The sequence below is a fragment of the Halarchaeum salinum genome (assembly GCF_039520965.1).
Classification (GTDB): Archaea; Halobacteriota; Halobacteria; order Halobacteriales; family Halobacteriaceae; genus Halarchaeum; species Halarchaeum salinum.
On sequence record NZ_BAAABL010000042.1, the window covers coordinates 1 to 377,670 of the forward strand.

Genomic DNA, 377,670 nt, shown 5'->3' on the forward strand with positions numbered 1-377,670 from the left:
CGATCTCCAGACATACTCTCGTATCAGGCGCCACCTCCATAACTTCCCCTAACCACTAAGCCGTCTCGTTAACGCTCGCGGATGCTCAACAGAGTGGTTGGGGTCCGGAATAGATGCCGCCGTGTCCACCTGACTATATACAGCAGAAGAGCGGAACGGACCACGGGGCTAGCGTCCGCGCGACGAGTGGTCCGAAGGACCCGGTAGTCGCGCGGTTCACCGAGCGCGGATCGCTCGGGCCCAAGCGCGACCACCGCGTCCCGGAGGGACGCGACGGGAGCGCGCAGGGCTTTTGGCCGAGCTTTTGCCAGCGCCGAAGGCGCGCAGCAAAAGGTCGTTTAGAAGATGTTCGCCTGCCGGTACACCGAGATCCCGTCGTTCGTGATCTCGTAGGGTTTTGTCTCGCGGGAGTGGTTGGCGTCGCGGATCTTCTGGATCTCGACGGCGAGGCGGGTCTCGCGGAAGTCCTCCGGGCGGACGTAGCGGAGGACGACGACGCCATCGGTGAGATATTCGATGATGCCGTGGCGGGAGGCGAAGGGGTTGTCCTGGTCGGCCTCGCTGGTGAGGAAGGTGGTGACGCCGGCGTTCTTGAGCGCCTTGGTGAAGTCGTAGATCTCGGTGCGGCGGGTCGCTTGGTCGTCGTACATCATCTCCAAGAGGGAGACGGAGTCGAGGACGAGGCGTTCGGCCCCGAACTCCTCGACGAGCTGCGGGAGTTCGTTGCGGATGCTGGAGAGGCTGTTCGCCATCTCGACGGGGTCGAGGTCGACGACGGCGAGATTGCCGTTCTGCACATGCTCCTCGAAGGGCCACCCCTTCTCGCCGGCGCTCTGGACGACGCGGTCGTAGCTCTCCTCCAAGGTGATGAACGCACCCTTCTGACCGTTCTCGATACCGTGTTGGAGGAACTGGAGGCCGAAGGTGGTCTTCCCGGTCCCGGCACCGCCGATGGTGACGAGGAGGCTCCGCTCGGGGATCCCTCCCTGCACCATCTCGTCGAGGCCGCCGACGCCGAAGTTGATGCGGGGAATGGCAGATTCAAACGCCTAGTCGGCGAACTCGTCGTTCCCGCCACCTCCACCGCCACCCCCACCGCCGAAGCCGAACTCGCTGGGGTCGGGTTCGTCGCCGGTGTCGAAACCGAAGTCGCCACCGCCGCCGCTGCCGCCGCCACCATTACCGCCGCTAAAGGCGTCCTCGAAGTCGTCGGGACCGTCGCCGTCAAACGCGTCGGCGAAGTCGTCCCCGTCGTCCTCACCCGACACGGTACGCTCCCCCGACTATCGGTACAGTGTCCATCAGTGGATGCAGGAACAGTCGCGGACGGCAAGAAGGTTCCCCCGCGGTCGTGTTCAACGGCTACCCTGATGGGTTCGAGGCCGAGTTCACGGACAAGCCCCACCCGCCACGAGCGAACCCGTCAGGGTGAGCGAAGTAGGCTGGGGTAGTTAACATACGCTGGTTCCATGCGAAACTAAACGACTTGAGCCAGCCGTCGGCAGTTTTTGCGTCGGCTCGTGAAACAGTTTGAGAAACGAGCACTGTCTCGTTGCGTCCGTTTGAGGAACGAGAAGGCCCATTAGGTGAATTGGACTAGAATGCTTGCAGACCTCCTCAGCGAGTGCTATTCATCAGTCCATGTATCCTCGTGCCGTCTATCGATTGGGCCATGTTCTCTTTGCTCTATCTTGTTCAACTCGATGAGCAGCCGGAACACCGCCTTCACGAGGTTCGAGTCGAGGTCGAACGCCTCCGCGTTTTCGCCGGCGCGCGCCATCACGGCTTCCTCTTGGGCCTCGTCGGTCGTCGAGAGGTCCTGCTGTGCTTTGACGTCGGCGACGGCGTCCGCGACGTAGGTGCGTCGCGCGATGAGTTCCACGATGTCGCGGTCGATCCCTTCGATCTCCGCGCGGAGCTCGTCGAGGCTCATCTCGTCCGTGCGCCGTCGTGTTGCGTCGTCGTGCGAAACGTCGTTCCCGGTTTCGTCTCCCATGTGTCCTGTAAATCCTCCACTGTTTCCCGGTCGCCGACGGCGACGTAGCTCGGGCCGGTCCCCGAGAGCGAGACGCCATCGACGGCGGGCATGGCCTCGACGAGCGGGGCCGGCGAGAAGCCGAGCGCCCCGCAGAACGCGAAGCCGTTGATCGTCATCGCGAGGCCGTAGCGCCCCGCGAGCGTCAGTTCCTCGACGTGCTCGGCGACCGGCGCGATCCGCGCACACCGCTCTGCGTCCGCGTCGGCGCTAAACGCCTGCCGATCGGGTGTCCAGACGAGGACGTCCCAGTTGGGATCGTCCCGCGTGAGCAGGACGTCGCGGTCGTTGTCGGTGACCGTGAGCCCGCCGAGCATGCTCGCGCTCGCGTCGTCGTACGCGCCGGTGACGGTCACGCCGGCATCGCGGGCCGCCTGAACGCCGAGGAGTGCCGCGTCCTCGCGCGGAACGTCGTCGGCGAGGCCGAGCGCGTCGAGCGTCGCGAGCACGGTCGCGTTCGCGGCCGCGCTCGATGATTTGAGGCCGGCCGCCATCGAGACCTTGGACTCCGTTTCGACGTGGCCGCCGGCTGGGGCGTCCGCGCCGCCGTACTCGTCGAGGACGAGTTCGACGCATCGCTCGACGAGCCGGGTGTCGGCCTTGGGGGCCTCGGCGACGGTCCCCGTGACCGTCTCGCCGCCGAGGTCGACGGACGCCCGCGTGTACCGGTCGATGGCGAAGGCGGCACCACGGCCGGTCGCGAGCGCGTTCAACACGGTGCCGGCCGCGGGGGCCTCGGCGCTGCCGTCCATATCTGAGGGTTGCCGACGCACCACTTAGCGGTGGCGGTCCGCGCGACGGCCGAGCGCGGCGCTTTTGCGCGCGGAGGCACAGAAGCCGATATGAGCTATCGGAACGACGTCGCCCCGGAGACCCTCCCCGTCGAGCTCACGCCGGACGGCGTCGTCCTCACGTACGCGGACGGCCGCGAGACGTTCTACAACGGCGTCCCCGAGCGCCACGAGGGCACGCTGCGGACGAACCCCGGGATGCACGTCCAGGTGCTCGTTCTCGCGCCGACGGAGACGGAGGGCGTAATGTGCTACGTGAACGACCGGGACACGCACGACGAGGTGCTGGAGACGACCGGTGTCGGTCGCGTCATGCTCGAACCCGACGAGGAGGCGGAGGTCTTCCCGGGCGTCACCGTCGAGATGGACGGCTACGCGGCCGAAATCACTGCCGACCCCAAGGTTGCACGCGGTCGCGTCTTCGTCTTCGAGGAGGACGAGACCAGGGAGTACAGTTTCGAGCTGTTCGCCGACGAATGAGTCGTTACTGGAGGTAGGAGGGGTCTTCGGCGTCGCAGGCCCCTTCGTGCTGTGTCGCGTCCTCCTCCGAATCGAACATTAGTCCACACTTCTCACAGCGGTACCACGTCATGTCGTCCCGCTGGGTTTCCTCGACCATACACGCACTCTCGACGCCCGCCCTGTTAGGCGTTTTCCCCACCGCAACCCTTTATCGCCGGCTCGCCAACACGCGGGCATGAGCGAGGACAGCGCCCCCCGCCTCGTCGTCCGCGAGGCGACCGCACGCGACGCCGGCCGCGGGATCGTCCGCCTCCCTGACGCCGCCCGCCGCGAACTCGGCGTTCTCAGCGGCGACACCGTCCGGATCGTCGGCGAGCGCGCGACCGTCGCCAAAGTGTGGCCGGACGCGGCGCTCGACGCCGACGAACTCCGGATCGACGGTGCGACCCGTTCGAACGCCGGCGTGCGCGTCGGCGACACCGTCCGCGTCGAACGCGCGACGGTCAGCAACGCGGAGCGCGTCGTCGTCACCCCCGCCGTCCCGCCGGAACGTGAGCGCGACGCGGTCGTCGACGCCGTTCGGACGGCGCTCTTCGATCGCCCCGTCCGCGCTGGCGAGACCGTCCGCATCGACGCGCTCGGCCGAATTGGCGAGTTCGAGATCACCGACACGACCCCGGACGGCGACGTCGTCGTAACGGACGCGACGACGATCGACGTTCGCGAGCCCGCGCCCGGCGAAGCAACGGACGAGGCACCGAATGACACCGAGCGCGTCGGCGTCACCTACGAGGACGTCGGCGGCCTCGGCGAGGAGCTCGCGGCCGTCCGCGAACTCGTCGAACTCCCGCTGACCGACCCCGGTCGCTTCCGGCGCTTCGGCGTCGACCCGCCGAAGGGCGTGTTGCTCTACGGCCCGCCCGGGACGGGCAAGACCCTCATCGCGCGCGCCGTCGCCAACGAGGTGGACGCGCACTTCGTCAGCGTCTCCGGTCCGGAGATCACCTCGAAGTACAAGGGCGAATCCGAAGAACAGCTCCGCGAGGTGTTCGCCGAAGCCGAGGAGAACGCCCCGAGCGTCGTCTTCTTCGACGAGTTCGACGCGATCGCGGGCGAGCGCGACGACGCCGGCGACATGGAGAACCGCATCGTCGGCCAACTCCTCAGTCTGATGGACGGCCTGGAGGGCCGCGGCGAGGTCGTCGTCATCGGCGCGACGAACCGCGTGAACGCGATCGACCCCGCGCTCCGCCGCCCCGGGCGCTTCGACCGGGAGATCGAGATCGGCGTCCCCTCGCGCGACGGCCGCGCCGAGATCCTCGATGTCCTCACGAGAGGCATGCCGTTTGCGGACGCCGTCGACCTTGGGGCGTTCGCGGACCGAACGCACGGGTACGTCGGCGCGGACCTCCGTGCGCTCGTCACCGAGGCCGCGATGGCCGCGATCCGCGACGATCGGGACACCGTGACGCGCGCGGACCTCGACACCGCGTTCGCCGCCACCGACCCCTCCGCGATGCGCGAAGTCGTCGCCGAGTCGCCCGACGTCTCCTTCGCGGACATCGGTGGCCTCGACGAGGCGAAGGCGACGCTCCGCGAGGCCATCCAGTGGCCCCTCCAGTACGGCCCGCTCTTCGAGGCCGCGAACACCGACCCACCGACTGGCATTCTCCTCCACGGCCCGCCGGGGACGGGTAAGACGATGCTGGCGCGCGCCGCCGGGCACGAGGCAGGCGTGAACGTCGTTCGCGTCGCCGGCCCCGAACTCGTCGATAAGTACGTCGGGGAGTCCGAGAAGGCCGTCCGCGAGGTCTTCGAGCGCGCGCGTCGGACCGCACCCTGCGTCGTCTTCTTCGACGAGATCGACGCCGTCGGGAGCGTGCGCGGCCCGGAGACGAGCGAGGCGACCGAGCGCGTCGTCAGCCAACTCCTCACGGAACTCGATGCCGCCGCGGAGAACCCGAACCTCGTCGTCATCGGCGCGACGAACCGCCGCGACGCCCTTGATCCCGCGCTCCTCCGGCCGGGGCGCTTCGAGACGCACGTCCACGTCCCCCGCCCCGACGAGGCCGCGCGGCGCGCCATCCTCGACGCCCACACCACGGGCAAACCGCTCGCCGACGACGTCGACCTCGATCGCGTGGCCGAGCGCACGGAGGGGTACACCGGTGCGGATCTCGCCGCGCTCGTCCGCGCAGCCGCCCTCGACGCCATCCGCGACACCGTGGACGCCCACCCCGCGGACGCCGCTGAACACCCCGACGACGTCCGCCTGCGCGCCGCCCACTTCGCCACCGCGCGTGAGCGCTACGACGCCTCGCGCTGAGCGTCCCGACAACTACACGAAGTCGCGGGACGAAGCTCGTCCATGACCATCGAAGCCGTCGTCTTCGACATGGACGGCGTCATCGTGGACTCGGAGCGCTACTGGATCGAGGAAGTCGCAGGAATCCTCGCCACCGCCGTCCCGGACGCCGATATCGACCCCGAATCCGTCGTCGGGATCAACGTCTACGATCAGTACGACATGCTCGCCGCCGACTACGACGTCGCCGTCACGCGCGAGGAGTACTTTGACCTCTTCGATCGCCACGCGACGACCGTCTACACGGAGAAGGCGATGCTCACCGACGGCTTCCACGACCTCCTCGCCGAGATCGGCGCGCGTGACCGTCCAGTCGGCCTCGTCACCTCCTCCTTTCCGAACTGGGTCGAGCTGGTCTTCGAGCGCTTCGACCTCGCCGACGCCTTCGACGTCGTCGTCACCGCCGGCGACGAGGACGTCCCGGGCAAACCCGAACCCGACCTCTACGAACTCGCCGCCGATCGCCTCGGTGTCGCCCCGAGCGATCTGCTCGTCGTCGAGGACTCGGAGCACGGCGTCGCCGCGGCGGACGCTGCCGGCGCGTACGTCGTCGGCTACCAGTATGGCGCGAGTGCGGGCATGGAGCACGTCGGGGCCGACGTGATCGCGACGGATCCCGAAACGTTTCGCACGCGGGTTCTCGACGCACTCTGACACCGAGAGAAACCCCCGCTTAGGCCCGCTGAAGCGTGAGCGTCACCGCCGCGCCGCCGCGTTCGGACTCGCCAAACGAAACCGTCCCGTCGTACTCCTCGACGATCCACCGGACGAGCCAGAGGCCCAGCCCGCTCCCGTGTTCGAGTTGCGTGATACTCCGCTCGCCCGTGACGAGTTCGCGCTCCGACTCGGGGATCCCCGGGCCGTCATCGGTGACGGTGACGTCGACCGTTTCGCCGTCGACCACGACGTCTATCTCGATCGTCGGGTCGTCCCCACCGTGTTCGACCGCGTTCTCGACGAGCTCGCTCACTGCGTCCTGGAGGTGCTCCCCGGCTCGCGCCGTGGCGGTCTCGGGGGCGGTGAGCGCCACGTCGACGTCGTACTCCTCACGGGCGTCTTCGACGACTGAACGGCACGTCGCGGCGACGTCGACGTCGTACGGTTCGGCGTCGAAGGCCTCCTCGACCGCGTGGACGTTCTCGTTGATCTCCGTGAGGTCGTCCGCCACGGCTTCGACTTCGGCCGCCGTCTCGGGGTTGGCGTCGCGGACCTGCTCGACCGCGAAGAGGAGGCGTTGGGCCTCGTGGCGGAGATTGTGTCGGACGAGCGTGTTGAGGACGGCGAGACGCTCGCGCTCGGTCGCGAGCTCCTCCGCGCGGATGCGCCGGACGTCGTAGACGCCGATGATGACGTGTGCGACGGCCCCCGCGGAGAGCGCGACGGCGAAGAGGAAGCCGGCGTCTTCGACGGGCCGGTACGTGAACAGCAAGGTGAAGACCGCACCGAGGACGACGATTCCGAGGAAGTTCCAGCCGGCGATCCGAACGGCGTTCGTCTGTGAGACGTCGAGTCGGTAAACGACCACGCCGACGGCGACGAGACCGAGCGAGACGAGGACGCCGACCACGCCCAGAACGATGCCCAGCGGCAGCGGTCCGGTGAGGAGGTGGTTGAGGATCGGAACGAGCAGGACGACGCCCGTGAGGGAGAGCGACGCTGTCGCAGCGAGTCGGAGGGGTTTCATCGTGTTCGTCGGCCTTCGGCACGCCAACGGATAAACGATTGTACATCTGTGACCGCGGTGTTTAGCTGATTGGGGCGCTAAGCCCTCTTCCTCAGCGAGCGACCAACGGGAGCGAGCAGGGAGGGGATACAGCGTCCTCAGTTACGGTTGACGGATGAGGCGGTTCGATTTCTGCGTGACCGATGCTCGAAAGCGACCGCTTCAACGGTTTCAAGATTGATACGGTAAAAGTATCCCGACAGCCATGCTCATTGACTCGCATCTCCAATACCCCGAGAACTTCTCGCGAAGAAACCCGCTCCGACCTCGTCCCAACCGTGTGTCGTTGGACCGTGTGAACCAGGGAATAGCTACCTGCTGAACCCTCGCTAAGATGGTCCGGAAGCCGCTTTATGTAGAACCTCGGTGACCCGCGACGGGGTTCTTTATAGGGGACCCTCTACCGTATGTGGGTTTACGCGAAGGAGGTGAGCCAATGGGTCGGGGCGGATTCGAACCGCCGGCCTGCTCCGTGTGAAGGAGCCGTCATAACCGGACTAGACCACCGACCCGCACGACGTGGTAGCGCCAGGGCAGACTTAAGGCTGCTTATTCGACCCGAGGCGCGGTCAGTAGTGATCGCCGAAACCATATCGCGGTATCCGGTGTATCAGTATGTGGGCTCGTCCTCGGGGACACCCTCGCGGGCGTTGAGGAGGCGTGCGAGCGTGAACAGCGCGTCCGAGAGGCGGTTGAGGTAGACGACGACGGTCTCGTTGATCGACTCGGTCTCCGCGAGTGCGACGGTGCGGCGTTCGGCGCGTCGGGCGACCGAACGGGCGTGGTGGAGCGACGCGCCGGCCGTGCTCCCGCCGGGGAGGACGAAGTGAGTGAGCGGGTCAAGTTCCGCGTCAGCGTCGTCGATCCACCCCTCGACTGTCTCGACGTGCGATTCGGTGATCCGGGGATCGTCGTCGCTCGGATCGGGGTTCGCGAGGTCGGCCTGTGCGACGTGGAGGTGGTTCTGCGCCGTCCGGAGGGCGTCATCGACGTCCGCGTCGCCCGTGGGGAGGGTGACGCCGAGCAGCGAATTCACCTCGTCAACGGTGCCGTAGGCCTCGATCCGGGCGTTCGTCTTGGAGACGCGATCGGCCCCGCGAAGGTCGGTGCGGCCTTCGTCGCCGCGGCCGGTGTAGATCGTCACGCCTCAGCCTCGGCGAGCGTCCGCTCGACGTACTGGCAGATGTTCGCCGATTCGGGCATCGTGACGCCGCGCTCGTCGTCGACGATGACGGGGACGGCGCGCTGGCCGCTCACGCGTTTGACTTCGTCGCGCTCGGAGTGCAGACCGGCCGTCCACACCGTCTCGTAGTCGATCCCGTGGTCGTCGAGGGCGTCGTGGACCCGCTCGCAGTGGGGGCAGCCCTCCAACGCGTACAGTGCAACGGTCATCGTCACCTCGTCGGTGGCGACGGTCAAAGAAGGTCCCGCCTGGGGTCGCGTCGGCGTACGGTGCCGAATCGAGCGCCGCTCGGTACGGATGGCGTTTATCTGACCGTATCCCGTAGTCGCGGCCGTGCGGTACACCGCGTTCGGGGCGACGTTCGAGATTGAGACGGCCACGCTGGATGTCGACGGGGCGACGCTGCGCGCGCAGCTCGCGGCGTACGAGCGCGGCGAGCGTGAGGCGTTCGACGTCAGCGTGACGTATCCGGACGGGTTCACGGGGGACGTGATGCGCGCGATGGCGGCGATCCCGTACGGGGAGACGCGGACGTACGGCGACCTCGCCGAAACGCTGGACAGCGCGGCGGTCGCGGTCGGGCAGGCCTGTGGGCGCAATCCCGTCGCGATCGTCGTCCCGTGCCACCGCGTCGTCGCGGCGGACGGGCTGGGCGGGTTCTCGCTCGACCACCCGGACGCGGTGGCGGTGAAACGACGCATCCTCGAACACGAGGGCGCACGCGACGACCGACCGAGACAGACGACGCTCCCGGTGTAGTCCCGATACGTTAAACACCCTCGCGTGTCGATGCCGAAGCATGGCTACGGAACTCGAGCACGACTGTCCGGAGTGTGAGGCGGAGCAGACGTTCTACCGCGCGGCGGCGACGAACCTCCATCTCGGGCTGAAGACGAAGTGGTACTGCCCGGAGTGCGATTACGGGTTCGTGCGCGTCGACGGCGACATCGACTCGTCGGCGGCGTAGAAACGGGTTGTTCGCGGTTAGTTCTCGGTCGCGTGCTCGTAGAACGCGACGGCCGCACCGAGCAGCGTGAGGTTCTGCAGGAACGATGTAAGCTCCTCGCCACGGGACTCCTCGTCAGCGTTCCAGAAGTCGTGCATCAGGGGTGTGACGCCGACGAAGAACGCGGCGATGCTGCTGGCGGCGAGCCGCGGGAGCTTCCAGAAGCCGATGCTCGCGCTCCCGCCGAGGAGGAGTGCGCTCGCCGCGGGGACGAGTTTGTCGGCGGCGGGGACGCCCTTCGCGTCCGCGTAGGCGATCCGGCCGTCGAGGTTCGTGAGGTTCCGGACCGCGAGGATGGTGAGACCGCTCGCGAAGAGGAGGCGACTCAGCCGGGACGGGACACTGCCCGTGTCGTCAGAATCCGTCATCGTTCTACTCGTCAGAGGGCGACGAGTATAGGCGTCCCACTCTCCGAGAGTTCCGCCGGTATCGGTGAATCGGGAGTCATAAACCGTATTCGAGGATAGGAAATCCGATTCGATGCCGGCCACCCTCGATGACGCATCGCTTCGTGGCGCTCCCACAGTTCCGGACTCGCGGTTGTCGGCGGTGACAACGCACTCCTCGCACTCGGCGCGGGTGTCGCACACCGCTCGCGGACGGACGAGGAGACCTAGTACCCCGAGTCGGGTGCGGGGTCGCGGGGATCGCGCTCGACGACGCCGGGATCGGCGCTCCCGACGGCGTTCGGGTCGCTCGCCGTCAGGGAGTCGTGGAGGTCGGGGATGTCGTCGAGCGACGGGCCAGTGTCCTCGCTCGGGGGCCGGGGTGCGGGGCCGACGCCGCCGGCCGCGCGCGCCGCTCGGTCCGCGCGATCGGCCGCGTCCTCGTTCGCGGCGTCGTCGCGTTTCGCGGCGACTCGTTCGCGCGAGCGCTCGAGACCCGCGGCCTCGTAGTGCTCGACGGCGGTGTCGAGGTGCGTCTCTACGGCCCCGTCGTCGTCGCGTCGCGCGAGCAGCGCGAGGCGTTCGTGGCGCTGCCCGCGGAGGTGGTGGCGGATCTCGTCGGCGCGCGTGTCAGGGATCTCGTACTCGGCGAGCGCGTCGAGGCCGTCCTCCACCACCTCGACGGCCGCGGCGTGGTCGCCGTCCGCCGAATGTGCGTTCGACGCCACGACGAGACGGCTGTACAACGGGTCCCACGGTGCGACGTCGTCGTCGGGACACGCCTCTGCGATCTCGCGGGCGCGTTCGAAGGCGGCGACGGCGAGTGGGTGGTTCGTCGCGCTCCGATGGCGATGGCCGACGGCACGGGCGCGTTCGTAGCGCGCGCGGACGCGCACCCAGTCGAGGTCGGGCGGCGCGGCGGCGATCGCGCCGTCGTAGCAGAGTTCGTCCGCGCGGGCGTCCGTTCGGCCCACCTCGCCCGTCCAGTAGCAGGCGTTGGCGAGCACGTAGCGGAACGTCTCGCGTGAGCGCCGACTCGCTGGGCCGCAGAGCGCGCGCCACGCCGCGCCGCGTTCGCGGTAGTCGGCGTCGGTCGCGCGCGCCTTCAGTCGGGCGTAGTCCCCGTCGTCGCCACCGGCCCCCGCGACCTCGCGCGCGGCGTCGATCCCGCGGTCGCGCGCGAGCGCGGCGAGCCAGGAGGCACGAAAGCGGCCGTCGTCGCGGTGGGCGAGGCGAACGAGATCGTACCCGATCGCGCGCACGGCGTCGAGGCCGTGGACCGCGACGAGATCGCCGAGTGCGTCGAGTGCATCCACGTCACCGATTTCGGCTACCGCGTCGAGGCCGTCGGCGAGCGTCTCGAAAGACTCCGGATCGGTGATAGCGAGGCCGTTCGTCCCGCGCGCGGCCGCCCGACAGAGCGCGTACCGACGGGCGTGCAGGTCGTCGGAGGCCGCGCCGCTCGCGTCGGCGAGCGTGTCGACGAGCGTGACGATCCCCTCACTGTCCAGAACGTGCGCGCAGGCGTGGACGGCGGCGACGGCAGTACCGAAGTGGTTGGCGAGCGCGCGCGCGGCGTCACCGCCGCTCCGGAGGGCGTCGGTCAGGTGCCCGCCGAGCGTCGGACCCAAGAGTGGGACGGTCGTCCGGCCCGCGTCGGTCCCGAGACGGAGACGGACAAGATCCACACTGTCGGGAACGGTGACGGTGAGGCGGTCGTCGTCGCGATCAAGTTGCGCGCCCGCGGCCGGGTCGACGAGGGTGGCGTCGACATCGGCCGGTAGTCGGCAGTCGTAGCGCCGGCTCGGATCGTCGCCGTCCTCGTGCGCCCCGGCGACGCGCGTCAGGGTGGCGTCGCGGTCGTCGGCGAGGGTGTGCGTCCAGCGGAAGCGTTGCGCCATTCGTTCCCCGAGAGGGGCTCCGTGGGTTTCACCTCCTCGGATCGCGGTCGGCGTCGGCGCAACGTGCCGGTTCCCCGAAGCCCAATGACCGCGGGTGGCGTAGCGATCTGTATGATCGACGACGACAGCGTCGCACTCGTCACGGGTGCATCGTCAGGAATCGGTGCGGAGACCGCCGTCCAGCTCGCCGAGGCCGGTGCGGACGTCGCGCTCGCCGCGCGCCGCGAGGGCCGGCTCCGCGAGGTCGCCGAGGACGTCGAGGCGACGGGGAGCGAGGCGCTCGTCGTCCCCGCAGACGTCAGCGAACGCGACGAGGTCGTTCGGATGGTCGCCGACACCGTCGACGAACTCGGCGGGCTCGACATCCTCGTGAACAACGCGGGCGTGATGCTCCTCGAAGCCGTCGCGGACGCCGACCCGGCGGACTGGCGGACGATGATCGAGGTGAACCTCACGGGGCTGATGAACGCCACGAAAGAGGCCCTCCCGCACCTCCGCGATGGCGGCCACCTGATCAACGTCTCCTCGGTCGCGGGTCGCGTCGCCGGCGAAACATCGAGCGCCTACAGCGCCACGAAGTTCGGCGTCAACGCCTTCACCGAGGGGCTCCGCAAAGAAGAGGCGGAGAACGGCTTGCGGACGACGCTCATCGAGCCCGGATTCGTCGAGACCGAGCTCGCCGAGCACATCCCCGACGAGGAGATCCGCGAGGGGTCGAAGGAGATGCTCGAACAGATGGACGTCCTCCAGCCAGCGGACATCGCGCGCGCCATCGTCTACGCGACCGACCAGCCGGAGCACGTCAGCGTCAACGAGCTCATGGTTCGCCCGACCGAGCAGGCCCAGCCGTAGCGCACGCGCGACGCAGGCCGAGGACGGTTGCGGCCGACCGTCCACCGCGTTTTCCAGCGCGGATCGCGGATTCGCCACGACTTTACTCGCGGCGCGCGCAGTGAGCGTATGGAACGGCTCCGTGACGCCCTGTCGGGCGGCGATGCGGGCGTCGCGCTCTTCGTCGACGGCCCGAACGTGCTGCGCGACGAGTTCGACGTCGACCTCGACGACGTGTTGGCAGCGGCCCGCGAGGAGGGCCGTCTCGTCGTCTCGCGGCTGTATCTCGACGAACACGCGACGCCCGGCCTCATCCAGGCGGGCGAGGCCCGCGGCTACGATGTCCGCGTCACGAGCGGCGACGTGGACGTGAAACTCGCTGTGGACGCGACCGACCTCGTGTTGAGCGAACACGTCGACCTGCTCGCGATTGCCTCGCGGGACACCGACTTCAAGCCCGTCTTGGAGAAGGCGTCAGCGAACGGCGTCGCGACGCTCGCCATCGCACCCGGCGAGCACGGCCGCTCGGACGCCCTGCGGAACGCCGCGGACGACGCGCTCGTCCTCGAAGACTGAGTTTTTCACCGCCGGCGCGCGTCGGGACGACCATGCGCGAGTTGGGCACGCCCGTTCTGGACGACCACCTGCACCTCGATCGGGAGGGCGCACGGGGTATCGAGGCGGTACAGGAGTTCTCGCGGGCGGGTGGCACGCATCTGCTCGTCGTGAACAAGCCGTCGTGGCACCTCGGGGTCGAGGCCGACGCGGGCGCGGACTTCCGCGCGGTCTTCGAGGAGACGCTCGACATCGTCGCGGACGCCACCGACGAACTCCGCGGGCGCGCGTGGCCCGTGCTCGGCGTGCATCCCGGTCTCGTCTCGCGGCTCGTCGACGAGCGCGGGGTCGACCCCGACGAGGCGGCCGACCTGATGTGCGCGGGCCTCGATGTCGCCGCGGAGTACGCCGCCGACGGCGAGGCGGTCGCGCTGAAGTCCGGGCGACCCCACTACGAGGTCAGTGACGCCGTGTGGGACGCCTCGAATCGCGTGCTCCGCCACGCGCTCGAACGCGCCGCCGAGACCGGCGTCGCCCTCCAGTTGCACACCGAGGCCACGGAGGACCTGACCGACGTCGCGGCGTGGGCCGAGGACGCCGGCCAGCCCCCGGAGCGCGTCGTGAAACACTACGCGAGCGGGACGCTCGCAGGGGTGACGAAGAGCGTGATGTGCGAGAAGGACTATCTGGAGACGGCGATCGAGTCGGGCGAGCCGTTCCTGATGGAGACGGACTACGTGGACGACGCGGAGCGTCCGGGCGCGGTGATGGGCCCGAAAACGGTCCCGCGGCGGGTGGCGTGGTTGCAGGAGCGCGGCGACGACGCGGCGGTGCGCCGGGCGCACGTCGAGACCCCCGACGCCGTCTACGGGATCGACACCGAGGCGACGCTGGACTGACGGCGCGACCGGGGCGTGCGAGCCCGTATCGCGGTGTCCGGGCGATAGGAAAGGCATTTGTCTCGCGCTCCGGACGTATGGGGTATGAGCGACACCGAGGAGGAGTTCTACTCCGCCGAACGCTGGCAGAATTGGCTCGACCGGCTCCGCGACGAGGAGCTCGACCCGGAGGACGAGGACTCCGCACGACTGCTCTACAACCTGCAGGACGACGTCGCCATCGCCGTGGCGAAAATCGTCTCCGCCTACCAGGACGACGAGCTCACGCAGGACGAAGCGATGGACGAACTCGAATCCATCCGCGAGGTCGTCCTCGCCGAACCCGACTTCGACGACGAGGACAAGCGGATGCTCGTCGAGGGCGTCCAGACGAGCCTCGTCGCCGTCTTCTACTCCGCGGACGTCTACGTCGCGAACGGCCCCGCCGAAGAGGCGAGCGTGCAGGAGTACGTCGAGGCGGCCGCGGCCGCAGAGCAGGAGGAGGACTTCGACCGCGCGCTCGACCTCACCGCGGGCGCGGGATCGCGGCTCTTCGAGGGTGCGGAAGTCGATCTCTCCATCACGGAGGAACTCGACTACGGCCCGCTAACCGACTGGCTGAGCGGCCTCGATAGTCTTCAGAGCGCGCTCGCGGATCCCGAAGTCATCGAGGACGACGAGGAGTCGGCGTAACCGCCGGGTTTACGACCGCGCCGATACAAGCGTTGGCAAATGAGCGATCGAAGGGCCGTCGCCGGACTCGTCGGGGCGGTGTTGCTGTTCGGCATTCTCGTCATCTCACTCTCCCTCTACCAGGCCCAGGTCGTTCCCAGCGAGAATCAGCGTGCGGAGTTCGAGCACAACCAGCAGGTCCAAAACCAGCTGGGGGACGTCCGCAACGCAATCCTGCGGACGGCGTCGTCTGGTAACAGCCAGCCGACCTCAGTGACGCTCGGGACGCGCTATCCGAGTCGGACCGTCGCGGTCAACCCGCCGCCAGCGACGGGGCAGTTGGCGACGGAGTCAGCGGGGAACGTCACGGTATCGGATGTGTACGTCTCGAGCGGTCCCGAGGGGTTACAGGAATATTTAGCCAGTAAGAACCACACGCTCACCTACCCCACAAGCGCGCTCGTCTACACCCCCGACTACAACGAGTACCGGAACGCACCGAAGACGGCCTACGAGAACACCCTCCTCTACAACAGCTTCACGAGCGGTAGCGATGATCGATACCTCCCTCTCACGGGCCAGTCGATCGTCTCAACATCGGGTGAACGTGTCTCGCTCGTTGTTCTTACGGGGAACTATCGCGAGAGCGACGTCGGGAGCGTGACGGTCGATCCAGAGTCAGTGAGTACGCCCAGCGGCGGCGTCTACGTGAACGGGTCGTTACACGTCTCGGTGCCGACGCGGTACCCGGTGAACGGGACGGGCGCGACGTGGCGGGGCCTGCTTCCGAACGTGACGCACGCGAAGAATCCGAGTGCCGATCTGAACTTGAGCCCCGATCGGCTGAACTTCTCCACTCAGAACGGAACGCGGCTCCGGATCGGGGCCGTGGGCATCGGGTCCGGAGGGTCAAACGCCCATGCGGCGTACATCACGCGGGAGTCCGCACGGGCTTTGCGGGTGTCCAGTGGCGAGACCATCACCCTCAGTGCGCAGGTGCACGACGAGTACCTCAATCCATACGCGGGGGTGACGGTGAACGCGCGTGCGGATCGCGGGAAAATCCGAGATACGAGCCAAACAACCGACGAGAACGGGAAAGTTCACTTTGAGTACACGGCTCCAGAGACGAGCGGCGCGTACAGTGTGAACGTCTCGTTCGGGTCGAACGGGACCGACGGTCCGCTGGCGCAGTGGACGAACTTTAGCGTGACCGTCCCAAGTGGTTCTGGTGGCGGCGGAACGGGTAGCGATGGTGGCTCCGGCGATGGAGCGACGCTGGCGTACAACGGTGACGCCGAGCCATACAACGGCGGAAGCACCATTCAGTTTACGATGACTGCGTCCGAGGCCGTGACGATCACTAAGGTCAACATTTCGCTCCCGTCGAGCAACGCAACTCGGCTCCAAGATCAGAGTGGTGGGCAGCCAGAGATCTACATCGGCGACGGCTACTACGACGCCAACGACGATAACACGGCGAATAGTGACATCACGTACTACCCCCTCGGCGAAAGCGTCAAGCTGACCAGCGATGCAACGATCGAGGCGGACGAGGACACCGTCGTACGACTGCAACAGTTCCAGAATCAGAGCCAAGAAGAGGTCGATGTGCAGAACGAGCCCGTCGAAATCACGTTCACGTTCGCCGACGGCTCGACGCAGCCGCTCTCGTTCACGAACGGCGCGTACTGAGGTGTTCGTCACCCGTCGAACGGGCTATCGACAGACACATACGCCAGTTTCGTGAATGACGGGGCATGACAGCCGTCGGCATCGACGCGGTCGAGGTCTGGACCGGTAAGTTGTCGCTCGACCTCGCCGAGACGTTCGCCCCGGAGCAGGGCGACGACCCGGCGAAGTACACGAAGGGGCTGGGGCTTCGTGAGAGTTCGTTCCCCGACGCCCACGAGGACATCGTAACGATGGGCGCGAACGCCGCCCACCGTCTGATGAAGCGAAAGGGGCTCACGCCCGACGACGTCGGCCGGATCGACGTCGCGACGGAGTCGGCGTTCGACAACTCGAAGCCCGTCTCCACTTACATCGCGGGCTGCCTCGAGCAGGTGTACGACGGGGACTTTCACCACGCGAACAAGGGCGAGCGGAAGTTCGCCTGTATCGCGGGGACCCAGAGCCTCGACGACGCCTGCAACTGGATCCGCGCGGGACGTCATCGCGGGAAGGGCGCGCTCGTGATCGCGAGCGACACGGCCCTCTACGAGCGCGGCGGCGCAGGCGAGGCGACGCAGGGCGCGGGTGCGGTCGCGATGTGGGTCACCGAGGACCCCTCGCTGGTCGAACTGTCCGTCGAGCAGGGGTACGGCTCGGCGGACGAGACGGATTTCCTGAAGCCCAACCAGCAGTTCCCGAGCGTCGACGGTAAGCGTTCGATCAAGGTCTACCTCGCGCGGATGCGCGAGGCGCTCGTCGACTTCGAGAGCGTCGCCGGCGACGTCGGGCCCGACGACTACGCGTACGCGCCGTTCCACACGCCGTATCCGGGAATGGTTCGCAAGGCCGCGCTGCTGGCGTATCGACACACGATCCGCGGGACTGACGTTGAGGAGTCCCTCGCCACGGACATCGGTCGACAGCCCCGCCACGACGAGTACGACGACGAGGCGGCCTTCGAGGACGCGGTCAGCGACTACACCGACGCGCTCAAAGAGCGCCCCGAATACCGCGAGTGGTACGACGCGCACATCGAGCCGACGCTCGGGATCAGCGAGCGCGTCGGCAACTGGTACACGGGCTCCGTCCATCTCGCGCGGCTGTCGGCGCTCTCCCACGCGGCCGAACAGGACCGCGATCTCGCGGGCGAGTCGCTACTCGTCGCCTCTTACGGCTCCGGCGCGCAGGCGGAGATCCACGCTGAGACGGTACGCGAGGGGTGGCGCGAGGAGATCGACGCGCTCTCGATCTTCGATCGGATCGAATCGCGCTACGACCTGACGTTCGCGGAGTACGAGCGGGTCCACGACCGGCACAATCACGCGAAGCAGTCCGAACTGGAGGCCTTTACGACGCCCGAGGACGAGTTCGTCTTCGATGGCTGGGGCGGGATGAACGAGCGGACGTACCAGTACGTGGAGTGAGTGGGCCGAGCGATAGCGAGGGCCCACTATAACCGAGCGGGGAGGAACGACCCGCGAGGAGTAACGCGGTTCCTTTGGAACCGCGGAAGACCGAACGGCGGAGCCGTGAGGAGTGAGTGGGCCGAGCGATAGCGAGGGCCTACTATAACCGAGCGCGCTCGTCAGGCGTGCGCAGCGCGCTCGACACCGCGGAACTCGAAGCGTGCGCCGCCGTGCTCACTCTCGGCGATGTCGAGCTCCCAGCCGTGGGCGTCGGCGATTTCGTCGACAATCGCGAGCCCGAATCCCGTGCCGTCGTCGGCGTCGGTGTAGCCGGCGTCGAGGACGGTATTGCGTTTCTCCGGGGGGATGCCGGGGCCATCGTCAGCGACGTAGAAGCCCGTGTCGTCAAGGTTGTCGACGGTAACGGTCACCGCGGGGCCGGCGTGGCGGACGCTGTTGGCGAAGAGGTTCTCGAAGATCTGACGGAGACGGGCGGGGTCGGCGGCGATCCGCTTGGAGGCGTCAAGGTCGACGTCGAGGTTGGCGTCGGATTCGGGTACGGAGGCGGCGCGCCAACACTCGTTGGCGAGCGTCGCAACGTCGACGGGTTCGGGGTCGGTGACGGTCCGGCCGTCGCGGGCGAGTGTGAGCGTGTCGTCGACGATGGTCTCCATGCGTTCGAGGGCGTCCTCGACGACTGCGAGGTGTTCGGCGGCCCCCTCGGGGTGCTCGCACGCGACGTCGAGGCGGGCCTTGGCGAGCATGATGGGGTTGCGGAGGTCATGAGAGACGACGCCCGCGAACTCGTCGAGGCGCTCGGCGCGGCGGGTGAGTTCGGCCGTCTGCTCTTCAAGCTCGTGGCGTTGTGCCTCCTGCGTGGCGACCCAGCGGCGCAACCCGAGGAAGAGGAAGAGCGCGCCCGCGGGCGCGGTGATGTCGCCAAAGACGAAGTCGAACCAGAACGGCTGGCGGACGAGCTCGTCGAGGACCTCGACGAGGGCAAAGATGTGGACAAGCGTGATGCCGACCATGAACGGCCAGTAGAGGGGGACGTTGGCCCGGAGCCGCTGTACGATGCCGACCCCGCCGAGGAGGATGACCGCGAACACCACGTCGAGAGCGACCTTCGGGAGTGTGGTCGGTATGTGCCGGAACGCGTGGAGTTGGTAGACGGTGAGCGTGATAGAGAACGCCGCAACGACGACGACCGGCCAATAGTCGGCCAGTGAGAACGTCTCGGTGTCCGCCGTCCAGCTTTGCGCGCCCATTCGTAACGGGATAGGTGAAGAAGCGGTCTAAATGTTTGGGAACTGGCAGGTCATTCCGGCGGACGGCCTGGAGCGGGGCGAGGGGCAGGTGATGTCCGAACGTGGTGGAGCGGGAACAGGGGGCACGACGCGTGCCGTCGCCATCTCAGTCGGCGATCGCGCGGAGCGCATCGAGCATCTCGTCGACCGGCGTCGTACAGACGGCGAGCGAGAAGCCGTCGCGCTGGGCGAGGCGGGGGGCGTGCTCCCAGAGCTCGTCCTCGCTCAGCCCGTGGAGGAGGACGGCGTTCGGTGTCGGATTGACGACGCGGAGGGCGACGAGCGGCGACTCGCCGCGCGTGACGCCGGTGAACCCGAGGACGCGGTTCGTGGACTGGCCGTAGAGCCGGTAGAACTCGTCGCTGGAGAGTCTGGTGATGGCTTTGATGCTGTCGATGATCGTGTGGCCGCTGACGCGATCGCGGTCGCCGGCGACGATCTCGGTCGCGCCGATGGCGTCGTAGACGTCCGCGAGGGGGACGGTTGCGGGGTATTCGCGGAGATCGAGGACGACGTCGCTCTCGAAGCCCGCGGAGAGGACGCGGGCATACTGGCGGATGCGGTCGCCCCCACGACGTTCGTCGATATCGAGGAGCGCGACGACGAGGCGGGAGACGAGGCCGATCCCCGGACTCTCGCGCCGGCCACTCTCGTAGTCGGAGATGACGGAGGAGGAGACGTCGAGTTGGTCGGCGAGTTCGGTCTGTGAGACGTCGAAGTCGGTGCGCCACTTGCGGAGGGTCGCACCGGGGTCGTCGCTGAGCGTGACCTCGCCCGCGATACGCTCCGCGAGGCCAGCGCGCGCGTCCGAATCCATACACCCTTCAACCCGACACGGGGCCTAAGGCGTATCGGAGCGGGTTCGACAGGTGCCGATATCGTGGCATCGCGTCAGTCGCTCGTGAGCGCGGCGAGCGCGCCGCCGATCGCTCCGAAGACGACGGGGTAAACGACACCGGCGAGGACGAACCCGAGGGCGACGGCCGGCCCCAGCCACGCGTCGTCGGTCGTGACTCGGACCGCGAAGACGCCGATCCACGCGGGGATCGCGTAGCCGAGCGAGACGACGGTCCCGCAGAGCGCGCCGTCACGGGGCGCGGAGAGACCGACGTAGCGAACGAGGACGACGCCGGCGATGAGGAGGAACAGCGGCGGGAGGACGTAGAGCAACTGGGGAGCGTCGCCGCTCGCGATGAAGTTCGTCGTCGTCCGCCCGCCGCCGAAGGCCGGGCGCGTGATGTCGACGAAGTGCGCGTTGTAGAACAGCCAGCCGACGACCTTCCACGCGGGGATCGACTGCCCACCGAGGAGCTCGATGATCGCGTTGAGGCCCTGGAGATTCTCGCGCACCCGGTTCGCCTGCCAGAGATAGACGACGAGGTATTCGAGCGCGAACGCGACGACGCCGGTGACGGCCGCGGGGAGCCACGGGACGTCGCGCGACGAGGTGTCTGCCATACGTCCGGGGTTCGTCGGGCGACGCCAAAACCGTTGTGTCGGTTTCGATGCCGAAACGTCGGGAGTCGCCACGCTCACGATGCCTGTCTCGGCACTACGACAGCCATTACGCTCAAACGGCCGGCGTTCGCACGAACGGACACGATGGTCGATCTCTCGCGCCGGCGGTTCCTCGGTGTCGCGGCTGGGGCCACGATCGCGGCGGGGACGGCGGGTACCGCGAGCGCCATGCGGATAGGGACGGGACGGGAGTGGCAACCAGTTAGTTCGCCGACAGACAGAACGCTCCACGACGTCGCGCTGGCCGACGGAACGGCGTACGCTGTCGGTGGTGGCGGCGTCGTCCTCGAACGCACTGACGAGGGATGGCGAACCCTGATCGCGAACGGCCCACACGATGACGGGTCGAACCTCCACGCCGCGGCGGGCGACGGTGACGGGCGTGTCTGGATCGCGGGTGCCAGCGGCGCGCTCGCTGTCCTCGACGCTGCGACCGGCACCGTGACTTCCCACCGCTCCCCGGACGACGTGACGAACCAATTCACCGACATCGAGGTGGCGGGGACGGGCGACGACGCGACCGTCTACGTCACCGACAGCTCCGGGCACGTACACGCCTCGAGCGGGCGGAACGACCGGCGCGACTGGACGCACGTCACGCCCGGAAGCGGGGCGGCGATCCGCGCGGTGTCGTGTCGAAACGGGCGAACGGTCGTTGTTGATACGAACACCGACGTCTTCGAGACACACGATGGGGGGGCAACGTGGCACCGGTTTGGGATCGACGACGCGGACGCGGGGTTCCGCGACGTCACGCTCGCGGGCAACAGTGCACACATCGTCGGCGGCGCGCTGTACAGCGAGACCGGCGGAGGCTGGGATGTCGCCGACCCATGCGAGGCGACCCTGTACGACGTGGAGATCGGATCGTGTGGCTGCGTCCACGCCGTCGGGGCCGACGGAACCATCCTCCACCGCCCCGGGAGGGGTATCCCGTACGGGGCGACGCTGGCGAAGTGGCTCGGTCGCTGGGACACCACCAACCCGGTCTCAGAGACGCTCCACGGGTTCGTCCTCGGCCCGCCACACGTCGCCGTCGGGGCGAGCGGGACGATCATCGAACGGTGATGGCGGATCGCCCGACGTGGGTCGTCGAACGCTGAGGTCGAATCGGCCGGCGGGGGCGTAATATTATGACGGTCCGTGATGGACAGGGGGTATGGAATCGACGCTCGACACCGTACTGGTCGCACTCAGCCCGGAGATCACCGACGAGAACGCGGACCGACTACTCGACGCCGCGATGCAGGTCGCCGGGCCGGCGGACGCGACGGTCGTACTGACGTACGTCGTCTCGGGGGAGGAGTTCCTCGATGCCGCCGAACGCCTCGGCCACGAAGGCGCGAGTCGGGATGACGCGGACGAGGTGCTGGCCGACCACGAGACCGTCACCCACCTCGGCGCGAGGCTCGACGAACGCGGAATCGACTACGTCGTCCACGGCGCGGTCGGGCAGGTCGCAGAAGAAGTCATCGCGGCCGCCGAAGCCGAGGGCGCGGATCAGGTGTTCGTCTCCGGCCGGCCGCGCTCGCCGACCGGGAAGGCGGTGTTCGGGAGCACCGCACAGGACATCATCCTCGACTCGCCCTGCCCGGTCACGTACGTCGCCGCGCAGTCGGACTGACGACGCCGTCGCCCCGTCCCGGAACACCTAACCGCAGTTCGCGCCTCTTCTCGCGTAATGGTTGATTGGACGGAGAAGTACCGCCCGACGACCCTCTCGGAGGTCCGCGGGAACGATTCCGCCCGCGACGACCTCAAGCAGTGGGCGGAGACGTGGGACGACCACGGCGAGGCCGTCATCGTCCACGGGAGCCCGGGCGTCGGGAAGACCTCCGCAGCGCACGCGCTCGCCAACGACATGGGGTGGGACGCGATCGAGTTGAACGCGAGCGACACGCGCACGAAGGACGTCATCGAGCGCGTCGCGGGCGAGGCTGCCAAATCCGGCACGCTCGTCGGCGGCTCGGGTGGCCGCAAGCTCGTCATCATGGACGAGGCGGACAACATCCACGGCAACGCCGATCGGGGCGGCGCGCGCGCCGTCACGCGCCTCGTGAAGGAGGCCACGCAGCCGATGGTCCTCATCGCCAACGAGTATTACGACATGTCGAACGCCCTCCGCAACGCCTGTCGGGAGATCGAGTTCCGCGACGTCGGGAAGCGCTCGATCATCCCGGTACTCCGCGACGTCTGCCGGCGCGAGGGGATCGAGTACGAGGACAGCGCGCTCTCCGCACTCGCGCAGAAGAACAGCGGTGACCTCCGCTCGGCGATCAACGACCTTCAGGCGCTCGCCGAGGAGGCCGACGTCCTCACCGAGGACGACATCGTCACCGGCGATCGGGACACCACCGAGGGCATCTTCGACTTCCTCGACGACGTTATCAAGGAGAAGGGCGCACAAGAGGCGCTCTACGCCGCCTACGACGTCGACGAGACGCCCGACGACCTCCTCAACTGGGTGGAGGACAACGCCCCGAAGGACTACTCGGGCCCCGAGCTCGCCGACGCCTACGGCTTCTTCGCAAACGCCGACAAGTGGCTCGGGCGCGTGCGTGCCACGCAGGACTACTCCTACTGGCGCTACGCGACCGACAACGTCGCCGCCGGCGTCGCGGCCGCGCGCCGCGAGCAAAAGGGCGGCTGGACGCGATACGGCCCGCCCTCCTACTGGTCGAAGCTCGGCCGGACGAAAGGGACCAGAAACACCCGCGACTACATCGCGCGCAAGATCGCCGAGCAGTCCGGCTGTTCGATGGCGACCGCCCGCCGCGAGGTGATGCCGTTCCTCGCCGCGATGACGCATCACTGCAAGCCACGGGAGCTCACCGTCGCGATGGCCACCGCCTACGATCTGGAGGAGGAACACGTCGCCTTCGTCACCGGCAGCGGGAAGGACACGAACAAGGTCGAAGACATTGTCGCCGACGCGGAAGCGGCGGAGGCGGCGGCCGCCGTCGAACACTCCGGCGGCGCGTTCGAGGGACAGGCCGAAGCCAGCGATGTCGAAGTCGACGGGACTGACGAGGCGAACACCGACGCGCCAGCGGAGGACGAAGACGTCTTCGTTGACGAGGAAGAAGACACCAAAGCCGACGACGCCGAGGACGACGACATGCAGAGCGGCCTCGACGAGTTCTTCTAAATGACCTTTTGCCAGCGAGCGAAGCGAGCGCAGTAAAAGGTAGTTTTACAGGGTCTCCTCCAGGATCAATCGTGTTTTCGTGGTGGTGACGTCGTCGAGCTCGCGCGTCTTGGTGATGAGTTCGTTGACGCGGCCGGTGTCCTCGGCGTCGACGACGACGACGATGTCGAGTTCACCGGAGACCTGCCAGACGAAATCGACTTCGGGCCACTCGGCGATCTGGTCGCCGACGCCGTGGGTGTCGACGTCGACGGCGACGTCGACTTCGATCATGGCTTTGACGTTCCCAGTACTGGTGGAGACGGTGAAGCGTTCGATGGTGCCCTCCTCCTGCAAGCGCTCGACGCGGTTGCGGATCGTCCCCTCGCTGACGCCGAGCTCGTCGCCGATCTCGGTGTAGGGGGTCCTGGCGTCGCGCCGGAGGACGTCCAGGATCTGCCGGTCGAGGTCGTCCATACTGACGAGTGGGGGCGGCGGGCGAAAGGCGTTACGAATTTCGTAGCAACGCTACGAAAGCAAGGCTTATAGTCGGGAAGTCCGTTCGCTTCTCGTAATGCCGGACGCTTACCTCGCCCTCGAAACGGGGGATGTCGTCGAAGCGCGTGCGCGCGCTCCGGGCGCGGCCCAGGGCGAACTCGTGTTCACGACCGCCTACACCGGGTACGAGGAGAGTCTCACCGATCCCTCCTACGAGGCCCAGGTGCTCACCTTCTCCTACCCACTCATCGGGAACTACGGCGTCCGAGAGGAGCGCTTCGAGTCGGATCGCGTCCACCCCTACGCCGTCGTCGCACGCGAGATGACGGACGACGTCGCGGAGTGGCTCGAGGCGGAGGGCGTCCCCGGGGTCGATCACGTCGACACTCGCGACCTCGTCACGGACATCCGCGACCGGGGGGCAATGAAGGTCGGCATCTCCGCCGGCCCGGACGCCTCGCCCGAGGAGGCGAAGGCCCAACTCGACTCCTGTCCGCACATGAGCGACCTCACGGACATCGGCGCGGACGTCAGCGTCGAGGAGCCGATCCATCACGAGGGATCGGGCGCACGCGTCGCGCTGATCGACTGTGGCGCGAAGGGCTCCATCGTCGACTCGCTCACCGCGCGTAACGCCGACGTCCACGTCCTTCCCTACGACGTCGACGCCGCGGCCGTCGAGGAACTCGACCCGGACGTGCTCTTCATCTCGAACGGGCCCGGCGACCCCGCGAACTTCGAGGCCGCCCAGGCGCTCGTCGAGCACTTCACCGACGAACTCCCGATTGCCGGCATCTGCCTCGGGCAGCAGGTCGTCGCGCGCGCCCTCGGTGGCACCACGAAAAAGATGGATTTCGGCCACCGCGGCGTCAACCAGCCGGTCCTCGACCACGACACCGGCCGCGTCGTCATGACGACGCAAAACCACGGGTACACCGTCGACGAGCCCGGCGACCTCACCGTCACGCAGATCAACGTCAACGACGACACCCCGGAGGGCCTCGACAGCACGGAGTACGGCATCCTGACGCGCCAGTACCATCCCGAGGCGAACCCCGGCCCGCACGACACCCTCGACTTCTTCGACGAGGTCCTCGAACTCGCCGAGAGCCGGCAGGTCACCGCGTAGACGGATCGAACGCGGTTCTCGCTACTCTCCCTCTTCTCTTCGTTTCGCGCGATCGGTGAGTAACGTGTCCATCATGGTCCATGTGCATAGTTGTCACTAACCGTTTTGGACTACCACAGAAAAAGCAACCGCGAAATCGGACAGGAGCCGAATCGGCCGCCTCGACCCGATATCGGACAGGTTACCGCTCGTGGGGCGTTACTCGCCGCCCCACGTCGTGTTCGTGATGGGGCGTGAACTCACAGAGGCGATGTCGAGGTCTTCCGCGCGGTGGGCGAGCGCTTCGAGGCTCGCTTCGGCGCTGGCGACCGTCGAGATGTATGGGAGTTCCTCCTCGATGGCGGTCTGGAGCGCATCGACGTCGTCGCCGACGTAGAGGTCGATCTCGTTCTGCCGGATCGCCTCGGGGACGTCGTCGATCGCTCGTACGTCGTAGTAGTCGGCGAAGCCATCAATATCGAAGTCGATGACGGCGACGCCGTCATCCGGGAGCGGGTTGCCGGCTGCGGACTGGGCCTTCTCGTAGGCCTTCCCGAACGTCCGGGCGGTCCCCATGACCTCGCCCGTGGACTTCATCTCGGGGCCGAGGCGGGGGTCCGCGCCCTCGAAGCGGTCGAACGGCAGGACGACCTCCTTGACACTGAACTGCTCGGGGACGCCCTCCTCGACGCCGAGGTCGGCGAGCGAGTCGCCCGCCATGACCTTCGCGGCGAGCTTGGCGATGGGGACGCCGGTCGCCTTCGAGACGAAGGGGACGGTGCGCGAGGAGCGGGGGTTCGCCTCCAGCACGTAGACCTCGCCGTCCTTCACGGCGAGCTGGACGTTGAGGAGGCCGACGGTTTCGAGGGCGCGCGCGATCTCCTCGACGACCTCGCGGACGCGACCGAGTGTCTCGTCGTCGAGGTTCCGCGGCGGGATGACGCAGGCGGAGTCCCCGCTGTGGACGCCCGCGGCCTCGACGTGCTCCATCACGCCGCCGATGAGGACGTCCTCGCCGTCCGAGACGGCGTCGACGTCCAGTTCGACGGCGTCCGCGAGGAACTCATCGACGAGGATCGGCTTGTCCGGGGCGACCCGGACGGCCTCCTCGATGTACTCCTCGAGCTCCGCGTCGCTGTGGACGACCTCCATCGCGCGGCCGCCGAGGACGTAGGAGGGACGAACGAGAACCGGATAGCCCAGATCGTGCGCGAGATCGAGGGCCTCCCCCTTGCTCGTCGCCGTGCCCCCGTCGGGCTGGCTGATCCCGAGTTCGTCCATCAGGACGTTGAACCGGTCGCGGTCCTCCGCTAAGTCCATCGCCTCGACGCTCGTCCCGAGGATCGAGGCATCGAGGCCGCGCCGGTCGATCTCGGCCTCGAGCTCGTCCGCGACGTTCACCGACGTCTGGCCACCGAACTGAACCATCACGCCGTCGGCCCCGGTGGCCTCGACGACGTCCGCGACCTCTTCGGCCGTGATCGGCTCGAAGAACAGGCCGTCGGAAGTGTCGTAGTCCGTGGAGACGGTCTCGGGGTTGTTGTTGACGACGTGCGCCTCGATGTCCTCCTCACGGAGGGCGCGCACGGCGTGCACGGAGCAGTAGTCGAACTCGACGCCCTGCCCGATGCGGATGGGGCCGCCGCCGACGACGACGACGGAGTCCGTGTCGTGATCGACGCGGAGCTCGCCGCCCGCGGACTCACCCTCGAAGGGGCCGCTGAACCACTCGGGCTTGCGCGAGGAGTAGTAGTACGGCGTCTGCGCCTCGAACTCGCCCGCGCAGGTGTCGACCTGTTTATAGGTGCGACCGGGGACGTCAGCCTCGACGTCCGCGACGCTCACGCCCGCACCGTCGGGGCGTGCCTCAGGTTCGTCCGCGGACGCCTCGGCCTCGATGTCCGAGGGGAGCCACGACGGATGGGTGTCGTCGAAGGGACCGCCCGCGAGCGCGGTGATCTCGTGGTTCGTGAAGCCCTCGATGGCGGCGTCGGTGAACTTCCCGTCCTTCGCGCCGTCCGCCGCGTCGGCGATCCGCGCGAAGCGCTCGACGTACCACTCCTCGATGCCCGTGAGGTCGACGACCTCGTCGACGGAGTAGCCGCGGTCGAACGCCTCGAAGATCGCGTAGGGGCGATCCGGGCTCGGGCGCGCGACGTAGGTCTCGGCGAGCTCGTCGTCGGAGAGACTCGCCCAGTCGACGTCGGGTTCGTACTCGCTCGAGCGCATCGCCTTCAACAACGACTCCTCAAAGGTGCGCCCGATCGCCATCGCCTCGCCCGTGCTCTTCATCGCGGTGCCGAGCGTGAAGTCGACGTTGTCGAACTTGTCCTTGGGCCAGCGCGGCACCTTCGTGACGACATAGTCGATCGCGGGCTCGAAGGCCGCCGTCGTCTCGCCCGTGATCTCGTTCGTGATTTCGTGGAGGCGCTTGCCGAGCGCGACCTTCGCGGTGACGCGGGCGATCGGATAACCCGTCGCCTTCGAGGCGAGTGCGGAGGAACGCGAGACGCGCGGGTTGACCTCGACGACGCGATACTCCCCGCCCGGAGTGCCGTCGTCGCGCCATGCAAACTGGATGTTACAGCCGCCCTCGATCCCGAGATCGCGAATGACCTCCAAGGCGGCGTCGCGCATGTCCTGGTGGCCGTCGTCGGGAATGACCTGCGAGGGGGTGACGACCGTGGACTCGCCGGTGTGGATGCCCATCGGGTCGATGTTCTCCATGTTGCAGATGATGACGGTGGAGTCGCCGGCGTCGCGCATCACCTCATACTCGAGTTCGACCCAGCCGGCGATGGATTCGGTGATGAGCACCTCGTCGTTCCGGGAGAGGCGCAGACCCTTGCGGACGCGCTCCTTGAGGACCTCCATGTCCTCGACGACGCCGGAACCGGATCCGCCGAGGGTGTACGTGGTCCGCATGATGACCGGGAGGCCACCGACGGACTCGACGGCGTCCTCGACGCGCTCGCCGAGCGCTTCGGCGTCGAGCTCCTGGACGCTCTCGCCCTCATCGAGGCTGATGGTCGTCGAGCGCGCGACGGGCTGGCCGAGCTCGTGCATCCGCTGGCGGAAGAGCTCGCGGTCCTCCGTCGCGTAGATGGTGTCGAGCGGCGTGCCCATGATCTCGACGTCGTACTCATTAAGCACGCCCTCCTCGGCGAGTTCGGCGGTGACGTTCAATCCTGTTTGCCCGCCGAGGCCGGCGATGACGCCGTCCGGCTCCTCTTTCGCGATGACCTCCGCGATGGCCTCGGTGGTGATGGGTTCGATGTAGACCTCGTCCGCCATCTCGGGATCCGTCATGATGGTGGCGGGGTTGGAGTTGACGAGGACGACTCGGGCCCCTTCCTCTTGCAGGGCGCGACACGCCTGCGCGCCCGAGTAGTCGAACTCTGCCGCCTGGCCGATCTGTATCGGGCCGCTCCCAATGAGGAGGACGGTCCGGTCGTCACTCATGTGTATCGGAGACGAGTGCGTACATCGTAATAAGCGAAACGAAACACTGCAAATCTCGTAACCGGATTACGAAAATCGTAACCGGGCCGGGAGGGCCGGCACACGGCGGCGGGCGACGCCGGAAGCGACGATCGCGAATCGTCGTAGCGATCCAGTGAGGTTGATGACTACCTATCCGACTCGTGCACGCCTCACGCGGGCGCGTCGTACTCGTCGCGCCAGTCGCGCCGTGCCCGGTAGCGCTCGACGAACTCGCTCACGTCGAAATCGAGCATCTGCTCCTCGAAATCGCCCTGCGTGGCGTCGTCGCGCGCGTGGCTCACGGCGTGCTCCATCAGCTCGACAACGAGCTCGACGACGTGCTCGTGGAGCGTCCGCGCGTCGAAACGCGTCACCCACAGCATCGCGTAGCCGACGCGCCCGTCGTCGGTCGCATCGACTGCGACGATGTCGTCGGGGAACTCCTCCAGCACGCTCCCCATCAGGTGGGGAGTGCCGAACTCCTCGAACGCGTCGTCCTCCCCCACGCTCACCGTCTCGCGCAGGACGTCGACGACGGCCTCCGGCACGAAACGCGAGGGTGGATGCATATCCATTACGACGGCGTGGCGCTCGCCGCACGCGCACTCGTACTCGCGCATCCCAAGGTCGAACGCGGAGCGGTGGACCGTCTCCCCACAGGGGAGCGTGACAGTCCCGTCGTCCGCGTCGGCCTCGCCGCCTCGGCCGCCGTCGCCGCCGTCGCCGGCGTCCGGAACGCGCGGCCCCGCTCCCGTCTCCGTCATGCTACGGCCAGTCGTCGCGTTCGGGTTCGCCGGCGCTCGACGCCGCCTCCTCGGGATCGCCGAGCTCCCAGCCGGCCGCCTCGGCGGCGTCCTCGATAGCGAGGTACTCCCAGCCGGTGTCGTCGGCGAGCGCTGCGTCCTCCTCACCCGAACCGACGAAGACGTGTCGGTTCGTCTCGAACTGGTTCTTCACGTTCTCCAAGCTCTCGCGCTTCGATTTCGGCCCGGAGAAGAAGTCCTGGCGGATCCGCCGTTTTCGCGTGAAGTTCGTGACGACGTACGTCGGTTCGTCGCTCACGACGCCGACGTACTCCGTCCACTGTCGGGCGTCGGCGAACGCCGTCCCGGGTTTCGCGAGTCGCTTGAGCGCGGACAGCTCGAAGGCGAGCGTCATATCCGTACTCCCGCCGCTCATGCTCATAGCTACAACGTGGGCCGGTAGCGTGGAAAACGGCTTCGGTCGGGGGAGGGAGGCCACAACATCGTCCCGAGCGGCAGGCGGACGGTTCGAGGTCGTCGGGAGCGACGAATCAGGCGAGGCGTGAGTCGTGTCCGTGAATCGGGAAGGGGAAAACGCGATCGCCGACTTACAGTTCCGCGTCGAGCTCTTCGAGCTCGAAGTTTTGCTGGAGGAGGACATCCGACTGCTCGGCGACGTCGGCTTCCGCGCGGATGAGCTGTTTGTACTTCGACTGCGGGGCGAGATCACCGATGAGCACGCCACCGATGAGCTTGCCGTCCTCGAAGGCGAGTCGCCGCCACTCCGTCTCCGAGTATTTGCGCTCGACGTGCTCGTCGCCGTCCGTCGGGAAGCCAAAGGAGAGGAACGGGAAGTCGAAATGGGTGATGGAGTACGAGGATACCCAGCGGAACGCATCGACGTCGTCGACGTCGTCGGCGGCCATCGCGTGCCCGGCGACGGCACCCTGCTGTTTCGCGGAGCCCCACGACCCGTTTTGCGCGTGCGTGTCGCGGATGGTGTCGTAAAAACGCGTGATGTCGCCCGCAGCGTAGATATCCTCGACGCCGGTGCGCATGTACTCGTCGACGACGATCCCGTCGTCGATTTCGACGCTCGTGTCTTGGAGGAACTCGACGTTGAAGTTGAGGCCGATGGCGACCCCGACGAACGCCGAGTCGTAGCGCTCGCCGTTGCCGCCGAGCGTCGCGACGACGTGCCCGTCGTCGTCCGTCTCGAAGCCCGAGGCACCGGAGTCGAAGACCGGCTCAATACCCTTCTCCGCGAGCGCGTCGTGGATGATCTCCGCGCCGTCCTCGCTGAGGGCGTAGCGCCACCAGCGGTCGCCACGCATCAGGTATTTCGCCTCGATGTCCTGACCGGCACAGATGGCCGCGAGGTCGATCCCGAGCAGGCCCGCACCGACGATAACGCCCGAGTCCGCCTCTTCTGCGTGCTCGCGGATCCGGCGGGCATCCTCGAACGTCCAGAAGTGATGAACGCCCTCGGCGTCGCTGTTCTCGACCGGGAGCTGTGTCGGTGTCCCGCCGGTCGCGACGAGCAGCGCGTCGTAGTCGAGGTCGTCGCCCTCGTGCGTGTGGACGACGTGCGCGTCGGGGTCAATCCCGGTCACGAGCGTATTGAGCCGCAGGTCGATGTCGCGTTCGTCGTACCACGACTCGTCGTGAATGGAGATCGGCGCTTCCGGGAGTTTCCCCTTGGCAAACTCCTTGATGAGGATGCGGTTATAGAGGGCTTCGCCCTCGTCGGTAACGATGGTGACGTCGGCGTCGGGTTCGCGTTCGCGGATCGTCTCCGCCGCGGAACTCCCCGCGACCCCGTCACCGATAATCACGAACGACTGGCTCATGTGGGCCACTGGGCGTTCCGGGTTAAAGTCGATTGCTATCCGTTGTCGCTTCCGGCATGCGTTACCGCTGTGTGTCACGGAATCACCGCGATGGGTGCATCTTTGTACGTCGAATTTCATAGAACGCGTATGAAGTTGCGGCAGAACGTCACCCACTTCGCGGCGCAAAAGGCACTGGAGATGCCGGGCATCGGCGACCTCGTCCACGAAAAACTCGTCGACATCCACGTCTCCGTCTTCGGCGACTGGGCCGACCCGGAGTACCGCGAGGAGCGCATCCCGCACTTGGAGGCGTTCTTCGACGCGAGCACCGAGATGTACCTCACCGCCCTCCAAGACGGGTTCGACGAGGCGACGGCGCGCGAGATGACGCACATCGTCGCGACCTTCGACTTCTACAACCACGGATGGGCGGAGATGATGGAGTACCCCCCGGAGGAGGTCGACGCCCACTACGAACGCCACCGCGACTTCTTCGAGGCGCACGGAATCACCGTCGCGGACCCGCTCGGCGAGTTCGGCCCCAAGGGCGGACTCCCCGAGGTCACTGACACGCCCGAGCGCCTCGCAGAGGGCGACTTCCCGCACGCGGAAGGCGGGTTCGCCGACGACGTCTACGTCGAGGACGGCGAGGGCGAGACGAAACGCGGGAGCCAGGCTATCCCCGACGACGTGGACGTGGATCGCGCGCCCGGCGCGAACGAGCGCTGACGCGACGGTACGGGCGTCCGATTACCGGCCGGTGATACGGTCGGCGACCTCGTATCCCGCGACGATCCCGCCGTTCAGCGATCGCTCGGGGTACTGCGCCTCGCTCGCCATTCCCGCGTAGTAGATGCCCGGCGCGACGTCGTCCGCGAGGTCGTAGGGCACCACCATGTCGAGGTAGCCGCGCTCGTAGATTGGGGCCGTCCGGGGATTGCGTGCCGTTTTCACCCAGTTGACCGACTCGCGCTCGAAGTCGGGGAACAGCGATTCGATCCCCGCGATCCACGTTTCGGCGACCTCGTCGTCGTCCATTCCCCACACCGGGTCCTCGGGGCTCTGGATGTATTTCGGGACGTAGAGGAGGTGTTCGCCGCCGTAGTTCGACTCGCCGATGAAGTTCGTGTGCTCGATGAGCGCGCCGAAGGGCGCGTCGTCCGCGACGTTCAACCAGTAGGTGTCCGTCAGCGACTCCGAGAGAGAGAGCACTGAGCAGACCGTCCCCTGGAACTCGATATCGCACTCGTAGCCCGTGAGGTCTTCGAGGACGTTCGGCATCGCCGCGACGACGACCGAATCGACGTCGTGCGTCTCCGTCGTTCCGTCCCCGGATTCGGCGGTGAGCGTCTCCACGCCCGCCTTGCCGAACGACAGGTCCGTGACGCGCGTGTTCGTCTCCACCGTCGCCGTACCGACGTCACGTAGGAGTTCATCCAGCAGGCGACCGAATCCGCCCCGGAGATAGCCGAGCGGTTCGCCCTTCAACAGATCGCGTTCCCCGCGGAACTTGATGCGCCCGAGGAGCCACGCTGCCGAGACGTCCTCCGCGCGCTCGCCGAACTTCGCCTCTAGGAGCGGCTCGAAGAACGTCTCGTAGACGTTCCGCGTCGTATGCTCGATGCAGAACTCCTTCACGGGGACGTCCTCGTAGTCCGCGAGGTCCTCGTACGAGTCGAACGAGGGGATCCCACCCCGGACGTCGATGTCGAGGACGAGCATCCCCAGCCGGAAGGTGTCGTAGAGGTTCCAATACGGGAAGGCGAGGATCTCCCACGGCTTGTCCATCGGGTGGATCGTCCCGTCGATGTAGTAGGCGTTCTTCCCGATCGGCCACGTCAGGTCGTCGCCGAGCCCGAGTTCCTCGATCAGTTCGACGATGGTTTCTTCGGACCCCGAGAGGTGGTGGTAGAACTTCTCCAGGCGATCCCCGCCCGTCTCGTACGTCGCCGCGAGCCCGCCGACCTGGTCGGACGCCTCGAACACCGTCACCTCGCGGCCCGCGGCCTGCAACTGCCGTGCTGCCGCCAACCCCGCGATCCCGCCGCCGACGATCCCGATCATGGCGGAGAATCGGGACGCAGCGCGGTTTATCGTTACGGAACGGCGTTCGACCGTTTGCCGGGCTCGGCGCGCAACGCGCGCCATCGCTGGCAAAACCTCGGCCAAAATGTCCGTCAGCCTCCAGAGGAGGGTTTCAGACCTCGCGGCGAAACCACGAGTGAATCGCCTGGCTCGGGCTCTGCTGAGCCGCTCGCTCGCCGAACGCTAGCCGACGTGGTCCGTTCGGTCTCTGTGCGACCTTTTCCCGCGCTCGCCTCCGCCTCGCTAGGAAAAGCTCGGCCAAAAGCCCGCGATCCTCCCGTTGGTCGGCTCTTGGCCCGCTCGCTCCTGCCGGTCGCTCGCGGTAGGTACGCGGGCTGAATCAAACGCTGGCGGCCGCGGTGCAGTCCAGCGTACTCGCCCTCCGGGCGAGTTTCACCGCGCGGCGGAGCCGCGCGGGTGTTTTTCACCTCCGCGAGAACTGCGTTCTCGCTGATCCCGCACTCGCACCGCTCGCGCGGACCATGTTTTTCCCGCGAGTGGTCGGCTTCGCCGACCCGAGCGGGAAGAAGATGGAAGTGGTTCGCTACGCTTTTCCCCTGCGCCACGGTACGGGCGCGCATGCTTACGGTCCGCGCCCCCGCGACGAGTGCGAACCTCGGGAGCGGGTTCGACGTGTTCGGCGTCGCGCTCGACCGGCCCGCCGACGTCGTCACCGTCGAACGGGCCGACGAGACGACCATCGAGGTCACGGGGGCGGGCGCGCAGTACATCCCGGAGAACCCCGCGAAGAACACGGCGGGTGTCGTCGCCCGCGAACTCGACGCGCCCGCGCACATCCGCATCGACAAGGGCGTTCGGCCCTCCTCGGGGCTGGGATCCAGTGCGGCGTCGGCCGCCGCGGCGGCGGTCGCGCTCAACGCGCTCTACGACCGTGGGAACACGAACGAGGAGCTCGTCCGCGTCGCTGCGGAGGGCGAGGCCGCGGTCTCGGGGGAGGCGCACGCGGACAACGTCGCGCCGTCGATCCTCGGCGGCTTCACCGTCGTCCGCGACGACGGCGTGCTCAGCATCAACGCGGACGTCCCACTCGTTGCCTGCCTCCCGGAAATCGCCGTCTCAACGCGGGACGCACGCGGCGTCGTGCCGCGTTCGGCAGAGATGGACGACATCGTTCACACGGTCGGAAGCGCTGCGACGCTCACCGCCGGCATGCAGCGTGACGACCCGATGCTCGTTGGGCGCGGAATGGACGAGCGTGTCGTGACACCGGCCCGCGCGGCGCTCATCGACGGCTACGACGCGGTCTGCGAGGCGGCGAGCGAAGCGGGTGCCACGGGCGTTACCGTCAGCGGTGCCGGCCCGGCGCTCATCGCGGCGTGCTACCCCGAACGCCAGCGCGCCGTCGCGTCCGCGATGGTCGAGGCCTTCGAGGACGACGGCATCGACGCGCGAGCCTATCGCTCGACGGTCGGGCGCGGCGCGGAGATCATCGAAAACGAAGGGTAAGCCGCGAAACTGGTTTTAGAGGCGCTCGACGATGGCGTTCGTCACGTCCGTCGTCGTGGCGTCGCCACCGAGATCGGGCGTCCGCGGGCCGTGGGCGAGCACGCCCTCGACAGCGTCACGCACGTTGTCGGCTTCGTCGTCGTAGTCGAGATAGTCGAGGAGCATCGCCGCCGACAGCACGGTCGCGCAGGGGTTCGCAACGCCCTGGCCGGCGATGTCCGGTGCGGTGCCGTGGACGGGCTCGAAGAGTGCGCGCTCCTCGCCGATGTTCGCGGAGGGGAGGAGGCCGAGGCCGCCCACCAGCCCGGCGGAGAGGTCGGAGAGCACGTCGCCCGCGAGGTTCGGACAGACGATCGTGTCGTACTCCTCCGGGCGGAGACAGAGATGCATCGCAATCGCGTCCATCAGCGCGGTGTCGGTCTCGACGCCGTTCGCCTCGGCGACGTCGACGACCGAGTCGCGGAAGAGGCCATCCGTCTCGCGCATCACGTTCGCCTTGTGGGCGACCGTGAAGCCCTCGGGGGCGAACTCGCAGGCGTACTCGGCGAGGCGCTCGCTCGCGGACTTCGAGACGACGCGCGTTAGGGTCGAGACGTCGTCCGTGAGTCGGGACTCGTGGCCGGCGTAGACGCCCTCCGTGTTCTCGCGGAGGAAGACGACGTCCATGCCGGGCTTGAGTGCGTCGACGCCCGGATAGGTGCGCGCGGGCCGAACGTTGACGAAGGAGTCGACGGCGTCGCGCAGGGGGAGAATGACGTCCGCGGCGCTCTCGCCGGCCGCGCCGAACAGCGTTGCGTCGGCGGTCGCGGCGAGTTCGCGCGTCTCGTCGGGGAGCGGGTCGCCGCCCTCGTCGGCGACGTGGTCGCCCGCGGCGGCCTCGACGAACTCGAAGTCGATGCCAGTGGCTTGCAGGACGTCGATCGCGGCGGGGACAACCTCCTGTCCGATGCCGTCGCCGGGGATGACGACGATCTCCTCAGTCATCGGTCTCGGCGTGGGGGAGCGATTCCGACTCGACGTACGGGAGGGACTCCGCGACGCGTCGCGTCGCATCGCGGTTCGCCTCCATCAGCGCCGTCGTGTCCCAGACGCCCTCGACGAGCGCCTTGTGCTGTGCCTTATCGACGTTCGCGTCCATTTCCGTGCCGTCGTACTCGACGGTCTCACGGACGATGTCGACGTGCAGATCCTCGTCGGGGTGGTCGTCCACCCACTGCTGGAGGGCGTTGATCGACTCGTGATCCGCAGTCAACGTCGGAATCCCGAGCGCGAGGCAGTTGCCCGCGAAGATCTCCGCGAAGGACTCGCCGATGATGGCGTCGATCCCCCAGCGCATCAGGGCCTGGGGGGCGTGTTCGCGCGAGGAGCCACAGCCGAAGTTCGAGTTCACCACGAGGACGTTCGCGCCTTGGTACCTGCCCTCGTTGAACGGGTGGTCCTTCTGGTTGTCCTCGTCGTCGAAGCGCTGATCGAAGAAGGCGTATTCGCCGAGGCCGTCGAACGTGACGACCTTCATGAAGCGCGCCGGGATGATCTGGTCCGTGTCGATGTCGTTCCCGCGGATCGGGATGCCGGTTCCCGTCACTTCCTCGACGGTGTCGGCCGGTCCGTCTTCAAGATCGCTCATGCGAGGTTCACCTCCTTGAGTTCGCGCACGTCAGTCACTTCCCCGGTGATCGCCGCGGCGGCGACCATCCGCGGGTTCATCAGGACGGTCCGGCCGTCCTTCGAGCCCTGCCGGCCGATGAAGTTCCGGTTCGAGGAGGACGCACACGCCTCGTCGCCCTCCAACTGGTCGTCGTTCATGCCGAGACACATCGAACAGCCGGCGTCGCGCCAGTCGAAGCCGGCCTCAGTGAAGATCTCGTCCAAGCCCTCGTCTTCCGCGGCGGCCTTCACGCGCTGGCTACCGGGGACGACGAACGCGCGGACGCCGTCTGCGACCTCGTGGCCCTCGACGATGTTCGCGGCCGCACGCAGGTCGGGCAGCCGGGCGTTCGTACAGGAGCCGAGGAAGGCGACGTCGATGTCGTAGCCCGCCATCGTCTCGCCGGGTTCGACGCGCATATGCTCTTGCGCACGTCGCGCGACGTCCGCGTCGCCCGAGTCCATCTCTTCGGGATCCGGGATCGGATCGGTGATGCCGATGCCCTGTCCGGGCGTGGTGCCCCATGTGACGACCGGTTCGAGTTCGGAGCCGTCGATCGTGACGACGTCGTCGTACTCCGCATCGTCGTCGGAGCGGATCGACTCCCAGTACTCCTTGTGGCGCTCGAACTTCTCGGGCTCGTCCGCGTACTCGTCGGTCTCCGCGAGCCACTCGTAGGTGGTCTCGTCGGGGTTGACGTACCCCGCGCGAGCGCCGCCTTCGATGGACATGTTACAGATGGACATGCGGCCCTCCATTCCGAGGTTCTCGATGGCCTCGCCGCCGTACTCGTAGACGTGGCCGACGCCCCCGTCCGTGCCGAGCCGCCGGATGATCTCGAGGATGACGTCCTTCGCCTCGACGCCGGGGCCGAGTTCGCCCTCGACCTCGATGCGCCGGACCTTCTGCTTCTCCATCGCGATGCACTGCGTCGCAAGCACGTCGCGGATCTGCGACGTGCCGATCCCGAACGCGACCGCGCCGAACGCACCGTGCGTCGCCGTGTGGCTGTCGCCACAGACGATCGTCTTGCCGGGGGTAGTGATCCCCTGCTCCGGGCCGATGACGTGGACGATCCCCTGGTTGCCCGTCGTGGGGTCGTCGAACTCGATGCCGGCCTCGCGGACGTTGTCCTCCAGCTCCTCCATCATCCGCTCGGCCGCGTCATTCGAGAAGGGCCGCGAGCGGTCGCCGGTCGGGACGATGTGGTCCACCGTCGCGTGCGTCAGCTCGGGGTACGCGACGTCGAGATCGCGCTCCTGGAGCATCCCGAACGCCTGCGGGCTCGTCACCTCGTGGATGAGGTGGAGGCCGACGAACAGCTGGGTTTGGCCCGTCGGGAGCGTCGTGACCGTGTGTTCGTCCCAGACCGTATCGTAGAGCGTGCCCTCGCTCATTGACGTACCTCCGCACGCTCCTGTTCGTCCTCGGTCTCCTCGTCAGCCCACTCGAAGAGCTCGCGCAGGCGCTCGCCGACCTCCTCGATCTCGTGGGTGCGCTCGCGCTCGTGGAGCTGGTCGAACTGCGGCCGATTCGCCTGGTTCTCGGTGACCCATTCGTAGGCGAACTGGCCGTTTTGAACCTGCTCGAGGACCTCTTCCATGTTCTCGCGGGCGTGGTCGTCGACGACCATGTCGCCGCGCGTCAGCCCGCCGAACTCGGCGGTGTCGGAGACAGAATCCCACATCTCGCCGAGCCCGCCCTCGTACATCAGATCGACGATGAGCTTGAGCTCGTTGAGGACCTCGAAGTACGCCATCTCGGGGCTGTACCCCGCATCGACGAGCGTCTCGTAGCCCGTCTTCACGAGACTCGTGACGCCGCCGCAGAGCACCGCCTGCTCACCGAAGAGGTCGGTCTCAGTCTCCTCCTTGAACGACGTCTGGATGACGCCGGCGCGCGCACAGCCGATCGCGTTCGCGTACGCGAGGGCCTGTTCTTTGGCCTCGCCCGTCTCGTCCTGGTAGACGGCGACGAGCCCCGGCGTCCCCTCGCCGGCCTCGTAGTTCCGCCGGACGAGGTGGCCGGGGGACTTCGGTGCGACCATCGTCACGTCGATACCCGCCTTCGGCTCGATCTGTCCGTAGTGGATGTTGAAGCCGTGGGCGAACTGGAGCGTGTCGCCCTCCTCTAACTCGTCCTCGATCTGCGCGTAGACGTCCGGCTGGACGGTGTCCGGGACGAGGATGCTGACGACGTCCGCCTCGGCGGCCGCCTCGACCGGTGTCTCGACGCGCAGGCCGTCCTGCTTCGCCGCCTTTCGGGAGGCAGAGCCCTCGCGGAGGCCGACGACGACGTCGACACCCGAGTCGTTCAGGTTCTGGGCGTGCGCGTGGCCCTGGCTCCCGTAGCCGAGCACCGCGACCGTCTCGTCCGCGATGTAGTTGGGGTTCGTGTCTTCTTCGTGATACACAGTCTGGGTGAAGTCGTCGTCACTCATTGGTAGTAGTTGTCTCGTGTGCCGTGAATTCCGTGCCGCCGGCGAGCGCGGCGGTGCCCGTGCGGGCAACCTCGCGCACGCCGAACCGTTCGAACGCCTCGACCGCGGCGTCGATCTCACTCTCCGTGCCGGTCAACTCGACCGTCACGACCTCCGGGCCGGCCTCGACGGCCTCGCCGCCGTACATCTCCGCGACGGCCGCGACGCCCGCGGGGTCGTCGTCGCTGACCTTGATGAGCGCGAGCTCGCGCTCGGTCGCGTCGTCGAGTTCGCGGACCGCGTGCACGGGGACGAGCTTACGCAGCTGACGCTTGGCCTGCTCGACGCCCGGGTCCGTCTCCTCGACGACGATCGTCATCCGCGCGAGCCCCTCCGTCGAGATCGGCCCGACCGTCAGGCTCTCGATGTTGAACTGCCGACGCGCGAACAGCCCCGAGACCTCAGCTAAGACGCCGGGCTCGTGGTCGACGAGCGCCGACAGCACCTCGCGTCTGACCTTGGGCTCCGCCTCGGCTTCGGGGTCGATGCGGATCCCCTGTTTGTTCCGGCGACCCGTCGGATGCGGGCGCTCCTCGGGCGCGGGCCCGGGAAGTTCGCCGGTCATCGCCGTGCACCTCCGTCAGTCGTCGTCTTCGTGCTCATAGATGTTCCTCCTGCAGTGCGAACAGTCCGTTCGCGCCGCCGCTCGCGACCATCGGATAGACGTCCTCGCGCGGGTCGATGTGACAGTCGATGACGCTGGGACCGTCGTAGTCCCGGGCCGCCTCGATCGTGTCCGCGACATCGTCGTACGAGTCAAGGGTGAAGCCCTTCGCGCCGAACGCGTCGGCGAGCGTCGCGAAGTCCGGGCCCCACGGGTACTCCGAGGCCATCCGGCGGCCCTCGAAGAAGGCGTCCTGCCACTGTCGGACCATGCCGACGGCCTCGTTGTTCAGGACGCAGACCGTGATGTCGAGGTTCTCGCGAACCGCGACGGAGAGTCCCTGCGAGGTCATCAGGAAGGAGCCGTCGCCGTCGAAGCAGACGACCTCCTGATCGGGGGCGGCGACTTTCGCGCCGATGGCGGACGGGAGGCCGTACCCCATCGTTCCGAGGCCGTGACTGGAGATCCACGTCCGCGGCTGGGTGAACGTCCAGTACTGGACAGCCCACATCTGGTGTTGACCGACGCCCGTCGTGACGATGGTGTCCTCCGGGGTCGCTTCGTCGAACGCCTCGACGACGAACTGCGGTTTGAGCGGTTCGTCCTCGGGGGCGTCGTAGTCCATCGGGTACTCCGCTTTCCAGTGGCGGCACTGTTCGCGCCACCCCTCCGCGTCCGGGGAGCGCGGCAGCGCGTCATCCAGCTGACGCAACACCGTGCCCGCGTCGCCGACGAGCGGGTAGTCCGCGTGGACGTTCTTCGAGATCTCGGAGGCGTCGATGTCGACGTGGATGACTTCAGCCTCGGGGGCGAACGTATCGACGCCGCCGGTGAGGCGGTCGTCGAAGCGCGTCCCGACGCCGAGCAGCACGTCGCAGTGCGTGATCGCCATGTTCGCGTAGCCGGTGCCGTGCATCCCCGCCATCTCCATGGCGAGGTCGTGCGTCTCGTCGAACGTGCCGACGCCCGGCATCGTCGTGATGACCGGGATGCCGTGGTCGATGGCGAACTGGCGCAGCTCGTCGGTTGCCTCGCCCTTGATAACGCCGCCGCCGGCGAGGATCGCGGGTCGATCAGCGTTCGCGAGTGCGTGTGCGGCACGGCTCACTTCCGCGGTGTCGGCCTCGTCGGGAACTGTCTGCGTCGCCGGTCCCTCGGCGGGTCCGGGGCGCGCGACGTCCTCGGCGTTCGAGACGTCCTTCGGAAGGTCGACGAGCGTCGGGCCTTGGCGGCCCTTCCGGGCGAGTTCGAACGCCTCGCCGACGACGTCGCCGACGGTGTCCGGGTCGTTCGCGAAGTAGCTCGCCTTCGTCACGGGGCGCGTGATCCCCGTCGTGTCAGCCTCCTGGAAGGCGTCGTTGCCGACCATGTCGGTCGCCACCTGCCCGGTGAGGGCCAACAGCGGCTCCGAGTCCATGTCGGCGTCGGCGATGCCGGTGACGAGGTTGGTCGCGCCGGGGCCGGACGTCGCCAGGCAGACCCCCGGGTCGCCGGTGACGGCACCGTAGGCGTCTGCGGCGTGGGCAGCGCCCTGTTCGTGCGCCATCGTGACGTGGTTGATGTCGCTCTGGTAGAGCGCGTCGTAGATGGGCATGATGGCACCGCCCTGGACCCCGAAGGCGGCCTCAACGCCGGCGTCCTCCAATGCGGTCACCACGGACGACGCACCCGTCGGTAGCGTCTCCGCGTCGTCGTGTTCGGTAGTTCGTTCGGGTTCGCTCTCGCTCATTGTGTGGTGTGTGTAGTGCGGTCGCTGATAGGTCGAGTGGCCGATACGGACGGTCGCGGAGGATGAGGGAAGTGGGGGCTTACGCCCCTACGATGAACGTCGGGACGGCGGCGACAACGCTGGCGCGGGGTCGAACGACCTGCGTGTGCGTTCGTCGCATCGGTATCTGCGATACGCGCCGCTCCTATTTGAAACTTCCCGGCCACGCAAGCGTTGCCGAACGAGGGCACGACGTCTCAGGCCCTCACTTCGGTCGATTCGCGCTCGATGCCGACGGCCGCCGCGAACTCGTGGAGGTCCTCGGTGGTGACGCGGCGCTTCCCGGCGGCGTGCTCCTTCACGCGCTTTGTGACCGCCACCACCTCGTCGTCGGTCGGCTCGTAGCCGGCCTCCTCTAAGTGTTGGCGAACCGCGTTCGTCCCCGTGTGCTTCCCGAGGACGATGGAGCGTTCCGCGCCGATCATCTCGGGGGTCATCACGCCGGGTTCGAACGTCTCCGTATTCTCGATGACGCCCGCCGCGTGGATGCCCGACTCGTGGCTGAAGGCGTTCTTGCCGACCACGGGCTTGTTGTCGGGGATGGGCACACCGGCCTTCTCCGCGACCACGTCGGAGAGCTCGGCGATCCCGGTCGTGTCGATGCCGGTGTCGACCCCGTAGAGGCTCTCGATTGCCATGACGACCTCCTCTAAGGCGGCGTTTCCGGCGCGCTCGCCGATGCCGTTGACGCTCACCTGCGCCTGGTCGGCCCCGGCGACGATCCCCTCGACGGCGTTCGCAGTCGCCATCCCGAAGTCGTCGTGACAGTGCACGTCGATCCGGGCGTCCGTGTGCTCGCGCACGTATCGGACGAGGTCGGCGAACCGGGTCGGGGTCGCGATCCCGACGGTGTCGGGGAGGTTCACCCAATCGACGCCGGCCGAATCGACCGCCTCCAGTACCTCGGCGAGATACTCAGGGTCAGTTCGGGTGACGTCCATCGGGGAGTACATGACTTCGACACCGGCGTCCGCGACCTGCTCGACCGCCGTGACCGAGCGTTCGAGCACCTCCTCGCGCGTGGCGTGCATCGAGTCCTCGATCTGGATGTCGCTGGTGGACGCGAAGACGTGCACCATGTCGACACCCGCATCGATGGCGGCCTCGACGTCGGACTCGACGACGCGCGCCAACCCGCAGGTGGTGGCGTCGGTCGCCTCGGCGACGTCCCGAACGGCCTCGAACTCCGCCTCGGAGTTCGCGGGGAAGCCCGCCTCGATGACGTGGACCCCCATGCCGTCGAGCAGCGCCGCTATCTCGCGCTTGTCGTCGTAGTCGAACGACGTGCGTGGCGTCTGCTCGCCGTCGCGGAGCGTCGTGTCGAAAATTCGTGCGTCGTCGATCTCGTCGTTATTGTGGGCTAATGTGCCCTGGAAGAACCCGTTCCCCCGGACTCGCACCGGGAATGTCGTTAGATGACATCGTGTACGTACGTCGACTCCGGCCAGCCACATAAGGGTATCTTTCTCGCGGCGACACGATCGCCTCAGACGACGCCGAGTGCGACGCTCGCAGCGAGCACGCAGGCCCCACCGATGACCGTGCTGACGACGGCGTGCGTCCGGAGCGTGTCGAGGAGCGCGTGGTCGTGGCCGTCGTGACCGTCGTGGTCGTGCGTGACCGCGTCGTGGATCTCGCCGCCGACCTCACAGTCCGGCAGGAAGTCCATCGCGATGTGGAGGAAGACCCCCGCGGCGAACCCGAAGACGACGGCGTCGACGGCCGGGTTCGGCGGGACGCGCAGTAGCGAGACGGCGACGGCGGCGATTCCGACGGCGGCCGCCGGGAGGAGCATGGGCGTCACGGGGCGACCGTCGAGGCGGAGGCGGCGGGCGGCGGCGTAGCCGGCGGGACCCTTGTGGGAGACGATGGCGAGCCCGAGAACGATTCCGAGCTCCGGCATCGTCGCGTAGACGGCACCGATGATGACGCCGGCGGCGAGCGCGTGCGCGGTGAGCTGTGCCGCCGTCCGGTCGATGGGGAACTCGCGGTGCGAGAGGCGGTGGCCGACGGTGTGCGCGGCGAAGCCGGCGACGACGCCGGCCGCGAGGCCGAACCCAGCGAGTTTCGGCTGATAGCCGACGGCCTGCGGGACGAGGAAGACGGCGGCGCTCGTCACCATCGCACCGCTCGCGAGGCCGTAGCCCCAGACGAGGCCGCGGGCGCTCCCGTTATGCGCGCGCATCCCGAGGAGCGCCCCGCCGGTCATCGCGACGAACGCGACCCAGCCGATTCCGACGACCTTGCCGCCACGGCCGACGGCGAGCGCGGCGACGGAGAGACCGCAAAGAAGGAGAACCGCGACGACCCCGAGGGCGATCGTAGGGCGGCGGACGGCGCGGACGAGGGATGTGTTCGACACAGTTACTAAATCGTCACCTTATCTTAATAATCCTGTCGGTGGCCGCGACGACGGCCGGCATGTCGAAGTACTATCGAGGAGAAACACGCGTATGCGCGTCATCTCGATGGACTGGCGGGACGTCTGTGTGGCCTCGTACGCCGTCGAACCCGAGATCGTCGCCGAGACGCTCCCGGACGGCGTCACCGTCGACACCTACGAGGGGGACGCCTACCTCTCCGTCGTCCCCTTCGTCATGGGTGACGTCCGCCCCTACATGTTCCCGCGCGCCGTCGGCCCGACATTCGGCGAGTTGAACCTCCGAACGTACGTCACCGGCAACGCGGGGCCCGGTATCTACTTCTACAACCTTGATGCGACCGATCGACTCGGCGTCGCCATCGCGCGCGCGACCTTCCGGTTGCCCTACTACAACGCGAGCCAGCGGATCGTCCGGCGCGACGAGACGCTCACGTTCAAGAGCGAGCGCACCCATCGCGGCGTTCCGTCCTGTGCGTTCGACGCCGACTACACCCCGCAGGGCGACCCGTCGCCGGCCGAATCGGGCTCCCTGACCGAGTTCCTGCTCGAACGCTACCGCTTCTACGTTGAGGGGCGCGACACACTGCTCAGAGGCGAAATCGAACACGACCCGTGGCGGGTCCAGCCGGCGGAGTACGATGTCCGCGAGAACGACCTCTTCACCGTCAACGGCTTCGAGACGCCGGACGCCGACCCGCACGTCGTGTACAGTCCCGGCGTCGAGGTGGACGCACACGCCCCACGGCGGGCGTAAGTGCTCGTCTCACAGCAGGGAATCCTCGACGAGCGCGGCGTGCGCGCGCCGCAGCCGCTCCGAGAGCGACTGATCCGAGATCCCTAGCTCGTCCGCGAGTTCGACGGTCGTCGTCTTCCGCGGGATGTCGTAGAACCCGGCCTCGTAGGCGCGGACGAGGGTTTCGCGCTGGTTCGTCGTGAGGCCGTCGTCGCGCTCCTCGTCGGGGTCGAGGCGGTTGACCCCCGTCACGGTCAGGTCGAAACCGGCGTCCCGACAGGCATCGTGGAACCGCGAGAGATCGTCCTGCGTCGGGAAACGGGCGGTGAACTTCCACGCGTCACGCGTGCCCGTTGCCCCGCTCAGACTCGCCGACGCCGCGCGGAGGTGCGAGAGGACGTCGGTGTCGGCGTTCGCCCAATCGACGCGATAGAGCCGCCGATCGTCGAAGGCATCGACGGCCTCCACCCCCGCGACGTCGGCGTCACCGGCGAGACGCGTCTCGAAGTCGTCGAGTGCGGGCGCATCGGCGTATGCCCAGAGGAACGGCGGCGTTTTGTCGCCTAACGGTACGACTCGATCGAGTTCGGCTCGTATCCCCCCTTCCGGCATCGCGCGGCCGAGTGCGAACTGGCCGCCCGGAACGGTGAACGTCAGAACGACGCTCATCCTACCCGGTCTAGTCCATGGGCGGTGATAAACCCACCCGCATCGCCGTCAGCGGTCGAGCGCGTCGCCGAGCCCGGCGTCGAGGAGGGCCGCGGGTGTCGTATCGCGCCACTCGATCTCGTAGCGCGCGCGAACGACCGGCGCGTCGACGTCCACGATCGCATCGAGGTCAACCGGTGTCCCCGCGATGACGACGTCGGGGTCGGCGGCGTCGATCGTCGCCTCGAGGTCCGCGAGCTGGTCGTCGCTGTACCCCATCGCGGGCAACACCGCGTCGAGGTGGTCATACGCCGCGAGAACGTCCGCGATCCCGCCGACGGCGTGCGGTTCGGGGTCGATGATCGACGCCGCGCCCGCGTCCTCGGCGGCGACGTACCCGGCACCGTGTGGCGTCCCACCGTGCGTGAGCGTCGGGCCGTCCTCCACGACGAGCGCGTCGCGTCCTTCGATGGCCGCCGGGTCGTCCGCGCGGACGACCGAGTCGCTGTGGTGGAGCGGCGCGTCGTCGGGAGCGAGGCGGTCAGCGACGTCGATCGCCGTCCCGATCTCGTCGTCGCTCGCCGCGTTCTCCTTCGTGACGAGGACGGCGTCGGCGCGCCGGAGGTTCGCCTCGCCCGGGTGGTAGCGCTCGCCGTGGTCGGGCCGGAGCGCGTCGACGAGCACGAAGTGGAAGTCCGGGCGGGCGAATGCGAGCTCGTTGTTCCCGCCGTCCCAGACGATCACGTCCGCCTCGTCGCTCGCCCGGTCGAACACCGCACGGTAGTCGACGCCGGCGTAGACGACGTGGCCGGCCGCGACGTGGTCCTCGTACTCCTCGCGTTCCTCGACGGTGAGCCCCTCGAGGTCGGTTTCGTCCGCGAAGCGCTCGACGCGCTTCGCCACGAGATCGCCGTACGGCATCGGCTCGCGGACGACGGCGACGTCGTGCCCGCGCGAGTCGAGTTCGTCGGCGAACGCCCGCGCCACGGCGGACTTCCCACAGCCCGTGCGCACGGCGTTCACGGCGACGACCGGAACGTCGACGTTGAGTTGAACGCTGTCTGGGCCGAGCATCCCGAAATCCGCGCCGGCGGCGAGCGCACGCGACGCCGCGTGCATCACGTCCTCGTGGGCGACGTCGGAGTAGGCAAAGAGGACGCGATCGGCGTCGTGCTCCTCGACCGTCTCCGCCAGATCGGCCTCGGGGATGATCGGGATCTCGCCACGGCCGTCGGGTGTGAGCGCCGCGGGGAACGCCTCGTAGCCGCCCGCCTCGGTCTCGCCGAGGTTCTGGTCGGGTGCGCGCGTGAACGCGACGACGTCGCGCGCGGGGTCGTCCCGAAGCGCGACGAAGTAGTCGTGGAAGTCGCGGCCGGCCGCACCCATCACGACGACGCGTTCGGTCATAGCTCGATGTTGTCATCGAGGGGCGAAAAGCGTGTCCGCCGTCGCCTCAGCGCAGGAGGAGGAACGACGGGAGATAGAGGGCGGCGATCACGAGGCCGGCGCGACGGCCCACCGTCCGCCGAGCGGCGAAGACGCAGACGACGAGCGCCGAGACCACGAGTAGATAGCCGCCAGCCTGGAAGGCGTGGGCGGTTCGGGCGACGTCGAGGCCGCCGACGACAGCGCCGACGCCGAGGCTGAACAGGGGGTCGGTGACGTTCGACCCGAGCAGGGTGCCGACGGCGATGCCGGACTCGTTCTCTCGGACGGCCTGCAGGGCGACGACGATTTCGGGGAGCGTCGTCCCGAGCCCCGTAATCGCACCGACGAGCGCGGACGGGACGCCGAGTGCGAGCGCGACCGTCCGGCCCGCGGTGACGAGCAAGTGGCCGCCGACGAGGACGAGCGCGAGACCGACGAGGAGCCACGCGACGGCGCGTCGGGGGTCGTGAATGCCCGTGTGGTCGTCCGCGTGATCGGTGAAGTCGGTGCGTTCGACGACGAGGAGCAGGAAGCCGAGATAGCACACACAGAGGAGCACACCCTCGACGCGGCTCACGGCCCCCGAGGCCGCCGCGGCGAACATGAGGACTGTCGCGGCGAGCATCCCGCTCCCGTAGACGGCGAGGCGATCGCGCGGGATCGTGAGCGGGGAAACGGCGGCGACGAGGCCGATACCGAGCGTCACCTGCGAGGTCGCGGAGCCGACGATGTGGCCAACGGCGAACGTCCCGGCACCGTAGAGGCCGGCGTACGCCGACGTGGCGATCTCGGGGACGCTGGAGCCGACGGCGACGACGGTGACGCCGATGAACAGCGCGCCGACGCCGACGTGATCGGCGAGGCCGGCGGCGGCGTCGACGACCCGGTCCGCACCGTAGACGAGCGCGACGAGGCCGCCGAGGAGGAGTGCGAGCGGGACGAGCACGGCCTATTCGGAGAGGTCGAGGTCGGCCTCGACGGTAGAGATGTCGTCCTCGGCGAGGCCGCGCTGGATCGCGCGCACGAGGTTCTCGATGTCGTCGGGATCGACGTCGAGCGTGAGTTCGAGGCCGACCGCGACGGAGCTCTGTGGGGCATTCTCGACGCGGCCGGGGAGGTACGCGCCCCGTTCGGTGCGATCGAGGACGCCGGCCCATGTCCAGCAGTCGAGGAGGGTGCGGAGGCCGACGCGGACGCGCTCGCGATCGAGGTCGTGGCCGGTGAGGCCGGCGAGCACGGGGAGGAGTTCGTGGGTGGCCATCGGCTCGTCATCGAGGAGCGCGCGAACGCGCCGCGTCGGCGGCCAGTCGGCGAGGGCGTCGCGGAAGGCCGTGCGGGCGTCGGCCTGCCGGTCGTTCGCGAGCGCGGCGGCGAGGTCGGTCCCCCGCTCCGTGAGGCGATGGTCGCTTCCGTCGACGTCGAGCACGCCGATGTCGGCGAGGAACGCGGTCTGTCTGCTGACGGCGTCGCTGATCCCGGTGGCGTCCTCGACGGCGCTCGTCTGCGTCGCGCCCTCACTCGCACCGGCGGCGTACCAGCCGGCGACGATGGTGCACAGCGTCTCCCGGCTCACGCCCTTCGGTATCGGGTGGTCGCTCACGGGTGAAGGTAGAGTGGGGACGGCAAAAATCCCGCGGGCTCACCCCGTCGTGTTCGAGGACGCCGAGGGGTCGACCGCCACCCCCGCGACCGGGTAGTCGCCCCGGTGCCACGCCGGAAACCCCCCGCGGATCGCGTACACGTTGTCGAAGCCGTCGTTGATGAGGGCGGCGGCGCGGTGGCGACCGGATCGGCCCGCGCTCCCGCCGTAGCAGACGATACGGTCGCTGTCCGGCCAGTACGTGACGGGGTCGCACGCGGGGTCGGAGCCGGCGGGGCTCCACACCGCGCCGTAGACGTGCGCGCGGTCGTACGTGTCGCGCTCGCGGGCGTCGGCGAACCGGGCGGCACCGCGGAGCCACCAGTAGTGTACGACGTCGACGGGGACGAGCCGAACGTCGACGCCCTCGACGGTCACCACGCGGAACCGCTCGTAGTCGACGTCGCGAGAGGGGGGCGTCTCGCTCATCGCGGGCGGGATACCGTCCGTCGGCGTGTCGTCGGGTGGGAGGGAGCCGCGGTTCGCGGCGAACGTGTCGGGGACGCCACAGCCGTCCGGGGGGTCGCCGATCCCGTCACGGTCGAAGAGCGCGCCGCAGCCGGCGAGCCCGGAGAGACCGGCGACGCTCAGGGCGGCGAGGTAGTCGCGTCGGTCCATACGTCGTCTCAGGAAGGACGGAACCGAAAAGTTTCGGGACGCCGCCCTCGCGTGGCATCTCGTGGCACGCCACCGCCCTTCAGAAGGGCATTTAGGCCTCTATGGCCTTCGATTCGCTAATGAGCTACAAGATCGGGCTGGTGGGGAAACCCTCCGTCGGGAAGTCCTCTTTCTTCAACGCGGCGACGATGAACGACGTCCCGGAAGGGGCATATCCGTTCACGACGATCGACCCCGCAATCGGCGAGGCCTACGTTCGTACGGACTGTGCGGCCCCCGAGTTTGACGAGGAGTGCGCGCCCAACGCGGGCTACTGCGACGACGGCAAGCGGTTCGTCCCGACGAAGCTCGTCGACGTCGCCGGGCTCATCCCCGGCGCACACGAGGGGAAGGGCCTCGGCAACCAGTTCCTCACCGACCTCAACGAGGCGGACGTCCTCGTCCACATCGTCGACTTCTCCGGAAAGACCGACGCCGAGGGCGAACCCACCGAGGGCCACGACCCGCGCGACGACATCGACTTCCTCGAAGAGGAGCTTGACCAGTGGTATCTCGGGATCCTTCGCAAGGGCATCGAGCGTTTCGAGACCGCACACACGACCGAGACCGAACTCGAAGTCGAGCTCGCCGAGCAGATGAGCGCGTTCGGAACGAACAAAGACGAGATCAAACAGATCATCCTGAGCGAGGGCCTCGCTCTCGATCCGGAGACCTGGGACGACGCCGACGAACTCGCGCTCGCGCGCGCGATCCGGGAGCGGACGAAGCCGATGGTCGTCGCCGCGAACAAGCTCGACACGCCCGAAGGACAGCAGAACTACGAGGAGATCACGAACGATCCCGACTACGAGGACGTCACCATCGTCCCTGTGAGCGTCCACGCGGAGAAGGCGCTGAAGAACGCGGCCGAACAGGACGTCGTCGACTACGTACCCGGCGACGACGACTTCGAGATCGTCGCGGACGTCAGCGCGGACCAGGAACAGGGTTTGGAGGAGATCCGCGAGTTCGTCACCGCGTTCGGCGGGACGGGCGTGCAGGAAGCGCTCGAAACCGCGCTGTTCGAGGAGCTCGGGCTGAAGGCGGTCTTCACGGGTGACGCCGGGCTCAACTGGACGCAGGGGCCGTTCCCCGACGTCTTCCTTCTCCCGCAGGACGCGACGGCGGAGGATTTCGCCTACGCGATCCACTCGGACATCGGCGACGGCTTCCTCCACGGCATCGACTGTCGCTCGCAGCGCCAGCTCGGCAAGGACACCGTCCTCGACCACAACGCCGTCGTCGAGGTCGTCACGACGAACTGAGCGGCAGTCATCGGCGACACCCGCCGCTCTCCTCGATCACCTTCCGGGAGAGCGCTTGGCGCGTCGGCTCGCCGCGCTCGACGGTCCCCTTGGGGATCTGGAGGCCCGCGTGACCGGGCCCTCGAACACCAGTAGCTCCGACCGGCCGCGCGTCACGTACGCGCACGCCTTCCCGATGTAGGACATCCCCTTGTCACTCATACATATAGAAAGCGTGTCGAGATACATAGGGCGTGTCTATGGGATGCCCTTAGAGAACACTAGGTGTGCGGCGTCACGAGAGCGATCATGTGGCTCTGCCGTCGTTAGACGGATACGGTGCCAGTGTCAAGGCGGACGGCGTGGTTCATCTTCCGGAATTACGATGTCTCGATATATAGCTGCACGCACTGCTCCCGCCGATAGCCGTGTGGGAGTGATGCAGGCGGCGGCTGTCGTAGTAAACGTCCCGCAGCACCAAGGCGAAGACATAGGGCCGAGTCTTTTTGCCGTTCGCCCGAATGGAAACGGTAAGTCAAAACGAGAGATGAAGATCGATATCAGTGAATTCCGACGAGGAGTCCGAAGGACACGCTACTACGCACTGTCACACCACGAGCGCGATGAGCTATATCGGTGCTATACGGTCACACGGTTCGGCAGGCCGAGACATCTTTGTGCTCGCTGTACGGGTGTGTATCCCGGGATCATCCTCGGCATTCTTGCGTTCATGAGCGCCTCAACGACCGCTCCGTGGCTCCTCCTTATCGGTGTGCTACCAGCGCCGGCGTTGATCGATTGGACGATCACGTCCCTCGTCGATTGTCGAGGTTATAACGTCGCGCGAACGATAACCGGTTCGCTGCTCGGATCCGGCTACGGGCTTGGTGTGGCACACCTCGTACACAGCCTTGACGTGCGCGTCCTCGCGATCGGGGTGGGATACGCAGTCTGTGCGGCGATATTTCTCGCCATTTATATTTCAAGTGATAGCTTTGGGTAAGGTTTTAAACCTCAGTAGGGTGATTATTCGCCTGTGAAACACTGTATCAATTGCGGGGAGAAGATCAACGAAAATGCGGAGGTCTGTACGGAGTGTGGCGTCAATCAGAACAAGTCACTAGAGGGAGCGCACGACGAGCGCAGCGAGAACGAGAAGTACTGTGTGGAGTGTGGGGCATTAATCAACAGACAGGCTGAAGTCTGCCCGAAGTGTGGCGTTCCACAGCCGACGCTCGATAGCGAGTCGAACAGTTCGGATCAAGTGACTGTGGGAATTCTGGCGTTGCTCCTCGGCGGAATCGGCGCACACAAATTCTACCAAGGGAACACGAAGCTCGGTATCATCTATCTCTGTTTTTGCTGGACGCTCATCCCGGGCATCCTCGCGTTCATTGAGGGAATCCTGATTCTGACCGCTGACGAGGAGAAGTACGAGCGCAAGTTCGCAGACGGTAGTCTTTTGGGACGATAGAGCATTCCCGGCGAGAGATGTCCGATTAGACAGGCATACCATCTGTCGCGTTCACACGCTGAAAGCCGTTCGCACGGGCGATTTCAAGGACATCCTCAGAGTCATGCGTCGGCAGCTCGTAGTAGCGCTCTCGACCCGCCGGCGTCCGGACGAGGACGACAGTCGCGCCGTCGACATCGTGGATGGCGCTGCGGACGTTGCCGCCGATGCAGTTCAGACGCACCGTCCGCGTGCCGTCGTCGGTGATCGCATCACCGAGCGTCCATCCCAGTCGCGTCGCGGCGGCCACGTCGAAGGGCAGGGTGAGATGTGCGGTGCCGCTCGCATCACGGGAAGCCATACCATCCCGTGGTGGATGCGGCGATATAATCGTGACTATCTACGCGAGGCGGGCGAAGGCGAGGTCACCGCTCGTGCTCTCGACGTACGCACGGACGGTCTGGCCCTCGCGCGCGCCGGAGACGAAGATCGTGTAACGGCCACGTTCGGCGACGCCGTCGCCCTTCCGGCCCGTGTCGGTGATCTCCAACTCGTAGGTCTTCCCGGAGTCGACGGTTTCGCGCACCGTGCTCGTGGTGTTCGTCTTCTTCTGGACGGGACGGAACGCCCCACAGGCCGTACAGCGCAGCATCTCGACGCCGTCCTCGGTGACGAGGCGGGTGTCCGGGCGTTCGCACTCGGTACAGGTGACGAACTCAGCGACGTAGGCGTCGATGGCGGCGTCGAAGTCCGCGACGGAGAACGACCCGTTGTAGCGCGCGCGCTGGCCATCGAACTGGCCGTTCGTGCCGAGTTCGCGCTGGACGTTCCGGAAGAGGTGATCGGGGTCGCGCGAGACGGCGTCGGCGATCGCGCGGACGTTCGTCAGGCGGGTGAACGCACCGTCCGTTTCGCCCTCGGGTTCGGGGATCTGGAGGCGGGCGTCGGCTTCGGCGGGGCGCTCGGGGAGGGCGTCGAACGCCCGGTCCAGCGCGATCTGATAGTCCATACGACACTGAGACGAGCGGCGCGTAAAGCATCTGCGAGGGTCGTGTTGACACGAACGCGCGCCCGGGTTCGGGGGCCGCGTCAGTCGAACAGCGGGCTCTCCTCACCGGGGACGAACGTGTTGAGCAACAGCGCGGAGAGCGCGGTGACGATGACGGGTTCACCAAAGAAGGTACGGGCGGCGACCGGGAGGCCACCGAGGGCTTCGGGCGTGGTGGCGACGCCAAGGCCGAGACCGAGCGCGACAGCGAGGATGACCATGTTCCGCCGGTCGAGCGTAACGTCGAGGGTGATGAGGCGCGCGCCGCTTGCGGCGACCATGCCGGCCATGAGGAGGACCGCGCCGCCGAAGACCGCGCTCGGGATCGTGGTGACAAGCGCGCCGATCTTCGGGCTGAGGCCGAGCACGGCGAGGATGACGCCGGCGACCCCGACGACGTGACGGCTCATCACTCCTGTGAAATTGATGATGCCGGCGTTCTGCGAGAAGGAGGTGACGGGGAACGCGCCGAAGACCCCACCGAGCGAGCTCATGAGGCCGTCGGTGAAGAGGCCGCCGCGGAACTCCTCGTCCGTGGGCGTGCGCCCCTCCGCGGCGGTGACGCTCGACATGTCGCCGACGGTCTCCATCGCGGAGACGAGGAAGAGGAAGGCGAAGGTGACGATCGGGACGGGCTCGAAGGCGAAGCCGAAGCGTCCGGGGTTGGGGATCGCGAGCCACGGTTGGGCGGCGACGGCGTCGAAGCTGAGGAGACCGGGGGCGACCCCGGTGACGGTGAGCACGCCCGCGGCGACGTATCCCACGGCGATGGCGACGAGTGTGCTGAGGAGGCGCGTGACGCCGTTCGTGAAGAGGTTGAGGACGACGGCGATGCCGAGGACGAGGGCGGCGAGGCCGATGTTGTACGCCGCGCCGTAGTGCGCGCTGCCCGCGCCGCCGGCCGCGTTGTTCATCGCGGAGGGGACAAGGTAGAGGCCGATGATGACGACGACGAGGCCGGTGACGAGCGGCGGGAAGAAGGGGCGGATGCGCTCGAACTGCCAGCCGATGAGGCCCTCGACGAGCCAGCCGGTGACGAGGATCGCACCGAAGACGGCCCCGAGACCGTAGTTGATCCCGATGGTCGAGGCCGCACCGACGAAGGTAAAACTCGTCCCCATGACGATCGGGAGTTTCGCACCGACGGGGCCGACCGTGTAGGCCTGCACGACCGTGGCGAGCCCGGAGAAGAGCAACACCATCTGGACGATGTAGGCGGTCGCGTCGCCGAGCCCGACCGCGCCGCCGACGATGTACGCGACGGCGGTCGCGGGCACGATCATCACCGCGACGTGCTGGAGGGCGAGGAGGAGCGAACGCGGCCACGGCGGCCGGTCGTCGAGGCCGTACTGGATGTCGATTTCGGTGTCCGTCTCGGACGCCATTCGTGTCACGTCCGAACCCGCTCGGACCGATAAGTGTTGCGTGTTCGGGCGTACTTTACCCCGTGATAATGCGCTTGATGTGCATATACGTGCTTAGTCGTGGACGGTGACCCCCGTCTCGTCGACGGTGATGTCGAGGAGGCTGGTGGCCTCGTAGTCCGTGTCGTCGAGCGCGGAGGGGCCGACCTTCCGGAGCGCGACGACGATGTCCGTGACCTCCGCGCCGATGTCGTCGAGTGCGCCGCAGATCGCGGCGAGCGTGCCGCCCGTCGAGAGCAGGTCGTCGAGGATCAGGACGCGATCGCCGTCCTCGACGTCGTTGATGAACATCTCGGACTCCGAGTAGCCCGTCTGCTGGTGGAGCGCGACCTCGCCCTCGAGGCCGTACTCGCGCTTGCGGATGACGACGAGCGGCACGTCCGTCTGGAGCGAGACGGCGGTCGCGATGTGGATGCCCATGGCTTCGGGAGCGACGATCTTGTCCACGTCGAGGTCCGCGGCGCGCGTCACGCCGACGACGACCTCGCGGAGCAGCGCGGGTTCGAGCATCGGCACGCCGTTGCTAATCGGGTGGACGAGGTAGTGATAGCCGTCCTTGTCGATGATCGGGGCGTCGTGGAGGGACTCGCGGAGCCGTTCCATATTGCCCGTTCGGCCAAAGGCGGCAAAAGCCGTTCGCTCCCGCCGCGGGAGAAGCGGAGGAGGCCGTCCCTTCGTCGTCTCCGAGAACGACCCGCCGTACTACGGCGTGCGGGGGAATGGGACGGACGCCGACCTCGCACAACGCCTCCTCGACGCCGGCCGCGGGGAGGTGCACGTCGAGGTGGAGCCCGACGACCTGTACAGTCGGGACGACACCGATCGGCTATCATCGCGCCACCAGAGGTTTGTGGATCGCGCCAGTGATCGCCCGACGTGGACCTCCTCGGGACCGGCGACTACTGGCTGACCCGCGTGCTGTTCCAGCGCGGCCTCGCGATCCTCTACCTCGTCGCCTTCCTCGTCGCCGCCCGGCAGTTCCGGCCGCTCGTCGGCGAGGACGGCCTCCTCCCGCTCTCCGAGTACGCGGAGCGGGCCGCCTTCGCCGAGCGCCCAAGTCTCTTTCACGCCTACCCGGACGATCGACTCGTCGGTGTCGCGGCGTGGACCGGCGTCGGCCTCGCCGCACTCGCCGTCTTCGGCGTCCCGTACGCCCTCGGGGCGTACGCCGCCCCGGTCTCGATGGTTCTCTGGGCCGCGATGTGGGTGCTCTACCTCTCCTTCGTCAACGCCGGGCGCGTCTTCTACGGCTACGGCTGGGAGTCGATGCTCCTCGAAACGGGCTTTCTGGCCGTGTTTCTCGGCGCGGGGGCGAGCGCGCCGCCCGAGATCGTCGTCTGGCTGCTGCGCTGGGTGCTCTTTCGCAACATGTTCGGCGCGGGACTCATCAAGCTCCGCGGCGACGACTGCTGGCGCGACCTGACGGCGATGGACGACCACTACGAGACCCAACCGATCCCGAACCCCGGGAGCTGGTTCGCCCACCACCTCCCCGACCGCTTCCACCGCGTCGAGGTGCTCGGCAACCACGTCGTCGAGCTCGCCGTGCCGTTCCTCTACTTCGCGCCCCAGCCGTACGCGTCCATCGCCGGCGCGCTCACGATCGGCTTCCAGCTGTGGCTGATGGGCACCGGGAACTTCGCGTGGCTGAACGCCTTAACCGCCGTGCAGGCGCTCGCGACGTTCGACGATGCCGCCCTCTCGTGGCTCCTCCCCATCGAGGCCCCGGCGGTCGCGCCGACGCCCCAAGCCCAGTCGATCGTCGCGTTCGTCGTCGCCCTGCTCGTGCTCGCGCTCAGCGTCCGCCCCGCGAAGAACCTCCTCTCCGAGGCACAGACGATGAACCGCGGCTACGACCCGCTCCATCTCGTCAACACCTACGGGGCGTTCGGCTCGATCACCGACACGAGGTACCAGCTCGTCGTCGAGGGAACGCGCGAGACGAATCCCGACGAAGGCGACTGGACGGCCTACGGCTGGACGGGCCAACCCGGCCCCACTGATGAGCGCCCGGGACAGTGGGCCCCCTACCATCTCCGCCTCGACTGGCAGCTCTGGTTCGCCGCGATGCGCCCGCGGCCCGGGCCGCGCCAGCGCTGGCTCTACCGGTTCCTCGAAAAGCTCCTCGACGCGGACCCGGCGACGCGCTCGCTCCTCGGGGACGACCCGTTCGGCGACGACCCGCCCGAGCGCGTCCGCGTCGTCCGCTACCGCTATCGGTACACGACGCCAGGGGAGCGCGCCGAAACGGGCGACTGGTGGGCGCGCGAGCGCCTCGGGACGTACGTTCCGGCGAGCGACGCCGCCGACCTCGAACGGCGGCAGGGACGCCGCGGGCTCGGGCGGTACTGAGCGACAGAGCCAACACGTCGGGGCCCGACGGGCCGGGCATGGAACGCTTCGTCCGCCTCGTCGTCGCCGGTGGGCTCGCGCTCCTCGCTGGCCTCTGGATCGAACGGCTCGTGTCGTGGCCGCGCGCCGCGCTCGGCGTCGCGCTCGCCCTCGTCGGCCTCTCGCTCCTCGGTGTCGGGATCGCCGGCGAACTCGACTACGAGGCGTCCCGAGCGTCGTTGTGAAGTGGGTAGCGTTGTGGCCGGCTACTCGTCGGTGAAGTCGACGCCGGCGAGCTCGAAGCGCGCGCCCCCGGACGCACTCTCCGTCAGCGACACCGACCAGCCGTGAGCGTCCGCGATCTGTCGGACGATGTTGAGTCCGAACCCCGTGCCGGACTCGTGCGTGGTGTAGCCGACGTCGAACACCCGATCGTGGGCGTCAGCGGGGATGCCGGGGCCGTCGTCGGCGACGTAGAACCCCGACGGCGTCCGCCCGACGGTGACAGCGAGGTCGGCCGCGTCGCGGTCGTCCTCCGTCCCGTGTTCGACGCTGTCCGCAGACTCGCTCTGCGGGCCAGTCGAGCCGTGTTCGACGGCGTTTCGAAAGAGGTTCTCGAGGAGTTGCCGTAACCGGTTGCGGTCGCAGGCAACGACACCGAGGTCGTCGGCGATCCGGAGCGTCGCGTCGGACGAGCCGGCCGTCGACCACGCGCGCTCGACGACCTCGCGGAGGGGAACGTGTTCGACCTCGTCGACGGTGTCCCCTTGTCTCGCGAGCGTGAGGAGGTCGTCGATGAGCGTGTTCATCCGGTCGAGTGCTGTCTCGACGCGCTCGAAGTACTCGTCGTCACCGGTCTCGCGCGCGAGATCGAGATATCCCTCGGCGACGTTCAGCGGGCTTCGGAGGTCGTGCGAGACGACGCCCGCGAACTCCTCCAGTCGCTCGTTTTGCCGGGCGAGTTCGCGCTCGCGCGTCGCGAGGCGCTCGCGGGCCTCGATGGACGCGATCGCGTGGCCGACGGAGTCACCGAGCTCGGAGAGCACCTCTCGTTCGCGCTCGTCAAAGACGTTCTGCCGGTCGGCGTAGATACTGAAGAAGCCGTAGACGGTCTCGTCGTGGGTGATGGGAACGGCGGCGAGCGACTCCGCGCCGTGGCGCTCGAACATGCCCCACCACGGCTTCATCGTCGGATCGGCGTAGACGTCCGGCACCCACTGTGGCTCGCCGGTCTTGATCGCGCGCCCACCGGCACCCCGCCCGTGATCGGACGTATCGGTCGTGACCTCGATCGACTCGACGTACTCGTCGTCGAACCCCGCCCAGGCGGACGGCCTGACCACTTGGTCGTCGGGGTCGTAGCGGCCCACCCAGACCGAATCGTAGGGCGCGGACTCGGAGAGGCGATCGCAGACGGCCTGTTCGAGTTCGTCCCGATCCGACGTATCGACAAGCTCCTGTGCGGTGATGCGCAGCGTCTCGTTGATTCGGTTGAGCTGCCGGATATCGCGTTGCTGCTCGAGGCGTCGCGCGTCGTAGATACCGACGAGTAGACCGAGCAGGACGCCGAACGGGATGACGCTGAAAAACTCCCGCCAAGGGTCAAACATCGGAGAGAACGGGACGAAGAGGTGGATCTCGGCGACAATCCACGCGTTCAGCGCGCCGATTGCGACGACACCCGCGATCATCCAAAGGAGCGCGCGATCGACGAACCCCTCGGAGACGACTCCCCCGCGAGCGATCGTGACGCCGGCGATCCCGACGGCGATCGAAGCGAACACCGGGACAGTTTCTAGCGTGGCGTGCGCCGGGACGCCGCGGAACATGTAGGCGTGCTGAACGAGGAGCGCCGTGAGGACGAACCCGACGGCCGCAGTAGCCATTCCCCCGGTCCGCGTCGAGAACCGACTCATTCAAGATGGACAACGCGCTCCACGGTTATCATATCCCGCATCGGCTCCGAGAGAAAGCGGTGGCCTCGGCACTCATAGGGCTCGTCATCGCTCGGGTGCCACCCCGGGCTCGGCCCGGTGCGTTCGTCATCGGCCGTCTCGATCTATCGCGGCGTCGCGTAAAACGTCACCGTCGCGACGGCGCAACCCTGATTGTACCGCGCGGCCACCACCGCGTATGACCGTTTCGCGGACCGTCGAACTGGAGGGGCACATCATCGACTCGGGGACGATGCAGCGTTGCTTCGAGGTCATCATGGACCTCGGCGGGGATTTCGACGTCGAGGCGTTCGACGTCGGGCGGGCGAAGGACGAGGAGTCATACGCGCGCTTGCGCGTGCTCGCGCCGGACGACGCAACGCTCCAGTCGATCGTACACGAACTCCACCAGTCGGGGGTGAACCCGGCGGACCCGGACGACGCGACGCTGACGCCCGCGCCCGCGGATCGCGTGGTGCCCGCGGGGTTCTACTCGACGACGAACCATCCGACGGACGTGCGCGTCGGCGGGGAATGGATCGCGGTCGACGACATCGAGATGGACTGCGCGATCGTCGTCGAGGACCCCGAAGGTGAGCCGACGGCGCGTACGCAGGTGTTGAACGGCATCGAGGCGGACGACCTCGTGGTGACGGGCGAGGCGGGCATCCGCGTCCGGCCGCCGGATCGCCCGCGGGACGCCTCGGGCGCGTTCGGCTTCATGCGCGGCGGCGTCTCCGCCGAACGGCCCTCCGAGTCGCGTATTCGGAAGGTCGCAAAAGCACTTCAGGAGGTGAAGTCCGAGGGCGGGAACGTCCTCGTCGTCGCCGGCCCGGCGGTCATCCACTCCGGCGCGGGCGACGCGCTCGCCGAACTCGTCCGTGAGGGCTACGTCGACGCGCTCTCCGCCGGCAACGGCTTCGCCACCCACGACATCGAGCGCGGGCTCTACGGGACGAGCCTCGGCATGAACATCGAGACCTTAGAGCACCCCCGGAAGGGCCACAAACACCACATCTACACGATCAGCGAGGTCGTCCGCGCGGGCGGGATCACCGAGGCGGTCGACGACGGCCTCGTCACGGAGGGCGTGATGTACGAGTGCGTCGAGAACGACGTCGATTACGTGCTCGCGGGCTCGATCCGCGACGACGGCCCGCTCCCCGACACGATCACGGACACCATCGAGGCGCAAGGCGAGATCCGCCGGCAGGCCCACGAGGCCGACATGGTCGTGATGCTCTCGACGCTGTTACACTCCGTCGCGGTCGGGAACTGCCTGCCCTCCTCGACACGCGTCGTCTGCGTCGACATCAACCCCGCGACGGTCACGCAGCTGCTGGATCGCGGGAGCGCACAAGCGGTCGGCCTCGTCACCGACGTCGGGACGTTCGTGCCGACGCTCGCGGATGAACTGCTCGGCGAGAACAGAAGCGAGTAGTTACTCCTCGCTCTCGCCGTCCTCACCGCTCGCCGTCGCGTCTTCGTCGTCCGCCTCGCTCTCCGCATCGTCACCGGGCGTCGCGGCGACGCCTTCCTCCGCGTGTTCGTCGGCGTGCGGGAACGCGTCGATGGTGTCGGCGCGGAAGGCCTCCTCGTCGAACTCGTAGTCGCTGTCGAAGAAGTCCATGACGGTGTGGGTGTCGCGCATGGCGTTCTTCAGACAGGTGGAGGCACCCGGCGAGGGCGTGATGTTGAAGACGATGTCGTCGCCGACGATCTTCGCCTCGCCCATGTCGAGGGAGTACGTCTCCGTGTTGACGATCTGCGGGCGGACACCGCCGTACCCCTTCGCGCGCTTGATGTCGTCGAGTTCCATCGTCGGCACGACCTTCTGGACGTCCGGAAGGAAGGCCCGACGCCCGACCTCGGGGAGATCGTAGATGAGGTTTCGAATGACGAACGGGAAGAGGATACGATCGGCGAGGATGTTCCCGTAGCTGAGGAAGGAGGGGAGGTTGAGCCCGAAGACGTCGAGGAAGTCCTCAACGGTCCCGAGGCGGCCGCGTTCGAGCGTCGGCACGACCTTTGCGGTCGGGCCAAAGCGCGTGATGGAGTCGTCGTGGACGTCCGCGTCGCCGTGGACCGCGGCGAACGGGAGCTTCTTCATCTGGAGGGTGTACACTTTCCCGTTCAGCGGGCCGTCCTCGGCGAGGAAGAAACTCCCCGCGACCGGGAGGAGCGCGAGGTCCTCGCCGTACCCCATCTCCTTTGCGATCTGGAGGCTGTGCGAGCCCGCGGCGACGACGGCAACGTCGCAGTCGAACGGCCCCTCGTCGGTTGTGAGCGTGTACCCGCGCGTCGTCTCCGTGACGTCCTCGACCTTCGTGCCGGTGAAGACGTCGACGCCGTCCTCCTCCTTTGCGGCCTCGACGAAGGACTGGGCGGTCGCGCCGTAGTCGACGACGTAGCCGTCGGGCGTCTGGAGCGCGAGCAGCTCGTCCCCCGGATCACGACCCTCGACGACCTTCGGTTCGACGTCCCCGATCTCCTCGCGGCCGATCGGCCGGAGTTTCGGATAGAGGTCGCCGAATCCCTCCTCGTGGTAGCGCTCTTCGAGGCTCTCGACCTCCTCGTCGCCGACGCCGAGCACCATCTTCGAACGCTTCGAGTGCATCTCGCGCTCGGCGTCGTGGTTCTCGAGGTAGCCGGCGAGGAGCTCCGCACCCTCCTTTACTTCCTCGGCCTTCTCGAGGGTGTAGTTCGTCTCGATGTCGCCGAAGTGGAGCGTCTGGGAGTTGTTCGTGTGGTGGGAGTTGATCGCCGCGATCTCGTCTTCTTTCTCCACGAGCGCGACCGACTCGACGTCGGTGAACTTCGCGACCGTGTAGAGGAGCGATGCGCCACTAATTCCGCCGCCGACGATGACTAAGTCGTACTCTCCGGACATGGTTAAGGTGGGGTCGGGCTATCTCAGATCTCACACTCCACCCGCTTAACTCATGTTTTATCGGCGCGTGAGCGGCCGACGACCGTCGAATCGCGGGTTCGACGGTCGTGTAAGAACCGGCGATCGTGCCGAGCAACGGCGCTCGTTCTCGACTGGAGTATTGGCTGCGAGCGCCGCCGCTCACGAACGTAGCGTCCAGAAAAATCGCGACTCCACTTCGTCGCCGTGTGGCGACGCCGTGAAACCTAGTTATGCGCGGACGACGTTCGTCGCGCGCGGGCCCTTCGGGGCGTCCTCGATCTCGAAGTCGATCTCCGTACCTTCAGTGAGGTCCTCGCCACCGACGTCCTCCATGTGGAAGAAAACGTCCTCGTCCGCGTCGTCAGTCTCGATGAAACCGTAGCCGCCCGTGTCGTTGAAGAAGTCAACCGTACCGTGTGCCATTACAAATATACGAACGTCCGCCCCACGGATAAGTATTCCGTGACCGTGTTCAACATACGACTCGATTTGTACAAATGTATCGGTGTTCCTGGATAGAGTGGTATTCCGACCACTCCGTCGGTTATAGGCGATCGAACCGGTGAAACGTGTATTCAGCGCCGGTCGCGCCTCGATATCGGTCGTCACAGGGTTGTCGCGCTCGTCGACGCCGCGCTACTCGATGCGTTCGCGCGTCGCCGCCGTCACGAGCGGGAGCGTGATCGTCGCGTCGCCGACAACGGTCGCGTTCGCCGCGCTCGGCTTCAGCTTTCCCCACGAGCGCGCCTCGTCGAGCGACGCGCCCGACAGCCCACCGGTGTCCGTCGAGTCCATCGTCAGCTGAACCGCGTAGTCGTACGCTTCGGGGACGACGAGCATCGTCTGGAGGACGTAGTTCTTCGGGACGCCGCCGCCGACGAGCATCGCGCCCGCGCGCTCCGCGTCGAACGCGATGTCCGTGAGGTGCGTCATGTCCGAGAGCGCATCGAGCGTGAAGTCCGACGTCTGTGAGTACATCCACGCCTGGAGGCCGAGCACGGAGTCCTGGATCGCGGGAACGTAGATCGGCACGTCGTTCTCGTAGGCCGCGGCCGCGATCCCCGCACCCTCATCAACGTCCTCGGCCGCGTTACGCTCGCTGTTCGCCTTTCCGAGCGCTTCGGTGAACTCCTGGATCGACACCGTACGCTCGACCGTCGGGAAAACGTTCTCGCGGAGGTGGGACTCGAAGAGCGCGAAATGCTCCTGGGGGAGGTAGACGTTGTAGATCCGATCGACCTGCTCCTCGCGCAGCGACTCGTCGTAGTCGCGTTCACTCATCCCGAGGTGCTCGTCGTCCGCGCTCATCCGGTGGTCGTCGGGGCCCGCGTGGCCGTGGTGGTGTTTGCCGCCGATCGCCTCGATCGTGTCGTGCGTGAGGTTCGCGCCCGTCGTGACGAGCACGTCGATGTGGCCGTCACGAATGAGGTCCGCGACGATCCGGCGCATCCCCGTCGGTACCATCGCGCCCGCGAGCCCGAAGAAGTTCGTCACGTCGTCGTTCCCGAGCATCTCCGCGTAGGTGTCGACGGCGTGTGAAACGTCCGCCGCGCCGATCCCCGCGTTTCCGTACTGCTCGACGAGTTCGCCGACCGTCATGCCTGCGCGGACGTCCGCGTGGCCGAGCGGGTCGTGGTCGAACTCCTCGCGCTCGGGCGTCTCGTGCCCGTTCTCGCCGTCACCGTGGTCGTCCTCGTGATCGCTCATAGGGCGTTATCGGGGCGACAGCGCTTTCAATGACCCGACTCAGAGCCCGGTCGGCACGTCGAGATACGTCGTTTCGAGCCCCCACCCCTCGGCGAGGCCCATGAGCGAGCGCACACCGAATGTCTCCGTCCCGTAGTGTGTGCCACAGAAGACGTTGAGCCCCGCCTCCTTCGCCTCGTGGTACGTCTTGCCCTTCGGTTCGCCCGTCACGAACGTATCGACGCCGGCGGCGACCGCTTCGTCGAGGAAGTCCGCGCCCGCGCCCGTCAGGACCGCGACGTCCTCGATCGTCTCCGGGCCGAAGTCGAGACAGCGCACGCCCGTCCCGCCGTGGTCGAGTTCGGCCTCGAGGAATTGCTGAACGTCCACACGCTTGATCCCGTCCGCGTGCCCGCGCAAGCCGACCGTCTCCGGGCCGACCGCGCCGAACCCCTCGACGTCGTCGAGGCCGAGCAGATCCGCAATCCCCGCCGCATTCCCGAGTGCCGGGTGGCCATCAAGCGGGAGGTGGGAGACGTAGAGTGCGATGTCGTTCTCGATCAGCGGCGCAATCCGACCGTGCTGGCGCTCAGTGACACGCTCGATCCCGCCCCACGAGAGGCCGTGGTGGGTGACGAGCAGGTCCGCGCCGGTGTCAGCGGCCGCGAGTGCGGTCTCGCGAACCGCATCGACGGCGAACGCGACGTGCTCGACCTCGCGTTCCTCGGGGCCGACCTGCAGGCCGTTCGCGGAGGCGTCCACGTCCGCATAGTCGTCCGTCCGCAGTCGCTCGTCGTAGCGCGCCACGATCTCCGGGAGTTGCATACGAGAGGGACGAACGCCCGCGGACAAGAAGGGTCGGGGAGTTCAAACGCGAAAACGGATCAACGCCGGGACATGTCCTGAGAGCCGCCCGTCGGTGGCCGCCGTGAAACCGGTGGCGTGGCCCCGACGGAAGCCGAGACGCCACCTGTTCGCCCTTACGACGAGTCGTCGCCGTCCAGCGACCCGTCCGCATCGACGTCGGTGTCAGCGCCCGCGGTCGCGTCGGCGTGCGCGAAGACGAAGTCTCGAAGGAGCTTCGCCGCCAGCGTCGCCGACTGGCCGTCGTCGCGGTCGTTCACCTCGACAACGTCGAAGCCCGACGCGTGCGGCGCGACGGCGCGCACGACGTCACGGAGCTCGCGTGAGGTGAGCCCGTACGGCTCGGGCGTGCCGGTCCCGGGTGCGTACGCGGGATCGGCGGCGTCCACGTCCACCGAGAGGTAGACGTCCCGCATCGCGTAGTCGCCGGGCGGCGTCCACGCCCCGACGGCGTCCGGTTCGACGACGGTCACGTCGCTCTCGTCCGCACGCACCCACTCCGCCTCGCTCCCGGAGCGCGCCCCGAGAATCACGGCTTCGTCGGCGACATCGAGGGCGTGGCGCGTCACTGTCGAGTGGCTCCACGGGTCGCCGTCGTACTCGGTGCGCAGATCGAGATGGGCGTCACAGACGACCACGACATCCGGCTCGAGGGCCCGGATCGGGCCAAGCGAGACGGTGTGTTCACCGCCGATCGTCAGCGGGACGGCACCGTCGCGGTCAATCTCGCGACAGACGCTCGCGAGGTAGTCGCAGTACTCCGCGGGATCGTTCCACGCGTGAACGTCGCCGTGGTCGGCGATGTCGAGTGTCGAAAAGGATTGGTCGGTCGCGCGGTCGTAGTCTTCGAACGTCCCGGCGAACCGGCGGACGCGTTCCGGACCGAAACGCGCCCCCGGTCGAAAGGACGTCGAGACGTCGAGCGGCGCGCCGACGACCGTGTATGCGGGAGCAGAGGGGTCCGCCGTCGCGCCGGGAAACATTCGATTACTGGAGGACCTTGCGCTTGCCCTCCCACTCGAGGTACTCGATCTCGTCGTCGGGCTCGACCTCGACGTCCTCGGGGATCTCCATCGTCACGGTCTCGAAGGTTTCGAGATCCATCACCTGCACGACGGTGTCGGACTCCTTGGAGACGATCTGACCGCCCTTACGGTCGATGATCGGCACCCAGATCTTCGCGTCGACCGGCTGGCTGAGCGAACGGCGCTTGCCGTCGAAGACCCCGCGGGCCTCGATGCGGGCCTTCGCGCTCCCGTGCTTCCCGGGTTTGGCTGTCGAGTAGCCGTCGATCTTACACGCGGCGTCCTCGACGATGACGTAGTTGCCTTCCTGGAGGTCACGGACTTCCTTCTGCTCTTTCGCCATGCACCCGGATTCTCGCCTGCCGGGTATAAACGGTTTGGAACGCGTCAGTGGGCCGTTATCGCTCACCACGGCCGGGAGCGAGGCTAGCGGTCGTCCGCCCGCCGCGACGATGGCGGAACGACCGCCAGCAGAGGAGACCGGCTCCGAGCGTGGCGACGCCAACGACGAGCGCCGCCGTCTCGGCCCCATCGACGTACAACAGCCCGGTCGAGACCGCCCCCGCGCCGAACAGCAGGCCGGTGACGAGGCGTTTCGCGAGGGCGTCGAGCGACCCCGTCGAGTCCTCGACTGCCGCCCGGACGTAGAAGTCGTCGCGATCGAGACGGTTGAGCATCCGGTCGAGTTTCGGCGCGAGACGCAGCGAGGAGCGCGCCGACGCCTCGAACTGGTCGCCAGCCTCGGTGAGGAGCTGTCGGGCACCGCGTTCGTAGTAGCCTTGCTCGCCGAGGTAGTCGGTGGCGACGGTGATGAAGTCGAAGTCGGGATCGAGCGTGAGACAGACGCCCTCGACGACGGTCGCGACGCGGAGGACGAGCGCGAGGTTCGGCGGGAGGCGCAGCGGGAACTCGTACATCGTGTCCTCGACCTTCGAGACGATCTGCTGGACACGGTACTGCTCGACGTCCTCGCCGCGGGCGTCCGCGATGGCGAGTTCCATCACCTCGGCCATCGTCGCGCGGTCGGCGTCGGGGCTCAGCGTCCCCATCTCGATCAGCGTATCGAGGATGGACTCGATGTTCTGGTTCGCGACGGCGACGTAGAAGTCGACGATGTGGTCTTGGACTTCCGCGTCGACCCGCCCGCTCATCCCGAAATCGTAGAAGACGATGGTGCCGTCTTCTTGCACCGCGAGGTTTCCCGGGTGTGGGTCGGCGTGGAAGACGCCGTCCGTGACGATCATCTGGAGGTAGGTCCGCTCCAGAGTCTCTGCGACCGCAGTCCGGTCAATGTCGTGTCGTTCGAGTTCAGCGGTGTCGCTGATCTTCGTCCCGGGGACGTAGCGCATCGTGAGCACGCGCTCGCCCGAGCGCTCCTCGTACACCTCGGGGATGACGACGTCGGGGTCATCGACGAGGTTCGCGCGAATCTCCGTGAGCATCGTCGCCTCGCGCGAGTAATCCATCTCCTCGCGGAGCGTCGTCGAGAACTCGTTGGCGACGTTGCGGAGGCTGAACGCTCGTGAGTCGTCCACGAAGAAGAGCAACACCGGGAGCAGCCACCGGATCGCGCGGAGGTCGGCCTCGATGAGCGCTTCGATGTCGGGACGGCGGACCTTGACGGCGACGCGCTCGCCGTCGAGCGTCGCGGTGTAGACCTGCCCGAGGCTCGCGCCGCTGATCGCCTCCGTGTCGAACGCGTCGAACGCTTGCTCGACGGGGCCGACCTCGTCCTCTAACACCTCGCGGGCGTCGGCCCAGTCCGCCGGCGGGACGCGATCCTGGAGCTGCGTGAGTTCGTCGACGTAGACCGGCGGGAGGACGTCCGGGCGCGTCGAGAGGATCTGGCCGAGTTTGATGAACGTCGGTCCGAGCGTCAGGAGGTTGTCGACGAGGCGCTTGGCGCGGCGCTGCTGGCGCTCCGTCGAGACGTTGCGGCGGCCGCCGACGAGCAGGAACCGCCGCCGGTCGCGCGCGTACGACCAGACGAGCGGGAGGAACCGCCAGCAGACGACGACGAACCGCCGATACGCACGCAGCGACGCCACGCTACTCCTCGACGGGGACGGGGGTGGCCTGCGCATCGGCCTTCGGGATCGTCACGTCGAGTTCGCCCGCGTCGAGCGTCGCGGACGCCCCGTCGCCGACGGCGTTCGGCGGGAGCGGCACGTCGAACTCGATGAAGAGCGGACGCTCCTCGCGCTCGTAGCGGAACCCGTCCGGGACGTCCTTCGCGCGCCGGGCGTCGACGTGGAGCCGACAGCGACGGACGTCGAGCGTGAGGTCGTCGGCGGTGACGCCCGGGAGGTCGAAGACGAGCCGGTATGCGTCGTCGCCCTCCAGGAGGTCGACGAAGACGGCGTCGGGGAGCTCCCGGAGCGCCTCGCGGAGCCGGGTCATACCCGCTCGTTGGGGCGTGGGGTCGAAAAAGGCGGTGGTCCCACCACCGATACCGGGCGTTTTTCGCCCCGTCAGTCCCTCGGTACGCGCATGACCGACACAGCCGAACGCCGACACGCCGGGTTCACGGAGCGGACCCGCGTCGCCGAGGCCCGGGCGGCGCTCCGCGACGCCGTCGGGGCGCACGGCCGAACGGAGCGGGTGGCCGTCGAGCGCGCGGCCGGCCGAACCCTTGCCGCCCCGACGAGCGCGGCCCGCGCCGTGCCCGGCTACGAGCGCGCGGCGATGGACGGCTACGCGGTGCGCGCCGAGGACACCTTCGGCGCGAGCGAGCGCGACCCCGCCGTGCTTCGCGCGAGCGAGACGATGGGGTCGAACACTGCCGTCCGCGTCCACACCGGAAGCGAACTTCCCGAGGGTGCGGACGCCGTCGTGATGATCGAGGACGTGGCGGAGTACGGCAACGACATCGAGGTGCGAGATGGCGTCGCGGTCGGCGAGAACGTCGGTGCGCCCGACGAGGACGTCGCGGCCGGCCAACACCTCCACGATGCCGGCCACCGGCTGCGTCCCTCCGACCTCGGGCTGTTGAAGGCAAGCGACATCCGCGAGGTCGAGGCGTACGAACCACCCCAGATCGCCGTGATCCCGACCGGCGAGGAGCTCGTGCAGGCCGATCCCGAGCCGGGCGAGATGATCGAGACGAACGGCCTCACCGTCTCGCGGCTCGTCGAGTCGTGGGGCGGGACGGCGCGCTACCGCGACGTCGTGACGGACGACGCCAACGCCCTCCGTGAGGCCATCACCCGCGACCTCGACGCCGACGTCGTCGTCACCACCGGCGGGTCGAGCGTCGGCGAGCGCGACCTGACGCCGGACGTCGTCGCCGACCTGGGCGAGCTCCTGTTTCACGGTGTCGCACTCAAACCCGGCCACCCGGTCGCGGCGGGCGTCATCGACGACACGGCCGTTCTCTGCTTGCCGGGCTACCCCGTCGCCTGCATCGTCAACGCCGTCCAGTTCCTCCGGCCGACACTCAAACGCGCCGGCGGAATGCCCACTCCGGCGTTCCCGAGCGTTGCGGCCGAGCTGGCGGGCAAGCTCCGAAGCGAACCCGGCGTGCGAACGTACGCGCGGGTGACGCTCGACGAACCGAACACGGACTCGGGAGAACGCGCGCGCGCCGAGCCCGTCCACACGAGCGGGTCGGGCGTCCTCTCGACCGTCGCGCTCGCCGACGGCTGGGTGGTGATCCCCGAGTCCGTCGAGGGGTACGCGGCCGGCGAGACCGTCACCGTCGAGCAGTGGGAGGTTCGACCATGAACCAGCCGATCGATCAGCAGCGTGGCGACGGCGCGTCACCGGCATCCATCCAGCAACACCGGGTGATGTCGTCGTGACGGACCGTAAGGAGTTCCGCGACCTCGCGTCGCCGGCGGAGGCCCACGAGGTCGTCGCGTCGCTCGACCTCGCGCCCGAGCCAGAACGCGTTCCACTCGACGAGTGTCGTGGCCGGGTGCTCGCCGAGCGCGTCGACGCGGACATCGACGTCCCGGGGTTCGACCGGGCGTCGATGGACGGCTACGCGGTGCGCGCCCGCGACACCTTCGGCGCGGACGAGAGCGACCCGGTTGTTCTCCCGCGCACCGGCGTCGTCCACGCAGGCGAGGAACCCACCATCGACGTCGAGGCGGGCGAGTGCGTCGAAATATCGACGGGTGCAGTGATGCCGGACGGCGCGGACGCCGTCGTGCCCGTCGAACGCACCCACGAGGCGGACGACGGGATTGCCTTCGAGGCGGCGGTCGCGCCCGGCGACAGCGTGATGGCCGCGGGCGCGGACGTCGCCGCGGGCGAGCGCGCGCTCGGTCCCGGGACGGAGCTGACGCCCCGCGAGATCGGCCTGCTCTCCGCACTCGGCGTCGCCGAGGTGCCCGTCCGGGGGACGCCGACGGTCGGCGTCGTCTCGACCGGCGACGAGCTCGTCCGGCCGGGCGAGGCGCTCGACCACCGCGCCGGCGAGATCCACGACGTCAACAGCTATACGATCGCCGCGGCCGTCGAGGAGGCGGGCGGCGAGGCCGTTCTCTACCCGCACGCGGGCGACGACTACGACGAGCTGGCGCGCCAGCTCCGCACCGCGGCCGACGAGTGCGACCTCGTCCTGAGTTCGGGTTCGACCTCCGCCTCCGCCGTCGACGTCGTCTACCGCGTCATCGAGGAGCGCGGCGACCTCCTCTTCCACGGCGTCGCGATCAAACCCGGCAAGCCGATGCTCGTCGGCCGTCTCGGTGGCTCGGCGTACGTCGGCCTCCCGGGCTACCCCGTCTCCGCGCTCACGATCTTCCGGACGTTCGTCGCGCCCGCCATCCGCGAGGCCGCCGGCCGCCGGGAGCCCGAGCGCGCAACCGTCACCGGCCGGCTCGCGACCGGGGAGCGCTACGGGCAGGGCCGAACCCGCCTGATGCCGGTCGGCCTCGTCACGGACGGCACCGGCGAGACGCTCGTCTACCACGTCGACAAGGGGAGCGGCGCGACGACGTCGCTCGTCGAGGCGGACGGCGTCGTCGAGATGGACGCCGACACCGACTATCTCGCCGCGGACGAGGCCGTGACGGTCGAGCTGTTCTCACCCGACGTCCGCCCGCCAGCCGCGCTCTGCGTCGGCGAGGACGACCCGCTGTTCGCGCGCGCCCTCGACGCCGCGCGGAACCCGCGCTACCTCGCCGAGGGGACGCGGTCGGGGTTCCGCCGCCTCCGCGACGGCCTCCCAGACGTCGTCGTCGCGAGCGGTCCCGGAGAGCCGGACGAGGCGACAGAAGAAATCGCCGCGTGGACGCGTGAGTGGGGCCTCATCGTCCCCGAGGGCAACCCCGCGGGCGTCACGGATCTCGCTGATCTCGCGACGGGCGATCGCAGCATCGTGAACCGAACGACGGCGAGCGGCCTCCGCGCGTCGTTCGACGCCGCGCTCGAGAAGTCCGGTGTCGACCCCCAGGACATCCGGGGCTACGAGCGCACCGTTCGCGCCCACGAATCCCCGGCGCGTGCGGTGGCGCGCGGCGACGCTGACGTCGGTCTCGGCCTGCGAGCGAGCGCCGCGACACTCGGTCTCGGGTTCGTGTCGCTCGGCACGGAACGCGTGCGGGTGCTCGTGAACCCGGATCGTCGCGAGAAGGCGGGCGTCGAGACGCTCGCTGCCGCGCTCGATGGTGTCGCGGGACTCGCCGACGACCTGCCGGGGTACGAAGCACAGTAGCCGTCAGCGTCGGCCCGCGAGGTCGTGGAACGACTCGATCCGGTGGTCGCCGAGCACGCAGACGCCGCGGCGGCCGGGGTCGTGGCGCTCGACGTGGATCGAGTCGAGGCCGGCGTTCGCGGCGGCGTCGACGTCGCTCGTCCCGTCGCCCGCGTAAACGCCGCGCGCGTCCGCCCCGATGTCGAGGTCGTCACGCGCACGGTGGAGCGGTTCGGGATTGGGTTTGAACCCCGTCTCCTCGTCGCAGGGGAGGACGACGTCGAACCAGTCACGGAGGTCGAGACGATCGAGGACGACGTCGGTGATCGGTGCCGGACAGTGCGTGACGAGGCCGGTCGGTCCCTCGAGGTCGGCGACGAACGACGCGTCGTCGTAGAGGTACGTCGCTTCCGCGCGCGCCGTCGCATCGTCGATCTCGTCGAACACCGGCCAGAACGTCGCGGGGTCGTACCCCCACTCGCGCAGGCTGTCGTTGCGGTCCCCACCGAGGCCGTGCCAGAGTACTTCGGCCTGCCGGTCGCTGAAGGAGACGCCGAGCCGGTCCTCGACGCGATCGAAGGTCTCGCGGACGTACGCCCACTCCGTGTCGACGAGCGTCCCGTCGAGGTCGAGCAGCCAGTAGTCGTAGGCCGGACGCGTCTGCATTCACGTCGAAAGAGGGCCCCGATCGGGAAGTGGTTTACTCCGACTCGACCTCGACGCTGCTGCCGAGGTACTTGTTCACGACTTCATCGACGTTCTCCGCGCGGAAGGCGTCAAGGTCAGCCGCGATCGCCTCGCGGAACGCCTCCCGATACGCCTCGTCCATCTCGAAGGCCCGATAGTCGACGTCGAGGACGGTGACGCCGAGCGCCTCGGCTGCGAGGTCGCGAAAGTGCGACTCGTCGGCGATCTCACCACGCCAGAGGTTATCGCGGAAGAACAGCCACCCGTCCTCGCCGGGCGGCTCGGCCTCGCGGAAGAGGCGCGTCTCGAACTCGTTGGGTTCGACGGTCACATCTCGCGACGGATCGAGGCGGAAACGGACGGCGAAGGCGTAGCGCCCCTCCATTTATCGTAGCGCGTCGCACTCCGCGGCGAGTTCGAGGTCCTGCTCGGTGACGCCGCCGGCTTCGTGGCTCGTGAATCGGACCTCGACGGTGTCGTACTCGATGACGATCGTCGGGTGGTGGTAGGCCTCGTCGGCGAGCTCGCCGACCTCGCTCGCGAACGCGACGCCCGCGAGGTAGTCGTTGAAGTCGTACGTGCGGACGATCTCGTCGTCGACGTACTCCCACTCGGGCGGTAGGCGCTCCTCAACCTCCTCGTCGCTGAGTGTCTCACTCATACGTCCGGGTACGCGTCCAGAAGGGAAAACCGTGGGGGCGTCAGTCGGTCTCGCTCTCGACGGCCGCGAACCGCGGCGACTCGCTCCCGTCGCCGAAGGGCGGGTCAACACCCTCGACGTCGGGGTCGAAGAGCCGGATCGCGGTCGCGATGGTCTCCCAGTCGTCCTCGCCGGCGGCCTCGCGGAGGCTCCGGGTCGGCGCGGCGAGGAGTTGTGAGACGAGTGCGTCGGCGAGCGATTCGACGACCTCGCGTTCGGCGTCACTGATGCTGTCGTCGCCCGCGGCCTCGAGCCGGGAGAGCGCGGTTGCGACCTCGCGGTCCTTTGTGCGCTCCGCGCCCTCGTACATCTGCGCGATGACGGCGTCCGCGCGCTTGCGCTTGTACTGCGAGAGGAGGCGATCGAGCTCCTCATCGACGATGGACTCGACGGCGACGGCCGCGACCGACCGCCGCTCGCGCGTCTGCGTGGTGACGTCCTCCAGATCGTCGAGGTCGTAGACGTCCGCGGTCGGTTGCTCGGCGATGGCCGGCGCGACGTCGCGCGGTTGGCCGAGGTCGACGTAGAAGGTCTCGCCCGCGTCGCGCGCGACGACCGGTGTGACGACGGGATCGTCGCTCCCGGTGGCGGCGACGACGACGTCGGCGTCGGCGAGCACGCGTGGCAGGGCATCGAGGCCGACGGCGCGGCCGGCTGCGCCGAGATCCGCATGCACCCACTCGGCGTGTTCGGGCGTCCGGTTAGCGACGACGATGTCGCCGACACCCGCGGCGTCGAACGCCTTTGCGGCGAGCGACCCCATCTCACCCGCCCCAACGACGAGCGCGCTCGCGTCGGCAAGATCGAGTTCCGTGTCAGCGAGGTGGACGGCGGCGCTCCCGAGGCTGACGACGCCCTCGTTGATCGCCGTCTCGGTGCGCGCGCGCTCGCCGACGTGGATGGCCTTCGTCACGCCCTCCTCGAGCACGGGGCCGATATCGCCCGAATCGACCGCCGCCTCGTAGGCGCGACGGACCTGGCCGAGGATCTGATCCTCCCCGATGACGAGCGATTCCAGACCGGCCGCGACGCGCATCAGGTGGCGCAGGCTCTCCTCGTGGCCCATCTCGACGGCCGCCGGGTGGTCGCCGAGGCCGACGGCGTCGAGCGCGCGTCGCCCCGTCTCCGGGTCGTTGGTAACGACGTACGCCTCCACGCGGTTACACGTCTGGAGCGCGTACGTCTCCTCGACGCGTCCCTGTGCGCCGAGCGCGTCGAGCAATACCGCAGTGCTCTCCGCTCGGGCGTCCTCGATGTCCTCGACGGTCGCCTCGGGGTGGGCGACGCGGACGCCCGAGACGACGCTCGTATTCCGGTTCACGTTGTGTGCTCCGTGTCGACGACCTCCGCCACGACCCCTCGGACGGCGTCGTCGACCGCTTGGTCGTCCTTGGTGGCTGCGCTACGTAAAGCCTTCCAAACCGGTTCCGACCGCACGACGGCGCGGACCGCGTCGCGTCGCTGCGCCGGGGGAACGCCCGCCTCGCGGAGGTCATCGCGGAGCCCCGCGGAGAGGTCGGCCATCGCCCCCGCACCGTCGATCGTCGCCCCGATCCGCTCGCGGAGGTGTTTCGCGAGCGCGGGGCTCGACCCGCCCGTCGACACCGCGACCGTCACCGGATCGTCCCGGACCGTCGCGGGCACGGCGACGTCGTCGAACACCCGCTCGCCCGCGTGATCGGCCCGGTTCACGAGCGCGCCCGCTGAGCGCCCCGCTGCCACGACCGCGTCGTTCGTCTCCGAGTCGTCCGTCGCCGCGACGACGAGTGCAGGATCGAGGCGCGACACCCACGCGTCGAGCAACTCGGCGTCAGCCCTCGCGCGCACGCGGTCGGCCTCGCCGAAGTCCGCGGTCGCGAACGTGGGGCTGAGGACGACGACGCGCGCCTCGCGGGCGAACCGCCGCGCCTTGCGCGCGCCGACCGTCCCGCCGCCGACGACGAGCACCGACTCGTCCGTGAAGTCGAAGGCGAGCGGGATCACGCGACCCCACCTCGCAATCGCTGTGTTCGCCGCATTCGCCGCGCTCGCCGTGTTCGCATGGCGGTTGTCGCGATCACATGCCGTCTTCGAGCGTCAGCTATCTCGATCCTCTGTCGCCACTCGTGCCACATCCGCCTCACGCCGCGTCCCAGCCGTCCTCGGTGACGCCGACGACCGCGATGGCGTCATCGAGCGCTTCGAGGTCCGTGACAACGGTGTCGAGGTCGTCGCCCGCCTCCCAGTAGAGCACGAGGTCGTACGTGTCGTCACGAATGAGCTGCTGGCACTCCCAGACGAACTCGTCGTCCGCGACGGTGAGCCCCTGGTGTTGGTTCACGCCGAAGCGGTCGTCGTCGTTACCCGAGTAGACGTAGGTGTCGCTCGCGTCGACGCCGGCGTGTTCCGCGACGACGTCCCCGGCCTCGAGGGTGAGCTGGTGGAGGAGGCTCTCCGCTTCGTTGTCGAGATCGGTGTGGACGACCGCGCCGTGGAGCGTGATCTCGCCGGGTTTCAGCAAGTCAGCCGCGCGCCGGTAGAGGTCCGCGTTCGCCGTCTCGGTCATAGTCGGGCTCACGCGAGTCCCGGCTAAAGGGCTCACGGTCCGCGAGTCGCGCCTCAGCACGACCGGTCACACGAGCGAGGAGCGGACGACCCACAAGTGGGGCCGCATCGAACCCGTGACTGGCCGATCGTAGCGGAGAGGGCAAGGCTCATACCGGCCGACGCGTAACCGAGAGCGTATGCGAGGGTGGCTCCGCCGCCGCTTCGACGCCGCCTACGAGCGCGTCCTCAGACACGAACTCTCGGGTGCGCCGGCGCACGTCGCGGTCATTCAGGACGGCAACCGCCGCTACGCGCGCGAGCGCGGCGACGACCCGAGCGACGGCCACCAAGCCGGCGCGCGGACCACCGAGCGCGTCCTCGACTGGTGCGCCGAACTCGGCGTCGAGGAACTCACCCTCTACGCGTTCTCCACGGAGAACTTCGAGCGTCCGCCCGAAGAGCGCGAGCGGCTCTTCGACCTCCTCGAAACGAAGCTCCGCGAGTTCGCGGACGCCGAACGCGTCCACGACCAGCGCGTGCGGATCCGCGCGCTCGGCGAAACGCGACGCCTCCCCGAACGCGTCCGCGACGCTATCGACTACGCTGAGCGCCGCACCGCCGGCTACGACGGTTTCACGCTGAACGTCGCGCTCGCGTACGGCGGGCGCGCAGAACTCCTCGGCGCGGCCCGCGACGTCGCGCGCGCCGTCGACCGGGGCGACCTCGGTCCCGAGGAGGTGGACGTCGCCGAGATCGAGTCCCGCCTCCACGACGACCCCGTGCGGGACGTCGACCTCATCGTCCGCACCGGCGGCGACGAACGCACCTCGAACTTCCTCCCGTGGCACGCGAACGGCAACGAGGCCGCCGTCTTCTTCTGTGCACCCTACTGGCCGGCGTTCTCGAAAGTCGACTTCCTGCGCGCCATCCGCACCTACGAGTCCCGCGAGGCGTCGTGGCAGCGCGCGAAGGCCGAACGCGCCCTCGCGCTCGTCCGAGCGTTCGGGAGCGTCGAGGTCGAAGAAGCGCGCGATGTCCTCGCACGCCTCCGCGAATACGTCCCCGATAGCGCGGAGGTCGACGCCGAGGCGGATCCCGAGTCGCGGGCGGACTGAGGGGACGCGACAGACGCCAGCGTTCACCCCCTAAGCCTCGATCGTTCCACGATGTTCCACTCCCTGATTTGGCCTAGCGGCCAAACGACCGCGAGATGTCGCGCTCGTACACTCGCGCGCTGCGACTCGCGTTATTCGGGCGGTTCACTTGCGACGCTCGTTCACCGCCCGAATCTCCGCTGACGGTCCTGGTACTCCCGGATCGCGCGAAGGTAATCTCGCGCCCGGAAATCCCGCCAGTTGACGTCGGTGAAGTAGAGCTCCGAGTAGACGGACTGCCAGATCATGAAATCCGAGAGGCGTTCCGCCCCGGTCTTGATGAGGAGATCGGGGTCGGCGGGGAAGACGAGGTGCTCCTCGACGACGGCTTCATCGACGTCGACGGGGGCGAGGTCGCCGGCGTCGACGTCCGCTGCGATGGCCCGCACGGCCTTCGCGAACTCGTGTTTGCCGCCGAGGCCGATGCTCACCTGGATGGGCGCGTCGGCGCGCTCGGTATCGTCGGGCCCGCGGAGGGCAACCTCGCAGGGGCTCGATACCGCGGTGAGTTCGCGCTCGAGCGTCGGGACGACGGCGCGATCGAGCACGCTCACCGAGACGGTGACGCGCGACGCGCCGTGGTCGACGGCGAGGTCGAGGAACCGCTCCAGCGTGTCGTACGCGCCGGCTTCAAGGAGGTCGCGTTCGGTGATGACGAGCGCGACGTGGTCCGGAACGGCGGCGTCGACGCGCCGGACGCGCCACGACTGGTAGCGGTCATACAGACCCACGGAGCGACTATGCGGGTCGAGCGACCCTAAACCTCACGTCCCGCTCCGTCGTTCGGGATCCTTAAGTACGGCCGCAGCGATATCCGCCGGTAGTGACTCTGCCGCTTCGCCGAGCCGCGGCGTATGCGCTCGTTTCGACGTTCGCGCTCGCCGCGCCCCTCCTCGGGCGATTCGCGGCGGCTCCGTTCGTCGTCGTCGCCGCGTGCGCCTACGCCGTCACGGGCGGGCCGGCGTTCCGGCTGTTCGCCTACCCGTGGGACGAGAAGGCAGAACGCCTCTGGTCGCTGGTCGGGCTCGCGCTCGCCGCGACCGGTCTCGGCCTCCTCGTCCCCGCGTTCGGCATCGATACCGGCGTCTTCGCCGCCGCGATCCTCGCAGTGGGCTACGGCGACTTCGGGCGGCGCTTCGTCGTCGAATACCGAGCAGACGCGGCCGCGGGGAGCGTCGGCTTCGTCGTCACCGCGCTCGTCGGCGCGCTCCTCGGGCAGGTCGTCGTCGCGGCCACGGCGACGCCCACGATGGCGTTCCTCGCGGTCAGCGCGGCGCTGCTCGCCGGCCTCCTGCGCGAAAGCCTCACGGAGCGAGACTACCCGTACGTCGTCCTCACGGTTGGGCTGCTCTGCTGGCTGCTGACGACGCTCGCGCCCGCGCCGTCATGGACGCGAGTCGCCGTCGCCGTCGTTCTCACCGTCGTCTTCGGCGGCCTCTCCTACGGCCTCGGCGCAGCGTCGGTGACGGGGATGCTTACCGGTGTGTTCCTCGGCGTCCTCGCCGTCGTCCTCGGCGGGTACGGCTGGTTCGTCGTCCTGGTGACGTTCTTCGCGGTCGGCGGGCTCGCCTCGAAATACCGCTACGACGAGAAGGCGGACATCGGCGTCGCCGAGGAGAACGATGGCGCGCGGGGGAGCGGCAACGTCCTCGGGAACTCGCTGGCCGCGCTGGTCGCGCTCCTCGGCTACGCAGCCGGGCCGGCGCTCCCCGTCCCCAGCAGCCTGTTCGTCCTCGCGTTCGCGGGGAGCGTCGCCACCGCGCTCGCGGACACGCTCTCCTCGGAAGTCGGCACGCTCTACGGCCCGCCACACCTCCTCACGACGTTCGAGACCGTCCCGCCGGGAACCGACGGCGCGGTGACGTGGCAGGGCGAACTCGCCGGGATAGCCGGCGCGCTCGTCGTCGCCGTCCTCGCCGTCGCGCTCCTCCCGCTCTCAACCGTCAGTGCGGCGCTCGTCCTCGCCGGCGGCGTCGTCGGCATGACGGTCGACAGCCTCGCGGGCGCGACGATAGAGGGAGGATACGTTGGAAATCAGACGGTCAACGCGCTCGCCACGGGATGTGGCGGCGCTGCGAGCGCGCTGCTCGCGACCGCTCTCGGGCTCGTCGCGTTCTAAAGAAGAGATAGCGCGAGTTCCAGGGGACAGGTGCCAGCTCTGCGTTCTCGTCGAGGTTGAGGGCCACTTCCTCGCCAACTCGCTTGACGAGGACGTTACGGAGCAGGTCTTCGTGGATTGAACCGTCTGCTTGCTCAGAACTGTCCACCCTCTCAGCAAGTAGACGACTCAAGTGAACTACGCCGCCCTACTCAGCAACACGCGGTGTTGCTTCGTTGAGGTCGGGGGGTTCGAGAGAGCGACGCTCTCTCGCCATCACAAAAGACGCGTCGCGTCTTTTGAACGACTCCTTGAGGAAGGGGATTTAGCGCCCCTCTTTCAACTAACGTTTCGGGACCACCGTCAACCCCGACGGCTCTCAGGGCGCGCCGTCGCGCGCAATCGTGATCTCGTAGGCCTCGACGTCCTCGTAGGCGGCGACGCGGCCGCCAACGGTGACGACGTCGCCGTCGTCCGTCTCAACGTGGACAGTCGCCACCTCCTCCGTCTCCTCGTGCTCCGTCCGAACGATCCGTCCGCGAACGGTGCGCGTGTTGCCGCTCTCGACGTCGCGGCCCTCGACGGTCGCGTAGAGGTCGCCCTCCAGGGTTTCGAGGTCCTTCACGCACCGGCGGATCGAGGCGTAGCGTCGCGGGAGCGTCGGTGCATCGCCATCGGCGAGGAGCTCCGTTTCGGCGGTCGTCCAGAGGACGGTCCCGAAGAACCCAAGCACCAGAAAGCCGAGCGCGGAGCGGTTGAAGATGACGGCGTACTGATCGGGGTTCGGCCCGATCGCTCCCTGCGTCGCGTAGATCGAGTAGTCCCCGTCGGCGACGGCGAGCAGGGGTGTCGTGACGCCGCGGCGGGCACGCACCGCGTTCGCGATGTGGCCGTAGTCGTACGTCCGTCGGTCGGGCGCGTCGGCGGCTGGGGTAACGATCAACTCGATGTCGACGCCGCGCTCGCGTGCCGCCGCGAGCTCCTCCTCGAAGCGCGCGACGAGCGACGGCGTTAGCGAGAGCGCGAGCTCGTACTCGGCACGCGTGATGACCTCCTCGAAGTAGCGGAGGATCGTCGTCCGGCTCTTGACGAGGGAGACGGCTTCGGTCTCACGTTCCGGGGCGGTGTAGAGCCCCTCGAGGTCGTCGACGAGGTCGGTAAGCGAGGAGCGTAACCCTGCGAAGGCCTCCTCGGGATCGACGGCAACGACGGTCATCGGACGCGATTCGCGGATCTCGACGAGCCCGCGATCCCCGAGACTCCGGACGGTGTCGTAGACGCGGGGCTGTGGGACGTCGGTTCGGTCCGCGATCTCGCTCGCCGTCAGCTCGCCGTGTTCGAGGACGGCGAGATACGCGTCGATCTCGTACTCGCCGAGGTCGAACCCCTCCCCGACGTGTTCGAGGACGGTTCGGAGGTCGGACTCGCTCATGGCCGGACGTGCGCGTCCGTCGGGCTAAAAACCACCCGCTTCCGCGGGGCGTCGAGGACAACCCTTTTCGCCGCGCCCGCCGACCGGACGTGTATGCCGTGGCCCAGCGCCATCCAAGAGACGCTCACGCGCGTTGGGGCCCTAATGCACGACTTCGCACCCATCGTCGCGGTGGTCGCCATCGTCGCCGGCTGGTACCTCGGGCGCGTCCTCACGGGCGTCCTCGGGCGTCGCGTCGCGCGCCGCTTCATGCGACCGTCGGTAACACGCACCGTCCTCCGGCTCATCCGCACGGGTGCGCTCGGACTGGGCGTGCTCGTCGCCGTCTGGTCGCTCGGGCTCGGGCTTGGGAACGTCGTCGTCTCCGTCACGGTCTTCTCCGCGGTGCTCGGGCTCGTGCTCGCGCCGATCGTCGGCAGCGTCCTCAACGGAATCTTCGTCCTCGCCGACCAGCCCTACGAGATCGGCGACATGATCGAGTTCACCGACACGGGCCAGCGCGGCTTCGTCGAAGACATCACGCTGCGCTACACGAAGGTGTTCACGCTCGACAACACCTTTCTGGTGATGCCGAACGGCGAGATGCGCGAGGCGAACATCGTCAACTACTCCGCGGAGGACGAACGCACCCGCTGTTCGCTGACCGTACAAGTCACCTACGAGAGCGACCTCCCCGCCGCCCGCTCGGCCATCGAGCGTGCTGCCGCGACCTGCGAGGAGGTCATCGAGGGCGGCCCGGACATCCGGATCGGGAGCGCGCGCTACCCCGCGAAACCGCGCTGTTACATCGACGAGTACGCCGACAGCGGCGTGAATCTCACGCTTCGCTACTGGGCGAAACAGCCCTATCGCCTCTCAGCCGTCCGATCCGTCGTGCAGACGCGGATCTGGGACGAGATTCAGGCGCGCGAGGACGTCGAGTTCGCGTACCCGCACGTCCAGCACGTCTTCGACCAGGAGAGCGGTGAGGCGAAGGTCGCGCTCAGACGGGAACAGTGACGAGTTCGCAGTCGAGTTGCTCGCGGAGATAGGATTCGACGTCGGGTTCGCCCAGCAGCGAGCGCAGCGCTTTGCGCCAGCGCGAGACCTGCGCGCTCCCGATCACGACGACGTCGGCGTCCTCTGCGGCGACCTCGTCGAGGATGGTCTCCTCGACCATGAACGAGCGTCTGACGACGTACCGCGTCCGATCGACAGTGCCGAAGGCGCGCTCGACGGTGCGTTTGAGGTCGCTCCAGGTGACGCGGCGATCGTTCTGATAGAGATCGACGTGGAGGACGGTGAGGCTGGCGTCGCGATCCGCGGCGAGGTCGATGGCGGCCCGAAGCGTCGCGCGCGAGTGTTCGGTGAGCGGATAGCGGACCGGCACGACGACGGTTGTCATCACTGAGTCCCAGGGTTTCCCGCGGCCTAAGCGTTCCCCACTACGCCCGAGGACGGGAGTTAAGGTGGCGACGCGACGACAGGGTGTATGTTCGAGGTGGAGACGGACGACGGGACGCTGTACGTCGCGGAGGACGAAGGCGAACGCGGCGACGAGGGGCCGTTCATGGTCGTCTACCGGACTCCGGAGCGCGAGACACGCTACGGGTGGTACTGCACGAACTGCGAGTCGCTCGACAACGCGATGGACGCCATGGGGACCATCATCTGCAACGACTGTGGAAACTACCGGAAGCCGGATGAGTGGGACGCCGCGCACGAATAGCGTGGTTGAGCGCTAGCGAGACCACGTCATGATGAGCGGGAGTGAGCGAACGACACGCGAATAGCGAGGCCAGCGAGACACGGTAAACGAGCACGAGGCGCGTCGTGCCACGGTGCGATCGATGTCGCCACGAACGCGCCCCGGTGGCGCGGCGACGCGCCGGCAGTAGCCTTTAGGGGCGTTTCGCGCCAACCCCGTGGCGTGACCATCACCGCAGCACGGATGGCGGCCGTGGACCGGAACGCGGCCGCCCTCGACGTCTCGACGAAGCAGTTGATGGAGTCGAGCGGGCACGCCCTCGCCCGCGCGGTCCGCGATGTCGCGGAGCCGGGTGACTCGGTGGCCATCGTCGCAGGACGCGGGAACAACGGCGGTGACGCGTTCGTCGCCGCGCGCTTCTTAGCGTCCGACTTCGACGTCGCCGTCTCGCTCCTCGGCCGCCCGGAGACGATCACGACGGACATCGCGCGGGAGAACTGGGCGGCGTTACAGGCGGCGGAGATCGAGACGAAACGCGTCCTCGACTCGACCGCGCTCGATCTCGGCGACCCCGACGTGGTCCTCGACGGGGTGCTCGGGACCGGTGTGACCGGCGCACTGCGCGAACCCGAGCGCTCGGCGATCGTCGCGGCGAACAAGGCCGACGCGACGGTCGTGTCGGTGGACGTTCCGTCCGGAATGGATGCGGACACGGGCGACGTGGCGGACGTGGCGGTGGAGGCCGACCGGATCGTCACCTTTCACAAACTGAAACCCGGACTCGAGGGCCGCGACGACGTGACCGTGGCGGACATCGGCATTCCCGCGGCCGCAGAGATGTTCGTCGGGCCGGGCGACCTGCTCTCGCTCGAACGCGATCCGACGGCACACAAGGGCGATTTCGGCCGCGTAATGGTGATCGGCGGGGGCCCCTATACGGGCGCACCGGCACTCTGCGCCCAGGCGGCGCTCCGGGCGGGCGCGGACCTCGCGTACGTCGCCTGTCCGGACGCGATCGCGGGCGAAGTACAGGGGTACGCGGCGGACCTCATCGTCGAGCCGTTCGCGGGCGAGTGTCTCCAGCCGCGCCACGTCGAGGACCTGCTCGCCGATGCTGCCGAGCGCGACGTCGTCATCATCGGGCCCGGGCTCGGGGGAGCAAACGACACCCTCGACGCAGTCCGTGACTTCCTCGCAGGCTACGAGGGGACGGCCGTGGTCGACGCCGACGCGCTCCAGGTCGTGCCCGATGTCGACACCGACGCCGACCTCATTTGTACACCTCACCAGGGCGAACTCGCGACGATGGGTGGCCCGCGCGTCGACGACTGGGAGGAGCGCGCCGCGCTCGTCGCGGAGTTCGCGGCCAACCTCGGTGCCACTATCCTCGTGAAGGGCGCGTACGACGTGATCTCGGACGGCGAGACGACGCGCGCGAACCGGACCGGAAACCCCGGAATGACGGTCGGCGGAACGGGTGACGTGCTCGCAGGGATCACAGGCGCGATGGCGTCCACGCAGGACTCCGCGCAGGCCGCGGCGATCGCGGCGTACGCCAACGGGACCGCGGGCGACGCCGTCGTCGAGGAGCAGGGGTACGGGCTGCTCGCCTCCGATCTCCTCGGCGCGATCCCGACGGCACTGTGGGGTGAACGATGAGCGAGGAGTCCGAGGAGCTGACGCATACGACCGAGGAGGGCGACGTCCAGATGGTCGACGTCGGTGCCAAACCCGACACGGCGCGCCGGGCGGTCGCGCGCGGCGAGATCCGATTACAGGCCGCAACGATCGCCGCGATCCGCGACGACGAGATCGGGAAGGGCGACGTGCTCGCGACGGCGCGCGTCGGCGCGGTGCAGGCGGTCAAACACACATGGGAGACGATCCCGATGTGTCATCAAATCCCGATCACGAACGTCGAGACGGTCTTCGATGTCCGCGAGGATCGCGTCGTCCTCGACGTCGCCGTCGAAACGACCGGAAAGACGGGCTGCGAGATGGAGGCGCTACAAGGCGTGACGACCGGGCTGAACGTCGTCTGGGACATGGTGAAGGCCGCCGAAAAGAATGCGGACGGACAGTATCCCGGCACCGCCATCGAGGGCGTCGAAGTCGTCTCAAAAGAGAAACGCGCGCTCGAATAGCGCGGAGGCGGCGAGCGTCGCGGCCGCCGGAACGCCTACCGGGTGGCCGGTCCCATCGTCGCATATGGACCTCGGAATCGACGGGAAGGTCGCGCTTGTCACCGGCGGCAGCAAGGGCATCGGGAAAGCGATCGCCGACCAGCTCGCCGCGGAAGGCGCGCACGTCGTCATCTGTGCGCGTGACGCCGACGAACTCGACGCGGCCGCGGCGGACATCGACGGTGAGGTGTTCCCCGTACGGGCGGACGTGACGGTCGACGACGACGTCGAGCGGCTGATCGACGAGACGGTCGCGGAGTACGGCACGCTCGACATCCTCGTGAACAACGTCGGCACGACGGGCCCCTTCGAGCCGCTCGCGGACGTCCCGCGCGAGGAGTGGCGCGCCGTGATGGAGACGACGCTCTTCTCGACGATGACGGTCACGCAGGAAGCCCTCCCTCACCTCCGCGAGGACGACTGGGGGCGCATCGTCAACGTTGCGTCCGACGCGGCGCTGATGCCGCACGCGAAGATGCCCCAGTACAGCGCCGCGAAGGCCGGCATGGTGAACCTCACGACGAACCTCTCTCGCGCCTACGCGGACGACGGCCTGCTCGTCAACGCCATCGCGCCCGGGACGACGATGACGCCGCTCGTCGAGGGGATGATGGCGGATATCGCCGCGGAGCGCGACATCACCGAGGAGGAGGCCGTCCAGGCCTTCCTCGAAGAGGAGAAGCCGATGATCGACGTGGAGCGGTTCGCCGAGCCCGAGGAAATCGCGGGCGTCGTTGCCTTCCTCGCGAGCGACGTCGCCTCGTACGTCACGGGCTCCACGTACCGCATCGACGGCGGCGCGATCCCCAGTATCGACGTATAGCGCTCAGAGCGCCGTCGGGTCGTTCCGGCCGCCGTCGAGGCAGTACCACGCGAGTGCGAGCGCGCCGAGCGAGAGCAGCGGCGTCACCCACGGGAGCGGGCCGGTCGTCGAGGCGTGGAGGTGCGGGTGGAGGTCGAAGGCGTAGTCCGCGACGTCGTTCGCGACGAACCAGAGCGCGGTGACGCCGAGCGCGAACGCGCTCGTCCGCCCGTAGTACGGGATGAGGAACGCTTCTGCAACCATCACGAGATGCGTGAAGAGAATGCCCCAGTAGCTCCAGACCTCGGGGTAGTACGCACCGAAGAAGTAGTTGAGCGTGAACGCGGTCCAGAGCCCGTACTTCACCATCGACGCGAGTGCGATCGTGTTCAGCGTGTCGAGGACCGGCGAGGAGGGGTAGTAGCGCCGACCGAGCCCCCAGAGGGTGAGCAGGCTGGCCGTCATCCAGCACAGTGACAGCGGGCTATCAATAAGGAGCGGCCACGCGAGCACGCTGTGTGTCGCCATCTGGTCGAGGTAGAAGTTCAACCCGACGAGGATTCCGACCGCGTTCACGCAGAGGAGGAGGAACCGGGAGAGTTCGACGTCGAGATACGGGGCGGCGATCCGCTCCGGAATGAGGGTCCGCATACCGGGGCGCTACACCGCGCCACGTTGTAGGCTTCCCGCCTTGCTCTCCTGCCGTGATCACTCTTGCCGTGATCGCTTCCGTCTCGACTTACGCGGATGCGAGCGTGCTCGCCTTATCACGGGACTGCTCGACGACCTTCGGGCGCGCCTCGAAGGCGACGACGACCTCGTCGTCGCCGTACATCACGTCCTCGACGTGGGCGTTGTCGTGGAGCCACGAGACGACGCTCATCGTCTCGTCGGTCATCGGGAGGACGAGTCGCTCCTTCTCGCGGCGCGGGAGGGCGTAGGTGACGCGCTCGCGGAGGTCGTCAAGCCCGATTTCGTCGATCGCGCTCACGGCGACCGGGTTCGGTGCGAGCGCCGAGAGCGCCTCGCGCTTCTCGGCGAGTTCCTCGTCGGGTACCTGATCGACCTTGTTGAACACGGTGACGATCGGTGCCTCGTTGCGCTCGGAGAGCGTGTCGTGGGAGGTGGCGAGTTTCTCGCGGATCTCCCCGATCGGCTCGCTCGCGTCCACGACGAGCAACACGAGGTCCGCCTGATACACCGAATCGAGCGTCGGCTTGAACGATTCGACGAGCCAGTGGGGGAGGTCGCTGATGAAGCCGACCGTGTCCGTGAGGAGGACGTCGCGTTCCTCTACGTCCATGCGGCGCGTCGTCGTCCCGAGCGTCGTGAACAGCTCGTCGCGGGACTCCGCGGTGGTGTCGAGGTCGGGATGGAGCGCCTCGTTCTCGTCGAGGTCGAGATCCTCGGCGAGCGCGCGCATTAGCGTGGATTTTCCCGCGCTCGTGTAGCCCGCGAGCGCGACGAGGTCGAAGCCGGACTCGCGACGGCGATCGCGGCGCTGGCGCTCCGTCGTCTCGATCTGTTCGAGCTCGTCGCGAATGCGCGAGATCTGCGCTTTGATGTCCTGCTCGCGTGACTCGTCGTACTCGCCGAGTCCCATGAACCCCGGGCGCTCGTCGCGCTTCGCGAGGCTCGCCTTCGCCTCCGCGCGCGGCAGCTCGTAGCGTAACTCGGCGAGCTCCACTTGGAGTTGGGCCTTGCGCGTCTGCGCGCGCTGGCCGAAGATTTCCAGGATCAGCGTGAAGCGATCCATCACCGTGACGCCGCCCGGCAGGTGATCGCCGAGGTTGAACGTCTGGTAGGGCCCGAGGCGGTTGTCGAACACCACCGTCTTTGCACCCGTCTCGGCGACGAGCGCGGCGAGCTCTCCGACCTTCCCCTCGCCAAGCTGGAGGGCGGGATCGGCCGTGCGGCTCTGCGTAACCTCGCCCGCGACCTCGTAGCCGGCCGCGCGGACGAGTTCGCGGATCTCCTTCGTGTCGGGCTCCCCGTCGTCGACGCGTTTCGCCACGACGGCGGAAGCGGTAGATGCGCCTGTCACTCGGGTCGCCAATACGGGCCGAACCCACTTAAGCGCAATCCGTGTGCGCCGTCACACCTAACCCGTGTGCACCGCCCCCATCTCAGCGCTCGATCTCGAACCCATCGATATCCGCGGGCTCCTCGTACGTGACGTCGACGGCATCGACGTCCGCTGAGGGACTTCCGGTCTCGCACCACTCGACCATCGCCTCGACGGCCCCCCGCGGTCCCTCGAAGACCGCCTCGACGCGGCCATCGTCGAGGTTCCGCACCCAGCCGTCGACGCCACGCTCGCGCGCCGCATCGCGGGTGCTCGCTCGGTAATAGACACCCTGGACGCGCCCGATGACGTGGACGTGTGCGCGCACGGTCTCGTCGTCACTCCCGTCTCGATCGCCGTTGTCGCTCATGGACGGACACTCGTCCGCCGGCCACTTAGCTGCCGTCCTCGCCGTCGCCGCTGCGCAGATAGTGGAAGACGTAGGTCTGCGTATAACCGGCGTTCGGCCCGAACGCCTCACGGATCGCGCGCGACGTCTCGGCGTAGTTCCCCGTCGCGCAGTCGGGATAATACTCGTCGATGGCCGTGCGGATCCAAGTGTCGAGCGGGACGGCGTCGCGATAGCCGAGCGAGAAGAGTGCGACGCAGTCCGCGACCTTGTCGCCGACGCCGACGTACCCCTTCAGGGCCTCGCGGGTAGCCTCCAAGTCCTCGTGGCGAACGTCGTCCTCCGTCAGTTCGCCCGAGGCGACCAGCTCCGCCGTTCGGGAGACGTAAGGGGCGCGATAGCCGAGGCTCAACTCGCGGAGGTCGGCCTCGCTCGCTGTGGCGAGCGCGTCGGGCGTCGGGAAGGCGTAGTAGGACCGCCCATCGAAGGTAATCTCCTCGCCGTACGTCTCGCGAAGCGCCTCCTGCATCCCGAAGATCCGCGCGACGCGCATCTGCGCCGAGCAGATGAAGGAGACGAGACAGCCGAAGAAGGGGTCACGAACGATCCGGAGGCCCCAGTAGCGTTCGTAGGCCTCACGGATCAGCTCGTCGTCGCTCGCCCCCTCACGGACGGCACACAGGTCGTCGTCGAGCGCGAGGAGGTCGAACAGGAGCTCCTCGGCGTCCGTCGTGCTCTGCCAGTCGAGGACGCCGTCGCGCTGGCGGACGCGCAGCACCTCGCCGTCGACGACGGTGCTGTACCACGCGTCGCCACCGTGCGCGCCGTCCGCGTCGTACGTCGCACCATCCTCACGCGTCCAGAGGTAGGTCTGTCCGCTCTCCAGGGTCGCCTGCAGATCGAAGCCACCGGCGAGGTCGGCGAGCGGCACCGAACCGGTTCGCATTGCGTTCGCTCGGCGGCGCGGGGGCCAAAGGGTGTCGGTTTCGTCCGCGAGGAACAGCCGTCGCTACGTGATCGTACGGATACGGACCCGGCTCGTCGTCGGGTTTCAGTCGGCCTGGGCCGCGACTTTCTCCGTGCTCTCCTCGGAGTCCATCGCGGTCGTGATGTCGCCGGCCAGCGCGAAAACAGCCGCCTTGTGGTCGGTCTTCGACTTGTGAATCGATGTCGGTCGGATGCCCAGTTCTTCGTACTCATCGAGGTCAAGCGAGGCCTCGCCCTCACACTTCGCGTAGTAGTTGCCTACCTCTGCGAGAAGCCCGTGAAGGTGGATGAGCTCCTGTTTCTTCATGACATCAATTCCTATCGCCCGGAGGGTTATAGTATTATCTTGATAACTGTTGACACACGGTTTTTCGGCGGGTAGAACGCGAGAGGCGTCGGTCGGGTGTGGGGCTGAAACGCTTTTAGGCCGCCGGCGTTTCCCCCCGTGTATGGGATACGACGAGCAACTCGACCGGGCGATGTCGGAGAAGTCCGAGATCGACGCCGACGAGTCGCGTTTCGACGTGCCGGATCCGGACGTCCGCACCGAGGGCAACTTCACCATCTACGAGAACTTCCCGGCGACGCTCGACCGCCTCGATCGCGACCAGCGCCACGTCCTCCAGTTCATCCAGAGCGACCTCGGGACGGCCGCACAGGTCGACGAGAACGGGCGCGTCCGGCTCACCGGCGAGTTCGACGCCGAGCGCATCGCGGAGTCGCTCGACGACTACGTCGAGCAGTACGTCCGCTGTCCGGAGTGCGGACTCCCGGACACGAACCTCGTCGAGGAGGACGGCACGACACACCTGCAGTGTGACGCGTGCGGTGCGCGGACGACGCTCTGAGGACGCGACGCCTCAGGACTGCAACCGCTTCAGGTTCTCGAGGTCCCGGTCAGTACGCATGAACTCGCTCGTCCGGTAGGTCGCCGCACAGTCCGGACAGTCGAAGTTCTCGTCGGGCGCGGGGAGGTCGCTCGGCGACTCCTCCCAGTGTTTCGTACAGTCGGGACACAGCAGTTGAACGTAGGCTTCGTTCGGCATACCTGTTTGCTGGGTGGGCCGGCGAAAAAAAGGTACTGGCGGACGGGTCAGTAGTACGACTCGTCTTCGAGGAGCTCGAAGATCCCGTCGTACTCCGCGGGCAGCTGGGCGGTCACGTCGTCCAGCTCCGTATCCGGGACGGCGTCCTCGACGACGTCGACGACGACCTTCGCGTAGAAGGCCGCATCGGACGGCTCGACGCCGGCGCGCTGTGAGACGCGCGAGACGAACTCGTCGTAGTCGAAGATCTGCCCGGAGTCGGCCTCGTGGAGGAAGCGATCGATCTCCATGGGGAGCGGGCCAGCGAGGTCCGCGGCCTCGTCGGCCTGGAGGCGCTCGCCGAGCGTCGTCAGGACGGCGCGCGTCGCCCGGATAGCCTCGCCGTTCGATGCCAGTTCGAGTCGATGCTGCACGTCGCCGACGAACTCGTCGTGTTGCATGCGACTCGATTGTACCAGCGCACCCGCCTAAGGCTACTGGCCGCCCGCAAGTCGTCACGTCTCGGTGCGACGATCACTCCGTGAACAGGTGGCCTTCAGTCGGGACGTCGAAGAGGCCGATTCGCGCGCCCGCGTCGAGCCACGCGTGGCCGTAGCTGAACGCGGCGAGGGCGTTCACCGGGTCGTCGTGCTCGCGGAAATGGCGTCCGTCCTCGAGGTACGAACGCGCCATCTCCTCGTACTCGGCGGTGGCGTCGGCGAGCGGCGTTCCCTCGGGCGCGACCGGCTCCGCTTCGGCGAGGGCCTCGGCGAGCAGCGCCTCGTAGCGGTCCGTCTTCTCGGCGAGTTCGGCGGGCATACCCCTACTGCGTCGCCCTTCCGGCGTAAGCGTGTCGTCGTGGTCGTCCGGGTGGGTGCGCGCCGTGGGCGTTCAGACGATCGCACCTCGTTTTTCGCCCTCGCCCGCGTGCACGCGACACCGGCCAGCCTCCCGGGTGGCGCAACCTACAAGCCCCCGAATCCCGTTCTAGCGCGTATGAGCGACGATCCGCGCGTAGAGATCTACACGAAGATCGACTGCCCGTACTGCGAGAAGGCAAAGGACCTCTTCGACGCGAAGGGCGTCGACTACGTGACGTACAACGTCACGGACGACGAGGAGCGCTTCGCAGAGATGAAAGAGCGCGCGAACGGCCGCGAAACGGCCCCCGAAGTGTTCATCGACGACGAACTCATCGGCGGCTGGGACGACACCTCCGCGCTCGACGCCACAGGCGAACTCGACGAGAAGCTCGGCATCGCCGACGAGAGCGACGACGACGTCGTCGAACACCGCGAGCTCATCGTCACCGGCACGGGGATCGCAGCGCTCACCGCCGGCATCTACGCGGCGCGCTCCGACAACGATCCGCTGCTCTTCGAGGGCGACGAGCCCGGCGGCCAGCTCACTCTCACGAGCGAGGTCGACAACTACCCCGGCTTCCCCGAGGGGATCAACGGGTCGACGCTCGTCAACGATATGAAAGAGCAGGCCACGCGCTTCGGTGCGGAGCTCGAACACGGCATCGTCGCGTCCGTCGACGACGACGTTCGTCCCTTCCGCGTCACCCTCGAAAATGGCGACGTCTACACCGCAGACGCCGTTATCGCCGCCTCCGGGGCGTCCGCGCGGACGCTCGGCATCCCTGGCGAGGACGAACTGATGGGCTACGGCGTCTCGACGTGTGCGACGTGTGATGGCGCGTTCTTCCGCGGCGAGGACATGGTCGTCGTCGGCGGCGGCGACGCCGCGGCCGAGGAGGCCGTCTTCCTCACGAAGTTCGCGGAGACCGTCTACCTCGTCCACCGCCGCGACGAGCTGCGCGCGGAGGACTACTGGGAGAACCGGGTGCAGGAGCACGTCGAGGAGGGCGACATCGAGGTCCTCTGGAACACCGAGGCGACCGAAATCCACGGGAGCCCGCAGGACGGCGTCGACAGCGTCGACCTCGTCTACCACCCCGAAGGCCACCCCACGGCGAAACTCGACGACGGCCAGACCGAAGAGCGCACGCTCGACGTCGGCGCGTTCTTCGTCGCCATCGGCCACACACCGAACACGTCCTACCTAGAGGACACGGGCGTCGAACTCGACGACGAAGGCTATCTCCGCACGCAGGGTGGCCACGGTGCCGGCCAGACCGCGACCGACGTCGAGGGAATCTTCGGCGCGGGCGACGTCGTCGACTTCCACTACCAGCAGGCCGTGACAGCTGCCGGGATGGGCTCGAAGGCCGCGCTCGACGCCGACGAGTACCTCGAGGGCGCACTGCCGGAAGCGACCGGCGAAGCCGAGGGCAGCGCGGAAGCGCCCGCGGACGACTAACCGTCTCTGTCCGGCTCGGATTCGCTTCGCGAACCATTCGCTCGAAAAAGGCGGAAGAAACGGGCGGCTCCGCTCGCTGACGCTCACCGCGCCCCTACGATCCCGGGAGAATGTCGCCGAGCGCGGCCCCGATGGCCGTCGGGGCCCACGCGACAACGACGATACAGACGGCCAGCCAGGGGTCGTTCCAGTCAATCTGTCCCCAGCCGGTGAAGAGGAGGACGGTAATGCCGAGCGAGATCGTGATGACGCCAGCGAGGCGTCGCGGGATAACCCCGAATAACGGGTTTTTGACGCGGACGTCCTGGATGTCGGCAACGTAGAGGATCCCGTACACCATCGCGACAGTGGCGGCGACCGTCCCGAGGAATCCGATGGGGTGGGAGGTCATATGGATGCCGACATCGCGCGTCCCGCCTTCGACGACCATCGGCATCGCGAACAGCACGCTGCCAAGGGTGGCCTCCGCGGCATCCGCGCGGTCGAAGCCGTGGATGACGCGACCGAACGCGCCACGGTGGCCGAGTTCGGCCGCGGTCGCCATCGCTTCGGCGACGGCCTCGCGGCCCGCCGGACTCTCCACATGGGATTCGAGCGCTTCGAGGTCGTCCATGAGGTCGGAGACGTCCGACGGACCATCATCGTCCCCATTCGCCGTCTCCGTGTCGCCCATGGATCGAATGATGTTGCGACGGTACAAAAAGTCGGCCGCCACGCCTTTGGGGAATCCACGCGACATTCTCACTCATGCCAGAACTCCCGGACTATCCGGAGCCGCGACAGCTCGATAAGGGAATGACCGTCGAGATCGAGCAGGGCGAGGGCAAGGAGCCCATTATCGGCGAAGTCGGTGCCGTCGTCGAGGAAGCCGATCCGGAGGGTACCGTCGTCAAACTGAAGTCCGGTGCCGAGGGCCGCGTCCGGAAGATCACGCACGAGTAGTCGCGCGCCGCTCTTCTTCCCGCGTTCGGGAACGCCTATACGACCGGACGGCGTAGCCGGGCGCATGACCGACCAGACGCCCGCGAGTGCGGGCTGGTTCGCCGGTGTCGAGACCGGTGACACCGACGCCGCGGTGGCGGCCGTCCGTGAGGGCAGCGCGGACGCGCCCGCCGACTGGCCCGAGCGGGCTGTCGAGGCTGGCTTCGCGGCCGACGAGGACGACTATTACGACGCACTCCACGAGGCGACGGTAGCGGCGACACGCCGCGCCGTCCGCGAACGCGAATCCGCCGACGACCGACAGGTCGTCCACGCGATCCGCGCGATGGACGACCTCGCCGCGACGACGAACGAACTCGCCGAACGCCTCGCGGAGTGGGGCGGCGCGATCGACGACGACCCCGGGACGGGCGTGGCCTACGCCCGCGACCTCGCGGGGCGCGACCCCGAGACCGACGCCGAGGAGCGTATCGTCTCGCTCGCCGAGCGTGTCGTCGCGCTCGCCGAGGAGCGCGACGCCGAGCGGGCGTTCCTCGAACGCCAGGTGCCGGCGGTCGCGCCGAACCTCGCGTCGATGGCCGGCCCGATCCTCGCGGCGCGGCTGATCGAACTCGCCGGCGGCCTCGAGGCTCTCGCGAAGATGCCCTCGGGCACCGTCCAGGTGCTCGGCGCGGAGGACGCGCTATTCGCGCACCTCCGCGGGAACGCCCCCTCGCCGAAGCACGGCGTGATCTACACGCACGAGTACGTCCGCGGAACCCACCCCGACGAGCGCGGGTCGGCGGCGCGCGCGCTCGCCGGCAAGCTGACGATCGGCGCGCGGATCGATCACTATTCGGGCGACTACCGGCCGTCGATCGAGGACGAACTCGACGAGCGCATCGCGACGATCCGCGCACGGTACGGCGACGGGGAGGGCAACGAATGAGCGAGCACGATCTTCCCGCCGGCATCGCGCGCCACGACTTCGGCGACGGCCCGGCGCTCGCGACGCGCGGATCGCCGGTGTACGGCGAACCGACCGACGGCGAGTGGCGGCGCTGGGACCCGCATCGATCGAAGCTCGGCGCAACGCTGGCGAAGGGCCTCGACACCGGCCTCGACGCGGGCGATTCGGTGCTCTACCTCGGCGCGGCGAACGGGACGACGGTGAGCCACGTCGCGGACGTCGCCGGGCCGACGTATGCCGTCGAGTTCGCACCGCGCTCCGCACGCGACCTGCTCGACGTCGCAGAGAACCGGCCGAACCTCTTCCCTCTCCTGAAGGACGCTCGCAAGCCCGAGACATACGCACACGTCGTCGAGGGCGATCTCGACGTGCTCGTGCAGGACGTGGCGACGCGTGGACAGGCGCGCGTCGCCGCCGAGAACGCGCGGTTCCTCGCACCCGACGGCCGGCTCGTGCTCTCGATCAAGGCCCGAAGCGAGGACGTCACTGCCGATCCCGAGGACGTCTTCGCGGACGCGCTCGCGGATCTGCGCGAGACCTACGAGGTGGTCGCGCGCGAGCGCCTCGAACCGTACCACGACGATCACCTCGCGGTCGTCGCGACCCCGCGCTGAGGGCCGCCTTCGGTACTTATAAACTCGGCCCACTCGAAAGCCGGGTGAATGACGACGGGTTCACCGGACGCGTTCAGTGAGCTCGGGACGCTCGGCGTCGAGGAGGAGTTCTTCCTCGTCGATACCGACGGACGCCCGACGGCGGGGAGCGACACGCTCGTGTACGAGGCCGACCCCCCCGCGCTCTTGGCCGACCGGCTCGATCACGAGCTGTTCAAGTTCGTCATCGAGACCCAGACGCCGAAACTCGACGGGCCGGACGACGCCGGCGCGACGATCCGCGAGATCCGGGACACTCTCGTCTCCTACGCGGCCGAACACGGCTACGGCGTCGCCGCCGCCGGCCTCCACCCGGGCGCACGCTGGCGCGAGCACGAACACGCCGAGAAACCCCGCTATCGCTCGCAACTCGATCGGATCCAATACCCCCAACACCGGAACACGACCGCGGGGCTCCACGTCCACGTCGGCGTCGACGACGCGGATAAGGCGATGTGGATCGCCAACGAGATCCGATGGTACCTCCCCGTGATGTTGGCGCTCTCCGCGAACTCGCCCTTCTGGGACGGCCACGACACCGGGCTCTCCTCCGCACGCGCGAAGGTCTTCGAGAACCTCCCGAACACGGGGATGCCGACGGCGTTCGACTCCTACGCGGCGTTCGACGCCTTCGAGGAGCGGATGGTCGAGCACGGGTCGATGGAGGACCGTGGCGAGATCTGGTGGGACGTCCGTCCCCACTCAGGCCACGGCACCGTCGAGGTCCGCGCGCCTGACGCCCAGCACGACCCGGCGGTCGTCGAGGCGTTCGTCCGGTACGTGCACGCGCTCGTCGTCGACCTCGCGGAGCGGTATGCGGACGGCGAACCCGGCTACGGCCACCGGCGCGAACTCCTCGACGAGAACAAGTGGCGCGCGACGCGTCGCGGTCATGACGCCTCGTTCATCGCCCGCGACGGCGACGGGACCGTGACGCTCGGCGAAGTCGTCGATCGAGAGTGCGAACGACTGGGCGTCACGGGTATCCGCGACGTCTACGAGGCCGAAAGCGGGGCGGCGTTCCAGCGCCGCGTCCACGAACGCGAGGGCGCGCGTGCACTCTACGACGCGATCCGGCTCTGACGAGCAAGAAGTTTTTACGCGGTCGGGGCTTGTGTTCTCCCGAGAACGACGTATGTCCGAGGACACAGCAGACACACCCGAGGACGAGGGGGAGCGAAGCGCTCGCGACCGGATCGGTGAGGGCGCGGATCGGGCGCGATCCGGGTTCGACGAGCGCGTCGTCGACATCCTCTCGTGGATGCTCGACACCGAGACGCGCGCGCGGATCTACGTCTACCTTCGACAGCATCCGTGGAGCACGAGCGAGGAGGTTGCCGAAGGGACCGGCCTCTACCCGAGCACGGTGCGCGAGGCGCTCGCCGAGCTCGCCACCGAGGACACCGTCGAGCGCCGCAAGCGCGAGAGCGAGGGCGCGGGCAACAACCCCTACGAGTACACCGCCATCGCGCCGAGCGACCTCGTCGGCGGTGTCGTCGGCGGCGTACAGGACGAACTGAACACAATCTTCACCCTCGGGAGTGAGGACGGCGCGGACGGGCAGCCGGTCCGTATCGAGGTGGATGAAGACGACGAGGAGGACGGCGTCGAGGGCGACGCGGCGACGGCCGACGAGAGCGACGAGCGGAACGCCTGAGACCCAAACGGCTAAACATAGCGGAACCCTCGGCCGGTGTATGAACGTTGCGCTGGGCGGGACGTTCGACCCCATCCACGACGGTCATCGGGCGCTCTTCGAGCGGGCGTTCGAACTCGGGGACGTCACCGTCGGCCTGACGAGCGACGACCTCGCACCCCGCACCCGTCAGGAGGAGCGCCACGTCCGCCCCTTCTCGGCGCGAAAACGCGACCTCGCGGACGAACTCGAACGGTTCGCCAACGAGTACGGGCGTGACTACGAGATCCGCGAACTCACCGAGCCGACCGGCATCGCCGTCGAACCCGAATTCGACGCGCTCGTCGTCTCCCCCGAGACCGAGGCGGGTGCCGAGCGTGTCAACGAGATCCGCCGCGAACGTGGCTACGACCCCCTCCGAATCGAGGTCGTCCCTCGCGTCGAAGCCGAGGACGACGGCGTCATCTCTTCGACGCGGATCGTCAACGGCGAGATCGACGAACACGGCAACGTGACGCCCGACGCGGCACCGCGGGAGTGACCTACCACGTCGGCGGTTCGAGACCTGCATCCGCGAGGAGGTCCTTCCAGCGCCCCTGAACGGACTGCCTCGAGACGTCCGCGGCCTCCGCGACCGCTGTCTGCGAGCGCTGATCGCCCGCGACGAGTGACCCCGCGTAGACCGCCGCTGCGAGCGCCGCGCGCTTCGAGCGCTCCTCTTCGGGGACCCCGGAGAGGAAGAGGTCCTCGGCGCTCGAACGCGCCTCGGCGTCGAGATCGAGTCTGTCCGCGACGCGATCGAGTTTTGCCACCCACTCGGCGTTCGCGAACGCGTCGCCCGCACGGTACATACCGTCCATGAGGCGGTCGAGCGACATAAGCCCACGGCGAAGGCGACACCCGCTTCGGGAACTTCGTCGAGACGCACACACGCTGCGTCCAGTGCTATCGTGAGAGATGCAAGGATGGTGACATGAGAATGGGGGACACACACCGTGCGTCCAGTGCTTTTCACGTAGTCGACTGCCCTGTCGACCTGATTGAACGCCAATGAGCAAGTCTACCAGGTCGAAGAGTTGTTCGGATACAGTGGCTGCGGAGGATACTGTATCAGGTCGAACAGCTGACGATCCTCACGCTTGCTTTCCGCTGTAAGCACAGTGGAACGGACGTCCGAACGTCCGAACTCTACGGGACGTACGAACGTCTCTGCGAGAAGAATGCGACGACGCCACTCTCACAGCGACGGTTCCGTGACCGTCTCGACGATCTCGCGATGCTTGGGCTAGCAACGAAACAGCAGAACAACGACGGCCTTTCTGACGGAAAGTACAACTCCTACGAGACGGATATCGGCTTCGAGACAATTGCAGAGGCCCTCAACGATCTCGATACTCCCACACACCTCTAGCGAAGAGCAGTGGACGCACGGTGTGTACCCCTGACTCGCGTTGCTCTTGCACTACTGGTCCCACCAGAGCACTGGACGCGACGTGTGTGTCTGTGGCCAGCAGTAAGCTACCACACCCCGAAGGGTCAGAGGCGTGTCGACCACAGACTCATTCGACCGAGAACGGATTGCTTCGGGCGTATGACGGTCTGAGAGCTGTCAAAGGGACAGACCGTCCATGAGGCGGTCGAGCGACAGAATCCCACGGCGAAGGCGACACCCTCTTAGGGAACTCGGCCCATCGTCGAGGTGCGCACGGGTAGCCAAGCCTGGCCAACGGCGTAGCGCTTAGGACGCTATCCCGAAGGGGTCCGCCGGTTCGAATCCGGTCCCGTGCACTGAGCGAGCGGCGCGAGTGAGGGAATCGGAGCGGGTTCGAACCCTATCAGGCGCGCGCAGCAGTGCGAGCACGTCTGGTTCCGGTTCGAATCCGTCTCCTGTGCATGTTCTGATCGAGGTTCGAGCGGAACGAACCGGTCGATGGCGAGTGCCTTTAAGTTTCGAGACGTGCATCTTCCTGATAGGGTCTACCTATCACCATGGTTTACAAGAAAATCGACCTCGTCGGAACTAGTACCGAGAGCTTCGACGACGCCGTCGACGACGCGCTCGATCGCGCCGAGGAGACGCTCGACAACGTCTCGTGGGCCGAAGTCGTCGAGCAGCGCGTCGGGATCGAGGGGCGCGATGGACGACAGTATCAGGTCGAAGTGGAAGTCGCGTTCGGCCTCGACGACGACTGACGCGCCGATCGCCGTCCGTTTTTTGCAACTCGACGACAGGACGAGAGCGCCGCCGCTCGGTTCTTGCTGGTTGCGTCGCGTTCTTCGAGACCGTTATTGGAACCCGCGCCCGCCGCTCACGTAGTCGGGGCGCGCCGGCGGGTTCTCCTCGTCGCCCGCCAGCGCCGGGAGGTCGAGGATGCGGTAGTAGGCGTGGTACGCCCGCGCAACCGTCGACGTGACGGCGCGGACGGCGTCGTCGAAGTCCTCGGCCGCGAATCGCCCGCTGGGGAAGAGTCGACGGTGGACGTAGAAGTCCACGAGCGCGCCGTTGCGCGTGTAGTGGGGTTCGTAGAGGACATCCGTCGTGTCGCAGTCGTCCTCGATGGTCTCGATGGCCTCGCGCATTCCCTCAGCCTCGTCGATGACGGCGCGCGCGGCGACGTGGCGCTCGGGTTCGTCGCCGTCCTCGTAGGCGATGTCCCGCGAGGCGTACTCCTCGATGTCGGACTCACCGAGTTCGAACCCGACCGCCTGGACCGGGGAGTGATGCGAGGTGACGTAGAGGTACTCGGCGGTCTCCGGGCCGTAGACCAAGAAGGGTTCGTCATCGGTCGTCGTGAAGCGATAGCCGCGACAGTCCGTACCGTGGCGGTCCGTGAACGATTCGAGGGTTCCCTCGTGGGTGTGGCGGGCGGCCTCGGCGTAGCCCGCGACGGTCCCGAGGGCGTCCGCGCGCGTGCTGGGCATATCCCCACGTGGGAGAGCGCGCCTAAATCAGGTGCGGAAGGATTCGCCGCAGCCACACTCGGCCTCGACGTTCGGGTTCGTGACGTCGAAGCCGGCGGCTTGCAGGCCGCTCTCGTAGTCGAGTTCGCTTCCCGCGATGTACTGCTCGCTCGCCGGGTCGACGAAGACGCGCAGGCCGTGGGCCTCGACGATCGTGTCGTCCTCCTCGGGGGCGTCGTCGAACCGCATCCCGTAGGAGAGACCGGCACAGCCGCCCTGCTGGACGAAGAGGCGCAGCCCCGCGACATCCGTGTCGAGCCCCTCGCCGTCGAGCAGCGAGAGGGCCTGTTCGGCGGCGTCCTCCGTGACGCTGACCGTCCCGGTCGTCGAACCGCCGTCGACAGTCGTGCTCATAGTCGGCGTAACGTCGCCCAGATGGTTAACTGTGGCGTCGGGTCGGCCATCCGCCGGTATCGCTGACTCAGAACGGGGCTGGGCCACCAGCGGTCGTGAGCAGGACGAGGACGTTCGTCAGCGCGAACGCGAGGTAGACGAGTATCGAAGCGAGCAGCGACGCGCTCCGCTCGTAGACGAGCGCGGCGAGTGCGAGGACACCGACTCGCGCGAGGGCGTACGCGACGCCGGCGATCGAGTCGACACCGAGGAGAGCCGACCCGACGATTGCGATGCCGACGAGGAGGAGGCCACCGAGGACGAACAGCCGCCGCCAACCGTCCACGTCGCGCGCGTTCACGACGACGCCGAGGCCGACGAGCGCCGCGAGCAGGGCGACACCGAACAGCCGGCCGATCGACGGGACGGCTGCGAGGCCGCCGGTATCACTGACGAATGCGACGCTCGTGAGCACCGTCGTCGCGATGACGGCGCGCTCGCCGCCGAAGACGGCGCGGAGTGGCGTCTGGACGAGGACCTGACAGACGAGGGCGAGCCCCGGAACGCTCACGAGGACGCCGAGACCGGCAACGGCGAGTACGGGCGCAATCGGATCGAGCGTCCCGTACTGCACCTTCGCAAGCGCGCCGTAGGGAACGGCGGTCAGTGCACCGAGCACGGCGGTCGCAGCGATGAGTGCAACGGCACCGGACCCGGCGACGACGATCAACGGCCAGTGCGCGCGTGCCGGCCACTTGACCCCGAGGTCGACGCCGCGGTATCGCGCCCAGCCGACGGCGAGGAGTGCGAGTCCGACGAGGAACACGGCGGCGGAGAGGAATCCGCTGAAGACGAGGCCGTCGAACGGGAGGGACGCGACCGCAGCGCGCGTCACGACGCGAACGGCCCGCTGCCAGACGACGACGGCGGTGAGGAACGCGACGACCGCACCGACGTGTGTCGCCACCCGCCGCGATCGGGTACGCGACGGCGTATGAGTCGCCATGTTGAGTACTCGTCGACACCGGTGTTAGCTGTTGGGGCATCTCATCTGCCGACACGTCGCGGCGTCCCGTCGCCTCACGCCTGCCTCGCCCGGCGTCCCGTCACCTCACGCCCGAACCGCCCGGCGTTGCGCTCGTCGAGCGGGCCCACGGGCATCGACTCACTCCTCGTCCGTGAAGCGCGTCTCGACGCTGTTCGCGTGGCCCTCCAACCCTTCCGCGTTCGCGAGCGTCGTCACGGTCCCACGGAGGTCCGCGAGTGCGTCTCGATCGAGGCGCTGCACGGTGCTCGCACGGAGGAACGTATCGACGCTCAGTCCGCCGGTCACTCGCGCGCCCGCGTTCGTCGGGAGGACGTGGTTCGTCCCGGTCGCGTAGTCGCCCGCCGCAACGGGCGTGTACGGCCCGAGAAAGACGCTCCCGGCGTCGTCGATCCGATCCAGGATCGCCTCGTCGTCGTCGGCCTGGATGGAGAGGTGTTCAGCAGCGTACTCTTCCGCGAACAACACGGCCTCGCTCATCGAGCGCGCGTGGAAGACGCCGCTGGCGTCGGAGTCGAGCGCCGCTTCGATGACGTCGGCGCGCTCGCGCTCATCGAGGTGCGCCGCGACGGCCGCAGAGATCGCGTCCGCGGTGCGCTCGTCGTCCGTCACCGCGACGACGGACGCGTTGGGATCGTGTTCGGCCTGTGCGAGCAGGTCGGCGGCGACGTAGTCGGGATCTGCGGTCTCGTCGGCGACAACGCAGATCTCGGAGGGACCAGCCAAAAAGTCGATCTCGACGTCCCCACGCACTTCGGCCTTCCCCGCAGTTACCCACTTGTTGCCCGGTCCGACGATCAACTGGGCGCGATCGACCGTCTCCGTCCCGTAGGCGAGTGCGGCGATGGCCTGCGCGCCGCCCGCGGCGTACACTCTGTCCGCGCCCGCCGCGTGACAAGCCGCGAGCGTCACGGGGTGCATCTCCTCCGCAGGTGGGGTTGCAACCGCCACTTGCTCGACGCCCGCGACTTTCGCGGGGACGACGGTCATGATGACGCTGGAGGGGTACGTCGCCGCCCCGCCCGGGGCATACGCGCCGACGCGCTCGACTGGCCGGAACCGTCGCCCCAATTCGCGTCCATCGAACGTCTCCGTCCAGTCCGCCGGCATCTGGGCCTCGTGGAACGCCCGGACGTTCCCGATCGCGGTCTCGATCGCCTCGCGGACGTCGTCGTCGATGTCGTCGTACGCGCGCTCGGCTTGGTCGGTGACGTCGATGTTCCCGACCTCGACGCCGTCGAACTCGCTCGCGAACTCGCGGAGCGCGGCGTCACCCTCCGTACGGACGCGTGAGACGATGTCGCTGACGTCCTCGCGGACCGCGTCGATCCCGGCGTCGCGCTCGAACAGCGCGCGCCGTCGCGCCGGCCCGAGATCCGCGAGCGCCTCGGCTTCGATGGTCATACCCGATACGTCGCGCGGGCGGCGGTAAACCGTTACGCTACGCGGGATGGGCGAGAGAGCGCACGCGACGGTCACCGGCAGGCCACCACCTTATTGCCCGAGGCGTTCGCGACATCTGCCCGTGGGATCGACTCACGAGAACGGGGAAGCAAACACGAACAGAGCCGGGGAGACACCGGCGCAGGTCGGCCATCCCGAGGAGGTCACGGACGAGACGACAGTGACCGAGGAGGGGACGGAACTCGAACGCTCGATCGGTCTCACAGGCGGGATCGCCATCGGCGTCGGGACGATGATCGGCGCGGGCATCTTCGTCTTCCCGGGGATCGCTGCGGGACGCGCCGGTCCGGCGGCCGCCGGGTCGTTCGCCATCGGTGCCGTCATCGCCCTGCTGGTCGCGCTTCCCGCCTCCGAGCTCGCGACCGCGATGCCGAAATCCGGCGGCGGCTACTACTTCATCTCGCGGGCGCTCGGGGCGCTCCCCGGCGCGGTCGTCGGTATCAGCATCTGGCTTGGGCTCGTCTTCGCGACCGCGTTCTACCTCGTCGGCTTCGGCAACTACGCGGTGGAGATGCTCCAACAGGCCGGCCTCCCCACGGCCATCGCGGGTATCGGTGTCGTCACGCCGCTCGCGCTCGTCTTCGGCGTGCTCCTCACGATCCTCAACCTCGTCGGGACGGAGAACGCCGCCAAACTCCAGAACTACGTCGTCGGCCTCCTGCTCTCCATCCTCGTCGCCTTCCTCGGCTACGGCGGGCTCGACGCGCTCGGCGTCTTCGGGACGCAGACGACGCCCGAGACGTTCATGCCGTTCGGGGTCGCCCCGGTGTTCACGACCGCGGCGCTCGTCTTCACCTCCTACCTCGGCTTCGCGCAGGTCGCGACGGTCGCCGGCGACATCAAAAAACCCGGCCGGAACCTCCCGCTCGCGATGGTCGGCTCCGTTCTCATCGTCGGCGTGCTCTACGTCGCCACGATCTTCGTCGCGACGAGCGCGATGGGCTACGAGGCACTCCGGCAGGCCGGCGAGACCGCCATCGTCAACGTCGCGAATCAGTTCCTCGGGCCGGTCGGCGTCGTGGCCATCCTCCTCGCCGGCCTGCTCGCAACTGTCTCCTCCGCGAACGCCTCCATCCTCTCGACATCGCGTGCCGTCTTCGCCGTCAGCAAAGACGCGCTCATTCCCGAGCAGGCCAGCCGCATGAACCTGAAGTACGGGACGCCACACGTCGCGCTCGCCATGGCGGGCGGGCCGGTCCTCGTGCTCGTTGCGCTCGGCGAGACCGAGGTGCTCGCCGAAGTCGCCTCCTTCCTCCACCTCATCATGTACGGGCTGATGTGCGTCGCGCTCATCGCGATGCGCCGGAACGAGCCCGAGTGGTACGACCCGGATTTCCGCGTGCCAGCCTACCCGCTCGTCGCGGGTCTCGGCGCGATTTCGAGTTTCGGCCTCATCTTCTTCATGCAGCTCGCGTCGCAGATCATCGGCGTCGCCATCATGATCGCGGCCGCCGGATGGTACAAGTACTACGCGAGCGACGTGACGCTCAAGGGGGTGCTCTAGATGTCCGAGACCGATCTCGCGATCCGTGAACCGCCGAAGGTGCTCGTACCTGTCGAAGTGCTCGAAGGAGAGTCGATCTCGTCGTCGCTCGCGGCGTTCCTCGCGCCCGCGGACGTCGTCGTCCTCGGCTATCACGTCCTCCCCGAGCAGACCCCGACCGAACAGGCGAGCATGCAGTTCGAGGACCGCGCACGGGAGGCCGTCGAGGACCTCGCCGCGGTCTTCCGCGAGTCTGGTGGCGACGTCGAGACGCGCGTCTCGTTTACCCACGACCGCGACCAGACCGTCGAGCGCGTCGCTGCCGAGGTCGGCGCGACTGCCATCCTCCTCCCGAACCCCGTCAGTGAGGTCTCCGACATCGTCGTCCCGTTCCGCGGCGCGATTGACCACGAGCGCCTCGCGGACCTCGTCGCCACGCTCCTCGCAGACGGCGAGGGGACCGTGACGCTCTGGGGGATCGAAAGCGGCGGCTTCGACGCCGAGGAGACCGTTCAGCACGCCCGAACGAGCCTGCGCGAGCGCGGCCTGGACGCCGCGCGGATCACGACGGAGACGACCGTCGCCGAGTCACCGATCCGCGACATCGTAGCGCGCTCCGCGGCGTTCGATCTCATCGTCATGGGTGCCGGCGAGGAGTCGCTCTGGTCCGCACTGTTCGGCGAGGACGCAGAACGCGTCGCCGAGGGCGCTGTCGCGCCCGTGCTCGTTGTGCGCGAGCGCGAGGCGTAACGCGCCTTTTCCCGCGCTCGCACAGCTCAAACGAACGGCGGCGAGAAAGTTTGTGTCTCGATGGTTCTGAACGAGAAACGAGGGTATCTGTTCGGCGGCCGAGCGGTTCGGAGTCCGCGCGAGCCGAAGGCGAGTGCGGGTAAGCGAGAACCTCGGCCTCACCGAGGACCCGGAAGGTCGCCGATTCACTCTTGCGAACGAACGTGAGCGAGGTCGAGGAGCGACTGAAAGGAACGACGACGGTTTTTGTCGCCAGAACGGCGTAGCTAGCCGTTCTGGCTGGACGGCGGGAAATCGCTGATTTTCCGCAGTGGTCGAGTTTTTGCAAACGAGCGTAGCGTGGTCGATAGACGCAACTCGTCGCGTCTTTCGGCATCCCACGAGACGCGAAGCGTCTCGTTCACGACTGCAAAAGGTCGTATGTACTGCCCGGAACACTAACGACCGGCCTCATCCCGAGGCGGCGTGCCGCGTCGGCCGGGAAACCCTCGTGCCGGGCAGGATCGCCGCGGGGTCAGTTGGGCCCCACGGGGGGCGTGACGTGCCCTAATCGCGCGGTCCCTCGCGGAACCGCGGAATGCTGCGCACCCGGGTTCTCCACGCGTCATCGCACCCAGAGTGGGCGGGCTCAGGTGGGGACTAAAGGCGCGCGTCCGGGTCTACGAGCGCGGTGCGTTTGAGGGCTGCGCTTACGCGTGGGCGTCGACGTCGCGGGCGTCCTCGTCGAGCTGGTAGACTTGCTCGCGGGTCTCGCAGACGCCACAGACACACTCGGCGTAGCCGGCGTCCGCGAGCTCGGCGAGCGCGTTGCGCGCTTCGTCCTCGTCGATACGGGCCTCGCTCGCCACCTCCGCGGGCGAGAGGGGGCCGCGGTTGTCGAGGACCACGCGGGCGAGCTTCGCGTGGCACGAGAGGGAAACGGTGCCGCTCATACCGCGACGTTGCCGATGCCCGCCAAAAACCCTTGCCTTACCGGCGAGGACGGTGTCAGCCGAGAGTACGGGCGGCGCTCGCGGCTATCGACACGAGGAACGTCGTAGCGGCGGGACGACGACGCGGAGCGGGACGACGCAACGGACGACATCCCGCAAATGGGTGCGACGCCGGCAGACCGGAAGTAGACGTTCGTCCACCGTTCCGAGCCGGCACAAAGCTTGATAACGTATGGCATGCTATTAGCGAGCATGGAGCAAAAACAACTCGACGTCGATCGGTACGTCCCGAGCGACTACCTCAAACGCCAGCTCCTCGCCGGGGAGATCGAGACGCTGACGCTCCACGAACGCGTCGCCAACCCGGGCGACACCTTCGAGATACACGGCGCGACGTTCGAGATAACGGCCGTCGAAGTACGTGACGCGGCGGACCTAGACGTTCCCGACGAGGAGGGGAACGCCGTCGTCCACTTCTTTGAGCGTGTGTCCTGAGCCGACTCAGCAATTTCGAGGCGGAGCCCCCGGCCTCACGGAGTGAGGGCTTCCGACTGGTCGGAAGCGCGAAGCGAGTGGGCCGGGGAGGAAGCCGACACTCATGACACAACCCACGAGCCAATAGCTTCCCGACTCCCGAATCATTAAGTACCGATAGTCAAACATCTGAACTATGGAGGTCAGACGTACCGCGCCGGTCAAACTTGTCGTTCCTGACGAGTACCACGACGACCTCCACGAAACCGCCGAGCAATTCCGTTACTGCGCGAACGAAGCCAGTGACTACTGCTGGGACAACACCAGCTACGAAGACTGTATCACCTCGAACGTGCCAGCGAGAAACGCCCTGTATGACCGGCTCCGCGAGGAGACTAGCCTCACGGCAAACCTCGTCCAAGAAGCCATTCGGCGTGCCGTCCACGCAGTCGATAGTGGTGTTGACCGCTGGAAGAAGGGCAAGCGGACGAACAAACCAGAGTTCACCTCGTGGAGTATGGTGTACGATAAGCGGAGTGCGACGTTCTACCGGAACAAAATTTCACTGTCAACAGTGAACGGACGCATTGAGTGTGACTTTGAGTTGCCAGCAGACAGCCCCACACCATATGAGGAGTACGTCTTGTCTGAAGGGTACGAGTTTCGAACGAGTACACTCCAGTACGACCAAGCGACCAACGAGTTTTATTTCCACGTCAAAACGCGGAAAGTAGACGGAGACGGTGACGCTATTGAAATCGAGGTTTCGGACGATACCGGGCACCAGACAGTCCTCGGAATCGACCTCGGTGTGAACAGTCTCGCTGTCGCCAGTACGGGGACATTCTGGAGTGGTGACAAGTATGACCACTGGATCCGAGAGTTCGAGAAACGGCGGGCGAAGATGCAACAGCGCGGCACACAAGCCGCTCACAACGCCGTCCTTCGACTCGGGAAACGAGAACGAGCATGGCGGAAACAGTATATCCACACCGTCGCCAACGAGATGGTTTCCGAAGCGGTTGCACAGGACTGCGACGTGATCGTGTTCGAGGAGTTAACGGATATTCGAGAGCGACTCCCTCACGCTGACTGGCATCATGTGTGGGCGTTCCGCCGTCTCATCGAATACGTCGAACACAAGGCACCACACCGAGGGGTGGCTGTAGAGCAGGTAGAGCCTGCCCACACGAGTCAACGGTGTTCTCGGACTGATTGTGGGTTCACGCACGAAGATAACCGCGACGGCGAGCAGTTCCAGTGTCTGAAGTGCGGGTACGAAATCAACGCGGATTACAACGGCGCGAAAAACGTCGGGCTCCGATATATGCGGAAGCGACAGCACAGCCTGCGTTCCTCGCCCACGTCGGGGGGCGCAGACGCACCAGTAGACGTGCGTGTAACTGGTGGGACGTTGAACGGTGACGGCTATCGGCCAATCGCCGACAGTTGAGTCCCGGGAGTCCACATCAAAGCCCCTCCCTCAACGAGCGAACCCCTTGCGGGTGAGCGAAGTAGGGTGGGGTGGTTTACAGCCAGCCGTTGCGATCGAGCAGTTCGCCGTTGAGCAGGGAGGCCCCGGCCGCCCCGCGGAGCGTGTTGTGCGCGAGCGTGTTGTACTGGACGCCCGCGGGCGTCTCCTGCACGCCGCCGGCTGCGACCGCCATGCCGTTCCCGAGGAACCGATCGAGACGTGGCTGCGGGCGGTCCGGTTCGTCGAACGTCTCGATCAGCGGGTCGGGCGCGCTGTGGAGGTCCTGCGTCGCGGCGTCGTCGAAGGCCGCGTAGATCTCGGCGACCGTCGGGTCGTCCGAGAGCTCGGCCCAGACGTTTTCCAGGTGACCGTCGAGCGTCGCGACGCGGTTACACGACGCCGATACCTCGACGTCGTGCCACTGCACCTGACTGCCGTCGAACTCGCCGAGGAGCTTGCGCGACTCTGTCTCCATCTTCTCCTCCTCGCCGCCGATGTACGGGATGACGTTGTCGAGGATCTCCATCGACGTCACGCCGGAGTAGCCCGCGCCGGAGACGGCCTGCAGGGTCGAGACGTGCACGCGCTCCAGGCCGAACGCGTCGAGCGTGGCGAGCGTCGGCACCATCGTGATCGTCGAGCAGTTCGGGTTCTTCACGAGCGCGCCGTCCCAGCCACGATTGTCGCGCTGGACCTCGATGAGGTCGAGGTGGTCCGGGTTGATCTCGGGAATGACGAGGGGGACATCGTCGGCCCCGCGCTCGTTCGAGGAGTTCGAGGAGACGACGTAGCCGGCCTCGCAGAAGTCCGATTCGACGCGCTCGGCGACGGAGGAGGGGAGCGAGGAGAAGATCAGATCGACATCGTCGGGGACAGCCTCGGGCGTCGTCTCGACGACTTCGACGTCCGCGACGGCCTCGGGGATCGGCGTGTCGACGCGCCACTTCGCGGCCTCGCGGTAGGGGCTGCCGGCCGAATCGGCCGACGCGGTCAGGGCGGCGATCTCGAACGTCGGGTGGTCGGAGAGGAGTTGGATGAATCGCTGTCCGACGGCACCGGTCGCTCCGAGTACGGCAACGCGTGTCATCACCTCACGAAATGTGTGAGGGCGACAAAGTGGCTTCGATTTCGACGCTCAGTTACGCTTGTGCGTGATGTAGCCCGCGATGCGGTTGCGGACTTCCTTGGACTCGATGTTCGTGAGCTCGGAGACGGCGTCCTTGTTGTGCTCGAAGTCCTGGCGGCTGAACGCGTCCGGATATCGTTCGAGGAGGATCTTCCCCGTCTTCTTGACGTAGTCGGGCTTGATGGCCATGGTCGGGGTTCGACCGGCGGGCGTTAAAACGTTCTGTATTCGACTCCGCCGGACGCGGTCGCGAATCGTCACTCGTCCGCGAACCACGTCGTGACGGCGTCGCGAACCCGCACCCTGACCGCGCGGTTGTCGCTCGGCCGGCCGATCGAGACCGCGTCCGCGCCGTAGGCGAGGTATTCGCGGACCGTCGCGCGGTCTCGAACGCCGTTGTTGGCGATGAGGAAGCCATCGAAGGCGTCGCGAACGCTCGCGATGGTTTCCTCCGAGTCCATCGCGTCGACGTGCAGAACGTCGGTACCGGCCGTATCGAGGTCACGCGTGAGTGACGGGAGGTCGACACCCGGTACCTCCGCACGGACCTTGACGCTCGTCGCCGCGCCCTCGTCACTCGCGGCCGTGACAATGTTGCACAGCCGGTCTGTGTCCGCGAGCAGCGTCTCGCCCGCGCCCGCCGCACACATCTCCGACTGCCGGCAGTGGGCGTTCACCTCCAGGATCGCGTTACGCGCCGCGCAGACCCGTGCGACCGGCCTGATCGCGCCCGGCGTCGTCGCCCGGACGTTCACGGCCGCGTCGATCGGCGAGTCGGCGAGGCGGTCGAGTTCGTCGGCGACGAACGCCACGGGATTCGCGGGGAGGAATTCGGTACGGTCCCGGTCGGCGGCCATCCGCTCCGCCGCCGTTCGCGTCGGGTCGTCGACCGCGATCCCGCCGAGGAAGGCGAGGCCGGCCTCGCGGCTCGCGGCACGCGCCCAGTCGGCGTCCGCCTCCCCGGAGAGGCTGGCGAGCGCGACCCGCGGATGGAAGTCCACGTCACCCATCGACGGTCTCCAGCGCCTCCGCACAGGCCCGCGCGACGCGCGCCGCGTCCGCGCCGTCGTCCATTCGGGTGTCCGTGCGGACGACCGGCCGATCGAGCGCGGTCGTGTCCGCCGTGTCGAGCACGAACGCGTCCGCGAAGTCGTAGGCCGCGGCGACGCCGGCGGTACTCGGCTCGCGGCCAGTCGCGCGCATGAGGTCGTCCGCGGGCCCGCTGAACACCTCGTCCTCGATGAACGGGGAGACGGCGACAACAGCCGTCTCGTGAAGGGCCTCGCGCACGCCATCGAGGGCGATCAGCGGCCCGATACTCGTCACGGGGTTCGACGGGCCGACGATCACGGGTCCGTCGCGGAGCGCGTCGAGTACCGCGTCGGTCGCGCTCGCCTCGGCGGCCCCGCGGAACTCCACGTCCGCGATTTCGACGTCGGCGCGCCGTTCCACCCAGAACTCCTGAAAGTGCATGACGCCCTCCGACGCGTGGCTCGCGGCTTCACCGCTCGCACGTTCCGCGTCGTCGCTTCGCTCCGACGCGTGGCCCGCGGCTTCACCGCTCGCACGTTCCGCGTCGTCGCTTCGCTCCGACGCGTGGATCAGCGTCGCCACCGGGTCGTCGCTCATCGGGAGAAGCGTCACGTCGAGGTCGAACGCGTCGGCGAGCGTTCGGGTCACTTCGGTCAGCGTCCGCCCCTCGTCGAGGAGGCTCGTCCGCAAGAGGTGGACGGCGCGATCTCGATCGCCGATGGTCATGAACTCGCGCGCCGCGGAGAAGCGTCGCCAACGCGCGATCTCGCGGCCGTTCGTCTGCGCCTCGGCGTCGAGGTAGCGCGGCCCCGGATCGAGGCCCGCGCGGTCCGCGAGGCGTTCGAGTTCGTCGTGGGTCTCGTGGGTATCGCCCGCGATTCCCCACCAGAACTCCCGGTCGAGGACGCCACCGCGATCGAAGAGCACCGTATCGAGATCTGGCGAGACGAGGAACCCACCGAGTTCGACGTCGTCGCCCGTGTTGGCGACCACAGTCGTCTCGGCGGGATCGAAGACGTCGGCCGCACCGGCGAGAAGCTTGGGGGTTCCGGTCCCCCCGGAGAGGAACGTCGGCATGGGTCCGGAGAGGGGCGGCGGCGAGTAAACGCTTGCGTCGCCGGCGCGCCGACCGGGTTACGCCGACGCGTTTGCCGTCGTCGTGGTCGACGTGGTCGTTTCGTTAGACGTCGACGTGGTCGTTTCGTTAGACGTTGACGTGGTCGATGTCGTCGTCGTGGTCGCCGACTCATTTGCGTTCGGCGTCGTGGTCGACGTCTCGTTGGCGAAGCGCTGCTCAGCCTGGCTCAGCCACGCGGGCGTCGGATCGGTCGAGCCGACCTCGGTGTACGTCCGGGTGGAGTCGAGCGTGGCCTGGTCGGTCGCGACGTGGAACTGCTGGTGCTTGACGAGCCCGTCGCTCGTGATCCCGAGCCGGACGGTGACGTTTGCCTCGCTCGCGTTCCCGAACGCCGAAGTGTTCGCGATGGGCAACGTCGTGGGGTGCGCGACGTACGTGTGGAGGGTACTCCCGTCGAACTGTGTCGTACCGTTGTACGTGAAGTTCGCGCGGTCGGTGAGGGAGGCGACACCCGGCGAGACGTACCCGCTCGCGTTCACGGAACGGAGCGCGCCCTGCGCGTACGCGGTCCGGTTGCCAGTGGTGATTCGCGTGTAGGCCGTCCCGTTCGGCCCCTCGTACACTTGGCTATCCTGAGCGCCCTGGAGGAGGCGGAGGGAGTATGCCCCGGTGTCGAGGTCCGCGCGGATCGTGGTCAGACGCGACGCCGATTGGCCACTCGCGTAGCTGGCATTCGTCTCGGTTCGATATGTGAAGCTCCCGGCATCGCGGATCGTCTCGACGTGCTGTTGGTCGACCTGCGATCCGTTCAGCGGGGTCTGGTAGGGCTGGGCAGTCGTCGCGTCGTCGCCGCTCTGCGGACCGGAGATCGCGCTACAACCCGCGAGGGCGACGAGCGCGACAAGGCAGAGGGAGATGAGGACGTTCGTGTGTCGCACGCCCCGGACTCGGGACGCTGCCGGGTATAAACTGTCGATCCACAGGGTACCCCCGGCGGTTTTTGTAGGGTGGCGCGCGAACGACGACCCGTGACGACGATCAAGGACAGCGTCCACGACCACATCGAGGTGGCGGGCGTCGCGTCCGCCCTCCTCGACACGCCGCCCGTCCAGCGTCTCCGGCGCGTCCAACAGCTCGGTACCGCGAGCCTCGTCTATCCCGCCGCGAACCATACCCGCTTCGAGCACAGTCTCGGCGTCTACCACCTCGCCTGCGAGGCGCTCGACGGCCTCGGCGTGGACGGCATCCGGGCGAAACGCGTCCGCGCCGCCGCAATCCTTCATGACATCGGTCACGGCCCGTTCAGCCACGCGATCGAGGGATTGATCCACGACCGCACCGGGAAGTACCACGACGACGTCGACGACCTGCTCGCGTCCGGCGACGTCGCCCGCATCCTCGACGAACACGGCCTCGATCCCGCCCGCGTCGCTGCGATGGTGCGCGGCGAGGGCGACCTCGCGGGGATTGTCGCGGGCGAACTCGACGTTGACCGGATGGACTACCTCGTCCGTGACGCCCATCACACCGGCGTCCCGTACGGCACAATCGATCACGGACGCCTCGTCCGCGGGCTCACCATCCACGACGGCGCGCTCGTCCTCGACGAAGGGAACGTCCAGAGCGCCGAGTCGCTCCTGCTCGCGCGCGCCCTGATGAACCCCACCGTCTACAACCACCACGTCGCGCGGATCTCGACAGCGATGCTCAGACGCGCCACCGAGCGCCTGCTCGCGACGACGGACACCACGCCCGAAACGCTCCGCCGGATGGACGACCCCGCGCTCCGAATCGCGCTCCGCGAGTGCGACGCCAGCGCCGCGTTCGCCCGCCAACTCGATCAGCGTGACCTCTACAAGCGCGCCGTCTGGGCGGAGATGGCCGATGTGACTGACGATCCCTTCGACGACGACCCGCTTCTCGACGCCGATCGGGGCGAGATCCGCGCGTACGAACGCGAGATTGCCGCCCGAGCGGACGTCGAGCGCGACGCCGTCCTCCTCGACGTCCGCCCGCGTCCGACGATGCGCGAATCCGACTCGCGCGTCCTCGTCAACGGCGAAGTGCGACAGCTCGACGAGCAATCGACGCTCGTGCGCGCCCTCCAAATGGCCCAGCGCGAGCAGTGGCGACTCGGCGTCTACGCGCCCGCCGGCGACGTGGACGCGGTCGGCCGCGCCGCGGTGGACGTCCTCGGCCTCGATATCGACGGCGCGCTCGTCAGCGAAATGACGCGGGGACAGTACAGTCTGGACGAGTTCGACGAAACATAGTTTCGTCGGGCAATCGAATCTCTGATTCGCCCAGTTCGACGGGACTTACATCCCGTCCGTCCGTCGTGGTGAGCATGGAGCTAGAGGGTACGATCCTCGCCGGCCGCGACTTCGAGGCCGTGGAAGGCCGCGTCATCGTCGAGGACGGACGAATAGTCGCCGTGGAAGAGGCACCGACCGAGAGTGACGACATCGTCCTCCCGGCGTTCGTGAACGCGCATACGCACATCGGCGACTCGATCGCGAAGGACGCGGGCCGCGGGCTCTCGCTCGAGGAGCTCGTCGCGCCGCCGGACGGGCTGAAACACCGGCTCCTCCGCGAGGCGGAGCGCGAGGAGTTGATCAAGGGGATGCACCGCTCGCTCCGCTATATGGCCGAGTCGGGGACGGCGGCGACGCTGGAGTTCCGCGAGGGCGGCATCGCGGGCGTCGAGGCGCTCCGCGAGGCCGCGGCCGGCGTCGATATCGACGCGATCGCCTTCGGTCGCGACGACCCGGACGTCCTCGACGTCGCGGACGGATACGGCGCGAGCGGGGCGAACGATGCTGACTTCACCATCGAGCGCGGTCGAGCGCGCGACGCCGAGAAACCGTTCGCGATCCACGCGGGCGAGGTCGACGAGACGGACATCCATCCGGCGCTCGACCACGACCCGGATCTGCTCGTCCACATGGTCCACGCCGACGACGAGCATGTCGAGCGCGTCGCGGCGTCCGAAACGCCGATCGCGGTCTGCCCGCGTTCCAACCTCGTGACGGATGTCGGTCTCCCGGACATCCCCGAGTTGCTCGAGCACACGACGGTCGCGCTCGGGACGGACAACGTGATGTTGAACTCGCCCTCGATGTTCCGCGAGATGGCCTATACGGCGAAACGCTACGACGTGAGCGCAGTCGAGGTCCTACGGATGGCGACGACCGCGGGCGCGGAAATCGCGGAGCGAAACGACGGGCTGATTGAGGCAGGACGGGACGCGAACCTGCTCGTGCTTGATGGCGACTCGCACAACCTCGCGGGCTACCGTGATCCCGTGCGCGCGGCCGTCCGGCGCGCGAGCACGAGTGACGTGAAACACGCCACCCACGCGACGTAATCGGACGGGGACGGCCTATGGGAGACGGAGACGGCTATGGGAGGTCGAGTCACTCTGCGGGTCGGAGGTGTTCGCAGTCGCCGGCGTGGACGACGCGGCGTTCGGACCCGGTGTCGACGACGAGCGCGCCGACATCCGTCACGTCCACGGCGTCACCCACGATCGTCTCGGAGGGGAGCGTGACGCGCACGCGCTGGCCGAGCGTCGCCGCGTGCTCGCGCCACGCGTCGCGTGCGGCGTCGGGATCGGTGCGCAGGGCGTCGAAGCGCTCGAGGAAGCGCTGGGTGAGCACGCGGCGATCGACCGGGTCGCCGTCGCGCTCTCCGAGGAGGCTCGTCGCGTCCGGCGGGAGGTCGTCGGGTGCGACGTTCGCGTTCAGGCCGAGACCGAGCACGACCCACGAGACCTTCCCCGCCTCGCCCTCCATCTCGGTGAGGAGCCCCGCGAGCTTCCGGCCGCCGCGCGCGGCGTCGGGATCGGGGACGAGCAGGTCGTTCGGCCACTTGATGCGCGCGTCGATCCCGGTTTCGCGGACGGCCCCGCAGGCCGCGGCGCTCGCGGCGACGGTGAGCAGGGAGACGCGCGACGGCGCGAGCGCCGGCCGACAGACGACGCTCAGCCAGACGCCGCCCGTGGGCGACGACCACGCGCGATCGAGGCGACCGCGCCCGCCGGTCTGCTCGTCCGCGAGGACGACATCGTCCTCGGCACCCTCCGCGGCGAGGGCGCGCGCGCGGTCGTTCGTGCTCGGGATGCTGTTGTGATACTCGATCTCAAACGGCGCGTCGAGGCCGTACTCGACGGCGGGGCCGCCGAACTCCGGGACTTCGTCGAGGACGTAGCCGTCGCTCGCGCTCGTGATCTCGAAGCCGGCGTCGCGCAGCGCCTCGACATGCTTCCACACCGCGGCGCGCGAGACACCGAGACGCTCGGCGAGCGCGGGGCCGCCGATCGGGCCGTCGGCGAGCGCATCGAGGACCGCGCGGCGCGTGTCGTTCATGCACTGGGGTAGGGAGTGGATCCCCAAGAGTCGCGCGGCGCGTGCACCGCCGGCGTCATTCGATGACGACGATCGTATCGCCCATATCGACGCTGTCGCCCTCCGTGACGGCGACTTTGGAGACGGTGCCGCCGTGGGAGGCGACGACGTCATTCTCCATCTTCATCGCTTCCAGGACGACGAGGACGTCGCCCGGTTCGACGACGTCACCCGGTTCGACGTCGACGGCGAGGATCGTCCCCTGCATCTCCGCCGCGACCGTCTCGCCGCCACCCTCGACGACCATCCCCGTGTCGTCGTCCGTGGCGTACGCCGGCGGTTCGGTACTCCCGTCGTCGCCAACGGCGTCGAGATCGACGTCGCCGAGGGCGGGCGCGTCGTGGGCTTCGAGGTTCACCTCGAAGCGCTTACCGTTCACCTCGACGGTGAACTCGCGCTCGCTCGTCTCGTCGTCGCTCGCCGGGGTGCTCGCCTCGCTTCCCCACCGCTCTTGGGCTTCGAGGAGGCGCGTCTCGTCGAAGCGCTCGTCGAGGTACGTCGTCGTGTGCTCGCCGGCGACGAAACGGTCGTCGTCGAGCATCAGCCGGTGGAAGGGGACGACTGTGACGATCCCCTCGATCGCGTACTCGGCGAGCGCGCGCTTCGCCCGCGAGATGCACTCCGCGCGGTCGGCCCCCGAGACGATCAGCTTCGCCACCATCGAGTCGTAGTCGGTGACGAGGTCGTCGCCCTGCCGGAGCGCGTCGTCGACGCGAACGCCGATCCCCCCCGGCGGATCGTACGTTTCTAGACGGCCGCCGGTCGCGGGTGCAAAGTCGTCCGCGGCGTTCTCGGCGTTGATGCGGAACTCCATCGCGTGGCCCTCGGTGGCGACGTCGTCCTGGGCGAAGTCGAGTTCCTCGCCCGCGGCGACGCGGAGTTGCCACTTCACGATGTCGACGCCCGTGATCTCCTCCGTGACGGTGTGCTCAACCTGAATGCGGGTGTTCACTTCGAGGAAGTAGAACTCACCGCCGGAGACGAGGAACTCCACGGTGCCGGCGTTCACGTAGTCGGCGGCCGCGACGCCGCGGCGGGCGGCCGCGTGGATCTCCTCGCGGAGGTCGTCGTCGAGAGTCGGGCTCGGGCCCTCCTCGATGATCTTCTGGTGGCGGCGCTGGAGCGAACAGTCGCGCTCGCCGAGGTGACGGACGGCCCCGGATTCGTCCGCGAGCACCTGCACCTCGATGTGTTTCGGGTCCGCGAGATAGCGCTCGAGGTAGACCGAGTCGTTGCCGAAGTAGGCCTCACCCTCGCGTTTGGCGGCGTCGAGTTGCGCCTCGATCTCGCGCTCCTGCTCGACGACCTTCATGCCGCGCCCGCCGCCGCCGCCCTCGGCCTTGATCGCGATAGGGTAGCCGTGTTCGTCGCCGAACGCGCGGACCTCCGCGGCGTCGGTGACGGGCTCGGTCGTTCCGGGGACGATCGGGACGTCCGCCTCGGCCATCACTTCGCGTGCGCCCGTCTTCTCTCCGAGGCGACGCATCGACGCGGCGGAGGGGCCAACCCACGTCACGCCGTCGGTGTCGTGCACCCGTTCCGCGAAGTCGGCGTTCTCCGCGAGGAAGCCGTAGCCGGGATGGATGGCGTCCGCGCCCGCCTCCTCGGCCGCGGCGACGATGGCCTCGCCGTCGAGGTACGACTCGGCGGCGCGGGCCGGCCCGACACGATAGGCTTCGTCCGCGTATCGGACGTGGCCGGCGTGCTTGTCGGCCGCCGAGTAGATCGCGACCGTCTCGATACCGAGGTCTTCGCACGCCCGCATCACGCGCACGGCGATCTCGCCTCGGTTCGCGACGAGCACCTTCTCGAACATACCCCCGCTTTCCGACAGCGGCCACCTTAGCGTGTCGATTCTCGCTATCGACGATCGTCGGGAAGCCCGCGAGACGACACCCCTATATCCGCGAAGGCGCTCCTGGCGGAGGGGCATGACTCTCAGCGACAGGCTCGCCGCCATCTTCGACCTCGACGCACACGATACCGACCTCCGTACCGAAGTCCTCGCCGGCATCACGACGTTCCTCACGATGTCGTACATCGTCGTCGTCAACCCTGCCATCCTCGTCGCCGCCATCGACACGGGCGCAGGCGATGCCGCGACGATGCAGATGCTCGCCGTCGTCACCGCACTCTCCGCCGGGATCGCGACGCTCGTGATGGCGTTCTACGCGAATCGGCCGTTCGGCCTTGCGCCCGGTATGGGCCTCAACGCCTTCTTCGCGTTCACCGTGGTCGGCGCGATGGGCGTGCCGTGGGAGACGGCACTCGCCGCCATCGTCGTCGAGGGCGTCCTGTTCATCGCGCTCACACTCGTCGGCGCGCGCGAGTACGTCATCAAACTCTTCCCCGAGCCCGTCAAATTCGCCGTCGGCGCGGCGCTCGGGCTCTTCCTCGCCATTATCGGCCTCGAGAAGACGTTCATCGTCGTCGCCGACCCCTCGACGCTCCTCACGCTCGGGGCCGTCGCCTCCGACCCCGTGGCGATCCTCAGCGTCCTCGGGCTCTTCCTCACCTTCGGGCTCTACGTTCGTGGCGTCACGGGGAGCATCGTCATCGGCGTCGCCGTGACGAGCATCCTCGGCTGGGGCGCGGCCGCCCTCGGCATCGCCAGCCCGCACGCCTCGGTGCCACTCGCGCCGAGCCTCCCCGCCCCGACGTGGGATGTCTCGCCGCTGGCCGGCGCGTTCCTTCGCGGCCTCGCCGACCTCGACGCCCTCGCGTTCACCCTCGTCGTGCTCACGTTCTTCTTCGTGGACTTCCTCGAAACCGCGGGCACGCTCGTCGGCGTCAGTCAGGTTGGCGGCTTCCTCGACGATGACGGTGACCTTCCCAACATGGACGAGCCGCTGATGGCGGACGCGGTCGGAACGACCGTCGGCGGGATGCTCGGCACCTCCACCGTCACGACGTACGTCGAGTCCGCGACCGGCATCGAGGAGGGCGGTCGCACGGGTCTGACTGCGCTCGTCGTCGCGCTCGGCTTCTTCGCCGCGGTCGCCTTCGTCCCGTTCGCCGCCGCGATCCCGCAGTACGCGAGCCACATCGCGCTCGTCGTCGTCGCCGTCCTGATGCTCGGCAACGTCGCCGAGGTCGACTGGCACGATCCGACGCACGCCGTCCCCGCCGGCCTCACCGTCATCGTCATGCCGTTCACCTACTCCATCGCGTACGGCATCGCTGCCGGCGTCATCGCCTACCCGGTGATGAAAGCGTTCGCAGGCGAGCGCGCCGACGTCCACCTCGGCCAGTGGGTCCTCGCCGCCCTCTTCGCGGGCTACTTCGTCCTCCGAACCGGCGGCGTGCTCGGGAGCGTGTAGGGCCGCAGAAACGTCTCGAACCTCAGAAACGATCTGCGCGGCCCGCCGCGCTCCACGCGTCCGTCGGCGCGCCGTCCGGAACGCGCCGACCGCCGCGGCCGTCTGTCGCCGCCAAGCGACCGGCGAAGCGCCACTTCTCGCCGTCCCACGTCTCCTCGTCGGCACTCGCCGCCGCGGCCGCGGCGGCGAGCGTGGCACGCTCCTCGTCGAGATAGGCGCTCACGGCCGCAATCGCGGCGGCCGCCTCCGCGTCGCTCGCCGACGGGGGGGCCTCAACGGTCGGGTTCATAGCGGGATGTTGCCGTGTTTCTTGTCCGGGCCGTCCTCACGTTTCGTGGAGAGCATCTCCAGGTCGCTGATGAGGCGCACGCGCGTCTCGGCGGGCTCGATCACGTCGTCGAGGAAGCCGCGGTCCGCGGCCGCGTAGGGGTTCGCGAACTCCTCTCTGTATTCCTCGACGAGCGCGTCGCGGAGTTCGTCCTCGTCTTCGGCCTCCGCGAGCTCCGAGCGGTAGAGGACGTTGACGGCACCGCGCGGGCCCATCACGGCGATCTCGGCCGTTGGCCACGCGTAGTTGACGTCCGCGCCGAGGTGTTTCGAGGCCATGACGTCGTACGCGCCGCCGTACGCCTTGCGCGTGATGACGGTGAGGAGCGGGACGCTCGCCTCCGAGTACGCGTAGAGCAGTTTCGCGCCGTGGCGAATGATTCCCTCGTGCTCCTGGTCGGTCCCGGGGAGGAAGCCAGGCACGTCCACGAAGGAGACGATCGGAACGTTGAACGAGTCGCAAAAGCGCACGAATCGGGAGGCCTTCTCGGAGGCGTCGATGTCGAGTGTCCCCGCGTTCACGCGGGGCTGGTTCGCGACGATCCCGACGGAGCGGCCGTCGAGGCGCGCGAAGCCGACGACGAGGTTCTTCGCGTAGTCGGCTTGGACCTCGAAGAAGGAGCCCTCGTCCATCACCTCATCGACGACGTCCGTCGCGTCGTAGGGTTTGCGCGGTTCGTCCGGGACGATGTCTTCGAGGGCCTCGGGGCGTCGCTCGGGATCGTCCCACGGGTCGACGCGCGGCGGGTCCTCAACGTTGTTCTGTGGGAGATAGCTGAGGAGGCGCTTGATGTTGTCGAGGGCCCCCTCCTCCGTCTCCTCGGCGAAGTGCGCGACGCCGGAGGTCGCCGTATGCGTCGTCGCGCCACCCAGTTCGTCGAAGCCGACCTCCTCGCCCGTGACGGTCTCGATGACGTCCGGGCCGGTGATGAACATGTGGCTCGTCTCCTTCACCATGAAGACGAAGTCCGTCAGGGCGGGCGAGTAGACCGCACCGCCCGCGCACGGACCCATGATCGCCGAGATCTGCGGGACGACGCCGCTCGCCTCCTGGTTCTTCCGGAAGATCTCGCCGACGCCGCCAAGGGACTCGACGCCCTCCTGGATGCGCGCGCCCGCGGAGTCGTTGAGGCCGACGACGGGCGCACCGACCTCCATCGCCTTATCCATGACCTTACAGACCTTCTCGCAGAACACCTCACCGAGCGACCCGCCGTAGGCCGTGAAGTCGTGGGCGAAGACGAACGTCTTTCGCCCGTCGACCTCGCCGTAGCCCGTGACGACGCCGTCGCCGGGGAGTTTGTTCTCCTCCATGCCGAAGTTGTGCGAGCGATGCGTCCGCAGCGCGTCGAACTCGCGGAACGTCCCATCGTCGAGGAAGTAGTCAATGCGCTCGCGCGCCGTCATCTTGCCCTTCTCGTGTTGGGACTCGATGCGGGCCTCGCCGCCCCCCTTCTCGGCGCGGCGTTTGCGCTCGCGCAACTCCTCGATGCGCTCGTCCATCGTCATCTGTTGAATCCCGTTTCACCGGTCGTCGTCAAAAGGACACCGACACCGCGTCGCGGATCGAGGTGTGCGCCTCAGAAGACCGAGTCGGGCCGTCGGAGACCGACGACGGCGAGTGCCGTCAACACGACCGCGGCGGCGAGCACGGCCGACGAGGACGCGACGGTGACGCCAAGCGTGCTGAGCAGCCGGCTGATGACGGTGAACAGTAAGAAGATCGGGATCGGGACGCCGACGAAGAGGAGCCACGGCGACCCGGCAGCACGCCCGAGCGCGCCCGCGCCGGCCTCGTACTCCTCAAGGGCGTTCTTCCCAAGTACCCAACCGGCGAAGAGGAGGAAGCCGGCGAGGCCCGTCGGCATCAGGAGGTTCACGAGTGTGTCCGTGAAGAGGCTGAAGACGCTTGCGTCGAGCGCACAGACTGCGGCTCCAACGGCGACGACACCGGACATGATGGCGGTCGCCCGCGCCCGCGAGAAGTCGCGTTCATCGACGAGATAGGCGACCGGGATCTCCAGCATGCTAATCGAGGAGGAGAGCGCGGCGAGGAGGACGACCGCGAAGAAGACGACGCCGAGGACACGACCGAAGACGCCGAGCGTGGCGAACGCGCTCGCGACCGAGACGAAGATCGCACCGGGGCCACCACTCCCGACGTCGAGCCCGAAACTGAACAGCAGCGGGAAGACGAGCAGGCCCGCGAGGACGCCGACCGCCGTATTGAGGACGGCGATGGTGGTCGCGTCGAATGGAAGGGAGCGCTCCTCACCGAGGTAGGAGGCGTACGTGACCATCGTCCCCGTGCCGACGGAGAGCGTGAACATGGCCTGTCCGACGGCCGCCGGGAGGATGTCGAGGAAGTTTGCTCGGAGGTACGCGATGTCGGGCGAGAGGAAGAACGTGAGCCCATCCATCGAGCCGGGGCGGCTGAACGTCCATGCGATGAGCGCGATGAGGAGGACGACGATGGCGGGCATCATCACCTTCGTCGCGCGCTCGATCCCGCGCTCGACGCCGCCGTAGACGATGGCCGCCGTCGCGGCGAGGAAGAGCAGCGCGAAGCCGAACGCCGGGAGGCCGTAGTTCACGGAGCCGAAGTACGCGCCGGGCTGGGCGAAGTAGGCCCCCGTCACTGAGGCGGCGGTGTAGCGGACGAACCAGCCGCCGACGACGGTGTAGAACGAGACGAGGAGGACGGTCGTACAGACTGCGAGCAGCCCGAACGCGCCCCAGAGCCGCGAGCCGCCGGAGAGCGACCGGAGCGCGCCGACGGGGTTGCGCTTCGAGCGCCGCCCGATGACGAACGCCCCGAGGAGCCCGGGGACGCCGACCAGTACGATGATACAGAGATACAAGAGGAGAAACGCGCTTCCGCCGTTGTTCGCGGTCATCCACGGGAAGCGCCAGACGTTCCCGAGGCCGACCGCAGAGCCGACCGCGGCGAGGATGAACCCCACCTGTGTCTTCCACGTCTCTCGTGTCATGGCACGCCGTAGCGTGCAGGTGCTCAAGAGGGTTTCGTATGCCCTGTGGACGAGCGACAAAAGCGAAAAACCGCGTTCGAAACGCGAGACGCGCGGGCCCTCAGAAGTACGCGCCGGTCGTCAGACCGGTGTAGAAGTTCGTCACGCCGAGGTAGAGCGTGATGATGACTGCGATGGGGACGACGATGCGCACCCACCAGAGCCAGAGGGTCGTAAGCGGGGCCGTCCCGGGGATCGACCCGACGACGCTCCCCTGGCCGAGTTCTTTGATCGCGTCCGCGTCCACGATCCACCCGGCGAACAGCGCGATGAACAGCACTGCGATCGGAAGGAGGATGTTGAACACGAAGTCGTTGAACAGCCCGACGTAGCCGTACGCGGGCACGATCCCGATGACGAAGCTGACGAGCCCGACGCCGACGGCGACCTTCGGGCGGTCGATACCGTACCGGTCGACGACGTACGACGAGGGGGCCTCCAGCAGGCTAATCGAGGAGGAGAGCGCGGCGAACAGCAGGACGACGAAGAAGACGAGGCCGATGATCTGGCCGGCCGGAAGCTGGCCGAACGCGCCTGCGAGCGCGACGAACGCGGTGCCGGCCCCCGTCGAGCCGGTGAGTGCGTCCGTCGCGGCGAGAATCGGGAAGACGGCGAAGCCGGCGAGCAGCGCGACGATCGTGTTGAGGACGACGATGATCGCGCTGTCCGCGGGGAGGCTGTCGTCGCGGCCGAGGTAGGAGGCGTACGCGATCATCACGCCGAACCCGAGCGAGAGCGTGAAGAACGCCTGGCCCATCGCCGAGGGGACGATGGAGCCGACGTTGGCGGCGAGCACACCGAAGTCCGGCGAGAGGTAGTACGCGTACCCGGCAGCGGAACCGGTAAGCGTCGACCCCCACGCGGCGAGGCCGACGAGGAGGACGAGGATCGCGGGAATCATCACCTTCGTCGCGCGCTCGATACCGTTCGCGACGCCGCCCGCGACGATGGCGATCGTGATCGCCATGAAGAGGGCGTGTGCACCGATCGCGACGGTCCCCGAGGAGACGGAGCCGAAGAAGGTGCTGGCCTGTCCGAGGTAGCCGCCGGTGACGCTGCCGACGATGTAGCTGATCACCCAGCCACCGACGACGCTGTAAAAGGACAGCGTGATGAACGACGCGAAGACGCCGATAGCGCCGGCGAACGTCCAGTTCCCGTACCCCAGTTCGGAGAAGGCAGAAACCGCGTTCTGTTTCGAGCGCCGCCCGATGACGAACTCGATGAGCATCGTCGGGAAGCCGATGAGGAACACGGCAAACAGATAGACGACGAGGAACGCCGCCCCGCCGTTCGACGCCGTCTGGAACGGGAACGACCAGATGTTCCCCAAGCCGACCGCGCTACCTACCGCGGCGAAGATGAATCCGACGCGTGATGTCCAGGTCTCCCGTTGTGCCATATCTACTCACATGATGATGTGGGGAACTTATTAAGGGTATGTTTCCACGAAGCGCGGACGACGCTTCAGGGCTCGATGACGAGTTTGCCGAAGACGGAGTCCTCAACGACGGCCCGCTGTGCCTCTGCGGCCTCGTTGAGGGCGTACGTGCGCGCGACCTCGGGCGCGAGTCGGCCATCGGCGAGCAGCCCCGCGAGCCGGCCGAGGACGCGGCCGATGTCGGGTGTGTTGTACATGCTCATCAGCGAGACGGTGAGTTCTTTCGCCCGCGCCCCTGGGACGTCCGGGAGCGTCGCCGCCGGCTCGGTGTTGCCGAGCGCGACGAGGCGTGCGCCGTGTGCGGCGACGTCCGCGTCGAGACCGAAGTAGTCATTCAGGCGGTGATCGACGATCACGTCCGGCGCGCCCGCCTCCACGATGGCGTCGGCGAGATCGTCACGGCGATAGTCGAGGACCGTGTCCGCGCCGAGTGTCCGCAGTCGATCGTGGTACGCCTCGCTCGCGGTCGTCGTGACCGTTGCACCCGCGGCGTCCGCGATCTGGACGGCAACGTGACCGACGCCGCCCGAGCCGCCGTGGATCAGACACGTCTCCGCCGGTTCGACGCCGGCGTGGTCGACGAGCGCGCGCCACGCCGTGACGCCGACGACGGCGATTGCCGCACCCTCCGCGAACGAGACGCCGGCCGGGAGCGCGGCGAGGGTCCCGGCGTCCGCGGCGGTGTACTCCGCGTACGACCCCTGCCCGCTCGCGCCGATGCCGGTCCCGAACACGCGATCGCCCGCTTCCCACGCCGTGACGCCCGGGCCGACGGCGTCGACGACGCCCGCGACGTCGTCACCGGGGATCGCGGGGAGGCCGGGCAGCTCGTAGTCACCTTCGCGGTAGTAGGTGTCCACGGGGTTGACGGCCGCGGCGGCCACGTCGATACGAACCTCGCCGTGGCCGGGCTCGGGCGTCGGGACGTCGTCCTCGACCTGCAGTACCTCCGGGCCGCCGGTCTCGTGATAGCGGACAGCGCGCATACGCGTCCCATCGTGGGGGCAGTGAATAAGTGTAATCGGTGCGTCGCGGGGCCTATGCCAGATCCGGTCTGTCCCGACTGCGACGTCGAGATGGCGGAGACGAACTGCGACACGACGGGGACGAACGACCGGATCCACCTCCGCGGCGAGGGCCTCCGGGGCGCGCTCGGCGTCGGCCGCCGGGACGTGGTCGCCTACGTCTGTCCCGCGTGTTCGCTCGTCCGGTTCTACGCGGCGTAGCCGCTCGGGGAGTCCGCCCAAGCCTCCATCGCCATCACGACCATCGAGGCGAGGAGACAGATGCCCCAGACGAAGGCGAGCATCCCGAGTTGCGGGAGACCGAGCACTGCCTGAGCCACGAGGGTCGCGGGAAGGAGCCACTGCCCGACGACGAACCCCCAGACTGCGACGGTGCGGCGCGTCCCCGACGTCCCGTACTGATCAACGGCGAGTCCCGTAACGACGGCGAGGATACCGAGGACGCCGAAGTGGGCGTGCGCGCCGACGATCTGCCCCCAGTAGGGCGGGACACCGACGATGTGGCCCGCGACGTTCCCCATCCCCCAGAGCATCTGCACCGCGAGTCCGACGAACCCGGACACCGTGAGCACTCTCGACATCGACCGATACTAGACATATTTCATATATAATCGTTGTGCCGGCTAGCGGCGGCGCGACGGCCGGTGTGTGTACACCGGTCACGTTCCGACACTACTAACTCACCCTCCCGGGAACCTACGGAACGAGTTACAAATGAGGCTGCACGAGTACCAGGCGAAGGACGTCTTCGCCGACGCGGGTGTCCCGACGCCCCCGTCCGCGCTCGCGACGACCGTCGACGAGGTCGTCGAGCACGCGGAGGAGATCGGGTATCCGGTCGCGGTGAAGGCACAGGTCCACGTCGGCGGACGTGGGAAGGCCGGCGGCATCGAGCTCGTCGAGAACGCAGACGAGGCCCGTGAGGCCGCCGAATCCATCCTCGGAATGGACCTCAAGGGCTACCACGTCGATAAGGTCCTCGTCGAGGGCGCGGTCGACTTCAAGAACGAGCTCTACGTGGGCGTCACGATGGACCGCGGCGAGGGCAAACCCGTCGCCATGGTCTCCACGCAGGGCGGCGTGAACATCGAGGAGGTGGCCGCGGAGAACCCCGAGGCCATCGCCCGCGAGCACATCGATCCGGCGTTCGGAATGCACCCGTATCAGGCCCGCAAGGCCGTCTACGATGCGGGCGTCCCCAACGCGGTCGCACGCGACGTGGCGAGCGTCCTCACGACGCTCTACGACCTCTGGGCGGATACCGACGCGAGCGACGCCGAAATCAACCCGCTGATGATCACCGAGGACGACGAGGTCATCGCGGCCGACGCCGTCCTCAACGTCGACGACGACGCGCTCTTCCGCCACCCCGACCTCGCCGAGATGGAGGACGAGGCTGCGGAGGACGACCTCGAAGCCAAGGCCAACGAGTACGGCTTCGACTACGTCCGTCTCGACGGCAACGTCGGCATCATCGGGAACGGTGCGGGGCTCGTCATGACGACGCTCGACCTCGTCGACTACTACGGCGGTGAGCCCGCGAACTTCCTCGACATCGGCGGCGGTGCGAAGGCCGAGCGCGTCGTGAACGCCCTCGATATGGTGTTCAGTGACGAGAACGTCGACGCGGTCGTCTTCAACATCTTCGGCGGCATCACGCGCGGCGACGAGGTCGCCAAGGGCATCAACGAGGCGCTCGGGCAGTTCGACGAGATCCCCAAACCCGTCGTCGTCCGACTCGCCGGGACGAACGCCGTCGAGGGGCGCGAGATCCTCAACGACGAACTCGTCACGGTCGAAGAGACCCTCGAAGGGGCGGTCCAGCGGACCGTCGAATACGCGGAGGACGCACAATGAGCATTCTAGTCGACGAAGACACCCGCGTCGTCGTGCAGGGTATCACGGGCGGCGAGGGCAAGTTCCACACCGAACAGATGATCGAGTACGGGACGAACGTCGTCGCCGGCACCTCGCCCGGCAAGGGCGGCCAGGAGGTCGCCGGCGTCCCCGTCTACGACACGGTCGAGGAGGCCGTTGAGGAGGAGGACGCCGACGCATCCGTCGTGTTTGTACCGCCGGCGTTCGCCGCCGACGCCATCTTCGAGGCTCTCGATACGGACCTCGACCTCGTCGTCGCCATCACCGAGGGCATCCCGACGCAGGACATGGCGAAAGTCAACAAGCGCCTCGATGAGGTCGACACGCGCCTCCAGGGGCCGAACTGCCCGGGCATCATCACGCCCGGCGAGGCGAAACTCGGCATCCTCCCCGGCAACATCTTCTCCGAGGGGAACGTCGGGCTCGTCTCCCGATCCGGGACGCTGACCTACCAGGTCGTCGACTCGCTCACCCAGCGCGGTATCGGCCAGACCACCGCCATCGGCATCGGCGGCGACCCCATCATCGGTACGTCGTTCATCGACGCCCTCGAAGCGTTCGAGAACGACCCCGAGACGGACGTCATCGCGATGTGCGGTGAGATCGGTGGCGAGGACGAGGAGGAGGCCGCCGCGTACATCGCGGAGAACATGGACACGCCCGTCGTCGGCTTCATCGCCGGCCGCACCGCGCCGCCGGGCAAGCGCATGGGCCACGCCGGCGCGATCGTCTCCGGGAGCGGGACGGGCACCGCCGAATCGAAGATCGACGCCCTCAACGACGCCGGCGTCCCCGTCGGCGACACCCCCGAAGAGGTCGCCGACAACGTCGAAGACCTGCTCTAAGCACGAGCACACACCCCGTTTTTTCGACCGGTGGGTCTACCCGTCCGAGAGACGTGTCTCTCCCCATGGTCGACGACGAACTCGGTCGCGCGACGATCGTCTACGAGAACCCGGACGGTGACACCGTCGAGCAGACGGTCCAGAACGAACACCTCGTCTACGTCCAGGACCACTGGCTCCTCGACGTGAGCGACGAGGAGGCCGGGACGGACACCGTCCGTCGCATCCCGATCCAGCGCGTTTACCACGTCGAGCGCGAGGTCGAGGAGTTCGAGGACGAACTCTCGACGCTCCGCCAACAGGTCGAATCCGTCGCCGACGACGTCCGCGCGCGACTGCTCGGCGACGACAGCGACGACGGCAACCGGGAGGGCGAACCCGTCCACATCGACGTCGAGGAGACGGACGACGGGGAACGCTGAGGCGGGCGCTCAGTCGAAGAAGGCGTCGAACAGTTTGCGCTCGCCGGCGCGGAGGTGCTGGTAGAACGTGGGTGGTGAGACGCCCATCGTCTCCGCGAGGTCCTCGCCGCTCGACTCGCGGGGCCACTCCAGATAGCCGGCGTGGTAGGCCGTTCTGAGCGCCGTGTACTGTCGGTCGGTGAGATCGTCGAGAACGTCGTCGCGAACGTCGGTGAACGCATCGGGCTGGCGTTCGATCTCGCGCTTCGAGACGAGGTCGGCGTTCGGGTGGAGCCGGCGGACGTGATCGACGAGCCCGCGGACGTCGGTGTCCGGGGCGGTCTGGACGACGAAGTGCACCTCGCCGTTCGCGGCGACCGCGCTATCGACGCGGGCACCCGCGTCCGCGAGTATCGGGACGACGCCGCCGTCGGAGAGGCTGACCTCCACCAGCCCGCCGTCGTCCCGCTCCCGGATGACGCGGGTGTGGGCGGCCGTATCGTCGAGCGCGTCGAGCGCGCGGTCGGGCGCGCAGCCGTCGACATCGACGTAGAGCGTCGAGAGTCCGCCCTTCGGGACGATCCCGTCGAGCGTCAGCGTGCAGTCCGTGTTCGCCGTCATCGCGACCAGCGGCGAGTCGGACGCGACGCGGAGTTCGAGTTCGAGGAGCGTGTCCGCGTAGAGGAGTTTGCGCTGTTCGCTCGACCGGATGGCGTTCGCGACGATCCGTCCGATATCCCGAAGCGTATCGGAGAGCCCGTCGAACGCGCGCGTCTCGGTCGCATAGAGACAGAGAACGCCGTACACCGTCCCTTCGAGGGCGACGGGGATGGCTGCGGCCGAGCGGAACCCGTGGTCGAGGGCGGCCTCGCGCCACGGTCCGAATCGCGGGGCATCGCTGACGTCCGCGACCGTCGTCACGTCGGTCGTGTCGAGTGCGCGCGCCGCCGGGCCGCGGCCCGTCGCGGAGTCGTCCGTCGTCACCTCGGCGACGTCGAGATACCCCTCGGGCGACCCCGGTCCCGATCCCGCCCACGCGGCCGGTTCGACCGTGGCGGACGCGAGTCGCGGCCGCCCGAGCCACGCGAACGCGTACGGGTCGGATTCGATGAGTCGCTCGCAGGCGACGCGCTCGATCTCGCTCCGGTCGTCCGCGTCGACGACGGCGCGCGTGAGGTCACGGACGAGCGTATCGACGCGCTCGATCTGGTCGCGTTCCTCGCGGAGCCTGTGGCGCTCGCGAGCCGCGACCGACGCCGGTTCGGAGACGCGACACACTGCGGCGATGTACTGCGTGCCCTCCACCGTGAACGCGTGGGTATCGACGAGCAACGATGTCGTCCCGTGATCGGTGCACACGGTGAGCGACGCGTCTCCCCACGCGACCGACTCGTCCGGATCAACGGCCCGATCGCGGAGGCGCTCGTACCCCTCGCCGGGCGTGCTGTCGGGGAGGAGGGCCGCGAACGGTTCGCCACGGAGGGCGTCCGCGTCGCGACCGAAGACCGTGCACACGTCGTCGCTCGCGTCGACGACAGTGCCGTCGGGCGCGAGGACGACGACGGGGTCGGCCGCCTCGTGGACGAGCGTCTGATACAGGGGGGCGTTCCCGAGGGCGTCCGGCGTCCGCTCTGTTGGTGAAGATGTCGTCATTAATCGTGTCTCCATGGGCAGGAAGTCGTGGCGACCACGGCGAGATCCCGGCGGCCCGGCAAGTCGCCCCGACGGGCACCGAGGACGGCATACCGTGGGCTATGTCGACCCAGGGGGTTAAAGTTGTCCGCGACCCCACGACTGCGTATGCCGGCCGCCGCCAGCCGGGGACGTCTCCCCGGGTTCTTCTACCGGTTCGCACACCCGGAACTCGCCGTCCTCAGCACGCTGGGCAGCCTCCTCTGGCTCGTTGGGTTCGCCCTCGCCGGCGCTGGCGTCGGGCTCCGGGCGAGCGAGCCGACGACGGCGTACGCGCTGTTCTACTACGGGGGCCTCGTCAGTTTCGTCGGTGTCGCCCTCATCGCCGCCGTCGTCGCCTACCTGCTCGTCCTCTGGCTCCTTCGGGACGTCCTCGACGTGCTCGACTGGGAGAAACCCGACCCCGGCGCGCGACGCTAACGCCGTATCCGAACGGTTAACCCCGCGGCAGTGCCACGCTTTCGCATGGAGACCACCCACCGCGTCGTCGCCGACGACGCGCGGGACCTCGCCGCCCTCGACGACGACAGCGTCGACCTCGTCGTCACCTCCCCGCCCTACCCGATGGTCGAGATGTGGGACGACCTCTTCTGCAACCTCGATCCCGCCGTCGGCGACGCTCTCGACGCCGACGACGGCCAGCGCGCCTACGACGCGATGCACGGAGCCCTCGACGATGTCTGGGACGAGGTCGCACGCGTCGTCGCGCCCGGCGGGATCGCCTGCCTCGACGTCGGCGACGCCACGCGTACCATCGAGAACTACCGGGTGTACCGCAACCACGACCGCGTCGCCGACGCATTCGCCGAACGGGGCTTTCACCCCCTTCCGGGCGTCCTCTGGCGCAAACCCACCAACACCGCCGCGAAGTTCATGGGCAGCGGCACCCTCCCGCCCAACGCCTACGTTACCCTCGAACACGAACACCTCCTCGTCCTCCGCAACGGCCCCGAGCCGCGCGACTTCCCGCCGCACGACCCCGATCGCTACGCCGCCGCTTACTTCTGGGAGGAACGCAACCGCTGGTTCAGCGACGTGTGGACCGATGTCCGGGGCCGCCGTCAGTCCCTCCCCGCCGCCAGCGGCGACCGCGAGCGATCCGCCGCCTACCCCTTCGAGATCCCGTATCGCCTCATCAACATGTACAGCGTCCGGGACGACACCGTCCTCGATCCCTTCTGGGGGACCGGCACGACGACACTCGCCGCGATGGCGAGCGCGCGCTCCTCGGTGGGGTACGAACTCGACGACGGCCTCGTCGAGGCGTTCGCAGAGCGCCTCGACGGGATCGAGGCGTTCAGCGCCGACGTCGCGCGCGAGCGCCTCGAACGCCACCGCAAGTTCGTCCACGAGACCGACACCACCTTCGACTACGACGCGACGCATTACGACGTTCCCGTGAAGACCAAACGCGAGCGCGACATCCGCCTCTATCGGGTGCGCGATGTCGACGCCGAGGAGTGGGGCTACCGGGCGAGACACGAACCGATCGAAAAATGAGAGACAGCCTGCTCCTCCACAGCCGTCAGGAGAATGAGTGTCTCTCTCAGACATGGATATTGTAGGAACTGACCGTTCACCAGACTGGTTCCGATTACTGGGGTGGGTAGGCCGCCATCGCAGGACAGACGGAATCGCTCCGTTCTACGTCGATTCCTACCAACACGTTCGACTGCCTGCCAGCTAAGACTCCGTGTGTCAACTGCCCGGCGCAGGGTGGCGCGGGGCTTGTCAGTGAACTCGGCCTCTGCCGACGTTAGTCGGACGGGACGAATCCCCGATTCGGCGTCACCGTTCCTGACTTCAGGGCGAGTTGACTGTCGCCCGTCCGTCGCGACGACTGGAGGCCGCGACGGACGTACCGCCACCCAACGTTCTTCGCTCCAACATAATCCGCATTCGCTGTCGCACCACACTTCTCACAATTGAAATCTCAGGCTGCACCACGAACCGTGGTCTGGTGCTCGGAGTGACGGCGCGTATCCACGGCGTAAACGCGTGGTATTGCGCCTGCTCAGCCAAGAACACATCAAAAAGCCCATGCCTCCGATCCACGTAACCTCAAAAACACTCGCAACTCTCGATGCCTACTCCTAGCCCCTCTGTCGGTCTCGCTGTGCCAGCGTACGAACCGGACCTCGAACGCCTCTGCCCGTATCTCGACACGCTCGCCGCAACGGTCGCCGACGAGGTTCTCGTCGCACTGGACGACCCCGATCCCGGTATCGCGGACGCGTTGCGCGAGCATGCCCGCGTGTCGGTGTCGCCCGAGCGTCGTGGGAAAGGCGCGGCCGTGACGGACGCTTTCGACGCGCTCGCGGACGACGGTGTTGACCGATTGGTGCTCGCGGACGCCGACGCCAGCACACCCCCCGAATCGATCGCCGGGATCGTCGCAGCGCTCGACGGCGGCGACGCGGGAGCGCACGAAGATGGCCCCCTCAGAGACACGAGTGCCACAGTCGCCGTCGGCACTCGTCGCCACCCCGACGCGGACGTTCGCTCCCATCAGTCCCTCGCCCGACGAGGGCTCGGTGCGGGGTTCGTCTCCCTCGCACGCACCCTCTTAGGCGTCCGATTGAGTGACTACCAGTGTGGGGCGAAGGCGGTCACGACCGACGTGTGGCGCGACGTTCGGCCGTATCTCCATGAACCGGGGTTCGCGTGGGACGTTGAGTTCGTCGCCGTCGCCGACGCACTGGGCGAACGGATCGTCGAGGTTCCCGTCACTTGGGAGGACCAACCGAATAAGACGGTGTCACCGATCGGTGATACGCTCTCGATGGCCCGGGGCTTGCTCGCCGCGCGCGAACGCGCGGCGACCGTGCGGGGCGCGTCGTCCCCGCTCGCTCGCATCGTCTGTCGACCGACGCCGCTCGTCGAGACCCATGAATAGGCTTCAATCGCTCGCCCGCGGCGGGCTGCTCGGGCGCTATCTCTCGGTTGGCGTGACCGGCGCGTCGGTCGAGTCGATCGTAGTCCTCGCGTTGACGGCGACCGCGCTTACCGGGTCGCTCGTCGCGAAGGCCGTGGGTGCGGAGATTTCTATCTCGTTGATGTTCGTCCTCAATGACCGCTGGACGTTCGCGGACGCCGGCGCAGCCGGCATCCGCTCGTTCGTCGATCGCTTCCTCCGATCACACGCCGTGCGCGCCGTCGGGCTCGCCGTCGGATTTGTCGTCCTCATCGCACTCACGGACTTCGTCACCGTCTCCGTTCGCCTCGCAGGTCTCGAGCTGTGGCCCACGCTCGCTAACCTCATCGGCATCGGGACTGGCTTCGCGGTGAACTATATCGGTGAAGGGCTATTCACATGGAACCCGGCAGAAACGTGAATCGCGAACCGCTCGCCCCTTAAGACGAGGCGTTGTCGGCTCGAACGCTGTAGATCGTCACGGTCCCCTTTTCGAAGACGGGCGTGATACGCTCGTGGGAACCGAACTCCCGGAGGTCGTAGCGCTCGCGCTCGTTCGGGCCGACGTAGATGTACTCGACGTCGTATTTCTCGGCGATCGCGAGCGTGGTGTTCGCGTTGGATTCGTAGAGCCGTTCCACGTCTTCCCGCCGGTCCTCGTAGGCTTTTGAGCCCCGATACCCCTTCTCGTGAACCCACCCGAGGACCGTCGGGATCCCGGTCAGGCTAGAAGGGGCGTTCATCCATTGATAGATCGCGATCCCCGGTGCGGACGTGATCGTCGGGGTTCCCTCACGGCTGTCTAACCACGCGATAGCCGCGCCCGCATCGGGGTGCGAGTCGTTGACGTATCCGAGCCCGTCGAGAGTCGCTTCTCCTTCGATAGCGGCGTTCGCCCGTTCGCCGCCCGCAAACGCCGGGAACACGGCCATCGCGGAGACGACGGCAACGACGAGCAGGACGGCGGCGACCGGCCGAACGCGTTCGCCGCTGCTCCGTGCCGACAGCCCACGGAGCGCCTTCGAGAGGATCGCTGCGACAGCGACGCCGCCACCGATCCCCCACAGTATCCACACCGAGTGATAGATCTTGTAGACCGTGTTCCAGCGGAGCGCGTTCGGATTGTACGGCCATACCTTCGCGTACGCCAGTTCGGCGAAGATGAGGAGGCCGACACCGGCGAGCACTAACAGGACGGTGAAGCCACCGCTGCGCTGCGACACATCGCCGTCGTGCTCCGCGCGTTGGCGTCGAACGACGACCCACGCCGCGAGGCCAAACACGGCGAGGAGCGCGACGGGTGCGAAGCCCGCGACGGCGAGTGCCGCGACACCGATCGCGAGACCCAGTAGGAGCGCACGCGTCCCGCCGACGTTACGGAGGGTATGGCGTGTCGGCGTCCAGAGCAGGAGCGCAAACAGGACGAGAAACCCGCCGTGGACGAGCAGGAACGGGACGAGGGGGCTTCCGGGCGGGAGGAAGCCCACACCATCGCTCGTCGCGGTATGGTAGAGGAAGTACGGCGCGACCCACGCGACTGCGATGGCACCGACGACGAGTGCGGCGACACCGCCACCGAGCAGACGGCCTACATCGCGTCGAATGATCGAGTGGAGACCTTCGAAACGGGGGAACCGAGAGCCGGCAGGGCCGAGGAGGCTCCGTGGATCAGCGTCCGCGAAAGTGACTGCGAGGAACGTGAGACCGACGACGACGGGGAGTTCCCATGTGTTCACGACACCGAGCAGCCCACCGAGCGCCGGAAGGACGAAGAGGAGGAGGGCGCGCCGACGCCAGACATCCTCCTCGGGCGTTCGATAGTACGCGAACACCAGCGCCGCCGCGAGGACGAGGAACGGCGCGCTCGTCATATGCGGACGTAGATCCCCGTTCACGAACGTCCACGAGGGGAACACGTCCACCGTTCTGGGGATGACGTACCGGCCCAGCCAGTAGGACCACTCTCCGGGGGTCGTCGCTTGGGCGAAGGCCTCCCCGTAGGGTGCCCGAATGCCGCTCACGATGGCGCGCCCGTATTCGCGCGCCAGCTGCTCGGGGAAGAGCCCCAACAGGAGGCGCGCCGGCGTGGCGAGCGTCCCCGACGCCGTCGACAGAAACGCCGCGGCGAGGCCCGCCACGACAGGGGGGGAGCCGCTTCGGTCAGCGATAGCTGCCGCGAGCCCGTACGCACCGGTCGCGAGCGCGGCGTAAAACGTCGGGACGAGGAGATTGTACGCGTAGCGGGCCTCCAACCCGCTGAGCGTCGTGAGGAACCCCGAGATGAGATAGCCGCCGTAGTAGTATCTGACCGTCCGCCCGGCGAACCACGGATCCTCCGGCGGGAAGGTTTCGGCCCGAAGCACGGCCTTGAGCAGGGAGAAGTCGAGGAACTTCTCCCCGCCGGCGGGGACGATCCAAGGGTAGCCGAGACGGACGACCAGAAGCGCGCCGAAGGCGACGGCGAACACGGCCAGCGGGATACGGAGCGTTTTCGGGTCGGGCCAGGTACCCGTGCGGAGGGTGAGCAAAGAGAGCGTAAGGAGTGTGAGTCCGCCGACGACGAAGCCAGCGGTCGCGTCGAGTTTTCCGACCCAGTACGCGGGGAGCGAAACGACGAACAAGGCGACGGGAAGTCCGAAGGCGGCACCCGCAGTCGGGAACCGTGGGAAGAGCCGTTTCGTGAGCGGAAGCGCCGCCGCCCAGAGCACGGCGAGCATGAGAGACCAGCGAAGAAGGGCGAGGAATTCCACATCGGGCCGTGGCGACGAAGCGCCAAGAGTGTACTGTATTTATGTGAACCACCCTGCCCTACTTCGCTCACCCTGCCGGGTTCGCTCGTGGAGGGTGGGGCTTTGATATGTTCCTCGCTCTCAATCACACCTGAGACCCTATTTTCTAGGGGTCTCGTCCGAGTGCCTTCGAGGTCTACGGTCCCACTATTCGTCGGCCGGTTCACTGCGGCCTGTACTGGTCGGGACTTCTGTCGGACCAGCACTCCCAGACACGTCGGATCGACAAACGATCGCGCCCTGCTTCGCCACGCACTACGCCCCGCCCTACGCTCTCGCTCCGCTCGGGCGTTGCGGACGCGCGCTCCGCGCTACCGCGATGCTGAACAGCGTCGCAATCGGGGAGAAGTACGAACTGGACGACATTGTCGGCGACGGCGGCGCGATCGTCGAAGGGACCGCCACGAACAGCTATCGTGGTGTACATGTTGGCCGCCGGAGTTAAGCGGCGGTCGGCCGTTCCGTTCAGACACGCGATGCACGACCTCACCGGCTTTCAGCGCGACCTCCTCTTCGTTACCAGCGGGCTGGACGAACCCAACGGGCTCGACATCAAGGACGAACTCGAAGATTACTACGGCACGACGATCAACCACGGCCGCCTCTATCCGAACCTCGACACGCTCTGCGAGAAGGGGCTGCTCGATAAGCGCAAACAGGACGAGCGGACGAACGCCTACTCGCTGACCAGACGGGGCCGCCGCGAGATCGTCGATCGCGAGAGCTGGGAGCATCAGTACATCTCCGAGCTCCTCGAAGAGGAAGCCGAACGCGCCCACTGACTGTCGTCCTCAGGACCGACGGAGCCGGTTTTCTGCCGCCTCGAACGCCGCTCGCGTGTTCAGGTTCGTGAACGTCCCCGGTGCGGCGTGCGTATCGATCTCTCGCTCGGTGACGACGCCGACGTCGAGGTCGTCGAGCGGCGCGTCCGCGCGGCGTCGCCCGTCGGCGAGCGCGCGCTCGATCGCATCGACGGTTGGTCTGACTTCGTAGACCGCGTGGAGCGGCTCCGCGTACCCCTCGCGGTACGGCACCGCGGCCTCGCGTGCCGCCGCCCGATCGAGGAGGTAGCGGACGAACGCCGGATCGACGAACGGTACGTCGCAGGCGACGACAAAGGCGCGCTCGGCGTCCGTCGCGCGCAACCCAGTTCCCATTCCGGCGAGCGGGCCCTTGTCGGCACGGGCGGGCGCGTCAAGCGCGTACGTCACCGGGAGCGGGACGCCGGCGAGCGCGCGTTCGATCGCGTCGCGCTGGTCGGGCCGGCAGTTCACGACGAGCGTCTCGACGGGGCCGGTGACCCTGTCGGCCACCCGTCGGATCAGGGGCGTTCCGGCGAGCGACGCGGTGGCTTTGTCCCGATCGCCGAACCGGGTCGAGCGACCGCCCGCGACGACGACGGCGGCGTGCACAGTGCGACGTCGGTGTGCCGCGCACAAGAACGCTCGGGCGAACGAGGGGTAAGGTTAACCTCAAGCCGCGTCAATCCACAAGGTATGAACGAGGACGCAGCGGCGTTCGTCGCCGCGCTCCGCGAGGCGGACGTGGGGCAGATACGGCGCGCCATCGCTTACGACGGCGAGACGCACGACAGCCTCTACATCCGCGACGACATCGCGGACGCACAGACCCCCGAGGAGATCGAGGAGATCACCAAGAACCTCATCCTCAAGGGGTTCGACGACGAACTTGAGCAGCCCGAGTTCGCCCGCTATGGCCACCTCGATCTGAGCGTTCGCTGGTTCCACGAGGTCGTCGTCCTCCAAGTGCCACTCGGGGAGTGGAGCGGCGTCATCGTCGCCTTCGATCGCGACACCGTCGTCGACACGGGTGCGTTCACCGACATCGCACTCGACTACATCGAGAACCCGTCGAGCGACTTCCGCGAGCCCGAGCCCGAACCGGACGGAGAGGAACTCGACGACGCCGTCGAAGAGCGCTTCTCCTGACTTAGTAGGATACCCACTCCGTCGGCGATGACGTCACGCCGACGACGCGGAGTTGCCGCTCGCCGCCCTCGTTCGTTCGCGTCTGCACCATTCCGTCGAAGAGCGGGGCGAACCGGTCGAACGACTCCCGGTCGCCGAGTTCGATGAGCGCGAACCCGAGCTGGCCGGCCGACTGGATCCGACCGGTGTAGACGTGGAGGAACCGAAAGAGCCGCCGCGGCTCGGTGTACATCAGCATCGTCGGGATGGAGACGAAGCCGGAGCGGACGCGCTCTACCGCCTGCTCGTCGAGCGCCTGAAAGAGCCCCGCCGAGCGGATCCCGATCTCCGTCACGTCTCCCGGCGAGGACGCGTACCGGATCCACCGGGTGTCGCGCACGTCCTCGCCACGCTCTCGCGTCACGCAGTCGACGATGCCCGCGCGCCCCTCCGCGACCGCGTTCGCGAGCGGCTCGGACCGATCGAGCAGTCGGTCCGCGTCGTCGCGCATCGTGACGACGAGCGCGCCCTCGCCCTGTCTGCACCCCGACTCGACGAGCGAGAGCGCGAGCTCCCGTTTCCCGGTCAGCGGCGGCCCGCCGATCATCAGATTCGTCCCCGCCGGGATCCCGTCGATCGGGAGGGTGTCGCTCACGTCGTAACTGTCCCCCATCGGGCAACATCTTCGACCGACGGGCGTTAAAACGTACCGACCCCCGCTCCCGTGGCGTCAGGCCTCGCGCTCCGCGCGCAGTTCCGCCGCGAGCTGCTCGGTCGCCTCCCGAACCGCCTCGTCGCTCGACTGGCTCGGCTCCCAGCCGAGCGCCGCGAGCTTCTCGATCGAGAGACGCATCTTCGGGACGTCGCCCGTCCACCCGCGATCGCCGCCTGTGTACTCGTAGTCGGGGTCGCAGTCGAGGACGTCCGCGACGACGTCCGCGATGCGGTTCACGGAGGTCGTCGTCCGCGTGCCGAGGTTGTACGTGTTCACGTCCGCGTCGGCGTGCTCGACGACGTACTCGATGGCCTCGACACACTCCTCGACGTGCATGTAGGACTTCTGCTGGCGGCCGTTCCCGAGGATCTTCAGGGTGTCGGGATCGTCGAGCAGTTTCTCGATGAAGTCCGGGATCACGTTGCCGCGCTGGCGCGGCCCGACGATGTTCGCGAAGCGAAACATCCACACTTGGACATCGTAGGAGTGGCCGTAGACGGAGAGGAGCCCCTCGTCGGCGAGCTTGCTTGCGCCGTAGATGCTGATCGGTTCGAGGGGCGCGTAATCCTCGGGGGTCGGCATCGGCGCTTCACCGTACACCGTCGAGGAGGAGGTAAAGGCGATCTCCGAGGCACCGACGTCTTCCATCCGTTCGAGGACGTTGTACGTCATCGCCTGGTTCTCCTCGAAGAGCGTCCGGTCGTCGTCGAAGTTCGTGTCGGTGTACGCCGCGAAGTGGAAGACGACGTCGGTGCTCTCGGGGATCGCATCGGCCGTCTCGTTAGCGTCGCGGAGGTCGGCCTCGACGAACTCCACGCCGTCGGGCACGGCCGACCGGTCGCCCTTCGAGAGGTCGTCCACGCCGATCACGCGGTTGTCGTCGACGAGTCGCGCCGCGAGATGTGAGCCGACGAGCCCCGCAACGCCCGTCACGACGACGGTCCGGTCCGTGAGTTCCATACGCCATCGAGCGCGAGACGGTGCAAGTGTCTTTCTCCTCGGTTCCGTAAGCCGTTACCCGCCCACCCCCGTAGCGACCCGTATGCAGGACGATCCCGAGGTCGCCGTGCTCCGGTTCGGCCATCGACCGGGACGCGACGACCGGATGACGACGCACGTCGGGCTGACGGCGCGCGCGCTCGGCGCGGATCGCGTGATCCTCCCCGACAACGCCGGCCAGTCGCTGGAGACCATCCGCGACATCACGACGCGCTTTGGTGGCCCCTTCGACGCCGAACTCGACGACTCCCAGCCGGCGACGATCCGCGACTGGGAGGGCCGCGTCGTCCACCTGACGATGTACGGCGAGCGCGTGCAGGACGTCGAAGGCGAGGTGCGTACCGCACACCACGACGAGGGCGAGCCTCTCTTGGTCGTCGTCGGCGGCGAGAAGGTCCCCTTCGAGGTGTACGACGAGGCCGACTGGAACGTCGGCGTGACGAACCAACCCCACTCCGAGGTCGCCGGCCTCGCCGTCTTCCTCGATCGGTTCTTCGAGGGCGACGAACTAGACCGGGAGTGGGACGACGCAGAACAGGTCGTCGTCCCGGAGGAAACGGGGAAGACCGTCGTCTCGCCCGAGGAGCGCGAGTAGCGCGAGTAGCGGGGGGAAACGGCTCAGCGAAGACGACGCAACGGCGCGACGACGCGGTTGTAGAGCCACATGGGAAGCGCGAACGGATCGAATGCGTCGTTCGGGAGGTGATAGCGGCCCGCGGCGTCGCGTTCGACGGTCCCACGCGCGTCGAGGACCGCGAGCGCCCGCCGGACGCGTGCGGTGTCGACATCGAGCGCGACAGCGATATCCGCGGGGCGACGCGGTCCCGCGCGCAGCTCGCGCAGGAGTTCCCCCGCGAGGTCCGCGTCCGCGAACGCGTCGGCGTCGACATCAACGGTTCCGGGCGACTCGTCCGGCGGATTGCGCGCGTTGGTTCCGTTCACTCCACCCGCTGCCTCGCGCGCGCCCGCTCGCTGGGCGATCGCATCGAGGACGAACCAGCCGGCGGGCGGCGCGAGGACGAGGACGATCCAGCGCGCACCCCGGGCGAGCGCGACCGCAGCGAAAACACCACACGCAAGCGCGAGCGCCGCGTGCCGAGCCGCGATCACCGCGTCGTAGCGTGCGCCCGCGGCTTCGGCGAGACCCACGCCGAGTACGACGAGGCCGACGATGACGGCGATAGCGGGGCCGAGGCCGACGACGAACGCGAAGCCGGCAAGGACGGCGGCCTCGGCGGCGCGCCACCCGAGCGTGCGCAGGGACGACATCACCAGACACTACGCGCGTCACGCGAAAAGCGCGGTGGTCGACGCCGACACGCCGGGCTACGCCGCCGTCTCACGTCGGTAGTCGCGCAAGCCGAGGGCAAACAGGACGAGGCCACCGACGGCGAGCAGCACGTGAAGCACCGTCGCGAGGCCCAGGCTGAATTCACCGAGGAAGCCATACACCGAGAGGCAGAGCACGCCGAGGCCGAAGACGATGTGGACGACCGATCGCGCGACGCCGTACGCTTCCGTGACGACGAACACGAGTTCGAGGGCGACGATGAAGGCGTACAGCCCGAGGGCATCACGCAGCGACCAGCCCGCGACGAGCGCGAGGGCAGCGAAGACCACAGCGCCGCCGAGCATCTTCCGAATGAGGCCTCGGTCGCGGGCGGCGTCGCGAAATGCGGCGAGAGACACAATCGAGTGGTCGAGCGCGGGTCGTGCTAAACCTTCGGTTGCCGGGCGCGTGTCGCTCCCGATGGTCGCTCCGCGTTCGCTCGTTCCGCGGGACCTCGCCTACGGCTCGGCCCCGCGTGCATCGGACCCGATGGTTATAAGGGTCGTTCGGCCCCGAGTCTCACGTATCATGGCTTTCGAGGGGCTGTTGGAGGACCCAGTCGTACAGAAATACCTCCACGAACTTGTCGGACCAAAGGGGATGCCGGTGGCGGCGGCACCGCCGGACGGCGAAGTAACGGACGAGGAGCTCGCGGAGCGCCTCGATCTCGAACTGAACGACGTCCGTCGGGCGCTGTTCATCCTCTACGAGAACGATCTCGCGACCTATCGGCGGGTGCGCGACGAGGACTCCGGGTGGCTCACCTACCTCTGGACGTTCCACTACGAGAACGTCCCGGCCAATCTTCACGAGGAGATGGATCGCCTCCACGAGGCTTTGGAGGAACGCCGCGAGTACGAGCGGGACAACGAGTTCTACCTCTGTGAGGTCGACTCGATCCGCTTCAAGTTCGACGAGGCGATGGACTTCGGCTTCGAGTGCCCCGAGTGTGGCTCGCCGCTGGAGGCGATGGGGAACGACGACATGGTCGAGGCCATCGACGAGCGCTTGGAGGCGCTCGAATCCGAGCTGGGGATCGTCTGAATGGTCGTTCTCGCAACCAAAGTGTACGTCGAGGGCGACGCCCGCGAGCGTGCGCTCGACTCCCTCGGTTCGCTCGTCGGTAACGCCCTGGGCGATCTCGACGTCTCGTTCGACGTCGGCCTGCGCCACGACGGCTTCCCGTCCGTGACGCTCTCCGGCGACGACGCGCCCGTCGCGCGCAACGTCCTCGGCGAGGAGTGGGGCGTCATCACCCCCGAGTTCGAAGACGGCGAGACGTACGTCGGCACCTTAGAGGGGTGGAGCGACGACGGGTTCGTCCTCGACGCCGGTGAGGAGGTCGAGATCCCCGCGGACGGGCTCGACCTCGGTCCCGGGACGCCGGAGCAGGTGCGCACGCGCTTCGGGCTCGTGCAACACGTCCCCCTCCAGTTCGTCTACGACGAGACCGACGGGCACGCGCTCGCCGACGCGGAGCGCGACCGGCTCTACGACTGGACGCGCGCGGAGACGGGCCGGGTGAACGTGAACTCGGCGACGCGTGCGGAGGTGCGCGCGACCGTCAACCGCGCGGGGCACGCCCGCGACATCGTGACCGTCGAGCGCCTCGGGCTCTTGGAGCAGAGCGTCGTCTGCCGCGAGGGAACGGACCCGCCGGGCCTGCTCGCGAGTATCGGCGAGTACGTCCCGGCGGAGCTGCTCTGCGTGGTCCCCTGAGATGCGACGACGCTGGCTCCTCGTCCTCGCGGCGGTCGGTCTGCTCGCGGTGAGCGCCGGCTGTCTCGGCACGAGCACGGTCAGCGACCAGCAGCTCAATCAGAACGCGACGTACCAGTGGAACGCGACCGAGACGCAGAACGCCTCAGTTGTCGTGAACGCGACCGGCGGGCAGTACCAGGCGGTGTTGAACGTGACGGGGACGAACCAAAGCGAGATGCGCTTCTCGCAGTCAAGTCAGTTCACCGGCGAGAGCCCGATCCCGGTCCGCGCGATCCAGTTTCGCTACCCGAACGGGACGATCGTGAACGCCACGGCTATCCCGGTCTCGCAGTCGCGTGATGCGGTGACGGTGACGCCGCCGGCCGATCGCGGGAAGTTCGCGTACACCGCGCCGATGGGCGATCGGTCGCTCACCGTCCCCGTCGTCCTCCCGGGGCGCTCGCACGAGGTGATCCTCCCCACGGGAATGCGCGTTCGCATTCCGGTCTTCGGGAGCGTCAGCCCCGGCGGCTACGAGCGGACGATCGTCGACGACCGCGTGCATGTCCACTGGGACGTGGTGAACGCCAACTCGCTCAGCCTCCAGTTCTTCCTGATGCGCGACGTCTACCTCTTCGCGGGGCTGCTCGCACTCGGCGGGCTCGTCGCCATCGCCGGCGTCGTCTACTACCGTCGTCAGATCCGGCGGCTCGAACGCGATCGCGAGGAAAGTGGGCTCGACGTCCACGACGAGTGATGAGCCCGGGCTGACGACGGGCCCTTTTTGCTGACGGGTGCGGTGGATCGCCCATGGACGTGGCCGTACTGACGGTCGGCGACGAGGTGCTCGCGGGCGAGACGACGAACACGAACGCGGCGTGGCTCGGCCAGCGTCTCACGGAGCGCGGCGTCGACGTCGAGCGCGTCGTCGTCGTCCCCGACGAGCACGACACCATCGAGACGACCGTCCGCCGCCTCACGTCGGAGTATGACGCCGTGCTCGTCACCGGCGGACTCGGCCCAACGCCGGATGACGTGACGATGGCCGCGGTCGCGGCGGCGTTCGACCGCGGGATGGTGGACCATCCGGACGCGATCGCGTGGTTCGAAACCCACGACGGCTACTCGAACGACGCGAAGAGCGCGACCCGCCTCCCCGCGGACGCACGATTTCTCGCGAACGAAGCCGGCGTCGCGCCGGGTGCGGTCGTGGAGAACTGTTACGTGCTCCCGGGCGTGCCGAGCGAGATGCGAGCGATGTTTGAGCGCGTCGCCAGCGAGTTCACCGGTGCGAAGCGGTACGTCGAGACCGTGTACGCGGCCGAACCGGAGAGCGCGCTCGTCGATCGGATCGAGGGCATCCGCGACCGATTCGACGTCACGGTCGGAAGCTACCCCGGTGACGGCGTCAAGGTGCGACTCCGGGGCACGGACGGGGCGACCGTCGCGGAGGCGGCCGCGTGGCTGCGCGAGCGCGTCGAGAGCGGCGAGGAGAGGGGGACCTAGCGGACCTCGTAGGCCCACCACGCGGCTGCGAGGACGACACCGAGGACGAGGACGATCCAGCTCACCGCACTGATGGGGAGCGCGGTCTCCGCGAGGGGTACGAACATACGCAAGCGGTTCTGCCGGCGCGCCCTTAACGGTTTAGCATCGCCGCCGCGGGCGTGGCGAACGGGCTTTACGCGGCGCGTGCGAAGGGCCGGCGAATGCGCACGATCGGCGTCGTCGTCAACCCGATCGCGGGGATGGGTGGGCGCGTCGGCCTGAAGGGAACGGACGAGCGGGTCGCGGAGGCGCGCGACCGCGGCGCGGAGGCGCGCGCACCCGAACGAGCGACTGCGGCACTCCGGGCGCTCGCGGATGTGACGAACGCGGCAGGCGTGGCGGACGCGACGAACGCGGCGGACGGGGCCGACATTACACTGCTCACCTACGGCGGCGAGATGGGCGAGTCCGAGGCCCGCGAGGCCGGCTTCACTCCGACGGTCGTCGGTCATCCCGAAGACGCGGAGACGACGGCCGCGGACACCCGTGACGCGGTCAGGGGGTTCGTCGAGCGCGGCGTCGACCTCGTCCTCTTCGTCGGCGGGGACGGCACCGCGACGGACGTCGCGACGACGCTTGACGAGGCGGGAGTTGACGAGGCAGGGAGCAATACGCCGATGCTCGGCGTCCCGGCGGGTGTGAAGGTCTACTCGTCGGTATTCGCGCGGACACCGCGCGACGCGGGGCGGATCGCCGCGACGTTCGAGCGGACGGAACGCCGCGAGGTGAACGACATCGACGAGGACGCTTACCGCGAGGGGGAGGTCCGCGCGGCGCTGAAAGCGGTCGCGACGGTGCCGGTGGCCGAGGCGCTCCAGTCGGGTAAACAGCGCACGACGGGGAGCGTCGAGACCCTCGCGGCCGGGTTCGCCGCGGACGCCGAGGCGGGCGTGACGTACCTCTTCGGCCCCGGTGGGACGGTCGGCGCGATCGAGCGCGAACTCGGAATCGCGGGCTCCCCGCTCGGCGTCGACGTCTGGCGCGACGGCGACCTCCTCGTCCGCGACGGGAGCGAAGCGGAGTTGCTCGACGCGCTCGGGGAGCGCAACATCGTCGTCGTCTCGCCGATCGGCGGGCAGGGGTTCGTCCTCGGACGGGGGAACCAACAGCTCAGCCCGGCGGTCGTCCGCCAGTGTGACCTCTCGGTCGTCGCTTCGCCGGCGAAGCTCGCGGCGACCGGCGTGCTCCACGTCGACACGGGTGACACGGAGCTCGACGCCGACCTTCGGGGTTGGATCGGAGTCCGGACGGGCCGCCACACCAGCCAACTCGTGCGAATAGAATAGGTCCGTACGGACGTCAGGGGTGGCCCTCTCGATAGTGTCCCGGGCGTTCTCGTCCGGTTTTCGGCCATCTCGGTGTGCGAGTGATCGTTCGGATCGTCACGCGTGCGGTATCATCGGCCCACGAGCGCTCACCCTTAGAGAATATAATGTGTCGAGCGTAAGGTTAAGGTAGTATAGTGGCTACGGTCGGGATATGGAGAGCAGAAAGGTGCAGCGACTCGGGCCGTCGACGCTCGCGATGACGCTCCCGGCGGAGTGGGCCCGGGGGCAGAACGTCGAGAAGGGTGATGAGGTCACGGTCCGCGAGAGCGGGAAGGGGACGCTGACTGTGACGCCGGCGTCGGCGAGCGACGACGAGAGCGAGGCGACGATCCACGCTGAGACGTTCGACGCCGCGGCCGTCGAGCGCGCCATCGTCGGTCAGTACGTCCTCGGGCGGCGCGTCATCCACGTCACGGACGAGGACACGCTCGACAGCGACCACATCAACGCCGTCTACAAGGCCGAAACGCAGCTCATGGGGCTCGGCGTCGTCGAGGAGACGCCCGAGCGGATCACCATTCGCTGCTCGGTCGACCCCGAGGACTTTACGCTCGACAACCTCCTCCAGCGATTGGAGAACACGGGGAGCACGATGCGCGGCGAGGCCGTAAAGGCGCTCGCGCACGGCAACCCCGACCTCGCCGAGCGCGCGCTCAACCGTGAGCGACAGGCGAACAAGATCTTCGTCCTCCTCCTGCGGCTCATCTTCACCGCCTACGAGAACCCGAACCTCGCGCGCGCCGTCGGCCTCGACGATGGCTTCTCGCTCATCGGCTACCGCTCCGTCGCGAAGAACCTCGAGCTCACCGCCGACAACGCGGAGGACATCGCGGAAATCGTCCTCGAATCCGAGGGCCACACCCTCGACGTCGACAACGCGACGATGCGCCAGATTCGCGAGTTCACCGACCAGGTCGACGATCTGACCCGGCTCGCCGTCGAGGCCGTCGTCGAGCGCGACTACGCCAAACACGTCCAGTGTCGCGAACGCTTCGCACAGGTCGCCGACCTCGAAAGCGAGATGCTCGCAGCCCTCCCCGAGATGGAGAACCTCCGCCTGCTCCGCGTGCGGGACGTCCTCGTCAGCCTCCAGCAGATCGCCGAACTCGCGATGCGGAACGCGGAGATCGCCGCGAACCTCGCACTCAACGAGCAGTCCGCACACACGACCCTGGAGTAGCGTCAGAGCATCCCAACGGCGAGCAGGCCGTCAGTCGCCGTTCCGTCGGTCGTCGTTTCGTTCGTCGCCGATGTTCCGCTCGTCGCCGATGTCGCGCCATCGGTCGTCTCGTTCGTCGTTCCATCCGTTGTCGATGTCGTCGTTGCCGTCGTCGTTCTACTGGCTGTCGACGTCGTGCCCTCACCCCCGCTCGTCGTGCCATCACTCCCGCTCGTCGTGCCATCACTCCCGCTCGTCGTGCCATCGGTCGTCTCATCCGTTGTCCCGCTCTCAGTCGTCCTACCGTCGAACGCGCCCAGAACGCCGTCGTCGCTCGCCGTTCCGCTCGTCGAGCCATCGAAGACGAGCCCATCGAGGCCGCCGCCCGACTCGTTGGTTGCTGCGTTCTCCGACCCGTCGGTGGCGGACGCGTTGCTCGCGGACGCGTTCGTCGCGCTCGCGTTCTTCGTCCTGAAGATGTCCGTCTCGATGGTCTGCCGGTACGTGAGACCGCGGAGCGGCACGCGTATCGCTTGGCCGTTTCCAGCGGAGAGACGGGCGTAGAAGTCGATGACGACGCGCGTCGTCTGGTTCCGCTGAAGGTGTGTCACCCACCACTCGTCGATCCGGTCGGTGTCGATGACCGTCTCGGCACGCAGGGTTCGTGTCCCGCCGGGCGGGATGACGACGGTGTTTTCGCTCTGGCCGCTCCCGACGGCGACGTCGTTCATCGCCACGTCGTAGCCGATCCCGCCGATCGTGACCGGCACGGACTTGGGGTTGTGAATGACGAACGATGTCTCCAGGGGCGTCGAGTCGTTTGTCACGGTCCCCCAGTGCGCACGCGTCTCGTCAACGACGAGGACGGGGTCGCTCACGAGCGGGAGGCCGGCCTCGATCGGCCGATCGGCCGTCGAGTTGAACTGGTTGCTGATGTTCGTCGTCACCGATCGCGTGACCGGGACGACGTGGGTGGTCCGACCAACGGTCCCCGAGGTGACGTTCGCGGCGACCGTCACCGTCGTTTCCTCGCCGTTGCGGACGTGGCTCGTCCACCATGTAGGGATCCGCTCGTTGCGGATGTAGCTCGCGAAACGGAGGGTCGTGTTCCCGGTGCCGACTGCGACACCGCGCTTTGCGCCGTACGCCAGCCCGACATCGTTCATCGAGACAGTGTAGTCGACGCTCACACCGCCGAGTTTGACGGCGATCGGGTTCGGATTGTGGACCGTCAGCGACGTATCGACGGTCGTCGTCGTCTGGTTCACGCCGGCGAAGCTGTTCTGTGTCGCGACGACCGACGGCACGCCGATCCAACCGAGCGCGACGGCCGCACCGACGACGCCGAGGACGGCAACGAGCGCGACCGCAGCCGACCGCCAGCGCGTGCCGAACGCGAGCGTGCGGATGTCCATACTCGGTACGGGGCCGCAACGGTCGAAAACGTTGCGTCACGCGACGGGGGACCACAGGCGCTAAGTCGCGCGCGTCGGTAGGCGGGCGTATGGCCGACACTACCACCGACAAGAGTATCGGGGTCGGATTGCTCTGCGGCGCGGTCGCAACGCTCGGCGCGCTCGGCGTGCTTACGGGAATGGCCGTGTCGACCGGCTTCGCCGTCGCGGTCGCGTTCGGTGCCCTCGCCGTCGCGGCGTTCCACGCGTTCGCGTGAGGCGGAGTCGTGGGGAGTCGTGGACCGGAAACGGTTAAGCACGCGAGGCGTTTACACGGGACTATGACGGAGTACACCGAGGACGAACGCCGCATCCTCGCCTACCTCAACGAGAGCGTCGAGGCCGGCGAACGGTATTTCCGGGCGAAGACGATCGCCGGCCACCTCGGACTCACCGCCAAGCAGGTCGGGGCGCGTCTCCCCCGCCTCGCCGAGAAATCCGACGACGTCGACATCGAGAAATGGGGGCGCTCGAAGTCGACGACGTGGCGGGTCGAACCCGCCTGAATCGAACCGGCGGTTTTTTGCTCGCGCTAGTCCACCTCCGCGTATGACTGTCCGGGTCGAACGGACGTTCGAGTTGGACGTCCCCGCGGCGGATGTCTGGGAGTTCATCGCCGACCCGACCAAGCGTGCCTCGGCGATCAGCGTCGTCACCGGCCACGAGCGCCGCGGCGACGTCACCGTCTGGTTCGTCGAGCTGCCGGTCGTCCGTCGGACCATCGAGGTCGAGACGCGCGACGTCGACCGCCGTGAGGGCGAGTACGTCGAGTTCGTCGGGAAGTCCTCCGTGCTGAACGTCACCGGCGAGCACGAGCTCGAACCGACCGAGGACGGCTGTCTGCTCCACAACACGTTCGTCGTCGAGGGGAAGTTCCCCGGCGTCGAGTCCTTCTTCAAGCGCAAGCTCGACGACGAACTCGACAACCTCGAGGCCGAACTCGCCTCCCGGGGGCCGTAAGCGGCGATGCACCTCGCACTCGCACAGATCGCGCCCACCGCGGGCGACGTTCCCGCGAACGAGCGGACAGCACACGACGCCATCACAACAGCGGCCGACCGCGGTGCCGATCTCGTCGCTCTCCCCGAACTCTGGGACGTCGGCTACTTCGCGTTCGACGACTACCCGGACGCCGCACAGGGACTCGACGGTCCGCGCCTCTCCGCGATCGCCGATGCCGCCGCAGATCACGGGATCGCCGTTCTCGCGGGAAGCGTCGTTGAGGACCTCGGGGCGAGCGCCGATGCCGGGTTCGACACGCCGGCGTCGGCCGGGTACGCGAACACGAGCGTCCTCTTCGATGCGGCCGGCGAGCGCCACCTCGTCTACCGCAAACACCACCTCTTCGGCTACGACTCGCGCGAAGCCGACCTGCTCGTCTCGGGCGCGCGCCTCGACACCGCCGACGTCGGCGGGTTCACGGTCGCGGCGACGACGTGTTACGACCTCCGGTTCCCCGAGCTCTACCGCGAACTCCTCACCCGGGGCGTCACGCTCGTCCTCGTGCCGTCGGCGTGGCCGTACCCGCGCGTCGAGCATTGGCGGACGCTCGCGCGGGCCCGCGCCGTCGAGAACCAGTGGTACCTCGGTGCGGTCAACGGCGTCGGCGAACAGGGCGACTCGCGGCTACTCGGGCGCTCGACCGTCCACGACCCGTGGGGCACGCCGATCGCGAGCGCGGGCGACGAGTCGACGCTCGTCGTCGCAGACCTCGACCCCGAACGCGTCCGGTCGGTCCGTGCGTCGTTCCCCGCGCTCGACGACCGGCGGTCATGAGTGCCTGTCGGTGGATAGGTTTTTACGCTCGGAGGGCAAATTGACGGATGCCGACGCGAGACGCTTTTCTCGTCGCGTGTTGGCACTAACGCCCGCACCTCGTCTCCACGCCGACTCGAGTCGTCCGGAAGCCCGCGCCGGACGACCACCGGCCCCGACGGACCAGGTGGGGCCACTCCCTCGTCGCCTCCCGCCTTTCGCTTCACTCCTCTTGAGCCAGTTCGTCGATATCGGTGTCGATGACGAGGTCCTGTAACGCGCTTCGCAGCAGGTAGCTCGTCCGGTCGTTCTCCGCGTGCTGTAAGGCGTCCTCAAGTTTTTCCTGTACCGTCGCGTCCCGCTCGTCCCCCTCCATGCGGCTCACCTCCTGCTCAGGTGCGTATAATGATGGCGGAGGACGCAGCGATCGCCGCTTCGGTTGGGCGGCTCGGCTCACCCCTCGCTTCGCTCGTTCGCCGCCCCTTCGAGTTCGCCGCGGAGCGCGGCGGCGTCGAAATCGTGGTCGGGACGGATGGCGACGAAGTCGAGGAATTCCCGGGCGGCGAGCAGGGACTCGACCTCGAACGCCTCGCGTGCCGCCTCAACGGCGACTTCCGCGCCGACGAGCGGTTCGAGGACGGCGAGCGCGCACGCGAGGTCGTACGCCTGTGCGGTGCGCTCGGCGTCCGCGTCCGCGCGAACCCGCGTCGCGTCGATGAAGTAGAGGTCGTCGCGGTAGACGAGAACGTTCTCGGCGCGGAGGTCGCCGTGCGCGAGGCCGTGTTCGTGCATCGTCCGCAGCGCGTCGAACAGCGCCGGCGCGCGCGTCTCGATCTCGGCGGCCGACAGATCATCGAGGGTCTCGAAATCAGGGAGGTACTCCATCACGAGGACGGCGAGGTCGTCGACGGCGAACACCTCGATCGGTTCGGGGACGTTCAAGCCGGCTTCGCGCATCCGCCGAGTCGCCTCTAGTTCGTGTTCGGCCATCTCGACAGGTCCGTCGAACGGCTCGAAAAAGCCCTCCGCACCGGCCGAGAATACGCCGAGGTTCCGCATCCCCGTGAACAGCGAGTGGACGAAGGCGTTCTGCGGGGAGACGATCTTGCAGAACCACCGGTCGTTGACGACGGCGGGCGTGGAGAACCAGTTGTCCGCCTCCAGGAACTCGACGCGCACGCGCTCTTGGTCGTAGCGCTCTGCGAGCTCGCGGGCGACTGCTTCGAGCGACGACCACGGGACGGTGCCGCGGACGAATCGCCGGAGGCTCATGTCACCTAAAAAGCCGCCTCAACGTATAGTTCCTTTCGCACCGCGTCGGATCCCGCGAGGCTCACGGCAGTCCCCGTCTCCGCCCTTGGACTTTTCCGTCCGGCGGGCCCAACGAACCAGATAGGTGTCATGACGGACGAGCAAGCCGACTCCGAGACAGAAGAGGGGTGGGGTTCGAGCGCGATCGGCGACGCGTTCGAGACGCTCGAAACGGAGATCGAGCGGGCCGAGGCCGACGCCTCGGGAGCGCGGGCCATCGCGCTCTCACGGTCGCGCGACCTGCTCGCAAAGATCGAACGGACACTCAAGAAGACCGCGTGAGCGGCCACCGTTTTCTTCCGTGTCCCATCTGTGGATACAGCCGTCATGTCGAACTCGAACGACGGCGCGAGCGACTACGCGAACGCGGCGATCGAGAAGGCGACTGACGAACTGCGCAAGCACATCGACGAGGAGGAGCGCAACTCCGAGGGCAAGAAACGCAAGGCGCTCCAGAAAGCCCGCGAACACCTCGATGACGTCGAGGAGTCGCTGAAGAAGCGGACCTGAGGCGCGAGGCGGAGAGGAACGTAGGGGTTTTCGAATCCGGTAGGGCCGTCGGTTTCTCCTCGGCGTTCAGGGCCAGTTGCCGTTACCCGTGTAGGCGTCGACGACGCGTTGGATGGCGACGACGTAGGCAGCGATACGGAAGCTCGGGAGGTCGAGCGTCTCCTTGGCCTCGACGAGGCCGTCGAAGGCATCAACGATGACGGTCTCGAGTTCGTCGTTGACGCGCTCTTCCGACCAGGAGAAGCGCTGGCGGTTCTGGACCCACTCGAAGTAGGAGACGGTGACGCCGCCGGCGTTCGCGAGGATGTCGGGGATGACGGTGACGTCGCGCTCCCGAAGGACGTCGTCGGCATCAGGAGTGATCGGCCCGTTCGCGGCCTCAACGACGGCGTCGGCCTGCACGTCACGGGCGAGCGCCTCGTCGACGGCGTTTTCGAGGGCGGCGGGGACGAGGAGATCGACGTCGAGCGTGAGGAGATCGTCGTTAGTGACGTTCTCGGCACCCTCGTAGTCGGCGACGCTCCCGGTCTCGTTTTTGAACTCCTTGACGGCGCGCGGGTCGAGGCCGTCCGCGTCGTGAATCCCACCGGAGGAGTCGGAGACCGCGACGACGCTCGCGCCGAGATCGTCGATGAGCGTCGCGGCGACGGAGCCGGCGTTCCCGTAGCCTTGGACGGCGACCGTCGCACCCTCGATGTCCGTGTCGAGATAGTCGAAGAGTTCGCGCGCGGCGAGCATGACGGAGCGGCCGGTGGCCTCGACGCGGCCCTCGCTTCCGCCGTTCTCGATCCCCTTCCCGGTGACGACGCCGGGTTCGGTGGTGTGTTCGAGCGTCTCGTAGGTGCTTTTGATCCAGTTCATCTCCCGCTGGCCGGTGTTGACGTCGGGTGCGGGGATGTCCTGGTCCTCGCCGATGATCGGGCGGAGCTCTTCGGCGAACGAGCGCGTGAGGCGTTCGATCTCGTCAGCGCTGTACTCGCTGGGGTCGACGACGATCCCGCCCTTCGCCCCGCCGTACGGGATGTCGACGACGGCGCACTTGTACACCATCCACCCGGAGAGGGCCTTCACCTCGTCGCGCGAGACGTTCGGATGGTAGCGGATGCCGCCCTTGTACGGGCCGCGATCACCGTTGAACTGCGAGCGGTAGGCCGTGAACGTCTCGAGGCTGCCGTCGTCCATGTCGACGGTGAGGTTCGTCTCCAGCACGCGCTCGGGGTTCTTGAGACGCGTGATGACGTCGGCGTTGACGTCGGAGGGGAGATACGACGCCGCATCGTCGATCTGTTCTTGCAGGTTCGCGAAGGGGTTCTCATCGGACGCCATACCGTGTGGTGAACCCGAGGATCGAAGAAAGGTGCGGCCTACTCCGCCCGATCAGTCGAGTGCGCGTTCCGCGCGGTCGATGAGCGCGTCGTTGCCGAGATAGATTGGCGTCCGACTGTGGAGGTCGTCGGGGTCGGCGTCGAGGACGGAGTGTGCGCCGTTCGTCGAGGACCCACCGGCGGCCTCGACGATGTACGCCATCGGGATGGCCTCGAACTGCGTGCGGAGCTTGCCGCGCGGCCGGTCGCGGAGGCCCGGGTAGGCGAAGACGCCGCCGTAGGTGAGCACCTGGTTGACGTCGGCGACCATCGCGCCGCTATACCGGAGTTTCAGTTCGTCCTTGATCGCGCGGGCGTAGTCGGTGAAGTCGACCGTCCAGTCGGGGACGCGACCGCCGAAGCCGTACACGGTCGGGTCGTCGGGAAGGGACACGGACTCGTCAGTCCGCCGGCCGTCGGAAGCGATCGTGTACCGCGTCACCCCGTCGGCCGTCGCCGTCACCATCGTCGTGAGCGGGCCGTAGAGGACGTACGCGGCGGCGACGAGGTCACGGCCGGACGCGGGGAGCGGCGCATCGTAGACGCCAAGAATGGTCCCCGTCGGGTTGTTCGCGCTCAGGTTCGAGGAGCCATCGAGCGGGTCGACGCTGACCGAGAGCGGCCCCGCGCCGACGTCCCGAACGTGCTCGGCTTCCTCGCTGGCGTATTCGCCGACGGCGTCGAGCGCCCCGACGCGGTCGCGCAGGATCTCGTCGGCGTGGATGTCCGCGTGAAGCTGCCGGTCGCCGGTCGCGTTGTGGTCGTCGGTCTCACCGGCGCGTCCGGCGAACCCCGCCCGGATCTCTGGCGCGGCCGCGGCGAGCGCGTCGAACACGTCCGCCACCGCCACCCCATCGGACATCATCATCGGTTTACCGTGGCCGTTCTATCGACTTAATCCTTTCCGACTATCGGCCGATTTCGAGCGGTATAGACCCCTAAACCATAAGTTTGGAAACTACGAGCCGAGTTAATTTTCGCCAGTAGCTACTCGGCCAGCCGATAGGAGCGCGCGGAGTTGGCGACGACGAGGAGGCTGGAGGCGGCCATCGCGATCGCCGCGAGCAACGGGTCGACGAGGCCGAGTGCGGCCAGCGGGAGCGTGATCGCGTTGTAGCCGAGCGCCCACCCGAAGTTCTGCCGGACGCGCGAGCGGGTCGTCGTCGCGATCGCGAACAGGCGGCGCACGGAGCGCAGACCGCCCTCGGTGACGGTGGCGTCCGCGGCCTCCGTCGCGAGTTCGGTGCCGGAGGCGAACGCGACGCCGAGATCCGCGGCGGCGAGCGCGGGCGCGTCGTTCGTCCCGTCGCCCACCATCGCCACCGTCCCCTCCGCGCCGCGGAGGCGCTCGACGACCGCGGCCTTCGCCTGCGGGAGCACACCGGCGAACACATCACCGATGTCCGGGTGCGCTTCGAACGCCGACACCCGCGACTGATCGTCGCCCGTCACGACGACGATCTCCCGCCCGTCGCCCGCGAGCGCCTCGACGGTCTCCCGCCAGTCGTCACGCGGCGTGTCGCGCGCCGCGAGGACGCCACGAGCCACCCCGTCCCAGCCGACGACCGTCGCAATCGCCCCGTTGGTCCGGGTGTCGGCAATCGCGCGCTCGACGGCATCGGGAACGCTCCAGTCGTCGGTCGCGAACAGGGCGGGATGGCCGACGAGGATGCGCGCCCCGTCGACGGTCCCAATCGCCCCACGTCGGCGCTCCTCGAAGTCCGCGACGCGTAGCGCGTCGGTCGCGGTGTCGTCCATTGAGTCGTCGGTCGCGGTGTCGTCCTCGTCTATCGGGTCGTCAGTCGTGGCGGACTGCCCGCCGTCGCTCGCCATATCGCGACCCGCGCCGTCGCCGGGCGTGCGCGCGTCGCGCCGTTCTGCGTGGTCCACGACGGCGTCCGCGACCGGGTGGTTCGCCTCACCTTCAATCGCCGCCGCGTAGCGGAGGACGTCGTCTTCGGAAGCGTCGGCGATCGCGACGTCGGTGACGCGCATCCGGCCCTCGGTGAGCGTGCCGGTCTTGTCGAAGGCGACGACGTCCACGTCCGCGAGCGAGGCCACGGCGTCCGTGTTCGTCACGAGCACGCCGTCGTCCGCAGCGCGCGAGACGCCGGCGGCCACGGCGACCGGTGTCGCAAGGCCGAACGAGCACGGACAGGAGACGACGAGCACGGAGACACCGATCGTGAGCGCCTCGCGGACGGGCGCGCCCGTGAGGAGCCAGCCGGCGGCAACGAGGACGGCCAATGTGAGGACGAAGGGCACGAAGAGCGCGGCGATCGTGTCCGCGAGGCGCTGTGTCCCCCCGGAGCCCGACTGGACGTTCCACAGCTGCGCGAGCAGCCGGTCGTACGTGCTCGCCGCGCGCTCGCCGACGCGGACGACGAGCCGGCCGTCCGTGGCGACCGAGCCGCCGATGACCGCGTCGCCCGCCCCCTTCGCCTCGGGGACGGATTCGCCAGTCACAAGCGCCTCGTCGAGCGCGGCCTCGCCCTCAACGATCGTCCCGTCGAGCGGGACGCGCTCGCCGCGTTTCACGACGACCTCGTCGCCGGGTTCGAGGGCGTCGACATCGACCTCGTGCGTCCCCACGTCGTCGCGGACGAGCGCGCTCGTCACGCGTCCGAAGTCGAGGTCGCCGACCGAGCCGAGTGCGCGGCGCTTCACGCGGCGCTGGACGAAGTCGCCGAGCGTCACGACGGCGACGATGGCGACCGCGACGTCGAAGTAGATGACAACCCCCCCGGTCACGACGACGTACATCGAGTAGGCGTACGAGGCGAGCGCGCCGCCCGCGACGAGGACGTCCATGCTCGGCGTCCCCGCCCGCAGGCTGACGTACGCCGAGCGGATGATCGGGTAGCCGACGAAGAAGACGACGAACGTCGAGAGCAGCGGGATGGGGACGAAGACCATCATGTGCGTCGCCGGCTCGCGGAGGAACGACTCCGAGTAGATTCCGAGATAGCTCGGGTAGACGAAGAGGACGTAGATCATCATCACCGACATCGCGCCGAGGACGCCGAGAACGGTCCGGAGTTCGTCGCGGCCAAAGCGTTCCTCCTCGGCTGCGGCCGTCCCCACCTCCGGGACGTTCGCGCGGTAGCCGAGGCGACTCACCGATTCGGCGATCGCGTCCTCGTCGGTCATCCCGTCGTCGTAGGTGACCTTCAGCATCTCCGTCGTGTAGCTCGCCTCGGCGTCGTAGACCCCGTCACCGTCCCGCGCGGTCGTCTCCAAGAACGCCTCGCAGGCCGTACAGTGCATGCCATCGACCGCCAGGAACGCCGTCTCGGCGTCGTCGGGGACGTCGCGGCCGGGTTCGTCGTCACCCTCAGCGAGGTCGTCCGCGGAGACCGCCTCCGGGTCGGTATCGCCGAGCGTGCGGTACACCTCAAGACACCCCTGACAGCAGAACGAGCCGTCGATGGACCCGTCGTCGTCCGTCACGGGCTCGCCGCGGATCGGGAGGTCACAGAGCGTGCAGGTGTCGGTCGTATCGGTCATGGTGTCGTGTTACGGCGTTGCGGCGTAGTGCGGGATGTGGAAGTGCGGGACCGGGACCCCGAGCAGGCCGAGGCCGGCGAGGAGCGGGACAAGGCCCAACAGGACGAATGCCCCGCCGAGGACGCGGTGGGCGGCCGCGCGTCGCGCCGCCGGCACCGAACCCAACACGGTCCCGTAGAGGAACATCGTGGGGATCGTCCCGACGCCGAGCGCGGCGAGGTTCAACGCGCCAGCCACGGGTCGTCCCTGCCCGAGCGCGTAGACGAACGCCGGGTAGAGAAGTGGACACGGGAGGAAGGCGTGGATCGCGCCGAGCAGGGCGATCTTCGGGCCGGTCGCGTAGTCGTCGACGCGTGCGCTCGCGTAGCCGGCGACCCGTGAGAAGACTGTCCCGACGCCGAGCGAGACCGGGACGAGGCCGTGGAGGCGGTCGTATCCGAGGACGCGCGTTAGCCCGACAGCGATCACGACGCAACCGATGGCGACGCCGACGACCCCGCGGAGAAGGTCGCCTACGCCTGTGCCGCCGAGTGCGACCCCCGCGCCCGCGTAGACGGTTGCGCCCACGAGGCCCAAGAGGCCGCCGACGAGCGCATAGCTCGCCGTTCGCCCGACGTTGAACAGGGCGTGCTGGCGGACCTCGAACCACGAGGGGCCCCCCGAGTCGGACGGCATCCGCTCGGCGTACGTCGTGACGAGCGGCCCGCACATCCCGAGGCAGTGTGCGCCACCGAGCAACCCCACGAGCGCGAAGAGCGCGAGTTCGGTCGGCGCGACGAGCGGGGGCATCTGTTCGCTCGTGGCTACGGTGTTCGGGCCTAAACCCTCACCGGGTTCGGGGCCGAGAACGCGGTCGTATCGGGGACGCACGATCCGGGAGGATTTATCGGCGCGGCGGCGGACGAACAGGTATGAACGCGCTCTGCGTCTACTGTGGATCGAGCCCGGGGGAGCGTCCCGCGTACCGCGCCGCCGCCGAGGAGTTGGGGCGCGAACTCGCCCGTCGCGACGTGACGCTGGTCTACGGCGGCGGTCGCGTCGGCCTGATGGGCGAGGTGGCGAACGCGACGCTCGCCGCCGGCGGCGAGGCCCACGGCGTCATCCCCGAATCGCTCGAAGCGAAGGAGATCGCCCACGAGGGACTCACCGACCTCGACGTCGTCGAGTCGATGCACGCCCGAAAGGCCCGGATGGCGGCGCTCGCGGACGGCTTCGTCGCGCTCCCCGGTGGCTTCGGCACCCTGGAGGAGATCGTCGAGGTGCTCACGTGGGCCCAGCTCGGCTTCCACGACGACCCGTGCGGGTTCCTCAACGTCGCGGGCTACTACGACGACCTCGCGGCGTTCTTCGACCACCAGGAGCGCGAGGGGTTCGTTGAGTCGAAACACCGCGAGATGGTGACGTTCGCGGACGGGGTCGACGACCTCTTCGACGTCTACGAGTCGTACGAGGCCCCGTCCGTGAAGTCAGTGCTGGAAGACACCGAGGAGACCTGAGGCGAGCCGACAGCCTGACTTACCGGGCGCGAGAATCGCCGATGATGACCGACACGGACGCCGACACCGTCGAGGCCGACGGCATCACGGCGCGCTACCACGAGACCGCGGAGGAGCGCGTACTGGAGTTTGAAGGCGATGGACGAACCGCCTGCGTCGCGCAGAACCGTGAGGGGTACGCGATGCTGAAGGTCCGGCCGAGCGCCGACGGCGACGAGCTCGAACGCTACTATGGATTCGACATGGCGCTCGATCACGCCGCCGAACTCCTCGGCGTCGACCCGAACGCCCTTCCCATCCCCGACGCGGCGGCGGACATGGGGATGTAGGGCGCGCTGCGCCGTCGTCGTCACTCTATCGTCGCCGCGCTATCGTCGTCACTCTATCGTCGTCACTCTATCGTCGCCGCGATACCGGTCGGCGGCGCGTGCCCGCCGCGCAGCCGACAAGCCGGCTGCGACGAAGCGCGCAGGATAAGGCGCGCGCACCGCAACGCGACGTATGAACGCACGCGGCGCGGTTCGCGCCCATCCGCGGTGGGTGACGGCCGCCATCTCCGTCGTCGGCTACGCACTCGTCATCGGGACGTTCGCCGGTGTCGTGCCGATCTTTCCCGAGATCAGTCGGGAGACGGTGTTGCTCTTCTCGGACCTCATCGCCGTCATCAACACCTGCGCACTGAGCGCGCTGCTCGTCGGGTACTACTGCATCCGGCAGGGGAAGGTCCGCACGCACCGCGCGGCGATGTTGACAGCGTTCGCGCTCATTATGGCCTTTCTCGTCGTCTACCTCTGGAAGGTCGGAGGCGGCTTCGAGAAGCGGATCGTCATCGAGCAGGGGCAGTTCCTCTGGCAGTACGCCGACATCGTCCACGGGGCCTACATCGCGATGCTCGCCATCCACATCCTCCTGAGCGTGGTCTCCGTGCCGGTCGTCCTCCACGCGGTCGTCCTCGGGCTCACCCACGATCCCGACGAACTCCCCAGCACGTCACACCCGACCGTCGGGAAGATCGCCGTCGCATCGTGGACGCTCAGCCTCGCCCTCGGCGTCGTCACCTACTGGATGCTGAATCACATGTACTCGTGGACGCCGATGGTCCGCTAGCGCTCCGCCCACGGGATGAGCCACGCGCCGAGCGCGAACGCGGCGACCGCGAGGACGAGCAGGACCGCGTAATCGGCGGCGACCGACCCCGGCCACCCGGCGTGGCTCCCCGGATACGTCGCCGCACGCACGCCGTACGCGAAGTAGCTGAGCGGCGAGAGATCCGTCACGGGGCGGAACCACGCGGGGAGCGATGCGGGGCCGAGGAAGGTGTTCGAGAGGAAGAGGAGCGGAAGCGCGATCCCGTTCGACGCCGTGATCGCGCCGTCCTGGCTATCCGCGAGCGATCCGAGGATCGCGCCGACCCCACAGAACAACACCGAACCCGTGAGCACGAACGGGACGAGCCACGGGGAGAGCCGGAACTGCGCGCCCGTGGCGGCGAGGAGGGCGAGCAACACCGCGCAGGCGAGCGCGATGAGCACGGTGTTGACGGCGGTCTGGGCGACGAGCCACTCCCAGCGGCGCATCGGCGACGCCGCGAGCTTCTCGAAGCGGTTGCCCTCGCGGAAGCGTGCCACCTCGCTCCCGACACGCGAGAGCGGGGTGAACAGGACGACGACGGCGAGGTACGCGGGCACGTAGTAGCCCGGCGGCTGACTGAACATCCCCGTCCCGCCCCCGCCCGTGCGGACGAGCCCCGCGAAGATGACGATAAGCAGGATCGGGAAGAAGAACGTGAAGAAGACGGCGACGCGCCGCCGGACGAACGACTTGTAGGCAGCGCGCGCCTCTGCCGCGATTCGGGATATACGTGTCACGCCTTGATCCCCGCTGTATCCGTCGTCGCGAGCGTCGGGTCGTCGGCCAGCCGGAGGTAGACATCCTCCAGATCGGGCTCCGTCCACGCGAGCGCGTCGAAGTCGATCCCGCGGACGTCGAGCTCGGCGGCGAGGTCACCGATCTCGGTCGGTTCAACGCCGAGTATGTGAAGCGAATCACCTTCGCGCGTCACGTCATAGTCGAGGTCGTCGAGGGCAGCCGGATCAGCTTCCGTCTCCACCGACACGTACTGCTCGCCGCCGTACTCGGCGATGAGGCTGGCGGGCGAGCCCGTCGCGACGAGTTCGCCGTCCGCGAGGAGGCCAACGCGGTCCGCGAGGCGCTCGGCCTCCGCCATGTAGTGCGTCGTGAGGAAGACGGTCGTTCCACGATCCGCGAGAGCCTCGAAGACGTCCCAGAGCGCGCGTCGTCCCGCGGGGTCGATCCCCGTCGTCGGCTCGTCGACGAAGAGGACGTCCGGATCGTTCGCGAGCGACGCCGCGACGCAGGTACGGCGCTGCTCGCCGCCGCTCAGGTCGCCGTACCACGTCTCGATGTCGGGGTCCATGCCGACGGTTCGAAGGAGGTCATCGGGGTCGCGCGCGTCGTCGTAGAGACCGGCGTAGTAGGCGACGAGCTCGCGCGCGCTCAACCGATCGGGGGGGTTGAAGTCCTGCGGGAGCAGGCCGAGACGCTCTTTTGCAGCCTCGTTCGGGGCCTCGTCGAGCAGTTCGACGCGCCCGCTATCCGGGGTTCGCGTGCCCGTGAGACAGCGCGTAAGCGTCGTCTTGCCGGCACCGTTCGGCCCGATGAGCGCGAACACCTCGCCCGCCTCGACGGTCAGCGAAACGCCGTCGAGCGCGACGGTGTCACCGTAGCGCTCGGAGACGTCGTCGGCGACTACGACCGGAGCCATCACTACTCGAGTGTGGGTGCGAGGGCGCGGTAAGGGTATCGCTCTCGCGCTAGCGCGTCGGTCGCCACGTTAGCGCGAGGACGGAGACGACGAAGACAACCGTCGAAACGCCGTACGCGCGGGTCATCGCGAGCGACGAGAGGGCCGAGGCGCTGCCGAAGAGCCCCGTCGCGATCGTCGCGAGCACCGGCCACGTACAGGAGACACAGGAGACGAGGCCGACGAGCCCGGAGAGCGCGGACGCCGAGGCGTCTCGGACGGTGACGGAGACGAGGTAGGCGAGCGCGGCGTACCCCACGACTTTGAACGGCATGAGGACGACAGTGAACGCGCTCGCGCTGTACACGGGTGCTGGCCCCCATCCCGGCGGGAGCCAGTGGATCGAGAGGCCGAGGCCCGCTCCGGAGAGGTGATAGAGGCCACCGGCGTAGCCGACGAGGAGAAAGTACACGATACCGACGACGGCCGCGGCCCAGCGGACGCGCTGCGACGTCGGCGTCGGCCGAACGCGCAGAACCGCCCACGCGGCGACGGTCACCCACACCCACGGGTAGACGTAGACGAGTGGGTCCGTCGGAATGTTCGGCGAGAGCAGGACGTACGCGAGCGTCACCAGGATCTCCGCGTTCACCACCGCGCCCCAGCGGAGGAGCGTCGCGGTGTCGGGCGTCGGGACGTGGTCGATGGTCGGGTGCATCGCGTCAGATCACGAGTGCATCGACGAGAACGGCGACGAGCATCGCGCCGAGGAAGGCGTTCGAGGCGTGGAACGAGCGCATCGCGGCGGCCCGATCGCGCTCCTCGTGGAGCCGAACGACCATCCAGAGGAAGACGCCGCCGAGCGCGACGACGGTCGCGGCGTAGATCCAACCAAGGTCAGCCACGGCGGCGAGGATGGCCGCGCCGACGAGCGTCGCGCCGAGCCAGCCGACGATGTGCTTGCGCGTGACCGCGGCCCCGCGGACGACCGGCATCATCGGGAAGCCGCCGCGCTCGTAGTCGTCGCGGTAGGCGAGCGCGAGGTTGTAGAAGTGTGCGGGCGTCCAGAGGAAGATGACGCCGGCGAGCGCGAGCGCCGGGACCCCGATCGACCCCGTGACGGCCGACCACCCGATGAGTGCCGGAAGTGCGCCCGCAGCACCACCGATGACGGTGTTCTGGACGGTGTTCGGCTTCAAGACAAGCGTGTACACGACGGAGTAGAAGACGATCGCCGTCAGACCGAGGAACGCGGTGAGCAAGCCGAGTCGGGAGAAGACGGTGATGGAGGCGAGGGCGAGGAAGGCACCGAATGCGAGCGCGTTCCGCTTCGGGATCGCGTCGTTCGCCAGCGGCCGGTCCGCGGTGCGGTTCATCTTCCGGTCGACGTCGCGCTCTAGGACGTGGTTGAACGTCCCGCTCGCGCCGATCGAGAGCACGCCGCCGAGGAGAGTGAGGACGACCGTCCGCGAGTCGAGGGCGGGACCGGCTGCAAGCGCCATCCCCGCCGAGGCGACGAGGCAGAGCAGCCACATCAGCCGCGGTTTCATCATCCGGAAGTAGGCACCGGCGAGCGCGCGCCACCCGAGGTCGCCGGGTGACGATGCGGCCGCCGACGGCGCGGGATCGTCGCCGTCCTTCGGTTCGCCGTCCCACTCCGCGGAGGGTTCGTCGGCGGTCCGCGATTCGAGCGCCCACGCGAGCGCGACCACGAGCGCGGCGAAGATGGCGACGCCGAGTCCAAGGTGAACCGCTGGGACGTAGGCAACGGCATTCGTCGCGGCGAGCGCGCCGACAGCGACTTGCAGCGGATAGCAGACGAGCGCGACACCGATCGCCCCCAGGACGCGGGTGTCAGTGTCGTCGACGTACGCGAGCGCGACCGTCCCCACGAGGAACACCCCGACGAGGACCGCGAGGAGGCGGTGTGCCCAGACGACCTCCAGCGGGAACGAGGTGAGTGCGAACCACTGGCCCTCGCAGGCCGGCCACGTCTGACAGGCCGCAGCGGCGTCCGTCAGCGCCGTCGTCGCACCGACGACGAGGAGCGCATAGACGCCGAGGATCGCGGCGACGAGCACGTGGGTGAGACGGGGACGTATCGGTCGCACGATGACTCTGTCGAGGGTTGGGTCGGGGCGTACTTATCCCCCCCGACTCCCGCCCACGGAGCCCGAGTCGGTAGTTACTTGTCCGGCACTTCCCAACGATCGGATAGCAATGTCCCGGAAGCGGCTCTCGTCCGTCCTTACGATGGGACTGATGGGGCTGGTGCCGTTCGTCGTCGCCGCACAACCGGCCGCCGCGGCGTCGTCGGTGACGAGCCAGTACATCAACAACGTCAGCAATCTACTGCTCGCCGTCGCACTTCCCATCACGATCATCGTCGAAGGGGTCCTCTTCTACGCCATCTGGAAGTTCCGGAAGGCCGACGAAGCGAAGCCCACTCAGGAGAACCGTCGTCTCGAAATCACGTGGACCGCCGCGACCGCAGTCGTCCTGTTGTTCGTCGGTCTCGTCGCGTACGGCGCAATGGGATCGCCGTACGTTCTCTCGTCCCAGGAGGACTCCCAGCAGATGATGGAGCAGCCCGACACGACCGTCGTCCACGTCGACTCCTACCAGTGGTCGTGGCAGTTCCACTACCAGCACGATGGGACGAACTTCACGTCCAGTAAGCTCGTTCTCCCCGCCGAGAAACAGGTGGTGTTACGGGTCACGTCACGCGACGTGCTCCACTCCGTCCACATCCCCGCACTCGGACTGAAGAAGGACGCCTTCCCCGCCCGGACGACGTACATCGCGACCGAGATCAATAGCGACTCCGTCCGCGAGGAGCCGTACGTCCTCTACTGTGCGGAGTTCTGTGGAGCGGGTCACTCCAACATGCTCGCCGACGTCATCGTGAAGAACCAGACGACGTACGAGCAGTGGGCGAGCCAGCAGGCCCAGCAGGCCCAACAGGAGGCCAGCGGATCGAGTAGCTCAGAATCGTCGAGTCCGTCCAGCGCGGCAACGACGAACGCGACCACGACTACGTCGAACGCAACGACGACGAACGCGACCACGACCGACGGGACTGCGGCGCTCGCGGCACCGTCGGTCTGACCCCGTCTCGATTCCGTTTTCCACCGCGGTACGTATTCTCGATGGCGAGAGGTATCCCTCGACTCGACGCCGGAATCGGACTCAGTTGGGAGGTTTTTTAACGTATCCCGCGTTACCCGCCAGTATATGGCTACGGAGGAAAGCGACGACCACGCACACTTCCTGCCCGCCGTCCGCGACTGGCCGCGCGGCTACGGCGAGGCGAGTTGGTGGCCGTTCGTCACGGCCCTCGGGTTACTGGTCGTCTACACCGGCGCATCGTTGTACGTGATCGGGCACGGCTCCGACCTCGTCTCGACGACGGTCGGCCTCGGCGTATTCGGCGCGGGCTGGATCGTCAGTATCGCCGGGATGCTCGGCTGGATCTATCAGGCGTTCATCGTCGACTTCTGGGACCGCGGGTCGCACAACGGCGGCGCGTCGCTCCGGCTCGGGATGCTCCTGTTCCTCGGGACGGACATCGCCACCTTCGGTGCCGGCTTCGCGTACTACTTCTTCATCCGTGTTGGCGGCTGGCACACGGAGTACCTCCCCGAGAGCGGGCTCCTCACGAGCGTCCTTGTCGTCAACACGATCCTGCTCGTGCTCTCCAGTTTCACTATCCACTGGGCCGAGGGCCAACTCCAGAAAGGGAACCACCAGGGCTTCATCCAAGGGCTTCTCGTCACCTTCCTCCTCGGCGTCGTCTTCATCGGCGGACAGATCTACGAGTACTACGAGCTCATCGTCCACGAGGGGTTCACCCTCGTCTCCGGGATCTTCGCGAGCGCCTTCTTCGGGCTCACCGGGATCCACGGACTGCACGTGTCCTTCGGTGTGCTCCTGCTCGGGATTCTCCTCGTGCGTGGGCTGCGCGGGCACTACGACGCCGACCGGCACGTCTCCGTCACGACTGTCTCGTGGTACTGGCACTTCGTCGACGCCATCTGGCTGTTCCTCGTCGCTGTCGTCTACATCGGCTCCGTCTTCGGGACGGAGTTCAGCCCGTTCTGAACGGCGACAATCCCGGAGCGATACGCTTCTTACGTCCGCGCTCCAACGCATCGGTATGGAAGAACAATCGGGCCTGAGCGAACAGTATCGTCGCGCGAGCCCGTGGCCGGTGTTCGTCGCGCTCGGACTCGTCCTCACCGAGTTCGGCGTGTTCCTCGGCAAATACCTTCTCCCGGTCGGAATCGGTGGTGTGCTGTTGCTCGAGACGAGTGTTGTCGGGATCCTCCGTGAGTCCGGCTACGTCGACTCGCTGTGGCCGGCATCGCTCGGGATGGGAGCTCTCGTCAGCGGCGTCGGCGTCGCGCTCCTCGTCTTTACGACGCGTCTCAACCGCGGGATCGCGCTCGCCGGCGCGGGCGGGATCGCGATACTCGCTGCGATCGCCTTCTTCTGTTACGAGCGGGGCTACCTCTGAGCGAAACCCTCAACATATATTTGCTCGGGGACCGCACAATCACGCAATGACGTCCAAATCCAGCGTGTTCGAGAAGGAGGTCCTCCTCGACATCGCGGTGAACATCATCCCGCTCGCCATAATCGTCGTTTTCGCGGCTGTTTTCTTCGTCGCCAATCCGTGGGCGAACGACACGACCTTCAGCCGAGTCCTCCAGTACGCGCTCCTCGTCCTCCCGTTCGTCGGACTCGCGATCCTGACGTACGTCGCTGCACGGCGGATCGAGGTCGAAGAGGACGTCGAGGTCGGCCCGTAATCGGCTGACGAGTCGGCTTCGGACGACCGGCGAACCCGTACCTTTCTTTACCGTGGGATCCCCACTTCCGAATATGGCAGTCTCCCCCGAACTCGTCTTCTCGGTGCTGATGGGGCTGCTGCTCCTGATCGTGGCGGGGTGGCTGACCCGCCTCGAAGACTGGCAGGCGTACACACCTGTCGGCGGGGGCGGCTACGGCGAAAGCACCGGGCACGGGCACGAAGAAAAACCGGCTGGACTGACTCGGTGGCTCACCACCGTCGACCACAAGGACCTCGGCATCCTCTACTCGCTCTTCGGCATCGTCGCGTTCGCCTGGGGCGGGATCACGGCGATGCTCATGCGTGTCGAACTCACGACACCGGGGATGGACTTCCTCGCGTCGTTCGGTGGGATCGGGCTCTACAACGCCCTACTCACCACACACGGGATCACGATGCTGTTCCTGTTCGCAGCCCCGCTCATCTTCGGGTTCGCGAACTACATGATCCCGCTACTCGTCGACGCCGACGACATGGCGTTCCCGCGGATCAACGCCATCGCGTTCTGGATCCTCCCGTTCGCCACGATCTTGATGTGGGCGGGCTTCTTCCTGCCGCTCATCGGTATCGACATTCAGGCTGCGAAGACGAGCTGGACGCTTTACACGCCCCTCTCGACTCAGATGCAGGGGACCGGCGTCGACGTGTTCCTCCTCGGGTTCCACCTCTCGGGATTCTCGACGACGATGGGCGCGATCAACTTCATCGCGACCATCGTCGCCGAGCGCGATAGCGTGAGCGTCCCGTGGAGCAAGCTCGACATCTTCAGCTGGACGATCCTGACTCAGGGGGGACTCATCCTGTTCGCCTTCCCGATCCTGACCGCAGCGATCACCATGCTGTTGCTCGATCGAAACTTCGGGACGACGTTCTTCGCCGGCGCAGGTGGCGGCGCGATGCTCTGGCAGCACCTCTTCTGGTTCTTCGGACACCCTGAGGTGTACATCCTCGTCCTGCCACCAATGGGGCTCGTTAGCCTCATCCTCCCGAGGTTCGCGGGCCGCAAGCTCTTCGGGTTCAAGTTCGTCGTCTACTCCACGCTCGCCATCGGGATCCTCTCCTTTGGCGTGTGGGCACACCACATGTTCACGACGGGTATGAACCCGCGGTTGACCGCTTCGTTCATGGCGATCTCGTTGGCCATCGGGATACCATCCGCCGTGAAGGTGTTCAACTGGATTACGACGCTGTGGAACGGGAAACTCCGGATGACCGCACCGATGCTGTTCTCGGTCGGCTTCGTCCAGAACTTCATCATCGGTGGCGTGACCGGCGTCTTCCTCGCCGCCGTGCCCTTCGACCTCGTGATGCAGGACACCTACTACGTCGTCGGGCACTTCCACTTCATCGTCTTCGGCGCGATCGGGTTCGCGCTCTTCGCGGCGATGTACTACTGGTTCCCGATCATGACCGGCCGGATGTACGACCGGAAGCTCGCCCTCTGGCACTTCTGGCTCTCTATCATCGGTGGGAACGTCACGTTCATCGCCATGCTGATCCTCGGCTACGGTGGGATGCCGCGCCGGTACGCCACGTACCTCCCGCAGTTCATGACGTGGCACGCCGTCGCGACGGTCGGCGCGTTCATCATGACATTCGGCGTGATCGCCTTCATCTGGAACATCTGGCAGTCCTCGAAGTACGGCAAGCGTATCGACTCCGCCGACCCGTGGAACCTCAAGCAGTCCGATCAGTTCAGCAACGAGTGGCAGTGGTATGAGGGGAAGCGACAAACGATGCTCGCCGACGGCGGCGAAGAAGAGTCAGACGACGTCGAGTCGAACACGGCCGACTGAGGCAGTAGTTCTTTTCGTGACGGTTCCGCTTTCGTCGTATTGCGTGGGTCGTTACGTGATGACCACGAGGAACGTCGCGACCAGCATCGTGGCGGCGACGCCGTAGAGCGTGATCAGCAGTTTCTCCTTCTCTTCCATAGGGGAACGAACGGTCGGCGACGGCAAAGGCTAATCGCCTTCGGCACCGAGAGACAGATGTGAGCACTATCGCGTCTACCGCGGGCCGTCGCGTCGTTTTCGTCATCTACGCCGTCGCGGTAGCCGTCTCCGCGCTCTTCGGCTACGTGCTCGGCTACGTCGTCCGACCGAACGTCCTCGACGGGACCGTCGGATCGCTGGGGCCGATCACGTTCGCGCTAACGCCGCTGAACCTCGCGATCTACGGGGCTGTGATGGTCGGGCTGACGCTCGGTGTATTGTTGGTGCTCGTCTCGTACGCCTCCCAGTACGACGATGCGACGCCGACGGACGTAGACGTAGACGCAGAGGAGTGACGAGCGGAAGGAGACGAGTCGCGGGACGCAGTGTTACAGAAGTACAAGGCGAAATCCCATCCTTCAGGGGTGGGAGGAGGTCAAAGCGCGCTCGCGAGTACCTCGAGATCCTCAACGATCAGGTCCGCGTCCCCGCCGACGCGCTCTGCGGGGTCGTTGTCGCGGTTCACCCACGCAGTCGCCATCCCGGCGGCGCTCGCGCCCGCGACGTCCCAGCCGTTCGAGGAGACGAGACGACACGCAGAGAGCGGTCGGTCGAGCTGGTCCGCGACGTGGGCGTACACGGCAGGGTCGGGCTTGAGCGCGCCGACATCGTCCGCGCTGACGAGGGCGTCCACGCGTGCGTCGATCCCGGTGTTCGTGGCGAGAGCGTCAAGCATCGCGGGCGTCCCGTTCGAGAAGACGACGGCGTCACGGTCCGCGCTGAGCGTGTCGAGCGCGTCGAGGACTTCCGGGTAGGGTTCGAGGTCGTCGTACGCGGTCATCAGCGCGTCCGCCGCGTCGGTATCGAGCCCGTAGTAGTCGAGCGCGTAGTCAAGCGCCTCACGCGTCACGGTGTCGAACGGTTCGTAGCGGTCCATCGCGCCGCGGTGGAAGGCGTACTCCATCTGTTTGGAGCGCCAGCAGGCGTCGATGTCGGCCGCGAGTCCGCCCGGGACGTCAAGTTCGCATTCGATCGCGTCCGTGACGCTGGAGACGTTACAGAGCGTGCCGTACATGTCGAAGCAGAGCGCTTCGTCGGCCATACGCGAACGATGAGGGCGGCCGCCCCTAAACCGTCCGGCCGCTCGGCGGGCCGCGGCCGTCGCGTCAGTCGTCGGACTTCCCGCGGATGTCCTCGACGATTTCCGGGTTCTGGAGCGTGGACGTATCGCCGAGCTCCTCGTCGTTCGCGATGTCTTCGAGGAGGCGGCGCATGATCTTCCCGGAGCGGGTCTTCGGGAGTTCGGGCGTGAAGACGACCGCTTCGGGGCGCGCGATGGGGCCGATGGCGTCCTCGACGCCCTCGACGATGGCCGCGCGCATCTCGTCGTCGCCCTCGTACCCCTCTTCGAGGATGACGTAGGCGTAGACGGCCTCGCCCTTCAAGTCGTGCTCGCCGCCGACGACGGCGGCCTCGGCGACGCCCTCGACGCCGACGATGGCGGACTCGATCTCCATCGTCCCGAGACGGTGCCCCGAGACGTTGATCACGTCGTCGACGCGGCCGAGTACGGTGATGTAGCCGTCCTCGTCGACCTTCGCACCGTCCTCGGGGAAGTAGACCCAGTCCTCGGGATCGTCGCTGTCCGTGTCGGAGTACTCCGCCCAGTACTCCTCGATGAAGCGCTCGTCGTTGTTGTAGAGCGTCCGAAGCATGCCCGGCCACGGCTTCTGGACGGTGAGGTAGCCCGCGCGTCCCTGCTCGACCGCCTCGCCGGACGTATCGACGATCTGGACGTCGAGGCCGGGGAGAGCGGGGCCGGCGCTCCCGGGTTTCATGTCGTTGACGCCGGGGAGCGTGGTCACCATGTGACCGCCGGTCTCGGTCTGCCACCAGGTGTCGACGATCGGTGCCTCCTCGTTCCCGATGTGCGTGTAGTACCACTTCCACGCGCGCGGGTTGATCGGTTCGCCGACGGTCCCGAGGAGCCGGAGGCTGGAGAGGTCGTGGCGCTCGGGGTACTCTTCGCCCCACTTCATGAACGAGCGGATCGCCGTCGGCGCGGTGTAGAGCTGATCGGCCTCGTACGCCTCGATGATCTCCCAGAGGCGCTCGCGGGTCGGGTAGTCGGGCGTTCCCTCGTACATCATCGAGGTGGTACCGAGGGCGAGCGGGCCGTAGACGATGTAGGAGTGCCCGGTGATCCACCCGATGTCGGCCGCACAGAAGTAGGTATCCTCCGGCTTAATGTCGAGGACGCTCTGCGAGGTCCACGCCGTCCATGCGAGGTAGCCGGCGGTGGTGTGCTTCACTCCCTTCGGCTGGCCGGTCGTGCCGGAGGTGTACATGAGGAAGAGCATGTCCTCGGCGTCGCGCTCGACCGGTTCGACCGTCGCGCCCTCGTGGTCGGCGAGCAGGTCGTCGTAGTCGTGCTGGTCGTCCGCGAGGTCGTGACCGAAGTCGTCGCCGTTCGAGCCGAGTCGATCGACGACGACGGTGTCGACGCCGTGCTCGACGTCCGCGAGACCCGTGTTGGTCTTCTCGAGGTGATCGAGGGGGTCGCCGCGGCGGTAGTAGCCGTCGCAGGTGACGAGGTATTCGGAGTCGGCGGCGTTCATCCGCGTGGCGAGCGCTTCGGCGGAGAAGCCGGCGAAGACGACGGAGTGGGGCGCGCCGATGCGCGCGCAGGCGAGCATGACGATGGGGAGCTGCGGGATCATCGGCATGTACAGCGTCACGATGTCGTCCTCACCGACGCCGAGGTCGCGAAGTACGGCGGCGGCCTCGTTGACCTCGCGGTGGAGTTCCTCGTAGGTTATCGTTCGGTTGTCCTCCTCGACCGGTTCGCCGACCCACTCAAGGGCAGCCTCGTCGGCACGCTCGGGGAGGTGGCGGTCGATACAGTTGTACGAGGCGTTCAGTTTGCCGCCGGTGAACCACTCGTAGAACGGCGGGTTCGAGTCGTCGAGCACCGTCTCGTAGTCCTCGTCCCACGAGAGCAGATCGGCAGCGCCCTCCCAACAGTCGGGCCAGTTCTCCTCGAACTCCTCGTAGATCCCCGCGTCCGTGACGTTGGCCTGTTCGACGAACGATTCGGGCGGCTCGAACTCGTCCTGTTCCGCGAGCCGAACCTCGAGCTCTACGTCGTCGTTGGATCCCTCGTCGGTCATGGTTCGTATATACAATACACGGAGGTGAGTATAAAAATCATCGATGGATAATGAGGGTTAGATGTGACCGGACAGAAATACGTGACGCCGGCAGGCCGCCCTACTGGAAGCGTTCGGTCGTCTCCACGAGTGGGTGGCGCGCGTAATCGACGACGTTCACGTCCTCGACAGACGCCAACCCCTCCTCGCGGGCCGTCCGGGCCATACCGAGGTCGACGCGCGTCCCGAGGTCGATGACGTACGCGTCCATCGTCTCGACGCCGGTCGTGTGCGCCGCCATCGCGCGGTGATGGCCGTCCGCGAGCAGGAGGTCGCCGCCGTTGTCGATGACCACGAGCGGCTCCGTGAGCCCGTGCTCGATCTCATAGCGCCGCCCTTCGAGTTCGTCCGCGTACACCTTCCCCTGCGTCGGCACGAGGTCCGCGATTGCCACCTCTCGACGCTCCTCGCTCGCGTCCACGTCGTGGATCGTCTCCAACGTCCGCAGTAGTTTCCCGACCTTCTCCGGCGTCGCACGCTCGATCTGCGAGCGGATGACGTCCGCGTTCGAGATAATGCCGACGAGCGTCCCCGCGTCGTCCACGACCGGGAGCTTCTGGATGCCCGAGCGGAGGATGACGCGCGCCGCGTCGTTGACGTCCATCTCCGGGTGTGCGACGAGTAAGTCATCCGACATCACGCGAAACATCGGCGTGACGTCGTCGGCGAGCAACAGGTCACGCGCCGTGACGAACCCCTCGACCTTCCGTCCCTGCGTCACCGGGAACCCGTTGTGGCCATCGCTCTCGACGATGCGTCGGGAAACCTCGGCGACGGTGTCCTCCGGTGCGACGGTTGCGACGTCCTGCGTCATGTAGTCTCGGACCCGCGGTTTCCCGCCGGCGTCGACGTCGAACGGTTCGTCCATCGTGTCGCATCGACGCGGTCGATCGACAAAAACGCGTTGCCACACCGCGACCACGATGGATGTATTCCCGCACGACAGCCCCGATTGTGGCGTTTCTCACGTCGACCGGCTGTGAGGCTACTCCGCGGTCGCGTCGCCGACCGGTGTGAGCGCCCCCGAGTCCACCTCGTCGCGTACCGCGGCGAAGAACCGCGGCGTGATCGCGCCCTCGAGGACCGCAGCCAACGTGTCGTCCTCGTCCTGGACGGCATCGAAGACGCCGAGCGGGAGTTGTGCACCCGCCATGTCCGTGTGGCCACCCGCGCTCCCGATGTCGTCGAACGCGACGCGGAGCACCTCGCCGAGATCGACGTCGTTCCCGCGACCGCGCGCGGAGGCGTAGATCGTCCCGTCCATGAACCCGTAGACGAAGGTGACGGTCACCCCCTGGATCGCGAGCAGCTGATCGGCGGCCTGCGCGATCGCGTCCCGGTCGGTTATCGCCCCGACACAGGAGGCCAACACGTCGCCCTCGACCTCCCGGTTCCGAATCCCGCGCGCGACCACCTCGAGGGTGTCCGCGCTGATCGAGGGGCTCTCGATCCGCTCCAAGATGTCGATGTCCGCGTTCGGAAGGAGGTCGGCTGCCGCCGTGAAGTCCTGCTGGGTGATCTCGCGTTTGAAGTCCTTCGTGTCGATCCGGATGCCGTAGAGGAGCGCGGTCGAGAGCATCTCTGTGCGCTCGACGCCGAAGCAGTCGAGATACTGCGTCATGATCGTGCTCGTCGCGCCGACGTCCTCACGGATGTCCGCGAACGGCACCGACACCTCGCCCTTCGCGGGATGGTGGTCGATGACAACGTCGACGTCGACGTCGGAGGCGAGCTGGTCGTTGACGCCGGGTGCGGAGTGATCGACGAGCGCGACGGCGTCGAAGGCGTACTCCTCCTCGGGGTCGAGACGCGTGAGTTCGAGTTCGAGGAGATTGACGAACGCGCGGTTCTCCTGGTGGCTAATGTCCCCGAAATAGCAGGGTTCGGCCTCGATGCCGAGCGCTTCGGCGATCCGACAGAGCGCGATCGCCGAGGCGATCGCGTCCGGGTCGGGGTTGTCGTGAGCGAGCACCGTCAGGGTCCCGTCCACGGCCTCGAGGGTCTCGCGGAGGCGGCGCGCCCGGGTGTCAGTCCCGCGTTCGACGCCCGCCTCGACGTGATCGACGACTGCCGCGCCGGCCGAACAGATCCGATCGGCGGCCGCGTGCAGCCGTCTCCGGTGGTCGGCGGTCGCACCCGTTCCGGTGTACGCGACGATGTAGGCGTCCGGAAGCGCCGTCGATGCGGCTTCGGCCGCAAGCGCGTTCCGCGTGGCGTCGTCGCTCGCGACGAACACGACGTCCGGGTCGCCACCGAGCGCGAGGATCGCCGCGGGGTCGGTGACGTCCGCCGTCTCGGCGGCGACCGTCTCGTTGCGCAGCGACTCGATGCGGCTCTCGTCGGGGTCGAGGACGAGCAGTTCGCCGGAGCGCTCGTGGATCGCCTCCAGAACGGTGTGTGCGACCGTCCCGCTACCGAGCACCAGACGAGATACCATCTACGTTAGTTCTGGGCCGACGGGCAGTAAAGCCTGCCGTCTCCGCCGGTTACGCGCTCACGAGCGCGCTCGCCGCCGCGTCAGCCCACGAGAAGACGACGTCGGGGGCGACGAGGAGCGCGACGGTGACGACGGCGGCGGCGACGACGGCGGCGTAGATGCCGGCCGGCCGTTCGCGGGCGACGCCCGTCTCGCCGGGGTCGTCCACCCAAACGGCCTTGACGAGCCGGCTGTAGTAGAACAGCGAGAGCGCACTGTTGACGACGCCGACGGCGGCGAGCCACCAGAGGCCCGACTGGACGGCACCGAGGAAGAGGGCGTACTTCGTCCAGAAGCCACCCCCGACCGGGAGGCCGGCGAGGCTGAACAGGAGGACGGCGAGAACCGCGGACGCGACCGGGGCCGACCGGCCGAGGCCGGCGTAGTCGTCGAACGTCTGCCCGACACCCCAGCGCTCGACGAGCGCGACGACGAGGAATGCGCCGGTGTTCGTGAAGCCGTAGACGAACAGGTGGGCGAAGCTCGCCCCGACGACCGCGACGTCGCTCGACGCCGGGCCGGAGAGCGCGGCGAGCCCAATGAGTACGTAGCCGGCGTGCCCGATGCTCGAGTAGGCGAGCATCCGCTTGACGTTCGTCTGCGTCGCCGCAGCGACGTTGCCGAGCGTCATTGTGGCGACGGCGAGGACGACGAAGACGAGCGTCCACGGAATCCCGAGCCCCTCGAACGCCGCGAGCGGGAAGGCGAGCAGGAAGACGCGGAACGCGAGCACGAACCCGGCGGCCTTCGAGGCCGACGAGAGGAACGCGCTGATCGGCGCGGGCGCGCCCTCGTAGGCCTCGGGGGCCCAGAAGTGGAAGGGGACGCTCGCGGTCTTGAACGCGAAGCCGCCGATCAGCATGACGACGCCGGCACCAAGCACGGTGGCGTGTTCGGTGCGTTGGACGGCCGTCGCGAGCGCGTCGAAGCCGAAGACCCCCGTCGCGGCGTAGACGAGGCTGATGCCGTAGACGAGGATCGCGGAGGAGAGCGCGCCGACGAGGAAGTACTTCAGGCCGGCTTCGGCACTCCCCGCGTCGCGCTTGAGGTACGCGACGAGCGCGTACGCCGGGAGGCTGACGAGTTCGATCGCCAGGAACCCGGTGACGAGGGAGTTCGCGGCCGCCATAACGCTCATCCCGGCGGTCGCGAGCAGGATGAGCGCGTAGTAGGCCGCGCGATGCGGTTCGTCGCGCACGTAGTCGTAGCTCGCGACGGCGACGAGCGCGGCGACGCAGCCGAAGACCACGGTGAAGAACGAGGTCGAGGCGTCGACGGCGAACGCGCCGTCGAAGAGCGTCGTGCGCCCCGCGCCGCTCGCGAGGAACCACGCGGCGACGCCGGCGCTCGTCACGCCCGCGAGCGTCGTGATCCCGGCGAGCAGGCCGTTCTTCCGCGTCGTCGGCGCGATCGCGTCGACGGCGAGGACGAGCAGTGCGGCGAGACCGAGGACGTACTGGGGGGTGAGTGGGGGAAGCGCCATTTAGAGACCACCTCCGATGAGCGCGACGAGCGCCCCGACGGCGTCCTGAATCGTCCCCATCAGCGACCCGGGGGCGACCCCGAGATAGATCGAGAGGAGGACGAGGACGACCGCGGGCGCGAGTTCGCGCCGCGAGCGGGCCGTCACCGTCGTCGGTGCCTCCAGCGGCCCCATGAGGACGCGCTGGAGGAGCCGCAGTAAGTAGCCGGCGATGACGACGATCCCGAACATCGCGACAGCGGTGACGAGCTGTGCGTGCGGGTACGACGCGGCGAACGAGCCGGTGAAGACGAAGAACTCGCCCGCGAAACCGGACATGAGCGGGAGGCCCATGTAGCCGAACGCGCCGGCGACGAGCACCGCCGCCGCCACGGGGAGCCGATCGGCGAGCCCGCTCAGCTTGTTGATCATCCGCGTGCCCGTCGCGTCCTCGACGTAGCCGACGGCGAGGAAGAGCGCGCCGACGAGCAGGCCGTGGCTCACCATCTGGAAGGTCGCGCCGGCGAGCCCGTAGTTCGTCGCGGCGACGCTTCCGAGGAGCACGAAGCCCATCGACGGGATCGACGTGTAGGCGACGAGACGTTTAGCGTCACGCTGTGCGAGCGCCGCGAGCGACCCGTAGAGGACGGTGAGGACCGCGAGCACGGCGAGCGGGAGCGCCCACTGACGAATCAGGTCGGGGAACATCGTGACGTTGAAGCGCAACAGCGAGTACGTCCCCATCTTCGTGACGACGCCCGCGAGCAGCACTGTGACGGGCGTCGGGGCCTCCGTGTACGCATCCGGGAGCCACGTGTGGAACGGGACGAACGCGCTCTTGACGGCGAAGCCGAAGAAGAGCGCGAGGAAGGCGACGCCGGTGAGCGCACTCGCCGAGAGCCCGAACGCCCCCGTGACCGCACCCGACCGGACCGCCTCGGCGACGGCCGCGAGCCCGAAGCTCTCGACCGGCGTCGCGACGACGAGCATCGCGAAGCCGACGAACAGCACGAGGCTCGCGACGTTCGTGTAGACGAAGAACTTGATCGCGGCGTAGCGCCGGCGCGGACCGCCGTACACTGCGACGAGCAGGTACATCGGCACGAGGACGAACTCCCAGAAGACGAACCAGACGAAGAAGTCCAGCGCCGAGAAGACGCCGAACAGGCTCGCCTCCGTGAACAGGAGGAGCGCGTAGAACAGCGAGCGGCGCTCCTCGATCGTGTCCCACGCCGCGACGACGGCGACCGTCGTTAGAACGGCTGTGAGAAGGACGAGCGGGAGACTGATCCCGTCGAGGCCGACGTGCCAGTTGATCGCGTAGCCGCCGATTTCAACCCAGGGGGCGGTCGTCTCGAAGGCCGGCGTCCCACCGAGTAGGGCATTGTTCGTCCCGTCGAACGTCGTGTACGCGTACAGGCTCCCGACGAGCGGGGCTAGGCTGAGGACGGCCGCGAGGCGACCGGCGTACTTCGACGGGGCGAGTAGCACGGCGAACGCGGCGACGAACGTGACGGCGAGTAGGGCTTCTACGAGCATGTCAGAACCACCCCCCGAGAAGGAGGACGAGGACGAGTAAGACGACGAGGCCGAAGACGAGCTGCGTCGTGTACGTCGTCACGACGCCGGTCTGCGTACGCCGGAGCCGCTCCGACGCGACAAGGCTCGTCGAGGAGACGCCGTTCACGACGCCGTCCACGACGCTCCCGTCGAAGACATCAACGGCACGCGCGAGCGGTTCGGTGACCCCCGTTGCGAGCCACGTCTGAAACTCGTCCTGGTAGTAGTTGTTGTACAGCAGCGCCTTCACCGGCCCAAGCGCGTCCGTCTTCTCGGCCGGGTCGGGGACGTTGTACCACCGCCACGCGAGCGCGACGCCGGCGAGGGCGAAGACGAGCGAGACGACGGCGGAGACGACCGGGCTGACCGCCATCGTGTGGAACCCCGCGACGTCGACGACGAGCTCGTGGTAGTGCTCGGCCGTCGCGCCCGCGAGACCCGGGAGCGGGCCGTTCAGCCAGCGTTCGAGGAACAGCAGCCGTTCGCCGACGAGACCCTTGAGCGGGTCGACGTTGACGAAGCCGACGACCGCGGCGAGCACGCCGAGGATCGCGACCGGAACGCGCATGTTCGTGGAGGCGGGTTCGGCGTCACGCGCAGTCTCGCTCCGCGGTTCGCCGTGGAAGGTGAGGAACACCATCCGGAAGGTGTAGAACCCCGTGAAGGCGACCGCGAGGAGCCCCATCAGATAGGCGAGCAGTACGAGGGGCTGTCCACCGAGGCCGACGGTGAGCGCGTGGTGGAGCACGGCGTCCTTCGACCAGAAGCCCGCGAACGGCACGATGCCGGCGAGCGCGAGCGATCCGGAGAGGAACGCCCAGTAGACCGTGGGCAGCCGACTTCTGAGCCCGCCCATCTGCCACATATCCTCGTCGTGGTGCATCGCGATGATGACCGCGCCCGCGCCGAGGAAGAGCAGCGCCTTGAACGTCGCGTGCGTCAGCAGGTGGAAGACGCCGGCGACGTAGCCACCGGAGCCGAGCCCGAGCATGATGTACCCGTACTGGCTGATGGTGGAGTAGGCGAGCACCTGCTTGATCTCGCGCTTGACGAGCGCCATCGTCGCGGCGAACAGCGCGGTGAACCCGCCCACCAGGGCGATGATCGTGAGGACTGTCGGCGTCAGCGCGTAGAACCCGTACATCCGGGCGACGAGGTAGACGCCGGCTGCGACCATCGTCGCGGCGTGAATGAGCGCGGAGACGGGTGTCGGACCCTCCATGGCGTCCGGGAGCCACGTCTGGAGGGGGAACTGTGCGGATTTCCCAATCACGCCGCCGAGGATCAGGAGGCCGAGGAGCGTGAACCACGTCTCGGGCGCGAACCCGAACGTGCGGACAGTCGTCTCGCCTTCGAGTGCGGCGTGTGCGAGCGCCGGGAACGACTCCGCGCCGGCGAACGCCGCCGTGCCGAACGTCCCGAGGACGCCGACGAGGCCGACAAGCAGGAAGTAGTCACCGAAGCGGGTGACGAGGAACGCCTTCTTCGCGGCGGACGCCGGTCCCTCCTCGCGGAACCAGTGGCCGATGAGCCACCACGAGCAGAAGCCGACGAGCTCGAAGAAGACGAACGCCTGCAGGAGGTTCGACGCGAGCGTGAACGCGAGCATACTCGCCGTGAACAGCCCGAGACCGGCGTAATACCGCGGGAGCCCGCCCTCGCCTTCCTCGTTCATGTAGCCGAGGCTGAAGACGTGAACGAGCAGCGAGACGCCCGAGACGATCACGGCCATCAGCGCGGAGAGCGGATCGACGAGCATCCCGAAGGTGAGCGCGAACGAGTCGTTCGCGGCCGGCACCCACGTCCAGACCTGCGAGACCGTCGCCCCGCCGGCGCTCACCGTGAGGAAGGCCCACACGGAGAGCGCGAGCGAAATCGCGGTCGCGGCGATCCCGGGGAGCGCGCCGCCCTTCGGGAGCGACCGGGGCGCGTAGTGACCGACGAGTAACGCGACGAGGAACGCCGCGAATGGCACCAGGGGTATCGCGGAGACGGCTGCGGTTACGTCCGCCATCTTACCACCTCATACTCGTCGGGTTCGTGATGTCGATGTCTTTGAAGTTCCGGTACGCGACGAGGACGATCCCGATGCCGACGGCGACTTCGGCGGCGGCGAGCGCCATCGTGAACAGGCTGAACACCTGGCCGGAAATCGTCCCGTACTGTGCGCTCGACGCGACGAAGACGATGTTTGCGGCGTTCAACATGAGTTCGACGCTCATGAGGTAAACGAGCGCGTTCCGACGTGCGAGCACGCCGAAGACGCCGATGCAGAACATCGCCGCCGAGAACAGCAGGTAGTACTGGAGAGGGACCATCTACGCATCACCCCCGTCGGTACGCGCGAGCGTGATCGCCGCAACGACGGCTGCGACGAGCACAATATCGACGATCTCGAAGGCCGCGAGGAACCCGTTCGTGAGCAGCGGCGTCTCCCCGGCGAGGCCGATGAGCGCGTAGCCGATCCCGCTCGTCATCGAGGCGTCAGCGGGGAACCATGCGGCGCTCTCGAAGTCGGCGACGAGGAATGCGCCGGCGAGGACGACGAACAGCACGACTGCGCCCGCACCGCGGGCGAGGTTCGCGTCCGTCGCGAGCTCGGGACGCGTGGTCATGCGGCCACCTCCTCCGTCTCGTCGCTCTCCTCGTCGTCGGTGAGCATGACGGCGAACGCCAGCAGGACGAGGACGTCACCGACGTAGACGAGCACCTGCATCGCGGCGACAAACGCCGCGTCGAGCATCACATAGTGGACCGCGACGCTCAACAGCGCGCCGCCGAGCGAGAGCGCGGCGTGCCACGCGTGTTTCGAGAGGACGACGCCAGCGCTGAAGCCGAGGGTAACGAGCGCGAAGACGGCGAACGCCGCGAGTTCGAGACTACTCACTGGTAGTCGACCTCCCCGTCGCCCTCGCCCACCCACGCGCTGCGATCGGGTTCGCGCGACGCGAGCGGGTCGATGTCCTTGTACCACGGGACGTTCCCGAGCTGTTCTTTGTTGTAGACGAGGTCGTGTTTCGTGTCGCCGGTGAACTCGAAGTTCTCCGTGAGGAGAATGGCGTCCACGGGACAGACCTCCTCGCAGAGCCGGCAGTAGATGCACTGCGCGACGTGGAGGTTGTACTGTTCGCCCTGCCGTTTGTCGTCGGTAACGATCTGGATGGTGTCGTTCGGACACACCTTCTCGCACTGGCGACACCAGATACAGCGCTCCTGGCTGAACTTGTGGATGCCGCGGAACCGCGGGGAGACCTCCGGGGCCTCCTCGGGATACTCGACGGTGAACGTTTTGCCGTCCAGTGCGTGCTTCATCGTCGTCGCCATCGACTTGAGGAGTCCAATCATGCTATCACTCCCACGATGATGGCCGTGAGCACCAGGTTCGCAAAGGAGAGGACGAGCAGTCCTTTCCAGCCGATCTCGAGCATCTGGTCGATCCGGACGCGCGGGACGGCCGCGCGACACCACTGCGTGAAGAGGAACACCGCCCAGATCTTCACGCCGAACCAGACGATGCCGAGCCACGCCGGGCCGGGCCCAGCGGGGCCACCGAGGAACAGCGTCGTGAGCACCGCGGCGCTGAGGAAGATGTGGAGGAATTCGCCGAGGAAGAAGAGCACGAAGTAGATGCTGGAGTATTCGGTGATGTACCCCCCGACGATCTCGGTCGGCGCTTCGCCGATGTCGAACGGGTTGCGCCCGACTTCGGCGAGGCTCGCGACGAGGAAGAGCGCGAGCGCGAAGGGATTGAGGAAGCCGTACCACGCCGGAACGGTGAGGGGGCCGAGCGAGACGAGCGTCGCCTGCTGAGCGGCGACGATTTCGCTCAGACGCAGCGACCCGGCGAGCAGCACGACGGACGCGGCGGTGATGACGAGCGGAATCTCGTAGGCGATGCTCTCGGCGACCGACCGCATCGATCCGAGCAGCGAGTACTTGTTCCCGGAGGCGTAGCCCCCGACGACCATCCCGACGCTCGCGATGCTGGACACCGCGAAGACGTAGACGAGACCGATCTCCGGGTCGGCGAGCTGGAGGCCGCTCCCCATCGGGATAACGGCAAATCCGAGCAGCGCCGACAGCGGGAGGACCGCCGGCGCGATGTCGAAGGCGGGCCGGTCAGCCCCGTCCGGGATGATGAGCTCCTTCGACATCAGGCGGACGGCGTCGGCGGCGATGGTGAAGATCCCCCCAGGGCCGTTGCGGTTGATGGCGATGCGGTCGGTAAACATCGCGGTGATCTTCCGTTTCGCCCACGGGCCGGCGAGCGCCGACGTCGTCAGCATGACGGTGACGACGACGCCCGAGACGACGGCGGCGAGGACGAGCTGGAGCCAGAGCGGTGTCGTCGCGTAGCCGAGCCACTCGGCGATCGCAACCGGGGCCGTCGCCATCAGCGATCCACCTCGCCGAGGATGATGTCGAGGCTCCCGAGCGTGGCGACGAGGTCCGGGATGTACTCGCCGCGCGACATCTCGGGGAGCGCCTGGAGGTTCGAGAAGCAGGGGCTCCGGATCTTGAAGCGCGCGGGCTTGTCCGTTCCGTCCGAGCGGATGTAGATGCCGAGTTCGCCCTTCGCGCCCTCGACGGCGCGGTAGACTTCCGCGTCGGGCTCGGGGTTCAGCGTGCGCGGGACGTTCGATTGGATCTCCCGGTCGTCCTCCGGCCACTCCTCCAGGAGGTCGACGCACTGCTGGATGATGCGCGCGGACTGTTCGACCTCGCGCATTCGGACGAGCAGGCGGGAGTAGTTGTCCCCGCCGTCGTCGGTGATGACGTCCCAGTCGAGGTTCTCGTAGTAGCCGTACGGGTCGTCGCGCCGGAGGTCGTAGTCGATCCCGGAGGCGCGTGCGACCGGGCCCGTGACGCCGTAGTCCTTCGCGGTCTCGGCGTCGAGAACGCCCGTTCCGACCGTCCGAAGCTGTAAGAGCTCGTTCTCCGTGATGAGATCGTGATACTCATCGACGCGGTTCGGGAGGTCATCGAGGAACTCCCGGACCGTCGCGAAGAACTCCTCACGGGGCTCGGGGACGTCCCAGACCACACCCCCCAAGCGGAGATAGTTGAACATCATCCGCTGGCCCGTAAGGTCCTCAAGGATGTTCTGGACGACTTCGCGGTCCCGCATCGCATACATGAAGATGGCGGTGAAGTCGCCGTAGATGTCGAGGCAGAACGTCCCGAGCGCGAGCAGGTGAGCGGCGATCCGGCAGAGTTCGGCGCTCATCGTGCGGACGACCTGCGCGTATTCGGGGACCTCGATGTCGTTTAAGTCCTCTGCGACGCGCGCGTACGCCCACTCGTTGAGGATGCCGGCGGAGCCGTAGTCCCAGCGGTCGGGGTACGGCATGATCTGGTGACGGTACGTCCCGGATTGGGCCATCTGCTCCTCGCAGCGGTGGAGATAGCCGATGTCGGGTTCGACGTCGAGAACGGTCTCGCCGTCGATGACCGTCTCCAGGTGGAGGACGCCGTGTGTCGCCGGATGGTGGGGCCCGATGTTGAGCAGCATCGTATCGGACTCCCGGTGGTCGTCGGCGAGCGGGTTGACGTTCTCCTCGAAGGAGACGATCTGCGGTTTGTCCTGGTTGTAGTCGCGCCCGAGCGGGTGGCCCTGCCACGTCTCCGGCAGGAGGATCCGCCGGAGGTCGGGGTGTTCGTCGTAGTCGATCCCGACGAGGTCGTAGGCCTCGCGCTCGTGCCAGTCGGCCGTCCGGAAGACCGGCTCGGCGCTCTGACTCACCGGGTCGTCCCGGAGCGTCGGCACGACGATCGAGACCTCCTGCGTGGGGTCGTCGTACTTCTTCAGGTGGTAGATCGACTCGAAGCGGTCGTGGTACTCCTGTGCGGAGACGTTCGAGAGGTGATCGAAGCCCGCCTCGGTCTTGAGCGTCGAGAGGGCGTCCTGCACGCGGTCGGCGCGGATGACGAACGCCTCCGCGTTCAGGTGGCTCTCGCGGCGCACGACGGCGTCGCCGAGCAGCGCCTCGATCGCGTCGTAGTCGACGGCTCCGGCCGGAGCCTCCGGTTCCGGCTCCACCTCCTCGTCGGCCGGCTCTTCGGTCTGGCTCATGGCGAATCGGCCCAGTTGTACCGCATGACGAGCGTCTCCTCGTCGATGTCGTCGGCGAGCTTCTCGACGAGTTCGTCCGTCTCGAGGTCGCCGAACTGTTCAAGCTCGTACGGCTTGACCGTCACCGGAGAGGTCTCGCCGTTCTTCACGCGCTCTTGGAGCTTGGCGATCCCGTAGACGAGCGCTTCGGGGCGGGGCGGACAGCCCGGGATGTGGATGTCGACCGGGATGACCTCCTCTGCGCCCTTCACGACGTTGTACCCCTGCTGGAAGGGGCCGCCGGAGGTCGAACAGCTGCCCATGTTCACGACGAACTTCGGTTCGGGCATCTGGTCGTAGACGCGCTTCATCCGCGGGGCGAACTTGGAGACGATCGTCCCGGGGACGATCATCACGTCGGCCTGTCGCGGCGAGGCGCGCGGGACCCCGGAGCCGAAGCGGTCGAGGTCGTGTTTGACGGCGTACGTGTGCATCATCTCGATGCTACAGCACGCGATCCCGAACTGGAGCATGAACATGGAGGAGCCGCGTACCCAGTCCATGAACGCGTCGAACTTCGTGAGGACGAACGGCGTCGAGCCGAACGCCTCCCGGAGCGTCGAGTTGAACCGCGAGTCGACCTCGGACATGCGGTCCTCGCGGGTCTTCGTCTGCGGTGCGGTCGTGTCGATTATGTCGTCGCGGGGGTGGTCGCTACTCATGTGTTGAACTCCGTGTGTGCGCTCGACACCCAGCGGATGACGCCGGTGCGCCAAGCCCAACCGAGCCCGACTACGAGAACTGCGATGAAGACCAACATCGGGGCGAGCGCCGGCCCGAGACCGGCCGCGCCGACGGCGTCCTGATAGATGACGGTCCACGGGAAGATCAGGACGGTCTCGATGTCGAAGACGACGAAGAGGAGCGCGACCATGTAGTACTGGATGTTGAAGTTGAGCCGCGTTCCGCCCGTCGGGACCTCACCGCTCTCGTAGACGGTTTCCTTCCCTTTCTCCGGCACGCTCGGCCGCAGCAGCCTCGACGCGTTCACCATGACGGCGGGTATCGAGGCAGCCACGACGGCGAACACGCCGACAGCGATCCATTCGTTCATCGTTCCGTATCACGCCGGACTTCACCCCGCATGCGTATAAGCGTTGATTCTTTACTATGGCCTCGAAACCCGAGAAAACGGGGCTTTCAGCCGCTCTCCTCGAATCCGGGGGTGCCGAGCTCGTGCAGGCGACGCGAGACGTCGGCGACCCCGTCGCGGCGCTCGTCGTGGAGTTCAACGAGTCGCTCGCGCAGCTCGTCGTGTTCGCGTGCCAGCACTTGGGCGGCGGAGAGTGCAGCGTTGTACGACTTCCCGGCGTCGACGGCGGTCAGCGGCGCGCCCGTCGGCATCCCGATCACGGAGTCGACGGATTTCTCCTGGACGGGGACGCCGATGACGGGCACCGGGTACGCGATGGAGGCGGTCATGTTCGGGAGGTCGGCCGACTTCCCGCCCGCGCCCGCGATGATGACGTCGAGGCCCCGCGCCTCGGCGGTCTCCGCGTACGCGTACATGAGGTCCGGCGTCCGGTGGGCGGAGACGACGTACGACTCGAAGGTGAAGCGTTCCGCGGGCGGGTCGTCGTAGTCCGTCACCTCCGCGAACTTGAGGTCGGTGAGCGCCTCGGACGCGCCGCGCATCGTCGGGAGGTCCGAGTCGCTCCCCATCACGATGCCGACGTCCGGCGTCCGCTCGCGCTCGCGTTCGGCCTCCATTCGGAAGTCGGCGCACAGTTCGTCCACCGCGTCACGCGCGTCGTCGTCGTCGGGATCAGTAGCACTCATGGGTAATCACTCGAAGTCGAGGGCGTTACGCGCTTCGTTCGCGCGCTCGCTCGCCTCACCGACGTCGTCCCCGAGCGCGGTGACGTGCCCCATCTTCCGCAGCGGGCGCACGTCGTGTTTTCCGTACCAGTGAAGCGCCGCGGTTGGCACCGCAAGCGCTTCTGGGACGCCCGAGAGCGCCGCGGGCTTCGTCTCCGCGACGTCGCCGAGCACGTTCACCATCGCCGTCGGGTCACGGAGCGAGGGGTCGCCGAGCGGGAGGCCGAGCACCGCGCGTACGTGCTGTTCGAACTGCGAGGTGACCGCGCCCTCGATCGTGTAGTGCCCGGAGTTGTGCGGGCGCGGGGCGATCTCGTTGACGAGCACGTCGCCCTCGACCTCGAAGAGTTCGACGCCGTAGACGCCGCGCCCGTGAAGGACGTCGAGCACGTCCGAGACGACCGTCCGCGCCTCTGCGACCACGTCGTCGCTTGCGGCCGGCGGGACGCGCGTCTCCCGGAGGATCTCCTCCTCGTGGACGTTCTCGACGATCGGGAACTGCGTGTCCTCGCTCGCGCCCTTCGCGCCGATCGCGGAGAGTTCGCGCTCGAAGTCGAGGAGTTCCTCGGCGACCAGCCCCTCCAGATCGTCGAAGTAGTCCTCAGCGTCCGCGACCGTCTCGGTGACGTGGTTCCCGCGGCCGTCGTAGCCGCCGTGGCGCGCCTTCAGCATGAGCGGATCCCCGAGGTCGTCGAAGGCAGCCCGGAGGTCCGCGGCGTCGTCGATCCGGCGGTACGCGGGAACGGGGACGCCCGCCTCGTCGAGGGCCTCCTTCTCCGCGAGTTTGTCCTCCGTCGTCCGCAGCGTCCACGGGTCGGGGTGGACGGGAACGTCGACGTCCGCGAGCAGGTCGGCGTCGGCGAGCTCGATCTCGAAGGTGAGCGCGTCCGCCCGCTCGGCGAGGTCGGCGAACGCCGCGGGGTCGTCGAAGGAGCCTTCGATGTGGTCGGCCGCGGGCGTCGCCGCGGGACAGTCCGGTGTGGGATCAAGGACGACCACGTCGACGCCGAGCGGCGAGGCGGCCTCGGCGAGCATCCGGCCGAGTTGGCCGCCGCCGACGACGCCGAGCGTGGTTCCGGGAGGCGTCTGCATATTCGGAGGTGTGGACGGGAGTGTATAAGGGTTGTCGGAGTCGGTATCAGGTGTTCACGAACGTGCACTCACTCCGGGTGCGGCGGGCTTGGCGGGCGCGGTGGGGGACGCGAGCGAGGCCGCCGTCGCGTCGGCCGTGTCGTTCCGCACGAAGAAGACGGTCGGCGTGTCCGTCGCCGTGAGGCGATACGTCGTCGAGTGATACCCCTCCAGCTTCGGCGCGACCACATCATAGTTCTGCGCGCGCGTGACGACGACGGGTGCAGTCGTGTCGTTCAGTGCATCGGGCTGGCCGACGCTCGCCGTCTCGGCACCCATCGCCTCGAAGTACCACGGAAGCGGGAGTCGCCACGTCCAGTGGCCGGGTTCGGCGAACGACTCGTCCGGTGCCACAGAGGGCTCGGACGCCGCGTAGAAGTGTCCGCCGTAGTAGAGGACGTCCGGCCCCGAGGCGTTCGCGTTCGCCGCGACGGCGTCGTCGACCTCCGCGAGGGTGTCGCCCATCTGGGCGTTCGGCTGGCCGTACTGGACGAGCGGCCCCGGTTGCTGGGGGTGGACGAACGCCGCCGAGACGCCGGTCGAGACGGTCCACCCGAGGAGCACCGCGACCAACACGACCGAGACGACGGCCTCGGCGTCGACGCCGCGCACCCACCTCGAAACGTCCGCACGCGGCCACGAGAGCCCGCGGACGAGCAGGCCGCCGCCGACTGCCGCCGGGATGGCGAGGGGGACGACGACGTGCACCATCGCCCACGGCGCGGTGATGTCGGAGATGGCGGGGTAGATCACGAGCGACGCGCCGCCCCAGTAGCCCGCGAAGGCGACGAGCGGCCGCGGGCCGCCGTCGGTGTAGCGATCGACGAGGAAGCCGAGGACGGCGAGCCCGCAGAGGACGAGCGCACTGCCGGCCAGCGTGCCGAGGTCGTGGACGAAGAACGAGACGTAGCTGTGCGGGTGGCCGCCGACCCATGTGTCCGCGAACTTCTTGACGGAGCCGAGCGTCGCCCGCGAGACGACGCCCGGGAGCAGCGCCGGGTTCGAGAGTGCGTGTCCGAGTTCCGGGCGAGGGGCGTAGAAGAAGACGACGACGACGAAGAAGACGACGATTCCGCCGACGAGGTCGCGGGCCCACGCCCGCAGGCCGCGCGCGATGGCGATGCCGTGCTCGGAGAGGACGGCGACGGCGCTCCGATCGTGGACACGCGCGCGGACGAGGAACCAGTCGAGCAGGAGGCCGAGCGCGCCGATCCAGCAGGCGACGTAGACGAGGGCGTTCTCCTTCGTCGTGAAGGCGAGGCCGAGCGAGAGCGCGCCCGCGTAGAGGTAGCGACGCCGGCCGGTATCAGACGCGCGGATGAAGAACGCGAGCGCGGCGAACGCGAATGAGGCGACGAGGACGTCGTTACGCATGAACCGCGAGTAGTAGAGGAGGAGGGGGTTCGCGGCGAGCGCGACGGCGAGGGCGACCGTCTCGGTCCCGGAGAGCCGATCGCGGAGGAGCCACGCCGTCAACGGGAGGAGGCCGCCGATCAGCGCGACGACGGCGCGCATCGTGACGTCGCTCGCCCCGAAGACCTCGAAGACGACGCGGTTCACCTGGAAGAGGAAGGGGCCGTGGACAATCGGGTGGTAGGTGTAGGCCCCGGTCTCGGCGTAACGAAGCACCCAGTAGCCGACGCGCCCCTCGTCCCAGTGGGCGATACGCGAGCCCAAGGCGACGAACCGGGCGATGAGCGCGACGGCCGTCGTAGCGAGGACGGCGACGGCGACGCGGCGATCCGTGTCGGACATCTGTGCGAAGCCTCGTGACGGGCCGGGGTAACTGTTTCTGAAGCCGACCGGGACAGCGGTGTGTGGAGGTGTCACGTCCCGGAGAACGGTAGCGTTTTGCCGGCCCGGGTGGATCGTTGGCATATGGTGTCCCTGGGACTGGTCGTCGCCGAGTTCAACCGCAGCGTCACCGAGGGGATGGAGGAAGCCGCACGCGACGCCGCCGCCGACGCGGGCGCGACGGTCGCCGAGATCGTCCACGTCCCGGGCGCGTACGACGCGCCGCTCGTCGTCGACCGCCTCGCGCGCCGCTCCGACGTGGACGCCGTCGCGGTGCTCGGCGCTATCGTGACCGGTGACACCGACCACGACGAGGTGATCGGACACGCCATCGCCTCGAAGCTCAGCGACGTGAGCCTCGAACGCGACATCCCCGTGACCCTCGGCGTCTCCGGCCCGGGGATGTCCGGCGCGGAAGCCAGAGAGCGGATCGAGAAGGGCGCGGAGGCCGTCGAGAGCGCCCTCGCACTCGCGGACACACTGGAGGACCTCTAATTCATGGAATTCGCAGACCGCATCACGCGTGTCGAACCGAGCGCGACGCTCGCGGTGAGCAACCTCGCGAAGGAACTCGAAGCCGAAGGCGAAGACGTCGTCGACCTCTCCGTCGGCGAACCCGACTTCGACACCCCCGAGAACATCGTCGCCGCCGCCGAGGAGTCGGTCGAGCGCGGCGACACGGGGTACGCCCCGTCGAACGGTGTCCCTGCGCTCCGCGAGGGCATCGCGGAGAAACTGCAGGCCGACGGCCTCGACTACAACGCCGGGAACGTCATCGTCACGCCGGGTGCAAAGCAGGCGCTCTTCGAAACCTTCCAGACCATCGTCAACGACGGTGACGAAGTCGTCCTCCTCGATCCCGCGTGGGTCTCCTACGAGGCGATGGCGAAGATGGCGGGCGGCGACCTGACGCGCGTCGATCTCTCGGAGCACGACTTCCAGCTCGAACCCGCCCTCGATGACCTCGCCGCGGCCGTCAGCGACGAGACGAAACTCCTCGTCGTCAACTCGCCGAACAACCCGACGGGCGCGGTCTACTCCCGCACGGCCATGGAGGGCGTACGCGACCTCGCCGTCGAGCACGACATCACCGTCGTCTCGGACGAGATCTACCAGCACATCAACTACGGCGCGGAGCACGTCAGCCTCGCCGCGCTGGACGGCATGTACGAGCGCACGGTCACGATCAACGGCTTCTCGAAGGCCTACTCGATGACCGGCTGGCGACTCGGCTACCTCGCCGCCCCCGCCGATATCATCGCTGAGGCCGGCAAAATCCAATCGCACTCCGTTTCCTCCGCCACGCACTTCGTCCAGTACGCGGGCGTCGAGGCCCTGGCGAACACCGAGACGGCCGTCGACGAGATGGTCGAGGCGTTCGCGGAGCGCCGCGAGTTCCTCCTCGACCTCCTCGCCGAGCACGGTGTCGAGCCCGCCACGCCCGACGGCGCGTTCTACATGATGCTGCCTGTCGACGACGACGACCAGTCGTGGTGTACGAACGCCCTCGAGGACGCACACGTCGCCACCGTCCCCGGCTCCGCGTTCGGCGCGCCCGGGTTCGCCCGTGTCTCCTACGCGAACAGCAAGCAGCGCCTCGCCGAGGCCGTCGAGCGCCTCGATTCCGAGGGCTACCTGTAAGAGCTAGCAGCGCTTTTCATGCCGGCCCGCGTCCCACACGGGACGTGAACCCCGGTACGTACACGCTCCTCCTCTCGCTCCCGACAGCCGCGACGATCACGTTCGGTGCGGCCGGCGAGCGCTGCCTCGATCCGGGCTGGTGCGTCTACACCGGATCGGCGTTCGGTCCCGGTGGTCTCTCGCGCGTCGAGCGCCATCGCCGCGTCGCCGCGGGTGAACACGACGTGCGCCACTGGCACATCGACTATCTCACCAGCCACCCGGAGACGCGCCTCGACACAGTCTACGTCACGGAGCACGCGGACCGCGAGTGCGAGGTCGCCCGAACGTTGAACGACGCGGGCGAACAGATCCCCGGTCTCGGCGCGTCGGACTGCGACTGCGAAACGCACATCGCGTACGCGGCGGAGCGCGAGACGCTGGCGGCCGTCGCGGGCGAGGAACACGAGGCGGTGTGGTAGGCGGCAGAAGAAGTCGCGTGACTGACCGAGTGCCGGCGGCGCTCGGTGTCAGTCGAGCGCGACCCAATCGGTCGGCGCGTCGGTGACGCCGCGAACGCGCGCTTCGCGGCCGCCGCCGTCGGCGAGACGGATCTCGACCATCCCGTCGAAGAGCTGACTGATGGTGTTGACCTCTTGTTGGTCGTGGCTGTCGGGGTCGATGGCGAAGAGCCCGAGCCAGTCGCGACTCTGGATCTGGCTGGTGAAGACGTGGAGGAAGCGAAAGAGCCGCTGGAGGTCGACGTACATGAGGAGGGGCGAGAGCGAGTCGAAGCCGACCCGAACGCGCCCGAGGTCGGCCTCCTCGGCCTCGCGGGCGATCTCGGAGAACTCGATCCCGATCCCGGTGAGATCGCCGGGCGAGGAAACGTCGTGGACGTGCGCGCCTTCGACGTCCATGCTGTCGCCGACGCAGTCGATGATCCGGAGGAAGTCGCGGCCGCCGCTCGGGTGGATGTCCCGATAGTCGTCGACGACGTCATCGGCGGGGTTCCGGGAGGTCACGATAACGGACCCCTCCCCCTCGCTCGCGCCCCGGGCGAGCAGTTTCAGCAGAAGCTGCCGCTTGCCCGACATGGCCGGGCCGCTGACGAGTAGGTTCGTACCCGGCTCGACCTCCGTGAGCAACTCGGGCGGGAGGGCATCGTCGATCTTGTATGGCATATCTGCTGGGTGTACCGACATCTCCTCTCGATGCTGTCCTTGGGTGGTCTATGCCCAGCCGACATAAGTATGTGCGGGATAGCGGCCGAACGGTGGACATTCACGTATGGACGCCGACTCCGGTTGCCGCAACGGAGCCGACGAACTCGTTGAACGACGCGACGTCCTCGTCGGTGCCGGCGACGACGAGGCGGTCGTCGGAGTGGAACTCGAAGTCGGGCGAGAGGTCGGTTCGGACCGTCCCGTCGCGCTCGACGGCGACGACGGTACAGCCGGTGCGCTCGCGGACGTCAGCGCCCGCAAGCGTGCGCCCGGCGAGGTTGGGGGCGTCCGTATTGACGATCGTGACGCCGATATCGAGGCTCATGACGTTCTCCCCGAGGACGGTGTCGGCGAGCATCCGGCCGCTGACGGTCGCGAGCGCCATGACGTAGTCCGCGCCGGCGGCGTACACCTTCGAGGCGGCGTCGGCCTCGTCGACGCGGGCGACGATCTCCACGTCGCTCACCTCCTCACGCGCGACGAGCGTGGCGAACACGGTATCGGCGTCCTCGCCGAGCGCGAGGACGACTGCGGCCGCCTCTTCGACGCCGGCTTCGGCGAGGACCCCCGGATCGGAGACGTCACCGACGACGTCTACCGCACTCCCGTCCGTGACGTCGACGACGGTGTTCTCGACGCCGCGGCTGTCGAGGACGTTCTTGACGGTCGAGCCGACCCCGCCGTGGCCGGCGATAACGACGGGCCCGTGGGCCCGCGATCGGTGTTCGGCGGTCGTCTCCCCCTTCAGCGATTCGAGGTTCGACTCGGCACCGGCGACGAGCAGAACAGTGTTCCGGTCGATGGGGCGCTCGGGGTCGGGACCGCCGACAAACTGGCCCTCGAACCACGCGCCGACGACGTTCACGCCCGTCCGTTCGCGGATCCCGCTTTCGGCGAGCGTGACGCCGTCGAGGTCGCTCCCGGCCTGGACCGGCAGCTCGGCGACCACGAAGTCCTCGCTGATGGAGACGGTCTCGCCGAGGTCGGCGCTGACGGTCGCGGTCACCTTGTCGGCGAGTGAACGGCCGAGGATGTCGTGCGGGCTGAGCACCTCGTCAGCACCCGCGTATTCGAGGTACGTCCCGACATCGCTATCCTGCGCGAAGCTGACGATCCGGACGTCGTCGTCGACATCGCGCGCGGAGAGCGCCATCATCGCGTTCGCCTCGTCGGTGTCGTCGAGGACGACGCTGTGCGCGGCGGCGACGTTGGCCGCTTCGAACCCCACAGTCGTCTCGGGGTTGGCAAAAACGACCGAGCGGCCGGCTTCGTGGTGGCGGCGGGCAGCCTCCCGGTCGTCGACGAGGATGACGTACGGGACGCCGGCGGCGACGAGCTCGTCGATGAGCGTCTCGCCGCGCGCGGAGAAGCCGGCGACGACGACGTGGTCGGTGAGGTCGCTCGACGTCGGCGGATCGACTTCGAGGCGGCGCTCGACCCACGGCGCGGCGAACAGCGGGAGGGTGAGCACGAGGAGGACGAGACCGGTGAGCTGCATCAGCATGACGAGGACGTTCATCGGGGCCGTCGCCCACGGTGCGTCCTCACCGTATCCCGTCGACGTGAACGACTGTACCGTCACGCCGAGGGCACGAACGAACGTCACCGGCCGCCCTTCGAGGTGCGCCATCCCCCACTGATAGGCGAGGGCGTACGCGGCCGTGACCGTCACGAGCAGGGCGACGTAGCCTGCGGCCCGTCGCTGCTGGGCGTTCATCCAGGCGGGGAATAGCGCGGCAATCGTATAACTCCGTGCCCTCACCGAAGCCCAAAACGCCCTAAGGGCCCCCGGTCGAACGGACGGTATGGTCACGAAACTCCGCGTTCACGGAATGGGTTGTGACGGCTGTGTCGACATCGTCTCCGGCGCGCTCGCCGAGGCACCGGGTGCTGGTGACGTCGACGTCGATCTGGCGTCCGGCGAGGCGACTGTCGAAGGGGACGTCGATCCCGACGAACTCGTCGGGAAGGTCGAACGCGCCGGCTACGACGCCGAGGTAGTCGGTTCGGAACCCGTAGCCGACGACGAAGAGTAGACGCGACTGCGCGGCCGACCGACCGATTCTCCCGAACCGTTGCCACCTGGCGGAGTGACGGCCATCTCCCTGCCGAGGGGTCCGCCAATCGGCGACGATGACCTGAAGCGCAACTCGCAGTTACCTTCAGGTAACCTCCTCACGGAGCCGTTACCGAGGTACTATGGTGGTGGCGCACCTTCTCTCAGGTACGATGAACGAAGAGACGATCCAGGACCTCCCGCCGAGCGCGAAGCTCGTCCTGAAGGTGCTCGAGTACAACGGTGGGCTGACCCAGAAGGAGATCGTCGAGAAGTCGCGGCTCTCCCAGCGGACCGTTCGGGACGCCCTCGAACGCCTGCAGGAGAACGGCGTCGTCCAGAAGGACATCTACATCCCGGACGCTCGGCAGAATCTCTATCAACTCGACGTCGAGACGGACGCGGACGCGGAGACGGCCGACGACCAGAGCGCCGCGCTCCTCGATTAAGGCGTCGCTTCGGTACCGGCTTCGAGGTGTTCGTCGCCCCACTCAGCGAGTGCCAACACGACTGTTTCCAGCGACTCGCCCGTTTCGGTGAGTGAGTAGCTCACGCGGATCGGCTTCTCCTCGATGACCTCCCGGTCGAGCAGGCCTTTCGCCTCAAGGTCGTCGAGACTCTCGGAGAGCACCTTACTGGAGATACCGTCGACCTCGTCCTGGAGCTCGTTGAACCCGGACGGCCCGTTGACGAGCAGCCGGTGGATGATGACGGGGTGCCACTTCTTGCCGATGAGCGTGGCGGTCGCGGTGATGGGACACCAGTCGTCCCCGGGGCACTGGATTTCGAGCCGCTCGGTTTCGCTCACACGTACGTTGGTGACCCCGAGCGAAAAAAAGGTTACCTCCAGAAATCGGGTTACTTATCGGTAGTCTCACCCGGTGAAGCACACCGTTCTTATTCGCGGATCGCCACGTGGACGTATGGAGAACGTCACCGATCGGACGAGTAACCCGTTCGGGATGCACCCGGACGCGGAGACGTATGTTCCCGGCTACGGCGACGCGAACGCGGACTTCCACGTCATCGGCGACCACCCGGACGCACACGGGGGCGCGGACACCGGCGTCCCGTTCACTGGCACGAACGCGGCCGTCCGCCTCCAGCACGCCCTCGCGGCCGTCGGCCTCGTCGGCGACCCCGGCGAGACACCCACTGTCGACAACCTCTTCGTGTCGTATCGGCACATGGGCGTTCCCGACGGGAAGCCCGACGCCGCCGACTACGCGGATATGGAGCCGTTCTTCGACGCGGAGCTGCGCGCGATCACCGCCCACGTCCTCCTCCCTGTCGGGCGCGCGACGACCGAGCACGTCCTCGAACAGTACACGGCGCGCCGCGGGAAGGTCGACACGAGCGACATGGCCGCGATCCACGGCGAGGAGATCCACGGGAGCGGGTTCCTCGTTGTCCCCGTCCGCGACCCGCGCGAGTGGGAAGACGGCGACGCCGAGACGCTCGTAACGGCGCTTGACGAGCTCATGGATCGCGACTACCGGCGCGAATCCGACCTCGGCCGCTTCCTCACGGGTCCCGACCCGTATCTGGTCCGCTGAGCCGGCCGACCGGCCGGTTTTTTGTGGCGTCACCGCACAGTCGGTGGCGTGCAACGCGGGTCCGTCGCGCTCGTCCTCGCCGTCGGCTGTACCATGACCGGCGGCCTCGTCCTCGACGCCGGCGGCGTAATCGCCGGCGCGACCGTCTACGGCTACACGTACAGCGAGCTCCTCGGCCGTGCGCTCGTCGCATGCGCCGTCGTCTGTGGCTGTTACGGCGCGTACGTGCTCGTCGGCTCGTACCTGCTTCGACGCACCGCGAACAAGGTCGAGCGACACAAGCTCCGCTCGGTTCTGCGGTTGTGCGCCGTCGTCATCGGGACGATCGCGGTGTTGGGCGTCGTCACCGATCGCTGGGTGCCGGCACTCGTCTCGCTCGGCGTCGCCGGGTTCGCCGTCACGTTCGCCCTCCAACAGCCCCTCCTCTCCCTCTTCGGGTGGATCTACATCATGGTCAAAGAGCCCTATCAGGTGGGCGATCGGATCGCCATCGACGGCTCGACGGGCGACGTGATCGACGTCGACTTCCTCGTCACGACGCTGTGGGAGGTCGATGGCGGGCTCGTCGCCTCGAATCAGCCCTCCGGGCGACACATCACGGTCCCGAACAGTGTCGTGCTCGCGACGGGCGTGACAAACTTCAGCCGCGAGTCGTTCCCCTACGTCTGGAACGAGGTGGCAGTACAGGTGGCTTACGAGACCGACCTCGACTTCGCGAGCGAGCAGATGCGCGCCGTCGCCGGGGAACTGCTCGGCGACGAGATGGCGCACGCCGTCGCCGACTACCGCGAGCAGCTCGCGGAGACGCCGGTTGAGCTCGAAGTGAACGAGCGTCCGAGCGTCAACGTCGAGCCCGAAGGGACGTTCATCACGCTCCGCCTGCGCTATCTCGTCCCACCCAAGCGCGGACAGCAGACGAAGAACGAGCTCTATCGGCGGATCCTCGAACGCTTCAATGAACATCCGGATCGCGTCGCGTTCCCGCTCGGGCGCAATCGCTGACGGCGCGGGTCGGCGGCGAGAAAAAGGCGAAACGGTGTGTCGGGACGTTACCGCTTGCGGGCGGCGACGAGCGCCGCGCCGGCGAGGGCGACGAGCGCGAGGCCGACACCGAAGCCGGGCGAGGAGCCGCTACTCGTCTCCTCGGTACTCGACGTGGAGGACTCCTCCGCCGTCGAGGTGCTGGTGGACGTCTCTTCAGTCGTGGACGTCGTCGCGTTCGTCGTGGTGGTGGACGTCGTCTCGTTCGTCGTGGTGGTGGACGTCGTCGCGTTCGTCGTGGTGGTGGACGTCGTCGCGTTCGTCGTGGTGGTGGACGTCGTCGCGTTCGTCGTGGTGGTGGACGTCGTCGCGTTCGTCGTGGTGGTGGACGTCGTCGTGGTCGTCTCGTTCTCCGTCGTCGCGTTCTCGATCGTCAGCGACGTGGTGGCCTCGCTCCCGCTGGACTGCGGGTTGATGTCGGCCGTGACGTTGTACGACCCGGTCGCGTCCGGGTTCGTGACGTTGTCGTAGACGAGGACGACCTCGTCATCCGCGTAGAGGCTGTACGAGCCACCGAGGTTGAACGTGACGGTCCCGCCGTTGTTACTGACGGAGACGTCGGAGAGGTCGTCGGAGACGTTCACGTCGACGGCCGCGCCGGAGGCGTTTCCGTCGCGGTCGATGCCGATCGTCTGGACGTCGGCCGCGCTGACGTTACTCGCGTCAGCGCCCGTGTCCGTGTAATCAACGGCGAAGCCGTTCCACGAGGACGTGTTGAGCGTGCTCCCGACGGTCTCGGTGACGGTGTGCGTCGAGACGTCGCCGGGCGTGCTCGGCTCCGCGGAGATCGTGGCTGTGTTCGCGGCGGCGGCGAGGCCCGAGGCCCCGACGACGACGGTGAGTGCGAGGAGTGCAGCGATGATGCTGCGTGAGATCCGACTAGTCATACTGTACAATATGTTGACTGCCGGGCGTAACAAAGTCGTTACGAAGCCCGATGACCACCAGCGCGGCCACCCCGCGTAGCTACTGTCCGGAATCGCCGTCGCGCCATTCGGCCGCGAGCGCCCGCGCGTCCGCCTCCGTCTCGCACGTCTCGCGACGGTACGCCTCGCCCTCTGGTGCCTGTCGGAGCCGGTCGTACGTCACCGCCCACGCGCCGGTCGCGGTCTCGCGCAGCGACACCACGGCGTCGCCGTCGGCGCGCTCCCAGCGCTCGCCCACGTCGGCGGCGGTTGTGTGCCACTCCATCAGTAGCGGTATTCGGCCTCGCGCAGTTGCGTGTACTTCCCCTTCCGGTAGCGGAACTTCGCGCCCTTGTACGCCTTGTAGAGCCGGATGCCGTCGAGGCCGACGCTCGCGTTCTTGCGCGTGACGATCTTCCCGGAGTCGGCGGAGTCGAGCATCTGCCGGCAGACCCGGAAGGTGGTGTCCCACTCGTCCGGCCCGTAGTCCGCGACGACGTCGGCGATGGCGACGTTCCGCAGGATCTCGTCGCCGATCGCGTCCTTCCACGCGTCGTTGTAGGCCTCCAGACGATCGAGCGCGGCGAGCTCGCCCGCGAGCTTCCCGGTTCGGATCGCGACGTGGTCGCCGCCCTCGTGGAACGCCGAGGTGGTGCCCATCGCGCCGCCGACGACGGCGATCCCAGCCGCGGTCGGCGAGTCGATCGGTCGCGTCGAGGAGATCGAGTACGTCTCCGTCCCCTTCGACTTCCCGTACCCCTCCTCGACGACCGGGAAATCCGCCTCGATGTCGTACTCGTCGCCGTAGAGGTCCTCGAGGAGTCGCCGAATGTACTCGCTACCGTTCGGGATCGACTCGTCGTCCTCGCGGAGGAGGCGATAGTCGCTTTTCTCGACCTCGTCGATATCCATCCCGATCGGCATCGTGAGCCCGACGCGTGCGACGTTGTCGGCGTTCGGGAACACCCACGGGTACGCCGTCTCGCCCGGCATCCACCCCCACCAGAACTTGATGCTGTGCTGATCGAGGACGCCCTCGGGGAACGTTCTGTACTCCTGGTAGGCGATGTGGTTGGTCTCCGGTGGGCTCAGACGCTCGCTCGCGGACTCGTCGTCGGGGAGGAACCGATCGAGGACGGGGATGGTGACGCGGCGCTGCGGGCCGTCCGCGAGGATCACGAACTCGGCGGTCCACTCCTCGCCGTTCGAGAGCGTGAGCGTGTGCTCGTGGCCGTCCGAGAGATCCGTCTCGACGCCGGTGACGCTGTTCCCGACGCGGTAGTCCGCACCCGCCGCCTCCGCGCGGTCACGGAGCCAGTCGTCGAGTTTCGCGCGCTGGAACGTGAAGCCGAAGCCGTCGTACGACGACTCGATCCCGGTCCGATCGACGGTGACCGACTCCTCGGGGCCGATGAACTCCGCGTCGTCGAGTTCACGCTGGACGACGCCCTCGGGGAGGTCGTCCACGTCGAACCCCGCGATGTCGACCCAGTAGTCGAGGAACCCGGCGGCATCGGTCGAATCCGGTCCGAGGCGGTCCCGATCAGCCCGCGGGACGCCGGACTCGAAGACGACGGTCGAAGCGCCTTCGGAAGCCGCGCGCTCGGCGGCCGACGTGCCGGCGGGCCCACCGCCGACGACGGCCACGTCTACGTGGTTCATACCCACGTTCAGAGTTCGCGCCGACTAAAAGGCTTCAACTCGCGGCGGGGAAACCACCGACGAGCGCGGACCCGCATCGACTCGTCGCCGCGATCACCGGCAGGGAACGCTGCCCACACCGGCCCCGCCTTCTCCCCCGTCCCCGAAGCAGCGGAAAACACCGCGACAGGGGGTATACCGTATGAATCTTCTGCCCACGGCCGAAAGGACTAATCCGACCCCACTCTTGCCAATTTGTATCATGGCAACCGACGCGGACGGTCTGCGCGAGGTCTTCGAGACTATCGCGGACACCGACGAGGTCGTCGAAGAACAGCGCGAGGCGATCAACCACGGAGCCGGGGTCGACGACGAGAACGACGCGATCGCACACGCCATCGACGACGGGCTCAACGGAGCCATCGAGGGCCAGGAAGCCGGTGGCGGCGCGTCGTTCGAGTAGCGCAGCAGCCCGCGGCGTAGCACTCATACGCGTCGACACCCACCGGACGGATATGCGCGTGGAGAACTCCTTCATCGCGGCCGACGGCGTCGGCGAGCGCACCGAGCGCTCGCTGTGGGCGGACGGGGTCCGCCACTGGGACGACTTCGACCCCGACCACCTCGGCGAGAAGACGGGGCGCGCGGTCGCGGACTACATCGCGGACGCGCGCGAGCGCCTCGCGGTCGGCGACGCCGACTTCTTCGCGGCGACGCTCCCGAGCGGCGAACTCTGGCGGACCTACGAGAACTTCGCCGACACCGCCTGCTTCTTCGACATCGAGACGACGGGCCTCGACGCCGCGACGAGCGACGTGACGACGGTTAGCTTCCATCGGGGCGGCGAGACGACGACGCTCGTCCGCGGCGACGACCTCACCGCCGGGAACGTCCGTGCGGAGCTCGACGCCGCCGACCTCCTCGTCTCCTTCAACGGCAAGCGCTTCGACGCGCCGTTCCTCGAGGGCGCGTTCGACCTCGACGTCACCACCCCGCATCTCGATCTCATGTACCCCTGCAAGCGCCTCGATCTCACGGGCGGGCTGAAGGCCATCGAGGACGAACTCGGTCTCGGGCGTGAGGGTGTCGAGGGCGTCGACGGCCGCGAGGCCGTCCGCCTCTGGCGGCGCTACGAGCGGGAGAACGACGAGGCCGCACTCGATCGGCTCGTCGAGTACAACCGCTACGACGCGGCAAACCTTCAAACACTCGCCGAGCGCGTCACCGCGTCGCTCCACGAGCGCGCGTTCCCGACCGACGGCCGCTCGACACCGTAGCGTTTTCGAGAGTAGCGTCCCTCAGATCTCCCTATGGCTGCTCGCCCGCCCGCGAACGACGACACCGACGACGAACCGACGGTCGTGACGTTCGGCATCGCGGCCGTCGAGGAGTTCCTCGACGGTGCGGATTTCTCCTACCCCGTCGACCGGCAGACGGTCGTCGACACCACGGGCGATCCCGAGATCCCGGTCGACACCAGCGGGCGCACGCTCGCGCTCTCGAAAGCCCTCGAACGGACAGAGCAACGGCGCTACGAGTCCCGTCGCGATCTGCTGAACGCACTCCACCCGGTGTTCGAGGACGCGCGCCAGTCGGGCTCCGGCGGGATCGTCGGCTTCGTGCGCTCACTCATCCCCTCCTTCTGACGCGCCGCACACTTCTTCGTCGCGGGACGCCTCTCACCGCTCGTGATCGTCGTCGACATCACCTGTCCGGACTGCGGGTGCGTGGACACCGTCGAGAAGCGCGCCCTCGACGCGTACTACTGCCGCGCGTGCGAGCGGACGTTCGACACGAACGCGGTCCGGTAGCCGTGCGCGTACGAGTATCGTCGCAGGCAGCTATCGCGAACGTCGTTCGTGAGTGATCAGTCTCGAACTATCAGTCGCGGTCGTCCACGACGCGCCCGAACAGCGGCGCGACGGTGTCGGCGACCCCGTGCTCGGCGAGGTGGAGGTGGCAGCGTCCCCCATCGGTCGCGACGTGGGAGAGGAAGACGTGGAGGAACCGGAAGAAAGCGCGTTCGTCCGCCTCGTCGGCGAGCGGCGGCACCGCGTCGAGACAGACATGGTACGCGGGCGTCTCGCCGATCGACGAGAGCGTGCTCGTCGCGTCCGAGACCGCGATCCCGAGCTGTGACGGGGTCATCCCGGCGAAGACGCCATCCTCGTACCAGTCGTCGACGTCGGCGATCGGGGTCTCGTCGAACAGCCCGCGCAGCCGATAGTCGGCATCGGTGGCGAGCGCCCGACACGTCTCTTCGTGGAAATCCGTCTCACGGCCGACGAGCAGGACGGCGTCCGACGGGGGTCCGTCGGAGTCGCCGGGTTCGTCGTCCACCGTGGGTCGGTTCGGGGGGAGTGTCACGGTGGTACACGTTCTCAACACGGCGGCAAAAAGAACGGGGCCACCCCGTCACGCGTCGCTGACGCGCGTGGCGAGCCACGCCGCGAGGCGGTCGGGGCCCGCGGTCTCGGCGTGCGCCACGTAGAAGGTTGCACAGGCGTTGGCGAGCGTCAGCGCCTCCGGGAGCGCCCAGCCCGCTGCGATCGCGTACGCTAGCCCCGCGCTGAACCGATCGCCGCCACCCGTGTAGCGCCGTGCGTCGACGTCGAGGTTCGGACACCGTGTCGTTCCGGTCGCCGTACGGGCCACGGCGGCCGATTCTGCGTGAAGGACCGCGAGATCGAGGTCGGCGCGCTCGCGGACGCGTTCGAGCCGGTCGGCGGTGGCCGCGTCACCATCGCCATCGACTGCATCACCGTCTCCACTGACCGCGGTCGTGAGGAACGCGAGTTCGTCGTCGTTGACGCTCAACACGGTGTCGAACGACTCGATATTCGCGAGGGCGTCGAGGAACGGGCCGACCGCGTCGCGCTCGCACACCGTCACGTCGCCGGGGTCGACGATGAGCCAGCCGTCCGAACCGCCGTCCCTGTTGCTCGCGTCGCTCGCCCCCCGTTCGCGGTCCGCGAGCGCCCGGAGCGCCGCCGTCCCGTTCCGGGTCGACGCCCAGTTCGTCCACACGACCGCGTCCGCATCGAACGGGTCCGCGGCGTCGCTGGCGGCGTCGAGGGCGTCGAGGTCCCAGCCCGCGATGTCCGGCGACTCCTCGGTGAACATCACCGCGTCGTCGTCGAACTCGAAGACGGCGACGTCCGCGGGTCGCCCCATCGAGCGCGTCGCGAACGGGAGGCCGTCGAAGGCCTCGTGATCGAGGTGCCCGTAGAGCGTCGTCTCCGCGCCGAGCGCGTGTCCCTGTCGCGCGGCGTTCACCGCCTGTCCGCCGGGTTCGGATCCCTCGTGGTCGACGAGGAACGACTTCGCGTGTCCCGTCACGATCCGGCGTCCGAGATCCCGGCGCGTCTCGACGTCACCAGTGGCGTCCTCGACCGCATAGCGCCGATCGACGCTCCCGTCCGGGAGACACGTCAGTGAGACGTCCGCGTCGCGGGCGAGCGCGTCCGTGATGTCCTCCATCTCACTCGGCCCGCCCGACGATCGCCTCCGCGGCCTCGATGAACCCGTCCGCGTACGACGCGTCGGTAACGTGATCGGCCGCGGCGAGGGCGTGTTCGTCCGCGTTCGCGACCGCGTAGCTCGTCCCCACCTCCTCGAACATGTGCGCGTCGTTCTGCGAGTCGCCGATCGCCGCGAAATCGGTCACCTCGTAGTCGAGGCGTCGCGCGACGTCGCTGAGCGCCCGGCCCTTGCTGATGTCTGGGGCCTTCACATGATAGGCGTACCTCGTGTCGACGACTTCGAGGCCCTCCGCCTCCGCGAGGCGTCGAAGGGGATCGAGCGGTTGGTCGCGACTCACCGCGATCTCCGTCTCGCGCCACCGGTTCGTCAGGTCGATGCCGCCCCACCCGAGGTCGTACCCCTCGTCGCGGTACGCATCCGCGACGCGCTGTGCGCCCGCGCGATCACCGTGCACGACGAGGTCGTCGCCGACGAGCGAGACGCCGCCGTTCTCCGCGATCACCGCGCGCTCGATCGTGAGGAAGTGCGCGAGCGCCACGGGGTAGGGAAAGGCCTTCCCGGTCGCAACGACGACCGGCGACGCCCACGCCTGGAGGACGTCGAAAACCCGCGGGTCGATCGCGCCCGCCCCGTCCGTCAGCGTGCCGTCGATGTCGACGGCGAGGGGTGGAATCATAGTCGAACGAGAGGCCCGCGGCGACAAAACCCCCGCGGACGCGCCCGAAAAGTGCGCGCTCACTGTTCCGCGTGTGCTCGCCGTTCCGCGGACGCGTCCGAAGCGCGCTCGCCGTTCGGCGTGCGCTCGGCCGGCTCGTTTCCCGCGTTACTCCTCCGCCTTCTCCAGCGCCGCCGTCCGCAGTTCCTCGTCGCGCTCCGTTTCGACGTCGAGTGCCGGCACCGAGGTCGGCTTGTTCTCCGCGTCGACGGCGACGTAGACGAACGAGGACTCCGTCGTCTGCTCGCGCTCGCCCGTTCGGGGGTCCTCGCCGAACGCCTGGAGGCGGACCTTCAGGCTCGTCGAGCCGACGTCGTAGACGTACGAGCGGATGACGACGACGTCGCCGACTGCGACCGGCCGGATGAAGTTCATCCGGTCGATGCTCGCGGTGAGACACGACTCGCCGGCGTGGCGCATCGCGCTCATCGCGCCCACCTCGTCCATCCACTTCATCACGTTCCCGCCGTGGACGGCGTCGTAGTTGTTCGCGTGGTTCGGCTGGACGCGGTTGCGGTTCTCGATGAACGTCTCCGAGATGGTCGCCATACGCTTCCTGTGTGACGTGCCCCCAAAAACCGGCCGTCAGCGGTCAGATTCGCCAGCCGCGCGGCATCCCGCGGGACGGACAGCACGGACACCGCGTGTCGGCGCGCGTGGACGCGACCCGCGCGCCGCGAAAATCGCCGGCCAGCGGCGGGCCGCGTGCGTCCCACCACGTTTTTGCTCCCCCGGAACCGACCCCGAGGCGATGCGTTCCACACTCGGATCCCGGGTCTTCGAGGCGGCCGGGTCGCACTCGCGCGAGTTCCTCGGTGGCGTCGTCGGCTGCGTCGGGCTCCTCCACTTCGCCGCGTGGTCGACGGTCGGCGACGGCGCGGGCGCGCTCGCCGCCCTCGAAGCCGGTAACGTTGCGCTCGCCGTTGACGGGCTCGGCGGCTACGCGAGCGCCCACCCTGCGTACGTCCTCGCGGTCGTCGCCGGCATCGCCGTGCTCTACTCGGCCCAGCGGTGAGCGATCGGGGCAGCTGGCGCGGCGTTCTCGTCGTCGCGCTCTGGCAGGTCGTCGCGAGCCTCTGTTACTACTCGGCGTTCCCCGCGACGGACGCCTTTCAGACGAGCTTCGAGCTCTCCGGCGTCGAAGTTGGGCTCGTCATCACGACGCTCACACTCGGCTACACGGTCTTTCTCTTCCCCGCGGGCGCGCTCGTCGACGCGTACGGCGACCGACCGGCGATGGTCGTCGGCCTCGCCGGCCTCGCCCTCGGGGCGTTCGGCGTCTCCTTCGCCACCAGCTATCCGACGCTGCTCGTCGCCGTCTTCGTCCTCGGCGCGGCGTACTCGACCGCGATGCCGTCGACGAACGTCGCGGTCGCAGAGCGCGCCCCACGCGGATCGTACAATCTCGCCGTCGGCGTCAAACAGGTCGGCGTCACGCTCGGGTCCGCGCTCGCGGCGTTCGTCGTCGCCGGCCTCGCCGCGTACGCGCTCGGCTGGCAACTCGGCTTCCTCGTCGCCGCGGCCGCCGCGGCCGTCGTCGGTGTCGGCTTCCTCGTCGCCTACGAGGGGAGTGGCGGGAGCGGCGGGCTCTCGTTCCCCGACGTCGGCGCGCTCTGGGGGAACCGACCGCTGATGGCGCTCGCCGCCGGCGGCTTCTTCATCGGGGCCGCGGTCTTCACGACGACGGGGTACGCCGTCCCGTATCTGGAGGCCGACACGACAGCGACGGCCGCGCTCGCGAGCGTCGTCCTCGGCGTCACGCAACTCACCGGAAGCGTCGGGCGCATCGGCGCGGGCGCGCTCGCCGACCGCGTGCGCGGGACGGCCGCCACCGCGTCCATCCGTGTCCTCGCCGCCCAATCCGGGCTCGGAGCGGTGACGATGGCCGCGATCCCGTTCCTCGCGATGCCGAGCGCCGCCGTCGGATTCGCCGTCCTCGGTCTCGGCATCCTCGGCGTCACCGGCCTCTACCACGGTGCACTCGTCGCGCTCGCCGGCGAGGGCGAATCCGGCGCGGCGACGGCGGCCGGCCAGACGACGATCAACTTCGGCGGCCTCGTCGTCCCACCGACCTTCGGCTACCTCGCGGACACCGCCGGATATGCGGCTGGCTGGGACCTCCTCGCCGTCTGTATCGCCGTCGGCGTCGGGTTCGCGCTCGTCGCCGGTCGCCTCGCGGTCGCGGAGTAGCGAGGACCGGGGGTTTACAAGCGGTACGAGGCGAATGCCACGGGGTGTGACCCCGTGGATGAAGCCGACAATCGAGGACACAAACTATTAAGTGGCAATATCCCGAAAAGAAGGCTGTGACGGGACTACTCATTAGACATGGCTTACACGGCGAAAACAAGCCGGGTCACGACCGTATCCGCCGTCACTATCGAGTAGGTCAGGGAGGGGCCGAATCCACGCCTGCGGAGACTGGAACCGCTGTGTCCGCGCTGGATGCAAGTTCTGTCGCAGAAACAGGAAGCCTCGAGGTCAAGCCCCGAGGCGCTTCACACTGACGGCGGCCGGACGCAGCGAACGATGTACCGCACCGGCCACTACGGCGTCTCTCTCCTCATCTATGCGCCCGTGCTCGCCGCCTGTCTCCTCCTCGGTGCGCGCACTCTCGCGCTCGTCGGCGGTATCGTCGTGCTCGCGCTCGCGCCGGTCCCCGACTACGACCAACGCGTCCCCGGCCTGACCCACCGCGGCGTCACGCACACCCTCGCGTTCGCCGCGCTCGTCGGACTGCTACTCGCCGGCGTCGCCGCCGCTCTTCCGGCAGGTGGGCCAGCACACCCGATCCGCGTCGCGTTCGCCGGCGGCGTCGGCGGCCTCGGAATCGTCGCGCACCTCGCCGGGGACGTCCTCACACCGGCCGGAATCCGTCCGCTCTGGCCGCTCTCCCGGCGTCGCTACACCCTCGCGCTCTGGACGGCCGCGAACCCCATCGCAAACTACGGTCTGCTCGCCGCCGGCGTCGGCGTCACCGCCGCGGTGCTCGCGCTTCTCTGAGGCGAGGCGCGCGGTTTTTCCACCTCGGCCGCCTCCACCCGTCTGTGACACCCACGACGACCGGGACGTACCGCGTCCGCTCGCGGTCCGCCGACGGACGCCTCCGCTGTGTCTCCCTCGACGACGGCGAGGCGGTAGACGTCGCTCCCGCGGACGGGCTCCATCCCGGCTACCGCTTCGACGGCGACCTCGCGTGGGACGACGGGACCGCGCGCGTCGCCGACTACGACGTCACGGACCGCACGCTCTTCGCGTACGCCGACGGCGTTGCCAACCTCTTCGAGGTCGCCCTCGATACGTGGGAGGAAGCGCGCCACGAGAACAGTGGCGTCAACGCCCGCCCGACCTACGACCAGGGCGGCGAGCCGAACGGGGCCGTCTATACGTTCGCCGAGCAGGCTGGCGAGCGCGACGTCTACGCCGAGCTCCGTGGCGGGAGCGCGCCGCTCGAACCGCTCCTCGATCGGTTCCGCGACGGCGAGGCGGGCTTCGACGCCCCGAACGAGGTCTTCGTCCTCCGCCCCGCGACGCACGGCTTCGTCCTCGTCTACCTCGTCGGGGAGAAGGGCGGCGTCCTCGCCGACACCGTGCGGGACACCTACGGCTGTCCGCGCCCGTCCGAATCGGACGACGCCGAATCCGACACCGACTCCGATTCTGAATCCGACCCCGAGGCCGCCTGAGCGAGGCGCACGAGATCGGCGAGCGTTCGGTTCACCGGTACGGGGAGGTCGTGCTCGACCGCCCGATCGACCACCGCGCCGTGGAGCGCCTCGACCTCCGTCTCCCGCCCCGCCTCGAGGTCCTGGTGCATCGAGGAGACGTTCGACGCCGTCCGGCGCGCCACCGCCAGCGTCTCCGCCACCGGATCGCCGACGTCGATTCCCTCGGCGCGAGCGACGCGCGCGGCCTCCGCGACGGCCCGCCGGAGGAGGCGTTCGCCGGGCTCGCGTTCGGTGAGCGCCCCGTTCTCGACGCGCGCCAGCGCCGTCGCCGCGTTAATCCCGACGTTCACGAGCACCTTGTGCCAGATCGCCGCTCGCGGATCGGCGACGACAGCAGTGTCGATACCCGCCGAGGTGAGCGTCGCGGCGAGTCGCTCGACCGCACCATTAGTTGGCCCGTCCCACCGCCCGAGGCGAGTGTCGCCCGCGCCCGCGTGGCGGACGAGCCCTGGCTCCTCAATGAGCGCGCCGTGGCTCGTCGTCCCCGCGAGCACCGAATCGAACCGCTCGGCGAGCGCTTCCGCGTTTCCGAGGCCGTTCTGGAGCGTGGCGACGTGCGCATCATCGAGGGCCGAGCGCCACTCCGCGGCCGCGTCGGCGGTCGCGTGGCTCTTGACGAGCACGAGCACGGCGTCGCAGTCGGGCGCGTCCGCGGGGTCGGTGACGACGGCGTCGACGGCGACCGTTTCGCGCGTCCCGTCCACCCGCTCGATCCGCAGGCCCCGACCGCGGATCGCGGCGACGTGCGCGCTCTCGTGTGCGAGCAGCGTTGTTTCGACGTCGGCCGCCGCGAGCAGGCCCGCGAACAGCGATCCCATCGACCCCGCACCGAGCACCCCGACGTGCATACGCACCCCCTCGCGGCGTCGCCGCCTGAGCCTTGCGGTGTCCGCGCGCGCCGTGGGCGGGAAGCTATTTCCCGACGGATCGACAACGGGGAGCACGAATGAACGACGCACGCGGCGACGACCGGGGCCAGCTCATCCTCATCGCCGGCATCGGCATCGCCGTCGCGTTCGTCGCGCTCGCGCTCATCCTCAACAGCCTCGTCTTCACGCAGTATCTTGCCACAAAACCGACCGCGGACGGAGGCGACGCCATCGCGTACGAGCACACCGTCGCGGATGGCGTCCGCGGGCTGGTGTCGGAAGCGAATGTACGGGATTACGGGGCCGAAGCATCAATCTCGGTCCGCGGGGGTGTAGATACACTAGCCACGCATTTGGCGCGCCACTACGGCGTCTACGGTACGCTGGCGAACGTGACAGTGGTCGATATCGACCACGGGACAAGTATCCACCAACCGACGCCGCGCGCATTCACCAACCGGGCCAACGAGAGTGACTGGACACTGTTCGAGAACGCAGCTGGTGTCCGGGGATTTCGGCTAAACGTCACCGGGGCAAGCGTGACAAACGCGTCGTACGCGTTTCAGGCTACCGTAATCGCGGACACGGAGCCGACTATCAACGTCAGGAGAAGTGGTTCCGAGGTACGCATAGGCGAGACGTGCGTGCGCGAGACCCCAGTCGTTCTCAACTTCGCGAACGGGACCGCCGACGGCACCGCCTGCGAGGGCGTCCCGAATATCGAGATGGCGAACGTCAAGAAAATCTCCATCGATAATGGAGACAATGCGACAGGCAAGTACGTCGCAGTCGTGAACGACACTACCGTCACAGCCGACGGCGATTTCTACGAGACACCGGACCGCTCACCGTACGCCGTGTCGGCCGTCTATGCGGCGACGGTGAACGCGGCGTATGTCTCGCCGGATGTGACGTATCGGACGGACATCCGCGTACTGCCGGATGTATTCGGGATTGTGACGGCCGGCGACCACGCGGACGACGAACCTGACGGCGGTGATACCGGTGACGGTGGCACCGACGACGTCCGCTACGGCGTCATTCCGAAGACCGGCGGATTGGTCTTCACTGACGGCACTGCGTCGACGAACCTCTCAGTTGTGTCCGCCACCGGTCGCGTAGCGCGCCTCCCGCCAACGACCGCCATGGTCATCGGTCCGCAGGAGTATGACTTCACCGGTGATGGCTATCTCGACGTGCCGTACACGGACGGCAGCGGCACCATCTATCTCGCAAACGAGAGCGGATCAATGCGATTACCGGTATCGAACGCCGAGGACTCCTCATCCCTCCTCGCCGTCGGGAGCTGGAACGGGAGTGCTCCTTCGATATTTTACGCCGGCGGCAGCAAGGTTCACCGCATTAACCCCGGAACGGGAGTAGCACACACTCTCTTCGGTGATGAAGACACGGACGGTGTTTCTGCTATCGCCGGCGTCGGCGATATCGATGCCGATGGGGAACCGGAGTTCGTCTACCTCGACGGGAGTAGTACCATCTCATATCGTGAGACGAATCCGTCCGACCAAGAGACGAAAGGCGAAGTGCAGGGCGTCGGGGGATACGGTGTCGGAGCACCGGTCGACTTCGCGAACGACAGCACCGCTGCCGTCGTTCCGTACGTCGACTCGTCCGGCTACGTCTCGTACGTCAATGCAAATATCAATTCCCGAAAGCTGCTTACCGATGTGGAAGCCGCGAAGGTGCCGCTCACGACGTACGACGTCGACCGTGACGGGGAGTTAGAGATCGTCTTCGTCCGTTCCAGCGACAATCAACTGTGGTACGTCGACAACGTTGTCGATTCGCCAACCCCCAAACAATTCGAGAACGCCACCGGGGACGGAATAGTCGTGGATGAGGATACGGGGGTCGCTTGAAGCCGAAACCGGGTTACTATCTCGGCGTCGCCTAAAACGCCCTACCCTTCGATCTCGCGGAACGCGTCCTCGAAGTCCTGCATCTCCATCAGCTCCTCGTCAACCTCGTCCTCCAGTTCCGTTTTCCGGTCGGTGAGCCGCTGGTACTCGTCGCTCTCCGAGCGTTCGTCGGGGGAGAGTTCGGCCTCTAAGGTCGCGACTTTCTCGGCGACCGCGAAGTACTCCTGCACGTCGTCGTCGTAGTCGGCGCGGGCGAGGAGGCGCTCGACGACGTCGACGACGTCCTCGCGGGTGACGGGCTTGACGAGATACTCGTCGAAACCCATATCGACGATGTCGACGTCGGGCTCGACGGCGGTGAGCATCGAGACGCGGACGTCGTAGCCGGCCTCGCGGATCGATTCGAGCACCTCGCCGCCGGACATATCGGGCATGCGGCGATCGAGGAGGACGACGTCGACCGAGTCGTCGATGGTCTCCAGCGCGCTGTCGCCGTTGTATGCGGTGCGGACGTCGTAGTCGTCGCGGAGCCAGATGGCGTACGTGTCGGCGAGATCCTGGTCGTCGTCGACGGCGAGGACGGTCGGCGGGTCGCGCTCGTCCGCGGCGTCGGGGGTATCGCCGTGGCCTTGATCGTCAGTTGACATGAGTGAGGGAGGGGGACGTCGTGTTCGGTTGGATATGGTGTCCCGGCAGTATAGTCTTGTGGCCCCGGGGCAGCGGACGCCTGCAATACGCGCGCAACACGCGCCGAGACGTCGAATCGTGCCGTCAGGCGTCGGCGCGCGCGAACGTCAACTCGAAGACGGCACCCCTCGGGTCGTTGTCGCGGACGTCGATGTCGCCGCCGTAGCGCTCGATCACCTCGTTCACGAAGTAGAGGCCGAACCCGTCTCCCGGGTTCGCGAGACCCTGCATTCCCTTCTCGACGACGCGTGTCTTCTCGGCGTCCGGAATCCCCGGCCCGTCGTCGTGAACGGCCACGCATGCCGTCGCCTCCTCAACGGCCGTCGTCACCGTCACCGTCGGGCTCGCGGTGTCGTTGTGCTGGATGGCGTTCGTCAGGACGTTCGCGATCACCTCGTCGAGCAGGTCGTCGGCCGCGACGTCGACGTTCGGAAGGTCGCCCTCAACGGTGACGTCCGCGTCCGGGTACTCGTCACGGACGCGCTCCACCTCGCGCTTGAGGACCGCCCCGAGCGGCATCGGGCGGCGATCGGCACCGTCCGCGACGACCCCCTTCGTGAACGAGCGCATCGTCTCGACGTGCGAGATCATCTCCGCGACCCGCTCGGACGCCGTATCGAGGTGATCGTCGAGCTCGCCCGCGACGTGGTCGTCGAGGAGGTTGAGGCGTCCGCGAACGACGTTCATCCCGTTCAGGAGAGTGTGGCGAAGCATCCGATTGACGAACTCGAGGCGCTCGCGCTCCGCGCGGATCTCGCGCTGGCGATCGAGGCGCGAGAGCGTCTCGCCGGCGTGCGTGCCGAGCAGGCCGGCGATATCCCGGTCCCGGTCGTCGAATGCGCCGTCGGGCGCGCCAAGTTGGATGGCCCCGCGGTCGGCCACGGGGATCGTGAGGACCGCCATGCCGTCGTGGCTCGTGACGGTCGCAGTCCCCCCGGTGTGTGCGGCGTCGAGCGCGTCGGGCGCGAGGACGTCATCGACGTCGCCGCGCGTCTCGACCACCTCGCCGTCGACGACGAAACAGCCGACGTCATGGCTGAGCGTCTCCGCCGCGGCGTTCATCACGACGTCCCCGACGGCGTCGGTGTCATCGACGTCTGTGAGGTCGGAGACGACCCGGTGGAGGTATTCGACGCGGTTGCGATCGGCGACCTCCTCGTGGAGCCGCTTGCGGTCGGTGATGTCCGTGTAGACGGCGTAGGCCTCGCCGTCGGCCTCGAGCGGGATGAGCCGGACGAGGAACTCGCGCGTGCCATCGACGCTCTCGCGGGAGACCTCGGTCTCGAAGGACTCCCCGTTCCGGACGCGGCGCTCGAAGTCGGGGATCCGCGTCCGTCCCTCCGTCTCGGGGACGATGAGGTCGGTGAGCACCCGACCGACGACGTCGGCTTCCGCGTAGCCGAACGTGTCCTCGAAGGCGTCGTTCGCGGCCTTCGCGACGGGTCCTCGTTCACCGAAATCGATGTGGACGACGCAGTCCGTCGTGTTCTCGAACAGCGAGGAGAGGTTCTTGCGCTCGGTCGCGACCCGCTCGTGCTGGCGTCCCCGGCGGGCGTCGTAGACGCCGACGAGCAGACCGAGGACGCTCGCAGCGATGATGGCGTTCGCGGCAGTGGCGTAGGGGCGGACGCGGTGATCGACGACGAGCTGGACGCCGAACAGCCAGACGTGGAGGGCGGCCGCGGCGACGAAGGCGGCGAGACACCAGAAGACGACGGTGCTCTCCTCTCCCCGCCGCCACGAGCCGGCGACGATCCACCACGCGGTCGCGATGAGGGCGAGCGCACAGACCGCGGGGATGGCGTTCTCGACGAGCGTCGAGAGCAGCGGTGCCCCACCACGGACAACCCTGGTGTAGACGTTGTAGACCGGAACGGCGAGCGATCCGAGGCCGACGACGCCGAGGACGACTGGGCTGAGTCGCCCGAACGCCCGCCGAAACGGTTCCATACCCGCGTAGCGGAGCCCGACACCCCAAAAGGTTGTGGCACCCCGATCTCAATGTTAATTCGGATCCGTGGCAAAACTGGGACCGGTCGGTGGTTTATAGGGATCACGACGCGGAATCGCGTACCATGGAACTACACGGACGAAGCGTCCGACAGGACGTCCGAGAACTCGGGGAGCTCCTCGGCGACGCCGTCGAACAACACGCCTCGACGGCGGCGTTCGAGGCCGTCGAGGATGCCCGGACGGCAGCGATCGACTACCGGCGCGGCGACGCGGCGAGTCGCGAGGCGCTCCAACGGATCGTCGAGTCGAACGACGAGGTCGTCAACGCCTCGGTCGCGCGGGCGTTCACCACGTACTTCGAGCTCGTGAACCTCGCCGAGGAGCGCGAGCGCGTCCGTGCCCTGCGAGAGGGTGAGGACGCCGGAACGCTCGCCGACGGTCTCCCCGCCGCCGTCGAAACGCTCGCCGAACGGGGTGCGAGCGCCGACGACGTCGCGGACGTCCTCGAAGCGATCCGCGTCGTCCCGACGTTCACCGCCCACCCCACCGAGGCCCGCCGAAAAACCGTGAAGGCGACGCTCGTCCGCGTCACGGACCTCCTCGAAGAGCTCGACCAGCACCGTCTCACCGCTCGCGAGCAGGCGAACAAGCTCGCGCGCCTCGACGCCCTCGTCGAGAGCCTCTGGACGACCAAACAGGTCCGCGATCGACGACCCGAGCCGTTCGACGAGGCCCGGAACGTCCACTGGTACCTCGCGAACGTCATCTTCGAGCAGGTCCCGGACGTCTACGAACGCCTCGAGGACGCGCTCGCCGAGCAGTACGACAATCCGCCCGCTGTCCCCGAAATCCTCGACTTCCGTTCGTGGGCGGGCAGCGACCGCGACGGCAACCCGTTCGTCACGCCCGAAGTGACGGACAAGACCCTCGAACGCCAGCGCGACATCGTCATCGAAAAATACCGCGAGACGCTCGACGACGTCTCCGGCGTCCTCAGCCAGGACGCCTCACGTATGGACCTCGCGAGCGTCGAGGAGTCACTCAACAAGGACGCCGAACGCGTTCCATCGCTCGTCTCCGAGACCCGCGAGCGCTACCCCGACGAACCGCTGCGACAGAAGGTGCTCGTCATGTGGCGTCGCCTCGCGCGCATCCGAGACGTCCGCCCCGGCGGCTACGACGACTACGAGGAGTTCCTCGCGGACATCGACGTCGTCGAGGACGCCCTCCGCGCGAACGGCGCGGACAGCATCGCCGACGAGTACCTCGACCCCCTCGAACGGCAGGTCCGTACCTTCCGCTTCCACCTCGCCAGCCTCGACCTCCGCGACCACCAGGAGATGCATACGGGGACGCTGGAGGAGGTGCTGGCACGCGAGGGCGTGGAGTACGCGGAGATGGACGAGGACGAGCGCGTCGAGTTCCTCACCGAGGCCATGCTCCAAGAGGAGTCCGTCCTCGATCTGAGCGACACGGCGGAGCTCTCTGAGGACGCGACGCGCGTCTGCTCGCGCTTCGACGCGCTCGGCGACTGGCACGACGAGTACGGCGAGGCCGCCATCGACACCTACTGTATCAGCATGACCGAACGCCCGAGCCACGTCCTCGAAGTGCTCTTCTTCGCGGACCAGGCCGGCGTCGTCGCCCTCCCCGAACACTGTGGGCTCGACGTCGTCCCGCTCCTCGAAACGGAGTCCGCGCTCGGGAACGCCCGCGAGACCATGGAGACCCTCTTCGACAACGAGGCCTACGGCGCGGCCGTCGACGCCCGCGGGAACGTCCAGGAGGTCATGCTGGGGTATTCGGACTCGAACAAGGAGAACGGCTTTTTGGCCGCGAACTGGGCGCTCAACGAGGCCCAGCGCAAGCTCGCCAATATCACGGACGACCTCGGCGTCGAGTTGCGCCTCTTCCACGGCCGCGGCGGCTCGATCTCCCGCGGCGGCGGCCCGATGAACGAGGCGCTGCTCGCCCTCCCGCCCGAAACCGTCACCGGCGAGGTGAAGTTCACCCAGCAGGGCGAATCCATCGCCGAGACGTACGGCAACCCCTATATCGCCCGGCGGAACCTCGAACAGATGCTGAACGCCCAAGTCCGCGCACGCTACGACGCGGTCGACCGGGGCGATACGGCCGACGTCAACGATCGCGGCGACGCCATCGACCCCGCGTGGATCGACGCGATGGAGACGATGGCCCCCGCGGCCCGCGAGGCCTATGTCGACCTCCTCGACACCGAGGGATTCGTCTCCTACTTCGAGCAGGCGACGCCGATCACGGTCATCGAGGAGCTGAACATGGGCTCGCGGCCCGCAAGCCGCTCCGAGGAGCGCTCGGTGGAGGACCTGCGCGCGATCCCGTGGGTGTTCTCGTGGACCCAATCGCGCTGCATCGTCCCCGGCTGGTTCGGCCTTGGCACCGGCATCGAGGCGTACCTCGATGCTGGAGGGAGCGTCGAGACGCTCCGCGAGATGTACGACGACTGGCCGTTCTTCCGCACGACCATCGACAACGCCTCGATGGCGCTCGCGCGCACCGAGATGGAGGTCGCCGCGGAGTACGCCGCGCTCGCCGAGCCGGAACTCCGCGACCGGATCTTCCCGATGATCGAGGATGAGTACGAGTGCGCGAGCGAGCGCGCCCTCGACGTCGTGGAGGCGGACGACCTCGTCTCGCGCGACTGGCTCGCCGAGAGCCTCGACCGGCGCAACCCGTACGTCGACCCGCTCAACGCCCTTCAGGTGTCGCTTCTCAGGCAGACCCACCGGACCGATGAGGCGGAGCGGACGCTCCGGCTCACCGTGAAGGGGATCGCGGCCGGAATGAAGAATACGGGGTAGGCGAGCCCGAGCAGCGCGAGGGCTCGCCGAACAGACGAACGGGGAGCGAAGCGACCCGTGAGTCGGACGGAGCAGCACCGTCGGACGGATGAACGGCGCGACGGCTATCGGGTGTGACTCACACCCGCAGTTCTCGGCGGGATCGGGCGGGTTCCGCCGGTCTTAATCCGCCGGCCGCGTTCTTCTCGACACGAATGCCACCAGCCATCCGCGTCGAGGGTCTGGAGAAGGAGTACGGCGACGTGCAGGCGCTCGACGGCCTCGACCTCACCGTCCCCGAGGGGTCGTTCTTCGGCCTCCTCGGGCCGAACGGCGCGGGCAAGACGACGTTCATCAACGTCCTCGTCGGCCTCGTCCGCAAGACCGGCGGCCACGCAGAAGTGTTCGGCAACGACGTCGAGGACGACTATCAGGGCGCACGCGACGCCATCGGCCTCGCCCCACAGGAGTTCAACGTGGATCGCTTCTTCCCGATCAAGGAAGTCCTCCACCACAAGGCCGGCTACCATGGCGTCTCCGAGGCCGACGCCGAGAAGCGCGCCGCCGAGGCGCTCAAACGCGTCGGGATCTACGACAAGCGCGACGTCCGCTTCGACTGGCTCTCCGGCGGGATGAAGCGCCGCTTCATGCTCGCGCGCGCCCTCGTCACCGACCCCGACCTCCTCATCCTCGACGAGCCGACCGCGGGCGTCGACGTCGAGTTGCGCCACGACCTCTGGGAGGTCATCACCGACCTCAACGACGAGGGGACGACGATCCTCCTCACCACCCACTACATCGAGGAAGCCGAACGCCTCTGCGACGAGGTGGCGATCATCGACTCCGGGCGGAAGGTGACGGTCGCGACGCCCGACGAACTCACGGAGAAGGGCAGCGACACCCTCACCGTCTACCTCGACGCGCCCGCGGACGAGACCCCCGCCCTCGACGACGAGCGCATCGAGGGCGTCACCGTCGAGGGCGACGCAATCCGCGTACATGCGACGAGCGCGAGCGAGGTCGTCCCGAGCGTCCTGCGCCAACTCGAAGCGCAGGGGTACACCCCGCTCGACATCGACATCGAGCGCACGTCGCTCGAAGAGGTGTTCGTCGACCTGACGCGCCGCGACGACGAGAGTACGGACGGCGCGAGAGCCGAGGACAGCACGGCGGACGACGACGCGAGCGCCGGTACCGACGAATCGAACGGCGGTGACGACGTGAACGCCGATGGCGACACGGCGAGCGAGACGTCCGATGACGAACGCGTCACAGCGGAGGCGAGCCGATGAGCGAACTCTTCTCGACGGGGACGAAGACGCTCACGAAGCGCGAGATCCTGCGCTTCATCCGGCGGCCGTGGAACACCTTCCTGCCGCCCTTCATCACGAACGTCCTCTACTTCTCCGTCTTCGGCGTCATCCTCGGCGCGCGCATCCAGGAGATCAACGGCGTTCCCTACATCCAGTTCATCCTGCCGGGGCTCGTCGTCCTCGGCGCGATCGGCAACGCCTTCGAGAACGCCTCGTTCTCGATCTTCCACGGTCGATGGAACGAGTACATCCACGAACCGCTCACGTCGCCGCTCTCATACCGCTCGATGGTGTTCAGCTACGTCGCTTCCTCGGCGCTTCGGGGCATCATCATCGGCGTGCTCATCGCGCTCATCGGCGCGTTCTTCACGCCCGTCCACTCGCTCGCCCATCCCGTGTACGCCGTCGTCTTCCTCTTCGTCATCGCGACGCTGTTCGCGGGGCTCGGCGTCATCGGCGGCCTCGTCGCCGAGGACTTCGATCACCTCACGGTGCTCAATCAGTTCATCCTCCGGCCGCTCGTCTTCTTCGGCGGCGTCTTCTACTCCCTCGACGCCCTCAGCGGGGCGGCGCTCACCGCCTCGTACCTCAATCCGATGGTCTACATGGTGAACGGCGTCCGCTACGGCGTTCTCGGCGTCTCGGACATCCCCGTAAACGAGGCACTCGGCGTCCTCGTCGCGCTCACGGTCGTCGTCCTCGCCGTCGACGTCGCGATGTTCAAGCGCGGCTACGGGCTCACCGACTGAGGACCGGCGCACACCCGTACGGTTCCGTTCTCCCCCTCCTCAAGCGTCATCTCGAACCCGAAGGTATCGAGCAGGTCGGCGTGCGTGTCGAGATGCGCACTCCGTTCGGGCGCGACGTACTCTCCACCGGCGAGGGCCGCGAACGGGAGGAGCTGATCCGCGAGATGGCGATCGACGCTCGCCGCGGTCGCATCAAAGGCCACGAAGTCGTCTACGGCCTCCTGCGCGACATCTTCGGCGGGTTTCCCCTGTTCGCCGAGCGCGCTGAAGCCGACACGCGTCTCGGCGTAACGAGCGACGAGCGTCACGACCGACCCCGGAGAGGACGTCTCGGCGGACGTGACCGTCGTTTCGACGCAAGCAACATCGAGCGCCGTACGGGTGGCGTTCGCCTGTCGCTCCGCCACCTCCGCGTCGGCCAGCGACTCGCTCGCGACCGAGTGGACGTCGATCCCCCGAAGCGGGCCGCGCGCCGGGAGCGCGAGCGGGTTGAGCGTGGAGGGGTGAAGCGTCAGCGTCGCCTCGCCGCCGCCGGCAGGGTAGAAGCCGCGGCGCTCAGACGAGAGCGACGCATCGAGGCCGAAGCACCGGAGCAACGGGAGTTTCACCTCGCGGAGGTAGTCGAGCGGTGGGGCCCAGCGGACGTCCGTCCCGCCCGTGACGGTCAGCTTGAACGGCGCGTCGAGGCGCGCGGCCAGCGGGAGGACGGCGTCGAAGACGAGAGGAATACTCCCCGCCGTTCCGATTTCGACGCGCGCCTCGCCGCCGGTCACGGGGCCCGGATCGATGGCGACGCGCTCGGAGCCGAGGCTCGCGCCGTCGAGGTCGGCATCCGTCATGGCGGCGAGCGCATCGAGTGCCGCGACGTGCTGGTGTTTCAGGCCGGGCGATTCGCGAGCGGCACGAACGGCCGTCACCTCGACGGCGCGGCCGCGCAGGCACGCGAACGCGCCGGCGCTCCGCACGAGTTGGCCGCCGCCGTCGGCACCAGAAATCGAGCGCACGGGGCGACGGACGCGCGGCCCACGCAAAAACGCGCCGCTACCACACGCCTTACCGCGGCGGGGCAAATAGGGAGGCGTATGCCCGAGTCCAACTTCGACGAGCGCGCGTGGCGCGAACGCATCACCGAATACCGCGCGGAGAAAGACGAGTTCCTCGCCGAGCACCCCCAATCGCCGATCCCGCCCGAGGAGCGCGAGGCATTCGACGGCCTCGACTACTACGCACCCGATCCGAGCTATCGCGTCGTCGCGCGTATGCAGGCGGCGAGTGAGGTCGAGGAGGTCGAACTTGCGACGACGGACGGCCCCGCGCGGACCTACGAGCGCGTCGCGACGCTCGGCTTCACGCTCGCCGACGACCACCATGTGCTGGAGGCCTACGCTGCCCCCTCCCAAGAGGGGCTCTTCGTCCCGTTCACCGACCCGACGAACGGCGAGACGACGTACAAGCTGGGTCGCTACCTCGAACTCGACGTGGAGACGTTCGACACGGGCGACGACGTGGTGATCGACTTCAACACCGCGTACAGCCCCTTCTGCGCGTACAACGATGGGTTCGCGTGCGTCGTCCCGCCCGAGGAGAACCACGTCAGCGTCCCCATCGAGGCCGGCGAGCGCACCGACTCGTAGGTTGGCGAATTAACTCGGAGGCCGGTGCCGCGGCTACTCGAAGGAGGAGCACGGAAAACGAAAGACCGACTCGATGCAGTACGACGCCACGCGCGGACAGCGCGCGGAGGACACCAGAAAATCCGCTTACGCCGCCGTCTCGGCGGCCTCGAGGAGCTCCTGATAGCGGTTACGGATGGTGACCTCGGAGACGTCCGTCACGTCGCTGACCTCGCTCTGCGTGACCTTCTGGTTGGCGAGCAGGCTTGCCGCGTAGATCGCCGCGGCGGCGAGGCCGACGGGCGACTTCCCGCTGGTGACGCCCTGATCGCCGGCTGTCTTGAGCAGTTCGCGGGCCTGGCGCTCGACCTCGTCGCTGAGGTCGAGTTCGCTGACGAAGCGCGGGACGTAGCTCGCGGGGTCGGCGGGGGCGACTTCGAGGCTGAGCTCACGGACGATGTAGCGGTACGTCCGCTTGAACTCCATGTCGTCGATGCGCGAGACGGTCGCGACCTCGTCGAGCGAGCGCGGCGTCTGCATCTGACGCGCCGCCGCGTAGAGGGCGGCGGTGGCGACGCCCTCGATGGAGCGGCCGGGGAGGAGATCCTCGTCGAGCGCGCGGCGATAGATGACGGATGCCGTCTCCCGGACTTCCTTGGGGAGGCCGAGGGCGCTACTCATGCGCTCGATCTCGCCGAGCGCCTGTTTGAGGTTGCGCTCCTTGCTGTTGCGCGTGCGGAAGCGCTCGTTCCAGGTGCGCAGCCGCTGCATCTTCTGGCGCTGGCGGCTGGAGAGGCTGTTGCCGTAGGCGTCCTTGTTCTGCCAGCCGATGTTGGTCGAGAGCCCCTTGTCGTGCATCATGTTCGTCGTCGGCGCTCCCACCCGACTCTTCTGGTCCTTCTCCTGGCTGTTGAACGCGCGCCACTCCGGGCCGCGATCGATGCCGTCCTCGTCGACGACGAGCCCGCAGTCCGCACAGACCGTCTCGCCGTGCGACTCGTCGGTGCGCAGCGTCCCGCCACACTCCGGGCAGACGTCGACGTCGGTTCGCTCGTCCGCCGTGTTCTCGGTCGTCTGTTCTGTTCGCTGACTCTCGCTGGTGTACGTACGGATTGTGGTGTCACTCATGATGGGGTACTTCGGACCGGCAGAGGAAGAATGTATAAGTTCCTCCGACCGGCGCTTCCTAACCATACATAATACAGTAAAACATATAAAGGTTTCGTTCATTCCGACCATCCATGGGCCTTCCTAACAGCAGACACAGGCCGTGAAGACCGCATTATTCGCGGATAAACTGCCTCCCTACGGATGCGTGAGTGACCGATACACTTATCACTCACATGTGGGAGAGAATCTCATGCGGTGACTGACACGCGGGGGAACGTTTAGGGCCATCAGACCAGAACTCCCGGACACAGTAGATGAGTGGCGTGGGACCGACGACGACGACGAGTTCGCGATGCCGGACCAGGGGACGGGACGACGGGATGGAGGCGAGAGGATGACCGCCGACCCGTCGTATCGGCCGACCGACCCGACGGTACTCGCGGTCGACGACCTGGAGGAGTACCTCGAACTCTACGAGGCCCAACTCGGCGACGAGTACCGCGTCCGAACCGCCTCGAACGCCCCCGACGCGCTCGACGTCATCGACGACGGCGTCGACGTCGTCCTCCTCGATCGGGAGATGCCCGAGATGTCCGGCGACGACCTCCTCTCGCACATCCGCGACGCCGATCACGACTGCCGAGTCGCGATGGTCACCGCCATCGAACCCGACCGCGACGTCGTCGACATGGGCTTCGACGCCTATCTCGTCAAACCCGTCTCGCGCGATCGCCTCCACGGGGCGGTCGAACGCCTCCTCCGGCGCACCCGCTACGACGACGAACTCGCCAAACTCTACGACCTCTGCGCGGAGCGAGCGACGCGCGACGGACATGGGACGGCGGACGACGAGGTGGATACCGACCTCTGCGCGGAAATCAACGAACGCCGCCGCGCCCTCGACGCCGTCGCCGCCGAGTTCAGCCCCGACGACTACCGCGCGACCTTCCGCGACATCCCCAACTTCTAACCGTCGAGATCCCGCGCGATGCTCGCCAACCCCTCGTCCGGCGCTTCCGTCGCCGTGTACGTCGCGCGTTCGCCGGGCGCGCGCACCCCGTACTTGTAGTCGGGTGTCACGACGTCGAGATGGATCGTCCGACCGTAGTCCAGATCGAGCCCGTTCAGCCACGCGCGCAGGTGGTTCTCGCCCTCGCCCGGCGTTCGGGCCAGCCGCGGCGACTCGAACGCCCCGCGGAGCACCGCGTTCCCCGATGCATCCTCCTCGACCCGGGCTCGGTACTCCGTCTCGTCGACGACGAGGCGAACGACCTCACCCGTCGGCACCGCATCGGGGTCGCTGACGCGTAACTGCGGGCGGTTCGTCGATCCGTATCGTTCGAGGACGGTATCGATCGTGTCGACGCCCTCGCTGGTGACGCGTTCGGCCATGGTCGATAACGGGAGCGCGACGAAGAAGAACGGTTCGGCGCGAGTCGGTCGGCGTTCGGCGACGGCTTTCCGCGGTTCCGACGGAACCACCCTACTCGCGGCTTCGCCGCTCGTGTTTCCGGTGGCTCCTCCGGAACCACCCTACTCGTGCCCGGATACACGCACCGGCTCGTAGGGCTCCTCCAGATACGCCATGTCCGACGCGGAGAGGTCGATCTCGGTGGCCTCGACGGCGTCCTCCAAGTGCTCGACACTCGTCGTCCCGACGATCGGCGTCGTCACGGTGTCCTTGTGGAGGAGCCACGCGAGCGCGATCTGCGCCATCTTCACGCCGCGCTCGGCCGCGAGCTCTTGGACGCGCTCGTTGATCTCGGGACCGCCGCCCTCCCGGTACGGGTGTTCGTACATGTACTCCTCGCTCTCGCCGCGCGTCGTCGCGTCGATGTCCGCGTGGGGACGCGTGAGGTAGCCGCGCGCGAGCGGCGACCACGGCATCACGCCGATTCCCTCCTTCTCGCAGTAGGGGAGCATCTCGCGCTCCTCCTCGCGATAGACGAGGTTGTAGTGGTCCTGCATCGTGACGAAGCGTTCGAGGCCGAGCGCGTCGCTCGCCGCGAGCGCGTCGGCGAACTGATGGGTCCACATCGAGGACGCGCCGATGTAGCGCACCTGGTTGCGTCGCACCGCGTCGTCGAGCGCGTGCAGGGTGCCCTCGATCGGCGTGTCATAATCCCAGCGGTGGATCTGATAGAGGTCGATGGTGTCCATGCCGAGGCGATCGAGGGAGTTTTCGAGCTCCTGCTCGATCGCCTTGCGCGAGAGGCCCTGCGCGTTCGGGTCGTCGCCCATCGGGTTGAAGACCTTCGTGGCAACGACCTGCTCGTCCCGGTCGTAGTCGTCGAGGACGGTCCCGAGGACGCGCTCGGACTCGCCCTGCGAGTACATGTTGGCCGTGTCGAAGAAGTTGATCCCGAGGTCGATCGCGCGCTCGATGATCTCGCGGCTCTCCGCCTCGTCGAGAACCCAGTCGCGCCACTCGCTCGTCCCGAAGCTCATGCAGCCCAGACAGAGCTCGCTGACCGCCATGCCCGTGTTCCCGAGAGTCGTGTACTCCATACTGGAGCCACGGCAGGCGTCGTCAAAAGGCTACGTGCCCCCACCGGATCCGCCGCGGTGCGGACGGCGACGGAGCCGGCGACGTTGAGGACGAGCGCGCCCGCGAGCGTGTGATACGTCGCGAGCGACGGAGTCGGAAGAGCACGTCCGTCCGCACGGCCGGCATCGACGAGGGCGCGACGGCGTTCTCGACGCACACCGCACGGCCGGAGGAACGTAGTAGCTCGCAGTCGTACGCCACAGCCGATGTCGTCACTCCCCTTCGATTGGTCGCCGAGCGGCGAGTCCGAGGTCGGCCTCCGCGGGTACGAGGCACGGCTGCGCCGGCTCGGCGGCCGGTCGTTCGCCCTCTCCGTTGGGATCGTCTTCTTTGGACTGTTGGTCGGGCTGACGTTCGTCGCCTATCTCACGGGCGTCTTCGCGCCGAGTCGAACGCGATTGCTCTTCGCCCTCTACGTCGTCCTCGCGACGGTGTGGTACGCGCTGACGCTCGTGTGGGGAAACGTCGAGCAGCGTCGCTCGCGGCGGGCCGACGCGGCCCCCGAGATCATCCTCGAAACGCGCGGTGGCGCGCTCGTCGCGAGCAACGTCGGTGCCGGCCCCGCCGTCGACGCGCGGATCGCGGTGGCCGTGGACGGCGAACGCGTCTACGACGAACTGCGTCCCGTCCTGCGGGCGGGCGAGCAGATGACGGTCGCCCCGTCCGACCGGCTGGCGGGCGAGGCGACAGTCGACCTCGGCGTCTGGTCGGCGACGCGGCTCTCGGACGTCGAGTATCGCGTCGAGCGGACGTACGAAGCCGAAACGCTCCGGACCTAGATGAGATGTAGACGGGACAGAAGCGCGGCGACGAAAGCGTCGTCAGCGGGTGCGGACGGGCTGATCGTCGTCAGAGGGTGTGAGCGGACGCCGCGACCCGGTCGAGTCGCTCGCGGGCCCACGCGAGCGCGTCGCGGGTGTCGTTGACGAGGAGAAGGTCTACCCCGCGCTCGCCACAGGCGAGGAAGGCGACCTGCCGCCCGTCAGGGAGGTGACAAAGGGCGAGTCCGAACGGGTAGAGTGGTGTCACTTCGAAGAGCGTGACCGTCTCGACGCCGACGATGTCCTCGGTGGGGTCGCGGAAGTCCGTGAAGAGGACATCGAGGACATCGGGGACGACGTACGCGTCGAGGACGAGCCCGTCTCGAACGCGACGCCTGAACGTGTCCATGACCTCCGGCAGCACGCGCATCGCGTACATCTCGACGCGGGTCGCGACCGACAAGAACTCGGTCAACACGGAGACCGGCTGATGGGGCGCTTCCGGGTCGGCGTCGATGATTTCGGCACCGCGGATCGCATCGAGCGTGACCGACGCGGTAGCGGGGAGGGCCGATAGCGCCGCGGCACCCGCGAGTGCGTCCACGTCGGCGCGGAAGGCGTCGTACGCGGAGAGCGCGAGTCGCCCCACGAGCGTGAGGACGACGACGCCGTTGCGCCGCTCGACCGCGCCGACGGCTTCGAGGTCTCGGACCGCGCGGTCGACCGTCGAGCGCGAGACGTCGTGCGCGTCGGTGAGCGTCCCCTTCGCGGCGGCACCGTCGGCTAGCGTGCGGAGGAACGGCGCGCGATCGACGAGGAGACGTGCGAGCCGTTCGGGGTCGCCGGGCATACGCCCCGCTGGGGCGTTCTGGACGTATAAGATCGTTGGTACGATCGGCCGGACAACTCATAAACGCAAGCAACGCTTATTACGTAGTATTGTGCTACAACTACTTCCGCAGTAGGTGAATTAAACAACCAGCCGCCCCACGCGGTATGTGCCGGTGGTCGCCACCGGCTGTGCCTCTGAGTCGTGCCGGGGTCACCGAACGGTGACCGTCGGGGCGACCTTCGAGCGACGGAGTTCGGCGGCTTTTTAGCCGAGGTTGCGGCAGTAGGGGTATGAGCGACAGCGTCATCCGGGAGGGCGTTCGCGCGCTCCGGCACGGCGGACCGGGCGTCGCGATGGAACTCGTCTCCCGGGCCTACTACACCTACGGTCGCCACACCGACGGCGACGATGTCCTCGAACGCGACTGGGACATCCTCGTCATCCTCGATGCCTGCCGGGCAGACCTGATGGCGGCCGTTGAGGACAGCTACGAGTGGTTCGAGCGCGAGGGGACCATCGACGCCGCCGGTGCGACGTCGAGCGAGTGGCTCACCGAGACATTCGGGGACGCACCGGCCGAGGCGCTCGACGAGATCGGCTACGTCACGGGCAACCCGTACTCCGCGGAGTACGTCGATCACGACGCGTTCGCCTTCGTCGACGAAGTCTGGGAGTACGGCTGGGACGACGACCTCGGGACCGTGCCGGCACGCCCGATCACCGACCGGGCCATCACCGCCGCCCGCGAGCGCGACGCCGAGCGCCTCGTCGTCCACTACATGCAACCACACTTCCCGTCCGTCCCGCGCGGCGAGGGCGACGGCATCGCCCTGGAGCGCTTCGGCCACGAGTCGCTCTCCGTCTGGGAGGAACTCCGCTACGGGTGGCGCGACCCCGACGACGTCTGGGACGCCTACGTCGAGAACCTCGACTACGTCCTCAACGAGGTCCGGCTACTCACCGAGAACGTCGACGCCGAGCAGGTGGCGATAACCGCCGACCACGGCAACGCGCTCGGCGAGCGACACCTCTACGGCCACGCCGCGGGGATCTCGACGCCCGAACTCCGCGAGGTACCGTGGTGCGTGACGACCGCGGCCGACACGGGCGAGCACGAGCCCACGACCGGCCGTGCGACCGACGGCGACGACGAGAGCGACGTCACAGCGCGTCTCGAAGCGCTCGGCTACCGCTAGCGCTAGCTCGCCTCGGCGAGCGCGGCCCGACCCGTCGCCCAGAGATAGGCACTCGCGCCGCCGCCGATGGACGTCATGAGGAGGAAGCCGCCGACGCGATGGACGGTGACGACCGCGGTGATCGTCGAGGCGGGGAGCGGCGTCGCGATCGAGAGCAAGAGCACGTAGACGGCCTCGATCGCACCAAGCCCGCCGGGGGTCGGCGTCGCGCTCGCGACGGTGCCGAGCGGGACGACGAACAGCGCGACGTAGAACGGGATCGAGACGCCGAACGCGCGGAAGGCGATCCAGAGCCCGAGCGACTGGAACAGCCACCCGGCCGCCGAACACCCGAGCGCGAGCACAAGCCGTCGGGGGCTGGTCGCGACGCGCTCGACAGCGTTGAAGAACCCCTCGACGCGTCGCGCGAGTCCCTCGGGCGTCGGGACGGGGAGCCACTCGATCGTCCCCAGCCTGGCGAGTATCGGGCCGAGAACGGCGACGAGACCCGATTCAAGCCGGTAGCGATAGCGCCACCCGAGGGTGATCGCGACTGGCGCGAGCACGGCGAGCGCGAGCACGACCGTCGCGAGGAACCCGAGTCGGCCGGGGAGCCCGGTGGTCGTCGCGTAGTAGGCGACGCCGAACAGCGCGAACAGCACGGACGGGACGAAGTTGAGCGCGTCCGTGCTCGCGATGGCGGCGAGGCCGCGCTCGTACTCGACGTCCGCGACGGAGGAGATGACGAGCGCCGTGATCGGTTCGCCGCCCGCCTGCCCGAACGGCGTGACGTTGTTGGCGAACGACGCGGTCGCGTAGACGAGAACGGAGTCCCCGTACGGGAGCGTCGGTCCAACCGCGCCGAGGACGAACCGGAGGACGAGCGCCCATGCGCCGAGCCACGCGAGCGCCGTCACGCCGACGAGCGCGATCAGGCCGAGGTCGGCGTCCGCGAGTTCCGCGGCGACCGCCCCCGCACCGACGTACCAGAAGAGGCCTGCGAGGACGAGCGCCGCAACGAGGAAACCGACGGCGGCCGCACTACGACGGGAGTCGAGCATGCCCGCCCTTCGGGGATCGGGGACGTGAAACTCACGGCTCGCGGGCGAGCGCTCAGATGACGTCGTCCGGCGCGTGCACGTCGGCCATCCGGCGGGCCTCGGCAGCGTACTGCTCTCGTCGATCCGGATCGTCGACCGCGCCGAGGTTCTCGGGGTCGGCGTCGACGGCGGCGGTCGTGTCGCGTGTGTCACTGAACGAGGTGAGCGCACGCTCCTTGCGGAAGTACCGCTCGCCGTCGGGCGTGGCGTACGTGAGGATGATGAGGTTCTGTTCGTCGTCGGAGTACGTCCGTTCGACTAGCCAGACGCGAACGCCGTCGTCGGTCTCGTCGCGCATACCGGTCCGCTCGTTGGCGTCCCGGAAATGCGTGATGGGCGGAGTCGGAATCAGTGCGTGGGTCGAGTGGCGGCTAGTAATTTCGAACGAGAGGGATTGTACATGAGATCGGAGACTGGCTCTCGGCCGAAATGATCCAGTACACCCATCTTCATCGAGAACTCAGTTACGCTTACGGCTAACACTCTTATCGGTGGCTGCCCTATGCCCAGAAAATGGGCGCTAATTCTCCTTCCTCAAGGAGTGACCGCAGGGAGCGAGTAGGAGGATACGGCGTTGACGAAATCGAATATTTCTGGTTGGCGAACGAATCGCGGGGCAATCCGTCAGCGTCCGCAGAATTGCCGTGCGATTCTGCTGTGCGAACGAGAGCTTCGCTCTCGTTAACGCGTGGGGACTGCACTCCCTGTGGATACGCCTGTACCTGCAAAGCGCGCCGTGGAAACAGGAAGCCCCGACCTCAAGGAACGAGCCGCGTCAGCGGCGAGTAAGTCGGTCGGGGTGGTTCACAACTGACGGACGCCCGCGTCGGTGACGACGCGGTCGAGCAGATCGACCGGCGTCGCGTCGTACGCCGGATTCGCGACGTCGAACCCCTCCGACGGTTCGAGCAGGACTTCGGTCGGCGTCCGGTAGTCGTTCTCGAAGCGGAAGCCGCCCTCGTCCACGAGCTTTGCCGACGATCCCGTGGCGACGACCGGGACGTCCGCGTCGCCCGCGACCGCTGCGAGCGGGTAGGTGCCGACGCGGTTGTAGAGGAAATCGTCGACGATACAGTCCATCCCGAGCAGCACCGCATCAACCTCGTCCATGTAGTGGCCGGCTGCACCGTCGACGATGAGCGTCGCGTCCACACGGTCGATTTCGGCGAGTCGACGCGCCGTCCGGCGACCCATGTAGCGCGGGCGGCCCTCAGTGACGTAGACGTCGAGATACGTGCCGTTCTCCGCGGCCGTCTCGATCGCTTCGAGGACGGTCGTCGAGTAGTCGTGGGTCAACAGCGTCATGCCGTCCGCGAGTTCCTCGGCGACGGCTTCGGCGGCCTCGTGCTTCCCCGTCTCGACGCGCTCGACGACGGCATCAATAGCCGCCTGTGTGCGCTCTTTCGCGTCCGCGACCGTCTCGGCGTCGACGTCTTCGACGGCCTCCACGATCTCGTGTTGCGTCGTGACGAGCGAGGCGTGCGAGGGGTTCGCGCGCCGGAGCGCCGAACTATTGCGCTCGAGGGCGCGTACGTACTCCTCGACGGTGTGGAACTCCTCGTCAAGCAGGTCCTCGAGCGCGCGGGCGGCTTTCACGGCGACGACCGAGGAGGAGTGCGTCCGCATCTCCGCGATCTCCTCGGCGGTCTCGTCGATCATGGTCGAACGACCGGCCCGCGATGCCCTGAACCTTCCGACAGGTGGCCGCCACCTTCTTTCACACGGCAGGAATCGAACACGAATATGCACGACACGACTGCGAATCCACACGAGACGACTGAGTCCATGACGCACGCGTACGACGTCCGCACGGGCAGTCGGTTCCGACGCGCCACCGGGCGCACCATCGCCGGCGTCAGGCGCGGCTACGACGTTTCACGTCGCGGTATCGAGGTCGCTCGACGGCGTGCTGTCGCTGCCCGCCTCGCGTTTGCGAACGCCCGCGCCGTCGCCGCGTGATCTATCTCCTCCGCGCTCGTTGTGTCGCTATGGTCGCCATTCGCTACTCCTGTCCGCGGTGTGAGACCGTCGTCGCCCTCGAACGTGACGCCTATCTCGACGACAAGTCCGTCACGCCCTACCCGCTGGAGGGATGGGCGTACGTCGCACCCGACGAGGCGTACGATGATCCGGACGTTGACGGCGTCCGCTTCGTCTGCGGGGAGAGCGACGGCTGTGCGTGGGAACCGCCGGGCGGCACTCGTTGCGGAGATGGGACGGACGCCGAAGAAACGGACGCGTTCGGCTGTGGCGAGCCGTTCTACCTTAACTTCGTCGCGTACGAGGATGGCGAGGAAGTCGAGGCCGCGGGGACGCGAGAGAGCGAGTACGTCGAGCTCGCCGAGGGCAGAGTCCCGCGGGGACCGAGTGTGCCGAGCGGGCCGGGCGGGCCGGCGAACCAATAGCGCCGTGCCCGCGGCGGTCGCGGACGGCGCTCGGTGACACCGGTCCTCCGCGACCCGATGACAGCGGCTCCGTCGCCGGAGTCCGGCTCTACCCCTTGATGTTCAGCACGGGGAAGGTGCGCGCGACCTTATCGCCGATGTCGAGCTCGTCGCTGACGCGCACGACCTCGTCGACGTCCTTGTAGACGCCGGGGGCCTCCTCGGCGATCGTCGCGCCGGATTCGGCCTTCACGTAGACGTGCTCGTGCTCGCGGAGGTCCGACTGTACCTCCTCGCCGCGGTATTCGCGTTTCGCCTGCGTGCGGCTCATCAGCCGCCCCGCGCCGTGCGCCGTCGAGCCGAACGTCCGCTCCATCGACTCATCGCCGCCGCGCAGGACGTAGCTCCCCGCACCCATACTGCCGGGGATGATGACGGGCTGGCCGACGTCGCGGTACGCCGTCGGCACCTCGGGGTGGCCGGCGGGGAACGCCCGCGTCGCGCCCTTCCGGTGGACGAACAGCTCGCGCTCCTCGCCCTCGACCTCGTGGGTCTCGCGCTTCGCGATGTTGTGCGAGACGTCGTAGAGGAGTTCCATGCCGAGTTCGGGCCACGGCGTGTCGAAGACGTCCGCGAACGTTTCACGCACCTGGTGGGTGATGAGCTGCCGATTCACCCACGCGAAGTTGATCGCCGCGCACATCGCGCCGTAGTAATCCTCGGCGAGTTCGCTCCCAGCGGGCGCGGCCGCGAGGTTGTCGTCCGGGAGGTCCTCGAGGAACTCCGCGTGTTCCTCCTCGATCCGCCGGAGGTAGTCCGAACACACCTGGTGGCCGAGCCCGCGCGAGCCACAGTGGATGAGGACGACGAGCTGGTCCTCCGAGAGGCCGTATGCGTCCGCGACGTCGTCGCGGTAGAGGTCGGTGACGCGCTGCACTTCGAGGAAGTGGTTCCCCGAGCCGAGGCTGCCCAACTGATTGCGCCCGCGGTCCGTCGCCTTCTGCGAGACCTTCGAGAGATCGGCATCCGGTCGGTAGCCGCCGTCCTCGCAGTGTTCGAGGTCGGCGCGGGTCGCGTAGCCCGCCTCGTGGGCCCAGTCGAGGCCGCGTTCGAGCGCGCCGGTCATCGTCTCCGCGTCGCCGGTCACGACGCCGCCGCCCCCGAGGCCGGTCGGGACGGCGTCGAAGAGCGCGTCGACGAGCTCCTCCTCGCGGCCCGCGACGTCGTCGTAGGTGAGGTTCGTTTTCACCATTCTGACGCCGCAGTTGGAGACGACGAAGCCGTCGGCGACGAAGTTGTGCTCGTCGTGCGTCACGCCGATGTCGTAGACGGACTTCTCGCCTAACTCGGTAATCGACTCGATAGGTGTGGCGACGGCGAGTCCGCGCGTCTGGACGCCGTCGACGAACGCGTCGTAATCGGGGAAGTCGGCCGCAGGGCGTGGCCGCCCGTCGCGGCCCTCGTAGACGCTCCGTTCGAGGAACCGGTCGTTGACGTCGAACGACGACTTCACCTCCGAGATTGACGCGCCGCCGTCGGCCATCGCCTTCGCCTCGCGGGCAATACGCGCTCGATCCTGGATGTGGCGTTCCTTCGTCTTCAGATACGCCGTCGCCAGCGCCGACTTACGGCGCTTCTCGCGGTTGTACCGATAGCCGACGGTCGAGAGGAAGCGAACGAGGTTCGACGCCTCGCTCGATACACCGAAGCGATACCGGACCGTCTCGCCGGCCGCGTTCGAACCGTGTTCGACGGTTTCGAGAGCGTTCGTTCGGATTCCCATCCCGTTGAGGTAGCCCATCATCTCGCGGAGGAACGCCTCGCCCGCCTCAGCCACCTCGACGTTCCGGTTGTGTGAGACGGACGGCGCGAAGAAGTTCTTCGCCGAGACCGCCGCGGGCGCGCTCATCTCCGCGCCGAAGAACGCCGAGAGATAGATCGCGACCTGCCAGTCGGCGAGCCGGTCGAGGTAGTCCGGTGTCGTGAAGTCGGACTGCGTCTTCTTCCCCGCGGGCGCGCCGAGACGGCGGAGGAGCTGTCTGAACGCGTTCGACGTCGAGCGAACGCTGTACTCGGTCACCTCGAACTCGTTCCCGCCGACGCTGTGCTGTCGGTCACGTTCGTACACTTTCGACGGCGTGAACCCGAGGGCCGCGATGTCGTCGCGGATCGCCTCGCAGTCCTCGGGGTCGGCGTAGAACCACGTCTGCGACCCGCTCCCGAACGACCCGTCCCCCGTGTGGAACCCGACGAGCTTCAGCAGTCGTGCGAACGCGTCGTCCGTCGAGAGGAGCGGGAGCAGGTCGCGTTCCTTCAGCGCTCGGACGAGCTGCGGGTCCTCGTCGACGAAGTCCCGCTCGTCGAGCACGACGAACTCCGGCGGCTCCTCGTCGGGGAGCCCCTCGAACTGTCGCTGGAACACCTCGTCACCCGGCGAGAGGTCGTCGAGTTCGACCATCCCGTCGGGAGTGAGGAACGGGTGGTCGGCGGTCGCCTCGACCGTGTCCCCCGTCCCCGTCACGACCTCGTGGACGGTTCGGTTCGACGTCTCCGTGAACAGGCGAACATCCGAGGCCGTCTCGTCGGCGTCAGTCTGGACGAGCGCTCGCTCGGACTCGACCGCGTTGCTGAACGAACGGATGCGTCGGTGACGGCCGAACTCCAGCAGGACATCGGTGTTTCCGGAGAGGCAGTTGATGTCGAATCCGACGCCTCCGGGACTTATGCAGCCGTTTTCGGAGTCGATGGCGGCGACGCCGCCGACGGGGAAGCCGTACCCCTGGTGGCCGTCGGGCATGCAGAGGGCGTGCTCGACGACGCCGGGGAGGTGCGTGACGTTCCGAATCTGCTGGAGGGTGTCGTCGTCGGCGATGGCCTCGAGGAGGTCCTCACTGGCGAGGACGCGCGCCGGCGTGTTCATCCCGTCCTCTCGGGCGATCTCCCAGACGTACTCCTCGACCTCGCTGAGAGTGACGTCGCCCGCGTCGAACGTGGTCATACGAATCGTTCCGCTGCCGGAGTCCTAAAAGAACCGTTCCGCGTCGCCACTCGGGACGACGCCGGTTGTGGTTCCGATGGGGGTCGAGTCGTCGGATAGTGATATCCCCGCTCCCCCTCAGTCACGGACACTCGACCCGATCCGTCCTCGTCGCGTCACGCCGATAGGGCTTTGACTTGGCGAACCAGCCCCTTTAATCCCGATCGTCCTCGTGTCCTCCGACTCGGAGCGCGTTGTCCGTGAGCGTCTGGATAGCCCGGCGAAGGCGTTCGGTCACGGCCTGATCGGAGACGCCGAGCTCGTCCGCGAGGTCCTGCGTCGACACCCGCCGCGGGATGTCGTAGTACCCCTGCTCGCACGCGAGGAGGAGGGTCTCGTACTGCGTCTCGGTCAGCCCGTACCACCGTCCCGCGTCCGGGCGTGTCCGGTTGTAGAGGCCGGTCACTTCGAGGCCGACGCCCCGCTCGGTACAGCACTGGTTGAACGAGGAGAGCGCGTCGTGATCCGGGAAACGGACGCGGAGCATCCACGTCCGTTCCGACCCGGTTGCGCTCAGGAGGAACCCGCTGAACTCGGGGATGGCCGAGAGAAACGAGTCGCGCGTCGCGTCCCACTGGAGGGCGTAGAGCGTCCGACTCTCGGTCTCGTCGAAGACCAGGACGTCCTCGACGGCGTCGTTCTCCTCGACGGTCTCGACGAACTCACTCGGATCGGTCTCGTAGAGCCAGAAGAGCGGGACGACGTCGTCGCCGAGCGGGACGACGTCCTCCAGTTCGATGTCGGCGCGTCCCGGGACCGCGAGCGCTCGCCCGAGTTCGAACGAGTCAGCGTCGACGTCGAACTCGACGATGACACCCATCGTCCACGGGAGTTCTCACGGGGAACATATGTAACGTGTGGCCACGCGTTCATCGTCGCATTCAGACGTCGAAGACGACGTACGCTTCCCAGCCCGCAGCGGTCTCCTCGATCCGCATCTGGGAGAACGTAACCGCCTTCAGGTCGCGGGCGGCGACGTCGGCGAGCGGGACCCCGCGAGAAGATGCATCGAGGACCCAGTCCTCGCCGTCGCGCGCGACGGTCGCCTCGTTGTCGACCGGGAGGACGCCGCGGACGTCGCGCTCGTAGATGAGGTTGTCGAGGTAGTCGTAGAGGAGACGCTTCTTCGTCGTCGCGTTCGCCTCGATCGCGAATCGCTCGCCGCCCGACTCGGGGATCGACTCGCACATCGCGGCGGCCATCCCGTCCGCGACAGCGGCGAAGCATGCCCCGAGCGTGGTTCCGTGGGCCTCAACGGCGATATCCGCGGTGTGCTCGCGCAGGGCGTAGTCGCGGGTCATCGCTCGTCCTCCGCGTCGTCGGCAGCGAACCGCTCGCCGACCTCCGAGCCCCCGATCTCTTCGAGGTGCTCACGCGAGAGCCCCTCCGCCTCCGCCGTGTCGGCGACGGCGACGCCGGTCGTCACGACCGTCCGCATTCCCTCCTCAACGGTCATGTCGACGTCCATGATCCGGCTCTCCGGGACGTGCGCCAGAAAGCCGCCCATCACGGGGTTGGGCGCGAGCGGGAGGAAGAGCGTCCGCAGGGTCTCGTCGCCGGCGGCCTCGCGGATGGGCTCGGGCGTTTTGACCGTCTCGAAGCCGAGCGTGTACGCGCCCTCGTGGGGGTATTCGACGAGGACGACCTTGCGGAAGTTTTCCGCGTCCGATTCGAGCATCACGTCACTCATCTGTCGGAAGCTCGTGTAGACGGAGCCAATACCGGGGATACGCTCGATCAGGAGGTCGAAGTATTCGAGCGCCCGCTCGCCCGACTGGAAGGACGCGAAGAAGCCGACGCTGAACGTCACGACGACGAGCAGGAACGCCGCGGTCAACTGGACGATGACGAAGCGCCGCTCGGGGGCGACGTTGAGACGCTGGAGGCCGTACGCGAGTGGATCGAGGACGTTCGTAAAGAGGCCGAGCGCAGCGTGGAGGACGTAGAGCGTGATCAGGATGGGTACCATCACCGCAATCCCGGTGAGGAAGGCCTCCCTGACGCGTGAGACGGCCGAATGTCCGGCTGCCTGCATCCGTCGCCGCGTCCGAGGGCCGTCCGAAGACATGATCAACATCTGGGTGGGGAGCGACCGAAAGGGTTGTGCATCCATCCGGGCGACCGGCAGGGTCGTCGCATCCGCGTGGAGGCCGATTGGGCGAGGCATCCGCTCGGGGGACGGTGGAACTATATCCTCCGGTGGGCTAGAGGCGGGCAGTGAGCGTCACGGTCGAGCAACGGGTCGTCCCGCGCGGTAGCGACGAGTTCCTCGACGACGCGTGGGACCTCAAGGAGCGGATCCACGAACGCGAAGGCCTCCTCCGGCAGCGCCGCGGGTTCTTCGCTAATGCCTACCGACGTGCGACGATTTACGCGTACGTCACACCCGACGAGACCCTCGTCGGCTTCGCGGCGGCGCGCCACGACGGCTACATCCTCTTCCTCGCCGTCGCCCCCGACTACCGCGGCGAGGGGTTCGGCGAACGCCTCGTCGCCACCGTCGCCGAGGGGTCGAAGACGGTGTCCTGTCACGCTCGCGTGTCGAACGAGGGGGCCCTCGGCTTCTACCGCCATCTCGGCTTCGAGATCGTCCGCGAGATCGACAACTACTACGAGGACGGCGAAGGGGCCTACTACCTCCGGCTCGGCGAGAGCGAACGCCTGCGCGATCGGCTCTCCGAATACCTTCGGCGGTAGGTCGCCCCGCCGAATACCTCCGACGAGAGGGCGCATCGGCCTGTCCCGCCGGTCGGCCGCACGCGGCGAGCGCGTCCCCGGAGACCGACACGCCTTTTCCCGCCCCGACGCGTATGTCCGGGGGATGGAGGAACGGACGCGCGCGTATCTACGGGGGCGGTTCAGCGACTACTACCGGCGCGCGGACGTCCCGCTACCGCCGAGTGCGGACGAGCGCGAGTGGGGGTTCATCCCGTGGACCGAGGGGCCCGACGAGACGATGGTACGCCACCGCGACCTCCTCGATCTCGGGGATATGGGCGCGTTCCTCAGACGCAAACGCCCGCGACACGTCTACTTCTCGGCGGGGCGCTACGAGACGCCCGGTGCGTCGACGATGGCGGAGAAGGAGTGGCGCGGTGCCGATCTCGTCTTCGACATCGACGCCGACCACCTCCCGAGCGTGACGCTCGGCGAGGACACCTACGCGGAGATGCTCGCGAAGAGCAAGGACGCCCTCGTGAAGCTCCTCGACTTCCTCGAGGACGATTTCGGCTTCGAGGACGTCTCGCTCGTCTTCTCGGGTGGCCGCGGCTATCACGCCCACGTCCGGGACGAGTCGGTCGCCGACCTCGAGCGCGACGAGCGCCGCGAGATCGTCGACTACGTTCGGGGCAACGGCGTCGCCTTCGAGTCGCTCGTCCGCGAGGAGACGGTGAGCGGGCTCGGCGTCAAGAACCCGACGACGCGCCGCACGCTCCCGACCGAGGGCGGCTGGGGGCGACGCGCCGTCGAGCACATCAACGAGTTCGTCGACGAGCTGCTCGATATGGATGAAGAGGACGCGCTGCTACACCTGCGGACGTTCGACGGCGTCGGCGAGAAGAACGCCGAAGCCGTCCGCAACGTCGTTCGGAACAACACCGACGCGGTGCGCTCGGGGAACGTCGACGTCCACCCGGCGTTCCTCAACGTCGCGCGCCAGCTGCTCGCGGAGACGGTGGACGAGGCGGAGGCCCCGATCGACGAACCCGTGACGACCGACACCCACCGGCTCATCCGCCTCCCGGGGTCGCTCCACGGCGGCAGCGGGTTGGTCGTGACGCCGATCGAGCGCGACGCAATCGACGCGTTCGACCCGCTGACGGACGCCATCCCCGACACCTTCGTCGGCCACGACATCCGGGTGACCGTTGAGCGCGAGTACGAACTCGCTATGCGGGGCGAAACGATTACGGTGGTCCCGGGTGAGCAAACACTACCGGAGTACGTGGGCGTCTTTTTGATGGCCCGCGGGTGGGCGGAGAAGGCGGCTGAATAAGATGAATATCGACGACCTCCGCGCGACACAGACGCGCGAACGGACGACGGATGGCCTCCAGGACCTGCGGGATTCGTTCTATCGGGAGGCCGCGGAGTACATCGCGGACCTCCGCGAGCGCCGCGAGCAGGCCGCCGCCGAGGCCGACGACCCCTTCGGCGACGAGGAGGTCCAGTCGCTCACCGACGAGATCGAGACCGCAGAACAGGTCGCCGAAGCGATCTACGAGCGCCGCGTCGGCAAGATCGTCAAACAGGCCAGCCTCACGGCCGCCGGGATGGGCTCCGACGCCGAGGGGCTGACCGCCGAGGAGCGCGATCTCTACACGGACCTCGTCGCGCGCATCGAGTCGAACAAGTCCCGCGTACTCGACGTCCTCGCGGGCGAAGCGGACGCCGCGACCGCCGCCGGGCCGGACGCCCACGCCCCACCCGAGAGCGACGAGTCCGCCGACCCCGCGAGCGTCGTGAACGATCGCGCGGGAGGGATGGCTGATCCGACGCCGCCGCCGGATGCGCCCACGCCCGACGCGGACGGCGCAGCGGCCGACGCCCCGAGTGACACCGAGATATCGAACGACGCCCCGAGTGACACCGAGGCGTCGACCGCCGCCGCAGCGATGGGCGGTGACGGCGGCTCGCTCGGGAACGACGACACGGCGGACGGCGAGGAGCACGAAGGCGAGGCCGCGACGGCCGACGACACGGCGGGCGAGGGCCGTGAAGGCGACACGTCCGAATCCGGCGACGGCGACACGTCCGAACCCGACATCGAGCGCGCGACCCTCCACATCACGCAGGACGTCGGCGAAGTGTACGGCATCGACGAGCGCGCGTACACCTTGGAGGCCGACGACGTCGTCACTCTCCCCGAGGAGAACGTCGAACCGCTGTTGGCGCGCGACGCCGCCGAACGACTGGACTAGTCGAGCGACTTCTGCATCTGATAGCGTTCCGCGTTGAGCCCCGCCGCCTCGTAGAGCGCGAGCGCTCCCTCGTTGTCGGCGTCGACGTTCAGATCGAGGTGCGCGCAGTCGTGGAGGCGTCCCCACTCCTCGGCGGCCTCGAGGAGCGCGCGCCCGGCCCCGCGGCGGCGCGTGTCGGGGTCGACGTAGAGATCGCTGACGTGGCATTCGCGGACGGCCTCGAAGATCGGCGCGGGGCCGCGGAGCTCCGCGCTCACGTAACCGACGAGCGCGCCGTCCTCGCGCCCGACGTACGTCGCCGTCTCGTCGTCCGCCAGCCGCGAGCGGTAGTGCGAGCGGCCTGTCTCGCGGACGTCGTCACGCTCGTCGAGCTCGTAGCCCGTCATCGTCGCCGCCATCTCGCGCTTCGCCGGGAGCCACAGCTCTGTGAGAAACGCCTCGAGCTCCGCCTCGCGCAACCGCACGATCTCCATGCTCGCGCTCGGCGACCGGTGGGGAAACGGCTTGCGGAAACGACGTGGGGAACGGCTCGCGGAAGGGAAGAGGAAGCGGCTCGCGGAAAAGACGTAGGAAACGGGTGGAGAATGCGGACGGGTTGAGTGCGGACGCGGGAGAGCCGCGTCCGGACGCGGGCGGGTCGCCTACTGGAACGCCCGGCCGGCGTCGCGCTCCTTCTCGGGCTTCTCGGCCGTCTCGAAGCGCTGTTCGATCTCCTCGTACTGCTCGCGGACGTCGTCAGTGACGGACGGGCCGACCTCGCTGAGCGCCTCCTCGAAGTGCGCCATCGTCACGCGGACGTTACCGACGGAGTCGGCCGCGTCCTCGGGCGAGACGGTGTTGACGAACTCGCGCGTCGCGGCCATCGTCGCCTCGCGGACGAGCGCCTCGATGTCCGCGCCGACGAAGCCCTCGGTACGCCGGGCGACCCGGTCGAGGTCGACGTCGTCGGCGATCGGCTTGTGTTCGGTGTGGACGTCGAGGATGGCGCGGCGCGCCTCCTCGTCGGGGACGGGGACGTGGACGTGTCGGTCGAGACGGCCCGGCCGGAGGAGCGCGGAGTCGATGAGGTCCGGGCGGTTCGTCGTCGCGACGACGACGACGTCCTCCAGGTCCTCGATGCCGTCGAGCTCCGTGAGGAGCTGGCTGACGACGCGCTCGCCCACGCCGGAGTCGCTCTGGTTCCCGCCGCGCTGGCCCGCGATCGAGTCGATCTCGTCGAAGAACACCACGGTCGGTGCGTTCGAGCGGGCCTTCTCGAAGACCTCTCGGACGCCCTTCTCGGACTCCCCGACGTACTTGTTGAGGAGCTCGGGGCCCTTGATCGAGATGAAGTTCGAGTTGGCCTCGTTGGCGACGGCCTTCGCGAGCAGGGTCTTCCCCGTGCCCGGCGGGCCGTACATGAGGACACCCTTCGCGGAGTCGAGGTCCATCGACTCGAACACCTCGGGGTAGTCGAGGGGCCACTGGATCGTCTCGCGCAGACGCTCCTTCGTGTCGCCGAGGCCGCCGACGTCCGCCCAGGTGACGTCGGGTACCTCGACGAAGACCTCGCGCATCGCCGAGGGCTCGATGCCCTTCAGCGCCTGCTTGAAGTCGTTCTCGGTGACCTGGATGGAGTCGAGGATCTCGGCGTCGATCTCGTCGGATTCGAGATCGAGATCGGGGCGGATGCGCCGCAGGGCGTTCATCGCGGCCTCCTTCGAGAGGCTCTCGATGTCCGCGCCGACGAAGCCGTGCGTGTTCTCGGCGAGCTCGTCGACCTCGACGCCATCGGCGAGCGGCATGCCGCGCGTGTGGACGTGCAGGATCTCGCGCCGGCCGTCCTTGTCCGGGACGCCGACCTCGATCTCGCGGTCGAAGCGCCCGCCGCGGCGGAGTGCGGGGTCGACGGCGTCGACGCGATTCGTCGCCGCGATGACGATGACGTCGCCGCGCTCCTCCAAGCCGTCCATCAGGCTGAGGAGTTGGGCGACGACACGGCGCTCGACGTCACCCTGGGTCTCCTCGCGCTTCGGTGCGATGGAGTCGATCTCGTCGATGAAGACGATCGCGGGGGCGTTCTCCTCGGCCTCGTCGAAGACTTCGCGGAGCTTCTCCTCGGACTCCCCGTAATACTTGCTCATGATCTCCGGGCCGGAGATCGTCTGGAAGTGCGCGTCGATCTCGTTGGCGACGGCCTTCGCGATGAGCGTCTTCCCGGTGCCGGGCGGCCCGTGGAGCATCACGCCCTTCGGGGGCTCGATGCCGAGCTGCTGGAAGAGCTCGGGGTGGCGCATCGGGAGCTCGATCATTTCTCGTACTTGTTCGAGCTCGCTGTCGAGGCCGCCGATGTCCTCGTAAGAGACGTTCGGCGTGTTCTCGCCGCCGCTTCCGGCGCGTTCCTCCGCGATCTCCTCGGCGGGGATCTCGCTCACCTGGATCTCCGTGGAGTCGGTGACGACGACGGTCCCCTCGGGATCGCTCCCGGCGATGCGGACGGGGATGCGCTGGCCGCTCATCTGGCCGAACCCGCCGAAGCCGAAGGGGACGCGGATGGTCTGGCCGGTCGTGACGGCCTTCCCGGAGAGCCGGTCGTGGATGTACGGCGATATGTCCCCGCGGATGCGGAGGTTTTGTGGGAGCGCGACGCTGATCGATTTCGCGGGACTGACGTCCGCTTTCTCAATGGTGACGCCGTCGTCGATCCCGACGTCGGCCTCCTGGCGGACGTCGCCGTCGATACGGATGACGCCCTCGCCTTGGTCCTCGGGGTAGCCCGGCCAGACGCGCGCGATGGCGCGGCCGTCGCCGCTCCCCTCGATGACGATGTAGTCGCCGTTGTCGAGACCGAGCTCCTCCATGGCTCGCCGGTCGACGGCCGCGAGGCCGCGACCCGCCTGGTCCTGCTTGAGCGGTTTGACGGTGAGCTTCATCGCTTCACCTCGACGGTGACGATCCCGTTCTTGATAAACGCGCGGGCGACCTCCCCCTCGGGGAGATCGATTTCGTGTTGCGCGTCCTCGTCGCCCTCGACGACGACGATCGCGGTGCCGTCGACGACATCGACGCTCACCCGGTCGTCGGCGAAGGACGTGTCCGCCACGACGACGGTCTCGTCACCGTAGTCGTAGCGCTCGACGAGTCCGCGCTGGTCAGTTAGTGTGTTTTGTGGACGCATTATTGCTAACCTATGGTTAGGCACGAGAGTATATAAACCCGTCGGCAAATGCGGCCATTTGTTATAAATAGAGCGGTGAACGGTGGAATTGCGGTCCCACCCCGCGTCACCGGGACGGACAGGCAGGTGCTCGTCGTGATGGCCGGTGCAAGCGCTAGTCGTCGCCGGGGAACGATCCGTCGACGACTGCGTCCCGATAGCCCTCGATCGCCGAGCGCATCTCCGCCGCGACGTCGCCGAACTGCTCGGCGAACGGCGGCACATTCTCCGAGAGGCCGAGCACGTCCGTCACGACGAGCACCTGTCCGTCCGTCGCGTCGCCCGCACCGATCCCGATGGTCGGCATCGAGAGCGCCGCCGTGATGTCCGCGGCGACCTCGTCCGGGACGTGTTCGAGCACGACGCTGAACGCCCCCGCCGTCTGGTGGGTCTCCGCCAGCGACTCGATTTCGGCCGCGGCCTCCGCCGTCGCGCCCTGCTGTTCGAGGCCGAGTTGGTTGATCCGCTGGGGCGTGAGTCCGACGTGCGCCATGACCGGGATCCCGAGGTTCACGAGCCGCTCGGTGAGCCCGACCGTGTGCGGGCCACACTCCAGCTTCACCGCGTCCGCGCCCGCCTCGCGGATCAGCCGCCCGGCGTTCTCAACGGCGTCGGCCTCGTCCGCCCCGTAACTCAGAAAGGGCATGTCAGCGACGACGAGCGCGTCCGCCGTACCGCGCGCGACCGCGCCCGTCCGCGACGCCACGTCGTCCACCGTCACTGGAAGCGTCGAGTCGTACCCCATCACCGCGTTCCCCATGCTGTCGCCGACGAGCAGAATGTCGATGCCCGCCTCGTCGGCGATGCGCGCCGTCGGCGTGTCGTACGCCGTCAGCATCGTGATCGGGTCGTCACCGGTTCGATCGCGGATGTCCTGCACGGTCGTCATAGATCCGTGTATCCGCGGCAGGCCGTTAAACACGCGGCTTTTATGCGGAGTGATCCCGCATGTACGGCCGTGCCAGAGGTCGTCGAGGAGACCGATCCCGAGGGCGTCGACTACGGGTGGGTGATGCAGACCACGTTCGTCCTCACCATCGTCGTCGGCGCGCCCATCGTGGCGCTCGTCGCAGTCGTCAGCGGCGCGTCGATCCCGACGTGGACCGCACAGGCCACCTTCGCGATCCGCGTTGGTGCCGTCGTCTGGACCATCACCGCCGTCTCCGTTTACCTCTACGCCAGACGGACGACCGTCGCTGTGGGCGACACGGACGACAGGAAGTGAGAAACTGACGATATACGACTCGCGCGACGAGGAGTGAGAAACTGACGATATCGTGGACTGACGCGCGCCCGCGCGAACGGCCCCGGGTGCACTTCACACGTATCGGAATCCCGTGCCGGCGCGCCGTGCCGTCTCGGCGTCGCGCTCCGAGTCGCCGACGAAGACGACATCCACCGGGTCGAGGTTGAGGGCGTCGACGGCGCGCAGGAGCGGCGCTGGGTCGGGCTTGCGGGTGGGAACGCTGTCGCGGCCGACGACCGCGCGAACGCGCTCCGCCAAGTCCTCCTTCGAGAGTGCGATCCGGCACGCGCGCTCGCAGTTGAGCGAGCAGACCGCGGTCGGGCGCGTGCCGTCGCGGAGTTCGTCGGCGTGCGGGAGTCGTTCTGCGCGTTCGGCCCCGGCGCGTTCGTACTCGCTGATGAGCGCCTCGGCCTCCGCGCCGATGCCGGCGTCCACGGCTGCATCGAGGTACTCCCATGCGCCGAACCCAGTCGCGTCGACGTCGACGGTCGCCAAGAGGTCGGTGAGATCGCGCTCGACGGCCCGCCAGTCGACCGCGAGGTGGACGAGCGTCCCGTCGAGGTCGTAGACGACGCCATCGTAGCCGTCGTCGGCGTCCGTATCGCTCACGACTACCCGTTGACTGTCGGCGATCATAGCGCCTTCGGCGCACGGGGCCGGAAACGCTGGCCTTTTGCCGTGTGCGGGCGCACGCAGTTGCATGACGAGACACGCAGACGGCGAGGGTCGCCTCGCGTTCGGTCGCGGCCGACGCGACGGTGACGACCGTGGGTAGCCTCGCACGGTTCCGCGCGGACGTCGAGGCCGTCGTCGAGGCGGACCCGGCCGCGAAGAGCCGCCTCGAAGTGCTGTTGTGCTACCCGGGACTTCACGCGGTCTGGGCACACGTCTTGACGCACGCCCTCTGGGAGGACGGCGAGCGCCTGCTCGCTCGCATCGTCTCCCAACTCGTCCGCTGGCTTACCGGCGTCGAAATTCACCCTGGCGCGGAGCTCGGCGATCGCGTCGTCATCGACCACGGGATGGGCGTCGTCATCGGCGAAACCGCGGTCGTCGGCGACGACGTTCACATGTACCACGGTGTAACTCTCGGCGGCGCGGACAAACGGCCCGTGAAACGCCACCCAACCGTCGGCGACGGCGTCACCATCGGTGCCGACGCGACGCTCCTCGGCGACATCGAGATCGGCGACGGTGCGAAGGTCGGTGCCGGTGCCGTCGTCACGTCCGACGTCGAACCGGGCGCGACGATGATCGGCGTGCCCGCCGAGCGCGTTGATCGCGACGCGGAGGACCCCGAGGTCGCGACCCCGGACGACACGACGAACGGCGGCGACGCTGAGACAGCAGACGACGACCCGATCGGCGACGGCGCTGCGACGTCGAACGACACCGAGGAGTGAACACGACGGGCGAGGTGGATCCCGGTCCCGCCCGTCGAGACGCTTACTCCGAGACGAGCGTCACGTCGAGACGTTCTTCGAGCGCGCGCACGACGCTCCCGCCGACGCCGGCCTTCGTCGCGCGACCCTGTTCGACTGCGAGGAGATCGTTCTCGTCGACATCGAGCTCCTCGGCGAGTTCGGCGAGCTGGAGACCTTCCTCTTGGCGGGCTGCCTCGACGCGCTCGCCGTACCCCGAGACGAGGTATGGGAGCCGGTCGCGCTCGTAGTTCGTCCCGTGCTCCTCCCAGTGTGAGGAGTCACCGCGCGACGCGTCGATCTGTTTCGCTGCCGTACGGACCGCGCTGTTGCGCTCGCGCTCGCTCCCGCCGCTACTCCCGGAGGAGGACCCACTCTCGGCGTTCGTGTTCCGCCGCGAGCGTTTCTTGCTCTCGTCGAGGTCGGCGCAGTCCCGACAGACAGTGAGCTCGGCACCCGCGACGGACGCCGTCGTCAGGGAGTCGGTGGACGTTCCACAGAGCTCACAGGTGCCCCCGCCGCCGCCACCGGAGGAGCCGCCCGTGGAGTATTTTGCCATACCCCCCGGTATGCGGAGCGACCATTTCAATACGGCGCTTCGCAGGGTAGTGGCCCCGCTGTGTGTCGTGGTTTCGAGTAGGAAGTTGTGCGTGGGTGATGTCCCGAAAGGGAATCACCGTGCATCGCTTTGCCGCGGGTGAGTGCCCGCGTGAGTGCGATGCGTGGGACCGGATTTGAACCGGCGAACCTCTACAGGACAGCGCCCTCAACGCTGCGCCTTTGGCCTAGCTTGGCTACCCACGCTCGCTCTCGCGTTCGCATTCATTCGTACTGCTGGGTTAAGTAAGAGGCTTGCGATTCGCCCCCGGAGTGCGACACCGAATCAGGGGGCGGTCGCAACGATTCGCGTCGTTCAGCGTTGTGGCCGTGCGGTTTCACCGACGCGCCGATCGGACGCTGGATCGACGGCTTCCTCCCCTCCCCCGTTCTGCAAATGTTCTGGCATGGAACGTACGGGGGCAGTACGTGTACACCCCAGAACACGGGGTACAAAACTGTGAGATTCCGGAATCCAAACCTGAAAATAGATCTCCGACGTCGAGCCGCGTCACGATCTCCTTCGGTGTGTTCGAGCCGGTGCGACAGCGGCCACTCCCGCACCCCCACCCCGTTTTGCAAATGTTCTGAGCGACGACGGACGGTCCTGACCGGGGAAATCGGCCGAGTGGAACCGACACGGCCGGGTGGAACCGACCGGGGAAATCGGCCGGGTGGAACCGACACGCGGATCGTGGCAGGTCGATTTTCCGCGACTCACTCCTCCGCGCCGAGAACGGAGGTGACGATGGCGGGCCCGACGTCGAGTTCGTACTCGTAGTACTGACCGCCGCTACGGCCGTGGTTGCGGTCGTACTGCGTCAAAAACCCGAGCATCGCGAGGTCGATCAGGTGGTCGTGGACGGAGCGCTGGCTGAGCGGATCGACGCCGTTCTCTGCACAGACACGTTCGTACATCCCGTACGCCTTCTTGGCCCGTACAGGCGTGTGCGCTTCTATCGCGAGGTTCGTGACCGCGAGAAGCGTGTAGCGTCCGTGCGTCGTCAGATCGCGGATCGAGTCTTTCACGCGGCCGCGCTCGACGCGGTTCTCCGCGGCACCGACGTCCACCTCCGTAACCGACTCGCGGCCGTCCTCAACAGCGACGTTCGCGGCTTCGCGGAGCAAGTCGATCGCTTGCCGTGCGCTTCCCCGATCTTGCGCGGCGAGCGCTGCGCATTTCGGAATGACGGAGTCGTCGAGAACGCCCGGCGAGAGCCCTTTCTCCGCCCGGTCCGAGAGGATCGTTCGGAGCTCGTTCGCGTCGTACGGCGGAAATTTGATCTCGCGCTCGCAGAGTGTGTCCTGTACCTTCGAGGAGAGGTCGTTCCGGAAGGTGTAGTCGTTCGAAATCCCGATCACCCCGACCTGCGAGTGTTCGATATTGCCGTTCGCTTTCGCGCGCGGGAGTTGATAGAGGAGGATGTCATCGTCCCCGAGATTGTCGATCTCGTCGAGCACCACAAGAACTGTTCCTTCACGATCCTCGATCTCCTCGAAGAGCGCAGTGAGCACGTCCGCGGTCGAACGTCCCGTCGTGATGGTCTCCCGATCCGTGTCCGCACGGAGTTCGTTCACTAATGCAATAGCCGCCTGATACGACGACGGGTGGTGGTGACAGTTTACCTCGGTGACGTGGACGTCATCGACGTCCGGGCGCTGGTCGGCCTCGACGCGTAACATCTCCATCATGTAGCGCGTCACCGCAGTCTTTCCGACGCCGGTTTTGCCATAGACGAAGACGTTCTCCGGTTCCCACCCATCTACGACGTCCTGTAATGCGTTCGCGTACGCCTCGATCTCTTCGTCGCGTTCGAGGATCTCTGCAGGTTCGTACTGCTGTTTCAGGACGTTCTTGTCCGTGAAGATCCCTGCGCGCTTTCGAAACGGCGTATCCATCGCTACCGACTTTAGGTTCGATGGGGACTGTTATAAGTGTACTCTTCTAATGTTTCTTGAGTTTCTCGTGTTTTCTCATCTTCTGAGCGTTCGAGTCATGTCCGATCGGACACCCACAGTAGGCCGGTAGCCCCGACGAAATCGCCGTAGTCGGCTATTGATACTGCGTCGAACATTTGCAGAACGGGGGTGGGGTCCCCTTCTCGACACGGTGATGGGTCGAGCGCTGGCACCGGTCCTCCCGTGTCCCCGGAACATTTGCAAAACGGGGAGGGGGAGGAGAGAACACGCGAAGTGAGGGGAGAAGCGGCGATACGGAAATGGGGTGTAATAGCGCGATAGAGGGGCCTCTACCGTACGTGCGTGCCGTCGGGACGACAACCGTCGACCACGACTCCTGATAGTGGCGACTAGGAGCGCGTACGGCCGCGAGCGTCGACCCCTACAACCGCGAGCCGTGGGGGTGTGACTCCGCGACGTAGTCCAGGAAGTTCGTGAAGAGTCGCTTCACGCGCGTCGCCTCGCCGTAGTGCTCCCGGTTCAGGTGATCCATAACAGTCTCGATGTGCTCCTCGCGGACGTCCCGCTCCTCCAGTACGAGCGTGGCCGTGTAGAGGTCGAACTCGGGGTGGAACTGCACGCCGAACGCGTGGCCGGCACGGAACGCGTGGACGTCGGTGAAGTTGTTCCCGGCCAGCCGCACCGCATCATCGGGAAGCGTCGTCACCTCGTCGCGGTGCGCGGTGAACGCCGTGAACCACTCGCCAAGGCCGTCGAGTAGCGCCGAGTCGTGTACGCGGTGGATCTCGTGGAACCCGACCTCGAACTCGTCCATCGGCTCGACGGTCCCGCCGAGGGCCGTCGCGAGTAGCTGGTGGCCAAAGCAGACGCCGAGAGTCGGTAGCCGGCGATCGACGGCCCCGCGGACCCACGACCGCAACCGCGGGATCCACGGTCGATCGTCGTACACCGCGTACGGCGAGCCGCTGATGACGACGGCGTCGTAGTCACCGTACGAGTTCGGGAACCCCCCGTTCACGACATCGAACGCCGAGACGACCGCTGGGAGCTCGCGCCGGAAGTTCCGCCGGGCGTCGTCGACGTTCTCCGAGGCGACGAGCAGCGCGACACGCGGACGCATACTCGCGATTACGCGCGTCGCGACCTAAGAACCTCGGCGATAACCCAAAAAAGCGGGATCACGAGCCGGCGATCAGCGTAAGCGTCCGGTCGCAACGGCCGTCAGTCGTCGGCGGGTGCGTCCGCGCCGACCGTGGGCCGTCGCACGTCCCGGTCAGTGGTCTCGCCGTCGATGTCGTAGGGGTATTCGCCGGTGACACAGCCGAGGCAGAGATCGGCACGCGAGCGTCCGAGCGCTTCGGTCACGGCGTCGACGGAGAGATAGGAGAGGCTGTCCGCGCCGATCTCCTCGGCGATCTTCTCCTCGCTCTTCTCGGCGGCGATGAGTTCGTCGCGGGTCGCCATGTCGATCCCCATGTAGCAGGGCGCGACGATGGGGGGTGCGCCGATACGGATGTGGACCTCCTCCGCGCCGGCCTCGCGGACGAGCTTGACGAGTTGGTTCGACGTCGTCCCGCGGACGATGCTGTCGTCGATGATCGTCACTGACCTGCCCTCGACGGTCGATCTGATCGGGTTGAGCTTCAGGCGGACGGCGCGCTCGCGCGCCTCCTGGGTCGGCATGATGAACGTCCGGCCGACGTAGCGGTTTTTCATCAGTCCCTCGGCGAACTCGACGCCTCCGCCGTCGCCTTCTTGGGAGGCGTCGGCGTAGCCGGAGGCGAATGCTCGCCCTGAGTCCGGGACGGGCATCACGACGTCGCTTTCGACGGACGACTCCTCCCAGAGCTTGCGTCCGAGTTCGCGCCGGACCTCGTAGACGAGCTCGCCGTCGATGGTCGAATCCGGGCGCGCGAAGTAGACGTGTTCGAAGAAGCAGTGGGCGGTGTTCTCCCGCTCGACGAGCTGGTAGGAGTCGAAGCCGCTCCCGTCCTCGTGGAGCACGACGAGTTCGCCGGGCCGGACGTCGCGGACGAGGTCGCCGCCGAGGGTGTCGATGGCGGCGGATTCGGAGGCGAGGACGTAGCCGCCGTCGATCTCCCCGATGCAGAGCGGTCGGTTCCCCTCTGGGTCGCGGACGCCGAGGATGGTGTCGTCGTGGCTGATCGTGAGCGCGTACGACCCGTGGATGCGGTTCATCGTCCGCTTGACGGCGCGCACGAGGTCCTCCTCTAAGAGGTTGCGCGCGAGGTCGTGGGCGATGACCTCGGTGTCGCCGTCGCTCGTGAAGGCGTGGCCGGATTCGGCGAGTTCGTTGCGGACGCTCGCGGCGTTGACGAGGTTGCCGTTGTGGCTGAGCCCGAGCGCACCGCCCTTAAAGGAGACCGTGAAGGGTTGCGCACAGGACTTATCGACGCTCCCTGCGGTGGGGTAGCGGACGTGGCCGATGGCTGCGCTCCCCTGGAGTGCCTCGATGTCACTCTCGTCGAAGGCGTCGCCGACGAGGCCCATTTCGACGTGATCGTGTTGCTGGAACCCGTCGTGCGTGACGATCCCGGCCGACTCCTGCCCCCGGTGCTGGAGCGCGTACAGTGCGTAGTACGTCGGGAGCGCGGCCGAACGCTCGTCGAGGGAGATCCCCACGACACCGCACTTCTCCCGCGGCCCGTTCGTCACCGTCTCGTCCCGCCCTGTCATGGTTCCTCCTGGGTCGGCATCACGTAAAACATCCGTGGTTGTGAACCGAATTGCCGACAGACGGTCCGTGGTATGCATGTATATGGGTACTACTGCTGTGCCGTCCCGTCGAGGACCGACGCTCGTCGGTCGTCCCGATGGGGCCGTCCCAGCGGTAGGACAGCGGCGTCGCGACGGCGGGGGCATCGTGGCGTAGACGCCGAAACGAACGCACCGTGAGTGTACGCGGTTCGTGCCGTTGAGTGACGAGAGCGCGCCAGCTATCGGAGTATCGACGATGCACGGAGCGACGGTGATACACGGCGCGATGGTGATACACGGCGCGACGGTGATACACGGCGCGACGGAGCCATCGCCTTCGTGTCACGGTTTCGGGCGACGGCCAACACCGTCGCTACCGGTGTGAAAACGGAAAGAGAAAAGCGGTTATTCGCCCTGCTTCGACTGCCACTCGTAGCTGCGGCGCTTGGCGGACTTGCCGAAGCCACAGCTCGAGCAGACCTTCTTCCGCGAGTGGTACGACTTCTCACCACAGCGGCGGCACTTGACGTGCGTCGTCTTGTTCTTCTTCCCCTGGCTCGGCGTACCGGCTCCAGTCATGGGTTGATCGTTACGACGTTATCGCCGCGTATAACGATTGTGTCTTCACCCGCGTCGGTGTTCTCCAGGACGAGGTTCATATGCTGGTCGTAGCCGGTGAGGACCCCGATGTGCTCCCCACCGTCTTTGAGTACCACGGTCACGGTCTCTTCGAGGGAGGCTTCGAGGACGTCCAGCGGTCGGCCGCTCATACAACATCGGGTGCCCGTCGCACGCATAAACGTACCGACTCCTCCGGCAGTCGAAACGCGCACGCGTCCGTCGCTCCGCCCAGAGGTCGACGGCGCTCCGCTCAGAGGTCGATGGCGAACGAGTCGCGCCCGGCGGCCCGGACGGCGAAGGCCGCGAGGAGGTCCGCGGCGGCGTCGAGGTCCTCCGTATTGACGACTTCCGCCGGCGTGTGCATGTACCGATTCGGGAGCCCGAGGTTGAGCGACGGGATCCCGCTCCGCGAGGTGTAGAAGGCGTCCGCGTCCGTCCCGGTGCGGATGCCCGTGGCCTGTAACTGGACGTCGATCCCCGCATCGTCCGCGGCGTCGCGGACCGCATCGACGACCGCGGTGTGGTTCGTCGACCCGCGCGCGACCACGGGCCCGTCACCGAGCGCGATCTCGTTGTGCTTGTTACCGGGGAACTCGGGGTGGTCGGAGGCGTGCGTGACGTCGACGGCGACGGCCGCGTCCGGGTCGAGGTCGTAGCCCACCATCTTCGCGCCGGAGAGCCCGACCTCCTCTTGAACGGTCGAGACGGCGTAGACGGTCGATTCGGCACCGCGTTCGGCGGCGCGGCAGAGCGTCTCGGCGGCGACCCAGACGCCGACGCGGTTGTCGAGGCCGCGCGCGGTGAGCAGCGAGCCGCGGAGGGGGCTCGGCGTCTGCGCGAAGGTCACAGGATCGCCGATGTCGACGAGGTCGCGCGCTTCGTCCTCGTCCCCGGCCCCGATGTCGACGGTCATTTCCTCGATGTCGTCGTACTCGGTGTCGTCCTTGTCGCGGACGTGGATGGCGGCCTGCCCGATCACGCCGTTCACGGGGCCGTCGGCGGTATGGACGTGGACCTGTCGGGCCTTCGAGACGGAGCGATCGCTCCCGCCGACGGGTGAGAGGTGGAGGTAGCCGTCCGTGTTGATCGCCGAGACGACGAAACCGATTTCGTCCGCGTGGCCGCTGACCGCGAGTTCGGGGCCGTCGCCGCCGTCGTAGACCGCGATCGCGTTCCCGTAGTCGTCGGTGCGGACCTCGTCCGCGAACCGTTCGACGTAGTCGACCCAGACGCGCTGGGCGGGCGTCTCGAACCCCGAGGGACTCGCCGTCGCGAGCAGATTGGAGAGGAACTCCCGCTGGTCGTCGTGCATATGGGTCGAGGTGGTCGGCGCGAGCAAGAAGCCACCGATACCCGTACCCTGCGCGGCCTTCCGTCTCGGGCCGTCCGCCACGATGGTGCGTCACCCGTCTCGTCGTCGCGTCACGTTGCTCCGCGGTCGGAACCCACGTCGGAACCCACTTGTGTCGCCCGCGTTCACACGGAACCATGAGTCTCATCGAGTTCCACGTTCACGACGGCCTCTCCTTCGAGGCCGACTTTAGCGGCGAGTCGAGCGACGACGTCGGTATCGCGCCCGTCGACGCCGGAAGCACGAACGAGACCGATGACCGTGAGGAGAGCGACACCGGCTGTGGCTGCGGCACATCGAAGGCACTCGGTCTTCTCGTCGTCCTCGGCGTCCTCGCCGTCACCGGCCTCCTCGTCAAGCGGACGCTCGGCGGCGACGACGCCGGCGAGAACTGAGGACAAGGCCTATCCCGACACGGCACCGATTTCGGATATGACACTCCTCGACAGCGCCCGCGCGGTCGCGGGTGCGTCCGGCGACGATGCCGTCGACTGGGCGGCGGTCGCCGATGCGGCCAAGAGCGCGACCGACCCTGGCGCGCTCGACCTCACACCCGCCGATCGCGAGGGGTACGCGAGCGACGTGCGGGCGGCACGCACGCGCATCCGCGACGTCTCCGGCCTCGACTTCGACATCCCCGAGACCGTCGCCGTGCAGAATCGTCACCACTGGATCGACGCGAACGTCGAGACGTTCCGGCGCGCGTTCGAACCGCTCGAGCACGATGCGGCCTTCCCGGGCGTCGCACGGACGCTCAACACCGCGACGACCGCCGGGATGCTCTCCTTCGTCGCGAGCCGGGTGCTCGGCCAGTACGACCCTCTCCTGCTCGCGGAGGCCGACGACCACCGCCTCTACTTCGTCCACCCGAACATCGTCGGCGCAGCGACGACGATGAACGTCGCCTTCCCGCGCTTCCGGCGCTGGATCGCCTTCCACGAGGTGACGCACGCCGCCGAGTTCGGTGCCGCCCCGTGGCTTCGTGACCATCTCGAAACGCGACTGCGCGAAGGCGTTGCGGGGCTTTCCGAGGCCGAGCTCCATATCGAGGCCTTCAGCGATCTCCTGACGACGATGACCGCCGTCGAGGGATACGCTGAGCTCCTGATGGACCGGGCGTTCGACGACTCCTTCGACGACCTCCGCCGGAAGCTCGACGAGCGTCGCGACGAGGAGGGCCCTCTTGGGGGCCTCCTCAAGCGCCTGCTTGGCTTCCACCTCAAACGGGAGCAGTACGAGCGCGGGAAGGCCTTCTTCGACGCCGTCGCGGACGCCCGCGACGTCGCGACCGCGGGGCTCGTCTGGGAGTCGCCAGACCACCTCCCGAGCGACGCTGAACTCGACGAGCCGATGCGCTGGGTCGCGCGCGTCGCCGGTAACTGAGCCGCACGCGCCACAGTCCGGCCCCCATCCCTGACACCCACGAGACGCTCGACCGCGGGGACATCGCCGACCACGACGGTACCGATCGGCTCGTCTCGGCGCACGTCGACTCGAAGGGGGGTGGTTGGCAGATCTTCGACGACTAGCGACAGCGTTTTTCGCCGGCCGCGACTACCTCTTTGCGTGACTATTCGGGGGACGGTGACGGACGTCGGCGACGTGCGCGCGGTCAGCACGAAGTACGGCGAGCGCGACCTCGCGGAGGTGACGCTTGAGCCCGGCGACTCGGTCCCGAAGACGGTGACGCTCTGGGGGAAGTGGACGGAGACCGCCGACTACCTCGAACCGGGGATGGAGCTCCTCTTAACCGATCCCGAGGAGCGCGAGTGGAACGGCGAGACGCAGTATTCGACGTCGAAGGGCTCCTACGTCGTCGTCGAACCCGACTACCTCGTCGACGTGACCGATATACGCGAATGGGTGCAGTGTCCCCGCCAGTACTACCTCTCGAAGCTCTCGGGGCTCCCGCTCAAATACCCCGTCGCGAAGGGGACGCTCGTCCACGAGGTGTTCGGCGACCTCCTGCGTGGCCGGGACCTCGACGACGCCATCGACGACGCGGTGGACGACGCCGGCCTCGAACTCGGCCTGCTCGGCGAGGACCCCGATTCGGTCCGCGAGGAGGTGCGCCAGCACGCCTCGGCCATCGAGGGGTGGCTGAATCAGGGCCTCCTCACCGAGGAAGACGACTGGCGCTCCGAGTACACGCTCATCTCGGACACCTTCGGAATCAAGGGCCGCTGTGACGCGATTCGGCGCGGGATGCCGGTCGAGTTGAAGACCGGGAAGAACACGAACCGCGATCCGCGCTTCCACGACAAGATCCAGGCGGCCTGCTACGCCCTGCTGCTCGAGGAGCGCGGCGTCGAGGCCGACACCGGGACGCTGCTCTACACGAAGAACGCCGCGGTCGATCGCGGTGAGGAGAGCGGCGACCTCTCGCCCGCAAAGGAGTTCTCGATCGGGTCCGGACTCCTGGAGTTCGTCGTCCGCTCGCGCAATCGCCTCGCCGCGATGGAGCACGGGATGAGCGTGCCCACGGGCAAGGAGTCGAACGCGAAGTGCGAATACTGCTTCGAGCAGGACGCCTGCATGGTCGTCTCGGGGCGACTCGATCAGGAGTCGAAGGCCGGACAGATCGGTTCGATGCTCCCCGAGGGCGAGCGCGACTACTTCGAGGAGCTCTACGAGGCGATCGAGGCCGAGCGCCGCGAGATCCACGCGGAGTACGCGAAGCTCTGGAAGCAGAGTCCCGAGGAACGCGCCGCCGACGATCGCGCCGTTATCGACCTCGAACCGGCCGGCCGGGAGGAACTCGTCGATGGCGGCTGGCGACTGCGCGCGCGTCGCCCATCCGCGGCGTCCTCGAAGATCCGTGAGGGCGATCGCGTGCTCGCGAGCGACGGCGACCCCATTCAGGGTACCGCGGAGATGGGCCGCGTCGAGCGCCTCGACGAGGAGCGTGTGGTCGTCACGACGGACGAACCGCTCGACCTCCGTCGCCTCGACGTCTACCCCTCCGAGCTCTCCGTCTCGCGGATGCTCACCGCGCTCCACGACTTCGTCCTGAAGGGCGACGAGCGCCGCAAGGACGTCCTCTTCGGCCGGGAGGCACCGACGTTCGACGACACGGCACACGACGTCGTCCCGAACAACGACGCCCAAAACGCGGCGGTGGATCGGGCGCTGAACGCCGACGACTTCGCGCTGATCCACGGCCCGCCCGGCACCGGCAAGACGTACACCATCGCGACGCTCGTCCGGGAGTTCATCGCGCGCGGCGATCGCGTCCTCTTATCCGCGTTCACGAACCGCGCGGTCGACAACGCCCTGGAAGCCATCGAGGAGCAGGACATCGCGGACATCGTCCGCGTCGGCACCGAGACGGGGGTGCGCGAGGACATGCAGGAGTACCGACTCGAAAACGCCGGCGGGCCACACGAGCAGGCCGACCGGCTCGGCGCGGCGTCGCTCGTCGCCGCCACCACCGCGACCTGCGGGTCGCGCGTGATGCGTTCACAGTCGTTCGATGTCGTGCTCGTCGACGAGGCGAGCCAGCTCACCGAACCCGGTGCGCTCGCGGCGATCAACAGGGGCGCGAAATTCGTGCTCGTCGGCGACCACCACCAACTGCCGCCGGTCGTCCAGGCCGGCGGGCGACTCACCACGTCGCTCTTCGAGCGCCTCATCGAGGAGCACCCGGAAGCCGGCGTTCTCCTCGAGAGCCAATACCGGATGCGCCAGCAGATCCAGGCGTTCTCCTCGACGGAGTTCTACGAGGGACGGCTCCGCCCGGCGAACGGTGCGGTGGCGACGCAGTCGCTCACCGACCTCGGCGTCGATTCCGAGCACACCGACGTCGTCGACGGCGTCGGCTTCGTGGACGTGACTGGCACCACGGACGCACACGTCGATCCGCAGGAGGCCGAGCGCGTCGCGGAGATCGTCGAGCGCTATCTCGACGGCGGCCTCGAGCGTTCGCAGATCGGCGTCATCGCGCCGTTCCGCGCGCAAGTCGGCGAGATCGGCCGTCGCGTCCCCGAGGGCGTCGCGGTCGACACCGTCGATCGCTTCCAGGGTTCCTCGAAGGAGGTCATCGTCGTCTCGTTCGTCGCCACGGGCGCGCTCGATGGCCCGATCTTCGAGGATTACCGCCGACTGAACGTCGCGATGTCGCGGGCCAAAAAGGCGCTCGTGCTCGTGGGCGATGCGGCCGCGCTGCGGACGGACGACTTCTACGCGCGGATGCTCGACTGGGCGCGCCGCTGAAGGACGGGAGTCGAAGCCGTCCGCCTCGGTGACGGGAGTTTCGACGCGACCGTGTGTGGGCCGTCAGTTCAGCCGATACCGAAGGAGCGCCGCGATCCCGCCGAGGTTCCGCAGTCGCTCGCCGGGCGCGAACTCGTGGCTGAACACCGTCACGTCGCCGCCCTGCTGTTCGACGGTCGTGATGACGTCGTTGATATCGACGTCCCAATCGCCCTCGTCCGCGCGCTCCTTGCGCAGGCGCTCGTCGAGGACGAGCAGCGTCTCGACCGCGCCGAAGTCGGCGGCTTTCGCTACCTCCTCGATCCCGTACGCGACGGGTTCGTCCGTCCCGAGTCGCTCCATCAGTTCGTCGATCAGCTCGGACTCCTCGGCGATGCGCGTCTCGGCCTGCACGTCCTCGACGGCACCGCGTTTCAGGACCTCGTGGACGCCGCGCCCGCCCGCAGCGGACGTATCGACAGTCGTGACGCGCTCGACGAACGCCATGTTCTGCTCCTCGAAGTAGCTGAGGGCGTCCTGCTTCGTGAACCCCGGTCCGGCGAGGATGACCGCGTCCGGATCCATGCGCTCTATGGCTTGCCCGAGTTCGGCGAACAACTCTTCGCGCCCGCGCGCGTACTCGCCCTTCCCCGTGGTGCCCGTGAACGACCCGGACTCGTCGACGCCGTACTGCTGGACCGTGTGGATGTACGCCTCACCCTCCTCGATCGTTGCGATGGCGACCTCGGGCTGGTCGGCCGCCTCGACGGCCTCCTCGACGCGCGCGATCTGATCGGGCTTCCAGACTTTCGTGACCTCGATCTCGTCGACCTCCTCGACGTTCAGCGTGTGGTGGAGCCCGAGTTGGTCCTCGCGCGAGCAGTCGTCGATGACGCCCGAGACGCGCAGACGGTTGGCGAACTTGTGGAACTCGACCTCCTCGACGTCGAGGGCGATCCACATCGGCTCGCGCTGTCCGCCCGTATCGCGCATCTGGTCGTCCGCGCGCTGGATGCGTCGCGTCGTGTCGCCCGACACGCGATCGCCGGGTTCGAGGACGTACGCGAGATGCCAGAGGTCGTCGAGGCTCTCCGGGACGAGCACCAACTTCTCGCGCCCAGCCTCGCGGGCCTCACGCTCCTTGATCTGCATACGTTCGGATCCGGGGGCACGGGCCTTGTGTCCTGCTACTCGAACGTCGCGGGAGGGGATCGGTGTCGGCGACGTCGTCGGTTCGCGCTACTCGTCGGCGATCCGGCTCCCATCCGGCGGCATGAACTTCTGGATCTCGTCGGGCGAGGCGACCTTCCGGACGAACGACTCGTCGGCGAAGCGCTCGCGGAACGTCCGGTACACCCGCTTTGCGGCGTCGCCTTGCGCGAACTTCCCGGGTTCGAGGTCGACGGTCGTCTCCGCCTGTCCCTCGATGGCCGACGGCGGCCCGCCGACGACGCGCGTTGAGGGCTCGCAGGTGATACCGACCGCGCAGCTGACGGGCGTGTTCTCGAAGTACGTCCGGTCGCCGCGGATCGTGAAGCCGCCCTTCGAGAGGTATTCGCCCGATTCGGCGGTCTTCGACACCTGGTCGGGCATCACCATGTAGGCATCGCCCGCGCCCCGGCCGTCCTTCCACACCGAGGAGTAGGTGACGGCGAACTGCGCGGCCTCCTCGAGCGATCGATCGGGCACCTCGATGTCCTGGGAGGGCTCGCTCGGCGCGGAGGTCTTGAGGACCGTCACGGGCCCGCCGTGGGCCTGCGCGTGGAAGAACCGGTCGTAGCCGTCCATGTACTTTTCGACGATCTCCTCGTTCTGGTCGGCGTTCCGGCCGCCGATCACGAGGAACCCATCGGACGTGCGGAACCACCGGAAGCGATCGTACCACTGCTCTTGCTTGCGCACCGGGATCGACGAGCGGGAGAGCCAGTCGATGTCCTCGGGTTCCGCTTCCTCCTCGGGTTCTTCTTCCCCGTGCTCCTCCTCGCTCCACTCCTCGCGACGCCCTTTCCACTCCTCGAGCTCCTCGCGGGTGTTCTCGATCGCTGCGAGCGCGCCCTCCTTCTTTTCCTGGACGCGCTTTGCCTCCCGATAGAGGGCGTCCGCGTTCTTCTCGACGCCCGCGTCGGGGTCGAGGCCGATCGTGTGGCCGTCGAGGCGCAGTTTCACGAGACCGTTCTCCGGGTCGACGCCGACGACGTGCTCGGCGGCCTCGATGCCCTGCTCTTTGCCCTCCGCGAAGCGTTCCTCGACGTCGTCCCAGCCGTAGCCCGCCGCGAGAGCCTCTCGGACCGTCGAGAGCACGTCATCGACGAGGTCATAGCGCTCGTAGAGCAGCTCGGCCTTCTCGCGTTCTTCTTCGGCCTGCTCCTCGAATTTCTCGATCGCGCCCTCCTGCTGTTCGATGATCCGCTTTCGCTTGGCGATCTCCTCCTCGAAGGCGGGCTTGTTCGCCGTCTCCTCCGACCCCTCATCGACCTCCGTGTCGAGGTTCGTGAAGTAGTCGTCGAGGGCGGCGTTGAACGAGTCGAACGCCTCCGCGGGGAGGTCGGCGCGTTCCTCCAGGGGAAGCGGCGTCACGTCGATGCGCCGGCCCTTCTCCCTCTCGTCCGTCTCCGCTTCGTTCTCGCCCGTCTCGGCCTGCTCACTGCTCTCGGCCTCCTCGCCCTTCCCATCGCCATCCGCGTCGGCGCGCTCGTAGTAGACTCGGGGATCGGTGTGCCCGGCCTGTACGTCGTCGAGGAGACGCTCGGTCGCCTCGTAGAGCGCCTCGAAATCCGACTCGTCGGCGTCGTCGATGTCCTTCGTCTTCTCGACGCCGGCGCGCGTACAGAGTTCCTCGCCGTAGAGCCCGCCGAAGTTGAGCTGGGTCGCCACCGTCCGCACGAGGTCGGTGTCGGATTGGCGCATCCGCTCCGCGAACCCCTCGTAGTCGAGTTCGAGGGGGTTCACGCGCGACTGCGGGAAGCCGTACTGGCTCCCCGGCGCGACCGTTCGGGACTTCAGGCGCACGGTCTCGAGGCTGTCGACGACCTCGCCGTTCTGGTCGAGGACGGCGATGTTGCCGTCGCCGAACAGCTCCGCGACGATGGTGGTGTCCTGGTCCTCGCGGCGGAACTCGAACTCAAGGATGCGATCGAAGCCGTGCTGGCGCACCTCGTGGAGGTTCGCCCCGGAGAGGCGGTTGCGAAGCATCTTTGCGAAGTTCGGCGGCCGCCCGGGTGCGTTCGGCACGTGCTCGGGACGCGCGACGTTCGCGCGTTTCGTGTCCCCGACCTCGAGGAGGAGTTCCACGCGGCCCTCGTCGAAGTCTCGCATCTTCAGGCGGACGAGGTCGTCGCCGTAGAGATAGGCCTTATCGACCACCGCGCCCGCATAGCCGTTCAACTCGGCGGTGAGGGCGACGAGGTCGACGCTCGTCAGTTCCCGCTTCTCGTCCATGATATCGGTTGTAGGGGCGTCCCACTCTTTTGTACTGTGATCCCCACGGCACTACGGAACGGAGCGGTCAGAGACGACCGACGCGTCGGAACCGCATCACGCGAGCGCCCCGCGGACGCGAGAGCCCCTACCTCTTTGCCGTCCCGTGTCGATACATCGCGCATGGATATCGCAGTCTACGGTGCGGGCGGCGTCGGCGCGTACTACGGCGGCCGTCTCGCCCAACAGGGTCACGACGTCACCTTCATCGCGCGCGGCGAGCACCTCCAAGCCCTCCGCGAGGACGGCGTCACGGTCGAGAGCGTGGCCGGCGATTTCGTGGTCGACTGCCCTGCGACCGACGATCCCGCGGCCGTCGGCGAAGTCGACCTCGTCCTCTTCTGTGTGAAGTCCTTCGACACCGCGGACGCTGCCGCGTCGCTCGACGCGATGCTCCGTCCGGACTCCGCGGTGCTCTCCCTCCAGAACGGCGTCGACAACGAGGACGTCCTCGCCGACGTCGTCGGTACCGAGCGCGTCTGGGGCGGCGTCACCTACATCTTCAGCACGATCAAGGAGCCCGGCGTCGTCGAGCACACCGGCGGACCAGCGCGCATTATCTTCGGGCAGTACCACGATATCGAAGACGAGCCACCGGAGCGGCCGGCGCTCGCGGACGACTTCCACGACGCCTGCGAGGCCGCGACGGGGATGAGCGCCGACTACACCAACAGCGTCCACGCGACGCTTTGGGACAAGTTCGCGCTCATCTGCGCGCAGGCCGGCCTCACCGCCGCCACCCGCCAGCCGTTCGGCGTCATCAACGACACCGAGGAGACGTGGGCGCTCTACCGGCGCGTCATCGAGGAGGTCGTCGCGGTCGCGCACGCCGAGGGCGTCCGCTTCGGCTGGGACCCGGTGACGAAGTGGCTCGACGCGATGGAGTCGATGGACAACGAGGACAGCTATTCCAGCCTCCACTACGACCTCACGCACGGCAAACGCATGGAACTCGACGCGCTCCACGGTAGCGCCGTCCGCCGCGCACACGAGCAGGGCGTCGACGTCCCCGCCGTCGAAGCTATCAACGCGATCCTCCGACCGCAGGCCGACGCGAACGAGCCCGCGCCGTAGGCGAATCCGTCCATCGATACGCCGGAGCCGCGTCGTCCTCCCGGTGGTCGTCCTCGCGTCCGCTCGCTGCACGTCGCGGCTCTACAACTCCTTCACGACGTACGGCCGACGTCCGACCTTTTCCTGCGGTCGCTCGTATCGCTCGCGCCCTGGTAAAAGCTCGGACAAAAACGCGTCGTCCTCCCGTTGGTCGTCCTCACGTCCGCTCGCTGCGCGTCGCGGTCCTACAACTCCTTCACGACGTACGGCCCATCCTGGTGGTAGCCCAGCTTTCGCTTGTAATACTGTCGCGCACCGATCCCCGAGATGACCGCGAGCTTCTCGTAGCCGGCGTCGCGGGCGCGCTCCTCGGCCTCGGCCATGAGCCGCTGTCCGTAGCCGCGGTGTTGCTGGTCGCCCTCGCCGCTGGCCTCGCCGACGCTCACCGCGTCCCCGTAGACGTGGAGTTCGCGGAGGAGTGCGGCGTCCTTGAGCTCGCGACGCGCGACCTCGCCCGGGAAGCGCAGGCGCGCGAAGCCCACGAGCAGGTCCTGCTCGAAGTCCTCGAAGGAGATGAACTGCTCCGTCCCGCCGGACGCCTCGTACTCGATCGTCCCGAGTTCGACGTCCTCGGGCTCCGCGTCGTTCATCCCGACCTCGCGACAGCGGATACAGTCGCACTCCCAGCCGTGCTCGTCCATCTTCTGCCAGGCGAGCTGGCGGAGGTTCGACTTCCAGACGCCCGCGTCGATGAAGTCCGCGGGAATGTCGCGCTGGACGCGCTGGAGGCGAACGTAGCGCGGAAGGTCCTTCATCACGCGCGCGACGAGTTCGGCGGCCTGCTCGTTCTGCAAGGGGTCGAAATCGTCGCGCCGCCACTGGTCGTAGACACGCGTCCCGCGCACGACGAGCGTCGGATAGATCTTCAGGTAGTCCGGTCGCCACTCCGGGCTCTCGAAGAGCTGGCGGAAGTCCTCCTCGACCATCCGCTCGGTCATCCCGGGCTGGCCCGGCATCATGTGGAAACCGACCTTGAACGCCGCGTTCCTGAGGTTTCGGTTCGCGTCGATCGACGCCTGGTTCCCGTGTCCGCGGTGCATCTCGCGGTTGATGCGCTCGTAGGTCGTCTGGACGCCCACCTCGACCTTCGTCCCGCCGAGATCGAGCATGCGGTCGATCTGTTCGGGATCGCACCAGTCCGGCTTCGTCTCGAACGTCGTCCCGATGTTCCGGATGTCCCCGAACTCGTTCTCGGCCTTGACGTCCTCGAGGTAGTTGAACTCGTATTCCTCGTCGTCTTGGGCGAACGAGACGCCCTGTGCGGGCTCGGGTTCGACGTCGAGGTCGTGGTCGTTCAGGGCCTCAAGACAGCGCTTTACGAACCATTCCTGGTAGTCGTGGCTGCGCGCCGTCATCGTCCCGCCCATGATGATGAGCTCCACCTTGTCGACGGGGTGGCCAATCTCGCGGAGCTGGTTCAGCCGGAGCGTCACCTGGCCGTACGGGTCGTAGTCGTTCTGCTCGCCGCGCGCCGCCGCGGGTTCGTGGCCCGTGTAGGACTGCGCGCTCCCGAACTCGCTCGCGGGACCGCCCGGACAGTAGAGGCACTTACCGTGCGGGCAGAGGTGGGGGCTCGTCATCACCGCGACTGGCGCGACGCCCGAGGCGGTGCGGACGGGCTTGCGCTGGAGGACGTCTTCCAACTCCTCGCGGCGGCCCTCGGGCGCGTGATCGAGCAGATCCGTGTGTTTGGGTACCTGTGCGACCGAATGCTCCGCGCAGACGTCGAGTTTCGCGCTCTCGACGTCGTCCTCGCCGACCTCGCCGTCGAGGATCCGGGCGACGAGGTCCTCACAGGCGGCCGCGAACGCCGCGTCTTCGCCGCGCTCGGCCTCGCTACTCATTACCTACAAAACGGGGGTTGTACCCGAAAAGCGTGTCGTTGGCCGCCTTCAGAACTGCGCGACGAGCTCGTCGACCGCGGCGTCCACGACGGCGTCGCGTTCGCCACTGAGGAACTCGATGCGGCCGTCCTCGGCACCGCGTGGGACGACGCCGGCCTCGGGGAGGTCGTCCGTTAGTGCCTCGCCGACCGCGCGCACGTCGACGTCGCCTGTCGCACGTACGCGGATTTCGTCGCTGTTCGCGCCGACGAGGACGTAGTCGCCCTCGGCGCGCTCGCGGTAGAGCGCGTCGAGCAGGAGCGCCACGGGCGGGAAGTCGTAGCGGTGGGTGTACTGATCGACGTCAAGGACCTCGACAGTTACGCCATCGGCGTCGTGCGCCTCGAGATGCGGGCGGGCCGTCTTGAGCTCCGTGTCGAGCTTCTCGCGGAACTGCTCGCCGACGTGACCAACGAGCCCGGTGTGGGCCTCGTCCCAGAGGAGGTCGGTGACGATCTCGCGTTTGTCCTCGTACGCCTGGTAGAAGGCCTCCAGAGCGAGTGCGTCCCGAACGTTCTCGACGGTGTCGTGGTCGTAGCCGGCCTCGGCGGCGAGTTCGATGTAGACGTCCGGTGTGTTCGCCCAGAACGGCACCGCGGGGAGGTGCGCGAGGTCGTCGCGGACCTCGTCGTTGACGATCCCCGCGAGGTGCGTGGCGAGGACGCCGGTCGAAACCGGGGACTCGCCGTGCTGCGTCGGGGAGACGAGGACGCCCGCGGCGTCCGCGGCCTCGCCGTCCGCGTAGCCGCCGTCGAGGGCGACCGTCGGCGCGTCGTACTGTGCGAGGAGACCGAGCCCGTCCGTGGACTCGCGCGTACTCCCCGTCCCGACGAGGACGAACAGCGGGTGTTTCTCGTCGTGGCGGTCAGCAGCCTGGAGCATCGACGTGACGTCCTTCGTCGCGTCGTCGAGCGTGTAGAAGCCGTCGTCGAGCGGCCGGCGATCGACGTAGTGGTACTCGGCGTCGCTCGCAGTGTGTTCGGCGCGGACGAGCGGGAGCACGGCGCGCTCGATCGCGGCCCCACCGACGTACCCTTCGACGTCAGCGGTGTGCCGGACGATGACCGGACGCGATTCGATGATCGCACGACGGATCTCGGTCGCGGCCTCGACGAGATCGTCGTGCACGACGTCGACTTCGGCGTCCTGCACGAGCAGCGTCTCGTCATCCGGCGTGGCGCGTTCGGTGACTTGGGCCTCGCGGCGCTCGTGGACCGCCGCCGCTTCGGGGCCCGTCAGCACCTCGATCTCCTCCGTCTCCAGTTGGAGTTCGCCGTGGTGGCGCTCGACCTCGCCGACAAGCCGGACGATGTCGCCGGATTCGACCTCCGGGTAGGCGCGCACGCCAGCCTCGACGAACGCCGCGGCATCGACGGTCCCCGTCTCGTCGGTCAGCTCGAAGACGGTCGGGCCGGATGTCTGCCGAACGCTCGTGACCTCGGCCTCGGCGGCGACGACCTCACCGACTTCCTCGTCGAGGGCGTCGATCGGGATACGGACGACCTCGTCGGGGTCCGCCTCCTCCGCCGTCGACTCTGTCGGCTCTTCGGTCTGCTCTGCGGGCTCCGATTCCTCGGCTTCCTCTTCCGTCGTCGCTTCCTCCTCGGCTTCTCCGGCCGCCGTGTCGCTCTCCTCGGCGGCCGCCTCGGCCTCGTGCTCGTCGGTCGCGGGCTCGCGTTCGCCACGACTCGCGCTCTCGGCGGCTTCTTCTTCGGCCTCCGCCTCGGGCTCGGACGCGGCGGGCGGCGCTTCGTCCTCTTCGTCGGGGAGTTCGGCGTTCGTCGGTGCGTCCGGATCGTCGACGAGTAGCCCGCGGAACTCGCGTTCGGACTGGCGGATCGACCACGCCAGATCGACGTTGCCGTTCCCGTGGACGTCCTCGACCTTGACGTAGACTGTGTCGCCGGACTCCCAGTCGAGCGCCTCGAGGCGCTGTGGGATCTCGCTCTTGTGGAGCAGACCGGTGACGTTCTCGCCGACGTCGACGAAGACGCCGAACTCGGCGAAGCCATCGACGCTGCCTTGGTAGAACCGACCGGGCGTGAGCTGTTCGGGTGTGGAACCGCGGAACTCGAAGACGACGTCCTCCTCGTGTGTCTCGCAGATGTACCCATCCGTGGAGGCGCCGCAAATGATACACGAACCCATTTAGCGGTGAAAAGGCCCCCGCGCCTAAACGACTGTCGAAACCGCGCGCACCGCTCGCGCCCGCGTGCCGTGCGAGCAGTGCACGACGAACGCCGCGTCGCCTCAGCGGAGCCGTGCCACCGTCTCGCCGTCGCGATCGCCGAGTTCGGCCAGTCCGTCGTCTGCGAGGTCCGCGACGAGCCCGCGGAGCCACTCTCGTCCGTTCTCGCCGTCCGGCGTGTAGTCGACGCGCACCTTCGGGCCGAGGTCGTCGAGCGCGAGTGCGTCGTGATTCGAGAGCGCCTTTACGACCCGCCCGCGCATCTGCCGGCGACTCCCCTCGAAGCTCGGCTGTGTGGGCACGTCAGGCGCGGTAAAGTCGCCCGTCTCGTAGGCGTGACACCACTCGCGCCACGGACAGCCCGCCTCGTCACACGAGGGGACCTTCTCGCAGGCGACGCCGCCGAGCTCCATCATCGCGTTGTTCCACACCCGCGACTCGCCCGCGGGCATGAGCGCCCCCGCGACGACCTCGAAGGCCTCGTCGTCGTCCGGGACGTCGAAGGCACGATACAACACGCGTTTCACGTTCGTGTCGACGACGGCGTTCCCGTTGTTGAACGCGAACGACGCGACCGCGTTCGCGGTGTACGGGCCGACGCCCATCAGCTCCTCGAGCTCGTCGGGGTCCTCGGGGAACGCCCCGTCGTACTCCGAAACGACCTGTTGGGCGGCTTCGTGGAGGTAGCGTGCGCGGTTGTTGTACCCCAGCGAGTGGCCCGTCCAGAACCCGACGACGTCGCCGCGTTCGGCCGCCGCGAGATCGTGGACCGTCGGCCACCGATTCAGAAATTCGTCCCACGCCGTCTCGACGCGCCCGAGTTGGGTCTGCTGGCTCATCACCTCGGAGACGAGGATCTCGTAGGCATCCGTCGTCTCGCGCCACGGGAACGAGCGATGATCGTCCTCGTACCACGAGACGAGCGCGTCGCGGACGGCGTCGACGTCCGCAGGGAGACAGTCCCGCGGGTCGTCGCCATCGCCGCCCTCGTCGGCCGCCGTGTCCGCGTCGCTCATACCCGTTCGTCGGACGGCGCGCGCTTCAGGTTGGCGACACGCGCTCGGCGGAACGAAGTCACAACCGATAACGGCCGCCTCCGCGACGGTCACCCCATGAGCCTCGACAACCTCGTCGAGAACGTGCAGGCCACGAACAGCGAGCTGAAGGACGCCGACTACGACCTCGATCGCGAAGCGTGCACCGAGCTCGCGATGCTCGTCACCGCCCTCGACCCCGAGGAGCCCGATGAGCTCGTCCGGCGCGCGATCCACGCGCTCTTCGACTCCTACGTCCAGACCGGCAAACTCGACTTCAACCTCCGAAGCGAGTACGACGCGACGTACGACGAGTACCTCGCGGGGATGAGCTACGACGAGATGGCCGGCGGCGGGCAGACGTTCCCGCAGGACGAGGATGAGGGGCGGCGCTATCAGTACTAGCCCCATCCTTCGGCGAGCTCCAGCCGGTGTCGCGCTTCGTCCACACGCTCGTCGGCCGCGTCGACGGCCTCGGCGTTTTCCTCGTCGATCCCGCGATGCACGACGATCGGACGATGAGGTACTACCGAGCACATGGGTTTTTGAGACCGGCACACCGAGTCGGCGACATGAGCACGACGTGGGACGTCGATCGCGCGCGGCTCGGCTGGTGGGTGATCGCCGTCGTCCTCGCGGGCGTCCTCGCGTACGTCGTCCACTCGTTCATCGGGACGTTCGTCTTCGGCGTCTTCATCTACTACGCCGTCCGGCCGGTCTACCGTCGTCTGCGCCAGCGCATCCGCCCACCGACGCTGGCAGCGATGGTGAGCCTGCTCGTCTTCGCGCTTCCAGCACTCCTCCTGCTGGCGTACGCCACTGCCATCGGGCTCCAGGAGTTCAACGCGTACATCGCCGCGCACCCCGATAGCTTCCAGCAACTGGAACGCGTGCTCGCGCCGTACGTCGACGTCGCCAGCATCGTCCGCGACCCGCAGTCCATCCTGGCCTCGGAAGACGCGCTCGCGACGCTTCGGGGGGTGATTAGTGCCGCACAGGGCTATCTCGGGTTCTTCGGGAGCATCGCGCTCCACGCGTTCGTGACGCTCATCATCGCGTTCTACCTGCTGCGCGACGACGCGCGCCTCGCCTCGTGGTTCCACCGGCGCTTCGACGACGCGGAAGGCGTCGTCCACCTGTACGCGAAGCGGGTTGATGGGGACTTCTCGAACATCTTCTTCGGGAACATCCTCAACGCAGTCATCACCGCGATCATCGGCGCGATCTCGTACAGCCTCCTCGACTACGTCGCGCCGGCCGGCGTCGGCGTCCCCTACCCCGCGCTCCTCGGCGTTCTCACGGGCGTGGCGAGCCTCATTCCCGTCGTCGGGATCAAACTCGTCTACGTCCCCGTCGCCCTCCTCCTCTCCGTCCGCGCGGCGACCACCGGCCCCGAGACGTTCTGGTTCCCCGCGCTATACGTCGCCGTGTCGTTCGTGATCGTCGACGTCGTCCCCGACCTCGTGTTGCGCCCGTACGTCTCCGGGCGGAACCTCCATCTCGGGATGGTGATGCTCGCGTACATCTTCGGGCCGCTCCTCTTCGGGTGGTACGGGATCTTCCTCGGGCCGATGCTCCTCGTGCTCGTCGTTCACTTCGTTCGGCTTGTCCTCCCGGAACTCCTCGCGGGCGTGCCGATCGAGTCCGAGGCCGTCGGCCCGTCGACGGCGACCGCCGGAACGGTACAGACCTCGCTCGACGAGGTAGTGCGAGGCGATGCGAGCGACGACGACTAGTCGAGCGCCGTCCCGTCGCGCGGGCAGTAGCGTACCTCGGGGTCGGTCGTTTCGAACCCGCACGCCGGACACGTCCGCGTCGCCGGCGGTCCTTCCTCGTTTTCGTCCGCACCGCCACGCTCGCGGAGACCACGGAAGAGCAGCGGGACGAACGGGATCGCGATGAAGAAGACGAACCAGTCGGTAACGGCGTAGACCACGGCGCTGAGCGCGAGCGAGGCGACGAGGCCGACGATCGCGGTCGCGAGACGGGAGTGCACGCGCGGCGATACGGCCGGGATCGGTTTGGCCGTGACGGATGATTTATACTGGTCGGTCGTACTCACCCGATATGTGCGACGTCGACGCCGGGGCAATCTCCCCGCGGGCATGGAGGTTGCTCCGGGTCGCGGCGGGCTACGACCAGCGGGCTGTCGAGCGCGAACTCGACGGGGTGCGCCAGGCACACGTCTCGATGCTGGAGTCGGGATCGCGCTCGCTCAGCCACGAGCGACGGCGCGTGCTTCTCGCCCTCTACGCGGCGGAACTCGACACCGAACAGATCAGCGTGATCGTCCACCAATTCTGAGCGGGAGTCTCACACCGATACTCATTAACTGGGGTGTCCGTAATGGGGGTGTGTATCAATGATACGTCCAGACGTCTCGACCGCACGCGGTCGGTTCACCGTCTTCGGGATCGCGGTGATCGCCACTGTGCTGGTCGCGCTCGCACCGACCCCCGCAGGGCTCTCGATCGCCGGCCAGTATGCCGTCGCGACGATGGTGTTCGCCGGGATCCTCTGGGTGAGCGGCGCACTTCCCCTCGCCGTCACCGCGCTCTCGATCCCCGTGTTGCTCACCGCGTTCGGCGTGTACGGCGACATCGACGCCGCGCTCGCGCCGTTCGCCGACCACCTCATCTTCCTCTTCATCGCCGGCTTCATGCTGGCGAACGGGCTCCAGAAGTACGACATCGACCGGCGCGTCGCGCTCTGGCTCATGGCGACCATGGGTTCCTCGCCCCGTAAACTCGTCGCCGCGGTGATGATCGCGACGGCGTTCTTCTCGATGTGGGTGTCCAACACTGCGACGTCCGCGATGATGGCCCCAATCGCCGTCGGCGTCCTCACCCAGGTCATCGGCCGCGAGAAGCTGATGGAGCAGAACGACGACGGCGAGTTCACGAACATCCAGGTCTCGATGCTGCTCGGGACGGCGTACGCCGCGTCCGTCGGTGGCGTCGGCACCCTCATCGGGACGCCGCCCAACGCCATCGTCGCCGGCCAACTCCAGCAGCTCCTCGGCTACGAGATCACGTTCTTCGACTGGCTGCTCATCGGCATCCCGATCGTCATCGTCACGCTCCCGATCGTCTGGTTCGTCCTCACGTACGTCCTCTTCCCGCCGGATGTCGACGACGTGAGCGGCGCGCGCGCGGAAGCCCGAAAATACCTCCGCGAGGAAGGCGACCTGCCCCGAGAGGGCCGGATCGTCGCCAGTATCTTCGCCTTGACCGCCCTGCTGTGGGTCGTTGGGGGTCTCGGGGACTTCCTCCAACCGTACATGAGTCCGGTCACCTACACGACGATCTTCGGCGGCTCCGGCGAGACGCTGTTCGGCACGACGAGCGGCCACCAGGGGCTCCTCTACTACGTGATGGTCGGCCTCTACGCGATCCCCGCGCTCGTCCTCTTCGACACGATGGAGTGGGAGGAGCTGGAGGACATCGACTGGGGCACCATCCTGCTGTTCGGCGGTGGCCTCTCGTTGGCCGCCGGGTTCGCGGAGACTGGCGCGACGAAGTGGATCGCCGAATCCGTCTTCAACGCCCTGACCGGCCAGTCCATCGTCCTCATCGTCGCCGTCGTCGTCCTCCTCGTCATCTTCCTGACGGAGATGACGTCGAACACGGCGACGGCAACGATCATCGTCCCCGTGCTCATCAGCCTTGGTGGCGTGCTCGCGGCGACGCTCGGCCTCGCCGACTACGCGGCCGCAATCTTCCTCGCCGTCTCCGGCGCGGTCGCCGCCTCCTTTGCGTTCGCGCTCCCCGTGGCGACACCGCCCAACGCCATCGTCTTCGGCAGCGGCTACCTGAAGCAAAAACACATGATGCGCGCGGGCGTCGTGTTGAACCTGGTGATGACGGGCGTGCTGACCGTCCTCATCTACGCGCTGTTCCGGTTCGTCTGGCCGGTCGTCCTCTGGTAGAACGGCCCCGAACCGCCTTCAGAAATCGACGTACTGATTCTCCCACTCCCGGCGCGCTTCGAGTTCGCGCCGGCCGCGGCGAGTGAGCGAGTAGTAGTTCGTCCGCTGGTCGAGCTGGCCCTTATCGACGAGCCCCTTCTCGACGAGCGTGTCGAGGTTCGGGTAGAGCCGACCGTGGTGGACCTCGTTCTCGTAGTACTCCTCTAGTTCTTCCTTGAGCGCCAACCCGTGCGGTTCCTCCCCTCCGGCGATGACGTACAGCAGGTCTCGCTGAAATCCTGTCAGGTCATTCATACTGGTCTTCTCTGGCGGGAGTTAGTACGCCTATTGTATAACTCTACTGTACTTAGACGGCCCGAACCCACGTCCTCATATACTGACCTATTTCCGATCGTGCCGCCACGCGGCGAGAACCACAGGTTCTGACGACGACACACTTATTAGCGCGGGAATATTGACTACTGGTGGCGCTTCGCTTTGGAGGGCCGAAGCGTCAGCGGGGACCAATTCAGGGCGGCAGCGGCCGACCGGGCTGTTCCCGACCGGCCGCTACCACTTTCGTTGCGTTCTCCCGTGGAGCGACGTTCTGCGTCGCTCCCTTTCGAGTACACGAGCGACAGCACTAACCGAGAGCCGCCGCACCGTCCGCCGAAACGCTCTCACAGTTTCGTCATCCCGCGTGCCTCTTCGGCAGCGTCGAGGGTCGAGTCGAGGGTCGCCTTCGATCCGGCCGCGTGGACCGCCGCGTTGACCGTTCCTTCGAGCACCGGGGCGTCCGCGAGCACCGCCTCCGTGTCAGCCATTTCGACGGCGAGCTCGGCGTTCATCGTCGCGCTTCCGAGATCGACGAGAACCACGACGCCGTCGCCGTCGTCCGCCTCCGCAAGCCCCGCGGCGATCGCGTCCGCGTCCGTCCCGATACCGCCGTCCGGATCGCCGCCGACCGCGACGAGCGACACGTCGGACGCCATCTCCGCGGCGATCTCGACGATCCCCGCGGCCGCCTTCTCGCTATGTGAGACGACGAGGAGACCGACCATCTACGCATCCCCCGTTCCGTCCGCCCCGTCGTCCATCGCGGCCCCGTCGTCTGTCGCCGCCTCGTTGTCCATCGCGGCCCCGTCATCCGCCGCTTCGTCAGTTCCGTCGTGGGCGACCGCGTCGTCCGCGTGCGCGTCCGTCACGGATACGTCGCCGACGTGGGCCTCGGCGGTCGCGAGCAGTTCTTCGAGCACGAACAGCGTGCTCGTCGCGCCCGGATCACGGTGGCCGACCGCACGCAGGCCGAGATAGGACGCCCGCCCCTTCGAGGCGCGCAACGGGACCGTGTACGCGACGCCACGGCGGGCCGCGTCGACGGCCTTCGCGAGCGCGTCGACGAGGGCCAGATCGTCCTCCTCGACCGCCCGCTGGAAGGTGTGGACCGCGGGCGTTACCGCGTCCACCATCGTCTTGTCGCCGGGGCGTGCGCCCCCGCGCTCCGTGAGTTTCTCGCGATACGCCTCCGCGAAGGCGAGTGCCGTCTCGTCGTCCAGCCCGCCGTCGAGCTCCTGTGCGGCGGACATGATCGACCCACCGTAGAGCGGGCCGGCCGCACCGCCCACTTCGGAGATGAGCGTCGTGCCGACGGTCTTGACGGCTTCGTTGAGTGCCATCCCCGCGAGGTCGTCGCGCTTCTCGGTGACGGCACTGATCCCGCGTGCGAGGTTGTTGCCGTGGTCGGCGTCGCCGATCCGCGAGTCGAGTTCGGTGAGGTACGCCTGCTCGTCGTGGAGGCGCTCACCGATCCGATCGAGCGCGTCGAGCAGCGCCTCGACGTCGTCCGCCTCGCTCATTCGCGCACCGTGAGCGCCGGCGTCTCGGCGGGCGCGTCGAGCAGTTCGGTCAGCTCGTCGTCGACGCGACAGACCGTCACCGAACACCCCATCATGTCGAGGCTGGTCATGTAGTCGCCGACCCACGCGTCGTGGACGTCGATACCCTCGGCGTCGAGCCGTTCGGCGACGCGCCGCTGGACGATGTAGAGTTCCGAAAGCGGCGTGCCGCCCATCCCGTTGACGATCGTGACGACCTCCTCGCCCGACTCGACGTCGAGATCGTCGAGGACGGCGTCGAGGAGGGTGTCGGCGACCTCGTCGGCCGCCATCGTCTCGGTACGTTCGACGCCCGGTTCGCCGTGGATGCCGATCCCGAGCTCGATCTCGTCCTCGGCGAGTTCGAAGGTCGGCTCGCCCTTCTCGGGCGTGACACAGGAGGTGAACGCGACGCCCATCGTCCCGACATTCTCGACGACTTTCTCCGCGACGCGTTCGACCTCGTCGAGGTCGCCACCGGCCGCGGCCTTCGCGCCCGCGCACTTGTGGACGAGGATCGTCCCGCAGACGCCGCGGCGACCGCTCGTGTAGAGGGAGTCCTCGACGGCGACGTCGTCGTCCACGACGACCTGCCGGACGTCGACCCCTTCTAGCTCCGCCATCTCCGCGCTGGTGTCGAAGTTCATCACGTCGCCCTCGTAGTTCTTGACGACGCAGAGGACGCCCGCGCCGCCGTCGGCCGCCTGGATCATCTCCGCGAGCTGATCGGCGGTCGGGGACGTGAACACCGCCCCCGCGGCCGCGCCGGCCAGCATCCCGTCGCCGACGTAGCCCGCGTGCGTCGGCTCGTGGCCGCTGCCGCCGCCGCTAACCACGGCCACGTCGTCCGTGGGGACGTCGGCGCGCACGATTACGTCGGTCCCGTCGAGTCGTCGGAGCTCCGAATGCGCCGCGACCATCCCATCGAGCATCTCGTCGACGTAGTCAGTCGGTTCGTTGACGATTTTCTTCATGGTCGTTCGGTATGTACGCTTCCCGTCGGCAAAAGCGTTCGTAGCGAAACGGGACACGCTTTTCGGCGCGCCGGTCCATCACCACGTATGGAGATCCGCGGGGAACGCGAGTGTACGGCCTGTGGGACGCAGTGGTCGTACTACGAGACGGGGAGTGTCACCTGCCCGGCGTGCGGGAACGTCCGGAGTGTCGCGACCGAGGACGAGCGCCGCGAACACACGGATGGAACGGCGACGCTCACCCTCGACGACGCGGTCGCCGCCGCGGGACGCGACGACTACCGGACGGCCGCCCGCGAGGCACGCGACACCGTCCGCGACTACACCCACGAGCGCGGCTTCGTCCGCGGCGGCGAACTTCGCGACCTTGACACCACCATCCTTGCGGCGTGGGAGCTCCGCTACGTCGCCGCGGCGTTCGCGCGCGCCTTCGATCACTCCGAGGCGGAAGCCTACTACTTCGTCGCGCTCCTCCGCGGCGCGCCGGCCGGCGAGCGACCGGATGCGAGCGACGTCCCCGACTCGATGCGCGCCGCACGCGGGAACGGCTACGCGGACGCCGTCGCGGACTACCGGACCGACGTTCGGCGATTCCTCGACACCGACCCCGAACGTCCGGCCGCGAACGACCTGCTCGCGTCGCTCGACGACCACATCCGGCGAATCCACGCCCTCGACGGCGACGTCTCACCCGCCACGGCCGATCGACTCGTCGACGCCGCCCGCGCCGTCGGTCGGTACGCCCGGGACGGCGACGAGGCCGATGTCGTGGCAGCACGCGAGGCCATCGACGACTTGAAAAACGGCTGATTGGGTGGTTTTTCGTCCTCACCGTGCCCGTGTAGACATACTATTAGCAGCAAGTTTCTTGTACCCAAACACAACTTGTGCAGTGTGGTATAGTGACATACGATACGGGATGCATCGCCCGGACAGCCATCCGCGACGACCGCCATCCGAACAACCGTGTCAACAGACACCGAACTGATCCGTCGAAGCATCGAAGTCGAGTACTGGGTCGTCGACGATGGCCTCGACCGCGGTGACGTCCTACCTCGATCTCATGGGCTTCGACGTCGAGGCCTACGAACCGGCGACGCACGCAATGGACGGCCGCGCGCCCGTCTCGCGCGCCGACGCCCGCGAGCCCCGGTTGGAACACGCCGAACGCCTCGCCGACGAGGTGCGTCGGGGGTCGCGGTCGGCGGCAACTGATGTCAGTCTAGTGCCTCCCGGAGATCGGTCGCGATGTCCTCGATGATTTCGCGACCGCCCGTGACGTCCAGCGGCGGGGCGACCATGTTGACGACGCCGTGGATGAGGTCGCCGTAGTGGCGGTGCGTCACGGGCGTACCGGCTGCGTCGAGCGACTCGGCGTACGCGATCCCCTCGTCGCACAGCGGGTCGAACCCGCAGGTGACGAGAGTCGCCGGCGGGAGGTCGGCGTGGCTCGACGCCGCGAGCGGCGAGCAGTAAGGGTTGGTTGGGTGGACCCATGAGTCGAGGTAGTGATCGCGGAAGTACGCCATGTCCGCCGCGCTGAGGTAGTAATCCTCGCCGTTCTCCTCGTACGAGGGGTACGTCTCGCTCGCGCGGAAGTCCGTCACCGGGTAGACGAGCGCCTGATGGCGGATCTCAGGACCGCCGCGATCACGCGCGGCGAGCGCGACGACCGCCGCGAGGTTACCGCCCGCGGAGTCGCCGGCGACGGCGAGACGCTCCCCATCGACGTCTGCCGCCAGCGCGTCGGCGTTCGCGGCGATCCATTCGGTGGCAGCGTACGCATCCTCGACCGCCGCGGGGAACGGGTGTTCGGGCGCGAGACGGTAGTCGACGCTTATGACTGCAACATCCGCGTCGTTCGTTAGGTGCCGGCAGACCGGGTCGTGGGTATCGAAGTCACCATAGACGAACCCGCCGCCGTGGAAGAAAACGACAGCGGGGGAGGGCCCGTCGCTTGCGGGCTCGTAGACCCGGATCGGGATGCCGCGTGACGGGCCGGAGATCACCCGCTCGGTGACAGTACCAACTTCGACGACCGGGTCGTCAGCTCCGAGTTCGCGCGCAGCCTCGCGCGCCCGCTTGGGAGAGAGCTCGTGCGTCTCGGGTCGATCCATATCCGATAGGTGGTCCAGCACCGACCGTACGTCGGCGCTCGGTTCGTCCGCCATGGGTCGGGTCTCGCGGGCCCCGACGAAAAAGGTACGGTGGGAGTGGAGGAGAGGCGCTACGGGAGCGAGACGTCCACGTCCGCGAGGTCGCTCGCGGCCTTCACGGTGTTGTAGAGGAGCATCGCACGCGTCATCGGGCCCACGCCACCGGGGGAGGGCGTGATGACGTCCGCGACCGGCTTTGCGCTCTCGAAGTCCACGTCGCCGGTGAGCCGGTAGCCCTTTTCGGTGTCCGCGTCGACGCGGTTCGTCCCGACGTCGACGACGGTCGCGCCCTCCTTGAGCATCGTGCCGTCGATGAACTCGGGGACGCCCGCGGCTGCGACGACGATATCCGCTCGTGAGGTGTGCGATTCGAGATCGGCAGTGTGGGAATGACAGACCGTGACAGTGGCGTCACCGCCCTCGCCGCGCTGGACGAAGAGGTTCGCGAGCGGCTTGCCGACGATGTCGGAGCGACCGACGACGACAACATCTTTCCCGTCCGTCTCGACATCCGCTGAGGCGAGGAGCTTCTGAACGCCGTGTGGCGTGCAGGGCTTGAAGCGCGCGTTCCCGGCGACGAGTCGCCCGACGTTCTCCGGGTGGAAACCATCGACGTCCTTCGTGGGGTCGATCCGGCGCAGCACCTCGCGGTCGTCCACATGGTCCGGCACGGGGAGCTGGACGAGGATACCGTGGACGTTGGGGTCGGTGTTCAGGTCGTCGATCGTCTCGTAGAGTTCCTCGGCGGGCGCGTCGGGGTCAATCTCGACGTGGATGCCCTCGATACCGACCTCCTCGCAGTCCCGCTGCTTCATCGAGACGTAGGTCGCGGAGGCGTCGTCGTCGCTCATCAACACCGTGGCGAGCCCGGGCTTGACACCCTCCGCCTTCAGCGTCCCGATGGCGTCGCTCAGGCCGTCACGGACGTCCTCGGCGACCGCGTTCCCGTCTACGACGTGCGTCATACTCGTAGCTCCGCCCCGCACTCCTTTAACACCACGGATACATGCTTATGTCTGAGGAATACGATCAGTAGATATGCACGGTTGTGGAATGTCTCACGCGAGTTCGCGTTCAAGCACGCGGTTCAGGACGGTGCCCGCAAGGAGCGCGTAGCCGACGACGACACCGCTGCCGCGAACAGCGTCCCCGCGACTGCGTCAGTCACGGCGATGTCCGTCGGCGGAAGACGTGTGGAGACAGAACGTTCCCGTCGTCGTTGCTAGCACGACGCGGACTTCAGCGATCTCGGTATGTCGTCCGTTGTCCCTGATTCGCTCTTCGCGGTCACGTCCCTCAAGGCTGTCGGGCCTCGCTACTCGTAGAGCGGATGGGCGTCGCAGAGCTCTTGGACCTCCGCGGCGACATCGGCGTAGACCTCAGTATCACCGAGATTGTCGACGACGCGTGTGATGAGGTCGCCGACCTGCTGCATCTCCGCCGCCTCGAATCCGCGCGTCGTGAGCGCGGGGGTGCCGGCGCGGATGCCCGACGGGTTGAACGGTGTGCGCGTCTCGCCCGGGACGGTGTTCCCGTTGAGCACGATGCCGACCTCCTCGAGGGCCTCCTCGGCGTCGCTGCCCGTGACGTCCGGGTGCGACTTGCGGAGGTCCACGAGGACGAGGTGGGTGTCGGTGCCACCGGAGACGAGCGAGAAGCCGTTCTCCTGGAGCGCCTCGCCAAGCACGTCTGCGTTCTTCACGACCTGCGCGGCGTACTCGTTGAACGCGGGGTCGAGGGCTTCGCCGAAGCCGACGGCCTTGCCGGCGACGTTGTGCATGAGGGGGCCGCCCTGGAGCCCGGGGAAGACGGCGGTGTCGATGGCATCGGCGTACTCCTCGCCGCACATGATGATGCCGCCGCGGCCGGCGCGGATCGTCTTGTGCGTCGAACCGGTGACGAAGTCGGCGATGCCGACAGGACTCGGATGTTCGCCAGCGGCAACGAGGCCCGTGATGTGTGCGATGTCCGCCATGTGGTAAGCACCGACATTGTCGGCGGCCTCTTGGATCGCCTTCCAGTCAACCTGCCGGGGGTAGGCGGAGAAGCCGGAGACGATGATGTCCGGGTTGGTCTTCTCGGCTTTGCGCGCGATCGACTCGTAGTCGAGGCGGCCGGTCTCGGCGTCGACCTCGTAATGGGTGACGTCGTAGAGTTTGCCCGCGAAGTTGACGTCGTGACCGTGCGAGAGGTGCCCGCCGTGTGTCAGATCGAGGGAGAGGATCTTGTCGCCGGGTTCGAGCACGGCGAGGTAGACGGCCATGTTCGCCGACGACCCCGAGTGGGGTTGGACGTTGACATGCTCGGCACCCCAGAGGTCCTTCGCGCGCTCGATTGCGAGTTCCTCGACCTCGTCGGCGTACGCACAACCGCCGTAGTAGCGCTCGCCGGGATACCCCTCGGCGTACTTGTTCGTGAGTTCGCTCCCCTGGGCGGCGAGGACGGCTTCGCTAACGTGGTTCTCGCTTGCGATCATCGCCAGTGTATCGCGCTGACGCTGGCGCTCGTCCGCGAGGGCGTCCGCGACCGGCTCGTCGACCGCCCGGACTCGGTCGTAGCTCATGCTGAGTAGAGCCAGCGCATCGGGCTTAAACTACCCGACTTGGATGGAGGTGGACGACGCAAGAGATGTCATTCGAACTGCCGGTCGCGATAGATCTATCCGATCGCTGTCGTTGTTTACTGAGACGTGCTAGCGTACGAGGCGACGAGTGATGGGTTCAAAGTCACCGACGGCGCGGATCGGGGGGTCGCCGTCCGAGCGCCCGACTGGCGTCCCGGCGGGGACGCCCGCGAGCTCCCACACCGCGTCGACACCGCGACGACCGGGACGGCGAGCAGCCTCGCCCTTCCGGCGACGCCGGTCGCGCTCGTCGAGACCGTCACCGGGGATCGGATCGGTCTCGATAGCGGCGAATCGACGCTCGGCGACGGCTCGTACCTTCTCGCCACCGACGCCGCCGTCACCACGTTCCTCCGGTTCGACGGACCGGCCACCGTCGCACACCGCGGGCGCGACCCCGGCGTCGCGCTCACGTTTCCGGATCAGCGCAATCTCACGCTGGGGTTTCGCGCCGACGCCCGGGCCGAGCGAACGGTCACCGTCCCGCCGACTCCGACGGGGGTCGCCGCCGCGATCGAGGCGTTCGGCGGCGCACACGGGACGACGACCGCCGCTCGCTCCGCGCCCGCGATGCGCGGTCGGCCGCCCGCTCTCGCGTTCGACCCGGCGTGCGACGCGACGACCGTCACCACCGACGGTCCGGACACTGGCGTCGAAATCGTCGCCCCGCCCGACCTCGGGGCGCTGTTCGCCGTTGCACCGCTGGCGTACTACTGCTCCGCGTCCGTCCGCGTTGCGACGATCGCGACGCCGCGCGTCCACGCACCCGACGTGGGCATCGAGCGCGAACTCACTGACCCCGCACGCGACGCCGCCGCGCTCCTCGAACGGGCCTTCTGGCTCGATACCCTCGTCCGCCTCGCGGCCGCGGACCGACCGACTGCCGAGACGGCGCTCCTCGATCGGCTCGGCATCGACGCGGCCGCGACGTTCGATCGACCGATCGACGCGCGCCTCTGCACATACCTCGACGTCGCGTACGACGGAGTTCGCGACACGCTCCCGGAGTGGCCCCTGTCGATGTACGTCGAACCGACCGTCGAGCACGCCCGCACGCTCCCCGCGGTTCTCGATCGACTCGGCCACATTTACCCGCCGGAGAGCACGGAACTCGACGGACGGGAGCTGCTGAAGCGCTCGCTCGATGCGTTCTACCGGGACGACTCGTCGGGCGCGAGTGCGGCCGTCGACGTCGTCCAACCACGCCTCCGGGACGGCCGCGCGCACGGGTGGTTGGCCGACGGGACGCCCATCGATGCGTTCAAGACGACGCCCGAGGCGTACGCGAACGACCGTACACGCTCCACCGGGGACGCCCCGCTCTCCGTCGCCGTCGTCCTCAACGACGCGGCCATGGCGAGCGAGCACGCCCGCGTCGCCGAGATCTACCGCGAGCGCGCCGTCGACGTCCCGATGGACGTGACGCTCGAAGAAGACCTGACGCGCGCGGAACTCGCCGCCGTCTTCGAGCGACACCACGACTTCGTCCACTACATCGGCCACTGCGAAGTCGACGGGTTGCGCTGTACGGACGGGGCGCTCGCCGCCACGGATCTCGACACCTCGAACGCGCGGACGTTCTTCCTGAACGCGTGTGGCTCCTACCACGAGGGGCTCGCGCTCGTCGAACGGGGGAGTGTCGCGGGCGCGGTGACGTTCCGTAAGGTGCTGGACGAACAGGCCGCGCGCGTCGGCACGGCGTTCGCCCGCCTCCTCGTCGCGGGGTTCGGGATCGGGCGCGCGCTCCGCCTCGCGCGTCGACGGATCGCGATGGGCAAAGAGTACGCGGTCGTCGGTGACGGGACGCACGTCGTCACCGGACGTGAGCACGCCCCCTCCGTGACGCTCGACGTCGAGCACGTCGGCGACGATCGCGTCTCTGTCACGTACGACGAGCGATCGCCGCGCGCGCGCACGGGAGCGCGTATCGACTCTCGACCCCGTTGGGCGTCGAGCGACGTCTCCACGGGAACGAGACGACGGTGACTCTCTCGCGGGCCGACGCCCAGTCGTTCCTCGAGACGGCCGACGCACCGACGATCTACGACGGCGAACTCCGGTGGTCCGACGAGGTCCGCGACGCCCTGTGAGGCGTGGGCCGTCGCTCATCCTAGCGGTGGACGGACCGGCCAGTGTCCGCGTCGACCGGACACCGACCGACATTCATTCATCCGTTTCGGGATAAAATCATATATGCCGGTCTATCGTAGTCCGACGCAGATATGACAACGAACCCACTCGGGACGACCGTCGAGGGGATCGTGGGGGCCCTCTTCGACGCCGATCCCGACCGCCTTCTGATGGTCAACCCGTCGGGGCGGACCATCGAGCGCTTCGTCGACGCCGCGGCAGCCGCCGAGGGGCCGATCCCGGAGACGAGCCTGCTGGCCGACGGCCGCTTGCTGAAGGACGTGATGGACGATTTCCTTATCGCGAGCCGCGCCGCCGATCTCGTCGAACTCGACGGGCTCTCGATCCGGACGAGCGACGACCTCTCGCGCTCCTCGCTGCTCCTCACCGACGACCGACTCGTCGCGCTCGTCGAGGCGGACGATCAGACGGCCGGCCTCGCCACTGACGACGAGGCGTTCGTCGCGACCGCCCGAGCAGCGCGCGAGGCGGAGTGGGACGCCGCCGACGCGTTCACCCTGCGGACGCCCGCCATCTCGCGCGTTCGGGAGACGCTCGCGACCGAGATCGACCCCGACGTCGAGGCGGACTTCGCGGGCGTCCTCGACGCGATGGAGACCGCGCGCGGCGACGGCCACGGGCTCGATGAGGTGACGGTGAGCCTCCTCGTCGCCGCGAAGAACCGCGTCCTCCTCTACGACATCTCGAAGTGGGGCGAGGACGTCGGCGTCGCCTCGAAAGCGACGTTCAGCCGCACCAAGACGGCCCTTGAAGATGCCGGGCTCATCGACACCGAGAAGGTCCCGATCGACGTGGGCCGCCCGCGCCTCCGCCTCACGCTCGCCGACGAGCGCCTCCAGGACGCGACGCCGACGGAGCTCGCGGACGTCGCACAGACGCTCCTCGCCTGATTCTCGCCCGCTCTGCAACCCGTCCGACCAGCCGATGCTGTCCCCGCAACCCGAGTGACCAGCCGAACCGGCCGTTTTTTGCTGCACTCGCGCCGATCGAACGAGTATGACACGGACGTACGCCGTCGCCGGGAATGGTGCGGCGGCCGACGCCGCGACCGCGGCGCTCGACGACGCCGGCTTCGCCGCTGGCGGCACCGAACTCGATGCGATCACGAACGTCGACGTCGCCGTCGTCGTCGGTCTCGCCGGAAGCGATGGCTTCGCCGCCGCGAACACCCGCGCGCGACGAAGCGGAACGCCGTGGCTCGCCGTCGAGATCGGCGGTATCGGCGGGCACCGGATCGAGGGCGTGGACGCCGCCGTCACCGCTTTCACGCCCGACTCGGGCTGTTTCGCCTGTCTCGAACGTCGTGTGGCCGCAGGCGACCCCGACACGACCGCGGAGCCGAACGCCGCGCGTTCGAGCGTCCGGTACGCGGGCGCGCTCGCGGGAAAACGCGCGATCGACCTGCTCGACGGCACTCCCCTCGGTGGAACCACGATCGAGGTCCCACACGCGGAGCGGACGTTCGCACCCGCGCCGTTCTGCGACTGCACGGCGTTCGAGCGCTATGGCGATCCCGGCCGCGAGGGCGGGGAGACACCCCTCGACGCCGCCGCTACGAAAGCCGAGCACGCGACCGACGACCGCGTCGGCCTCGTCACCGAGGTCGGCGAGCGCGAGACGTACCCCGCGCCGTACTACCTCGCGACGACCTGCGATACTGCGGTGCTCGGCGGCGCGGACAGCCAGGGTCTCGCCGCCGGCGTCGGCCTCGAGTGGGACGCCGCCTTCGTGAAGGCCGTCGGTGAGGGCCTCGAACGCTACTGCGCTGCCGTCTCCCGGGAGGGCGACTTCGCGCTCGCCAAACCGACGCACCCGGACGCGCTCGCACCCGACGCGTTCGTCCGCCCCGACGACGCGCCCGCGCTCTCGCGCGACGACGCGCTCCGGTTCGTCCCCGGCGTCTCCCTCGGCGACGAAACCGAGGCGCTCCTCCCCGCCGAGTTCGTCCACTTCCCGCCGCCCGAGGAGACCCATCGGCCCGCGCTCACGACCGGGCTCGGTCTCGGGAACGACCCCGTCGAGGCGCAGCTCTCGGGGCTCTACGAGACGATCGAGCGCGACGCGACGATGCTCACCTGGTACTCGACGATCGACCCGCTGGAACTCGCCGTTGACGACGAGGCGTACCGGACGCTCGCGCGCCGCGTCGGCGCGGAGGGACTGGACGTGACGGCGCTCCTCTGTACCGTCGACGTCGACGTGCCTGTCGTCGCCGTCGCCGTCCACCGCGAGGACGAGTGGCCGCGCTTCGCGCTCGGGAGCGCCGCGTCGCTCGACGCCACCGACGCCGCCCGGAGCGCGCTCTGCGAGGCGATTCAGAACTGGATCGAACTCCGCGACATGGGCCGCGAGCGCGCGGCGAACGAACAGGGCGCGATCGGCGACTACGCCGCCTTCCCCCGCGAAGCCCGCGACTTCCTCGACACCGACGCGGTCGTCGACGCCGCGGACGTCGGTCCCGACACGGTTTCCGACGGGGTCGCCGAACTCGATGCCGTCGTCGAGCGCGCGGCCGACGCCGGCCTCGATGCCTACGCGACAGACCTCACCACGCGCGACGTCGACGACGTCGGCTTTTGCGCCGTCCGCGTGCTCGTTCCCGACGCCCAACCGCTCTTCTTCGGCGACGCCTACTTCGGGGCGCGCGCCCGCGACGTGCCCGCCGATCTCGGGTTCGAGGCGCGCCTCGAACGGCGACACCACCCATTCCCCTGAGTGGGTCGGGGTGTCCGTCACGTCGCTCCTGACGATACGACCCGTCACGCTGCCTGCTCACGGGTCGTACCTCCCCGCTCGCGTGGTCGTCCGACTCTTCGAGTCGCTCGCGTGTCGCTCGCGCTGCTCCCTCCCGCTCGCGTGTTCGGCGGGCCCTCGCTTCGCTTGGCCCCGCCTACACCCCAAACGTCGCACGCAACATATCCCGCGTGCCGGGCCCGAGGCCGACGGCGAGCACGGCGACGAGTAACAACACCGTGTAACGCGGGTTCTCCTCGTACATCCGCCGATCGAAGAGCGAGACGACGAACGTCGCGGCGAGGATCTTCACGAGGAGGAACGGCCACGCCGCCCCGATCGTCTCCGTCACCGTGTGTGGGAGCGTCCCGCGTGTGAATTCGACGATGAACTGATTGACCGGGTGTTTCGGCGTGAGGTCGTACGGGAGGCCGAGCTCCTTCCCGAAGTCGAGTGCGAGGACGTTCGACGCGCCGTCGACGACGTGGCCGAAGATCACGACTGCGCCCGCGAGCCCAGATCCGGCGAGGACGCCCGGCGCGTACCGGGTGAGCAGCCAGTAGTCCGCAGCGGTGACGGCGAGCGCGATGGCGTACGTCAGGACCGTGAACACCGGGTGGAAGGACACCGCAGGGTCGGTGACGACGAGCGAGCCGAGATACGCGAGCGTCACGCCGAGGAACGCCGCACCGAAGGCAAACAGCGGGCGCTCGTAGCCCGCGGTGTGGCCGGAGCGCGCGAGCCACACCGCGAGGAGGAGTGCGGCGAGCGTCAACGCGAAGACGGTGAAGTAGATCACCGGGCTGATCAGGAGTGCATTCAGCGGATAGTCGAGCGCCGCTGCGCCCGTGTCGTTAGCGTCCTCGACGACGCGGAGCGCGCCGCCGAACAGCACGAACGGGAAGAGCGCGTAGAGGAAGGTGTACTCCTCGCCGACGCGGAGCCGCCGGATGAGAAAGACGACGCCCGCGAGCATGAAGACGAGCGTGAGCGCGTATCCGACCTCGGAGACGAGCGTGTAGCCGGGTTCGGCGACGATCCCCGACGCCGTCGCACACCGCGCGTTCTCGTAGAGGAGCGTTTGCGCCCCACCGTTCCACACGGCACACGCGGCGCTGTGCGCGTCCGCGTACACCGGCCCCCAGAAGTAGTGCCAGATGAATCCGCCGTAGACGCGATCCGGGAAGACGAGCGATCCCCCGACGAGCGCGACGAGGCCGACGCCGAGGATCGCCGTCCACGCCCGCTCCGCGTCCGTCTCCGGAAACTTCATGGCGAGTACAGGGGCGAGGCGTCCCTTACTAATTCCGGTCGCTATCGACGCGCCCGCCGCGGCGCATGCGTCCGTCCCCGCTCACTCCAGCGCCGTCCGCGTCGTCTCGACGAGCGCGTCGTGTGCCTCGCCGTTCGACGCGACGAGCCCCATCGCCTCCGGCGTCCACCGCTCGCCACGAACGTCCGTCACCGTCCCGCCGGCCGCGCGCACCATCGCGACGCCCGCGACGGTGTCCCACGGGTGACTCGGTTCGGCCGACACCGCAGCCTCGATCTGCCCCGCCGCGACCATCGACAGCGTCACCTGCGCGCTCCCGAAACGCCGGAGGTCGCCGAAGTCGGTGACGATCTCCGCGCAGAGCTCCCCGAGGCGATCGGCCGAGGTGCGCGACCACCGGAGCGTGGGCGCGACCATGAACGTCTCGGGGTCGCTCGCCGCGCTCACCGAAACCGGCTCGCCGTTCAGCGTCGTCCCCTCGCTGTCGGTCACGTAGACGTCGTCGAGCGCCGGCAGGACGTTCGCCGCCGCGCGTGCCTCGCCGTCCACGACCGCCGCGACGCTCGTCGCCCAGATCGGCACCTCGCGGACGAAGTTGTTCGTCCCGTCGATCGGGTCGATCACCCAGCACGGCCCCGACGCGGGGATCTCCTTCAGTTCGTCCTCCTCCTCGCCGACGATCGCGACCGCCGCGTCCGACTCCCGGATCACGTCAATGACCGCGCGCTGTGCGTTCCGGTCGAACGTCGTCACCACGTCGGTCTTCCCGTCCTTCGTCTCGACGTCCATCTCCGTGCGGAAGCCGTTGAGTGCGACCTCCGCGCCAGCCGTCGCCGCCGCCTCCGCGACGGCCGTCTGATCGTCCATATCGGTGAGTCCCGCGCGGCGGTCAAAGGGGTTCGGGTCGTCGGTCGACGTCGACCGAGTCGTGACTGCGCGAGTGGGTCGGAAGGAAGGTTGTGCGAGGGAAGTCCGTCCTGGACTTCCGCACGATAGGTGCGTCGCCGCACCGTGACGTGCGAGGGAAGGGATTCGAACCCTCGAACCTCTACAGGAACGGATCTTGAGTCCGTCGCCGTTGGCCGAGCTTGGCTACCCTCGCGCGCACTCGGTGGGTGGATCCGGGACGGTATTAACGCCCCGATTCGCGCTCACTCGACGCGCTCGGCGTACGCGCGATCGCGCTCGTCCGCGACGGGGCGCTCGCCGTCGAGCGCGATGCGCCAGCCGTCGAGTTCGGCGGGGTCGTCGAGCGCGGCGTCGAGCATCTCGCGGACGTTGCGGACATCGACGCCGTAGTAGTCGATGGGCACGCCCGCGAGGTACTGCCGGGCCGTCCCGAACAGCGAGCGCATCCCCGCATCGTCCTCGAAATCGACGTGCTTGTACGCGCCCGCGGCGACCTGCACGAGCCCGTGGAGGAATGCGCTCTCCGTGGTGCCGCTGCCGTAGTTGTACCACTCGGCCTCGAAGCAGTCGTGGGCGGCGTGGTACGCGCCCGCGTTGTACAGCCGGATGCCGTGGACGACCGCGCGACGGAGCGTCCCGTGTTCCCAGCCGTTCGACGCGCGGCGCTCGCGTGCCCAGCCAGCGGGCGAGTTGCCGATCGGTGGGGCGACGTCGTCGTCGCGGGTGTGGTCGTCCACGGTGCGTTCGCGCGACGGTACCGGCGCACAGGTCCTAACCGTGTCGGTGAGGTGGCCGCCGAAGGCGACTTGAGCACGGGCCGCCTATCGTGGCCAAATGCGTGTAGTCCAACTGGGTGAGGGCACGCCCGAGGTGTCCGTCGTCGGTGGCATCCACGGCGACGAGCCCTGCGGGGTCCGCGCCATCGAACGCCTCGAAGCCGACGAGCCGGACGTCAAACGGCCTGTGAAGCTCGTCGTCGCGAACGAGCGCGCGCTCGAACGCGGCGTCCGCTACGTCGACGCCGATCTGAACCGCGCGTTCGGTGCGGACACTCCCGAGGACGCCCACGAGCGCCGACTCGCCGAATCGCTCGCCGCCGAGATCGAGGGGACGACCGCGCTCTCGATCCACTCGACGCAGAGTCACGCCGACCCGTTCGCCGTCTCCGACGGCCGACAAGAACACGTCCAGACGGTCGTCCCGCGGCTCTCCGTCGCCACCCTCGTCGACGTCGAGGAGTTCGGCGGCGGCCGGCTGTTCGCCGCGGACGCCGACATCGTTGAGGTCGAAGCTGGCCTCCAAGGAACCGAGACCGCAGCAGAGAACGCGTACACGCTTGCACGGGAGTTCCTCACCGTCATGGACGTGCTCCCCGGCGACACCGTACCACGCGAGATCCCGACGTTCCGGATGGGCGATCCGATCCCGAAACCGCCGGCCGACGAGTACGAGGTGTTCGCCGAGAACTTTCAGGAAGTCGAGGAAGGCGAGACCTTCGCGGCCGCGGACGGCGACCCGCTCGTCGCCGACGAGTCGTTCTGGCCCGTCCTCCTCTCGCCGTACGGCTACGAGAACCAGTTCGGCTACGAGGGCGAACCCGCGCCGAACATCGGTCAGTCGCCCTCCGAGGGCGCGAACTCCACGAGTGTGAGCTCCCGGTCGAGCGCGCAGTAATCCTGTGGTGGGTCGCCGCCGATCTCGTCGATCTTGTACTCCGCGTCGAACTCCGCACCCTTCGGTACGCAGTACTCGTGGCCCGGACAGTCGACGTGCGGACACGGCCCCGCGAGTTTTCCCTTGCTCCCCGCGTACGCGCCCTTCGACGGCACCGCGGCCGTGATCGACGCGGGTTCGACTTCGACGGCGCGGACGCCGCCGTCGTGGACCGCACAGTCGAGCGTCTGCCCGCCGTCGCGGACGTCCGTCACCTCGTAGCGGACGCCCGCCTCCAGCGTGAGACACTGCTTTCGGTACGGGCAGCCCTCGCAGGCGTCCGATTCGCCCCGATAGACGAACTCGGTGCCCTCGTCAGCGAGCGCCGTCCCGAGGAGCGTTATCATAGGTGTGAAATCGGTCTCCGGGCTGTTAAGCCTCCCGTCCGCCGGCCGGGTTGGCCCCATCGCTTTTTGGTCGACGGGTCGCACGCCCGTCCGTGCGTCTCCTACTCTGCGGGCCACCAGGCGCGGGGAAGAGCACGCTCGCCACGCGCCTCCAGTGGCACCTCGCACGCCGCGGTGTCGGCTGTGCCGTCTATCATTCGGACGCCTACACCCGACACACCTACGAGCGCCTCTACGAGCGTGCATGTGCACCACGCGACTGCATCGTCGATGGGACCTTCCACCGGCCTGCGTGGCGCGAACGCTTTCGCAGCCTCGACGACGTCCGCCTCGTCCACGTCATCGCCGACCGCGACACCTGCCGCCGACGCGACTGGGAGCGCGACGGGATCGGTCGCACGGGTGTTGACGCAGTGTACAGTGCGCTCGAGGACGAGCCACCAGACGCCGACTTCGTGCTCGACACGGAGATCCTTCCGATCGGGACCGCACTCGACCTCTTGGAGGCCCGCGTTCGCGAGTGGTACCACCTCCGCCGCGGACGCGCGATCAGCCCGTTAGCTCGTCAAGACGGCTGAGGTACGTCTCGGGGGGTTGCGTCGCGTACACGTCGTCGAGGTCGACCGCACCCCGCGAGAACCGTTGGGCGGCCTCGACAGCGGCCTCGACGGCTGCCGCGCGCGTCTCGTGGGCCGACTCCAGTTCGTGGACGCGGACCTCCGGTTCGAGCGTGCATGCGACGTGCCACCCGTCGCTCCGCTCGCCCCCGCGACGCATCGGGACGTCCGGCGCGCGCGTCGAGACGTAGAGCGTCGGGAGTCGGGCCGGGTCGTACGCCTCGCCCTCGAAGACGTCCGGGCGGAAGACGAGAACGAGACGGCCGCCGTCGTCGTGCCACACCGCCCAGTCGTCGGGGAGGTCCGCGAGCGCCATGGACGGGACTGCGCCGCCACGCCGGTAATCGCTGTCGGTCACGGGTCGTCCAGCCACGCTACCTCCCGAGCCGTCAGCACCGCAAGCGCGCTCACGAACGCGACGACCCAGCAGCACGCCGAGACAGCAGGCGACTCTGCCGGCAGGCCGACCGCACCCGCGAGCGTCTGTGCGAGCACGAACCCGCCGAACGTCAGGAGCGCGAGTGACCACACCGGCCCGCTGCGCAATCCGGGTTCGCTGGCGTGCGCGACGAGCGCGACTCCCGCCGCCACGGCGGCGTTCACGAACGGCGCGTTCATCGTTCCGACAACCGGTGCGGCGACCCGCATCACGAGCCCCGCGAGGAGGAGCGAGCACGCGAACCAGAGGTTGACGAGGTGGCGAAGGGCGGACGTGGAGGGCATCGATCCACCGACGGGTGCGAACGACGAAAAGGCTCGGGAGCTTCTGCTGTCGCTTCTCGATGTCACGTCGCTCCGCAGAGTAATGCTCGGTCAGGGATTTGAACCCTGGTCGTCGGCTCTCTTCGAAAAACTCAGACGGTTCGTTTCACCACGAAACCGGCTGAATTTTTCCCGAAAGGCCAACATGATTGGCCGGACTACACCAACCGAGCGTGCCGTCGGGACACGTCCCGACTCATTCGAAGCAAATCCCGGCACGGACTTAAATCTCACCAATTTGGTCGGGTATTGTATCTGGTGGCGCGTACCATGGTAGCTTGCCACGCTCCGTCCGGCGGTGGCAGGAGGCGCAGAGGAGGACGACGTTTTCGAGGAAGTGGACGTCCGTCTTTTCGTACTCGTCGGCGTCTGCGAACAGCCGAACGGGTACGATGTGATGCATCTCAAGACGCGCATCGTCCCCATCTGCGCCACAGATCTGACAAACTTCGTCGCGCTCGCGCGCCGCGTCTCGAACGGCCCGCCACCCCGCGCCGTAGCTCCAGTCCGTGCCGCCCTTCCACCGATGGTTCTGCTCGCCCGTCCGTCCCTCGCTCATCCGCTTTCGCGTCGTCGCGCTCTTCGTCCGGCCGGCCAATGAGTCGCCGATCCGCTCGCGCACGTCGTCCGGGACCGTCGTCCCGCGTTTCGCGTCGGCGAGCTTCTCGCGCGTCGCGGCGTCGAACTCCCGCCCCGCCATCGTCTCGGCGATCCGCTCGCGCACCTCGTCGTCGCGTTCGCACCCGTACAGCCCGTGGCTCTCGCCCGCGATTTCGCGCGCCTCGATGCCGTGGCGGGCCATCTAGCGCCGGATCGTGCGCGGCGTGACGTCGCATGCGTCGGCGATCTCGCGTTGCGTCCGCCCGCGCTCGACGTACTGCTTGCGGAGCCAGTCGGCGTCCCGATAGCTGTTCACGCTGTCTGACAAGAACTACCGTGTATTGGACGTATTCGTTGCGTTCCAACGTGTTCACGGCCGACCTCCCGGACGAATCATCGACCCGCCTCCGGGGTGGTTTCGTTCGCGCCGGTGAGTGAGGAGAAAAAGCGCCGGGTGCGAGATTGGAGGAGGTCGACGCGTCACCTGCGGGGTACTGACGCGTCGCCCGTGGACCGACGGACGCTCCGACCGCGCGGCGACGCGACGAGCGATACCGTGTTGTCTGCTACCACCCCGTTCTCGGCAACGCCGATCGGTTTCGCGATTCCTTTAGTCCCCGCGAACGTCGATTCGATGTAATGTCTCCTCTCTCGACACTCCGACGCTTCCGCCCGGGCGTGTTGGCGGCGGCGTTCGCGACGTACGTCGTGTTCCTCGGGATCGGGGTCGTCGATCCCGTGTTGCCGACGATCGCCGCAGCGATGGGTGCCTCACACACGATGGTCGAACTGCTGTTCACGAGCTACATCCTCGTCATGGCGATCGCGATGCTCTTCGCCGGCCCGATCGCCACCCGACTGGGTTCCAAGCGGACGATGACCGTCGGCGTCGGCCTCGTCGTCGTCTTCGCCGGTCTCTGTGGGCTCGCGCCGTCGATCGGCGCGCTCGCGTTCCTCCGCGGCGGATGGGGGCTCGGGAACGCCCTCTTCACGACCACCGTCCTCGCCATCATCGTCGGCCTCTCGCGGGGCGACACCGCCTCCTCGATCACGCTCTTCGAGGGCGCGCTCGGGATGGGGATCGCCTCGGGGCCGCTCATCGGCGGCTTTCTCGGCTCGCTCTCGTGGCGCTACCCGTTCTTCGCTGCGGCCGCGCTGGCCGCGATCGGTCTCCTCATCACGATCTTCACCGTCGAGTCGCCCGAGGGCGAGGAACACGATCAGAGCGTCCGAGACGTCCTCGGCGCGCTACGCCATCCCGCAGTTCTCGGGAACGCGCTCGTCGGGATGCTCTACACGTTCGGGTTCTTCGTCGTCCTCGCGTACACTCCCTTGACGCTGACGCTCGACGCCGTCGGCCTCGGCCTCGTCTTCTTCGGGTGGGGGGCGATGCTGGCGGTCGGCTCCGTCGTCGTGTCTAACCGTCTCGTCTCGCGCTACGGTTCGGTGACGACCATCGCCGGGACGCTTGTCGGGTTCGCGGTCGTCCTCGCGGCGATGGGCGTCGCCGGTCCGACCGCCCGCCTCGCGCTCGTCGTCCTCTCCGGGCTCTTCTGCGGGATCTCGAACGCGGTGCTCACGACGCTCGCCATCGAAGTTTCGCCGTTCTCGCGCTCGATCTCCTCGGCGTCGTACAACTGTCTGCGCTGGTCCGGGGCGGCGTTCGCGCCGATCCTCTCGGGCTATCTCGGCGGCCACTACGGAACGGCGGTCCCGTTCTTCCTCGGTGCGGTCCTCGTCGTGGTCGCCATCGCCGGTCTCCTCGTTCGCGGTGACACGCTCCGGACGGCCGTCGCCGCACCCGAGGACGCTGTCGGCGCGGACTGATTACTTCCCCTCGAACGTCGGCTCGTGATCGCCGAGGTACGCCGCGACGCCCTCGACGACGTCCTCCGTGTTCAACAGCTGTCCGAAGGCGTGTGCCTCGACTTCCAGCCCGGCGGTGCGGCTCTCGCGACCCGCACGGATCGCGCGTTTCGTGTAGCGTTGGGCGATCGGCGGCCCGGCGGCGAGGTCGCGCGCCAACGCGAGCGCCTCTGCCTCGACGTCGTCGGGGTCGACGATCTCGTTTACGAACCCGTAGTGCGACATCGTCTCCGCGTCGTAGCGCCCGGCTGTCATGATCACCTCCGTCGCCCGGCTCTCGCCGATCAGGTCGGGGAGGCGCTGTGTACCGCCCCAGCCCGGGAGGAGGCCGAACTCGTGTTCGGTCTGCCCGAGCTGTGCACCGTGGCCGGCGACGCGGAGGTCCGCCGCCGCCGCCAACTCCATCCCGCCGCCGAAGCAGTCGCCGTCGATCCCGGCGACGACCGGCATATCGCACTCCTCGAGGGTTTCGAACGCTCGCTGTCCCGTCCGTGCGAGCTCGACACCCTCGATGGCGTCCGCGTCACCCGCGATGCGCTGGATGTCCGCCCCCATGCTGAATGTCCCCTCGCCAGCGCCCGTAAGGAGGATCGCACGCACCTCGGGGTCGGCGTCGAGGGTCTCCGTGGCTTCGACGAGCTCGTCGAGGAGGGCGCGCGTGATGGTGTTCCCCCGGTGGGGCCGATCGAGCGTGACGTGGCCGACCCGATCCGTGATCTCCAGCGTGAGGTCGGCAAACGACTCCTCCTCGGTGTCGGAGATTTCGTGGTGGAAGTTCTCCCCCGCGCCCGCCCGCTCGACGAGCTCTTCCGCCGGCGCGTAGCGCGGCGCGTCCGCCTGCGCCTCCGCGAGCGTCTCGTAGAGCGACGCGATCCCCGCCCGATCGGCGAGCTTCCCCGGCCCCTCCGGGAACCCCGCACCGAGCATCAGTGCCTCGTCGACGTCCTCGGGCGAGGCGACGTCGGCACCGACGAGCTTCGCTGTCTCGTTCGCCATCACCGCGAGCAGGCGTTCTTCTACGTCGTCGCGGATCGCATCCGAGTGGATCTCCGACGTGGGTCGCCCCGCCTCGTCGTAGTCGTAGAAGCCAGCGCCGGTCTTCTCGCCGAGGTCGCCCGCCTCGACGTGTTCGAGGAGGAGCGGGCAGGGTTCGTAGGCTGCGCCGAGCTCCTCGTGGAGGTAGCCGAGGACGTCCGCGAGCACGTCGAGGCCGATGTCGTCGGCGAGCCGGAGGACGCCGCTTGGCAGGCCGATCCCGTAGCGCGCGGTCGCATCAACCTCCTCGGGGCTTGCGACGCCCTCGTGGACGAGCCAGGCCGCCTCGTTCAGCAGCGGGGCGATAACGCGATTGACGATGAATCCTGGCTCGTCGCTCGACACCCGCATCGGCGTTTTCCCCATCGCCCGCGCGAGCGCTATCACCGTCTCGGTCGTCCCGTCGCGAGTGTGTGCCCCGGGGGTCACCTCGACGAGCTGCATCCGGACCGGCGGGTTGAAAAAGTGCATCCCGCAGAAGAGTTCGGGCCGGTCGATGGCCTCCGAGAGCTCCGTCACCGAGAGCGCGGACGTGTTCGTTGCCAGGATCGCGTCCTCGCCGAGGTACTGATCGACCTCTCGGTAGACGTTCCGCTTCACGTCGCGTTTCTCGGGAACGCTCTCGATCACGACGTCCGCATCCGCCACCGCCGCCTCCAGCTCGACCACCGGCTCGATCCGCTCCAGCGCCGCGTCCGCCTCGGTCGACGTCAGCTCGTCGTGCTCCGCGAGCTGTGACAGGCTCGCCTCGATCCGATCGTAGCCCGCCTGGGCGACCTCCTCTTTGATGTCCCGGAGCGTGACGTCGAAACCGGCGAGCGCCGCGACCTCCGCGATGCCGTGGCCCATCGTGCCGGCACCCAGCACCGCGACGGTCTCGACCTCCTCTCTGTCCATATCCGACCCACCGCGGCCGCCACCCTCAACGTTGTGCCTCGCCCCGACCGACACGTATAGCCGCGCGGAACCCCCAGGAGCCGGTATGTCCGACACTGACGACGACCCGTACGCCGTCGTCCGCGCCGACGACGCGCTTCGGCCGCTCTACGAGGAACACGGCGAACTCGGCCCCGAGCGCACCGACGACCCCTTCGAGCGCCTCGTCGTCGCCGTTACGAACCAGTCCGTCTCGCTCGAATCCGCCGCCGCCGTTCGCGAACGCCTCCGCGAACGCGTCGGCACCGACCCCGCCAGCCTCCGCGACGCCGCCGACGCGACGCTCCGCGACGTCGGTCTCAGTGACACGAAGGTCCGCGCGCTACACGAACTCGCCGAGCGCTACCCCGACGGCATCGCCCACGACGACTTCGCCGACCACACGAACGACGCGGTGCGCGCCGAACTCGGGGCCGTGTACGGCGTCGGCGACTGGACCGCGAACATGTTTTTGCTATTTGCCCTCGGCCGCGCGGACGTCTTCCCCGTCGGCGACCTGGGGATTCGAAAGGGCATGGCGAATCTCTACGGCCACGAGACGCGTGCGGAGATGCGCGCCCATGCCGAGGCGTGGGCACCGTACCGGAGCTACGCGACGCGCTACGTCTGGAAAGCGCAGTAGCCCCCTGCCGATCGGATCTGCGGCTATTCACGCGTCTCGCTACTCCAGCGACTCCTCTTCCTCTTCGTCCTGATCGACGGCCGCCTCGTCCTCAAAGCGCCGCGTGACGTCCACCTGGTACTGTTTGAGGATGTCGCGCCCGAGGAGGAGCGGGTAGTCCATGTGCGAGCGGTCCTCGAGGGAGGCCGCGACGGTGTGTCGATCGCCGCCGACGCCGACGACGATGTCGACGACGGGCCGGGATTTGCCGGATTTCACGCTCCCCGACTTCACCTTCGTCATCGACTTGATCGGCCCCGCTCCGATCTTCGCCGCGAGCCTCGTGTCGATGGAGGTGCGCGAGGCCCCCGTGTCGGATTTGGCGACCATGCGCTCGGTGCCGCTCGTCCCCGTGACGAGCACCTCCTCGGTGTAGCCGACGACGCGGCCCGGCTCCGTCGACTCGACGGCCTTCCGGGGCATCCCGCTGGGCGTCGAGGTGTTGAAGTTCGAGCGCAGGGCCGCGACCGCCTCGTCGTCCACCGAACCACCCGCTTCCTCGATGGCGAGGCGCGCGATGTCCGGGGCGGGACTGATTCCCGTCGCCTCGAAGAGTCCCTTGAACCCCGCGGTCGGGTTGACCTCGAGGACGAACCAGCCGTCCTCGCCCTCGACGACGTCGACGCCGGCGTAGTCGAGTCCGACGACTTCCGCGCACTCGGCGGCGATCTCGCGGACCTCGTCGGGGAGGTCGTCGACGCCCTCGACGCTCCCGCCGAGCGCGACGTTCGTCCGCCAGTCGTTTTCCGGGGCGTAGCGCCGCATCGTCGCGACGACCTCGCCGTTGACAACGTAGACGCGCAGGTCTGCGTGCTCGTCGTCGTCGCGCTCCACGAGATCCTGGAGGAACGCGTAGCGCTCGCCGACGACCGGGTTGACCTCCTCGTCGCGCCCGATCTTCCACGTCCCGCCGCCGTGCGTGCCGATGGCGGTCTTGTAGACGGCCTCGTCGCCGAAGCGCCCGCGCGCGTCGTTCATTCGATCGGCGTCGAGCGCGAGATACGCGTCCGGGACAGGGAGGCCGGCATTACTGAGCGCCGCGGCCGTCGCGAACTTGTGGAACGCCGTCAGGACGTGCTGGGGCTCGTTCAGCGTCGGACGCAGGCGCGCGAGCGTGCTCGCGATCCCGAGGAGTTCGCAGGGTTGCTCGGTGTTCGAGAGGAGAAGGCGGTTCGCCACGACGTCGACGTCCGGTTCGAGGGTCGCCGTCCCGTCCTCGATCGAGACGCCGAGGTTCTCCTCGCGGAGCCACACGCCGCGGTGACCGAGTGCCTCAACGGCGTTGAGGATCGCTTTGGTCTCCTTGCTCGTGTGGAGGCTGAGCACCCCGACGGTCACGGGATCGTCCGTCATTGCCCCGTATTCGCCCCGCGCCCGCCAAAACGGTGCCGGTGCGAACGGAGTGCGTGACGCCTCGGCACGCTCGGCCGATCGCCGCGTCGACGGGCGGTGGATCGCCTGCCGGCGTGGCCCACCACTTTATGCCCGCGCCGATCCCAAGGCGAGTATGGCAGACGGCGCGTTCACGTACGCGGACGGGCGGGTCGAACCCGGGGAGACGCGCAACCTCCGGTACGCCATCAGCGAGACGTATCTCGGCGAGCCGGTCCAGTTGCCGGTGACGATCCGCAACGGCGCGCAGCCGGGACCGACCGTCTTCCTCTCCGCCGCCATCCACGGCGACGAGCTCAACGGCATCGAGGTCGTCCGCACCGTCGCGCAGGACTGGCCGGACGCGAACCTCCACGGGACGCTTGTCTGTCTTCCCGTCCTGAACGTGCCGGGCTTCATCGCCCAACAGCGCTACCTCCCGGTGTACGACCGGGACCTCAACCGCTCGTTCCCGGGCAGCGAGACCGGGACGAGCGCTGACCGGATGGCCGCCCGACTCTATGCGGAGTTCATCGAGCCCTGCGACTACGGTCTCGACTTCCACACCTCGACGCGCGGGCGCACCAACATGCTCCACGTCCGGGCGGACATGGACGACCCCGACGTCGCCCGCCTCGCGCGCGCCTTCGGCTCGAACGTCATCATCGACGGCGCTGGTCCGTCGGGGTCGCTTCGCGGCGCGGCCTGCGAGGGTGGAACGCCGACGATCACCGTCGAGATGGGCCAAGCGCACCGCTTCGAGCGGGGATTCATCGACCGCGCGCTCGACGGCGTCGCGTCCGTCCTCGCCGAATACGACTGCCACCCGGCCGAGCCCGTCCGCTGGCCCGGCTGGCGCACCGTCGTCTCGCGCGACCAGAAGACGTGGCTCCGCGCGGACGCCGGCGGCATCGTCGAGATGCTCCAAGACCGGGGCGATCTCGTCCGTGAGGGCGACGTCGTCTGCACCATCACGAACCCGTTCAAGACCGAGACGGTGCGCGTCACCGCGCCGTTCGACGGCCTGCTCGTCGGCGTGCTCGAAAACCCCGTCGTCTATCCGGGGAACCCGCTCTGTCACCTCGTCGAACTCGACGAACCGACCATCCGTGCGTACGAGCGCGCACGGAACGGCACGCTCCCCAAACGGCCCTGAAACGGGCGTTCGAGGCGGGAACGGGAGCTGTTCGCTACACCGTACCACCATGCTTGGTTAGAAACTTCTATGTGCGCCCGGTCAGGAGTTTCCCATGGTATGAGTCAGTCGCACAATCGGGGCCTCGTCGAGGACTTCGGCCGCTGGCGGGAGTTCTCGGCCGGTATGTGGGCCTGGGTGTTCCACAAGTTCACCGGATGGGTTCTCATCGGGTATCTCTTCACCCACATCGCCGTTCTCAGCTCCGCGCTGAGCGGCGACGCCGCCTACACGAACACGCTTCAGGGCCTCGAACAGCTAGCCGTCGTCCGGGTGCTGGAGGTCGGCCTCCTCGCCGTCGCCGTCTTCCACATCCTCAACGGGATCCGCCTCCTCTTCATCGACCTCGGGGTGGGGTTGGATCTTGACACGCAAGAAAAGAGCTTCTACGCGTCGCTGATCCTCACCGGGATCATCGTCGTCGCGAGCGTCCCCGTCTTCCTGGAGGGCCTCTAACGATGGCGGAACGCTACTCCTCGTTCAGCGGCGGGAGCACGCGCTGGTTCCTCCAGCGGATCAGCGCCGCGTTCCTCGTCGTCACGCTCGCCTTCCACTTCCTCCTCCTCCACTTCTTCCACCACGCCCCGGAGATCACGTTCAGCGGGAGCGCCGGGCGGTACAGCGTCCCCGCGTACTTCATCACGATGGTGCTGTTCCTCGCCGCAGCAACGTTCCACGGCACCAACGGAGTCTACAACGCGCTCGTGAACCAGGGCGTCACCGGCACGCCCAAGCGCGTCGCGAAGTGGGTGCTCGTCGTTGCGGGCGTCCTCGTCTTCGTGCAGGGAATTCGCGTCGCCCTCACCCTCATGGGGGCCAGTGCATAATAATGAGTACTCAGACACCGGACACCGACGACACGGACCCGCAGGCAGAACGGATGGCCCGGAAGGAAGAGCGCGCCGACGCGCGTGACGACGCGTCCTCCACGCCGGACGTCGGCGAGGACGCGATCACGCTCAAGGTCTTCCGCTACGACCCCGAGGTCGCGGAGAAACAGGAGCCGCGCTTCGATACGTTCCACGTCCCCCGCGAACCCGGGATCACCGTCCTCGACGCGCTGATCTACGCGCGCGACACCTACGACTCCAGTCTCACCTTCCGGCACTCCTGCCGGCAGGCCGTCTGTGGCTCTGATGCGCTGTTCATCAACGGCTCGCAGCGCCTCGGCTGTCAGACGCAGGTCGCGGACCTCTCGAACTCCGAGACCGTCCGCGTCGAGCCGCTCCCCCACCGTGAGGTCGTCAAGGACCTCGTCGTGGACATGGATCACTTCTACGACCAGATGGACGCTGTCGAACCCTACTTCAGTCCCACCGAAGAGCCCGACGGCGAGCAGCTCCAGAGTAAGGAGAACCGCGAGAAGATCAAGATGAGCACGCGCTGCATCTGGTGTGGCGCGTGCATGTCCTCCTGTAACGTCGCCGCCGGGGACAACCAGTATCTCGGTCCCGCGGCGATCAACAAGGCCTACCGCTTCTACTTCGACGAGCGCGAGGACGACCAGCGCCAGGAGGAACGCCTCGAGATCATCGAACAGGAACACGGCGTCTGGCGGTGTCAGACCCAGTTCTCCTGTACGACCGTCTGTCCGAAGGACATCCCGCTGACCGAGCACATTCAGGAGCTCAAACGCGAAGCCGTGAAGTCGAACCTCAAGTTCTGGTAACTATGTACGAACACGACGTCATTGTCGTCGGTGGCGGCGGCGCGGGTCTCCGCGCGGCCATCGGCGCACACGAAGCCGGTGCGGACGTGGCTATCGTCACGAAGCTCCACCCGGTCCGCTCACACACGGGCGCGGCCGAGGGCGGTATCAACGCGGCGCTCCGCGAGGGCGACGACTGGGAACTGCACGCCTACGACACCGTGAAGGGCGGCGACTATATTGTCGACGCCCCCGCGGCCGAGACGCTCGCACAGGACGCCCCCGAGAACGTCGTCCAACTCGAAAACTGGGGGATGCCTTTCAGTCGCGAGGAGGACGGTCGGATGAGCCAGCGCCCCTTCGGCGGCCTCTCCTTCCCGCGCACCACGTACGCGGGTGCGGAGACCGGTCACCACCTGCTGCACACGCTCTACGAGCAGGTCGTCAAGCGTGGCATCACGGTGTACGACGAGTGGTACGTCACCCGCGTCGCCGTCACCGACGAGGACGACCCGAACGACCGCGAGTGTTACGGCTGCGTCGCCTGGGACATCCAGACCGGCGAGATCGCCGGCTTCCGCGGCCGCGAGGGCACCATCCTCGCGACCGGTGGTGACGGGCAGATCTTCGATCACACGACGAATGCCGTCGCGAACACCGCCGACGGCGTCGCGATGGCCTATCGCGCCGGCGTCCCCATCGAGGACATGGAGTTCGTCCAGTTCCACCCGACCACGCTCCCCTCGACCGGGGTCCTCATCTCCGAGGGGACGCGCGGTGAGGGCGGAATCCTCTACAACGGCGAGGGCGAACGCCTCATGTTCGAGTACGGCTACGCGACCAACGACGGCGAGCTCGCCTCCCGCGACGTCGTCTCACGGGGGGAACTCACCGAGATTAACGCGGGGCGCGGTGTCGACGACGAGTACGTCCACCTCGACATGCGCCACCTCGGCGAGGAGCGCATCATGGACCGCCTCGAAAACATCCTCCACCTCGCCGAGGACTTCGAAGGCGTTGATGGCCTCGAGAACCCGATGCCCGTCAAGCCCGGCCACCACTACGAGATGGGTGGCATCGAGACGAACGAGAACGGCGAGACCTGTATCGACGGCCTCTACGCCGTCGGCGAGGCCGCCTGCGTCTCCGTCCACGGCTCCAACCGTCTCGGTGGGAACGCCCTCCCCGAACTCCTCGTGTTCGGTGCGCGCGCCGGTAAACACGCCGCCGGCGCGGACCTCGGCGAACCCGAGATTCCCGTCGGTAAGACTGACGACGCCGAAGGTATCGAGGAGAGCGACGTCGACTTCCCCGTCGAACCCGGCGCGCTCGCCGCGTCCTCCGCCGTCGTCTCCGGCGACTCCCCCGAGGAAGTCGTCGAGACCGCGCGTGAGGCCGAAACCGAACGCATCGAGGGCCTCCTCGAGAAGGAGGAGGGCGTCAATCACGCGGAGGTCCGCTCGAAGATCCAGAAGAGCATGACCGCCAACGTCAACGTCTTCCGGGAGGAGAGCGCCATCGAGGACTCCCTCGAGACCATCCGCGAGGCCCGCGAGGAGTATCAGGATGTCTACGTCGCCGACAAGTCCCGGACGTTCAACACCGACCTCCAGCACACCATCGAGACCCGGAATGTCATCGACGCCGCCGAGACCATCGCGATGGGCGCGCTCGCCCGCGAGGAGTTCCGCGGCGCGCACTGGCGCAAGGAGCACCAGGAGCGTCGCGACGACGAGTGGCTCAAGCACACGCTGATCTCGTGGAACGACGGCACCCCCGAACTCTGGTACCGTCCCGCGCTCCTCGAGGGCGAGAACCAGACGTACGAGCCGAAAGAACGGCACTACTAACGGACCTTTTGCCGCGAGCGCCCGGGGGGCGCTCTGGCAAAAGCTCCACCAAAACCGTCCTCACCCCCCACGGGGGGTTCGTCGGTCCACGCTCGCTTCGCTCGCGTGCTGAACCGCGACCCTCCGGGTTTTTATCGAACTGCTCGGGTCGCGGACGTTCGCAGCTCCTCCCCCCTTTCTCGACGAACCTGTCCGCCAAGCTCTGTCTACGTGCGTCCGTCGAGACCGACGCCCTCGGCGATGCGCGCGTGCGAGTCGAGCGCCGTCTCGTGATCGGGGACGACGTGCTGGATCATCAGCTCGTCGACGCCGACGCGATCCGCGAGCTGGTCGAGGAGACTTGCGAGGGTGTCGGGGTTCCCGGAGATCGCGCGCGGCCACTCGTCGTCGTTGAGCGCCTCGGGGGTGGGGTCGGGGACGCCGCCGAGCTCGTCGACGGCCTCCTCGATATCGGGCGTCGTGCCGGCCTCGCCGCGCGCGAGACGCTGGAAGGAGGCTTCGGCGACCGCGCGGCGTCGGGCGGCCGCCTCGTCCGTCTCGCCGGCGACGGCGTTCACGGCAACCATACCCTCGGGCTCGTCGGGGCCACCGGGGAGGGTCCCGGGATCGAAGTGCTCGCGGTACGCCTCGAAGGATGCGACCGCGTTCGCGGGGCGGATGAACGCCGCGAAGCAGTAGCGCAGGCCGAGCTCGCCCGCGATGGCGGCGCTTGAGGGATCGGAGCCGAGCACCCATGGCACGGGCGCGGCGGCGTCGGAGCGCGGGAGTTCGATGTCCGCGTAGGGATGGCCGTTCGGATATGCGTTGTAGAGGTGGCCGACGACGGCCTCGATTTTCTCGCGATGGTCCTCGTCGGGGTTCTGCACGCGGCGCTCCGTTCCGAGCGCGCGATCGACGGCGGGGGAGTTGCTCGCGCGCCCGAGCCCGGCGTCGATCCGGCCGGGGGCGAGGGCGTCGAGCGCGCCGAAGGTCTCTGCGGCCTTGAGCGGGCTGTAGTGGTTGAGGAGCATCGCGCCGGTGCCGAGGCGGATCTCGTCAGTCGCGCCGGCGAGGCGGCCGAGCAACACTTCGGGGGTCGTGCCGGCGAGCCGGTCGGCCATCCCGTGGTGCTCGGCCGTCCAGACGCGCTCGTAGCCGAGACGCTCGGCCTGTCTGGCCGTCTCGACGGTGTTGGCGTAGGCGTCCGTCGCCGTGCCGCCGTCGGGGACGGGCGAGAGATCGACGATTGAGAGGTCCATGCCAGCGTTCGGTGACCGCGTCCGATAACGGTTCGGCTCGCCGCCGGCGTCGCCGGTGTCGTGACGAGTGGATGGAAAGACACGTCGTGCTGGCGGCCGGACGTGCGTGGGGATGCTACTCACAGGAACCATCGTCGTGGACGCCGAGACCGTGATCGACGACGGCGGCGTCGTCGTGGAGGGTGATCGGATCGTCGCGGTCGGGGAGCGGGCCGACCTCGTGGAGACGTACTCCGGACACGAACACCGCGACTTCGGGATCGTCGCGCCCGGCCTCGTCGGCGGCCACGTCCACTCGGTCCAGAGCCTCGGGCGCGGGATCGCGGACGACACCGAACTGCTCGACTGGCTCTTCGAGTCCGTCCTGCCGATGGAGGCCGACCTCGACGCCGACGGGATGCGTATCGCCGCCCAGCTGGGCTATCTCGAATGCCTGGAGAGCGGGACGACGACCGTGATCGACCATCTCTCGGTCAACTACGCCGGTGAGGCTATCGCGGCCGCGGGCGAGACGGGGATCCGCGCGCGACTCGGGAAGGTGTTGATGGACCAGCGCTCGCCGGAGGCGCTGGAGGAGGACGCCGAGGCCGCCCTCGCCGAGTCGGAGCGGCTCATCGAGCGCTACCACGGCGCGTACGACGATCGCATCCGGTACGCGGTGACGCCGCGCTTCGCTGTCTCCTGCACGGAGGCATGTTTGCGCGGCGCACGCGACCTCGCGGACCGGTACGACGGCGTCCGCATCCACACGCACGCAAGCGAGAACCGCGGTGAGATCGAGACCGTCGAGGAGGACACCGGGATGCGCAACCTCCACTGGCTCGACGAGGTCGGGCTCACCGGCGAGGACGTCGTGCTCGCGCACTGCGTCTGGACGGACGAATCCGAGCGCGAACTCCTCGCGGAGACGGGGACGCACGTCACGCACTGCCCGTCCTCGAACATGAAACTCGCCTCCGGCATCGCGCCGATCCGCGACTACCTGGATCGGGGAATCAACGTCGCGCTCGGCAACGACGGCCCGCCCTGCAACAACACGCTCGACGCCTTCACGGAGATGCGACAGGCGAGCCTCCTCGGGAAGGTCGACGACCTCGACCCGACGACGCTCCCCGCAGGGACTGTCTTCGAGATGGCGACGCGCAACGGCGCGGAGGCCGCGGGCTTCCGGAACGTCGGAAAACTCCGAGAGGGATGGAAAGCCGACGTCGTCGGCATCGACACGGACCTGACGCGCGCGACACCGATCCACGACGTGCTCTCACACCTCGTCTACGCCGCGCACGGCGACGACGTTGCCCTCACGATGGTGGACGGGCGTGTCCGTTACGACCGCGGCGACTTCCCGCACGTCGACGCCGATGCGGTCCGCGAGGCGGCGCGTGAACACGCCGTGACGCTGGACGGTGCGCCGAGCCGAGCGTAGTTCGAGAGGGGACGAACGCGCGCGTCGGCGGGGAAAACGGATCGTTTTGGCTGTCCGAGACCGTAGTGTTAGTCTTTGTACTCCTTGCGGTAGCCGCGGAACTCGGTTCGGTGGGCTTCTTCGTCGGCGAGGATAGTCGTCGCGAGATCCTCCGTCACGGGGTCGTCGGCGTCCTCGGCGGCGTGGACGAGCGCGCGATACGTCTCGATGGCGTCGTTCTCGGCGTCGAGGACGCCCTCGATGACGGAGACGACGTCCGTCGTGTCTTCGGGCGGCTGGAGGGTGTCCTGCGTGGCTTCGAACACGCCGGAGCCCGGCGGCGACTCATCGAGTTGCTTCAGGCGGTTGCCGAGCTCTTCGGCGTGGCCGAGTTCCTCCTGGATGTCCGCCTGGAGGGACTCCTTGATCTCCTCGGCGCGGACGCCGTCGAGGACGATGGAGTTCGTCATGTAGTTCATCACCGTCTCGATCTCGTCCTGATACGCCTTCTTCAGCAGTCGAACGACCTCCTCGTCCGCTTCAGCCAGTGTTTCTGTCGCCATACGCGGTGCTACTCCCGCGAGGTACGTATAAGTACGGGGCGGCTGTGGTGCGCTCTGTCACGCACCGTTTCGCCGGTACGCGCCCGTCTACCGCAGGCCGTCCATGTGCTCGATACGGCGCTCGACGAGGGCCGCTTTGCCGATGTCGTGGCGGATGCGGAACCCCGACCCGAGCCCGTCGAGGGCGGAGTCGGCCTGTGCTTCGGCGCTCTCGATCGAGCCGCCACGCCCGACGACGGCGAACGAGCGCGACGTCGTCGTGTAGACGCCGTCGTCGCGGGCGTCGACGCTCGCGTAGAAGAGCAGCGCGTCGCCGACACCTTCCTCGTCGAGCGTCACTTCGGCACCGGCCTCGGGGTCGCTCGGATACCCCTCCGGGACGGCGTACTTGCAGACGGTCGCCTCGCCGGTGAAGTCGAGCGACGGGAGCGTCTCGCCCTCGCGCGCCGCGGTGAGGACGTCGACGAGCGGTGTGTCGAGCACCGAGAGCGTGTTCATCGCCTCGGGGTCGCCGAAACGCGCGTTGAACTCGACGACCTTCGGCCCGTCGCTCGTGAGCATGAACTGCCCGTAGAGGACGCCGCGATAGTCGCCGAGCGCGTCGACCGTCGCCTCGATGATCTCGACGGCGTCGGCGTAGTCCTCGCGCGTCATGAACGGGAGCGTGGCGTCGACGTCGCTGTAACTGCCCATCCCGCCGGTGTTGGGCCCCTCGTCGCCCTCGTAGGCGCGCTTGTGGTCCTGCACGGCAAGCGTCGGACGAACGTCACCGTTGGCGACGAACGCTTGGATGGTGACCTCCTCGCCGACGAGGCGCTCCTCGATCACCCACTCGTCGTGGCCGCTCTCGCGGACGTAGTCGGCCGCCTCGGCGTGCGTCACCTGATCGCCGGTGACGCGGACGCCCTTCCCGCCCGTGAGGCCGGTGGGCTTGACAGCCGCGTCTTCGCCCTCGTCTGCGAGCGATTCGACGTAGTCCGCCGCGTCCGCGGCGTCGTCGAACGTCTCGAACCACGGCGTCCCGGGGATGTCGTGTTCGGCCATGAACGACCGTTGGAACGCCTTGTCCGTCTCGATGCGCGCCTCGGCCTGTCGCGGGCCGAAGGCGTAGACACCGGCGTCCTCCAAGGCGTCCACGACGCCCGCCGCGAGCGGGCCCTCGGGGCCGACGACGGCGAGGTCCGCACTGATGTCGTCGGCGTACGCGACGACGGCTTCGGGGTCGCTCTCGTCCAGCGTCTCCGTTCCGGCGGCAAGCGAGACGATTCCCGGGTTCCGGTTCGACGCGCAGGCGTAGAGGTCGCAGTCGTCGGCGAGCGCGCGCGCGATGGCGTGTTCGCGGCCGCCACCGCCGACCAGCAGGACGGTCTCGGTCATGGCCGGAGAGAGTGCGCAAAAGAGTGTAAAGGTTGCTCTTGTAACCCAGTGAAATAACCATCTGCGTGCATATCATGTCGCCGACGCACGGCCCTTTACCCGCGCCCGGCCCTACCGCCGCGTATGAGCGACCCGACGGACCGCAACCGACTCGCCGATGAGGCGAGTCCGTACCTTCGACAGCACGCGGACAACCCGGTCAACTGGCAGCCGTGGGACGACGCGGCGTTCGAGGCCGCCGAAGAGCGCGATGTGCCCGTTTTCCTCTCGATCGGCTACTCGGCGTGCCACTGGTGTCATGTAATGGCCGAGGAGTCCTTCGAGGACGATGCGGTGGCCGACTATCTCAACGAGCATTTCGTCCCCGTGAAAGTCGATCGGGAGGAACGCCCGGACGTCGACGACCTCTACATGACCGTCGCGCAGCTCGCGACGGGCGGTGGCGGCTGGCCGCTCTCCGTCTGGCTCACCCCCGACAAACGGCCGTTCTACGTCGGGACGTATTTCCCGCGCGAGGCGACCGGGAACCAACCGGGCTTCCTCGACGTGCTCCGCTCGCTCCACGAGCGCTGGGAGACGGAGCGCGAAGCGGTCGAGTCGCGCGCCGACCAGTGGGCGGATGCCCTCCGCGGCGAAGTCGAGAGCGTCCCCGACGCCCGCGCGGAGCCACCGGGGAGCGACGCCCTCGACGCCGCCGCGAGCGCGGCCATCAACCAGGCGGATCGCGACCATGGTGGCTGGGGCGGCGGGCAGAAGTTCCCGCAACCCGGCCGGCTCCACGTCCTCCTGCGCGCGGCCGATCGCGGCGACGACGAGGCCCGCGCCGTCGCCACGGAAACGCTGGACGCGATGGCGGCAGGCGGCCTCTACGACCAACTCGGCGGCGGATTTCATCGGTACTGCGTCGACCGGGAGTGGACGGTGCCCCACTTCGAGAAGATGCTCTACGACAACGCCGAACTCCCGCGAGCGTACCTCGCCGGCTACCAGCTCACCGGCGAGGAGCGCTATCGCACGGTCGCGGCGGGCGCGCTCGACTTCGTCGCCGACGAGCTCTCCCATCCCGAGGGTGGCTTTTACAGCACGCTCGACGCGCGTAGCGACGGCGAAGAGGGGAAGTTCTACGTCTGGACGTTGGACGAGGTGAGCGCCGCGGTCGACGACCCGACCGATGCCACCGTCTTCGGCGCGTACTACGGCGTCACGCAGTCCGGGAACTTCGAGGGGTCGAGCGTCCTCACGCGCCGGCGAGACCTCGCTGACGTCGCCGACGAACTCGGAATGGACGAGACGGAAGCCCGCGAGCGACTCGATCACGCGCACGCTCAGGTCTACGAAGCGCGCACCGAGCGCGAACGACCCGCGCGCGACGAGAAGGTCATCGGCGCGTGGAACGGCCTCGCGATCCGCGCGTTCGCCGAAGCCGGTCTCGTCCTCAACAAGGACTACGCCGAGCGCGCCGTCGACGCGCTCGACTTCGTCCGTGAGCACCTCTGGGATGCGGAATCCGAGCGGCTCGCGCGGCGATACGCCGGTGGGGCGGCGAAGGGCGAGGGCTACCTCGAAGACTATGCCTTCCTCGCCGCGGGTGCGCTCGCGACGTACGAAGCGACGGGGGACGTCGACCATCTCACGTTCGCGTGCGACCTCGCGGACGCGATCGTCGCCGAGCACTGGGACGCGGACGAGGAAACGCTCTACTTCACGCCGGCGAGCGGCGAGGATCTGCTCGCGCGGCCGCAGGAGCTCGCCGATCGCTCGACCCCCTCGCCGACGGGCGTCGCCGTGAGCGTCCTCGATGCCCTCGCGGCGTTCCGCCCCGAGAGCGACTACGCGGACATCGCGGCGGCGGTGCTCGCGACGCACGCCGAGACGGTGGCGGAACGCGGACTCACGCACCCGTCGCTCGCGCTCGCGGCCGACACGCGCGAACGCGGCCATCTCGAAGTGACGGTTGCCGCGAACGAGATCCCCGCGGAGTGGCACGACGCGATCGCCGCGCGCTACCTCCCCGACCGACTGCTCTCGCGACGCCCGCCGACGGAGGATGGCTTGGCGGCGTGGCTGGACGAACTCGGTCTCGACGACGCACCGCCGATATGGGCGGGGAGAGAAGCGCGTGACAGCGACGCAACTGGCGACGGCCCGATATCTGCCGACGACGGGTCGCCGACCGATAGTGACGGCGCGACCGCCTACGTCTGTCGGCGCGCCTGCTCGCCGCCGGTGACGAGTACGGACGACCTGATCGAGTGGCTAGAAGCGCATCGCTGAGTACCGCTCGTTCAGGCCGACGCTTCGATCTCGTCGAGGCGCTCCGCGAGCCACACCGCGATCGGGCGATCCTCCTCCTCCACGAAGCGCGCGAGTTCGTTTCCGTCGGCATCCTCGACGACGACCGTCGGGATGAGTTCGATGCCGTACTCCTCGACGCCCGGGCCGTACTTCTCGCCGTCCTCGCGCTCGACGGGATAGTGCTCGACGTCGTCGACGCCGGCGGCCTCCAGGGCTGCCGCGAAGTCGGGGAGTTGACCGCGACAGTCGCCACACCAGTCGCCACCCCACACTTTCACCGTCACGTCATCGGCGACGCGCCGCCACGCTTCGACGGTGGCCTCGTACGCCTCGGCGTCCCACGCCGGGTTCGGCTCCATCGTCTCGAGTTGCTGCTCGGGCATACCCGATCGGAGGGACTCCACCGGCTTAACGCCCTCGCCACCCACGACCGTCGCCGGACGGGTCCGCCACCGGTTTAACCCCCTCACGCGTACCCGTCCGCCATGATCGACAGCATCCTCGATGCCATCGGGACCCCGCTTCTCCGCGTCCCGTCGCCCGAGGGCGCGACCGTCGCCGCGAAAGTCGAATCGTTCAACCCGGGCGGCTCCGCGAAGGACCGCCCCGCCCGCGAGATGGTGTTCGCCGCCGAGGAGGCCGGCAATCTCTCGCCCGGCGATCGCATCGTCGAGGCGACGAGCGGCAACACCGGCATCGGCCTCGCCGTCGTCGCCGCCGCGCGTGGCTACGACCTTACCATCGTCATGCCGTCCGATATGTCCCAGGAGCGCCGGAACCTCCTGCGCGCCTACGGCGCGGATCTCGAACTCGTCGATGGGTCGATGACCGAGGCGAACGACCGCGCCGCCGAGATCGCCGCCGAGACCGACGCCTACCCGATCCGGCAGTTCGAGAACGAGGCGAACCCGCGCGCCCACTATCGCACCACTGCTGAGGAGATCCTCGACCAGATCGAGGGCCGCGAGATCGACGCCTTCGTCGCCGCCGTCGGGACTGGCGGGACGATCACCGGCACCAGCCATCGCCTCCTTGAGGAGTTCCCCGACATGGAGGTCGTCGCCGTCGAACCTGACGGGAACGCTGTCCTCTCCGGTGAGGAACCCGGTGAGGATGCCTTCCAGGGGATGGGGCCCGGATTCGTCTCTGACATCCTTGACGTCGACATCATCGACACCGTCGAGACCGTCGACATCGACGACGCCGAGGCCGAGTGCCGCAGCCTCGCGCGCGACCAGGGCGTCCTCGTCGGTCAGTCCTCCGGGGCCGTCTCCATCGTCGCCCGACGTGTCGCCGAACGCTACGCCTACGAGGCCGACGACGACGAAGAGCCCCTCATCGTCACGATGTTCTGGGACAGTGGCGAACGTTACCTTACCGCCGGCGTCTTCGACTAAACGACCATCTTTTTCCCGTTCGGGTTCGCCTGCGGCGAACCGCTCACGGCAAAAACATGGGTGAAAAAGGCCGGTCGCCTCCGGCGACCGGAGAGGATCGCGCCCACGAGCGCGAGTACGCTAGATCGTGGACCGCACCAACGCGAACGTTAGATACAGCTAGCGTACCTACCGCGAGCGACCGTAGGAGCGAGCGGGCCAAGAGCCGACCAACGGGAGGCTTGCAGGCTTTTGGCCGAGCTTTTGCAAGCACGTGAAGCGTGCGCTGCAAAAGGTCGGTTAGGAGAACTCCTCGCGGGTCACGCGCACGACGACGGTGTCGTCGTACTCGCTACGCTCGTACGCGCCCTCCTGTGCGTCGCCCCGGAGGACCATCGTGGGGTCGACGAGGCGGCCGTCGTCGACGCCGTAGACGCGGAGTCGGTTCACGGTCTCCTCGGGGTCGGCGTGCCCGTCGCGGAGGGCGCGCGCAAGCGGCCGGGAGAGCCACTCGCGTTCGCTGACGCTGGGGTCACGGACGAAGGCGTCGCGGGCGACGCGTGCGAGGTACCAGTCGAGGTCGTTGAGGAGCGAGACGGCGGTGCCAAGGCTGACCGTCTCGACAGCGAGCGCGTTCGCCCACGGGGACGTCGGATCGTACGTCGCGAGCGCTCGATAGGCGGTCTCGTAGGCGTAGAGGTCGTCGGGGAGCGTCGTATCCTGCTTCCCGACGATGCAGACCGCGGTCATTCGGCGGCCCTCACGCTTCGACCTCCACGGGGTCGACCGGGACGATGTCGCGAGCATCGGCGGCGGCGTCAGCCAACTCGAAGAGGTCGTCGGGTTCGGCGGCAACGACGCGCTCTGCGCTCGCGGCGGTCGCGGGTTGGGCGGGCGCGAGGCGGTCGCAGCCGACATTCATCGTGGCGTCGCGGTACGTGCCGAGGTCGCGGGCCTTCGTGATGACGTCCTGTTTGTCCCACGAGAGCAGGGGACGATGAACGGGGAGGTCGATCGCGCCCGCGACCGCGGCCATGTTCGCGGTGGTCTGACTCGACTTCTGCCCGATGGCCTCGCCGGTGACGACGCCGACCGCACCGACGTCGTCGGCGACGCGCTCCGCGGCGCGGTACATGAAGCGTCGGAAGGAGAGCATGCGGGTGTTGTCGACCGCTGCGTCGAGGCGTTCGACGGCCTCCCCGGCGGAGACGCGCCGGACGTCGAGGTCCCGATCGGGGGCCCACTTCGCGAGATGGCGCACGGTCTCGATCGCGCGCGCCTCGTGGTCGGCCCCACCGTAGGGGCCGAGGTCGAGGTAGACCGGTATCACGGGCGCGCCGCGCTTCATCGCCAGCCACGCCGCGACGGGCGAATCGATCCCGCCGGAGACGAGCGCGACGAGTGGCTCTTGGGTCCCGAGCGGCATCCCCCCGGGGCCGTCCCGCTCTTCGAGGTAGACGAACGCGCGCGCGTCGCGGCACTCGACGCCGAAGGTCAGGTCCGGGTCGTCGAGGTCCACCTCGGGTTCGAAGTCGTCCTCGACGGCCTCCCAAACGGCCTGGCCGCCCTCGCGGCCGATGTCGTGGCTCCCAAAGTCGTGTTCGCCCGCACGGCGCGCGTCGACGCCGAACGTCCCGCCGTGGTAGTGTTCGCGCGCCGTTGCGGCCAGCGCGTCCGTGATCGCGTCCAACGTGGCGTCGACGACTCTCGCGGGACTCGCCGACACGACGCCGAAGGTGTCGGTCGCGGCGGCGGTCGCGGCCTCGACGTCGGACGCGTGGATCACGAGGCGACCGTACTCGCGGGCGACGCGGCCGTCGATCCCGCGCGCGTCGAGGTGTGCCCGCAGGTCCTCGGCGAGTCGCTCCTCCATGCGCGTCTGGACGGAGCGGCTCTTGATGCCGACGTCGCCGTGGCGGACGAGCACGGCGTCGGCGTCCGGCGGATGCATACCCCCGTAGAGGAGACTCCCGCACTAAAGCGCAGTCATCGCTTCGGCGCGAGTTACGCGGGACCGACGGTGACGGACGAGCAAGCGCGGCGGCCGGTGTCAGCGCGCCGCCGACGCGATAGGGGCCGCGGGCGTGGTCGCGACTCGCTGGCCGTTGCATCGGCGTCGCCGGGACCGTCGTCCTCGAACGCCCGAATCCACGGACTTCTCGTCGCCACGGCCGCGACGTCCGCCGACCTCGATGTGGAAGAGGACTGACGGAGCCGGCGATCCGGACCACGTAGTAGCGTTCGGCGACCGAGTGGCTCGGAGTTCGCGCGAGCCGAAGGCGAGTGCGAGCGAGAACGAAGTTCTCGCCCAGAGCCCGGAAGGTCGCTGACTCCCTCGCCCTTCGGCCGAGGCCGAGGAACCCCTGTTAGGGGGTGACGAAGGCTTTTAGTGGAGGTTTTGCCAGCGCGAACCGCACGCTGGCAAAACGTCCTCTAGAAGGTGGAGAGTTCGCCGTCGATGACGCGCTGGGTGATGGCGGTGACGTCGGCGAGTTCGGCGTCGACGATCTCGTGGACATCGGCCTCGATATCGTCGATCTCGATGCCCTCGTCGGTGACGACGTGGACGTCGGCGACGTGGGGTTGGTCGATGGGACGGCCGATCTGGCTGAGGAGCCGAACGCGCAGGTCGCGGATGCCCTCGACGTCGGCGACGACGCTCTCGGCGATCTGCGTGGAGAGGAGGTTGTATATCTTCCCGATGTGGTTGACGGGGTTCTTCCCGGAGGTGGCCTCCATGCTCATCGAGCGATTCGGAGTGATGAGGCCGTTTGCGCGGTTGCCTCGTCCGACGGAGCCGTCGTCGCCCTGTTCGGCACTGGTGCCGGTGACGGTGAGGTAGACGGAGCCCTCCTCGTAGTCGTCGGCGGTGTTGACATGGACGGTGACGTCGCGGTCGGTGTAGTCGTCGGCGAGGGACGCGACGGTCTCGCGGACGCCCTCGATTTCGGCCTCGTAGGCGTCGATATCGGGGACGTGGCGGTCGACGAGCGCGACGGCGACGGTGAGGTCGATGTGGTCGCCCTCACGTTTGCCCATGACCTTGACGTCCTGGCCGATCGCGGGGTGCTCGTCGTAGTAGGTGCCGTTGAGGTGGTGTTCGGTTTCGAGGACGAGCTCTTCGGTTTCGGTGAGGGGCGCGTGGCCGACGCCGAAGGAGGTGTCGTTGGCCTCGGGGATGTGCTGTTCGTCCTCGCCGAAGACCTCCTGGAGGTCGCCGGAGCCCTCGCCGAGGCGGACATCGACGACGACGTCGGTTTCGAGGTCGAGGGCGGGGAGGGTCTCGCGGAGGTAGTCGCGGGCGGCCTCGAGGGCGATGGCGTCGACGGGGACGTGGTGTTCATCGCCCGCCTCGTCGACGTAGTGTTTGGTGGCGCGTCCGACGACGAGGAGATAGATGGGCTCGACGACCTCACCGCCGCCGAAGGCGGGTGCGGCGGTGCCGGCGACGAGTTGCGTCTCGTCGGTGTTGTAGTGGAGGACCTTTCCGACGCGATCGAGATATGCCTGTGCGAGCGCCTCGGAGACGTGTTCGGCGACGCCGTCGCAGATGGAGTCGGGGTGGCCGATCCCTTTTCGCTCGACGATCTCGACGGTTTCGTCCTCGACGGCCCCGCGCTCGATGGGCTGCACGCGGATGTTCCGCTCGGTCATTAGCCACGTTTGGCCGCGGGCGGTTCTATAACTTGCGGAAAGGAAAGGACCGCCGAATATGCTCGGTGGTTATTCGTGGGCTAGTCGAGGAGGAGGCCGAGATAGGAGGTTCGGATCTGCTCGGTCGGATCGAGACCGAGGCGACGCAGCACGTCGAACGCCCCCTCGCGGGCGGTGTCGACGTCCTCGCTCTCGCGTTCGACCTCGACGAACTGACCGAGTCCCGTCACGTCGTCGAGGACGACGGTGTAGTCGTCGTAGGCGTAGTACGTCCGGGTCTTCTCGACCGTGGCGGCCGGCGTGAAGCCGACACCCTCGAAGATCGCGCTCGCGTCGGCACCGTCCGCGACGCCGGTCTCGATCTCCTCGCGGGCCTTCGATTCGGCATCGATCTTCGGGCCCTTGTACGTGATCCGCGCGCGCTCGCCGTCGGCGTCCGTGACGCGCCGAACGCGGAGGGCCTCGTCGGTCTCCGCGAAATCGCGGTGCGGCGCGTCGTAGTAGGTGTCGACCTGTTCGACTGTCCGCTCCGCCTCGGCACCGACCGACTCCAGCGCGTCGCGGACGTCGCCGTGGTCAGCGGGCACCTTCACCTCGACTTCGTACATACGCGTACTCCTCGCCCGGCGTGGGGAAAAGCCGTCCGGAACGGCTCGGTTTAGGGCGACTATTGAGTGCTCCGTACGCCTCTTAGCAGCCTTCTTACCCGATGATGGCTCACTTCCAGATGGGATGTCAGCAGACTCCGCCGCCGGCGACGCGCCGCACTCGACCGTCCCCGCCCCCGAGCACGCACTCGATTCCGTTGTCGTCAGACAGGAGCGCGGCCCGGATCGCTGTACGTGCTATCCCGACGACGCCGACGAGGAGACGCGACTGACGACGTGGCTCTCCGTGAACGCGGATATCGTCCGGGAGTTGGAGTCGATGCGTTGACCACCGCGACTCGCGCGGGAGAAACGTGATTCTTAAGGGTGGAACGAGTATCCGTGTGCGTATGAGCGACCAGCAAGAGGCCGAGGCAGCCAACGACGCAGACGCCGCGGAGTCCGAGGGACTTCAGGCGGGCGACTTCATCGAACTCGCATACACCGCACGGACCGTCGAGGACGGCGACCTCGTCGACACGACCGACCAGGAGATCGCCGAAGAGGAGGGCGTCGACACCGAAGGTCAGGAGTTCGCCCCGCGAACCATCGTGCTCGGTGAGGGCCACATCTTCGAGCCGGTCGAGGACGACATCATCGGCAAGGAAGTCGGCGACACGGGGACCGTCGTCGTCCCCGCCGAGGACGCCTTCGGCGAGTACGACGAGAGCGAGGTCCGTACGGTGAGCACGGAGAAGATCCCGGAGGACGACCGCTACCCCGGCGCACACGTCGACCTCGAGGGTCAGCACGGTCACGTCGAGACGATCATCGGCGGGCGCGCCCGCGTCGACTTCAACCACATGCTCGCCGGCCAGGACATCGAGTACCAGTACGAGGTCCTCGGCGAGGTCACGGACCGTGTCGAGAAGGCGCAGGGCCTCCTCAGCATGTACTTCGACGTCGAACTCGACATGCACATCGAGACGGACGAGGTCGAGGAGGAAGTCGAAGTCGAGACCGAGGAGGGCGAGGAGCCCGAGTTCGAGACCGAGACCGTCGAGAAGGAGACGCTGTACATCGAGCAGAGCCCGCAGCTCCAGTTCAACCAGCAGTGGATGATGGGCAAACAGCAGATCCTCCAGCAGGTCATGGATCAGATCGACGTCGATCGCGTCATCGTCCAGGAGATTATCGACGGCTCCGGTATGGGCGGCATGATGGGCGGTATGGGCGGTATGATGGGCGGCATGGGTGGCGGCGAGGAGGACCTCGGTGACATCGAAGACGCCCTCGAAGACGCGGACGTCGACGCAGACGAGATCGTCGACGAACTCGACGAGGAATAGAGCGGCGCGCGAAGCGGGCCGCAGTTTACCGAGCGGGGAGCAGGGCGACCCGCGAGGAGTAGGCGACAACGAGCGTCAGCGAGGCGTCGCCACTCACCGAACGGGAAACGCAGTGACCCGTGAGGAATAACGCGACTCCGTCGGAGTCGCGGGAACACCGAGCGGCCCGCGTGCCGTGGGTGTCACAGCCGACACCGATTCTCCCCGTATTCACCACTGGCGAGCGACGCGACCGCGTCAGGCGATGTCGCGTGAGGTGTCGATCCCGACGCGCTCGCCGAGATTGAGCTTGATAGTCTCGTCGAGCGCGCGTCCACCGCGGAACTTCGGGACGGCGAGGGTGTTCTCGACGTCGCTCCCGGAAATCGTCGTTCGCAGGCGGAAGGCGACGTCGCCGATGTGGATCGTCGTATCGCGGAAGTCGGAGACGTGGTTGCCCCGGAGGCCGTGGAGGACGGCGACGCTCCCCGTGTTGTGCATGTGGTTCTGGAGCTCCGAGAGGAACGTCTCGTAGCGGGTGCGTTCGGTCCGTTCGAAGGTGTCGATGGGGTCGATGATGAGTGTCTCATTCTCGCCGACGTTTCGGAAGAGCCGACGGCCGTCGTCGAGGGGCGAGTCGCTCGATACGTAGCGGACGTCGGGCGTCTCTTCGGGAACGTTGGCCCGCTTGAACGCGTCGATAACCGCGTCTTCGGTCCGATCGGCGGTCAGATACAGGGTGTCGCGGGCGGACGCGAGCTCGTGGAGCAGAAGCTCGCCCTGGCTTGCGGGGGGAGACTCGTAGACGAGGAGGCTGCCGGCCGGAAGCCCACCGTCGAGCTTCCGGTCCAGGACGTCGATCCCCGTGGGGAGTCGATCCGCCATGGCGTGTGAGTAGGAGCGATCGTATTGTTAAGCGTTCGGACCGATCACCCCTGCGACGCGGTCGTAGGCGGCTCCCACCGCCGCGTCGGTGATCGGGGTGGGGGATGCGGGTACGGGGATCGTCGGTGCCTCGACGATGCGTTCGATGGCGGTCGTCTCGCCCGCAGTAGCGACGACGACGCACGCGGCGACCGGCGTGCCGAGCGCGCGGGCGAGCGCCGCGCTTTTCAGGCCGTTGCGGACGGCGTCCCGGTTGGCCGTCGTTATGACGACCACGGCATCGGCGGCCGCGAGGGCCGCGCCGACGTCCGCGCCCGCGCCCGCCGCGGTGTCGACGATCACCGGCCGATCGGTCGGAAGCGCGTCGAGGTACGCGTCCGGGGCGATGTCGCCACCGGCGAGCACGTCGACGCCGGGCGGGGCCGTTGCCGGTTCGACGAGGGCGTCGACGGTCGCACCGGCTGCGAGGTCGGCAACGCCGCGATCGCCCGGCGTACCTGCGTAGAGGTGGCAGTTCGGCATCCCGCGGTCGGCGTCGACGACGAGCGGCCGGCGTCGTTGGCGGGCGTAGGCGTCGGCGAGACAGAGCGCCGTCGTCGTCTTCCCGACGCCGCCCTTCCCGCCCGCGATGGCAAGCATGCCCACGGGTGGTACCCCCATCCGATACAAAGGTTCGGGAGGTTCAAGGCGTCCGCGCGCGGGAGTAGTGACGATGCGCCACGACCACCTACTTACCGCGAAACAGCTCTCGCGGGCGGATATCGAGGCGGTCCTCGGGCGCGCGCGGGAGTTCGCGGACGACCCCGCCGCGCACGCGGACCGACACCCGGGCGCGCTGCTCGCGCTCTGCTTCTTCGAGCCGAGCACGCGGACGAAGATGAGCTTCGAGACCGCGGCCAAGCGCCTCGGCGGCGACGTCATCGACATGGGGGCGGTTGAGGACTCCTCCGTGAAGAAGGGCGAGTCGCTCGCGGACACCGCACGCGTCGTCGAGGGGTACGCGGACGGGATCGTCCTCCGCCACCCGAGCCAGGGCGCGGCGCGGATGGCGAGCGAGTTCGTCGACGTCCCGCTCGTGAACGCGGGCGATGGGGCCGGCCACCACCCGAGCCAGACGCTCCTCGATCTCTACACGATCGACGAGAACGCCGGGCTCGACGACCTGACGATCGGGATCATGGGCGATCTGAAATACGGTCGGACGGTCCACTCGCTCGCGCACGCGCTGACGAACTTCGACGTCCGCCAGCATTTCGTCAGTCCGGAGAGCCTGCGTCTCCCGCGCTCGGTGCGCTACGACCTCCACGAGGCGGGCGCAAACGTCCGCGAACACGAGGACCTCGACGCCGTGCTCCCCGAACTCGACGTGCTCTACGTGACGAGGATCCAACGCGAGCGCTTCCCCGACGAGGAGGAGTACGAGAAGGTCGCGGGACAGTTCCGTATCGACGCCGACACGCTCGCGGCCGCATCGGACGACCTCGCCGTGATGCATCCGCTGCCGCGGATCGACGAGATCGATCCCGAAATCGATGCGTCGTCGAACGCGACGTATTTCGATCAGGCGCACAACGGCGTCCCCGTGCGCATGGCGCTGCTCGACCTCCTCCTCGGAGGTGACGAGGCATGACTGAGAAAGACACCGAACTCCGCATCTCGAAGATCCGCGACGGCACCGTCATCGACCACGTCCCGGCGGGCGACGCCCTCCACGTCCTCGCCATTCTCGGTATCGACGGGAGCGGCGGCGAGGGCGTCAGCCTCGGGATGAACGTCCCGAGCGAGACGATGGGAAAGAAGGACATCGTGAAGGTCGAGGGTCGCGAGATGAGCCAGGCCGAACTCGACGTCCTCTCGCTCATCGCGCCGGACGCGACGGTCAACATCGTTCGGGACTATGCGGTCGCCGAGAAGACCGAGATCGAACCGCCCGAGAAGGTCACGGGACTCCTCACCTGCCCCAACCGACACTGCATCACGAACGCTGGGGAGCCCGTCGAGACCCGCTTCGACGTTCTCGACGACGGCGTCCGGTGCGCGTACTGCGAAACCATCGTCCGCGAGGAGATCACCGACCACCTCGCGGTCTGAGGTGCCGCGGGGGCGTGTCCCGAAAAGGTATAGTGGCGCGACGTGTAGCAATCCGATATGCGCACGTCCATCAAACTCGCCCTCGCACTCGTCCTGATCGTCCTCGTCTACAAGCTCGTCGCCGGCGGCGCGTCCGAGGACGACATCGACCGCATCGACTGACGGAACCGACCGCCCGGAACGAACACTTTACGCGGCCGGGCCCACATCCGCGTGTATGTACGGCATCGTCACGCGGAACGCCGAGGAACTGGAGTGGCCGGAGTTCGACGTCGGGTTCTACGAGGTCAAACGCGTTACCGGCCAGCACGGCGACCCCGTCGAGGGGGCTGTCAATCTCGTCTCCTGTTTCGCCGACACCGCGAGCGCCGCGACCGAGGCGGACGTCGTCGCCACCGATGCCTCGGGTCGTCCGGCGACGAAGGACCACCCGGACCTCGACTCGGGGTACGTCTGCCCGAGCGACGAAGGGTATCGAAACGGCCTGCTCGAAGTGATCGAGGCGTGCACCATCCCGAGCGACGACGTCCGCCTCGACGAGGTGGGCTTCCCCGGCGCGGCATTCTGTCACTGTGAACGCTGCGACGACGCGTTCGCGTCGAGCGCCTACGACGACCGGGCGGCGTGGCGTGCCTCCGTGATCACCGAGTTCGTCGCCGACGCCCGCGAGCGCGTCCCCGGCGACCTCTATCTCACGCTGCATCCCGACCCCTATCCGGGCCACCTGCTCGAACGGTCCGGGATCGACGTCGCAGCGCTCGCGACACACGTCGATGAGTTCGTCGTCCCGCTCTACGACACCGCGTACGGGACGACGTACTGGCTGGAGAGCCTCGCGAGCGGCTTTGCGGACCGACTGGCAGACCTCGACGTTCGTCTCGGCGTCGAGCTCTACGCGGTCGACCCGGAGGTGGACGCGCTCGCGGACGCCGCGGCGACCGTCGAGGAGTACGCGGACGGCGTCTACTTTGGCTATCACTCCGGGAACGCCCGCGCGGTGTTGCGCCGCTGGGACGCCGAAGCGCGCGAAGGCGTCGAGTGGGGCTGAACGGTCCCGTCGGAAACCTGGCGCATGGACCGGCGCTCGTCGGGCGGTTGCTCGGCTGCTGAGGGCGAATCGGGGCGCTTTTGCGTGGCCCCCACCGAACGCGGAGTATGAGCTTCGAAGAAGGTGACTCCGTGGTCCTTCACGACGAGCACAGCGAGTTCGATGGCGAAACCGGCGAGATCACGCAGAAGGTCGAGACGATGTTCGGCGACGCGAACTACACCGTCGCCTTCGAGGACGGCCAGGAGCAGGGCGTCCCCGAGGACAACCTCGAAGCGGCGGCGTAAGCGACTCGGGTCCTTTTCTACGTCGCGGCCCTTTCACCCCACATGAGCGTCCCCTTCCACTACGTCGATCTGCGCACGTTCTGCTACGACACCGAGGACGAGGCGCGCGTCGAGCGCGCGCTCAGACAGTTCCTCCCCGAGGAGTTCGAGGTGCAACGCGCGGAGAGCACCGGCCACAACGGCGATCGGATCGTCGTCCTGTCGGCGCGCGTCGAGAACGCGGACGGTATCCGGCACGTCCTCGAGCGCCTGCGCGAGGGCGCGGACGTCGATCGGCTGCGCGAGGAACTCGATCAGCGCGTGAACGAGAACTGCGCGTTCATGGCGCACCTCGACAAGCAGGCGGCGTTCGGCGGCGAGACGCGGCTGGGCGAGGGCATCTCCTTCCGGGCGAAGGTCGAGGCCTATCCGGCGAAGCGGGAGGCTGCGGTGGAGAACGCCCGCGACGCGCTCGCTTAGGCCATCCAGCCGCGCGCGATGTCGTTCGAGACGGTCTCCTGCCACGCCTCGAAGGCCTCTCGACACTCGGGGTTCGCCCTGACGTGGTCCATGAAGCCCGCGCCGCCGTTCTCGATGTCGTCACCGCACCACGGGCACTCCTGCGGGTCGTCCCAGTTCACGTCGACGGGGTCGATATCGCTCTCGCTCATGGATGGACCTGTTGTCGCTACCCTGAAAACCGTGGTGGCGAGACCGCACCGTTTTAGCGCACGCCGTGCGTCCGCTCACGTATGTACGAGGCGGTCACCGCGACGCCGGACGGGGAGAGTACCGTCCGGCGCTTCGCCGCGACGGCGGCCCGACAGGGGTTCGAGGGGATCGTCGTCCGGAACGCGGGCGCGGCCGATTCCGCGTTCGACGCGGCGGCCGTCCGCGAGGAGTACGATGTCGACGCCGTGGACGCCACGGAGATCGTCGCGGACGACCCCACTGCGGCGAGCGGGGCGCTCAGCGAGGCGCGTCGCGAGCACACGCTCCTCTGCGTGCGCGGCGGCACGCCGACACTCAACCGCTTCGTCGCCGAGGAGGAGCGCGTCGACGTCCTCACGAATCCGATGGCCGGCCGAGGCGACGTCAATCACGTCATCGCGCGGGCGGCGGCCGACCACGACGTCCGCGTCGAGTTCGACTTCGGGGCCGTGCTGCGCGAGTCGGGCGGTCCGCGCGTGCAGGCGCTGCGCGGCCTCCGAAAACTCCGCGAGCTCGTCGAGCAGTACGACGTGCCCTACGTCGTCACGGGGTCGCCGCGTTCGCACCTCCAGTTGCGCGCGCCGCGGGAACTCCGCGCGCTCGGGGAGGCAATCGGGTTCGACGCCACGCAGATCGAGGCGGGCCTCGACGAGTGGGGCGTCCTCGCGGCGCGGAACCGGCATCGGCGCTCCGCCGACTTCATAGCGCCGGGCCTCGAACGCGGACGACATGAACCGGAGCGCTGAGGAACACGCCGAGCGCGTCGACGCGCTCGTCGCGGAGCGACTGTGAAACACCTCCCGAAACACCTCCGGCCGCGCTGGCGCTATCTCTTAGTCGGGATCGAGGCGTGGCCGGACGCGGAGGTGGGTCGGCGGGACTTCCAGCGCAGCGTCTGGTTCGCCGCGCAGAACCTCCTTGGGGACGCGGCGAGCGCGGACGCGGACCTGCGCGTGCTCGCCTACGAGTTCGGCGATGGGGAGGGCGAGGCGGTCGTCCGCGCACGCCGCGAGCACGTTGCGGAGGCACGTGCCGCGCTCGCCTGCGTCGACGCCGTGCGCGACGATCCCGTGGGGATCCACGTACGGGGCGTTTCCGGCACGGTCCGTGCCGGTGAAGAAAGGTATTTAGGACGCGCGCGTGAAAATTCGGCAGAGGAAGCCGTCGTGTTCAGGAACGCCACCGCGCAGGCCGTCAGCCGCGACGGCCTGGTCGACGTCTCGTCTGAGGGTGGGTTCGTGGGCGCGACTCGCGCTGATTTGGAGTGACACATCATGCAGGGACAAGCCCAACAGCAAGCGTACGACCGAGGTATCACTATCTTCTCGCCCGACGGCCGACTGTATCAGGTCGAGTACGCGCGTGAAGCCGTCAAGCGCGGGTCGGCCTCTATCGGCATCCGCGCCGAGGACGGCGTGGTGCTCGTCGTCGACAAGCGCATCCGCTCGCCCCTGATGGAGGAGACGAGCGTCGAGAAGATCCACAAGGCCGACAACCACATCGGTATCGCGTCCGCCGGGCATGTCGCCGACGCCCGCCAGCTCATCGACCTCGCGCGCCGCGACTCGCAGGTCAACCGCGTTCGCTACAACGAGCCGATCGGCGTCGAGAGCCTCACGAAGGACATCACCGACCACATCCAGCAGTACACGCAGGTCGGTGGCGCGCGCCCGTTCGGCGTCGCGCTCCTCATCGGCGGTATCGAGGACGGCGAACCGCGCCTCTACGAGACCGACCCCTCGGGCACGCCGAACGAGTGGAAGGCCCTCGCCATCGGTAGCGGCCGCGACGACATCCAGCAGTACCTCGAAGACGAGTACCACGAGGACATCGCGCTGGAGGACGCCGTCGGCCTCGCGCTTGCCGGCCTCGGCCAGGTCCACGACGAAGGCCTGACACCGGAAGGCATCGGCGTCGCCACGGTTGACGCGGAATCCGGCTCGTTCATCGAACTCACCGACGACGAGATCGAGGAGTATCTCGTCGACAACGAGCTCCTCGCCGACGAGGACGAGGATGCGGACGCCGACGCGGACGACGAGCAGACGGAGTAACCCCCCACTTCTTCCCCGTTTTTTCCGACCGCGTAGTGGCGACGCCACTCGCTGTACCGTCGTCCCACTGGGACGCGGTTTCTCACGCCTCGCTGGCGCTCGGCGCTCGCCGTTCCGTGGTTCCAACGGAACCATGTTGCTCGCGTCTCACTTCGTTCGCGCTCGCTGTACCGTCGTCCCACCGCGATGACGTTCTTCCCCGGAAAGGCCTTCAATCACCCGCCGCAACTGTCACGCATGATTTCGCTCGACGAGGCCGTGACGGCCCGCTTGGAGTCGCACGGCGAGCGCTTCGAAGTGCTCGTTGATCCGGACGCCGCGCTCGCGATCAAGCGCGGCGAGTTCGATGGCGAACTGGAGGACGTCATCGCCGCCCGCGACGTCTTCGAGAACGCCTCTCGCGGCGATCGGCCCGCCGAAGAGGACTTGGAGGAAGTGTTCGGCACGACGGACCCGATGGAGATCATCCCCGAGGTCATCGAGAGGGGGGAGATCCAGATCACGGCCGAACAGCGCGAGGAGATGCAGGAGCGAAAGCGCAAGCAGCTCATCAACACCATCGCGCGCAACGCGGTGAACCCGCAGATGGACGACGCGCCGCACCCGCCCGAGCGTATCGAGTCCGCGCTCGAACAGGCGGGGTTCACGGTCGACCCGATGGACCCGGTGGAGTCACAGGTCGACGACGCGCTCGAGGCCCTCCGGCCGGTCATCCCCATCCGCTTCGAGGAGGTGACGGTCGCGGTCAGCCTCCCCCCGGAGTACGCGGGATCCGGGCAGGCGCAGATCCGGGAGTTCGGCGAGCTCGAACGCGAGGAGTGGCAAAGCGACGGCTCGTGGGTCGGCGTCCTCACCTTCCCGGCGGGGATGCGCAACGAACTCTACGATCTCGTCGCGGAGGTCACGAGCGGCGAGGGCGAGACACGGGTGATCAAGGACAAGGACGAGCTGAGCACGCGCTGACTCAGACCCCGTCGAGGTGCCGTTTGACGACGCGGCTCTCGGCGCGCTTGAGAATCCCGCTGAGCGTGGATTTCGCCACGTCGGCGTCGGCGGCGAGCTCGGTGAGCGTGATCTCCCGCGGCTGGTCGTAGTATCCCGATTTGGCCGCGAGAGCGAGGAGTTCGCGCTGTCGGTCGGTGAGCGGGTCGGGGTCGCGCTCCGCCTCGTCCGAGACTCGATCGAGACGGTAGTCGACGCCGCGCGCGTCGAGTTCGTCGCCGAGTCGTGAGAGGTCGTCGCGGGAGGCAGTGAGCGTCCAGTGGGCGACGCCGTTCGTGATCTCGAAGGGGAGTTCGAGGGGGACGCGTGCGGAGCGGAGCGCGCGCAACAACAGCGGCGCGCGCGTCTCGAAGCGGACGAGTAGTCCGTCGTCGCCGTGGTGGAGGATGTCGGCGGCGCGAAGGACGTCTGACGCCTCGACGGCATCCCGGACGGCGGGGAGGTTTGGCCCGGTGATTTCGACGAGGCCGATACCTCTGTCGTCGGTGCCGGGGAACGCGGCGAGCACGCGAAAGCGCACGTCGGGGTAGCGGCGGGAGATCGGTCGCACCCACATTCCCTCGGGGAGCTCGACGGCGAGTTCGGCGCGGATCACGGGTACTGTTCGTCCTGCATGGCGTTAACGGCCGCGCTATCGTCCGACGATGGGGTCTTTTAAGTCGCCGACGGCGTCGAGGACCGCCTCGATGTTCGCCTCGTCGACGTCGTTCTCGCGAAGCGCCGCTTCGAGGTAATCGGCGACCGTGTCGAAGTCTTCGGGGGTGATGCCGAGGTGGTCGTGGGCCTCGCGCATGTCCGCCCCGTCGTACTCGACGGGGCCGCCGGCGACGGCGCTGATGAACTGCACTTGGTGGGCGAAGAGGTCCTGTCGGTCGGTGTCCTCGAAGTAGTGAAGCAGGTCGTCGTCGGCGAACACGCGGTCGTAGAAGTCGGAGACGACGGCCTCGACGGCGTCGCGGCCGCCGATGTCCTCGTAGACGTTCGTTGGCATACAGTGTCTCGTTGTGACCGAAGGACGGCGAAGATGTCCCCGAACATGTTCGGGTCCTACCGGCCGTCGGCGCGCGACGGACGAGGACTCGTTGACCGTGACGGCAGCGAGTGCGAGCCGGCGCTACCCCTTGCGGAAGCCGAGCAGGAACCCGCCGGTGAAGCCGGCGGAGATGGAGAGCGTCGAGAGGATCGACATCATCCACGAGGGCGGCGTCGAGGACGCGGCGTTCTGTCCGGCGCTGACGAGACCGGCGGTGAGGCGATCCCACTTCACGATGAGAATACCGCGCGATTCGAGGAAGGCGAAGAGGGCGAGTTCGATACCGATGAGGACGGCGATGAGCTTTGCGACCTTCTTGGCCGCGAAGCCCACGACGCCGCCGATGACGGCACCGGTGCCGAGGTGGAGTCCGAGTTGTCCGGGGTCGATGCTGAGCGCCATACCTCCCGTTCGGTCGTCTCGGCGCATCACTCTTATGGGACGCTGGGACGCGCTGGTCGCAACAACAGTTATTACCCATGCGTCCTAATATCGTGATAGATGGTATCGAGTGACATGCCACCGTCGGAGGAAGCGCGCGAGATATTCACCGACCTCGGATACGAGGTCACCGGTGACGCGGAGAACAGCTTCCGCGCCGCACGCGAGTGGAAGGAGATCGACGTGCTCGCCGTGACGGACGACGTCCGCACCGACGAGGGCGACCGGATGCGCTGTTTCGTCACATGGAACGACCACGTCGATCGGCTCGAACGCGTGCTCGCCGCCGAGGAACACGGCGCGGAGTGGGCCGTTATCGGCGTCGCCGAGGACGGCGACTACGAGGTCGCGCGCGCCCCGCCGACAGCGTGATGCTCCGATACCGCATCGCCGGACCGTAGCTATTTATCCGGGCCGGCCGACGGGCTGAGCATGTCGTCCATCACGGGTATCGTCACAGACACCCTCGCACGGTTCGCCGACGGGATCGTCGCCGCGCTCCCGAAGCTCATCGCGGGCGTCGTCTTCCTGGTCGTCGCCGCGATCGGCATTCGCGTCGCCGTCTGGGCAGCCGCGAGCGTGGTCTCGCGGACCACCGACCAGCCGATCTACGTCCAGTTCGTCCGCACGCTCGTCGGCGTCTTCCTCTGGTTCGGGGCGCTCCTCGCGTTCCTGACGCTCGTCGGCCTCCCGGGCATCGCCGCCGCCCTCGGGACCGCGTCGGGGTTCCTCGCGCTCGGCGTCTCCTACGCCCTCAGCGGGATGCTCGCGGACGCGGTCGCCGGCATCTACCTCCTGCGCGATCCCGACTTCAACCCCGGCGACCGCGTTGTGGCCGGCGACACCGACGGGGTCGTCTCCGAGATCGAACTCCGCAAGACCCGCTTCGAGGTCGGTGACGACATCGTCGTGCGCGCGAACGCCGAGGTCGAGAAGAAGTGGACGAAGAAGCGCGACTCGGCGTGAGCGGTGTCATATCGGCGAGTCACATATAGCCGTTCGGCTCCTTTTCAGGTCCATGTTCGTCGGACACGAGACGCTGGCGTTCGCCCTCGTCGCGCTCGCCGCCGTCCACTACGGCCTCGGTCGCGAGCGCGCGCTCGCGCTCGGCGTGGCTGCGGGACTCTTCGCCGCTATCCCCGACGTCGACATGGCGTACGCCCCGCTTGGACTCCTCACCGTCCACAGCGCGGACGCGCTCGCCGCCGCTAACGCCTTCTGGGGCGCGAGCACCGCGGTTCATCGCGCCGTCACGCACTCGCTCGTCGTCGCGCCGTTCGCCGCCGCCGTCTTCGCGCTCGCGGCCACTCGAACGCACCGCCATCGCGCCCTCGCCGGTGCGGGTGCGCTCGCGCTCGTCGGCCTCACGCTCGCCGTCTCGGGCGTCCTCGGCGGTGCCGTGATGGTGCTCTACGCCCTCGCGGGCCTTGCGGTCGCGATTCTCGCGCGTCGCCGCCTCGACCTCGGCCCGCGCGCGCTGGCGGCGACCGCGCTGGTCGGCCTCCTCACGCACCCCTTCGGCGACCTCCTGACGGGAACGCCGCCCGACTTCCTCTACCCGCTCCCGTGGCACCTGCTCGCCGCGCGTCCCCAGCCGTTCGCTGACCCGACGCTTGACCTCCTGGCGGCGTTCGCGCTCGAACTCACCTGCCTCTGGGCGGGCGTCTACGCCTATCACCGCGTCTCGGGAACGCCGCTCCGCGAGCCCCTGCACGGCCGCGCCGCCGCCGGGGCCGCGTACGCACTCGCCGCGCTCGTTATCACGCCGCCGACGCTTGACGTCTCGTATCACTTTGTCTTCAGCGTCGTTGCTGTCGGCGCGGTCGGCGTCGTGGAGCCGACGAAGCGCCGTCTTCCCGACCCTGCGAGCGCCGCTGTCACCGGCCTCGCGGCCGTCACCGCCGCCGGCGTCGGGTACACGCTCGCGTATCTGTTGCTCTGATCGGGACGGCCCGACACCTTTGTACCACGGCCGCTCGAAGCGTGATCGAACGATGGAGGAGAAGCGACTCGGTCGGGTACTGGAGACCGAACGGATGAACGCCGCGCTCGCGTGGGCGCTTGTCGCGCTCGTCGTCGTCGTCGCGATCGCGAGCATCCCGGACGGTGACCTCACATGGACGGCGTTCTGCACGGGCGTCGCGGCACTCGCGCTCGTCCCGCCCGTCGCCTACCGGAACCGACGCGTCATGCTCCCGTGGGAGGTGCTCGTCGTCGCCTTTCTTCCCGTCCTCGGACACGTCCTCGCGACGTGGTGGCTGACGACGGCGCTCGCGACCTATCTCTCCGTGGCGGCGCTCGCGCTCGTCCTCGTCGTCGAACTCGACGTGTTCACCGCCGTCCGGATGACCGATGACGTCGCCGCGTTCATCGTCGTCGTCACCACGATGGCCAACGCCGGCCTCTGGGCGCTCACGCAGTGGCTCAGCGACATCTACCTCGGAACGACGCTCGTCTACGTTGCCCGCCCCGTCACGCCGGCCGTCGATGCCGCCTCTCTCAACGTCCTCATGTGGGACTTCGTCGCCGCGACGGGCTGCGGCGTCGCCGGGGCGGCACTCTTCGTCCTCTACTTCCAGCGCCGTGTCCGCGCCAACGAGCGCTTCGCGGCGGAGGTGGGAGAATGAGGGTCCGCGATCGCCTCGGTGTCTCGAAACGCCGGCAGACGCAACTCGCACGCGTCCTCCAGTTCTGTCTGGTCGGGTTCTGCTTCGTCGGCTTCTACGAGGGGCAACTCGGCGTCGTCGTCAACGCCGCCGTCGGCCTCGGCGTCTCGTACCTCCCCGCAGTCCTCGAACGCGACTACGGCGTCCCGATGGACCCCGCGCTTGTCCTCTGGGTGACGATTGCCGTCTTCCTCCACGCCCTCGGGACGGTCGGTGTCCCCGGTATCGGGTCGTTCTACAAGAACGTCTGGTGGTGGGACCACCTCACTCACACCCTCTCCTCGTCGGTCGTCGCCGCGGTCGGCTACGCCGCCGTCCGCGCCATCGACGAGCACACGGACGCCGTCTACTTCCCGCCCGCGTTCCTCTTCACCCTCCTCTTCGTCATCACGCTCGCCTTCGGCGTCTTCTGGGAGGTCATCGAGTTCGCCATCTCCGAGGTCGCCGCGCTCGTCGGCGTCACGAGCATCCTCACCCAGTACGGCGTCACCGACACGATGCTCGATCTCCTCTTCGACACCGCGGGCGCACTCGTCGTCGCCGTCGGCGGGACGACGTACCTCTCCGGCGTCGTCGACACCCTCTCCGCACGGCTCGACGCGCGCACCCGGGAGTGACACCCAGCCGGTGACCGCCGACGAGAAGGTTGATAGCCGCGGCGCGACACCGTCCGATCAATGCCGGGTGACGACGTTCCCGATCCCCGCGACGGCCCGCTGGCGACGCTGCGATGGCTCCGACGCACCGACAACGAGGTAGTGATCTTCGTCCGCGAACTGGCCGCGAGCGCGCTCGTCGTCGCCGTGATTGGCCTGCTCCTCTTCGCCGTCAGCGGCCTCTGGCCCCCGCTCGTCGCCGTCGAATCCGGGAGTATGACCCCGAACCTCCAGAAGAACGACCTCGTCTTCGTCATGGAGGAACACCGCTTCCCCGGTCCCGGAACCACCGACGACACCGGCGTCGTCACCTACCGAACGGGGCAGGCGAACGGGTACACCGAGTTCCACGAACCCGGCGATGTCGTCGTCTACGAGCCGGACGGCGACGGCAGGTCCACACCGGTCATCCATCGCGCGCGATTCTGGGTGGCCGACGGCGAGAACTGGTACGACGAGGCGAACGAGTCGTACGTCGATGGCGCGCAGGGCTGTCCCTCCCTCCCTGACTGCCCCGCCCCCCACGCTGGCTTCGTCACGAAGGGCGACTCGAACGGCTACTACGACCAGGTTCGAGACATCTCCTCGCCAGTGAAACCCTCGTGGATCCGCGGAATCGCCGAGTTCCGCATTCCGTGGCTCGGATGGATCCGCCTCGCCGTCACCGGCGAGGGCGCGCTGTCCGCCGGCGCGCCCGTTACAGCGCTCTGAGCGCTGAAGTCGCATGGCACCCAGCGACCATGTCTCACCTCGTGCGCGCCGTTCTGCCCGTATGGTCGACAAGAAGATCGGCCTCGTCGACATCGATATCGAAGGCCTCGACGCGACTGTCGACGACACGCTCGATCGGGCCGAGGAGACGCCCGATGGCGTCCCGTAGACTGAAGCCGCATCCGCGCTCGACAAGGCGGGGACTGACGGCTCGCGTGTGGCGTCGCGGGCCTCGCGGCAGTAGCGATCGGTGGTTAATGCCGCACCTCGCGTCTCGACAGACGAGCGTCAGACGGGTCACAACCCTTTTTGCCGGTCCACGAGTCGGTAGCAGTAATGTCTGCGCTGAAGGGTCTTCTCGGCGAGCTCGTGACGGACGTCGACGCGTTAGTGCTGTTCTCCCCCAGCGGCTCGTACTACGACCGCGCGCGAGACGCCACCGACGAGGGCGACGTCGAGCTGATCGTGGTGGCCGCGGAGAACGCGGTCGGCGCGGACGCCTTCGTCGAACTCCCGCTGGAGTTCGCCGAGGTCACGGAACGCGTCCGCTTCGGGCTCGAAGGGGCGCTCGACAACGAGTATCTCACCGATGGCGACGTCGTCGCCTGCGCCACGGCGGTGTTCGACGACGGCGCGGACACGATCTCGCGGGTGCGCGTCGACGCCGAGCGCCACTCGGGCATCTACGACCTCTTCGTCAACTCGCGGGCGGACCCCGCGGTCATCCGCGACGTCCTCGACGTCGTGATCGAGCTTGGACAGAAGGGCCAGAAGGGCAAGCCCGTCGGCGCGCTGTTCGTCGTCGGCGACGCCGGGAAGGTGATGAACAAGTCCCGCCCTCTCTCGTACAATCCCTTCGAGAAGAGCCACGTCCACGTTGGAGATCCGATCGTGAACGTGATGCTCAAGGAATTCTCGCGACTCGACGGCGCGTTCGTAATCTCCGATTCGGGCAAGATCGTCTCCGCGTACCGCTACCTTGAGGGATCTGCGGAGGGCGTCGACATCCCGAAGGGGCTCGGCACGCGGCACATGGCGGCGGCGAGCATCACGCGTGATTCGAGTTCGATCGCGGTGGTGTTGAGCGAGAGCGACGGCCTCGTCCGCGCGTTCAAGGGCGGCGAGCTCGTCCTCGAACTCGACCCGGAGGCGTATTGATGGACGTCCAGACGCTCGTGACGCAGGACGTCGACTACCTGCTCGCGATCGGCGTGCTCGTCGTCGGGGCCGTCGCGGGCTACCTGGTCGGGCGGGTGAACGCCCGCCTCCTCCGCGCGGTCGGCGTTCCGGAGGCCGTCGAGGGAACGAGCGTCGAGCGAACCGCACGGCGCTTCGGTACGTCGATCGTCGCGATCCTCGTCCGCCTCACCTCGCTGTTCATCTACGTCGTCGCAATCCTCCTTGCGCTCGCCGTCACTGACCTCGTGAATCTGCGGGCACTCTGGTACCGCCTCGTCGGCTACGTCCCCGCGGTGGTGTTCGCGGTCGCGGTGCTCGTCTTCGGCGTGCTCGTGGGCGATAAGGCCGAAGTCGTCGTCTCCGAGCGCCTCCGCGGCGTGAAAGTCCCGGAGATCGGTATCATCCCGCTCATCGTCAGGTACGGCATCGTCTTCATCGCCGCGCTCGTCGCGCTCGGGCAACTCGGCGTCGCCACCCTCCCGCTCGTCCTGGTCTTCGCGGCGGCCACGCTCGCGCTCATCGTCTTCGTCGCTGTCGCGACGAGGGACCTCCTGAGGTCCGCCGCGGCGGGCGTCTACATCCTCCTCAACCAGCCCTACGGGATCGGCGATCGCGTCCAAATCGGCGAGACGAGCGGGATCGTTCAGGAACTCGATGTCTTCGCGACGTACATCGAGGACGACGGCGCGGAACACGTTGTCCCGAACGCGCACGTCTTCGAGTACGGCGTCGTGAAGGAGCGCTAGCTACGCCCCGCGTTCGCACCGCTCGTGTTCGTCCCATCCCTATTCGTCTCATCCACGCCTGCGCCGTCCGTGTCTGCATTCGCCTCATCCACGCCTGCGCCGCCCGTGTCCGCATCGTTCCCGTAGTCGAGCGGCTCCGCGGGCACGCCCGCGACCGTCGTCTCCGGTGGCACGTCCGCTGTGACGAGCGAGTTCGCCGCGACCTGCGCGTCGCGGCCGATCGTGACACCGGGAAGGACGACCACGCCCGCGCCGATCATCGCGCGTTCGCCGACGACGATTTCGCCCGTCCGGTACTCGTCCTGGAGGAACTCGTGACAGAGCAGCGTCGCGTCATAGCCGACAATGGCATCGTCCTCGACGGTGAGGAGTTCGGGGAAGAAGACGTCGGGCGTCGCCTCCAACCCGAAGGAGACGCGTTCGCCGACGGTCATCCCGAGCAGCCGGTAGAGGAACACTTTCAGCCGGAGGCTCGGCGAGTGGCGCGCGAGCACGATGCAGGCGTAGTTGCACGCGACCCGGAGCGGCCCGACCGTGTCCGGCCAGTGGCGCAGGGCGTTGCCGGGGCCGGGGGTCGGGTGGCGCGCCAGTCGGTCGTGGCGGCGATCGGTCATACGTCACGTACGGTACCACGGACCGTGAATCCCGCGCTCGCCCCACCGAGTTCGACGACTGTCGTAGCCAGGGTTTATGGTCGTCGTATGCCTTCGTACGGGTAACGAGATGCAAGCCCGACAGATGCCGAAGGGAGTTCCCGAAACGGTCGAATCGGCGCGAGGGAAGCTCGTCTATCTTTTCCTGCAGTTTCACGAGGGCGCGACCCTCGACGAGCTCCGCGACGGCCTCGATCTCCAACGGATCACGCTGTTCAGTGTGCTCAAAACCCTCGAAGAACGCGGTGTCGTCGATCGCGACGGCGAACGCTACGTTACCGCTCGACCGGCCTGAACTCGCCGGTTACGTCCCAATCGTGGATACAGGCGACCTCCCCTTCGTCACCCTCGGGGACGCGCCACGCATCAACGTCTTCGTTCCAGGCTTCCGTTCGTCCGCATCGGACGCAGGAGCGCTCTTCCGGCGAGCGAATGGTGAGACTCATACGCACACATAATGCGTCGATGGCTAAAAGGCTACGCTTCTTCGGCAACGATTGTCACCCGCGTTCGCGGGTCCCTCACGGTCTTTATCCCCAGAACCCGTCCAGTTGCGGGCCGAGGAACTCCGGCGTCATCCAGACGAACTCCGCGCGCTCCTCGTCGCCGAGGTAGTCGTGGACGGAGCGGGGTGCGTCCGCCGTGTAGCGCTCGTCGACGAAGACGCGCACGCCGCGCTCGTCGCGCCCCCGCACGACGCGCCCGATGGCTTGGCGCGAGCGCCGGACCGCGGGCACGGTCAGCGCGTACTCGAAGGCGTTCTCTTCGCCAAACGCGTCCGCGTACGCCCGCTTCACCGCACGGATGCGTGGTGACGCGACGTTCACCAGCGGGACGCCGACGACCGCACAGCAGTGGAGTTTCTCGCCGTCGTAGTCGACGCCCTCCGTCAGCGTCCCCCGCGTCGAAGTGACGAGGACTTTCCCCGGCCCGCGGAAGAACGCACGCTTCAGCCGCTCAGTCTCCTCGTCGCTCGAACTCGCATCGACGAGCACCTCTTTTTCCACCGCCTCCTCGAGATAGTCGCCCGCCCACGCGGCCTCCCGATAGTTCGGCATACAGACGAGGACGTTCCCGTGGCTCCGAGCGAGCGTCCGCAGGACGTATCGGTACTCCTCGCGCGTCGCGTTCGTGTTCTCGCTCGTCGGCGCGCCGCGGTTTCGCGCGGTGAACGCCTCTGCGGCCACCGTCCACGACGCCCGGTTCCCCTCGGGAAACGGCAGATCGTACGAGCGCTCCGCAACCGGCCGCGGGTCGTCCGGGTCGTCCGCGAGCGCGTCCAGGCCGACGACCTCCCGAAAGACGTCGATCGGTTCGAGCGTCGCCGACATCAGCACGCCGCCACCGAGGCCGGCGAACACGTCGCGCACCGCCTCGCCCGGCATGCAGTTGTACGTCACCAGCCCCGCCGTGTACTGCGCCTCCCACGGGTCGCCCGTTGGGGCCTCCTTCGGGGCGTGTTCGAGTTCGATCTCCCGAAAGTGCGTCGCGTGATCGCGCTCCCACCAGTTCGTGAACACGGAGCCGACGGCCTCGCAGACGGTCGTCCGGTCCTCCTCGTCGAGGACGTCCTCGACGGCTGTTCCAACGGTTCGAAGCCGCCGCCACAGATCGCCGGTGTACCCCTCGCGCTCGGCCCACCGCGTCAGATCGTCGGGCTCGTCGACGTCCGGGTCACGCAACGGGAGTTCGACGTCGCGTTCGGGCCAGTCGCGTTCGCCGTCGAACTCCGTGGCGAGGCGCTCGCTCACCTCGCCCGTCAGCCACGCTGCGACATCGTCGTAGAAGTCCCGCGTGCGCTTCACGTCGCCGACGGTCACATCGAAGTCCGCGAGGTGCGCCGCGAGTTCCTCCTTCGCCCCCTCGCTCGCGTTCGCCCGCGCGAGAAGGTCGCTCAGGTCGTTGCGCGCCCGGCGGAGCGTGTGGCGGCCGACGCGCTCCGAGAGCAGGTCGCGCACGCGCTCCTCGATCCGGTGCGCCTCGTCTACGATGACGAACGTGTCTTCGCCGACGACGCCCTCGATCAGTGGCCGGCTCTGCGGGTCGAAGAGGTGGTTGTAGTTGCCGACGATCACGTCCGCCGCGCCCAACAGGACGCTTTGAACGCGGTGCGGACAGGTGCCGGCCTCGACTGCCGCCGGGAGGAGGTCGCGCGACGTGACGACGTGCTCCTCACCCGCCGAGAAGTCGATCGGCGACCCGCGATTGCGCCCGTACCAGTCGGCCTCGAACGGGCAGAACAGCGGCTCGTCCTCGTCGAACTCGGCATCCGCGCTCGGCTGGACCGGCACGTACGGCGAACTCGCGCCCGCCGTCTCCAGCGTCGACTGGTCGATGGACTCTCGGCCCGGCCGCGCGGATTTCGCCAGATCGCGGGCCTTTACGGGGTCCCACCACGCGTCCTCCGTGTCCTCGTCCGTCCGGATCGCGGTGAGGTCGTCGATCTCCGCGCCGTCGTGGCGCGATCCCTCGTCGCCCGCCTCGCGGCTCGCCGCAGTCGCCGCTCGCCCGTTCGGCGACTCTCCGTGGTCGTCGCCCGCCTCCACCAGTTCGGCCGTCGTCTCCCGGAGGTCCTCACAGCGGTCGTGCGTGCTCGCGTCCGCCGGGAAGACGTCCTCGCGGCCGTACGGACAGAGGTCGCGCTTGCCGACGAGCGCCACGCTCCGAAGCGGGTCGTCGCTCCCCGCGTTCATCGTCCGCAGATCGTCGACGAACTGCTGGAGCTGCTGTTTGACGGGCGTGACGACGAGGACGTTCTCGTAGACGCCCGCATCGCACAGTGTCGCGGCGGCCGTCAGGGCCGCCATCGTCTTCCCCGTCCCGCAGGCCCCCTCCATCGCGAGATAGCCGTTCTCGCGCCCGACGTCGATCGCCGCCTCGATGGCGTCCGCCTGGTTCTCGTAGGGTTCGTCGAAGCCGAACCGCTCGCGCCACGCGCCCCCCGTCTCACCGTCGACGTCGGCGTCGCTCATTCATCGAACGTGGGGCCCGCTCGCATTTGAGTGTCGGGATCGGGCGTCGACGGGCGAAATCAGAACCCGAGGTCGATGGGGAGCGCGCCTTTCGTGTACCCCTCGACGTGCCCGTTCGGGCGCACGCGGAAGACCGCCGCGGGGCGGTGTTGGACGTCCGGCTCTTCGGCGAGCAGCGCCTGCCAGTCGTCGTCGGGGAAGCTCGAACAATCCACGAGGAGCGTCGCGCCGCCGCCGTGTTTCGCCAACTGGCCGTCCGTCTTCGTCGCGACCGTATCGCGTATGGCGGCCGCGGGCGTCCCGGCCGAGCGCTCGTTCACCGGGAGCGGGCGCGTCACCTCGACGAGGTGTGCCGCCGACTCGTCCGGGCGCTCCGCGCGGAAGTCGAGCGAGTGGCCCGTCGCCACCTCGATTTCCGGGGTGACGTCGTAGCCGGCCTCGTGGAGGATCCACGCGGCGTCGAACTCACCCATCGCGGCGCTCGTCCGCGTCAGATCGAGGTGTTGCGACGTGCCGAGCTTCCCGGCCATTACGTGTCGGTGCTCCTCGAAGATCCCCGTCTTCAGAAAGTCGTCGTAGAACGCCAGCGCCGCGTCCCGGTCGGCGTCCGGGAAGCCCGCGGCGTGCTCGCGGAAGAACCGGCGTGAGGTCTCGCGGCCGTCCTTCGAGTAGAACACCGGGAGGAAGAACCACGCGAGATAGCGGTAGTCGGCGAGCCACGGATCCTCCGTCTCGAGGCCGGCCAGCAGTTCGCGCTGCGCCCACCGCGAGACGTCGTGGGGGGCCTCGGAGAACCCCTCCTTCTCCGTTCGCCAGAGCACGCTCGGCGTCTCCGTGTTGCCGAGCCAGTACGCCCCGCTCCCGTCCTCGCGATACGCGAACAGCGCGATGTCGCCGTTGTCCATCTCGAAGCGCCGCGCCGTGTACTCGGCGGGAGCCCGGTACCACGGCGACGTCGCCGTCGCACCGATGTTCGCGTCGAGGTCGGCACGCAGCTCGCTACGGACCCGCCCCGCATTCCACGTTTCGCTCGAATACCTGAACCGGAGCGGTTGTGCCACGACCGTCAGTAGTCGATCCGTCGGTTTACGTCTTCCGTCAGTCGGTCTTAGGCCGACGCGAGCGGCCGGTAGCGGATGTCGTCATGCCGGACAGCGGAAACTGTCGGCTCCCCTGTGGCTACCGCGAGCGCCGCGGGCGTCACACTCACTGCAGATCGGCACGACGTCGACATGGGAAATCGACGTGCATTACGCCGAACGAGGCCTGCCGGTTGCTTTTTCGGACCGGCCGTGTCGTCACCCCGCCACGAGTGCGGTTCGTTTTTAGCGCCGCCGCTCTCAGCGTGTGTCGTGCGCGATACCGTGACCGATCGCTGGCTCTACGCGTGGGCGGGTGCGAACGTTGCCATCGGCGCGCTCTCGCTGCTCGTTCCCCTCTTCATCGTCGGGCTCGGCGGGACCGCCTTCGACCTCGGCGTCTGCTGGTTCGCCACCTCGACTGCGATGGTGCCCGGCGCGCTCGGCGTCGGGACGCTCGTGGATCGCACCGGCCGGTATCGGCCGTTCGCGCTCGCCGGCCTCGGTGGGCTCGCGCTCGCTACGGCGGTCCTCCCGTTCCTCGACACCGTGGCCGCCGTGATCGTCGTCGACGCCGCCCTCTGGCTCTGTGTCGCCAGCGCAACGCCGGTGTTCACGACTCTCGTCCTCGCCGACGCGCCCGAGCGCGAGTGGAACGCCCGTATCGCGCGTCTCAACCGCTATCAGGGGTACGGATGGACCGGCGGCCTCGTCCTCGGTGCGCTCTGGACGCGCCTCGCCGGCAGCGTCCTCGCTCCGCTCGCGACGTCGTCGCTCGCCCTTCCCGGCGGCATCGCCCTCGGGCCGGTCTCCCTGCCCGCTCAGCGCTCGCTGCTCCTCGTCTGCGTCGCCCTCCTCACCGGTGCGACGCTCGCGGCCGCGCGCTGGCTCCCGTCCAGTGACGTCACCACGAGCGCCGGGACGCTCGCGCGTCGCCCGCGCCTCCTCGGTACCGTTCGCGGGGCGCTCAGCCCGTTGCTCCCCGGCCGTCTCGTCACGCTCGCGCGGACGTCGAGCCCGCGCGCGCTCCTCCGCGGCGTCCGCCGGCCGCTCGCCATCTATCTCGCCGCCGTCTCCGTCTTCTTCGCCGGCTTCAGCGTCTTCAGCGCGCCGCTCCCCGACTTCCTCGCCGGCGTCGGCTTCGGCGACGACGCCGTCTACGCCCTCTACGTCGTCTCCAGTCTCTCCTCGGCCGCATTCTACGCCGGCGCGGGCGCGCTCGCGGACCGCTACGACCTCCGTCGCCTCCAGACCGGCGCGCTCGGCTTCCGCGCGCTCGCGTTCCCTGCGGTCGCCGCCGCGGCATCCGTGCTCGGCGCGCCCTCGATCACGAGCCTGCTCGGCGTCGCAGCGCTCAACGTCGTCGTCGGGCTCTCGTGGGCCGTCGTCGCCATCACCGCGAACACGCTCGTCGCGCGCTACGCCGCACCCGGGCGGCGCGGCGCGGCACTCGGGCTCTACACCGCGCTCTCTTCGGGCGCGGGCGGCATCGGAGGTCTCGTCGGGGGATGGCTCGCCGCCCGCACGGACTACCTCCTCACGTTCGGCGTTGCCGGCGCGCTCGTCCTCGTCGGTGGCCTGGGCGTGTTCGCGCTCGGCTGGCTGGCCGACACCGGCCGTGGCACGAGCGCACCCAGCGCGTGAGCGGTGCGGGGGCCGTCGGCGTCTCGGCGAGCCGCGGACGCGATTTTCTCCCGCTCGCGTGTCTCAACGCAGGATCGCACGCGCGGCGAACAGCAGATTCTCCCGACGCTCCGCGATGCGACGATAGAAGTACTGGAACCACTTGCCGCCGTACGGGACGTACTGGGCCACGTCGTACTCCGTGGCGAGGGCGAACTGCGCGTCCTCGCGTACGCCCATGAGCATCTGGAACTCGAAGTCGGTGCCGTGCTCCGCGCCGAGCGCCTTCGCGTGGTCAATCATCGACGGGTCGTGACTTCCCACCGCGATCTCGCCGTCGTCGTAGTTCGCGAAGAGGTAATCAAGGCCCGCACGGTAGCGATCGTTCACGTCCGCCTTCCGCGTGTATGCCACGGACGCCGGCTCGTCGTACGCGCCCTTCACGAGGCGCACCGCCGCGGGCACGTCCGCGAAGCGTTCGAGGTCGTCCCCGGTGCGTCGGAGGTTCGCCTGTAACGCGACGCCGACCTGCCCCGGATGTGCGTCCGCAACGCGCTCGACGGCGTCGAGCGTGACGTCGGTCGTCGTGTGGTCCTCCATGTCCACCCAGCAGAAGACCCCCTGCTCGGCCGCGGCGTCGACGACCCGCACGAGGTTCTCCACGAAAATGTCGTCGCCGACGGCCAACCCGATCTGACTCGGCTTCACCGAGAGCCGGGCGTCGAGGTCGGTCGTGGCGATGTCCGCGATCAACCTGATGTAGGCGTCAGCGTCGGCGTCCGCGTCTCGGCGGTCGTCGTAGTGTTCGCCGAGGAGGTTCAGGATCGCGTTCACGCCGCCGTCGTCGAGGGTCGCGGCGTGTGCGAGCGCGGTCGCCGTCGACTCACCCGCGACGAACCGGTCCGCGATGGGCGGGATCATACCTCGTTCTTGGTCGCTCGCGGGCATAAACGCCGTCCCCCGAACGCAGAGCGAGTCGGAGAATCGCGAACGCGGTGCAGAAGAGATGCTTCCGAGCGGTCTCAGGCGTGGATTGTGAACGACCCGTTGGAAGCCAAGGGAGGGATTTGAACCCTCGAATTCTCGATTACAAATCGAGTGCTTGAACCGCCCAAGCTCCCTTGGCGCGTCTCAGCGTTCGCCGTCCTCCTTTGTGTGCGTGTCGCTTTCCCCCGGCTTCTCCAAAATGTGGCGTTGCGGGCGATACCCCCGATCCTCGTAGAGGGCACGCGCGCGCTCGTTCTCGGCCATCACGGCGATCGAGAGGACGTCAGCACCGGCGTCGAGAAGCGCGTTCTCGGCGGCGTCGAGAAGCGCGCTCCCGATCCCGCGCTCGCGATGGGCAGGATCGACGTAGACGTTATCGACGACGCCGCGCGTCGCGTCCTCCTCGTAGAGTCCGGTCTCGGGGTGGTACATGACGAAGCCGACGGGCGCGTCGGTCCCGACGAGGCGCGCGACGAGCGCTCGGTCGGTCGCGACGTACTGCGAGAGGACGTCGCGTGCGGTCGCGCGGTTCTCGGTTGCGAGAAGATGCGTGCCGTACGCGCGCTGATCGGCGACGAGCGCGACCCAGAAATCGACCAGTGCGTCGAGGTCGTCCATTGTCGCCGCCTCGATCCGCACGCCGTCCGGTGCACGTCGCGCCATCGTCGGAACGTCGGCCGCGTCGACCTTAGGGGCGTCGCCTCCGACTCACTCGTCGGTCGGGTGATAGTCCCAGACGTCGCCCGAACGCATGCCGTCGCCGACCTGCTTCCAGAAGTCGACCTTATCCGAGTACTCATCGGCCTCGACGTGCTCGAAGATGTCCGCGACGGAGACGACGGTCTCGTAGTTGATCCGGACGGGGTCGTCGCCGTACTCCGCGACGAACGCCTCCCTTTGCAGTGGGAAGTCCTCGCCCTCGTCGACCTTCTTCGAGAGGACGGCCATCCCGTATTTGCGCCCGCCCTCGCTCCCCTCCTCGCCGTCGGGGTCGTGGGGCCAGTCGCGGCCCGACTCGTCGTACATGTCCTCCATATAGGGACGTGCGGTAGGGGTACCCAAAACGGTTACTCTCCGCGAACGCGACGACCGTCGCTCACTACGCTCGTCTCGTCTGCCCGATTCCCGGCGTGCCGCACGTCTCGCGCTGCTCGACGGAAACGGCGAGGCTGGGATTCGAACCCAGGAGGCTGAATGCCACCGGTTTTCAAGACCGGCGCGATAGGCCGCTCCGCCACCTCGCCACGTATCGTTCCGTTTTCGCTGATCCCCTATGCGGCTTTCGGCATCGACTCGCCCGGGGGAACGCTCGACGCTACTCGTCCGGTTCGTCCTCGTCCGGGCGAACCATCCGTTCGAGCGTCTCGACGAACGTCTGGCGTCGGATCGGTTTCGTGAGATAGCCATCAACATCGGCCTCGCTCAGGTGTGTGTCCTGCTCGTAGGCACTCACGACGAGCACTTGGCCGTCGAACTCCGTCTCGGAGAGCCGTTCAACGACCTCGGGCCCGGAGAGGTCGGGCATCCGGCGGTCGAGAACGAGGACGTCGACATCTGCGTCGAGCGCGTTCATCGTCGTTTCGCCGTCCGCAGCCGCTCGACAGTCCCACCGCGTCGCGGAGAGCCAGAGCCGGAACGTCTCGCGGAGCTCGTCGTTGTCGTCGGCGAGCAACACGGTATCGCTCTGATCGACTCCGGCCTCCGATTCGGCCTCGGAAACCGGGGCGAGGAACTCCTCGCCAGCGCCACACACATGGCAGGTCGCGTCCGAGCGCAGGATCGAGAAGCTCTGCGCTGTCGAACACGCCTCGCAGATCATCAACGCCATCGAGTCGGGCCTCCGGACGCCCGCCGGGCGTCCACGGTTCGGGACATACGCGTGTATTCACAGAGTGGCGGAGGCCGCCCTAACGGTTTCGGTTACAGGGACCCGCTGCCCGCGCCGGACGCGACGCTACAGGTCACGCCGAACCGACCTCGTCACCTGAAACGGCCGCTCAGAGGTCGCGGCTTCGCGAGAGGCTCTGCAACGTTCCGCCACACTCCTCGCAGATGCGCGTTTCGGGAGCGATGACCCGTCTCCCACAGCGAAGACACTCGTAGCTTTCGCCGTCCGCTGTTTCCACCCACGGCCTCATGTGTATAGTTAGCACACAACTCTGCATAAGTGTTTCCTCGACGATCGGCCGATCAGTCCCGGACGAGCGTCCGCTCCCCGGACCGCTCGGCGACGCGCACCGGGAGTTCGTCGAGGAACGCGGTCGTATGAGTCGGAGTCGACCGGCCGGCGCGTCGCCTCGCCGCGATCCGTGGGATGAGCGTCCGCAGATCCGCGCCCGTCCGCACTGCTACCGACGGCGGGATGAAGTCCACGTCGAGATCGGCGTCGCGCGCCCGCGCCGTCAGCGTCTCCAGCTCCGGGACGGCGTACGCCCCCGCGAAGTCGATCGGCTCCCCGAACGCCGCGTAGTGGACGCGGCCGTCCGCCGCCGGACCGAGCACGACGTCGCGCCGGCGCAGCTTCATCGCCGCCGCATCGAGCGCTGAGCGATCGAGCAGCGGCGCGACCGGCTTCGCGACCGCGACCGACGACTGCTCCTCCGTTTCGAGGAGGTGCGCGACCGTGTTCCCGACACGCGCCTCATAGCTCGAGCCGACCTGTACCTCGAAGCGCGTTCCATCTAGCTCCTCCTCGTCGAGCGCCTCGGCGACGAGCTCGCGTACCGCGTCCTCGCTCGATCGCTCGCGGACGTGTGGCTCCGCCAGGAGGTCGTCCGGCCGATAGTTCACGAGCACGTCGCCGCCGCTCTCCATCCCGGCGCGCAGGAGGTCCTTCGTCATCGCGCGATAGAGATCGACGGCTTCCGCGGGTGTCAGCGGCGACGTGTCCGCCAACTGCGGGAGAACGAGGCCCTCGCGGGGCGGTTCGATCATGGCGATGAGGAGCGTCATGGTCCCTCGTCGGCGTCCACCGGCCTTCAACCCCCGCGTTCGTGACCCGTGAGCAGCGCCGCGGCGACGGCCTCGAGGCCGCGTCCTACCGCCCGCGCCGCCCCTTCGTCTGCCGGTAATCGGTGTCGAGGAGATCGAGGAACGCGGTCACGAACGCGTCCTTCTGCTCGTTCGTCATCGACCCCGGATGTACCATCGGGAGCAACTCGAAGCCGCGCCCGCGGATCCGCTCCGCGTGGTGCTCCACGACATCGAGTTCCTCGACCGGCGTCGTCGTGTACTCCGTGCCGATCTCCGCGAGCGCGCGCTCGCCGACCGGCACGATGATCTCCGGGTTGATCATCCGCAGATCCGCGTTCAAGAACGGCTCACACGTCGCCACCTCGTCGTCCATCGGTTCGCGCTCCGGGTGGCGACAGCGCGCTAGATAGGTGAGGTAGGCGTTCTCGATCTCCGGTTCGTCGCTCGTGGGCAGCGAGTAGTTCAGCCCGATCTGCCCGAGGATGTCCTGAAAGCGTTCGCCGGTCGCGTCGCCCGTGAACGGAACGCCCGTCCGCTCCGCGCCCGCGCTCGGGGATTCGCCGACGAAGACGAAGTCCGCGCCCGCGTCGCCGTAGCCGTGGACGACGCGATCGCGGACGTCGCAGAGACCCTCGCAGTTGCGACACGTCTCGTCCATCCCGAAGGGGTTGTACCGTGTCTCCTGATGGGCGTCCATGCCGACACGGACGCGTGCGCCCCGCAAAATCGTGCCGGATCGTCCGGACGCCACCCCCGCCGCAGTTCTTTCGGGACGCCGGTCGGCCGTCTCGCTCTTCGACGTGCGTCTCGTTACTCGACGTGCGTCTCGGCGTCGTCGGGGTCGTTCTCCGGGCTCGAGGGATGGTACGCCGTCCGGTACTCGCCGGGCTGGTCGTCCATCCGGTCCGGGTTGATCCGCCCCCCGAGGAGCATGAAGTCGAGGATCGTCAGCCGACACATCGCCTCGACGACGGGGACGCCGCGCGGCGGCAGCACGGGGTCGTGGCGGCCGATGACCTGCGCGGTCTTCTCCTCGCCCGTCTCCCAGTCGACCGTCGTCTGCTCCGACGGGATCGACGTCGGCGCGTGCAGCGTCAACTCGCCGTATATCGGCTGCCCGGTCGTGATACCCCCCTGGAGCCCGCCGTGGTCGTTGCCGACCGGGATCGGATCACCGTTTTCGTCGAACGTCCAATCCTCGTTGCGCTCGCTCCCGCTGTATTCCCGCGCGTCGCGCCCGAGGCCGAACTCGAACGCCGTCGACGCCGGCACGGACATGAGCGCCTGCCCGAGTCGCGCCTCCACGCTGTCGAAGCGCGGCGCGCCGAGCCCGCGGGGCGCACCCCGGATCTCGAAGTAGATCGACCCGCCGATCGAGTCCCCGCGCTCCTGATACTCCTCGATGCGTTCCTGCATCGCGTCGGCCGCCTCGGGGTCCGCACACCGCACGTCGTTCTCCTCCGTGTGTTCGAGCATCTCCGCCCATGACACCTCACCGGCCTCGATGTCGTCGATCTGGTTCACGTGCGCCTTCACGCGCACGCCGTTCTCACGGAGGACCTTCTTCGCGATCGCGCCTGCGGCGACCCAGTTCACCGTCTCGCGCGCGGAGGAGCGCCCGCCCCCGCCCCAGTTGCGCGTCCCGAACTTCGCGGAGTACGTGAGGTCGCCGTGCGAGGGACGGGGTGCCGTGATGAACGGCTCGTACTTCCCCGAGCGTGCGTCCTTGTTCTCGATCGTCAAGCCGATCGGCGTCCCCGTCGTGTAACCGTCCTGTACGCCCGACTGGATCGTCACCGCGTCCGGTTCGCCCCGCGACGTCGAGATCATCGACTGGCCGGGCTTGCGCCGATCGAGTTCGTGCTGGATGTCCTCCTCGTCGAGCTCGAGGCCCGCAGGCACGCCGGAGACGGTCGCACCCATGCCCTGCCCGTGGCTCTCGCCGTACGTCGTCACCTGAAAGAGCCGTCCGAACCGGTTCCCGTTCATTACTACGGAGTTCGGCCGCGCGCGGTTAAAGTCCTTACACAACGCGCAAAACCGGCCACCGACCCCGCGAGCAGAGATTCATACGGGAAGGCGAGGCCACTCGCGCATGTGCGCTGATCGACCGCCCGGGGCGGGGGAGCGAAACCCGCCGGCATCCCACCCCGAATCGAACGCTGCGCCGGCGTGTTCGCCACCGGTTCGCGCTGCTCAGTCCCGCGAGACGCTCACGCCGAGGTCGTAGAGCGTGTCGAAGAACCCCGGGAAAGAGACGTCGACGTCCTCCGCGCCCGTGATCGTCGTCTCCCCGTCCGCGACGAGCGCAGCGACAGCGAGCGACATCACGACGCGGTGGTCGCCAAGTCCCTCCACGTCAGCCCCGACGAGATCGCTCTCCCCGCCGTGGACGATCAGGGCGTCCTGTTGCTCCTCGATCTCGGCCCCCATCTTGGCGAGCTCCTCCGCCATCGCGCTCACGCGGTCCGTCTCCTTGTAGCGGACGTGTTCGGCGTTCACGATCTTCGTCGTGCCGTCGGCGGCCGCGCCGAGGACTGCGATCGTCGGGAGGAGGTCGGGCGTGTCACCGACGTCGACCGTCGTCCCCGACAGTTCCGAGCGCCGCACGACCGCGCGGCCGTCGTCGCGGTGCCAGTCGATGTCCGCGCCCATTTCCTCTAAGATCCCGAGGATCTCGCTGTCGCCCTGCGCGCTCGGGTAGACGCCGCACACCTCGACCTCGGGGTCGCCCGCGAGCGCGCCCGCTGCGAGCAGGTAGGACGCCGAGGAGAAATCTCCCGGGACCGCGTACTCGCCATCCGACGGTTCGTACGTCTGCCCGCCCTCGACGTGATAGCCCGCCTCGGTCCGCTCCGCCGTCACGCCGAAGTCGGCGAGCAGTTCGAGCGTGATGTCGACGTACGGCGCGGACTTCAGCTCCGTCGAGAGCTCGATGTCGACCCCCTCGTCGGTTGCCGCTCCGGCCATCAGGAGCGCGGAGATGAACTGCGAGGAGACGTCGCCGGGGATCGTCACCGCCCCGCCCTCGATCGAGCCCTCGACGACGAGCGGTGCCTGCCCGTTCCCGCGCGTCGAGCGCGCGCGTCCGCCGAGCTGTTCGATGGCGTCGAGGAGCGGCGCTTGTGGGCGCGAACGCAGCGAGACATCGCCGGTGAGGACGGTCGTGCCGTCGACGAGACCGGCCGCGCCGGCGGCGAGGCGCATCGTCGTCCCGGAGTTCCCACAGTCGACGATGTCGGGTGGAGTCTCTGGACTCCCGCCGAACCCGTCTATTTCGAGGACGCCCGCGACCTCGACGACATCGCCGCCGAAGGCCTCGACCGCGCCCATCGTCTCGCGCGTGTCCGCTGACTTCAGTGCGTGACGGACGAGCGCCCCATCCGAGTAGCCCGCGGCGAGGATTGCGCGGTGCGTATAGCTCTTCGACGGCGGTACCTGCGCGTCGCCGTGCACGCGCGACTGCGGGACCGTGACCTGCATACGCGGTGGGGACGCGTGAGGCGTCCGTAAGCGTTCCGGGGTCAGTGGACCGAACGACGGGGAACGCTTTTGCCGCCACGGACGGACCCTCGCGCATGGACGACGAACGCGACTACGGCACGCTTGACGCGTTCCTCCGCGAGGCGGAGCGCGACGGCTACCTCCTCCACGCGAGCGCCGACCTCGCCGACCAGTATTATCTCGCCGGTTTCGACGCGCCCGACCCGTTCGTGACGCTATACACGCCCGAGCGGACCGCACTCCTCGTCTCCGGATTGGAGTACGGCCGCGCGACGAACGAGGCGCGCGCGGACGCTGTGCGCCGCCACGCGGACTACGACTACCACGAACTCGCCGCCGAACACGGCCGCGAGGAGGCGAACCGCCACGTCCTCGCCGCGTTCCTGGACGAGTTCGACGCCGCCGATGTCGCGACGAACGAACGTTTCCCGCTCGGCGTCGCGGACGACCTCCGCGAGCGCGACGTCGCGGTGACGGCCGACCGGGACGACCACATCGGTGACGCACGCGCCGTGAAGACCGAGACGGAGGTCGAGCACGTTCGGTCGGCACAGAAAGCCAACGAGGCCGCGATGGCGGCCGCCGAGGACCTCCTCACGGAGGCCGACGTCGTCGACGGCGAACTCCTCTATCGCGACGAACCGCTCACCGCCGAGCGCGTCAAAGAAGAGATCGAGGTGACGCTCCTCCGGCACGGCTGCAGCCTCGACGAGACGATCGTCGCCTGCGGGGCGGACGCCGCCGAACCCCACAACCGCGGGCGTGGCCCGCTCCAAGTGAACGAACCGATCGTGATCGACATCTTCCCGCGCGAGAAGGCCTCGAAGTACCACGCGGACATGACGCGGACGTTCGTGAAGGGCGAGCCGACCGGCGACGCCCGCGAGTTCTACGACGTGACCGAGCGCGCCTTCGACGCGGCGTTCGACGCGCTCGAACCCGGTGCAACGGGCGCGGACGTCCACGCCGCCGTCTGCGAGGTGTACGAGGACGCGGGCTATCCGACGCTGCGCTCCGATCCCGAGACCGAGACGGGGTTCATCCACTCGACGGGCCACGGCGTCGGCCTCGACGTCCACGAGAGCCCGCGGCTGAGCGAGGGCGCGGACGAGGAGTTACAGCCCGGCCACATCGTCACGATCGAGCCGGGGCTCTACGATCCGGCGGTCGGCGGCGTCCGTATCGAGGACATCGCCGTCGTCACCGAGTCGGGGTACGAGGACCTGACGGACTATCCGGTGGAGTTCGTCGTCGAGTAATCCTCCTCGTTTGCGAGCGTGATGGAGTGATTGATGAGGTCGTCCATCCGATCGAGTGCGGCCTCGATGTCGTCGAGCTCCTCGGTCGCGGAGTGGGACGCTTGCGCCGATGTGAGCGCGGCGCGGGCGTTGTCGATGGAGTCGGCGAGGTCGTAGGAGAGCACGCTCGTGAGCTCCATCAGGTGATCGCCGCGCGTCGACTCGCCGGCGATGGTCTGCCGGAAGTGAATGGAGAGCCCGTCCTCGGAAGGGAAGGCCCGGACCTCGAACTGTTTGTCCAGCGGGCCGAAGGACTCCTCAAAGACCACGGGATTCTGGGTGGCGATCGCACGGTGGAACTCCGTGTAGAACGTCGAGCCGACGGACTCGGGGAAGATCTCCCAGACGTTCTCGCCGACGATGCGCTCGGCGGTGACTTCGAGGAGGTTCTCGGCCTCCTGGTTGATGTACGTAAAGCGCCAGTCGCGATCAAGTGCGAAGAAGGCGTCCGTGATGCGCTCGTAGACGTTGCGCGCGAGGTCGTTCAGGAGCGCGACGTCCTGTTCGGCCTGATAGCGCCGCGCGGCGGAGACGAGCGTGTCGATCAGGTGTTCGACGCCATCCGCCTCGCCGGCCGTGACGTAGTCGGTGACGCCCGCGGAGATCGCGTCGGCGGCGAGCGATTCGGAGCCGTCGATGGCGTAGAGGACGAAGGGGATCGCCGGGTCGGTGTCGCGGACGAGCCGGAGCACGCTGATCGCGTCCATGCCCGGGAGGCCGTCCTCGCAGGCGATACAGTCGATGTCGTGCCCGGAGAGGGCGTCGACGACGGACGCGCCGTCGGGTGCGGTCACGACCTCGGCGACGTCCGTGGTCGCATCGAGGGCACGGACGCGTGCTCCGTCGGCCCGCTCACCGACGTAGAGAACGCGGACACCGTCGGCCATACACTATCGACAGGTAGCACGCGAACGGTGAAAAGCGCGTTGGGCGGAGGATCCTACTCCTCGCCGTGCGCGCGCAGCGAGCGGAAGACGGCCGCGACGTCGTCGTCGTCGAGGTTGCCGACCTCTTCGTCGAGTTCACCCTCCAGCGCCTTGATGTCGGCGACGAGCCGCTGATACTCCTCGTTGTCGGCGAGTTGGTCGGCGTCCTTCTGGGATTCGAGCGCGGCGCGCTTCGCGGCGAGGGAGAAGAACTCGCGGACCTCGACCGTGTACAGCCGGCGGGCGAGGAGACGGCTGACCAGATCGGTGAGTTCGTCGCGCGCGACCGGCTTGACGAGGTAGGCGTCGAATCCCATCTCGATGATGTCGAAGTCGGGGTCGACGGCGCTCACCATCGCGATCTGCACGTCGCTCCCCGTCCTGCGGAGCTCGGAGAGTACCTCGTCACCCGATGACGCCGGGAGCCGTCGATCCAACAACACGACGTCGACGTCGTCGTCGAACCGATCGAGGGCTTCCTCCGCCGAATTCGCGGTTCGGACGGCGTGGTCGTCGTCGAGCCACGCGGCGTAGAGATCCGCGAGATCGCGGTCGTCCTCGACGACGAGTATAGTCGGCCGGTCGGTCATTCGTTTCGGGTTTCGTCACCGCGAAGCTTAAAACCTCCCGACGGATCGGCGGGAACGAACCCCTTTTGCCCGCGCGCGGGCTATCGAATCGGCATGGACGTACTCGTCGTCGGCGCGGGCGAGATGGGTCGCTGGTTCGCGGCCGCCGTCACGCCCGACGTCGCGTTCGCGGACGCGGACCGCGCGCGCGCCGAGGCCGCCGCGGACGCGCTCGGTGCGCGCGCTCGGGCCGTCCCCCTCGACACGACCGAGTCGTTCGGTATCGTCTGTCTCGCCGTCCCGATGCGGGTCGCGAGCGCGGCGATCGCCGAACACGCCGGAACGGCCCAGCAGGCGGTCGTGGACGTCACGGGGTCGATGCGCGCGCCGCTCGACGCGATGGCCGCCGCGGCACCCGCACGCGAACGCGTGAGCTTTCACCCGCTGTTCGGCGGCGACGCCGCACCCGGGACGGTCGCCGTCTCGACGGCCGCGAGCGGCCCCGCGACCGACGGGCTCAGACGCGACATCGAGGCCGCCGGAAACGACCTCGTGGACGTCGAACCCGACGAGCACGACGACGCGATGCGCACGATCCAAGGACGCACGCACGCCGCCATCCTCGCGTTCGCGCTCGCGGCGGACGCCGCCGAGGCCGACGTGCCCGACGAACTCGCGACGCCGGTCTACGAACGGCTCGACGCGCTCGCCGAGCGCGTCCTCGACGGGACGCCGCGCGTCTATGCCGACATTCAGGCGACCTTCGACGGCGCACGCGACATCGCCGCCGCCGCCGAGCGCCTCGCGAACACCGACCCCGACGACTACGACGCCCTCTACGACGATGTCCGTAAATAAAGACGAACTCCGGGCGAACGCGAAATACCTCCGCGACGTCCGCCCGATCGACCCCGAGGAGATCTGTGAGTACCTCAGCACGCCGCGTCACCCCGCGGTCGTCCGTCGGGCCCTCCGCGAGGAAGCCGCGTCGCTCGGCCTCGTCGAACGCGACGACGGCACGTTCGCCCCCGTCGAGCCGGGCCCGGCGTCTGTCCCGCCGGCGTCCGTCACGGCGTTCCCGGAGGAGCACGCGCGCGTCCTCGAAGACCGCCTCGTCGACGTCTATGGTCCGGACTGGCACCGCGGCGAGAGTGGCGACGCCCTCCGCGAGGCGATCCGCCGGCTGAAGACCGACTACTACTACGAGAACGACGTCTCGTACGACGAAACCGCCGCGCTCGGCTACGCGATCTACCACCTCCCTGACTACTATGCGGTCGGCCGGTACGTCGCTGCGGACCTCGCCGCCGAGGGTCTCCTTCCGCGCAACGCGCGCGTCCTCGACATCGGTGCGGGCGTCGGCGGCCCGTTCCTCGGCCTCGCGGACGCCGTCCCGGACGACGGCCTCCTCAACTACCACGCCGTCGAGCCGAGTCCCGCCGTGGACCTCCTCACCGACTTCATCGACGCGTCGGGCCCGAACGTCCACGGGACGCTCCACCCTGAGACGGTCGAAGCACTCGACACCGACGCCCTCACGGAGGGAGACGACTTCGATCTCGTGACGGCGTTCAGCGTCCTCAGCGAACTCGACGATCCGATCGCGATCGCTGAGCGTTACCTCGACGTCCTCGCGGACGACGGCACGCTCGTCCTCGTCGCGCCCGCCGACCGCAACACGAGCATCGGCCTCCGCGAGGTCGAACGCGCCCTCGAAACACGCGGCGTCACGGTCTACGCGCCGACCGTCCGCCTCTGGGACGGCGAGCGTCCGACCGATCGCGGCTGGTCGTTCGTCGAGAAGCCCGATATCGACGCGCCGGGCTTCCAGCGCCGTCTCGCCGAGGCCGCAGAACGCCCCGCGGAGTTCCTGAACGAGAGCGTCAAATACAGCCACAGCTTCCTGCGGACGGACGAACGGCGGAAACACGATCTCTCTCTCCCGGCGTCGCGCTACGCGAAACTCGGTGACGCCGACCGCCACGTCTCGAAGCGCGTCGACCTCGTCGCCGCCAAACTCTCGAACGACCTCTCGGAGGGCGGCAATCCGCTGTTCAAGATCAGCGACGGCTCCGAGGACACCGACTGCTACGCCGTCGTCGTCGATCGCACCGCGCTCAACCGCGACCTCCTGGGGGCCGATTACGGCGACCTCGTGGAGTTCGAGTCCGCGCTCTGCCTCTGGAACGACGATGAGAACGCGTACAACTTCGTCGTGGACGACGAGGTTATCGTGGACCGCCTCGGCTGAGACCGAACCGCTTTCCACGCCCCCCATCCGTCAGCCACGTATATGAAGATCGTTCTGACGAACGACGACGGGATCGAGAGCCCTGGCCTCGCCGCGCTCTACGAGTCCCTCTCGGCCCTCGGTGACGTCACGGCGGTCGCGCCCGCGGAGGACATGAGCGCGACGGGCCGCGCGCTCTCCCGCGAGGTCGTCGTCGACGAACACGAGTACGGCTACGCGGTCCACGGGACGCCCTCGGACTGCGTGATTGCGGCGCTCGAGTCCCTCGTCCCCGACGCGGACCTCGTCGTTTCGGGCTGCAACCGCGGGGGCAACCTCGGGATGTACGTCCTCGGCCGCTCGGGGACGGTGAGCGCGGCCGTCGAGTCGGCGTTCTTCGGCGTCCCCGCGATTTCGGTGTCGCTCGCGCTCACGAGCGCGGACTTCGAGGGTGGTGCGACGCCGAAGGAGGAGTACGCCGAGGCCGCGGCCGTCACGCGCTACCTCGTCGAGCACACGCTTGACGCCGGCGTCTTCGAGCGCGCCGACTACCTCAACGTCAACGCGCCCCGACCCGGCACCGAAGTTGATGAGATCGCGGTGACGACGCCGACGCGCGGCTACGATATGAGCGTGGAGCGCGCGGGCGAACATCTGCGCCTCCACGACGAGATGTGGGATCGCATCGACGGCGGGGTCGTCGCGGGCGAACCCGCGGACAGCGACCTCCGCGCGGTCGTCGAGGGCAAGACGAGCGTGTCGCCGCTCACCGCACCGCACACGACCGAGCACCACGAAGTCCTCGATACGCTCGTCGCGGACTACTGAGTCAGTTCGTCGAACAAGTCGCGTACGCGTGCCTCGATCTCGTCGCGGATCTCGGCGACCTCCTCGGAGGATTTCCCGTCGGGATCGGGCAGGCCCCAGTCGCGGTTCTCGCCCGCCCATCCCGCGGGGCAGACGTCGTCCGCCGAGCAGCCCATCGTGATCACGTAGTCGGCGCGCTGGATCTCCTCGAACGTCACTTCGCGTGGCTCTCGATCCGAGAGGTCGATGCCGACGTCGTCCATCGTCGCGACGACCTCCTCGTGAACGTGCTCGGCCGGGTCGGTGCCGCCCGTGACGAGCTCGATCTCCTCGTCGAGGTCACGCTCGGCGACTTCGCGTTCGGCGAACGCGGTCGCCATCTGGGAACGGCCGGCGTTCTGGACGCAAACGAAGGCGAGGGTGGTCGTCATCGGACGACCCCCGAGGCGGTGTGCAGAGCACGCGAGTCACAGCGCCCGGAGGGCGACCGTCTCGCGGCGTTCTGGACGCAAACGAAGGCGAGGGTGACGTTCATCGGAATCGGACCGTCCCCTCGTGTGCGAACGCAAGGGTGGTTGTCTGCGGCGCGGCGGTCTCGTCGGTGGCTGTGTTGGACATGGTGGTGTCAGTCGTCGGTGGGGGTGAACACGGCGTTGGTCTGTGGGTTGTCGAAGAGGGTGTCTTTGGTGGCGAGGGCGACGCGGACGAGCGCGAGCATCACCGGGACCTCGATAAGCGGGCCGACGACGGTGGCGAGCGCGACGTCGCTGCCGATGCCGAAGACGGCGACGGCGACGGCGATGGCGAGTTCGAAGTTGTTCGAGGCGGCGGTGAACGCGAGGCTGACGCCCTCCGTGTAGTCGAAGCCGATCGCGGCGCTGACACCATAGGCGACCGCCCAGAGCGCGACGAAGAAGACGAAGAGGGGGATCGCGATGCGGACGATCTGCCACGGGTCGGCGACGATGACGTCGCCCTTCAGTGCGAACATGACGACGACCGTGAAGAGCAGTCCGAGCAGTCCGAGCGGGCCGATCCGCGGGATGAACCGGCCGTAGTAGGTTTCGCGGCCGACGGTGCGGAAGGCGACCTTCTGCGTGAGGTAGCCGAGCAGGAGCGGCAGGCCGAGGAAGACGCCGACCATCTGCGCGATGAGGCCCATCGAGACATCAACGGTCGTCCCGCGGAGAACGGTGAGGAAGAAGAAGGCGTAGGGGACGAAGAGGACGATTTGTAACAGCGAATTGACGCCGACGCAGACCGCACACATCTCCTGGTTGCCGGCGGCGAGCTCGTTCCAGACGAGCACCATCGCGATGCAGGGCGCGATGCCGACGATGATGAGGCCGGTGACGAGGTCGGGATACCCGCCCAAGAAGAAGACGGCGAGGCCGTACATCAACGCGGGCGCGACGAGCCAGTTGAACGCGAGCGTGAGGCCGATCTCGGCGCGATTGGTCCGGGTGACGCGCGGGATGCGCCCGTAGTCGATCTCGGCCATGATCGGGAAGATCATCACGAAGAGCCCGATCGCGATTGGGAGGCTCGTCCCGTGCCACGTCACGGCGTTCAGGACGTCGACGACGCCGGGGACGTAGCGCCCGAGCGCGACGCCGACGATCATCGCGAGGCCGATCCAGACGGTGAGGTAGCGATCGAGGACCGAGAGGTCGTCACTCACGCGTCGTCCCCCCGTTCGGCGGCTGCGAACAGGCCGTCGGCGAGCGCGGTGCTCTCGTAGTAGCGCCAGTTGCCGTCCTTGCGCCGACTCGCGAGCCCGGCATCAACGAGGTCGGCGAGCGCGTGGCTGACGGCGCTCTCGCTGACGTCGACGAGTGCTTCGAGTTCGCAGACGCAGCGTTCGGTGCCGTCGACGGTGAGCGCGCGGGCGAGCCGATAGCGTGTCTCGTTGCCGAGGACGGCGAACGGAGCGCGCACGCCGCTCGCGAACGCTTCGTCGGCGAGCGCGTCGAGTTCCGCGCGACGCGCCTCGACGTCGGCTGCACAGCAGTCGCCGAGTTCGTCGGTTAGGAGTCGTTCTAGTCGTGTCGCAGATCCTGCCATCACCCGCTATCTGCACGCAGCCACAGATAGCCGTTGTGGTCTGAATACAGATTCAAATAGCTGCCGCACTCGACGATGGTGGCCACGCGACTGGCCTCGCCCGGCACGCGACCAGTGCGCGACGGCCGCGCGGATGCGTGGAGGCGAAGTCCCTTTGGCCGTGTCGGGGTAACGATCCGGTATGCCCGCCGAAGACGTCGACGAGATTGACCGGGAGATCCTGTACGCGCTCCAGGAGGACGCGCGAACCCTCTCGTCGAGTGACATCGCCGAGCGGACCGGGACGTCGGGGAGTACAGTCCGCAAGCGCATCCAGCGCTTAGAGGAGGCGGGCGTCGTCAAGGGGTACAGCGCCGAGGTCGACTACGAGCGCTCGGGCTACCCGATCCGGATGCTCCTCTTCTGCACGGCGTCGATCCACGAGCGCGGCGACCTCATTCCCGACATCTTGGCTCTCGACGGTGTCGTCTCGGTTCAGGAGCTCATCACGGGCGAGCAGAACCTCCTTGTGACCGCGGTCGGGCGCTCCGACAGCGACATCACGCCCGTCGCCGAGGCGCTCCTCGACATGGGTATCACGGTTGCCGACGAGGTGCTCGTCAAGAGCCATGTGACGACGCCGTTCGGCCGCTTCGAGGAGGAATGAGCACGCGGCCGGTCCTGACCGACGGCGAATCGTTAACGAAAAATAATACGAGCTAACGAACAGTCTGGGAACAGACGAAGGATTTATTGCCTAATCTGTTCGTAGTGTGGTGTACGTGTGACCGGGACCGATCTCCCGCGTCACGATTCGCATACGACGATGTCGGACACACACCCCACACGGACGGTCGGCGCACTCCCCGACGCGGCGTCGGAATCGCCCCGCGCTCCCGTGTGGCTCACCCGACTCGTGTGGCTTCTGTGGCTCGCGACCCTCGGCGTCCTCGGTGCGTACGTGCTCACCGATACGTTATGGGCCATCGCTGGCATCGTCGCCGTCGACGGTCTGACCGCCGTTATGTGGGTCGCCGTCACCTTCTTCAGCGGCATCGTCCACAGCTACTCGCGGCGCTACATGGCCGGGAGTGAGCGCCTCACCGCGTTCTTCACCCGTATCTTCGGATTCACGCTCGTCGTCATGGTGCTCGTCGCCGCCGCGAACACTGTCCTCTTCGTCCTCGCGTGGCTCGCCATGGGGCTCCTCATGGCCGATCTCGTCGGCTACGCCCGCGACTGGCCACAGGCGCAGGCCGCCGCGTCGCTCTCCCGCCGGTACTTCCTCGCGAGCAGCGCGCTCGTCGGCGTCGCGGTCTTCGTCCTCTGGGCGACGGCGGGTGTGACCACCTTCGAGGGCGTCGCCGCCGTCGCCGACACGCTCCCCTTCACGACGTGGCTCATCGTCGCCGGCGCGCTCCTCCTCGCGGCGATGATCCAGTCGGCGCTCGTTCCGTTCCACGGCTGGCTGCTCTCCTCGATGACCGCGCCGACGCCCGCCTCCGCGCTCATGCACGCCGGGTTCGTCAACGCCGGCGGGATCCTCCTCGTCCGCTTCGCCCCCGCCGTCACCGTCGAGGCGCGCTTCATGCTCCTGATCGTCGCCGTCGGCGCTGCGAGCGCCCTCGTCGGGAAACTCCTGCGGACCGTCCAGACGGACGTCAAGGCCCGCCTCGGCTGCTCGACGACCGGCCAGATGAGCTTCATGCTCATGCAGGTCGGCCTCGGCTTCTTCGCCGCCGCCATTACCCACCTCATCCTCCACGGCTTCTACAAGGCCTACGAGTTCCTCTCGAACGGCAGTCGCGTAGCGCACACGACGCCGGGGCACGGGCACGGCGAGACGCCGTCGCTCACCGTCGTCGGCGCGCTCGCCACTGGTGGTACTGCCGCCGCGGGCGGCATAATCTTCACTGCTCTCACCGGCGAGGGGCTTCATGGCGACAGCGGCCTCCTACTCGCCGGCCTCGTCGTGTTGACGACGCTTCACGCCGCCCGGCAGGCCTTCGGACGCACTGGCGTCTCGCCCGCCGTCCGCTACGGCGCGGTCGCGCTCGTCTTCCTCCCCGCTATCGCCGTCTACGGCCTCGTCTACTCGGCCATCGAGGACGTTATGGCCGGCTCGGTCGTCGCAGCCGCACCGACCGAGCTGACCGCCGTCCACGTCGTCGTCGCGACGGCCTTCGCCCTCGTCTATCTCGCCATCGAGACCGGCGTCTATCGGCGCAGCACCCGACTCTACGTCGCGCTCCGCGACATGACCCGTCCCGCCCCGAAAACCGTTCTCACGAACACGGAGGAGTACGATGAGTACTGACCACGACACCCACGACGTCCGCGAGCGTATCGACGCCGCCGCCGAGACCGTCGGCACGAACTGGCCGCTTCACTCGTTCGTGACCGCGAACCCCCTCTCGGGCTACGAGGACCTCTCCTTCCACGAGGCCGTCGAGCGCGCGAGCACCCTGCGCGGCGGCCGGGCCTACCCGGATGCGGAAACGTTCCGTGCCGCGTGGGAGCGCGGCGACATCGACCCCGCGACGCTGCGCGCCGAACTCGACGCACACGGCTACGACGGTTCCGCCGACGCACTCCTCGAGCGTCTCGCTGACACCGACGAAGGGGACGATGTGCGCGCCGCTCGCGACGAGGCCACGGCGCGCGTCGATCGCGCGCTCGCGTCGTGGCTGTCAGCCTTCCTGGACGAGGGCGAGGCGTCGTGGCCGATGCCGAATCGCGAGGCCGGCTTCTACGACGCGTTTCGCGCCGTCGCCCGCCACGACTCGCGGATCCCCGATGCGGGGTCGCTCGCCGACGCGCCCGACGACCCAACCGACGCGATCGCCGCCATCCTCGCCGACCATACACGCGATCGCTGGACCGCGATCTTCGAGGCCCACCTGAACGCCCTGCCGGGCTGGACGGGCCTGCTCAAATACCGCACCGAGCGCGGCGACGAGTGGCAGGAGGCTTACCCGATCACGCTCGTCGGCTATCTCGCCGCGCGCCTCCTCCTCGTCGAGCGCTTTAACGCGCCGTTCGACCCGCTTGCGGACGCCGATAACGCGTGCGACGGCGTGCGGCGCGACGATGTGTGTCACGACGGGACGTCCGCCGACGCCACTGCCGATAACGCCACCACCGATGCCGCCACCGCCGATAACGCCGCTAATGACACCACTGCCGACGACGGCGTTCCCCTCGAGGAGGCGTGGCTACGCGCGTGGGAGGCCTCCTACCGCGACGAGGTCGTGGACGCCGTCGCCGACGCGAGCGCGGAACGGGCCGAGGCGGACGAGACCGCCGCCGGCCGCGCGGACGCCCAGCTCGTCTTCTGTATCGACACGCGCTCGGAGGTCTTTCGCCGCCATCTCGAGGCGACCGGCGACTACGAGACGCACGGCTACGCGGGCTTCTTCGGCGTCCCGATGCGCTACGAGGGGTACGACGCCGCGGCGAGCGCCGACGCCTGCCCGCCGATCGTCGAGGCCGAACATCACGTCCAGGAGCGCCCGAACGGGGCGCACGAGCACGACCGCGTCGCGTACGACCGCTGGACCGAGCGCCTCCACGCCGGCGAGAAGGTCCTGAAGGCCGTGAAGTCGAACGCCGCGACGGCGTTCAGCTTCGTCGAGAGCGCGGGCAGCGCGTACGGCGTCGCGCTCGCCACCCGGACGCTCGTCCCCGAGCGCGTCCACGACCTCCACGACACCCTCACGGAACGCCTCCCGAGCGCTCCCGACTTCTGCACGCCGAGCGTCGACCACGACGGGGCGCACGCGGGCGTTCGCGACCTCCCGGTCGGCATGACGCTCGACGAGCGCGTCGAGTACGCCGCGGCCGCCTTCGAGACGATGGGATGGGACTCCTTCGCGCGCCTCGTCGTCTTCACCGGCCACGCGAGCGAGACGGCGAACAACCCGTTCGAGGCGAGCCTCGACTGCGGTGCGTGCGCCGGCCAACCCGGCGGGCCGAACGCGCGCGTCCTCGCCACGATCTGCAACGAGGACGCCGTCCGCGACGCCCTGCGCGCCCGCGGTCACGACATCCCCGAGGACACCGTCTTCCTCGCCGCCGAGCACAACACGACGACGGACGAGGTGACGCTCTACGACGGCGACGTCCCCGAGAGCCACGCCGCCGACGTTGAGCGCCTCCGCTCGGACCTCGAACGTGCGCGGACTGGCGCGGCGGCCGAACGCGCCGAGTCGATGGCCGTCGATCCCGACGACGCCGTCCGCGACGCCGAACGCCGCGCCGCCGACTGGGCGGAGACCCGTCCCGAGTGGGGGCTCGCCGGTAACGCCTCCTTCGTCATCGGGCCGCGCGAGCTCACTGCCGATCTCGACCTCGACAGCCGCGCGTTCCTCCACTCCTACGACTGGCAACGTGACGACGAGGGTGACGCGCTCGCCGCGATCTTCGCCGGCCCCGTCGTCGTCACGCAGTGGATCAACAGCCAGTACTACTGTGCGACCGTCGACAACGCCGCCTACGGCAGCGGCTCGAAGGTGACGCAGAACCCCGTCGGGAACGTCGGCGTCTATCAGGGCAACGGCGGCGACCTCATGGCCGGCCTCCCGCTTCAGTCGCTCATGGCCGCCGACGACGACCCGCACCACCAGCCCCTGCGCCTCTCCCTCGTCGTCCACGCGCCCACGGAGCGCGTCCGCGACGCCCTCGACGAGCACGAGCACGTCCGCACGCTCTGCGAGAACGGCTGGCTCTCGCTCACCGTCGTCGACCCGACGCGCGGCCACGACGCCTACGCGTACGAGGACGGATTCGCCGTCGACGAACGGGCGGACGAGCGAGTGACGCAGCCCGAGCCGGAAGCGCGCGTCGCCGTCACGGCCGACGACTAACCTGCTGGCTACTCCTTACGCAATCCCGCGAGCGATGCGAACCACGCCGCGACCGGCCGGTCCGGTGGTGTCACCGTGCGCACCGCGGGGTCGACGCCGAGGCGCGTGATCGACGGCTCGACCGACTCGCCCCCACGTTGGCGTTCGAGTAGCCACGCGTACGTCGCTGCTTGGAGGTCGTAGCGCCGGCGCGTCTCGCGATCCGTCGGCGCGAGCGCGACCTTCAGATCGTCGACGTGCCACGTCCCGTCGGGGGCGCGCGAGACGACGTCCGCGACGTTCCGCGTCTCGACGGCCGCACGCCGATCGCCGACGCGGACGACGGCGTCCAACGGTTCCTCGACGTACACCGGATCGCTCGCGCGCAAGCGCGCCCACGTCTCGCTCGCGGCGAACTGCGGGCACACCCGCTCGGCGACGAACGCCCGGACGGCCGCCCGCTCCGCGCCGGTGGTACCGTATCCGGCGAGTACCTCGTCGAGCCGTCTGCGCAACGGGCCCGCACACGCCTCTACCGTACTCGTTTCGACGCCCGACGAGACGGCATGCGTGAGCACGGCATGGGCGACGGTGCCGACGACATCGGGGCCGAGCGCGTCGAACGGAAGCCCGAGGCCGTCGACGGGTGTCGCCCGGTCCGTATGGAGGGCGTTCCGCTGGAGGTGGGCGAGCAGGTGGCGCTCGGGGTCGTTCGCGAGCGGATAGAGTGTACTCGCGTTGACGTACCGCGGCGTCCAGCCCGTCTTCGGCTCCGCCACTGGCGTCGCCGCGGCCGGCGTCGACACCGGCGGGCGGGACGCGACGCGATCCACGAGCGGGACGTCGTTGACGCCGATCGCGAACGTCCGCTCCGGGTCGCCGGGCCGCGGTGAGGTGATCGTGTGCGTCTCACCCCGTGTCGCGTCGTCCATCTCGAACGCCTCAATAAGCGCGTCCACCCAGTACTCGCGGGGGCGACGACGCGACGGGCCGCGGTCGGTCGGGAGCGGGACGACGAGGTGGTCGCGGGCGCGCGTCATCGCGACGTAGAGCACGCGCCAGCGCTCCGCACGTTGTTCGCCCGCGGCAGCGACCAGCGGCGGCGGTCCGGCGAGTCGCGCGTCGCCGTCGGCCCACCGCTCGCTCGCCCACCGGAGGCCCGCGTCGCGCCGCGTGTCGTCACCTATCCCGTCACTCTCGCCATTATTTCCCGCTGGGTCGCGTTCGGGGTGCGCGTAGACCCCGGCGTCGAAACCGGCGAGCGGTGGGGCATCCACGCCCGCGTCGGCCGGCGGCGCGAGCGCGAGGTGGTCGCCGCGCGCGACGAACGTGTCGCCATGCGGCCCGTAGAAGCCGAGCCACGCGCCCAGATCGATGAGCGCGATCACCTCGTCCTCGTCGCCCTTCATGCCGTGGACGGTGCGGAAGACGACATCGTGGGCGTCGGGGTTCGGGACCGGAACCGTCGGGCCGTCCGCCGGCGACGCGAGGAACCGGCCGAGCGTGTCCGCGAGCCCGGATAGCTCGGTGTCCTCGTCCGTCCACTCGGTAACGCCGTCGCGAAGCGCGTCGAGTGCCGCCACGCGTCGCGCTGCCTCCGTGTCGCCCGCCGTCGCGTCCAACGGGTCGGCCGCGAGATCGAGCGTGTCGAGGATGTCGTCGACGACAGCGCGGGGCTCCGCGATGTGGTGCGCGCGCCGCCCTGCGAGCGTGGCAAGCCCAGTGAGAACAGCGCGTTCGCCGTCGCCGAGCGTCGCCTCGCCAGCGGCGGCCGCGCGCACCGACCAGCCAGCGTCGGCGACGGCGTCGCGGAGGTCGTCGGGAAGTACGGTGTCATCGCCATCGTCGCCGAACTCCGTGTCGAAGAATGCGCGCGTCCCGACGGGATCGAACGGGTCGACCAGCCACCGAACGACCGCGGCGGCGAGGCGGACGAGCGCGTCGTCGAAGAGGTACTCGCTCGCGTTCGCGACCGAGAGCCCGCGCGCGTCGAGCGCCTCGGCGAACACGTCCATTCGCGTCCGTCGTGGAAAGAGGGCGGTCACGCTCGGGGCCTCGTCGCGATCGCCGCTTCCGTCGCCGTTGGCGAGGGTCCCGTCCTCGAACGCGCCCACGAGATACGACGCGAGCGCGCGCGCCTCCGCCTCGGCCCAGCCGCGCGATTCCGGCGACGCGCTCGCCCCGTGGGCCGCGACGTGGACGCTCGGTTCGGTCGTCGCCTCCCGGTCGGCGACGAGATGCGGATAGTCGACGTCGATCGAGCCCGCAGCGCCGCGCGCCGGGTCGGTGAAAGCGTCAGCGAACACGGCGTCGACGGCGGCGGCCACGTCCGGCCGCGAGCGATAGGTCCGCGCGGCCCGCTCGCAGACGTGCGTGTCCCACTCAACGCCGAAGTACACACCGTCGTCGACGGCGCGCGCGAACTGCTCGGGGCTCGCGTTCCGCCATGTGTAGAGACACTGCTTGCGGTCGCCGACGAGCACGACGCGCGTATCGGCGTCGACGAACGGCGCGAGCGCGTCGTGCTGGACGACGGAGACGTCCTGTGCCTCGTCGACGATCAGCGTGTCGAGGCGGGCCGCGTACCGCTCGCGACAGCGCGCGCGGTAGTCGTCTGCGTTCCGTTCGGTATCGAAGTACGTCGCGACCCAGTGTGCGACGTCGAGGTGCGTGACGACGCCGCGCTCGCGCGTGAGTGCATCGTAGCGATCCGCGTAGGCGGCGAGGAGCGCACGAACGTCGTCGATCGCCTCACGCCACGAGTCGTAGCACGCCCGATCGGCGGCGACGAACGCCGTTCGGTCATCGTCGTCGAAGCCCGTCGCCGTCTCGTCGGCCGTCCGCCGGTCGACGAAGCGCTCGACGTCGCGCAGGACGTCCGCGAAGCTCTCGGGGGGCCCGTCCGGGTACGTCCCGTCGATCGTCGCGGCGAGGCGGTCCGCGAAGGCGTCGACCGACAGGCGGCGTTGCCGGGCAGCCCGGAGCGCCGCCGGGAGCAGGGCGTCGAGGCCTGTCGTGTATTCGCTGCCGGGATACGCATCGTCGAGTCGTTCGACGCGTGCCGCGTGGTCGGGGTCGTCGCGGAGAGCGTCGAGGCAGTCCGCCTCGAGCGCGGCGAGTCGTGTCCCATCGTCGACCGTCGGCACACCGTCGAATCCGACCTCGGTCGCGACGTCCGCGAAGATCGCGTGGAGCACGCTGTCGATCGTCCCGAGCGTGTCGCTCCGGCGGAGACGCCGCGCCAGATCGGTGGCGTCCGCGCTGTCGATGTCGATCGGGCCATCGTCGTCCGCGGCGATCGATTCGAGTGCGGCCGTGACGCCCGGGCCGACGGCCGCGGCGTCGTCGCGCGCGAAGGAGGTCACGCAGAGTCGGCGTTCGGGCGCGCGCTCGTCGGCCGCGCGACCGCGGGCGAGCACCTCGGCGGCGAGCCGGTCGGCGACCGTCGACTTCCCTGCACCCGGGTTGCAGTCGAGGACGAACAGCCCCGACTCGTGTGCGACGAACGCTTCGCGGAGGCGGCGCTGTGCGCCCCGGAGTTCGGGCGCGCTCCCCGACGCGTCGCTCATCGTTCACCATCCACGTCGGCGTCCCCCATGAACACGCGTGCCAGCGCGTCGGGCACTCGCCGATCGGCCGCTAACAACCCGTCGAGGGCGTCGTCCGTCACGACGGGCGCATCAGCCGCGATCTCGGCGAGAAACGGCGAGCGGTGCGCGGTGACGCCCGCGGCATCCGTCGTGAAACGCGTGCAGACGAGACCAGCACTCGCCGCGCTGACGGCGTCGGCGAGGTGGTCGCGTTCGCGCGCTTCGGTCCATGCTCCGCGGACGCCGAGGGCCGCGCCACCGCCGGGGCCGCCGTCGCCCGCGACGACCGCGTCGCGGAAGGCCGGCGGGAACGCCCCGCTCGGGCGCTCGGGCCACTCGCCGTCGACGAAGCCGACCGCGACGACGTACGGGATCGTCCGTAGCCATGTGTCGGTCGCGTCCAACACGTCGATCCGCTCCGCGTTGTCGTGTTCGCGTCGCCCTGGCCGGATCGTCACGGTGGCGTCGAGGACGTCCGCGACGGCCGTCCACGATCCATCGACGTACCCGCGTTCGCGCCAATCGCCATACTTCGCCTGCGCCTCGCCAAATAGGTCTCGCGAGCGGGAGAGCGCCCGCGCGCTCCGCGAGGTCGCACCCAGATCGGGCGTGTCGCTCGCGAGCTGAGCCGGTAAGACGACCCGCTCGTACGCGTCGAGCAGCGGCCCGAGGGTCGCCCGGATGTCGGCCGGCCGGGGCGTGTCGGCGTGCGTCTCGATCCACGCGAGGAGCCGCCGAACGCCGGCCCGTGACGCCGCCTCGCCGTCGCTCGCCGGCTCGATCGTGTCGAGTCGCCGCCGCCACGCCTCGATGGTTCCCGGCTCGCTGCTTCCCGCTTCGACGGTTCTCGACGCGACGGTTTTCGGCTCGACGGTTTTCGGCTCGGCGCTTCTCGACCCCCCGGTGAGCTTCCGACGGACGGCTGATACGTCGCCATGATCGAGCGGCCAGACGCCACCCGCCTTGCTGCCGGGCGGGCACCACTCGGCGTCGAGCGGCGCGAACAGCTCCTCTGGGGTGACGTTTCCGCCGTCGCTCGCAGCGGCGAGCAGTTCGACACAGGCGACGAGCAGCCGATACGGGCGCGTGTCGTCGACTGCGAGCTGCGTCCAGACGGAGAGGTGTCGCCCGTTCTCCCGCGCCGCCCGCGTCAGCGCGCGCTCGTAGCGATCGACGTCGCGGGCGACGACGGCCACGTCGCTGACCGGGACGCCCCGCTCGAGGAGCGCGTCGATCGTCGCCATCGCCGCGCGTGCCTCCTCGCGCCGGGTCGTCGCGACGAGCTCCGCGACCGGAACGCCCGGGTCGAGCGAGTCCGGCGGTGTGTTCGCGACCGTCACATCGGCGGCGTCGACGTCGTCCCCCGCCACGAGTCGAGTCGCGAGACGATCGGCGATCCGCGGGCCGGTCCCCGCGCGAACGAAGAGATGGACGTCGGTGTCCGTGGATGCCGCGACGACGCCCAGGAAATCGAGGAGCGGGCTTCCGACCGTGCTCACACCAGCGAGCGCGAGGCGCTCGATCGTCGGGAACGCATCAGCCCACGCCGCCCCGTCGCTTCGGACGATCGCGTCCCGCGCCGCCCGCAGCGCCGCCGCCGTCGAGACGTCGCGATCCGCCCGTTCGGCGAGTGCGTCCTCGACCGCTACCAAGCCGTCGAGCAGCGCCTGCGTCTCTTGTCCCGCCGTGGTCGAAAGCGAGTCGGCGACGACTTCGAGCGCGTCACGGCGCGCGCCCACCTCGCCCGCCACGGTCATCAGCTCCTCGCGTGCGGCCTCGATCGCCTCGGCGTGGGCGGCGGGGTTCGTCCCGAAGACCGACCGCAGCGGCTCACTCGCCACCGCGCGGTCGTCGAGGACGGTTTCGAGGAGCCGGAGGCGATCGGCGCGATCGAGCACGCCGCGGTCGGTGGTGTGGGGCGCGACGCGATGCGCCACCGCTGTCGGCGAGGCGAGGTGAAGCGAACTCCGTGGTCGCGCGTGCTCGGCGAGCGCGCGTTTCAGATTGCGTTCGTGGAGGCGCTCGGGCGTGAGCACGAGGTCCGTCGCCGCCGCGCGTCGCGTCGCCCGCTCGACAAGCGTCGCGGTGGTCCCGACATGGACAGTTACCGACGCCGTGCGATCGTTGCGAGACTCCGGTTCGGCGTCCGTCATCGAACGCCCAGTTCGTTCGTGCCGGCCCGTATAAACGATCCTGGTTCCGCGGCATCGGCGGGTGCCGTTGGGGGGACGGCCGGGGGTCGCGATGAGCCATCGCGCTCGCCAACCGCTGCTGCGACGTACTTCACGGTGTATCAATCGGTTCCGTCACATCGATCCGACAACCGTCGAAGCGGGGTTGCGAGAATTTGCCATCTGGTGGAATTCGCGCAACGAACCCCGATGATCCCGTGTCGAATCCCATCGCCGCTCAGTCGCGGGCGTACAACCCGTACCCGGGGGCTTATCCCCGGCCCCGTTGAAGCGGGTTCACACGGATGAGTCGAGATCACGGAACGCGGGCACAGGAGGTACTAGGGTTCTCGCGGTGGTGGCTGGTCGTCGCCGCCGCGGGGATGATGGCGGTCGTCGGCCCGTACCAGTACGTCTGGTCGAGCCTCCGCTCGCCGGTCGCGCGCCACATCGGCGTCGACGCCGCGCTGCTTTCGACGGTATTCACGCTGTTCGTGATCTTCCAAGCAGGCTCGCAGTTCCCGGTCGGCTGGTGGCGCGATCGCCACGGGCCACGCGGGATCTGTGCGTTCGCCGCGGTGCTCGCCGGCGGCGGCTACATCGGTCTTGCGTACGCGAGCACGGTCTGGCAGGTGTACCTCTTCTACTCGCTCGGCGCGGTCGGGGTCGGGATTGTCTATACCGTCGCGGTCAACACCGCGCTCAAGTGGTTCCCCGATCGGCGCGGGCTCACCTCCGGGATCGGGACGATGGCGTTCGCCGCCGGCCCCGCCGCGCTCGTCCCTATCGTCCGCACGACGACCGGTCCAGCCGCGCCCGACGGCGCGTACGTCTCACTCCTCCGGAACGTTGGCCTCCTCATCTTCGTCATCGTCCTTGCCGGCGCGTTCGTCATTCGCGACCCACCCGCGGGGTGGCTCGATGCCAAGGACGGCAAGGTGTCGCTCCAAGAGGAAGGCCGGCAGTACACATGGCGCGCGATGCTCCGAACGTGGCAGTTCTGGCTCATGTACGCGATGTTCGTCGCCGTCTCCGGATCGGGGCTGATGCTCACCGAGAAGATCGTCGACTACGCGGACCACCTCGGGCTCGCCGCGGTCGTCGCTACTCTCGCCGCGACGCTCCTCCCGCTCTCCAGTGCCGTCGGTCGCCTCGTCCTCGGCGAGGCCTCCGACCGCTTCGATCCGCTGTACACGATGGCGACGTCGTTCGTCCTCTGCGGATTTGGGCTCTTCGCTGTCGTTTACTTCGGGATTCGGGGGCTCCCCGCCGTCTTCGTGACCGCTGTCGTCGTTGCGACGTTCTTCTGGAGTCCGAAATACACGCTGTTCCCGAGCATCGTCGCCGACTACTACGGTACGAAACACTCCTCGGCGAACTACGCCCTCCTCTACTCCGGGAAAATGTGGGGCGGCGTCCTCGGTGGCACCGTCACCGGCGTTCTCGTCACCTCGATGGGGTGGGACCGGACCTTCCTGCTGGGTGGCGTCCTCGCCGTCGTCGCCGGTGTCGCCGCGCTCTTTCTTCACCCGCCCGACGACTCCGGGCTCAGCGATGACGCGCGTCCAGACGATTCACCGCCCTGAGAACTGCGTGATGGCGCTACTGGATCGCCGCGCGCCGAAAACGGAAGTGCCGGACGTGTCGTTCACGCGTCGACTGTCGGATCGTCTCAGCTCTTCCCGCCGTGTACGCTCGCCACTAGTGCGTCGCCTTGTGCGACGATGTCGGGTGTCGCCATGCCTCTAGCGTGTAGAGGCCGAGTGCAACGAGTGCGACGATCGCCGCGCCAGCAATCACGTAGAAGAGCGCCATCGAGTGGACGCCGCGGAAGACGATGAGGACGAGCGCGACGATCTCCACGAACGCCGCGACGCCGAACAACCCGAACCCGAGATCCTTCCTGTCCATACGAGTGCGTACCGCGGAGGACCGCTTATTCGTGTCGGTCGCGAGCGGGCAGCATGCACGCCACTCTGAACACACTGACTGGTTGACATCCTCCTGCGCCTAAAGACGCAGGAATCCCGAGCGTTGGGAGTTTCAGGTTCGCAACCATGATTCTGCCACTTTCGGGAATCCGTTTAACCCAGTCATCGTGGTCAGCGGCTGACTGACGGTGCCAAACCGCCGTTACTCCTATCCTCCATGTCGTTGCCTCCTATCTGTTGTTTTTGCCAGCAGGGAGGCGCTGATACTTCGACGGACTCGGAGTTACCTTTGAGCTTGCTCGACCAACAGGCACGAGGCGAACGTTTCTGCGTTCGTGTTCACTGTGTTGGCGTTTCGGATACTGTCTCATTAGTGGCGGGTAGACCGCCTCCGAAGGCCGTTCGGAATCGCTCCGTTCCGACCTGACCTTGCTCTCTGCGACGAAGGAACACCACTTGAAACTACGGATTGGGAACTCAGAGGTGCCATTGAACGGTGGACTGCATAGAATATTGTCGGATTCATCCTGCGCCTGAAGGCGCAGGTATTCTCCTTGTTCTATATAACTCGGACAACCTGATCGAACGACCAGTTGCTGTCGTCCGTGATAGTTCGGCTCCTGGACAGGTACTATATCAATTTGTTATTTAAACATATAAAGAGGCCGGGTTGTATCTAGCCACGACTGCATTGTGAGCGTAGGTAGGTCGTATCGATACGTGACAAAATGCACACTATATCGGTTATAGCTATCGAACCCGGCCGGAGAATCCGTAGCATGAGGGCGGCCATCGGACGAGTTGATGTATATCGGTATCTGACACCACCTGTCAAAATATCAATTTTGAATACGCCCCGAATAGAGAGAGTCCGCCGCCTCTTCTCGTCAGAGATCCGAATTTATAGTCGGAAATGAATACAACGCGTCTCGACAGTACCGATTTCTCGTCGGCGATCCACGGTGTCCACTCCCCCGACGAGCCACGGTGGCTGCGTCTCGGCGAGGTCGCTCTCGGCTCGTGTGCTTGCGGGGGTTTTGGGCGTCACTGAGCCGAGAGCGAAGTTCGATAAGGGGGTATCGACTTAGGGAGCCGGATCGAACAGCGTCTCGCCGGCGACCATGTGTTCCTCGACCGCGTCGAGATTGAGCGTGAGGCCGAGGCCGGGCTCCTCGGGGATCTCCATGCGCCCCTCCTGAATGAGATCGTCCTCCTCGATGAGGTCCTCCCACCAGCCGAGCTCGTAGGAGTGATATTCGAGCGCGAGACTGTTGGGAATAGCGGCTGCGACCTGCGCGGACGCCATCGTGCCGATCGGTGAGGAAACGTTGTGCATCGCAACCGGAATGTAGTACATATCTGCGATGTCGGCGATTTTGCGGGTCTCGCGCATCCCGCCCACGCGGGGCAGATCGGGGGCGACGATATCGACCGCCTGCGGTTCGAGGAGGGTCCGCTGACCGAACTTCCGGTAGACGTTCTCGCCGACCGCAATCGGCGTCGACGTCGAGTCCGTCACCTTCTGCTGGACGTCGTGGTTCTCCGGTGGGACGGGGTCCTCGAGCCACCAGACGTCATACTCCTCGAGCTCGCGAGCGAGACGCTTCGCGCTACCCGCGGTGAACGACCAGTGGCAGTCGAACGCGACGTCCGCCTTGTCGCCGACGGCTTCGGTTGTCGCCTCGACGATCTCGACTTTGTGGTCGATCTCTGGGTTGCGGAGGTGGCGGTTCGCACGGTCCTTCTCGTGGCCCGACGGGACGTCGAGGTCGAACTTGATGGCGTCGTAGCCGAGGTCGTCGACGACACGCTCTGCCTCCGCGGCACAGGCCTGTGGGTCGGCCTCGTTCTCAGTGTGGAGGTCACAGTAGACGCGGACTTCGTCTCTGTACTTACCGCCGACGAGCTGGTAGGCAGGGACGTCGAGGAGTTTCCCTGCGACGTCGTGGAGCGCGATCTCGATCCCGGAGATGGCCGAGATGACCTTCCCGGAGATGGAGCCCTCACCGCTCATCTTCTGGATGAGATGCTCGTAGAGGCGATCGATGTCGAGCGGGTTCTCTCCCTCGAGGAACGGCGCCATTCGTTCGATGATCTCGGCGTCACCACCGCCCCAGTACGATTCACCGGTCCCGACGACACCCGCATCGGTGTAGACGCGGACGAGAATCCACGGATAGTTCCCGTCGACCATCGTCGTCTGGATATCGGTGATTTCCGCGTCGCGAACGCCGCCGCGCTCGCGCGTCGCGCCCATCGTCTCCGCGGAGAGATCGCGCATCGTGTACTCCGCGTTCGGGTCGCGGAGCTTTTCGTAATCGACCATTACACACAGTTCGTTCCAGCGGCTAATAGTAAAGGTTGTGAATCACCGCGATCGGTCGGACGCGGGGCGGTTCGTCTCTCTGTGTGGGACGAAATTCCCCCTACTTCTCCTCCGTGTGGACGGTCACGAAGCCGTCGAACCCGAGGAGGACGCGCTGGATCCAGTCACCGAAAACCGCTTTGCCGGTCGGGGACCGCCGCCGGCCCGTGGCGAAGACGTGGTCGGCATCGTACTCGTCGGCTGCGGTGAGCGTCGCAGTCCCGTAGCCGCTCTCGATGACGTGAACGGCGACTTCGTACTCCACGCCCGCTCCGTCAAGCGTCTCCGCAACGAAGTCCGCGAGCGCGTCCGTAGCGGCATCAACGAACGCGTCTTCATCGTCGTACGGGACCCCCTCGACACCGCCGAGCGCTTCGAACTTCTCGACCCCCTCGCCGATGTCGCGTTCGGTCGCGAACGTCACCACGACAAGGGGCGCGTCGGCTCCGCGTGCGTATTCGGCCGCCTCGTGTAGGAGGGCTTCGTGTTCCGGTGACTCCTCAACGACGACAAGTCCTCGATCCATGCCACTACCATCGTCCCCCGGTGAGTTAAATGTACGTTCTCGTGCATTGGCCACTGGTTATCTGTTCCCGTGTGATTTTTGTACTACCATAATGGTCGTGTGTTATGTAGACAAAAATATGCCAGCAGCACTCCCAGCACTCACGGCGTTGATCGTTGGTGTCGCAGTAGTGATACTCCTGCTCGTCGTTTGGGATCTCCCGGCGTTCCTCGGCCTCGTCATCTCGGCGCTCATCGTCGGGGTCGTCGACGCTGCACTCGTGCCAGGCGTCTCCTTCGGAGGCATCCCGGCGCAGGTCGCAACCGCCTTCGGAAACAACATGGCAGGCGTCGGGATTCCCATCCTGATGGCGGCCGTCATCGGGAAGTCGATGACGGAGTCCGGGGCGGCGAACCGAATCGTCCGCTCGTTCCAGTCGCTCGTCTCGGACGAGAACGCGGACTTCGCGTTGTGGGGAAGCAGCACGATCCTGGCGATCCCGGTCTTCTTCGACAACGTGTTCTACCTCCTCGCACCGCTCGCGCGCTCCATGCGTGCCCGCATCGGTGACAACTACGCGCTCTACATCGCGGTGGTCGGCGGCGGTGGCGCGGCAACGCACGCGTTCGTCCCGCCGACGCCCGGCCCGCTCACTGTCGCGCATAAGCTCGGCACGGGCGGCTCCATCCTCGGGATGACGATCATCCTCGGTCTCGCCGTTGCGATCCCGTCCGCGCTCGTCGCTGGCGTGCTCTACGGGCGCTTCATCAACAAGCGCCTCGACATCCCTCTCCGGGAGTCGATGGGAACCACGGCGGAGGACCTCGAACAGCAGGCCGAGCAGTCCATCGAGAGCCTCCCGTCGTTCACTGAATCACTGCTCCCGATCGCTATCGCCGTCCTCCTCATCGCGGCCGGGACGTCCGTCGACACGTTCCAGGACGTCTATCCCGTCCTCGAGCAGTTCCAGCCGATCACGAACTTCGTCGGTGACGTCAACTTCTCGCTGACGCTCGCCGCTATCGTCTCCGCGCTGACGTACCTCCGTATGGACGACTTCCCGCGGCAGGTGTGGCAGGACGAACTCACCGAGGCGCTCCAGAACGGCGGCAACATCGCCGCCATCACCTGTGCCGGCGGGGCGTTCGGCGCGATGCTCGCGCTATCCAACATCGGTCCCGTCGTCGCTGGCGGTCTCAGCAACCTCGGTATCGGATTGCTCATCACGGCATGGCTCATTGCGTTCATCGTCCGCATTGCACAGGGATCGACTACGGTCGCGATGATCACGACCGGCGGCATCATGGCGCCGCTCACTCCGCAGCTCACAGTCAACCCGGCGTACCTCGTTCTCGCGATCGGTGCTGGTGGGATCGCCTGTTCTTGGTACAACGACTCCGGCTTCTGGGTCGTCAAGGAAATCGGTGGCCTCACGCAGGGCGAGACCCTCAAGACGTGGACAGTCGTCACTAGTCTCCTCTCGGTGACGGCCATGATCCTCGTTCTGGTGTACTCGACGCTCCTCCCGCTCGCCTAACCCGGGAAGCGCGTCCAGCGCTTCTCGTGACATCCTCGCCCGCCCTAGAGGGGGCTTCCTACAAGGGAAGCCTCGCGTCAAGGGGGTTTCAAGACTGAAACGCCGCAAGCGTCATCTGTCGGGGTTTCCGCCTTGGCGTGCGGTACTGTCACAACTACTCTCGTCCCGTGGCGAGTCATCGGTGTGCGGTTCCGTGAAGGCGTTCTGGTAGTCACACACCGGGAGCGGACGTCTGCCGTCTCCTCGGCGGGGATGTACGGGATACCGAGTCGCAACGGTGTGAGGTGAGCACCGATCCGAGTACCGTTTCGAAATAGAGAACGAGATTGGCAGGCTACCCACAATAGATTACACCAATAGTACAGTAAATAACTACGAGATGGCGACAGAACACGAGCCGTGTGTTCTCTATCCTGTCCCTAATAGTTGAGGTTGAGCTCGATGACGTTCGCCGCGCTCAGCACACGCTCGGCAAGGTCGTTCTGTAGCTCATCGTCGCCAACGCGGCTCGCGGGCGCTGAGATGCTGATCGCGCCGACGACTTCGCCGGATGACCGATTTATCGGCGCCGCGATACACCGAAGACCTTCGAGTCGCTCACCGTCGTCGATAGCGTAGCCGCGCTCGCGTACGTCGTCCAGTTCGTCGTCGAGCGCCGACCTCGTGCCGATGCTCCGTGGCGTCTGTTGTTCGAGTCCGTGGCGTTCGATGATCTCGTCGACGCGCTCTTCGGAGAGATGTGCGAGGATGGCCTTCCCCAGACCCGTCGTGTGGAGATACGTACGACGACCGGCGAAGGTATCCAAGTCGACCGCATCAGCGCCCTTCGAACGCATGAGATACACGCCGACGCCCCGCTCTTCGACGAGTAGATTAGCCAGCTCATCGGTCTCGTCCGCTAACGAATCGACCTCGGGTTCGGCGACCTGATAGAGTTCCATCGACTTCCTCGTGTAGCCGCCGACTTCGAGGAACTTCAGTCCCAGTCGATACTCGTCACCGCGTTGAAGCACGTACCCGTGCTCTCTGAGCGTCGCGAGATGGTTGTGCACCGCGCTCTTTCCCATGTCGAGTTCGTCGGCTAGTTCGGTCACGCCACACGCTCCGCGGTCGCAAAGCGCCTCGATGATGCCGAGCGTCTTCCCCGTCGTCCGTACCGGGTGTTTGGCTTCCATATCGGGGGGTGCACGTTCTGCCCGATAAGAGTTCTGGATATCAGAACAGGACGTCCGAGACATCTCGGGCAGTGACGGTCGGGCGCGCTCGCTCAGAACGCGCTGTCCGAGAACCCGCCGTCGACGGTGATGACCTCCCCGGTAACGTACGACGACGCGTCGCTGGCGAGGTACACCGCAGCGCCGACTATCTCTTCGCGGTCGGCGACTCGGCTGAGTATCGCGCGCTCGTCGATCTGTTCACGCTTCTCGGTGCCTTCGGCGTACGTCTCCGCGTTCTGTGGCGTGATGACGAACCCGGGCGCGATGGCGTTGACTCGGACATCCGGTCCCAGCTCCTTCGCCGCCGCCCGGGTAAACGACTCCACGCCCCCCTTCGCCGCCGCGTACGCGGGCAAGTTCGCCATCGAGAGCCGGGCGGCCAGCGAGGAGATATTGATGATGCTTCCGCCCTCGTCGATCACCGGCGCGAACGCCTGTGTGACACGGCGAACACCGTCGAGGGCGACATCCGTCACGAAATCCCAGTCCGCATCATCAATACCGAGTACCGTCTCACGGGAAATCGCGCCCTGCGACGCGACGACGATGTCGAGGCCGCCGAACGTCTCGACGGCCGTCTCACGCACCACCTCGAGGGAGCCCGGATCGGTGACGTCGCATGTGACTCGCGCCGTCTCGGCACCCAACGCTTCGAGCGCGTCACTCGTCTCCGCGACCTTCTCTTCGCTGCGACTCGTTGCGATGACATCGGCACCCTCGCTCGCGAAACCGAGTGCGATGGCCTGTCCGATACCACTCGTCCCACCCACGACGACGGCGCGTTTGTCCGCGACACTCACCGGTGTGTGCTCGTACGTGACCATACATGTGGTGGGGAAACGCGATATATGATTATTCCGGAACGACGAATGTCGACTCACATCCCACAGAACTATATTCGATGACGAACGATCGTACAGTATGCGAGGACTGGCGAAAGTCGACCGTACAGCAGGCGCGATGGAACTCATCGAACGAGACCGGCCGACCCCGGCCGCGGACGAGGCGCTCGTTGAGGTCGAGTACGCCGGCCTTTGCGGAAGCGACGCCGGCATCTACGAGTTCGAATCGGCGTTCGAGCGCATGGAGCTCCCGAACGTGATCGGCCACGAGTATTGCGGGACCGTCGTCGACGTCGGAGACGACGTTACCGAGTTCGCTCACGGTGACCGCGTCGTAGAGCGGCCGATCCGCGGCTGTGGCGAGTGCTATCAGTGCCGCATCGGTGAGGAGAACGTCTGTCAGAATGCGGTAATTACCGGCGTGGATCACGACGGCGCGTACGAGCAGTATATCGCCGTTCCCGAGAGCGCACTCCACCCGGTCCCCGACGACGTCAAGTCGGAGCACGCTGCCGTCGTCGAGCCGACGAGCATTGCCGCCCGCGCGGTCATCGAGAACTCAGAGGTCGGCCCCGGCGACCGTGTGCTCGTCGAGGGGCCGGGACCTATCGGACAACTGACCGCGCAAGTCGCCCGCGCGCAGGGCGGGGACGTCGTCGTCTCCGGCGTCGGACAGGACACCGAGTATCGCCTTCCGCTCGCACGCGAACTCGGGTTCGAGACAGTCACCGTCGGCGAGGAGATGGCTGCAAAGCGCGACGAGGTCACCGACGGCGTCGGCTACGACGTCGTCTTCGACACGACCGGACATCCATCGGGACTGACCACTGCCGTTGACGAGGTTCGGAAGGGCGGCCAGATCGTTCTCGTTGGACAGACGGGTGAGACAACGATGCCGTACTCACCGCTCGTCCGCTCCGAAATCGACCTCCAGTGTTCGTACGCGTCGATGTACGAGGACTTCGAGCGCTCGCTGCGTATGCTTCGAAGCGGCGCGGTCGACGCGCAGACGTTCACCGACGACCGGTTCTCGCTGCTTGACGCCGACGAGGCCTTCGAAGCGTTCGTCAATGGCGAGACTGTTAAGCCCGTCTTCGACGTCTCTGAACTCTACGAATAAGGGAACCCGCCGTTCACTCTACGACAGCGACCGCGCGGATCGGTGAGCCCGACCCGTCTCCGATTTTCAGGGGGAGGGTCACCAGCAGCGAGAACGGTGGGAGCGCCCCGAGGTTCGTCAGGTTCTCGACGATGTACACTTCGTTTCCGAGTAGTTCGTAGTGCGCCGGGAAGCCCTCATCGCCCGAGACATCGATAGCGGCGGTGTCACAGCCGACGACGGCGATGTCGGCATCGGTGAGATACGCGGCGGCCTCCGCCGAGAGGCCGGGCCACTCTTCTATGTAGTAGGACCCGTCGCCGCCCGTTCCCCAGTGGCGATCCCAGCCGAACCGGAAGAGGACCCTGTCGCCTGCCTCCAACGCACCGTGTTCGGACTCCCACTCGCGGATCCGATCCGCAGGGACGGTCTCGTTTGGGCCGATATCGGTGACGTCGATGGACGCCGCGCGTCCTACGAGCCGGTCGAGCGGGATGGAGGAGATGTCGTAGTGGGCGTCACCCTCCGCGATGAAGTGGAGCGGGGCGTCCATGTGTGTGCCTGTGTGCTCGCCGAGCGTGAGGCGATAGTGGCACGCGGCGTCGCCCTTCTCGTAGGACTCGTAGAGGGTGTGTCCGTACCGTGCGTGCGTGGGGACTGTAGGAACTCCTTCCTCAAGGGTGTGCGTCAGGTCGACGAATTCCCCCCCGGAGAGAGTGCGGAGCGCCGCCGAAAGGCCGTTAGCGTCACTCATCGTCGCACTCCCTCGATGGTGCTGTGGCTCACTCGTCGTGCGATGCGTCGGGCAGAAGTTGGTGCTCGTCTCATTGATCTCAGTTGTCGCGGACGCGGTTCGTGTCGATTCGGTCCACCGAACGCGGCCGGTCTCGAACCGACCGGCCGTGTGGTGGCGTTCAGTTCTGGTCTATTATTTGACGATGTCGATCTTGTCGCGGTCCATCGACATCGCGACGGCGAAGATGACGACGAATCCGAGAATGATCTCCTGGATGAACGACTGGACGCTCAGGAGGTTCATCCCGTTCGTCAGTACGCCGATGACGAGGACGCCGAGGATGGTCCGATGAGGCCCACCGACGCCGCCCGTCAGCGCGGTACCGCCCATCACGATGGACGCGATGGACTGGAGCAGCAGCCCGCTGCCCATACCGGGCGTCGCGGACGTGATACGGGCGCTCAGTAGGACGCCGGCGAGCCCACAGAGGGTCCCGGAGAGCACGAACGCGCCGATCTTGTACCGGTCGACCTTGACGCCGGAGAAGTCGGCAACCCGTTCGTTCTCACCGAGCGCGTACGTGTAGCGCCCAAACGTCGTCTTCCACGCGATGAAGGAGACGATGATGTACGTGACGAGGCCCCAGATGACCAGGTTCGGGACCTGCGGGACGAGGTGTCCGATGGCGAGCTGCCGGATCGCCGGAGAGTTGAACGGGACCGAGTAGCCACCGGTGATTAGCAGCGCGGACCCCCCGAAGATCGAGAGGGAGCCGAGCGTGACCAGGAAGGACGGGATCTTTCCCTTGGCGAACACGACACCGTTCAGCAGTCCGACCCCCGTCCCGACGAGGACGCCGATCGGGAGCGCGAGCATTCCGAGACTGTAGTCGCTGACGAGTATCGCCATCGCGACGCCGCTCAGCGAGACGATGGACGCCACCGAGAGGTCGATGCTTTGCTGGAGGATGGGAAATGTGCCGGCGAGCGCGACGAACAGCAGGATCATGCTGTTCATCAGGACGTTCCCGACGAGATTGTCGAAGGTCAAGAAGACCTGCGACGTGGCGGTGAAAATTGCCATCAGGATGATCAGCATCAGGAACGGGCCGAGGTCGACGGCGATGTCGATCATCGATCGGTTCTCCGTGTACTCGTCATACCATTCTCGAACGGGATTCGGTTGGGATTCTTCAGACATTTTAGATCATCTTCTTGATGAGTTCCGATTCGGTGGGTTTGTCACCGGCCGGTGCGTCGACGATATCGACTACCTCTCCGTCTCGCATCACGACGATGCGGTTGCTCATCCCGATGAGCTCGGGGAGTTCGTCCGCGATGAAGACCATCGCCACGTCGTCCTCGGAGAGGTCGCGGAGGATGTCGTAGACCTCCTCTTTCGCGCCAACGTCGATGCCGCGCGTCACGTTGTCCATGACGAGCGTGGAAATATCGCCCTGGAGGTTCTTGCCCAGCACGACTTTCTGCTGGTTGCCGCCGCTGAGCTGGACGAGGGGGGTCTCGATACCGGGCGTCTTGACGTTGAGTTGATTGATGACGTCCCCGGCCATCTCGTCCTCGCTGTTGAAGTCGATGAGCCAGGGAACAGAGCCGAGTCCCGGTAGCTTATCGGCGACGATGTCCGTTCCGAGGCTGGGGAGAGAGACGTTCACGCGAAGCGACTGATAGAGGAGTGCGCCTTCCGACTGGCGTTCCTTCGGGACGTACCCGACGCCGGCGTCGAACAGCCGGGGGACGGACCCGGGTTCGACGGTCCTTCCGTCGACAGTGATCTCGCCGCCGTCGGCGTTGTCAACGCCGCTCAGGACGCGACCGAGCGCGCTCTTCCCGCTCCCCATGACGCCACAGATCCCGAGGACCTCGCCCTCGCGGACGTCGAAGGAAACCGAGTCGAAGTGGTCCTCACGACTGAGGTCGGATACGGAGAAGACGGTCTCAGAGTCGGTGACGTCGCGCTGCCGGCTGCTGCGGTAGTACTCCTCGGAGACTTCGCGACCGACCATGCTCTGCTGGAGTTTGTCCTCGGTGGCATCCTCGACGGCGAGGTGATCGACGATCTCGCCGTCGCGGAGGACGTAGATGCGGTCGCTGACCTCGAGGACTTCGTCGAGTTCGTGCGAGACGAAGACGAACGAGGCCTGATCCCGGAGATCGTCGATACGGTCGAACAGCAGGTCGCGCCCGTCCTCTTCGAGGCCGGCAGTTGGCTCGTCGAGTAAGATGATGGGATGATCGGTGTGGACGGTCTCGGTGAACGCTTTCGCGATGCTCAACATCTGTCGGTCGCTGAAGGAGTAACTCGAGACGCGTTTCGTTAGATCGAGGTCGATTCCGAGCGTGTCGAGGACCTCCGCGCCCTCGCGTTTGAGCGTGTCCGTGTCGAGGACGCCAGCGTTCGAGTAGTCCGGGAACTGTTCCAGGAACAGATTCTCGTACCCCGTCAGGTTCGGGATGACGTTGTGTTCCTGGTGGACGATGGCGACCCCATGATGGGACGCCGCCCGTGGGTCCGAGATGTCGACTTCGTTTCCGTCGACGTAGATGCTGCCGGAGTCCTGTTGATAGATACCACTGAGGATGTTCAAGAGGGTGCTCTTCCCGGCACCGTTCTCCCCGACGAGCCCGACGACTTCGCCGGTCCCGATCTCGAAGTTGACGTCGTCGAGCGCGACGACGTTCGTGAACTCCTTGCGGATGTCTGCGACCCGGAATCGGGACGCCGGGTCAGAGCCATGTGCGTCGGACTGAGCGGTCGCATCGGTCCCGGTGCTCATGGGAGACACCGCCATCGTTCGGTCGGATGTGCGTTCGAAATAGTGTACATTGGTGGGTCGGTCTGTGAGATCTACAGGTAGGGGTTCGAGCCGTTCATGTTCCGCTGGTGGTAGTCCTCCGCGACCTGATCGAAGAGGTCGGCGTTATCGTAGGCGTCAGGAACGGAGAGGCCGTTGGGCCTGTTACTGTCGTCCCACTTCAGCTGATTCCACTCGGACTTGCGGATCGGGACCAACTCGTGCTGTGGGTCCCAGTCCTCGCCGCTCTCGTGAACCGACGCGAGCTTCCAGTCGTAGGGCGAGTGGCCGTCGTTGTACGCAACGGACATGTACTTATCCGGCGTGGCGAAGGTGGTTTCGAGGTCGCTGAACTTCGACTGGTCGAGCCCGGGATTGAGGACCGTGAGGGTCCGCGTCCACATCATCCGCTCCGGGATCTCGGGACGCCACCCGTGGAGCCAGTCCCACGCCTTCGCGACGGCCCAACCGCCCTGCCAGAACGGCGGTGCGGCCTGCTCTTGCACCTGGTAGGGTTCGCCGGAGTCCGGTCCGTTGTTCTGGATGTACTCGATGTTCGAGAGAGCGCCGTCGAAGCCCGTGAACGGTAGCGCCATGTCGTTCTCGGAGAGGACGGTCGCGGCACCGAGGCCGAGCGTCCCGTTGTTGCAGTAGACGCCGTCGATATCGTCACCGTGGTTGGAGATGAACGACGACATGACCTCGCGGCCCTTCTGTCGCGTCCACCCGCCGGAATACTGCGAGCCGAGCAGGTTGATGTTGGGGTAGTCCTCTTGGGCCTGTTTCGCGCCCTCAAAGCGGTAGGAGCCGATGTGACCCTTCGGGCCGAGGATCGCGACGTAGTTGCCCTCGCCGCCCATCTCCTCGAAGAGGATCTTCGCCGGGATCGCACCCGCCTTGAACGTCTCTGGGATCTGATACTGGACGAACTCGGGACCGACTTTCGAGGGGAACAGCCACTTCCCCATCGACCAGTATTCGAAGAAGGGAACGCCGCCGTCGACTGCAGTCTCGGAGATGGACTGAACGCCGGCGTCGCTCGGTGCGGTCGCGGCGACCATGTCGGCACCGCTCGTGATAGCGCCCTGGATCTGCGAGATCTGCTTGCTCAGCTGACCGCCGTGGTCCTGCGCGCTCCCGGTCATACCGAAGTCGTTCGCGGCCTCCTTCATACCGGAAAGGAACGCTTTCCAGAGGTCGATCTTCAGGCTATCCGGGGACAGGAACGCCTGATCGATTGGCTTACTGTATCCGCCGTCGCCGCTATCAGTTGCGGAGGTCGTTCCATTCCCGTCGCCCCCTCCACTCGAACAGCCAGCGAGAGAGGAGATGGTACCTGCACCAACTACTCCACCGACACCCTTGAGGTACTGCCGCCGTCGCGGATCGGCAGCGCCTCTTCCATCATTATTCATTAGTCCATATCATGATTAACCATCGTGGTAGAAAAGGGTTCCGTTTGGGTTACTCACGCACAGCGGAAACCGCACGTAATCGGGGCTTACCCCGGGGAAACGCTTTCTACCTTTCCCCACGTTTCGAATGGCGTGATCACACCGAACGCCTTCTCGCACGTCGGCCTCCGCGCCGCCGACGTCCACGACACCGTCGCGTTCCTCGAAGAGCGCCTCGATGCGACCCTCCGGGACCGTGGAGACATTGCCCGCGATGATTGGGAACAGGACGTCCGATACGCGGCGCTCGATCTCGCCGGGACAACCGTGTTCGTCGTGCATCCCACACCGTACGAGGCCGCCGGTCTCGTCGAACCGCTCGAACCCGGTATTGCCCACTACGGCATTGAGGTCGACGACGTCGAGACCGCCCTCGACGACTGGCGCGAGAGCGGCGGCGTCCTCATGGAGCCGTTCGACCTCGGCGACACGCGGTACGCGTTCTGTCATGGACCCGACTTGACGCGAATCGAACTCGTCGAAACGCCCGACGGCCGCTGAACGAGACCGGGCGGCCGCTCAGCGCTGGGACGTTACATCGACGGGCCAACGCGCGTGATGGCGAACTCGGAGAGACCGTGGCCCTCCGCGCACGTCGCCGCGCCGTCGGCGATATTGCGAACGGCTGCGACGAGATCAGCCGGACTCGCCGCGCGCGCGTCGACGTCGATGTCGTCGGGAAGTGCCGCGTTCGTCTCCGCATCTCCCGACACCTTCAGCACGGGGACAACCGGATGGCCGGCCGGCACACCGTCAGCCGTGACGTGGATCACCAGTTGCGCGCCTGCCGCGGCGAGCCCGGTTGCGGCCTCCTCGAAGCGCGACGGCGCGTCCACGAGCGAGACGCCGTCCGCGCTCGCGCGAGCACCATACTCGACAACGTCGTCGAGAGCGTGATCGCCGAGGAACCCGGTTGCGGCCTCGGGCCCTTTCGCGACCGCGTCGGTGTGGACGCGTGTCGCGCGAGCGGGGACGTCGTCGTGGCGTCCGAGGAACGATTCGGCCGCGTCGCGAGCGCCGGCGCTCGCGCGTTTGCGCGTCGCCTCCGGGTGGGCGGCGAAGCGCTCGTTCCCGGCGACGAGAACGCGTCCGCCCGCGTCGGTGACGCGCGCAACGACGTCGGCGAGAAGCGGATGTACGTGCGCGACCGTCGAATCCGTGACGTCGCCGACGACGATCCCGATGGTGAGGTCGTCAAGTGACGTTGGCGTCGCGGTCGCCGCCGTGCGGAGCGCGTCCACCGCGGCGACGCCCGCTTCGATGCACTCGTCGGTCCCGCCAGCGTCTTGAATCGAAACCTCGCGGACCGGATATCCCGCTTTGTCAAGGGCTGCAGCGACAGCGTCGCTCTGGACCTCCTCGCAGCCGAGGCCGACGACGAGCGTCCCGGCGACGTTCGGGTTCTTTCCCATACTGACGAGCGTGCGCTCGGTCTGGTCGTTGTCCGCGCCGAGCTGCGCACACCCGTGATCGTGCGGCGTCGCGACCGCGTTCGGGGAACGCCCTGCGATTTCCTCGGCGACGAGGTGGGAGCAGATCACCGATGGGAGGACGAGTACGCGGTCGCGGACGCCGACTCGGCCGTCCGGGCGGCGATACCCCTCGAACGTCGATGTGGGGTCGACCAGCGGCTCCTCGGCGCTCATCCGTCCACCTCCTCGCGCGCCGCGAGATCACCGCGTCCCCGCGCACTCTCGCAGTTGTGCGTGTGCACCCACTCGCCCGGCTCGATGGCCTGCGTCGCGCGCCCGATCGCCTCCCCGTACTTTCGGACGACGTCGCCCCGAGCCATCGGTTCGAGCGCGATCTTGTGCCCGAACGGGACGTCCTCGGTGAGGGTAACGCAGTACGCGTCGTCGTCGACAACGTGGCCCCCGTCGAGGTCGTCGATGGCGGTCGCAACGGTGTCCGACTCCGCCATCAGTAGCGCGACGTCGTCAAGGACGACCCCTTTCATCGGCCCGACCCCGCGCTCGCCCCGGCGAGTTCCTGCGGCTGGACTTCGTTCACCGCGAACTCCTCGAGACCGCGTTTTTCGGCCTCCGTTCGCTTGCCGTCGGCGACCGCGAGCAGCTCGTCGTAGACCCGCTCGCCGACCGACTCGATGGCCTCGCCGTCGATGACCGTGCTCGCGTTCACGTCCATGTTGTTCGCCATCCGTTCCCACGTCTTCGGGTTTCCGGTGACCTTGATGACGGGTGCCACAGGATTGCCCGTTGTACTACCGCGGCCCGTGGTGAACGCGACGACCTGCGCGCCCGCCGCGACCTTCCCGACGACGCTTTCGATGTCGTAGCCGGGGGTGTCCATCGGGACGAGGCCGCCGCCCACGGGGAGCGTCTCGGCGAACTCCACGAAGCCGCGGATCGGCGACGTGCCGCCTTTCGCGATGGCACCGAGGCTCTTCTCCTCGATGGTGGTCAGTCCGCCCTCCTGATTGCCCGGCGTCGGTTGCGCACCGCGGAGGTCGACCCCCATCATGTCCGCCATCGCCTCGCGTTCCTCGACGCGATCGAGCAGGCGCTCGCGGACGTCGTCGTCCACGCACCGCTCCGCGAGGATGTGTTCGGCCCCGATGAACTCCGGCGTCTCGCTGAACGATGCGGTGCCGCCGTCCCGGACAAGCCGGTCGCACGCGTTCCCGACCGCGGGGTTCGCTGCGATACCGCTCGTGGCGTCGCTCCCACCGCATTCGGCGGCAAAGACGAGTTCACTCGCGTCTGCCTCCTCCGAGCGCGCGGCCGACGCCTCCTCGTTCAGTTCTTCGAGGGCGGTCGCGCCCGCTTCGAGGGTGGCACTGGTGCCGCCGGCGTCGCGGATCGAGAGCGTCTCCACGGTCGTCCCGGTTCGCGCGATACGGTCAGCGAGATCCTCGGCATCCGTGTCCTCGGTACCGAGTTCGACTACGAGGGCCGCGCCGACGTTCGGGTGCTGTCCGATCCCGACGAGGACGCGCTCCATCTGCGAGCGCCCCTCTGCCGACTGCGTCGTGCCCATTTGGTGGGGGGTCGCTTTCGCCCACGCGCCCGCTCCGTCAGCGATACCGCGCGCGACGCTGCTCGCCGCGACGGACGTCGGGATGACGGCTACATGGTTCCGGACACCGACGCGACCGTCATCGCGTCGATATCCCATGAACGTTGATCTCATATACCTTCGTTTTTGTGGGGCGATACCAAATGCCTTTCGCGTGTGTCGCGATCGTGTCTCGGCGAGAGCCAGTCGATCGGCCGCCATCGGATAGACAATCGAACGGGGCCGAGCGCTCGCAAATCGTGGGCTTTCGAACACGAGGTTATCCCCGTCCGAAACGCCGTGATCTGCATACTGTACACTGCCGTATCGTGGCCTACTCGACGACGTGCTCGGGCGTCTCGCCGCGGAGCCACGCCTCGATGTCCGTCGCGACGATGCGCGGGCCTTCGAGGACGGCGTCTCGGGTCGATCCCGCGACGTGCGGGGTGAGCACGACGCCATCCTGCGAGAGGAAGGGGTGATCCGCGGGGAGGGGCTCCTCGCGGAAGACGTCGAGTGCTGCACCCGCGATCTCGTCGTCGTCCAGCGCTGCGACGAGTGCATCCTCGTCAACTAGGCCACCGCGAGCAGTGTTTACGAGGAACGCAGACTGCTTCATCGACGCGAACTCCTCGACGCCGATCATCTCCTCCGTCTCCTCCGAGAGACGGACGTGGAGCGTCACCGCGTCCGCGCGGCCGAGGAGTTCCTCGAGGTCCGAGACGGGTTCAGCGTCGTGCTCGACGATAGACTCGTCGTCGACGAACGGGTCGTACGCGAGGACCTCGGGGTCGAAGCCGTGAAGCCGTCGTGCGACACCGCGACCGATGTGGCCGAAGCCGACGATTCCGACCGTCGTCGTGCGGACGTCCGGCGGGAGCAACGCGGGGTCGAAAACCTGCGACCACTCGCCGTCCGTCATGTCGCCGTGGTTGAACGGGATCTCACGGAGGCGCGAGAGGAGCATCGACACCGCGTAGTCCGCCACGGCGTTCCGGTTTCGCCCTGGCGCGTGCAGCACCGTGACGTCGCGCTCGTGGCAGGCGTCGACCGCGACGTTCTCCGTGCCGCCGCGTGCTGCGGCGACAATGTCGAGGTCCGCATCCTCGACGAGCTCGCGCGAGACCGGTGCCTTGTGGACGACGAGGATGTCGACACCGTCGAGGTGCGTCGCGATGTCGCTCGTATCGTAGGCGCTCGGGCCGACTTCCTCCATGTCCATCGTCACGTTCCGGAATTCGGCGGGCGAGGCGTCGCCCATCCAGTCCATCCGCTCAAAGACGACGTCGCGCTCATCGAGAAAGCTGGCCGCTTCGTGCATATACTCGCTCGGTTGCTGCGGGTCGCCGCACAGCAGAACAGTGGTCGTCATCTACTACGAGTCTTCCGGTGGGATAGTCTTCAACGTTTGCCATGCCGGTTCGAGCCCGTTCCGTGCCTCGGCGAACGCCCGAGCGACCCGCTCGTATCGGGCCGTCGCGTCGGGATCGGCGGCGTACTCCCGTTCGACGGTCACCGTCTCCTCGACGGCGGCGTCAACGTCCGCGTAGATGTCCGCTGCGACGCCGGCACAGATCGCGACGCCGCGAGCGCCCATCTCCGCGCCCGTAGGGACCGTGACCGGTCCGCCGAAGACGTCTGCGAACATAGCCGGCCAGATATCGCTGCGCGCTCCACCGCCGGTCACGCGCATCGCGTCGATCGTCGTGCGGAGGTCGCGCACCCCGGTCACCTGCGCGACGGCGACTCCCTCGTAGACCGCGCGGAGCATGTCCGCGCGCGTGCTGTCGAGACCGAGCCCGTAGAACCCCCCGCGGGCGTCCGGGTCGTCCGTCGTTCCGTTCAGATACGGGTGGAAGAGAACGCCGCCCGCCCCTGCCGGGACGTCACTCGCGACCCCCTCGTAGACGGTGTAGGGATCGACGCCACGTTCGACGGCCTGCTCGCGCCACTCGTCGCCGAACTCCTCGACGAACCAGTCGAGACACGCCGCGCCGGCACGCGTCCCCCGATAGCGGAGCCAGCCGTCGAGGTAGCGCCGCGGGAGGCCGCCCGACCCGTCGTCCGGTCCGCCGGTCACGACGACGCTCTGCCCCCATGTACCGAGGATAACCGCGGCCTCGCCGGGGTCGGTGACGCCCGCCCCGAGCGCGCAGGCCCCGACGTCGTGAAGACCGGCGGCGACCGGCGTCCCCGCGGGGAGGCCTGTCTCGGCTTCGGCGGCCGCCGTTACCGTCCCGCAGCGTTCGGTGCTGGGGACGGGGTCTGGGATCGCATCCGCGTGGTCCTCGATACCGAGGACGTCGAACGCGGCGTGCGCCTCGTCGGGCGTCTCTGCGCGGAACACCGACCCCTCCATCGTGTCCGTCGTCGCCGACCCCGTGAACCGGTACGCGAGCACGTCCTTGCAGAAGAGGATGGTGTCTATCCGCGCCGCCGTCTCCGGTGCCTCGCGGTCGAACCACGCGAGGAGGCTGAGCGGATCGCCCCCAAAGGGCGTCCATCCGAGGTGGTCGGCCGCCGCGGCAAGCGTGCCGTCGTCGCGCCACTCGGCCACAAGATCGGTGGCGCGGCTGTCCGTCGACTTCACGCCGACGACCGGCTCGCCGTCGGCACCGAGAGCATAGAGTCCGTGCCCGTGTCCAGCGACGCTGACGCCCGCGATGGCGTCCGGGTCGACCGCGTCGTCGGCCACGACGGCTCGGACGATGTCGACGACCGCCGCCCAGAGCTCGCCGTGGTCCTGCTCGTCCCGCCCCGGTTTCGAACCGAATCCGGGAGTTTCGCTCGATGCGCTGGCGACGACGTCGCCACCGCGGTCGAAGGCGACGGCCTTCAGGTTCGTGAGTCCGGCATCAATGCCGAGTAGCAGCGTGCGCGTCATCGGCGTCCGTGACGACTCCGACCAGCGCTCCCAGTGAGATCGGCGAGACCGCCGTACACCGCGGCGATCCGGTCCTGTACGGCCTCCGCCGCGGCCTGCGGGTGAAAGTAGGTCCGGTCGGGTGACCAGTCGGCATCCCCGAAGAAGTCGGCGCGGTCGTCCACGACGCCCTCGGGCGGTCGGACGGCGTCCGCGTGGTCGCGGTAGAAGTCCGCAAGCGTGCGCGCGAACTCGTACTGATAGCGCGTGTTCTTGTTGAACTTCCGGACGCCGGCGTCGACGAACGCGCGGACCTGCTCGTCGGTGAGTCCCGAAGAGCCGTGGACGACGAGCGGGACATCGAAGCCCGCGTCGTCGAGCGCGTCGCGGACCGCTCGTGCAACGTCGGGCCGGATGTCGAGATCTTGCCCGGACGCGACGCCGTGCTGGGTACCCACCGAGATGGCGAGGAGGTCACAGCCCGTCCGCTCGACGAACTCGACGGCCCGTTCGGGGTCGGTGTAGAACGCGTCCTCCGTGGCGGTTTCGACATCCCCCTCGACACCAGCGACGCGCCCGAGTTCCGCCTCGACGAGCATCTCCCCGTCCGCCTCGTCGAGACGCTCGACGGCCTCCCGGGTCAACTCGACGTTCTCCTCGAAGGACGTGTCCGACGCGTCGACCATCACCGAGGAGGGGACGCCCGACTCGGCGACGGCGTCGAGGAAGTCGGCCTGGTTCGGGAGATGGACGTGGTCGACGTTGCAGAAGACGCCGACGTCGACGCTGTCCGCGACGCGTTCGATGTACGCGGCGAACGCGTTGAGACCGACGGTTGCGTCGCCGTTCCCGAAGGCCGCCGCAATTTTCCGGTTCACCTGTACGACGAGATCGGAATCGGCACTGTCGGCACCCTGAAGAAGTCCGAGGAGGACGTCGACGTGTGTGACGTTACTCGCGAAGAACCCGTATCCACGCTCGCTCGCGTCCGCGTACGTGCTCGAGAGTTCGACACCGTCGTAGTATGGCATCAACTGCCAGTTATCGACGATTCGCCGTATAACTACCGCTCGCACGAACAGAAGCGGCGGTCGACGGGAACCGCCGGAACCGTCACGTCACTGGCGGGCCTCGACGTGGCTTTGGTCCGCGACGCCCGCCGGCATCTCGCCGACGACCATCATCTCGCCGACATCGCGCCGGTCGACAATTGCCTGTCGCTCCCCGCCGAAGAGGAATTCGGCACGGCCCGTTGGGACGAAATAATAATTAACGTTATGCGTCTCTCCGTGGTATTTCACCTCGTATGTTCGACGAACCAGAGGAGGTCATCGATCTCACCAACCCCATCGAGGACGACATCCCGGTCTGGCCGACGTTTCCGCCCATCGACCTGAAGCGGACGAAGCTCGCGGCTCGCGACGGCTACACCATGGAGAAGATGACGATGCGCACCCACACGGCGACGCACGTCGACTCCCCGCGTCACTTCATTCCGGAGGGGAAGACCCTCGACGAGTTCCCCGCCTCGAAGTTCGTCGGCGAAGGAGTCGTGCTCGATCTCGCGCCGATGGAGACCGCGGAGACGATCACGGTCGACCACCTCGAACCGTTCGCCGACGACATCGAGGACGGGGATGTGGTGATGCTCCACACTGGGTGGGATCAGTACTATGGGCACACCGACGAGTGGCTGTTCGAGTTCCCCCACCTCCACGGGGCGGCCTCCCAGTACCTCGCCGACGCGGGCGCGACGGCGGTCGGTGTCGACACGCCGAGCGTCGGCGGGTGGTTCGACGAGATGCCGGCACACGGCTCGAGCACCGACGTCGATCCCGCCGACTCCCACCTCCCCCTCTTGGAGAACGATGTCCTCCCCATCGAGGAGCTCCGTAACCTCGATGCGGTCCTCGACGGTGCCGACACCCGCCGCGCCTGCTTTAGCTTTCTCCCACTCAATGTCCAGAACACCAGCGGGTGTTCCGTGCGCGCCGTCGCGTATCGCTGACCGGGGGCCCGGGCGTCGACCGGCCTTCCGTCATGCCAAGGACGCGCTCGATTCGTCGCAGTCGGCCGCCATCACGAGACAGTGGTGGTCTCCTCGCCGTGAGCGACGTTCGCCACCGCAGGAAGATAAAACTAAGAACGCGGACCGCCTCGTATTCGTCATGATCGAACTCGATGTTCCGGACGCGGAGACGCTCACCAACGTCAACGACCTCGATGTCGACGAGTATCCGCGTTTCGCGTTCGTAGAGCGCCACCGAGATCCACCGCAGGTCGACGACGTCACCGCAGCCACTCGGGACGCCGTCGACGCTATCCCGGCCTTCGACGACCTCCCGGATGGATCGGAAGTCGCTGTCACTGCCGGGAGTCGCGGTATCCACGATATGCCCGAGCTCGTCGAAGCGGCCGTGGACGAACTTCGAGAGCGTGATTTCGAGCCGTTCGTCCTCCCCGCGATGGGGAGTCACGGTGGCGCTACGCCGGAGGGTCAACACGGCGTCCTTGCGGAGTACGGGATCACCGAAGAGCGTCTCGGCTGCGAGATCCGGGACTCGATGTCGGTCGAGCAGGTCGGTGCGGACGAGGACGGACGTCCAGTCTACGCCTCGACCGTCGCGACGAGCGCCGACGCCATCCTCCTCGCGAACCGCGTGAAACTTCACACGGACTACCGCGGCGCGACCGAGTCGGGCCTCGAGAAGATGGCGGTCGTCGGCCTCGGCAAACAGCGCGGGGCGGACGCGATGCACAACACCGCGATCAATGGAGGGCTCGAGTCGGCCATCCGGGAACGGGCGCGGATCCTCTTCGAAGAGACGCCCATCGTCGGGGGGATTGCGCTCCTCGATAACGCCCACGAGCGCGCGGCGCACATTGAGGGGGTCCCGGTCGACGAGATACCCGAGCGCGAACCCGAACTCCTCGAGCGCTCGACGGAACTCTTCCCGACTCTACCCGTCGAGGACCTCGATTTGCTCGTCGTCGACGAACTGGGCAAAGACATCTCGGGTGCGGGGATGGATCCGAACGTTATCGGCCGCTCGCGCTATCTCGACGAGCCAGAACCCGAATCGCCCGATATCACGCGCATCTACGTCCGCTCGGTCACACCGGCTTCCCACGGGAACGCGGTCGGTTTGGGACTCGCCGACTACGTCCACGAGGATCTGGTCGCCGACCTCAACCTCGACGATGTCTACACGAACACCGTAACGAGCGGCGAGCCGTCCCGCGCGTTCATCCCGGTCATCACGCCCACCGACGAAGCGACGCTCGTCGTCGCATACTCGATGATGGGCGTGCGCGACCCCGAAGACCTCCGTGTCGCCTACATCGAGAACACCCTCGAACCCGACGCGCTCTACGTCTCGGAGCCGGTCGCCCGCGAGCTCTCGGAACGCGAGGACACTGATGTCGGCGCGTTTCGAGCGCTCTCCTTCGACGATGAGGGGGACTTCGACTTCGGCTTCGCTACCGAGTAGTCGCGGTCGCGACCGTCGCAGTCCCTCGTAATCGGGGATTCCCGTTCGATATGTCGGAACGGCTCTATTGAATCCGCAGACAGCGTCGGGATGAGTCGTTAGAACGTTGGAAGTGAAGCGGGAGA

Annotated in this window: 396 protein-coding genes, 7 tRNA genes and 6 pseudogenes; 172 read left to right on the forward strand and 237 right to left on the reverse strand. The window is 67.8% G+C overall.

What is annotated here, in order from left to right:
* Positions 1-338: 338 nt before the first annotated feature.
* The 5 genes and pseudogenes from ABDZ36_RS05725 to ABDZ36_RS05740 form a co-directional block, all read right to left on the reverse strand.
* A complete protein-coding gene (locus ABDZ36_RS05725; RefSeq protein WP_425545309.1) occupies positions 339-1,034 on the reverse strand; it encodes a KaiC domain-containing protein in 696 nt (231 codons plus the stop codon).
* A gap of 15 nt (positions 1,035-1,049) precedes the next feature.
* Complete coding sequence (locus ABDZ36_RS14885; RefSeq protein WP_425545306.1) at positions 1,050-1,268, reverse strand: hypothetical protein; 219 nt, start codon at positions 1,266-1,268, stop codon at positions 1,050-1,052.
* A 193-nt stretch (positions 1,269-1,461) separates the two neighbouring features.
* Positions 1,462-1,543 (reverse strand): annotated as a pseudogene (locus ABDZ36_RS05730) (IS6 family transposase); the annotation flags it as partial.
* A gap of 84 nt (positions 1,544-1,627) precedes the next feature.
* Entirely contained in the window at positions 1,628-1,933 is a 306-nt protein-coding gene (locus tag ABDZ36_RS05735; protein WP_211311115.1) for a chorismate mutase, read from the reverse strand.
* Complete coding sequence (locus tag ABDZ36_RS05740; RefSeq protein WP_211311116.1) at positions 1,930-2,787, reverse strand: shikimate kinase; 858 nt, start codon at positions 2,785-2,787, stop codon at positions 1,930-1,932. The genes ABDZ36_RS05735 and ABDZ36_RS05740 overlap by 4 nt, the downstream gene beginning before the upstream one ends.
* Before the next feature lie 90 nt (positions 2,788-2,877).
* Between ABDZ36_RS05740 and ABDZ36_RS05745 the strand changes: the two genes are divergently transcribed.
* The gene (locus tag ABDZ36_RS05745) at positions 2,878-3,306 is read left to right on the forward strand and encodes a DUF5796 family protein (RefSeq protein ID WP_211311117.1); all 429 of its coding nucleotides are present in this window, start codon (positions 2,878-2,880) and stop codon (positions 3,304-3,306) included.
* A gap of 4 nt (positions 3,307-3,310) precedes the next feature.
* On the opposite strand, the gene ABDZ36_RS05750 is transcribed toward ABDZ36_RS05745, so the two are convergent.
* Entirely contained in the window at positions 3,311-3,445 is a 135-nt protein-coding gene (locus ABDZ36_RS05750; RefSeq protein WP_343749241.1) for a DUF7128 family protein, read from the reverse strand.
* 78 nt (positions 3,446-3,523) lie between these two features.
* Between ABDZ36_RS05750 and ABDZ36_RS05755 the strand changes: the two genes are divergently transcribed.
* Positions 3,524-5,614: an AAA family ATPase gene (locus ABDZ36_RS05755; protein ID WP_211311118.1), complete on the forward strand. Its 2,091-nt coding sequence runs from the start codon at positions 3,524-3,526 to the stop codon at positions 5,612-5,614.
* A gap of 42 nt (positions 5,615-5,656) precedes the next feature.
* Complete coding sequence (locus ABDZ36_RS05760) at positions 5,657-6,307, forward strand: HAD family hydrolase (RefSeq protein WP_343749242.1); 651 nt, start codon at positions 5,657-5,659, stop codon at positions 6,305-6,307.
* A gap of 19 nt (positions 6,308-6,326) precedes the next feature.
* On the opposite strand, the gene ABDZ36_RS05765 is transcribed toward ABDZ36_RS05760, so the two are convergent.
* From ABDZ36_RS05765 to ABDZ36_RS05780, 4 genes are all read right to left on the reverse strand, one after another.
* Positions 6,327-7,337 carry a sensor histidine kinase gene (locus ABDZ36_RS05765; protein WP_211311119.1) on the reverse strand — a complete coding sequence of 337 codons (1,011 nt, stop codon included), beginning with the start codon at positions 7,335-7,337 and terminating at the stop codon, positions 6,327-6,329.
* A gap of 476 nt (positions 7,338-7,813) precedes the next feature.
* Positions 7,814-7,888: transfer RNA gene (locus tag ABDZ36_RS05770), tRNA-Val, on the reverse strand.
* 98 nt (positions 7,889-7,986) lie between these two features.
* On the reverse strand, positions 7,987-8,520 hold the full coding sequence (locus ABDZ36_RS05775) for a cob(I)yrinic acid a,c-diamide adenosyltransferase (protein WP_211311120.1): 534 nt from the start codon (positions 8,518-8,520) through the stop codon (positions 7,987-7,989).
* Positions 8,517-8,768 (reverse strand): glutaredoxin family protein, encoded by a 252-nt coding sequence (locus tag ABDZ36_RS05780; protein ID WP_211311121.1) that lies wholly within the window; start codon positions 8,766-8,768, stop codon positions 8,517-8,519. The genes ABDZ36_RS05775 and ABDZ36_RS05780 overlap by 4 nt, the downstream gene beginning before the upstream one ends.
* A gap of 124 nt (positions 8,769-8,892) precedes the next feature.
* Between ABDZ36_RS05780 and ABDZ36_RS05785 the strand changes: the two genes are divergently transcribed.
* Positions 8,893-9,318, forward strand: coding sequence for a methylated-DNA--[protein]-cysteine S-methyltransferase (locus ABDZ36_RS05785; RefSeq protein ID WP_211311122.1), 426 nt, complete (start codon positions 8,893-8,895; stop codon positions 9,316-9,318).
* Positions 9,319-9,358: 40 nt separating this feature from the next.
* On the forward strand, positions 9,359-9,526 hold the full coding sequence (locus tag ABDZ36_RS05790) for a DUF7838 family putative zinc beta-ribbon protein (protein WP_211311123.1): 168 nt from the start codon (positions 9,359-9,361) through the stop codon (positions 9,524-9,526).
* A 17-nt stretch (positions 9,527-9,543) separates the two neighbouring features.
* Here the strand turns inward: ABDZ36_RS05790 and ABDZ36_RS05795 are convergent, their stop codons facing one another.
* Both ABDZ36_RS05795 and ABDZ36_RS05800 read right to left on the reverse strand, forming a co-directional pair.
* Positions 9,544-9,933: a DoxX family membrane protein gene (locus ABDZ36_RS05795; RefSeq protein ID WP_211311124.1), complete on the reverse strand. Its 390-nt coding sequence runs from the start codon at positions 9,931-9,933 to the stop codon at positions 9,544-9,546.
* 245 nt (positions 9,934-10,178) lie between these two features.
* Entirely contained in the window at positions 10,179-11,852 is a 1,674-nt protein-coding gene (locus tag ABDZ36_RS05800) for a hypothetical protein (RefSeq protein WP_211311125.1), read from the reverse strand.
* Between the two features lie 111 nt (positions 11,853-11,963).
* Between ABDZ36_RS05800 and ABDZ36_RS05805 the strand changes: the two genes are divergently transcribed.
* The 6 genes from ABDZ36_RS05805 (at position 11,964) to hmgB (ending at position 17,886) form a co-directional block, all read left to right on the forward strand.
* Positions 11,964-12,704, forward strand: a complete 741-nt coding sequence (locus ABDZ36_RS05805; protein WP_211311126.1) for an SDR family oxidoreductase — start codon at positions 11,964-11,966, stop codon at positions 12,702-12,704.
* A 108-nt stretch (positions 12,705-12,812) separates the two neighbouring features.
* The gene (locus tag ABDZ36_RS05810; RefSeq protein WP_211311127.1) at positions 12,813-13,259 is read left to right on the forward strand and encodes an NYN domain-containing protein; all 447 of its coding nucleotides are present in this window, start codon (positions 12,813-12,815) and stop codon (positions 13,257-13,259) included.
* A 32-nt stretch (positions 13,260-13,291) separates the two neighbouring features.
* Complete coding sequence (locus tag ABDZ36_RS05815) at positions 13,292-14,137, forward strand: TatD family hydrolase (protein WP_211311128.1); 846 nt, start codon at positions 13,292-13,294, stop codon at positions 14,135-14,137.
* 84 nt (positions 14,138-14,221) lie between these two features.
* Entirely contained in the window at positions 14,222-14,809 is a 588-nt protein-coding gene (locus ABDZ36_RS05820; protein ID WP_211311129.1) for a DUF2150 family protein, read from the forward strand.
* A gap of 39 nt (positions 14,810-14,848) precedes the next feature.
* Positions 14,849-16,483, forward strand: a complete 1,635-nt coding sequence (locus tag ABDZ36_RS05825) for an Ig-like domain-containing protein (RefSeq protein ID WP_211311130.1) — start codon at positions 14,849-14,851, stop codon at positions 16,481-16,483.
* A gap of 65 nt (positions 16,484-16,548) precedes the next feature.
* Complete coding sequence (hmgB, locus tag ABDZ36_RS05830; RefSeq protein WP_211311131.1) at positions 16,549-17,886, forward strand: hydroxymethylglutaryl-CoA synthase; 1,338 nt, start codon at positions 16,549-16,551, stop codon at positions 17,884-17,886.
* Between the two features lie 161 nt (positions 17,887-18,047).
* Here the strand turns inward: hmgB and ABDZ36_RS05835 are convergent, their stop codons facing one another.
* From ABDZ36_RS05835 to ABDZ36_RS05845, 3 genes are all read right to left on the reverse strand, one after another.
* Positions 18,048-19,136 (reverse strand): sensor histidine kinase, encoded by a 1,089-nt coding sequence (locus ABDZ36_RS05835; RefSeq protein WP_211311132.1) that lies wholly within the window; start codon positions 19,134-19,136, stop codon positions 18,048-18,050.
* Between the two features lie 145 nt (positions 19,137-19,281).
* Positions 19,282-19,992: a helix-turn-helix domain-containing protein gene (locus ABDZ36_RS05840; protein ID WP_211311133.1), complete on the reverse strand. Its 711-nt coding sequence runs from the start codon at positions 19,990-19,992 to the stop codon at positions 19,282-19,284.
* Positions 19,993-20,066: 74 nt separating this feature from the next.
* Entirely contained in the window at positions 20,067-20,633 is a 567-nt protein-coding gene (locus ABDZ36_RS05845) for a DUF7978 family protein (RefSeq protein WP_211311134.1), read from the reverse strand.
* A gap of 144 nt (positions 20,634-20,777) precedes the next feature.
* Between ABDZ36_RS05845 and ABDZ36_RS05850 the strand changes: the two genes are divergently transcribed.
* The 3 genes from ABDZ36_RS05850 (at position 20,778) to ABDZ36_RS05860 (ending at position 23,841) form a co-directional block, all read left to right on the forward strand.
* Positions 20,778-21,761, forward strand: a complete 984-nt coding sequence (locus tag ABDZ36_RS05850) for a hypothetical protein (RefSeq protein WP_211311135.1) — start codon at positions 20,778-20,780, stop codon at positions 21,759-21,761.
* Between the two features lie 91 nt (positions 21,762-21,852).
* Entirely contained in the window at positions 21,853-22,317 is a 465-nt protein-coding gene (locus tag ABDZ36_RS05855) for a universal stress protein (RefSeq protein WP_211311136.1), read from the forward strand.
* Between the two features lie 57 nt (positions 22,318-22,374).
* Positions 22,375-23,841: a replication factor C large subunit gene (locus ABDZ36_RS05860; protein WP_211311137.1), complete on the forward strand. Its 1,467-nt coding sequence runs from the start codon at positions 22,375-22,377 to the stop codon at positions 23,839-23,841.
* Positions 23,842-23,886: 45 nt separating this feature from the next.
* Here ABDZ36_RS05860 and ABDZ36_RS05865 read toward each other — a convergent pair whose 3' ends face one another.
* Positions 23,887-24,297 (reverse strand): Lrp/AsnC family transcriptional regulator, encoded by a 411-nt coding sequence (locus ABDZ36_RS05865; RefSeq protein ID WP_211311138.1) that lies wholly within the window; start codon positions 24,295-24,297, stop codon positions 23,887-23,889.
* Positions 24,298-24,394: 97 nt separating this feature from the next.
* Between ABDZ36_RS05865 and carA the strand changes: the two genes are divergently transcribed.
* Positions 24,395-25,447 (forward strand): glutamine-hydrolyzing carbamoyl-phosphate synthase small subunit, encoded by a 1,053-nt coding sequence (gene carA, locus ABDZ36_RS05870; RefSeq protein WP_211311139.1) that lies wholly within the window; start codon positions 24,395-24,397, stop codon positions 25,445-25,447.
* 198 nt (positions 25,448-25,645) lie between these two features.
* On the opposite strand, the gene carB is transcribed toward carA, so the two are convergent.
* The 4 genes from carB to ABDZ36_RS05890 all read right to left on the reverse strand — a co-directional run bounded on the left by carB (position 25,646) and on the right by ABDZ36_RS05890 (position 31,502).
* Positions 25,646-28,888 (reverse strand): carbamoyl-phosphate synthase large subunit, encoded by a 3,243-nt coding sequence (gene carB, locus ABDZ36_RS05875; RefSeq protein WP_211311140.1) that lies wholly within the window; start codon positions 28,886-28,888, stop codon positions 25,646-25,648.
* Positions 28,889-29,079: 191 nt separating this feature from the next.
* Positions 29,080-29,673, reverse strand: a complete 594-nt coding sequence (locus ABDZ36_RS05880) for a DUF5815 family protein (RefSeq protein ID WP_211311141.1) — start codon at positions 29,671-29,673, stop codon at positions 29,080-29,082.
* Position 29,674: 1 nt separating this feature from the next.
* Positions 29,675-30,088 (reverse strand): DUF7124 domain-containing protein, encoded by a 414-nt coding sequence (locus ABDZ36_RS05885; protein WP_211311474.1) that lies wholly within the window; start codon positions 30,086-30,088, stop codon positions 29,675-29,677.
* A 172-nt stretch (positions 30,089-30,260) separates the two neighbouring features.
* The gene (locus tag ABDZ36_RS05890) at positions 30,261-31,502 is read right to left on the reverse strand and encodes an NAD(P)/FAD-dependent oxidoreductase (protein WP_211311142.1); all 1,242 of its coding nucleotides are present in this window, start codon (positions 31,500-31,502) and stop codon (positions 30,261-30,263) included.
* Between the two features lie 129 nt (positions 31,503-31,631).
* On the opposite strand from ABDZ36_RS05890, the gene ABDZ36_RS05895 reads away from it, so the two are divergent.
* A complete protein-coding gene (locus ABDZ36_RS05895; protein ID WP_211311143.1) occupies positions 31,632-32,213 on the forward strand; it encodes a DUF6149 family protein in 582 nt (193 codons plus the stop codon).
* A 21-nt stretch (positions 32,214-32,234) separates the two neighbouring features.
* On the opposite strand, the gene ABDZ36_RS05900 is transcribed toward ABDZ36_RS05895, so the two are convergent.
* Entirely contained in the window at positions 32,235-33,548 is a 1,314-nt protein-coding gene (locus ABDZ36_RS05900; RefSeq protein ID WP_211311144.1) for an NAD(P)/FAD-dependent oxidoreductase, read from the reverse strand.
* A 600-nt stretch (positions 33,549-34,148) separates the two neighbouring features.
* Here ABDZ36_RS05900 and ABDZ36_RS05905 point away from each other — a divergent pair.
* Positions 34,149-35,036: a homoserine kinase gene (locus tag ABDZ36_RS05905; protein ID WP_211311145.1), complete on the forward strand. Its 888-nt coding sequence runs from the start codon at positions 34,149-34,151 to the stop codon at positions 35,034-35,036.
* Between the two features lie 15 nt (positions 35,037-35,051).
* Here ABDZ36_RS05905 and ABDZ36_RS05910 read toward each other — a convergent pair whose 3' ends face one another.
* The 8 genes from ABDZ36_RS05910 to ABDZ36_RS05945 form a co-directional block, all read right to left on the reverse strand.
* Positions 35,052-36,020: an isocitrate/isopropylmalate dehydrogenase family protein gene (locus tag ABDZ36_RS05910; protein WP_211311146.1), complete on the reverse strand. Its 969-nt coding sequence runs from the start codon at positions 36,018-36,020 to the stop codon at positions 35,052-35,054.
* Positions 36,013-36,663: a 3-isopropylmalate dehydratase small subunit gene (leuD, locus tag ABDZ36_RS05915; RefSeq protein WP_211311147.1), complete on the reverse strand. Its 651-nt coding sequence runs from the start codon at positions 36,661-36,663 to the stop codon at positions 36,013-36,015. The genes ABDZ36_RS05910 and leuD overlap by 8 nt, the downstream gene beginning before the upstream one ends.
* Positions 36,660-38,081: a 3-isopropylmalate dehydratase large subunit gene (gene leuC / locus ABDZ36_RS05920; RefSeq protein ID WP_211311148.1), complete on the reverse strand. Its 1,422-nt coding sequence runs from the start codon at positions 38,079-38,081 to the stop codon at positions 36,660-36,662. The genes leuD and leuC overlap by 4 nt, the downstream gene beginning before the upstream one ends.
* Entirely contained in the window at positions 38,078-39,124 is a 1,047-nt protein-coding gene (gene ilvC, locus ABDZ36_RS05925) for a ketol-acid reductoisomerase (protein WP_211311149.1), read from the reverse strand. Before ilvC ends, leuC begins: the two co-directional genes overlap by 4 nt.
* A complete protein-coding gene (gene ilvN / locus ABDZ36_RS05930; protein WP_211311150.1) occupies positions 39,117-39,728 on the reverse strand; it encodes an acetolactate synthase small subunit in 612 nt (203 codons plus the stop codon). The genes ilvC and ilvN overlap by 8 nt, the downstream gene beginning before the upstream one ends.
* A 34-nt stretch (positions 39,729-39,762) precedes the next feature.
* Complete coding sequence (ilvB, locus tag ABDZ36_RS05935) at positions 39,763-41,496, reverse strand: biosynthetic-type acetolactate synthase large subunit (protein ID WP_211311151.1); 1,734 nt, start codon at positions 41,494-41,496, stop codon at positions 39,763-39,765.
* A 236-nt stretch (positions 41,497-41,732) separates the two neighbouring features.
* Complete coding sequence (locus tag ABDZ36_RS05940) at positions 41,733-42,989, reverse strand: LeuA family protein (RefSeq protein WP_425545307.1); 1,257 nt, start codon at positions 42,987-42,989, stop codon at positions 41,733-41,735.
* 32 nt (positions 42,990-43,021) lie between these two features.
* The gene (locus ABDZ36_RS05945) at positions 43,022-43,897 is read right to left on the reverse strand and encodes a ZIP family metal transporter (RefSeq protein ID WP_211311153.1); all 876 of its coding nucleotides are present in this window, start codon (positions 43,895-43,897) and stop codon (positions 43,022-43,024) included.
* Positions 43,898-43,988: 91 nt separating this feature from the next.
* Between ABDZ36_RS05945 and ABDZ36_RS05950 the strand changes: the two genes are divergently transcribed.
* Positions 43,989-44,672: a YqjF family protein gene (locus ABDZ36_RS05950; protein WP_211311154.1), complete on the forward strand. Its 684-nt coding sequence runs from the start codon at positions 43,989-43,991 to the stop codon at positions 44,670-44,672.
* Between the two features lie 9 nt (positions 44,673-44,681).
* On the opposite strand, the gene ABDZ36_RS05955 is transcribed toward ABDZ36_RS05950, so the two are convergent.
* Genes ABDZ36_RS05955 through ABDZ36_RS05975 form a run of 5 tightly spaced genes read right to left on the reverse strand, consistent with a single transcriptional unit; the run spans position 44,682 to position 48,984 of the window.
* Positions 44,682-45,320, reverse strand: coding sequence for a helix-turn-helix domain-containing protein (locus tag ABDZ36_RS05955; protein WP_211311155.1), 639 nt, complete (start codon positions 45,318-45,320; stop codon positions 44,682-44,684).
* 48 nt (positions 45,321-45,368) lie between these two features.
* Positions 45,369-46,706, reverse strand: coding sequence for a GTPase (locus tag ABDZ36_RS05960; RefSeq protein ID WP_211311156.1), 1,338 nt, complete (start codon positions 46,704-46,706; stop codon positions 45,369-45,371).
* Positions 46,707-46,752: 46 nt separating this feature from the next.
* Positions 46,753-47,673, reverse strand: coding sequence for a sodium:calcium antiporter (locus ABDZ36_RS05965; RefSeq protein WP_211311157.1), 921 nt, complete (start codon positions 47,671-47,673; stop codon positions 46,753-46,755).
* Between the two features lie 3 nt (positions 47,674-47,676).
* Positions 47,677-48,327, reverse strand: a complete 651-nt coding sequence (locus tag ABDZ36_RS05970) for a hypothetical protein (protein WP_211311158.1) — start codon at positions 48,325-48,327, stop codon at positions 47,677-47,679.
* A gap of 39 nt (positions 48,328-48,366) precedes the next feature.
* Positions 48,367-48,984 (reverse strand): rhodanese-like domain-containing protein, encoded by a 618-nt coding sequence (locus ABDZ36_RS05975; RefSeq protein ID WP_211311159.1) that lies wholly within the window; start codon positions 48,982-48,984, stop codon positions 48,367-48,369.
* Positions 48,985-49,103: 119 nt separating this feature from the next.
* Between ABDZ36_RS05975 and ABDZ36_RS05980 the strand changes: the two genes are divergently transcribed.
* Positions 49,104-50,288 carry a redox-regulated ATPase YchF gene (locus ABDZ36_RS05980; RefSeq protein WP_211311160.1) on the forward strand — a complete coding sequence of 395 codons (1,185 nt, stop codon included), beginning with the start codon at positions 49,104-49,106 and terminating at the stop codon, positions 50,286-50,288.
* A gap of 22 nt (positions 50,289-50,310) precedes the next feature.
* Here ABDZ36_RS05980 and ABDZ36_RS05985 read toward each other — a convergent pair.
* Positions 50,311-50,489 (reverse strand): annotated as a pseudogene (locus ABDZ36_RS05985) (NUDIX hydrolase); the annotation flags it as partial.
* 325 nt (positions 50,490-50,814) lie between these two features.
* Here ABDZ36_RS05985 and ABDZ36_RS05990 point away from each other — a divergent pair.
* Together ABDZ36_RS05990 and ABDZ36_RS05995 are read left to right on the forward strand one after the other, a co-directional pair.
* Positions 50,815-51,270, forward strand: a complete 456-nt coding sequence (locus ABDZ36_RS05990) for a DUF2085 domain-containing protein (RefSeq protein ID WP_343749261.1) — start codon at positions 50,815-50,817, stop codon at positions 51,268-51,270.
* Between the two features lie 33 nt (positions 51,271-51,303).
* The gene (locus ABDZ36_RS05995) at positions 51,304-51,741 is read left to right on the forward strand and encodes an NINE protein (RefSeq protein ID WP_211311162.1); all 438 of its coding nucleotides are present in this window, start codon (positions 51,304-51,306) and stop codon (positions 51,739-51,741) included.
* Between the two features lie 25 nt (positions 51,742-51,766).
* Here the strand turns inward: ABDZ36_RS05995 and ABDZ36_RS06000 are convergent, their stop codons facing one another.
* The 4 genes from ABDZ36_RS06000 to hpt form a co-directional block, all read right to left on the reverse strand.
* Positions 51,767-52,081 (reverse strand): hypothetical protein, encoded by a 315-nt coding sequence (locus ABDZ36_RS06000; RefSeq protein ID WP_211311163.1) that lies wholly within the window; start codon positions 52,079-52,081, stop codon positions 51,767-51,769.
* A 39-nt stretch (positions 52,082-52,120) separates the two neighbouring features.
* Positions 52,121-52,729 carry a translation initiation factor IF-2 subunit beta gene (locus ABDZ36_RS06005; protein WP_211311164.1) on the reverse strand — a complete coding sequence of 203 codons (609 nt, stop codon included), beginning with the start codon at positions 52,727-52,729 and terminating at the stop codon, positions 52,121-52,123.
* A gap of 80 nt (positions 52,730-52,809) precedes the next feature.
* Complete coding sequence (locus tag ABDZ36_RS06010; RefSeq protein WP_211311165.1) at positions 52,810-54,153, reverse strand: uracil-xanthine permease family protein; 1,344 nt, start codon at positions 54,151-54,153, stop codon at positions 52,810-52,812.
* Between the two features lie 93 nt (positions 54,154-54,246).
* Complete coding sequence (gene hpt, locus ABDZ36_RS06015; protein ID WP_211311166.1) at positions 54,247-54,795, reverse strand: hypoxanthine/guanine phosphoribosyltransferase; 549 nt, start codon at positions 54,793-54,795, stop codon at positions 54,247-54,249.
* 273 nt (positions 54,796-55,068) lie between these two features.
* On the opposite strand from hpt, the gene ABDZ36_RS06020 reads away from it, so the two are divergent.
* Both ABDZ36_RS06020 and ABDZ36_RS06025 read left to right on the forward strand, forming a co-directional pair.
* Positions 55,069-56,544 carry a lipase maturation factor family protein gene (locus ABDZ36_RS06020; protein WP_211311167.1) on the forward strand — a complete coding sequence of 492 codons (1,476 nt, stop codon included), beginning with the start codon at positions 55,069-55,071 and terminating at the stop codon, positions 56,542-56,544.
* A 38-nt stretch (positions 56,545-56,582) separates the two neighbouring features.
* Complete coding sequence (locus ABDZ36_RS06025) at positions 56,583-56,768, forward strand: hypothetical protein (RefSeq protein ID WP_211311168.1); 186 nt, start codon at positions 56,583-56,585, stop codon at positions 56,766-56,768.
* Positions 56,769-56,789: 21 nt separating this feature from the next.
* Here the strand turns inward: ABDZ36_RS06025 and ABDZ36_RS06030 are convergent, their stop codons facing one another.
* On the reverse strand, positions 56,790-58,439 hold the full coding sequence (locus ABDZ36_RS06030) for a receiver/sensor box histidine kinase (RefSeq protein WP_211311169.1): 1,650 nt from the start codon (positions 58,437-58,439) through the stop codon (positions 56,790-56,792).
* Between the two features lie 217 nt (positions 58,440-58,656).
* Here ABDZ36_RS06030 and ABDZ36_RS06035 point away from each other — a divergent pair, with 217 nt between their 5' ends.
* Positions 58,657-59,898: an ornithine cyclodeaminase, nickel-pincer nucleotide-dependent gene (locus ABDZ36_RS06035; RefSeq protein ID WP_211311170.1), complete on the forward strand. Its 1,242-nt coding sequence runs from the start codon at positions 58,657-58,659 to the stop codon at positions 59,896-59,898.
* Here the strand turns inward: ABDZ36_RS06035 and ABDZ36_RS06040 are convergent, their stop codons facing one another.
* The 8 genes from ABDZ36_RS06040 to ABDZ36_RS06075 form a co-directional block, all read right to left on the reverse strand.
* Positions 59,899-61,347, reverse strand: coding sequence for an FAD-dependent oxidoreductase (locus ABDZ36_RS06040; protein WP_211311171.1), 1,449 nt, complete (start codon positions 61,345-61,347; stop codon positions 59,899-59,901).
* Between the two features lie 249 nt (positions 61,348-61,596).
* Entirely contained in the window at positions 61,597-61,791 is a 195-nt protein-coding gene (locus tag ABDZ36_RS06045; protein WP_021780657.1) for a cold-shock protein, read from the reverse strand.
* A 213-nt stretch (positions 61,792-62,004) separates the two neighbouring features.
* Positions 62,005-63,075, reverse strand: coding sequence for a deoxyhypusine synthase (locus tag ABDZ36_RS06050; protein WP_211311172.1), 1,071 nt, complete (start codon positions 63,073-63,075; stop codon positions 62,005-62,007).
* Between the two features lie 39 nt (positions 63,076-63,114).
* On the reverse strand, positions 63,115-63,879 hold the full coding sequence (locus ABDZ36_RS06055; RefSeq protein ID WP_211311173.1) for a Nif3-like dinuclear metal center hexameric protein: 765 nt from the start codon (positions 63,877-63,879) through the stop codon (positions 63,115-63,117).
* 155 nt (positions 63,880-64,034) lie between these two features.
* A complete protein-coding gene (speB, locus tag ABDZ36_RS06060) occupies positions 64,035-64,901 on the reverse strand; it encodes an agmatinase (protein WP_211311174.1) in 867 nt (288 codons plus the stop codon).
* Between the two features lie 4 nt (positions 64,902-64,905).
* Complete coding sequence (locus ABDZ36_RS06065) at positions 64,906-65,286, reverse strand: translation initiation factor IF-5A (protein WP_211311175.1); 381 nt, start codon at positions 65,284-65,286, stop codon at positions 64,906-64,908.
* 55 nt (positions 65,287-65,341) lie between these two features.
* The gene (locus ABDZ36_RS06070; RefSeq protein WP_211311176.1) at positions 65,342-67,027 is read right to left on the reverse strand and encodes an ABC1 kinase family protein; all 1,686 of its coding nucleotides are present in this window, start codon (positions 67,025-67,027) and stop codon (positions 65,342-65,344) included.
* On the reverse strand, positions 66,993-67,343 hold the full coding sequence (locus ABDZ36_RS06075; protein ID WP_211311177.1) for an Hsp20/alpha crystallin family protein: 351 nt from the start codon (positions 67,341-67,343) through the stop codon (positions 66,993-66,995). The genes ABDZ36_RS06070 and ABDZ36_RS06075 overlap by 35 nt, the downstream gene beginning before the upstream one ends.
* Before the next feature lie 90 nt (positions 67,344-67,433).
* On the opposite strand from ABDZ36_RS06075, the gene ABDZ36_RS06080 reads away from it, so the two are divergent.
* Positions 67,434-68,666, forward strand: a complete 1,233-nt coding sequence (locus tag ABDZ36_RS06080; protein WP_211311178.1) for a molybdopterin molybdotransferase MoeA — start codon at positions 67,434-67,436, stop codon at positions 68,664-68,666.
* Between the two features lie 73 nt (positions 68,667-68,739).
* The gene (locus ABDZ36_RS06085) at positions 68,740-70,602 is read left to right on the forward strand and encodes a molybdopterin biosynthesis protein (protein ID WP_211311179.1); all 1,863 of its coding nucleotides are present in this window, start codon (positions 68,740-68,742) and stop codon (positions 70,600-70,602) included.
* Positions 70,603-70,605: 3 nt separating this feature from the next.
* On the opposite strand, the gene ABDZ36_RS06090 is transcribed toward ABDZ36_RS06085, so the two are convergent.
* The 6 genes from ABDZ36_RS06090 to ABDZ36_RS06115 form a co-directional block, all read right to left on the reverse strand.
* Positions 70,606-71,247 carry an HAD family hydrolase gene (locus ABDZ36_RS06090; RefSeq protein WP_211311180.1) on the reverse strand — a complete coding sequence of 214 codons (642 nt, stop codon included), beginning with the start codon at positions 71,245-71,247 and terminating at the stop codon, positions 70,606-70,608.
* Between the two features lie 34 nt (positions 71,248-71,281).
* Complete coding sequence (lwrS, locus tag ABDZ36_RS06095; RefSeq protein WP_211311181.1) at positions 71,282-71,653, reverse strand: LWR-salt protein; 372 nt, start codon at positions 71,651-71,653, stop codon at positions 71,282-71,284.
* Positions 71,654-71,929 (reverse strand): 4a-hydroxytetrahydrobiopterin dehydratase, encoded by a 276-nt coding sequence (locus ABDZ36_RS06100; RefSeq protein ID WP_211311182.1) that lies wholly within the window; start codon positions 71,927-71,929, stop codon positions 71,654-71,656.
* A gap of 40 nt (positions 71,930-71,969) precedes the next feature.
* Positions 71,970-73,289, reverse strand: a complete 1,320-nt coding sequence (gene hemA / locus ABDZ36_RS06105) for a glutamyl-tRNA reductase (RefSeq protein WP_211311183.1) — start codon at positions 73,287-73,289, stop codon at positions 71,970-71,972.
* Positions 73,286-73,951 carry a precorrin-2 dehydrogenase/sirohydrochlorin ferrochelatase family protein gene (locus tag ABDZ36_RS06110; protein ID WP_211311184.1) on the reverse strand — a complete coding sequence of 222 codons (666 nt, stop codon included), beginning with the start codon at positions 73,949-73,951 and terminating at the stop codon, positions 73,286-73,288. Before ABDZ36_RS06110 ends, hemA begins: the two co-directional genes overlap by 4 nt.
* Before the next feature lie 136 nt (positions 73,952-74,087).
* Positions 74,088-74,513 (reverse strand): DUF5778 family protein, encoded by a 426-nt coding sequence (locus tag ABDZ36_RS06115; RefSeq protein WP_211311185.1) that lies wholly within the window; start codon positions 74,511-74,513, stop codon positions 74,088-74,090.
* 178 nt (positions 74,514-74,691) lie between these two features.
* Here ABDZ36_RS06115 and uppS point away from each other — a divergent pair, with 178 nt between their 5' ends.
* Entirely contained in the window at positions 74,692-75,609 is a 918-nt protein-coding gene (gene uppS, locus ABDZ36_RS06120) for a polyprenyl diphosphate synthase (protein WP_211311186.1), read from the forward strand.
* 161 nt (positions 75,610-75,770) lie between these two features.
* Here the strand turns inward: uppS and ABDZ36_RS06125 are convergent, their stop codons facing one another.
* Complete coding sequence (locus tag ABDZ36_RS06125) at positions 75,771-76,379, reverse strand: undecaprenyl diphosphate synthase family protein (protein WP_211311187.1); 609 nt, start codon at positions 76,377-76,379, stop codon at positions 75,771-75,773.
* 92 nt (positions 76,380-76,471) lie between these two features.
* Between ABDZ36_RS06125 and ABDZ36_RS06130 the strand changes: the two genes are divergently transcribed.
* On the forward strand, positions 76,472-77,767 hold the full coding sequence (locus tag ABDZ36_RS06130) for a DUF92 domain-containing protein (protein WP_211311188.1): 1,296 nt from the start codon (positions 76,472-76,474) through the stop codon (positions 77,765-77,767).
* Between the two features lie 358 nt (positions 77,768-78,125).
* Here the strand turns inward: ABDZ36_RS06130 and trmB are convergent, their stop codons facing one another.
* Complete coding sequence (trmB, locus tag ABDZ36_RS06135; protein ID WP_211311189.1) at positions 78,126-79,178, reverse strand: HTH-type sugar sensing transcriptional regulator TrmB; 1,053 nt, start codon at positions 79,176-79,178, stop codon at positions 78,126-78,128.
* Between the two features lie 93 nt (positions 79,179-79,271).
* Between trmB and ABDZ36_RS06140 the strand changes: the two genes are divergently transcribed.
* On the forward strand, positions 79,272-80,177 hold the full coding sequence (locus tag ABDZ36_RS06140) for a mechanosensitive ion channel family protein (protein WP_211311190.1): 906 nt from the start codon (positions 79,272-79,274) through the stop codon (positions 80,175-80,177).
* On the opposite strand, the gene ABDZ36_RS06145 is transcribed toward ABDZ36_RS06140, so the two are convergent.
* A complete protein-coding gene (locus ABDZ36_RS06145) occupies positions 80,161-80,562 on the reverse strand; it encodes a universal stress protein (protein WP_211311191.1) in 402 nt (133 codons plus the stop codon). The genes ABDZ36_RS06140 and ABDZ36_RS06145 overlap by 17 nt on opposite strands.
* Before the next feature lie 87 nt (positions 80,563-80,649).
* Between ABDZ36_RS06145 and ABDZ36_RS06150 the strand changes: the two genes are divergently transcribed.
* From ABDZ36_RS06150 to ABDZ36_RS06165, 4 genes are all read left to right on the forward strand, one after another.
* Positions 80,650-80,886 carry a DUF5816 domain-containing protein gene (locus ABDZ36_RS06150; protein ID WP_211311192.1) on the forward strand — a complete coding sequence of 79 codons (237 nt, stop codon included), beginning with the start codon at positions 80,650-80,652 and terminating at the stop codon, positions 80,884-80,886.
* 201 nt (positions 80,887-81,087) lie between these two features.
* The gene (locus ABDZ36_RS06155) at positions 81,088-82,524 is read left to right on the forward strand and encodes an NAD(P)H-hydrate dehydratase (protein WP_343749244.1); all 1,437 of its coding nucleotides are present in this window, start codon (positions 81,088-81,090) and stop codon (positions 82,522-82,524) included.
* On the forward strand, positions 82,521-83,009 hold the full coding sequence (gene moaC, locus ABDZ36_RS06160; RefSeq protein ID WP_211311193.1) for a cyclic pyranopterin monophosphate synthase MoaC: 489 nt from the start codon (positions 82,521-82,523) through the stop codon (positions 83,007-83,009). The genes ABDZ36_RS06155 and moaC overlap by 4 nt, the downstream gene beginning before the upstream one ends.
* Before the next feature lie 64 nt (positions 83,010-83,073).
* Positions 83,074-83,871, forward strand: coding sequence for an SDR family NAD(P)-dependent oxidoreductase (locus ABDZ36_RS06165; protein WP_211311194.1), 798 nt, complete (start codon positions 83,074-83,076; stop codon positions 83,869-83,871).
* Positions 83,872-83,874: 3 nt separating this feature from the next.
* On the opposite strand, the gene ABDZ36_RS06170 is transcribed toward ABDZ36_RS06165, so the two are convergent.
* The 5 genes from ABDZ36_RS06170 to ABDZ36_RS06190 form a co-directional block, all read right to left on the reverse strand.
* On the reverse strand, positions 83,875-84,501 hold the full coding sequence (locus ABDZ36_RS06170; protein WP_211311195.1) for a DUF1405 domain-containing protein: 627 nt from the start codon (positions 84,499-84,501) through the stop codon (positions 83,875-83,877).
* A gap of 88 nt (positions 84,502-84,589) precedes the next feature.
* Positions 84,590-85,894, reverse strand: coding sequence for a GTPase HflX (hflX, locus tag ABDZ36_RS06175; RefSeq protein ID WP_211311196.1), 1,305 nt, complete (start codon positions 85,892-85,894; stop codon positions 84,590-84,592).
* Positions 85,895-85,976: 82 nt separating this feature from the next.
* Positions 85,977-86,285 (reverse strand): acylphosphatase, encoded by a 309-nt coding sequence (locus ABDZ36_RS06180; protein ID WP_211311197.1) that lies wholly within the window; start codon positions 86,283-86,285, stop codon positions 85,977-85,979.
* A gap of 25 nt (positions 86,286-86,310) precedes the next feature.
* Positions 86,311-87,210 (reverse strand): DNA-3-methyladenine glycosylase family protein, encoded by a 900-nt coding sequence (locus ABDZ36_RS06185; protein ID WP_211311198.1) that lies wholly within the window; start codon positions 87,208-87,210, stop codon positions 86,311-86,313.
* A gap of 105 nt (positions 87,211-87,315) precedes the next feature.
* Positions 87,316-87,558, reverse strand: coding sequence for a UPF0058 family protein (locus tag ABDZ36_RS06190; RefSeq protein WP_211311199.1), 243 nt, complete (start codon positions 87,556-87,558; stop codon positions 87,316-87,318).
* Between the two features lie 142 nt (positions 87,559-87,700).
* On the opposite strand from ABDZ36_RS06190, the gene ABDZ36_RS06195 reads away from it, so the two are divergent.
* Entirely contained in the window at positions 87,701-88,099 is a 399-nt protein-coding gene (locus ABDZ36_RS06195; protein WP_211311200.1) for a translation initiation factor IF-2 subunit beta, read from the forward strand.
* Positions 88,100-88,111: 12 nt separating this feature from the next.
* Here the strand turns inward: ABDZ36_RS06195 and ABDZ36_RS06200 are convergent, their stop codons facing one another.
* The 3 genes from ABDZ36_RS06200 to ABDZ36_RS06210 form a co-directional block, all read right to left on the reverse strand.
* A complete protein-coding gene (locus ABDZ36_RS06200; protein WP_211311201.1) occupies positions 88,112-88,297 on the reverse strand; it encodes a DUF7836 family putative zinc-binding protein in 186 nt (61 codons plus the stop codon).
* A 47-nt stretch (positions 88,298-88,344) separates the two neighbouring features.
* Entirely contained in the window at positions 88,345-88,737 is a 393-nt protein-coding gene (locus tag ABDZ36_RS06205) for a DUF2267 domain-containing protein (protein WP_211311202.1), read from the reverse strand.
* Positions 88,738-88,810: 73 nt separating this feature from the next.
* The gene (locus ABDZ36_RS06210; protein WP_211311203.1) at positions 88,811-89,095 is read right to left on the reverse strand and encodes a DUF357 domain-containing protein; all 285 of its coding nucleotides are present in this window, start codon (positions 89,093-89,095) and stop codon (positions 88,811-88,813) included.
* 177 nt (positions 89,096-89,272) lie between these two features.
* On the opposite strand from ABDZ36_RS06210, the gene ABDZ36_RS06215 reads away from it, so the two are divergent.
* Positions 89,273-90,601, forward strand: a complete 1,329-nt coding sequence (locus tag ABDZ36_RS06215; RefSeq protein WP_211311204.1) for an FAD-dependent oxidoreductase — start codon at positions 89,273-89,275, stop codon at positions 90,599-90,601.
* A gap of 94 nt (positions 90,602-90,695) precedes the next feature.
* Here the strand turns inward: ABDZ36_RS06215 and ABDZ36_RS06220 are convergent, their stop codons facing one another.
* Complete coding sequence (locus ABDZ36_RS06220) at positions 90,696-91,274, reverse strand: DUF2391 domain-containing protein (RefSeq protein WP_211311205.1); 579 nt, start codon at positions 91,272-91,274, stop codon at positions 90,696-90,698.
* Positions 91,275-91,348: 74 nt separating this feature from the next.
* Here ABDZ36_RS06220 and ABDZ36_RS06225 point away from each other — a divergent pair, with 74 nt between their 5' ends.
* The 6 genes from ABDZ36_RS06225 to ABDZ36_RS06250 all read left to right on the forward strand — a co-directional run bounded on the left by ABDZ36_RS06225 (position 91,349) and on the right by ABDZ36_RS06250 (position 95,322).
* Positions 91,349-91,543, forward strand: a complete 195-nt coding sequence (locus ABDZ36_RS06225; protein ID WP_211311206.1) for a hypothetical protein — start codon at positions 91,349-91,351, stop codon at positions 91,541-91,543.
* Positions 91,544-91,607: 64 nt separating this feature from the next.
* The gene (locus ABDZ36_RS06230) at positions 91,608-92,471 is read left to right on the forward strand and encodes an NOP5/NOP56 family protein (RefSeq protein ID WP_211311207.1); all 864 of its coding nucleotides are present in this window, start codon (positions 91,608-91,610) and stop codon (positions 92,469-92,471) included.
* A complete protein-coding gene (locus ABDZ36_RS06235; RefSeq protein ID WP_211311208.1) occupies positions 92,468-93,106 on the forward strand; it encodes a fibrillarin-like rRNA/tRNA 2'-O-methyltransferase in 639 nt (212 codons plus the stop codon). Before ABDZ36_RS06230 ends, ABDZ36_RS06235 begins: the two co-directional genes overlap by 4 nt.
* A 48-nt stretch (positions 93,107-93,154) precedes the next feature.
* Positions 93,155-94,228: a glutamate--cysteine ligase gene (locus ABDZ36_RS06240; RefSeq protein WP_211311209.1), complete on the forward strand. Its 1,074-nt coding sequence runs from the start codon at positions 93,155-93,157 to the stop codon at positions 94,226-94,228.
* Between the two features lie 52 nt (positions 94,229-94,280).
* Entirely contained in the window at positions 94,281-94,802 is a 522-nt protein-coding gene (locus tag ABDZ36_RS06245; RefSeq protein ID WP_211311210.1) for a helix-turn-helix domain-containing protein, read from the forward strand.
* 40 nt (positions 94,803-94,842) lie between these two features.
* Positions 94,843-95,322: a phosphopantetheine adenylyltransferase gene (locus ABDZ36_RS06250; RefSeq protein WP_211311211.1), complete on the forward strand. Its 480-nt coding sequence runs from the start codon at positions 94,843-94,845 to the stop codon at positions 95,320-95,322.
* Position 95,323: 1 nt separating this feature from the next.
* On the opposite strand, the gene ABDZ36_RS06255 is transcribed toward ABDZ36_RS06250, so the two are convergent.
* On the reverse strand, positions 95,324-95,632 hold the full coding sequence (locus tag ABDZ36_RS06255) for a transcription initiation factor IIB family protein (protein ID WP_211311212.1): 309 nt from the start codon (positions 95,630-95,632) through the stop codon (positions 95,324-95,326).
* A gap of 272 nt (positions 95,633-95,904) precedes the next feature.
* Between ABDZ36_RS06255 and ABDZ36_RS06260 the strand changes: the two genes are divergently transcribed.
* The 3 genes from ABDZ36_RS06260 (at position 95,905) to ABDZ36_RS06270 (ending at position 96,974) form a co-directional block, all read left to right on the forward strand.
* Positions 95,905-96,192, forward strand: a complete 288-nt coding sequence (locus ABDZ36_RS06260; RefSeq protein WP_425545310.1) for a primase-like DNA-binding domain-containing protein — start codon at positions 95,905-95,907, stop codon at positions 96,190-96,192.
* A gap of 292 nt (positions 96,193-96,484) precedes the next feature.
* A tRNA-Leu gene (locus tag ABDZ36_RS06265) sits at positions 96,485-96,569 on the forward strand.
* 201 nt (positions 96,570-96,770) lie between these two features.
* Positions 96,771-96,974, forward strand: coding sequence for a dodecin (locus ABDZ36_RS06270; protein ID WP_211311213.1), 204 nt, complete (start codon positions 96,771-96,773; stop codon positions 96,972-96,974).
* A 93-nt stretch (positions 96,975-97,067) separates the two neighbouring features.
* Here the strand turns inward: ABDZ36_RS06270 and ABDZ36_RS06275 are convergent, their stop codons facing one another.
* The 4 genes from ABDZ36_RS06275 to hisD all read right to left on the reverse strand — a co-directional run bounded on the left by ABDZ36_RS06275 (position 97,068) and on the right by hisD (position 100,518).
* Positions 97,068-97,703, reverse strand: a complete 636-nt coding sequence (locus tag ABDZ36_RS06275) for a hypothetical protein (protein WP_211311214.1) — start codon at positions 97,701-97,703, stop codon at positions 97,068-97,070.
* 27 nt (positions 97,704-97,730) lie between these two features.
* Complete coding sequence (locus ABDZ36_RS06280; protein WP_211311215.1) at positions 97,731-98,096, reverse strand: HesB/IscA family protein; 366 nt, start codon at positions 98,094-98,096, stop codon at positions 97,731-97,733.
* Between the two features lie 67 nt (positions 98,097-98,163).
* Entirely contained in the window at positions 98,164-99,081 is a 918-nt protein-coding gene (locus tag ABDZ36_RS06285; RefSeq protein WP_211311216.1) for a hypothetical protein, read from the reverse strand.
* Between the two features lie 159 nt (positions 99,082-99,240).
* Positions 99,241-100,518 carry a histidinol dehydrogenase gene (gene hisD, locus ABDZ36_RS06290; RefSeq protein ID WP_343749263.1) on the reverse strand — a complete coding sequence of 426 codons (1,278 nt, stop codon included), beginning with the start codon at positions 100,516-100,518 and terminating at the stop codon, positions 99,241-99,243.
* 127 nt (positions 100,519-100,645) lie between these two features.
* Here hisD and ABDZ36_RS06295 point away from each other — a divergent pair, with 127 nt between their 5' ends.
* Both ABDZ36_RS06295 and ABDZ36_RS06300 read left to right on the forward strand, forming a co-directional pair.
* Positions 100,646-102,088, forward strand: coding sequence for an APC family permease (locus tag ABDZ36_RS06295; protein WP_343749245.1), 1,443 nt, complete (start codon positions 100,646-100,648; stop codon positions 102,086-102,088).
* A complete protein-coding gene (locus ABDZ36_RS06300; protein ID WP_211311219.1) occupies positions 102,089-102,817 on the forward strand; it encodes a universal stress protein in 729 nt (242 codons plus the stop codon). It abuts the gene before it with no gap.
* A 689-nt stretch (positions 102,818-103,506) separates the two neighbouring features.
* On the opposite strand, the gene ABDZ36_RS06305 is transcribed toward ABDZ36_RS06300, so the two are convergent.
* The gene (locus ABDZ36_RS06305; protein WP_211311220.1) at positions 103,507-103,749 is read right to left on the reverse strand and encodes a hypothetical protein; all 243 of its coding nucleotides are present in this window, start codon (positions 103,747-103,749) and stop codon (positions 103,507-103,509) included.
* 252 nt (positions 103,750-104,001) lie between these two features.
* Between ABDZ36_RS06305 and ABDZ36_RS06310 the strand changes: the two genes are divergently transcribed.
* Positions 104,002-104,244, forward strand: coding sequence for a hypothetical protein (locus ABDZ36_RS06310; protein ID WP_211311221.1), 243 nt, complete (start codon positions 104,002-104,004; stop codon positions 104,242-104,244).
* Positions 104,245-104,419: 175 nt separating this feature from the next.
* Positions 104,420-105,676, forward strand: coding sequence for an RNA-guided endonuclease InsQ/TnpB family protein (locus ABDZ36_RS06315; RefSeq protein ID WP_211311222.1), 1,257 nt, complete (start codon positions 104,420-104,422; stop codon positions 105,674-105,676).
* 76 nt (positions 105,677-105,752) lie between these two features.
* On the opposite strand, the gene asd is transcribed toward ABDZ36_RS06315, so the two are convergent.
* The 5 genes from asd to ABDZ36_RS06340 form a co-directional block, all read right to left on the reverse strand.
* Positions 105,753-106,784 carry an aspartate-semialdehyde dehydrogenase gene (asd, locus tag ABDZ36_RS06320; RefSeq protein ID WP_211311223.1) on the reverse strand — a complete coding sequence of 344 codons (1,032 nt, stop codon included), beginning with the start codon at positions 106,782-106,784 and terminating at the stop codon, positions 105,753-105,755.
* Positions 106,785-106,832: 48 nt separating this feature from the next.
* The gene (locus tag ABDZ36_RS06325; RefSeq protein WP_211311224.1) at positions 106,833-107,012 is read right to left on the reverse strand and encodes a 30S ribosomal protein S17e; all 180 of its coding nucleotides are present in this window, start codon (positions 107,010-107,012) and stop codon (positions 106,833-106,835) included.
* A gap of 68 nt (positions 107,013-107,080) precedes the next feature.
* Entirely contained in the window at positions 107,081-107,833 is a 753-nt protein-coding gene (locus ABDZ36_RS06330; protein WP_211311225.1) for a tRNA-dihydrouridine synthase, read from the reverse strand.
* Positions 107,826-108,932 carry a 2-phospho-L-lactate transferase CofD family protein gene (locus ABDZ36_RS06335; protein WP_211311226.1) on the reverse strand — a complete coding sequence of 369 codons (1,107 nt, stop codon included), beginning with the start codon at positions 108,930-108,932 and terminating at the stop codon, positions 107,826-107,828. The genes ABDZ36_RS06330 and ABDZ36_RS06335 overlap by 8 nt, the downstream gene beginning before the upstream one ends.
* A 57-nt stretch (positions 108,933-108,989) precedes the next feature.
* Positions 108,990-109,871: a DUF7537 family lipoprotein gene (locus tag ABDZ36_RS06340; RefSeq protein ID WP_211311227.1), complete on the reverse strand. Its 882-nt coding sequence runs from the start codon at positions 109,869-109,871 to the stop codon at positions 108,990-108,992.
* 90 nt (positions 109,872-109,961) lie between these two features.
* Between ABDZ36_RS06340 and ABDZ36_RS06345 the strand changes: the two genes are divergently transcribed.
* Both ABDZ36_RS06345 and ABDZ36_RS06350 read left to right on the forward strand, forming a co-directional pair.
* On the forward strand, positions 109,962-111,206 hold the full coding sequence (locus tag ABDZ36_RS06345; RefSeq protein WP_211311228.1) for an HD domain-containing protein: 1,245 nt from the start codon (positions 109,962-109,964) through the stop codon (positions 111,204-111,206).
* Positions 111,207-111,280: 74 nt separating this feature from the next.
* Entirely contained in the window at positions 111,281-112,300 is a 1,020-nt protein-coding gene (locus tag ABDZ36_RS06350) for an amidohydrolase family protein (protein WP_211311229.1), read from the forward strand.
* Positions 112,301-112,349: 49 nt separating this feature from the next.
* On the opposite strand, the gene ABDZ36_RS06355 is transcribed toward ABDZ36_RS06350, so the two are convergent.
* Positions 112,350-113,300 carry a biotin--[acetyl-CoA-carboxylase] ligase gene (locus ABDZ36_RS06355; protein WP_211311230.1) on the reverse strand — a complete coding sequence of 317 codons (951 nt, stop codon included), beginning with the start codon at positions 113,298-113,300 and terminating at the stop codon, positions 112,350-112,352.
* Between the two features lie 55 nt (positions 113,301-113,355).
* Positions 113,356-115,155: an acetyl-CoA carboxylase biotin carboxylase subunit gene (locus tag ABDZ36_RS06360; RefSeq protein ID WP_211311231.1), complete on the reverse strand. Its 1,800-nt coding sequence runs from the start codon at positions 115,153-115,155 to the stop codon at positions 113,356-113,358.
* A 115-nt stretch (positions 115,156-115,270) separates the two neighbouring features.
* On the opposite strand from ABDZ36_RS06360, the gene ABDZ36_RS06365 reads away from it, so the two are divergent.
* Entirely contained in the window at positions 115,271-116,659 is a 1,389-nt protein-coding gene (locus tag ABDZ36_RS06365) for an NCS2 family permease (RefSeq protein ID WP_211311232.1), read from the forward strand.
* A 22-nt stretch (positions 116,660-116,681) separates the two neighbouring features.
* Here ABDZ36_RS06365 and ABDZ36_RS06370 read toward each other — a convergent pair whose 3' ends face one another.
* From ABDZ36_RS06370 to ABDZ36_RS06390, 5 genes are all read right to left on the reverse strand, one after another.
* Positions 116,682-116,948, reverse strand: a complete 267-nt coding sequence (locus ABDZ36_RS06370; protein ID WP_211311233.1) for a DUF8022 family protein — start codon at positions 116,946-116,948, stop codon at positions 116,682-116,684.
* Positions 116,945-118,489, reverse strand: a complete 1,545-nt coding sequence (locus tag ABDZ36_RS06375; RefSeq protein ID WP_343749264.1) for an acyl-CoA carboxylase subunit beta — start codon at positions 118,487-118,489, stop codon at positions 116,945-116,947. The genes ABDZ36_RS06370 and ABDZ36_RS06375 overlap by 4 nt, the downstream gene beginning before the upstream one ends.
* Positions 118,490-118,566: 77 nt before the next feature.
* The gene (locus ABDZ36_RS06380; protein WP_211311235.1) at positions 118,567-119,976 is read right to left on the reverse strand and encodes a sodium-dependent transporter; all 1,410 of its coding nucleotides are present in this window, start codon (positions 119,974-119,976) and stop codon (positions 118,567-118,569) included.
* Positions 119,977-120,076: 100 nt separating this feature from the next.
* Positions 120,077-121,417 carry a sodium-dependent transporter gene (locus ABDZ36_RS06385; protein WP_211311236.1) on the reverse strand — a complete coding sequence of 447 codons (1,341 nt, stop codon included), beginning with the start codon at positions 121,415-121,417 and terminating at the stop codon, positions 120,077-120,079.
* Positions 121,418-121,482: 65 nt separating this feature from the next.
* Positions 121,483-122,442, reverse strand: coding sequence for an NADPH:quinone reductase (locus tag ABDZ36_RS06390; protein ID WP_211311237.1), 960 nt, complete (start codon positions 122,440-122,442; stop codon positions 121,483-121,485).
* Positions 122,443-122,496: 54 nt separating this feature from the next.
* Here ABDZ36_RS06390 and ABDZ36_RS06395 point away from each other — a divergent pair, with 54 nt between their 5' ends.
* Complete coding sequence (locus ABDZ36_RS06395) at positions 122,497-122,682, forward strand: hypothetical protein (protein ID WP_211311238.1); 186 nt, start codon at positions 122,497-122,499, stop codon at positions 122,680-122,682.
* On the opposite strand, the gene ABDZ36_RS06400 is transcribed toward ABDZ36_RS06395, so the two are convergent.
* Positions 122,670-123,062 carry a DUF8059 family membrane protein gene (locus ABDZ36_RS06400; protein WP_211311239.1) on the reverse strand — a complete coding sequence of 131 codons (393 nt, stop codon included), beginning with the start codon at positions 123,060-123,062 and terminating at the stop codon, positions 122,670-122,672. The genes ABDZ36_RS06395 and ABDZ36_RS06400 overlap by 13 nt on opposite strands.
* 133 nt (positions 123,063-123,195) lie before the next feature.
* Between ABDZ36_RS06400 and sucC the strand changes: the two genes are divergently transcribed.
* From sucC to ABDZ36_RS06415, 3 genes are all read left to right on the forward strand, one after another.
* Complete coding sequence (gene sucC / locus ABDZ36_RS06405; protein WP_211311240.1) at positions 123,196-124,338, forward strand: ADP-forming succinate--CoA ligase subunit beta; 1,143 nt, start codon at positions 123,196-123,198, stop codon at positions 124,336-124,338.
* A complete protein-coding gene (sucD, locus tag ABDZ36_RS06410) occupies positions 124,335-125,204 on the forward strand; it encodes a succinate--CoA ligase subunit alpha (protein ID WP_211311241.1) in 870 nt (289 codons plus the stop codon). Before sucC ends, sucD begins: the two co-directional genes overlap by 4 nt.
* Positions 125,205-125,269: 65 nt before the next feature.
* Positions 125,270-125,626 carry a hypothetical protein gene (locus ABDZ36_RS06415; RefSeq protein ID WP_343749246.1) on the forward strand — a complete coding sequence of 119 codons (357 nt, stop codon included), beginning with the start codon at positions 125,270-125,272 and terminating at the stop codon, positions 125,624-125,626.
* A 9-nt stretch (positions 125,627-125,635) separates the two neighbouring features.
* On the opposite strand, the gene ABDZ36_RS06420 is transcribed toward ABDZ36_RS06415, so the two are convergent.
* Positions 125,636-127,273, reverse strand: coding sequence for a bacterio-opsin activator domain-containing protein (locus ABDZ36_RS06420; protein ID WP_211311242.1), 1,638 nt, complete (start codon positions 127,271-127,273; stop codon positions 125,636-125,638).
* A gap of 132 nt (positions 127,274-127,405) precedes the next feature.
* On the opposite strand from ABDZ36_RS06420, the gene ABDZ36_RS06425 reads away from it, so the two are divergent.
* Positions 127,406-127,717 (forward strand): hypothetical protein, encoded by a 312-nt coding sequence (locus tag ABDZ36_RS06425; protein ID WP_211311243.1) that lies wholly within the window; start codon positions 127,406-127,408, stop codon positions 127,715-127,717.
* Positions 127,718-127,762: 45 nt separating this feature from the next.
* Positions 127,763-128,797 (forward strand): DNA-methyltransferase, encoded by a 1,035-nt coding sequence (locus tag ABDZ36_RS06430; protein ID WP_211311244.1) that lies wholly within the window; start codon positions 127,763-127,765, stop codon positions 128,795-128,797.
* A 256-nt stretch (positions 128,798-129,053) separates the two neighbouring features.
* On the opposite strand, the pseudogene ABDZ36_RS06435 reads toward ABDZ36_RS06430, so the two are convergent.
* A pseudogene (locus ABDZ36_RS06435) lies at positions 129,054-129,230 on the reverse strand (RNA-guided endonuclease InsQ/TnpB family protein); the annotation flags it as partial.
* Positions 129,231-129,413: 183 nt separating this feature from the next.
* Here ABDZ36_RS06435 and ABDZ36_RS06440 point away from each other — a divergent pair.
* Together ABDZ36_RS06440 and ABDZ36_RS06445 are read left to right on the forward strand one after the other, a co-directional pair.
* Complete coding sequence (locus ABDZ36_RS06440) at positions 129,414-130,193, forward strand: glycosyltransferase (RefSeq protein ID WP_211311245.1); 780 nt, start codon at positions 129,414-129,416, stop codon at positions 130,191-130,193.
* A complete protein-coding gene (locus tag ABDZ36_RS06445) occupies positions 130,186-130,632 on the forward strand; it encodes a GtrA family protein (protein WP_188880107.1) in 447 nt (148 codons plus the stop codon). The genes ABDZ36_RS06440 and ABDZ36_RS06445 overlap by 8 nt, the downstream gene beginning before the upstream one ends.
* 19 nt (positions 130,633-130,651) lie before the next feature.
* On the opposite strand, the gene ABDZ36_RS06450 is transcribed toward ABDZ36_RS06445, so the two are convergent.
* The gene (locus ABDZ36_RS06450; protein WP_211311246.1) at positions 130,652-132,961 is read right to left on the reverse strand and encodes a DUF2298 domain-containing protein; all 2,310 of its coding nucleotides are present in this window, start codon (positions 132,959-132,961) and stop codon (positions 130,652-130,654) included.
* A gap of 358 nt (positions 132,962-133,319) precedes the next feature.
* On the opposite strand from ABDZ36_RS06450, the gene ABDZ36_RS06455 reads away from it, so the two are divergent.
* Both ABDZ36_RS06455 and ABDZ36_RS06460 read left to right on the forward strand, forming a co-directional pair.
* Entirely contained in the window at positions 133,320-133,445 is a 126-nt protein-coding gene (locus ABDZ36_RS06455; RefSeq protein ID WP_343749247.1) for a hypothetical protein, read from the forward strand.
* Positions 133,446-133,476: 31 nt separating this feature from the next.
* Positions 133,477-133,782, forward strand: coding sequence for a helix-turn-helix transcriptional regulator (locus tag ABDZ36_RS06460; RefSeq protein ID WP_211311247.1), 306 nt, complete (start codon positions 133,477-133,479; stop codon positions 133,780-133,782).
* A 9-nt stretch (positions 133,783-133,791) separates the two neighbouring features.
* Here the strand turns inward: ABDZ36_RS06460 and mobA are convergent, their stop codons facing one another.
* Positions 133,792-134,412 (reverse strand): molybdenum cofactor guanylyltransferase, encoded by a 621-nt coding sequence (gene mobA, locus ABDZ36_RS06465; RefSeq protein WP_211311248.1) that lies wholly within the window; start codon positions 134,410-134,412, stop codon positions 133,792-133,794.
* Positions 134,413-134,496: 84 nt separating this feature from the next.
* Here mobA and ABDZ36_RS06470 point away from each other — a divergent pair, with 84 nt between their 5' ends.
* Positions 134,497-134,949 carry a DUF7522 family protein gene (locus ABDZ36_RS06470; protein ID WP_211311249.1) on the forward strand — a complete coding sequence of 151 codons (453 nt, stop codon included), beginning with the start codon at positions 134,497-134,499 and terminating at the stop codon, positions 134,947-134,949.
* Between the two features lies 1 nt (position 134,950).
* Here the strand turns inward: ABDZ36_RS06470 and ABDZ36_RS06475 are convergent, their stop codons facing one another.
* Both ABDZ36_RS06475 and ABDZ36_RS06480 read right to left on the reverse strand, forming a co-directional pair.
* Positions 134,951-135,601, reverse strand: a complete 651-nt coding sequence (locus ABDZ36_RS06475) for a DUF7504 family protein (protein ID WP_211311250.1) — start codon at positions 135,599-135,601, stop codon at positions 134,951-134,953.
* A 57-nt stretch (positions 135,602-135,658) separates the two neighbouring features.
* Positions 135,659-136,603 (reverse strand): NAD-dependent epimerase/dehydratase family protein, encoded by a 945-nt coding sequence (locus ABDZ36_RS06480; RefSeq protein WP_211311251.1) that lies wholly within the window; start codon positions 136,601-136,603, stop codon positions 135,659-135,661.
* Positions 136,604-136,685: 82 nt separating this feature from the next.
* Between ABDZ36_RS06480 and ABDZ36_RS06485 the strand changes: the two genes are divergently transcribed.
* A complete protein-coding gene (locus ABDZ36_RS06485) occupies positions 136,686-137,237 on the forward strand; it encodes a tRNA (cytidine(56)-2'-O)-methyltransferase (protein WP_211311252.1) in 552 nt (183 codons plus the stop codon).
* 23 nt (positions 137,238-137,260) lie between these two features.
* Here ABDZ36_RS06485 and ABDZ36_RS06490 read toward each other — a convergent pair whose 3' ends face one another.
* Entirely contained in the window at positions 137,261-137,911 is a 651-nt protein-coding gene (locus ABDZ36_RS06490) for a hypothetical protein (RefSeq protein ID WP_211311253.1), read from the reverse strand.
* 57 nt (positions 137,912-137,968) lie between these two features.
* Complete coding sequence (locus ABDZ36_RS06495; protein ID WP_211311254.1) at positions 137,969-138,331, reverse strand: hypothetical protein; 363 nt, start codon at positions 138,329-138,331, stop codon at positions 137,969-137,971.
* Positions 138,332-138,500: 169 nt separating this feature from the next.
* Here ABDZ36_RS06495 and ABDZ36_RS06500 point away from each other — a divergent pair, with 169 nt between their 5' ends.
* The 6 genes from ABDZ36_RS06500 to ABDZ36_RS06525 all read left to right on the forward strand — a co-directional run bounded on the left by ABDZ36_RS06500 (position 138,501) and on the right by ABDZ36_RS06525 (position 143,729).
* On the forward strand, positions 138,501-139,016 hold the full coding sequence (locus ABDZ36_RS06500; RefSeq protein WP_211311255.1) for a transcription factor: 516 nt from the start codon (positions 138,501-138,503) through the stop codon (positions 139,014-139,016).
* Positions 139,017-139,691, forward strand: coding sequence for a DUF2110 family protein (locus ABDZ36_RS06505; RefSeq protein ID WP_211311256.1), 675 nt, complete (start codon positions 139,017-139,019; stop codon positions 139,689-139,691).
* A gap of 1 nt (position 139,692) precedes the next feature.
* Entirely contained in the window at positions 139,693-140,430 is a 738-nt protein-coding gene (locus tag ABDZ36_RS06510) for a DUF5803 family protein (RefSeq protein ID WP_211311257.1), read from the forward strand.
* Between the two features lie 53 nt (positions 140,431-140,483).
* Entirely contained in the window at positions 140,484-141,179 is a 696-nt protein-coding gene (locus ABDZ36_RS06515) for a competence/damage-inducible protein A (RefSeq protein ID WP_211311258.1), read from the forward strand.
* A gap of 203 nt (positions 141,180-141,382) precedes the next feature.
* On the forward strand, positions 141,383-142,507 hold the full coding sequence (locus tag ABDZ36_RS06520) for an ATP-NAD kinase family protein (protein ID WP_211311259.1): 1,125 nt from the start codon (positions 141,383-141,385) through the stop codon (positions 142,505-142,507).
* A 193-nt stretch (positions 142,508-142,700) separates the two neighbouring features.
* Entirely contained in the window at positions 142,701-143,729 is a 1,029-nt protein-coding gene (locus ABDZ36_RS06525) for a PhoU domain-containing protein (RefSeq protein ID WP_211311260.1), read from the forward strand.
* 2 nt (positions 143,730-143,731) lie between these two features.
* On the opposite strand, the gene ABDZ36_RS06530 is transcribed toward ABDZ36_RS06525, so the two are convergent.
* The gene (locus ABDZ36_RS06530; protein ID WP_211311261.1) at positions 143,732-145,123 is read right to left on the reverse strand and encodes an LEA/WHy family protein; all 1,392 of its coding nucleotides are present in this window, start codon (positions 145,121-145,123) and stop codon (positions 143,732-143,734) included.
* Between the two features lie 89 nt (positions 145,124-145,212).
* Between ABDZ36_RS06530 and ABDZ36_RS06535 the strand changes: the two genes are divergently transcribed.
* From ABDZ36_RS06535 to ABDZ36_RS06550, 4 genes are all read left to right on the forward strand, one after another.
* Positions 145,213-145,380 (forward strand): DUF7525 family protein, encoded by a 168-nt coding sequence (locus tag ABDZ36_RS06535; RefSeq protein WP_211311262.1) that lies wholly within the window; start codon positions 145,213-145,215, stop codon positions 145,378-145,380.
* 63 nt (positions 145,381-145,443) lie between these two features.
* Positions 145,444-145,668, forward strand: a complete 225-nt coding sequence (locus ABDZ36_RS06540; RefSeq protein ID WP_020221261.1) for a DUF7123 family protein — start codon at positions 145,444-145,446, stop codon at positions 145,666-145,668.
* A gap of 43 nt (positions 145,669-145,711) precedes the next feature.
* On the forward strand, positions 145,712-146,122 hold the full coding sequence (locus ABDZ36_RS06545) for an SRPBCC family protein (RefSeq protein WP_211311263.1): 411 nt from the start codon (positions 145,712-145,714) through the stop codon (positions 146,120-146,122).
* 6 nt (positions 146,123-146,128) lie between these two features.
* Positions 146,129-146,938: a nitrilase-related carbon-nitrogen hydrolase gene (locus tag ABDZ36_RS06550; RefSeq protein ID WP_211311264.1), complete on the forward strand. Its 810-nt coding sequence runs from the start codon at positions 146,129-146,131 to the stop codon at positions 146,936-146,938.
* 202 nt (positions 146,939-147,140) lie between these two features.
* Here ABDZ36_RS06550 and ABDZ36_RS06555 read toward each other — a convergent pair whose 3' ends face one another.
* Together ABDZ36_RS06555 and ABDZ36_RS06560 are read right to left on the reverse strand one after the other, a co-directional pair.
* A complete protein-coding gene (locus ABDZ36_RS06555; protein WP_211311265.1) occupies positions 147,141-147,293 on the reverse strand; it encodes a hypothetical protein in 153 nt (50 codons plus the stop codon).
* A gap of 77 nt (positions 147,294-147,370) precedes the next feature.
* Positions 147,371-148,189 (reverse strand): RIO1 family regulatory kinase/ATPase domain-containing protein, encoded by an 819-nt coding sequence (locus ABDZ36_RS06560; RefSeq protein WP_211311266.1) that lies wholly within the window; start codon positions 148,187-148,189, stop codon positions 147,371-147,373.
* Positions 148,190-148,318: 129 nt separating this feature from the next.
* On the opposite strand from ABDZ36_RS06560, the gene ABDZ36_RS06565 reads away from it, so the two are divergent.
* Together ABDZ36_RS06565 and ABDZ36_RS06570 are read left to right on the forward strand one after the other, a co-directional pair.
* Complete coding sequence (locus tag ABDZ36_RS06565; RefSeq protein ID WP_211311267.1) at positions 148,319-148,510, forward strand: hypothetical protein; 192 nt, start codon at positions 148,319-148,321, stop codon at positions 148,508-148,510.
* A gap of 45 nt (positions 148,511-148,555) precedes the next feature.
* Complete coding sequence (locus ABDZ36_RS06570; RefSeq protein WP_211311268.1) at positions 148,556-148,738, forward strand: hypothetical protein; 183 nt, start codon at positions 148,556-148,558, stop codon at positions 148,736-148,738.
* Between the two features lie 66 nt (positions 148,739-148,804).
* Here ABDZ36_RS06570 and ABDZ36_RS06575 read toward each other — a convergent pair whose 3' ends face one another.
* The 4 genes from ABDZ36_RS06575 to ABDZ36_RS06590 form a co-directional block, all read right to left on the reverse strand.
* The gene (locus ABDZ36_RS06575; protein ID WP_211311269.1) at positions 148,805-150,064 is read right to left on the reverse strand and encodes a Glu/Leu/Phe/Val family dehydrogenase; all 1,260 of its coding nucleotides are present in this window, start codon (positions 150,062-150,064) and stop codon (positions 148,805-148,807) included.
* A 51-nt stretch (positions 150,065-150,115) separates the two neighbouring features.
* Positions 150,116-150,967, reverse strand: coding sequence for a class 1 fructose-bisphosphatase (locus tag ABDZ36_RS06580; RefSeq protein WP_343749265.1), 852 nt, complete (start codon positions 150,965-150,967; stop codon positions 150,116-150,118).
* 122 nt (positions 150,968-151,089) lie between these two features.
* The gene (locus ABDZ36_RS06585) at positions 151,090-153,609 is read right to left on the reverse strand and encodes a heavy metal translocating P-type ATPase (protein WP_211311270.1); all 2,520 of its coding nucleotides are present in this window, start codon (positions 153,607-153,609) and stop codon (positions 151,090-151,092) included.
* 9 nt (positions 153,610-153,618) lie between these two features.
* On the reverse strand, positions 153,619-154,398 hold the full coding sequence (locus ABDZ36_RS06590) for a sulfite exporter TauE/SafE family protein (RefSeq protein ID WP_211311271.1): 780 nt from the start codon (positions 154,396-154,398) through the stop codon (positions 153,619-153,621).
* A gap of 122 nt (positions 154,399-154,520) precedes the next feature.
* Here ABDZ36_RS06590 and ABDZ36_RS06595 point away from each other — a divergent pair, with 122 nt between their 5' ends.
* The 3 genes from ABDZ36_RS06595 to ABDZ36_RS06605 all read left to right on the forward strand — a co-directional run bounded on the left by ABDZ36_RS06595 (position 154,521) and on the right by ABDZ36_RS06605 (position 156,212).
* Positions 154,521-155,105: an LOG family protein gene (locus ABDZ36_RS06595; protein WP_211311272.1), complete on the forward strand. Its 585-nt coding sequence runs from the start codon at positions 154,521-154,523 to the stop codon at positions 155,103-155,105.
* A gap of 44 nt (positions 155,106-155,149) precedes the next feature.
* Positions 155,150-155,434 carry a DUF7111 family protein gene (locus ABDZ36_RS06600; RefSeq protein WP_211311273.1) on the forward strand — a complete coding sequence of 95 codons (285 nt, stop codon included), beginning with the start codon at positions 155,150-155,152 and terminating at the stop codon, positions 155,432-155,434.
* Between the two features lie 172 nt (positions 155,435-155,606).
* On the forward strand, positions 155,607-156,212 hold the full coding sequence (locus tag ABDZ36_RS06605; protein ID WP_211311274.1) for a DUF420 domain-containing protein: 606 nt from the start codon (positions 155,607-155,609) through the stop codon (positions 156,210-156,212).
* Here the strand turns inward: ABDZ36_RS06605 and ABDZ36_RS06610 are convergent.
* The 4 genes from ABDZ36_RS06610 to ABDZ36_RS06625 are packed head-to-tail and all read right to left on the reverse strand — an operon-like array spanning position 156,209 to position 159,950.
* Positions 156,209-156,973, reverse strand: a complete 765-nt coding sequence (locus ABDZ36_RS06610; RefSeq protein ID WP_211311275.1) for an ABC transporter permease — start codon at positions 156,971-156,973, stop codon at positions 156,209-156,211. The two genes, ABDZ36_RS06605 and ABDZ36_RS06610, sit on opposite strands and share 4 nt — an antisense overlap.
* Positions 156,970-157,890, reverse strand: a complete 921-nt coding sequence (locus tag ABDZ36_RS06615; protein ID WP_211311276.1) for an ABC transporter ATP-binding protein — start codon at positions 157,888-157,890, stop codon at positions 156,970-156,972. Before ABDZ36_RS06615 ends, ABDZ36_RS06610 begins: the two co-directional genes overlap by 4 nt.
* Before the next feature lie 49 nt (positions 157,891-157,939).
* On the reverse strand, positions 157,940-158,587 hold the full coding sequence (locus ABDZ36_RS06620; RefSeq protein ID WP_211311277.1) for a DUF7546 family protein: 648 nt from the start codon (positions 158,585-158,587) through the stop codon (positions 157,940-157,942).
* A 4-nt stretch (positions 158,588-158,591) separates the two neighbouring features.
* Entirely contained in the window at positions 158,592-159,950 is a 1,359-nt protein-coding gene (locus ABDZ36_RS06625) for a heme o synthase (RefSeq protein WP_343749248.1), read from the reverse strand.
* Positions 159,951-160,089: 139 nt separating this feature from the next.
* On the opposite strand from ABDZ36_RS06625, the gene coxB reads away from it, so the two are divergent.
* The 6 genes from coxB (at position 160,090) to ABDZ36_RS06655 (ending at position 165,011) form a co-directional block, all read left to right on the forward strand.
* The gene (gene coxB, locus ABDZ36_RS06630) at positions 160,090-160,977 is read left to right on the forward strand and encodes a cytochrome c oxidase subunit II (protein WP_211311279.1); all 888 of its coding nucleotides are present in this window, start codon (positions 160,090-160,092) and stop codon (positions 160,975-160,977) included.
* Between the two features lie 126 nt (positions 160,978-161,103).
* The gene (locus ABDZ36_RS06635) at positions 161,104-161,970 is read left to right on the forward strand and encodes a cytochrome c oxidase subunit 3 (RefSeq protein WP_211311280.1); all 867 of its coding nucleotides are present in this window, start codon (positions 161,104-161,106) and stop codon (positions 161,968-161,970) included.
* Positions 161,971-162,025: 55 nt separating this feature from the next.
* Positions 162,026-162,385 carry a DUF7541 family protein gene (locus ABDZ36_RS06640; RefSeq protein ID WP_211311281.1) on the forward strand — a complete coding sequence of 120 codons (360 nt, stop codon included), beginning with the start codon at positions 162,026-162,028 and terminating at the stop codon, positions 162,383-162,385.
* Between the two features lie 46 nt (positions 162,386-162,431).
* Positions 162,432-162,680 (forward strand): DUF6684 family protein, encoded by a 249-nt coding sequence (locus tag ABDZ36_RS06645; RefSeq protein WP_211311282.1) that lies wholly within the window; start codon positions 162,432-162,434, stop codon positions 162,678-162,680.
* 73 nt (positions 162,681-162,753) lie between these two features.
* On the forward strand, positions 162,754-164,517 hold the full coding sequence (locus ABDZ36_RS06650; protein ID WP_343749249.1) for a cbb3-type cytochrome c oxidase subunit I: 1,764 nt from the start codon (positions 162,754-162,756) through the stop codon (positions 164,515-164,517).
* A 197-nt stretch (positions 164,518-164,714) separates the two neighbouring features.
* On the forward strand, positions 164,715-165,011 hold the full coding sequence (locus ABDZ36_RS06655) for a DUF7520 family protein (protein WP_211311283.1): 297 nt from the start codon (positions 164,715-164,717) through the stop codon (positions 165,009-165,011).
* A gap of 80 nt (positions 165,012-165,091) precedes the next feature.
* On the opposite strand, the gene ABDZ36_RS06660 is transcribed toward ABDZ36_RS06655, so the two are convergent.
* The 18 genes from ABDZ36_RS06660 to ABDZ36_RS06745 all read right to left on the reverse strand — a co-directional run bounded on the left by ABDZ36_RS06660 (position 165,092) and on the right by ABDZ36_RS06745 (position 184,178).
* Complete coding sequence (locus ABDZ36_RS06660) at positions 165,092-165,757, reverse strand: haloacid dehalogenase type II (RefSeq protein ID WP_211311284.1); 666 nt, start codon at positions 165,755-165,757, stop codon at positions 165,092-165,094.
* 64 nt (positions 165,758-165,821) lie between these two features.
* Positions 165,822-167,825: an acetate--CoA ligase gene (acs, locus tag ABDZ36_RS06665; RefSeq protein WP_211311285.1), complete on the reverse strand. Its 2,004-nt coding sequence runs from the start codon at positions 167,823-167,825 to the stop codon at positions 165,822-165,824.
* A 100-nt stretch (positions 167,826-167,925) separates the two neighbouring features.
* Positions 167,926-168,732: a CBS pair associated ParBc domain-containing protein gene (locus ABDZ36_RS06670; RefSeq protein WP_211311286.1), complete on the reverse strand. Its 807-nt coding sequence runs from the start codon at positions 168,730-168,732 to the stop codon at positions 167,926-167,928.
* Between the two features lie 117 nt (positions 168,733-168,849).
* Positions 168,850-170,301: a DHH family phosphoesterase gene (locus tag ABDZ36_RS06675; protein ID WP_211311287.1), complete on the reverse strand. Its 1,452-nt coding sequence runs from the start codon at positions 170,299-170,301 to the stop codon at positions 168,850-168,852.
* A 49-nt stretch (positions 170,302-170,350) separates the two neighbouring features.
* Entirely contained in the window at positions 170,351-171,823 is a 1,473-nt protein-coding gene (locus ABDZ36_RS06680; protein WP_211311288.1) for an NADH-quinone oxidoreductase subunit N, read from the reverse strand.
* Entirely contained in the window at positions 171,824-173,341 is a 1,518-nt protein-coding gene (locus tag ABDZ36_RS06685) for a complex I subunit 4 family protein (RefSeq protein WP_211311289.1), read from the reverse strand.
* Position 173,342: 1 nt separating this feature from the next.
* Positions 173,343-175,376, reverse strand: a complete 2,034-nt coding sequence (nuoL, locus tag ABDZ36_RS06690; RefSeq protein ID WP_211311290.1) for an NADH-quinone oxidoreductase subunit L — start codon at positions 175,374-175,376, stop codon at positions 173,343-173,345.
* Between the two features lies 1 nt (position 175,377).
* Positions 175,378-175,680 (reverse strand): NADH-quinone oxidoreductase subunit NuoK, encoded by a 303-nt coding sequence (gene nuoK, locus ABDZ36_RS06695; protein WP_211311291.1) that lies wholly within the window; start codon positions 175,678-175,680, stop codon positions 175,378-175,380.
* Positions 175,681-175,977 (reverse strand): hypothetical protein, encoded by a 297-nt coding sequence (locus ABDZ36_RS06700; RefSeq protein ID WP_211311292.1) that lies wholly within the window; start codon positions 175,975-175,977, stop codon positions 175,681-175,683. It lies immediately after the preceding gene.
* A complete protein-coding gene (locus tag ABDZ36_RS06705; protein ID WP_211311293.1) occupies positions 175,974-176,249 on the reverse strand; it encodes an NADH-quinone oxidoreductase subunit J in 276 nt (91 codons plus the stop codon). Before ABDZ36_RS06705 ends, ABDZ36_RS06700 begins: the two co-directional genes overlap by 4 nt.
* Positions 176,246-176,707 carry a NuoI/complex I 23 kDa subunit family protein gene (locus ABDZ36_RS06710; RefSeq protein ID WP_211311294.1) on the reverse strand — a complete coding sequence of 154 codons (462 nt, stop codon included), beginning with the start codon at positions 176,705-176,707 and terminating at the stop codon, positions 176,246-176,248. Before ABDZ36_RS06710 ends, ABDZ36_RS06705 begins: the two co-directional genes overlap by 4 nt.
* Positions 176,704-177,756 carry a complex I subunit 1/NuoH family protein gene (locus tag ABDZ36_RS06715; protein ID WP_211311295.1) on the reverse strand — a complete coding sequence of 351 codons (1,053 nt, stop codon included), beginning with the start codon at positions 177,754-177,756 and terminating at the stop codon, positions 176,704-176,706. Before ABDZ36_RS06715 ends, ABDZ36_RS06710 begins: the two co-directional genes overlap by 4 nt.
* Entirely contained in the window at positions 177,756-179,435 is a 1,680-nt protein-coding gene (locus ABDZ36_RS06720) for an NADH-quinone oxidoreductase subunit D (protein ID WP_343749250.1), read from the reverse strand. The genes ABDZ36_RS06715 and ABDZ36_RS06720 overlap by 1 nt, the downstream gene beginning before the upstream one ends.
* The gene (locus tag ABDZ36_RS06725) at positions 179,432-180,136 is read right to left on the reverse strand and encodes an NADH-quinone oxidoreductase subunit B (RefSeq protein WP_211311296.1); all 705 of its coding nucleotides are present in this window, start codon (positions 180,134-180,136) and stop codon (positions 179,432-179,434) included. Before ABDZ36_RS06725 ends, ABDZ36_RS06720 begins: the two co-directional genes overlap by 4 nt.
* Positions 180,133-180,528 (reverse strand): NADH-quinone oxidoreductase subunit A, encoded by a 396-nt coding sequence (locus tag ABDZ36_RS06730; protein ID WP_211311297.1) that lies wholly within the window; start codon positions 180,526-180,528, stop codon positions 180,133-180,135. The genes ABDZ36_RS06725 and ABDZ36_RS06730 overlap by 4 nt, the downstream gene beginning before the upstream one ends.
* Before the next feature lie 86 nt (positions 180,529-180,614).
* The gene (gene purE / locus ABDZ36_RS06735; RefSeq protein WP_425545308.1) at positions 180,615-181,253 is read right to left on the reverse strand and encodes a 5-(carboxyamino)imidazole ribonucleotide mutase; all 639 of its coding nucleotides are present in this window, start codon (positions 181,251-181,253) and stop codon (positions 180,615-180,617) included.
* Positions 181,254-181,259: 6 nt separating this feature from the next.
* On the reverse strand, positions 181,260-182,384 hold the full coding sequence (locus ABDZ36_RS06740; RefSeq protein WP_211311298.1) for a 5-(carboxyamino)imidazole ribonucleotide synthase: 1,125 nt from the start codon (positions 182,382-182,384) through the stop codon (positions 181,260-181,262).
* 54 nt (positions 182,385-182,438) lie between these two features.
* Entirely contained in the window at positions 182,439-184,178 is a 1,740-nt protein-coding gene (locus ABDZ36_RS06745; protein WP_211311299.1) for a flippase activity-associated protein Agl23, read from the reverse strand.
* A gap of 123 nt (positions 184,179-184,301) precedes the next feature.
* Between ABDZ36_RS06745 and ribH the strand changes: the two genes are divergently transcribed.
* From ribH to ABDZ36_RS06760, 3 genes are read left to right on the forward strand one after another with little or no spacing between them, the layout of a single operon-like run.
* Positions 184,302-184,712: a 6,7-dimethyl-8-ribityllumazine synthase gene (ribH, locus tag ABDZ36_RS06750; protein WP_211311300.1), complete on the forward strand. Its 411-nt coding sequence runs from the start codon at positions 184,302-184,304 to the stop codon at positions 184,710-184,712.
* 3 nt (positions 184,713-184,715) lie between these two features.
* Positions 184,716-185,858, forward strand: a complete 1,143-nt coding sequence (locus ABDZ36_RS06755; RefSeq protein ID WP_211311301.1) for a pyridoxal phosphate-dependent aminotransferase — start codon at positions 184,716-184,718, stop codon at positions 185,856-185,858.
* 44 nt (positions 185,859-185,902) lie between these two features.
* Entirely contained in the window at positions 185,903-186,319 is a 417-nt protein-coding gene (locus ABDZ36_RS06760) for a GIY-YIG nuclease family protein (protein WP_211311302.1), read from the forward strand.
* A gap of 48 nt (positions 186,320-186,367) precedes the next feature.
* Here ABDZ36_RS06760 and ABDZ36_RS06765 read toward each other — a convergent pair whose 3' ends face one another.
* Positions 186,368-187,021, reverse strand: a complete 654-nt coding sequence (locus ABDZ36_RS06765; RefSeq protein ID WP_211311303.1) for a DUF7504 family protein — start codon at positions 187,019-187,021, stop codon at positions 186,368-186,370.
* Positions 187,022-187,121: 100 nt separating this feature from the next.
* Positions 187,122-188,780, reverse strand: coding sequence for a potassium channel family protein (locus ABDZ36_RS06770; RefSeq protein ID WP_211311304.1), 1,659 nt, complete (start codon positions 188,778-188,780; stop codon positions 187,122-187,124).
* Between the two features lie 88 nt (positions 188,781-188,868).
* On the opposite strand from ABDZ36_RS06770, the gene ABDZ36_RS06775 reads away from it, so the two are divergent.
* Together ABDZ36_RS06775 and ABDZ36_RS06780 are read left to right on the forward strand one after the other, a co-directional pair.
* Positions 188,869-189,099 carry a heavy-metal-associated domain-containing protein gene (locus tag ABDZ36_RS06775; RefSeq protein WP_211311305.1) on the forward strand — a complete coding sequence of 77 codons (231 nt, stop codon included), beginning with the start codon at positions 188,869-188,871 and terminating at the stop codon, positions 189,097-189,099.
* Positions 189,100-189,292: 193 nt separating this feature from the next.
* The gene (locus ABDZ36_RS06780) at positions 189,293-189,568 is read left to right on the forward strand and encodes a winged helix-turn-helix domain-containing protein (RefSeq protein WP_211311306.1); all 276 of its coding nucleotides are present in this window, start codon (positions 189,293-189,295) and stop codon (positions 189,566-189,568) included.
* Here ABDZ36_RS06780 and ABDZ36_RS06785 read toward each other — a convergent pair.
* Positions 189,565-189,927, reverse strand: a complete 363-nt coding sequence (locus tag ABDZ36_RS06785; RefSeq protein ID WP_211311307.1) for a winged helix-turn-helix transcriptional regulator — start codon at positions 189,925-189,927, stop codon at positions 189,565-189,567. The genes ABDZ36_RS06780 and ABDZ36_RS06785 overlap by 4 nt on opposite strands.
* Positions 189,928-190,042: 115 nt before the next feature.
* Here ABDZ36_RS06785 and ABDZ36_RS06790 point away from each other — a divergent pair, with 115 nt between their 5' ends.
* Positions 190,043-190,675: a uracil-DNA glycosylase family protein gene (locus ABDZ36_RS06790; protein ID WP_211311308.1), complete on the forward strand. Its 633-nt coding sequence runs from the start codon at positions 190,043-190,045 to the stop codon at positions 190,673-190,675.
* A gap of 93 nt (positions 190,676-190,768) precedes the next feature.
* Positions 190,769-191,677: a mechanosensitive ion channel family protein gene (locus tag ABDZ36_RS06795; RefSeq protein WP_211311481.1), complete on the forward strand. Its 909-nt coding sequence runs from the start codon at positions 190,769-190,771 to the stop codon at positions 191,675-191,677.
* Positions 191,678-191,724: 47 nt separating this feature from the next.
* On the opposite strand, the gene ABDZ36_RS06800 is transcribed toward ABDZ36_RS06795, so the two are convergent.
* The 3 genes from ABDZ36_RS06800 to ABDZ36_RS06810 form a co-directional block, all read right to left on the reverse strand.
* On the reverse strand, positions 191,725-192,603 hold the full coding sequence (locus ABDZ36_RS06800; RefSeq protein WP_343749252.1) for a PGF-CTERM sorting domain-containing protein: 879 nt from the start codon (positions 192,601-192,603) through the stop codon (positions 191,725-191,727).
* Between the two features lie 79 nt (positions 192,604-192,682).
* Positions 192,683-192,907, reverse strand: coding sequence for a DUF7543 family protein (locus tag ABDZ36_RS06805; protein WP_211311310.1), 225 nt, complete (start codon positions 192,905-192,907; stop codon positions 192,683-192,685).
* On the reverse strand, positions 192,907-194,283 hold the full coding sequence (locus ABDZ36_RS06810) for an FAD-dependent oxidoreductase (protein ID WP_211311311.1): 1,377 nt from the start codon (positions 194,281-194,283) through the stop codon (positions 192,907-192,909). Before ABDZ36_RS06810 ends, ABDZ36_RS06805 begins: the two co-directional genes overlap by 1 nt.
* A 241-nt stretch (positions 194,284-194,524) precedes the next feature.
* Between ABDZ36_RS06810 and ABDZ36_RS06815 the strand changes: the two genes are divergently transcribed.
* From ABDZ36_RS06815 to ABDZ36_RS06830, 4 genes are read left to right on the forward strand one after another with little or no spacing between them, the layout of a single operon-like run.
* The gene (locus tag ABDZ36_RS06815; RefSeq protein ID WP_211311312.1) at positions 194,525-194,725 is read left to right on the forward strand and encodes a hypothetical protein; all 201 of its coding nucleotides are present in this window, start codon (positions 194,525-194,527) and stop codon (positions 194,723-194,725) included.
* Between the two features lie 52 nt (positions 194,726-194,777).
* Complete coding sequence (locus ABDZ36_RS06820; protein WP_211311313.1) at positions 194,778-195,539, forward strand: ribonuclease H-like domain-containing protein; 762 nt, start codon at positions 194,778-194,780, stop codon at positions 195,537-195,539.
* A gap of 33 nt (positions 195,540-195,572) precedes the next feature.
* Entirely contained in the window at positions 195,573-195,908 is a 336-nt protein-coding gene (locus ABDZ36_RS06825) for a DUF5789 family protein (RefSeq protein ID WP_211311314.1), read from the forward strand.
* Between the two features lie 42 nt (positions 195,909-195,950).
* Complete coding sequence (locus ABDZ36_RS06830) at positions 195,951-196,073, forward strand: hypothetical protein (protein ID WP_343749253.1); 123 nt, start codon at positions 195,951-195,953, stop codon at positions 196,071-196,073.
* A gap of 70 nt (positions 196,074-196,143) precedes the next feature.
* On the opposite strand, the gene ABDZ36_RS06835 is transcribed toward ABDZ36_RS06830, so the two are convergent.
* The 4 genes from ABDZ36_RS06835 to ABDZ36_RS06850 all read right to left on the reverse strand — a co-directional run bounded on the left by ABDZ36_RS06835 (position 196,144) and on the right by ABDZ36_RS06850 (position 199,009).
* On the reverse strand, positions 196,144-196,602 hold the full coding sequence (locus ABDZ36_RS06835; protein WP_343749254.1) for a DUF7504 family protein: 459 nt from the start codon (positions 196,600-196,602) through the stop codon (positions 196,144-196,146).
* Positions 196,603-196,677: 75 nt separating this feature from the next.
* Entirely contained in the window at positions 196,678-197,742 is a 1,065-nt protein-coding gene (locus ABDZ36_RS06840; protein WP_211311316.1) for a PfkB family carbohydrate kinase, read from the reverse strand.
* Between the two features lies 1 nt (position 197,743).
* Positions 197,744-198,421 carry a phosphoglycolate phosphatase gene (locus ABDZ36_RS06845; RefSeq protein WP_211311317.1) on the reverse strand — a complete coding sequence of 226 codons (678 nt, stop codon included), beginning with the start codon at positions 198,419-198,421 and terminating at the stop codon, positions 197,744-197,746.
* 147 nt (positions 198,422-198,568) lie between these two features.
* Positions 198,569-199,009 (reverse strand): acyl-CoA thioesterase, encoded by a 441-nt coding sequence (locus ABDZ36_RS06850; protein ID WP_211311318.1) that lies wholly within the window; start codon positions 199,007-199,009, stop codon positions 198,569-198,571.
* Between the two features lie 202 nt (positions 199,010-199,211).
* On the opposite strand from ABDZ36_RS06850, the gene ABDZ36_RS06855 reads away from it, so the two are divergent.
* The 4 genes from ABDZ36_RS06855 (at position 199,212) to ABDZ36_RS06870 (ending at position 202,146) form a co-directional block, all read left to right on the forward strand.
* Complete coding sequence (locus ABDZ36_RS06855; RefSeq protein WP_211311319.1) at positions 199,212-199,475, forward strand: hypothetical protein; 264 nt, start codon at positions 199,212-199,214, stop codon at positions 199,473-199,475.
* Positions 199,472-200,650 (forward strand): MFS transporter, encoded by a 1,179-nt coding sequence (locus tag ABDZ36_RS06860; protein ID WP_211311320.1) that lies wholly within the window; start codon positions 199,472-199,474, stop codon positions 200,648-200,650. Before ABDZ36_RS06855 ends, ABDZ36_RS06860 begins: the two co-directional genes overlap by 4 nt.
* Positions 200,651-200,989: 339 nt before the next feature.
* Positions 200,990-201,463 carry a metal-dependent hydrolase gene (locus ABDZ36_RS06865; RefSeq protein ID WP_211311321.1) on the forward strand — a complete coding sequence of 158 codons (474 nt, stop codon included), beginning with the start codon at positions 200,990-200,992 and terminating at the stop codon, positions 201,461-201,463.
* 44 nt (positions 201,464-201,507) lie between these two features.
* Positions 201,508-202,146 carry a DUF6663 family protein gene (locus ABDZ36_RS06870; RefSeq protein ID WP_211311322.1) on the forward strand — a complete coding sequence of 213 codons (639 nt, stop codon included), beginning with the start codon at positions 201,508-201,510 and terminating at the stop codon, positions 202,144-202,146.
* Here ABDZ36_RS06870 and ABDZ36_RS06875 read toward each other — a convergent pair.
* Positions 202,143-203,036 (reverse strand): annotated as a pseudogene (locus ABDZ36_RS06875) (ketopantoate reductase family protein); the annotation flags it as partial. The gene ABDZ36_RS06870 and the pseudogene ABDZ36_RS06875 overlap by 4 nt on opposite strands.
* Positions 203,037-203,134: 98 nt before the next feature.
* On the opposite strand from ABDZ36_RS06875, the gene ABDZ36_RS06880 reads away from it, so the two are divergent.
* Positions 203,135-204,937: a DUF7261 family protein gene (locus ABDZ36_RS06880; protein WP_211311324.1), complete on the forward strand. Its 1,803-nt coding sequence runs from the start codon at positions 203,135-203,137 to the stop codon at positions 204,935-204,937.
* Between the two features lie 41 nt (positions 204,938-204,978).
* Here the strand turns inward: ABDZ36_RS06880 and ABDZ36_RS06885 are convergent, their stop codons facing one another.
* Both ABDZ36_RS06885 and ABDZ36_RS06890 read right to left on the reverse strand, forming a co-directional pair.
* Positions 204,979-205,584, reverse strand: coding sequence for a response regulator (locus tag ABDZ36_RS06885; RefSeq protein ID WP_211311325.1), 606 nt, complete (start codon positions 205,582-205,584; stop codon positions 204,979-204,981).
* Between the two features lie 124 nt (positions 205,585-205,708).
* Entirely contained in the window at positions 205,709-207,574 is a 1,866-nt protein-coding gene (locus tag ABDZ36_RS06890) for a sensor histidine kinase (protein ID WP_211311326.1), read from the reverse strand.
* Positions 207,575-207,699: 125 nt separating this feature from the next.
* Here ABDZ36_RS06890 and ppc point away from each other — a divergent pair, with 125 nt between their 5' ends.
* The 3 genes from ppc to ABDZ36_RS06905 all read left to right on the forward strand — a co-directional run bounded on the left by ppc (position 207,700) and on the right by ABDZ36_RS06905 (position 212,458).
* The gene (gene ppc / locus ABDZ36_RS06895; protein WP_211311327.1) at positions 207,700-210,417 is read left to right on the forward strand and encodes a phosphoenolpyruvate carboxylase; all 2,718 of its coding nucleotides are present in this window, start codon (positions 207,700-207,702) and stop codon (positions 210,415-210,417) included.
* A 194-nt stretch (positions 210,418-210,611) separates the two neighbouring features.
* On the forward strand, positions 210,612-211,688 hold the full coding sequence (locus ABDZ36_RS06900; protein ID WP_211311328.1) for an ABC transporter ATP-binding protein: 1,077 nt from the start codon (positions 210,612-210,614) through the stop codon (positions 211,686-211,688).
* Positions 211,685-212,458, forward strand: a complete 774-nt coding sequence (locus ABDZ36_RS06905) for an ABC transporter permease (RefSeq protein ID WP_211311329.1) — start codon at positions 211,685-211,687, stop codon at positions 212,456-212,458. Before ABDZ36_RS06900 ends, ABDZ36_RS06905 begins: the two co-directional genes overlap by 4 nt.
* On the opposite strand, the gene rtcA is transcribed toward ABDZ36_RS06905, so the two are convergent.
* Positions 212,440-213,462, reverse strand: coding sequence for an RNA 3'-terminal phosphate cyclase (rtcA, locus tag ABDZ36_RS06910; RefSeq protein ID WP_211311330.1), 1,023 nt, complete (start codon positions 213,460-213,462; stop codon positions 212,440-212,442). The genes ABDZ36_RS06905 and rtcA overlap by 19 nt on opposite strands.
* Positions 213,463-213,540: 78 nt before the next feature.
* On the opposite strand from rtcA, the gene ABDZ36_RS06915 reads away from it, so the two are divergent.
* Entirely contained in the window at positions 213,541-214,092 is a 552-nt protein-coding gene (locus ABDZ36_RS06915; RefSeq protein WP_211311331.1) for a DUF1684 domain-containing protein, read from the forward strand.
* 126 nt (positions 214,093-214,218) lie between these two features.
* Here the strand turns inward: ABDZ36_RS06915 and ABDZ36_RS06920 are convergent, their stop codons facing one another.
* Entirely contained in the window at positions 214,219-215,199 is a 981-nt protein-coding gene (locus ABDZ36_RS06920; protein ID WP_211311332.1) for a transcription initiation factor IIB, read from the reverse strand.
* 376 nt (positions 215,200-215,575) lie between these two features.
* Between ABDZ36_RS06920 and ABDZ36_RS06925 the strand changes: the two genes are divergently transcribed.
* Entirely contained in the window at positions 215,576-216,151 is a 576-nt protein-coding gene (locus ABDZ36_RS06925; protein ID WP_211311333.1) for a response regulator transcription factor, read from the forward strand.
* Here the strand turns inward: ABDZ36_RS06925 and ABDZ36_RS06930 are convergent.
* Complete coding sequence (locus ABDZ36_RS06930; RefSeq protein WP_211311334.1) at positions 216,148-216,573, reverse strand: DUF7112 family protein; 426 nt, start codon at positions 216,571-216,573, stop codon at positions 216,148-216,150. The two genes, ABDZ36_RS06925 and ABDZ36_RS06930, sit on opposite strands and share 4 nt — an antisense overlap.
* A gap of 141 nt (positions 216,574-216,714) precedes the next feature.
* A complete protein-coding gene (locus ABDZ36_RS06935) occupies positions 216,715-217,689 on the reverse strand; it encodes an aldo/keto reductase (RefSeq protein ID WP_211311335.1) in 975 nt (324 codons plus the stop codon).
* A gap of 246 nt (positions 217,690-217,935) precedes the next feature.
* Here ABDZ36_RS06935 and ABDZ36_RS06940 point away from each other — a divergent pair, with 246 nt between their 5' ends.
* Positions 217,936-218,508, forward strand: coding sequence for a hypothetical protein (locus ABDZ36_RS06940; protein WP_211311336.1), 573 nt, complete (start codon positions 217,936-217,938; stop codon positions 218,506-218,508).
* 70 nt (positions 218,509-218,578) lie between these two features.
* Here the strand turns inward: ABDZ36_RS06940 and ABDZ36_RS06945 are convergent, their stop codons facing one another.
* Positions 218,579-219,340, reverse strand: a complete 762-nt coding sequence (locus tag ABDZ36_RS06945) for a helix-turn-helix transcriptional regulator (protein ID WP_211311337.1) — start codon at positions 219,338-219,340, stop codon at positions 218,579-218,581.
* A gap of 272 nt (positions 219,341-219,612) precedes the next feature.
* On the opposite strand from ABDZ36_RS06945, the gene ABDZ36_RS06950 reads away from it, so the two are divergent.
* Positions 219,613-220,518 carry an alkaline phosphatase family protein gene (locus tag ABDZ36_RS06950; RefSeq protein ID WP_211311338.1) on the forward strand — a complete coding sequence of 302 codons (906 nt, stop codon included), beginning with the start codon at positions 219,613-219,615 and terminating at the stop codon, positions 220,516-220,518.
* A 2-nt stretch (positions 220,519-220,520) separates the two neighbouring features.
* Here the strand turns inward: ABDZ36_RS06950 and ABDZ36_RS06955 are convergent, their stop codons facing one another.
* From ABDZ36_RS06955 to ABDZ36_RS06965, 3 genes are all read right to left on the reverse strand, one after another.
* A complete protein-coding gene (locus ABDZ36_RS06955) occupies positions 220,521-221,558 on the reverse strand; it encodes a lysylphosphatidylglycerol synthase transmembrane domain-containing protein (protein ID WP_211311339.1) in 1,038 nt (345 codons plus the stop codon).
* A 52-nt stretch (positions 221,559-221,610) separates the two neighbouring features.
* Positions 221,611-221,895, reverse strand: a complete 285-nt coding sequence (locus ABDZ36_RS06960) for a DUF7967 family protein (protein WP_211311340.1) — start codon at positions 221,893-221,895, stop codon at positions 221,611-221,613.
* A gap of 506 nt (positions 221,896-222,401) precedes the next feature.
* Positions 222,402-223,256, reverse strand: a complete 855-nt coding sequence (locus tag ABDZ36_RS06965; protein WP_211311341.1) for an eIF2B alpha/beta/delta subunit family protein — start codon at positions 223,254-223,256, stop codon at positions 222,402-222,404.
* An 84-nt stretch (positions 223,257-223,340) separates the two neighbouring features.
* Between ABDZ36_RS06965 and ABDZ36_RS06970 the strand changes: the two genes are divergently transcribed.
* Together ABDZ36_RS06970 and ABDZ36_RS06975 are read left to right on the forward strand one after the other, a co-directional pair.
* The gene (locus ABDZ36_RS06970; protein WP_211311342.1) at positions 223,341-223,556 is read left to right on the forward strand and encodes a hypothetical protein; all 216 of its coding nucleotides are present in this window, start codon (positions 223,341-223,343) and stop codon (positions 223,554-223,556) included.
* 29 nt (positions 223,557-223,585) lie between these two features.
* Complete coding sequence (locus ABDZ36_RS06975; protein ID WP_211311343.1) at positions 223,586-224,002, forward strand: DUF7969 family protein; 417 nt, start codon at positions 223,586-223,588, stop codon at positions 224,000-224,002.
* Between the two features lie 88 nt (positions 224,003-224,090).
* Here ABDZ36_RS06975 and ABDZ36_RS06980 read toward each other — a convergent pair whose 3' ends face one another.
* From ABDZ36_RS06980 to ABDZ36_RS07000, 5 genes and pseudogenes are all read right to left on the reverse strand, one after another.
* Positions 224,091-226,679 (reverse strand): RtcB family protein, encoded by a 2,589-nt coding sequence (locus tag ABDZ36_RS06980; RefSeq protein WP_343749266.1) that lies wholly within the window; start codon positions 226,677-226,679, stop codon positions 224,091-224,093.
* A pseudogene (locus tag ABDZ36_RS06985) lies at positions 226,671-226,979 on the reverse strand (RtcB family protein); the annotation flags it as partial. The pseudogene ABDZ36_RS06985 and the gene ABDZ36_RS06980, both read right to left, overlap by 9 nt.
* 193 nt (positions 226,980-227,172) lie before the next feature.
* Positions 227,173-227,838, reverse strand: a complete 666-nt coding sequence (locus ABDZ36_RS06990; RefSeq protein WP_211311345.1) for a helix-turn-helix domain-containing protein — start codon at positions 227,836-227,838, stop codon at positions 227,173-227,175.
* 61 nt (positions 227,839-227,899) lie between these two features.
* Positions 227,900-228,319 (reverse strand): archease, encoded by a 420-nt coding sequence (locus tag ABDZ36_RS06995; protein ID WP_211311346.1) that lies wholly within the window; start codon positions 228,317-228,319, stop codon positions 227,900-227,902.
* Entirely contained in the window at positions 228,316-229,086 is a 771-nt protein-coding gene (locus ABDZ36_RS07000; protein WP_211311347.1) for a DUF502 domain-containing protein, read from the reverse strand. Before ABDZ36_RS07000 ends, ABDZ36_RS06995 begins: the two co-directional genes overlap by 4 nt.
* 149 nt (positions 229,087-229,235) lie before the next feature.
* On the opposite strand from ABDZ36_RS07000, the gene ABDZ36_RS07005 reads away from it, so the two are divergent.
* From ABDZ36_RS07005 to ABDZ36_RS07015, 3 genes are all read left to right on the forward strand, one after another.
* The gene (locus tag ABDZ36_RS07005; protein ID WP_211311348.1) at positions 229,236-229,715 is read left to right on the forward strand and encodes a GNAT family N-acetyltransferase; all 480 of its coding nucleotides are present in this window, start codon (positions 229,236-229,238) and stop codon (positions 229,713-229,715) included.
* A gap of 124 nt (positions 229,716-229,839) precedes the next feature.
* Entirely contained in the window at positions 229,840-231,015 is a 1,176-nt protein-coding gene (priS, locus tag ABDZ36_RS07010; RefSeq protein ID WP_211311349.1) for a DNA primase small subunit PriS, read from the forward strand.
* A 1-nt stretch (position 231,016) separates the two neighbouring features.
* Positions 231,017-231,940, forward strand: a complete 924-nt coding sequence (locus tag ABDZ36_RS07015; RefSeq protein WP_211311350.1) for a hypothetical protein — start codon at positions 231,017-231,019, stop codon at positions 231,938-231,940.
* On the opposite strand, the gene ABDZ36_RS07020 is transcribed toward ABDZ36_RS07015, so the two are convergent.
* From ABDZ36_RS07020 to panB, 4 genes are all read right to left on the reverse strand, one after another.
* Positions 231,937-232,413: a GNAT family N-acetyltransferase gene (locus tag ABDZ36_RS07020; RefSeq protein ID WP_211311351.1), complete on the reverse strand. Its 477-nt coding sequence runs from the start codon at positions 232,411-232,413 to the stop codon at positions 231,937-231,939. The genes ABDZ36_RS07015 and ABDZ36_RS07020 overlap by 4 nt on opposite strands.
* 168 nt (positions 232,414-232,581) lie before the next feature.
* Positions 232,582-234,852 carry a CDC48 family AAA ATPase gene (locus ABDZ36_RS07025; RefSeq protein ID WP_211311352.1) on the reverse strand — a complete coding sequence of 757 codons (2,271 nt, stop codon included), beginning with the start codon at positions 234,850-234,852 and terminating at the stop codon, positions 232,582-232,584.
* Positions 234,849-235,097, reverse strand: a complete 249-nt coding sequence (locus ABDZ36_RS07030) for a DUF7127 family protein (RefSeq protein WP_211311353.1) — start codon at positions 235,095-235,097, stop codon at positions 234,849-234,851. Before ABDZ36_RS07030 ends, ABDZ36_RS07025 begins: the two co-directional genes overlap by 4 nt.
* A gap of 154 nt (positions 235,098-235,251) precedes the next feature.
* A complete protein-coding gene (gene panB, locus ABDZ36_RS07035) occupies positions 235,252-236,025 on the reverse strand; it encodes a 3-methyl-2-oxobutanoate hydroxymethyltransferase (protein WP_211311354.1) in 774 nt (257 codons plus the stop codon).
* 69 nt (positions 236,026-236,094) lie between these two features.
* Here panB and ABDZ36_RS07040 point away from each other — a divergent pair, with 69 nt between their 5' ends.
* The gene (locus tag ABDZ36_RS07040) at positions 236,095-236,361 is read left to right on the forward strand and encodes a DUF5822 domain-containing protein (protein ID WP_211311355.1); all 267 of its coding nucleotides are present in this window, start codon (positions 236,095-236,097) and stop codon (positions 236,359-236,361) included.
* 93 nt (positions 236,362-236,454) lie between these two features.
* On the opposite strand, the gene ABDZ36_RS07045 is transcribed toward ABDZ36_RS07040, so the two are convergent.
* Positions 236,455-237,018, reverse strand: coding sequence for an HAD family hydrolase (locus tag ABDZ36_RS07045; RefSeq protein WP_211311356.1), 564 nt, complete (start codon positions 237,016-237,018; stop codon positions 236,455-236,457).
* A gap of 104 nt (positions 237,019-237,122) precedes the next feature.
* Between ABDZ36_RS07045 and cysE the strand changes: the two are divergent.
* A pseudogene (gene cysE, locus ABDZ36_RS07050) lies at positions 237,123-237,785 on the forward strand (serine O-acetyltransferase); the annotation flags it as partial.
* A 43-nt stretch (positions 237,786-237,828) separates the two neighbouring features.
* Here the strand turns inward: cysE and ABDZ36_RS07055 are convergent.
* From ABDZ36_RS07055 to ABDZ36_RS07090, 8 genes are all read right to left on the reverse strand, one after another.
* Positions 237,829-238,362, reverse strand: coding sequence for a helix-turn-helix domain-containing protein (locus ABDZ36_RS07055; protein WP_211311358.1), 534 nt, complete (start codon positions 238,360-238,362; stop codon positions 237,829-237,831).
* A 160-nt stretch (positions 238,363-238,522) separates the two neighbouring features.
* A tRNA-Leu gene (locus ABDZ36_RS07060) sits at positions 238,523-238,607 on the reverse strand.
* Between the two features lie 510 nt (positions 238,608-239,117).
* Positions 239,118-240,299, reverse strand: coding sequence for an orc1/cdc6 family replication initiation protein (locus ABDZ36_RS07065; protein ID WP_211311359.1), 1,182 nt, complete (start codon positions 240,297-240,299; stop codon positions 239,118-239,120).
* 442 nt (positions 240,300-240,741) lie between these two features.
* Positions 240,742-241,440, reverse strand: a complete 699-nt coding sequence (locus ABDZ36_RS07070; protein WP_211311360.1) for a type 1 glutamine amidotransferase — start codon at positions 241,438-241,440, stop codon at positions 240,742-240,744.
* A 101-nt stretch (positions 241,441-241,541) separates the two neighbouring features.
* Entirely contained in the window at positions 241,542-243,017 is a 1,476-nt protein-coding gene (purF, locus tag ABDZ36_RS07075; RefSeq protein WP_211311361.1) for an amidophosphoribosyltransferase, read from the reverse strand.
* 426 nt (positions 243,018-243,443) lie between these two features.
* A complete protein-coding gene (locus ABDZ36_RS07080) occupies positions 243,444-243,617 on the reverse strand; it encodes a 50S ribosomal protein L37e (protein WP_188878148.1) in 174 nt (57 codons plus the stop codon).
* On the reverse strand, positions 243,614-243,808 hold the full coding sequence (locus ABDZ36_RS07085) for an LSM domain-containing protein (protein ID WP_211311362.1): 195 nt from the start codon (positions 243,806-243,808) through the stop codon (positions 243,614-243,616). Before ABDZ36_RS07085 ends, ABDZ36_RS07080 begins: the two co-directional genes overlap by 4 nt.
* A gap of 101 nt (positions 243,809-243,909) precedes the next feature.
* Positions 243,910-244,971, reverse strand: coding sequence for a M20/M25/M40 family metallo-hydrolase (locus tag ABDZ36_RS07090; protein WP_211311363.1), 1,062 nt, complete (start codon positions 244,969-244,971; stop codon positions 243,910-243,912).
* A gap of 176 nt (positions 244,972-245,147) precedes the next feature.
* Between ABDZ36_RS07090 and ABDZ36_RS07095 the strand changes: the two genes are divergently transcribed.
* The 3 genes from ABDZ36_RS07095 (at position 245,148) to ABDZ36_RS07105 (ending at position 249,222) form a co-directional block, all read left to right on the forward strand.
* Positions 245,148-245,405 (forward strand): hypothetical protein, encoded by a 258-nt coding sequence (locus tag ABDZ36_RS07095; RefSeq protein WP_211311364.1) that lies wholly within the window; start codon positions 245,148-245,150, stop codon positions 245,403-245,405.
* A gap of 37 nt (positions 245,406-245,442) precedes the next feature.
* A complete protein-coding gene (locus tag ABDZ36_RS07100) occupies positions 245,443-246,393 on the forward strand; it encodes a zinc-dependent metalloprotease (RefSeq protein WP_211311365.1) in 951 nt (316 codons plus the stop codon).
* A 183-nt stretch (positions 246,394-246,576) separates the two neighbouring features.
* A complete protein-coding gene (locus ABDZ36_RS07105) occupies positions 246,577-249,222 on the forward strand; it encodes an AAA domain-containing protein (RefSeq protein WP_211311366.1) in 2,646 nt (881 codons plus the stop codon).
* Between the two features lie 63 nt (positions 249,223-249,285).
* On the opposite strand, the gene ABDZ36_RS07110 is transcribed toward ABDZ36_RS07105, so the two are convergent.
* Positions 249,286-250,353: an mRNA surveillance protein pelota gene (locus ABDZ36_RS07110; RefSeq protein ID WP_211311367.1), complete on the reverse strand. Its 1,068-nt coding sequence runs from the start codon at positions 250,351-250,353 to the stop codon at positions 249,286-249,288.
* 87 nt (positions 250,354-250,440) lie between these two features.
* Entirely contained in the window at positions 250,441-252,639 is a 2,199-nt protein-coding gene (gene rqcH, locus ABDZ36_RS07115; RefSeq protein ID WP_211311368.1) for a ribosome rescue protein RqcH, read from the reverse strand.
* 162 nt (positions 252,640-252,801) lie between these two features.
* Here rqcH and ABDZ36_RS07120 point away from each other — a divergent pair, with 162 nt between their 5' ends.
* On the forward strand, positions 252,802-253,752 hold the full coding sequence (locus ABDZ36_RS07120; RefSeq protein WP_211311369.1) for a ketopantoate reductase family protein: 951 nt from the start codon (positions 252,802-252,804) through the stop codon (positions 253,750-253,752).
* A gap of 224 nt (positions 253,753-253,976) precedes the next feature.
* On the opposite strand, the gene ABDZ36_RS07125 is transcribed toward ABDZ36_RS07120, so the two are convergent.
* From ABDZ36_RS07125 to ABDZ36_RS07135, 3 genes are all read right to left on the reverse strand, one after another.
* On the reverse strand, positions 253,977-255,635 hold the full coding sequence (locus ABDZ36_RS07125) for a tRNA uridine(34) 5-carboxymethylaminomethyl modification radical SAM/GNAT enzyme Elp3 (protein WP_211311370.1): 1,659 nt from the start codon (positions 255,633-255,635) through the stop codon (positions 253,977-253,979).
* 48 nt (positions 255,636-255,683) lie between these two features.
* Positions 255,684-257,822, reverse strand: a complete 2,139-nt coding sequence (locus ABDZ36_RS07130; protein WP_211311371.1) for a DHH family phosphoesterase — start codon at positions 257,820-257,822, stop codon at positions 255,684-255,686.
* Between the two features lie 102 nt (positions 257,823-257,924).
* Complete coding sequence (locus tag ABDZ36_RS07135; RefSeq protein ID WP_211311372.1) at positions 257,925-258,878, reverse strand: HhH-GPD family protein; 954 nt, start codon at positions 258,876-258,878, stop codon at positions 257,925-257,927.
* A 96-nt stretch (positions 258,879-258,974) separates the two neighbouring features.
* Between ABDZ36_RS07135 and ABDZ36_RS07140 the strand changes: the two genes are divergently transcribed.
* The gene (locus tag ABDZ36_RS07140; protein ID WP_211311373.1) at positions 258,975-259,301 is read left to right on the forward strand and encodes a ribbon-helix-helix protein; all 327 of its coding nucleotides are present in this window, start codon (positions 258,975-258,977) and stop codon (positions 259,299-259,301) included.
* A 167-nt stretch (positions 259,302-259,468) separates the two neighbouring features.
* Positions 259,469-260,632, forward strand: coding sequence for an AI-2E family transporter (locus ABDZ36_RS07145; RefSeq protein WP_211311374.1), 1,164 nt, complete (start codon positions 259,469-259,471; stop codon positions 260,630-260,632).
* On the opposite strand, the gene ABDZ36_RS07150 is transcribed toward ABDZ36_RS07145, so the two are convergent.
* A complete protein-coding gene (locus ABDZ36_RS07150; protein ID WP_211311375.1) occupies positions 260,629-260,892 on the reverse strand; it encodes a hypothetical protein in 264 nt (87 codons plus the stop codon). The genes ABDZ36_RS07145 and ABDZ36_RS07150 overlap by 4 nt on opposite strands.
* Positions 260,893-260,963: 71 nt before the next feature.
* Between ABDZ36_RS07150 and ABDZ36_RS07155 the strand changes: the two genes are divergently transcribed.
* Positions 260,964-261,200 (forward strand): hypothetical protein, encoded by a 237-nt coding sequence (locus tag ABDZ36_RS07155; RefSeq protein WP_211311376.1) that lies wholly within the window; start codon positions 260,964-260,966, stop codon positions 261,198-261,200.
* A gap of 58 nt (positions 261,201-261,258) precedes the next feature.
* A complete protein-coding gene (locus ABDZ36_RS07160) occupies positions 261,259-262,824 on the forward strand; it encodes an SLC13 family permease (RefSeq protein ID WP_211311377.1) in 1,566 nt (521 codons plus the stop codon).
* Positions 262,825-262,842: 18 nt separating this feature from the next.
* Here the strand turns inward: ABDZ36_RS07160 and ABDZ36_RS07165 are convergent, their stop codons facing one another.
* The 4 genes from ABDZ36_RS07165 to dhaK form a co-directional block, all read right to left on the reverse strand.
* Positions 262,843-263,118 (reverse strand): PadR family transcriptional regulator, encoded by a 276-nt coding sequence (locus ABDZ36_RS07165; RefSeq protein ID WP_211311378.1) that lies wholly within the window; start codon positions 263,116-263,118, stop codon positions 262,843-262,845.
* 365 nt (positions 263,119-263,483) lie between these two features.
* Positions 263,484-263,864 (reverse strand): dihydroxyacetone kinase phosphoryl donor subunit DhaM, encoded by a 381-nt coding sequence (gene dhaM, locus ABDZ36_RS07170; RefSeq protein ID WP_211311379.1) that lies wholly within the window; start codon positions 263,862-263,864, stop codon positions 263,484-263,486.
* Positions 263,865-264,659 carry a dihydroxyacetone kinase subunit DhaL gene (gene dhaL, locus ABDZ36_RS07175; protein WP_211311380.1) on the reverse strand — a complete coding sequence of 265 codons (795 nt, stop codon included), beginning with the start codon at positions 264,657-264,659 and terminating at the stop codon, positions 263,865-263,867.
* Entirely contained in the window at positions 264,656-265,651 is a 996-nt protein-coding gene (dhaK, locus tag ABDZ36_RS07180; protein WP_211311381.1) for a dihydroxyacetone kinase subunit DhaK, read from the reverse strand. The genes dhaL and dhaK overlap by 4 nt, the downstream gene beginning before the upstream one ends.
* 87 nt (positions 265,652-265,738) lie before the next feature.
* Here dhaK and ABDZ36_RS07185 point away from each other — a divergent pair, with 87 nt between their 5' ends.
* Positions 265,739-266,461: a DUF7117 family protein gene (locus tag ABDZ36_RS07185; protein WP_211311382.1), complete on the forward strand. Its 723-nt coding sequence runs from the start codon at positions 265,739-265,741 to the stop codon at positions 266,459-266,461.
* Positions 266,462-266,868: 407 nt separating this feature from the next.
* On the opposite strand, the gene ABDZ36_RS07190 is transcribed toward ABDZ36_RS07185, so the two are convergent.
* The 3 genes from ABDZ36_RS07190 to glyA all read right to left on the reverse strand — a co-directional run bounded on the left by ABDZ36_RS07190 (position 266,869) and on the right by glyA (position 270,370).
* Complete coding sequence (locus tag ABDZ36_RS07190; RefSeq protein WP_211311383.1) at positions 266,869-267,822, reverse strand: alpha/beta hydrolase; 954 nt, start codon at positions 267,820-267,822, stop codon at positions 266,869-266,871.
* 56 nt (positions 267,823-267,878) lie between these two features.
* A complete protein-coding gene (locus ABDZ36_RS07195; RefSeq protein ID WP_211311384.1) occupies positions 267,879-268,772 on the reverse strand; it encodes a tetrahydrofolate dehydrogenase/cyclohydrolase catalytic domain-containing protein in 894 nt (297 codons plus the stop codon).
* Between the two features lie 350 nt (positions 268,773-269,122).
* Positions 269,123-270,370 (reverse strand): serine hydroxymethyltransferase, encoded by a 1,248-nt coding sequence (glyA, locus tag ABDZ36_RS07200; protein WP_211311385.1) that lies wholly within the window; start codon positions 270,368-270,370, stop codon positions 269,123-269,125.
* A 126-nt stretch (positions 270,371-270,496) separates the two neighbouring features.
* On the opposite strand from glyA, the gene ABDZ36_RS07205 reads away from it, so the two are divergent.
* The 3 genes from ABDZ36_RS07205 to ABDZ36_RS07215 all read left to right on the forward strand — a co-directional run bounded on the left by ABDZ36_RS07205 (position 270,497) and on the right by ABDZ36_RS07215 (position 275,296).
* Positions 270,497-272,416, forward strand: coding sequence for a hypothetical protein (locus ABDZ36_RS07205; protein ID WP_211311386.1), 1,920 nt, complete (start codon positions 270,497-270,499; stop codon positions 272,414-272,416).
* 236 nt (positions 272,417-272,652) lie between these two features.
* Entirely contained in the window at positions 272,653-273,471 is an 819-nt protein-coding gene (gene tbsP / locus ABDZ36_RS07210) for a transcriptional regulator TbsP (protein WP_211311387.1), read from the forward strand.
* A 106-nt stretch (positions 273,472-273,577) separates the two neighbouring features.
* A complete protein-coding gene (locus tag ABDZ36_RS07215; protein WP_211311388.1) occupies positions 273,578-275,296 on the forward strand; it encodes a YcaO-like family protein in 1,719 nt (572 codons plus the stop codon).
* A 175-nt stretch (positions 275,297-275,471) separates the two neighbouring features.
* Here ABDZ36_RS07215 and ABDZ36_RS07220 read toward each other — a convergent pair whose 3' ends face one another.
* The 4 genes from ABDZ36_RS07220 to ABDZ36_RS07235 all read right to left on the reverse strand — a co-directional run bounded on the left by ABDZ36_RS07220 (position 275,472) and on the right by ABDZ36_RS07235 (position 278,233).
* A complete protein-coding gene (locus ABDZ36_RS07220) occupies positions 275,472-276,587 on the reverse strand; it encodes a DUF63 family protein (RefSeq protein ID WP_211311389.1) in 1,116 nt (371 codons plus the stop codon).
* 81 nt (positions 276,588-276,668) lie between these two features.
* Positions 276,669-277,454 carry an inositol monophosphatase family protein gene (locus tag ABDZ36_RS07225; RefSeq protein WP_211311390.1) on the reverse strand — a complete coding sequence of 262 codons (786 nt, stop codon included), beginning with the start codon at positions 277,452-277,454 and terminating at the stop codon, positions 276,669-276,671.
* A 150-nt stretch (positions 277,455-277,604) separates the two neighbouring features.
* Positions 277,605-277,689: transfer RNA gene (locus tag ABDZ36_RS07230), tRNA-Leu, on the reverse strand.
* A gap of 49 nt (positions 277,690-277,738) precedes the next feature.
* Positions 277,739-278,233, reverse strand: a complete 495-nt coding sequence (locus ABDZ36_RS07235; protein ID WP_211311391.1) for a DUF309 domain-containing protein — start codon at positions 278,231-278,233, stop codon at positions 277,739-277,741.
* 97 nt (positions 278,234-278,330) lie between these two features.
* On the opposite strand from ABDZ36_RS07235, the gene ABDZ36_RS07240 reads away from it, so the two are divergent.
* The gene (locus ABDZ36_RS07240) at positions 278,331-279,170 is read left to right on the forward strand and encodes a M14 family metallopeptidase (RefSeq protein ID WP_211311392.1); all 840 of its coding nucleotides are present in this window, start codon (positions 278,331-278,333) and stop codon (positions 279,168-279,170) included.
* On the opposite strand, the gene ABDZ36_RS07245 is transcribed toward ABDZ36_RS07240, so the two are convergent.
* The gene (locus ABDZ36_RS07245) at positions 279,110-279,556 is read right to left on the reverse strand and encodes a UPF0179 family protein (RefSeq protein WP_211311393.1); all 447 of its coding nucleotides are present in this window, start codon (positions 279,554-279,556) and stop codon (positions 279,110-279,112) included. The genes ABDZ36_RS07240 and ABDZ36_RS07245 overlap by 61 nt on opposite strands.
* Positions 279,557-279,648: 92 nt before the next feature.
* Between ABDZ36_RS07245 and ABDZ36_RS07250 the strand changes: the two genes are divergently transcribed.
* Entirely contained in the window at positions 279,649-280,134 is a 486-nt protein-coding gene (locus tag ABDZ36_RS07250) for an AAA family ATPase (protein ID WP_211311394.1), read from the forward strand.
* Here ABDZ36_RS07250 and ABDZ36_RS07255 read toward each other — a convergent pair.
* The 4 genes from ABDZ36_RS07255 to ABDZ36_RS07270 form a co-directional block, all read right to left on the reverse strand.
* Positions 280,106-280,531, reverse strand: a complete 426-nt coding sequence (locus ABDZ36_RS07255) for a DUF5820 family protein (RefSeq protein ID WP_343749256.1) — start codon at positions 280,529-280,531, stop codon at positions 280,106-280,108. The two genes, ABDZ36_RS07250 and ABDZ36_RS07255, sit on opposite strands and share 29 nt — an antisense overlap.
* The gene (locus ABDZ36_RS07260; protein ID WP_211311395.1) at positions 280,528-280,896 is read right to left on the reverse strand and encodes a hypothetical protein; all 369 of its coding nucleotides are present in this window, start codon (positions 280,894-280,896) and stop codon (positions 280,528-280,530) included. The genes ABDZ36_RS07255 and ABDZ36_RS07260 overlap by 4 nt, the downstream gene beginning before the upstream one ends.
* Before the next feature lie 83 nt (positions 280,897-280,979).
* Positions 280,980-281,108 (reverse strand) — tRNA-Glu (locus ABDZ36_RS07265).
* Positions 281,109-281,158: 50 nt separating this feature from the next.
* Positions 281,159-281,737: an HNH endonuclease gene (locus ABDZ36_RS07270; RefSeq protein ID WP_211311396.1), complete on the reverse strand. Its 579-nt coding sequence runs from the start codon at positions 281,735-281,737 to the stop codon at positions 281,159-281,161.
* Between the two features lie 437 nt (positions 281,738-282,174).
* Here ABDZ36_RS07270 and ABDZ36_RS07280 point away from each other — a divergent pair, with 437 nt between their 5' ends.
* Complete coding sequence (locus ABDZ36_RS07280; RefSeq protein WP_211311398.1) at positions 282,175-283,362, forward strand: MFS transporter; 1,188 nt, start codon at positions 282,175-282,177, stop codon at positions 283,360-283,362.
* Here ABDZ36_RS07280 and ABDZ36_RS07285 read toward each other — a convergent pair whose 3' ends face one another.
* Positions 283,363-285,333 (reverse strand): 3-hydroxyacyl-CoA dehydrogenase/enoyl-CoA hydratase family protein, encoded by a 1,971-nt coding sequence (locus tag ABDZ36_RS07285; RefSeq protein ID WP_211311399.1) that lies wholly within the window; start codon positions 285,331-285,333, stop codon positions 283,363-283,365.
* Between the two features lie 85 nt (positions 285,334-285,418).
* Between ABDZ36_RS07285 and ABDZ36_RS07290 the strand changes: the two genes are divergently transcribed.
* On the forward strand, positions 285,419-285,994 hold the full coding sequence (locus tag ABDZ36_RS07290; protein ID WP_211311400.1) for a DNA-3-methyladenine glycosylase family protein: 576 nt from the start codon (positions 285,419-285,421) through the stop codon (positions 285,992-285,994).
* A 39-nt stretch (positions 285,995-286,033) separates the two neighbouring features.
* Here ABDZ36_RS07290 and ABDZ36_RS07295 read toward each other — a convergent pair whose 3' ends face one another.
* Positions 286,034-287,386, reverse strand: a complete 1,353-nt coding sequence (locus tag ABDZ36_RS07295) for a RimK family alpha-L-glutamate ligase (RefSeq protein ID WP_211311401.1) — start codon at positions 287,384-287,386, stop codon at positions 286,034-286,036.
* 154 nt (positions 287,387-287,540) lie between these two features.
* Between ABDZ36_RS07295 and ABDZ36_RS07300 the strand changes: the two genes are divergently transcribed.
* The 5 genes from ABDZ36_RS07300 (at position 287,541) to ABDZ36_RS07320 (ending at position 292,097) form a co-directional block, all read left to right on the forward strand.
* Positions 287,541-288,560 (forward strand): succinylglutamate desuccinylase/aspartoacylase family protein, encoded by a 1,020-nt coding sequence (locus ABDZ36_RS07300; protein WP_211311402.1) that lies wholly within the window; start codon positions 287,541-287,543, stop codon positions 288,558-288,560.
* A 99-nt stretch (positions 288,561-288,659) separates the two neighbouring features.
* On the forward strand, positions 288,660-289,055 hold the full coding sequence (sdhC, locus tag ABDZ36_RS07305; RefSeq protein WP_211311403.1) for a succinate dehydrogenase, cytochrome b556 subunit: 396 nt from the start codon (positions 288,660-288,662) through the stop codon (positions 289,053-289,055).
* A 2-nt stretch (positions 289,056-289,057) separates the two neighbouring features.
* Positions 289,058-289,426, forward strand: a complete 369-nt coding sequence (locus tag ABDZ36_RS07310) for a succinate dehydrogenase/fumarate reductase transmembrane subunit (protein ID WP_211311404.1) — start codon at positions 289,058-289,060, stop codon at positions 289,424-289,426.
* Between the two features lie 2 nt (positions 289,427-289,428).
* A complete protein-coding gene (locus ABDZ36_RS07315) occupies positions 289,429-290,268 on the forward strand; it encodes a succinate dehydrogenase/fumarate reductase iron-sulfur subunit (protein WP_211311405.1) in 840 nt (279 codons plus the stop codon).
* A gap of 2 nt (positions 290,269-290,270) precedes the next feature.
* Entirely contained in the window at positions 290,271-292,097 is a 1,827-nt protein-coding gene (locus ABDZ36_RS07320) for an FAD-binding protein (protein ID WP_211311406.1), read from the forward strand.
* 206 nt (positions 292,098-292,303) lie between these two features.
* Here the strand turns inward: ABDZ36_RS07320 and ABDZ36_RS07325 are convergent, their stop codons facing one another.
* A complete protein-coding gene (locus tag ABDZ36_RS07325) occupies positions 292,304-293,335 on the reverse strand; it encodes an MsnO8 family LLM class oxidoreductase (RefSeq protein WP_211311407.1) in 1,032 nt (343 codons plus the stop codon).
* A 112-nt stretch (positions 293,336-293,447) separates the two neighbouring features.
* Between ABDZ36_RS07325 and ABDZ36_RS07330 the strand changes: the two genes are divergently transcribed.
* Positions 293,448-294,761 carry a 5'-deoxyadenosine deaminase gene (locus ABDZ36_RS07330; RefSeq protein ID WP_211311408.1) on the forward strand — a complete coding sequence of 438 codons (1,314 nt, stop codon included), beginning with the start codon at positions 293,448-293,450 and terminating at the stop codon, positions 294,759-294,761.
* Between the two features lie 68 nt (positions 294,762-294,829).
* Here ABDZ36_RS07330 and ABDZ36_RS07335 read toward each other — a convergent pair whose 3' ends face one another.
* Positions 294,830-295,303, reverse strand: coding sequence for a ferritin-like domain-containing protein (locus ABDZ36_RS07335; RefSeq protein ID WP_211311409.1), 474 nt, complete (start codon positions 295,301-295,303; stop codon positions 294,830-294,832).
* A gap of 87 nt (positions 295,304-295,390) precedes the next feature.
* Positions 295,391-296,680 (reverse strand): phosphoribosylamine--glycine ligase, encoded by a 1,290-nt coding sequence (gene purD / locus ABDZ36_RS07340; RefSeq protein ID WP_211311410.1) that lies wholly within the window; start codon positions 296,678-296,680, stop codon positions 295,391-295,393.
* 123 nt (positions 296,681-296,803) lie between these two features.
* Here purD and ABDZ36_RS07345 point away from each other — a divergent pair, with 123 nt between their 5' ends.
* Entirely contained in the window at positions 296,804-298,954 is a 2,151-nt protein-coding gene (locus ABDZ36_RS07345; protein ID WP_211311411.1) for a thioredoxin domain-containing protein, read from the forward strand.
* An 11-nt stretch (positions 298,955-298,965) separates the two neighbouring features.
* Here the strand turns inward: ABDZ36_RS07345 and ABDZ36_RS07350 are convergent, their stop codons facing one another.
* Complete coding sequence (locus ABDZ36_RS07350; RefSeq protein ID WP_211311412.1) at positions 298,966-299,358, reverse strand: TlpA family protein disulfide reductase; 393 nt, start codon at positions 299,356-299,358, stop codon at positions 298,966-298,968.
* 102 nt (positions 299,359-299,460) lie between these two features.
* Between ABDZ36_RS07350 and ABDZ36_RS07355 the strand changes: the two genes are divergently transcribed.
* A complete protein-coding gene (locus tag ABDZ36_RS07355) occupies positions 299,461-300,372 on the forward strand; it encodes a PLP-dependent cysteine synthase family protein (protein ID WP_211311413.1) in 912 nt (303 codons plus the stop codon).
* A gap of 279 nt (positions 300,373-300,651) precedes the next feature.
* Here ABDZ36_RS07355 and ABDZ36_RS07360 read toward each other — a convergent pair whose 3' ends face one another.
* The 4 genes from ABDZ36_RS07360 to cyaB all read right to left on the reverse strand — a co-directional run bounded on the left by ABDZ36_RS07360 (position 300,652) and on the right by cyaB (position 304,613).
* Positions 300,652-301,101: a DUF5804 family protein gene (locus tag ABDZ36_RS07360; protein WP_211311414.1), complete on the reverse strand. Its 450-nt coding sequence runs from the start codon at positions 301,099-301,101 to the stop codon at positions 300,652-300,654.
* 10 nt (positions 301,102-301,111) lie between these two features.
* Positions 301,112-302,302, reverse strand: coding sequence for a tRNA sulfurtransferase (locus ABDZ36_RS07365; RefSeq protein ID WP_211311415.1), 1,191 nt, complete (start codon positions 302,300-302,302; stop codon positions 301,112-301,114).
* 482 nt (positions 302,303-302,784) lie between these two features.
* On the reverse strand, positions 302,785-304,005 hold the full coding sequence (locus tag ABDZ36_RS07370; protein ID WP_211311416.1) for a methionine adenosyltransferase: 1,221 nt from the start codon (positions 304,003-304,005) through the stop codon (positions 302,785-302,787).
* An 80-nt stretch (positions 304,006-304,085) separates the two neighbouring features.
* Positions 304,086-304,613, reverse strand: a complete 528-nt coding sequence (cyaB, locus tag ABDZ36_RS07375; protein WP_211311417.1) for a class IV adenylate cyclase — start codon at positions 304,611-304,613, stop codon at positions 304,086-304,088.
* A 124-nt stretch (positions 304,614-304,737) separates the two neighbouring features.
* Between cyaB and ABDZ36_RS07380 the strand changes: the two genes are divergently transcribed.
* Both ABDZ36_RS07380 and ABDZ36_RS07385 read left to right on the forward strand, forming a co-directional pair.
* Positions 304,738-304,941: a DUF7511 domain-containing protein gene (locus ABDZ36_RS07380; protein WP_211311418.1), complete on the forward strand. Its 204-nt coding sequence runs from the start codon at positions 304,738-304,740 to the stop codon at positions 304,939-304,941.
* A 61-nt stretch (positions 304,942-305,002) separates the two neighbouring features.
* Positions 305,003-305,941, forward strand: coding sequence for an FKBP-type peptidyl-prolyl cis-trans isomerase (locus tag ABDZ36_RS07385; RefSeq protein ID WP_211311419.1), 939 nt, complete (start codon positions 305,003-305,005; stop codon positions 305,939-305,941).
* Between the two features lie 237 nt (positions 305,942-306,178).
* Here ABDZ36_RS07385 and ABDZ36_RS07390 read toward each other — a convergent pair whose 3' ends face one another.
* Positions 306,179-306,805, reverse strand: coding sequence for a DUF7125 family protein (locus ABDZ36_RS07390; RefSeq protein ID WP_211311420.1), 627 nt, complete (start codon positions 306,803-306,805; stop codon positions 306,179-306,181).
* Positions 306,806-306,832: 27 nt separating this feature from the next.
* A complete protein-coding gene (locus ABDZ36_RS07395) occupies positions 306,833-307,444 on the reverse strand; it encodes a nucleotide-binding protein (RefSeq protein WP_211311421.1) in 612 nt (203 codons plus the stop codon).
* A gap of 73 nt (positions 307,445-307,517) precedes the next feature.
* Here ABDZ36_RS07395 and pyrB point away from each other — a divergent pair, with 73 nt between their 5' ends.
* The 5 genes from pyrB (at position 307,518) to ABDZ36_RS07420 (ending at position 310,690) form a co-directional block, all read left to right on the forward strand.
* Positions 307,518-308,435, forward strand: a complete 918-nt coding sequence (gene pyrB, locus ABDZ36_RS07400; RefSeq protein WP_211311422.1) for an aspartate carbamoyltransferase — start codon at positions 307,518-307,520, stop codon at positions 308,433-308,435.
* On the forward strand, positions 308,432-308,896 hold the full coding sequence (gene pyrI / locus ABDZ36_RS07405) for an aspartate carbamoyltransferase regulatory subunit (RefSeq protein WP_211311423.1): 465 nt from the start codon (positions 308,432-308,434) through the stop codon (positions 308,894-308,896). Before pyrB ends, pyrI begins: the two co-directional genes overlap by 4 nt.
* 217 nt (positions 308,897-309,113) lie before the next feature.
* Entirely contained in the window at positions 309,114-309,944 is an 831-nt protein-coding gene (locus ABDZ36_RS07410) for a hypothetical protein (RefSeq protein ID WP_211311424.1), read from the forward strand.
* Positions 309,945-310,051: 107 nt separating this feature from the next.
* Positions 310,052-310,231, forward strand: a complete 180-nt coding sequence (locus ABDZ36_RS07415) for a DUF1918 domain-containing protein (protein ID WP_211311425.1) — start codon at positions 310,052-310,054, stop codon at positions 310,229-310,231.
* 42 nt (positions 310,232-310,273) lie between these two features.
* Positions 310,274-310,690 (forward strand): RNA-binding protein, encoded by a 417-nt coding sequence (locus ABDZ36_RS07420; protein ID WP_211311426.1) that lies wholly within the window; start codon positions 310,274-310,276, stop codon positions 310,688-310,690.
* Here the strand turns inward: ABDZ36_RS07420 and ABDZ36_RS07425 are convergent.
* A complete protein-coding gene (locus ABDZ36_RS07425; RefSeq protein ID WP_211311427.1) occupies positions 310,687-310,881 on the reverse strand; it encodes a DUF7501 family protein in 195 nt (64 codons plus the stop codon). The two genes, ABDZ36_RS07420 and ABDZ36_RS07425, sit on opposite strands and share 4 nt — an antisense overlap.
* A gap of 81 nt (positions 310,882-310,962) precedes the next feature.
* Here ABDZ36_RS07425 and ABDZ36_RS07430 point away from each other — a divergent pair, with 81 nt between their 5' ends.
* The 4 genes from ABDZ36_RS07430 to ABDZ36_RS07445 all read left to right on the forward strand — a co-directional run bounded on the left by ABDZ36_RS07430 (position 310,963) and on the right by ABDZ36_RS07445 (position 313,938).
* Positions 310,963-311,667, forward strand: coding sequence for an RNase P subunit p30 family protein (locus tag ABDZ36_RS07430; RefSeq protein WP_211311428.1), 705 nt, complete (start codon positions 310,963-310,965; stop codon positions 311,665-311,667).
* A gap of 42 nt (positions 311,668-311,709) precedes the next feature.
* The gene (locus ABDZ36_RS07435; RefSeq protein WP_211311429.1) at positions 311,710-312,189 is read left to right on the forward strand and encodes an Rpp14/Pop5 family protein; all 480 of its coding nucleotides are present in this window, start codon (positions 311,710-311,712) and stop codon (positions 312,187-312,189) included.
* A 6-nt stretch (positions 312,190-312,195) separates the two neighbouring features.
* Positions 312,196-312,975 (forward strand): archaeal proteasome endopeptidase complex subunit alpha, encoded by a 780-nt coding sequence (gene psmA / locus ABDZ36_RS07440; protein WP_211311430.1) that lies wholly within the window; start codon positions 312,196-312,198, stop codon positions 312,973-312,975.
* Positions 312,976-313,212: 237 nt separating this feature from the next.
* Positions 313,213-313,938: a ribosome assembly factor SBDS gene (locus ABDZ36_RS07445; protein ID WP_211311431.1), complete on the forward strand. Its 726-nt coding sequence runs from the start codon at positions 313,213-313,215 to the stop codon at positions 313,936-313,938.
* Position 313,939: 1 nt separating this feature from the next.
* On the opposite strand, the gene ABDZ36_RS07450 is transcribed toward ABDZ36_RS07445, so the two are convergent.
* The 3 genes from ABDZ36_RS07450 to ABDZ36_RS07460 all read right to left on the reverse strand — a co-directional run bounded on the left by ABDZ36_RS07450 (position 313,940) and on the right by ABDZ36_RS07460 (position 315,412).
* Positions 313,940-314,572: a helix-turn-helix domain-containing protein gene (locus ABDZ36_RS07450; RefSeq protein ID WP_211311432.1), complete on the reverse strand. Its 633-nt coding sequence runs from the start codon at positions 314,570-314,572 to the stop codon at positions 313,940-313,942.
* 36 nt (positions 314,573-314,608) lie between these two features.
* Positions 314,609-314,968, reverse strand: coding sequence for a group I truncated hemoglobin (locus ABDZ36_RS07455; protein ID WP_211311433.1), 360 nt, complete (start codon positions 314,966-314,968; stop codon positions 314,609-314,611).
* A 123-nt stretch (positions 314,969-315,091) separates the two neighbouring features.
* Entirely contained in the window at positions 315,092-315,412 is a 321-nt protein-coding gene (locus ABDZ36_RS07460; RefSeq protein ID WP_211311434.1) for an FUN14 domain-containing protein, read from the reverse strand.
* Between the two features lie 99 nt (positions 315,413-315,511).
* Here ABDZ36_RS07460 and ABDZ36_RS07465 point away from each other — a divergent pair, with 99 nt between their 5' ends.
* The 8 genes from ABDZ36_RS07465 (at position 315,512) to ABDZ36_RS07500 (ending at position 321,409) form a co-directional block, all read left to right on the forward strand.
* Positions 315,512-315,823 (forward strand): DUF7116 family protein, encoded by a 312-nt coding sequence (locus ABDZ36_RS07465; protein ID WP_211311435.1) that lies wholly within the window; start codon positions 315,512-315,514, stop codon positions 315,821-315,823.
* Positions 315,824-315,883: 60 nt separating this feature from the next.
* Positions 315,884-316,417 carry a mechanosensitive ion channel domain-containing protein gene (locus tag ABDZ36_RS07470; RefSeq protein WP_211311436.1) on the forward strand — a complete coding sequence of 178 codons (534 nt, stop codon included), beginning with the start codon at positions 315,884-315,886 and terminating at the stop codon, positions 316,415-316,417.
* A 52-nt stretch (positions 316,418-316,469) separates the two neighbouring features.
* Entirely contained in the window at positions 316,470-317,393 is a 924-nt protein-coding gene (locus ABDZ36_RS07475) for a metal-dependent hydrolase (RefSeq protein WP_211311437.1), read from the forward strand.
* A gap of 52 nt (positions 317,394-317,445) precedes the next feature.
* A complete protein-coding gene (locus ABDZ36_RS07480) occupies positions 317,446-318,078 on the forward strand; it encodes a hypothetical protein (protein WP_211311438.1) in 633 nt (210 codons plus the stop codon).
* Complete coding sequence (locus ABDZ36_RS07485; protein WP_211311439.1) at positions 318,075-318,734, forward strand: DUF2238 domain-containing protein; 660 nt, start codon at positions 318,075-318,077, stop codon at positions 318,732-318,734. Before ABDZ36_RS07480 ends, ABDZ36_RS07485 begins: the two co-directional genes overlap by 4 nt.
* Before the next feature lie 60 nt (positions 318,735-318,794).
* Complete coding sequence (locus tag ABDZ36_RS07490) at positions 318,795-319,484, forward strand: S26 family signal peptidase (protein WP_211311440.1); 690 nt, start codon at positions 318,795-318,797, stop codon at positions 319,482-319,484.
* 336 nt (positions 319,485-319,820) lie between these two features.
* Positions 319,821-320,642 (forward strand): diadenylate cyclase DacZ, encoded by an 822-nt coding sequence (gene dacZ, locus ABDZ36_RS07495; RefSeq protein ID WP_211311441.1) that lies wholly within the window; start codon positions 319,821-319,823, stop codon positions 320,640-320,642.
* On the forward strand, positions 320,642-321,409 hold the full coding sequence (locus tag ABDZ36_RS07500; RefSeq protein ID WP_211311442.1) for a mechanosensitive ion channel domain-containing protein: 768 nt from the start codon (positions 320,642-320,644) through the stop codon (positions 321,407-321,409). Before dacZ ends, ABDZ36_RS07500 begins: the two co-directional genes overlap by 1 nt.
* Here ABDZ36_RS07500 and ABDZ36_RS07505 read toward each other — a convergent pair.
* On the reverse strand, positions 321,406-322,023 hold the full coding sequence (locus ABDZ36_RS07505; RefSeq protein WP_211311443.1) for an acyltransferase: 618 nt from the start codon (positions 322,021-322,023) through the stop codon (positions 321,406-321,408). The two genes, ABDZ36_RS07500 and ABDZ36_RS07505, sit on opposite strands and share 4 nt — an antisense overlap.
* A 109-nt stretch (positions 322,024-322,132) precedes the next feature.
* Here ABDZ36_RS07505 and ABDZ36_RS07510 point away from each other — a divergent pair, with 109 nt between their 5' ends.
* Entirely contained in the window at positions 322,133-322,357 is a 225-nt protein-coding gene (locus tag ABDZ36_RS07510; RefSeq protein WP_343749257.1) for a TrmB family transcriptional regulator, read from the forward strand.
* Here the strand turns inward: ABDZ36_RS07510 and ABDZ36_RS07515 are convergent.
* The 3 genes from ABDZ36_RS07515 to ABDZ36_RS07525 all read right to left on the reverse strand — a co-directional run bounded on the left by ABDZ36_RS07515 (position 322,338) and on the right by ABDZ36_RS07525 (position 326,095).
* Entirely contained in the window at positions 322,338-322,508 is a 171-nt protein-coding gene (locus tag ABDZ36_RS07515; RefSeq protein WP_211311444.1) for an HEWD family protein, read from the reverse strand. The two genes, ABDZ36_RS07510 and ABDZ36_RS07515, sit on opposite strands and share 20 nt — an antisense overlap.
* Before the next feature lie 84 nt (positions 322,509-322,592).
* Positions 322,593-325,034: an ATP-dependent DNA helicase gene (locus ABDZ36_RS07520; protein ID WP_211311445.1), complete on the reverse strand. Its 2,442-nt coding sequence runs from the start codon at positions 325,032-325,034 to the stop codon at positions 322,593-322,595.
* 59 nt (positions 325,035-325,093) lie between these two features.
* Positions 325,094-326,095 (reverse strand): DUF5784 family protein, encoded by a 1,002-nt coding sequence (locus ABDZ36_RS07525; RefSeq protein ID WP_211311446.1) that lies wholly within the window; start codon positions 326,093-326,095, stop codon positions 325,094-325,096.
* Positions 326,096-326,386: 291 nt separating this feature from the next.
* Here ABDZ36_RS07525 and ABDZ36_RS07530 point away from each other — a divergent pair, with 291 nt between their 5' ends.
* On the forward strand, positions 326,387-327,757 hold the full coding sequence (locus ABDZ36_RS07530) for an MFS transporter (RefSeq protein WP_211311447.1): 1,371 nt from the start codon (positions 326,387-326,389) through the stop codon (positions 327,755-327,757).
* A gap of 63 nt (positions 327,758-327,820) precedes the next feature.
* Here the strand turns inward: ABDZ36_RS07530 and ABDZ36_RS07535 are convergent, their stop codons facing one another.
* The 11 genes from ABDZ36_RS07535 to aroA form a co-directional block, all read right to left on the reverse strand.
* On the reverse strand, positions 327,821-328,657 hold the full coding sequence (locus ABDZ36_RS07535; protein ID WP_211311448.1) for a proline dehydrogenase family protein: 837 nt from the start codon (positions 328,655-328,657) through the stop codon (positions 327,821-327,823).
* A 131-nt stretch (positions 328,658-328,788) separates the two neighbouring features.
* Positions 328,789-328,862 (reverse strand) — tRNA-Thr (locus ABDZ36_RS07540).
* Between the two features lie 5 nt (positions 328,863-328,867).
* Positions 328,868-329,386 carry a GNAT family N-acetyltransferase gene (locus ABDZ36_RS07545; protein ID WP_211311449.1) on the reverse strand — a complete coding sequence of 173 codons (519 nt, stop codon included), beginning with the start codon at positions 329,384-329,386 and terminating at the stop codon, positions 328,868-328,870.
* A 45-nt stretch (positions 329,387-329,431) separates the two neighbouring features.
* The gene (locus tag ABDZ36_RS07550; protein WP_211311450.1) at positions 329,432-329,758 is read right to left on the reverse strand and encodes a DUF5785 family protein; all 327 of its coding nucleotides are present in this window, start codon (positions 329,756-329,758) and stop codon (positions 329,432-329,434) included.
* 126 nt (positions 329,759-329,884) lie between these two features.
* Positions 329,885-329,967 (reverse strand) — tRNA-Ser (locus ABDZ36_RS07555).
* 71 nt (positions 329,968-330,038) lie between these two features.
* Positions 330,039-330,551, reverse strand: coding sequence for a response regulator transcription factor (locus tag ABDZ36_RS07560; RefSeq protein WP_211311451.1), 513 nt, complete (start codon positions 330,549-330,551; stop codon positions 330,039-330,041).
* A 169-nt stretch (positions 330,552-330,720) separates the two neighbouring features.
* Positions 330,721-330,861 carry a rubrerythrin-like domain-containing protein gene (locus ABDZ36_RS07565; protein ID WP_211311452.1) on the reverse strand — a complete coding sequence of 47 codons (141 nt, stop codon included), beginning with the start codon at positions 330,859-330,861 and terminating at the stop codon, positions 330,721-330,723.
* A 52-nt stretch (positions 330,862-330,913) separates the two neighbouring features.
* Complete coding sequence (locus ABDZ36_RS07570) at positions 330,914-331,675, reverse strand: DUF2064 domain-containing protein (protein WP_211311453.1); 762 nt, start codon at positions 331,673-331,675, stop codon at positions 330,914-330,916.
* Positions 331,676-331,760: 85 nt separating this feature from the next.
* Positions 331,761-332,393 carry a uracil-DNA glycosylase gene (locus ABDZ36_RS07575; RefSeq protein ID WP_211311454.1) on the reverse strand — a complete coding sequence of 211 codons (633 nt, stop codon included), beginning with the start codon at positions 332,391-332,393 and terminating at the stop codon, positions 331,761-331,763.
* 113 nt (positions 332,394-332,506) lie between these two features.
* The gene (gene aroC / locus ABDZ36_RS07580; RefSeq protein ID WP_211311455.1) at positions 332,507-333,685 is read right to left on the reverse strand and encodes a chorismate synthase; all 1,179 of its coding nucleotides are present in this window, start codon (positions 333,683-333,685) and stop codon (positions 332,507-332,509) included.
* Between the two features lie 207 nt (positions 333,686-333,892).
* Entirely contained in the window at positions 333,893-335,179 is a 1,287-nt protein-coding gene (aroA, locus tag ABDZ36_RS07585) for a 3-phosphoshikimate 1-carboxyvinyltransferase (protein WP_211311456.1), read from the reverse strand.
* A 95-nt stretch (positions 335,180-335,274) separates the two neighbouring features.
* Between aroA and ABDZ36_RS07590 the strand changes: the two genes are divergently transcribed.
* A complete protein-coding gene (locus tag ABDZ36_RS07590) occupies positions 335,275-336,459 on the forward strand; it encodes a M24 family metallopeptidase (RefSeq protein ID WP_211311457.1) in 1,185 nt (394 codons plus the stop codon).
* On the opposite strand, the gene ABDZ36_RS07595 is transcribed toward ABDZ36_RS07590, so the two are convergent.
* Positions 336,432-337,385, reverse strand: coding sequence for a PAS domain-containing protein (locus tag ABDZ36_RS07595; protein WP_211311458.1), 954 nt, complete (start codon positions 337,383-337,385; stop codon positions 336,432-336,434). The genes ABDZ36_RS07590 and ABDZ36_RS07595 overlap by 28 nt on opposite strands.
* Before the next feature lie 53 nt (positions 337,386-337,438).
* Positions 337,439-338,014 carry a HalX domain-containing protein gene (locus ABDZ36_RS07600; RefSeq protein ID WP_211311459.1) on the reverse strand — a complete coding sequence of 192 codons (576 nt, stop codon included), beginning with the start codon at positions 338,012-338,014 and terminating at the stop codon, positions 337,439-337,441.
* Between the two features lie 93 nt (positions 338,015-338,107).
* Here ABDZ36_RS07600 and ABDZ36_RS07605 point away from each other — a divergent pair, with 93 nt between their 5' ends.
* The 3 genes from ABDZ36_RS07605 to surE are packed head-to-tail and all read left to right on the forward strand — an operon-like array spanning position 338,108 to position 341,051.
* Positions 338,108-338,851 (forward strand): prephenate dehydrogenase/arogenate dehydrogenase family protein, encoded by a 744-nt coding sequence (locus tag ABDZ36_RS07605; protein ID WP_211311460.1) that lies wholly within the window; start codon positions 338,108-338,110, stop codon positions 338,849-338,851.
* Positions 338,838-340,244, forward strand: a complete 1,407-nt coding sequence (locus ABDZ36_RS07610; RefSeq protein ID WP_211311461.1) for a small ribosomal subunit Rsm22 family protein — start codon at positions 338,838-338,840, stop codon at positions 340,242-340,244. The genes ABDZ36_RS07605 and ABDZ36_RS07610 overlap by 14 nt, the downstream gene beginning before the upstream one ends.
* Positions 340,245-340,286: 42 nt before the next feature.
* Entirely contained in the window at positions 340,287-341,051 is a 765-nt protein-coding gene (gene surE, locus ABDZ36_RS07615; RefSeq protein WP_211311462.1) for a 5'/3'-nucleotidase SurE, read from the forward strand.
* Here surE and ABDZ36_RS07620 read toward each other — a convergent pair.
* The 3 genes from ABDZ36_RS07620 to ABDZ36_RS07630 form a co-directional block, all read right to left on the reverse strand.
* Positions 341,045-341,461, reverse strand: coding sequence for an arsenate-mycothiol transferase ArsC (locus ABDZ36_RS07620; protein ID WP_211311463.1), 417 nt, complete (start codon positions 341,459-341,461; stop codon positions 341,045-341,047). The genes surE and ABDZ36_RS07620 overlap by 7 nt on opposite strands.
* Positions 341,462-341,655: 194 nt before the next feature.
* Positions 341,656-342,711 (reverse strand): ACR3 family arsenite efflux transporter, encoded by a 1,056-nt coding sequence (arsB, locus tag ABDZ36_RS07625; protein ID WP_211311464.1) that lies wholly within the window; start codon positions 342,709-342,711, stop codon positions 341,656-341,658.
* On the reverse strand, positions 342,708-343,094 hold the full coding sequence (locus ABDZ36_RS07630) for an ArsR/SmtB family transcription factor (RefSeq protein WP_211311465.1): 387 nt from the start codon (positions 343,092-343,094) through the stop codon (positions 342,708-342,710). Before ABDZ36_RS07630 ends, arsB begins: the two co-directional genes overlap by 4 nt.
* A gap of 181 nt (positions 343,095-343,275) precedes the next feature.
* On the opposite strand from ABDZ36_RS07630, the gene ABDZ36_RS07635 reads away from it, so the two are divergent.
* The 3 genes from ABDZ36_RS07635 (at position 343,276) to ABDZ36_RS07645 (ending at position 347,938) form a co-directional block, all read left to right on the forward strand.
* Positions 343,276-343,740 (forward strand): Lrp/AsnC family transcriptional regulator, encoded by a 465-nt coding sequence (locus tag ABDZ36_RS07635; RefSeq protein ID WP_211311466.1) that lies wholly within the window; start codon positions 343,276-343,278, stop codon positions 343,738-343,740.
* Between the two features lie 159 nt (positions 343,741-343,899).
* On the forward strand, positions 343,900-345,390 hold the full coding sequence (locus ABDZ36_RS07640) for a proton-conducting transporter transmembrane domain-containing protein (RefSeq protein WP_211311467.1): 1,491 nt from the start codon (positions 343,900-343,902) through the stop codon (positions 345,388-345,390).
* Entirely contained in the window at positions 345,380-347,938 is a 2,559-nt protein-coding gene (locus tag ABDZ36_RS07645) for a DUF2309 domain-containing protein (protein WP_211311468.1), read from the forward strand. Before ABDZ36_RS07640 ends, ABDZ36_RS07645 begins: the two co-directional genes overlap by 11 nt.
* Positions 347,939-347,946: 8 nt before the next feature.
* Here the strand turns inward: ABDZ36_RS07645 and ABDZ36_RS07650 are convergent, their stop codons facing one another.
* Together ABDZ36_RS07650 and ABDZ36_RS07655 are read right to left on the reverse strand one after the other, a co-directional pair.
* Positions 347,947-351,486 carry a UvrD-helicase domain-containing protein gene (locus tag ABDZ36_RS07650; RefSeq protein ID WP_211311469.1) on the reverse strand — a complete coding sequence of 1,180 codons (3,540 nt, stop codon included), beginning with the start codon at positions 351,484-351,486 and terminating at the stop codon, positions 347,947-347,949.
* Entirely contained in the window at positions 351,483-353,660 is a 2,178-nt protein-coding gene (locus ABDZ36_RS07655) for a hypothetical protein (protein ID WP_211311470.1), read from the reverse strand. Before ABDZ36_RS07655 ends, ABDZ36_RS07650 begins: the two co-directional genes overlap by 4 nt.
* A gap of 323 nt (positions 353,661-353,983) precedes the next feature.
* On the opposite strand from ABDZ36_RS07655, the gene ABDZ36_RS07660 reads away from it, so the two are divergent.
* Positions 353,984-355,264 carry an OFA family MFS transporter gene (locus tag ABDZ36_RS07660; RefSeq protein ID WP_211311471.1) on the forward strand — a complete coding sequence of 427 codons (1,281 nt, stop codon included), beginning with the start codon at positions 353,984-353,986 and terminating at the stop codon, positions 355,262-355,264.
* Positions 355,265-355,379: 115 nt separating this feature from the next.
* Here the strand turns inward: ABDZ36_RS07660 and ABDZ36_RS07665 are convergent, their stop codons facing one another.
* The 3 genes from ABDZ36_RS07665 to ABDZ36_RS07675 form a co-directional block, all read right to left on the reverse strand.
* Positions 355,380-355,589 (reverse strand): hypothetical protein, encoded by a 210-nt coding sequence (locus ABDZ36_RS07665; protein WP_211311472.1) that lies wholly within the window; start codon positions 355,587-355,589, stop codon positions 355,380-355,382.
* A 1,104-nt stretch (positions 355,590-356,693) separates the two neighbouring features.
* The gene (locus ABDZ36_RS07670; RefSeq protein ID WP_211313455.1) at positions 356,694-357,935 is read right to left on the reverse strand and encodes a mandelate racemase/muconate lactonizing enzyme family protein; all 1,242 of its coding nucleotides are present in this window, start codon (positions 357,933-357,935) and stop codon (positions 356,694-356,696) included.
* Between the two features lie 100 nt (positions 357,936-358,035).
* Positions 358,036-358,500: a universal stress protein gene (locus ABDZ36_RS07675; RefSeq protein ID WP_211313454.1), complete on the reverse strand. Its 465-nt coding sequence runs from the start codon at positions 358,498-358,500 to the stop codon at positions 358,036-358,038.
* Between the two features lie 118 nt (positions 358,501-358,618).
* Here ABDZ36_RS07675 and ABDZ36_RS07680 point away from each other — a divergent pair, with 118 nt between their 5' ends.
* Positions 358,619-360,016, forward strand: coding sequence for a GntP family permease (locus ABDZ36_RS07680; protein ID WP_211313453.1), 1,398 nt, complete (start codon positions 358,619-358,621; stop codon positions 360,014-360,016).
* A 419-nt stretch (positions 360,017-360,435) separates the two neighbouring features.
* Here the strand turns inward: ABDZ36_RS07680 and ABDZ36_RS07685 are convergent, their stop codons facing one another.
* Both ABDZ36_RS07685 and ABDZ36_RS07690 read right to left on the reverse strand, forming a co-directional pair.
* Complete coding sequence (locus tag ABDZ36_RS07685) at positions 360,436-361,191, reverse strand: IclR family transcriptional regulator (RefSeq protein WP_211313452.1); 756 nt, start codon at positions 361,189-361,191, stop codon at positions 360,436-360,438.
* Positions 361,192-361,283: 92 nt separating this feature from the next.
* On the reverse strand, positions 361,284-362,057 hold the full coding sequence (locus ABDZ36_RS07690; RefSeq protein WP_211313451.1) for an SDR family NAD(P)-dependent oxidoreductase: 774 nt from the start codon (positions 362,055-362,057) through the stop codon (positions 361,284-361,286).
* A 97-nt stretch (positions 362,058-362,154) separates the two neighbouring features.
* Between ABDZ36_RS07690 and ABDZ36_RS07695 the strand changes: the two genes are divergently transcribed.
* Complete coding sequence (locus ABDZ36_RS07695; protein ID WP_211313450.1) at positions 362,155-363,195, forward strand: zinc-dependent alcohol dehydrogenase; 1,041 nt, start codon at positions 362,155-362,157, stop codon at positions 363,193-363,195.
* Positions 363,196-363,208: 13 nt separating this feature from the next.
* On the opposite strand, the gene ABDZ36_RS07700 is transcribed toward ABDZ36_RS07695, so the two are convergent.
* From ABDZ36_RS07700 to ABDZ36_RS07715, 4 genes are all read right to left on the reverse strand, one after another.
* Positions 363,209-363,928, reverse strand: a complete 720-nt coding sequence (locus ABDZ36_RS07700) for a cyclase family protein (RefSeq protein ID WP_211313449.1) — start codon at positions 363,926-363,928, stop codon at positions 363,209-363,211.
* Between the two features lie 174 nt (positions 363,929-364,102).
* Positions 364,103-365,008 carry an ABC transporter permease gene (locus ABDZ36_RS07705; RefSeq protein ID WP_343749267.1) on the reverse strand — a complete coding sequence of 302 codons (906 nt, stop codon included), beginning with the start codon at positions 365,006-365,008 and terminating at the stop codon, positions 364,103-364,105.
* A 103-nt stretch (positions 365,009-365,111) separates the two neighbouring features.
* Positions 365,112-366,704 (reverse strand): sugar ABC transporter ATP-binding protein, encoded by a 1,593-nt coding sequence (locus tag ABDZ36_RS07710; protein WP_211313447.1) that lies wholly within the window; start codon positions 366,702-366,704, stop codon positions 365,112-365,114.
* A 71-nt stretch (positions 366,705-366,775) separates the two neighbouring features.
* Positions 366,776-368,137 carry a sugar ABC transporter substrate-binding protein gene (locus ABDZ36_RS07715; RefSeq protein WP_211313446.1) on the reverse strand — a complete coding sequence of 454 codons (1,362 nt, stop codon included), beginning with the start codon at positions 368,135-368,137 and terminating at the stop codon, positions 366,776-366,778.
* A gap of 132 nt (positions 368,138-368,269) precedes the next feature.
* On the opposite strand from ABDZ36_RS07715, the gene ABDZ36_RS07720 reads away from it, so the two are divergent.
* Positions 368,270-368,677, forward strand: coding sequence for a VOC family protein (locus ABDZ36_RS07720; protein ID WP_211313445.1), 408 nt, complete (start codon positions 368,270-368,272; stop codon positions 368,675-368,677).
* A gap of 32 nt (positions 368,678-368,709) precedes the next feature.
* On the opposite strand, the gene ABDZ36_RS07725 is transcribed toward ABDZ36_RS07720, so the two are convergent.
* The 7 genes from ABDZ36_RS07725 to ABDZ36_RS07755 all read right to left on the reverse strand — a co-directional run bounded on the left by ABDZ36_RS07725 (position 368,710) and on the right by ABDZ36_RS07755 (position 375,355).
* Complete coding sequence (locus ABDZ36_RS07725) at positions 368,710-369,822, reverse strand: UxaA family hydrolase (RefSeq protein WP_211313444.1); 1,113 nt, start codon at positions 369,820-369,822, stop codon at positions 368,710-368,712.
* Entirely contained in the window at positions 369,819-370,133 is a 315-nt protein-coding gene (locus ABDZ36_RS07730; protein WP_211313443.1) for a UxaA family hydrolase, read from the reverse strand. Before ABDZ36_RS07730 ends, ABDZ36_RS07725 begins: the two co-directional genes overlap by 4 nt.
* On the reverse strand, positions 370,130-371,326 hold the full coding sequence (locus ABDZ36_RS07735; protein ID WP_211313442.1) for a UxaA family hydrolase: 1,197 nt from the start codon (positions 371,324-371,326) through the stop codon (positions 370,130-370,132). Before ABDZ36_RS07735 ends, ABDZ36_RS07730 begins: the two co-directional genes overlap by 4 nt.
* Before the next feature lie 199 nt (positions 371,327-371,525).
* Entirely contained in the window at positions 371,526-372,563 is a 1,038-nt protein-coding gene (locus tag ABDZ36_RS07740; protein ID WP_343749258.1) for a 2-hydroxyacid dehydrogenase, read from the reverse strand.
* 3 nt (positions 372,564-372,566) lie between these two features.
* Positions 372,567-374,075, reverse strand: a complete 1,509-nt coding sequence (locus ABDZ36_RS07745; protein ID WP_211313441.1) for an FGGY-family carbohydrate kinase — start codon at positions 374,073-374,075, stop codon at positions 372,567-372,569.
* Positions 374,072-375,085 (reverse strand): class II fructose-bisphosphate aldolase, encoded by a 1,014-nt coding sequence (gene fba, locus ABDZ36_RS07750; RefSeq protein ID WP_211313440.1) that lies wholly within the window; start codon positions 375,083-375,085, stop codon positions 374,072-374,074. The genes ABDZ36_RS07745 and fba overlap by 4 nt, the downstream gene beginning before the upstream one ends.
* Before the next feature lie 87 nt (positions 375,086-375,172).
* Positions 375,173-375,355, reverse strand: coding sequence for a hypothetical protein (locus ABDZ36_RS07755; protein ID WP_211313439.1), 183 nt, complete (start codon positions 375,353-375,355; stop codon positions 375,173-375,175).
* A 5-nt stretch (positions 375,356-375,360) separates the two neighbouring features.
* Here ABDZ36_RS07755 and ABDZ36_RS07760 point away from each other — a divergent pair, with 5 nt between their 5' ends.
* Positions 375,361-376,062 carry a cyclase family protein gene (locus ABDZ36_RS07760; RefSeq protein ID WP_211313438.1) on the forward strand — a complete coding sequence of 234 codons (702 nt, stop codon included), beginning with the start codon at positions 375,361-375,363 and terminating at the stop codon, positions 376,060-376,062.
* A gap of 160 nt (positions 376,063-376,222) precedes the next feature.
* Positions 376,223-377,545: a nickel pincer cofactor-dependent isomerase, group 22 gene (locus ABDZ36_RS07765; RefSeq protein ID WP_343749259.1), complete on the forward strand. Its 1,323-nt coding sequence runs from the start codon at positions 376,223-376,225 to the stop codon at positions 377,543-377,545.
* Positions 377,546-377,670 lie beyond the last annotated feature (125 nt).

Coding starts and splice junctions, on each gene's coding strand:
- ABDZ36_RS05735 (WP_211311115.1), bottom strand. CDS start 1,933: ATGAGCCTCGACGAGCTCCGCGCGGAGATCGAAGGGATCGACCGCGAC.
- ABDZ36_RS05740 (WP_211311116.1), bottom strand. CDS start 2,787: ATGGACGGCAGCGCCGAGGCCCCCGCGGCCGGCACCGTGTTGAACGCG.
- ABDZ36_RS05745 (WP_211311117.1), top strand. CDS start 2,878: ATGAGCTATCGGAACGACGTCGCCCCGGAGACCCTCCCCGTCGAGCTC.
- ABDZ36_RS05750 (WP_343749241.1), bottom strand. CDS start 3,445: ATGGTCGAGGAAACCCAGCGGGACGACATGACGTGGTACCGCTGTGAG.
- ABDZ36_RS05755 (WP_211311118.1), top strand. CDS start 3,524: ATGAGCGAGGACAGCGCCCCCCGCCTCGTCGTCCGCGAGGCGACCGCA.
- ABDZ36_RS05760 (WP_343749242.1), top strand. CDS start 5,657: ATGACCATCGAAGCCGTCGTCTTCGACATGGACGGCGTCATCGTGGAC.
- ABDZ36_RS05765 (WP_211311119.1), bottom strand. CDS start 7,337: ATGAAACCCCTCCGACTCGCTGCGACAGCGTCGCTCTCCCTCACGGGC.
- ABDZ36_RS05780 (WP_211311121.1), bottom strand. CDS start 8,768: ATGACCGTTGCACTGTACGCGTTGGAGGGCTGCCCCCACTGCGAGCGG.
- ABDZ36_RS05790 (WP_211311123.1), top strand. CDS start 9,359: ATGGCTACGGAACTCGAGCACGACTGTCCGGAGTGTGAGGCGGAGCAG.
- ABDZ36_RS05795 (WP_211311124.1), bottom strand. CDS start 9,933: ATGACGGATTCTGACGACACGGGCAGTGTCCCGTCCCGGCTGAGTCGC.
- ABDZ36_RS05800 (WP_211311125.1), bottom strand. CDS start 11,852: ATGGCGCAACGCTTCCGCTGGACGCACACCCTCGCCGACGACCGCGAC.
- ABDZ36_RS05805 (WP_211311126.1), top strand. CDS start 11,964: ATGATCGACGACGACAGCGTCGCACTCGTCACGGGTGCATCGTCAGGA.
- ABDZ36_RS05810 (WP_211311127.1), top strand. CDS start 12,813: ATGGAACGGCTCCGTGACGCCCTGTCGGGCGGCGATGCGGGCGTCGCG.
- ABDZ36_RS05815 (WP_211311128.1), top strand. CDS start 13,292: ATGCGCGAGTTGGGCACGCCCGTTCTGGACGACCACCTGCACCTCGAT.
- ABDZ36_RS05820 (WP_211311129.1), top strand. CDS start 14,222: ATGAGCGACACCGAGGAGGAGTTCTACTCCGCCGAACGCTGGCAGAAT.
- ABDZ36_RS05825 (WP_211311130.1), top strand. CDS start 14,849: ATGAGCGATCGAAGGGCCGTCGCCGGACTCGTCGGGGCGGTGTTGCTG.
- hmgB (WP_211311131.1), top strand. CDS start 16,549: ATGACAGCCGTCGGCATCGACGCGGTCGAGGTCTGGACCGGTAAGTTG.
- ABDZ36_RS05835 (WP_211311132.1), bottom strand. CDS start 19,136: ATGGGCGCGCAAAGCTGGACGGCGGACACCGAGACGTTCTCACTGGCC.
- ABDZ36_RS05840 (WP_211311133.1), bottom strand. CDS start 19,992: ATGGATTCGGACGCGCGCGCTGGCCTCGCGGAGCGTATCGCGGGCGAG.
- ABDZ36_RS05845 (WP_211311134.1), bottom strand. CDS start 20,633: ATGGCAGACACCTCGTCGCGCGACGTCCCGTGGCTCCCCGCGGCCGTC.
- ABDZ36_RS05850 (WP_211311135.1), top strand. CDS start 20,778: ATGGTCGATCTCTCGCGCCGGCGGTTCCTCGGTGTCGCGGCTGGGGCC.
- ABDZ36_RS05855 (WP_211311136.1), top strand. CDS start 21,853: ATGGAATCGACGCTCGACACCGTACTGGTCGCACTCAGCCCGGAGATC.
- ABDZ36_RS05860 (WP_211311137.1), top strand. CDS start 22,375: ATGGTTGATTGGACGGAGAAGTACCGCCCGACGACCCTCTCGGAGGTC.
- ABDZ36_RS05865 (WP_211311138.1), bottom strand. CDS start 24,297: ATGGACGACCTCGACCGGCAGATCCTGGACGTCCTCCGGCGCGACGCC.
- carA (WP_211311139.1), top strand. CDS start 24,395: ATGCCGGACGCTTACCTCGCCCTCGAAACGGGGGATGTCGTCGAAGCG.
- carB (WP_211311140.1), bottom strand. CDS start 28,888: ATGAGTGACGACCGGACCGTCCTCCTCATTGGGAGCGGCCCGATACAG.
- ABDZ36_RS05880 (WP_211311141.1), bottom strand. CDS start 29,673: ATGACGGAGACGGGAGCGGGGCCGCGCGTTCCGGACGCCGGCGACGGC.
- ABDZ36_RS05885 (WP_211311474.1), bottom strand. CDS start 30,088: ATGAGCGGCGGGAGTACGGATATGACGCTCGCCTTCGAGCTGTCCGCG.
- ABDZ36_RS05890 (WP_211311142.1), bottom strand. CDS start 31,502: ATGAGCCAGTCGTTCGTGATTATCGGTGACGGGGTCGCGGGGAGTTCC.
- ABDZ36_RS05895 (WP_211311143.1), top strand. CDS start 31,632: ATGAAGTTGCGGCAGAACGTCACCCACTTCGCGGCGCAAAAGGCACTG.
- ABDZ36_RS05900 (WP_211311144.1), bottom strand. CDS start 33,548: ATGATCGGGATCGTCGGCGGCGGGATCGCGGGGTTGGCGGCAGCACGG.
- ABDZ36_RS05905 (WP_211311145.1), top strand. CDS start 34,149: ATGCTTACGGTCCGCGCCCCCGCGACGAGTGCGAACCTCGGGAGCGGG.
- ABDZ36_RS05910 (WP_211311146.1), bottom strand. CDS start 36,020: ATGACTGAGGAGATCGTCGTCATCCCCGGCGACGGCATCGGACAGGAG.
- leuD (WP_211311147.1), bottom strand. CDS start 36,663: ATGAGCGATCTTGAAGACGGACCGGCCGACACCGTCGAGGAAGTGACG.
- leuC (WP_211311148.1), bottom strand. CDS start 38,081: ATGAGCGAGGGCACGCTCTACGATACGGTCTGGGACGAACACACGGTC.
- ilvC (WP_211311149.1), bottom strand. CDS start 39,124: ATGAGTGACGACGACTTCACCCAGACTGTGTATCACGAAGAAGACACG.
- ilvN (WP_211311150.1), bottom strand. CDS start 39,728: ATGACCGGCGAACTTCCCGGGCCCGCGCCCGAGGAGCGCCCGCATCCG.
- ilvB (WP_211311151.1), bottom strand. CDS start 41,496: ATGAGCGAGAGCGAACCCGAACGAACTACCGAACACGACGACGCGGAG.
- ABDZ36_RS05940 (WP_425545307.1), bottom strand. CDS start 42,989: ATGTGGCTGGCCGGAGTCGACGTACGTACACGATGTCATCTAACGACA.
- ABDZ36_RS05950 (WP_211311154.1), top strand. CDS start 43,989: ATGCGCGTCATCTCGATGGACTGGCGGGACGTCTGTGTGGCCTCGTAC.
- ABDZ36_RS05955 (WP_211311155.1), bottom strand. CDS start 45,320: ATGAGCGTCGTTCTGACGTTCACCGTTCCGGGCGGCCAGTTCGCACTC.
- ABDZ36_RS05960 (WP_211311156.1), bottom strand. CDS start 46,706: ATGACCGAACGCGTCGTCGTGATGGGTGCGGCCGGCCGCGACTTCCAC.
- ABDZ36_RS05975 (WP_211311159.1), bottom strand. CDS start 48,984: ATGGACCGACGCGACTACCTCGCCGCCCTGAGCGTCGCCGGTCTCTCC.
- ABDZ36_RS05980 (WP_211311160.1), top strand. CDS start 49,104: ATGAGCTACAAGATCGGGCTGGTGGGGAAACCCTCCGTCGGGAAGTCC.
- ABDZ36_RS05990 (WP_343749261.1), top strand. CDS start 50,815: ATGAAGATCGATATCAGTGAATTCCGACGAGGAGTCCGAAGGACACGC.
- ABDZ36_RS06000 (WP_211311163.1), bottom strand. CDS start 52,081: ATGGCTTCCCGTGATGCGAGCGGCACCGCACATCTCACCCTGCCCTTC.
- ABDZ36_RS06005 (WP_211311164.1), bottom strand. CDS start 52,729: ATGGACTATCAGATCGCGCTGGACCGGGCGTTCGACGCCCTCCCCGAG.
- ABDZ36_RS06010 (WP_211311165.1), bottom strand. CDS start 54,153: ATGGCGTCCGAGACGGACACCGAAATCGACATCCAGTACGGCCTCGAC.
- hpt (WP_211311166.1), bottom strand. CDS start 54,795: ATGGAACGGCTCCGCGAGTCCCTCCACGACGCCCCGATCATCGACAAG.
- ABDZ36_RS06025 (WP_211311168.1), top strand. CDS start 56,583: ATGGAACGCTTCGTCCGCCTCGTCGTCGCCGGTGGGCTCGCGCTCCTC.
- ABDZ36_RS06030 (WP_211311169.1), bottom strand. CDS start 58,439: ATGAGTCGGTTCTCGACGCGGACCGGGGGAATGGCTACTGCGGCCGTC.
- ABDZ36_RS06035 (WP_211311170.1), top strand. CDS start 58,657: ATGACCGTTTCGCGGACCGTCGAACTGGAGGGGCACATCATCGACTCG.
- ABDZ36_RS06040 (WP_211311171.1), bottom strand. CDS start 61,347: ATGTCCGGAGAGTACGACTTAGTCATCGTCGGCGGCGGAATTAGTGGC.
- ABDZ36_RS06045 (WP_021780657.1), bottom strand. CDS start 61,791: ATGGCACACGGTACGGTTGACTTCTTCAACGACACGGGCGGCTACGGT.
- ABDZ36_RS06050 (WP_211311172.1), bottom strand. CDS start 63,075: ATGAGCGATCACGAGGACGACCACGGTGACGGCGAGAACGGGCACGAG.
- ABDZ36_RS06055 (WP_211311173.1), bottom strand. CDS start 63,879: ATGCAACTCCCGGAGATCGTGGCGCGCTACGACGAGCGACTGCGGACG.
- speB (WP_211311174.1), bottom strand. CDS start 64,901: ATGTTTCCCGGCGCGACGGCGGACCCCTCTGCTCCCGCATACACGGTC.
- ABDZ36_RS06065 (WP_211311175.1), bottom strand. CDS start 65,286: ATGGCGAAAGAGCAGAAGGAAGTCCGTGACCTCCAGGAAGGCAACTAC.
- ABDZ36_RS06070 (WP_211311176.1), bottom strand. CDS start 67,027: ATGCGCAGGCCACCCCCGTCCCCGTCGAGGAGTAGCGTGGCGTCGCTG.
- ABDZ36_RS06075 (WP_211311177.1), bottom strand. CDS start 67,343: ATGACCCGGCTCCGCGAGGCGCTCCGGGAGCTCCCCGACGCCGTCTTC.
- ABDZ36_RS06080 (WP_211311178.1), top strand. CDS start 67,434: ATGACCGACACAGCCGAACGCCGACACGCCGGGTTCACGGAGCGGACC.
- ABDZ36_RS06090 (WP_211311180.1), bottom strand. CDS start 71,247: ATGCAGACGCGTCCGGCCTACGACTACTGGCTGCTCGACCTCGACGGG.
- lwrS (WP_211311181.1), bottom strand. CDS start 71,653: ATGGAGGGGCGCTACGCCTTCGCCGTCCGTTTCCGCCTCGATCCGTCG.
- ABDZ36_RS06100 (WP_211311182.1), bottom strand. CDS start 71,929: ATGAGTGAGACACTCAGCGACGAGGAGGTTGAGGAGCGCCTACCGCCC.
- ABDZ36_RS06115 (WP_211311185.1), bottom strand. CDS start 74,513: ATGACCGAGACGGCGAACGCGGACCTCTACCGGCGCGCGGCTGACTTG.
- uppS (WP_211311186.1), top strand. CDS start 74,692: ATGCGAGGGTGGCTCCGCCGCCGCTTCGACGCCGCCTACGAGCGCGTC.
- trmB (WP_211311189.1), bottom strand. CDS start 79,178: ATGAGCGAGTCCGACCTCCGAACCGTCCTCGAACACGTCGGGGAGGGG.
- ABDZ36_RS06140 (WP_211311190.1), top strand. CDS start 79,272: ATGCCGTGGCCCAGCGCCATCCAAGAGACGCTCACGCGCGTTGGGGCC.
- ABDZ36_RS06145 (WP_211311191.1), bottom strand. CDS start 80,562: ATGACAACCGTCGTCGTGCCGGTCCGCTATCCGCTCACCGAACACTCG.
- ABDZ36_RS06150 (WP_211311192.1), top strand. CDS start 80,650: ATGTTCGAGGTGGAGACGGACGACGGGACGCTGTACGTCGCGGAGGAC.
- moaC (WP_211311193.1), top strand. CDS start 82,521: ATGAGCGAGGAGTCCGAGGAGCTGACGCATACGACCGAGGAGGGCGAC.
- ABDZ36_RS06165 (WP_211311194.1), top strand. CDS start 83,074: ATGGACCTCGGAATCGACGGGAAGGTCGCGCTTGTCACCGGCGGCAGC.
- ABDZ36_RS06170 (WP_211311195.1), bottom strand. CDS start 84,501: ATGCGGACCCTCATTCCGGAGCGGATCGCCGCCCCGTATCTCGACGTC.
- ABDZ36_RS06180 (WP_211311197.1), bottom strand. CDS start 86,285: ATGAGCGACAACGGCGATCGAGACGGGAGTGACGACGAGACCGTGCGC.
- ABDZ36_RS06185 (WP_211311198.1), bottom strand. CDS start 87,210: ATGCGAACCGGTTCGGTGCCGCTCGCCGACCTCGCCGGTGGCTTCGAT.
- ABDZ36_RS06190 (WP_211311199.1), bottom strand. CDS start 87,558: ATGAAGAAACAGGAGCTCATCCACCTTCACGGGCTTCTCGCAGAGGTA.
- ABDZ36_RS06195 (WP_211311200.1), top strand. CDS start 87,701: ATGGGATACGACGAGCAACTCGACCGGGCGATGTCGGAGAAGTCCGAG.
- ABDZ36_RS06200 (WP_211311201.1), bottom strand. CDS start 88,297: ATGCCGAACGAAGCCTACGTTCAACTGCTGTGTCCCGACTGTACGAAA.
- ABDZ36_RS06205 (WP_211311202.1), bottom strand. CDS start 88,737: ATGCAACACGACGAGTTCGTCGGCGACGTGCAGCATCGACTCGAACTG.
- ABDZ36_RS06210 (WP_211311203.1), bottom strand. CDS start 89,095: ATGCCCGCCGAACTCGCCGAGAAGACGGACCGCTACGAGGCGCTGCTC.
- ABDZ36_RS06215 (WP_211311204.1), top strand. CDS start 89,273: ATGAGCGACGATCCGCGCGTAGAGATCTACACGAAGATCGACTGCCCG.
- ABDZ36_RS06220 (WP_211311205.1), bottom strand. CDS start 91,274: ATGGGCGACACGGAGACGGCGAATGGGGACGATGATGGTCCGTCGGAC.
- ABDZ36_RS06225 (WP_211311206.1), top strand. CDS start 91,349: ATGCCAGAACTCCCGGACTATCCGGAGCCGCGACAGCTCGATAAGGGA.
- ABDZ36_RS06230 (WP_211311207.1), top strand. CDS start 91,608: ATGACCGACCAGACGCCCGCGAGTGCGGGCTGGTTCGCCGGTGTCGAG.
- ABDZ36_RS06235 (WP_211311208.1), top strand. CDS start 92,468: ATGAGCGAGCACGATCTTCCCGCCGGCATCGCGCGCCACGACTTCGGC.
- ABDZ36_RS06240 (WP_211311209.1), top strand. CDS start 93,155: ATGACGACGGGTTCACCGGACGCGTTCAGTGAGCTCGGGACGCTCGGC.
- ABDZ36_RS06245 (WP_211311210.1), top strand. CDS start 94,281: ATGTCCGAGGACACAGCAGACACACCCGAGGACGAGGGGGAGCGAAGC.
- ABDZ36_RS06250 (WP_211311211.1), top strand. CDS start 94,843: ATGAACGTTGCGCTGGGCGGGACGTTCGACCCCATCCACGACGGTCAT.
- ABDZ36_RS06255 (WP_211311212.1), bottom strand. CDS start 95,632: ATGTACCGTGCGGGCGACGCGTTCGCGAACGCCGAGTGGGTGGCAAAA.
- ABDZ36_RS06270 (WP_211311213.1), top strand. CDS start 96,771: ATGGTTTACAAGAAAATCGACCTCGTCGGAACTAGTACCGAGAGCTTC.
- ABDZ36_RS06275 (WP_211311214.1), bottom strand. CDS start 97,703: ATGCCCAGCACGCGCGCGGACGCCCTCGGGACCGTCGCGGGCTACGCC.
- ABDZ36_RS06280 (WP_211311215.1), bottom strand. CDS start 98,096: ATGAGCACGACTGTCGACGGCGGTTCGACGACCGGGACGGTCAGCGTC.
- ABDZ36_RS06285 (WP_211311216.1), bottom strand. CDS start 99,081: ATGGCGACTCATACGCCGTCGCGTACCCGATCGCGGCGGGTGGCGACA.
- ABDZ36_RS06300 (WP_211311219.1), top strand. CDS start 102,089: ATGTCCGAGACCGATCTCGCGATCCGTGAACCGCCGAAGGTGCTCGTA.
- ABDZ36_RS06305 (WP_211311220.1), bottom strand. CDS start 103,749: ATGAGCGGCACCGTTTCCCTCTCGTGCCACGCGAAGCTCGCCCGCGTG.
- ABDZ36_RS06310 (WP_211311221.1), top strand. CDS start 104,002: ATGGAGCAAAAACAACTCGACGTCGATCGGTACGTCCCGAGCGACTAC.
- ABDZ36_RS06315 (WP_211311222.1), top strand. CDS start 104,420: ATGGAGGTCAGACGTACCGCGCCGGTCAAACTTGTCGTTCCTGACGAG.
- asd (WP_211311223.1), bottom strand. CDS start 106,784: ATGACACGCGTTGCCGTACTCGGAGCGACCGGTGCCGTCGGACAGCGA.
- ABDZ36_RS06325 (WP_211311224.1), bottom strand. CDS start 107,012: ATGGCCATCAAGCCCGACTACGTCAAGAAGACGGGGAAGATCCTCCTC.
- ABDZ36_RS06330 (WP_211311225.1), bottom strand. CDS start 107,833: ATGGGTGACGTGGACTTCCATCCGCGGGTCGCGCTCGCCAGCCTCTCC.
- ABDZ36_RS06335 (WP_211311226.1), bottom strand. CDS start 108,932: ATGCCGACGTTCCTCTCCGGGGGGACCGGAACCCCCAAGCTTCTCGCC.
- ABDZ36_RS06350 (WP_211311229.1), top strand. CDS start 111,281: ATGGAGCTAGAGGGTACGATCCTCGCCGGCCGCGACTTCGAGGCCGTG.
- ABDZ36_RS06355 (WP_211311230.1), bottom strand. CDS start 113,300: ATGAACGACACGCGCCGCGCGGTCCTCGATGCGCTCGCCGACGGCCCG.
- ABDZ36_RS06360 (WP_211311231.1), bottom strand. CDS start 115,155: ATGTTCGAGAAGGTGCTCGTCGCGAACCGAGGCGAGATCGCCGTGCGC.
- ABDZ36_RS06365 (WP_211311232.1), top strand. CDS start 115,271: ATGACTCTCAGCGACAGGCTCGCCGCCATCTTCGACCTCGACGCACAC.
- ABDZ36_RS06370 (WP_211311233.1), bottom strand. CDS start 116,948: ATGAACCCGACCGTTGAGGCCCCCCCGTCGGCGAGCGACGCGGAGGCG.
- ABDZ36_RS06375 (WP_343749264.1), bottom strand. CDS start 118,489: ATGGACGAGCGCATCGAGGAGTTGCGCGAGCGCAAACGCCGCGCCGAG.
- ABDZ36_RS06380 (WP_211311235.1), bottom strand. CDS start 119,976: ATGACACGAGAGACGTGGAAGACACAGGTGGGGTTCATCCTCGCCGCG.
- ABDZ36_RS06385 (WP_211311236.1), bottom strand. CDS start 121,417: ATGGCACAACGGGAGACCTGGACATCACGCGTCGGATTCATCTTCGCC.
- ABDZ36_RS06390 (WP_211311237.1), bottom strand. CDS start 122,442: ATGCGCGCTGTCCGCTATCACGAGACCGGCGGCCCGGAGGTACTGCAG.
- ABDZ36_RS06395 (WP_211311238.1), top strand. CDS start 122,497: ATGCCAGATCCGGTCTGTCCCGACTGCGACGTCGAGATGGCGGAGACG.
- ABDZ36_RS06400 (WP_211311239.1), bottom strand. CDS start 123,062: ATGTCGAGAGTGCTCACGGTGTCCGGGTTCGTCGGACTCGCGGTGCAG.
- sucC (WP_211311240.1), top strand. CDS start 123,196: ATGAGGCTGCACGAGTACCAGGCGAAGGACGTCTTCGCCGACGCGGGT.
- sucD (WP_211311241.1), top strand. CDS start 124,335: ATGAGCATTCTAGTCGACGAAGACACCCGCGTCGTCGTGCAGGGTATC.
- ABDZ36_RS06415 (WP_343749246.1), top strand. CDS start 125,270: ATGGTCGACGACGAACTCGGTCGCGCGACGATCGTCTACGAGAACCCG.
- ABDZ36_RS06420 (WP_211311242.1), bottom strand. CDS start 127,273: ATGGAGACACGATTAATGACGACATCTTCACCAACAGAGCGGACGCCG.
- ABDZ36_RS06425 (WP_211311243.1), top strand. CDS start 127,406: ATGCCGGCCGCCGCCAGCCGGGGACGTCTCCCCGGGTTCTTCTACCGG.
- ABDZ36_RS06430 (WP_211311244.1), top strand. CDS start 127,763: ATGGAGACCACCCACCGCGTCGTCGCCGACGACGCGCGGGACCTCGCC.
- ABDZ36_RS06445 (WP_188880107.1), top strand. CDS start 130,186: ATGAATAGGCTTCAATCGCTCGCCCGCGGCGGGCTGCTCGGGCGCTAT.
- ABDZ36_RS06455 (WP_343749247.1), top strand. CDS start 133,320: ATGCTGAACAGCGTCGCAATCGGGGAGAAGTACGAACTGGACGACATT.
- ABDZ36_RS06460 (WP_211311247.1), top strand. CDS start 133,477: ATGCACGACCTCACCGGCTTTCAGCGCGACCTCCTCTTCGTTACCAGC.
- ABDZ36_RS06470 (WP_211311249.1), top strand. CDS start 134,497: ATGAACGAGGACGCAGCGGCGTTCGTCGCCGCGCTCCGCGAGGCGGAC.
- ABDZ36_RS06475 (WP_211311250.1), bottom strand. CDS start 135,601: ATGGGGGACAGTTACGACGTGAGCGACACCCTCCCGATCGACGGGATC.
- ABDZ36_RS06480 (WP_211311251.1), bottom strand. CDS start 136,603: ATGGAACTCACGGACCGGACCGTCGTCGTGACGGGCGTTGCGGGGCTC.
- ABDZ36_RS06485 (WP_211311252.1), top strand. CDS start 136,686: ATGCAGGACGATCCCGAGGTCGCCGTGCTCCGGTTCGGCCATCGACCG.
- ABDZ36_RS06490 (WP_211311253.1), bottom strand. CDS start 137,911: ATGTCGTCCCTGCGCACGCTCGGGTGGCGCGCCGCCGAGGCCGCCGTC.
- ABDZ36_RS06500 (WP_211311255.1), top strand. CDS start 138,501: ATGGCTTTCGAGGGGCTGTTGGAGGACCCAGTCGTACAGAAATACCTC.
- ABDZ36_RS06505 (WP_211311256.1), top strand. CDS start 139,017: ATGGTCGTTCTCGCAACCAAAGTGTACGTCGAGGGCGACGCCCGCGAG.
- ABDZ36_RS06510 (WP_211311257.1), top strand. CDS start 139,693: ATGCGACGACGCTGGCTCCTCGTCCTCGCGGCGGTCGGTCTGCTCGCG.
- ABDZ36_RS06515 (WP_211311258.1), top strand. CDS start 140,484: ATGGACGTGGCCGTACTGACGGTCGGCGACGAGGTGCTCGCGGGCGAG.
- ABDZ36_RS06520 (WP_211311259.1), top strand. CDS start 141,383: ATGCGCACGATCGGCGTCGTCGTCAACCCGATCGCGGGGATGGGTGGG.
- ABDZ36_RS06525 (WP_211311260.1), top strand. CDS start 142,701: ATGGAGAGCAGAAAGGTGCAGCGACTCGGGCCGTCGACGCTCGCGATG.
- ABDZ36_RS06530 (WP_211311261.1), bottom strand. CDS start 145,123: ATGGACATCCGCACGCTCGCGTTCGGCACGCGCTGGCGGTCGGCTGCG.
- ABDZ36_RS06535 (WP_211311262.1), top strand. CDS start 145,213: ATGGCCGACACTACCACCGACAAGAGTATCGGGGTCGGATTGCTCTGC.
- ABDZ36_RS06540 (WP_020221261.1), top strand. CDS start 145,444: ATGACGGAGTACACCGAGGACGAACGCCGCATCCTCGCCTACCTCAAC.
- ABDZ36_RS06545 (WP_211311263.1), top strand. CDS start 145,712: ATGACTGTCCGGGTCGAACGGACGTTCGAGTTGGACGTCCCCGCGGCG.
- ABDZ36_RS06550 (WP_211311264.1), top strand. CDS start 146,129: ATGCACCTCGCACTCGCACAGATCGCGCCCACCGCGGGCGACGTTCCC.
- ABDZ36_RS06555 (WP_211311265.1), bottom strand. CDS start 147,293: ATGGAGGGGGACGAGCGGGACGCGACGGTACAGGAAAAACTTGAGGAC.
- ABDZ36_RS06560 (WP_211311266.1), bottom strand. CDS start 148,189: ATGAGCCTCCGGCGATTCGTCCGCGGCACCGTCCCGTGGTCGTCGCTC.
- ABDZ36_RS06565 (WP_211311267.1), top strand. CDS start 148,319: ATGACGGACGAGCAAGCCGACTCCGAGACAGAAGAGGGGTGGGGTTCG.
- ABDZ36_RS06570 (WP_211311268.1), top strand. CDS start 148,556: ATGTCGAACTCGAACGACGGCGCGAGCGACTACGCGAACGCGGCGATC.
- ABDZ36_RS06575 (WP_211311269.1), bottom strand. CDS start 150,064: ATGGCGTCCGATGAGAACCCCTTCGCGAACCTGCAAGAACAGATCGAC.
- ABDZ36_RS06580 (WP_343749265.1), bottom strand. CDS start 150,967: ATGATGTCCGATGGGGTGGCGGTGGCGGACGTGTTCGACGCGCTCGCC.
- ABDZ36_RS06585 (WP_211311270.1), bottom strand. CDS start 153,609: ATGACCGATACGACCGACACCTGCACGCTCTGTGACCTCCCGATCCGC.
- ABDZ36_RS06590 (WP_211311271.1), bottom strand. CDS start 154,398: ATGCCCCCGCTCGTCGCGCCGACCGAACTCGCGCTCTTCGCGCTCGTG.
- ABDZ36_RS06595 (WP_211311272.1), top strand. CDS start 154,521: ATGAACGCGCTCTGCGTCTACTGTGGATCGAGCCCGGGGGAGCGTCCC.
- ABDZ36_RS06600 (WP_211311273.1), top strand. CDS start 155,150: ATGACCGACACGGACGCCGACACCGTCGAGGCCGACGGCATCACGGCG.
- ABDZ36_RS06605 (WP_211311274.1), top strand. CDS start 155,607: ATGAACGCACGCGGCGCGGTTCGCGCCCATCCGCGGTGGGTGACGGCC.
- ABDZ36_RS06615 (WP_211311276.1), bottom strand. CDS start 157,890: ATGGCTCCGGTCGTAGTCGCCGACGACGTCTCCGAGCGCTACGGTGAC.
- ABDZ36_RS06620 (WP_211311277.1), bottom strand. CDS start 158,587: ATGCACCCGACCATCGACCACGTCCCGACGCCCGACACCGCGACGCTC.
- coxB (WP_211311279.1), top strand. CDS start 160,090: ATGTCCCGGAAGCGGCTCTCGTCCGTCCTTACGATGGGACTGATGGGG.
- ABDZ36_RS06635 (WP_211311280.1), top strand. CDS start 161,104: ATGGCTACGGAGGAAAGCGACGACCACGCACACTTCCTGCCCGCCGTC.
- ABDZ36_RS06640 (WP_211311281.1), top strand. CDS start 162,026: ATGGAAGAACAATCGGGCCTGAGCGAACAGTATCGTCGCGCGAGCCCG.
- ABDZ36_RS06645 (WP_211311282.1), top strand. CDS start 162,432: ATGACGTCCAAATCCAGCGTGTTCGAGAAGGAGGTCCTCCTCGACATC.
- ABDZ36_RS06650 (WP_343749249.1), top strand. CDS start 162,754: ATGGCAGTCTCCCCCGAACTCGTCTTCTCGGTGCTGATGGGGCTGCTG.
- ABDZ36_RS06660 (WP_211311284.1), bottom strand. CDS start 165,757: ATGGCCGACGAAGCGCTCTGCTTCGACATGTACGGCACGCTCTGTAAC.
- acs (WP_211311285.1), bottom strand. CDS start 167,825: ATGACCGACGAGGGATCCAACGACGACGTAGAGCTCGAGGTTCGGCTC.
- ABDZ36_RS06670 (WP_211311286.1), bottom strand. CDS start 168,732: ATGGACGAACCGTTCGACGTCGACGCCGGCGGGAAACCGCGGGTCCGA.
- ABDZ36_RS06675 (WP_211311287.1), bottom strand. CDS start 170,301: ATGGTATCTCGTCTGGTGCTCGGTAGCGGGACGGTCGCACACACCGTT.
- ABDZ36_RS06680 (WP_211311288.1), bottom strand. CDS start 171,823: ATGGCGCTTCCCCCACTCACCCCCCAGTACGTCCTCGGTCTCGCCGCA.
- ABDZ36_RS06685 (WP_211311289.1), bottom strand. CDS start 173,341: ATGCTCGTAGAAGCCCTACTCGCCGTCACGTTCGTCGCCGCGTTCGCC.
- nuoL (WP_211311290.1), bottom strand. CDS start 175,376: ATGGCGGACGTAACCGCAGCCGTCTCCGCGATACCCCTGGTGCCATTC.
- nuoK (WP_211311291.1), bottom strand. CDS start 175,680: ATGGTCCCTCTCCAGTACTACCTGCTGTTCTCGGCGGCGATGTTCTGC.
- ABDZ36_RS06700 (WP_211311292.1), bottom strand. CDS start 175,977: ATGACCACGCGTCCCGAGCTCGCGACGGACGCGAACCTCGCCCGCGGT.
- ABDZ36_RS06710 (WP_211311294.1), bottom strand. CDS start 176,707: ATGATTGGACTCCTCAAGTCGATGGCGACGACGATGAAGCACGCACTG.
- ABDZ36_RS06715 (WP_211311295.1), bottom strand. CDS start 177,756: ATGGCGACGGCCCCGGTTGCGATCGCCGAGTGGCTCGGCTACGCGACG.
- ABDZ36_RS06720 (WP_343749250.1), bottom strand. CDS start 179,435: ATGAGCCAGACCGAAGAGCCGGCCGACGAGGAGGTGGAGCCGGAACCG.
- ABDZ36_RS06725 (WP_211311296.1), bottom strand. CDS start 180,136: ATGAGTAGCGACCACCCCCGCGACGACATAATCGACACGACCGCACCG.
- ABDZ36_RS06730 (WP_211311297.1), bottom strand. CDS start 180,528: ATGAACGAATGGATCGCTGTCGGCGTGTTCGCCGTCGTGGCTGCCTCG.
- purE (WP_425545308.1), bottom strand. CDS start 181,253: ATGAGTGCTACTGATCCCGACGACGACGACGCGCGTGACGCGGTGGAC.
- ABDZ36_RS06740 (WP_211311298.1), bottom strand. CDS start 182,384: ATGCAGACGCCTCCCGGAACCACGCTCGGCGTCGTCGGCGGCGGCCAA.
- ABDZ36_RS06745 (WP_211311299.1), bottom strand. CDS start 184,178: ATGTCCGACACGGATCGCCGCGTCGCCGTCGCCGTCCTCGCTACGACG.
- ribH (WP_211311300.1), top strand. CDS start 184,302: ATGGTGTCCCTGGGACTGGTCGTCGCCGAGTTCAACCGCAGCGTCACC.
- ABDZ36_RS06755 (WP_211311301.1), top strand. CDS start 184,716: ATGGAATTCGCAGACCGCATCACGCGTGTCGAACCGAGCGCGACGCTC.
- ABDZ36_RS06765 (WP_211311303.1), bottom strand. CDS start 187,021: ATGCCATACAAGATCGACGATGCCCTCCCGCCCGAGTTGCTCACGGAG.
- ABDZ36_RS06770 (WP_211311304.1), bottom strand. CDS start 188,780: ATGAACGCCCAGCAGCGACGGGCCGCAGGCTACGTCGCCCTGCTCGTG.
- ABDZ36_RS06775 (WP_211311305.1), top strand. CDS start 188,869: ATGGTCACGAAACTCCGCGTTCACGGAATGGGTTGTGACGGCTGTGTC.
- ABDZ36_RS06780 (WP_211311306.1), top strand. CDS start 189,293: ATGAACGAAGAGACGATCCAGGACCTCCCGCCGAGCGCGAAGCTCGTC.
- ABDZ36_RS06790 (WP_211311308.1), top strand. CDS start 190,043: ATGGAGAACGTCACCGATCGGACGAGTAACCCGTTCGGGATGCACCCG.
- ABDZ36_RS06795 (WP_211311481.1), top strand. CDS start 190,769: ATGACCGGCGGCCTCGTCCTCGACGCCGGCGGCGTAATCGCCGGCGCG.
- ABDZ36_RS06800 (WP_343749252.1), bottom strand. CDS start 192,603: ATGACTAGTCGGATCTCACGCAGCATCATCGCTGCACTCCTCGCACTC.
- ABDZ36_RS06805 (WP_211311310.1), bottom strand. CDS start 192,907: ATGGAGTGGCACACAACCGCCGCCGACGTGGGCGAGCGCTGGGAGCGC.
- ABDZ36_RS06810 (WP_211311311.1), bottom strand. CDS start 194,283: ATGAACCACGTAGACGTGGCCGTCGTCGGCGGTGGGCCCGCCGGCACG.
- ABDZ36_RS06815 (WP_211311312.1), top strand. CDS start 194,525: ATGGCAACCGACGCGGACGGTCTGCGCGAGGTCTTCGAGACTATCGCG.
- ABDZ36_RS06820 (WP_211311313.1), top strand. CDS start 194,778: ATGCGCGTGGAGAACTCCTTCATCGCGGCCGACGGCGTCGGCGAGCGC.
- ABDZ36_RS06825 (WP_211311314.1), top strand. CDS start 195,573: ATGGCTGCTCGCCCGCCCGCGAACGACGACACCGACGACGAACCGACG.
- ABDZ36_RS06840 (WP_211311316.1), bottom strand. CDS start 197,742: ATGGAGGACATCACGGACGCGCTCGCCCGCGACGCGGACGTCTCACTG.
- ABDZ36_RS06845 (WP_211311317.1), bottom strand. CDS start 198,421: ATGATTCCACCCCTCGCCGTCGACATCGACGGCACGCTGACGGACGGG.
- ABDZ36_RS06850 (WP_211311318.1), bottom strand. CDS start 199,009: ATGGCGACCATCTCGGAGACGTTCATCGAGAACCGCAACCGCGTCCAG.
- ABDZ36_RS06855 (WP_211311319.1), top strand. CDS start 199,212: ATGCGTTCCACACTCGGATCCCGGGTCTTCGAGGCGGCCGGGTCGCAC.
- ABDZ36_RS06865 (WP_211311321.1), top strand. CDS start 200,990: ATGTACCGCACCGGCCACTACGGCGTCTCTCTCCTCATCTATGCGCCC.
- ABDZ36_RS06880 (WP_211311324.1), top strand. CDS start 203,135: ATGAACGACGCACGCGGCGACGACCGGGGCCAGCTCATCCTCATCGCC.
- ABDZ36_RS06885 (WP_211311325.1), bottom strand. CDS start 205,584: ATGTCAACTGACGATCAAGGCCACGGCGATACCCCCGACGCCGCGGAC.
- ABDZ36_RS06890 (WP_211311326.1), bottom strand. CDS start 207,574: ATGGAACCGTTTCGGCGGGCGTTCGGGCGACTCAGCCCAGTCGTCCTC.
- ppc (WP_211311327.1), top strand. CDS start 207,700: ATGGAACTACACGGACGAAGCGTCCGACAGGACGTCCGAGAACTCGGG.
- ABDZ36_RS06900 (WP_211311328.1), top strand. CDS start 210,612: ATGCCACCAGCCATCCGCGTCGAGGGTCTGGAGAAGGAGTACGGCGAC.
- ABDZ36_RS06905 (WP_211311329.1), top strand. CDS start 211,685: ATGAGCGAACTCTTCTCGACGGGGACGAAGACGCTCACGAAGCGCGAG.
- ABDZ36_RS06915 (WP_211311331.1), top strand. CDS start 213,541: ATGCCCGAGTCCAACTTCGACGAGCGCGCGTGGCGCGAACGCATCACC.
- ABDZ36_RS06920 (WP_211311332.1), bottom strand. CDS start 215,199: ATGAGTGACACCACAATCCGTACGTACACCAGCGAGAGTCAGCGAACA.
- ABDZ36_RS06925 (WP_211311333.1), top strand. CDS start 215,576: ATGACCGCCGACCCGTCGTATCGGCCGACCGACCCGACGGTACTCGCG.
- ABDZ36_RS06930 (WP_211311334.1), bottom strand. CDS start 216,573: ATGGCCGAACGCGTCACCAGCGAGGGCGTCGACACGATCGATACCGTC.
- ABDZ36_RS06935 (WP_211311335.1), bottom strand. CDS start 217,689: ATGGAGTACACGACTCTCGGGAACACGGGCATGGCGGTCAGCGAGCTC.
- ABDZ36_RS06940 (WP_211311336.1), top strand. CDS start 217,936: ATGTCGTCACTCCCCTTCGATTGGTCGCCGAGCGGCGAGTCCGAGGTC.
- ABDZ36_RS06945 (WP_211311337.1), bottom strand. CDS start 219,340: ATGCCCGGCGACCCCGAACGGCTCGCACGTCTCCTCGTCGATCGCGCG.
- ABDZ36_RS06950 (WP_211311338.1), top strand. CDS start 219,613: ATGAGCGACAGCGTCATCCGGGAGGGCGTTCGCGCGCTCCGGCACGGC.
- ABDZ36_RS06955 (WP_211311339.1), bottom strand. CDS start 221,558: ATGCTCGACTCCCGTCGTAGTGCGGCCGCCGTCGGTTTCCTCGTTGCG.
- ABDZ36_RS06960 (WP_211311340.1), bottom strand. CDS start 221,895: ATGCGCGACGAGACCGACGACGGCGTTCGCGTCTGGCTAGTCGAACGG.
- ABDZ36_RS06965 (WP_211311341.1), bottom strand. CDS start 223,256: ATGATCGACGAGACCGCCGAGGAGATCGCGGAGATGCGGACGCACTCC.
- ABDZ36_RS06970 (WP_211311342.1), top strand. CDS start 223,341: ATGCACGACACGACTGCGAATCCACACGAGACGACTGAGTCCATGACG.
- ABDZ36_RS06975 (WP_211311343.1), top strand. CDS start 223,586: ATGGTCGCCATTCGCTACTCCTGTCCGCGGTGTGAGACCGTCGTCGCC.
- ABDZ36_RS06990 (WP_211311345.1), bottom strand. CDS start 227,838: ATGGGTGTCATCGTCGAGTTCGACGTCGACGCTGACTCGTTCGAACTC.
- ABDZ36_RS06995 (WP_211311346.1), bottom strand. CDS start 228,319: ATGACCCGCGACTACGCCCTGCGCGAGCACACCGCGGATATCGCCGTT.
- ABDZ36_RS07000 (WP_211311347.1), bottom strand. CDS start 229,086: ATGTCTTCGGACGGCCCTCGGACGCGGCGACGGATGCAGGCAGCCGGA.
- priS (WP_211311349.1), top strand. CDS start 229,840: ATGGAGGAACGGACGCGCGCGTATCTACGGGGGCGGTTCAGCGACTAC.
- ABDZ36_RS07015 (WP_211311350.1), top strand. CDS start 231,017: ATGAATATCGACGACCTCCGCGCGACACAGACGCGCGAACGGACGACG.
- ABDZ36_RS07020 (WP_211311351.1), bottom strand. CDS start 232,413: ATGGAGATCGTGCGGTTGCGCGAGGCGGAGCTCGAGGCGTTTCTCACA.
- ABDZ36_RS07025 (WP_211311352.1), bottom strand. CDS start 234,852: ATGAAGCTCACCGTCAAACCGCTCAAGCAGGACCAGGCGGGTCGCGGC.
- ABDZ36_RS07030 (WP_211311353.1), bottom strand. CDS start 235,097: ATGCGTCCACAAAACACACTAACTGACCAGCGCGGACTCGTCGAGCGC.
- panB (WP_211311354.1), bottom strand. CDS start 236,025: ATGACGACCGTGCAGGACATCCGCGATCGAACCGGTGACGACCCGATC.
- ABDZ36_RS07045 (WP_211311356.1), bottom strand. CDS start 237,018: ATGATCGCCGACAGTCAACGGGTAGTCGTGAGCGATACGGACGCCGAC.
- ABDZ36_RS07055 (WP_211311358.1), bottom strand. CDS start 238,362: ATGGCAAAATACTCCACGGGCGGCTCCTCCGGTGGCGGCGGCGGGGGC.
- ABDZ36_RS07065 (WP_211311359.1), bottom strand. CDS start 240,299: ATGGATACGCCGTTTCGAAAGCGCGCAGGGATCTTCACGGACAAGAAC.
- ABDZ36_RS07070 (WP_211311360.1), bottom strand. CDS start 241,440: ATGCGTCCGCGTGTCGCGCTGCTCGTCGCCTCGGAGAACGTCGACGAC.
- purF (WP_211311361.1), bottom strand. CDS start 243,017: ATGACAGGGCGGGACGAGACGGTGACGAACGGGCCGCGGGAGAAGTGC.
- ABDZ36_RS07080 (WP_188878148.1), bottom strand. CDS start 243,617: ATGACTGGAGCCGGTACGCCGAGCCAGGGGAAGAAGAACAAGACGACG.
- ABDZ36_RS07085 (WP_211311362.1), bottom strand. CDS start 243,808: ATGAGCGGCCGACCGCTGGACGTCCTCGAAGCCTCCCTCGAAGAGACC.
- ABDZ36_RS07090 (WP_211311363.1), bottom strand. CDS start 244,971: ATGCACGACGACCAGCGGGAGTTCCTCTCCAATCTGCTCGCGACGGCG.
- ABDZ36_RS07095 (WP_211311364.1), top strand. CDS start 245,148: ATGAGTCTCATCGAGTTCCACGTTCACGACGGCCTCTCCTTCGAGGCC.
- ABDZ36_RS07100 (WP_211311365.1), top strand. CDS start 245,443: ATGACACTCCTCGACAGCGCCCGCGCGGTCGCGGGTGCGTCCGGCGAC.
- ABDZ36_RS07110 (WP_211311367.1), bottom strand. CDS start 250,353: ATGCAGATCAAGGAGCGTGAGGCCCGCGAGGCTGGGCGCGAGAAGTTG.
- rqcH (WP_211311368.1), bottom strand. CDS start 252,639: ATGGACGAGAAGCGGGAACTGACGAGCGTCGACCTCGTCGCCCTCACC.
- ABDZ36_RS07120 (WP_211311369.1), top strand. CDS start 252,802: ATGGATATCGCAGTCTACGGTGCGGGCGGCGTCGGCGCGTACTACGGC.
- ABDZ36_RS07125 (WP_211311370.1), bottom strand. CDS start 255,635: ATGAGTAGCGAGGCCGAGCGCGGCGAAGACGCGGCGTTCGCGGCCGCC.
- ABDZ36_RS07130 (WP_211311371.1), bottom strand. CDS start 257,822: ATGGGTTCGTGTATCATTTGCGGCGCCTCCACGGATGGGTACATCTGC.
- ABDZ36_RS07135 (WP_211311372.1), bottom strand. CDS start 258,878: ATGAGCGACGCGGACACGGCGGCCGACGAGGGCGGCGATGGCGACGAC.
- ABDZ36_RS07140 (WP_211311373.1), top strand. CDS start 258,975: ATGAGCCTCGACAACCTCGTCGAGAACGTGCAGGCCACGAACAGCGAG.
- ABDZ36_RS07145 (WP_211311374.1), top strand. CDS start 259,469: ATGAGCACGACGTGGGACGTCGATCGCGCGCGGCTCGGCTGGTGGGTG.
- ABDZ36_RS07155 (WP_211311376.1), top strand. CDS start 260,964: ATGTGCGACGTCGACGCCGGGGCAATCTCCCCGCGGGCATGGAGGTTG.
- ABDZ36_RS07160 (WP_211311377.1), top strand. CDS start 261,259: ATGATACGTCCAGACGTCTCGACCGCACGCGGTCGGTTCACCGTCTTC.
- ABDZ36_RS07165 (WP_211311378.1), bottom strand. CDS start 263,118: ATGAATGACCTGACAGGATTTCAGCGAGACCTGCTGTACGTCATCGCC.
- dhaM (WP_211311379.1), bottom strand. CDS start 263,864: ATGGTCGGTCTCCTCGTCGTCTCACATAGCGAGAAGGCGGCCGCGGGG.
- dhaL (WP_211311380.1), bottom strand. CDS start 264,659: ATGAGCGAGGCGGACGACGTCGAGGCGCTGCTCGACGCGCTCGATCGG.
- dhaK (WP_211311381.1), bottom strand. CDS start 265,651: ATGAAGAAAATCGTCAACGAACCGACTGACTACGTCGACGAGATGCTC.
- ABDZ36_RS07185 (WP_211311382.1), top strand. CDS start 265,739: ATGGAGATCCGCGGGGAACGCGAGTGTACGGCCTGTGGGACGCAGTGG.
- ABDZ36_RS07190 (WP_211311383.1), bottom strand. CDS start 267,822: ATGGCGGACGAACCGAGCGCCGACGTACGGTCGGTGCTGGACCACCTA.
- ABDZ36_RS07195 (WP_211311384.1), bottom strand. CDS start 268,772: ATGACGCACGTCGTAGACGGGAACGCGGTCGCCGAGGACGTCCGTGAC.
- glyA (WP_211311385.1), bottom strand. CDS start 270,370: ATGAGCTACGACCGAGTCCGGGCGGTCGACGAGCCGGTCGCGGACGCC.
- tbsP (WP_211311387.1), top strand. CDS start 272,653: ATGACAACGAACCCACTCGGGACGACCGTCGAGGGGATCGTGGGGGCC.
- ABDZ36_RS07215 (WP_211311388.1), top strand. CDS start 273,578: ATGACACGGACGTACGCCGTCGCCGGGAATGGTGCGGCGGCCGACGCC.
- ABDZ36_RS07220 (WP_211311389.1), bottom strand. CDS start 276,587: ATGAAGTTTCCGGAGACGGACGCGGAGCGGGCGTGGACGGCGATCCTC.
- ABDZ36_RS07225 (WP_211311390.1), bottom strand. CDS start 277,454: ATGGACGATCAGACGGCCGTCGCGGAGGCGGCGGCGACGGCTGGCGCG.
- ABDZ36_RS07240 (WP_211311392.1), top strand. CDS start 278,331: ATGCGTGTAGTCCAACTGGGTGAGGGCACGCCCGAGGTGTCCGTCGTC.
- ABDZ36_RS07245 (WP_211311393.1), bottom strand. CDS start 279,556: ATGATAACGCTCCTCGGGACGGCGCTCGCTGACGAGGGCACCGAGTTC.
- ABDZ36_RS07260 (WP_211311395.1), bottom strand. CDS start 280,896: ATGCCCTCCACGTCCGCCCTTCGCCACCTCGTCAACCTCTGGTTCGCG.
- ABDZ36_RS07270 (WP_211311396.1), bottom strand. CDS start 281,737: ATGGCCCGCCACGGCATCGAGGCGCGCGAAATCGCGGGCGAGAGCCAC.
- ABDZ36_RS07280 (WP_211311398.1), top strand. CDS start 282,175: ATGTCTCCTCTCTCGACACTCCGACGCTTCCGCCCGGGCGTGTTGGCG.
- ABDZ36_RS07285 (WP_211311399.1), bottom strand. CDS start 285,333: ATGGACAGAGAGGAGGTCGAGACCGTCGCGGTGCTGGGTGCCGGCACG.
- ABDZ36_RS07290 (WP_211311400.1), top strand. CDS start 285,419: ATGTCCGACACTGACGACGACCCGTACGCCGTCGTCCGCGCCGACGAC.
- ABDZ36_RS07295 (WP_211311401.1), bottom strand. CDS start 287,386: ATGACGGACGATCCCGTGACCGTCGGGGTGCTCAGCCTCCACACGAGC.
- ABDZ36_RS07300 (WP_211311402.1), top strand. CDS start 287,541: ATGGCAGACGGCGCGTTCACGTACGCGGACGGGCGGGTCGAACCCGGG.
- sdhC (WP_211311403.1), top strand. CDS start 288,660: ATGAGTCAGTCGCACAATCGGGGCCTCGTCGAGGACTTCGGCCGCTGG.
- ABDZ36_RS07310 (WP_211311404.1), top strand. CDS start 289,058: ATGGCGGAACGCTACTCCTCGTTCAGCGGCGGGAGCACGCGCTGGTTC.
- ABDZ36_RS07315 (WP_211311405.1), top strand. CDS start 289,429: ATGAGTACTCAGACACCGGACACCGACGACACGGACCCGCAGGCAGAA.
- ABDZ36_RS07320 (WP_211311406.1), top strand. CDS start 290,271: ATGTACGAACACGACGTCATTGTCGTCGGTGGCGGCGGCGCGGGTCTC.
- ABDZ36_RS07325 (WP_211311407.1), bottom strand. CDS start 293,335: ATGGACCTCTCAATCGTCGATCTCTCGCCCGTCCCCGACGGCGGCACG.
- ABDZ36_RS07330 (WP_211311408.1), top strand. CDS start 293,448: ATGCTACTCACAGGAACCATCGTCGTGGACGCCGAGACCGTGATCGAC.
- ABDZ36_RS07335 (WP_211311409.1), bottom strand. CDS start 295,303: ATGGCGACAGAAACACTGGCTGAAGCGGACGAGGAGGTCGTTCGACTG.
- purD (WP_211311410.1), bottom strand. CDS start 296,680: ATGACCGAGACCGTCCTGCTGGTCGGCGGTGGCGGCCGCGAACACGCC.
- ABDZ36_RS07345 (WP_211311411.1), top strand. CDS start 296,804: ATGAGCGACCCGACGGACCGCAACCGACTCGCCGATGAGGCGAGTCCG.
- ABDZ36_RS07350 (WP_211311412.1), bottom strand. CDS start 299,358: ATGCCCGAGCAGCAACTCGAGACGATGGAGCCGAACCCGGCGTGGGAC.
- ABDZ36_RS07355 (WP_211311413.1), top strand. CDS start 299,461: ATGATCGACAGCATCCTCGATGCCATCGGGACCCCGCTTCTCCGCGTC.
- ABDZ36_RS07360 (WP_211311414.1), bottom strand. CDS start 301,101: ATGACCGCGGTCTGCATCGTCGGGAAGCAGGATACGACGCTCCCCGAC.
- ABDZ36_RS07365 (WP_211311415.1), bottom strand. CDS start 302,302: ATGCATCCGCCGGACGCCGACGCCGTGCTCGTCCGCCACGGCGACGTC.
- ABDZ36_RS07370 (WP_211311416.1), bottom strand. CDS start 304,005: ATGACCGAGCGGAACATCCGCGTGCAGCCCATCGAGCGCGGGGCCGTC.
- cyaB (WP_211311417.1), bottom strand. CDS start 304,613: ATGTACGAAGTCGAGGTGAAGGTGCCCGCTGACCACGGCGACGTCCGC.
- ABDZ36_RS07380 (WP_211311418.1), top strand. CDS start 304,738: ATGTCAGCAGACTCCGCCGCCGGCGACGCGCCGCACTCGACCGTCCCC.
- ABDZ36_RS07385 (WP_211311419.1), top strand. CDS start 305,003: ATGAGCGACCAGCAAGAGGCCGAGGCAGCCAACGACGCAGACGCCGCG.
- ABDZ36_RS07390 (WP_211311420.1), bottom strand. CDS start 306,805: ATGGCGGATCGACTCCCCACGGGGATCGACGTCCTGGACCGGAAGCTC.
- ABDZ36_RS07395 (WP_211311421.1), bottom strand. CDS start 307,444: ATGCTTGCCATCGCGGGCGGGAAGGGCGGCGTCGGGAAGACGACGACG.
- pyrB (WP_211311422.1), top strand. CDS start 307,518: ATGCGCCACGACCACCTACTTACCGCGAAACAGCTCTCGCGGGCGGAT.
- pyrI (WP_211311423.1), top strand. CDS start 308,432: ATGACTGAGAAAGACACCGAACTCCGCATCTCGAAGATCCGCGACGGC.
- ABDZ36_RS07410 (WP_211311424.1), top strand. CDS start 309,114: ATGTACGGCATCGTCACGCGGAACGCCGAGGAACTGGAGTGGCCGGAG.
- ABDZ36_RS07415 (WP_211311425.1), top strand. CDS start 310,052: ATGAGCTTCGAAGAAGGTGACTCCGTGGTCCTTCACGACGAGCACAGC.
- ABDZ36_RS07420 (WP_211311426.1), top strand. CDS start 310,274: ATGAGCGTCCCCTTCCACTACGTCGATCTGCGCACGTTCTGCTACGAC.
- ABDZ36_RS07425 (WP_211311427.1), bottom strand. CDS start 310,881: ATGAGCGAGAGCGATATCGACCCCGTCGACGTGAACTGGGACGACCCG.
- ABDZ36_RS07430 (WP_211311428.1), top strand. CDS start 310,963: ATGTACGAGGCGGTCACCGCGACGCCGGACGGGGAGAGTACCGTCCGG.
- psmA (WP_211311430.1), top strand. CDS start 312,196: ATGCAGGGACAAGCCCAACAGCAAGCGTACGACCGAGGTATCACTATC.
- ABDZ36_RS07445 (WP_211311431.1), top strand. CDS start 313,213: ATGATTTCGCTCGACGAGGCCGTGACGGCCCGCTTGGAGTCGCACGGC.
- ABDZ36_RS07455 (WP_211311433.1), bottom strand. CDS start 314,968: ATGCCAACGAACGTCTACGAGGACATCGGCGGCCGCGACGCCGTCGAG.
- ABDZ36_RS07460 (WP_211311434.1), bottom strand. CDS start 315,412: ATGGCGCTCAGCATCGACCCCGGACAACTCGGACTCCACCTCGGCACC.
- ABDZ36_RS07465 (WP_211311435.1), top strand. CDS start 315,512: ATGGTATCGAGTGACATGCCACCGTCGGAGGAAGCGCGCGAGATATTC.
- ABDZ36_RS07470 (WP_211311436.1), top strand. CDS start 315,884: ATGTCGTCCATCACGGGTATCGTCACAGACACCCTCGCACGGTTCGCC.
- ABDZ36_RS07475 (WP_211311437.1), top strand. CDS start 316,470: ATGTTCGTCGGACACGAGACGCTGGCGTTCGCCCTCGTCGCGCTCGCC.
- ABDZ36_RS07480 (WP_211311438.1), top strand. CDS start 317,446: ATGGAGGAGAAGCGACTCGGTCGGGTACTGGAGACCGAACGGATGAAC.
- ABDZ36_RS07485 (WP_211311439.1), top strand. CDS start 318,075: ATGAGGGTCCGCGATCGCCTCGGTGTCTCGAAACGCCGGCAGACGCAA.
- ABDZ36_RS07490 (WP_211311440.1), top strand. CDS start 318,795: ATGCCGGGTGACGACGTTCCCGATCCCCGCGACGGCCCGCTGGCGACG.
- dacZ (WP_211311441.1), top strand. CDS start 319,821: ATGTCTGCGCTGAAGGGTCTTCTCGGCGAGCTCGTGACGGACGTCGAC.
- ABDZ36_RS07500 (WP_211311442.1), top strand. CDS start 320,642: ATGGACGTCCAGACGCTCGTGACGCAGGACGTCGACTACCTGCTCGCG.
- ABDZ36_RS07505 (WP_211311443.1), bottom strand. CDS start 322,023: ATGACCGATCGCCGCCACGACCGACTGGCGCGCCACCCGACCCCCGGC.
- ABDZ36_RS07510 (WP_343749257.1), top strand. CDS start 322,133: ATGCAAGCCCGACAGATGCCGAAGGGAGTTCCCGAAACGGTCGAATCG.
- ABDZ36_RS07515 (WP_211311444.1), bottom strand. CDS start 322,508: ATGAGTCTCACCATTCGCTCGCCGGAAGAGCGCTCCTGCGTCCGATGC.
- ABDZ36_RS07520 (WP_211311445.1), bottom strand. CDS start 325,034: ATGAGCGACGCCGACGTCGACGGTGAGACGGGGGGCGCGTGGCGCGAG.
- ABDZ36_RS07535 (WP_211311448.1), bottom strand. CDS start 328,657: ATGATCCCGCCCATCGCGGACCGGTTCGTCGCGGGTGAGTCGACGGCG.
- ABDZ36_RS07545 (WP_211311449.1), bottom strand. CDS start 329,386: ATGGCGCGACGTGCACCGGACGGCGTGCGGATCGAGGCGGCGACAATG.
- ABDZ36_RS07550 (WP_211311450.1), bottom strand. CDS start 329,758: ATGGAGGACATGTACGACGAGTCGGGCCGCGACTGGCCCCACGACCCC.
- ABDZ36_RS07560 (WP_211311451.1), bottom strand. CDS start 330,551: ATGGCGTTGATGATCTGCGAGGCGTGTTCGACAGCGCAGAGCTTCTCG.
- ABDZ36_RS07565 (WP_211311452.1), bottom strand. CDS start 330,861: ATGAGGCCGTGGGTGGAAACAGCGGACGGCGAAAGCTACGAGTGTCTT.
- ABDZ36_RS07570 (WP_211311453.1), bottom strand. CDS start 331,675: ATGACGCTCCTCATCGCCATGATCGAACCGCCCCGCGAGGGCCTCGTT.
- ABDZ36_RS07575 (WP_211311454.1), bottom strand. CDS start 332,393: ATGGACGCCCATCAGGAGACACGGTACAACCCCTTCGGGATGGACGAG.
- aroC (WP_211311455.1), bottom strand. CDS start 333,685: ATGAACGGGAACCGGTTCGGACGGCTCTTTCAGGTGACGACGTACGGC.
- aroA (WP_211311456.1), bottom strand. CDS start 335,179: ATGCAGGTCACGGTCCCGCAGTCGCGCGTGCACGGCGACGCGCAGGTA.
- ABDZ36_RS07590 (WP_211311457.1), top strand. CDS start 335,275: ATGGACGACGAACGCGACTACGGCACGCTTGACGCGTTCCTCCGCGAG.
- ABDZ36_RS07595 (WP_211311458.1), bottom strand. CDS start 337,385: ATGGCCGACGGTGTCCGCGTTCTCTACGTCGGTGAGCGGGCCGACGGA.
- ABDZ36_RS07600 (WP_211311459.1), bottom strand. CDS start 338,014: ATGACCGACCGGCCGACTATACTCGTCGTCGAGGACGACCGCGATCTC.
- ABDZ36_RS07605 (WP_211311460.1), top strand. CDS start 338,108: ATGGACGTACTCGTCGTCGGCGCGGGCGAGATGGGTCGCTGGTTCGCG.
- ABDZ36_RS07610 (WP_211311461.1), top strand. CDS start 338,838: ATGTCCGTAAATAAAGACGAACTCCGGGCGAACGCGAAATACCTCCGC.
- surE (WP_211311462.1), top strand. CDS start 340,287: ATGAAGATCGTTCTGACGAACGACGACGGGATCGAGAGCCCTGGCCTC.
- ABDZ36_RS07620 (WP_211311463.1), bottom strand. CDS start 341,461: ATGACGACCACCCTCGCCTTCGTTTGCGTCCAGAACGCCGGCCGTTCC.
- ABDZ36_RS07630 (WP_211311465.1), bottom strand. CDS start 343,094: ATGGCAGGATCTGCGACACGACTAGAACGACTCCTAACCGACGAACTC.
- ABDZ36_RS07635 (WP_211311466.1), top strand. CDS start 343,276: ATGCCCGCCGAAGACGTCGACGAGATTGACCGGGAGATCCTGTACGCG.
- ABDZ36_RS07640 (WP_211311467.1), top strand. CDS start 343,900: ATGTCGGACACACACCCCACACGGACGGTCGGCGCACTCCCCGACGCG.
- ABDZ36_RS07645 (WP_211311468.1), top strand. CDS start 345,380: ATGAGTACTGACCACGACACCCACGACGTCCGCGAGCGTATCGACGCC.
- ABDZ36_RS07650 (WP_211311469.1), bottom strand. CDS start 351,486: ATGAGCGACGCGTCGGGGAGCGCGCCCGAACTCCGGGGCGCACAGCGC.
- ABDZ36_RS07655 (WP_211311470.1), bottom strand. CDS start 353,660: ATGACGGACGCCGAACCGGAGTCTCGCAACGATCGCACGGCGTCGGTA.
- ABDZ36_RS07660 (WP_211311471.1), top strand. CDS start 353,984: ATGAGTCGAGATCACGGAACGCGGGCACAGGAGGTACTAGGGTTCTCG.
- ABDZ36_RS07665 (WP_211311472.1), bottom strand. CDS start 355,589: ATGGACAGGAAGGATCTCGGGTTCGGGTTGTTCGGCGTCGCGGCGTTC.
- ABDZ36_RS07670 (WP_211313455.1), bottom strand. CDS start 357,935: ATGGTCGATTACGAAAAGCTCCGCGACCCGAACGCGGAGTACACGATG.
- ABDZ36_RS07675 (WP_211313454.1), bottom strand. CDS start 358,500: ATGGATCGAGGACTTGTCGTCGTTGAGGAGTCACCGGAACACGAAGCC.
- ABDZ36_RS07680 (WP_211313453.1), top strand. CDS start 358,619: ATGCCAGCAGCACTCCCAGCACTCACGGCGTTGATCGTTGGTGTCGCA.
- ABDZ36_RS07685 (WP_211313452.1), bottom strand. CDS start 361,191: ATGGAAGCCAAACACCCGGTACGGACGACGGGGAAGACGCTCGGCATC.
- ABDZ36_RS07690 (WP_211313451.1), bottom strand. CDS start 362,057: ATGGTCACGTACGAGCACACACCGGTGAGTGTCGCGGACAAACGCGCC.
- ABDZ36_RS07695 (WP_211313450.1), top strand. CDS start 362,155: ATGCGAGGACTGGCGAAAGTCGACCGTACAGCAGGCGCGATGGAACTC.
- ABDZ36_RS07700 (WP_211313449.1), bottom strand. CDS start 363,928: ATGAGTGACGCTAACGGCCTTTCGGCGGCGCTCCGCACTCTCTCCGGG.
- ABDZ36_RS07705 (WP_343749267.1), bottom strand. CDS start 365,008: ATGCTGATCATCCTGATGGCAATTTTCACCGCCACGTCGCAGGTCTTC.
- ABDZ36_RS07710 (WP_211313447.1), bottom strand. CDS start 366,704: ATGAGCACCGGGACCGATGCGACCGCTCAGTCCGACGCACATGGCTCT.
- ABDZ36_RS07715 (WP_211313446.1), bottom strand. CDS start 368,137: ATGAATAATGATGGAAGAGGCGCTGCCGATCCGCGACGGCGGCAGTAC.
- ABDZ36_RS07725 (WP_211313444.1), bottom strand. CDS start 369,822: ATGAGCGCCGAGGAGCCGCTGGTCGACCCCACATCGACGTTCGAGGGG.
- ABDZ36_RS07730 (WP_211313443.1), bottom strand. CDS start 370,133: ATGAAAGGGGTCGTCCTTGACGACGTCGCGCTACTGATGGCGGAGTCG.
- ABDZ36_RS07735 (WP_211313442.1), bottom strand. CDS start 371,326: ATGAGATCAACGTTCATGGGATATCGACGCGATGACGGTCGCGTCGGT.
- ABDZ36_RS07740 (WP_343749258.1), bottom strand. CDS start 372,563: ATGACGACCACTGTTCTGCTGTGCGGCGACCCGCAGCAACCGAGCGAG.
- ABDZ36_RS07745 (WP_211313441.1), bottom strand. CDS start 374,075: ATGACGCGCACGCTGCTACTCGGCATTGATGCCGGACTCACGAACCTG.
- fba (WP_211313440.1), bottom strand. CDS start 375,085: ATGCCATACTACGACGGTGTCGAACTCTCGAGCACGTACGCGGACGCG.
- ABDZ36_RS07760 (WP_211313438.1), top strand. CDS start 375,361: ATGTTCGACGAACCAGAGGAGGTCATCGATCTCACCAACCCCATCGAG.
- ABDZ36_RS07765 (WP_343749259.1), top strand. CDS start 376,223: ATGATCGAACTCGATGTTCCGGACGCGGAGACGCTCACCAACGTCAAC.